At 71.4% G+C, this 449,501-nt stretch carries 448 protein-coding genes, 3 tRNA genes and 5 pseudogenes (2 of these 456 cut by a window edge); 224 read left to right on the top strand and 232 right to left on the bottom strand.

The window, feature by feature from the left end; translation table 11 throughout:
- On the top strand, window positions 1-277 hold the 3' end of the coding sequence (gene nrdF, locus ABC270_RS16700) for a class 1b ribonucleoside-diphosphate reductase subunit beta (RefSeq protein WP_058725585.1). It extends 725 nt beyond the left edge of the window; only the last 277 of its 1,002 coding nucleotides appear in the window; its start codon lies beyond the left edge, outside the window; the stop codon is at window positions 275-277.
- A 200-nt stretch (window positions 278-477) separates the two neighbouring features.
- Here the strand turns inward: nrdF and ABC270_RS16695 are convergent, their stop codons facing one another.
- A complete protein-coding gene (locus tag ABC270_RS16695; protein ID WP_412881845.1) occupies window positions 478-894 on the bottom strand; it encodes a MarR family winged helix-turn-helix transcriptional regulator in 417 nt (138 codons plus the stop codon).
- A gap of 71 nt (window positions 895-965) precedes the next feature.
- On the opposite strand from ABC270_RS16695, the gene ABC270_RS16690 reads away from it, so the two are divergent.
- Window positions 966-1,916 (top strand): quinone oxidoreductase family protein, encoded by a 951-nt coding sequence (locus tag ABC270_RS16690; RefSeq protein ID WP_412881844.1) that lies wholly within the window; start codon window positions 966-968, stop codon window positions 1,914-1,916.
- Window positions 1,917-2,005: 89 nt separating this feature from the next.
- Here the strand turns inward: ABC270_RS16690 and ABC270_RS16685 are convergent, their stop codons facing one another.
- The gene (locus tag ABC270_RS16685; protein WP_412881843.1) at window positions 2,006-2,272 is read right to left on the bottom strand and encodes a hypothetical protein; all 267 of its coding nucleotides are present in this window, start codon (window positions 2,270-2,272) and stop codon (window positions 2,006-2,008) included.
- 139 nt (window positions 2,273-2,411) lie between these two features.
- Here ABC270_RS16685 and ABC270_RS16680 point away from each other — a divergent pair, with 139 nt between their 5' ends.
- Window positions 2,412-2,696, top strand: coding sequence for a hypothetical protein (locus ABC270_RS16680; RefSeq protein ID WP_412881842.1), 285 nt, complete (start codon window positions 2,412-2,414; stop codon window positions 2,694-2,696).
- A 92-nt stretch (window positions 2,697-2,788) separates the two neighbouring features.
- Here ABC270_RS16680 and ABC270_RS16675 read toward each other — a convergent pair whose 3' ends face one another.
- From ABC270_RS16675 to ABC270_RS16645, 7 genes are all read right to left on the bottom strand, one after another.
- Window positions 2,789-3,250 carry a hypothetical protein gene (locus ABC270_RS16675; protein WP_412881841.1) on the bottom strand — a complete coding sequence of 154 codons (462 nt, stop codon included), beginning with the start codon at window positions 3,248-3,250 and terminating at the stop codon, window positions 2,789-2,791.
- Window positions 3,251-3,276: 26 nt separating this feature from the next.
- Window positions 3,277-4,032: an SDR family oxidoreductase gene (locus ABC270_RS16670; RefSeq protein ID WP_412881840.1), complete on the bottom strand. Its 756-nt coding sequence runs from the start codon at window positions 4,030-4,032 to the stop codon at window positions 3,277-3,279.
- 104 nt (window positions 4,033-4,136) lie between these two features.
- Window positions 4,137-4,880, bottom strand: a complete 744-nt coding sequence (locus tag ABC270_RS16665) for an SDR family oxidoreductase (protein ID WP_412881839.1) — start codon at window positions 4,878-4,880, stop codon at window positions 4,137-4,139.
- A gap of 65 nt (window positions 4,881-4,945) precedes the next feature.
- Entirely contained in the window at window positions 4,946-5,893 is a 948-nt protein-coding gene (gene sigJ, locus ABC270_RS16660; RefSeq protein ID WP_412881838.1) for an RNA polymerase sigma factor SigJ, read from the bottom strand.
- Window positions 5,894-6,010: 117 nt separating this feature from the next.
- Entirely contained in the window at window positions 6,011-6,451 is a 441-nt protein-coding gene (locus tag ABC270_RS16655; RefSeq protein ID WP_412881837.1) for a carboxymuconolactone decarboxylase family protein, read from the bottom strand.
- 128 nt (window positions 6,452-6,579) lie between these two features.
- Window positions 6,580-8,019 (bottom strand): cytochrome b, encoded by a 1,440-nt coding sequence (locus ABC270_RS16650; protein WP_412881836.1) that lies wholly within the window; start codon window positions 8,017-8,019, stop codon window positions 6,580-6,582.
- A 181-nt stretch (window positions 8,020-8,200) separates the two neighbouring features.
- Window positions 8,201-9,544, bottom strand: coding sequence for an NAD(P)/FAD-dependent oxidoreductase (locus ABC270_RS16645; protein ID WP_412881835.1), 1,344 nt, complete (start codon window positions 9,542-9,544; stop codon window positions 8,201-8,203).
- A 144-nt stretch (window positions 9,545-9,688) separates the two neighbouring features.
- Here ABC270_RS16645 and ABC270_RS16640 point away from each other — a divergent pair, with 144 nt between their 5' ends.
- Entirely contained in the window at window positions 9,689-10,465 is a 777-nt protein-coding gene (locus tag ABC270_RS16640; protein WP_412881834.1) for an arylamine N-acetyltransferase, read from the top strand.
- 16 nt (window positions 10,466-10,481) lie between these two features.
- Here the strand turns inward: ABC270_RS16640 and ABC270_RS16635 are convergent, their stop codons facing one another.
- The 4 genes from ABC270_RS16635 to ABC270_RS16620 all read right to left on the bottom strand — a co-directional run bounded on the left by ABC270_RS16635 (window position 10,482) and on the right by ABC270_RS16620 (window position 12,998).
- Window positions 10,482-10,928, bottom strand: coding sequence for a GNAT family N-acetyltransferase (locus ABC270_RS16635; RefSeq protein WP_022906517.1), 447 nt, complete (start codon window positions 10,926-10,928; stop codon window positions 10,482-10,484).
- A 33-nt stretch (window positions 10,929-10,961) separates the two neighbouring features.
- On the bottom strand, window positions 10,962-11,942 hold the full coding sequence (locus ABC270_RS16630; RefSeq protein WP_031261869.1) for an aldo/keto reductase: 981 nt from the start codon (window positions 11,940-11,942) through the stop codon (window positions 10,962-10,964).
- Window positions 11,920-12,360, bottom strand: a complete 441-nt coding sequence (locus ABC270_RS16625) for a MerR family transcriptional regulator (RefSeq protein ID WP_031261866.1) — start codon at window positions 12,358-12,360, stop codon at window positions 11,920-11,922. The genes ABC270_RS16630 and ABC270_RS16625 overlap by 23 nt, the downstream gene beginning before the upstream one ends.
- A gap of 74 nt (window positions 12,361-12,434) precedes the next feature.
- Complete coding sequence (locus tag ABC270_RS16620; RefSeq protein WP_412881833.1) at window positions 12,435-12,998, bottom strand: TetR/AcrR family transcriptional regulator; 564 nt, start codon at window positions 12,996-12,998, stop codon at window positions 12,435-12,437.
- Window positions 12,999-13,088: 90 nt separating this feature from the next.
- On the opposite strand from ABC270_RS16620, the gene ABC270_RS16615 reads away from it, so the two are divergent.
- The 4 genes from ABC270_RS16615 (at window position 13,089) to ABC270_RS16600 (ending at window position 16,207) form a co-directional block, all read left to right on the top strand.
- A complete protein-coding gene (locus ABC270_RS16615) occupies window positions 13,089-14,108 on the top strand; it encodes an SDR family oxidoreductase (RefSeq protein WP_412881832.1) in 1,020 nt (339 codons plus the stop codon).
- A 178-nt stretch (window positions 14,109-14,286) separates the two neighbouring features.
- Window positions 14,287-15,024, top strand: coding sequence for an SDR family oxidoreductase (locus tag ABC270_RS16610; RefSeq protein ID WP_412881831.1), 738 nt, complete (start codon window positions 14,287-14,289; stop codon window positions 15,022-15,024).
- Window positions 15,025-15,203: 179 nt separating this feature from the next.
- Window positions 15,204-15,725: a hypothetical protein gene (locus ABC270_RS16605; protein WP_412881830.1), complete on the top strand. Its 522-nt coding sequence runs from the start codon at window positions 15,204-15,206 to the stop codon at window positions 15,723-15,725.
- A gap of 149 nt (window positions 15,726-15,874) precedes the next feature.
- Complete coding sequence (locus tag ABC270_RS16600; protein WP_412881829.1) at window positions 15,875-16,207, top strand: hypothetical protein; 333 nt, start codon at window positions 15,875-15,877, stop codon at window positions 16,205-16,207.
- Window positions 16,208-16,367: 160 nt separating this feature from the next.
- Here ABC270_RS16600 and ABC270_RS16595 read toward each other — a convergent pair whose 3' ends face one another.
- Window positions 16,368-16,925 carry a TetR/AcrR family transcriptional regulator gene (locus ABC270_RS16595; RefSeq protein WP_412881828.1) on the bottom strand — a complete coding sequence of 186 codons (558 nt, stop codon included), beginning with the start codon at window positions 16,923-16,925 and terminating at the stop codon, window positions 16,368-16,370.
- A gap of 91 nt (window positions 16,926-17,016) precedes the next feature.
- On the opposite strand from ABC270_RS16595, the gene ABC270_RS16590 reads away from it, so the two are divergent.
- Window positions 17,017-18,171 (top strand): serine hydrolase domain-containing protein, encoded by a 1,155-nt coding sequence (locus ABC270_RS16590; RefSeq protein WP_412881827.1) that lies wholly within the window; start codon window positions 17,017-17,019, stop codon window positions 18,169-18,171.
- 83 nt (window positions 18,172-18,254) lie between these two features.
- Window positions 18,255-18,854: a hypothetical protein gene (locus ABC270_RS16585; protein WP_412881826.1), complete on the top strand. Its 600-nt coding sequence runs from the start codon at window positions 18,255-18,257 to the stop codon at window positions 18,852-18,854.
- 37 nt (window positions 18,855-18,891) lie between these two features.
- On the opposite strand, the gene ABC270_RS16580 is transcribed toward ABC270_RS16585, so the two are convergent.
- The gene (locus tag ABC270_RS16580) at window positions 18,892-19,335 is read right to left on the bottom strand and encodes a barstar family protein (protein WP_412881825.1); all 444 of its coding nucleotides are present in this window, start codon (window positions 19,333-19,335) and stop codon (window positions 18,892-18,894) included.
- 343 nt (window positions 19,336-19,678) lie between these two features.
- On the opposite strand from ABC270_RS16580, the gene ABC270_RS16575 reads away from it, so the two are divergent.
- The 4 genes from ABC270_RS16575 to ABC270_RS16560 all read left to right on the top strand — a co-directional run bounded on the left by ABC270_RS16575 (window position 19,679) and on the right by ABC270_RS16560 (window position 22,127).
- Window positions 19,679-20,263, top strand: a complete 585-nt coding sequence (locus tag ABC270_RS16575) for a recombinase family protein (RefSeq protein WP_412881824.1) — start codon at window positions 19,679-19,681, stop codon at window positions 20,261-20,263.
- Between the two features lie 77 nt (window positions 20,264-20,340).
- Window positions 20,341-21,120 (top strand): alpha/beta fold hydrolase, encoded by a 780-nt coding sequence (locus ABC270_RS16570; RefSeq protein ID WP_412881823.1) that lies wholly within the window; start codon window positions 20,341-20,343, stop codon window positions 21,118-21,120.
- 145 nt (window positions 21,121-21,265) lie between these two features.
- Window positions 21,266-21,667: a hypothetical protein gene (locus tag ABC270_RS16565; protein WP_412881822.1), complete on the top strand. Its 402-nt coding sequence runs from the start codon at window positions 21,266-21,268 to the stop codon at window positions 21,665-21,667.
- 85 nt (window positions 21,668-21,752) lie between these two features.
- Window positions 21,753-22,127: a hypothetical protein gene (locus ABC270_RS16560; protein WP_412881821.1), complete on the top strand. Its 375-nt coding sequence runs from the start codon at window positions 21,753-21,755 to the stop codon at window positions 22,125-22,127.
- A gap of 293 nt (window positions 22,128-22,420) precedes the next feature.
- On the opposite strand, the gene ABC270_RS16555 is transcribed toward ABC270_RS16560, so the two are convergent.
- Window positions 22,421-22,996, bottom strand: coding sequence for a TetR/AcrR family transcriptional regulator (locus ABC270_RS16555; protein ID WP_412881820.1), 576 nt, complete (start codon window positions 22,994-22,996; stop codon window positions 22,421-22,423).
- A 76-nt stretch (window positions 22,997-23,072) separates the two neighbouring features.
- Between ABC270_RS16555 and ABC270_RS16550 the strand changes: the two genes are divergently transcribed.
- A complete protein-coding gene (locus ABC270_RS16550) occupies window positions 23,073-23,759 on the top strand; it encodes an SDR family oxidoreductase (protein ID WP_412881819.1) in 687 nt (228 codons plus the stop codon).
- Window positions 23,760-23,882: 123 nt separating this feature from the next.
- Here ABC270_RS16550 and ABC270_RS16545 read toward each other — a convergent pair whose 3' ends face one another.
- Entirely contained in the window at window positions 23,883-24,761 is an 879-nt protein-coding gene (locus tag ABC270_RS16545) for an NmrA family NAD(P)-binding protein (protein WP_412881818.1), read from the bottom strand.
- A gap of 89 nt (window positions 24,762-24,850) precedes the next feature.
- Here ABC270_RS16545 and ABC270_RS16540 point away from each other — a divergent pair, with 89 nt between their 5' ends.
- The 3 genes from ABC270_RS16540 (at window position 24,851) to ABC270_RS16530 (ending at window position 26,306) form a co-directional block, all read left to right on the top strand.
- Window positions 24,851-25,339: a MarR family winged helix-turn-helix transcriptional regulator gene (locus ABC270_RS16540; RefSeq protein ID WP_412881817.1), complete on the top strand. Its 489-nt coding sequence runs from the start codon at window positions 24,851-24,853 to the stop codon at window positions 25,337-25,339.
- Window positions 25,340-25,614: 275 nt separating this feature from the next.
- A complete protein-coding gene (locus ABC270_RS16535) occupies window positions 25,615-25,989 on the top strand; it encodes a hypothetical protein (RefSeq protein ID WP_412881816.1) in 375 nt (124 codons plus the stop codon).
- 191 nt (window positions 25,990-26,180) lie between these two features.
- Window positions 26,181-26,306 (top strand): hypothetical protein, encoded by a 126-nt coding sequence (locus ABC270_RS16530; protein ID WP_412881815.1) that lies wholly within the window; start codon window positions 26,181-26,183, stop codon window positions 26,304-26,306.
- Window positions 26,307-26,708: 402 nt separating this feature from the next.
- Here the strand turns inward: ABC270_RS16530 and ABC270_RS16525 are convergent, their stop codons facing one another.
- Window positions 26,709-27,158: a DUF4279 domain-containing protein gene (locus ABC270_RS16525; RefSeq protein WP_412881814.1), complete on the bottom strand. Its 450-nt coding sequence runs from the start codon at window positions 27,156-27,158 to the stop codon at window positions 26,709-26,711.
- 344 nt (window positions 27,159-27,502) lie between these two features.
- On the opposite strand from ABC270_RS16525, the gene ABC270_RS16520 reads away from it, so the two are divergent.
- Window positions 27,503-27,904 (top strand): hypothetical protein, encoded by a 402-nt coding sequence (locus ABC270_RS16520; RefSeq protein ID WP_412881813.1) that lies wholly within the window; start codon window positions 27,503-27,505, stop codon window positions 27,902-27,904.
- Between the two features lie 110 nt (window positions 27,905-28,014).
- Here ABC270_RS16520 and ABC270_RS16515 read toward each other — a convergent pair whose 3' ends face one another.
- The 3 genes and pseudogenes from ABC270_RS16515 to ABC270_RS16505 form a co-directional block, all read right to left on the bottom strand.
- A complete protein-coding gene (locus ABC270_RS16515; protein ID WP_412881812.1) occupies window positions 28,015-28,440 on the bottom strand; it encodes a PRC-barrel domain-containing protein in 426 nt (141 codons plus the stop codon).
- A gap of 258 nt (window positions 28,441-28,698) precedes the next feature.
- Window positions 28,699-29,178: pseudogene (locus ABC270_RS16510) on the bottom strand (DUF1345 domain-containing protein); the annotation flags it as partial.
- Window positions 29,179-29,190: 12 nt separating this feature from the next.
- Entirely contained in the window at window positions 29,191-29,328 is a 138-nt protein-coding gene (locus ABC270_RS16505; RefSeq protein WP_412881811.1) for a hypothetical protein, read from the bottom strand.
- Between the two features lie 95 nt (window positions 29,329-29,423).
- Between ABC270_RS16505 and ABC270_RS16500 the strand changes: the two genes are divergently transcribed.
- Complete coding sequence (locus tag ABC270_RS16500; RefSeq protein WP_412881810.1) at window positions 29,424-29,891, top strand: MDR/zinc-dependent alcohol dehydrogenase-like family protein; 468 nt, start codon at window positions 29,424-29,426, stop codon at window positions 29,889-29,891.
- A gap of 185 nt (window positions 29,892-30,076) precedes the next feature.
- Here the strand turns inward: ABC270_RS16500 and ABC270_RS16495 are convergent.
- A pseudogene (locus ABC270_RS16495) lies at window positions 30,077-30,208 on the bottom strand (methionine synthase); the annotation flags it as partial.
- Between the two features lie 485 nt (window positions 30,209-30,693).
- Between ABC270_RS16495 and ABC270_RS16490 the strand changes: the two are divergent.
- Genes ABC270_RS16490 through ABC270_RS16475 form a run of 4 tightly spaced genes read left to right on the top strand, consistent with a single transcriptional unit; the run spans window position 30,694 to window position 33,315 of the window.
- Complete coding sequence (locus tag ABC270_RS16490) at window positions 30,694-31,293, top strand: DUF5819 family protein (protein ID WP_412881809.1); 600 nt, start codon at window positions 30,694-30,696, stop codon at window positions 31,291-31,293.
- Entirely contained in the window at window positions 31,290-32,261 is a 972-nt protein-coding gene (locus tag ABC270_RS16485) for an HTTM domain-containing protein (RefSeq protein WP_412881808.1), read from the top strand. Before ABC270_RS16490 ends, ABC270_RS16485 begins: the two co-directional genes overlap by 4 nt.
- On the top strand, window positions 32,200-33,084 hold the full coding sequence (locus ABC270_RS16480; protein WP_412881807.1) for a serine hydrolase domain-containing protein: 885 nt from the start codon (window positions 32,200-32,202) through the stop codon (window positions 33,082-33,084). Before ABC270_RS16485 ends, ABC270_RS16480 begins: the two co-directional genes overlap by 62 nt.
- Window positions 33,085-33,087: 3 nt before the next feature.
- Window positions 33,088-33,315 (top strand): PLD nuclease N-terminal domain-containing protein, encoded by a 228-nt coding sequence (locus tag ABC270_RS16475; RefSeq protein ID WP_412881806.1) that lies wholly within the window; start codon window positions 33,088-33,090, stop codon window positions 33,313-33,315.
- A 102-nt stretch (window positions 33,316-33,417) separates the two neighbouring features.
- Here ABC270_RS16475 and ABC270_RS16470 read toward each other — a convergent pair whose 3' ends face one another.
- Both ABC270_RS16470 and ABC270_RS16465 read right to left on the bottom strand, forming a co-directional pair.
- Window positions 33,418-34,470, bottom strand: coding sequence for a methionine synthase (locus ABC270_RS16470; protein WP_412881805.1), 1,053 nt, complete (start codon window positions 34,468-34,470; stop codon window positions 33,418-33,420).
- A gap of 39 nt (window positions 34,471-34,509) precedes the next feature.
- Window positions 34,510-35,499, bottom strand: coding sequence for a putative oxygenase MesX (locus tag ABC270_RS16465; protein ID WP_412881804.1), 990 nt, complete (start codon window positions 35,497-35,499; stop codon window positions 34,510-34,512).
- A gap of 118 nt (window positions 35,500-35,617) precedes the next feature.
- Here ABC270_RS16465 and ABC270_RS16460 point away from each other — a divergent pair, with 118 nt between their 5' ends.
- Window positions 35,618-36,559 (top strand): LysR family transcriptional regulator, encoded by a 942-nt coding sequence (locus ABC270_RS16460; RefSeq protein WP_412881803.1) that lies wholly within the window; start codon window positions 35,618-35,620, stop codon window positions 36,557-36,559.
- A 151-nt stretch (window positions 36,560-36,710) separates the two neighbouring features.
- Window positions 36,711-36,923 (top strand): hypothetical protein, encoded by a 213-nt coding sequence (locus ABC270_RS16455; protein WP_412881802.1) that lies wholly within the window; start codon window positions 36,711-36,713, stop codon window positions 36,921-36,923.
- A 42-nt stretch (window positions 36,924-36,965) separates the two neighbouring features.
- Here the strand turns inward: ABC270_RS16455 and ABC270_RS16450 are convergent, their stop codons facing one another.
- The 3 genes from ABC270_RS16450 to ABC270_RS16440 are packed head-to-tail and all read right to left on the bottom strand — an operon-like array spanning window position 36,966 to window position 38,584.
- On the bottom strand, window positions 36,966-37,565 hold the full coding sequence (locus ABC270_RS16450; RefSeq protein WP_412881801.1) for a nucleotidyltransferase domain-containing protein: 600 nt from the start codon (window positions 37,563-37,565) through the stop codon (window positions 36,966-36,968).
- 45 nt (window positions 37,566-37,610) lie between these two features.
- A complete protein-coding gene (locus ABC270_RS16445; RefSeq protein WP_412881800.1) occupies window positions 37,611-38,120 on the bottom strand; it encodes a mycothiol transferase in 510 nt (169 codons plus the stop codon).
- A complete protein-coding gene (locus ABC270_RS16440; protein WP_412881799.1) occupies window positions 38,117-38,584 on the bottom strand; it encodes an HIT family protein in 468 nt (155 codons plus the stop codon). Before ABC270_RS16440 ends, ABC270_RS16445 begins: the two co-directional genes overlap by 4 nt.
- Before the next feature lie 189 nt (window positions 38,585-38,773).
- On the opposite strand from ABC270_RS16440, the gene ABC270_RS16435 reads away from it, so the two are divergent.
- Window positions 38,774-39,346, top strand: a complete 573-nt coding sequence (locus tag ABC270_RS16435; RefSeq protein WP_412881798.1) for a DUF2510 domain-containing protein — start codon at window positions 38,774-38,776, stop codon at window positions 39,344-39,346.
- A gap of 24 nt (window positions 39,347-39,370) precedes the next feature.
- Here ABC270_RS16435 and ABC270_RS16430 read toward each other — a convergent pair whose 3' ends face one another.
- Window positions 39,371-40,567: an FAD-binding domain-containing protein gene (locus ABC270_RS16430; protein WP_412881797.1), complete on the bottom strand. Its 1,197-nt coding sequence runs from the start codon at window positions 40,565-40,567 to the stop codon at window positions 39,371-39,373.
- Between the two features lie 161 nt (window positions 40,568-40,728).
- Window positions 40,729-41,475 carry an SDR family NAD(P)-dependent oxidoreductase gene (locus ABC270_RS16425; RefSeq protein ID WP_412881796.1) on the bottom strand — a complete coding sequence of 249 codons (747 nt, stop codon included), beginning with the start codon at window positions 41,473-41,475 and terminating at the stop codon, window positions 40,729-40,731.
- 92 nt (window positions 41,476-41,567) lie between these two features.
- Between ABC270_RS16425 and ABC270_RS16420 the strand changes: the two genes are divergently transcribed.
- Window positions 41,568-42,197, top strand: coding sequence for a TetR/AcrR family transcriptional regulator (locus ABC270_RS16420; RefSeq protein ID WP_412881795.1), 630 nt, complete (start codon window positions 41,568-41,570; stop codon window positions 42,195-42,197).
- Between the two features lie 84 nt (window positions 42,198-42,281).
- On the opposite strand, the gene ABC270_RS16415 is transcribed toward ABC270_RS16420, so the two are convergent.
- Window positions 42,282-43,754 (bottom strand): glycoside hydrolase family protein, encoded by a 1,473-nt coding sequence (locus ABC270_RS16415; protein ID WP_412881794.1) that lies wholly within the window; start codon window positions 43,752-43,754, stop codon window positions 42,282-42,284.
- A complete protein-coding gene (locus tag ABC270_RS16410) occupies window positions 43,751-44,809 on the bottom strand; it encodes a LacI family DNA-binding transcriptional regulator (RefSeq protein ID WP_412881793.1) in 1,059 nt (352 codons plus the stop codon). The genes ABC270_RS16415 and ABC270_RS16410 overlap by 4 nt, the downstream gene beginning before the upstream one ends.
- Window positions 44,810-44,944: 135 nt before the next feature.
- Between ABC270_RS16410 and ABC270_RS16405 the strand changes: the two genes are divergently transcribed.
- The 10 genes from ABC270_RS16405 (at window position 44,945) to ABC270_RS16360 (ending at window position 55,108) form a co-directional block, all read left to right on the top strand.
- Entirely contained in the window at window positions 44,945-46,351 is a 1,407-nt protein-coding gene (locus ABC270_RS16405; RefSeq protein WP_412881792.1) for an ABC transporter substrate-binding protein, read from the top strand.
- Window positions 46,351-47,298 (top strand): carbohydrate ABC transporter permease, encoded by a 948-nt coding sequence (locus ABC270_RS16400; RefSeq protein ID WP_412881791.1) that lies wholly within the window; start codon window positions 46,351-46,353, stop codon window positions 47,296-47,298. The genes ABC270_RS16405 and ABC270_RS16400 overlap by 1 nt, the downstream gene beginning before the upstream one ends.
- Entirely contained in the window at window positions 47,295-48,203 is a 909-nt protein-coding gene (locus tag ABC270_RS16395) for a carbohydrate ABC transporter permease (protein ID WP_412881790.1), read from the top strand. The genes ABC270_RS16400 and ABC270_RS16395 overlap by 4 nt, the downstream gene beginning before the upstream one ends.
- Window positions 48,200-49,657, top strand: a complete 1,458-nt coding sequence (locus ABC270_RS16390) for a glycoside hydrolase family 32 protein (RefSeq protein WP_412881789.1) — start codon at window positions 48,200-48,202, stop codon at window positions 49,655-49,657. The genes ABC270_RS16395 and ABC270_RS16390 overlap by 4 nt, the downstream gene beginning before the upstream one ends.
- A complete protein-coding gene (locus ABC270_RS16385) occupies window positions 49,657-50,622 on the top strand; it encodes a carbohydrate kinase family protein (protein WP_412881788.1) in 966 nt (321 codons plus the stop codon). The genes ABC270_RS16390 and ABC270_RS16385 overlap by 1 nt, the downstream gene beginning before the upstream one ends.
- Window positions 50,623-50,661: 39 nt before the next feature.
- On the top strand, window positions 50,662-50,847 hold the full coding sequence (locus ABC270_RS16380) for a twin-arginine translocase TatA/TatE family subunit (RefSeq protein WP_412881787.1): 186 nt from the start codon (window positions 50,662-50,664) through the stop codon (window positions 50,845-50,847).
- A 7-nt stretch (window positions 50,848-50,854) separates the two neighbouring features.
- Window positions 50,855-51,166: a twin-arginine translocase TatA/TatE family subunit gene (locus tag ABC270_RS16375; RefSeq protein ID WP_412881786.1), complete on the top strand. Its 312-nt coding sequence runs from the start codon at window positions 50,855-50,857 to the stop codon at window positions 51,164-51,166.
- 153 nt (window positions 51,167-51,319) lie between these two features.
- Entirely contained in the window at window positions 51,320-52,666 is a 1,347-nt protein-coding gene (hisD, locus tag ABC270_RS16370; protein ID WP_412881785.1) for a histidinol dehydrogenase, read from the top strand.
- Between the two features lie 88 nt (window positions 52,667-52,754).
- Entirely contained in the window at window positions 52,755-54,281 is a 1,527-nt protein-coding gene (locus ABC270_RS16365) for an APC family permease (protein WP_412881784.1), read from the top strand.
- A complete protein-coding gene (locus ABC270_RS16360) occupies window positions 54,278-55,108 on the top strand; it encodes a nitrilase-related carbon-nitrogen hydrolase (protein WP_412881783.1) in 831 nt (276 codons plus the stop codon). The genes ABC270_RS16365 and ABC270_RS16360 overlap by 4 nt, the downstream gene beginning before the upstream one ends.
- A gap of 43 nt (window positions 55,109-55,151) precedes the next feature.
- Here ABC270_RS16360 and ABC270_RS16355 read toward each other — a convergent pair whose 3' ends face one another.
- The 6 genes from ABC270_RS16355 to ABC270_RS16330 all read right to left on the bottom strand — a co-directional run bounded on the left by ABC270_RS16355 (window position 55,152) and on the right by ABC270_RS16330 (window position 58,891).
- On the bottom strand, window positions 55,152-56,045 hold the full coding sequence (locus ABC270_RS16355) for a LysR family transcriptional regulator (protein ID WP_412881782.1): 894 nt from the start codon (window positions 56,043-56,045) through the stop codon (window positions 55,152-55,154).
- Window positions 56,042-56,185 (bottom strand): hypothetical protein, encoded by a 144-nt coding sequence (locus tag ABC270_RS16350; protein ID WP_412881781.1) that lies wholly within the window; start codon window positions 56,183-56,185, stop codon window positions 56,042-56,044. Before ABC270_RS16350 ends, ABC270_RS16355 begins: the two co-directional genes overlap by 4 nt.
- A gap of 523 nt (window positions 56,186-56,708) precedes the next feature.
- The gene (locus ABC270_RS16345) at window positions 56,709-57,221 is read right to left on the bottom strand and encodes an RNA polymerase sigma factor (RefSeq protein WP_412882112.1); all 513 of its coding nucleotides are present in this window, start codon (window positions 57,219-57,221) and stop codon (window positions 56,709-56,711) included.
- Between the two features lie 176 nt (window positions 57,222-57,397).
- Complete coding sequence (locus ABC270_RS16340; protein ID WP_412881780.1) at window positions 57,398-57,748, bottom strand: hypothetical protein; 351 nt, start codon at window positions 57,746-57,748, stop codon at window positions 57,398-57,400.
- A gap of 10 nt (window positions 57,749-57,758) precedes the next feature.
- Window positions 57,759-58,337: an Asp23/Gls24 family envelope stress response protein gene (locus ABC270_RS16335; RefSeq protein ID WP_412881779.1), complete on the bottom strand. Its 579-nt coding sequence runs from the start codon at window positions 58,335-58,337 to the stop codon at window positions 57,759-57,761.
- A complete protein-coding gene (locus ABC270_RS16330; RefSeq protein WP_412881778.1) occupies window positions 58,334-58,891 on the bottom strand; it encodes an RNA polymerase sigma factor in 558 nt (185 codons plus the stop codon). The genes ABC270_RS16335 and ABC270_RS16330 overlap by 4 nt, the downstream gene beginning before the upstream one ends.
- A 138-nt stretch (window positions 58,892-59,029) precedes the next feature.
- Between ABC270_RS16330 and ABC270_RS16325 the strand changes: the two genes are divergently transcribed.
- The 9 genes from ABC270_RS16325 (at window position 59,030) to ABC270_RS16285 (ending at window position 65,425) form a co-directional block, all read left to right on the top strand.
- Window positions 59,030-59,278 carry a hypothetical protein gene (locus ABC270_RS16325; protein ID WP_412881777.1) on the top strand — a complete coding sequence of 83 codons (249 nt, stop codon included), beginning with the start codon at window positions 59,030-59,032 and terminating at the stop codon, window positions 59,276-59,278.
- A gap of 282 nt (window positions 59,279-59,560) precedes the next feature.
- The gene (locus tag ABC270_RS16320; RefSeq protein WP_412881776.1) at window positions 59,561-60,013 is read left to right on the top strand and encodes an Asp23/Gls24 family envelope stress response protein; all 453 of its coding nucleotides are present in this window, start codon (window positions 59,561-59,563) and stop codon (window positions 60,011-60,013) included.
- A complete protein-coding gene (locus ABC270_RS16315; RefSeq protein WP_412881775.1) occupies window positions 60,006-60,197 on the top strand; it encodes a hypothetical protein in 192 nt (63 codons plus the stop codon). The genes ABC270_RS16320 and ABC270_RS16315 overlap by 8 nt, the downstream gene beginning before the upstream one ends.
- A gap of 26 nt (window positions 60,198-60,223) precedes the next feature.
- The gene (locus ABC270_RS16310) at window positions 60,224-60,508 is read left to right on the top strand and encodes a hypothetical protein (protein WP_412881774.1); all 285 of its coding nucleotides are present in this window, start codon (window positions 60,224-60,226) and stop codon (window positions 60,506-60,508) included.
- A gap of 12 nt (window positions 60,509-60,520) precedes the next feature.
- Window positions 60,521-61,096 carry a hypothetical protein gene (locus tag ABC270_RS16305; RefSeq protein WP_412881773.1) on the top strand — a complete coding sequence of 192 codons (576 nt, stop codon included), beginning with the start codon at window positions 60,521-60,523 and terminating at the stop codon, window positions 61,094-61,096.
- A complete protein-coding gene (locus ABC270_RS16300) occupies window positions 61,093-61,656 on the top strand; it encodes an Asp23/Gls24 family envelope stress response protein (protein ID WP_412881692.1) in 564 nt (187 codons plus the stop codon). Before ABC270_RS16305 ends, ABC270_RS16300 begins: the two co-directional genes overlap by 4 nt.
- Window positions 61,657-61,792: 136 nt before the next feature.
- The gene (aqpZ, locus tag ABC270_RS16295; RefSeq protein WP_412881772.1) at window positions 61,793-62,584 is read left to right on the top strand and encodes an aquaporin Z; all 792 of its coding nucleotides are present in this window, start codon (window positions 61,793-61,795) and stop codon (window positions 62,582-62,584) included.
- A 124-nt stretch (window positions 62,585-62,708) separates the two neighbouring features.
- Window positions 62,709-64,847, top strand: a complete 2,139-nt coding sequence (locus ABC270_RS16290) for a hypothetical protein (protein ID WP_412881771.1) — start codon at window positions 62,709-62,711, stop codon at window positions 64,845-64,847.
- A complete protein-coding gene (locus ABC270_RS16285; protein ID WP_412881770.1) occupies window positions 64,844-65,425 on the top strand; it encodes a hypothetical protein in 582 nt (193 codons plus the stop codon). Before ABC270_RS16290 ends, ABC270_RS16285 begins: the two co-directional genes overlap by 4 nt.
- Window positions 65,426-65,499: 74 nt before the next feature.
- Here the strand turns inward: ABC270_RS16285 and ABC270_RS16280 are convergent, their stop codons facing one another.
- The 6 genes from ABC270_RS16280 to ABC270_RS16255 form a co-directional block, all read right to left on the bottom strand.
- The gene (locus tag ABC270_RS16280; RefSeq protein WP_412881769.1) at window positions 65,500-65,766 is read right to left on the bottom strand and encodes a hypothetical protein; all 267 of its coding nucleotides are present in this window, start codon (window positions 65,764-65,766) and stop codon (window positions 65,500-65,502) included.
- Window positions 65,763-65,957, bottom strand: coding sequence for a hypothetical protein (locus tag ABC270_RS16275; protein ID WP_412881768.1), 195 nt, complete (start codon window positions 65,955-65,957; stop codon window positions 65,763-65,765). Before ABC270_RS16275 ends, ABC270_RS16280 begins: the two co-directional genes overlap by 4 nt.
- Before the next feature lie 16 nt (window positions 65,958-65,973).
- A complete protein-coding gene (locus ABC270_RS16270; RefSeq protein ID WP_412881767.1) occupies window positions 65,974-66,336 on the bottom strand; it encodes a hypothetical protein in 363 nt (120 codons plus the stop codon).
- A 147-nt stretch (window positions 66,337-66,483) separates the two neighbouring features.
- Window positions 66,484-67,566 (bottom strand): threonine aldolase family protein, encoded by a 1,083-nt coding sequence (locus tag ABC270_RS16265; protein ID WP_412881766.1) that lies wholly within the window; start codon window positions 67,564-67,566, stop codon window positions 66,484-66,486.
- Complete coding sequence (locus tag ABC270_RS16260) at window positions 67,563-68,258, bottom strand: SDR family NAD(P)-dependent oxidoreductase (RefSeq protein WP_412881765.1); 696 nt, start codon at window positions 68,256-68,258, stop codon at window positions 67,563-67,565. Before ABC270_RS16260 ends, ABC270_RS16265 begins: the two co-directional genes overlap by 4 nt.
- Window positions 68,255-69,730 carry a DUF6421 family protein gene (locus tag ABC270_RS16255; protein ID WP_412881764.1) on the bottom strand — a complete coding sequence of 492 codons (1,476 nt, stop codon included), beginning with the start codon at window positions 69,728-69,730 and terminating at the stop codon, window positions 68,255-68,257. The genes ABC270_RS16260 and ABC270_RS16255 overlap by 4 nt, the downstream gene beginning before the upstream one ends.
- Window positions 69,731-70,095: 365 nt before the next feature.
- On the opposite strand from ABC270_RS16255, the gene ABC270_RS16250 reads away from it, so the two are divergent.
- A complete protein-coding gene (locus tag ABC270_RS16250; RefSeq protein WP_412881763.1) occupies window positions 70,096-72,900 on the top strand; it encodes an alpha/beta hydrolase in 2,805 nt (934 codons plus the stop codon).
- Between the two features lie 79 nt (window positions 72,901-72,979).
- Here ABC270_RS16250 and ABC270_RS16245 read toward each other — a convergent pair whose 3' ends face one another.
- On the bottom strand, window positions 72,980-73,693 hold the full coding sequence (locus ABC270_RS16245; protein ID WP_412881762.1) for an SDR family oxidoreductase: 714 nt from the start codon (window positions 73,691-73,693) through the stop codon (window positions 72,980-72,982).
- Between the two features lie 89 nt (window positions 73,694-73,782).
- Between ABC270_RS16245 and ABC270_RS16240 the strand changes: the two genes are divergently transcribed.
- Entirely contained in the window at window positions 73,783-74,151 is a 369-nt protein-coding gene (locus ABC270_RS16240; protein ID WP_412881761.1) for a MerR family transcriptional regulator, read from the top strand.
- Window positions 74,152-74,162: 11 nt separating this feature from the next.
- On the opposite strand, the gene ABC270_RS16235 is transcribed toward ABC270_RS16240, so the two are convergent.
- The 4 genes from ABC270_RS16235 to ABC270_RS16220 all read right to left on the bottom strand — a co-directional run bounded on the left by ABC270_RS16235 (window position 74,163) and on the right by ABC270_RS16220 (window position 77,820).
- Window positions 74,163-75,038 carry an aminoglycoside phosphotransferase family protein gene (locus tag ABC270_RS16235; RefSeq protein ID WP_412881760.1) on the bottom strand — a complete coding sequence of 292 codons (876 nt, stop codon included), beginning with the start codon at window positions 75,036-75,038 and terminating at the stop codon, window positions 74,163-74,165.
- A 74-nt stretch (window positions 75,039-75,112) separates the two neighbouring features.
- On the bottom strand, window positions 75,113-75,880 hold the full coding sequence (locus tag ABC270_RS16230; RefSeq protein ID WP_412881759.1) for an SDR family NAD(P)-dependent oxidoreductase: 768 nt from the start codon (window positions 75,878-75,880) through the stop codon (window positions 75,113-75,115).
- 162 nt (window positions 75,881-76,042) lie between these two features.
- Window positions 76,043-77,047, bottom strand: coding sequence for a hypothetical protein (locus ABC270_RS16225; RefSeq protein WP_412881758.1), 1,005 nt, complete (start codon window positions 77,045-77,047; stop codon window positions 76,043-76,045).
- Between the two features lie 125 nt (window positions 77,048-77,172).
- Window positions 77,173-77,820 (bottom strand): NAD(P)-dependent oxidoreductase, encoded by a 648-nt coding sequence (locus tag ABC270_RS16220; RefSeq protein ID WP_412881757.1) that lies wholly within the window; start codon window positions 77,818-77,820, stop codon window positions 77,173-77,175.
- Between the two features lie 62 nt (window positions 77,821-77,882).
- On the opposite strand from ABC270_RS16220, the gene ABC270_RS16215 reads away from it, so the two are divergent.
- The 4 genes from ABC270_RS16215 to ABC270_RS16200 are packed head-to-tail and all read left to right on the top strand — an operon-like array spanning window position 77,883 to window position 80,168.
- Window positions 77,883-78,488 (top strand): TetR/AcrR family transcriptional regulator, encoded by a 606-nt coding sequence (locus ABC270_RS16215; RefSeq protein WP_412881756.1) that lies wholly within the window; start codon window positions 77,883-77,885, stop codon window positions 78,486-78,488.
- Window positions 78,489-78,534: 46 nt separating this feature from the next.
- Window positions 78,535-79,485, top strand: a complete 951-nt coding sequence (locus ABC270_RS16210) for a DUF389 domain-containing protein (RefSeq protein ID WP_412881755.1) — start codon at window positions 78,535-78,537, stop codon at window positions 79,483-79,485.
- Window positions 79,482-79,853: an HAD family hydrolase gene (locus ABC270_RS16205; RefSeq protein WP_412881754.1), complete on the top strand. Its 372-nt coding sequence runs from the start codon at window positions 79,482-79,484 to the stop codon at window positions 79,851-79,853. Before ABC270_RS16210 ends, ABC270_RS16205 begins: the two co-directional genes overlap by 4 nt.
- A gap of 12 nt (window positions 79,854-79,865) precedes the next feature.
- Window positions 79,866-80,168 (top strand): HAD family hydrolase, encoded by a 303-nt coding sequence (locus tag ABC270_RS16200; RefSeq protein ID WP_412882111.1) that lies wholly within the window; start codon window positions 79,866-79,868, stop codon window positions 80,166-80,168.
- A 13-nt stretch (window positions 80,169-80,181) separates the two neighbouring features.
- Here the strand turns inward: ABC270_RS16200 and ABC270_RS16195 are convergent, their stop codons facing one another.
- The 9 genes from ABC270_RS16195 to ABC270_RS16155 form a co-directional block, all read right to left on the bottom strand.
- A complete protein-coding gene (locus ABC270_RS16195) occupies window positions 80,182-80,409 on the bottom strand; it encodes a PLDc N-terminal domain-containing protein (protein ID WP_412881753.1) in 228 nt (75 codons plus the stop codon).
- A gap of 168 nt (window positions 80,410-80,577) precedes the next feature.
- On the bottom strand, window positions 80,578-81,462 hold the full coding sequence (locus ABC270_RS16190; RefSeq protein ID WP_412881752.1) for an aminoglycoside phosphotransferase family protein: 885 nt from the start codon (window positions 81,460-81,462) through the stop codon (window positions 80,578-80,580).
- A gap of 9 nt (window positions 81,463-81,471) precedes the next feature.
- Complete coding sequence (locus ABC270_RS16185; RefSeq protein WP_412881751.1) at window positions 81,472-83,766, bottom strand: FdhF/YdeP family oxidoreductase; 2,295 nt, start codon at window positions 83,764-83,766, stop codon at window positions 81,472-81,474.
- Window positions 83,763-84,644: a formate dehydrogenase accessory sulfurtransferase FdhD gene (fdhD, locus tag ABC270_RS16180; protein ID WP_412881750.1), complete on the bottom strand. Its 882-nt coding sequence runs from the start codon at window positions 84,642-84,644 to the stop codon at window positions 83,763-83,765. The genes ABC270_RS16185 and fdhD overlap by 4 nt, the downstream gene beginning before the upstream one ends.
- Window positions 84,645-84,758: 114 nt before the next feature.
- Window positions 84,759-85,928 carry a molybdopterin molybdotransferase MoeA gene (locus ABC270_RS16175; protein ID WP_412881749.1) on the bottom strand — a complete coding sequence of 390 codons (1,170 nt, stop codon included), beginning with the start codon at window positions 85,926-85,928 and terminating at the stop codon, window positions 84,759-84,761.
- A complete protein-coding gene (locus ABC270_RS16170; RefSeq protein ID WP_412881748.1) occupies window positions 85,925-86,191 on the bottom strand; it encodes a DUF6457 domain-containing protein in 267 nt (88 codons plus the stop codon). Before ABC270_RS16170 ends, ABC270_RS16175 begins: the two co-directional genes overlap by 4 nt.
- Before the next feature lie 45 nt (window positions 86,192-86,236).
- Entirely contained in the window at window positions 86,237-86,830 is a 594-nt protein-coding gene (gene mobA / locus ABC270_RS16165) for a molybdenum cofactor guanylyltransferase (RefSeq protein ID WP_412881747.1), read from the bottom strand.
- A 17-nt stretch (window positions 86,831-86,847) separates the two neighbouring features.
- Window positions 86,848-87,444 carry a hypothetical protein gene (locus tag ABC270_RS16160; protein WP_412881746.1) on the bottom strand — a complete coding sequence of 199 codons (597 nt, stop codon included), beginning with the start codon at window positions 87,442-87,444 and terminating at the stop codon, window positions 86,848-86,850.
- A 151-nt stretch (window positions 87,445-87,595) separates the two neighbouring features.
- Window positions 87,596-89,671, bottom strand: coding sequence for an ArnT family glycosyltransferase (locus tag ABC270_RS16155; protein WP_412881745.1), 2,076 nt, complete (start codon window positions 89,669-89,671; stop codon window positions 87,596-87,598).
- Window positions 89,672-89,783: 112 nt separating this feature from the next.
- On the opposite strand from ABC270_RS16155, the gene ABC270_RS16150 reads away from it, so the two are divergent.
- The 5 genes from ABC270_RS16150 (at window position 89,784) to ABC270_RS16130 (ending at window position 92,578) form a co-directional block, all read left to right on the top strand.
- On the top strand, window positions 89,784-90,329 hold the full coding sequence (locus ABC270_RS16150) for a hypothetical protein (protein WP_412881744.1): 546 nt from the start codon (window positions 89,784-89,786) through the stop codon (window positions 90,327-90,329).
- Window positions 90,330-90,483: 154 nt separating this feature from the next.
- On the top strand, window positions 90,484-91,089 hold the full coding sequence (locus tag ABC270_RS16145; RefSeq protein WP_412881743.1) for a TetR/AcrR family transcriptional regulator: 606 nt from the start codon (window positions 90,484-90,486) through the stop codon (window positions 91,087-91,089).
- A complete protein-coding gene (locus tag ABC270_RS16140) occupies window positions 91,086-91,307 on the top strand; it encodes a hypothetical protein (protein ID WP_290133924.1) in 222 nt (73 codons plus the stop codon). The genes ABC270_RS16145 and ABC270_RS16140 overlap by 4 nt, the downstream gene beginning before the upstream one ends.
- 2 nt (window positions 91,308-91,309) lie before the next feature.
- Window positions 91,310-91,726 (top strand): NAD(+)--rifampin ADP-ribosyltransferase, encoded by a 417-nt coding sequence (gene arr, locus ABC270_RS16135; protein ID WP_412881742.1) that lies wholly within the window; start codon window positions 91,310-91,312, stop codon window positions 91,724-91,726.
- Between the two features lie 45 nt (window positions 91,727-91,771).
- A complete protein-coding gene (locus tag ABC270_RS16130) occupies window positions 91,772-92,578 on the top strand; it encodes a DNA-formamidopyrimidine glycosylase family protein (RefSeq protein ID WP_412881741.1) in 807 nt (268 codons plus the stop codon).
- A 28-nt stretch (window positions 92,579-92,606) separates the two neighbouring features.
- Here the strand turns inward: ABC270_RS16130 and ABC270_RS16125 are convergent, their stop codons facing one another.
- Window positions 92,607-93,191 carry a TetR/AcrR family transcriptional regulator gene (locus tag ABC270_RS16125; RefSeq protein WP_412881740.1) on the bottom strand — a complete coding sequence of 195 codons (585 nt, stop codon included), beginning with the start codon at window positions 93,189-93,191 and terminating at the stop codon, window positions 92,607-92,609.
- 155 nt (window positions 93,192-93,346) lie between these two features.
- On the opposite strand from ABC270_RS16125, the gene ABC270_RS16120 reads away from it, so the two are divergent.
- The 3 genes from ABC270_RS16120 to ABC270_RS16110 all read left to right on the top strand — a co-directional run bounded on the left by ABC270_RS16120 (window position 93,347) and on the right by ABC270_RS16110 (window position 96,804).
- Window positions 93,347-94,714 carry an MFS transporter gene (locus ABC270_RS16120; RefSeq protein ID WP_412881739.1) on the top strand — a complete coding sequence of 456 codons (1,368 nt, stop codon included), beginning with the start codon at window positions 93,347-93,349 and terminating at the stop codon, window positions 94,712-94,714.
- Between the two features lie 111 nt (window positions 94,715-94,825).
- The gene (locus ABC270_RS16115) at window positions 94,826-95,650 is read left to right on the top strand and encodes a sugar phosphate isomerase/epimerase family protein (RefSeq protein ID WP_412881738.1); all 825 of its coding nucleotides are present in this window, start codon (window positions 94,826-94,828) and stop codon (window positions 95,648-95,650) included.
- Window positions 95,647-96,804, top strand: coding sequence for a Gfo/Idh/MocA family protein (locus ABC270_RS16110; RefSeq protein WP_412881737.1), 1,158 nt, complete (start codon window positions 95,647-95,649; stop codon window positions 96,802-96,804). The genes ABC270_RS16115 and ABC270_RS16110 overlap by 4 nt, the downstream gene beginning before the upstream one ends.
- Before the next feature lie 219 nt (window positions 96,805-97,023).
- Here the strand turns inward: ABC270_RS16110 and ABC270_RS16105 are convergent, their stop codons facing one another.
- Window positions 97,024-98,364, bottom strand: a complete 1,341-nt coding sequence (locus tag ABC270_RS16105; RefSeq protein WP_412881736.1) for a flavin monoamine oxidase family protein — start codon at window positions 98,362-98,364, stop codon at window positions 97,024-97,026.
- Window positions 98,365-98,530: 166 nt separating this feature from the next.
- On the opposite strand from ABC270_RS16105, the gene ABC270_RS16100 reads away from it, so the two are divergent.
- Window positions 98,531-100,258, top strand: a complete 1,728-nt coding sequence (locus ABC270_RS16100; RefSeq protein ID WP_412881735.1) for an APC family permease — start codon at window positions 98,531-98,533, stop codon at window positions 100,256-100,258.
- A 158-nt stretch (window positions 100,259-100,416) separates the two neighbouring features.
- On the opposite strand, the gene ABC270_RS16095 is transcribed toward ABC270_RS16100, so the two are convergent.
- Window positions 100,417-100,878, bottom strand: coding sequence for a DUF4383 domain-containing protein (locus tag ABC270_RS16095; RefSeq protein ID WP_058726631.1), 462 nt, complete (start codon window positions 100,876-100,878; stop codon window positions 100,417-100,419).
- 323 nt (window positions 100,879-101,201) lie between these two features.
- On the opposite strand from ABC270_RS16095, the gene ABC270_RS16090 reads away from it, so the two are divergent.
- The 3 genes from ABC270_RS16090 to ABC270_RS16080 all read left to right on the top strand — a co-directional run bounded on the left by ABC270_RS16090 (window position 101,202) and on the right by ABC270_RS16080 (window position 103,599).
- Window positions 101,202-102,122, top strand: a complete 921-nt coding sequence (locus tag ABC270_RS16090) for an ABC transporter ATP-binding protein (RefSeq protein ID WP_412881734.1) — start codon at window positions 101,202-101,204, stop codon at window positions 102,120-102,122.
- Entirely contained in the window at window positions 102,119-102,949 is an 831-nt protein-coding gene (locus tag ABC270_RS16085) for an ABC transporter permease (RefSeq protein WP_412881733.1), read from the top strand. Before ABC270_RS16090 ends, ABC270_RS16085 begins: the two co-directional genes overlap by 4 nt.
- Before the next feature lie 89 nt (window positions 102,950-103,038).
- Window positions 103,039-103,599, top strand: a complete 561-nt coding sequence (locus tag ABC270_RS16080) for a hypothetical protein (RefSeq protein ID WP_412881732.1) — start codon at window positions 103,039-103,041, stop codon at window positions 103,597-103,599.
- Here the strand turns inward: ABC270_RS16080 and ABC270_RS16075 are convergent.
- Together ABC270_RS16075 and ABC270_RS16070 are read right to left on the bottom strand one after the other, a co-directional pair.
- Window positions 103,596-103,925 carry a hypothetical protein gene (locus tag ABC270_RS16075; protein ID WP_412881731.1) on the bottom strand — a complete coding sequence of 110 codons (330 nt, stop codon included), beginning with the start codon at window positions 103,923-103,925 and terminating at the stop codon, window positions 103,596-103,598. The two genes, ABC270_RS16080 and ABC270_RS16075, sit on opposite strands and share 4 nt — an antisense overlap.
- 272 nt (window positions 103,926-104,197) lie before the next feature.
- The gene (locus tag ABC270_RS16070) at window positions 104,198-104,806 is read right to left on the bottom strand and encodes a hypothetical protein (protein ID WP_412881730.1); all 609 of its coding nucleotides are present in this window, start codon (window positions 104,804-104,806) and stop codon (window positions 104,198-104,200) included.
- Window positions 104,807-104,953: 147 nt separating this feature from the next.
- Between ABC270_RS16070 and ABC270_RS16065 the strand changes: the two genes are divergently transcribed.
- Window positions 104,954-106,003, top strand: a complete 1,050-nt coding sequence (locus ABC270_RS16065; protein ID WP_412881729.1) for a YeiH family protein — start codon at window positions 104,954-104,956, stop codon at window positions 106,001-106,003.
- A gap of 114 nt (window positions 106,004-106,117) precedes the next feature.
- Here ABC270_RS16065 and ABC270_RS16060 read toward each other — a convergent pair whose 3' ends face one another.
- Window positions 106,118-106,525: a DUF4259 domain-containing protein gene (locus ABC270_RS16060; RefSeq protein WP_412881728.1), complete on the bottom strand. Its 408-nt coding sequence runs from the start codon at window positions 106,523-106,525 to the stop codon at window positions 106,118-106,120.
- A 45-nt stretch (window positions 106,526-106,570) separates the two neighbouring features.
- Window positions 106,571-107,473, bottom strand: coding sequence for a LysR family transcriptional regulator (locus ABC270_RS16055; protein WP_412881727.1), 903 nt, complete (start codon window positions 107,471-107,473; stop codon window positions 106,571-106,573).
- A 208-nt stretch (window positions 107,474-107,681) separates the two neighbouring features.
- Here ABC270_RS16055 and ABC270_RS16050 point away from each other — a divergent pair, with 208 nt between their 5' ends.
- Complete coding sequence (locus ABC270_RS16050) at window positions 107,682-108,254, top strand: hypothetical protein (RefSeq protein ID WP_412881726.1); 573 nt, start codon at window positions 107,682-107,684, stop codon at window positions 108,252-108,254.
- A 230-nt stretch (window positions 108,255-108,484) separates the two neighbouring features.
- On the opposite strand, the gene ABC270_RS16045 is transcribed toward ABC270_RS16050, so the two are convergent.
- Window positions 108,485-108,688, bottom strand: a complete 204-nt coding sequence (locus tag ABC270_RS16045) for a hypothetical protein (RefSeq protein ID WP_412881725.1) — start codon at window positions 108,686-108,688, stop codon at window positions 108,485-108,487.
- Between the two features lie 306 nt (window positions 108,689-108,994).
- On the opposite strand from ABC270_RS16045, the gene ABC270_RS16040 reads away from it, so the two are divergent.
- A complete protein-coding gene (locus tag ABC270_RS16040; protein WP_412881724.1) occupies window positions 108,995-109,219 on the top strand; it encodes a hypothetical protein in 225 nt (74 codons plus the stop codon).
- Between the two features lie 105 nt (window positions 109,220-109,324).
- Here ABC270_RS16040 and ABC270_RS16035 read toward each other — a convergent pair whose 3' ends face one another.
- The 10 genes from ABC270_RS16035 to ABC270_RS15990 all read right to left on the bottom strand — a co-directional run bounded on the left by ABC270_RS16035 (window position 109,325) and on the right by ABC270_RS15990 (window position 120,649).
- Window positions 109,325-110,176 carry a GntR family transcriptional regulator gene (locus tag ABC270_RS16035; protein ID WP_412881723.1) on the bottom strand — a complete coding sequence of 284 codons (852 nt, stop codon included), beginning with the start codon at window positions 110,174-110,176 and terminating at the stop codon, window positions 109,325-109,327.
- Window positions 110,173-110,799 carry a TetR/AcrR family transcriptional regulator gene (locus ABC270_RS16030; protein ID WP_412881722.1) on the bottom strand — a complete coding sequence of 209 codons (627 nt, stop codon included), beginning with the start codon at window positions 110,797-110,799 and terminating at the stop codon, window positions 110,173-110,175. Before ABC270_RS16030 ends, ABC270_RS16035 begins: the two co-directional genes overlap by 4 nt.
- Window positions 110,796-111,419, bottom strand: coding sequence for an isochorismatase family protein (locus ABC270_RS16025; protein WP_412881721.1), 624 nt, complete (start codon window positions 111,417-111,419; stop codon window positions 110,796-110,798). Before ABC270_RS16025 ends, ABC270_RS16030 begins: the two co-directional genes overlap by 4 nt.
- A gap of 133 nt (window positions 111,420-111,552) precedes the next feature.
- Complete coding sequence (locus ABC270_RS16020) at window positions 111,553-113,010, bottom strand: MFS transporter (protein ID WP_412881720.1); 1,458 nt, start codon at window positions 113,008-113,010, stop codon at window positions 111,553-111,555.
- A 43-nt stretch (window positions 113,011-113,053) separates the two neighbouring features.
- Window positions 113,054-114,742 carry an amidase gene (locus ABC270_RS16015; protein ID WP_412881719.1) on the bottom strand — a complete coding sequence of 563 codons (1,689 nt, stop codon included), beginning with the start codon at window positions 114,740-114,742 and terminating at the stop codon, window positions 113,054-113,056.
- Complete coding sequence (locus tag ABC270_RS16010; RefSeq protein WP_412881718.1) at window positions 114,739-115,671, bottom strand: carbon-nitrogen hydrolase family protein; 933 nt, start codon at window positions 115,669-115,671, stop codon at window positions 114,739-114,741. The genes ABC270_RS16015 and ABC270_RS16010 overlap by 4 nt, the downstream gene beginning before the upstream one ends.
- Window positions 115,668-116,768 carry a pyrimidine utilization protein A gene (gene rutA, locus ABC270_RS16005; RefSeq protein WP_412881717.1) on the bottom strand — a complete coding sequence of 367 codons (1,101 nt, stop codon included), beginning with the start codon at window positions 116,766-116,768 and terminating at the stop codon, window positions 115,668-115,670. The genes ABC270_RS16010 and rutA overlap by 4 nt, the downstream gene beginning before the upstream one ends.
- A gap of 31 nt (window positions 116,769-116,799) precedes the next feature.
- Entirely contained in the window at window positions 116,800-117,837 is a 1,038-nt protein-coding gene (locus tag ABC270_RS16000; RefSeq protein WP_412881716.1) for an ABC transporter permease, read from the bottom strand.
- Window positions 117,837-119,471, bottom strand: a complete 1,635-nt coding sequence (locus ABC270_RS15995; protein WP_412881715.1) for a sugar ABC transporter ATP-binding protein — start codon at window positions 119,469-119,471, stop codon at window positions 117,837-117,839. Before ABC270_RS15995 ends, ABC270_RS16000 begins: the two co-directional genes overlap by 1 nt.
- Complete coding sequence (locus tag ABC270_RS15990) at window positions 119,468-120,649, bottom strand: sugar ABC transporter substrate-binding protein (RefSeq protein ID WP_412881714.1); 1,182 nt, start codon at window positions 120,647-120,649, stop codon at window positions 119,468-119,470. The genes ABC270_RS15995 and ABC270_RS15990 overlap by 4 nt, the downstream gene beginning before the upstream one ends.
- Window positions 120,650-121,257: 608 nt before the next feature.
- Here ABC270_RS15990 and ABC270_RS15985 point away from each other — a divergent pair.
- On the top strand, window positions 121,258-121,773 hold the full coding sequence (locus ABC270_RS15985; protein WP_412881713.1) for an NADPH-dependent FMN reductase: 516 nt from the start codon (window positions 121,258-121,260) through the stop codon (window positions 121,771-121,773).
- Window positions 121,770-122,273 (top strand): flavin reductase family protein, encoded by a 504-nt coding sequence (locus ABC270_RS15980; RefSeq protein ID WP_412881712.1) that lies wholly within the window; start codon window positions 121,770-121,772, stop codon window positions 122,271-122,273. The genes ABC270_RS15985 and ABC270_RS15980 overlap by 4 nt, the downstream gene beginning before the upstream one ends.
- A gap of 131 nt (window positions 122,274-122,404) precedes the next feature.
- Here the strand turns inward: ABC270_RS15980 and ABC270_RS15975 are convergent, their stop codons facing one another.
- Together ABC270_RS15975 and ABC270_RS15970 are read right to left on the bottom strand one after the other, a co-directional pair.
- Window positions 122,405-123,481, bottom strand: coding sequence for an ABC transporter permease (locus ABC270_RS15975; protein WP_412881711.1), 1,077 nt, complete (start codon window positions 123,479-123,481; stop codon window positions 122,405-122,407).
- 11 nt (window positions 123,482-123,492) lie between these two features.
- Complete coding sequence (locus ABC270_RS15970; protein ID WP_412881710.1) at window positions 123,493-124,374, bottom strand: ABC transporter ATP-binding protein; 882 nt, start codon at window positions 124,372-124,374, stop codon at window positions 123,493-123,495.
- Between the two features lie 331 nt (window positions 124,375-124,705).
- Here ABC270_RS15970 and ABC270_RS15965 point away from each other — a divergent pair, with 331 nt between their 5' ends.
- Complete coding sequence (locus ABC270_RS15965) at window positions 124,706-126,103, top strand: LCP family protein (protein WP_412881709.1); 1,398 nt, start codon at window positions 124,706-124,708, stop codon at window positions 126,101-126,103.
- On the opposite strand, the gene ABC270_RS15960 is transcribed toward ABC270_RS15965, so the two are convergent.
- The 3 genes from ABC270_RS15960 to ABC270_RS15950 all read right to left on the bottom strand — a co-directional run bounded on the left by ABC270_RS15960 (window position 126,100) and on the right by ABC270_RS15950 (window position 129,352).
- Entirely contained in the window at window positions 126,100-126,783 is a 684-nt protein-coding gene (locus tag ABC270_RS15960; protein ID WP_412881708.1) for a response regulator, read from the bottom strand. The genes ABC270_RS15965 and ABC270_RS15960 overlap by 4 nt on opposite strands.
- Window positions 126,765-128,060 (bottom strand): sensor histidine kinase, encoded by a 1,296-nt coding sequence (locus ABC270_RS15955; RefSeq protein WP_412881707.1) that lies wholly within the window; start codon window positions 128,058-128,060, stop codon window positions 126,765-126,767. The genes ABC270_RS15960 and ABC270_RS15955 overlap by 19 nt, the downstream gene beginning before the upstream one ends.
- Window positions 128,061-128,131: 71 nt before the next feature.
- Window positions 128,132-129,352 (bottom strand): MFS transporter, encoded by a 1,221-nt coding sequence (locus tag ABC270_RS15950; protein ID WP_412881706.1) that lies wholly within the window; start codon window positions 129,350-129,352, stop codon window positions 128,132-128,134.
- Window positions 129,353-129,375: 23 nt separating this feature from the next.
- On the opposite strand from ABC270_RS15950, the gene ABC270_RS15945 reads away from it, so the two are divergent.
- Together ABC270_RS15945 and ABC270_RS15940 are read left to right on the top strand one after the other, a co-directional pair.
- On the top strand, window positions 129,376-129,972 hold the full coding sequence (locus tag ABC270_RS15945; RefSeq protein WP_412881705.1) for a TetR/AcrR family transcriptional regulator: 597 nt from the start codon (window positions 129,376-129,378) through the stop codon (window positions 129,970-129,972).
- Between the two features lie 48 nt (window positions 129,973-130,020).
- Window positions 130,021-130,911: an alpha/beta hydrolase gene (locus tag ABC270_RS15940; protein ID WP_412881704.1), complete on the top strand. Its 891-nt coding sequence runs from the start codon at window positions 130,021-130,023 to the stop codon at window positions 130,909-130,911.
- A 136-nt stretch (window positions 130,912-131,047) separates the two neighbouring features.
- On the opposite strand, the gene ABC270_RS15935 is transcribed toward ABC270_RS15940, so the two are convergent.
- The 3 genes from ABC270_RS15935 to ABC270_RS15925 form a co-directional block, all read right to left on the bottom strand.
- Window positions 131,048-131,719, bottom strand: a complete 672-nt coding sequence (locus tag ABC270_RS15935) for a peroxiredoxin-like family protein (protein WP_412881703.1) — start codon at window positions 131,717-131,719, stop codon at window positions 131,048-131,050.
- Between the two features lie 282 nt (window positions 131,720-132,001).
- Entirely contained in the window at window positions 132,002-132,880 is an 879-nt protein-coding gene (locus tag ABC270_RS15930) for a serine hydrolase domain-containing protein (protein ID WP_412881702.1), read from the bottom strand.
- Entirely contained in the window at window positions 132,877-133,338 is a 462-nt protein-coding gene (locus ABC270_RS15925) for an ATP-dependent zinc protease family protein (protein WP_412881701.1), read from the bottom strand. The genes ABC270_RS15930 and ABC270_RS15925 overlap by 4 nt, the downstream gene beginning before the upstream one ends.
- Before the next feature lie 72 nt (window positions 133,339-133,410).
- Here ABC270_RS15925 and rimK point away from each other — a divergent pair, with 72 nt between their 5' ends.
- From rimK to ABC270_RS15905, 4 genes are read left to right on the top strand one after another with little or no spacing between them, the layout of a single operon-like run.
- The gene (gene rimK / locus ABC270_RS15920) at window positions 133,411-134,604 is read left to right on the top strand and encodes a 30S ribosomal protein S6--L-glutamate ligase (RefSeq protein WP_412881700.1); all 1,194 of its coding nucleotides are present in this window, start codon (window positions 133,411-133,413) and stop codon (window positions 134,602-134,604) included.
- A 56-nt stretch (window positions 134,605-134,660) separates the two neighbouring features.
- Entirely contained in the window at window positions 134,661-135,743 is a 1,083-nt protein-coding gene (locus ABC270_RS15915) for a 3-oxoacyl-ACP synthase III (protein ID WP_412881699.1), read from the top strand.
- Complete coding sequence (locus ABC270_RS15910) at window positions 135,740-138,463, top strand: alpha/beta fold hydrolase (protein WP_412881698.1); 2,724 nt, start codon at window positions 135,740-135,742, stop codon at window positions 138,461-138,463. The genes ABC270_RS15915 and ABC270_RS15910 overlap by 4 nt, the downstream gene beginning before the upstream one ends.
- Before the next feature lie 40 nt (window positions 138,464-138,503).
- Window positions 138,504-139,472 carry an NAD-dependent epimerase/dehydratase family protein gene (locus tag ABC270_RS15905; RefSeq protein ID WP_412881697.1) on the top strand — a complete coding sequence of 323 codons (969 nt, stop codon included), beginning with the start codon at window positions 138,504-138,506 and terminating at the stop codon, window positions 139,470-139,472.
- A 236-nt stretch (window positions 139,473-139,708) separates the two neighbouring features.
- On the opposite strand, the gene ABC270_RS15900 is transcribed toward ABC270_RS15905, so the two are convergent.
- The 11 genes from ABC270_RS15900 to ABC270_RS15850 form a co-directional block, all read right to left on the bottom strand.
- Window positions 139,709-139,885, bottom strand: coding sequence for a hypothetical protein (locus tag ABC270_RS15900; RefSeq protein WP_412881696.1), 177 nt, complete (start codon window positions 139,883-139,885; stop codon window positions 139,709-139,711).
- A gap of 53 nt (window positions 139,886-139,938) precedes the next feature.
- On the bottom strand, window positions 139,939-140,358 hold the full coding sequence (locus ABC270_RS15895; RefSeq protein ID WP_412881695.1) for an MFS transporter permease: 420 nt from the start codon (window positions 140,356-140,358) through the stop codon (window positions 139,939-139,941).
- Window positions 140,355-141,509, bottom strand: coding sequence for an Asp23/Gls24 family envelope stress response protein (locus ABC270_RS15890; RefSeq protein WP_412881694.1), 1,155 nt, complete (start codon window positions 141,507-141,509; stop codon window positions 140,355-140,357). Before ABC270_RS15890 ends, ABC270_RS15895 begins: the two co-directional genes overlap by 4 nt.
- 70 nt (window positions 141,510-141,579) lie before the next feature.
- The gene (locus ABC270_RS15885) at window positions 141,580-141,750 is read right to left on the bottom strand and encodes a CsbD family protein (protein ID WP_412881693.1); all 171 of its coding nucleotides are present in this window, start codon (window positions 141,748-141,750) and stop codon (window positions 141,580-141,582) included.
- A gap of 109 nt (window positions 141,751-141,859) precedes the next feature.
- Window positions 141,860-142,423, bottom strand: coding sequence for an Asp23/Gls24 family envelope stress response protein (locus ABC270_RS15880; protein ID WP_412881692.1), 564 nt, complete (start codon window positions 142,421-142,423; stop codon window positions 141,860-141,862).
- Window positions 142,420-142,995 (bottom strand): DUF6286 domain-containing protein, encoded by a 576-nt coding sequence (locus ABC270_RS15875; RefSeq protein WP_412881691.1) that lies wholly within the window; start codon window positions 142,993-142,995, stop codon window positions 142,420-142,422. Before ABC270_RS15875 ends, ABC270_RS15880 begins: the two co-directional genes overlap by 4 nt.
- A gap of 9 nt (window positions 142,996-143,004) precedes the next feature.
- Window positions 143,005-143,319 (bottom strand): hypothetical protein, encoded by a 315-nt coding sequence (locus ABC270_RS15870; RefSeq protein ID WP_412881690.1) that lies wholly within the window; start codon window positions 143,317-143,319, stop codon window positions 143,005-143,007.
- Window positions 143,316-143,507, bottom strand: coding sequence for a DUF2273 domain-containing protein (locus tag ABC270_RS15865; protein ID WP_022902999.1), 192 nt, complete (start codon window positions 143,505-143,507; stop codon window positions 143,316-143,318). The genes ABC270_RS15870 and ABC270_RS15865 overlap by 4 nt, the downstream gene beginning before the upstream one ends.
- Complete coding sequence (locus ABC270_RS15860; protein WP_412881689.1) at window positions 143,500-143,949, bottom strand: Asp23/Gls24 family envelope stress response protein; 450 nt, start codon at window positions 143,947-143,949, stop codon at window positions 143,500-143,502. Before ABC270_RS15860 ends, ABC270_RS15865 begins: the two co-directional genes overlap by 8 nt.
- Before the next feature lie 187 nt (window positions 143,950-144,136).
- On the bottom strand, window positions 144,137-145,294 hold the full coding sequence (locus tag ABC270_RS15855; protein WP_412881688.1) for a helix-turn-helix domain-containing protein: 1,158 nt from the start codon (window positions 145,292-145,294) through the stop codon (window positions 144,137-144,139).
- Window positions 145,295-145,303: 9 nt separating this feature from the next.
- A complete protein-coding gene (locus ABC270_RS15850) occupies window positions 145,304-145,870 on the bottom strand; it encodes a hypothetical protein (protein ID WP_412881687.1) in 567 nt (188 codons plus the stop codon).
- Window positions 145,871-146,002: 132 nt separating this feature from the next.
- Here ABC270_RS15850 and ABC270_RS15845 point away from each other — a divergent pair, with 132 nt between their 5' ends.
- The 5 genes from ABC270_RS15845 to pgi all read left to right on the top strand — a co-directional run bounded on the left by ABC270_RS15845 (window position 146,003) and on the right by pgi (window position 151,844).
- Complete coding sequence (locus ABC270_RS15845; protein WP_412882110.1) at window positions 146,003-146,305, top strand: metal-sensitive transcriptional regulator; 303 nt, start codon at window positions 146,003-146,005, stop codon at window positions 146,303-146,305.
- Between the two features lie 30 nt (window positions 146,306-146,335).
- A complete protein-coding gene (locus tag ABC270_RS15840; protein WP_412881686.1) occupies window positions 146,336-146,554 on the top strand; it encodes a heavy-metal-associated domain-containing protein in 219 nt (72 codons plus the stop codon).
- Complete coding sequence (locus ABC270_RS15835; protein ID WP_412881685.1) at window positions 146,551-148,791, top strand: heavy metal translocating P-type ATPase; 2,241 nt, start codon at window positions 146,551-146,553, stop codon at window positions 148,789-148,791. The genes ABC270_RS15840 and ABC270_RS15835 overlap by 4 nt, the downstream gene beginning before the upstream one ends.
- Before the next feature lie 105 nt (window positions 148,792-148,896).
- The gene (locus ABC270_RS15830; RefSeq protein ID WP_412881684.1) at window positions 148,897-149,907 is read left to right on the top strand and encodes a nitronate monooxygenase; all 1,011 of its coding nucleotides are present in this window, start codon (window positions 148,897-148,899) and stop codon (window positions 149,905-149,907) included.
- 230 nt (window positions 149,908-150,137) lie between these two features.
- Complete coding sequence (gene pgi / locus ABC270_RS15825; protein WP_412881683.1) at window positions 150,138-151,844, top strand: glucose-6-phosphate isomerase; 1,707 nt, start codon at window positions 150,138-150,140, stop codon at window positions 151,842-151,844.
- An 84-nt stretch (window positions 151,845-151,928) separates the two neighbouring features.
- Here the strand turns inward: pgi and ABC270_RS15820 are convergent, their stop codons facing one another.
- Entirely contained in the window at window positions 151,929-152,843 is a 915-nt protein-coding gene (locus tag ABC270_RS15820) for a LysM domain-containing protein (protein ID WP_412881682.1), read from the bottom strand.
- Between the two features lie 92 nt (window positions 152,844-152,935).
- Here ABC270_RS15820 and ABC270_RS15815 point away from each other — a divergent pair, with 92 nt between their 5' ends.
- The 5 genes from ABC270_RS15815 (at window position 152,936) to ABC270_RS15795 (ending at window position 158,322) form a co-directional block, all read left to right on the top strand.
- Window positions 152,936-153,445 (top strand): hypothetical protein, encoded by a 510-nt coding sequence (locus ABC270_RS15815; protein ID WP_412881681.1) that lies wholly within the window; start codon window positions 152,936-152,938, stop codon window positions 153,443-153,445.
- 146 nt (window positions 153,446-153,591) lie between these two features.
- Entirely contained in the window at window positions 153,592-155,049 is a 1,458-nt protein-coding gene (locus tag ABC270_RS15810) for a sugar porter family MFS transporter (RefSeq protein ID WP_412881680.1), read from the top strand.
- 135 nt (window positions 155,050-155,184) lie between these two features.
- On the top strand, window positions 155,185-155,889 hold the full coding sequence (locus ABC270_RS15805) for a DUF4396 domain-containing protein (protein WP_412881679.1): 705 nt from the start codon (window positions 155,185-155,187) through the stop codon (window positions 155,887-155,889).
- 21 nt (window positions 155,890-155,910) lie between these two features.
- Complete coding sequence (locus ABC270_RS15800) at window positions 155,911-156,360, top strand: MarR family winged helix-turn-helix transcriptional regulator (RefSeq protein WP_412881678.1); 450 nt, start codon at window positions 155,911-155,913, stop codon at window positions 156,358-156,360.
- A gap of 192 nt (window positions 156,361-156,552) precedes the next feature.
- Window positions 156,553-158,322: a chloride channel protein gene (locus ABC270_RS15795; protein ID WP_412881677.1), complete on the top strand. Its 1,770-nt coding sequence runs from the start codon at window positions 156,553-156,555 to the stop codon at window positions 158,320-158,322.
- Between the two features lie 57 nt (window positions 158,323-158,379).
- On the opposite strand, the gene ABC270_RS15790 is transcribed toward ABC270_RS15795, so the two are convergent.
- The 4 genes from ABC270_RS15790 to ABC270_RS15775 form a co-directional block, all read right to left on the bottom strand.
- Window positions 158,380-159,354 carry a zinc-binding dehydrogenase gene (locus tag ABC270_RS15790; protein ID WP_412882109.1) on the bottom strand — a complete coding sequence of 325 codons (975 nt, stop codon included), beginning with the start codon at window positions 159,352-159,354 and terminating at the stop codon, window positions 158,380-158,382.
- A gap of 24 nt (window positions 159,355-159,378) precedes the next feature.
- Complete coding sequence (locus ABC270_RS15785; RefSeq protein ID WP_412881676.1) at window positions 159,379-159,801, bottom strand: organic hydroperoxide resistance protein; 423 nt, start codon at window positions 159,799-159,801, stop codon at window positions 159,379-159,381.
- Between the two features lie 21 nt (window positions 159,802-159,822).
- Window positions 159,823-160,296 (bottom strand): MarR family winged helix-turn-helix transcriptional regulator, encoded by a 474-nt coding sequence (locus ABC270_RS15780; protein WP_412881675.1) that lies wholly within the window; start codon window positions 160,294-160,296, stop codon window positions 159,823-159,825.
- A gap of 103 nt (window positions 160,297-160,399) precedes the next feature.
- A complete protein-coding gene (locus ABC270_RS15775) occupies window positions 160,400-162,064 on the bottom strand; it encodes a DHA2 family efflux MFS transporter permease subunit (RefSeq protein ID WP_412881674.1) in 1,665 nt (554 codons plus the stop codon).
- A 141-nt stretch (window positions 162,065-162,205) separates the two neighbouring features.
- Between ABC270_RS15775 and mvk the strand changes: the two genes are divergently transcribed.
- Genes mvk through ABC270_RS15750 form a run of 5 tightly spaced genes read left to right on the top strand, consistent with a single transcriptional unit; the run spans window position 162,206 to window position 167,576 of the window.
- Window positions 162,206-163,234, top strand: a complete 1,029-nt coding sequence (gene mvk, locus ABC270_RS15770) for a mevalonate kinase (RefSeq protein ID WP_412881673.1) — start codon at window positions 162,206-162,208, stop codon at window positions 163,232-163,234.
- A complete protein-coding gene (mvaD, locus tag ABC270_RS15765; protein WP_412881672.1) occupies window positions 163,231-164,238 on the top strand; it encodes a diphosphomevalonate decarboxylase in 1,008 nt (335 codons plus the stop codon). The genes mvk and mvaD overlap by 4 nt, the downstream gene beginning before the upstream one ends.
- Complete coding sequence (locus ABC270_RS15760) at window positions 164,235-165,335, top strand: phosphomevalonate kinase (protein ID WP_412881671.1); 1,101 nt, start codon at window positions 164,235-164,237, stop codon at window positions 165,333-165,335. Before mvaD ends, ABC270_RS15760 begins: the two co-directional genes overlap by 4 nt.
- Window positions 165,328-166,419, top strand: coding sequence for a hydroxymethylglutaryl-CoA reductase (locus ABC270_RS15755; RefSeq protein WP_412881670.1), 1,092 nt, complete (start codon window positions 165,328-165,330; stop codon window positions 166,417-166,419). Before ABC270_RS15760 ends, ABC270_RS15755 begins: the two co-directional genes overlap by 8 nt.
- On the top strand, window positions 166,416-167,576 hold the full coding sequence (locus ABC270_RS15750; RefSeq protein WP_412881669.1) for a hydroxymethylglutaryl-CoA synthase: 1,161 nt from the start codon (window positions 166,416-166,418) through the stop codon (window positions 167,574-167,576). The genes ABC270_RS15755 and ABC270_RS15750 overlap by 4 nt, the downstream gene beginning before the upstream one ends.
- Before the next feature lie 265 nt (window positions 167,577-167,841).
- On the opposite strand, the gene ABC270_RS15745 is transcribed toward ABC270_RS15750, so the two are convergent.
- The 11 genes from ABC270_RS15745 to ABC270_RS15695 all read right to left on the bottom strand — a co-directional run bounded on the left by ABC270_RS15745 (window position 167,842) and on the right by ABC270_RS15695 (window position 185,398).
- Window positions 167,842-168,825: an SRPBCC family protein gene (locus ABC270_RS15745; protein WP_412881668.1), complete on the bottom strand. Its 984-nt coding sequence runs from the start codon at window positions 168,823-168,825 to the stop codon at window positions 167,842-167,844.
- Between the two features lie 106 nt (window positions 168,826-168,931).
- Window positions 168,932-169,276, bottom strand: coding sequence for an ArsR/SmtB family transcription factor (locus ABC270_RS15740; RefSeq protein WP_412881667.1), 345 nt, complete (start codon window positions 169,274-169,276; stop codon window positions 168,932-168,934).
- A 403-nt stretch (window positions 169,277-169,679) separates the two neighbouring features.
- Window positions 169,680-171,467 carry a sulfite reductase subunit alpha gene (locus tag ABC270_RS15735; RefSeq protein WP_412881666.1) on the bottom strand — a complete coding sequence of 596 codons (1,788 nt, stop codon included), beginning with the start codon at window positions 171,465-171,467 and terminating at the stop codon, window positions 169,680-169,682.
- Window positions 171,464-177,025: a glutamate synthase-related protein gene (locus ABC270_RS15730; RefSeq protein WP_412881665.1), complete on the bottom strand. Its 5,562-nt coding sequence runs from the start codon at window positions 177,023-177,025 to the stop codon at window positions 171,464-171,466. Before ABC270_RS15730 ends, ABC270_RS15735 begins: the two co-directional genes overlap by 4 nt.
- 386 nt (window positions 177,026-177,411) lie before the next feature.
- Window positions 177,412-178,689 (bottom strand): bifunctional glycosyltransferase family 2/GtrA family protein, encoded by a 1,278-nt coding sequence (locus ABC270_RS15725; RefSeq protein ID WP_412881664.1) that lies wholly within the window; start codon window positions 178,687-178,689, stop codon window positions 177,412-177,414.
- A gap of 85 nt (window positions 178,690-178,774) precedes the next feature.
- On the bottom strand, window positions 178,775-179,050 hold the full coding sequence (locus ABC270_RS15720; RefSeq protein WP_412881663.1) for a hypothetical protein: 276 nt from the start codon (window positions 179,048-179,050) through the stop codon (window positions 178,775-178,777).
- 38 nt (window positions 179,051-179,088) lie between these two features.
- On the bottom strand, window positions 179,089-180,627 hold the full coding sequence (locus ABC270_RS15715; RefSeq protein ID WP_412881662.1) for a sensor histidine kinase: 1,539 nt from the start codon (window positions 180,625-180,627) through the stop codon (window positions 179,089-179,091).
- Window positions 180,624-181,343, bottom strand: a complete 720-nt coding sequence (locus tag ABC270_RS15710) for a response regulator transcription factor (protein ID WP_412881661.1) — start codon at window positions 181,341-181,343, stop codon at window positions 180,624-180,626. The genes ABC270_RS15715 and ABC270_RS15710 overlap by 4 nt, the downstream gene beginning before the upstream one ends.
- Window positions 181,344-181,375: 32 nt before the next feature.
- Window positions 181,376-183,583 (bottom strand): ArnT family glycosyltransferase, encoded by a 2,208-nt coding sequence (locus ABC270_RS15705; RefSeq protein WP_412881660.1) that lies wholly within the window; start codon window positions 183,581-183,583, stop codon window positions 181,376-181,378.
- Between the two features lie 81 nt (window positions 183,584-183,664).
- On the bottom strand, window positions 183,665-184,492 hold the full coding sequence (locus tag ABC270_RS15700; RefSeq protein ID WP_412881659.1) for a fructosamine kinase family protein: 828 nt from the start codon (window positions 184,490-184,492) through the stop codon (window positions 183,665-183,667).
- Window positions 184,493-184,546: 54 nt separating this feature from the next.
- Window positions 184,547-185,398 carry a LysR family transcriptional regulator gene (locus ABC270_RS15695; protein ID WP_412881658.1) on the bottom strand — a complete coding sequence of 284 codons (852 nt, stop codon included), beginning with the start codon at window positions 185,396-185,398 and terminating at the stop codon, window positions 184,547-184,549.
- A gap of 70 nt (window positions 185,399-185,468) precedes the next feature.
- On the opposite strand from ABC270_RS15695, the gene ABC270_RS15690 reads away from it, so the two are divergent.
- Window positions 185,469-186,395 (top strand): DMT family transporter, encoded by a 927-nt coding sequence (locus ABC270_RS15690; RefSeq protein ID WP_412881657.1) that lies wholly within the window; start codon window positions 185,469-185,471, stop codon window positions 186,393-186,395.
- Window positions 186,392-187,249: a UbiA family prenyltransferase gene (locus tag ABC270_RS15685; protein ID WP_412881656.1), complete on the top strand. Its 858-nt coding sequence runs from the start codon at window positions 186,392-186,394 to the stop codon at window positions 187,247-187,249. The genes ABC270_RS15690 and ABC270_RS15685 overlap by 4 nt, the downstream gene beginning before the upstream one ends.
- Window positions 187,250-187,272: 23 nt before the next feature.
- Here ABC270_RS15685 and ABC270_RS15680 read toward each other — a convergent pair whose 3' ends face one another.
- The 4 genes from ABC270_RS15680 to ABC270_RS15665 form a co-directional block, all read right to left on the bottom strand.
- Entirely contained in the window at window positions 187,273-188,484 is a 1,212-nt protein-coding gene (locus tag ABC270_RS15680) for an FAD-dependent oxidoreductase (protein ID WP_412881655.1), read from the bottom strand.
- Between the two features lie 58 nt (window positions 188,485-188,542).
- Window positions 188,543-189,901, bottom strand: a complete 1,359-nt coding sequence (locus ABC270_RS15675; RefSeq protein WP_412881654.1) for an MFS transporter — start codon at window positions 189,899-189,901, stop codon at window positions 188,543-188,545.
- Between the two features lie 288 nt (window positions 189,902-190,189).
- Complete coding sequence (locus ABC270_RS15670) at window positions 190,190-191,458, bottom strand: acyltransferase family protein (RefSeq protein WP_412881653.1); 1,269 nt, start codon at window positions 191,456-191,458, stop codon at window positions 190,190-190,192.
- A 91-nt stretch (window positions 191,459-191,549) separates the two neighbouring features.
- Window positions 191,550-192,122, bottom strand: a complete 573-nt coding sequence (locus tag ABC270_RS15665; protein ID WP_412881652.1) for a TetR/AcrR family transcriptional regulator — start codon at window positions 192,120-192,122, stop codon at window positions 191,550-191,552.
- A gap of 95 nt (window positions 192,123-192,217) precedes the next feature.
- Between ABC270_RS15665 and ABC270_RS15660 the strand changes: the two genes are divergently transcribed.
- On the top strand, window positions 192,218-193,123 hold the full coding sequence (locus tag ABC270_RS15660; protein ID WP_412881651.1) for an SDR family oxidoreductase: 906 nt from the start codon (window positions 192,218-192,220) through the stop codon (window positions 193,121-193,123).
- A gap of 271 nt (window positions 193,124-193,394) precedes the next feature.
- Here ABC270_RS15660 and ABC270_RS15655 read toward each other — a convergent pair whose 3' ends face one another.
- The 3 genes from ABC270_RS15655 to ABC270_RS15645 all read right to left on the bottom strand — a co-directional run bounded on the left by ABC270_RS15655 (window position 193,395) and on the right by ABC270_RS15645 (window position 195,909).
- Window positions 193,395-194,693, bottom strand: a complete 1,299-nt coding sequence (locus ABC270_RS15655; RefSeq protein WP_412881650.1) for an NAD(P)/FAD-dependent oxidoreductase — start codon at window positions 194,691-194,693, stop codon at window positions 193,395-193,397.
- Between the two features lie 117 nt (window positions 194,694-194,810).
- Entirely contained in the window at window positions 194,811-195,359 is a 549-nt protein-coding gene (locus ABC270_RS15650) for a dihydrofolate reductase family protein (RefSeq protein ID WP_412881649.1), read from the bottom strand.
- 25 nt (window positions 195,360-195,384) lie between these two features.
- Complete coding sequence (locus ABC270_RS15645; protein WP_412881648.1) at window positions 195,385-195,909, bottom strand: hypothetical protein; 525 nt, start codon at window positions 195,907-195,909, stop codon at window positions 195,385-195,387.
- Window positions 195,910-195,993: 84 nt separating this feature from the next.
- On the opposite strand from ABC270_RS15645, the gene ABC270_RS15640 reads away from it, so the two are divergent.
- Entirely contained in the window at window positions 195,994-196,767 is a 774-nt protein-coding gene (locus tag ABC270_RS15640; RefSeq protein WP_412881647.1) for an alpha/beta fold hydrolase, read from the top strand.
- On the top strand, window positions 196,764-197,495 hold the full coding sequence (locus ABC270_RS15635) for an esterase/lipase family protein (RefSeq protein WP_412881646.1): 732 nt from the start codon (window positions 196,764-196,766) through the stop codon (window positions 197,493-197,495). The genes ABC270_RS15640 and ABC270_RS15635 overlap by 4 nt, the downstream gene beginning before the upstream one ends.
- A gap of 196 nt (window positions 197,496-197,691) precedes the next feature.
- Here ABC270_RS15635 and ABC270_RS15630 read toward each other — a convergent pair whose 3' ends face one another.
- From ABC270_RS15630 to ABC270_RS15615, 4 genes are all read right to left on the bottom strand, one after another.
- A complete protein-coding gene (locus tag ABC270_RS15630) occupies window positions 197,692-198,078 on the bottom strand; it encodes a VOC family protein (protein ID WP_412881645.1) in 387 nt (128 codons plus the stop codon).
- 68 nt (window positions 198,079-198,146) lie between these two features.
- Window positions 198,147-199,154, bottom strand: coding sequence for a LacI family DNA-binding transcriptional regulator (locus tag ABC270_RS15625; RefSeq protein ID WP_412881644.1), 1,008 nt, complete (start codon window positions 199,152-199,154; stop codon window positions 198,147-198,149).
- 30 nt (window positions 199,155-199,184) lie between these two features.
- Window positions 199,185-199,922 carry a class I SAM-dependent methyltransferase gene (locus ABC270_RS15620; protein ID WP_412881643.1) on the bottom strand — a complete coding sequence of 246 codons (738 nt, stop codon included), beginning with the start codon at window positions 199,920-199,922 and terminating at the stop codon, window positions 199,185-199,187.
- An 86-nt stretch (window positions 199,923-200,008) separates the two neighbouring features.
- The gene (locus ABC270_RS15615) at window positions 200,009-200,500 is read right to left on the bottom strand and encodes a nucleoside deaminase (RefSeq protein ID WP_412881642.1); all 492 of its coding nucleotides are present in this window, start codon (window positions 200,498-200,500) and stop codon (window positions 200,009-200,011) included.
- Between the two features lie 97 nt (window positions 200,501-200,597).
- On the opposite strand from ABC270_RS15615, the gene ABC270_RS15610 reads away from it, so the two are divergent.
- Entirely contained in the window at window positions 200,598-201,269 is a 672-nt protein-coding gene (locus ABC270_RS15610; protein WP_412881641.1) for a DUF2461 domain-containing protein, read from the top strand.
- Window positions 201,270-201,347: 78 nt separating this feature from the next.
- Here the strand turns inward: ABC270_RS15610 and ABC270_RS15605 are convergent, their stop codons facing one another.
- Window positions 201,348-202,004, bottom strand: coding sequence for a CatA-like O-acetyltransferase (locus tag ABC270_RS15605; protein ID WP_412881640.1), 657 nt, complete (start codon window positions 202,002-202,004; stop codon window positions 201,348-201,350).
- 37 nt (window positions 202,005-202,041) lie between these two features.
- On the opposite strand from ABC270_RS15605, the gene ABC270_RS15600 reads away from it, so the two are divergent.
- Entirely contained in the window at window positions 202,042-202,590 is a 549-nt protein-coding gene (locus ABC270_RS15600; protein WP_412881639.1) for a YbaK/EbsC family protein, read from the top strand.
- Window positions 202,587-203,132 carry a GNAT family N-acetyltransferase gene (locus tag ABC270_RS15595; protein ID WP_412881638.1) on the top strand — a complete coding sequence of 182 codons (546 nt, stop codon included), beginning with the start codon at window positions 202,587-202,589 and terminating at the stop codon, window positions 203,130-203,132. Before ABC270_RS15600 ends, ABC270_RS15595 begins: the two co-directional genes overlap by 4 nt.
- A gap of 68 nt (window positions 203,133-203,200) precedes the next feature.
- Here the strand turns inward: ABC270_RS15595 and ABC270_RS15590 are convergent, their stop codons facing one another.
- Window positions 203,201-203,569: a VOC family protein gene (locus tag ABC270_RS15590; protein WP_412881637.1), complete on the bottom strand. Its 369-nt coding sequence runs from the start codon at window positions 203,567-203,569 to the stop codon at window positions 203,201-203,203.
- 19 nt (window positions 203,570-203,588) lie between these two features.
- Complete coding sequence (gene hrpA, locus ABC270_RS15585) at window positions 203,589-207,476, bottom strand: ATP-dependent RNA helicase HrpA (protein WP_412881636.1); 3,888 nt, start codon at window positions 207,474-207,476, stop codon at window positions 203,589-203,591.
- A 107-nt stretch (window positions 207,477-207,583) separates the two neighbouring features.
- On the opposite strand from hrpA, the gene ABC270_RS15580 reads away from it, so the two are divergent.
- The gene (locus ABC270_RS15580) at window positions 207,584-208,183 is read left to right on the top strand and encodes a hypothetical protein (protein ID WP_412881635.1); all 600 of its coding nucleotides are present in this window, start codon (window positions 207,584-207,586) and stop codon (window positions 208,181-208,183) included.
- Window positions 208,184-208,211: 28 nt separating this feature from the next.
- On the opposite strand, the gene ABC270_RS15575 is transcribed toward ABC270_RS15580, so the two are convergent.
- From ABC270_RS15575 to ABC270_RS15555, 5 genes are all read right to left on the bottom strand, one after another.
- Window positions 208,212-210,083 carry a thioredoxin domain-containing protein gene (locus ABC270_RS15575; protein WP_412881634.1) on the bottom strand — a complete coding sequence of 624 codons (1,872 nt, stop codon included), beginning with the start codon at window positions 210,081-210,083 and terminating at the stop codon, window positions 208,212-208,214.
- Window positions 210,084-210,149: 66 nt separating this feature from the next.
- Window positions 210,150-210,695: a P-loop NTPase family protein gene (locus tag ABC270_RS15570; RefSeq protein ID WP_412881633.1), complete on the bottom strand. Its 546-nt coding sequence runs from the start codon at window positions 210,693-210,695 to the stop codon at window positions 210,150-210,152.
- A gap of 3 nt (window positions 210,696-210,698) precedes the next feature.
- Window positions 210,699-211,754, bottom strand: a complete 1,056-nt coding sequence (locus ABC270_RS15565; protein ID WP_412881632.1) for an NAD-dependent epimerase/dehydratase family protein — start codon at window positions 211,752-211,754, stop codon at window positions 210,699-210,701.
- 203 nt (window positions 211,755-211,957) lie between these two features.
- Window positions 211,958-212,818 carry a sulfurtransferase gene (locus ABC270_RS15560; protein ID WP_412881631.1) on the bottom strand — a complete coding sequence of 287 codons (861 nt, stop codon included), beginning with the start codon at window positions 212,816-212,818 and terminating at the stop codon, window positions 211,958-211,960.
- Between the two features lie 528 nt (window positions 212,819-213,346).
- Window positions 213,347-214,900, bottom strand: coding sequence for an MFS transporter (locus ABC270_RS15555; RefSeq protein WP_412881630.1), 1,554 nt, complete (start codon window positions 214,898-214,900; stop codon window positions 213,347-213,349).
- A 147-nt stretch (window positions 214,901-215,047) separates the two neighbouring features.
- On the opposite strand from ABC270_RS15555, the gene ABC270_RS15550 reads away from it, so the two are divergent.
- Window positions 215,048-215,695, top strand: coding sequence for a TetR/AcrR family transcriptional regulator (locus ABC270_RS15550; protein WP_412881629.1), 648 nt, complete (start codon window positions 215,048-215,050; stop codon window positions 215,693-215,695).
- A gap of 15 nt (window positions 215,696-215,710) precedes the next feature.
- Here ABC270_RS15550 and ABC270_RS15545 read toward each other — a convergent pair whose 3' ends face one another.
- A complete protein-coding gene (locus tag ABC270_RS15545; RefSeq protein WP_412881628.1) occupies window positions 215,711-217,345 on the bottom strand; it encodes a dolichyl-phosphate-mannose--protein mannosyltransferase in 1,635 nt (544 codons plus the stop codon).
- An 85-nt stretch (window positions 217,346-217,430) separates the two neighbouring features.
- On the opposite strand from ABC270_RS15545, the gene rsmI reads away from it, so the two are divergent.
- The 7 genes from rsmI (at window position 217,431) to ABC270_RS15510 (ending at window position 223,196) form a co-directional block, all read left to right on the top strand.
- A complete protein-coding gene (gene rsmI, locus ABC270_RS15540; RefSeq protein WP_412881627.1) occupies window positions 217,431-218,252 on the top strand; it encodes a 16S rRNA (cytidine(1402)-2'-O)-methyltransferase in 822 nt (273 codons plus the stop codon).
- Window positions 218,253-218,360: 108 nt separating this feature from the next.
- Window positions 218,361-219,941 (top strand): methionine--tRNA ligase, encoded by a 1,581-nt coding sequence (gene metG, locus ABC270_RS15535; protein WP_412881626.1) that lies wholly within the window; start codon window positions 218,361-218,363, stop codon window positions 219,939-219,941.
- A complete protein-coding gene (locus tag ABC270_RS15530) occupies window positions 219,938-220,867 on the top strand; it encodes a TatD family hydrolase (protein WP_412881625.1) in 930 nt (309 codons plus the stop codon). Before metG ends, ABC270_RS15530 begins: the two co-directional genes overlap by 4 nt.
- 2 nt (window positions 220,868-220,869) lie before the next feature.
- Entirely contained in the window at window positions 220,870-221,718 is an 849-nt protein-coding gene (gene rsmA / locus ABC270_RS15525; protein WP_412881624.1) for a 16S rRNA (adenine(1518)-N(6)/adenine(1519)-N(6))-dimethyltransferase RsmA, read from the top strand.
- 198 nt (window positions 221,719-221,916) lie between these two features.
- Window positions 221,917-222,111 (top strand): hypothetical protein, encoded by a 195-nt coding sequence (locus ABC270_RS15520; RefSeq protein ID WP_412881623.1) that lies wholly within the window; start codon window positions 221,917-221,919, stop codon window positions 222,109-222,111.
- A 29-nt stretch (window positions 222,112-222,140) separates the two neighbouring features.
- Window positions 222,141-222,680, top strand: a complete 540-nt coding sequence (locus tag ABC270_RS15515; protein ID WP_412881622.1) for a hypothetical protein — start codon at window positions 222,141-222,143, stop codon at window positions 222,678-222,680.
- A gap of 72 nt (window positions 222,681-222,752) precedes the next feature.
- On the top strand, window positions 222,753-223,196 hold the full coding sequence (locus ABC270_RS15510) for a hypothetical protein (protein ID WP_412881621.1): 444 nt from the start codon (window positions 222,753-222,755) through the stop codon (window positions 223,194-223,196).
- A gap of 18 nt (window positions 223,197-223,214) precedes the next feature.
- Here the strand turns inward: ABC270_RS15510 and ABC270_RS15505 are convergent, their stop codons facing one another.
- Window positions 223,215-223,955, bottom strand: coding sequence for an SDR family oxidoreductase (locus ABC270_RS15505; RefSeq protein ID WP_412881620.1), 741 nt, complete (start codon window positions 223,953-223,955; stop codon window positions 223,215-223,217).
- A 102-nt stretch (window positions 223,956-224,057) separates the two neighbouring features.
- Between ABC270_RS15505 and ABC270_RS15500 the strand changes: the two genes are divergently transcribed.
- Window positions 224,058-224,900: a helix-turn-helix transcriptional regulator gene (locus ABC270_RS15500; RefSeq protein WP_412881619.1), complete on the top strand. Its 843-nt coding sequence runs from the start codon at window positions 224,058-224,060 to the stop codon at window positions 224,898-224,900.
- A 9-nt stretch (window positions 224,901-224,909) separates the two neighbouring features.
- On the opposite strand, the gene ABC270_RS15495 is transcribed toward ABC270_RS15500, so the two are convergent.
- The gene (locus ABC270_RS15495) at window positions 224,910-225,530 is read right to left on the bottom strand and encodes a hypothetical protein (RefSeq protein WP_412881618.1); all 621 of its coding nucleotides are present in this window, start codon (window positions 225,528-225,530) and stop codon (window positions 224,910-224,912) included.
- Between the two features lie 186 nt (window positions 225,531-225,716).
- On the opposite strand from ABC270_RS15495, the gene ABC270_RS15490 reads away from it, so the two are divergent.
- The 6 genes from ABC270_RS15490 to ABC270_RS15465 all read left to right on the top strand — a co-directional run bounded on the left by ABC270_RS15490 (window position 225,717) and on the right by ABC270_RS15465 (window position 232,275).
- The gene (locus ABC270_RS15490; RefSeq protein WP_412881617.1) at window positions 225,717-226,421 is read left to right on the top strand and encodes a response regulator transcription factor; all 705 of its coding nucleotides are present in this window, start codon (window positions 225,717-225,719) and stop codon (window positions 226,419-226,421) included.
- A complete protein-coding gene (locus ABC270_RS15485) occupies window positions 226,421-227,830 on the top strand; it encodes a sensor histidine kinase (RefSeq protein WP_412881616.1) in 1,410 nt (469 codons plus the stop codon). Before ABC270_RS15490 ends, ABC270_RS15485 begins: the two co-directional genes overlap by 1 nt.
- Before the next feature lie 9 nt (window positions 227,831-227,839).
- Window positions 227,840-228,838: an ATP-grasp domain-containing protein gene (locus ABC270_RS15480; protein WP_412881615.1), complete on the top strand. Its 999-nt coding sequence runs from the start codon at window positions 227,840-227,842 to the stop codon at window positions 228,836-228,838.
- An 82-nt stretch (window positions 228,839-228,920) separates the two neighbouring features.
- Window positions 228,921-229,973, top strand: coding sequence for an LLM class flavin-dependent oxidoreductase (locus ABC270_RS15475; RefSeq protein WP_412881614.1), 1,053 nt, complete (start codon window positions 228,921-228,923; stop codon window positions 229,971-229,973).
- Window positions 229,973-231,277, top strand: a complete 1,305-nt coding sequence (locus ABC270_RS15470) for an O-acetylhomoserine aminocarboxypropyltransferase/cysteine synthase family protein (protein WP_412881613.1) — start codon at window positions 229,973-229,975, stop codon at window positions 231,275-231,277. The genes ABC270_RS15475 and ABC270_RS15470 overlap by 1 nt, the downstream gene beginning before the upstream one ends.
- 65 nt (window positions 231,278-231,342) lie before the next feature.
- A complete protein-coding gene (locus ABC270_RS15465; RefSeq protein WP_412881612.1) occupies window positions 231,343-232,275 on the top strand; it encodes a 4-(cytidine 5'-diphospho)-2-C-methyl-D-erythritol kinase in 933 nt (310 codons plus the stop codon).
- 81 nt (window positions 232,276-232,356) lie between these two features.
- Here ABC270_RS15465 and ABC270_RS15460 read toward each other — a convergent pair whose 3' ends face one another.
- Window positions 232,357-233,994, bottom strand: coding sequence for a glycosyltransferase family 39 protein (locus ABC270_RS15460; RefSeq protein WP_412881611.1), 1,638 nt, complete (start codon window positions 233,992-233,994; stop codon window positions 232,357-232,359).
- A gap of 109 nt (window positions 233,995-234,103) precedes the next feature.
- Here ABC270_RS15460 and ABC270_RS15455 point away from each other — a divergent pair, with 109 nt between their 5' ends.
- From ABC270_RS15455 to ABC270_RS15430, 6 genes are read left to right on the top strand one after another with little or no spacing between them, the layout of a single operon-like run.
- Window positions 234,104-234,523: a TOBE domain-containing protein gene (locus ABC270_RS15455; protein ID WP_412881610.1), complete on the top strand. Its 420-nt coding sequence runs from the start codon at window positions 234,104-234,106 to the stop codon at window positions 234,521-234,523.
- The gene (locus ABC270_RS15450; RefSeq protein ID WP_412881609.1) at window positions 234,520-235,596 is read left to right on the top strand and encodes a ThiF family adenylyltransferase; all 1,077 of its coding nucleotides are present in this window, start codon (window positions 234,520-234,522) and stop codon (window positions 235,594-235,596) included. The genes ABC270_RS15455 and ABC270_RS15450 overlap by 4 nt, the downstream gene beginning before the upstream one ends.
- Window positions 235,593-236,426 (top strand): molybdate ABC transporter substrate-binding protein, encoded by an 834-nt coding sequence (gene modA, locus ABC270_RS15445; protein ID WP_412881608.1) that lies wholly within the window; start codon window positions 235,593-235,595, stop codon window positions 236,424-236,426. Before ABC270_RS15450 ends, modA begins: the two co-directional genes overlap by 4 nt.
- 3 nt (window positions 236,427-236,429) lie before the next feature.
- Window positions 236,430-237,212, top strand: a complete 783-nt coding sequence (locus tag ABC270_RS15440; protein ID WP_412881607.1) for an ABC transporter permease — start codon at window positions 236,430-236,432, stop codon at window positions 237,210-237,212.
- The gene (locus ABC270_RS15435) at window positions 237,209-238,249 is read left to right on the top strand and encodes an ABC transporter ATP-binding protein (protein WP_412881606.1); all 1,041 of its coding nucleotides are present in this window, start codon (window positions 237,209-237,211) and stop codon (window positions 238,247-238,249) included. The genes ABC270_RS15440 and ABC270_RS15435 overlap by 4 nt, the downstream gene beginning before the upstream one ends.
- Window positions 238,246-239,346: a calcium:cation antiporter gene (locus ABC270_RS15430; protein WP_412881605.1), complete on the top strand. Its 1,101-nt coding sequence runs from the start codon at window positions 238,246-238,248 to the stop codon at window positions 239,344-239,346. Before ABC270_RS15435 ends, ABC270_RS15430 begins: the two co-directional genes overlap by 4 nt.
- Window positions 239,347-239,560: 214 nt before the next feature.
- Here the strand turns inward: ABC270_RS15430 and ABC270_RS15425 are convergent, their stop codons facing one another.
- From ABC270_RS15425 to ABC270_RS15415, 3 genes are read right to left on the bottom strand one after another with little or no spacing between them, the layout of a single operon-like run.
- Window positions 239,561-239,821 carry a MoaD/ThiS family protein gene (locus ABC270_RS15425; protein WP_412881604.1) on the bottom strand — a complete coding sequence of 87 codons (261 nt, stop codon included), beginning with the start codon at window positions 239,819-239,821 and terminating at the stop codon, window positions 239,561-239,563.
- On the bottom strand, window positions 239,818-240,876 hold the full coding sequence (moaA, locus tag ABC270_RS15420; protein ID WP_412881603.1) for a GTP 3',8-cyclase MoaA: 1,059 nt from the start codon (window positions 240,874-240,876) through the stop codon (window positions 239,818-239,820). Before moaA ends, ABC270_RS15425 begins: the two co-directional genes overlap by 4 nt.
- Before the next feature lie 4 nt (window positions 240,877-240,880).
- Entirely contained in the window at window positions 240,881-242,353 is a 1,473-nt protein-coding gene (locus ABC270_RS15415; RefSeq protein WP_412881602.1) for a glycosyltransferase 87 family protein, read from the bottom strand.
- 54 nt (window positions 242,354-242,407) lie between these two features.
- Here ABC270_RS15415 and ABC270_RS15410 point away from each other — a divergent pair, with 54 nt between their 5' ends.
- The 4 genes from ABC270_RS15410 (at window position 242,408) to pheA (ending at window position 246,021) form a co-directional block, all read left to right on the top strand.
- On the top strand, window positions 242,408-243,898 hold the full coding sequence (locus ABC270_RS15410) for a molybdopterin-dependent oxidoreductase (RefSeq protein WP_412881601.1): 1,491 nt from the start codon (window positions 242,408-242,410) through the stop codon (window positions 243,896-243,898).
- Window positions 243,895-244,350, top strand: a complete 456-nt coding sequence (locus ABC270_RS15405) for a hypothetical protein (protein ID WP_412881600.1) — start codon at window positions 243,895-243,897, stop codon at window positions 244,348-244,350. The genes ABC270_RS15410 and ABC270_RS15405 overlap by 4 nt, the downstream gene beginning before the upstream one ends.
- Window positions 244,351-244,359: 9 nt before the next feature.
- Window positions 244,360-244,920 (top strand): MarR family winged helix-turn-helix transcriptional regulator, encoded by a 561-nt coding sequence (locus ABC270_RS15400; RefSeq protein ID WP_412881599.1) that lies wholly within the window; start codon window positions 244,360-244,362, stop codon window positions 244,918-244,920.
- A 144-nt stretch (window positions 244,921-245,064) separates the two neighbouring features.
- Window positions 245,065-246,021 (top strand): prephenate dehydratase, encoded by a 957-nt coding sequence (gene pheA, locus ABC270_RS15395; protein WP_412881598.1) that lies wholly within the window; start codon window positions 245,065-245,067, stop codon window positions 246,019-246,021.
- Between the two features lie 145 nt (window positions 246,022-246,166).
- Here pheA and ABC270_RS15390 read toward each other — a convergent pair whose 3' ends face one another.
- Window positions 246,167-247,231, bottom strand: coding sequence for a diacylglycerol/lipid kinase family protein (locus ABC270_RS15390; protein ID WP_412881597.1), 1,065 nt, complete (start codon window positions 247,229-247,231; stop codon window positions 246,167-246,169).
- 128 nt (window positions 247,232-247,359) lie between these two features.
- Here ABC270_RS15390 and serS point away from each other — a divergent pair, with 128 nt between their 5' ends.
- The 3 genes from serS (at window position 247,360) to ABC270_RS15375 (ending at window position 249,704) form a co-directional block, all read left to right on the top strand.
- The gene (gene serS / locus ABC270_RS15385) at window positions 247,360-248,625 is read left to right on the top strand and encodes a serine--tRNA ligase (RefSeq protein ID WP_412881596.1); all 1,266 of its coding nucleotides are present in this window, start codon (window positions 247,360-247,362) and stop codon (window positions 248,623-248,625) included.
- Window positions 248,622-249,533: an HAD family hydrolase gene (locus ABC270_RS15380; protein ID WP_412881595.1), complete on the top strand. Its 912-nt coding sequence runs from the start codon at window positions 248,622-248,624 to the stop codon at window positions 249,531-249,533. The genes serS and ABC270_RS15380 overlap by 4 nt, the downstream gene beginning before the upstream one ends.
- 83 nt (window positions 249,534-249,616) lie before the next feature.
- Window positions 249,617-249,704, top strand: a tRNA-Ser gene (locus tag ABC270_RS15375).
- A gap of 365 nt (window positions 249,705-250,069) precedes the next feature.
- On the opposite strand, the gene ABC270_RS15370 is transcribed toward ABC270_RS15375, so the two are convergent.
- The gene (locus ABC270_RS15370; protein ID WP_412881594.1) at window positions 250,070-250,927 is read right to left on the bottom strand and encodes a helix-turn-helix transcriptional regulator; all 858 of its coding nucleotides are present in this window, start codon (window positions 250,925-250,927) and stop codon (window positions 250,070-250,072) included.
- Between the two features lie 109 nt (window positions 250,928-251,036).
- On the opposite strand from ABC270_RS15370, the gene hxlB reads away from it, so the two are divergent.
- Both hxlB and hxlA read left to right on the top strand, forming a co-directional pair.
- Window positions 251,037-251,609 (top strand): 6-phospho-3-hexuloisomerase, encoded by a 573-nt coding sequence (gene hxlB, locus ABC270_RS15365; RefSeq protein ID WP_412881593.1) that lies wholly within the window; start codon window positions 251,037-251,039, stop codon window positions 251,607-251,609.
- A gap of 23 nt (window positions 251,610-251,632) precedes the next feature.
- On the top strand, window positions 251,633-252,271 hold the full coding sequence (gene hxlA, locus ABC270_RS15360) for a 3-hexulose-6-phosphate synthase (protein WP_412881592.1): 639 nt from the start codon (window positions 251,633-251,635) through the stop codon (window positions 252,269-252,271).
- Window positions 252,272-252,388: 117 nt separating this feature from the next.
- On the opposite strand, the gene mtnN is transcribed toward hxlA, so the two are convergent.
- Together mtnN and ABC270_RS15350 are read right to left on the bottom strand one after the other, a co-directional pair.
- The gene (mtnN, locus tag ABC270_RS15355) at window positions 252,389-253,096 is read right to left on the bottom strand and encodes a 5'-methylthioadenosine/S-adenosylhomocysteine nucleosidase (protein ID WP_412881591.1); all 708 of its coding nucleotides are present in this window, start codon (window positions 253,094-253,096) and stop codon (window positions 252,389-252,391) included.
- Window positions 253,097-253,114: 18 nt separating this feature from the next.
- The gene (locus tag ABC270_RS15350) at window positions 253,115-254,566 is read right to left on the bottom strand and encodes a PepSY-associated TM helix domain-containing protein (protein WP_412881590.1); all 1,452 of its coding nucleotides are present in this window, start codon (window positions 254,564-254,566) and stop codon (window positions 253,115-253,117) included.
- 280 nt (window positions 254,567-254,846) lie between these two features.
- On the opposite strand from ABC270_RS15350, the gene ABC270_RS15345 reads away from it, so the two are divergent.
- Window positions 254,847-255,248 (top strand): GrpB family protein, encoded by a 402-nt coding sequence (locus ABC270_RS15345; RefSeq protein WP_412881589.1) that lies wholly within the window; start codon window positions 254,847-254,849, stop codon window positions 255,246-255,248.
- Window positions 255,249-255,476: 228 nt separating this feature from the next.
- Here the strand turns inward: ABC270_RS15345 and ABC270_RS15340 are convergent, their stop codons facing one another.
- Together ABC270_RS15340 and ABC270_RS15335 are read right to left on the bottom strand one after the other, a co-directional pair.
- Complete coding sequence (locus ABC270_RS15340) at window positions 255,477-256,484, bottom strand: LacI family DNA-binding transcriptional regulator (protein WP_412881588.1); 1,008 nt, start codon at window positions 256,482-256,484, stop codon at window positions 255,477-255,479.
- Between the two features lie 115 nt (window positions 256,485-256,599).
- Window positions 256,600-257,898 (bottom strand): Gfo/Idh/MocA family protein, encoded by a 1,299-nt coding sequence (locus ABC270_RS15335; protein ID WP_412881587.1) that lies wholly within the window; start codon window positions 257,896-257,898, stop codon window positions 256,600-256,602.
- 234 nt (window positions 257,899-258,132) lie between these two features.
- Between ABC270_RS15335 and ABC270_RS15330 the strand changes: the two genes are divergently transcribed.
- From ABC270_RS15330 to ABC270_RS15315, 4 genes are all read left to right on the top strand, one after another.
- Window positions 258,133-259,077 carry a carbohydrate ABC transporter permease gene (locus ABC270_RS15330; protein ID WP_412882108.1) on the top strand — a complete coding sequence of 315 codons (945 nt, stop codon included), beginning with the start codon at window positions 258,133-258,135 and terminating at the stop codon, window positions 259,075-259,077.
- A gap of 125 nt (window positions 259,078-259,202) precedes the next feature.
- A complete protein-coding gene (locus tag ABC270_RS15325) occupies window positions 259,203-260,159 on the top strand; it encodes a carbohydrate ABC transporter permease (RefSeq protein WP_412881586.1) in 957 nt (318 codons plus the stop codon).
- Window positions 260,160-260,169: 10 nt separating this feature from the next.
- A complete protein-coding gene (locus ABC270_RS15320) occupies window positions 260,170-261,543 on the top strand; it encodes an ABC transporter substrate-binding protein (protein ID WP_412881585.1) in 1,374 nt (457 codons plus the stop codon).
- Window positions 261,544-261,635: 92 nt separating this feature from the next.
- Window positions 261,636-262,106, top strand: a complete 471-nt coding sequence (locus ABC270_RS15315; RefSeq protein ID WP_412881584.1) for a BLUF domain-containing protein — start codon at window positions 261,636-261,638, stop codon at window positions 262,104-262,106.
- A gap of 271 nt (window positions 262,107-262,377) precedes the next feature.
- Here the strand turns inward: ABC270_RS15315 and ABC270_RS15310 are convergent, their stop codons facing one another.
- From ABC270_RS15310 to ABC270_RS15300, 3 genes are read right to left on the bottom strand one after another with little or no spacing between them, the layout of a single operon-like run.
- Complete coding sequence (locus ABC270_RS15310; RefSeq protein ID WP_412881583.1) at window positions 262,378-262,803, bottom strand: RbsD/FucU domain-containing protein; 426 nt, start codon at window positions 262,801-262,803, stop codon at window positions 262,378-262,380.
- Window positions 262,800-263,837, bottom strand: coding sequence for a LacI family DNA-binding transcriptional regulator (locus tag ABC270_RS15305; protein WP_412881582.1), 1,038 nt, complete (start codon window positions 263,835-263,837; stop codon window positions 262,800-262,802). The genes ABC270_RS15310 and ABC270_RS15305 overlap by 4 nt, the downstream gene beginning before the upstream one ends.
- Complete coding sequence (locus ABC270_RS15300) at window positions 263,834-264,823, bottom strand: aldo/keto reductase (protein WP_412881581.1); 990 nt, start codon at window positions 264,821-264,823, stop codon at window positions 263,834-263,836. The genes ABC270_RS15305 and ABC270_RS15300 overlap by 4 nt, the downstream gene beginning before the upstream one ends.
- Window positions 264,824-264,935: 112 nt before the next feature.
- On the opposite strand from ABC270_RS15300, the gene ABC270_RS15295 reads away from it, so the two are divergent.
- The 3 genes from ABC270_RS15295 to ABC270_RS15285 all read left to right on the top strand — a co-directional run bounded on the left by ABC270_RS15295 (window position 264,936) and on the right by ABC270_RS15285 (window position 267,802).
- A complete protein-coding gene (locus ABC270_RS15295) occupies window positions 264,936-266,486 on the top strand; it encodes an alpha-L-fucosidase (RefSeq protein WP_412881580.1) in 1,551 nt (516 codons plus the stop codon).
- A gap of 92 nt (window positions 266,487-266,578) precedes the next feature.
- A complete protein-coding gene (locus ABC270_RS15290) occupies window positions 266,579-267,199 on the top strand; it encodes a ScbR family autoregulator-binding transcription factor (protein WP_412881579.1) in 621 nt (206 codons plus the stop codon).
- A 9-nt stretch (window positions 267,200-267,208) separates the two neighbouring features.
- On the top strand, window positions 267,209-267,802 hold the full coding sequence (locus ABC270_RS15285) for a GNAT family N-acetyltransferase (RefSeq protein WP_412881578.1): 594 nt from the start codon (window positions 267,209-267,211) through the stop codon (window positions 267,800-267,802).
- On the opposite strand, the gene ABC270_RS15280 is transcribed toward ABC270_RS15285, so the two are convergent.
- Window positions 267,789-268,217, bottom strand: coding sequence for a BLUF domain-containing protein (locus tag ABC270_RS15280; RefSeq protein WP_412881577.1), 429 nt, complete (start codon window positions 268,215-268,217; stop codon window positions 267,789-267,791). The two genes, ABC270_RS15285 and ABC270_RS15280, sit on opposite strands and share 14 nt — an antisense overlap.
- Before the next feature lie 17 nt (window positions 268,218-268,234).
- Window positions 268,235-269,500 (bottom strand): MFS transporter, encoded by a 1,266-nt coding sequence (locus ABC270_RS15275; protein ID WP_412881576.1) that lies wholly within the window; start codon window positions 269,498-269,500, stop codon window positions 268,235-268,237.
- Between ABC270_RS15275 and ABC270_RS15270 the strand changes: the two genes are divergently transcribed.
- Genes ABC270_RS15270 through ABC270_RS15260 form a run of 3 tightly spaced genes read left to right on the top strand, consistent with a single transcriptional unit; the run spans window position 269,474 to window position 271,530 of the window.
- Entirely contained in the window at window positions 269,474-270,220 is a 747-nt protein-coding gene (locus ABC270_RS15270; RefSeq protein WP_412881575.1) for a histidine phosphatase family protein, read from the top strand. The two genes, ABC270_RS15275 and ABC270_RS15270, sit on opposite strands and share 27 nt — an antisense overlap.
- A 33-nt stretch (window positions 270,221-270,253) precedes the next feature.
- The gene (locus tag ABC270_RS15265; RefSeq protein WP_412881574.1) at window positions 270,254-270,781 is read left to right on the top strand and encodes a DUF3090 domain-containing protein; all 528 of its coding nucleotides are present in this window, start codon (window positions 270,254-270,256) and stop codon (window positions 270,779-270,781) included.
- On the top strand, window positions 270,778-271,530 hold the full coding sequence (locus tag ABC270_RS15260; protein ID WP_412881573.1) for an SCO1664 family protein: 753 nt from the start codon (window positions 270,778-270,780) through the stop codon (window positions 271,528-271,530). Before ABC270_RS15265 ends, ABC270_RS15260 begins: the two co-directional genes overlap by 4 nt.
- Before the next feature lie 199 nt (window positions 271,531-271,729).
- Here the strand turns inward: ABC270_RS15260 and ABC270_RS15255 are convergent, their stop codons facing one another.
- Together ABC270_RS15255 and ABC270_RS15250 are read right to left on the bottom strand one after the other, a co-directional pair.
- A complete protein-coding gene (locus tag ABC270_RS15255) occupies window positions 271,730-273,787 on the bottom strand; it encodes a vWA domain-containing protein (protein WP_412881572.1) in 2,058 nt (685 codons plus the stop codon).
- Window positions 273,780-275,165: a MoxR family ATPase gene (locus ABC270_RS15250; protein ID WP_412881571.1), complete on the bottom strand. Its 1,386-nt coding sequence runs from the start codon at window positions 275,163-275,165 to the stop codon at window positions 273,780-273,782. The genes ABC270_RS15255 and ABC270_RS15250 overlap by 8 nt, the downstream gene beginning before the upstream one ends.
- Before the next feature lie 294 nt (window positions 275,166-275,459).
- On the opposite strand from ABC270_RS15250, the gene ABC270_RS15245 reads away from it, so the two are divergent.
- The 3 genes from ABC270_RS15245 to ABC270_RS15235 all read left to right on the top strand — a co-directional run bounded on the left by ABC270_RS15245 (window position 275,460) and on the right by ABC270_RS15235 (window position 278,205).
- The gene (locus ABC270_RS15245) at window positions 275,460-276,908 is read left to right on the top strand and encodes an MFS transporter (RefSeq protein WP_412881570.1); all 1,449 of its coding nucleotides are present in this window, start codon (window positions 275,460-275,462) and stop codon (window positions 276,906-276,908) included.
- Between the two features lie 150 nt (window positions 276,909-277,058).
- Complete coding sequence (locus ABC270_RS15240; protein WP_412881569.1) at window positions 277,059-277,739, top strand: GntR family transcriptional regulator; 681 nt, start codon at window positions 277,059-277,061, stop codon at window positions 277,737-277,739.
- Between the two features lie 376 nt (window positions 277,740-278,115).
- Window positions 278,116-278,205 (top strand) — tRNA-Ser (locus ABC270_RS15235).
- 212 nt (window positions 278,206-278,417) lie between these two features.
- Here the strand turns inward: ABC270_RS15235 and ABC270_RS15230 are convergent.
- Window positions 278,418-279,614, bottom strand: coding sequence for an MFS transporter (locus ABC270_RS15230; protein WP_412881568.1), 1,197 nt, complete (start codon window positions 279,612-279,614; stop codon window positions 278,418-278,420).
- A gap of 121 nt (window positions 279,615-279,735) precedes the next feature.
- Between ABC270_RS15230 and ABC270_RS15225 the strand changes: the two genes are divergently transcribed.
- From ABC270_RS15225 to ABC270_RS15205, 5 genes are all read left to right on the top strand, one after another.
- Complete coding sequence (locus ABC270_RS15225) at window positions 279,736-280,185, top strand: MarR family winged helix-turn-helix transcriptional regulator (RefSeq protein ID WP_412881567.1); 450 nt, start codon at window positions 279,736-279,738, stop codon at window positions 280,183-280,185.
- 65 nt (window positions 280,186-280,250) lie between these two features.
- The gene (locus ABC270_RS15220) at window positions 280,251-281,258 is read left to right on the top strand and encodes a glycosyl hydrolase family 18 protein (protein WP_412881566.1); all 1,008 of its coding nucleotides are present in this window, start codon (window positions 280,251-280,253) and stop codon (window positions 281,256-281,258) included.
- A 181-nt stretch (window positions 281,259-281,439) separates the two neighbouring features.
- Window positions 281,440-282,432 carry an AAA family ATPase gene (locus ABC270_RS15215; protein ID WP_412881565.1) on the top strand — a complete coding sequence of 331 codons (993 nt, stop codon included), beginning with the start codon at window positions 281,440-281,442 and terminating at the stop codon, window positions 282,430-282,432.
- A 146-nt stretch (window positions 282,433-282,578) separates the two neighbouring features.
- Window positions 282,579-283,763: a DUF58 domain-containing protein gene (locus ABC270_RS15210; RefSeq protein ID WP_412881564.1), complete on the top strand. Its 1,185-nt coding sequence runs from the start codon at window positions 282,579-282,581 to the stop codon at window positions 283,761-283,763.
- Window positions 283,760-286,117, top strand: a complete 2,358-nt coding sequence (locus ABC270_RS15205; protein ID WP_412881563.1) for a transglutaminaseTgpA domain-containing protein — start codon at window positions 283,760-283,762, stop codon at window positions 286,115-286,117. The genes ABC270_RS15210 and ABC270_RS15205 overlap by 4 nt, the downstream gene beginning before the upstream one ends.
- Before the next feature lie 100 nt (window positions 286,118-286,217).
- On the opposite strand, the gene ABC270_RS15200 is transcribed toward ABC270_RS15205, so the two are convergent.
- Window positions 286,218-286,820 carry a TetR/AcrR family transcriptional regulator gene (locus ABC270_RS15200; RefSeq protein WP_412881562.1) on the bottom strand — a complete coding sequence of 201 codons (603 nt, stop codon included), beginning with the start codon at window positions 286,818-286,820 and terminating at the stop codon, window positions 286,218-286,220.
- 309 nt (window positions 286,821-287,129) lie between these two features.
- Window positions 287,130-287,921, bottom strand: coding sequence for a trimeric intracellular cation channel family protein (locus tag ABC270_RS15195; RefSeq protein WP_412881561.1), 792 nt, complete (start codon window positions 287,919-287,921; stop codon window positions 287,130-287,132).
- A gap of 69 nt (window positions 287,922-287,990) precedes the next feature.
- Here ABC270_RS15195 and efeU point away from each other — a divergent pair, with 69 nt between their 5' ends.
- The 3 genes from efeU to efeB are packed head-to-tail and all read left to right on the top strand — an operon-like array spanning window position 287,991 to window position 292,157.
- Window positions 287,991-289,589, top strand: a complete 1,599-nt coding sequence (gene efeU / locus ABC270_RS15190) for an iron uptake transporter permease EfeU (RefSeq protein ID WP_412881560.1) — start codon at window positions 287,991-287,993, stop codon at window positions 289,587-289,589.
- Window positions 289,576-290,802 (top strand): iron uptake system protein EfeO, encoded by a 1,227-nt coding sequence (gene efeO, locus ABC270_RS15185; RefSeq protein WP_412881559.1) that lies wholly within the window; start codon window positions 289,576-289,578, stop codon window positions 290,800-290,802. The genes efeU and efeO overlap by 14 nt, the downstream gene beginning before the upstream one ends.
- Entirely contained in the window at window positions 290,799-292,157 is a 1,359-nt protein-coding gene (gene efeB / locus ABC270_RS15180) for an iron uptake transporter deferrochelatase/peroxidase subunit (protein ID WP_412881558.1), read from the top strand. The genes efeO and efeB overlap by 4 nt, the downstream gene beginning before the upstream one ends.
- 244 nt (window positions 292,158-292,401) lie before the next feature.
- Here the strand turns inward: efeB and ABC270_RS15175 are convergent, their stop codons facing one another.
- The 3 genes from ABC270_RS15175 to ABC270_RS15165 form a co-directional block, all read right to left on the bottom strand.
- Window positions 292,402-294,735, bottom strand: coding sequence for a bifunctional metallophosphatase/5'-nucleotidase (locus ABC270_RS15175; protein WP_412881557.1), 2,334 nt, complete (start codon window positions 294,733-294,735; stop codon window positions 292,402-292,404).
- A gap of 136 nt (window positions 294,736-294,871) precedes the next feature.
- Window positions 294,872-296,686, bottom strand: a complete 1,815-nt coding sequence (locus ABC270_RS15170; protein WP_412881556.1) for a thiamine pyrophosphate-requiring protein — start codon at window positions 296,684-296,686, stop codon at window positions 294,872-294,874.
- Between the two features lie 141 nt (window positions 296,687-296,827).
- Window positions 296,828-297,982, bottom strand: a complete 1,155-nt coding sequence (locus ABC270_RS15165; RefSeq protein WP_412881555.1) for a Gfo/Idh/MocA family protein — start codon at window positions 297,980-297,982, stop codon at window positions 296,828-296,830.
- A gap of 138 nt (window positions 297,983-298,120) precedes the next feature.
- On the opposite strand from ABC270_RS15165, the gene ABC270_RS15160 reads away from it, so the two are divergent.
- The 3 genes from ABC270_RS15160 to ABC270_RS15150 all read left to right on the top strand — a co-directional run bounded on the left by ABC270_RS15160 (window position 298,121) and on the right by ABC270_RS15150 (window position 300,687).
- Complete coding sequence (locus ABC270_RS15160) at window positions 298,121-299,545, top strand: glucose-6-phosphate dehydrogenase (RefSeq protein ID WP_412881554.1); 1,425 nt, start codon at window positions 298,121-298,123, stop codon at window positions 299,543-299,545.
- A 190-nt stretch (window positions 299,546-299,735) separates the two neighbouring features.
- Window positions 299,736-300,512 carry a dienelactone hydrolase family protein gene (locus ABC270_RS15155; protein WP_412881553.1) on the top strand — a complete coding sequence of 259 codons (777 nt, stop codon included), beginning with the start codon at window positions 299,736-299,738 and terminating at the stop codon, window positions 300,510-300,512.
- A gap of 102 nt (window positions 300,513-300,614) precedes the next feature.
- Window positions 300,615-300,687, top strand: a tRNA-Arg gene (locus ABC270_RS15150).
- Between the two features lie 417 nt (window positions 300,688-301,104).
- Here ABC270_RS15150 and ABC270_RS15145 read toward each other — a convergent pair.
- Entirely contained in the window at window positions 301,105-302,199 is a 1,095-nt protein-coding gene (locus ABC270_RS15145; protein WP_412881552.1) for an alkene reductase, read from the bottom strand.
- Window positions 302,200-302,348: 149 nt separating this feature from the next.
- Here ABC270_RS15145 and ABC270_RS15140 point away from each other — a divergent pair, with 149 nt between their 5' ends.
- A complete protein-coding gene (locus ABC270_RS15140) occupies window positions 302,349-303,008 on the top strand; it encodes a Type 1 glutamine amidotransferase-like domain-containing protein (protein WP_412881551.1) in 660 nt (219 codons plus the stop codon).
- 46 nt (window positions 303,009-303,054) lie between these two features.
- Here ABC270_RS15140 and ABC270_RS15135 read toward each other — a convergent pair whose 3' ends face one another.
- The 5 genes and pseudogenes from ABC270_RS15135 to ABC270_RS15115 form a co-directional block, all read right to left on the bottom strand.
- Window positions 303,055-303,267, bottom strand: a complete 213-nt coding sequence (locus ABC270_RS15135) for a hypothetical protein (protein WP_290130945.1) — start codon at window positions 303,265-303,267, stop codon at window positions 303,055-303,057.
- A gap of 61 nt (window positions 303,268-303,328) precedes the next feature.
- Window positions 303,329-303,772 (bottom strand): MarR family winged helix-turn-helix transcriptional regulator, encoded by a 444-nt coding sequence (locus ABC270_RS15130; protein WP_412881550.1) that lies wholly within the window; start codon window positions 303,770-303,772, stop codon window positions 303,329-303,331.
- Between the two features lie 335 nt (window positions 303,773-304,107).
- A complete protein-coding gene (locus ABC270_RS15125; protein ID WP_412881549.1) occupies window positions 304,108-304,794 on the bottom strand; it encodes an MMPL family transporter in 687 nt (228 codons plus the stop codon).
- Window positions 304,795-305,905: 1,111 nt separating this feature from the next.
- Window positions 305,906-306,829, bottom strand: a pseudogene (locus ABC270_RS15120) (MMPL family transporter); the annotation flags it as partial.
- Window positions 306,830-306,904: 75 nt separating this feature from the next.
- A complete protein-coding gene (locus tag ABC270_RS15115) occupies window positions 306,905-307,543 on the bottom strand; it encodes a TetR/AcrR family transcriptional regulator (RefSeq protein WP_412881548.1) in 639 nt (212 codons plus the stop codon).
- A gap of 198 nt (window positions 307,544-307,741) precedes the next feature.
- Here ABC270_RS15115 and ABC270_RS15110 point away from each other — a divergent pair, with 198 nt between their 5' ends.
- Entirely contained in the window at window positions 307,742-308,242 is a 501-nt protein-coding gene (locus tag ABC270_RS15110; protein WP_412881547.1) for a P-loop nucleotide/nucleoside kinase family protein, read from the top strand.
- Window positions 308,243-308,251: 9 nt separating this feature from the next.
- Entirely contained in the window at window positions 308,252-309,052 is an 801-nt protein-coding gene (locus tag ABC270_RS15105; protein WP_412881546.1) for a potassium channel family protein, read from the top strand.
- On the opposite strand, the gene ABC270_RS15100 is transcribed toward ABC270_RS15105, so the two are convergent.
- The gene (locus tag ABC270_RS15100) at window positions 308,980-309,528 is read right to left on the bottom strand and encodes a GNAT family N-acetyltransferase (protein WP_412881545.1); all 549 of its coding nucleotides are present in this window, start codon (window positions 309,526-309,528) and stop codon (window positions 308,980-308,982) included. The genes ABC270_RS15105 and ABC270_RS15100 overlap by 73 nt on opposite strands.
- A 129-nt stretch (window positions 309,529-309,657) precedes the next feature.
- Between ABC270_RS15100 and ABC270_RS15095 the strand changes: the two genes are divergently transcribed.
- Both ABC270_RS15095 and bla read left to right on the top strand, forming a co-directional pair.
- Complete coding sequence (locus ABC270_RS15095) at window positions 309,658-310,638, top strand: glycoside hydrolase family 16 protein (RefSeq protein ID WP_412881544.1); 981 nt, start codon at window positions 309,658-309,660, stop codon at window positions 310,636-310,638.
- Between the two features lie 27 nt (window positions 310,639-310,665).
- Window positions 310,666-311,622, top strand: coding sequence for a class A beta-lactamase (bla, locus tag ABC270_RS15090; protein WP_412881543.1), 957 nt, complete (start codon window positions 310,666-310,668; stop codon window positions 311,620-311,622).
- A 118-nt stretch (window positions 311,623-311,740) separates the two neighbouring features.
- Here bla and ABC270_RS15085 read toward each other — a convergent pair whose 3' ends face one another.
- Window positions 311,741-312,733, bottom strand: a complete 993-nt coding sequence (locus ABC270_RS15085; protein ID WP_412881542.1) for an alpha/beta hydrolase — start codon at window positions 312,731-312,733, stop codon at window positions 311,741-311,743.
- A gap of 277 nt (window positions 312,734-313,010) precedes the next feature.
- On the opposite strand from ABC270_RS15085, the gene ABC270_RS15080 reads away from it, so the two are divergent.
- Window positions 313,011-315,062 carry a transglycosylase domain-containing protein gene (locus ABC270_RS15080; RefSeq protein WP_412881541.1) on the top strand — a complete coding sequence of 684 codons (2,052 nt, stop codon included), beginning with the start codon at window positions 313,011-313,013 and terminating at the stop codon, window positions 315,060-315,062.
- A gap of 20 nt (window positions 315,063-315,082) precedes the next feature.
- On the opposite strand, the gene ABC270_RS15075 is transcribed toward ABC270_RS15080, so the two are convergent.
- The 4 genes from ABC270_RS15075 to ABC270_RS15060 all read right to left on the bottom strand — a co-directional run bounded on the left by ABC270_RS15075 (window position 315,083) and on the right by ABC270_RS15060 (window position 319,732).
- Window positions 315,083-316,138: an ABC transporter substrate-binding protein gene (locus ABC270_RS15075; RefSeq protein ID WP_412881540.1), complete on the bottom strand. Its 1,056-nt coding sequence runs from the start codon at window positions 316,136-316,138 to the stop codon at window positions 315,083-315,085.
- A 323-nt stretch (window positions 316,139-316,461) separates the two neighbouring features.
- Window positions 316,462-317,376 carry a carbohydrate ABC transporter permease gene (locus ABC270_RS15070; RefSeq protein ID WP_412881539.1) on the bottom strand — a complete coding sequence of 305 codons (915 nt, stop codon included), beginning with the start codon at window positions 317,374-317,376 and terminating at the stop codon, window positions 316,462-316,464.
- A 1-nt stretch (window position 317,377) separates the two neighbouring features.
- Entirely contained in the window at window positions 317,378-318,343 is a 966-nt protein-coding gene (locus ABC270_RS15065; RefSeq protein ID WP_175328100.1) for a carbohydrate ABC transporter permease, read from the bottom strand.
- 24 nt (window positions 318,344-318,367) lie between these two features.
- The gene (locus tag ABC270_RS15060) at window positions 318,368-319,732 is read right to left on the bottom strand and encodes an extracellular solute-binding protein (RefSeq protein WP_412881538.1); all 1,365 of its coding nucleotides are present in this window, start codon (window positions 319,730-319,732) and stop codon (window positions 318,368-318,370) included.
- A 264-nt stretch (window positions 319,733-319,996) separates the two neighbouring features.
- Between ABC270_RS15060 and arfA the strand changes: the two genes are divergently transcribed.
- From arfA to ABC270_RS15045, 3 genes are all read left to right on the top strand, one after another.
- Window positions 319,997-321,499 carry an arabinosylfuranosidase ArfA gene (arfA, locus tag ABC270_RS15055; protein ID WP_412881537.1) on the top strand — a complete coding sequence of 501 codons (1,503 nt, stop codon included), beginning with the start codon at window positions 319,997-319,999 and terminating at the stop codon, window positions 321,497-321,499.
- A 250-nt stretch (window positions 321,500-321,749) separates the two neighbouring features.
- Complete coding sequence (locus tag ABC270_RS15050; RefSeq protein ID WP_412881536.1) at window positions 321,750-323,060, top strand: PP2C family protein-serine/threonine phosphatase; 1,311 nt, start codon at window positions 321,750-321,752, stop codon at window positions 323,058-323,060.
- A 92-nt stretch (window positions 323,061-323,152) separates the two neighbouring features.
- A complete protein-coding gene (locus ABC270_RS15045; protein WP_412881535.1) occupies window positions 323,153-323,449 on the top strand; it encodes a hypothetical protein in 297 nt (98 codons plus the stop codon).
- A gap of 4 nt (window positions 323,450-323,453) precedes the next feature.
- Here ABC270_RS15045 and ABC270_RS15040 read toward each other — a convergent pair whose 3' ends face one another.
- Window positions 323,454-323,696 (bottom strand): hypothetical protein, encoded by a 243-nt coding sequence (locus ABC270_RS15040; protein ID WP_412881534.1) that lies wholly within the window; start codon window positions 323,694-323,696, stop codon window positions 323,454-323,456.
- A gap of 138 nt (window positions 323,697-323,834) precedes the next feature.
- The gene (locus ABC270_RS15035; RefSeq protein WP_412881533.1) at window positions 323,835-324,680 is read right to left on the bottom strand and encodes a helix-turn-helix transcriptional regulator; all 846 of its coding nucleotides are present in this window, start codon (window positions 324,678-324,680) and stop codon (window positions 323,835-323,837) included.
- Between the two features lie 106 nt (window positions 324,681-324,786).
- Between ABC270_RS15035 and ABC270_RS15030 the strand changes: the two genes are divergently transcribed.
- Window positions 324,787-325,773 carry an SDR family oxidoreductase gene (locus ABC270_RS15030; RefSeq protein ID WP_412881532.1) on the top strand — a complete coding sequence of 329 codons (987 nt, stop codon included), beginning with the start codon at window positions 324,787-324,789 and terminating at the stop codon, window positions 325,771-325,773.
- A gap of 41 nt (window positions 325,774-325,814) precedes the next feature.
- Entirely contained in the window at window positions 325,815-326,447 is a 633-nt protein-coding gene (locus tag ABC270_RS15025; RefSeq protein ID WP_412881531.1) for a maleylpyruvate isomerase N-terminal domain-containing protein, read from the top strand.
- Between the two features lie 145 nt (window positions 326,448-326,592).
- Here ABC270_RS15025 and ABC270_RS15020 read toward each other — a convergent pair whose 3' ends face one another.
- The 9 genes from ABC270_RS15020 to ABC270_RS14980 all read right to left on the bottom strand — a co-directional run bounded on the left by ABC270_RS15020 (window position 326,593) and on the right by ABC270_RS14980 (window position 336,128).
- Window positions 326,593-327,123 (bottom strand): GNAT family N-acetyltransferase, encoded by a 531-nt coding sequence (locus ABC270_RS15020; RefSeq protein ID WP_412881530.1) that lies wholly within the window; start codon window positions 327,121-327,123, stop codon window positions 326,593-326,595.
- Entirely contained in the window at window positions 327,120-327,416 is a 297-nt protein-coding gene (locus ABC270_RS15015; RefSeq protein WP_412881529.1) for a hypothetical protein, read from the bottom strand. Before ABC270_RS15015 ends, ABC270_RS15020 begins: the two co-directional genes overlap by 4 nt.
- A 48-nt stretch (window positions 327,417-327,464) precedes the next feature.
- Complete coding sequence (locus tag ABC270_RS15010; protein ID WP_412881528.1) at window positions 327,465-329,552, bottom strand: hypothetical protein; 2,088 nt, start codon at window positions 329,550-329,552, stop codon at window positions 327,465-327,467.
- A 54-nt stretch (window positions 329,553-329,606) separates the two neighbouring features.
- On the bottom strand, window positions 329,607-330,680 hold the full coding sequence (locus ABC270_RS15005) for a glycoside hydrolase family 130 protein (RefSeq protein WP_412881527.1): 1,074 nt from the start codon (window positions 330,678-330,680) through the stop codon (window positions 329,607-329,609).
- Window positions 330,677-331,774, bottom strand: a complete 1,098-nt coding sequence (locus tag ABC270_RS15000; RefSeq protein ID WP_412881526.1) for a glycoside hydrolase family protein — start codon at window positions 331,772-331,774, stop codon at window positions 330,677-330,679. The genes ABC270_RS15005 and ABC270_RS15000 overlap by 4 nt, the downstream gene beginning before the upstream one ends.
- Window positions 331,774-332,718: a carbohydrate ABC transporter permease gene (locus ABC270_RS14995; RefSeq protein ID WP_412881525.1), complete on the bottom strand. Its 945-nt coding sequence runs from the start codon at window positions 332,716-332,718 to the stop codon at window positions 331,774-331,776. Before ABC270_RS14995 ends, ABC270_RS15000 begins: the two co-directional genes overlap by 1 nt.
- Complete coding sequence (locus tag ABC270_RS14990; RefSeq protein WP_412881524.1) at window positions 332,715-333,671, bottom strand: carbohydrate ABC transporter permease; 957 nt, start codon at window positions 333,669-333,671, stop codon at window positions 332,715-332,717. Before ABC270_RS14990 ends, ABC270_RS14995 begins: the two co-directional genes overlap by 4 nt.
- A 15-nt stretch (window positions 333,672-333,686) precedes the next feature.
- Complete coding sequence (locus ABC270_RS14985; protein ID WP_412881523.1) at window positions 333,687-334,985, bottom strand: ABC transporter substrate-binding protein; 1,299 nt, start codon at window positions 334,983-334,985, stop codon at window positions 333,687-333,689.
- Window positions 334,986-335,099: 114 nt separating this feature from the next.
- Window positions 335,100-336,128: a LacI family DNA-binding transcriptional regulator gene (locus ABC270_RS14980; RefSeq protein ID WP_412881522.1), complete on the bottom strand. Its 1,029-nt coding sequence runs from the start codon at window positions 336,126-336,128 to the stop codon at window positions 335,100-335,102.
- Window positions 336,129-336,343: 215 nt separating this feature from the next.
- On the opposite strand from ABC270_RS14980, the gene ABC270_RS14975 reads away from it, so the two are divergent.
- The gene (locus tag ABC270_RS14975; RefSeq protein WP_412881521.1) at window positions 336,344-336,889 is read left to right on the top strand and encodes a DUF6611 family protein; all 546 of its coding nucleotides are present in this window, start codon (window positions 336,344-336,346) and stop codon (window positions 336,887-336,889) included.
- A 175-nt stretch (window positions 336,890-337,064) separates the two neighbouring features.
- Here the strand turns inward: ABC270_RS14975 and ABC270_RS14970 are convergent, their stop codons facing one another.
- On the bottom strand, window positions 337,065-337,853 hold the full coding sequence (locus ABC270_RS14970; protein WP_412881520.1) for an SDR family NAD(P)-dependent oxidoreductase: 789 nt from the start codon (window positions 337,851-337,853) through the stop codon (window positions 337,065-337,067).
- Window positions 337,854-338,126: 273 nt separating this feature from the next.
- Here ABC270_RS14970 and ABC270_RS14965 point away from each other — a divergent pair, with 273 nt between their 5' ends.
- The 3 genes from ABC270_RS14965 to ABC270_RS14955 all read left to right on the top strand — a co-directional run bounded on the left by ABC270_RS14965 (window position 338,127) and on the right by ABC270_RS14955 (window position 340,730).
- Entirely contained in the window at window positions 338,127-339,104 is a 978-nt protein-coding gene (locus tag ABC270_RS14965; protein WP_412881519.1) for a glycoside hydrolase family 16 protein, read from the top strand.
- 131 nt (window positions 339,105-339,235) lie between these two features.
- On the top strand, window positions 339,236-340,483 hold the full coding sequence (locus ABC270_RS14960; RefSeq protein ID WP_412881518.1) for a phosphatidylserine decarboxylase family protein: 1,248 nt from the start codon (window positions 339,236-339,238) through the stop codon (window positions 340,481-340,483).
- Window positions 340,484-340,508: 25 nt separating this feature from the next.
- A complete protein-coding gene (locus ABC270_RS14955; RefSeq protein ID WP_412881517.1) occupies window positions 340,509-340,730 on the top strand; it encodes a hypothetical protein in 222 nt (73 codons plus the stop codon).
- A gap of 33 nt (window positions 340,731-340,763) precedes the next feature.
- Here the strand turns inward: ABC270_RS14955 and ABC270_RS14950 are convergent.
- Window positions 340,764-340,877: pseudogene (locus ABC270_RS14950) on the bottom strand (DivIVA domain-containing protein); the annotation flags it as partial.
- A 45-nt stretch (window positions 340,878-340,922) separates the two neighbouring features.
- Window positions 340,923-341,018: pseudogene (locus tag ABC270_RS14945) on the bottom strand (DivIVA domain-containing protein); the annotation flags it as partial.
- Window positions 341,019-341,059: 41 nt separating this feature from the next.
- Here ABC270_RS14945 and ABC270_RS14940 point away from each other — a divergent pair.
- The gene (locus ABC270_RS14940) at window positions 341,060-341,596 is read left to right on the top strand and encodes an AAA family ATPase (protein ID WP_412881516.1); all 537 of its coding nucleotides are present in this window, start codon (window positions 341,060-341,062) and stop codon (window positions 341,594-341,596) included.
- 109 nt (window positions 341,597-341,705) lie between these two features.
- On the opposite strand, the gene ABC270_RS14935 is transcribed toward ABC270_RS14940, so the two are convergent.
- Window positions 341,706-342,005, bottom strand: a complete 300-nt coding sequence (locus ABC270_RS14935; RefSeq protein ID WP_412881515.1) for a hypothetical protein — start codon at window positions 342,003-342,005, stop codon at window positions 341,706-341,708.
- 216 nt (window positions 342,006-342,221) lie between these two features.
- On the opposite strand from ABC270_RS14935, the gene ABC270_RS14930 reads away from it, so the two are divergent.
- Entirely contained in the window at window positions 342,222-343,325 is a 1,104-nt protein-coding gene (locus ABC270_RS14930; protein WP_412881514.1) for a fatty acid desaturase family protein, read from the top strand.
- 194 nt (window positions 343,326-343,519) lie between these two features.
- Here ABC270_RS14930 and ABC270_RS14925 read toward each other — a convergent pair whose 3' ends face one another.
- Window positions 343,520-343,987: a hypothetical protein gene (locus tag ABC270_RS14925; RefSeq protein ID WP_412881513.1), complete on the bottom strand. Its 468-nt coding sequence runs from the start codon at window positions 343,985-343,987 to the stop codon at window positions 343,520-343,522.
- Window positions 343,988-344,101: 114 nt separating this feature from the next.
- Entirely contained in the window at window positions 344,102-345,097 is a 996-nt protein-coding gene (locus tag ABC270_RS14920) for a LacI family DNA-binding transcriptional regulator (protein ID WP_412882107.1), read from the bottom strand.
- 228 nt (window positions 345,098-345,325) lie between these two features.
- Here ABC270_RS14920 and ABC270_RS14915 point away from each other — a divergent pair, with 228 nt between their 5' ends.
- The 4 genes from ABC270_RS14915 (at window position 345,326) to ABC270_RS14900 (ending at window position 350,647) form a co-directional block, all read left to right on the top strand.
- Window positions 345,326-346,261: a carbohydrate ABC transporter permease gene (locus ABC270_RS14915; protein WP_412881512.1), complete on the top strand. Its 936-nt coding sequence runs from the start codon at window positions 345,326-345,328 to the stop codon at window positions 346,259-346,261.
- Window positions 346,262-346,434: 173 nt separating this feature from the next.
- Window positions 346,435-347,244, top strand: a complete 810-nt coding sequence (locus tag ABC270_RS14910; protein WP_412882106.1) for a carbohydrate ABC transporter permease — start codon at window positions 346,435-346,437, stop codon at window positions 347,242-347,244.
- 152 nt (window positions 347,245-347,396) lie between these two features.
- Window positions 347,397-348,734: an ABC transporter substrate-binding protein gene (locus ABC270_RS14905; RefSeq protein ID WP_412881511.1), complete on the top strand. Its 1,338-nt coding sequence runs from the start codon at window positions 347,397-347,399 to the stop codon at window positions 348,732-348,734.
- 77 nt (window positions 348,735-348,811) lie between these two features.
- Window positions 348,812-350,647 carry a glycoside hydrolase family 35 protein gene (locus ABC270_RS14900; RefSeq protein ID WP_412881510.1) on the top strand — a complete coding sequence of 612 codons (1,836 nt, stop codon included), beginning with the start codon at window positions 348,812-348,814 and terminating at the stop codon, window positions 350,645-350,647.
- A gap of 216 nt (window positions 350,648-350,863) precedes the next feature.
- Here the strand turns inward: ABC270_RS14900 and ABC270_RS14895 are convergent, their stop codons facing one another.
- Both ABC270_RS14895 and ABC270_RS14890 read right to left on the bottom strand, forming a co-directional pair.
- Window positions 350,864-351,316, bottom strand: a complete 453-nt coding sequence (locus ABC270_RS14895) for a hypothetical protein (protein WP_412881509.1) — start codon at window positions 351,314-351,316, stop codon at window positions 350,864-350,866.
- The gene (locus tag ABC270_RS14890; RefSeq protein WP_412881508.1) at window positions 351,313-351,624 is read right to left on the bottom strand and encodes a biopolymer transporter Tol; all 312 of its coding nucleotides are present in this window, start codon (window positions 351,622-351,624) and stop codon (window positions 351,313-351,315) included. Before ABC270_RS14890 ends, ABC270_RS14895 begins: the two co-directional genes overlap by 4 nt.
- 44 nt (window positions 351,625-351,668) lie before the next feature.
- On the opposite strand from ABC270_RS14890, the gene ABC270_RS14885 reads away from it, so the two are divergent.
- Window positions 351,669-352,742, top strand: a complete 1,074-nt coding sequence (locus ABC270_RS14885; RefSeq protein ID WP_412881507.1) for a spore photoproduct lyase family protein — start codon at window positions 351,669-351,671, stop codon at window positions 352,740-352,742.
- Between the two features lie 58 nt (window positions 352,743-352,800).
- On the opposite strand, the gene ABC270_RS14880 is transcribed toward ABC270_RS14885, so the two are convergent.
- Entirely contained in the window at window positions 352,801-352,977 is a 177-nt protein-coding gene (locus tag ABC270_RS14880; RefSeq protein ID WP_412881506.1) for a CsbD family protein, read from the bottom strand.
- A 220-nt stretch (window positions 352,978-353,197) separates the two neighbouring features.
- Between ABC270_RS14880 and ABC270_RS14875 the strand changes: the two genes are divergently transcribed.
- Genes ABC270_RS14875 through ABC270_RS14865 form a run of 3 tightly spaced genes read left to right on the top strand, consistent with a single transcriptional unit; the run spans window position 353,198 to window position 356,351 of the window.
- On the top strand, window positions 353,198-354,502 hold the full coding sequence (locus tag ABC270_RS14875) for an ABC transporter substrate-binding protein (RefSeq protein WP_412881505.1): 1,305 nt from the start codon (window positions 353,198-353,200) through the stop codon (window positions 354,500-354,502).
- Window positions 354,499-355,455 (top strand): carbohydrate ABC transporter permease, encoded by a 957-nt coding sequence (locus ABC270_RS14870; protein ID WP_412881504.1) that lies wholly within the window; start codon window positions 354,499-354,501, stop codon window positions 355,453-355,455. Before ABC270_RS14875 ends, ABC270_RS14870 begins: the two co-directional genes overlap by 4 nt.
- Complete coding sequence (locus tag ABC270_RS14865) at window positions 355,452-356,351, top strand: carbohydrate ABC transporter permease (RefSeq protein WP_412881503.1); 900 nt, start codon at window positions 355,452-355,454, stop codon at window positions 356,349-356,351. Before ABC270_RS14870 ends, ABC270_RS14865 begins: the two co-directional genes overlap by 4 nt.
- A gap of 90 nt (window positions 356,352-356,441) precedes the next feature.
- Here the strand turns inward: ABC270_RS14865 and ABC270_RS14860 are convergent, their stop codons facing one another.
- Both ABC270_RS14860 and ABC270_RS14855 read right to left on the bottom strand, forming a co-directional pair.
- Window positions 356,442-357,536, bottom strand: coding sequence for an SDR family oxidoreductase (locus ABC270_RS14860; protein WP_412881502.1), 1,095 nt, complete (start codon window positions 357,534-357,536; stop codon window positions 356,442-356,444).
- Window positions 357,537-357,572: 36 nt separating this feature from the next.
- Entirely contained in the window at window positions 357,573-357,971 is a 399-nt protein-coding gene (locus ABC270_RS14855) for a DUF3253 domain-containing protein (protein ID WP_412881501.1), read from the bottom strand.
- Window positions 357,972-358,094: 123 nt separating this feature from the next.
- On the opposite strand from ABC270_RS14855, the gene ABC270_RS14850 reads away from it, so the two are divergent.
- Window positions 358,095-359,375: an alpha-amylase family glycosyl hydrolase gene (locus tag ABC270_RS14850; RefSeq protein ID WP_412882105.1), complete on the top strand. Its 1,281-nt coding sequence runs from the start codon at window positions 358,095-358,097 to the stop codon at window positions 359,373-359,375.
- Window positions 359,376-359,510: 135 nt separating this feature from the next.
- Here the strand turns inward: ABC270_RS14850 and mmsB are convergent, their stop codons facing one another.
- From mmsB to chvE, 3 genes are all read right to left on the bottom strand, one after another.
- A complete protein-coding gene (mmsB, locus tag ABC270_RS14845; RefSeq protein ID WP_022903571.1) occupies window positions 359,511-360,692 on the bottom strand; it encodes a multiple monosaccharide ABC transporter permease in 1,182 nt (393 codons plus the stop codon).
- Window positions 360,679-362,229 (bottom strand): multiple monosaccharide ABC transporter ATP-binding protein, encoded by a 1,551-nt coding sequence (gene mmsA, locus ABC270_RS14840; RefSeq protein ID WP_412881500.1) that lies wholly within the window; start codon window positions 362,227-362,229, stop codon window positions 360,679-360,681. The genes mmsB and mmsA overlap by 14 nt, the downstream gene beginning before the upstream one ends.
- Before the next feature lie 105 nt (window positions 362,230-362,334).
- Window positions 362,335-363,465: a multiple monosaccharide ABC transporter substrate-binding protein gene (gene chvE, locus ABC270_RS14835; RefSeq protein ID WP_412881499.1), complete on the bottom strand. Its 1,131-nt coding sequence runs from the start codon at window positions 363,463-363,465 to the stop codon at window positions 362,335-362,337.
- 179 nt (window positions 363,466-363,644) lie between these two features.
- On the opposite strand from chvE, the gene ABC270_RS14830 reads away from it, so the two are divergent.
- On the top strand, window positions 363,645-364,685 hold the full coding sequence (locus ABC270_RS14830; protein WP_412881498.1) for a LacI family DNA-binding transcriptional regulator: 1,041 nt from the start codon (window positions 363,645-363,647) through the stop codon (window positions 364,683-364,685).
- 144 nt (window positions 364,686-364,829) lie between these two features.
- On the opposite strand, the gene ABC270_RS14825 is transcribed toward ABC270_RS14830, so the two are convergent.
- The gene (locus ABC270_RS14825; RefSeq protein ID WP_412881497.1) at window positions 364,830-366,857 is read right to left on the bottom strand and encodes a glycoside hydrolase family 127 protein; all 2,028 of its coding nucleotides are present in this window, start codon (window positions 366,855-366,857) and stop codon (window positions 364,830-364,832) included.
- 114 nt (window positions 366,858-366,971) lie between these two features.
- Complete coding sequence (locus ABC270_RS14820) at window positions 366,972-368,012, bottom strand: LacI family DNA-binding transcriptional regulator (protein ID WP_412881496.1); 1,041 nt, start codon at window positions 368,010-368,012, stop codon at window positions 366,972-366,974.
- Window positions 368,013-368,182: 170 nt separating this feature from the next.
- Here ABC270_RS14820 and ABC270_RS14815 point away from each other — a divergent pair, with 170 nt between their 5' ends.
- The 15 genes from ABC270_RS14815 (at window position 368,183) to ABC270_RS14745 (ending at window position 387,615) form a co-directional block, all read left to right on the top strand.
- Complete coding sequence (locus ABC270_RS14815; RefSeq protein WP_412881495.1) at window positions 368,183-369,430, top strand: sugar ABC transporter substrate-binding protein; 1,248 nt, start codon at window positions 368,183-368,185, stop codon at window positions 369,428-369,430.
- A gap of 46 nt (window positions 369,431-369,476) precedes the next feature.
- Window positions 369,477-370,448 (top strand): carbohydrate ABC transporter permease, encoded by a 972-nt coding sequence (locus ABC270_RS14810; protein ID WP_412881494.1) that lies wholly within the window; start codon window positions 369,477-369,479, stop codon window positions 370,446-370,448.
- 133 nt (window positions 370,449-370,581) lie between these two features.
- Window positions 370,582-371,343 (top strand): carbohydrate ABC transporter permease, encoded by a 762-nt coding sequence (locus tag ABC270_RS14805; protein ID WP_412882104.1) that lies wholly within the window; start codon window positions 370,582-370,584, stop codon window positions 371,341-371,343.
- 33 nt (window positions 371,344-371,376) lie between these two features.
- The gene (locus tag ABC270_RS14800) at window positions 371,377-373,284 is read left to right on the top strand and encodes a glycoside hydrolase family 127 protein (protein ID WP_412881493.1); all 1,908 of its coding nucleotides are present in this window, start codon (window positions 371,377-371,379) and stop codon (window positions 373,282-373,284) included.
- Window positions 373,285-373,377: 93 nt separating this feature from the next.
- Window positions 373,378-373,605, top strand: coding sequence for a LacI family DNA-binding transcriptional regulator (locus tag ABC270_RS14795; protein ID WP_412881492.1), 228 nt, complete (start codon window positions 373,378-373,380; stop codon window positions 373,603-373,605).
- Window positions 373,606-373,696: 91 nt separating this feature from the next.
- Window positions 373,697-375,460, top strand: a complete 1,764-nt coding sequence (locus ABC270_RS14790; RefSeq protein ID WP_412881491.1) for a hypothetical protein — start codon at window positions 373,697-373,699, stop codon at window positions 375,458-375,460.
- Between the two features lie 155 nt (window positions 375,461-375,615).
- Window positions 375,616-377,493, top strand: a complete 1,878-nt coding sequence (locus ABC270_RS14785) for a xylulokinase (RefSeq protein ID WP_412881490.1) — start codon at window positions 375,616-375,618, stop codon at window positions 377,491-377,493.
- Window positions 377,490-378,209 carry an L-ribulose-5-phosphate 4-epimerase gene (locus tag ABC270_RS14780; RefSeq protein ID WP_412881489.1) on the top strand — a complete coding sequence of 240 codons (720 nt, stop codon included), beginning with the start codon at window positions 377,490-377,492 and terminating at the stop codon, window positions 378,207-378,209. Before ABC270_RS14785 ends, ABC270_RS14780 begins: the two co-directional genes overlap by 4 nt.
- Window positions 378,206-379,732 (top strand): L-arabinose isomerase, encoded by a 1,527-nt coding sequence (gene araA, locus ABC270_RS14775; protein WP_412881488.1) that lies wholly within the window; start codon window positions 378,206-378,208, stop codon window positions 379,730-379,732. The genes ABC270_RS14780 and araA overlap by 4 nt, the downstream gene beginning before the upstream one ends.
- 10 nt (window positions 379,733-379,742) lie before the next feature.
- A complete protein-coding gene (locus ABC270_RS14770) occupies window positions 379,743-381,002 on the top strand; it encodes a D-arabinono-1,4-lactone oxidase (protein WP_412881487.1) in 1,260 nt (419 codons plus the stop codon).
- A gap of 107 nt (window positions 381,003-381,109) precedes the next feature.
- Window positions 381,110-382,006, top strand: a complete 897-nt coding sequence (locus ABC270_RS14765) for a cation-transporting ATPase (RefSeq protein ID WP_412881486.1) — start codon at window positions 381,110-381,112, stop codon at window positions 382,004-382,006.
- Window positions 382,007-382,326: 320 nt separating this feature from the next.
- The gene (locus ABC270_RS14760) at window positions 382,327-383,991 is read left to right on the top strand and encodes an ABC transporter substrate-binding protein (RefSeq protein ID WP_412881485.1); all 1,665 of its coding nucleotides are present in this window, start codon (window positions 382,327-382,329) and stop codon (window positions 383,989-383,991) included.
- Complete coding sequence (locus ABC270_RS14755) at window positions 383,988-385,685, top strand: dipeptide ABC transporter ATP-binding protein (protein WP_412881484.1); 1,698 nt, start codon at window positions 383,988-383,990, stop codon at window positions 385,683-385,685. The genes ABC270_RS14760 and ABC270_RS14755 overlap by 4 nt, the downstream gene beginning before the upstream one ends.
- Window positions 385,682-386,620 (top strand): ABC transporter permease, encoded by a 939-nt coding sequence (locus tag ABC270_RS14750; protein ID WP_412881483.1) that lies wholly within the window; start codon window positions 385,682-385,684, stop codon window positions 386,618-386,620. Before ABC270_RS14755 ends, ABC270_RS14750 begins: the two co-directional genes overlap by 4 nt.
- The gene (locus tag ABC270_RS14745; protein ID WP_412881482.1) at window positions 386,617-387,615 is read left to right on the top strand and encodes an ABC transporter permease; all 999 of its coding nucleotides are present in this window, start codon (window positions 386,617-386,619) and stop codon (window positions 387,613-387,615) included. The genes ABC270_RS14750 and ABC270_RS14745 overlap by 4 nt, the downstream gene beginning before the upstream one ends.
- A 195-nt stretch (window positions 387,616-387,810) precedes the next feature.
- Here ABC270_RS14745 and ABC270_RS14740 read toward each other — a convergent pair whose 3' ends face one another.
- The 11 genes from ABC270_RS14740 to ABC270_RS14690 all read right to left on the bottom strand — a co-directional run bounded on the left by ABC270_RS14740 (window position 387,811) and on the right by ABC270_RS14690 (window position 396,458).
- Window positions 387,811-388,350: a hypothetical protein gene (locus ABC270_RS14740; RefSeq protein ID WP_412881481.1), complete on the bottom strand. Its 540-nt coding sequence runs from the start codon at window positions 388,348-388,350 to the stop codon at window positions 387,811-387,813.
- Window positions 388,347-389,636, bottom strand: coding sequence for a DUF58 domain-containing protein (locus tag ABC270_RS14735; protein WP_412881480.1), 1,290 nt, complete (start codon window positions 389,634-389,636; stop codon window positions 388,347-388,349). Before ABC270_RS14735 ends, ABC270_RS14740 begins: the two co-directional genes overlap by 4 nt.
- 29 nt (window positions 389,637-389,665) lie before the next feature.
- Entirely contained in the window at window positions 389,666-390,751 is a 1,086-nt protein-coding gene (locus ABC270_RS14730) for an AAA family ATPase (RefSeq protein ID WP_412881479.1), read from the bottom strand.
- Window positions 390,748-391,227, bottom strand: a complete 480-nt coding sequence (locus ABC270_RS14725; protein ID WP_412881478.1) for a hypothetical protein — start codon at window positions 391,225-391,227, stop codon at window positions 390,748-390,750. The genes ABC270_RS14730 and ABC270_RS14725 overlap by 4 nt, the downstream gene beginning before the upstream one ends.
- Window positions 391,224-391,961, bottom strand: coding sequence for a DUF4129 domain-containing protein (locus ABC270_RS14720; RefSeq protein WP_412881477.1), 738 nt, complete (start codon window positions 391,959-391,961; stop codon window positions 391,224-391,226). Before ABC270_RS14720 ends, ABC270_RS14725 begins: the two co-directional genes overlap by 4 nt.
- 268 nt (window positions 391,962-392,229) lie before the next feature.
- Window positions 392,230-392,880, bottom strand: coding sequence for a hypothetical protein (locus ABC270_RS14715; RefSeq protein ID WP_412881476.1), 651 nt, complete (start codon window positions 392,878-392,880; stop codon window positions 392,230-392,232).
- 38 nt (window positions 392,881-392,918) lie between these two features.
- The gene (locus ABC270_RS14710) at window positions 392,919-393,764 is read right to left on the bottom strand and encodes a phosphotransferase (RefSeq protein WP_412881475.1); all 846 of its coding nucleotides are present in this window, start codon (window positions 393,762-393,764) and stop codon (window positions 392,919-392,921) included.
- A 29-nt stretch (window positions 393,765-393,793) separates the two neighbouring features.
- Window positions 393,794-394,237, bottom strand: coding sequence for a hypothetical protein (locus tag ABC270_RS14705; protein ID WP_412881474.1), 444 nt, complete (start codon window positions 394,235-394,237; stop codon window positions 393,794-393,796).
- Between the two features lie 9 nt (window positions 394,238-394,246).
- Window positions 394,247-394,867 (bottom strand): HAD-IA family hydrolase, encoded by a 621-nt coding sequence (locus tag ABC270_RS14700; protein WP_412881473.1) that lies wholly within the window; start codon window positions 394,865-394,867, stop codon window positions 394,247-394,249.
- A gap of 117 nt (window positions 394,868-394,984) precedes the next feature.
- The gene (locus ABC270_RS14695; protein WP_412881472.1) at window positions 394,985-395,386 is read right to left on the bottom strand and encodes a GNAT family N-acetyltransferase; all 402 of its coding nucleotides are present in this window, start codon (window positions 395,384-395,386) and stop codon (window positions 394,985-394,987) included.
- 91 nt (window positions 395,387-395,477) lie between these two features.
- On the bottom strand, window positions 395,478-396,458 hold the full coding sequence (locus ABC270_RS14690) for a squalene cyclase (RefSeq protein ID WP_412881471.1): 981 nt from the start codon (window positions 396,456-396,458) through the stop codon (window positions 395,478-395,480).
- Window positions 396,459-396,705: 247 nt separating this feature from the next.
- Between ABC270_RS14690 and ABC270_RS14685 the strand changes: the two genes are divergently transcribed.
- Entirely contained in the window at window positions 396,706-397,056 is a 351-nt protein-coding gene (locus tag ABC270_RS14685; RefSeq protein WP_412881470.1) for a hypothetical protein, read from the top strand.
- On the opposite strand, the gene ABC270_RS14680 is transcribed toward ABC270_RS14685, so the two are convergent.
- From ABC270_RS14680 to ABC270_RS14670, 3 genes are all read right to left on the bottom strand, one after another.
- On the bottom strand, window positions 397,038-397,568 hold the full coding sequence (locus tag ABC270_RS14680; RefSeq protein WP_412881469.1) for a DUF2087 domain-containing protein: 531 nt from the start codon (window positions 397,566-397,568) through the stop codon (window positions 397,038-397,040). The genes ABC270_RS14685 and ABC270_RS14680 overlap by 19 nt on opposite strands.
- A complete protein-coding gene (locus tag ABC270_RS14675) occupies window positions 397,568-398,923 on the bottom strand; it encodes a GNAT family N-acetyltransferase (protein ID WP_412881468.1) in 1,356 nt (451 codons plus the stop codon). The genes ABC270_RS14680 and ABC270_RS14675 overlap by 1 nt, the downstream gene beginning before the upstream one ends.
- A 177-nt stretch (window positions 398,924-399,100) precedes the next feature.
- Window positions 399,101-400,591 (bottom strand): cryptochrome/photolyase family protein, encoded by a 1,491-nt coding sequence (locus ABC270_RS14670; protein ID WP_412881467.1) that lies wholly within the window; start codon window positions 400,589-400,591, stop codon window positions 399,101-399,103.
- A gap of 165 nt (window positions 400,592-400,756) precedes the next feature.
- Here ABC270_RS14670 and ABC270_RS14665 point away from each other — a divergent pair, with 165 nt between their 5' ends.
- On the top strand, window positions 400,757-401,626 hold the full coding sequence (locus ABC270_RS14665) for an SDR family oxidoreductase (RefSeq protein ID WP_412881466.1): 870 nt from the start codon (window positions 400,757-400,759) through the stop codon (window positions 401,624-401,626).
- Window positions 401,627-401,867: 241 nt separating this feature from the next.
- Here ABC270_RS14665 and ABC270_RS14660 read toward each other — a convergent pair whose 3' ends face one another.
- On the bottom strand, window positions 401,868-402,395 hold the full coding sequence (locus ABC270_RS14660) for a hypothetical protein (RefSeq protein ID WP_412881465.1): 528 nt from the start codon (window positions 402,393-402,395) through the stop codon (window positions 401,868-401,870).
- A 74-nt stretch (window positions 402,396-402,469) separates the two neighbouring features.
- Complete coding sequence (locus ABC270_RS14655; RefSeq protein WP_412881464.1) at window positions 402,470-404,278, bottom strand: PQQ-binding-like beta-propeller repeat protein; 1,809 nt, start codon at window positions 404,276-404,278, stop codon at window positions 402,470-402,472.
- A gap of 166 nt (window positions 404,279-404,444) precedes the next feature.
- Between ABC270_RS14655 and pnuC the strand changes: the two genes are divergently transcribed.
- Together pnuC and ABC270_RS14645 are read left to right on the top strand one after the other, a co-directional pair.
- The gene (gene pnuC / locus ABC270_RS14650) at window positions 404,445-405,110 is read left to right on the top strand and encodes a nicotinamide riboside transporter PnuC (RefSeq protein ID WP_412881463.1); all 666 of its coding nucleotides are present in this window, start codon (window positions 404,445-404,447) and stop codon (window positions 405,108-405,110) included.
- Window positions 405,111-405,221: 111 nt separating this feature from the next.
- Window positions 405,222-405,965: a TetR/AcrR family transcriptional regulator gene (locus ABC270_RS14645; RefSeq protein ID WP_412881462.1), complete on the top strand. Its 744-nt coding sequence runs from the start codon at window positions 405,222-405,224 to the stop codon at window positions 405,963-405,965.
- Here the strand turns inward: ABC270_RS14645 and ABC270_RS14640 are convergent.
- The 6 genes from ABC270_RS14640 to ABC270_RS14615 form a co-directional block, all read right to left on the bottom strand.
- On the bottom strand, window positions 405,919-407,145 hold the full coding sequence (locus ABC270_RS14640) for an ABC transporter permease (RefSeq protein WP_412881461.1): 1,227 nt from the start codon (window positions 407,143-407,145) through the stop codon (window positions 405,919-405,921). The genes ABC270_RS14645 and ABC270_RS14640 overlap by 47 nt on opposite strands.
- Window positions 407,142-408,089: an ABC transporter ATP-binding protein gene (locus tag ABC270_RS14635; RefSeq protein WP_412881460.1), complete on the bottom strand. Its 948-nt coding sequence runs from the start codon at window positions 408,087-408,089 to the stop codon at window positions 407,142-407,144. The genes ABC270_RS14640 and ABC270_RS14635 overlap by 4 nt, the downstream gene beginning before the upstream one ends.
- A gap of 375 nt (window positions 408,090-408,464) precedes the next feature.
- On the bottom strand, window positions 408,465-410,147 hold the full coding sequence (locus ABC270_RS14630) for a glycoside hydrolase family 13 protein (RefSeq protein WP_412881459.1): 1,683 nt from the start codon (window positions 410,145-410,147) through the stop codon (window positions 408,465-408,467).
- A 32-nt stretch (window positions 410,148-410,179) separates the two neighbouring features.
- On the bottom strand, window positions 410,180-411,085 hold the full coding sequence (locus ABC270_RS14625; protein WP_412881458.1) for a carbohydrate ABC transporter permease: 906 nt from the start codon (window positions 411,083-411,085) through the stop codon (window positions 410,180-410,182).
- Window positions 411,085-412,044 (bottom strand): carbohydrate ABC transporter permease, encoded by a 960-nt coding sequence (locus tag ABC270_RS14620; RefSeq protein WP_412881457.1) that lies wholly within the window; start codon window positions 412,042-412,044, stop codon window positions 411,085-411,087. Before ABC270_RS14620 ends, ABC270_RS14625 begins: the two co-directional genes overlap by 1 nt.
- A gap of 10 nt (window positions 412,045-412,054) precedes the next feature.
- Window positions 412,055-413,353 carry an ABC transporter substrate-binding protein gene (locus tag ABC270_RS14615; protein WP_412881456.1) on the bottom strand — a complete coding sequence of 433 codons (1,299 nt, stop codon included), beginning with the start codon at window positions 413,351-413,353 and terminating at the stop codon, window positions 412,055-412,057.
- Between the two features lie 135 nt (window positions 413,354-413,488).
- Here ABC270_RS14615 and ABC270_RS14610 point away from each other — a divergent pair, with 135 nt between their 5' ends.
- Window positions 413,489-414,670, top strand: coding sequence for an ROK family protein (locus ABC270_RS14610; protein WP_412881455.1), 1,182 nt, complete (start codon window positions 413,489-413,491; stop codon window positions 414,668-414,670).
- Here the strand turns inward: ABC270_RS14610 and ABC270_RS14605 are convergent.
- Together ABC270_RS14605 and ABC270_RS14600 are read right to left on the bottom strand one after the other, a co-directional pair.
- Window positions 414,645-415,334, bottom strand: coding sequence for an NUDIX hydrolase (locus ABC270_RS14605; RefSeq protein ID WP_412881454.1), 690 nt, complete (start codon window positions 415,332-415,334; stop codon window positions 414,645-414,647). The two genes, ABC270_RS14610 and ABC270_RS14605, sit on opposite strands and share 26 nt — an antisense overlap.
- 9 nt (window positions 415,335-415,343) lie before the next feature.
- Complete coding sequence (locus ABC270_RS14600) at window positions 415,344-416,303, bottom strand: NADP-dependent oxidoreductase (RefSeq protein WP_412881453.1); 960 nt, start codon at window positions 416,301-416,303, stop codon at window positions 415,344-415,346.
- A gap of 103 nt (window positions 416,304-416,406) precedes the next feature.
- On the opposite strand from ABC270_RS14600, the gene ABC270_RS14595 reads away from it, so the two are divergent.
- The 5 genes from ABC270_RS14595 to ABC270_RS14575 all read left to right on the top strand — a co-directional run bounded on the left by ABC270_RS14595 (window position 416,407) and on the right by ABC270_RS14575 (window position 419,369).
- On the top strand, window positions 416,407-416,922 hold the full coding sequence (locus ABC270_RS14595) for a MarR family winged helix-turn-helix transcriptional regulator (protein WP_412881452.1): 516 nt from the start codon (window positions 416,407-416,409) through the stop codon (window positions 416,920-416,922).
- Window positions 416,923-417,076: 154 nt separating this feature from the next.
- Entirely contained in the window at window positions 417,077-418,198 is a 1,122-nt protein-coding gene (locus ABC270_RS14590) for a glycoside hydrolase family 5 protein (RefSeq protein WP_412881451.1), read from the top strand.
- Between the two features lie 50 nt (window positions 418,199-418,248).
- The gene (locus ABC270_RS14585) at window positions 418,249-418,791 is read left to right on the top strand and encodes a cysteine hydrolase family protein (protein ID WP_412881450.1); all 543 of its coding nucleotides are present in this window, start codon (window positions 418,249-418,251) and stop codon (window positions 418,789-418,791) included.
- A 46-nt stretch (window positions 418,792-418,837) separates the two neighbouring features.
- A complete protein-coding gene (locus tag ABC270_RS14580) occupies window positions 418,838-419,101 on the top strand; it encodes a type II toxin-antitoxin system prevent-host-death family antitoxin (protein WP_412881449.1) in 264 nt (87 codons plus the stop codon).
- A complete protein-coding gene (locus ABC270_RS14575) occupies window positions 419,094-419,369 on the top strand; it encodes a type II toxin-antitoxin system RelE family toxin (protein WP_412881448.1) in 276 nt (91 codons plus the stop codon). The genes ABC270_RS14580 and ABC270_RS14575 overlap by 8 nt, the downstream gene beginning before the upstream one ends.
- Window positions 419,370-419,505: 136 nt before the next feature.
- Here ABC270_RS14575 and ABC270_RS14570 read toward each other — a convergent pair whose 3' ends face one another.
- Together ABC270_RS14570 and ABC270_RS14565 are read right to left on the bottom strand one after the other, a co-directional pair.
- On the bottom strand, window positions 419,506-419,937 hold the full coding sequence (locus ABC270_RS14570; RefSeq protein ID WP_412881447.1) for a hypothetical protein: 432 nt from the start codon (window positions 419,935-419,937) through the stop codon (window positions 419,506-419,508).
- A gap of 45 nt (window positions 419,938-419,982) precedes the next feature.
- Window positions 419,983-421,236 carry an alpha-hydroxy acid oxidase gene (locus tag ABC270_RS14565; RefSeq protein WP_412881446.1) on the bottom strand — a complete coding sequence of 418 codons (1,254 nt, stop codon included), beginning with the start codon at window positions 421,234-421,236 and terminating at the stop codon, window positions 419,983-419,985.
- 163 nt (window positions 421,237-421,399) lie between these two features.
- On the opposite strand from ABC270_RS14565, the gene ABC270_RS14560 reads away from it, so the two are divergent.
- The 7 genes from ABC270_RS14560 to ABC270_RS14530 all read left to right on the top strand — a co-directional run bounded on the left by ABC270_RS14560 (window position 421,400) and on the right by ABC270_RS14530 (window position 428,732).
- Window positions 421,400-422,740 carry an enolase C-terminal domain-like protein gene (locus ABC270_RS14560; protein WP_412881445.1) on the top strand — a complete coding sequence of 447 codons (1,341 nt, stop codon included), beginning with the start codon at window positions 421,400-421,402 and terminating at the stop codon, window positions 422,738-422,740.
- 49 nt (window positions 422,741-422,789) lie between these two features.
- On the top strand, window positions 422,790-424,028 hold the full coding sequence (locus ABC270_RS14555) for an ABC transporter substrate-binding protein (protein ID WP_412881444.1): 1,239 nt from the start codon (window positions 422,790-422,792) through the stop codon (window positions 424,026-424,028).
- Window positions 424,029-424,125: 97 nt separating this feature from the next.
- The gene (locus ABC270_RS14550; RefSeq protein ID WP_412881443.1) at window positions 424,126-425,100 is read left to right on the top strand and encodes a carbohydrate ABC transporter permease; all 975 of its coding nucleotides are present in this window, start codon (window positions 424,126-424,128) and stop codon (window positions 425,098-425,100) included.
- Complete coding sequence (locus tag ABC270_RS14545; protein ID WP_412881442.1) at window positions 425,093-426,013, top strand: carbohydrate ABC transporter permease; 921 nt, start codon at window positions 425,093-425,095, stop codon at window positions 426,011-426,013. The genes ABC270_RS14550 and ABC270_RS14545 overlap by 8 nt, the downstream gene beginning before the upstream one ends.
- Before the next feature lie 72 nt (window positions 426,014-426,085).
- Window positions 426,086-427,414 carry an alpha-L-fucosidase gene (locus ABC270_RS14540; protein ID WP_412881441.1) on the top strand — a complete coding sequence of 443 codons (1,329 nt, stop codon included), beginning with the start codon at window positions 426,086-426,088 and terminating at the stop codon, window positions 427,412-427,414.
- Complete coding sequence (locus ABC270_RS14535) at window positions 427,414-427,779, top strand: L-rhamnose mutarotase (RefSeq protein ID WP_412881440.1); 366 nt, start codon at window positions 427,414-427,416, stop codon at window positions 427,777-427,779. Before ABC270_RS14540 ends, ABC270_RS14535 begins: the two co-directional genes overlap by 1 nt.
- Entirely contained in the window at window positions 427,776-428,732 is a 957-nt protein-coding gene (locus tag ABC270_RS14530; protein WP_412881439.1) for an aldo/keto reductase, read from the top strand. The genes ABC270_RS14535 and ABC270_RS14530 overlap by 4 nt, the downstream gene beginning before the upstream one ends.
- Window positions 428,733-428,819: 87 nt before the next feature.
- Here the strand turns inward: ABC270_RS14530 and ABC270_RS14525 are convergent, their stop codons facing one another.
- From ABC270_RS14525 to ABC270_RS14500, 6 genes are all read right to left on the bottom strand, one after another.
- Entirely contained in the window at window positions 428,820-429,497 is a 678-nt protein-coding gene (locus tag ABC270_RS14525; RefSeq protein WP_412881438.1) for a FadR/GntR family transcriptional regulator, read from the bottom strand.
- 73 nt (window positions 429,498-429,570) lie between these two features.
- Window positions 429,571-430,317 (bottom strand): SDR family NAD(P)-dependent oxidoreductase, encoded by a 747-nt coding sequence (locus ABC270_RS14520; protein WP_412881437.1) that lies wholly within the window; start codon window positions 430,315-430,317, stop codon window positions 429,571-429,573.
- On the bottom strand, window positions 430,314-431,189 hold the full coding sequence (locus ABC270_RS14515) for a fumarylacetoacetate hydrolase family protein (RefSeq protein WP_412881436.1): 876 nt from the start codon (window positions 431,187-431,189) through the stop codon (window positions 430,314-430,316). Before ABC270_RS14515 ends, ABC270_RS14520 begins: the two co-directional genes overlap by 4 nt.
- Before the next feature lie 48 nt (window positions 431,190-431,237).
- Complete coding sequence (locus ABC270_RS14510; RefSeq protein WP_412881435.1) at window positions 431,238-432,122, bottom strand: amidohydrolase family protein; 885 nt, start codon at window positions 432,120-432,122, stop codon at window positions 431,238-431,240.
- A 63-nt stretch (window positions 432,123-432,185) separates the two neighbouring features.
- Window positions 432,186-433,406 (bottom strand): acyl-CoA dehydrogenase family protein, encoded by a 1,221-nt coding sequence (locus tag ABC270_RS14505; RefSeq protein ID WP_412881434.1) that lies wholly within the window; start codon window positions 433,404-433,406, stop codon window positions 432,186-432,188.
- A 65-nt stretch (window positions 433,407-433,471) separates the two neighbouring features.
- A complete protein-coding gene (locus ABC270_RS14500) occupies window positions 433,472-434,107 on the bottom strand; it encodes an AmiS/UreI family transporter (RefSeq protein WP_412881433.1) in 636 nt (211 codons plus the stop codon).
- Window positions 434,108-434,278: 171 nt separating this feature from the next.
- On the opposite strand from ABC270_RS14500, the gene ABC270_RS14495 reads away from it, so the two are divergent.
- Both ABC270_RS14495 and ABC270_RS14490 read left to right on the top strand, forming a co-directional pair.
- Window positions 434,279-435,184, top strand: a complete 906-nt coding sequence (locus ABC270_RS14495) for a metallophosphoesterase (protein WP_412881432.1) — start codon at window positions 434,279-434,281, stop codon at window positions 435,182-435,184.
- 144 nt (window positions 435,185-435,328) lie between these two features.
- Window positions 435,329-436,387, top strand: a complete 1,059-nt coding sequence (locus tag ABC270_RS14490) for an NADP-dependent oxidoreductase (protein ID WP_412881431.1) — start codon at window positions 435,329-435,331, stop codon at window positions 436,385-436,387.
- On the opposite strand, the gene ABC270_RS14485 is transcribed toward ABC270_RS14490, so the two are convergent.
- The 3 genes from ABC270_RS14485 to ABC270_RS14475 are packed head-to-tail and all read right to left on the bottom strand — an operon-like array spanning window position 436,384 to window position 439,275.
- Window positions 436,384-437,271 carry an ABC transporter permease gene (locus ABC270_RS14485; protein ID WP_412881430.1) on the bottom strand — a complete coding sequence of 296 codons (888 nt, stop codon included), beginning with the start codon at window positions 437,269-437,271 and terminating at the stop codon, window positions 436,384-436,386. The genes ABC270_RS14490 and ABC270_RS14485 overlap by 4 nt on opposite strands.
- Window positions 437,258-438,214, bottom strand: a complete 957-nt coding sequence (locus ABC270_RS14480; RefSeq protein WP_412881429.1) for an ABC transporter ATP-binding protein — start codon at window positions 438,212-438,214, stop codon at window positions 437,258-437,260. The genes ABC270_RS14485 and ABC270_RS14480 overlap by 14 nt, the downstream gene beginning before the upstream one ends.
- Entirely contained in the window at window positions 438,211-439,275 is a 1,065-nt protein-coding gene (locus ABC270_RS14475; RefSeq protein WP_412881428.1) for a LolA family protein, read from the bottom strand. Before ABC270_RS14475 ends, ABC270_RS14480 begins: the two co-directional genes overlap by 4 nt.
- Window positions 439,276-439,399: 124 nt before the next feature.
- Here ABC270_RS14475 and ABC270_RS14470 point away from each other — a divergent pair, with 124 nt between their 5' ends.
- Window positions 439,400-440,365, top strand: a complete 966-nt coding sequence (locus ABC270_RS14470) for a sugar-binding transcriptional regulator (RefSeq protein WP_412881427.1) — start codon at window positions 439,400-439,402, stop codon at window positions 440,363-440,365.
- A gap of 196 nt (window positions 440,366-440,561) precedes the next feature.
- On the opposite strand, the gene ABC270_RS14465 is transcribed toward ABC270_RS14470, so the two are convergent.
- On the bottom strand, window positions 440,562-441,086 hold the full coding sequence (locus tag ABC270_RS14465; protein WP_412881426.1) for a DinB family protein: 525 nt from the start codon (window positions 441,084-441,086) through the stop codon (window positions 440,562-440,564).
- Between the two features lie 206 nt (window positions 441,087-441,292).
- Here ABC270_RS14465 and ABC270_RS14460 point away from each other — a divergent pair, with 206 nt between their 5' ends.
- Window positions 441,293-442,798, top strand: a complete 1,506-nt coding sequence (locus ABC270_RS14460) for an MFS transporter (protein ID WP_412881425.1) — start codon at window positions 441,293-441,295, stop codon at window positions 442,796-442,798.
- Between the two features lie 398 nt (window positions 442,799-443,196).
- Here the strand turns inward: ABC270_RS14460 and ABC270_RS14455 are convergent, their stop codons facing one another.
- Window positions 443,197-444,225 carry a GTP-binding protein gene (locus tag ABC270_RS14455; protein ID WP_412881424.1) on the bottom strand — a complete coding sequence of 343 codons (1,029 nt, stop codon included), beginning with the start codon at window positions 444,223-444,225 and terminating at the stop codon, window positions 443,197-443,199.
- A gap of 45 nt (window positions 444,226-444,270) precedes the next feature.
- Between ABC270_RS14455 and ykgO the strand changes: the two genes are divergently transcribed.
- Window positions 444,271-444,393, top strand: coding sequence for a type B 50S ribosomal protein L36 (ykgO, locus tag ABC270_RS14450; protein WP_022905672.1), 123 nt, complete (start codon window positions 444,271-444,273; stop codon window positions 444,391-444,393).
- A gap of 28 nt (window positions 444,394-444,421) precedes the next feature.
- Window positions 444,422-445,078: a histidine phosphatase family protein gene (locus ABC270_RS14445; protein WP_412881423.1), complete on the top strand. Its 657-nt coding sequence runs from the start codon at window positions 444,422-444,424 to the stop codon at window positions 445,076-445,078.
- A 106-nt stretch (window positions 445,079-445,184) separates the two neighbouring features.
- On the opposite strand, the gene ABC270_RS14440 is transcribed toward ABC270_RS14445, so the two are convergent.
- Window positions 445,185-446,927, bottom strand: a complete 1,743-nt coding sequence (locus tag ABC270_RS14440) for a glycerol-3-phosphate dehydrogenase/oxidase (protein WP_412881422.1) — start codon at window positions 446,925-446,927, stop codon at window positions 445,185-445,187.
- Window positions 446,928-447,117: 190 nt separating this feature from the next.
- Between ABC270_RS14440 and ABC270_RS14435 the strand changes: the two genes are divergently transcribed.
- The 3 genes from ABC270_RS14435 to ABC270_RS14425 form a co-directional block, all read left to right on the top strand.
- Complete coding sequence (locus ABC270_RS14435; protein WP_412881421.1) at window positions 447,118-448,080, top strand: sugar-binding transcriptional regulator; 963 nt, start codon at window positions 447,118-447,120, stop codon at window positions 448,078-448,080.
- Between the two features lie 81 nt (window positions 448,081-448,161).
- Entirely contained in the window at window positions 448,162-449,172 is a 1,011-nt protein-coding gene (locus tag ABC270_RS14430) for an AraC family transcriptional regulator (RefSeq protein WP_412881420.1), read from the top strand.
- Between the two features lie 28 nt (window positions 449,173-449,200).
- A protein-coding gene (locus tag ABC270_RS14425) for an FAD-binding oxidoreductase (RefSeq protein WP_412881419.1) crosses the window boundary here: on the top strand, window positions 449,201-449,501 show its beginning. Its footprint extends 1,100 nt past the window's final position; only the first 301 of its 1,401 coding nucleotides appear in the window; it begins with the start codon at window positions 449,201-449,203; its stop codon lies off the right edge, out of view.

Genomic DNA, 449,501 nt, shown 5'->3' with positions numbered 1-449,501 from the left:
GCTCTACGAGAACGAGGTGCAGTACACGCAGGACCTCTACGACGGTGTCGGGCTGACCGAGGACGTCAAGAAGTTCCTGCACTACAACGCCAACAAGGCGCTGATGAACCTGGGCTACGAGCCGATGTTCCCCAAGGAGACGACGGACGTGAACCCGGCGATCCTGTCGGCGCTGTCCCCGAACGCGGACGAGAACCACGACTTCTTCTCGGGGTCGGGCTCGTCGTACGTCATCGGTAAGGCCGTCGTGACGGAGGACGAGGACTGGGACTTCTGATCCTGATCCGACCTTGTCGGAACGCCCCGCTGGCTTCGGTCGGCGGGGCGTTCTGCGTTCGAGGGTGCTGTCGCTGATGCGGCCGAATGGCGGGCCCTCAACGAGATTCGATTCGGACGGGTCATGTGAGACAAGCCAGCTGTGACGGGTGCGTTGCGGGATGCTGTGTCGGCTGAAGGACCGGTTATTGAGACAGTGAATCAGCGCAGCATCGCGCCGAGAAGCACCCGAAGCTGTGACTGCTGATCCGGGTCGAGTGCGGTCGTTATGGGTTCGAGCGCTTCGCGCATCGATGTTTCCAGGCGGTGTGCGACCCGTGCGCCCGCGTCGGTGATCACGACATCGACTGCGCGAGCATCGTCCGGGTTCGGCTGCCGACTCAGGAACCCCTTGGCGGACGCGCGAGCGACCAGGCCGGTCATGGTTGAGCGTTCCAGCCCGAGGTACTGCGCCAGCTCCCCGATCCGGACGCGACGATCCCGCAGGATCGCCAGCACCCGGAGCTGGGTCAACGACACTCCCTCGTCGGCGGCGATCTCGGTCAACGCTCCCATCGTGCGGAACGACAGCTCTCCGATCGCATCCACGAGCCGGCTCATCTCGTCGTCTTGATCCACGTCGTCATCATACTTGACGAAGTTCGTTATACGAACTACTTTGTTCGCAACACGAACCAATTGGAGGATTCATGTACGCAGCCGTTGTCGAACAGTTCGGACAAGCACCGGTCTGGCAGCAGTTCCCCGAGCCCGAGCCGGCCCCCGGTGAGGTCATCGTCGAGGTCGTGGCCGCGGGCCTGCATCCGCGGGTCAAGTCCCAGGCAGCCGGCTCGCACTACACGAGCGAGGGCGCTCTCCCGCTGATCCCGGGCGTCGACGCGGTCGGCCGGTTCCCAGATGCATCGCTGCGCTACTTCGTCGTGTCAAGCGACACCCGGGGCACGATGGCAGAACGTGTCGCCGCGGATCCTCGGGCCAGCGTTGTCCTCCCGGACGGCGCGGACCCGGTCGCCGTGGCAGCGGGAGCGAATCCGGTGATGTCGTCCTGGGTTGCGCTTCGTCGCCGGATCGACTTCGCGCCCGGGAGCCGAGTACTGGTCCTCGGTGCGACGGGTGCGTCGGGGAATGCTGCCGTGCAGGTGGCGCGGCACCTCGGGGCTTCGTCCGTCATCGCCAGCGGTCGCGATGCCACACGCCTCGAGCAGCTGCGCGGACTCGGAGCGGACACCGTGGTCTCCCTCACCGACCCGAACGCTGTGGGGGAGGCGGCGGCGGACGTCGATGCTGTCGTCGACTACGTCTGGGGGCAGCCCGCAGCTGACGTGATGCGTTCCCTCGTGACGGCCCGGCAGGATCGAGGTCGTCGACTAGACTGGATCGCAATCGGCTCGACCGCGGGCCAGGATGCCCCGATCCCCTCCCCGGCCCTTCGGGCGTCCGGGCTGCGAATCGTCGGCAGCGGGCAGGGTTCCGTCGGACGTGCCGCGTTCGTCGAAGAACTGCCAGGCATCGTCGCGGCGATCGCGAACAAGACGGTGAGCATCGAAACGCGGCCTGCACCGTTCGACGACATCGAAGCTCACTGGGTCGGCGGTGCTGCGACTTCGGGTCGTGTCGTCTTCACGGCGGCCGACCGGTAGAGGATCGCTGGACGGCACAGGCGAGCTCATAGACACGACAGAGCCCCGGCCGTTCCCGAGCGGCGTGCTGTGCGGCTTGCGGTTGCGCGTCAGTGCGACGCTGCTGACGCGGCCGTGCGCTTATTGCGACGCTGCAAGATCGCGACGATGCTGCTGACGAAGAGCGCGGCGCCGCCAATCCCGAGCAGCCATAGGCCAGCTTCGAAGCCGCCGATGACGACGTTCGGCGTGTAGCCCGGCTCGATACCGCTGTCTTCTTGCAGGCGGTAATCGACGCCGATGGCGATGAGAAACTCGATGGTGATCAGTGCGCCGAGACCCGCGACGATGACGGACCCGATGATGAACTTCTTCATGTGCTCCGCCTCCCGTTGAAGAGGCTATCTACCCCCCGAGCTCAGGAGCGCCAGCCAGCCGATGGTCTGCTAGGACATCATGTGCGGTTCCGCCGACGGGACGGGACGACTGACTGCCATCCGTCGCTACGGTTGACTCATGGTTCGTCGAGCACGCTCGAGTCTGTGGGCGATCGTCGCTGTTGCGCTGGCTGCTGTTGCAGTGGTGATCTGTGTTGTATCGACTGTTGACGCCGGCCAGGTGGCGCCGGTGTTCTTCTGGCCGACGACCCATGGAGCGGATGTGGTGCTGACGAAGGAGCAGTACAAGCTGGCACTGACCGCTCAGCAAGCGGGCCGGATAGCCGCGTCCGCGGCGATCATCCTCGCTCTCGCCGCGGTCCTGCTCTCGCTCCGGGCGCGAAACGTCTCGCGCGACCGATAGCCGATCGGTGTTCGGGACGGGCCGACAAGCCTTCGGAACGTACGGTGCGAGCTGTCACGAGGGGATGCCTGTGATCTTCGTGTCCCTCTGGCTCAGCTGCTCCTGCTCCTGCTCCTGCTCCTGCTCCTGCGTCGCTTCGGGATGGCGATCGCGATTCCGAAAAGCGCTGCGACGGCCAAGACGATCAGCTGGGATACGGCGTCACGGGTGCTCATGTGTCCGAGGTGGGTCGCGTGGTACGCGAAGTGGAGCACGCCGAAGCTACCCCACGCGATGCCGAGGACGCGGAACAGCGGCTGTGATCGCCAGAACAACGCTGCAACGCTGCCGGCGCCGAGTGCGAGGTACTGTGCCCCGTGGTCGCGGATGAGGTGCTCGTTGAACGGTCCGTCTTGGGATATCCCCTCGCCGAGTAGGGAGGGGAAGTGGTCGTAGAACTCTCGCGGGAGCACGTAGGCCCAGAATCCGACGCCTATGGCGATGATGATGGTGCCGACGAGACCGACGGTTTGCAGGGGACCGATGCGGTATTGGATGGGTCGGGGGTGTTCCACGGGAGGCTCCTTGCTTGTCGTGTTGTTCAGCTGCGGTGGTCAGCGGATCCAAGCCATTGGTCGAACGTGGTGCCGGTGACGCGCTGGGGCTCAGTCCCGCCGCGCAGGGCCCCGGAAGCGAGGCCCTTGCCATACGCGCCAGGGAAGCGGACGTCGAGTACGCGGCGTCGGATGCCGTCGTGGTCGTACATCCGTCGGATCATCTCGGCGAGGGTGGTCTCCGCTGGTCCGACCAGATCCGGAGCTCGGACCGCGGGGGCGGATTCGGCGACGCGGACGAGGTGCTCCGCGACGTCCCGTGCCGCGACGGGGCGAGACAGGGTGCGCGGCACTAATGTGACCGGTCCGATGGAGGTTTGGGCGGCGACCTGTTCCGCAAATTCGTGGAATTGCGCGGTTCGTGCCACGGTGTGCGGGACGTCGGAGGCCCGGATGAGCCGCTCCTGCGCGAGCTTGCCGGCGTAGTAGGACGTGTCGATCTCGTCGATACCGACGATCGACAGCAGGACGTGGTGCGCAGTACCGACTTGCGTCTCCGCCGCGAGGAGGTTAGAGGTGGCGGTGGAGAAGAACGCTCTGGCCGCTTTGGTGGCGAGCGTCGTGGTGTTGAGCACATCGATGACCGCGTCAGCGTCTTCGATCGAACCAGCGATACCGACATCGCCGAGCACGTCTACGCCGTGCTTCCTCGAGAGGACGACGATTTCGTGCCCTCGTTCGCGTGCTGCACGGACGACGTGGCGTCCGACGGTGCCGGTACCGCCGGCGATCGCGATCTTCATGTGGTCTCCCAATCCGGCGCGTGAAGCCGCGCTCTTGCTCACACTGACGAGGTCGCGGCGTAGAGTGTGAGGGCGCCCTTCAACTGGAGTGGGGCGAGCGTTGGCTACGGCTGCGTCGTGCCGGCGTTTACGGGGTAGCGGCGGGTGCCAGTACGGTGTGCGCCGAGCGGTACGAGGGAGTCGGGAGTGTCGGCGCCGAGCGCAACGCCGGGCGCCGTCGCTACCTGACGGCTGTCCGCGGCTGCCGAGAGGGTTGCGCGGAGGAGTTCATCGAGCCGATAGCGGTCTGGTCCGGCGAGGTCGACGGTGTCGTTCACGGGCTCGCTGGTTGCGGTCTCGGCCAGGAGGTCCACGACGTCGTCGACGTCGACAGGCTGGAGCAGCATGCCCGGTGCGCGGACGACGCCGTCTTCTGTGAGCCCGTCGGCGATTGTGGGGATGAAGTCGTGGAACTGCGTTGCGCGGACGATGGTGAAGGGGATGCCCCCGTCGCGGACCGCCTCTTCCTGTGCGACCTTGCCGACGTAGTAGCCGTTGGCGAGTGCGCGGTCCGCGCCGACGACCGAGAGCAGCACGTGATGGCGTACGCCGGTGGTGTGCTCGGCTGCGAGGACCCGCTCGGTGGATCCACGGAAGAAGGCCGTTGCGGCGGCAGGATCCATGTCGACGGTGTTCAGCACGTCGACGACGACGTCGACACCGGCCATGGCGTCGCCAAGGCCGGCCCCGGTGACGGCGTCGACTCCGTTCGTGCGCGATGCGACGAGGGTGTCGTGTCCGAGCTCGTTGAGGCGAAGCGTGAGGCGTGTGCCGACGTGGCCGTTGCCGCCGAGGATGAGGATCTTCATGAGTGTTCCTTTCCGGCGGCTTCTGCCGCCGCCCATGTGACGACGCTGGGCGGCAGGGTGTGAGGTCAGCTGATGGACCAGGTGGTGAGTTTCTCCGGGTTGACCTGCATCCACACGTCGGTGATGAGCCCGTCGCGCACCTTGACGTTGATGATGGCGAGCAACTGATCCCCCTCGATGGCGGCGAGCGCGACACCGTCACCGGTCAGCTGGTCCCGGAATTCGAGGGAGGACCGCTTACGGACCGTGCCGAGCATGAACCGAGCGACGTTGGAGACGCCGAGGACTGCGCGGCGGGCAGCGTTGACGACGCCGCCGCCGTCGGAGCGGAGTGTGACCGAGGGGTCTAGGAGCGCCGTCAGCGCCGCGAGGTCTCCGCCGCTGACTGCCGCCGCGAAGGCGAGCAGGACTTCATCATGCTGCTTTCGATTCCGCGGGCTCACCTCGTTGTCTCGCACGCGGCGTCGGGCCGACGTCGCGAGTTGCCGGACTGCTGTGACGGTTCGACCGACGATGGTGGCGATTTCGTCGAACGGCACGGCGAACACGTCGTGCAGGACGAACGCGACGCGCTCCGCCGGTGTCATGCTTTCCATGACGATGAGCAGCGCTGTGCTGACCTCGTCGTCAAGCGTCACGCGGTCCAATGGGTCGGCGGTTGCTGTCAGGTCGCTGGCGCTGCCGGTGAAGAGGTTGGCAGGTACCGGTTCGGGAAGCCATTCCCCGACGTATCGCTCACGGCGTGCTCGCGCGGACCCGAGGACATCGAGGCACACCCTGCTCATCACGCGTGTGAGCCACCCCTGTGGGTTCGTGATCGCGGCTCGTTCGGCGTCCGTCATTCGGTACCAGCGGACGTAGGTTTCCTGCACTGCGTCCTCGGCTTCGGCGAGCGTGCCGAGCATGCGGTAGCCGATCGAGATCAACCGGCGGCGTTCGTCGAAGACGTCTGGGAGCTGCTCGCTGGCGCGGGCAGCGTCCGTTCCGGGCTTCTGTGGCTCGCTGTCGGTCATCGTCGCTCCTGTTCGTGCTGTGATCATCATGACGACGGCAGGTGCCGGAATGTGAGGCGATTCGGCGAGGAAGGCCGAGGCAAAGGAGTTGCACCCCGCCTCCCTCTTGGTGTCAGGTCAGGGGGCAACCGGGTAGTGGCTGGTGATCGCGACCCGGTTCCAGGCGTTGATGACGATGGCGATCCAGGTGATCGCGGATACCTGCTCGTCGGATAGCGGTGCGACCTCCGGCCGGCGCGTCACGTGCTGGTCGCCGATGCCGGTGATCTGCTCCGCGATCAGGAGCGCGGCCTGCTCCTCAGGGGAGAAGTACTGCGATTCCCACCAGGCCGCGACGACGGCAAGCCGGTCCGCCATCTCGCCGGCGGCGATGGCGTCGCGGACGTGCATCCGGAGGCAGAACGCGCACCCGTTTAGCTGCGATGCGCGGATCTTCACCAGCTCCACCAGTTTCTTGTCCAGTCCCGCGTCGGCGGCGTCGTGTTCGGCTTGGCCTGTCAAAGCCATGAGCGTTTCGTAGTTCTTCGGCGCGTGCTTGCCGATGTTCACGTGCTGCATCCTTGTGCTCCTTCGATTGTCGAATGACGCCACACAGCGAAGCCCCGAAATCCGTCGCTGTGCGGTGTCTGTTGCTGTGACGGCGTGCGTCTACTCGGTGTGAGGTCGTGCTGGGGAAGTGAGCATCGTCATGCTTCGACGACCGGAGCTTGTGTGGCCTCACCGACGGCGACAGGCGCGGCGTGTTCTGCATCGACTGGGGGTAGCGGCACGAGGCGGCCCGTGAAGAAGAAGTGGTTCAACTGAAAACGGATCCGCATCGCGGTGGTGGTGCGGCCGTCTACTCTGGGCTGCAGGATGACCGGTTCGGGCCGTTCGGCGGCGAGGATGCGCCATCGCTCTTCGGCGCTGATCGGTACATGGACTTCAATGTGGTCGCCGTCGGGGAGTCGGACGATGCGTCCGGTTTCGTAGCCGTGGAGGAGTGCTTCGCGATCCTTGCGCTGGAGTGCGAGTGCGGTCCGGCGGGCGAGTGCGAATGCGATGAGCGGTCCGATGATCAGCATCGTCTGCTGGGTGTGGATGACGGTCTCGAGTGCCAGTTGTAATTGGTGTGCGAGGACGTCCGCGCTGCCGGCTGCCCAGAGGACGCCGTAGAAGGTCATGCCGGCAGCGCCGATGGCCGTGCGTGTCGGGGTATCGCGTGGTCGCTGCAGCAGGTGGTGATCGCGCGCGTCGGACGCGATCCACTGCTCGAGGAATGGGTAGAGCAGCACGAGGACCATGAAGGCGCCGATCGCGAGCAACGGGACGATGACGGCGAGTGTCACGGTTCGTCCGAGGATGACGATTTCCCATCCGGGTGGCACGAGGCGAAGGGCACCGTCAAGGAAGGCCGTGTACCAGTCCGGTTGCGATCCAGCGGTTGCGTTGCCGGGGTCGGACGGGCCGTACTGCCACACCGGATTGATGGTCACCGTCGTCGCGATGACGACCAGGATCCCCACCACACTGATGAAGAAGCCGCCGAGCCGGGTCAGCCCGTTTGGCCAGAGCGCGACCCCCGTCGTCGACGCTTCCGACCTGCCGGGAGCGGGGAACTGAGCTGGTGATTCCGCGAGGGCGACAATGGCTTGGAGGGCGAGCAGCAGGGCCATGGCGATCGGGACAAGGCCGAAGTGGATGAGCGCGAGTGTCTCGATGATCCGGCCGGGGAACGGGCCACCGAACAGAAGCCCAGTAACGTCCGTGCCGATCAGTGGGATGCCAAGAGCGACGCCGTCGACGATGCGGAGTCCGCTGCCGGAGAGCATGTCGTCCGGTAGTCCGTAACCGCTCCATCCGCCGGCGAGGGCGACGACGTAGAGGAGGAACAGCAGAACCCAGCGCGTGCGACGTGGCTTGCGGAACCCGCCGGTGAAGAAGGTGACGAGCATATGCATGATGATCGTCGCCGGGAGGAGTTGCATCGACCAGTGGTGCAGTTGGCGCAGCAGCATGCCGCCGTGCACGTCGAAGGCCAGTCGCAGCTCCGACGCGTATGCGGCGGAGACAAGGTGACCGTCGAGGGGTGCGTACGACCCGTGGTAGACGACTTGTTCGATGGACGCATCGAACAGGAACCCCATGACGAATCCTGTGCCGAGATAAACCAGTGCGATCGCTGCGGTGGCGACGCCGAACAACCCGGTCCAATGCAGCGGTACCGGGCGGTGCCGCATCCAGGTGAGGGCCGCGGCGGTCAGCCGTCCTGGCGTTGTGTCCGCGACCAGGTCCGCTAGGGAACGGCGGGATGGTCGGGTTCTACGATCAACGGGCATCGGTCGCTCCCGTGACGGTGTCGGGGACACCACCGGTCACGAACGCTCGGCGAGGCTCGGTGATGGAGCCGAGGGAGGCGATGTCGCGGCCTGCGAACACGGCGCTGATCCAGACCAGGAGGACGCGGAACTTCCGCTCCCACGTCGGAACGGCGAGCACGTGGTAACCGCGGTGCATGACCCACGCGGGGAAGCCCGTGATGACGACGCGCTTGTACTGGAAGATCCCGTGTCCGAGGCCAAGAGTCGCGACGACACCCAGGTTGTGGTGCACGTAGTCACGGGGTGCTTCGCCGCGGAGCGCTGCGACAAGGTTCTTCGCGAGCCGCTTGCCCTGCCGGACGGCGTGCTGAGCATTCGGGACCGTGAGCGCCCCCGGCTTCGGGGAGGCAAGGTCCGGTACGGCTGCGTCATCGCCGGCGGCCCATGCGTCCGGAACGATCCCGTCGTCACCCTCCACGCGCAGGTCTGCACGAACGCGAACCGACCCGCGGGCGGTCAGTGGCAGGTCGGTGTGCCGCTCGACGACAGGGTTCGCCGCGTTACCGGCGACCCAGACGATGAGGCCGGAGTCGTACTCCTCGCCGGTTGAGAGGACCACGCGGCCGCCGACGGCGGAGAGCATCTGCGTGTTCAGGTGAACGTGACCGCCTCGTCGTTCGAGGTGTCGGACGACCCACTTACCCGGCTCGTCGGTGACCTCGGGCAGGATCCGGCCCTGCGCTTCGACGAGGTGGAACGAAATGTCGGCCATGCTCAGCTCCGGGTACGACTTCAGCAGCGCCGTCGCGAGGGCGAGCGTTTCGCCGAAGCCTTCCACGCCGGAGAAGCCACCTCCGACGAACGTCACGGTGAGCAGCTTCTGCCGCTCGGGCCCCGGGGGGAGGACCGAGGCGCGGTCGAAGGCGGTGAGGATGTGGTCGCGGATCGCGACGGCTTCCTCGACCTGCTTCATCCCGATTGCTTCATCGACGAGCCCGGGGATGGGGAACTTCCGCGTGACTGCCCCGGCGGTTACGACGATGGTGTCGTATCGCACCGGGAAAGGCTCGCCGTCCTTCGGTGTCACGGTGACGGTCCGAGCGGCGTGATCGATGTTCGTTACCGCGCCGGCGATCAGTCGGGTCCTGCGGAGGTGGCTGCGGAGGGAAACGGCGACGTGGCGCGCCTCGACGGAGCCGGCAGTCACCTCGGGGAGGAACGGCTGGTACGTCATGTAGGGACGTGGATCGATGACGGTGACGCGCGCTTCGCCGCGGCGGAGCTTCTTCTCCAGCTTCCACGCGGTGTAGAACCCGGCGTACCCGCCGCCGACGATGACGATGTCCTTCACGGTGCAACCTTCTTCCTGTCCAGTCAAAGGTCTGACGGCGCAACCCACGCAAATGTGAGTCATCACCGGAAACACCCCTCGGTCATCACGCTCACCCTGCCGCCGTCGTCACAGAGGCAAGAGCATCAGACAGGAGCAAACCCGATGAACACGCCCACAACGGTCGTCAACGACTACCTCCACAGGCTCGCCATCGACCACGTTCCCCTCGCAGACCTCAGCAGCCTCCGAACGCTGCACCGCACACACCTCGCGACGATTCCGCTCGAGGACCTCGGCGGATGCGAAGACGCCGCCGGCACCCTGCCCGGACTCCTCAACCGCATCACCCAGCAGCGGCGCGGTGCACCCGCCACGCAACTGAACCTGGCGTTCGCGATGCTGCTGGTCGGCCTCGGCTTCACCGTCACCCCGCTCACCGTCACACCGAACCGACTCAACAGCCCCCGCGGGATTCCCCGATTGGCTCTTGCCGTGCACCTCGAGGCGGACCCCTACCTGGTAGATGTGTCCGGAGCCGGCCCCGATGGCCCTCTGCTCCTCCAGGACAAGCAAGGGCAGGCAGCTTCGATCGACGGCTTCGAGATCCGCATGCCCGATGGCGCGCTCGGCGTACGAGGATCGGACGATCCTCGCTACAGGGTGGCTGCCGCTCGAGGTCTCATGGACGCACTCGAACCCGACGCTCTCATCCGGTCGAAGGCGGTGCGCCCTCAGATCGGCGAGGAAGCGCCCGTCCTCTCGATCCGTCGGCAACGCGGACGGACGACGCTCATCGGCGACCACCTCATCGAGACGAACGGAACGGCGCGCACGGACGTACTGCTCGCACCGAACCAAGGCGCACGAGTGATACGCGAGCGATTCGGTGTCGTGCCATCCGCCCGGGAAGAGCGGTGTCTATGCGCTAGGTCTCGCTGACTCGGCGTGCTGCAGATCAGACGGTGAGGCTTCGTTCGAAGAGGCGGTACGCACCGTCCGATCCGATGTGGCAAAACCCGTGGGATGTGTAGAGCCGTTCGGCGCGAGTATTCGACTCGTGGACGCCGAGCGCGGCCGTCGGCACACCGCCAGCGGTTGCTGCACCGACGAACCCTTCCAACAGGCGGCCGCCGACACCGGCGCCCCGCCGCTCGGGCACTACGTGCACGGCGACGAGTGTCGCGACGGCGGGCTGCAGTTGCCAGACGGCCAAACCGGTGACCGTGCCATCCTCGTCCGTGATCGCGCCGCTGGTAGGCAGGCAATCGATCCACAGTTCGAGATTCCGGTCCAGAGCGTTCGTCCATCCGGCAACGCTGTCCGGCTCAACCTCCTGCATGTACGCCCGTTCCAGACGGAACAGCAGCGGGAGATCCTCAGGACGGACTGTGCGGTAGCTCATGGGCCGATCATGCCGTTCGGGGGAGTGATCACGTCAACGGTCGATACCGATTGGCGCGTCGACACCGTCCCGTGAGCCGATGACGTCGTCGGCCGGGATCGCGTCGACGAGTGCGGTTCGCTGTGCGTCGGTGAGCCGAATGCCTGCGGCTGCCGCGTTCTCGTCGAGGCGGGAGCGGCGACGTGTTCCGGGGATCGGCACAGCGCCCTCGGCGAGGAGCCACGCGAGGGCAACCTGCGCAGTCGTCGCTCCGATCTCGCCGGCTATCCGCTCAACCCGTGCGACGAGCCGCCGGTTCGCCGCGAACGCTGCGGGCTGGAAGCGGGGAAGACCTCGGCGGGCGTCGTCCGGTGCCAGATCGTCCAGACTGCGGACGCCCTCGGTGAGGACCCCGCGTCCGAGCGGGGAGAAGGCAACGAAGCCGATGCCGAGTTCGTCAGCGGTCGCCTTCTCCTCGTTGTGCAGCACGTCCCGGGAGAACAGGGAGAACTCCGACTGCACGGCAGCAATCGGGTGAACGGCGTGAGCGCGGCGGAGCGTGGGCGCGGCGACTTCTGAGAGGCCGATGTGTCGCACCTTGCCCGCTGCGACCAGGTCCGCCATCGCACCGACGCTGTCCTCGATCGGTACCGCAGGGTCGGCGCGGTGGAGGTAGTACAGATCGATGGTGTCCATGCCGAGGTGCCGGAGGGACCGGTCGCAGGCGCGTCGGATGTACTCGGGGCTGCCGTTGCGGCCGTGGACGGTCCCGTCGTCGTCGGTCTCCGCTGATGCCTTCGTCGCGATCGTGATCTCGTCGCGACGAGACCCCAGGGCACGGCCGATCAGCTGCTCGTTCGTGAACGGACCGTACGCCTCGGCGGTGTCGATGAACGTCACACCGATGTCGACCGCGTGCTGCAGCGTCGCGGTCGACTCCCGCTCATCGCTCGGGCCGTAGAAGGCGTTCATGCCCATCGCACCGAGTCCGATGGCCGAGACGGTCAGTCCGTCACCGAGCTGTCGTGTCTGCATCTGCAGTGGTTCCTTTCTCGACGATCGCCCGGTAGGTGGCGATCTTCTGTTCGATCGCAGCGAGATGCCGCTGCGTCCGTGCGAGGTCTTCGAGGACGTGCTGCCGGTGGTCCTCGAAGAACCGGAGCCGGTCCCCTTCCGTACCGGGCCGTCGACTGAGTTCAGCGATCCCGCGGATGTCGGCGATCGACATGCCGGTTTCGCGCAGCATCACCAACCCGCCCACCCAATCGAGGTCCGGTTGGTGGTACCGGCGCTGCCCAGACGGTGTCCGGGGCGTCGGATCCAGCATCAGGCCAGCCCGGTCGTAGTACCGGAGCGTCTCCATCGGGAGACCCAGCGCGGCTGCGGCCTGCCCGATACTCAGCCCGTCCGGTGGCACGGCCGCATCGACTTCAGGGAGGGGGACTTCACGCATGACCTCATGCTCACACCCGGAGTGCGCTCCAGGTCAAGCGCTCATCACGCTCCGCGACTTCACCAGCCGAGCACCTACGCCACCACGGCGGTGACGACGAGATCCAGCAGCCGATCACGCTGCCGACGGTCCGTGCCGCTCGTCTCCGACACCAACGCTGTTCCTGCCACCAACAGCAGCACGTCGTCCGAGGCGACGCCGTCACGCAGCCGTCCATCTCGTTGCAGCGCAGCAAGCAGAATCTGCAGTGCATCGTTCAAACGGCCGCGGCTGTGCTCGAACGGCTGCGCGCCTCCCGCAATCGCAGCCGTCAACGCCGAGCTCAAGCCGGCCTTCGTAACCAAGTAGTCGACGAATCGGTCCAACCACGTACGAAGGGCGTCCGCCGGTTCCTCGTCCGCTTCGAGCTGCGTGGCGGCATCGCACACAGCGTCGAGCTCGTTCCGGTATACCGCTTCGAACAGCGCGATGCGTGAGGGGAAGTGTCGGTAGACGGTTCCGACCCCGACGCCCGCTGCGGCTGCGATGGCAGTGAACGGCACGTCCGCGCCTTGCACGGACACTAACCGCACTGCCGCATCGAGCACTCGTGCACGGTTGCGCACGGCATCCGCTCGGCGGCCGTCACGGTCACTCATCCCCACCCCTTCCAAACGGAACACTTTCCGTTTACTCTGTTCCGGAACGCGTTCCGCTTACCACTTTACTTCCACGAGAACGGATCAACCATGACGATTCACCCAGACGCCACCGTGCTGGTCACCGGAGCGAACGGCTATCTCGGCGCGCACATCACCGCGGCGCTCCTCGACCAGGGCTACCGCGTTCGCGCGACCGTCCGCAGCCAAGCCCGAGGAGCGGCGCTGCGCGAGGATCTCGACCGTGCGGGGGTGCTGTCTGCTGACAGGCTCGATCTCGCGTATGCCGACTTGAGCTCCGACAACGGTTGGACCGATGCCATGTCGGGAGCGCGGTACGTGATGCACGTCGCTTCTCCCTTCCCAGGACATACCCCGCAGCACGAGGATGACGTGATCGTGCCGGCACGAGATGGAGCGCTCCGCGTCCTCACGGCTGCTCGCGATGCCAGCGTTGAGCGAGTCGTGATGACGTCCTCGTTCGCAGCCGTCGGGTACTCACACAAGGCTGTTCCGAGCTTCACCGAAAGCGACTGGACCAATCCCGAGGATGACCTGCAGCCCTACATCAAGTCGAAGGTCGTCGCCGAACGAGCCGCGTGGGACTTCGTTGCTCAGCAAGGTGAGGGGCTCGAGTTCTCGGCCGTAAACCCTGTGGGCATCTTCGGCCCGACGCTGAGCACGAAGCTGTCGACGTCGGTCGCGTTCATCAAGGCGATGCTTGACGGTTTAATGGAGAATCTGCCGGCGCAATCGTTCGGCGTCGTTGATGTGCGCGACGCCGCTGCGCTCCACCTTGCAGCGATGACGCACTCCGAAGCGGCAGGGGAGCGGTTCCTGGCAGTCGCGGACGGACCATCCGTGAGCTTCCGCGACGTCGCTGTCTTGCTCCACGACGAGCTCGGCTCCCTCGCCTCAGACGTCCCATTGACCGAATCAGCCGCCAGCAGTGACGGATCCGACAGCTCTGTCGCGCCCGTCATCAGCAATGCCAAGGCCAAGAACCTCCTCGGCTGGGAGCCGCGCCCCGTGCGCGAGACACTGCTCGACACTGCGAAGTCCCTCATGAAACTCGGCCTCGTCGGCAAGGACGAGCCAAGTCGTCGATGACGCCAACGCGACCCGGAGGGCGCCTGCCGCAACTCGATGTGGCTAGCTCCCACGGGTCTCACGCGAAGGCGGTCGCCAGCTCCGACAATGGCGCGAGACACTCGGTCACCTCACATGTCGGCGCTGTCTGTCGTCAAGCCCTCAGCGAGATCTCGTCAAGGACGGAAGAAGGGTGAACATGAGAGTCTTCATCGCGGGCGGTCGTGGCCAGGTTGGAGCGGAAGTCGCTGGGGCGCTGAAGGAGAAGGGCGTTGAAGTGGTCATCGGCAGTCGCTCGAATGGCGTGGACGCGACGACGGGAGACGGGCTGGACGCCGCACTGGTCGGAGTCGACACAATCGTGAACACGCTCAACATCGCTCGATTCGACGATGAGGCGACCGACTTCTTCGAGACCACGAGCCTGAACCTGGTGCGAGCCGGCGACCGGGCAGGGGTTCGGCATCATGTCCTGCTGTCGATCGTGGGTGTCGGCGAGGAGGACGGGCCGGACAACGGGTACTGGCGCGGCAAGGTCGCCCAGGAGCGGGTGCTGAAGTCAGCGATGGTACCCGCGACGATCGTCCGCACAACGCAGTTCCACTCGTGGGTCCCGGTGCTGGCAGACCAACACACCGTCGACGGACGCGTGATCGCGGAGCGCTCGCTCATTCAGCCGGTCGACCTCTCCGAGGTTGTGAACCTCCTCGAGACGACCGCGCTTGAGCCGGAACCGTCTGATCACGAAATCAACCTGGCCGGTCCGGAGCGCTACTTCTTCGACGACCTGCTCCGCGGAACGCTTGCCGCAGCAGGCGACGGGCGTGAAGTCGTGACGGTTCCGTGTAGCGGACCAGACGATTTGCTGGTTCCCCGTGGCCGACACCGTGTCGGTACCAAGACGTACCCAATTCGCGGCATTCCTCTCGCTCACTGAGCTAAGTCACGTCCGTCATTGCATGCGTCCGCTAGCCGATCCGTCACCGGACGGTTGCTCGCCTCGATTGCAAGAGACTGCTGAACTCCGCGTGCGAGGATCACACCATGCCCGTTCGATCTCTCGACAAGCTCGACGACGCAACGTTCGACGTCACCGCCGCAAGAGTCGTCAGCGGAGTGCTCGTGCTCCACGGGTCGGTCGTCGAGCACAACACGAGCGCCGGGACAGTTCGACTTCCCGTCACGCTGACCGTGCCCGACGCGGTGAGCGTCGTCGTCGACGTCACCGACGGAACAGGCGAACTCATCCTCGAGAGCATTGACGTGACCGCAACGGCGGTGACGCTCCGGGGCGTCATCCCGTGCGAGGTCGTCGTGACCACGTCCGTGCGGAGCCAGGTACTGCTCGACGTCGGCACGACTCCCGTCGCGGTCCGCCATCGGTGGCGATGGCGGCCGTGGGACGGAACCACACCGGTCATCCTCGACCACCGCGCCGTGTCGAGACGTCTCTCGAAGAACGCATGCCCGGCGTGTACACATCCGTGGGTCGAACACCCCACCGCACAAGACGCTACTGGCGCGACATGCGGTGAGTGCGACTACGAGCTGGAGCACGGCCAGCTCCCTCCCGGCCGGTCGGTCTGCACGGCGCAGATTCCGCAGCCACTCATCGAGCCAGAGTCATCCGGCGTGTGATGCGAAGCTTCATCGCCGGAAGTCCATGGCAACTGCCCCGTTGAGCGATCCGCTCTCGCACCGCGTAACGGCCGTTCGGTGGTGGTCTCAGACTGCGCGGAGTTGACGAGGCTGTCGTGAGAGCTGCAGGTCGGGCTTAGAGTCAGGTCGTGCCTGACAGGATCATGTTTGTTCAACTCAAGACTGGTTATGACACGGACGCGGGCCCGTCCTGGATTGCCAGCGTGCGGTTCTCGAAGTCTTGGTCGACGGTCTATTTTCACGGCCGCACACTGAGGCGAGTGACCGGTACCGCCTACGCGAACTACGACTCCAACTTTTACGATGTCGAGTCGGGCGAGGGCTACTGGGTATCAGGTCCGAAGCGCGACCGAACAGACGCTCGATATAGCAACGGTAAGCCAACCGTCGAGGACGACGCACGCGTCGCTTATGAGGCGTTCCTCAACGGTGAGCCGCTGCCAGGACGAGAGCGCGGTTGACTCGTCTGCCCCTAATGGAGTGGATGTCCGCTTCCAACGTCCGATGACCGATCGGCTATCGAGACGCGGCGTACACGAGGCCAGGGCAATGCCCGGAGCGATCAGCGCCTGATTCCAATCGTCTGGCATGAGGTGGAGGTCGTGGGTGAAGCGGAAGTGGTCAGGGGAGGGGAAGTCCTCGGGTGAGTGTGTTGAGGAAGTCGTCGAACGAGGAGCTTCCCTGGATGTCGTCGTGGTGCTGCTCCTCGGCGGCGAGGGCGGCGATGACGGTTGTCACGAAGACGAACCACGACTTCTGCGCGGCGGGGCGGGAAACGCCACACTCGATGAACAGGTCGACGATCGTTCCTCGGAGGCGGTCGAGTGCGTGCGCGCTGTGGTTGTGGGGGCGTGCGAGATGGGTCGCGAATCCAGGGACTGATAGGAATGCCGTCCGGATCCGGTGACCGAGTGTCGTGAGCCTCGTCGACAGCGTCCCGACCGGAAGCGGTTCGGCGACTGCCCGGTCGACCAGCGCCGACCCCACCAGGTCGAACAGGGCGTCACGGTCGGGAACCCACCGGTACACCGCGCTGTGGCTGACACCGAGCCGTGCTGCGAGCTCGCGCATGGTCATTCGATCAATGTCCTCTGCCGCGATCACGGCGGCGATGATCTGATCCCGATCGATCCGCGGAGGTCGCCCCCGTCGCCTCACCGGCACCTGACCGCTCGTCATCGGGGCAGCATAACCGCCGACCGGGTGAACGGATGCTCATTTGTGACCAGTGGTCCGGAAAGCGTAGCGTCGGATTCCGAAGGGAGCGAACATGGTGGAGCAGGAGATCAACGGGTCGGTCGCGAGCGGGTACGAAGAGGTCATCGACGCGTTCCGGAGGGTCCTCCGGGACGAGCGTGAGCCAGTGGATGCGCAGGTGGCGGCGTACCAGGACGGCAGGCGGGTGGTGGATCTCTGGACCGGTCCCGAGACGACTGCCGACTCGCTTCTCGGGATCTACTCCGCGTCGAAGGGCGTGACGCATCTAATCGTGGCGATGCTGGTGCAGGACGGTGTCCTCGATCTCGACCTGCCGGTGGCGACGTGGTGGCCTGAGTTCGCAGCAGGTGGGAAGGACCGGCTCCTGCTCCGTGAGCTGTTGGCGCACCGAGCAGGGCTCGTCGGAACACCCCGGGGTTTCACGCTCGAGGAGCTGAGCGATGACCGTTTCGTCGCGCGCGCGCTCGAGGGACGCGTCCCGTTCTGGCGGCCGGGTAGTGCTGCCGGCTACCACGCGCTCGTCGTGGGCGCTTTGACCGGTGAAGTGGTCCGCCGAGCTACGGGAAGGTCGGTGCAGGAGCTCGCGACCGACTGGTTCACCAAAGGGCTCGGCGTGGACGTGCACCTCGGGACGACCGAGGACCAGGACACTCGGTTTCTCACCGCATTGCCGATGACCGACACGGATGAACGGGTCCGCGCCGCTCGGGTCGCAGCGTCGATGCCGAACGCGTTGGCGGACGTCGCGTTCAACCGCGGGATCCGCGGACGGACGGAGGTGTGGGAGCTCCCGAATCACGCGATCGTCCGACGGCGGGGAACGGCATCGCTTGGTGGCCTCGGAACGGCACGTGGTCTCGCCGAGCTTTACGCGCGCGCAGCCGCGGGGGTAGGTGACAAGGCGCCGTTCCTCACGCCGGACACCTGCGCTGCCTTCGCACAGATCCAGTCCGTCGGTCCGGACCTCGTCCTCCACACACAGAAGGCCTGGGCGGTCGGGTTCCATGCGGTCACAGAGCAGTACCCGGCACTACACGCAGGGGCGTTCGGGCACAGCGGCGCAGGCGGACAACAGGCTCTCGTTGACCCCGTGCAGGCGCTGTCCTACGCATTCCTCCGACGGCGAGGAGTTCTCCCGAAAGAAGCCGACGCGGGCCATGAACTCCTCCTCAGCGCGATCAGCCGAGCCGGCCGCACCGTTCGGTAACCGATCGGTCATCGGACGTTCCACCGGTTCGCTTCGCGCATGCCGCCGTTACGATTCGAGGACGACGGGTAGGGGTGTGGGCGATGTGGGACTGGATCAACGAGTACGGGTCCGCGATCGGCGCGATAGCAGGTGTGGTGGCTGCGCTTGTGGCGATCCTGGCGTTAATCTCCGCCGCGTCGGACAGTAAAGCGAGGTCCCAGCCGATGGTGACGGCGGAGTTCCGGCGAGCCCCTGACAGTGACTCATCGGTCGAGTTCGTGGTCTCCAACCTCGGAGCGACGCCCGCGCGGGACGTGCGGGTCGAGTTTACGCCCCCGATCACCCTGCCCGCCGAGACCAGCGGACTGGTTACCCCGTACCTGGTGCAGAGGTACCAGCGGGCGATCCCGGTCCTCAATCCGGGTCAGCTACTGTCGAACACCTGGTGGGCCGGTCGCGCGGGTTCAGGCTCCGAGTTGACCAACGGGGAACCGACCCCGGATGAGGTTCAGGTCGACGTGTCATACAAGGGGCTCGGCTGGTCACGAATCCGTGACTCCTTCGACCTCACCATCGAAGCGGTGACCCTGACGACATACAGCGTGAGCTCCACGTCACTCAAGGGTCGGATGGAGACGATCGACGAGAGTCTGCGGAAGATTCGAGACCACCTCGCGACGATCGCGAACAAGATCAGCTGATATTTGATGCCAGTACGCGCCCGCTGGTCGATCCTCCTCAGGACAAGATCGTGAGGAGCCGGTTCCCGAAGAGTGCTGCGTAGCGTCCCTGCCTTCCCAGGATCTGCTTCACGTGGTCGGCGATCCGTGGGAGTCGTTGAGCGAAATCGTCGAAGCCGGAGACGATCAGGACGAGGCCAGTCTCGGCCGCGTCCCACCCGTATTCCGCCTCGGCTACGTCTGACATGCAGTCGTTGAGCGCGGCCAGGTTCTTCCCGAAATGGCTGGGGAACTTGAGGGCCGTCGCGAAGGCGATGTGCATCTGCATGGCTTCTCTCCATGCCCCGGCGTCCAGCTCGATGACCCGGTAGCCCTCGCGCCGAAGCCACGTCTCGGCGTTGCGCAACTCAGTATCGTCTCGCAGCCAGCGGACGAATCCGTCGCAGGCGATCTCGAAGTCCAGCCTGTTGCCGAGGATGTCATCGGTGGAGAACGCGGGCACACTCGAACCGTAATACGTGGTGCAGTCAGAGCACGGCCGTTCGATAGCCGGTGGGTCAGCGGGCCCCGAAGAAGGATGCTCCTGCGGCATCAGCGCCCTGGCCGACCAGCCCGTTCCGAGAAGAACAGCACCACGAACGCCATCACGACGCACGCTGCGCCGACGATCTTCGTCGCTACCCCGGGCGGCAGAACGAAGAGCCCGACTCCGCAGGCCGCCAGCAGGATAAGGAGCGTGAGAGTCCACGGACGGATGCGCATGAGTCTGCCTACCATCAGCATCCCACTGACGTCTCGATCGCCGATCGATTCCGAAGTTGGCGCAGCAAGGCGATCCTCGCGCCATGAATGCTCTACTCATCGGCTACGCCCGCGTCTCAACCTACGAACAAGACCTCACCGCTCAACGCGTCGCGCTTGAACGGCTCGGAGTCCTCCCGACGAACATCCACACCGACTACGGCTTGACCGGCACAAACCGCTCACGACCAGGTCTGCGCGAAGCGCTCGCTTCCTGCCGTGACGGAGACACCCTGGTGATTGCGAAACTGGACCGCTTAGCTAGAAGCCTCCGCGATGCGAAGGACATCGTCGACGAACTCACCGCGAAGAACGTCAAGCTCAACATCGGTGGTTCCGTCCACGATCCGAAGGACCCCGTCGGCCGATTGCTGTTCAACGTCCTCGCGATGGTCGCCGAGTTCGAGTCGGACCTGATCAGAGCTCGAACGCGCGAAGGCATGCAGATCGCCAAAGCGAAGGGTCACCTTCGTGGGCGACAGCCCAAGCTCAGCGTCGCGCAGCAACGGCACCTCCTCGAAGTGCATGAAGCCGGCACGCACTCGGTTGCCGAGCTCGCCGAACTCTTCGGTGTTGGACGAGCGACCGTCTACCGCTGCCTAGACCGCCAAGCCCATCCAAGCCGCTGAGCGAATCCATCCGCTCTCGGGCACACGTGCCCGAGAGCGGATCGGCTACCGGTACGGGTTGCTCATAGGCTTGCTGGGTGATCGCGCGAGTTCTTGGTTCTGGTCGTCCGCTCGTCGCTCTCCACGGCTTCGGGGTGGACCACCGGATCATGCTGCCGCTGGCGGATGCGGTGCGGGATTTGCCGTGGCGAATGGTGCTCCTCGACCTGCCGTGGGCCGAGGCCGCTGCGGTGACCGCGACCGCGAAGAGCGCGGTCGACGTGGCCGACGAGGTACTCGCTGAGATCGACGACCACCTCGGCGACGAGCCGTTCGCCGTCATCGGGAACTCCTTCGGCGGCATGATCGCCCGACACGTCGCCCACGAGCGCCGAGACCACGTCCTCGGCGTCGCGACCCTGGCGGGTGTCGTGCATGCGGCACACGCAGACCGCGCAGTCCCCGAGCGCACCGTGCTGCACATCGAACCGTCCGTCCTCGAAGCCGCCGGCGACGCGCGAGAAGCGTTCGAGGAGGTCAGCGTCATCCAGGACGCCGCCGCGTTCACAGCGTTCGAGCGGTACGTGCTCCCCGGTCTCCGCGGCGCCGATCCTGCCGTGATGGACCGCATCGCCGCCGACTACGCACTGGACGCCGTGCCGGAGAAGCGCCACCCGGAACCGTTCACCGCTCCGGCCCTGCACCTGTTCGGTCGGCAGGACGACGTCGTCGGCTACGAAGACGGGCTCGCACTCCGGGACCACTACCCGCGAGGGAGCTTCGTCGTCCTCGACGGTGCCGGACACAACGTGCACCTCGAGCAACCCGGCATCACCAACGCCCTGGTCCGCGACTGGCTCGCACAGATCGACCGCTAGCCGATCGGCTTCCGAGACGGGCCGGGATTTCGCTGGCGCGGTTTCGAAGGATCCGTTCTACGTTGTTGCGATGACAAGCGATGTTGAGGGCGGACCGGGCTGGATCATTCGGAGCACTGACCTTCGACCAGCAATCACTGACGTCGTGAAGTTCCGTGACGGCATGGCGGGGGATCCGCTGGCTGCCGCCATCGAGTTGCTGTGGACCGGGCACGCGCAAAGCGCCCTCGAGCACCTCGAACGACTCCCGGAGAGCCTGCGCGTGCGAGCACTGATCGCAGACTGCAAACGCGACCTCGGTGATCACCTCAGCGCGGTCCAAGAGTACGACCGACTCGTGGCGGAGTGCGCTGGAACGGCCCGGGAGGCTGTGATGAGGCAACACCGTGCGAAAGCGTTGCTTGCCGCCGGACGCGCGGACCGAGCGATCGAGGACTTCCGTCGAGTCGTCGAGCTCCGACGCGAACATGACTCCACCCTTCTCGCCTCAGCCGAGCAAGGTCTCGCCGCCGCCCGCTCTGCGGAACTACGGCAGTCGATGACGTAGAAACCTGTCGCACTGGTGGATCCGTCTTCGGACGCCATCTGGTCGATACGGTTACAGCAGCGCCGCGTAGACAAGGGGACCACCGTTGACGGACCGCATCCGACGCGCACCGCTGAGCAACTGTGCCGCCGACTGGAACCTTGTCCTCGTCTGGGTCGCCATCGTTGTCGGTCTGCTTACCGCCATCGTCTGTGTCGGGTTCATCCTCGACCAGGCCATGACCTCGTACGCCACCTGTGGGTCACGCGATCACGGCTGCAACGGTGGAGACGTCGGCTGGTACAGCAGCATGGGGCTTACCCTCTTCGGAGGGTTCGCCGCCATCATCCTCGGTGGCGCCATTGGCATCCGCAGGCACACCCGCCGGAGCGCCGTCCTCTACCCGGTCGCCGGCCTCGGCGGGCTGCTCCTGCTTACCGCGGTCGGGTACGTCCTCCTCAAAGCGCTCACCGGTACGTAGTTGGCGGGTGCCGTGGGGCACGAACCGGCAGACCGCACCATCGCGCTCTTCATGGCTCTGTCTCGTTAGCCGATCGGCGATCGAACGATCCGCGCTGCCCGAAGTTGATTGATGAGGGCCGCGACATCGGGGGATATCGATTCGAAGATGCGGTAGAGGGTCTCGGATCGGTCGAAAGGTCCGACCGCCCAGCACCGCTTTCCGGGCCGAAGGCAATCCCCGCTTCGATGTGCGCAGCAGCGCCGGCCGGCAGCAGGATCGACGACCGTTACCGGGTTGGGCTCGGTCGCGCGTTAGGAGAGTACGCGGACGAGGTCGTCGATCAGTTCCATACTGACCTCCTGCCGCGCGGTGAGGAGTCGGTACCAGAGCGTGCCGAACACGATGTCCGATGCGGTGTCCGGGGAGAGGCCCTGAGGAGGGTCACCGCGCGCTCCCGCTCGCAGTACGATCTCGGCGAACGCGTCGCGGCGCGGCTCCAAAAACGTGGTGCGGAACCGTTCGCCGAAGTCGGCCCGAAGTTGCGACTCGACCATGAGGCCACGGAGCAGTTCCGCGGTGTGGACGCCGCTGGCCATCGTGAACGCCCTGGTGAGGAACATCCGGAGGTCCTTCGCGTAGCTTCCGAGATCCTCGACCGGCACCGCGAACTCGTCCCGGCCTGCGGTCACCTCCAGGATCACGTCGGCCTTGGTCGGCCACCACCGGTAGATGGTCTGCTTACCCACTCCCGCTCGTGCAGCGATCCCGTCGATCGTCACGGACGCGTACCCGCACTCGACGAGCAGGTTCTCCGCCGCCACGAGGATCGCCTGGTGCGATGCAGCGCTGCGGGGTCGGCCCGGCGGTCGCTTCGCTGTGCTGTCCATGCCCTCACGATACGGGACGTTCCGTCTCTGATACAGTTCCGAGTCGAATCGTCTTGTTATTGAAGGAGGAGCGGTCATGCGTGCACTGATCATGGGCGGGACTGCGGGTATCGGGCTCGCGGCCGCGGAACTGTTGGCCGAGCAGGGCATCGAGGTCACGGTCACGGGACGGGATCCGCAGAAGCTCGAGCGGGCTCGTGAGCGTTTCGCTGGTGCCGTGGCTCTCGACGGCACTGACCGCGCCGCCGTGTCGTCGTTCCTGGCGTCGTTCGGTCCGGTCGACCACCTGGTGCTCGCGTTCAGCCCCGGAGCCGTCGGCGTCGGGCCGCTCAAGCAGGTCGACTTCGGCGACGTCGAGACGGCCGTCACGGCAAAGCTCTTGCCGTACCTCTTCGCCGTCCGTGATGCGGAGGTGACCGAGTCCGTCACGATGATCTCCGCCTCCGGTGCACGAGCGGCCGTGCCCGGCACGGTGGCCTTCAGTGCCGCGAACGGTGCGATCGAGCGCGTCGTGTCCCCGCTCGCCGCGGAGCTCGCGCCCGTGCGGGTGAACGCCGTCTCCCCCGGGCTCATCGACACCGACTGGTGGAACTTCCTCCCCGAGGATCGCCGGCGCGCGCAGTTCGAGGACGCTGCCCAGCGGGTGCCGCTCGGCAGGGTCGGCACCGCTCTCGACGTCGCGAAGGCGATCGCGTACCTCGTCGATGCAAGCTACGTCACCGGCACCATCATGGCCGTGGACGGCGGCACCACCATTGCGTGAGGTACCGCCCGTTCCGCCAAAGACGGAGTTGTCGCGGCCAGCGGAGTGCGAAGATTCCGTCGCTGACGCCGCGCGTGTCTGACCGTGGTCAGGTCGAGACGCGCGCGGCGCTTCCGGAATGACCTACGGGGTGGCTGTTCCCGAGCGGTCCGCCCAGACCTTCATGGTGTCCCGGAGCGGGGTGGTCGGTCGTCCGAGCAGATCGGACAGGACCGTCGAGGGCCCGTCGAGGAGTCCCTGCGCGATGTTCGCGTCGAGTGCCACGAGGAAGCCCACGGTTCCCTCGTCGAGGCCGGCACTGAGGAGGATCTGCTGGTGGGTTGCACTGTCGACCGGCCGGAACGCGACCGGGCGCCCGAGGACGTCGCTGGCGGTGTCGGCGAACGCGGCGCCGTCCCACGCCGTGTCACCGGCGAGCTCGAGGGTCTCGCCGCGGTGACGGTCGGTCGCGGCGACGATGGCGGCCGCTTCGGCGAAGTCCGTGCGGGCAGCCGATGCGACCCGGCCGTCCCCGGTGCTGGCGAGGTACGAACCCGACTGCGCCGCCTGAGCGAACGCCTGCTCGTAGTTCTCGTTGTACCAGTTGTTCCGCAGGACGGTCGCGTCGAACGGGGCGTCGCGCAGCAGTTCCTCGGTGGCCTTGTGCTCCGGCGCGAGGATCAGCGTCGAGGTGTCCGCGTGGGGTGCGCTCGTGTAGACGACGTGCGTCACGCCGGCTCCTGCCGCGGCGGTGATCGCGTTGCCGTGCTGACGCGCCCGCTGCCCGACCACGCTGCTGGAGACGAGCACGAGCGTGTCCGTGCCCGCGAACGCTGCCTGCAGGCTTGCGACGTCGTCGTAGTCGGCCTGCACGGTGCGGACACCGCGGTCCGCGAGGCCCGCGAGTGCGTCGACGCTCCGGCCGGTGGCGACGATGTCCGACGCGGCGACGCCCCTCTTGAGTAGGTGCTCGACGACGAGCGACCCGAGGTGCCCGGTGGCGCCGGTGACGGTGATCTGCATGACGAACCCTTCTTTGGTTGAACCTTCAACTGTCCATACGGTAGCGCGCCAAACTTGAACATTCAAGTGAATTCGTGGAGGCTCGCCCCATGACACGTGAGGGCTGGCTCGACCGCGACGAGATGACGGTGTGGCTGGCGCTCCTGGCAGTGATGGACCGGCTGCCGGCAGCGACCGACGCTCAGCTGCGTCGCGACCACGGGCTGACCCGGTTCGAGTACTACGTCCTCGCGATGCTCAGCGAAGCCCCCAGGGACGCCCGGCCGATGACCGAACTGTCCTTCATGACCAACGGCTCGCTGTCACGGCTCTCCCATGCGGTGAGCAAGCTCGACAGCAGAGGCCTCACGTCACGTCAGCCCGATCCCGAGAACGGGCGGATCACCATCGTGACGCTGACGGCTGACGGACGTCGCGTCCTGGAAGCCGCAGCACCCTCCCACGTGGCAGAGGTCCGCCGGCTCCTCCTCGACCACATCCCCGAGGACCGCGTCCCCGAACTGGCATCGATACTCCGGCCGGTGGCCCAGCAGCTGCTCGGCGTGGGCTCCGGGGCACTGCCGTGGGAAGAGGACTGATCACAGACATCCGACGACACGCGCCAGACGATCGAAGCGTCGTCCGACGGACAATTCTCTACTGGTCGCTCCGTCCGATGAAGGATCCTCTACCGAACGTTGACGCAGGCCGCGTCGGCGCGGCAGTACCATCGTCCTGGCTTGCCCTAGCCGGTCACCCGCCCACAGGGCCCGGCCGAGTTTGGGAGAGGGAGGCAGCCCGTTCGAGCCGGGCCAAGTGTGGGCACCTGTTTCCGCTGGTTGCATCGATACACAGCGAGATGAAGGGTGGACCGGTGACTGACCGCATCCGACGCGCGCCGCTCGGCAATCGCGCCGCGGACTGGAACCTCGCCCTCATCTGGGTCGTGATCATCATCGGATTGCTGATCGCCATCGGCTGCGTCGGGTTCATCCTCAACGAGAGCCTCATCTCGTACAGCACGTGCGTTGCCCGTGAGGAAGACTGCAGCGGCGGTGACGCCGGCTGGTTCAGCGGTATGGGCCTCACTTTCTTCGGAGGGTTCGGCGCCGTGATCACCTGCGGCGCCGCCGGCATCCGCAGCCACACTCGCAGGAGCGGCGTCCTGTACCCGGTCGCTGGCCTCGGGGGTCTCCTCCTACTGACCGCGACCGGTTACGTCCTTCTCAAAGCCCTCACCGGTACGTAATTGGCGGGCGCCGTTCGGCGCGGACCGGCAGACTGCACTATCGCGCTCTTCGCCGCGCTATCTCGTTTGACGATCCTTGGGTGGACGGTACCGGTCACCGTCGTGGCAAGCGCAGAGAACGTTCGAGGACGTTCATCGCGATTTGAGCGCTCCGCGACCGAGACTCCACCGCGCGCTCGTAATGTGTCGGGATGAGCGAAGTCAGAGCGCCCGCGGCCCAATCGCGTGCCCTCGTCGTGATGATGTGGGAGCTTGCGGCGATGTTCAACGTGGTGTTCGTGAACTTCTTTGCCTTGTACTCAGCGGCCAACGACTAGGCGGTAGAGCGTTCGGAAGCGACTGGGGCATTCGAGCCGTCACAATTGCTTCCGCATGATGCGGCGCTGTGGCTGAGTGCCCACGTAGCGATTGTCCTTCTCATAGTGCTCGACGCCGCGGGTGTCGCGCTGTGGCTGCGCATCCGCCGAGGGCGCGACAATCAGTCTCAGTAGCGGAGCTTGGGTTCACGAGACGCGTGACACGAACATGAGGCCGCGGTCATGCAATCTTTCCGGCTTGCCCTAACCAGTCACCCGCCCACAGGGCCTGGCCGAGTTTGAGAGAGGGAAGCAGCCCGTTCGAGCCGGGCCAAGTGTGGGCGCCCCTCGAGCCGAAGACGGATCTCGTTAGCCGATCGACGAGCGGAAGATCGCGCGTGTCGACACCGACATCGCCAGGGTTCACCACGTTCCGTCGTACGAGATGTCCACGTGCTCGGTCGATACGGGCGTCAGTTCGAGGTCGAGCCCTGCGGCAGCCACTTGCCTCAACGTCTCCGCCGGCACGGTGAAGGTGTTCTCCTTGTGGTCGGTGATGAGAACCACGGACAAGCTGACGTCGTAGCCATCGCCGCGAAGAGTCGCGAAGACATCTGCCGCGTTCTCTGGCAGCAACTGCAGGATCCATTGCACCCGACCCCACGGGTCCTGCCCGTGCGCTGCGCGGATCTCGTCGATGTGGTGGTTGCTGAACAAGTTCCAGATGGAGACGTCGAACACTCGCGGACCGTCACCCTTCGGGTCACCGATCTCGTACTGCTCATCGGGGGTGACGGCCAAGAGCTCTGTCACGTTCGCTGAGGAGCCACGCTGTCCGTGGATGTTCAACTCCACCAGGATGCTCTTGATCACTCCGGCAGTGTTCCACGCCCGCGCTCTGGCCAGCGCGTCTTCCGTCACGACGATGTCCGCTCCGCGATCGCCTACTCGGACTGCTCAGCCTGCAGGTTCCGCCTCGGATCCATCTGAGCGACTGTGCCGAGGAACTGGGCGGGTTCGTCATCGTCCACGAAGTCAATTGCGACACGAGGATGCACGGGGATGCTTCCGAAGGCGCCAGTGTCCGTCGTGAACCAGACAACCGGCACCGGGTGCAGGCCTTCGGTTCCAAGACGACGGACCCGTCTCGATGGACGATCCGCCACGTTGACGGGTCGATGCGAGCCTCGGCGGACAGTGTCCGGCACACTGTCGCCATGAGGCGGGACGACGCGGAGGATCTCTTCTCGCTCGGGCGCCCTGACCGCGACACGCTCTCGATCCACACTCCTGCAGGTTGGCAGGATCTCGCAGTCACCCTGACGTTGTTCGGTCTGACTCTGCCGATGCTCGTTGTCGGCTGGTTCGGCGTCCTGCTCTCGATGATGGCCTTCGACGCCTGTGCTGGCGGGGGTTGCAACGACACCGCCGGGACGATCGCCTACATCGGCTTCCCGATCGCGGCCGTCGTCAGCATCGCGCTCTGGGCGTCGCTTGCTGAACGCCGGCGGCGTGCCCGTCGTCGTGCATGGATGTGCGGAGCGGCAGCGGTCCTCACCATCGTCGCCCTGTTCGCCCTCGCTGCAACTGTCGTCCACTTCGCAGCGCAGCCCGCCTGAGGTGTGCGCTCACGGTGCCGGAAGCGCGCATCGAGCAGCATCCGACAGGCGGCTGGCCGATGGGCGGCCGGCACGCCAGGGTGCAGAGGGGAGGCGGGTGCTGACGCCCGTCACGCCGGCGGCGTCGTCCCCGCACCCTCGGTGTCGTCCGTGCCCGGCAGACCGGTCCCGGCCTGGTCGAGGTTCTCGTCCGGGTCGCCCATGTCGCCGGTCGCTTTGCCGACCGGCGACAGTCCGAAGTGCTTGCGGACGGCGTTCACCTCGGCAGGGGACAGGGTGTGTCCGGGCCCAGCGGAGGGCGCGTCCTTGATCGCGTCCTTCGTGTACCCGACGTGCAGGTCCGTGCCGTCGAAGGTCGCATCCTCGACCGGGACGAGCGCGTGGTGCCGCCCGAGCAAGCCCGTCGACACACTGACGTAGGCGGCGCTGCCGTCCTCGTCGGAGGGGAACACCTGAGTCACCTTGCCGACCGATGCGCCGTCGCGGTCGCGGACGGTCGCGCTCTCGATCTGGTGGATGTCGCTCTTCGAGATCATGGACGCAGTCAACGCCGTCCGCCTGACGCTTCGCAGGCGCCGAGCGAGGAGCGCCGAGCACGGACCGTTGAGCACGGACCGCTGAGCACGGACCGCTGAGCACGGACCGCCGGACGCCGAGCACGGACCGCCGGCAGCAGCCGCGAGCCGGAGACGTGCGCCCGCTCGCAACGCGACGGACAGGACGGACAGCAGCCGCGCCTCCAGGCCGGTCCGTGGGTGCGGCAGGAGCCGCAGCCGCACCCGCGACGTTCCGGATCACCCGCTCCGCGTGAGACTCGTGACGAGGTTGATGGCGACCGCGACCACGAAGGTCCCGAAGAAGTAGGACAGCAGCGCGTGACCCATCGCGACCCGACGCGACGGGGTGGACGACTTCGTGATGCTGCTCGCGCTGTACGACATCCCGATCGAGAAGGCCGTGAACGCGAAGTCGCTGTACGCCGGTTCCTCGTCCTGGTCGAAGTCGAAGCGGTGCCGGTCGTCGATGTAGTACATCCGCGCGTACTTGAAGGCGAAGACGGTGTTGATGAGCGCCCAGGCGGCCACGACCCCGACGACCGCGAGGATCGCGGCCGCAGAACCGACGGGGTCCTTCTGCTGGCTGCGAACGAGCCCGAGGATCACGAGCACCACGCTGAGCAGGGTGGCGGTGATGATGAGCGAGTCGACGAGCTTCCTCGACTGCTCCTCGTGCCGCGCGAGTGACCGGGTGGTGTCGGGGTCGGCGGGCCAGGCTCGCGACCACGCCTAGGCCAGGAAGACCGCGGCGGCGACCACCCAGCCGAGGAGGAGTGCCAGGTCGGGCACGCCGAGGACCACGGCGGCGGACGCGATGACGAGGCCGACGATGCCGGCGACACCGGCTTTCACCGAGAGATGGGACATCACGGTTCCTTCCTGCGCCGTCAGACGAGGCCGGCAGCGGTGACCGCTTCCAGGAGCGACTGGCACAGGTCGAGCAGGTCATCGGTGCGGAGACCATGAACTACGAGACGAGCGAGGTGACGGCCGAGCTCCGCGAGCTCACCGGTGGTCGCGGCCCGGACGTGTGCATCGAGGCGGTCGGGATGGAGGCGCACCGCGACGGCCCGGACTTCGCCTACGACCAGCTGAAGCAGCAGCTCCGGCTCCAGACGGACCGGCCGACGGCCGTCCGGGAGGCGGTCTTCGCCGCGCGCAAGGGCGGCAGTCTCTTCGTGCTGGGCGTGTTCGGCGGCTTCGTCGACAAGTTCCCGCTCGGGGCGGTGATGAACAAGGGCCTCACCATCCGCTCCGCCCAGCAGCACGGGCACCGGTACATCCCGATGCTCCTCGGGCGGATGGCGCGGGACGAGAGCGTCACCGAGCACCTCGCGACGCACGTCATGCCGCTCGAGGAGGGGCCGGCGGGGTACGCGATGTTCAAGGAGAAGACCGACGGATGTGTCCGGGCGGTCTTCCGCCCCTGAGCCGCCAGCGCCACGCTGGCAGCAGTGACGGACGGGAGGCGCGGTCTGACCAGGACCGCGCCTCCCGGTCCGTCGTGCTGGTCGCGACCAGGTCACTGGCGGACGTCAGCCGCGCCTCCAGGCCGCATCGCGAGGCAAGCTCGCGCCTCGATGCCGTAGCCGTAGCAGATGTGAACGGCGGTCTAGGCGGTGTGCTGGCTCTCGGCGGCGCGCTCGAGTGCGGCGACGCCCCAGTCCTGTACCTCGTCGTGGAAGACCGTGAACGTCGGCTCGTCAAACTGGATGACGTCGAGGCCGCCATCTTCAGAAGCCTTGGCTGCCGCCAGCCCGGAGGCATTGGTTGTCATCGCGTTCGCGAGGTAGACCTCTTTGTCTTCAACTGGTACACAAGTATTCCAACCAACAGATTGGAGTTCGAAGATGAAGTTCAGGACGAAGTTCGCCGTTTCCGCTGCGGCCGTGGCGATCGGCGGAGCCGCCTTCCTCGCCGCCCCTGCGAACGCAGCCTCGGGATCGTACGAGCAGGCCAGCGCGATGGCCACTGTCGTGGCGAAGGGCGGATCGACGTCGTCCGCCGGTGAGCCGGAACAGCGCGGGGTGGTCGGTGTGGCGAAGGCTCTCGCTGCAGGCTTCAAGGCGGCCTCGGCGCCGCAGGCCGCTGGGAATGTCGCACGCCTTGCGAGCGTCCTCGGGTTCGCCGCCGAGGCACCTCAAGGCTCGACTGAGCTCGAGTCGGCCTACTTCGATCGCTGACTATCTCGAAGGGACCTGCCTCGGCGGGCCCCTTCCCACAGGGGGAACCATGCAGAAGGCCTTCATGGCTGCGGTGGGCTTGTTCGTCACGGGGACGTTCGGCGCGTGTGCCGTCGTCCTCGCCGGTCCGGTGACGCCGATCAAGTTCGACGTCGGTCCGATTGCGTCGCTCCTCAACCCGCACATCTCGCAGAATTGGCAGCTCTTCGCACCTGACCCGATCAGCGACGAGCGCGGCGTTGTTGCTCGGATCCGCTGCTCAAGCAGCGAGGAGACGGATTGGATGGACATCTCGTCGTCTGCGATCGCACGGACCCAATCATCCCGGCTCTTCCCTGACCGCGAGAGCCGGATCGTGAGCAACGCACTGGTCGAACGATTCGCGCGGGACGACATCGGCAAGCGGCTCGAGGCCAACGGAAAGGAGAACCTCGCGCCCACCGACGACCGGGCGCAACGCCGTGCGGAGCGGGTTCTGGCTCGTTACGCGGCGCACCTCATCCGCTGCCCATCGCCGGGGCCTGGTGAGGAAGCATCCGCCGTCCAACTCCGGTACGTCGTCCAGCCACTCGCACCGTGGTCGAAGCGCAACGAGAACTCGACGCGGGTCGATCCCAGGACAACGGATTCCGAATGGATCGCCCTGTGATTCCCGTGCTCCGTCGTCGGGTTGGCGCTGTTGCCGACTGGATGGTGGACGGGCCTCGTGCCACCACCGCGCTGAGCTTGCTGCGGACGGTGGTAGGAGTCGTGTCGGTCGCGCTGTACGTCAGGCAGTACGCAGGGCGGTCGACGTTCTTCGGCCCGGACGGTGTCTACGGAACCGACGGCATCCGCGAGTACACCGCGAGCATCGGGACCTGGAGTCTCTATGCTCTGTCCGATTCGGAGGTCCTCTTCGAGATCATCTTCCAGGTCGGGCTCGCGGTCGCCGTACTCGTGATGCTGGGACTCGGCGGACGTCCGGTGCTTGCGCTTCACTACGTGCTTCTTTGGTCGCTCTACATGGCGAATCCGGCGCTCATGGACGGTGGAGATGCGCTGGCGGCGACAGCAGTCCTCTTCCTCTTGCTGACGAGGTGTTACTCCGCTTTCACGATCGTGAGGCGGCGTCGACAGCGTGAGGCGGGGCAATTCGCGTCGCTCCTCAGCAACACCGGGCTGCTGCTCCTGGTGACACAGGTGTCGGTCGTCTACCTCATGGCGGGCTTGTACAAAGTGCAGGGCGAGCTCTGGCAAGACGGGACTGCGCTCTACTACATCCTCAGCGTCCCGGAGTTCTATCTTCCGGGCGTCACCCCGTTGCTCGTGCAGTCCGACTGGTTGATGGTGATCGGCGCCTACCTGACCGTCCTGACATCGGTGTTCTTCCCCGTCCTCGTGCTCTTCCGAGCAGGGCGGCCCGTGGCTGTCGCGGCGATGCTCACATTCCACCTGGCGATCGCGCTGCTGATGGGCCTGACATCGTTCGCTCTCGTGATGGCTGCGTTCGATCTCCTGTTCGTGAACGCCCATGTCGAGAGTCTCCGGACGCGAGCTCGTTCACTCTGGTCCGGTGTCGTCGCCCGATGGGCAACACGTAAGCAAGAGGAGGAACGCGGTGCGGAACGCGCTTGAGACCCCCGGGCACTGGCGTGCGAGCATTCGTGCAGCAGGCGGCTGGCGCGTCGTCCGTGAGCCCCGCGGGCCCTACGCGGCGGCCCCGCTGCTCGAGTGGGGGAGCATCACGAAGGGACTCGTTGGCACGACCGCCTGCCAGGCGCTCGACATCGAGCGCCCAGTCGTGCACTACCTCCCTGGCGTGCCTGACGCTGAGATGACCGTAGCCGATCTCATCCGGCACACTTCCGGGCTGCCACGGCTCCCGCCGACGATGCCAGAGTGCCTGTTCGGTGACCCGTACCGGGAGGCCGTCGGTGTGCCGCTCGACCTGTCGACTGCCGTACCGGTGACGCCACGAGGCCGGTACGTGTACTCGAACCTCGGATACGCACTCCTCGGTGCAGTTCTCGACCGTGTGCACGGCGACTGGTTCGCCGCTGTCCGGCAGGAGGTCCTCGAGCCTGCGGGCGTCAGGTCCGCGACGCTCGTGCCGGAACCCGGAATGCGCGTCATGCCGAAGTTCTTCGGTCGTGCCATCAAACCCTGGGCGCTCGGAGCGTCGTCGTTCGCGGCCGCGGGCGGCGTCTGGTCGACGTTCGAGGATCTTTGTCGCTACGCCGAGTGGGCACTGCAACCCGGCGCAAGCCGATTACGGACGGTGAGCTGGCAGCGGGAAGGAGCATCGACCTGGATCAACGGCGAGGTTCGAGCCGCGGGATCGGCGATCGCCGACGCAGCAGGGATCACCGCGGTGGTGCACGCATTGGCGAAGGCTCCGCACGCGGCCGACACCATCGCCGCGGCGCTCATCGAACAAGAGCACGAGGCTGAGGAGTGAGCCATGAACCCATTCGTCCCGACATCGCTCGACGGTGCCCTGATGGCAGTGTCGGTGGGAGCGCTGGTCCTGGCGCTTGCCGCCTTCATCTCGCTGCTGCTCTCCGGGGCGGCGCCGAGCTGGCGTCCGCTCGCCTGGGCGCTCGTCATCCTCTTCGTTCCGATCGTCGGACCCGCAACGTGGTTCGTCGCTCGCCGTCGTGAACGGTCGACCGCGCGCGGTCGAGGGTGACCCCGCCACCAGAGCGACATGATCACCGGACGCCAGCCGAGCCTCCAGGCCGCTCTGCAAGCCGACCCGCGGCCAACGCGACGAGCGCCGCGCCGCGACGGACTAGCGGCCGGCCGGCACGGCTGCGCCGACGAGCTCGGCCCGCACGATGTCCGCACCCGCGGACAGAGCGCTGAGCTTCTGCAACGCCGTACCCCGCGCCAGCGGCGCCATCCCGCAGTTCGAGCTCGGGATGAGCTTGTCCGCGTCGACGAACTCGAGCGCCCGTCGCAGCACCTCGGCGACCTCCTCCGGGGTCTCGACGGCCTCGGTCGCGACGTCGATCGCACCGAGCATCACCTTCTTGCCCCGGATGAGCTCCACGAGGTCGAGCGGCACGTGGGAGTGGATGCACTCGAGCGAGACGATGTCGATCGACGACTGCTGCAGGAGCGGGAAGGACTGCTCGTACTGCCGCCACTCGGCACCGAGCGTCTGCTTCCACTTGTTGTTCGCCTCGATGCCGTAGCCGTAGCAGATGTGCACGGCGGTCTCGGCGGAGTGCAGGCCATCGGCAGCGCGCTCGAGTGCGGCGACGCCCCAGTCCTGCACCTCGTCGTGGAAGACGGTGAAGGCGGGCTCGTCGAACTGGATGACGTCGACGCCGGCGGCCTGGAGCTCCAGTGCCTCCTGGTTGAGGATCGTGGCGAACTCCCACGCCAGCTTCTCGCGCGACCTGTAGTGCTGGTCGGACAGGGTGTCGATCATGGTCATCGGACCGGGGAGCGCCCACTTGATCGGCCGGTCGGTCTGGGCGCGCAGGAACCTGGCGTCGTCCACGAAGACCGACTTCGGGCGGCTCACCGCGCCGACGACCGTGGGGACCGCCGCGTCGTAGCGGTCGCGGATCCGGACGGTCTCCTTGCGCTGCTGGTCGATGCCGTCCAGGTGCTCGATGAACGTCGTCACGAAGTGCTGCCGGGTCTGCTCCCCGTCGCTGACGATGTCGATGCCGCGTTGCTCCTGCTCGTGCACCGCGGCGCGGAGCGCGTCCTGCTTGCCCTCGGCGAGGGCGTCGCCCTCCAGCAGCCAGGGGGACCAGAGCTTCTCGGGCTCGGCGAGCCAGGACGGCTTCGGCAGGCTGCCGACGATGGAGGTGGGGAGGAGCGACGTCATGCGGGTGCGGGTCCTGTCGGGAGGGATGCGGGATGCGGGTCAGAGGGCGACGGTGGCGTCGGCGGCGAAGCGGGCGAGCAGCGCGTGGTGCGGTGTCACGAGGTGCTCCTCGGTCCACCGGCCCTGGGTGACGCCGAGGCGGCTGCGCTCCTCACGGTCGTACGTGACCGGCGGCACGGTGAAGTCCGTGTGCTCGAGGGTCGGCTCGAAGACGCTGCCTGCCGGGGTGTTCGCGGCGTAGATCTCCGGGCGGTAGATCTTCTGGAACGTCTCCATCGTGGCGATGGTGCCGATGAGCTGCAGGTCCGAGTAGTCCACGGAGACGTCAGCGCGCGAGTAGAACGCGAGCGGAGCTGCCCCACCTGCGGGCTGGAAGTAGCGCACCTGCATGCCCATCCGACCGAAGTAGTCGTCGGTGAGCGACGAGTGCTCGTGCGCGTACTCCGCGCCGAGGACGGGGTGGACGTATCCGGTCTGCCGGTAGGTCTGGCTCGTCGAGACGCTGATGCAGACGACGGGTTCGGCGTCGAACTCGTCGTGGAACGCCGACGACGCGAGGAACCGCTGGAAGAGCGCGCCGTGCAGCTGCCCGAAGTCGGACGGCAGCGCGGGCAGTGACGGCAGCAGGACCGAGAAGTCGTAGTCGCGGAGGTACGACGAGAAGTTGTTGCCGAGGATGCCGCGGTGGCGCTCGCCGGTGTGCTGGTCGACGATCGTGACGTCGAGCATCTCGAGCAGCGGGAACCGCTCGTCGGAGCCGTCGTCCGAGAACTCCATCGACACCGACACGATGTCGAGCTCGGCACGGTACCGGTCACTGGTCGCGCTCGACACCGCAGACGACCCAGCGGCGCCGGCCAGCTCGTTCAGCCGCCCGTCGATCATCCCGAGCGCGTTGCGGAGGTTCTCCTGCCGCCGTTCACCGCGCGCGAGGTTCGCGAAGTTCGTCGTCAACCGGGAGCTGTCGGAGGGGGAGTAGTCCTCGTCGAACCGGGTCCTGGTGATGCTGAAGGTGAGGTCGTCCGTCATGGGAGCCATCCGTCTGCTGAGCGGCCCGGAGGCACTGGGAAGGGGCTCCTCGATCATGACCGGAACCACGGGTCATCAGGTAATACGGAGACGCTATGCGGCGGTATAGCCTCTGCCTATGGCCCGGGTTGCGAACGACATCACCCTCCAGCAGCTGCGCTACTTCATCGAGGTCGCGTCCGAGGGCTCCATCAGCGCAGCCGCCGACCTGCTCTACGTGTCGCAGCCGACAATGTCCGCAGCGATGAAGGACCTCGAGACGCGCATCGGCCGTCCGCTCTTCACCCGGTCGGCCCGTGGCGTGGTGCTCACCGTCGACGGTGTCGAGTTCCTCGGCTACGCCCGGCAGGTCGTCGAGCAGGTGTCCCTCCTCGAGCAGCGCTACGTCGGCCGGCAGGCATCGCGCCGGCTGCTGGGGGTGTCCGCGCAGCACTACTCGTTCGCGGTCGAGGCCTTCGTCCGCATGGTCGAGGCCGCTGCCGCGGAGGAGTACGAGTTCTCCCTCCGTGAGACGCGCACGTGGGACATCATCGAGGACGTCCGGACCCTCCGCAGTGAAGTGGGCATCCTCTACCGCAACGACTTCAACCGGCAGGTTCTCGGCAAGCTCTTCCGGGACGCCGGCGTCGTGTTCACCCCGCTGTTCGTCGCGCAGCCGCACATCTTCGTGGCCCGCCGGAACCCGATCGCTGCCCGTGAGCGCGCCACCCTCGAGGACCTCGCCGACCTGCCCCGGCTCACGTTCGACCAGGGCGCGAACAACTCCTTCTACCTTGCCGAGGAGATCCTCTCCACGATGTCGAGCAAGCGCGAGATCCGGGTGTCGGACCGGGCGACGATCTTCAACCTCATGATCGGCCTCGGCGGCTACACGATCTCGACCGGCCTGATCAGCGACGACCTCGACCCCGAGATCGTCGCCATCCCCCTCGACGTCGACGAGCGCATCGAGATCGGCTGGATCGCGCACGCCTCGGTCCCCCTCACGGTGCAGGCGCAGACCTACCTGGACGAGCTGCGTGCCGTGGTCACGAGCTACGGGGTCGAGCCACTGGGGTAGGCGGGTCGCGGCAGTCTGCGGTCGCGCACCGACCGCTGTCGCGGTGACCGGCCTGGAGGCGCGACCTGCCTCCGCAAGGCGGGTCGCGCCTCCCGGCCGATGCGTTGCACCATCGAACCTGCGGGCCGCATCGCGCCAGTAGGGTCTGGGTGTGGAACGGAACAGCAGCGCCCAGGTGACCGCTTTCGCCGCGTACCTCATCGGCCCGTCAGTCGCCGTCCTGGGTGTCGCCGGGGTCTTCGTCCTCGGTCCCGTACCGGGCGCGGCGATGATCCTCGGTGGCCTGCTCATCGTGTGCACGGGGATGCTCGTCAGTGCCGTCGGCGCTGGCCGGCCTGATGTCCCAGGCGCAGACGAGGCCTGACACCCCTCTCGCGATCCGTCCGAGCGCGAAGCACAGCGACCGTCAGCGGAACGCGCCGCGCCAGGGCGAGTCCGGGTGCGCGCGGCGGATCGCCGTGTCGAGCCAGCCACGCGCCTCGTCGTCGAGCAGCGGGGTCACCGCCGTCTGGTCCGCGTCGTCCTTCGCGAGCGGAGCTGCCGACTTCCAGAGCAGCTGCACCTCGGGGCTCACGACCCGCAGGCCCTGGACGTCGAGGACGGCTGACGACCACACTCGGTCGACCGAAGGCTCGCGACGGTAGCGCCAGACGTGTTCGTCACCGACCTCGAGGTTGATCTGCAGGCACCAGGATCCCGACCGTTCGTCGCGACACCAGACGTTGACGACCGGCTCGTCGCCGATCACTTCGTCGAGGGGTGTGAGCAGTCCGGACTGCGCTGCGGAGCAGTGCAGCCAATCGGGCAGCGTCGCGACGAAGTCGGGGAAGTCCTCAGTCGTGACGCTGACGTCGACGTCGCCGTGCGCGCGGGACTCGTACCCGAGCAACACATCGAGGGCGACCCCGCCGGACAGCCATGCGGGACTGCCGGCGATGAGGTCGGCGACGTCGTCGACGGGCAGCGGGACCCACCGGTCGACGGACGGGTCGTAGCGGCGTCGCATGTCGACACCGTAGGCGTCCTGGTGTCGGATGTCCGCTCGGGGTGTTCAGCCGTCGCTCGGGTCGGAGAACTCGGTGAGGACGAGGTGCTGGTGCCCGTCGACGAGCTCGCGGCCGACGTGGAGGTGGCCGGCGTGCGCGGCGGTCTCGGTGATGACGTGCAGGACGGTCTCGAGCAGGGGGCGGTCCGGCGCCCAGGGGTAGAGCGCCATGGCATGTGACGAGGGGCGAGCGTCGAGGGACGTGCTCGCGATGACGGCGTCGGAGCGCGCGGCGGCAGTCTCGTAGGCCTCGATCACCGCGTGAGCAGTCGGCCACGGCGACGGGTGCCACACCTCGTCGTCGGTCGGGAGGTCGAGTGCCTCTCCGGCGACGACCCCCTGGAACCAGAACCGCTCCACGTCGCAGGTCAGGTGGCGGACCATGCCGAGCGGCGACCAACCCGACGGGACGGCCGACCGGGTGAGTGCCGCGTCGGGCAGGCCGTCGAGCGTGTCGAGGACGCGCCCACGCTGTGCACGCAGGGAGGCGAGCAGCAGGTCCTTCTGGTCGGTCATCGTGCTGTGGCTCGTTCCTCGGGGGCCCGACCGGTAGCGGCGGTGTCGATGCGCTCGTGGAGTTGCGCACGCTCCCGATCGGTGAGCGGGGCGAGCGGGTACCGACTGTGGTCCTCCCGGAACTCGTAGCCGTCGCCCTCCTGTCGGGGGATCACGTGGAGGTGCGCGTGCGGCACCCCCTGATCGGCGCTGGCGCCGTTCGACATGAGGAGGTTCGTGCCCGTCGTCGTGCCGAAGACGGTGCGCACGGCCAGGTCCGCTCGTTGCGCGAGGACCGCCATCTCGACGACCTCGTCCGTGGTGAGGGATGCGAGGTCGGGGGTGTGCCGGAGCGGGAGCACCAGGAGGTGACCCCGGTTGATCGGCTGCCGGTCGGCCACGACGATCGCCGCGGTGCCCGTGGCGATGACGTCGACGTCGTCGGTGGCGATGGCGCTGCAGAACGAGCAGCTGATCGGAGCCATGCCGAGGACGCTACCCGAGACCTTCCGTCGCCTGCGCACACCGAGCTGCCCCGGGACCGGGACCGAAACCGGGAGCGCGACGAGCCGTACCTGAGCAATCCGTCATGTCCGGATCCTGCCGGCGACCGCGATGCTGCTCTACCGTCGGTCCCGGGGGCTCGTCGCTCCCGCCGACCCCGAGGAGCCCCGATGTCCACGACGCCCCCTGGCTGGTACCCCGACCCCTCCGGCCAACACGGTTCCCGCTGGTGGGACGGCGTGCAGTGGACCGCTCAGGTCGGCCCACCGACGTCGCAGATGCCGCGCCCGCGGATCCCGGACCACGTGCCCACCGACACCGTGTGGGTGTGGATCATGGCCCTGCTGCCGATCGTCTCGCTGCCGGTCTCACTCCTGTACCAGCCCGAGTTCCGGTACAAGGTCCTCCCCGGCGGGGTCCGGACCGTCGATCCGCGGTCGATCTACACGGCCGGGTACCTCGCCGTTCAGGTGTTCACGGTTCTGATCTACGCCGCGACCGTCGTGCTCGCGTACTTCGACCACCGCGAACTGCGGCGACGTGGCGTGGTGCGGCCGTTCCCGTGGGGCTGGGCGTTCCTGCTGTCACCGATCCTGTACCTGATCGGCCGGTACGTGGTCGTCCGCAAGGTCGCACCCGGCCGACCCATGTGGCCGCTCTGGATCAACATCGCCCTCGTCGTCATCGGGTTCGTGATCGGCATCGCTCGGAGCGTCGCGATCTTCCAGCAGCTGCTCCCGTAGCAGCCACCGCCGGAGGCGCGACGTCTACCGCGTCCGGAGCAGCTGCGGGATCTTCTCCTTGAACGGGAAGAACCCCCGCGATGCGAACGGCCAGGCACGGCTGTCCCACGAGCGTCGCACCGTCACGAGCCCCACGCCCTCCGACGCCAGCGCCGAGCGCAGGCCCTCGAGCCGCTCCTGCGCCGGCCCGACCGGGGCGTACGGCACGAGAACGGTGTCGAGTGCCTCCGACCGAGCCCAGTCCGTGACCGCCGAAGCGTCGACGGCGCCGAGGGGCGTCGCCGGGCGCTCGTCGGCACCGCTCGCGTGAGCCGCAGCGTCCGTGACGGCTCCGGCGGTGAACGCTTCGACAAGCGGCGACACCGTCGCGGGTGAGCGTGCCCCGGCGTCCGCGCAGACGGCGGTCGCCCGCAGCTCGGGAACGTCCGGCCCGAGGGCGGCGAGGAGCGACGTCGGCTCGAGGTCGTCCTCGTGCAGCAGCAGACCGACCCGCGACCCGACCTCGCCGACGACGTCCTCCGGCGCGATCGGTACCGCGGGTGGGAACGGCTCCTCGTCGAGCACCCGCGCGGTCGTCGCGAGCCCCGTCGGTGCGAACCGCCCCTCGGTGTAGCGCGCGATGTTCTCCGTCGTCGCGAGGTACGTCTTGCCGCGGGTCTGCAAACCGGCGACCCACCGCCACGAGAGCGTGTTCGACGCCGCGTCGCCGTCGAGCAGGTGCCGGAGGAAGAAGTCCGCACCGAGCTGCCACGGGAGCCCGAGCGTGAAGACCCAGATGCTCGCGAACCACATCCGCACGTGGTTGTGCAGGTACCCCGTCTTGACGAGTTCCCGCGCCCAGGCGTCCATCGCGTCGATGCCGGTCCGACCAGCGACCGCGTCCTCGTACCCGTTCGGCAGCTCGGCCGCGAGCAGGTCACGGACCTCACGCCGGTAGCGCCGCCACACCTCGGGTCGCTGCTCCAGCCATCCCTTCCAGTACGTCCGCCAGAACACCTCCTGCACGAACTTCTCCGCCGCGTGCAGGCTGTGGCGCTCGAGGACGGCGTCGACGACCTCCTCCTCGATCACCAGTCGGTGGCGGAGGTACGGTGACAGCCCGGAGACGTTCGTCCGCGAGGGACCGAGGTCGTGGTTGCGGTCGCGCCGGTAGTCGGCGCCGGCGTGCGGGACGAAGTCGCGCAGGGCTTCGAGGCCCGCGGCACGGGTGGGGATGAACACCGCGCCATCCTGCGCTCGTGGTCACACCGCCAGCCGAGAACGGCTGTACCCGTCGGTCGCGACCTGGCAGTGCGCCGGGATCGAGCATCGCTGCCGCGACCAGGACCGGACGGGAGGCGCGGTGCGGGCTCGCACCGTGCCTCCCGTCCGTGCGATCCGCGTCAGCCTAGAGTGCTGCCTCCGTCGACGAGCAGCTCGCTGCCCGTCATCCCGGAGCTCTGGTCGGAGGCGAGGAAGAGGACCGTGGCGGCGACTTCCTCGGGTCGGAGGAGTCGACCGAACGGGAGACCGTCGGCGACCTGCTCCAGCCATGCGTCGGCGTCGCCGGGAGCGAGGCCGACGAACCCGGGCGTCTCGGTCGGGCCGGGGACGACGGTGTTGATCCGGATGCCGCGCGACGCGAGCTCCTTGGCCCAGCTCCGCGTGAGGGCCGCGACCGCCGCCTTGGATGCCCCGTACAGCCCCAGCATCGGCTCGGTGCCCGACGCCGACGTCGATCCGGTGACGACGATGGCGGCGCCCTCGTGCAGGAATGGCAGTGCACCCTGCACGGTCAGGGTGGTACCGCGGACGTTGGTGCCGAGCGTCGTCTCGAAGTCCTCCGCCGTCACGGAGTCGAGAGCGCCGAACGCTCCGACCCCGGCGTTGGCGTGCACGACGTCGAGCCCGGCTCCGCGCTCGGCGACCGCGCGGAAGACCGCGTCGATGTCCTCCGCCCGTGTTGCGTCGGCGCGGATGGGAGTGACGGCGTCGCCGAGTTTCTCCCTGAGGGCGTGGAGCGCCTCCTGGCGTCGTCCCGTGACGAACACGTGCGCGCCCTCGGCGATGAAGCGGTGCACGACCGCGAGGCCGATCCCCGACGTCCCGCCCGTGACGAGCGCGGTCTTGCCCTGCAGTGCTCCGGTCATGCTGGCCTCCGATGGTCATTGTTGACTGCTTGGTCCAGAACGGTAGGGCATGATGGACTGATCAGTCAACAACCAATCCGCTGGAGGTCACCGTGCCCCGACCACGCAAGTTCGACGAGGCCGACGTCATCGAGCGCGCACGCCGCACCTTCGCCGAGTCCGGCTACGAGGGGACGTCGCTCGACGACCTGCTCGAGGCCACGGGGCTCGGGCGCCAGAGCCTCTACAACGCGTTCGGCGGCAAGAAGGAACTCTTCATGCGGGCGTTCCTCAGTGACACCGCGGGTGCGATCGACGCCGTGAAGAGCGTCATGCAGAGCGCCGAACACCCGATCGCTCGCATCCGGACGCAGCTCGTGTCCACGGCGGTCGAGCACGGAGTGGCGCAGGGATCGCCCTCGCTGCTGCTCCGGGCCGCGGTCGAGCTCTCCGCGCGTGACCGGGAGGTCGCGGCGGCCGTCACCGAGGCGTTCGACGCCATCCGCGCCGACTACACCGCGTGCATCGTGGACGCGCAGGAAGCCGGCGAGATCGAGGCCGACGCGGATGCCGAGGCGCTCGGCACCTACTTCTGCGCCGTCATCGAAGGGATGGGGGCGATCGGCCGAGTCGGCACGTCACGAGCTGCGCTGCTGCAGGTCGGCCTGACGAGCCTCGAGGTCGTGCCGATCTCCCCGCTCGGCCGGGAGCACCTCGGGACCCAGGAAGGTGTCTGGAGCTGATCGACGGCAGCGTCGGACGGGTCGCTGCCGCGACCAGGGACGGCCGGGAGGCGCGGTGCGGGTCCGCACCGTGCCTCCAGTCCGTCAGCGCGTCGCGATCGCCGCTCGCCGCAGCGTGAACGCACCGTCCTGCGCGAAGAGCCCGAGCCGCCCGGTCGGTCGGTCGTAGAGCCGCGTGCTCAGCGCGACCGAACCGTCGACGACCACGACGCAGAGGTCGCCGTCGAGGTGCACGACGATCCGATGCGGACCGGGGTCGAGCGACACCGGACGCTCGAGCTCGACGGCGTGCGGCACGTCGCCGAGGATCTGCCACTGCTCGCCGCCCGTGGAACCGCGCGGCCAGCGGTCGAGCACCATCCGACGGCGGCCGGGTTCGAGCCGGAGTGCGTAGCCCTCCTCGGCGTCGTCGCTCGTCCGGAGCAGCACGCCGAACGCACGGGTGTCGGCGTCGACGTCGAGGTCGATCGACACGAGTGCCTCGGCCGGCAGTTCCGGCCCGACCCAGGCCGCGTACCGGGTCCGCGCGTCGTGGCCGACCGACCCGGCCGCACCGTTCGTCGGGTCGAAGGCGTCCGTGACGTCGACCTCGTCCGTGTACGCCCGCTGCAACCGCTCGGGGAGGTCGAACCGCAGCGAGCCGTCCGGTCGCTGGTGTGCCTGGAGCGTCGCCATGGTGCCCGCCCACTGCCAGGCGCCGGCGTCGCGCTCACCCTCCTTCGTGGCGATCCACCCGACGAAGAAGCGGTCGTCGCCGAGGGCGACCGTCTTGGCCGCGTAGAACGCTCGACCGTCGACGGTGTCGTCGCCCGGCGCGAGCCACGGGCCGTCGGGCGAGGTCGCGACGCGGTACCGGGTGCAGAACGCGTCGGAGAACTCGGAGTACACGAGGTACCACCAGTCGCCCCACCGGAAGACGTCTGGGCACTCGTGGGCGACGAACCGGTGTGGGGCCCAGAGCGGCTCGGCGTCCCGCCAGGTCACGAGGTCGTCGGACTCCAACCGTGCGACGAGGCCCGAGCGACGGTACAGCTCGCCCGGACGCCGGGTCGCGAGGAGCATCTGCCACGGGCCGTCGGCGGACGGGCGGTGGACGAACGGGTCGCGCCAGTCCTCCGGGGCGTAGTCGGGCAGCGCGGGCAGGTCCCACTCGGGGTGCTTCGTCCAGGCGGTCGGGTCGCCGTCGGAGGTGGCGTGGCAGACCACCTGCACTTCCTTGCGTCCGAGTTCGGTCTCGACCGTGACGTGTGGGTTGTGGCCGGTCGAGAACAGGTGGAGCGTGCCGTCGTCCCCGCGGACGACACTGCCCGTGTAGCAGTCGTGGTCGCTGGCGTCCGGACCGCCGGAGGGCAGCACGACGCCGTGGTCCTCGAAGGAGACGAAGTCGGTCGTGGTGACCGCTCCCCAGGGCATGCCGGTCGCTCGTTCGAGCGGTGGTGCGGCAGGCCGTTCATCGAGCAGGTAGTACAGCCAGACGGTGCCGTCGAGCTCGACCGGGATGACGTCCCCGACGAAGCCGCCCGCCGGCCGGTGATGGGTGCTCGGGTGTGCGGTCACGGGGTGTCCTCCGGGGTCGTCTGTGAGCGCGGGGCCGCGAGGGATCTGCGTGGCACGTACTCGCACGGCACGAGGTGCCGGCCTGGCTGCTGCCGTTCGGCGAGCAGCAGGGTGCCGGCGTCGAACCCCATCTGCTGGTGGGGCAGCGCGACCGTCGTCAGCGGCGGGTGCATCTGGTCCGCGAGGTCGGGTTGGTCGTCGAAGCCGACGATGCTGATGTCCTCCGGGCACCGCAGGCCGAGCGACTGCGCGGCCATCAGCGCGCCGACGGCCATCCGGTCGTTGCCGCAGACGATCGCCGTCGGCGGGTCCTCGGCCAGGATCGCCATCGCGAGGTCGTGGCCGGAGCCGACCTGGTAGTTCCCGAAGCGGACGGGCACGTCGTCCAGCGCGATGCCCGCCGCGGTGGCCGCTTCGTCGAAGCCGCGCTTGCGCTCCCGGCAGGCGTAGTCCTCCTCCGGCCCGCCGAGGAACGCGACCTCGGTGTGCCCGGCGGCGAAGACCGCCGCGGCGACGTCGAAGCCGCCCTGGAACTCGTCCGCGAGCACGGTCACCGCCGGAGCGTCGCTGGGTGGGTAGCAGTTGACGAACACCGTCGGCACGTCGTCCGCGCCCGCGACCGGTGCGACGTCCTCGGGGCCGGGGGCAGCGTAGATGAGCCCGGCCACGCCCTGCTGCACGAGGTTCGCCACCGCGGCCTTCCCCCCATCGGAGGTCTGCGCCGTCTCGACCACGAAGCAGACGTACCCGGCCTCCTGCACCGCCTGCTGCACACCGAGCACGATGTGGCCGGCGTAGGGCTGCGAGACGAGGCGGTCCGCGATGACGCCCACCGTGTACGAGCGGTTCGACCGGAGGGACTGCGCGGCGCGGTTCGGCTGGAAGTTCAGCTCCTTCGCGGCCTCCCACACCCGGGTGCGTGTCTCCTCGGCCACCGAGACGTCACGACGGTCGTTCAGCACGAACGACACCGTCGGTTGCGACACCCCGGCGTGCCGAGCGACGTCCTTCATGGTGACGCGGTGGGGCTGCGCTGTCCGCTTCCGGCTCGCCATCGGTCCTCCTTCGACGTCTCATCATGGCATGAGCAAATACGTATTGCCTACTTCCTCTCCAGTGTGTACAGTCGCCCTGCAAATACGTATTGGTCCCGAATGACGGGGCCACGATCGCTCAGAGAGGAGCGACCCATGGCGAACGGATTCAGCACCCCGATCGACCGGCGCACACTGTTCAAGTTCGGTGGCGCGGGGCTCGCCCTGGCCGGCATCGGATCGCTGGCAGCCTGCTCGACCTCCGGCAGTGGCGCGAGCGCGTCCGGCACGGTCAAGATGCTCTACTTCGGTGAGCAGAGCGCCGCGACCGCACTGCAGAAGGCCATCGAGCCGAAGATCAAGCAGCTCGACAAGAAAGCAAGCCTGCAGGTCACGGCGATCAACGGGACCGACTGGAACGACTTCCTCGCGAAGGTCCTCACCCAGATCGCCTCGGGTGACGTCCCCGACATCGTCAGCGTCGCGACCGAGGGACAGCAGCTGCTGGCGTCGAAGAACCTGCTGACACCGCTCGACGACCACGTGACGAAGAACCTGTCCGGACTGAAGACGTACTTCAGCGGCATCCACCCGTCGCTCCTCGAGTCGACCATGTACGAGGGGCACCTCTACACGCTGCCGGACAGCTTCAACGCGGGCAGCATGTTCTACTCGACGTCCCTGTTCGAGAAGGCGGGCCTCTCGCGGCCGGCATCGGACTGGACGATGGACCAGTTCCGGTCCTCCGCGGAGAGCATCGCGAAGGTCGGCGGCGGCACGTACGCCTTCGACTGGGTCGTCCGACTCTGGGGCAGCTGGACCTCGTTCCTCTACGCGAACGACGGCAACCTGCTCGAGGAGGGGCGCTACTCCGGTGGTGACTGGCTCTGGAACAGCAAGGCCTTCGCCGACAACGCGGTCGGGGTCAGCGGACGCAAGGGCGGCTGGAAGTGGGGCGACCCGACGGCCAACTCCGACGCCGCGGTCGAGGCGCTCGAGTACGTCATCGACCTGCAGAAGTCCGGCGCCTCGCCCTCGCCCGACGTCGGCGGCGGGAGCACGCTGCAGGGTCTCTTCGCGTCGGGCCGCATCGGCATGACCATCGGCGGCGGCTTCTGGGCGGGCGGCCTGCACAACGCGGGCATGAAGGACGGCAGCTTCGACGTCGTCGAGTTCCCGACGTGGAAGAGCAACAAGTCGCTCTTCGGCGCTGGCGGGTACGGCATCTTCAACTCGTCGAAGCAGAAGGACCTCGCATTCGAGGTGATCAAGCTCATGGTGCAGCCGGAGAGCTTCGACGCGCTGTGGCCGGGCAACGTCACCACCCCTGCGCAGAAGTCGCTGCTCACCGCGGACCGGTACAAGACGACCGGTCCCGAGCACTGGTCGGTGTTCTACGACCAGCTCGACAACTCCGTGCCGATCTCCGCGCCGCCGTACTACAACGCGCTCGCGACGGCCCTCAACCAGCGCACCACCCAGGCGATCTCGTCGGGCAACGCGAAGAAGGCGCTCGACGGCCTGCAGGCCGACATCGAGAAGGCCGCCGCGCAGGCGTCGTGATGACCGCGACGACCGGAATCCGCTCCCGGCGGGCTGCCGACGTGGCAGCCCGTCGGCCGGCGGCGCGACGCGTCCGCCGACGCGAGGCCTCGTTCGGCTACGCGATGATCGGGCTGGCCGTGGTGTTCGTGGCCGTGTTCACGCTCATCCCGATCCTCGCCTCGTTCGGCCTCTCGTTCACGTCGTGGGACGTGATCACCAGCCCGAAGTTCGTCGGACTCGACAACTACACGCGACTCTTCACCGACGGCCCGGTCCTCGCCTCGTTCGGCGTCACGATCGTCCTGGCCATCGGGATCGTCGTGCTCCAGATCTCGCTCGGCATGCTGTTGGCCGTCCTGGCGAACAACCGGAAGCGCAACGCGACGCGGGTGTTCTTCCGGACGTCGTTCTACCTGCCGCTGCTCGCGTCCTCCGCCGCGGTGTCGATCTTCATGGGCTACATCTTCGACACCAAGTTCGGGCTCATCAACTACTACCTGAACGAGATCGGTCTGCCCGGAGCCCACTGGCTCAACGACCCGTTCTGGGCGAAGGTCACGATCGTCCTCGTGGTCGTGTGGCAGCAGGTCGGCTTCACCTTCGTGCTGTTCGTCGCCGCGCTCATGTCGGTCCCGGTCGACGTCCAGGAGGCCGCTGCCATCGACGGTGCCGGCCCGTGGCGCACGCTGTTCCGCATCAAGATCCCGCTGATCAGCCCGACGATCCTGTTCGCCACCGTCATCGCCATGATCAACGCGATGCAGCTGTTCGACCAGCCGTACATCATGACCAAGGGCGGGCCGGGCACAGCCACCACGACCGCCACCATCTCCCTCTACCAAGCGGGGTTCCAGAACCTGCAGTTCGGGTTCGCGTCCGCCATCGCGATCCTGCTGCTCGTCATCATCGGCGTCATCACCGGGATCCAGTTCATCGCCGCACGAAAGCTGGTGTTCTACCAATGACGACCACCGACGTCCTCAACCCGCTGCACGCACCGGAGACCGTCGCGCAGCCGAGCGTCACCCACATCGTCCGCCGCCGGCGTCCGGTCGCGAAGGTCGGCAGCATCGTCGGCCTGGTCATCTTGATCATCGCCGCGGTGTTCGCCCTCGGGCCGCTGCTCTGGACCCTCACCACCTCGCTGCGGACCCCGGCCGAGTCGTTCGACAACCCGCCGCAGTGGATCCCGCTGTCCTGGGACTTCAGCAACTACGCGGCGGTGTTCAACCAGATCCCGATCGGGCAGTTCTTCGTGAACAGCGTCATCGTGACGCTCCTCATCGTGGTCGGGCAGACCATCACCTGCACGCTCTCCGGCTACGCGTTCGCGATGATCAGCTTCCCGGGGAAGAACACGATCTTCGGGATCTTCCTCGCGACGATGATGGTCCCGATCCAGACGATCATCATCCCGGTGTTCGTCATCCTCAAGGACATGGGCCTGACCGGCTCGATCGCGTCGCTCATCGTGCCCGCACTCGGCAGCGCCTTCGGGACGTTCCTCATGCGGCAGTACTTCATGCAGATGCCGAAGGAGCTCGGGGAGGCCGCGCGCATCGACGGTGCGAGCCAGTTCGGGGTGTTCCGCCACGTGTACGCCCGGATGGCCAGCCCGGCCATCGCGACCCTGGCGATCCTGAACTTCTCGGGGTTCTGGGCCGAGTACTACCGACCGCTCATCTTCCTCAACCAGCAGGACACCTTCACGCTGCCGCTCGGGCTCGTCGGACTGCAGGGCAACCTCGGCACCGGTTCGATCTCCGTCGTGCTCGCCGGCGTCGTGCTCACCATGATCCCGAGCGTGCTGCTGTTCGTCTTCGCCCAGCGGTACTTCATCGAGGGCGTCACGGCGGGGTCGTCGCGATGACCACGGCCTCCGACACCGTCGTCCACGGGAACGACCGCCGCCCCCTCTCCGCACCACACCAGGAAGCAGACGCCGTGCACGCCGCAGCCGACCACCACCTGCCGCAGTTCCACCTCCGCATCCCGCGTGGGTACCTCAACGACCCGAACGGGCCGATCGACATCGGCGGTCAGGCGCACCTGTACTTCCAGTCCCGGCCCCGGGTCGACCTCGACGTCCCGGTCGAGTGGGGGCACGCGACGAGCGACGACCTCGTGCACTGGACGCTCCACCGCCCCGCCATCGTCCCGGTCCCCGGCGGTGCGGACTCCGGGGGCGCGTGGTCGGGCAACACCGTCCTCCACGACGGAGTCGTCCGCGCCTACTACTCGGGCAAGGTCGACCACAGCCCGTTCCAGTCGGTGCTGCTCGCGGAGTCGACGGACGGCGGCGCGACCTTCGGCACTCCGGTGCAGGTCGTCGCCGACCCCTCGGAGGACGAGGCGATCACCATGTTCCGCGACCCGTTCGTCTGGTCCGACGGCGCCGGCTGGTCGATGGCGGTCGGAGCCGCCTCCGCTGACCAGGTGGCGTCCGTCCGCCACTACCGGTCGGCGGACGGCGTGCACTGGACGCACGAGGGTGACCTGCTCGCCATGCCCCGCAGCACGGTCGACGGTATCGACACGGGCGAGGGGTGGGAGTGCCCGCAGGTCATCGGTGTCGACGGTGAGGAGGTGGTCCTCGTCGCCTCGTGGTCGCACGGTGACGGGCCGGCCGACGTGATCGCGATCCCGCTCTCCGGTGCTCCGCGTCCGCACCGCGTCGACGACGGCCAGCACTTCTACGCCGCGTCGGTCATGCGTACCGGGTCCTGGGGGCCGGTGCTGTTCGGTTGGGTCACCGAGGGTCGGACCGAGGACTGGACGCGGCAGGCGGGCTGGTCGGGGGCGATCTCCCTCCCGCGCCGAGCGTGGGTCGCAGATGGTCGACTCGCGACCGCACCACACCAGGCGGTCGATGCGCTCCGCCGGGGTGAGGCCCTGCCCGGGCACGGTGCGACGATCGGCGCGCAGACGGAGATCGTGCTCCCGACGCCGGTCGACGGGTGCATCCGCATCTGCTTCGGCGCGGACGAACTCCTCGACGTCGTGGTGGACACCGCGGCGGACACGCTGACGATCGACCGTTCCCGAGCCAGCACGGACCACCGCGCCGACCCGAGCTCCGCGGTGGTCCGTGCGCCGTTCGACCCGGACTCGGACCTCCCGGCGGTCCGGGTGCTGCTCGACGGCTCCGTGGTCGAGGTGTTCACGAGCGCCGGGCGTTCGGTCACGACGCGCGTCTACCCGCTGCACGCGCCGCCGTGGTCGGTCGAGGCGCCGGCAGGCGCGTCGTACTGGGCGCTCGAGGGAGCGGTCGCCCCGGCGTCGGGCCCCGCAGCGTCCGCCCCCGTCGGGACCGCGACCGCGTGATGACCGCCGCCACCGTCACCGTCGCGGGGGAGGCGCTCGTCGACGTCGTCCACGGCGACGCCGGCCACGACGTCCCCGACCACGGCGGCACCGCCCGCGAGGTCCCCGGGGGGAGCCCCGCGAACGTGGCGCTCGGGCTCGCGCGCCTCGGGTGCGACGTCGACTTCGCGACCCGGCTCGGGGACGATGAGCGCGGTCACCGCGTCGCAGACCACCTCCGGGCCTCGGGCGTCCGGCTCACCCCGGGGTCGCTCGGGGCCGGACGGACGTCCTCGGCCACGGTGCGGCTCGGCGCCGACGGGCAGCCGCGGTACGTGTTCGACATCGTGTGGGACCTGCCGGAGGTCGTCGGGACGCCCGCGTGGTTGCACGTCGGTTCGATCGCGGCGTTCCTCGAGCCCGGGGCTGGCCGGGTGGTGGACGCGGCACGTCGTACCGCCGCCGCCGGCGGCTCGGTCTCGTTCGACCCGAACATCCGTCCCGCGCTGCTCGGCCCCCGGGTCGAGGCGGTCGCCCGGGTCGAGGAACTCACCGCCCTCGCCGCCGTGGTGAAGCTCTCGGACGAGGACGCCGCCTGGCTGTGGCCCGATCTCGGCGACACCGACGCTGTCCTCGACCGCATCCTCGCGCTCGGTGCCGGATTCGCCGTCGTCACGGCGGGGGCAGCGGGCTCGGTGCTCGCCACCGCGACGCACCGGGTGCACGTCCCGGCGGCGTCCACGAGCGTCGTCGACACCGTCGGCGCCGGTGACACCTACTCCGCAGCCCTGATCTGGCAACTGGCGCGATCGCCGCACGCAGCGGCCGACGCACATCCGCACGTCGGAGCGCGCCTCGGCGACCTCGACGACGCGGCGCTGACGGAACTCGGCAGGACCTGTTCGCGTGCTGCGGCGATCACCGTCGGTCGGCGCGGTGCGGACCTGCCCACCGCCGACGACCTGACCACGGCTCCGACCGCCTGACCGGAGCCGCACCCGAACCACCCAACGGAAGGACCAACCATGATCGGCAACCTCACCGGCGCACACCTGCTCATCGTGCTCGCCATAGTCGTCCTGCTCTTCGGCGCGACCAAGCTCCCGGCACTCGCGAAGGGCCTCGGGCAGTCGCTCACCGTCTTCCGCAAGGAGGTCCGGGCCGGCGACGAGGCCACCCCGGACGTCCCGCCCGCGGCGCCCCGCGACTGACACGGCCGTGGACGTCGACAAGATCGTCGTCATCCTGGTCGTCGCCGCGTTCTGCCTGGGTCCGCAACGACTCGTCGGGTACTCCCGGCAGCTCGCGGTGTTCGTCCGCCAGGTGCGTGACTGGGCCGACACCACCAAGGCGGAGATCGAGCAGCAGACCGGTGTCGACATCGACTGGTCGGACCTCGACCCGCGTCGGTACGACCCGCGGCGGATCATCCGGGACGCCCTGACGGAGCCGTCGGACGCGCGTCCGCCTGCGGGCGAGCCGCGGACGGCACCGGTCGGGCCGGGGACGGACGAGGCGCCGGGTCGCTGACGCGACCACCCACCGGACGGGAGGCCCGTGGCGACGCCGCGACGGGCCTCCCGTCCGTCGCTGACGTGCCACAACGCAGCCATCGTGTTTCCCGATGGTCAGCGGCGATGATTCGGGCTACCTCCGGCCCGGACGCGTCGCCACGCTGGACCCATGCAGCTCTCCTCCCGCTTCACCACCCGCAACGCCGACCGCTTCCGGTTCGTCAAGGCCCCCGGTGTGGACACCGCGCCGGCCCAGCGCGACCCGGCGGTCATCGAGACGGTCAGCCGCATGCTCTCGGAGATCGAACGCGGTGGCATGGACGCCATCGCCCGGTACGCGAAGGAGCTCGACCGCCAAGACGCCCCCGTGGAGCTGACCTCGGCACAGATCGCCGCGAGCGGTGACCGTCTCGCTCCCGACCTCCGCGAGGCCATCGAGCTCGGCTCCGCCCGCACGAAGCAGTTCGCCGCGATGCAGCGGGAGCACCTCGCAGACTTCGAGGCCGAGCTCGTCGACGGGCTCGTCGTCGGGCAGCGCTACGTCCCGGTCGGCAGTGTCGGCGCGTACCTGCCGGCCGGGCGCTTCCCCCTCACCGCGAGCGCGTTCATGACGGTCGGGGTGGCGAAGGTCGCGGGAGTGCCCTCGGTCGTCGCCTGCACCCCGCCCCAGCCGGACGGCGGTGCGAACGACGCGGTGACGTACGCGGCCCACCTGTCCGGCGTCGACCGGCTGTTCGTGCTCGGGGGCGTCCAGGCGCTCGCGGCGATGGCGTTCGGGCTGCTCGACACCGACCTCGACCCGGTCGACATGATCGTCGGCGCGGGCAACGCCTACGTCGCCGAGGCCAAGCGGCAGCTGTTCGGCACGATCGCGATCGACCTGCTCGCCGGTCCGAGCGAGGTCGCGGTCATCGCGGACGACTCGGCCGACGCGGAGATCGTCGCGGCGGACCTCCTCGGGCAGGCCGAGCACGGTCCGAACTCGCCGGCAGCGCTCGTGACGACGTCCGAGCGGCTCGCGCACGAGGTCGTCGCGGCGGTCGAGCGACAGCTCCCGACGCTGTCCACGAACGCGATCTGCGGCCCGGCCTGGCGCGACCACGGCTCGGTCGTGCTGGTGCCGACCCGCGAGGACGCCGTCCTCGTGATGGACGAGTTCGCCCCCGAGCACCTCGAGGTGCAGACGACCGAGGACGACTGGTACCACGACCACCTCACGAACTACGGCTCGCTGTTCCTCGGCCACTGGAGCACGGTCGCGTACTCCGACAAGGGCATGGCCGGCACGAACCACACGCTCCCGACCGCCGGGGGCGCGAAGCACAGCGCCGGACTCTCGGTGTCCCGCTACCTGAAGCCCCTGACGTACCAGCGCATCGCCCGCGAGGCGACGCCCGCGGTCGCGCACGCCGTCGACGTCATCTCGGCGAGCGAGGGCATGAGCGCGCACCGGGCGACCGCCACGATGCGGCTCGACGCGTACGCTCCCGTCACCGCGTCGGCGTCGACCGACTGACCACCCAGCTCCACCACCTCCAGCTCCACCAGCCCACAGCTCCACCCGTCCCGTCCCTCCCCGAACCCCGAGCGCAACGGAGCCAGCGATGACCACCGAGCACCACCCCACCCCGGCCGCCCCGGCCACCCCCGGCCTCAAGCGCGAGCTCAAGGTCGCCGACGCCGCAGCGTTCTCCGTCGGCCTGATCGGACCCGTCGGCGTCATGGCGCTCCTCGGCGCAGGCGCCGCGGGCATCCTCGGGCGCGGTGCCACCTGGGCCTTCGTGTTCGCCCTCGTCGCGGTGTCACTCGTCGCGTACGGCTTCGTGAAGCTCTCCCGGCACATCGCCCACACCGGCTCGGTCTACGCGACGGTCGGCCTGACGCTCGGCGCCCGGGCCGGGTTCGTCGCGGGCTGGGCGCTGTTCTTCGCGTACGTGACCATCGGCGCGGGCTCCGGCATCGAGATCAGCCTGTTCGTCACGCAGCTGCTGAACGACGTCGGGATCGCGGTGCAGCCGGACTGGATCTGGATCACGATCGTCGCGCTGGCCGTCGTCGTCCTGCTCGGTCGCCGCGAGGTGCACGTCATCACCCGGTCGCTCCTCTACGCCGAGCTCATCGGCGCGGTGCTCGTCACGATCCTCAACGTCGTGGTGCTCGTGCGCCTCGGGGTCGGCGCCGCACCGGCCGGGCGCCACCTCAGCTGGGAGTTCCTGGAACTCCCGAGCGGCACCGACGTGAGCCTCATCGCGGGGGCCGCGGTCTTCGGGTTCCTGGCGTTCGCGGGCTTCGAGGGCGCCGCCACCCTCGGCGAGGAGACGAGCAACCCGAAGCGGGACATCCCCAAGGCCCTGAAGATCGCGATCGTCGTCGTCGGGGCGTTCTACCTGCTCTCGATCGTCGCGCAGTCGCTCGGGTACGGCACCTCGGCCGCCGGCGTGAAGGAGTTCGCCGGTTCGGCCGCACCCTACGGCGACCTCGCCCGGACGTACGTCGGAAGCTGGCTCGCCGACCTGCTCACCCTCGCCGCCGTCGTCAGCCTCTTCGCGATCTTCCTCGGCACGCTCTCCGGAGCGTCGCGCGTGCTCTTCGCGCTGTCCCGGGACACCGGGATCGCCCGTCCGATCGCGAAACTGTCGCCGCAGGGCTCGCCCGTGAACGCGCTGAGCGTCGTCGCCGTCGTGGTCGTCCTGGTCGTGGTCGGCGAGCGGCTCACCGGTGCCGCCGTCCTCGACGCCACCTACTGGGCGCTGACGGTCGGGACGATCGCGCTGCTCGTCGCCTACGTGCTCGCGACCGTCGGTGCCGTCCGCTTCCTGTTCTTCTCACGTCGGACCGACACCCCGAAGTGGCAGATCGTCGTACCGGTGCTCGCGCTGGCCCTCGTGCTCTACACGATCTACAAGAACGCCGTCGGGCTCGAGGCCCCGTACAGCTGGTTCCCGTACATCGTCGCGGCATGGCTGCTCGTCGGGCTCGGGATCACGTTCCGCAGGGGGCTGGTCGGACGGGTCGGCACCGCGCTGGCAGCGTCGGCGGGGGACGGCCGGGAGGCACCTCCCACAGCGACCGACGCCACCGCACGTCGTCAGGACCGTGCGTCCCGCGACGACGAGGACGTCGTCCTGTGACCCGCGTCGCCGCGGTCCAGCTCGCACCCGTCGTCGGTGACCTCGCCGCGAACGCGGCGACCGTGCAGGCGGCACTCGCCGCCGTCCCGGACGACGTCGACGTCGTCGTCCTGCCGGAGCTCGCGACCAGCGGCTACGTGTTCCGGGACGCCGCGGAAGCCCGCTCGTGTGCCGTCCCCGCGACCGACGCGACGGTCACCGACTGGGCGACCACTGCCTCCCGGCTGTCCGGCGGAGCCGGAGGGGTCGTCGTCGGCGGCTTCGCCGAGCTCGGCGAGGACGACGTCGTGTACAACTCGGCCGCAGTGGTCGACGCGACGGGCGTCGTCGGGGTGTACCGCAAGGTGCACCTGTGGGACGGCGAGAAGGCCTGCTTCACGCCGGGGTCCGCACCGCCGCTCGTCGTCGACACCCCGCACGGCCGGATCGGTGTCGCGATCTGCTTCGACATGGAGTTCCCGGAGTGGACGCGACTCGCAGCCCTCGACGGCGCCGAACTGCTCGCGGTCCCGACGAACTGGCCGTGGGTCGACCGACCCGAGGGGGAGCGGGCACCCGAGGTGCAGATCGCGATGGCCGCGGCACGGGTGAACCGGATGGCGATCGCGTGCGCCGACCGGTGCGGCACCGAGCGGGGCGTCGACTGGAACGAGGGCACCTCGATCGTCGACGCCGACGGGTGGGTGCGCGCCGCGACCGGGCCCGGAGCGGGGATGGTCGTCGCCGACCTCGACCTCGCCGCCACGAGGGACAAGACCCTCAGCCCTGTCGCGGACCTCTTCGGCGACCGGCGGCCGGACCTCTACGGGGCGCTCGGCCGCCGATGACGGGTCCGCCCGGCCGTCGGGCTCCGTCCGGCCGTCGACCCGGTCACCCCTCGGTGAGGAGCTCGCGGGCCAGGCGGGCGAGTTCCGCGGTCGCGGCCGACAGCACCGACCCGTCCCGTTCGACGAGCGCGACCGTGTCCACCACCGGCTCGGCGAACGGCGCCCAGTGCAGTCCGAGGGACGCGGCGGACACCTCGGCGACCGCGCGGGCGATGAACGTGTCGCCGACGCCGGACGCCACGAGGGCGAGCGCCGTCTCCACCTGCTCGACCTCCACGTGCGGCTCGAGCGTCACCCCGGCGAGGCGGGCGCGCTCCGCGAACTGTCGACGGGTGGGGTCCTTCCAGCCGTAGTGCGCGTCGTAGAGGACGAGGCGGCGGGCGGCCATCGCCTCGATCGTCATCGGAGCGTCGGCGATCGACGGGTCACGGCTGACGAAGACGACCTCGTCGCGGCGCAGCGGCGTCACCCGGAGGCCCTCCGTGTCGATCGGCAGCACGACCAGTCCCGCCTCGAGGCCACCGGAGGCCACCTCGCTCGCGACCTCGACCGAGTTGAGCCCGATCACGCGGAGCCGGACGGCCGGGTGCGCGGCGTGGAACCGGGTCAGGAGCTCGTCGAGCGCGTAGTACTTCGCGTTGCGGAGCAGCCCGAACGACGCCGTCCCGCCGACGAGGGAGGTCACGGCTCGGAGCGCCCGGTCCGCGGCGTCGGCCTCGGCGATGATCCGCTCGGCCATCGGCAGCAGCACGGCTCCGGCGTCCGTCAGGGTCAGGCGTCGACGGCCCCGGACGAAGAGCGCCGTGTCGTACGCGCCCTCGAGTCGCCTGATGAACTCGGACACCGAGGACTGCGAGCGGAGCAGGGCCTCGGCGGCGGCCGTGAACGACCCGAGGCGTGCGACGGCGACGAAGACACGGAGCTGCACCAGGGTCACGGCGGCAGCCTAGCGACGTGGGCGACGTGGGCGACGTGGGCGACGTGGGCGACGTGGGCGACGTGGGCGGCGCGGGTGCCGGGCAGCCCGGGCGTCGGCCAGCGCAGCCGCAGTCGCAGCAGGAGCGAGTCGCCGTGCACCGGGTCGACCTGATTCCCTGGTCCGGCGCTGGTGTTTGCAGTACGTAGAACATCAGTTCGCGTCCCTGAGATCCGTTGCACGAAACGGTCGCTCCGCTGAGAGGAGCGTCATGACCGCTGCGCGCATCGTCCGAGACCGGCAGGCAACGGCGTCCGTCGTCATCGAGGCCCTCGTGGCAGTGCTGCTCGCTGTCGGGCCGTACGGACTGCCGCTCCTGCTCCCCGGCAGTGCTCGTCACGATCGTCCAGACGGTGTTGCCCCTCGGCTTCGTCGTCGTGGCCTGCGGATCGTGGCGGCGCCTTCGGAGGACGAGCGAATGCTTCCTTCCGCTCGGGATCCTGGTGCTCGCGATCGTGTGGCCGGTCGGGGCACTCGTTCCGATCCCGCTGGAACTGTTCCTGATCGCCCGGATCCTCACCGTCGCCGTGCTCGTGGCAGTGCTCGTCAACCCGGGTGGCTGTGGGTGGGAGCACACTTCCGTGTCCTGTGGGACAGTGCCGGCATCCGCTGACCGCGGCCCCGTCAGCGCCACGCGGCGAGTTCGGACTCCAGCGTCCGGCGAGCCCGCGCGAGCATGCCGCGAACGGTCGACACCGGCAGCTCGAGCTCGGCGGCGACCTCGTGGTACGAACGCCCGTCGAGGTGCCGGAGCTCCCAACACCGACGCTGCGCGACGGGCATCGACCCGAGCACGACCCGGGCCGCGTCGACGAGCGAGGCCCGTTCGCACACGTCAGTCGGTGCGGTGTCGCCGGGCGCGGGCACCGAGTCGTCGAGGTCGTCGAGCGGCCGTCGGGCAGCGCGCCGGACCCGGTCGTACGCCCGACGGCGCGCGGTCGTCACGAGCCAGCCGCAGATCGCGGTCGGGTCGTCGATCGTGTCGAGGTGGGTCCACGCGGCGAGGAAGGTCTCCTGCACCACGTCGTCGGCGTCCGCGGGGGAGTGCAGGACGCTCATCGCGGCGGCGTGCACGAGACGGGTGTGGCGGTGCACCATCGGTGCGAAGGTCGCCGGGTCGGCGACGGGGGCGGGCATGAGCACGGTGCGGTCCGATCCTCGGGTGGATGCGTGAGGACCATTCGGAGAGAGGTGCTCGGCGGGCAGGCTCGACGGATACCCCAGTCGACGGGGCAGAACGGGCAGGTTCCCGCGGTGCCGACCAGGTGACGGCCGGGAGGCGCGTGGCGGCGCCGCCACGCGCCTCCCGGCCGTCAGATGGTCGCGCCCGGGGTGACCGCGTCCTCGACCAGACGGATGGTCACCGTGACGAGGTCGGCTCCACCGTCGACCCGCTGGTCGACGAGGTCACGGACGCGTTCGCCGACCTCGCGCACCGTGTCCGGTGCGGGCCGGTCGCCCGAGACCGCGATGCCGGCGGCGATGCGCACGGTGGTGCCGTGGCGGTCGATGTCGACGAGCACGTCCGGCTCGCGGAGCGCGAGGGCGGCGGCGACGGCCTCGGCCGCGCCGTGCACGATCGGCCGGGGCGGGTAGACCGCCACCACGCCGGGGACCGCCCGGATCGCGGAGGTGAGTTCGCTCGACAGCGCTGCATCGTCCACGGTGGGCTCCTCAGGGCAGGACGACGTCGTCGAAGCGGACGTCAATCGACTCGATCGTGAGTTCGGTGTGGCGGGCGAGCGCGTCGGCGACGGCGTCGCGGAGCCGATCGGCCGTCGCCTCGGCGGACGCGCCGTACAGCAGCCCCGCGGTCAGCGCGACCCGCACGGGCGCACCCGGCACGTCCACGTCGCCGTCGAGCTCACAGCGCCCCATCACGACCTCGCGGAGGGCGTCGCCGGCGCGCCGGACGACCCCGCGCACCGCGGCCTCGGTCATCGCGAGACGCAGGGTCGGGTCGGGGTGTGCGATCGGCACGTCCCGCCCGGACCGGACCTCGGCTCGGATGGTGTCGAGCAACCGGTCGATCCAGGCGGTCTCACGATCGGCTTCGTCCTCGGCGCGGCGTTGCAGCGCGCCGAAGGACAGCTCCCGGAGCCGCCGCATGTTCGCCAGGGCCAGCCGGCACCCCGGCGATGACTCGATGGACGCATCGAGGGGTTCACGGCCGCGGTCGAGGTAGTCGGCGAGTTCCTCGATGGTGTGCCCGTCGAGGTCGTCGTCGGGCATGGGGAGGTCGTCGTCGGTCATCGCCATCCCTCCATCTCCGCAGCGAGGAACCGTCGTGCTCGTGCGAGGAGTCCGCGGACGGTGGACGTGGACAGCTCGAGTTCGTCGGCGATCTGCTGGTAGCTGTACCCGGCGGTCTCGCGGAGGAGCCAGCAGCGGCGTTGGTCGGCAGGGAGTCGGTCGAGCGCCGTCAGCAGTGCGTCGAACTGCAGCCTGTGCTCGACGATACGCTCCGGGCTCCGCGCCGCGTCGGCCGGGGCCTCGGCGTCGTCGAGTTCGTCGTGGTGCCGTCGTCGCCGGAGCCGGTCCAACGCCTTCCGCGTCGTGATCTGCAGCATCCACGAACGGAAGCGCGCGGGGTCCTCGAGGTCGGACAGCTTGCGCCACCCCGTGAGGAAGGCCTCCTGCACGACGTCGTCCGACTCGACCGTCGAGCCGAGGACCTGTTCGGCGTACACCCGCATCAGACCGCCGTGCCGCCGGGCGAGCACCTCGAACGCGAGCACGTCGCCGTCGGCGGCCCGGGCGACGAGCGTCGCGTCGGACCCGCGCCGGAGGGGATCGTCGTCGCTCATCCCCGCCTTCCGGTCCGTCGTGGCCCGACCGCTCGATCGGAACTCCGAGCATGCACCACCCGACGACGACGTGCCCGGGAAGCAGCGACGACGGCGGTTTCGTGACATCCGGCCCCTCGGTGACGTCTCCCTGACGACATGCACGACGACGCCACACCCGAAGCCCCAGAGCCGTTCATCGCAGAGCCGACCACCGCCCACGACACCGTTCAGACCGCCGCCGCGCTCGACCCGCAGGCTCCCGTCCGGGACCTCTGCATGAGCGTCTTCGACCGGTGGCGCTGCGGGCGGGAAGACGGGCACGTCGGACTCCACTCGACCGGTGATGACGGGCTGACCGCGTCATGGAACGACACCGCGGCCGGCCGACGGCTGCGCTGGCGGTGACCAGCGCGACCCCTACCAGGTTCCCGGCCTCAGTGTTCGGTGCCGATCGGGGTACGGCGCCGACGTGCGCATTGCGGTCACACCGCGTCATCATGCGGCCGCTTTCCGAAGTGCACCCCGCACGTCACGTCGAACGGGGGACAAGAACGGTGCCGGGAACGGCCTTGTCTGGGAAGTCGATGGAGGATCGCAGTCCGGCGTGACTTCCGTCTGGGGTGCCCCGTCTCATCCGTGAACAGCAACCGCTGGGAACGCCCGGCGGGACGAACGGAAGGAATCGACATGGCTGACACCACGACCCCCAACACCCTCGCCGGCTCGCGCCCTGCAGGAACCCACGCCGCTGGCTCCAACCCCTCGGGCAAGACCACCATCGACGACACCGTCGTCGAGAAGGTCGCCGGCATCGCCGCCCGTGAGGTCAACGGCGTGCACTCGCTCGGCAAGGGCGCCGCTCGTGCCATCGGTGCGATCCGCGACGCGATCGGCCAGCGTGACTTCGGCCAGGGCGTCAAGGTCGAGGTCGGCGAGAAGCAGGTCGCCGCTGACATCGTGATCGTCGCCGAGTACCCCGTCTCGCTGCAGCAGGTCGCCGACGGCGTGCGTTCGTCGGTCGCCCGCGCGCTGACCCAGATCGTCGGCATGGAGGTCGCCGAGGTCAACGTGACCGTCCAGGACGTCTACATCCCGGGCGACGACGACAACGACGACCAGAAGGAGTCCCGCGTTGAGTAACACGTTCGCAGGTGCGCTCATCGGGGCGATCCTCGCCGTCGTCGCACTGCAGTTCGGGTTCGGTGGCTTCGTGCTCGTGGTCGTGTTCGGTGCGATCGGGGCCCTCGTGGCAGCGCTCACGTCCGGCAAGATCGACCGTGGCGACCTCACCGACGTGCTGACCGGACGCCGGAGCTCCCGGTGACCGCCGGCCCGGACGTTCCGGGCCGCGTGGAGATCTCTGCTCGTGCGCTGAACTCGCTCGCGCGGGCCGTCGCAGCCGAACGGCTCGGCGCGCCCGCCCGGCGGGTCCGCGTCGAGCTCGGTGACCACGCGGGCGGGCTCGCACTGCAGGTCACCGGTCCGATCCGCACGCAAGACGACGTCGTCGGTTCGGCCGCCGCAGCCGCCGAACGCGTCCGCGACCGGGTCGGCGAGCTGTCCGGCCGCCGCGTCGGCAGTACCCACATCGAACTCACCGGCATCGTGCACGAGCACGAGGGCCGGGTCCGGTAGGAGGAGGAACCCATGAGCACCACCTCGCTCGAGCGCCGCATCCAGCGCCGGAGCATCCACCGTTCCCGGTCCGGCGCCGTGTCGGTGTCGTTGATCGTCCTCGCGCTGGTGGCGGCGTGGATCGGTACGGAGTCGGTCCTGCAGGCTGTGGGGGCGGGCCCGCTGCTGGCCGATCCGCAGACGGTCGTCGACGCAGCCCTCAAGCCCGATGCTGCGTTCACCACGATCGCGGAGGTCGTCGCGGTCGTGCTCGTGGTCCTCGGCATCGTGCTGATCGTCCTGGCCCTCAAGCCCGGCCGACAGCCGCGGTCCGCCGTCGCGCACGACCGGGGCGCGGTGGTCATCGACACCGCCATCCTCGCGTCGACGGCCGCGAACGCCGCTGCCCTCGCGGCCGGTCTGCCCGAGGACCACGCCAAGGCCTCGGCCCGCGGTCGCTCCTCGGAGGTCCGCCTCGTGCCGCTCTCCGGTGTCCCCGTCGACCAGGCCTCGGTCCGGTCCGCGGTGGAGGAGCGGCTCGGTCGTCTGGATGGCCGGTTCGGCAAGCACGTGAAGGTCCGTGTGGAGGAGAAGGGAACGCTGGCATGACCAAGAGCAACCGCACCCTGAACCGCATCATCCTGCTCGTGCTCGGCCTGGTCGCCGTCATCGTCGGCCTGACCATCGGCGCCGGTGTGCTGCCGCCGGTGCGTGACGCCCTCACGCCGTACGTGAGGTTCCCGTCGAGTGTCACCGTGCCGTCGGCGTCGTTGTGGATCATCGCCGCCGCGTGCGTCGTGCTGATCGTGCTGGCGTTGCTGTGGGTGTTCACCCGCGGCCGCGGCGGCACGTCCGTCGCCGTCCGCGAACGCAGTGGTGAGGACCAGGTCACGATCAACGTCGCGCTCGTGCGGGACGTGATCGACCACGAACTCGCCGGCGTCCGTGACGTCGTCGGCTCCAAGGTCGACACGTACCTGGTCAAGCACCAGCGCGCCGCCCGGATCCGGGTGAACGTGCGTCGCGGCGGCGACGCGGTGACCGTCCTCGACGCCGTCGACCACGCCATCGGCGTGCTGGACCGCACCCTGGGCCGGCAGGTCCCGGTCCTGGTCCACCTCACCGGCGGTACCCGCGCCGCCCTGGCCAAACCCACCCGCGTGCAGTAGACCGCACCACCCACCAGACCGCACCAGACCCCGGGAGGCACACCGCGCCTCCCGGCCGGTCTGGCGCGGCCACCAACCAACCTGATCCGACGGCAGGACGCTCCAGCGTCCTGCCGCTCTTCATGAGGAGAACCCCATGGCCGAGAAGACCCCCGTGAGTGCATCCACGTCCGAACAGCGCCGAGAGGACGCGGCCGCCTGGTCGCCGCTCGCGCGGTACGCGTCCGAGTTCTTCGGCACCTTCCTGCTCGTGCTCGGTGGTGTCGGCACCGCCCTCTTCGCCGCGAACGTCCCGAGTGCGACCGACAACCAGCAGGGCGTCGGCTACCTCGGCGTCGCCCTCGCCTTCGGCCTCACCCTGGTCGCGGGCATCTCCGCCGTCGGGCACATCTCCGGCGGACACTTCAACCCCACCGTGACGCTCGGGCTGCTCGCCGCCGGACGCACCGACGCCAAGCACGTCGCCGGCTACATCGTGTCCCAGGTCGTCGGTGGACTCGTGGCGACGAGCATCCTCGCTGCGGTGCTGAGCGGCAAGCCCGGCGCCTTCGCCGCGGCCCGCGAGGGCGGCTTCGCGTCGAACGGGTACGGAGACGGGAGCCCCAGCGGGTTCGGCCTGGGATCGGTGTTCCTCACCGAGGCGATCCTCACGGGTGTGTTCATCGCGGTGATCCTCTCGATCACCGCCAAGAAGGAGTACCAGGCCGTCGCGCCTCTCGGGATCGGCCTCACGCTGACCCTCATCCACCTCGTGAGCATCCCCGTGAGCAACACGTCGGTGAACCCGGCCCGCTCGATCGCCGCTGCGGTCTACGGTGGCGCCACCCCGCTGGCGCAGCTCTGGGTCTTCATCGTCGCTCCGATCCTCGGCGGGGTCGGCGCCGGACTGATCGTCCGGGTCGCCGGCCGGAAGCGTCTGACCAGCTGACGGGACTCCTGGTGCGCCGCCGCTGCGTACAGGCCTCGTGAGGGACCGCACGCTGTGCGGTCCCTCACGACCCGTTCACCTGCCGTCCCCCGAGTGGGGGCGAACCTGGGGCGAGACTTCCCACATGAAGCTCTTCGGCAGGACCAAGGGTCGACGGCGCACCGCAGCGTTCGTCGCAGCGGCAGGCATCTTCGCGGCCGCGTTCGCAGGCGTCGCGACCAGCACCGCCCCCGCAGCGGACGCCAGCACGGCGCAGCGCGGTACCACCATCACCTCGACGGGGCTGCGTCCCGGCCAGGTGAAGCACGTGTGGCTGATCATCCTCGAGAACAAGTCGTACGACGCGACGTTCACGGGACTCAACCAGAACAGCTACCTCTGGAAGACACTGCCGGCGCAGGGCGTGCTGCTCAAGAACTCCTACGGCACCGGCCACTACAGCATGGACAACTACATCTCCATGGTGTCGGGGCAGGGGCCGCAGGCCGACACCCAGTCCGACTGCAACGTGGTCGACACCCGCTTCGGCTCGGACCACAGCATCATCCGCTCCGGCGCGGACCGTGGACAGGTGCGGTCGCTCGCGAACGCCGCCCAACCCAGCGGTGCCAACGCGCCCGACGGCTCGAACGGCTGCACGTACCCGCACTCGACCCCGACGCTCTTCAACCAGCTCGACGCCGCCCACAAGACGTGGAAGGGCTACGCGCAGGACCTCGGCAACCAACCCGGCCGCGAAGACGGTCTCTGCGGGGCTCCCGGGACCGCCGACAACAACCCCGAGAACAACCCGACCTACCTCACCCCGACGGCCGACCACCCGGCACCGACCGGCGTGACGAGCTTCACCGGCGCGCAGGCGAACGACCAGTACGTGGCGAAGCACTTCCCGTTCCCGTGGTTCGAGGGCCTGACCGGCGCCGCTGGCGCGAAGGGGCGCGCGGCGACCTCGCTGACGACTCCCACCCAGGGCGGCACCGACTGTGACGCCGCACACATCGCGAACCTCGACTCGTCCTCGAACGGACTGTTCCGCGACCTGCAGCACGAGAAGACCACCCCGGCCTTCAGCTGGATCACCCCGAACAACTGCAGCGACGCCCACGACGCTGTCTGCAAGGGGAACAACCTCTCCGGGTCGTTCACCAGCAGCGGGCAGCCGGTCTACCAGTCGGGCACCCCGGCGCCGCAGTCGACCACCCCGAAGAACCACACCGGCGGCCTCTACGCCTCGGACCTCTTCCTCAAGTACTACGTCCCGATGATCGAGCGCTCGCCCGCGTTCAAGGACGGCGGCCTCATCGACATCACCTTCGACGAGGCGAACCCGCCCTTCACCTACACGGGCAACAGCTTCAACAACGCGGACCACTACGGGCCGACGCTCTCGGACAAGCCCGATGCCTCCTCGGGCATCGCCGCAGACCGCGCGGGCGAGAACCTCAACGGCAAGAACGTCGCCTTCGAACCCACCGGCCCGAACTCGACGCTCGGCAAGGACGCGAAGGGCGACCAGCTCTACCCCGGCCCCGGGTACAACGCGTTCATCGACCGTCCGCCGGCGTGCACGCAGACCTCGCCGACCCTCGTGCCCGCGAACTGCGTCCCCGGCATCGTGCGGGGCGGCTCCGGCAACACCCCCGGTGCCCGCACGGACGCGGTCGCCGCGAACACCGCGTCGAGCTACGTCAGCGACCAGTCGATCGTCGCGACCGACACCGGGCGCGGCGTGGTCGACACGACCGACACGACCGGCCCCGGCGGCACCAGCCCGATCCCGGCCGACACCTTCGTCGGTGCGGTCAGCGACACCGGGCCGCAGTACCCGACGACCGCCTCCGGTTCGGTGGTCAACGGCTCGTTCCAGCTGCTCGACGCCTCCGGCAACCCGGTCACGCCGACCGGTGCCGTCACGAGCCTGACGCTCAGCGCCGAGGGAGCACCCGGCTTCCTGAGCACCGGCCAGACCGCCGACCCGCTGTACGACGCGACCGACGCGACCCCCGGCGGCGGCGACACCGGCAGCGTGCTCATCAGTCCGCTCATCAAGCCCGGTACCGTGTCCACGACCTACTACAACCACTACAGCTGGCTGCGGACCATGGAGGACGTGTTCGGCGTCGGCCACGGTGACGACCACACCCGGCTGCCCGGCGGGACCGTCAGCGGCGGCGTCGACGGTCGCGGTCACCTCGGGTACGCGGGCCAGGCCGGTCTCGAGCCGTACGGGCCGGACGTGTTCAACAACGCGAGGCACCGGTGACCCGGTCACACTCCGCGGTCCTCGCGGTCGCGGCAGCGGGGGCAGCGGTCCTCGCGTGCGCGCTCGTCGGCTGCTCGTCGTCGCCCCACGCGCAGCCGAAGGCCGAGGACACCTACGGCGGCATGCCCGCCTACCTCGCCGGGATCCCGTCGACCACCGACGAGGTGCTCGACGGGACCGCGGCCCGGCCGGCCCTGACCTCCGAGGGTGACGCGGTCCGGGTGCACCTGCACGGCGGATCGACGGTGCTGGCCACCGTCACCGGTCCGGTCGTGCCCGGTGAGGGGCTGCCGTACCAGGGCGAGACGACCACCTGCACGTGGACCGTGTCGCTCCGGGACGCGTCCGGCACCGTGCCCGTCTCCCTGGCCGACCTGACCACGACGGACCAGCTCGGGAACGCCTACCGGCTCTCGCCGGTCCCAGGGAAGAGCACGCCCCCGAGCGTCCTCCGCCCCGGGCAGCGGGCCACCTTCGAGGTCCGCACCGTGATGAAGGTCGGGGAGGGCGTGCTCCGCTGGGCGCCCGGCGGCGGGAAGACGGTCGCCGAGTGGGACTTCGAGGTCGAGAACGACTGAGGCCGCTGACGCGACAACACGACGGACGGGAGGCACGGGGCGGGTCCGCCACGTGCGTCCCGTCCGTCGTGTGGTCACCGCTCCGAGACCGCGGCGATCGCCTCGCTGATGGTCGCGCCCGGGTGCTCCTCGCGCCACCGGCGGGCCTCCAGGGGGTCGGGGCAAGCGCCCTCCGGGATGCGCGTCGAGCCGAACACACTCGGGGCGAAGGCCGCGTACGTGATCGTCGCGAGGGCTCCGATGCAGAGGTACTGGAAGCCCAGCGTGAGCCCTGCGCCGACCGTCGTCACGATCCCACCCAGGATCATGAGCGCCGGCCGCCAGCGGATCTGCGGCGTCACCGCTTTCGGTGCCGTCGACGACGGAATGCCGCGCCGGACCAGAGCATCGCGGTGAACAGGGCGAAAGCAGCTCCGAGGGCGCTGCCCCAGTGACCAGCGGTTGCCGGAGCGGTGGCGAGGATCGACCCCGCGACGACGAGCGCCGAACTGAGCGTCAGCGCGACCGGCGCGCGCAACAAGAACGACTTCATGACGTCATCTCTCCCGTCAGACGCACCGCGGCTTGACCTTGCCACCTGCGAAGGGGTAGACGCGTAGGTGCTTTGTGCCGCAACGGATCGCCCCGCTCCCGGTGATCGCCACCGTGGCCGCGGTCAGGATCGCGCCGACCACGACGCAGAACGTGCCTCCACTCACCGCGCAGACGGCGGCCCCGAGCGCGAAAGCCGCACCACTGATGATCATGTTCTGGTCGGTTGCGTTGAAGCTGACGTAGGTGCCCTTCGAATCCTTGCCTGCACCGATCCGCTCGCCAGAGCGCTCGGTGACGAGGTCGAAGGTGAAGCCATCGCCGAGGTCGACCGTCGTGGTCGTCGACCCGTCGGCGCCCTGGCTGTCCGCTACGACCAACCCGTCGGCCCTCGCCTCCTCGAGCGCGAGGCTCGTGAGCGCTGTTCGGTTCGTCGACATTGTTCCCCCTGTGGGTCGTGAGACCGCCGCGTTGCGACCTCACGGGCGAAAGTACACAGGTGAACGGTGAACGTCAAATGTAAGATTTCAGCGCGCTGAAACCGCGGCGAGCTCCCGCGTCAGCGCTGCGACGAAGTCGTCGATGTCCTGCTCCGAGGTGTCGAACGAGCACATCCACCGCACCTCGTTCCGGCTGGCGTCCCAGTCGTAGAACCGGAAGTGCTCGCGCAGGCGGTCGGCCACGCCCGCGGGCAGCGTCGCGAACACCCCGTTCGCCTGGGTCTCCTGGCTGAACCCGACGCCCTGGATGCTGCCGTCCGCGATCCCCGCCTCCAGAGCGCCCCGGAGCCGGGTGGCCATGGCGTTGGCGTGCTGCGCCGACCGGAGGTAGAGCTCGTCGGTGAGCAGGGCGATGAGCTGCGCCGACACGAACCGCATCTTCGACGAGAGCTGCATGTTGAGCTTGCGGAGGTAGTGCAGCCCCTCGGACGCCGAGGGGTTCAGCACGACGATCGCTTCGCCGTACAGCAGGCCGTTCTTCGTCCCGCCGAAGCTCAGCACGTCGACCCCGGCGTCGGTGGTGAACGCGCGCAGGGGGACGCCGAGGGTGGCGGCGGCGTTCGAGATCCGGGCGCCGTCCATGTGCAGCTTCATGCCGAGGCCGTGCACGTGGTCGGCGATCGCCCGGACCTCGTCCACGGTGTAGGCGGTGCCGAGCTCGGTCGTCTGCGTGATCGACACGACGAGCGGCTGTGCGCGGTGCTCGTCGCCCCAGCCCCACGCCTCACGGTCGATCAGCTCGGGTGTGAGCTTGCCGTCCGGGGTCGCGACCGGCAGGAGCTTGATGCCGCCGACCTTCTCCGGCGCCCCGGCCTCGTCGGTGTGGATGTGCGCGGTCGAGGTGCACACGACGGCACCCCACCGCGGCAGCATCGACTGCAGACCGACGACGTTCGCGCCGGTGCCGTTGAACACCGGGAACGCCTGCGCCTGCTCGCCGAAGTGCTCGGTGAAGACCTCCTGCAGACGTGCGGTGTAGACGTCCTCGCCGTAGGCGATCTGGTGGCCCTGGTTCGCCGCGGCGATGGCGTCGAGGACCTCCGGGTGGATGCCGGCGTAGTTGTCGGAGGCGAAGCCGCGGAGGTCGAGGTCGTGGAGTCGGAGGGTCACGCTTCGATCCTAGGTTCGGTGCCGGAGGGCTCGGGGCGGAGGGGGATGCGGACGCCGTTCACCGCGGCCGGCTCGGCGGCCCAGAGCCGGACGACCTCGTCACCGAGACGCTCCTCGAGACCGTTGAGGGACTGCACGACGAACACCGTCGCGGCCGCCGAGCCCGGGGCGTCCTTCCGGAACCCCTGGGCGACCGCCCGGGTCCAGGCGTCCGCGGCGGCCTTCGCGGCGGCGTAGTTCGCAGCGCCGGCGGTGGGGGATTCGACACTCGTCGACGACACGACGGCGAGGCGTCCGGCCGGCGAGGCGACGAGGTCGTCGTACAGGGCGCGGGTCGTGTTCCGGAGCGTGCGGAAGCCGCGGTCGAAGAAGTCCCAGTCCTCGTCGGACTGACCAGCGAGGCCGCCGCCGCCCCGCCACCCGCCGACGAGGTGGACCAGGCCGTCGAAGTGGGTGCCCTCGGCCTGGAGGCGCGACACCAGTCCGTCGACCGCGCTGCGGTCCGCCAGGTCGCAGCGCTGGGTGGTGACCTGCGGGACCGACGTGCGCAGTGCCTCCAGGCCGTCCTCCCTCGCGCCGACGGCGACGACCGCCGCTCCGGCTGCGACCAGGGCACGGGACACGGCCGCGCCGCTGGTGCTGGTCGCTCCCGCGACCAGCACCGTGCGGCCGGCAAGGCCGCCGCCGCTCACGCGGCGGCGGTCGACACGTCGTCCGTCGTCCCCGTGATGCCCGCGGTGGACTGGATGACGGTCGCCATCTTCTTGTTGAGCGCCTCGTAGAACATCGAGAGCGGGAACTCGTCGTCGAGCACGGCGTCGGTGTAGCCCTTCGGCGGTCCGGCAAGCGTCTCCTGCGGCAGCCCCTTCGCCCAGGCCGAGGCCGGGTGCGGCGTGAGCGTCCGCGTGAGCATCTCGTAGGCGGCGAGCCAGTGCGCCGACTTCGGGCGGTCGATCGAACGCCAGTAGAGCTCGTTGATCTGGTCGCTCAGCGCGATGACCACGTCGGGGACGGCGTCCCAGTCGATCGTGAGCTGCGTGTCGGTCCAGTGCAGGACGCCGTGCTGGTGCAGCCACGCGAAGAGGAGCTGGCCGCCGAGGCCGTCGTAGTTCCGGACCCGGCTGCCGGTGATCGCGAAGCGGAAGACCCGGTCGAAGAGCACCGCGTACTGCACGAGCTTCGCGTGGTCGCGGATCGCGCGCTGTGCGTCCGACAGCTCGGCGTCCGGCACCTCGGACAGCGATCGCTGCAGGGACACCGACTCGCGGAAGGCGGTGAGGTCGCAGCGCAGCTCCTCGAGCGAGTAGAGGAAGAACGGCATGCGCTGCTTGATCATGAACGGGTCGAAGGGCAGGTCGCCGCGCATGTGGGAGCGGTCGTGGATGATGTCCCACATCACGAACACCCGCTCGGTGAGCTGCTGGTCGTCGAGCATCGCCGCGGCGTCCTCGGGCAGGTCGAGTTTCGTGATCTCGGCGGCGGCGCGGACGACCCGGCGGTACCGGGCGGCCTCGCGGTCCTGGAAGATCGCGCCCCAGGTGAACGCCGGGACCTCGCGCATCGAGACCGTCTCGGGGAAGAGCACGGCGGAGTTCGTGTCGTACCCCGGGGTGAAGTCGACGAAGCGCAGGGCGACGAAGAGCTTGTTGCCGTAGTCACCGGCCTCGAGCTCGGCGATGAAGTCCGGCCAGATGACCTCGACGAGCAGGGCCTCGACAAAGCGCGAGCTGCTGCCGTTCTGCGTGTACATCGGGAACACGACGAGGTGTCCGAGGCCGTCGACGCGGTGCTGCTGCGGCTGGAAGGCGTTCAGCGAGTCGAGGAAGTCCGGGACGCCGAAGCCCTGTGCCTGCCACGCCGAGAAGTCCCGTGCGAGCAGGTCGAGGTACTCGGCGTCGTGCGGGAACGCCGGGGCGAGCTCGGCGATCGCGGGGACGACCACGGCCAGGAGCTCGGACGCGGCGGCGTGGTCGGCCGGGTCCGGAACGGAGCCGTCCACTGCCTGCAGGCCCTGGAGCGCGACGACGGCGTCCTTCAGTCGGAGCCAGGCCGGGTGCGAGGCGACCTCGCGCACCGGACGCTGCTGGACCGCCGAGCGGTCCTCGACGACCTCGGGCTCTCCGATGATGGCGTCCTGCGTGAACCTCTGGACGAACTGCGACATCTCGAACCTCCCGTCGTCGGGCCGGCGTACATGGCCGGACCGCCTCGATCGGCGGTCCTGACGGAATCCTAATGAGGAGTGCGAGCGGCATTCTTGCCACTTTCCGGCGCTTTCCTGCGCGTCCGGGGGACCCACGCTCGGAACCGCGCGCGCGACGCTCGACATCGTGCGTGGCGGGGTCCTGACCCCCGTCCGGGACGGTCATCCTGCGGGATGATCCGCCTGGCCGACCGGTCTCGCTACGGTGACCTCGACCGCGTGCCGCTCGGGGTGTGCGCTCGCAGACAGGGGTACCCGACGTGGACCGTCACCACCGCCAGCTCCGCCCTCGCCGCCACCGCCGCGCGGGTCGCACGCACCTGACCGTGGCCGCTGCCCTCGTCGCGGCGTCCGCCCTCGCCGGGAGCCTCGTCGCGCTGCCCGCCGTCGCCGCCCCGTCGGGTGACCGGACGGCCGTCGCGGTCGGGAGCGCGTCGAGCGGCACACCCGCGACGGCCGGGGCGACGGACACCTCCGGCGGTCCCGGCACCACGATCTCGACCGGTGCGGCGCCCGTCGCGTCCGGCCCCGGCTGGACCGTGACCCCGTCCGACGGCGGGTACACGGTCACCCTGACGCTCGACGAGCCGCTGCCCGTCCGCGCCGCGGCCCCGACGCTCGTGGTCGACGGCACCGACATCGGCGTCGCGACGACGAGCCTCGACCAGCGCACCCTCACGGTCACCACGACGGACCCGTCGGTGGCGGACGCGACGAGCGTCGTGCTCGGGTCGACCGGCGGCGTGCAGCGGCCGAGTGGCTCGACCCCGCAGGTGCAGACGAAGCCACAGGCCGTTCCACGGGAGGCCCCGGCGCCGCTCGACGCCGATCCGGCCGCAGCGGGGCCGTACTCCGTCGTCCGTGCCGACTACGACCTCGGTGACCAGGCGGAGACGATCCGCGGGTTCGCCGGGCGCAAGGGCGAGATGCGTGCGGCGGTCTGGCTGCCGACGAACGCCCCCGGCAAGCGTCCGGTCGCGGTGTTCCTGCACGGCCGTCACGAGGTGTGCTCGGGCGGGACCCCGTCGAGGGCCGGCTGGCCGTGCGGCAAGGGGCAGACGGTGATCCCGAGCTACCTCGGCTACACCGCGGCGGCGCAGGCCCTCGCGAGCAACGGTGTCGTCGTCGTGTCGATCTCCGCGAACGCGATCAACGCCCTCGACGGCACGTACGCGGCGGACGGGGGCGCGGAGGCCCGCGGGCAGCTCGTCCTCGACCACCTCGCGCTCCTGCAGCGCGCGGACGCCGGTCAGGAGCCGAAGCTGTCGTCGAAGCTCGTCGGGAAGCTCGACCTCCGGCACGTCGGGCTGATGGGGCACTCCCGCGGCGGCGACGGCGTGGTCCGTGCGGCACTGCTCAACAGCCAGCGGAAGCAGCCGTTCGGCATCGTCTCGGTGCTGCCGCTCGCTCCGACGGACTTCGGTCGGACCACCCTGCCGGACGTCGACACCGCCGTCGTGCTGCCGTACTGCGACGGTGACGTGTCCGACCTGCAGGGGCAGCACTTCTTCGACGACTCGCGGACGGCGTACGGCGACGACGTCCTCCGCTCCTCCGTCCTCGTGATGGGCGCGAACCACAACTTCTTCAACAGCGTGTGGACCCCGGCCACCTACCCGAAGGAGTCCTCGGACGACTGGTGGGACGACTCCGACCCGGTGTGCGGCGCGAAGGCCAAGGGCACGACCCGACTGTCCTCGTCCGCGCAGTACGCCGTCGGCACGAGCCTGGTCAGCGGCTTCTTCCGCCTGACGCTCGGTGGCGAGCAGCAGTTCCTGCCGTACTTCGACGGCAGCGGACGGGTCCCGGCCGCGCTCGGGAAGGCGGACCTCCGCGTGACGGCGTCCCTGCCCGGGAGCACCCGCCGCGACCTGGCGCTCTTCACCGCGCCGGACCCCGCCGTCACGACGACCGGAGCGCTCCGGGCCGCCACGTGCGCGAGCTCGGACGGGATCGCCGTCACGGCCGCGCTGCCGACCTGCGTCTCCGGGGAGACCACGGCGCCCGACTTCGTGCCGGCGTGGCTCGCACCGTCCGTCCCGGCGACACCCGCCCTCCACGTCACCCCGACCGGCAGCGCGACCGGCGGGGAGGTCCGGGTCGCCCTCAGCCCGTCGTCGGGCGACCTGTCGTCGTTGTCGGCGCTCTCGCTGCGCCTCACGCCCGACGACCGTGCGACGTCGGGCGTCGACGTGAGCGTCCGCCTGACCGACGCCGCGGGGGCGACGGCGACCGTGCGGCTGTCGGACGTCAGCCGTGCTGGTGCTCTCCTGCCGGGTTCCCCGGACGCCGTGCGCAAGACGCTCCTGCAGGAGGCCCGCGTGCCGCTCGCCTCGTTCACCGGCGTGGACCTCACGAGTGTCCGGCAGGTCGCGGTCGTCGTGCCGAAGGGGAAGAGCGGCCTGCTGCTCAGCGACCTCTCCGCGGTGCCCGCGTCGTCGCTCGGGACCCCGAAGGTGGTCGACCGCCCCAGCGTCCGCGTCGTCGACCGGTTCGTCGACGAGGGCAACGCCACGGGCACGACCGGGGTGGCGATCGTGCTCTCGCGTCCGGCGGAGCAGACCGCGACCGTGGCGTTCGACCTCGACGCGTACGACGGGGCCGTCCGGTCGACCGTGCAGTCCGTCGTCTTCCAGCCGGGCGAGACCTGTCACTCGGTCGCGGTCAGGAAAGTGGGGAACCGTCGCGCGTCGGAGTCCCCGACCACGGCCTACCCCATCTCGGTCAGCCTGACGCAAGGCGGCGCGGTGCTCGGCGACGGGACCGGCACCCTGACGCTCCGCGAGGACGACGGCGTCACGGTCGACGGTCGGACCCGGGCGTCGGCGCCTCCCGTCGGCAAGGCAGGTGAGGCCTGCGCCGAGGCGCAGGCTGCCAGGGGTACCGTCACCGCGAACCCGACCCAGCCGAAGCGCGGCAAGGGCGTCGCCCTCACGACCACCGGCTTCCGCGCCGGCGAGTCCGTGACGATGCGGATCGACGGTGGCGCGCCCCAGCGGGTGACCGCGAACGCGGCGGGCACCGCGACGCTCGGGATCGGGGCGACCCGGACCGTCGGGAAGCACACCGTCTCCGCCCAGGGGTACGGCTCGGGTCGGACGGCCTCCGGGACGTTCACGGTCCGCCGCTGACGGGTCCGCCCCTGCGGCGGCGTGCGACTGACGGACTGGAGGCGCGGGTCGGGCCCGACCCGCGCCTCCAGTCCGGTGATCAGCCGGCCAGCGCCGTCGCGATCCGCGCGTCGCGCGCCTCCGGTGCGTCCGCGAGCGTCGTCTTGACGAGCTCCGACCACGGGTCGACCAGGACCTCCGTCGCGTCCGCCTCGACACCGGCGAGGACGGCGTCGACCACCTCGCGGGGCGTAGCCTTCGGGCCCTCGTACCAGCGGGCGATGTCCGTGTCCGCCGCGCCGAGGTGCACGCCCGTCACGAGCGTGCCCTGCTCTGCCAGCTCGAGCCGCGCGCTGTTCGTCAGCGCCCACTCCGCGGCCTTCGCCGCGTGGTAGGCGCCGGCGCCACGGATGCTGAACCAGCTCAGGGCGGACAGGACGTTCACGACCGCGCCGCCGCCGTTCCGGCCGAGGACGGGGGCGAACGCGCGGAGCATCGACGTGGTGCCCCAGAAGTGCGTGTCCATCTCGCGGTGTGCGAGCTCGAGGTCGCCCGTGACGAGATCGGCCCCGGTCGAGATGCCGGCGTTGTTGACGAGCAGGGTGACGTCCTGGGTGCGCTCGGCTGCTGCCGCAACCTGTTCCGGGTCGGTGATGTCGAGCGCGAGCGGCACGACGCCCTCGAGGTCGATCGTCTCCGGCCGCCGGGCGGTCGCGTAGACGGTCGCGCCGCGTTCGACGAGCTGGCGAGCGAACTCGCGTCCGAGACCTCGGTTCGCTCCCGTGACGAGGGCGACGGCTCCGGTGATCTGCATGGTGGTGGTCCTTCCGTGTGGGTTGTACGGTGACCGTAGGACCTGACATCAGTGTCAGGTGCAAGCAGGGCGACGGAAGGCGGTGCGGCATGCGGATCGGCGAGCTCGCGGAGGCGACCGGTGCGAGCGTCCGGTCGCTGCGGTACTACGAGCAGCAGGGCTTGCTGCGGTCGGAGCGGACCGGCGGCGGGCAGCGGGACTACGCGGACGATGCCGTCGAGTACGTGCGGCTCATCCGCTGCTGCCTCCGAGCCGGGCTCCCGACGAAGGTGATCGCGGAGATCATGCCGTGCATGCACAGCGGCACGACGACCGGCTCGCAGCGGGCGTTGCTGCAAGGGGAGCGGGCGAAGCTGGCGGCGCAGATAGCGGAGTTGACCGAGCTGCGGGAGCGGCTGGACTGGTTCATCGACGCGGCCGAGGAACGGGCGGAGTCGGCTGGGGCGACCGCGGCGTGACCCGCGCGACGTCACCCATGTGCTGCCGCCACCGCTCGTGACGTGAAGTTGCGGAGGGCGTGGTGCATCAGGGCACTGTCGCCGTTGCGGTGTGCGGCGACCGCGAGCTGGAGCGGCCCCGCAGCGCGGTGCAGACTCGCTCGGGCGAGCTCGTCGGGACGCAGGTCTCGTCGCAGCTCATCGGCCGGGAAGCTCCGGACGAGCCAGGACAGGTCGATCGCGGGGTCACCGACCGACGCGTGATCGACATCGATCAGTCCGATCGAGTCCGACCCGACGAGGATGTTGAACGGGTTGAGGTCTCCGTGGACGACCGTGGGCTCCGTGTCCGACTCCGTCCGGAGGAGGCTCGCGACCACTCCTCGTGCCAGATCACGCAGTGTCGAGGTCGGCAAGACCCGCGCCACCTCGTCCACGAGGGTCGGCCACTCGTCGCCACCGCACCAGTCGCGGACCGGCCGGAGCGCCTTCGCCTCCGGGAGGTCCGTCGGCACGCTCCTCAGCCGCTCCAGCACGGGCAGGTAGACCCGTCGTGCGGCCGCCCAGGTCGACGCAGTGAGCGCCGCTCCGTCGATCCGCGTGGACACCGAGGCCGTCCAGTCCCGTGTCGATGTGGGCCCGAGCAGCGGCGCGGTGACGGAGAGTCCGTGCGGCAGACCATGGAACCGCCGCGAGTTCTCGGCCTCTGCCGACGTCCGTCGCCGGTGCTCCGTCCCGAAGGCCACCCGGACCACGACGCCCTCCAGCAGCACCACACCGTGGAAGGCGCCGTGCACGAACCGCCGATCGTGCCACCGGAGGTCGGGCCAGACGCCCTCGAGTTCGGCGGCCACGGGTGCCAGGTCGACCTCGCGGAGGTTCACCGGACCACCACCCGGTTCGACCACGCGGCCTCCTCGTGCAGTCTGCCGTCCTGATCCACCGTACGGGACGCCGGCCACCCGGGACCGGAGTCCGCCGGCTACAGTCCGACGCTGCCCTGGGAGATGCCGCCGTCGATCGTGACGGTCGTGCTCGTCATGTACGCGGCGCGTCCGGACGCGAGGAAGACGACGACCTCCGCGATCTCGTGCGGCTTCGCGAGGCGCCCGAGGGGGATGGCGTCGTCGAGCTGTCGCAGCTTCTCCGGGTCCGACTCCGTCGAGGCGTTGATCGGGGTCTCCACTGCACCCGGAGCGATGTTGACGATGCGGACCCCGTGCGGACCGAGTTCCACGCCGCCGCTCCGGGCCAGCATCCGCATCCCGCCCTTCGAGACGCAGTACGCGAGGTTCCCCGGCATCGGCCAGTCCTCGTGCACGCTCGAGATGTTCAGGACGAGCCCGCCGGTGCCCTGGGCGATGAACTGCTTCGCGGCGGCCTGGGTGCCGAAGAACGCGCTCTTCACGTTCACCGCCATGACCTTGTCGTAGCCCTCCTCGGTCTCCTCGAGGAGCGACTTCCGGTCCTCCGTGCCCGCGTTGTTGACGAGCACGTCGAGGGAGCCGTAGGTGTCGACGGCCTTCTGCACCATCTCGTGCAGGTCGTCCGACTTCGTGATGTCGGCGTCGACACCGACCGCCTTGCCGCCGGCGCGTTCGATGCGGTCGATCAGCGACTCGGTCGCATCAGGGTGCGCGACGTAGTCGATGACGATGTTGGCGCCCTCCGCCGCGGCGGCCAGGCAGATCTGCTCACCGATCCCGCTGTTGCCGCCGGTGACGACGATGGTCCTGCCCTCGAGCAGCATGGGTCCTCCTGGGTGGTGAGCGGGTTCGCCGTTGACGCTGCTCCTCGCACCTGGCTGTCGGCGGCGAACGCCTGAGCTTCCTCGCACCCGCGCTGCTCGCCGCGCCCGGGGCGCACTCCGGCGCAGTGCGCCCTGCTCGCTGCGCCGTCCGCGGAGGGACGCTCAGGAGGCGAGGGGCTCCGGATCGCGCGCCGGGTCCGCCGACGGGTGCTCCTCGACGTAGCGACGAGCGCGTCGGATGCGGACGACGGTCCGGGGCAGCAGCCAGGCGAGCACCACGACCATGAACACCAGGAACACCGACGAGAACACCACGAGGCTGCCGCGCAGGATCCCACTGACGAACTGGAACGCGAGCGAGACGTACAGCAGCGAGACGTACGCCGTGTTGAACTGCAGGACGAGCTGCACGACCTGCGCGTACCGGAGCGCACCCGGCTGCTCGGACTCGTCGATCGGACGGTCCTTGCCGCGGAGCACGACGTCCGAGTACCGACGGATCCGGTCCGCGTCCCGTGCGCCGGCGTCGCGCAGCAGCCTCGAGAACGGGAGCGCCACGACGATCGCCGCGAGCGCTGTCGCGAGGAAGGTGAGCTGTCCGCCCAACAGGACGACGATCACCGCCTCGTGCGGCCCGGACCGGACGAGGCCGTTCACCACGGCGACACCGATCGCCGAGACGACCGCTGCGACGGCGAAGGTGGTGCCGACGGCGACGACTTTCCGACGGACCTCGACCGGGCCGGGGACGACCTGGTCGTGCACGTCGACGATAGGCGGTTCCAGGGCGCGGAGCCGGTTGCCGACCGGGCGCGCGACGGCGAAGAGGGCCGCACTCCCGCCGATGAGGACGACCGGCACCCAGGCGGGCGCTCCGGCGGTGACAGCGGCCACGACGACGACCACCGCAGCGACGGCGGCGATGACGAGCACGACGACCAGGGCGCGCTGGAGCGTGCGACTGCGCCCGGACGGCGGCCGGTGGTCGTAGGACGCGGCGAGCGAGCCGAGGAAGAGCGGCCCGAAGACGAGGAACGGCGACGCGGCAGCCGCCGTGATGAGCGGGCCGTCGGGCGAATCAGGGAAGTTGAGGGCGACGAGGAGCCCTGCGCCGAACGTCAGGGCGGTCGTGAGGACGATCGTCACCAGGAAGGCCAGGACTCGCATGCGTGCTCCTCGCAGCGCCGACGCCGTGTCCGCGCTGTTCCCGATGATGGCCGGACCGTCCCGCGATCGCCCGGATCGTGCGGTACCCCGCACGCTCCGGGCCCGGGGACAGGCGAGTGCTTGGGTCAGACGCGCCGTCCTCGCGCGTACGCGCTGCCGTCGCACGTGTGCACCGCGTCGTCGTCGACGAGCAACCGGAGCGAGTACTCCGCGCAGTCGACGAACGTCCCGATGCTGATCCACCAGGAGGACCGACGGAGTCGACCCTTGGACGGTCCGTCCGACCCGATGCCCGCCCGGTGCACGACCCACTGCAGGTCACGGGCCTCGCTGTCGAGGTACCGCATGACGGCCTCGTTGTCCCGGTGTTGCCCGTCGTAGCTCCGCGCGATCGTGCGCCGGACGACCCGGAGCGCGAGCGGCAGGCGCTTCCGGGGTTTCGCGCTGAGGCCGCCCGCCTGGTACAGGAAGCGCCGCACACCCCGTCGACGCATCGCCGGCACGAGTGCACGGACGAACTCGTCGTTGATCGAGCGGGTTGCCTGGGTCGCTCGGTCGCCGAGCATCGCGACCACGGCGTCCACGCCGTCGAGCAGGGCGTCGAGGTCGAGCGGCTCCGTGATCGAGCCCTGGACGACGTCGAGGTCGTCGTGCGTGACGGCGAGCTTGGAGGGGGTGCGGGCCACGGCCCGGACGGAGTGGCCCGCGGCGAGGGCGAGGCGGACGAAGTGCTGGCCGGTCTGGCCGGTGGCACCGAACACGAGGATCTGCATGCACTCAATCTAGGCACTGACTAGAAAATAGGCAATGCCTAGTTCGACGGTAGGATGGTGCTGTGTCCGACCGGCCCTTCCACCACGGCAACCTCCGAGCGGTGCTGCTCGACGAGGCCGTCGCCGTGCTCCGGGAGTCGGGCGTCGACGGACTCTCCCTCCGCGACCTCGCCCGTCGAGCCGGCGTGAGCCACGGTGCGCCGCGCAGCCACTTCGTCGACCGGCAGGCACTGCTCGACGCCCTCGCGGCCAACGGCTTCGACCGCTTGACCGCTGCCGTCCGCCGGGCGCTCGGCGGGTGCGAGGCCGACCTCGCAGCGCGGTTCCGGGCGGTTGCGCACGCGTACGTCGACTTCGCGATCGACGACGCCGCGCTCATGGAGCTGATGTTCCAGGCCAAGGCCGGCGGCGGTGTCGGACCCACGGTGGAGTCCGCGGCGAGCCTGTTCGCGGTGCTCGACGGCGCGATGGGACCCCGCCCGGACGGCGGTGGGGACGAAGCCGCGCGGACCTCGTTCAAGATGCTGTTCGCCGCGACCATGCAGGGCATCGCCGCGCTCGTCGCATCGCGCCGACTCGCACGTGCGGATGCCGCCGGGCTGATCGACGCGGCGACCGACATGATGCTCGCGTCGGACCTCCGCGCGCGAGCCGTCACGGTGGGCTGATCCCGCCGGCCGAACCGTCCCGTTCGTTCTCCGCCACACTGGCGACATGCTCTCGGTCCGCGTCTCCGCTCCCGCACCGCTCGCGGAGGAGCTCCGCGAACGCCTGTCGACCGACCCGACCGTCTCGGACGTCACGATCCTGCGCGGCACATGCCTCGACGGACGCGGTGACCTGCTCCTCTTCGACATGGCGCGCGAGAACGCCAACAACGTCATGCGGATGCTCCGGCACGCCGGGGTCCCGGAGCAGGGCAGCATCGCCGTGTACGACCCGGTGACGGTGGTGTCGGACGCCGCGGACGCCGCCGAGCGAGCAGCGCCGGGCCATCCTGCCGACGGGGTCCTCTGGGCGCAGCTCGCGGACAGCTCCCGTGAGGACGCCCGTCCCTCCGTCTCCTTCTTCACGTTCCTGCTCCTGGCGACGCTCATCGCCGGGATCGGCCGGCTGCTCGACCAGCCCGTCCTCATCATCGGTGCGATGGTGGTCGGTCCCGAGTTCGCCCCGATCGCCGCGACCTGCTACGCCGTGGTCCGGCGGCGATTCGGCATCGCCGGCGCCGCACTGGCGACGCTCCTCGCCGGGTTCGCCGGCTCCGCGCTCGTGTCGTGGGGGCTCTGGGCCGCCCTGTACGGTGCGGGGCTGATCACGTACGAGCAGGCGACGACCGGCAAGCAGACGGAGTTCATCGTCGCGCCGGACGGGTGGTCCTTCGTCATCGCGGCGCTCGCCGGCATCGCCGGGGTGCTCTCCATCACCTCGGCGAAGCCGTCCGCGCTCGTCGGGGTGTTCATCTCGATCACGACCGTCCCCGCCGTCGGGACCGTCGGCCTCACGTTGGCGGTCGGGGCCTGGGACGAGGCGTCCGGTGCGGTGGTGCAGCTCCTCGTCAACCTCGCCGGGCTGCTCGTCGCGGGCACCGTGACGCTCGCGGTCCAACTGCTCTTCGGTCGGTGGGTCGGTCGACGGCTGCAGGCGCGTCGGGCTGCCCGCGGATGAGCGACGGCGGGGTCCGCGCGGTCTGCTTCGACCTCGACGACACGCTGTTCGACCATCGCCAAGCGGGCCGCACCGGCGTCCGACGGTTCCTCGTCGACCTCGGTGTCGACGTCGACGAGGCGGTGCTCGCGGAGTGGTTCCGAGCCGAGGACGAGCAGTACGAGCGGTGGCGGACGGGCGAGATCGACTTCCCGGAGCAACGGCGCGAACGGCTCCGCCTCGTCCTCCCGCCCCTCGGCGTCGCGCTGCCGGCTGACGGCGCGGCGCTCGACGCGCTGTTCGGCGAGTACCTCGCCGCCTACCGGGGTGCCTGGCGGGTCTTCCCGGACGTGCTCCCGCTGCTGCGATCGCTCCGGGGTCGTGGCTAGCGGCTCGGACTCCTGACGAACGGTGCGGAGTCACAGCAGCTCGACAAGCTCGCCCGGACCGGCCTCGACGCTGCGTTCGACGCCGTTTGCATCTCGGAGCAGATCGGCGTGCAGAAGCCCGACCCACGGGCGTTCACGATCCTCGCGGCGCGGCTCGGCGTCGATCCGGAGGCATGCCTCTTCGTGGGCGACGACCCCGAGCGGGACGTCGCCGGCGCACGCCGTTCCGGCATGTGCGCGGTGCTGGTCGACCGATCCGACCCTGTAGCCGCGGACCTGTCGACGGTGGTCGAGACGGCGCTCAGGGCGGACTGAGCCTCGGGCCGCGTCAGGCCGACGAGCCTCGGTTCAGACGGTCCGCCGCCTTGCCGAGCAGCCAGTTCACGGCCCAGCCCACCACGCCGATCACCGGCACGAAGAGAATCACGATCGTCCACACCCACTTGACGACGTCGCTCCGCCGAGGGTCGCGCCACACCTGCACGAGCGCGACCACGTCAAGTGCGAGCAGCACGAGCAGAACGAGGATGTGGAAACCAGTCAGCCCTACCACCATGCGGTCTTCTTCCTTCCCGCACCGGTGGCCCGGTGCGTCCGATCGACCCTACGGATCGGCTCGCGCGATGTCGTCATCCGCTGGGGGGACCGGACGGGAGGCCCGGGGCGGGCCGGCACCGTGCCTCCCGTCCGGTGCGACCCGGCCGTGCGCCGGGGGCGGGGTTCCTCACCCCAGCAGGTCCGCGATGCGCGCGGCACGCGCCGCGTTGTCCTGCGCCTCCGGCAGCTCGGCGCGGCTGACGTACCAGAGTGCCGACTCGACGAGCCGCGCGACCGACCAGGCGTGGACGCGCTCCGGGGCGAGGCCCGTCCGATCGGCGACGAGTGCCGTCCGCTCGACGACGGCGGCCACCGGGTCGGGCAGTGCGAACGGGTCGTCGACCTGCATGAGCAACGGGCAGAGGTCGTAGGCGGGGTCGCCGGTCATCGGCTTCGGGTCGATCACGAGCCACGGTTCACGCTCCGCCGCGAGGACGTTGCCCGGGTTGTGGTCGCCGTGCACGACGACCTCGCGGGGGGCGGTCCGGGGGAGTTCCCGGAGCAGGGCGACACCCTGCCGGACGACGCCGGGGTCGAGCGGCGGCGCGAGCGCCTGCATGCGGTGCTCGGCGAGGTCCGCCCACTCGTCGCACACGTCGACGAGCCGTTCGAACGGGCTCTCCGCAGGGACCCCCGCTGCCCAGAGCCGGGCGACGGCGTCGGCTCCGATCGTCAGCCGGGCCGTGGCACCGAGGTCGTCGCGATCGCCGAGCCGGGTGCCGGGTTCGCAGCGCTCGAGGAGCAGCGTGAAGGGGTCCCCGGGGTCGGACGCGAGCAGACGGACGGCGCCCCGGCCGTCCCACCACGTGAGCGCTGCGGACTCGTCACGGGCCTCTCGGTGCGGGAACGACAGCTTGAGCACCGCCGGCTCGCCGCCGGAGGTCGTCACGCTGCGGACGTGCGAGACACTGCCACCGCGGACCTCCGGCCCGAGCCGGAGACCCCACCGCTCGACGGCGGCGGACAGCCGGTCCGGCACCGTCCGGCGCCAGTCGTCCTCCGTGGGCCACACGCGCGGCGGTCAGCCGGCCACCGGAGTCAGCTGCACCGGCACCGCCTTCGACACCGGCGTGTTGCTGCCCTTCGCGGCGCTGTCGAGCGGCACGAGGACGTTCGCCTCCGGGAAGTACGCTGCCGCGCACCCCTTCGCGCTCGGGTAGGCGACGATGCGCTGGTCGCGGAGCACGCGTTCGACGTCGTCGTGCCAGACGGTGGAGACGTCGACGTGTTGGCCGTCCTCGAGCCCGAGCTCGGCCAGGTCCTCCGGGTTCACGAAGACGACGTGCCTGCCCTTCTTGATGCCGCGGTACCGGTCGTTGAGGCTGTAGATCGTGGTGTTGTACTGGTCGTGGCTGCGCAGGGTCTGCAGCAGCAGGGTGCCCTCCGGTCGCTCGACGTGCTCGAGCTCGTTGACGGTGAGCATCGCCTTGCCGGTCTCCGTCGCGAACGTCCGCGAGTCGCGCGGGCCGTTCGGCAGCACGAAGCCCTCCTTGCTGCCGGCGCGGCGGGAGTAGTCGTCGAACCCCGGCACGACGTGGCTGATGTGGTCGCGGACGACGCCGTAGTCGTCGCGCATCGCCTCCCACGCGATCGGCACCCGGTCGCCGAGCACGGCGCGGGCGAGCTCGCACACGATCGCGACCTCGGACCGGAGCCCTGGCGCGACCGGCGGCACCTGCCCGTGGCTGCCGTGCACGGAGCAGACGGTGTCCTCGACCGAGACGAACTGCGGTCCCGACGCCTGGACGTCCACCTCGGTGCGGCCCATCGTCGGCAGGATGAGGGCTTCCTCGCCGACGACGGCGTGCGAGCGGTTCAGCTTCGTCGAGACCTGCACGGTCATCTCGGCACCGCGGAACGCCGCCTCGGCGAGCTGTGAGTCGGAGATCGCCGCGACGAGGTTGCCGCCCATGCCCATCCAGAACTTCACGTCACCGCGCCGCATGGCGTGGATGCCCTTGAGCGCGTCGACGCCGTGCTCCCGCGGCGGGTCGAAGTGGAACTCGGCCTGCAGGGCGTCGAGGAACGAGTCCGGCATCTGCTCCCAGATGCCCATCGTGCGGTCGCCCTGCACGTTGCTGTGCCCGCGGATCGGGGAGGCGCCCGCGCCGGGCTTGCCGATGTTCCCGCGGAGCAGCAGGAGGTTGATGATCTCCTTGATCGTGTCGACGGCCTTGGTGTGCTGGGTGATGCCCATCGCCCAGGTGATGATCGTGCGCTCGGAGCGCAGGTAGCGGTCGGCGAGCTCGTCGATCTCGGCGAGGGTCAGGCCCGTGGCGCGGACCACCTCGTCGTCGTCGACCTGCAGGATGTGCTCGACGAACGCGTCGTAGCCGCTCGTGTGCTCGTCGATGAACGCGCGGTCGACGACGGTGCCGGGTGCGGCCTGCTCGGCGAGGACGACCCGCTTCGCGACCGCCTGCAGCAGCGCCATGTCGCCGCCGAGCCGGATCTGCAGGAACTGGTCGGCGATCTGCGTCCCGTGGCCGACGACCCCGCGCGGCCGCTGCGGGTTCTTGTACCGACGAAGGCCCGCTTCCGGAAGCGGGTTGACGGCGACGATCTCCGCGCCGTTCTTCTTGGCGTCCTCGAGCGCGGTGAGCATGCGGGGGTGGTTCGTGCCGGGGTTCTGCCCCATCACGATGATGAGCTCGGTCTGCTCGAAGTCGTCGTAGGCGATCGTGGACTTGCCGATGCCGACGACCTCGGCCATCGCCAGGCTCGTCGACTCGTGGCACATGTTCGAGCAGTCCGGCAGGTTGTTCGTCCCGAAGGCGCGGACGAACAGCTGGTACACGAACGCCGCCTCGTTCGAGGTGCGGCCGGACGTGTAGAACGACGCCTGGTCCGGGCTGTCGAGGCCGTTGAGCTTGTCGGCGATGATCTCGTACGCGCGCTCCCAGCTGACGGGCTCGTAGTGGTCCTTCCCCGCGGGCTTCCACACCGGTTCGGTCAGCCGTCCCTGCATGCCGAGCCAGTACTCGGTCTTGTCCGCCAGGTCGTCGACGGAGTGCTCCGCCCAGAACGTCCGCGGGACGAGCACGGGCGTGGCCTCCCACACCACGGCCTTGCCGCCGTTCTCGCAGAACTCCGCGGTCTTGCGCTTGTCCGGGTCCGGCCAGGCGCAGCTCATGCAGTCGAAGCCGCCCTTCTGGTTCAGGGCGAGCATGAGCTTCGCGGTCCGCGCGGCACCGAGCTGTTCGAGCGCAGGACCCATCGAGTGCAGGACGCCGGGGACGCCGGCCGCCCAGTCCTTCGGTTCGCCGACCTCGATCTCGGCGTCGGTCACGTCGTCGGTCGGGGGCTGCTTCGTCATCGTGCGCTCACGGTCTCTCGGTCGCTGCTGCTGTCGGTGGTGGTGTCGGGTTCGACGATGCGCTCCGGTCGGCTGTAGACGACCATGCTCTGGCCCCGGAGGAAGCCGACGATCGTGATGCCGACCTCCTTCGCGAGGTCGACGGCGAGGGACGACGGCGCGGACACCGCGGCGAGCACCGGGATCCCGGCCATCGACGCCTTCTGTGTCAACTCGAAGCTCGCGCGGCCGCTCACCATGAGGACGGTGCCGCTCAGGGGTAGCCGGTCCTCCTTCACCGCCCACCCGATCACCTTGTCGACCGCGTTGTGCCGACCGACGTCCTCACGGAGCACGAGCATCCGACCGGTGCGCCCGTCGAAGAGCGCGGCGGCGTGCAGCCCGCCCGTCTTCTCGAACACGGCCTGCTCGTCGCGGAGCAGGTCGGGGAAGGTCGCGAGGAGCGCCGGGTCGAGGACGAGGTCGTCGTGCAGGACGGCGTGCTGCGAGGTCGTGCGGACGGCGTCGATGCTCGCCTTGCCGCACAGGCCGCAGGAACTCGTCGTGTAGAAGGCCCGCTCCAGGCTCGGGTCCGGCGCGGGGACACCGGGCGCGAGGGTGACGTCGAGCACGTTGTAGGTGTTGAGCCCTTCGTCCGTCGCCCCGGCGCAGTACCGGGCCGCGAGGAACTCCTCACCCCGGGCGATGACCCCCTCGGAGACGAGGAACCCCGCCGCGAGGTCGACGTCGTTCCCCGGGGTCCGCATGGTGATGGCGAGGGACGAGCCGCCGACCCGGATCTCGAGCGGCTCCTCGACGGCGAGCAGGTCCTCCCGGACCGACCGCGCGGTGCCGACGGTGATGCGGGTGACCCGCTTCCGTGCGGTGATCCGGTTCATGGGTCGGGTCTACCACCCGCACCCGTCGCCCACCAGTGCGGTGCGGGTCACGTCCAGGGTCCGTCTCACGTGCAGGTCTCCCGTCCGGGGCCCGTCCCACGTGCGGGTCCCGTCTCAGGTCCAGGGCAGACGGAGCGCCGGCACCGTGTCCCCGACCCGACCTCCACCGGCGCCCACCACGAGCAGCCCGTCCGCGTCCGCCAGGCCGCGCAGCATCGCCGACGACTGGTGGGACGTCGGCACCGCGCCGCCCGGCGTCGTCCGGTACGCGAGCAGGAGCGCGCCGGGTCGGTCGTTCGGCACGTCGACGCCGAGCACGACCGACCCCGGCTGCTCGAGCGCGCGCCCGGTCAGCCCGGCGACGAGCGGGCCCCCGAACAACACCGCGCCGACCATCGCCGCCATCGGGTTCCCCGGCAGGCAGAGGAACAGCGTGCGGCCGCGACGCGCGAGCATCGTCGGCCGTCCCGGGCGCACGTCCACCCGGTCGACGACGAGCTCCGCCCCGATGCGCACCAGTGCGCCGCGGACGTGGTCCGTCGACGACCCGGCGGTCCCACCGGTCGTGACCACGAGCCCCTCCACGGCGTCGCCGAGCAGTCGGTCGGTCGCCGTGGGGTCGTCCGGCACCCGGACGGCCGCCACGCGCGACGCACCGAACCGCTGCAGCACAGCGGGGAGCGTCATCGTAAACACGTCCCGCACCCGCCCCGGCTCCGGCACGCCGTGGGCCACGACCTCGTCACCGAGCACGGCGACGCGGGTGGTCGGGGCGGGGACGACGTCGAGGTCGTCGACGCCCGAAGCGGCGGCGAGCGCGATCCGGGGCGGTGTGAGCACGGTCCCCGCGGGGAAGAGCAGCTGCCCGACGGCGACCTCCTCGCCCGCGGGCCGGACGTGTCGACGATTGCCGGTGGTGTGGCGCACGAGGCGGCCGTCGACGACGTCGGCGTCCTCCGAGCGCACGACCGACGTCGTCCCGGGCGGGATCGGCGCTCCGGTCGTGATGGGCCGCGCCCAGCCGGGGTCGAGCCGTTCGGCCGACGGGGCCGCCCCGGCGACGATCGCGGTGCCGAGCGACCACGGACCCTCGCCCGCGACCGCCCAGCCGTCCATCGCAGCGCCGTCGTGCCCGGGGACGGCGCTGCGGGCCGTCAGGTCCGACGCGAGCACCCGTCCGAGCCCGGCGGCGATGTCGACCCGCACCGCGGGCGCGCGCAGTGAGGCGCCGGCCGCGTGCGCAGCCGCGCGGGCGGCGGTCCAATCGACCGGTCCGCCGTTCACGCTCCGTCCTGCTCGGCGCGCGCCGCGGCGAGGCGGGTCGCGGTGGTGACGGCGTCCGACAGGTCCCCGTCCGAGCCGCCACGGAGCCCGGCGGCGTACCCGACGAGGAACGTCGTGAGCGGCGCCGCCGGACGTGCGACCCCGTGGGCAGCGTCACGCGCGAGGTCGAGCACGACTCCGATGTCGATGGGGGCGTCCGCGGGGAGTCCGAGCGCCTCGGCGAGCTCGGCCTTCCACGCGGCGAGGACGTCGTCTGTGGTCATGCCGCCAGTCAAGCAGGGTGATCGGCGCCGGACCTGCCGACGGGTTCAGGTGAGCCGTTCGGCGTCGTCCGGGGTGTCGACGTCCGCGCAGAGCGCCGAGGGCACGGGCACCTCGACGAGGTCGAGCGGAGCGGTGAGTCGGCGGAGCGACGCGCCGTCGACCTCGCCCAGGGCGGAGACCGCCCGCCGCAGGGCCGCCGAGCGGTACACCGCCAGGAGCGGCTGGCGCCGACCGTCGTCGTCGACCGCGACCCATCCGTCCGCCGCGGTGCTGGACGAGGGGCCGTCCTGAGCAGCGCCCGCCCGCAGCGCCGCGACCGCCTCCACGGGACGCACCAGGTCGCAGGCCAGCACGAGCGTCGTCGCGGCGCTCGCCGGTACCGCGTCCAGTGCGGCCGCGAGCCCGCTCACCGGTCCGCCGAACGGTGGGTCCTCACGGACGAGGACGACCTCCGCCGGCGCCCTGGTGCCGTCGCGGAGGCCGACGACGACGGTCCGCCGAGCACCGGTCGACGCGTCGAGGGCGCGGTCGAGCAGGGTCGAGCCCGCGGTGCCGAGCGCGGTCTTGTCGATGCCGCCCAGCCGTGTGGCCCGTCCACCGGCGAGCAGGACCGCGTCGAAGTCGGAGCTGTCGGACACGTCCGAACGGTACCGCGTCAGCGGCCGCGCCCAGCAGCGCCCGGATCCGCGGGGAGGGTCCAGGTGGCGCCGGGGGTCGCTGCGGCCGGAGCACCTGGCGAGGGCCGGCGTCGTCCGAGTTCGGCGAGCGCCCGTTCGGTGTTCCGCAACCCGCGCCGCGTCTGCCACAGGGTGAACCCGAGGAACCCGAGGAAGAACACGACGAACAGGAGCCAGACCGGGCCGACGCTGACGGCCATGACGACGCTGAGCACCGAGAACAGCCCGAACACGACGGGTGCCAGCCACCGGTTGCGGCGCCACTGCCGCCGGTACCGCTCGAGCTCCGAGGTCCACCGGCTCGTGTCGACGTCGTCCGGCACGACGCCCGTGCGCATGGTCTTCTGCATGTCCGTGACGGCGTCGGCTCCGCCGGCTCGACGCCGTCGGACGCCGATGATGATGCCGAAGACGACGGTCATCACGACGGCGGAGAAGAGCGCACCGATCAGCCGCGCGCCGACGGTGATCCGCGACGGGTCGCTCAGGAACCCGATGCCGAAGTACACGCCTCCGACCACCACGAACATGATCGGCAGCAGCACGGGCAGCGGGAGACGGTTGAAGCGGTCCACTGGTCCTCCTCGGGTCGCTCCGCAGCGTGCTCCGTCCGGCACCCGGCCAGCTGGGACCGGTGTCCCCCGGTCACGGCCCTGGAGGCGCGGCTCGGTTCCGGTGGGCGCCGCTCGGCCGCACGGGGCGTTGCCGAGGGCGGGCAGCCCGCGCTCAGCCGCAGCGCTCGAGTGTGAAGGAGGGTTGGGCGTCGAAGCCGCCCCGACCGGAGCCGGAGCCGTGCCCGGCGGTGTCGGACGGACCCCAGTGCCGGACGGTCGTGCAGCCGAGGGCGTCGGTCGCCTGGACGACCGGGTCCGAGGCGGTGGCGGAGGACGCGACCACGACGAGCCGGTCGGTCCCGGTCGCGACGAGCCGCTCGACCTGGGCCGCGGTGAACACCGGCACCTGGCCGGAGAAGCCGCCGTCGGTGAGGACCTCGCGCCCGGTGTCGCCGATGACGTCCGCCGAGATGCGCCACGAGTCCGTGATGAACAGCGGACGCCCGTCCCGACCGCCACCGTCCTGTTCGGCCGTGCGGACGAGGGAGGCCTCGCTCGCCGACAACGACGGGTGACCGCCCCAGACGTCCGGCACCGAGACGTGGAACGCCGAGTGCAGCACGACGCTCCGGTCCGCCCCGGCCATCCCCTGTCGGGCGAGCGCGAACGCCCGCTCCGGGGTGCGACCACCGAACGCGTACGCCCCGGTGCCCGCTCCCACCGACGCGTCGCCGCCGCTGCCGTCCCGTGCCGCGTCGAGCGCCTGCAACGAGAAGCAGGCCGGTCCTGCGATCACGGCCGCGACGAGCAAGGCCGTCGTCGCCCGTCGTCCCCGCGCGCCGGGCCGCACCGACGCTCCGCCCCAGCGCACGATCAACGCGATGAGCGCGACGATCGTCAGGCCCACCGCCACCGCGCCGAGCATCGTCGGCTCAGCGGACGACCGCGCGAGCCACGCCCACCACGCACCCTGCACGACGAGGAGCCCGACCGGGACGATCCGGAGCCGACGGTCCGACGCGTCGACGAGTGACGCCGCGCCCCACCAACCGACGGCCCCGAGCACGGCGAGCTGGACGCCGATGCCGGCCACGTACGCGGTGTGCGGGAGGCGCATCACCGACAGGACCACGAGCGCGGTGGCCAGCCACACGACGACCGTGACGAGCGCCGCGAAGGCGGGACGGGCCTCCCGGCCGGCGCGACGCGGCCACCAGCGGACCGCACCGATCCCGATCCCCACCACCGCTGCGGGCCACGACCACCCCACCTGTGAGGCGTAGCGCGGCGAGAAGAGCTGCAGCAGGGTCGTCCCGCTGCGTCGCGGCCCGCCTCCGAAGGCGTGGATTCCGTGGGTCAGGTGCGCGCCGGCGCGCGCGAAGGCGCCGCCGAGGGCGCTGACGGCGCCCGGCCAGGCGCCGGGCAGGAACCGGTCCACGCCGTTGTAGCCGAAGACCATCGCGAACACGCTGTCGTCCGTCGAGCCGTCCACGTACGGGTGGTCCGCCGTCGGCAGCAACTCGACGACGACCGACCACGCGAGGCTCGCGACGAGCGTCGACGCGACGAGCACGGCGACGTGCCCGATCGTCCGACGCCACCGCGCACCCGGCACCGCCAGCGCGACCACGGTGCCCACGACGAGCGCCGGGACGACCAACCACGCCTGCAACATCTTCGCCTGGAAGCCGACGCCGACGAACAGCCCCGCGAGGACGAGCGGCCACCAGCGCCCGGTGAGCGCCGCCCGCTGCCACCAGACCAGCGCGACGGCGAGCGCCATCGTGAGCAGGCCGTCCTCCATCGGGTGGCCGAACATCGACACGAAGATCGGGGTGGCCGCCGCCAGGGCCGCCGCGACGAGCCCGACGCGGGCGCCCGCCCACCGCAGTCCGACGACCGACACCGCGACCGTCGTGACCGCGCCCTCGACGACCTGCGGCAGCGCGAGCGCGGCGGTGGACATGCCGAACAGGTGCACGCTGATCGCCTGGGGGATCGCGAAGCCCGCGAGCTTGTCGAGCGTGACGGTCGCGTCCGGGTCGAAGGAGCCACTGAGGAAGGCCGGCAGGGACTCGGACATCGAGCGCGCGGCGGCGGCGTAGAAGTCCGAGTCGCCGCCCCGCGCGAGGTTCCAGCTCGTCAGGACGGCACCGATCACCACGACGGCGACGAGGGCGGCGAGCTGGCGGCGCGGCTGGTGCAGCCAACGGGCGGGTCGCGCGCCGGTGCGATCGGGCATGGTCATGACGGCAATGTGCTGCGTCCGTCGATGAGGGAGCCGGGGATATGCCCGGCTCCGGCAGCGGGTTCGTTCAGGTGGGGTCCGGGTGGGGCGCGTGCGGCGTACGGTCCGCGGCATGCTGTCCACACGTCCTGGCCACACCATCGGTCTCGCCAGCACTGTCGTCCTCGCGGCGGTACTCGTCGCGCAGATCAGTCCCGTCGCGGCTGCCTCCGCCGACACCCGGCCCTCGGGCGTCGACCTGCACCTGACCGTCGACGCGGACCAGGAGGTGAACGACGGCGCTCCCGTCGTGTACCGGTTCCACGTGTCGAACGACGGCACGGAGCGGGCCACCTCGGTCACCCTCAGGTGGGCCTACCAGCAGCCGGTCGAGCCGGCGCAGCCGACGGACGGCGGCTACGTCGACGTCCACGTCGCGCGGCCCCGTGCCGCGCACTGCTCGGTCGACACCGCCGCGCACCTGGTCGTCTGCCATCTGAACCCCATCGCACCCGGTGCATCGACCAGCGTCACGTTCGCGGGCACCGGCGAGGCCGGGAGCGCGACCTTCCCCGGGCTCTTCGGCTCGTTCCACGCGGAGGTGCACAGCGCGGTGCGCGACCTCGAGCGGTCGGACAACTCCATCGAGGGCGGTTGGGTCGTCGACTCGCCGCGGTGAACCCCACCGGCTCCGGCGCAGCGGCCGCTCCGGAGTCCGCGGACGATCCGTCGGGTCCGTGACGCCGCGGTCAGCGCCGCGGTCGACGCCGTTCGTGGAGCCGTCTCCCGCGTCTGACCGTCGACCGTGCCGCGCCCACCGGTAGCGTGGGTCCATGCCCCGCTTCACGCCACCGCCGGCCGACGCCGTCCGCGCACGACTCCTGGACGCGGCCCGCGACGAGTTCGCGTCGCAGGGGGTGACCGGGGCGAAGGTCGAGCGGATCGCCGCCGCTGCCGACAGCAACAAGGCCCAGCTGTTCCACTACTTCGGCGGCAAGGACGGCTTGTACGAGGCACTCCTCGAGCAGACCGCGACCGAGCTCGCCGCCGAGGCCCCGCTCGACGTCGGCGACCTGGCCGAGTACGCCGGTCGTCTGCACGACGCCTACACCCGTCGGCCGTGGGTGCCGCGGCTCCTGACCTGGCACCGGCTCGAGGGCCGTCCGGTCGAGTCGCTCGCGGGCGCCCGGGCGGATGCGGTCGCCACGGTCGAGGCAGCACAGCGAGCTGGCGCGCTGCCCCGGACCTTCCGCCCGGCCGTGCTGCTCGGGCTGGTCGAGCACCTGGCGGTGTTCTGGGCGGAGACCGCGCCCGAGGCCGAGGGGTCGGTCGCGGCAGTGGCCCCGCAACGACGTCGGCAGGCCGTGGTCGAGGCGGTGGCGGCGCTGCTCGGACGGTCGGGGGATTCCCGGCCGCGCGGGAGTTCGCTGGGCGCATGAGCGAGTTCGTGAGGGACAACCCGGCCGCCGGACCCGAGGAGCCGGACGCGTACGGCATCGACCTCGTCGACGGCGACGAGCCGTCCGTCCGCCTGCTCGTGCGCGGCGAGCTGCCGGAGTCGGTCGAGCACGACGGCCGTACCTGGGTCGCCACCGACGAGACGCACGACCCGGGCGACGACGGCCCGCCGATCGCCGTGTTCCGGCCGCAGGACTGACCGTGGCGGCATCGGACGAGACCGGCCCGTTCTTCCACGGCACCCTCGCGGCGCTGCAGGAGGGCGACCTGCTCGTCGCGGGCCGGCCGTCGAACTACCGCCCCGAGGTCGTGATGAACCACGTCTACTTCACGGCGCTCCCGGACGGCGGCGGGCTCGCCGCGGAGCTCGCGGTCCTGCTCGCCGGCGCCGGCGAACCGCACGTCTACGAGGTCGAGCCCACCGGAGCGTTCGAGGACGACCCGAACGTCACCGACAAGAAGTTCCCCGGCAACCCCACGCGGTCGTACCGCACGACGGCGCCGCTCCGGATCGTGCGCGAGGTCCACGACTGGACACGGCTGACGCCCGAGGCGCTCGAGACGTGGCGGGAGCGGCTGGCGACGATGCAGCGCGACCGGGCCGAGATCATCAACTGACGTCCGACGGCGGTCGCTGTCGGTCGTCGGACGTACTGTGCGACCATGCCCGAGGGTGACTCCGTCCACCGGCTCGCCGTGCGGCTCCGAACAGTCGACGAGGCGCTGGTCGTCGCCGGTGAACTCCGCGGCGGCCCGGACGCCGGGCACGCCTTCGGTGGGCAGCGCGTCAGCGGCCACGCCACGCACGGCAAGCACCTCCTCACCCGCTTCGACGACGGCACGACCCTGCACACGCACATGCGGATGCAGGGCTCGTGGACCGTGACCGCCCCCGGGCGACGGTTGCCGCTCCGCGTGGCGCGGGACGCCCGCGTGCGACTCGCGCTCGACGACGGCCGGACGGTGTGGGGCATCGACCTGCCGGTCGTCGAGCTCGTGCCGACCGCCGAGGAGTCCCGCGTCGTCGGGTACCTCGGTCCCGACCTCCTGCACGACGACTTCGACCGCGACGAAGCCGTCCGCCGCTGCACGAGCGACCCGGACGCGACGATCCGGGCGGTCCTCCTCGACCAGCGCCGGGTCGCGGGCCTCGGGAACCTCTGGGCGAACGAGCTCTGCTTCGTCCGCGGCGTCCACCCGGACCGTCCGGTCGGCGACGTCGACGTCGCGCCGGCCCTCGACACGGCGCGCCGGATGCTGCGGCACTCGGCGACCGTGCCGGACGCCTACCAGGTGACGACCGGGGTACTGCGACGCGGGGAGCGACACTGGGTCGTCGGGAGAGCCGGGCGACCGTGCCTCCGGTGCGGGACCCGGGTGCGGGCGCGCGACGACGTCGAGGTGGCGGGGTCGCCCGCGCGGCGGGTGTGGTGGTGTCCCCGGTGCCAGCCGGCGCCGACGACGCGCTGATCAACGGCGGCCCGAGCGAACTGCCGCCTCAGAGCACCCGCTCGAGCAACCGCAACGTCCCCGCGATGTCGATGCTCCGGTCGAGCAGCCACTGCACCTGCAACCCGTCGAACGCCGCGATGATGAGCGACGCCACCTGCTCGAGGTCGGCGTCCGAGTACCGCCCCGACGCCGCGAGCTCGTCCCGGAGCTGCGCCGCAAGGTCCGCCCGCACCGTCTCGAAACGCTGCGTGAAGAACGCCCGGGCCTCCTCGTTGCCGGGCTCCACCGACGCGCCGAGCAGCGTCGTGTACATGGTGACCAGCCCGGGCACGCTGGCGTTGTGGTCCGCCGAGTGGGCCATCCGAGGAAGTACCCCGTCGATGCCCGCCGTCCGTGCGACCGAGTCGGCGTCGCGCTGCCGGAGCACCTCGATCAAGAGGGCCTCGCGCGAGGCGAAGTAGTGCCGGAGCGCCGCGTGGGAGACCCCGATCGCGTCGCCGATCGCCCGCAGCGACGCGCCGTCGATCCCGCGCGTCGCGACGACGTCGAGCGTGCGGTCGAGGATCTCCTGCCGTCGCTGGACCCCCTTGGCGTACGGGCCGCGGACGCCGTTTCCCCCGGTGGAACTCACCGGTCCAGGCTACGGCGCGCCAGCTGAGGAGCGCGGCGCCGCGAAACAATCACTCGAAAAACTTCCACGCGGAGGTTTTGGATGCTACTGTCACCGTCACCTACCAGCACTAGGTATTCAGATGGGCACCAGCCCCTGTGGCTCGAGGAGGAGTCATGTCGACACCGACGTCGAAGGAAGAACCCAAGCCCGGTCTCGCCGGCACCGCCACCCCGCCGGTCACCGCGGCCGCCGGCGCGACGAGCGCCGACCCGGCAGCGGCATCGCGTGCGTTCTCGGTCGAGGGCATCACGCAGGCCGTGAGCGCGGTCCGCGTCGGTCGCGGCTACCTCTGGGCACTGAGCTTCGCCCAGTTCGGCCTGTTCGTCGCCCTGCTCACCCCGGTCTTCGTGAGCATGTCGATCAAGGCCGAGCAGCTCAACCCGAGCAGCCCCGAGACCGTCGTCGGATCGGTGTTGCCGTTCGGTGCCCTCGGTGCCCTGTTCGCCAACCCGTTGCTGGGCGCGATCTCGGACCGCACGCGCACCCGCTGGGGGCGTCGCCGCCCCTACATGGTCGGCGGTGTCGTCGTCTTCGTCGGCGCTCTCGCCTGGATCGCGTTCTCGGACAGCGTGCTACAGCTCACCCTCGGGTGGTTGCTGGCGCAGATCGCCGCCAACACGGTGCTCGCCACCCTCACTGCGAGCTTCGCGGACAACGTGCCGGAGTTCCAGCGTGGCAAGGCGTCGAGCGTCATCGCGCTCGCGCAGAACATCGCGATCCTGGCCGGCCTCTACCTGGCCGTCTACCTCGTCGGCAACCTGCCGCTGCTGTTCATCGCACCCGGCGTCCTGGCGATCATCGCCGTCCTGATCTACGCGTTCGTCGCCCGCGACGAGCTGCCGACGACGACGATCAAGCCGTTCAGCTGGATCAACCTCATCAGCTCGTTCTGGACGAACCCGATCACGCACCGCGACTTCGGGCTCGCGTGGTGGGGACGCTTCCTCATCACCTTCGGCACGTTTATGTTCACGACCTACCGCCTCCTCTACATGCAGGACCGGATCGGTCTCGCGCAGAAGGACGCCGTGGCGGTCGTCGCGTTCGGTGTGCTCCTCTACACCGTCGCCCTGCTCGCCAGCGCCGCGCTCTCCGGCTGGGTGTCGGACCGCCTCGGGCGCCGCAAGGTCTTCGTCTGGAGCTCCACTGCCCTCACCGCGGTCGGCCTGGTGATCCTGGCGCACGTCGACTCGGTCGGCGGGTTCTACTTCGCGGAGATCGTCCTCGGCTTCGCCTACGGCATCTACGCCGCGATCGACACCGCGCTCGTCGTGGACGTCCTGCCCGACCCGGAGCGTCCCGGCAAGGACCTCGGTGTCATCAACATCGCGAACGCACTGCCGCAGTCGCTCGCACCGGCCGTCGGTCTCTTCCTCCTCGGCATCGGCGGCGGGCAGAACTACACGCTCATGCTCTGGGGCGCCGGCGTCGCGGTCCTGCTCGGGGCCCTCGTCATCCTCCCCATCAAGTCCGTCAAGTAGCGCGGACACGCAAGGAGACCGCCCTGGAGGCGCGACCCGCGTCCGCAACGCGGGTCGCGCCTCCCGGCCGTCACCGCGACCCCGCGACGACGCGGGCAGAAAGGACCCACCATGGCACCCGCCATCTCCCTGCAGCTCTACACGGTGAACGCCGCGCTGGAGCCCGACCTCGACGGCGGCGTCCGCCGCCTCGCCGAGATCGGGTTCGACACCGTCGAGGCCTTCGCGTTCGTCGGTCGCTCCGCCGAGCTCAAGCGGGCGTTCGACGCGCACGGCATCAGCGCGAAGACCGGTCACGCCTTCCTCGTGCAGCAGGAGATCCCGCTGCCCGACGGCTCCGTGATGACCGCGCCGTCCCACGCCGAGACCTTCGCGGAGGCCGCTGAGCTCGGTCTCGAGATCGTGATCGACCCGTTCGTCGGAGCCGACGAGTGGACCACCCGCGAGGGCGTCGAGCGCGTCGCCGCCCGGCTGAACCAAGCGGCCGTCGAGGCCGCCGAGCACGGCATGCGCGTGGGCTACCACAACCACGACCACGAGCTCCGGCCGCGGATCGACGGCAAGCCCGCGCTCCAGGTGCTCGCCGAGCTGCTAGACCCCCGTGTCGTGCTCGAACTCGACCTGTACTGGGCCTCGGCGGCCGGCATCGACCTCGTCCCGTTCATCCAGGAGCTCGGAGACCGTGTCGTCGCCGTGCACGTGAAGGACGGGCCGATGCACGAGGGGATCTCCACCGCCTCGATCCCGACCGACCAGACCCCGGCCGGCCAGGGCGACGTCCGTCTCGCCGAGGCCATCGCCGCTGCCCCTGCGCTCGAGTACGCCGTCATCGAGTTCGACGGCTTCGACGGGGAGATCTTCGACGGGGTCGAGCAGTCCTACCGCTGGCTCGACGCCACACTGAACGCCGTCGAGACCGAGGCGGTGTCCGCATGACCCGCACCGGGAAGGTCGGCGTCGGGTTCATCGGCGCCGGCATGATCAGCGAGCAGTACCTCACGAACCTCACGCGGTTCCCCGACGTCGAGGTCGTCCGGATCGGCGACATCGACACCGAGCGCGCGGCGGCGTCGGCTGCGAAGTGGGGCGTCGCAGCGTCCGGCGACGGCGCTTCGGTGCTGGAGGACCCGGACGTCGAGATCGTGGTCAACCTCACGCTGCCGGCGACGCACGTGGAGGTCTCGACCGCCGCACTCCGCGCCGGCAAGCACGTGTGGAGCGAGAAGCCGATCGGGGTCGACCGCGGATCCGCCGCCGGTCTGGTCGCCCTCGCGGAGTCGCTCGGACTGCGGCTCGGCATCGCTCCGGACACCGTCCTCGGCTCCGGGTGGCAGACCGCCAAGCGCGCGATCGAGGCCGGTGCGATCGGGACGCCGCTGACCGCGGTCACGAGCTTCCAGTGGCAGGGCCCCGACGTCTTCCACCCGAACGCGTCGTTCCTCTACGCGGAGGGCGCCGGTCCGCTGTTCGACATGGGGCCGTACTACTTCACCGCCCTCGTGCACCTGCTCGGCCCGATCGCGTCGGTCGTGGCCACCGGCTCGAAGTCGCGCGACACCCGCCAGCTCGTCGTCGGCCCGAACGCCGGCCAGGAGTTCCCGGTCGAGGTACCCACCCACCTCTCCGTCCTGACGTCGTTCGAGCAGGGCGGCACCGCGCAGTCGCTGCTCTCGTTCGACACCCCGCTGTTCCGCCACGGCGTCTTCGAGGTGAACGGTACCGAGGGCACGATCGTCCTGCCCGACCCGAACACCTTCGGCGGCGGCCACTCGATCCGCATCGCACGGCCGCTGGGTGCCGATGTCTCGTTCCCCGTCGAGCAGGAGTGGGAGACCGTCCTCGACGAGGAACCGACCGCCGGCCGTGGGCTCGGCGTCCTCGACATGGCGCGGGCGATCCGCGGCGGCGGCGCGCACGTCGCGACGGGCGAGGTCGGGTACCACGTGCTCGACACGATGGTCGCCGTGGAGGAGTCCGTCGAGCGCCGCGCGTTCGTCGACGTCGAGTCGACCGTCGCGCCGATCGCGTCGCTCCCCGAGGACTTCGACCCCTTCGCGGCCACGCTCGACACGGTGGCTGCCGGGGTCTGACGACCCACCATCACGGACTGGAGGCCCTGCGCACGTCCGCCTCGCGCGGACCGTGAGCAGGGCTCCCGTCTGGTGGTCACGGCGCTCGGCCTGCCGGTCCGCGCGCCGAGTCTCGGCTCCACCGACTCCTTCGTGGGTACGGGGCCGCGGAAGTGTCCGCCCGACCGAGTCTCGGCGAAGCTGGCGGTCGCCCGCCCGGACAGCGCGACCGCGCGCCGGTCAGGCCCAGAGCCGCTGGGTCGGCACCGGCCGACCGAGTACCCGCTCTGCCGCGCGGTGCCCCGAGTACAGCGCCGCCGCCACCGTCGCCGGGTCGTCCGTCCACGTCGCCTCACCCGCGAGGTGCAGCACGCCGTCGATCGGCTCCGCGAGGTCGTCGTGGTCGGCAGTGGTCGACCCCGGCAGCATGTGCGCGTAGGACCCGAGCGCCCACGGGTCGTCCTGCCACGCGGTCACGAGCACCGAGGTCGGCGCGGCCACCCGGTCGCCGTACAGCCGTCGCAGCTGGTCGAGCACCGACGCGGCGACCCGCTCGGCGGACCACCCGCGGATCGCCCGCCCCGCCGGCCCCGCCGCGAACGTCAGCAGCGTCGGCTCGCCGTCGATCAGGGTGAGGTCGTACCAGGAGTGCCACCACGATCCCTCGGGACCGAGCTGCCGGACCGCGTACACGTCCTCGTCCCAGAACCGCTCCGGGAACCGCAGCACCACCTTCTCGAAGGCGTTCATCCGCAGGTGGCCGAGGGCATCCCGGTGTCGATCAGGAAGCGGCGGGTCGAACGTGATCGTGCCCGCTTGCAGCACACTGACGGGCACGGTCACGACCGCGCTGCCCGCGGCGAACGGCGTGGAGCGTGCGCCGTCGTCGACCGTGACGACAACTCCTCCGACACCCCGCGACACCGCGGTGACGGCGTGCCCGAGCCGGACCTCGAGTCCCTCGGCGAGGCGCGCGGGCAGCTCGTCGTACCCGTGCGGGAAGACGACCTCGTCGCCCTCGATCGTGTCGTCGTCGAGGCCGTGCGCGGCGAGCTCGTCCGCGCCGACCCCGTACTGCTCCTCGCTCCGGTGCTCGAGGTGCTCACGCACCCGCTCGGCGCGGTCGGCACCCCAGCCCTGCGCGGCCACCGCCCGTTCGACGACCGCGCGGTAGGAGTCCGCCGGGGCCGACGCCGCGATCACGTCCACGAGGGTCCGGTCGACCGCGTGCACGTCGGCGGCGAACCGTGCGGCCTCGCCGTCCGTCATGCGGCGACCGTCCGGTGCGTGGTACGCGATCGGTCGGCCGTCCACCTGGTAGCCGCCGACGGTGAACTCGACGGTCGGCAGCCCGAACGCCTGCGCCGCTTCCGCGACCGCGCTGCCGTCGACCCCGTGGATCCACGACGCGCCGAGGTCCGTGACCCGACCGCCGACCCGCTCGGTGTGCACCCGGCCGCCGATGCGGTCGCGGGCCTCCAGCACGACGACCCGGCGACCAGCGTCCTGCAGCAGTCGGGCCGCGGTCAGCCCGGCCACTCCCGCGCCCACCACGACGACGTCCCATGAGGTGGTGTGCACGCTGGTGCTCCTCTCCGTGACGGATCACGATCATCACAGGGTAGTGCGGATCTCGTCGCGAAGCGCTAGTTTCGGTGCTCGGATCCACGGTGCAGTGGATCATCCGCGACGGAATCCGTCGCGCGGCACATCCGAGAGGTGGCTGGTCATGCGAGACGGCGGAGTGGTGACTGCGGCCACCGACACGACGACGGTCGACAAGGGCCTGCGGACGGGCGCGCTCGGCCTGTTCGGCAGCGTCGTGATGGGCATCTCGTCCACAGCGCCGGCGTACAGCCTCGCCGCGAGCCTCGGCCTGGTGGTCGCGAGCGGGGGTGCGCTCCTCGCCGGGGTGAAGGCGCCGGCGATCATGCTCCTGGCGTTCATCCCGATGTGGATGATCGCGGTCGCCTACCAGGAGCTCAACAAGGAGGATCCGGACTGCGGCACGACCTTCACGTGGGCGACCCGCGCGTTCGGAGCGGTCACTGGCTGGCTCGGCGGCTGGGGCATCATCGCCGCGGACGTCATCGTGATGGCGAACCTCGCGCAGATCGCCGGCTCCTACGGGTACACCTTCGTCGGGACCGTGACGAACGACCCGGCGATCAGCGCGCTCGGGAGCAGCACCCTCTGGTCGACGGTGGCCGGTGTGCTGTGGATCGCCGTCATGACCGTCATCTGCTACGTCGGGGTCGAGGTCTCGGCCCGCCTGCAGTACGTGCTCCTCGGCGTCGAGGTGCTGGTCCTCGTCATGTTCGCATCGGTCGCTCTCGTGCGGGTCGGCACGGGGCACGGCGTCGTGGGATCGATCACTCCGTCGCTCTCGTGGCTGTGGCCGAGCGGCATGGACTTCGGGTCCGTGATCGCGCCGGCCATGCTCACCGCGATCTTCATCTACTGGGGCTGGGACACCGCGGTGTCGCTCAACGAGGAGACGAAGGACCCCGAGAAGACCCCCGGTCGCGCAGCAGTCATCAGCACCGTGCTGCTGCTCGTCATCTACGCACTGGTGTCGATCGCCGCGATCGCGTTCGCCGGGGTCGGCACGAAGGGCATCGGCCTCGGGTCGCAGACGAACGCGGACGACGTGTTCTCCGCCATCGGTCCGACGCTCTTCGGGGACTCCTTCATCGGTCACGCCGCGATGGCGCTGCTCGCGTTCTCGATCCTGACCTCCGCGTCGGCGTCCACGCAGACGACGATCCTGCCGACGGCTCGCACCGCGCTCTCGATGGCGGCGTACAAGGCGATCCCGACCCAGTTCGCCCGGATCCACAAGCGGTTCCTCACACCCACGTGGTCGACGATCGGCATGGGGCTCGCGTCGATCGGGTTCTACGTGCTGTTCACCGTCATCTCGACGAACCTGCTCACCGCACTGATCGGGTCGGTCGGCCTGATGATCGCCTTCTACTACGGGCTCACGGGCTTCGCGTGCGTCTGGGTGTACCGCCGCTCGCTGTTCTCGAGCGTCCGGAACGCGGTCATGCGCGGAGTCGTGCCGCTGATCGGTGGCCTCACGCTCGCCGTGACGTTCGTCTACGGACTCGTGCAGTTCGCCCAGCCGGACTGGCTGCAGGACGACGCGGGGCACGACGTCACGATCTTCGGCATCGGGGCCGTCGCCGTCGTCGGCATCGGGGCGATCCTCATCGGGGTCGTGCTCATGGTCGTCTGGTGGGTGCGGTCACCCGACTTCTTCGCCGGTCGGACCCTGACCGCGCGGACCCCGGTGCTCGTGCTCGACACCCCCGAGGGCATCCGGACCATGGGCCTGCCGGACTCCGGCCGAGAGCCGACCGTGATCGCGCCGGACATGTCGAACCTGCCGACCGGCAGCGTCGCGGTCGACGAGGAGACGGGCAAGCGCTTCCGACGGACGCGGTCGCGGCGCGACGGACGTGACGACTGAGGGTCCGGTGCAGCGCGTCCGCCCCGCGGCACACGTGACCACCTGACGCACTGGAGGCCCGGTACCAGCTGGTACCGGGCCTCCAGGCCGTCATGCGGTCACCCCTGATCCGAGCGGCCGCACACGGCGGGTCGGTCGCCCGACCCGCCGGGACGGCGTCAGCGCGCGGTGCGCGCTCCGATGCGCGGGACGACGAGGCCGAGGACGACCATCGCGACCGCGAGGATGAGGTGCAGCACGTTGTCGGCGCTGTTCAGCGGCACGAAGTTCGCACCGGTCGCCATGCCGGCCGTGAAGAGGCCGTAGATGAAGACGACGAAGTAGACGATGCCGCCGATGACGAGGTAGTTGCGCGAGCCGACGTGCGAACGGGCGGCGATGACACCGACGACACCGAAGAGCAGGTGGACGATGTTGTGCAGGACGGACACCTGGAAGACGCCGACGAGCAGCGCCATCGAGCCGTGGCCGGCCATCGACATGGAGCCCATGTCCATCGTGAGACCCGGGATGAAGCCGGCGATGCCGACGAGCAGGAACACGACGCCGAAGAGCAGCGCGACCTTCTGGGTCAGCGTGGCGGCGAAGCCGGTGCGGGCGGGTGAGGTGTGTGCGGTCATGGTGCGGTCCTTCCGAACGGTGGGTTCGAACTCGATGGGCCCGGGGCGGAGTCGCCACGGAACTGTCCCAGTCGCACAGGTTCTTCGGAGCGGACGATCCGGCGGTTTGGAGGAGTCCATGGGGACTCCCGTGGTTCCGGCTGCTGCGCCGTCGTGCTCCCGGAGGCCCTGTGCCGATCCAGCCTGCAGGTTGCCTGTGGATCCGGTTCGAGTCATTGCGTTCAGTGGACTCCTGCCCCTCCTTCTGGGGATGCACCAGATCGACCGCATCTCCGTCGCACGGGGGACGCGCATGGCCTGAGCGTCCCCCTAGCGTTGGCTGCGTGATCGAAGTCGAGCACCTCACCAAGCACTACGGACAGAAGATCGCCGTGAACGACGTCTCGTTCGTCGTCCGACCCGGGAGCGTCACCGGCTTCCTCGGGCCGAACGGCGCGGGCAAGTCCACGACGATGCGCATGATCATGGGCCTCGACCGCCCCACCTCGGGGAGGGCGATGGTCAACGGCGCCCCCTACCGCAGCTTCTCCGACCCGCTCCGGCAGGTCGGCGCGCTGCTCGAGGCCAAGGCGGTCCACTCCGGGCGGAGCGCGTACAACCACCTGCTCGCCCTCGCCGCGACGCACGGGATCCCCAAGGCCCGGGTGCACGAGGTCATCGACATGACCGGCCTCGACGCCGTCGCCAAGAAGCGGGTCGGCGGGTTCTCGCTCGGCATGGGGCAGCGGCTCGGCATCGCGGCGGCCCTGCTCGGCGACCCGAAGACGCTCATCCTCGACGAGCCGGTCAACGGGCTCGACCCCGACGGCGTGCTCTGGGTGCGGCAGCTCGCGCGGCGCATGGCCGCCGACGGCCGCACGGTCTTCCTGTCCAGCCACCTCATGAGCGAGATGGCGCAGACCGCTGACCGCGTCGTCGTCCTCGGCCGCGGCCGGGTGCTCGCCGACGCCCCGATCGCCGAGTTCGTGGCCGGTGGCGGCAACGGCGGCGGGAGCCGCGTGCTGGTCCGCACCCCCGCGCCGGACCAGCTCTTCGGCGCCCTCGGCTCCGCCGCGTCCACCATCACCCCGCGCGAGGACGGTGCCTTCGTTGTCGTCGGACCCGACGCGCAGCGCATCGGTGACGTCGCCGCCCAGGTCGGCGCGCCGATCCACGAGCTCACCCCGATGGGCGCCAGCCTCGAGGAGGCCTACATGGCGCTCACCCGCGACGACGTCGAGTACCGATCGGAGGGCGTCCGATGAGCGCCGTCACCATGCCCCGCTCCACGAGCCTCTCCTTCCCACGACTCGTGCGGAGCGAGTGGATCAAACTGCGCAGCATCCGGTCGACGGTCTGGTGCTACGCCATCGTCGTCGTCCTGACGCTCGCGATGGCGTACCTGCTCGGCGCTGTCGACACCGGCGTCCAGCGTGGTGCTCCGACCGCCGTGGCGAACGAGCTCATCGTGCAGGTCAGCGCCGCCAGCGTGTCGCTGACCGCGCTCGTCGTCGGGGTCCTCGGCGTGCTCATCATCACCGGGGAGTACGGCACCGGGCAGATCCGGTCCACCTTCACGGCGGATCCCAGGCGCACCGGCGTCGTGCTGGCCAAGGCGTTCGTCCTCGCGCTGACGACCTTCGTGGTCAGCGCCGTCGCCACCTGGATCGGCGTCGCGATCACCACCGCGCTGCAGGCCGGCCGGGACATCCGCCCCGACCTCGCCGATCCGGCGGTGTTCATGCCGATCCTCGGGTCGTCGGTCTACGTGACGCTCGTCGCGCTCCTGGCGTTCGGCATCGGGCTGCTCGTGAAGTCGAGCGCGGGCGGCATCGCCATCACGCTCGGCATCCTGCTCGTCCTGCCGACGATCGTGCAGATCATCGGCGGCCTGACCAACCAGCAGTGGATCATCGACGCCTCGCAGTTCCTGCCGTCCTCCGCGGGAGCGCAGCTGTACACGTTCGACTCGGGCGGGCAGCAGGGCGACGGCCTGCACCTGGGCGGCTGGGGCGGCTTCGGTGTCCTCGCGGGTGAGGTCGTCGTCGTCGGCGCGATCGCCCTCGCCGCGGCGCGCTCCCGCGACGTCTGACGGGTCAGCTGGGCGGCTGCTCGACTCGGCGGCCGCTCGGCCGGGCACGGTGTGCGCGCGTCGCGGGCCACTTCGGTTGACTGATCGTCATGGACGAACCGGTGCGGGCGTTGCCGCGGTGGGCCGAGGTCGGCAGCCTGGTCGTGGCGGTGCTCGCGATCGTGCTGGCGGTCGTGCTGCGGCTGGCGCCGACGGGCGACCCGCTGGACACCGTGCGCTTCGTCTTCCTGCTCGTCGGCCTCGCTGCCATGGTGACCGCACTGGTCGTGGGTCTGACCGCGATGGGCCGAGGTCGCTTCGGCGTCTCGCTCCCGGCGGGGTCGCGGGCGCTCGACCGCAGGACTCGACGGCGCGTCGGTGCAGCGGCGGCGGGCCGGATCGAACCGCCAGCCGGGAGCGAAGACCTCGTGCAGGTCACCGCGCGTCGCATCCTCGCGCAGGCGCGGACCTCGGTGTTCGTGTTCACGGGCGTGATCGTGCTGGAAGCTGCGAACGCGTCCGGTGACGAGCCGTGGCGCTGGCTCTTCGTGCTCGCCGCGATCATGTTCACGGTCGCGCTCGTCATGACGCTGCGGCAGCTCCGCGGCGCGGAGCGTGTGCTCGGACGGTCCCTCGGCGGCGCGACGGTCGCCGCGGACGAACGGCGCTAGCGGCGACCGAAGACCGCGGCGAGGGCCTCGCGGAAGCGCGACGGCCGCCGAGGAGCGAGCGGCACCGCACGCGTGTGATTCGGGAAGGCCAGGTCGTGCAGCATGTTCCGTTTCGACCCGTCCCAGTTCGCGAAGAGGTACGCCCCGCCGAACGACGTGAGGCTCCGGACCGGCGTGCGCTTCCAGTTCCGGGCGACGTAGTACCCGGAGTGGCCGGCGCTGATGTTGCGGATCACGGTGTCGACGTCGATGACGCTCGTGGTCGTGACGACGGCGGTGATGCCCGTGCGGTCGCGGGCGACGTACTCGATGCGGTGTTCGGACACGGGAAGCTCTTCGTGCTGGAGGGATCGGGGTGGGGACGCGGAACCGCCGTTGCTTCCGGAGGTCAAGGATACGTCGAGGACTCACAGGACGTCACGATCCGTGCACGATCTGTCCCGTTCCGCGCCGTCCGGACGATCGTCGAGAGCCCGAGCGGCACGCGCGACTCGGGGTGCGGCGCACACGTCTCGCGACGAGCGACACTGCTCATGCTCACGGCTGCGAGGAGTGTCGCTGACGCCGAGTCTCGTGCAGGAGCCACCCGCCCGGACCGTCAGCGGGTGCGCTCTCGGCGCAGGGAACGCAGCACGCGCATCAGGACGTCGAGCTTGACCTGCCCCGCCGTGTACGGACGGCCGAGCGCCGTGCGGGGGAGGAGCACGAGCACCCGGTCGTCCGTCCGGGTGGTGCGGAGCGCGACGTCGACCCGCTGTCCGCGGCGATCCTCGGTCACGAGGTCGATGTGGTCGACGTCGTCCCACGCCAGGTCGGACACGGGCCCGGCGCTGTCCGGCGTCCAGCCGTGCAGTCCGTGCCCGTCCACGGTCCAGATCGTCGGGGCGGGATCGCCGACCGGCTCGACGGGGAGGTGGAACCGGACCGGCCCGTGCTCTCGGATGCGCGCGAGCGTCCGGCGGTCCGACCGGCCGCGGGAGCGGGACCCGACGGCGATCCAGATGCCCCACGCCAGCAGGACGAGCGGGAGCAGGAGGAAGGACAGGCGGCGGTGGCCGCTCGTGAACCAGTCGAGGTGCGGGACCTCGAGCACCAGTGACCCGCCCCCGATCACGACCAGCAGGACCACCGCGACGATGAGTCCCCACCGTGGTGGTGCCACACCGTCCCGCAGCCGCTGCACCCACCGGTCGGCCTCGTACTCCACCCGGCCATCCTGCCCGCGTGCGCTGTGCGGTGGCCGCGCCTCGTGCCTCCGAGCTGATCTCCGTGCCGCGTCCGCCGCAACCCGCCGTTGCGGCGCCACAACGGCACGCTGCTGGCGACGGTGCGTGCACACGACCATGCTGGGACGGTGCCACCGACCCTCACCACCGTCCGCCCCGCCCTGCCCGGCGTCGTCGTCGCCGTCGTGATCGGCATCGTCGCGACCGTCGTCGCCACCCTCGTGCCCGTCGTCGGCGGACCGGTGCCGGCGGTCGTGCTCGGCGCACTCGTCGGCTGGCTCGTCCGCCGACGGTCCGACGGTGCGCTCGGCCCCCTGGCTCCCGGGGTGAAGTTCGCGTCGAGCCGGGTGTTGCAGGCCGCTGTGGTCCTGCTCGGTGCGCAGCTCTCGATCGGGGCGGTCCTGCGCATCGGCGCCGAGACGCTGCCGGTGATGCTCACGACCCTCGTCGTGTGCCTCGTCGGGGCGTGGCTGATCGGCCGCGCGCTCAGGGTGTCGTCGACCCTTCGGACGCTGATCGGCGTCGGCACCGGGATCTGTGGTGCCTCCGCGATCGCCGCGGTCACCCCGGTCATCGGCGCCGTCGGAGCAGACGTCGCCTACGCGATGTCGACGATCTTCCTCTGCAACATCGCCGCCGTCTTCCTGTTCCCCCTGCTCGGACACGCGCTGGGCCTGTCGCAGCACGCCTTCGGCGTCTTCGCCGGCACCGCAGTCAACGACACCTCGTCGGTGGTCGCGACCGCCACGGTCTACGGTCGCCAGGCGACCGACACTGCTGTCGTCGTGAAGCTCGTCCGGACGCTCATGATCATCCCGATCGTGGTCGGACTGGCCGGCCTGGAGGCGCGGCGCACTGCCCGCGAGCAACTCGCGTCCGGCGACGGCACCGGTCGCGCCGGGGGCGTCACCGTGTTCCGGTTGGTGCCGTGGTTCCTCATCGGGTTCCTCGTGGTCGTGCTGCTCCGGACCGTCGGGGTGCTGCCCGCGGCTGCCGCCCCGGGGTTCGCGACCGTGGCCACGTTCCTCATCACCGTGGCGCTCGCCGCGATCGGGGTGTCGACGGACTTCGGCGCGCTCCGTCGGGCGGGGTTCCGCCCGATGCTGCTCGGCATCGTGCTGTGGGCGCTCGTGGCGGGGACGAGCCTCGGGGTGCAGGCGGCGTTCGGGATGCTCTGACCGCGAGGGGACGGTCGTGGACGTCGAGATCTCGGCCGCTGCGTTCCAGCGGGCCTTCCGTGAGCTGGACGATCGTGAGCCGATGGTGCTGCCGGACGGCGACGCACTGCGACGTCATCCACCGTTTCGCAGCCGGGAAAGCAGGCGTGCGTTCGCTTCCTGCCATTCGTTCGTCCCCGTCTCCTCCCACGACTCCGCGAGTTCGCCGTCCGGCAGCGTGGCGACCTCGACCGCCCGCGCGGCTCGGTCCGCGAGCCGTCGGTTGGGCTTGCGCGCCCGGTGGACGAACCGCGCGATGCCCTCCGTGTAGGCGTCGGTCTGCGAGGGTCGACCGAGTCCGTGCGCGACGACCTCTGCCGCCGCGATGGCCGTGGCGGCGACGTCGGCGTCGAGCGGGAGCGGGCTCCGAGCCACGCGCTCGAAGGCCGCCTGGACGACCGTCCACCGCCTCTTGCCGTCGAGTTCCCCGACGAAGTCGGCCGCCGTGTCGTTCCCGACCGGCTCAGCGCTCCACGTTCCCACACCGCGAGGGTACGACGACCGGAGCGAGAGCTCGCCGACCCCGACTCAGTCCGACGACCGGGTCCGCGCGGCGAGCTCCACGAACGCCGCGGCTGTCGCTGACGGGGCCCGCCCGCCCCGCCAGACCGCGGTGAGCGGCCGGACGAGTCGTGCGTCAGCGATGCGGACCCGGACGAGCCGTCCGAGCGCCAGGTCGTCCCGCACCGCGAGCACCGACAACACCGCGGGACCCGCCCCGCGGACGACGGCCGCGCGGACCGCGGCCGTGCTCGCCACGACTTGCGCCGGGTCCGCGACGGCGTCGATGCCGTGCTCGTGAACGAGCGACTCGAACGAGGAGCGCGTACCCGATCCGTCCTCGCGGGTGACGAGCGGTGTCGCGGCGAGTTGCCGGATCGGCACGGCGGCACGGCTGGCGAAGGGGTGCCCTGGCGGGGCGACCAGGACGAGCTCGTCGTGCGCCACCACCCGCGTCCGGAGATCAGCGGGCACGTCGGTCGTCTCGACGAAGCCCAGGTCGACCTCGCCTGCTCGGACGCGCGCGACGACCTCGACCGAGTTCATCGCGGAGAGTTCCACGCGGGCGACGCCGGTCGTCGCGGCCTCGACGATCCACGCCGGGGCCAGGTGTTCGGCGATCGTCAGGGACGCCGCGATGCGGACCCGGTGAGCAGCGGGTGCACGGAGGTCCGCGACCCGCTCGTCGAACAGGTTCGCCGCCGCGAGCACCTCAGCTGACCACGCGGCGACCGACCGGCCGGCCTCGGTCGGCTCGACCCCGGTCGAGGTCCGATCGAACAGCCGCAATCCCAGCGCGTCCTCGATCCGTCGGAGCCGTGCGGAGACCGCCTGCGGACTGGTTCCGAGCGTTGCCGCTGCCCGGGCGATGCTGCCACCGGCGTGCACGGCGACGACGACCTGCAGGGCGTCGAGTTCGGTGCGGGCCACGGGTCGACCCTACTTCCGGCGGTGAGCGGGACGATCGGAGCAGCTCGCGTCACGGTCTCGTGACAGCCCGGACCGCACACGGTCGCGGCGCCAGCCACGGAGGCGCTGGCGCACGAGCACGGCCGCCACGGCCCTGCGACAGACGGTCCCTACCGTCCGTGGTGTCCCGAAGGGCGAACGACCCGGCGGACGGAAGGGAACGAGCACCATGAAGCTCTCCACCAGCGCACTCCTCGCATCGGCGGCGGCGGTCGCCGTCCTGGGCGGGGTCGTCACCACGGCCTCCGCGCAGGCCGCGTCGACGCAGGACACCACGGCGCACACCGCCGCTGCGCGCGTCCTCGCGGCGCACGCCGCCCAGCCGCCCAAGCCCGGTCGCCAGGACCACTACCGCTCGACGGACTCGGTGCGGGGACTCACGCGTGCTGTGTACCGCGCGAGCCACCCCGGCCTCGAGATCTGCAGCGGCGACTTCGCGTCACTCGTGACCGCCGTCGGCGACCTGCGCGGCGACGGCCACACGTCCTGGCTCGTCGACACGACCTGCGCCGGGGCGACCGGGAGCACCCCGGACGAGGTGGCGCTCTACGAGTCGACCGGCCGCGGCACCGCGCGGTCCGCCGTCCTCTCGGCCGCGACGGCGACGCCACGGACGAGCGCGTACCCGTACACCTGGGGCGCGCACACCGTCGTCCTGGCCTACCGCGGAGACTCGCAGTACCGACTCGTGCGACTGACGCCGAACGCGGTCGACCGCGGCCCGATCGTCGCGTTCCACTGACGCGGACAGCGTCACAGCAGTCGCCGACGGGAGGGCCGGAGCACGTGAGCAGACCTGCTCACGTGCTCCGGGCCTCCCGTCCGTCTCGAGGCCGCAGCCGCGCCCCGTCAGACGACCCGCGAGTCGATCACGGCCCGGTCGCCCCGGTACCGCGAGAACCCGTGCACCGACCGGCGTGCCGTCGGCCGTGCACATGAGCCGCTCGATGTCGAACGACCCCTGACGCGGTCCTAGTCGCAGATCCGGTGGTAGATGTACGCCGTGCAGATCTGCGTCTTCTTGTCGCAGCCCTTCTTGGTGTAGGTCTCGGTCCACGAATGGCACACGAGCGGCCCGGCGTGGGCCGGAGCCGCAGCCGCAGGCAAGACGAGTCCCGCCCCTGCCAGTGCCACGACCAGCCCCATTCCTGCCAGCGCTCGCTTGACGTTGTTCATTGCATTTCCCCCTGGTGTCGAATACCGCTTGGCCTTTCATCGTAGACGTCACGCGGGCTCCACTCCGCAACGGACGACGGTGGCCGATCGACGGGGGTGTTCATCCTGGAGGATGACCCGGGCTGCTGTTGCAGGCTGCAATACTCACCCTCACGTTCGCTCCACAACCCACATTCCGAAGCGCTGTGGACGATTGTGCGGAGGGTTTTGCTGGGGGTTCTCCGTCCGGAGAACACGATGCTGTCGGGCGCTTCGTGCGGGGGGCGGACGGTGCATGCTGTTCGGATCACAGGAAAGAGACGTTCGATGAAGAAGAAGATCGCGGCGGTGCTCGCTGGTATCGCGCTCATTGCCGGCGGGGTGATGGTCGGTGCGTCGCCGGCTTCGGCGAAGGAATGCGCCTACGAAAAGGGTGCTGAATGCACCGGCTGGTACCCGAACGTCAACACGTGCAAGGGGATCGCCTACCGTGGCACCTTCCAGCAGATGCGTGCGTGCGAGGCCTGGGCGGGTTGGGGTTCGCACGGCTGAGCCACACCTGGGCTGCATCGGACCGGAGGCCCGGATCACGTGAGCAGACCTGCTCACGTGATCCGGGCCTCCAGTCCGTCAGTCTCGCGGCGCAGCCGCGCCCCGTCAGACGACCCGCGAGTCGATCACCGCCCGGTCACCCCGGTACCGCGAGAACCCGTACTCGACCGGCGTGCCGTCGGCCGTGCACATGAGCCGCTCGATGTGGAAGATCGCCTGCCCGGGGTCGATGTCGAGCAGATCGGCGGTCCACTGGTCGGCGTTCACCGTGCTGAGCAGGAGCCGACGGGCGACCGGACGCTCACCACTGCGTCGGACGAGCACGTCCGGCACGTACTCCGTCAGCGGCTCGGACACCAGGTCCGGGAAGCGCTCCTGCGGCACCCAGCTCGTCCGGACCCGGCTCGGCTCCCCGTCGAACGAGATGAGGCTCTCGACGAAGTACGCCGCGTCACCGTCCATCTCGAGGTTGCGCCGCACCGTCTCCGGTGCCGGCACGAGCTGCACGCAGAGGTGCACGATGCTCAGTCGCGGTGAGTCGAAGATGCTCCCGCCGGCGGTCTCCCCGTAGATCGTCACCTCGTCGGTCGTGCGCGCGAGGCTCACCGACGCGACCGGGCGGACACCGAACGTGCCGGACCGCGGTGCGCGGGTGATGAGCCGCTGCTCCTTGAGCAGGGTGAGCGCCGCGCGGAGGACGTTCCGCGTCGTCCCGTAGAGGTCGAGCAGCTCCCACTCGTAGGGGAGCGGCCCGGCGAAGCGCCCGGCGACGATGTCGGCGCGGATGAGGTCCGAGACCTGCCGTGCGGCGTCGGAGCGGCGGTTGAAGCCGATCCAGTGGCCGGGCTGGACGTCACCGACGCCCATGTCGGTCCACGGCGGGGTCGGTCGGCGCACCAAGTCGTCGCGGTCGCGCTCGTCGAGCGCGAACTCGGGGTCGGGCACGGTGTCGGTCACGAGGCCACCCCCACTGTTGCGATGTCCCCGGTCCAACCGGCCCAGCGCAGGAACTCCCGCGCGAGCCGGACCGCGTAGTCCGGGTCCTGGATGTCGAGCGAGACGAACACCCGCCGGTAGAACGTCGGCCCGCCGAGCAGGTCGACGGCGATGCCGAGGTCCACGTCGGAACGGAGCACCCCCGCGTCCATCGCCCGCTGGAGCATCGCGTTCACCCGCACTCGGCGGTCGAGGTGCCACGCGGCGACGGCCTCCGCGACCCGCGGCTCGTGGGCGGCGAGCTCGACGATGATCGGCAGCGCCCGCCCGACCGGTGTCGCGACGAGCGCGTGCACCCAGCCCCGGGTGAGTCCGAGCACCCCTTCGTCGATCGGCGCGTCCAGCACGGTCGGGATCGACTCCTCCATCAGCCGGATGACGGTGTCGGTCAGCAGGAGGTCCTTGCTCGACCACCGGCGGTAGATCGTCGCCGCGCCGACCCCGGCGGCGTCCGCGATGGCCCGCACGGTGACGTCGCCGGGGCCGCCGGCGGCGAGGATCGCCGTGCACGCGGCGTGGACGGCCTCGTCGACACCGGTGTCCCGTGGTCGGCCGCGGGGCGTGGTCGGGGCGACGGCGGTCACGCGGCGCTCCAGTGCTCGAGCACGCAGGCCATCGGCCACACCTCACCGATCTTCGCGCCGATGTCGAACAGGTTCGCTTCGTGCACGCTCGGCAGCCGGTCGCCGACGGCCTCGCGCACCACGATCGGGACGAACCCGTGCTGCATCGCGTCGGTGGCCGTCGCACGCACGCACCCGCTCGTGGAGAGTCCCGCGATGAACAGCGTGTCGACACCGCGCGCGACGAGGTCCGCCGCGAGCGAGGTCCCGAAGAACGCACTCGGGTACTGCTTCGGGACGAGTGTGTCGCCCGGCTCCGGTGCGAGCCCGTCGATGAACGCCCCGGTCGGCGCACCCGGCAGGTACGCCGCCAGCGCGGGCACCTTGCGGAAGAACACCCCGGCGTTCGACCCGTCGGCCGACAGCGCCATCGTCGTCACCGCGACGTGCACGCCCGCGGTCCGCGCCGCCGCGGTGAGCTCGCGCATGCGCTCGACCGGTTCCTCGACCCCCGCGTACAGCCCACAGGTGGGGTCGACGTAGGCGGTCACCGGGTCGACGACGACGAGCGCCGCCCGCCGTCCGGGTTCCAGCGCACCGGTGTACCCGGCCGCCGCGTAGTCCTCGTGGTCGTCGGTCATGCGGTCCTGCTCCCGTCGTGTGGTCTGGTGGGGTCTGCCTGGAGGCCCGGGTCGGGCCCGCCGTGTCGGCCGGCTGACCGGCGCGTGGTCGCGGCTGCCGTGACCATCCGTGCCGGTCCCGGCGGCGTCGTGGTCATCCGGACGCCCCCGCCTCGGGGACCGGGCCCGTCGTCTCGGGCCGCACCGGAGCCTCCCGGTCTGGCGGGCCGAACGGGCCGAACGCGACGATGAGCGCACCGAGGACGGCGCAGCCGGCGAACGTGAGCGCCGCGGCCCGGACACCGTCGACGAAGGCCTGGACGTCGCTCGGCGACAGCGCGAGCAGGCTGCCGTCGTAGGCGGCGGCCTGCTGCGCCGCCGACAGTCCGCTCGTCGCGATGGCGAGCCCGAGCGCGGTGGAGAACAGGAAGCCGGCGTTCTGCAGCGCCGAGCGGATCGCGTTCGCGATCCCCCGGCGGTGCACCGGCACCCGGACCATCAGCGCCGACGTGCTCGGTGTCATGAACACACCGGTGCCGACGCCGACTGCCCCGAGCCCGACCGCGGTCACCGCGTAGGCACCGTCGTCGGCGAGCGAACCAGCGAGCACCGCAGCACCGAGCGCGATGAGGAGCATGCCGATCGTGGAGAGCGTGCGGGCGGGCACCCGTCGGGCGAGGACCCCGGCGCTCGCCGCGGCGACGGTCGTGCCGATCGGTGTCGGCAGCACCCAGAGAGCGGCCTCGACCGCGTCCTTGCCGGAGACCGCCTGGAACGTCAGGGACGAGAGGAGCACGAGCGCGTAGCTCGAGAGGGCACAGAGCCCGGCGGCCGAGAACAGCGTGATCGTCGCACGATCGCGGAAGATCGCGGGGTCGACGAGGGGGTGCGCGACCCGGCGTTGCGTGCGGACGAACAGCCAACCGATCAGGAGGGCGCTCGCGCCGGTCGCGATCGTTCCGGGGCTGCTCCACCCCGACGATCCGCCGATCGACACCGCGCCCACGAGCAGTCCGACGGTCGCGATCGACAGCACGGCACCGGGAACGTCGAACCGCTCCCCGGATCGACTGCGGGTTGCCCGGGGGATCAACCGGACGGACCACAGCAGTCCGGCGACCGAGACAGGCACGCCGAGCAGGAAGATCCAGCGCCACCCGAGCGACTCGGCGACGAGCCCGCCGACGATCGGTCCGACGACCTGCCCGACGGCGGCGACCGTCGCGTTGACACCGAGGCCGAGCGACAGGATCGACTCGGGGAAGACGTCGGTGAGCAGGGCCGTGGTGTTCGTCACGATCGCCGCGGCCCCCACGCCCTGGACGAGGCGTGCGGTGATGAGGAGGGTCGCGTCGGGCGCGAAGCCACACGCGAGTGAGGCGACGAGGAACACGAGGATCCCGGCGAGGTACAGCCGACGCCGACCGACCAGGTCGGCGATGCGGCCGAACACGAGGATCAGGGTCGTGGTGGTGAGCATGTAGCTGAGCAGGACCCAGCTGGACTGGAGGGCGCTCGCGTCGAGGTCGGCGCTGACGTCGGGGAGCGCGACGAGCAGGGCACTGGAGGAGATGAAGACGAGGACGACGCTGAGACTCGACGCGCAGAGCACCTGCCAGGCGCGTCGGCGGGCAGCGCCCTCGTCGGTGGTGCGGCTACGGATGGGACGGCCCTCCCGAGGCGGACGCCGGCGGCACCCGGAGGTGGTGGTCGGTGACGCGCTGGAACGCGACCGCCGCGGAGAGCACGGTGCCGTCCGCCCACGGCCGGCCGACGAGCTGCACCCCGACGGGCAGTCCGTCGGGCGCCGTCCCGGCAGGCATCATGAGGGCGGGGAACCCGACGTAGTCGAACAGGCGGGTGTTGCGCGGGACCACCTCGTGCAGGTTGAACCGTTCCCCGTCGACCGACATCGTCAGGTCGTCGAGCCGGGGTGCCGTCGCCCCGATCCCGGGGGTGAGGACGACGTCGACGCCGGCCTCGTCCATCCGCGCGAGCATCGCCGCCTGCACGAGCGGCCGCCGCCGGAGCGCGCGGAGGTAGTCGGCGGCGGTCGGCGTGAACGAGACGTCGAAGCGGGCACGGGTGCCGTCGTCGAAGAGCTCGGCGGTCGGGGCGTTCGCCTCCTGGTTCGCGGCGAGCTCGCCGTAGAACACCGTCCAGCACTCGGAGTCGACGGCCTCGAGGTCGTCGAACTCGATCGGCACGACGTCGGCACCGAGCGCACGGAACCGGTCGAGCGCGTCCGCGTGGGCGTCGAGCACGGCGGCGTCCACCCGCTCGGTGAACCACGTCCGGGGGACGCCGATGCGCATCCCGACGATCTGGTCCGGCTCCGCCGTGAGGTCCGGAACGGTCGGGTGCGACGTCGGGTCCCGGTCGTCGCCGCCCGCGATGACGTCGAGCACGAGCGCGAGGTCCTCGGCGGTGCGGGCCATCGGTCCGACGTGGTCGAGGGTCCAGGACAGGCTCGTGACGCCGGTGCGCGGGACGAGTCCGTACGTGGGCTTGATGCCGGTCGTGCCGCAGAGCGCCGACGGGACGCGGATCGAACCGCCCGTGTCCGTGCCGAGCGCGAGCGGCACGATGCGGGCGGCCAGTGCCGAGCCCGAGCCGGTGGACGAGCCACCCGTCCAGCGCTCGGCGTCCCACGGGTTCCGGACCGCACCGTACCGGGCGTTGTGCGGGCCGCCGCACGCGAACTCGGTGGTGGCGGCCATGAACACGGGGATCGCCCCGGCCGCGCGCAGTCGTGCGACGACGGTGGCGTCGGTCGGGGCCACACGGTCGCCGGTCTGCAGCGAGCCGCTCGTGACGACGGTGCCCGCGACGTCGACGATGTCCTTCACGGCGAAGGGGACGCCCTCGAGCGACCGCGCCGAACCGTCCGCCCACCGCCGGGTGGACTCGGCCGCTGCCGAGCGGGCACCGTCCACGAGGCGGAGGACCGCGTCGGACCAGACGGCGTCGGCCGTCCAGAGGGGTTCGAGGGCCGCGAGGACCGCGGTGGGGGTGGTGGCGCCCTCGGCGAAGGCAGCGAGGAGGTCGGTGACCGAGGCGCCGGCGGGATCGGCGGCGACGCGGGCCGTGTCGGTGGTGCCCACGCCCCGCGCGGACCGGTCGGTCCCGGCTGGGCGCGCGGTCCCGTCGGCCCCGGCCCGGCTCGTCGTCGCACCGAGGAGGCGGGCGAACAGCGTGTGACTGTGCCCGGGCTCCGCGGCGAGGGTGTTCGGCGACGCGGGGAGGGGATCTGCCCGACTCGCCGCCAGCGCCCGGTCGAGCTCCGGGGCGATCGTGCCCCGGACGACCGCGAAGACGTCCGTCGCCTCGGTCACGGCGCTCACACCGGCACCGCCTGCGCTGCGGTCTCCTGTGCGGCCCGCTCGTGTGCGTCGGCCAGGTACCGGAAGACGCCCGGCTGCCGGTCGCGGCCGAGCGGGAAGTCCCGTCGTGCCGCGGCGACCTCGGCGACGTCGACCGTGGCGCGGATGACCGGACCGGCCTCGTGGGCAGGGGCGGAGACGACGAGCGCACCCCGCGGGGTCACGACGGAGGACCGGCCGAAGTAGCTGACGGTCTTGCCGTCGAGCGTCTCCTGACCGCCCCGGTTCGGCGCGACGACCCACGTCTGCGTCTCCATCGCCCGCACCTGCAGCTCCTGTGTGAACAGCGTCTCGCGGAAGCCCATCGAGGACACGAAGACCAGCATCACCTCGGCTCCGGCCGCACGGGCGGCGAGCCAGTACTCCGGGAAGCTCCGGTCGTAGCAGATGAGCATGCCGAAGCGGGTGCCGAGCGCGTCGAACACGACCGGGCCGGAACCGGGGGCGAAGTAGTGCTTCTCGTCGACGTCGGACAGGTCGTCCTTCGGGATCGAGGTCTTGCGGTACGTCGACACCTGGTCGCCGTGCACGTCGGTGCCCTGCACCACCGTGCCGTCGGCGTCGATGAGGACGGCGCTGTTGTACTGCGCGTCACCGGCGTCCTCGTACAGCCCGAACGCGACCGCGGTCCGGAGTCGCCGGGCGGCCTCCGCGAACCGGGCCGTCGCGGGCCCGGGGACGGGCTGCGCCCAGGCCTTGCGGCTGTCGTTCACCACACCGCAGAAGTACGGCGTGGTCGCGAGCTCGGGGAAGACGACCAGGTCGGCACCCTCCGCCGCCTGCTCGAACCGCGCGATGAGCTCGTCGAGCGCGGCGTCGGCGTCCGCGGGGGTCTCGCCCGACTGCACGACCGCGACCTCGATGACCGGGCTGTTCGTCGCGGCCGTCATGCCGTGACCGCGCTCGGGGCGACCGACTCGACGCCCTCGCGGGTGCGCATGAGCGGCTGGATGCGGGTGCCGAACTCGTCCATGCCCTGCAGGAAGTCGTCGAAGACCAGCATGATGCCCTTCGTCCCCTCGACGTCGGCGGCCTCGTCGAGCATCGCGGCGACGTGCTCGTACGACCCGACGAGCGTTCCCATGTTCATGTTCACGGCGCCCTCCGGCAGCGAGATGCGCTTGGCGGTGTTGCCGTCCTCGCCGTTCGTGTCGGTGAGTGCCTGTCCGGTCATCCACGCGATGGCCTCGACGTCCACGCCGTCGCTGTAGCGCTGCCACTTCTCCTGCGCGGCCTCGTCGGTCTCGGCGGCGATGACCATGAACAGCACGTACGAGCCGACGTCGCGTCCGGTCTTCGCTCGGGCCTCGAGGAGCGCCTTGTTCTGTTCGGCGTACGCGGTCGGGGTGTTCACGCCGACGCCCATCGAGAAGTTGTAGTCCGAGTACTCCGCGGCGAAGGCCATGCCCTGTGACGACTGTCCGGCGGAGACGATCGGGATGTGGGCGGACGGCTTCGGGAGCATCCGGCAGTCGTCCATCTGGAAGTACTCGCCCTGGAAGTTGCTGACGCCGTCCTCCCAGAGCTCCTTCATGACCTGCATGTACTCGGTCTGGTAGGCGTAGCGGCGCTTGAAGTGCACCTCGTCGCCCGGCCACAGCCCCATCTGGTCGTACTCGGCCTTCTGCCACCCGGCGACGAGGTTCAGCCCGAAGCGGCCGTGCGAGATCGAGTCGACGGTCGCGGCCATGCGCGCGGCGATCGCCGGCGGGATGGTCAGCACCGCGGTGGTCGCGAACAGCCGGATGCGCTCGGTCCGTGCGGCGAGCCCGGCCATCAGGGTGAACGACTCCAGGTTCTCGTCCCAGAACCCACTCGGACCGCCGAACCCGCGGAGCTTGATCATCGACAGGGCGAAGTCGAAGCCGTACGCCTCCGCCTTCTGCACGATCTCGAGGTTGAGGTCGAACGACGGCTTGTACTGCGGCGACGTGGTGGAGATGAGCCAGCCGTTGCTGCCGATCGGGATGAAGACTCCGATGTCCATGGGGGACTCGCTTTCTGTGTGTGGTGGAGGGTCAGGACTGCTTCGCGGCGGCCTTGGCTGCGCTCGCGACGGCGTGGCGGCGGATCGTCTGGGACACGGCGACGGCCACGATGAGCGCGCCGCCGTAGAAGAGCTGCTGCACGAAGTTGTCGGCGCCGAGCATCTGGAGGCCGACGACGCCGGAGAACAGGAAGTAGACGGCGATGAACGTGCCGATCGCGTTGAACCGGCCGGGGATGATCGCGGTCGCGCCGAGGTAGCAGGCGGCGAACGCGGGGAGCAGGAACGACTGGCCGCTGGACGGGTCCGCCCCGCCGAGCGTGCCGGCGTAGACGACCCCGGCGACCGCGGCGGTGAACCCCGCGCCGACGAACGCCCCGACCCGGAGACGGCGGACGTTGAGGCCCGAGAGCTCGGCGACGGCACGGCCGGTCCCGACGAAGAGCAGGCGTCGCCCGACGGGCGTGGCGCTCAGGACGACGAGCACGACGATGGTCGCGACGAGGCCGTACACGAACGCGAGCGGCAGGCCCGCGAGCCCGCGCCAGCCGACGGTGGCGTTCACGAGCGCGGCGTCGATGCCCGTGACCGACGAGGACGCGCTCATCCACTGGATGATCCCGATCATGAACGTCGACGTGCCGAGCGTCACGATGAACGAGTCGATCCGGAAGGCGACCGTCAGCAGGCCGTTGACGAGTCCGACCACGACGCCGATGACGAGCCCGACGACGATGGCCGGGAGCAGCGGGACGTCCATCTTCGCGTTGAGGACGGCGATCGTCATCGCCGAGAGCGACATCGTGGACGCACCCGACAGGTCGAACTCGCCGGCGGTCAGGGGGAACAGGAAGCCCAGCGCGAGGATGAGCAGCACCGACTGCGACCCGAGGATGTTCTGCAGGTTGCCGAGCGTCGGGTAGGTGTCGGGGAGCGCCACGCTGAACGCGATGACGATGACGAGCCAGGCGCCGAGCAGCGCGTACCGCTCGGTGTGCCCCCACGAGAAGCGCGGGCGTGCTGGACGGATGACGGAGGTCTCGAGGGCCGGTTCGGCGGTGGTGGACATCAGGCGTTCTCCTTGACGGGGGAGGAGTCGGGGGTGGGGGTCGTCGCGGGGTCGACGAGGCTGGCGACGACCGCCGCGGCGATCACGTCACGGTCGATGCGGTCGCCCGTGAGCACGTCGTGGACACGGCCGTGGGCGAGCACGACGACCCGGTCGCACATCTGGGCGAGCTGGTCGTAGTCGGTCGAGGCGCAGACGATCGGGACGCCCTGCTCGGCGGTCTTCCGGAGCATCGCGAAGATCGCGGCGCGGGCACCGACGTCGATGCCCTGCGTCGGCTCCTGCAGCAGCACGAGCCGGGGGTCGTCCTGCATCCACTTGGCGAGGACGGCCTTCTGCTGGTTGCCGCCGGACAGCGTGCCGAAGAGAGCAGCGGGGTCGGCGGGGCGGACGTCCCAGTCGCGGACGAGGCCCTCGACGTGCGAGCGCTCGCGTGCCGGGGAGAGGCCGAGCAGCCCGCGGAGCTTCCCGAGGACGGGGAGCGTCACGTTCTGCTCGACGGACAGGGTCAGCGCGCCGCCCTCCCGCTTGCGGTCGGCCGGGACGTAGACGACACCGCGGGCGATCGAGGCGGCCGGGGTCGCGCGGGCGACGTCCGTGGTCGCGTCGTGCACGGTGAGCGACCCCGAGGCCGGCCGCGCCCCGTACAGTCCGGGCAGGACGTCCTCGACGCCGGAACCGGCGAGCCCGGTGACGCCGACGACCTCGCCGTCGGCGACGTCGAACGAGAGCTCGTCGACGACCCCGACCCGGAGGTCCCGGACCCGGACGACCGCGGCGCCCGGGGAGCCGGGACGCGGCCGGCGCGCGACCGGTGCCTCGAGGCCGCGACCCACGATGAGCGAGACGAGCTCGTCGGCGGTGGTGTCGGCGGTGTCGCGGTGCGCCTGCACCCGTCCTCCGCGGAGGACCGTCACCCGGTCGGCGTGCTCGAGGACCTTGGCCATGTCGTGCGAGACGAGGAGCGCCGAGGTGCGGCCGTCCGACACGAGGTCCTTCACGACGCGGAAGAGCAGGTCGGCGTCCTCCTTCGGCAGGAAGACGGTCGGTTCGTCGAGCACGATGAGGGTTCGTTGGTCCCCGAGCTCAGCGACGGCCCGGAGGATCGCCACGAGCGCCTTCTGCGTGTCGGTGAGCTGCTCGATCCGGGCGCGGGGGTCGATGTCGACGCCGTACCGGGCGAAGAGCTCGGCCGCGGCGCGGTGCTCCGCACCCCACCGGACGAACGGCCCTCGTCCGGCGACGACGGTCGCGAGCCGGAGGTTCTCGGTGACTCCGAGCGACGGCACGAGCGCGAGGTCCTGGTGGACGAAACTGATGCCGACGCGGCGGAAGTACCCGGGAGGCACGGGCAGGGGCAGACGGCTGCCGCGGACCTCGATCGTCGCTCCGGGGTCCGGCGCGTACGTGCCGGACAGGATCTTGATCAGGGTCGACTTGCCGGAGCCGTTCTCGCCGAGCAGGGCGTGGACCTGCCCGGGCCGGACCTCGAGCTCGACGTCGTCGAGCGCGGTGAGTCCGCCGAACCGCTTGGTGAGTCCGCTGATGCGCAGGACCGGCGTGCTGTCCGCTCCGGTCCCGGGCACCGCGGCGGTCGCCGCGGAGCCGAGCCGTGCCTCCCGGGTGTCGGTCACTTCGCCGCGCCCCAGATCTTCTCGTACCCGGTCTTGTAGGCGTCGCCGTAGCCCTTGCTCGGTGCGGGCGGGGTGCCGGCCTCGTCGACGTTGTCCTTGGTGAAGACCTTGAGCGGCGTCTCCTCGTTGCCGTCCTCGATGATCGGGGTGTCGGTGAGGACGCGACCGGCCTGGTCGATCGTGGCGTAGGCGAGCCACTCCATGTTCTCGCCGATGTCCATCGTCATGACGTTCCCCTGCTGCAGGATCTTCATGACCGCGGGCGTGCCGTTGTACGACGACGTGTGCACCTGCCCGGTCTTGCCGGCCGCAGTGACCCCCGCCTCGACGAACAGCGCCATCGAGTCGTAGATCGGCAGGACGTAGTCGAGGTTCGGGTCCGACTGGATCGCTGACTGCACCGTGGACGAGATCTTCGTGGCCCAGTCGGCGACCGGCACGTTCGTCACCTTGACCTTGCAGCCGGAGCAGTACTGGTCGAACTCCTCCTGCATCGCCTTGACGATCCCGTCGGACGGCGGGACCTCGGACGAGGTGATGATGAGGACGTCGCCCTTGCCCTCGGTCTCCTTGATCGCCCAGTCGGCGTTGAGCTTCGCGGCCTCGTGGAACGGCGCGGTGACCTGTGCGGCGACGAGCGGCTGGAGCTGCGACGGGAGCGACTCGCCGGTCTGGTACGTGTGGCTGATCAGCACCGGGATGCCGGCCGCCTTCGCCCGCTTGAGCGCCGGGACGATCAGTTCGCCGTTGACGCCCTGCGCGAGGACGATGATGTCGGCCTTCCGGCTGATCGCCTGGTCGATGCCTGCCGACTGCTCGGTCGGCGTGCCCTGGTTCGTGTACTCGATCCACTTCGCCCCGTACTGCTTCGCGAGCGCCTCGCCCGCCTCGTCGACGGAGACGATGAAGGGGACGGCGGAGGAGTTCGGGATGTTGAAGATGGTCTTGCCGGCGATCTTCGACAGGTCGAACGGCTTGCCCTCGAAGGTGAACTCCGGGTCGACGCTCGCGGCCTTGATCTGGCTGGTCGCGTGGGTCACGCCGGCCGAGTCGTCGGTGGATCCGGTGGACGCGGTGGACGTGGCGGAGCAGGCGGAGAGGACGAGGACGCCGCTGAGGGCGGCGGCGAGGATCGCGGGGCGGGCGAAGCGTGTTCGGGTCGGTGCGGGGGACGACATCGGTCGGTGACCTCCAGGACGTGGTGCGGCAACGGGTGGGGTGGGGAGCGGGTGCTGCGGGAACGACGAACACCCCGCGGCGCGGGGTGCCGCGACGACGTGCGTCGCGGGGAGAGGGTGCGGGTCACCGGGGGCGATGCGTCCGGTGACGGCGCCGCTCCGGTGGGGCTGATGCGAACGTAACGGACGGATCGGTCGTGCAGGGCGTCGCCCGGTAACGGTCCTGTCACGCGTTTGTTTCGCTCGTGTTAGGCCACTGGTGTCGTCCAGCTGGCGGGGCGTCCCGCCGTGCTCCGACGGGGATCCCGACATCGCCACCGATCCCCGCGGGCACGCCGATCCGCATGCCCGCGCGGCGGCGGTGACGAGGCGAAACACGATCGACGCACGACGGGACCGCAGCCGGAACACGACTCTCAGAAGTCCGACCGCCGCGACTGGCGCATTCCCCGGAGTGACCGGCACCGCGGCGCCCTGACCAGGGAGTTCCGTGCTGTGCCGGCGCAGCCGTCCTGGCGTAACCGATCCGATACGGAGCCGCCACGGCGGCGAAACGCGCCGGGAGTGGACTGCAGGCACACCGCACCCCGACCGCGAGGAGCACACCGATGATCACCACCGTCGTCGCCGGCAACCCCAAGCCGGCATCGCGGACGCTCGACGCCGCCAGGGTCGTCCTCGACCGACTCACGGGGAGCGCCCCCGACCACGTGGTCGACGTCGTCGAGCTCGGGCCGGGCCTGCTCGGGTGGGGGGACGCCGCGGTCGCCGAGGCCGTCCGGACCGTCGCAGCTTCCGACCTCGTCGTCGTCGCCTCGCCGACGTTCAAGGCGACCTACACCGGCGTGCTCAAGCTCTTCCTCGACCAGTTCGCCACGGGCGACGGTCTCGCGGGCGTCGTCGCGGTGCCGCTCATGCTCGGCGCCGGTCCGGCCCACGCGCTCGCGCCCGAGGTGTTCCTCAAGCCGGTCCTCGTCGAGCTCGGCGCGACGGTCCCGGCTCCCGCCCTGTACCTCAACGACAAGCACTACTCGGAACCCGCTGCGACGGACGACTGGACCGCGCGGTGGCGCGACGTCGTCATCGGTGCGGCCACACGCCTCCAGGAAGGAATCCGCTCATGATCAGCCCCTACTCGACCGAGGCTCCCGACCTGACCGCGCTCCGGCAGGCGTTCTCCGGCTTCCCGTGCGGCGTCGCGGCGCTCGCGGCGATCGTCGACGACGAGCCGACGGTCCTCGTCGCGTCGTCCTTCACCGTCGGCGTCTCGCAGGACCCGCCGCTCGTGATGTTCGCCGTCCAGCACTCGTCGTCGACCTGGCCCGTCCTCCGTGCCGCCGAGACCATCGGTGTGTCGGTCCTCGGGGAGGGGCACGCCCAGGTCACGCGCCAGCTGGCGTCGAAGGACAAGGCCGTGCGGTTCGTCGGTGTCGAGACGTCGGTGTCGGACACCGGTTCGGTGTTCCTGGAGGGCGCACCGATCTGGCTGGACTGCTCCGTCGAGCACACCTACCCCGCGGGCGACCACGACATCGTGGTGCTGCGGGTCCTCGGGCTCATGTCGGACTTCGCGCACAGCCCGCTCGTCTGGCACCGATCCGGTTTCGCGACGCTGAGCGCCTGAGCGCGGGAGCGCGTGAGCGCATCCGCAGGACGGCACGAGGCGCTCGACCGCGCTGTACCGACGGGAGGCCCGGATCACGTGAGCAGACCTGCTCACGTGATCCGGGCCTCCCGTCCGGTGCTCCTGCGGCGTCAGCCGCGGATCGCCTCCGACAGCTTCACGCGGCCGCCGGTGCGGAGCAGCGCGTTCTCGTAGATGCGCGCGCCGACGAGGATGACCACGACCACCGAGGCGACGAGCACCAGGAGCGACAGCAGCGGCTCCCACCACTCGGCCGAGCCGAGGAAGATCCGCATCGGCATGCCGATCGCCGCGCTGAACGGCACGTACGACATCACGCCGAGGACCGTCGGGTTCGAGTACGCGACGATGATGAGCACGTAGGGGATCATCACGAGCATCATCACCGGGGTGGTGACGCTGCCGACGTCCTCCTGCCGGGACACGAGCACCGCGGACGCCGCGAACAGCGACGCGATGAGGACGAACCCGATCGCGAAGAAGCCGACGAACCACAGCATGCTCGGGCCGAGCAGCGTGAACAGGTTGTCCTGGCCGGTCAGGGCGAGCGCGATCGTCGCCGCGATGGCCACCGCCACGATCTGCGCGAACGCCATGACGCTGTTGCCGAGCACCTTCCCGGCGAGCAGCGCACGGGCCGGGATCGCCGCCATCAGGATCTCGACGACGCGGGTCGACTTCTCCTCCACGACGCTCTGCGCGATCGACTGCCCGAACGTCACGGCCGAGGCGAAGAACACGACACCGAACGCCAGCGCGACGATGTACACCAGGCCCTCCGGCAGCGCGTCCGGGTCGAGGAGCTCCACCGTCGGGGAGACGCTGAGCGCCTGCACCACACCGGTCGGGGTCGAGTCGAGCGCCACGACCGAGAACCCGAGCGGGTCGTCGGACGGCACGATCGCGGCGTCGACGTCGCCGCTCCGGACGAGGCGCTCGGCCTCCGCGGTCGTCGCGGTCGGGGTGACCTCGAGACCGTCGGACGACGGCAGGCTGACGCCCTCCGCGACCGCCACCGGCGTCCTGTCGTCTGACGCCGCGTTGCCGACGACGCCGGCGACCACGATGGACGCGACGACCATGACGACGAGGATGAGCGCCGAGACGATGAACGCCTTGCTCCGGACACGCGCCTGGATCTCCCGGGCGCTGACGAGCCGGACCGCGGACACGAACGACGCGGACACGAACGAACCGTTCACCGGATGACCTCCCGGAAGACCTCGCTCAGCCGGGGGACCCGGGGAGCGAACGAACCGACGGTGCCGGACGACACCGCGCGCTGCAGGACGGACTGGGCGACCGCGTCGGACGCCTCGAACACGGCGTACCCGCCGTCGAACTCCCGGACGGTGACACCCGGTTCGTCGCGGAGCCAGGCGACGTCGCCGTCGACGAGGAGCTCCCACGCCGGCGGACCGGCCTGCCGCCGGAGGTCCTCCTGCGGACCAGCGGCCCGGATCCGACCGTCGGCGATCACGACGACGTCGTCGCACAGGCGCTCCACCACGTCGAGCTGGTGGCTCGAGAACAGCACCGGCACGCCCTGACCCGCCGCCTCGCGCAGGACGCCGAGCACGACGTCCACGGCCATCGGGTCGAGGCCCGAGAACGGCTCGTCGAGCACGAGCACCTCGGGGTCGTGCACCAGCGCCGCGGCGACCTGCACGCGCTGCTGGTTGCCGAGGGACAGCTTCTCGACCTCGTCCTCGGCGTGCTTCCCGAGCTCGAGCCGCTCCAGCAGCTGTCCGGTCCGGTCGGCGGCCTCGCGCTTCCCGACGCCGTGCAGCCTGGCCAGGTAGGTGATCTGCTCGGCGACGCGCATCTTCGGGTACAGACCGCGCTCCTCGGGCATGTACCCGAACCGCTTCCGGTCCGCCGGACCGATGGTCGTGCCGTCGATCGACACCGTCCCGGCATCGGGCTCGAGCACCCCGAGCAGGATCCGCATGGTGGTGGTCTTGCCGGCGCCGTTGCCGCCGACGAAGCCGGTGAGGCGTCCGCGGCCGACGTCGAACCCGACGTCGTCCAGGACCCGGCGCTCGCCGAAGCGCTTCGTCACGCCCTCGATGGTGAGCATCCCTGGTTCCCCTTCCGTCGGCGCACCTCGCCGACGTCTCGACGCTATTGGCCGGGAGGCACGGCGCGCCTCCGGCTGGCGGCGGGACTTCCCGGGGCGGTCGCCTCCGCCGTACGGGGGAGACGACGTCCAGGGGCGGGTACCGCCCGTGGGCGGCGGGGTCGTGCTCCGGGGAGACGTCGCGCGGGTGGAGGGCGCGTCCCAGCGATCCGGCGGCGTCCCTCGGTACGATGCGGCGACCGCGCTCCTGTCCGAGAGGGGTGCCGCCGCCGCGCACCGGGCGCGGCCCGCCCGCGTCCCGACCGGGCGCAGCACCGTCGAGGGGGAGCACGTGACCGAGCAGCAACAGCAGCCCGACACCGGGGGTCCGGCGCGTGCCGTCCAGCACGGACGCCTGGCTCCGCGCAGCCCGATCGGGTTCGCCGCCCGTGTCGTCGCGGTGGCAGCCGCGGTCGCCGTGGTCGGTGCGGGGTCGGTCGCCGCGATCGCCTCGTACCAGGTCATCAGCCAGGCGAAGCCGCCGGTGTCGCTCGCGATGCCCGGCACGACGGCGAAGGCCGCCCCCGAACTGACCGCCCAGTCCGGCGAGGTCAACATGCTCCTCGTCGCCACGGACACCCGAGACGGCCAGGGCGCCGGCTTCGACGACCCCGTCAGCCGTCGGGCGAGCTCCGGCGTCGGCAACAACGACACCACCCTGCTCGTGCACATCTCCGCGGACCACACGAACATGGCCGTCGTCAGCTTCCCCCGTGACCTCGTCATCCCGATCCCCGCGTGCACGAACGACAACGGTTCCGTCACCCCGGCCACCGACGCGGCGATGCTCAACACGGCGCTGTCACGCGGCGGCGAGAAGCACGGTCTCGGCTGTGTCGCGAAGACGATCGAGCAGCTGACCGGTCTGCAGATCCCCTACGCGGGGATGATCACCTTCGACGGTGTCGTCTCGATGGCGAACGCCGTCGGCGGCGTCGAGGTCTGCCTCGCGACCCCCATCGTGGACACCGACGTCTCCCCGGCCCTCGACCTGCCGGCCGGCAACCAGGAGCTCTCCGGGGCCGAGGCCGCGGCGTTCCTGCGGTCGCGGCACGGCGTCGGCGACCGGAGCGACCTCGGACGGATCAGCAACCAGCAGACGTTCATGTCCGCACTCGCCCGGCAGACGGTCTCCGCGGGGACGCTGACCAACCCCGCGCGCGTGCTGCGGCTGGCCGAGACCGCGGCGAAGCACATGACGCTGTCCGACACCCTCGCCGACCCCGCCACCCTCGCGCGGATGGCGCTCGCCGTGCAGAACGTCGGGCTCTCGCAGATGGTCTTCGTCCAGTACCCGGTCGCGGACGACCCGTCCGACACGAACCGGGTCATCGTTTCCGAGGACGCGGCGGCCCAGCTCAACGCGGTGCTCAAGGCGAACGAGCCGGTCGTGCTCGGCGCGGACAGCCTCGGTCGGTCGGCGGTGGTGGACCCGAAGGCGACGGCCTCGCCGTCCGCCGGCTCGGGGTCGGCCGGGTCCGGCTCGTCGTCGGCTGCCAGTTCGCCGTCGGCTGCCGGTTCGCCGTCGGGAGCTGCGTCGTCGAGCGTTGGCACCTCGGCCGGGGCGTCCGGTACGACGTCGGGACCGGCCGGGACGCCGAGCGCCACTCGGACCTCGGCGGCGCCGCTGCCGGACAACGTCTCCGGTCAGAGTGCCGCCACGGTCACCTGCGCCAAGCGGGACGACTAGCCCGCGACGCCGTGCTCGAACGCCCAGACGACGGCCTGGATGCGGTCGCGGAGGGCGAGCTTCTGCAGCACGTTCGACACGTGCGTCTTCACGGTGGCGTCGCCGACGAACAGCTCACGGGCGATCTCGGCGTTGCTCAGGCCCCGGGCGAGCAGTCGGAGGACCTCGGCCTCACGGTCGGTCAGACCCGCGCGTGCCAGAGCGGCCGTCGCGGCCGCGGTGCGGTCGACAGGCTCGGTCGGTGCGGGCGCGGCGGTGGCGCGGCTGATCACCCGGCGGGTGACGTCCGGCGCGAGCAGGGCGTCCCCGGCCGCGACCGTGCGCACGGCGTCGATCAACCGCTCGGGGGAGGCGTTCTTCAGCAGGAACCCGCTCGCTCCGGCCTCGAGCGCCTGGAAGAGCGCGTCGTCGTGGTCGAAGGTCGTGAGCACGAGCACCGCGGGTGGATCCTCGAGGGCGGCGATGCGGCGGGCTGCCTCGAGACCGTCGACCCCGGGCATCTGCACGTCGAGACACACCACGTCGGGCCGGAGCCGCGCGACCGCGTCGACGGCCTGGGCCCCGTCCGCCGCCTCGCCCACGACCCGGAAGCCCGGTTCGGACTCGAGGATCACCGTGAAGCCGGCCCGGACGAGGTCCTGGTCGTCCGCCAGCACGATGGTCAGGTCGTCGGCAGCCATGCCCGCACCAGGTACCCTCCCCGGGCCCGGGGCCCGATCTCGACGGTGCCACCGACGGCGGCGACACGCTCCCGCATCCCGACGTGACCGAGGCCGCTGCCGGTGGTGTCCCGGGTGCCGCCACGGCCGTCGTCGGTGACCTCGACCTCGACGGCCTCGGCGAGGTAGCGGAGCCGGACGTCCGCACGTGCACCGTGACCGGCGTGCTTGAGGACGTTCGTGACGGCCTCCTGCGCGACCCGGAAGGCCACCGCGGCGACCGTGGGCGGGACCGCACGTTCCTCACCGACGACGGACCAGTCGGCGGGGTGGCCCGCGGTCCGGGCGGCCTCGACGACCTCCGCGATCCGACCGATCCCCTCGGTGCTCGGTCCGGCGTCGGCGGTGCCGCCGGCGGTCCGTGCGTCCGTGCGGCCGCCGTCGTCGCCCGCGTCGTGCGAGCGCAGTGTGCCGAGCATCCGCCGGAGCTCCTCGACCGCGGTCCGGGCGCTGTCCTCGACCACCGTGAGCGACGCCGCCGCCTGCTCGGGGTCCCGGCCGAGCACGCGACGTGCCGCGCCGGCCTGCACACCCATCAGCGCGACGTGGTGGGCGACGACGTCGTGCAGCTCTCGCGCGATCCGGACCCGTTCGAGCGTGATCGCCTGCGCCGCCGACCGTTCGCGCTCCGCGGTCAGCTCGGCGGTGCGCAGGGCGAGCTCGTGCCGCGCCACTGCGCCGCTCCACGCCCGGTTGCCGGCGTACCAGGCAGCCCCGAAGTACACGACGTTGATGAGGACGTTGAGGAGCGAGTACGCGATGTACGGCGGGATGAGGGCGCCGCCGTCGTTCGGCAGCGAGGTCGGCACCGCCCACCCGAACACGATCGCGAGGAACAGCCACGCGAACATGCCGCCGATCACCACCCAGCGCACCGCCTCGGCGCGGACCCGGTCAGAGCACCAGGCGCCGACCGTGTAGATCGCGATGAACAGCGTGAAGTTGACGACGAAGAGCTCCGGTACGTGCAGGAGCGCCGTCCCGACGAAGGCGAGCGCGACGACCACGAGGACCGACATCGGGTAGCGCCGCCGGAACGCGATCGGCACGGTGTTCGCGAGCACCATGAGCGCGGACACCCACCACGCGGCCTGGTCGTCGTCGTACGCGCCCGACGCCCCGTACAGCGTCACCGTGGTGGCCATGCCGAGCGCCAGTGAGCCTGCGAGCACGGCGTCCTGCCGCAGCTCGGTCCGGCCCACCGGCAGTCGTGACCACTCGCCCGTCGTCGCCCCCATGCGTCCACGGTACCGAACCGCACCCCGTCGCCGGGAGGAGCGTGGGCGCCCCAGGGAACGCGCCCGCCGCGTCACACGCCGGGAACAGGCGGCAGTTCGAGGTCTGCCCTGCCCGGGGCCCGACGTCGCACGGTCCCCGCGACGGCGAGCAGGGTGACCACCGCTGCGAACAGGAACGTCAGCGCAGGACCGCCGACACCGAGCACGGCACCGAGCCCCGCCGCTCCGACCGCCTGACCGAGCACGAGCACGACGAACAGCACCGCGGTGCCGGCTGCCGAGCGCTCGGGTGCGATCTCGGTCGTCCACGCGATGAGTGCGCCGGTCCCGGCCGTGTACCCCCACCCGAAGACGGCCCCCGCCACGAGTGGCAGGACCCCGGCGCCCGGGAACGCCCCGAGCACGACGACCGCGCCGGCGGTGGCGAGCACGGTCACACGCCAGACGGTCAGGGCGCCGAGCGGTGCGGTCCACCGTGCCGTCACCGTGACCGCAGCCCCACCGAGCCCCACGGCCACCCACAGGAGCACCGAGGCCGTCGTCCCCGCTCCCGCGTCGACCAGCACCGACCGGCCGAAGGTCCACACGCTCGCGGTGCCCGTCCCGAAGAGGAGCGCGACGACCACCGGTCGGACGTGTGCACGCGACCAGGCACGGTCCGGCGTCACCCGCTGCTCCGGTGCGGGCCCCGCCGATCGTCCGACGGTGAGCAGGACTGCGGCGCCGACGACGACCGCGGCGATGCCCGACCACGCCCAGGCTGTCCGCCAGTCCGGCAGGAGGACGAGCGCGAGCACACCCGCGACCACCAGGCCCGGCCCGGTGCCTGCGTTGACCGCGGCCTGCAGCCGTGCGGCCCGGTGCTCGTCAGCCCGGTGGTCGTCGTCCCGGTGGTCGTCGACCCGTGACGTCCGCTCCCCGACGAGGCGCACGAGTGCGGGGGAGGCCAGCCCGGCGCTCGCGGAGCCCACGACCGCGGCGATCGCGAAGACGCCAGTGCCCGGGCTCGCCGCCATGCCGAGCGCACCGGTGGCCGCGGCCAGCGCAGCGGCGACCACGAGCGACCGCGCGTGCGCCCGGGCGAGCAGGAACCCGGCGAGCGCGCCGATGCAGTAGCACCCGGACGCGCCCGCCGACACCCACCCGGCTGCCGCAGCAGCAAGGTCGAGGTCGCGCTGCACGTCCGGCAGGAAGAGGCCGTACGCCAACCGGACGAGGCCGTAGGTCACCGCGATGAGCGCCGTACCGGAGACGGTGAAGGCGACGGTCCGTAACGAAAACGATCGTTTCACTTCTCTGAGCCTAGGCTGCTCCCATGGCGATGCGCACAGGAACCCGGCGCAGGCTCCTCGACGCCGCCGAGGAACTGTTCTTCACGCACGGCATCGCCGCCACCCCGGTCGACGCCGTCCTCGACCGAGCCGGCGTCTCCTCCGCCACGCTCTACCGCGAGTGGGGCAGCAAGGAGGCCCTCGTCGCCGCGGCCCTCGACCGCCGCCACGACGAGTGGACCGCCACGTGGGACCGTGCCGTCGCCGCAGCTCCGGACGACCGTTCCCGGCTCGACGCCGTGTTCGACGCACTCGACGCGTTCCGCTCGACCCCGACCGGCTCCCGCTGGTGTGCGTTCCTCGGCACCGCCGCCGAACTGGCCGACGCCCCCGAGGAGGTCCGCGCCGTGCTGTCCCGCGAGACCGACACCCTCCGAGACCGCCTCACCGCCGCCGCCGAGCCGCTCGTCGGAGCGTCCGATGCCCCCGCGCTCGCCGAGGACCTGTTGCTCGTCGTGTCCGGCGCCCTCGCGATGCGGCTCCGTGACGGGCGGACCGGCACGGCGACCGCGCGGGCCGTCGCCGACGCCGTCGTCCGGGCACACTGCGGGCAGCACCTGCACGACCTCACACGCGACTGACGGCTGAACGACGCTCACGTCCAGTCCGCCGGTCGCTACGCTCCGAACGTGCACCCGACCGCGTCCCGAGTCACCCGCCGAGCCCTCATCGCCGGGGGAGGTGTCGTCCTGGCGGCCGCAGCGGTCGCGGAGGCCGTGAACCTCCGTCTGCTGCCGGGCCGCTCGACCATGTACCGCGTGCTCGGGCTCGACGGGCAGCCCGGCCGGATCCCGGACGTCACGCCCGTCCCGACGACCTCCGGCTCGTTCGTGTCGAAGGCCCGCGGCGGCCGGACCGTCGGCTGGACGATCGCAGCGCCGGAGTCGTCCGGTCCGCTCCCGATCGCCGTCGCCCTGCACGGCTACGGCGGGTCGCACCGGACCTTCTTCGGCAACGGGCTCGGGTACGAGCGGTTCCTCGCGGAGCACCTCGCCCACGGCGGAGCGCCCTTCGCCGTGGCCGGGATCGACGGCGGCAACCGCTACTGGCACCGACGGGCGGACGGGGACGACCCCGGCGCGATGGTCCTCGACGAGTTCGTGCCGATGCTCGAGCAGCGCGGGTTCGACACCCGGCGCCTGGCGTTCACCGGCAACTCGATGGGCGGCTACGGCGCACTGCGCTTCGGCGGACTGCTCGGTCCCGGGAAGGTTCGGGCGGTCGCTGCACTCAGCCCCGCGCTCTGGACCAGCGCCGGCGACACCGCCCGGGGAGCGTTCGACGACGCCGAGGACTTCCGCGCGAACACCGTCCTCGGTCGGCAGCGCGAACTCGACGGTGTCCCGGTCCGGATCGACGTCGGCACCGGGGACGGCTTCGAACCTGCCGTCCGCACCTACGTCGAGGGCTTCACCACGAAGCCGTCGGGAGGCTTCGAGCCAGGCGCGCACGACGCCGCCTTCTGGCGGCGCATGGCCCCGGCGCAGATCGCGTTCCTCGCGCGGCACCTGCACGCCTGAGGCCGGTGTCGGACGGGAGGCCCGCCCCACGCCCGTCACGCGCCTCGCCCGACCCGTGCCCCTCCCCACCGGCACGGCCGGACCGCCGCTGGCGCGTCGCTCCGGAACCGGCGGCGTGGGCCCTGGCCGGTCCGCGTCAGCGGGACGCGACCAGGAGGTCGTCGACCGCAGCGACGACCGTCGCCACCTCGGTGCGCGTCGTGTAGTCCACGTGCACGTCCGCGAAGCGGACGACGCCGTCGGCGTCGATCAGGAAGACCGACGGGAACGGGATCGCTGCCGTCGCGTCCGCGTTGCTGTCCGCCACGTCGAACCCGAGCTGCGTGTGGGCGCCGCGAGCCGCGGCGCTGGGCTCGGTCACGATCCCGAACCGCCCGGCCAGGACGTTCTCGGGGTCGGTCAGCACCGGGAACGCGAGTTCGCCGTTCGCGATCGACTGCTCGGCGGCCTCCGGGGTCTGGGGCGACACCGCGACCAGTCGGACGCCGCGCTCCTCCAGCGCCGGCAGGAGCTCCTGCTGGTACGTGCGGAGCGTGATGTTGCAGTAGGGGCACCACGCGCCCCGGTAGAAGACGACGACGGTCGGGGCGGAGTCACGGGCCTCGGCGAACGAGGTGGTGTCGCCGGTCGGGGTGACGAGCGGTGCATCAGGGGCGGTGTCGCCCACGGCGACCACGCCCTCGGGGACGCCTGCGTCGCGGAGGTCCCGCTGTTCGCCGTCGAACACCGCGGAGAGCACCGGGCCGATCTGGGCGGTGAAGCCCTCGTTGAACGTCTCCACCTGGCGGGCGATGGTCTGGTCGGTCACGGTCGGGCTCCTCGCGTCGGGTGCCGGCTGCTGCGCCGGTGGATGGAGCGTAGGCACGAGGGGTGCGCCGTGGGGCGGGGCGCGTCACGCAGCGTCACGCAGCCGGCGCCGGTGCCGGGGTCGCCGCGGCGACCGCGTCCGTGGCCGATCCGGTGCAGGATCATCGGGCCGCGCGCCCCCGATCGGCCACGGCCCGTTCGGGACACATGGTCGTGCCACGCGTCCCGTCGTGCGGCAGCGGCGCACGACGCGTCAGGTCGCGTGACGGACACGGGCGACCCGTCAGATCGCCCGGAGGGAGGACACCGCGAGCTCGGCCAGCCGATGGTCGTTCGACTCCTCGTGTGCCGTCACCGTGACCACGGCGTCGCGGGACTGGTCCACGACGACGTACTGGCCGTACCGACCGTCGAGGCGCCATGCGTCGCCCGGGCCGTCCCAGACCGCGAGGCCGTAGCGCCGGAACGGACCGTCCGTCGACACTTCGACCCAGTCGGTGTGCATCGCGTCCACCCACTCGGCCGACACCAGCTGCTGCCCCTCGAAGGCGCCCCGGTCGCGGAGCAGCCGACCCACCCGGGCGAGCTCGGAGGTGCGGAGCTCGAGACCGCTCCCGCCCACGACGAAGCCGAGCGGGCAGCGGTGCCACTGCGGGTTGTCGATGCCCAGCGGGTCGAACAGCCGGGGGAGGAGCCAGTCGCGGACGTCGCCGACGACCTCCGCGAGCATGCGCATCGCGACGTAGGGGCTCGAGTCCGTGTACCGGAACCGCTCGCCCGTCCCGGTCGCGGGCAGGGCGAGCATCGTCGCGGCGAGGTCGTCACCCGGCACCGGCTCGTCGCCGAACCACGTGAAGTCGATGCCGCTCGTCATGGTGAGCAGTTGGCGGACCGTGACGCGATCGACGTCGTCGCCGAGCGGCAGGTCGGGCAGCAGCTCGGGGATCCGCGTGTCCAGGGTGAGCAGGCCCTCGTCGACCGCGATGCCGACCGCCAGCGCACAGACGCCCTTCGACACCGAGTACACGTTCTCGCGGTCGTCGCTCCGCCACCGGTGCGCGACCTCGTCGTCCCCGACGCGCACGTGCACGCCGTACGCGCCGAGCCCCTCCTCGTCGACGGCTGCGACGAACCGGGCGAGGGCAGCCGGTGCAGCGCTCACGCTCGACCGCGGTTCTGGCGACGGACGGCCTTCGGCGCGCGGCCGCCGAGGAACGAGCGCGCGGGGTCGACGAGGAACCCCTGCCGGAGGGCCTCGCGACCGACGAGCATCCGGAAGCCCATCTGGTCGCGGTTGCTCAGCGTGACCTCGGCGTCCACCGTCTGCTCATGCAGGGTGATCGGGGTGAGGATGACGATGCGCTCCTGGGTGTGGCCCGTGGAACTGCGGATCGTCCGGCGGTCGTGGATGTCGCACTCGACGGTGACCGCGTCGGCGTCGGTGTCCTGCCACGGGTGCACCGAGAAGCGGACCCGGTCGCCGGGGAGCTCCTCGAGGTCGAACGCGTGCAGCGCCGAGCTCCGCGCGCCGGTGTCGAGCTTGACCTTGATCCACGGCAGCGCGAGCCCCGGCAGGGCAGCCCACTCACGCCAACCTGCGATCGTCGGGGTGCGGCTCATGTGCCCATCCTGTCGCATGCTTGGATGGAGCGTCGCCGTCGATACCCCGAACACCCAGCGGAGCACCCACCGATGAAACTCGCCATCCTGTCGCGCGCCCCGCACGCGTACTCGACCCAGCGTCTCCGCGCCGCGGCGATCGACCGCGGGCACGACGTCAAGGTGCTGAACACGCTCCGGTTCGCGATCGACCTGACCGCCGACGAACCCGACCTGCTGTACCGCGGCAAGCTCCTGAGCGACTACGACGCGGTGCTGCCCCGGATCGGGAACTCGATCACGTACTACGGCACCGCGGTCGTGCGACAGTTCGAGCAGATGGACGTGTACACGCCGAACACGGCCACGGGGATCACGAACTCGCGCGACAAGCTCCGCGCGAACCAGATCCTGTCGCGGCACCACATCGGGATGCCGGCGACGACGTTCGTGAACAGCCGGGCAGACGTGCGCGGTGCGATCGACCGTGTCGGCGGAGCCCCGGTCGTCATCAAGCTCCTCGAGGGCACGCAGGGCATCGGGGTGATCCTGGCGCCCGAGGCGAAGGTCGCCGAGTCGATCGTCGAGACCCTGCACTCGACGAAGCAGAACGTCCTCATCCAGTCCTTCATCTCGGAGAGCCGCGGCAAGGACATCCGCGCGCTCGTCGTCGGCGACCGGGTCGTCGCCGCGATGCGCCGGAGCGCGTCCGGCGACGAGTTCCGCTCGAACGTGCACCGTGGCGGCACCGTCGAGAAGGTCACGCTGACACTCGAGTACGAGGAGGCTGCGGTCCGTTCCGCGCAGATCATGGGGCTCCGGGTCGCCGGCGTCGACATGCTCGAGGGCAACGACGGGCCGCTGGTCATGGAGGTCAACTCGTCGCCCGGTCTGGAGGGCATCGAGCGTGCCACGGGACTCGACGTGGCCGGCGCGATCATCGACTTCATCGGCAACCAGGTCGCGTTCCCCGAGATCGACGTCCGCCAGCGCCTCAGCGTCTCGACGGGGTACGGCGTCGCCGAGCTGCTCGTGCACACGAACGCCGACCTCGTGGGGAAGACCATCAAGGAGTCGGGGCTCTGGGACCGCGACATCACCGTGCTGACGCTCCACCGAGGGGCCACGGTGATCCCGAACCCCCGCAGCGGCGTCACGCTCCAGGCCAGCGACCGGCTGCTCTGCTTCGGCAAGCTCGAGGAGATGCGCTCGATGATCCCGGACCGCCGGAAGCGTCGGAGCAAGGTGCGGAAGCTGCCGAAGGACGCGGTCACGGAGCAGTCGTAGTGCCCGTGGAGGGCACCCGGACCGCACGTCCAGCACATGTGAGGAATGATGAGCCGGTGACCATCCTCGCTGACCGCCCCGTCGACCCGACGTCCGAAGCGGAGACAGCGCGACCCGGCAACGCCACCGCGAAGCACCGCAACGTGTCGTTGCTGTCGGTCGCGACGACCACCGCGGACCGCGTGACCACCTCCGCCGACATCGAGGAGCGCCTCCGCGGTGCCCTGCGTCGCCTCCGCCTGCCGAAAGGGCTGCTCGAACGCGTCGCCGGGGTCAAGGAGCGTCGGAACTGGGGCGAGGGGCAGACCTTCCACGAAGCCGCGATCGACGCCGGCCGTCGTGCCATGGCCGAGGCCGGCGTCCAGCCGCACGACATCGGCCTGCTCATCAACACCTCGGTGACGCGTCCGCACCTCGAACCGAGCGTCGCGGTCCGGCTGCACCACGGCCTCGGGCTGCCGTCGTCGGCGATCAACTTCGACATCGCGAACGCGTGCCTCGGGTTCGTCAACGCCATGAGCGTCGCGGCCGGGATGATCGACTCGGGGCAGATCCAGTACGCGCTCATCGTGGACGGCGAGGACGCCGACCAGGTGCAGCTCAACACGATCGCCCGCCTCAACCAGGGTGGTCGAAACCGCAAGGACTTCATGAGCGAGTTCGCGAGCCTGACCCTCGGGTCCGGTGCCGCGGCGGCCGTGCTCGGCCGGACGGACGCGCACCCGACCGGTCACCGACTCATCGGTGGCGTCACCCGTGCGGCGACGCAGTGGTACGACCTGTGCGTCGGCAGCCCGGACGGCATGTTCACCGACGCGAAGATGCTGCTCAAGGGCGGCATGGAGCTCGTGGTCGAGGCCTGGAACGAGGCCAAGGCGCACTTCGACTGGTCCGACATGGACCGCTACGTCCTCCACCAGGTCTCCGACGTGCACACCAACGCGTTCGTGAACGCCATCGGCGTGCCGCGGTCGAAGGTGCCGACGACGTACGAGCGCTTCGGCAACGTCGGTCCCGCGTCGATCCCGATCACCCTCGCGGACGAGGTCGCGAAGGGCTCGATCCGGACCGGCGACCGGGTGTTCCTCGGCGGCGTCGGCTCCGGCATCAACACCGCGATGCTGGAACTGCACTGGTGAGGTCCGGCCTCCCCCGCGTCGCCCTGACCACCGCGCCGGCGACGCTCCCGCCGCCCCTGCCCGGACTCGACCCGGCCTGGTCACGCCTGGTCACCGTGCCGGGTGGTGCGGACGGCGGGCCGGGAGGCACGGATCGCCACGAGCGCACCTGGCACCTCCTCGACACGGCGGGTCCCCTCGAGGCGCTCGGCGCGCGTCCGGTGGGCACCCTGCTCTGCGTGCACGGCAACCCGACCTGGTCGTACCTGTGGCGCTCGGTCGCGCAGCGCACGCTCGACGTCGCCCGCGCCGGTGGTCCCGCGTGGCGGGTCGTCGCGGTCGACCAGCTCGACATGGGGTTCTCGGAGCGCACGGGCACCCCGCGTGGGCTCGCGCAGCGCGTGGCCGACCTCGGGGCGCTGACCGACGAGCTCGGGCTGACCGGCCCCGTGGTCACGCTCGGCCACGACTGGGGTGGCGTGGTGTCGCTCGGTTGGGCGGTCGACCACCCCGACCTCGTCGTCGGTGTCGCGACGTGCAACACCGCGGTGCACCAGCCCGCGGACGCCCCGATCCCGGCACCGCTCCGACTCGCGCTCGGGCCGGGCGTGCTCGGTCGGGCGACGGTGCTGACGCCCGCGTTCCTCGAGACCACGCTCGCGATCGGGCACCCGAAGCTCGACCGCGCCGTCGCCGACGCCTTCCGCGCGCCCTACCGCGGCGCTGCCCGTCGTGGGGGAATCGGCGGGTTCGTGGCCGACATCCCCGTCGACGCCGATCACGTGTCCGCGCCGGAGCTCGACCGGATCGCCGCGGGGGTCGCTGCGCTCGACGTCCCCGCGTTGCTCCTGTGGGGGCCGCGCGACCCGGTGTTCCTCGAGCGCTACCTCGACGACCTGTCGCGCCGCCTGCCGCACGCCGACGTGCACCGGTTCGAGGGGGCCGGCCACCTGCTCCCGGAGGACGTCGACGTCGCCGGGACCGTGATCGACTGGTTGGGCGACCGCCTGCCGGGAGGGACCGTGCCCAGCCCGGCCGAGCCGAGCCTCCCGGCCGCTCCCGACGCTGCGACGGAGGCGGTCCGCCCGCTGTGGGCCGCACTCGAGGAGCTGCGCGACGACGCCGGACCCGCACTCGTGGAGATGGCGGCACCCGGCGGGGTCCGCACCGTCAGCTGGCGCCTCCTCGCGCGCCGGGTGGACGAGATCGCCGCCGGGCTCGGCGTCGTCGGCGTCCGCGCGGGCGACCGGGTCTCGCTGCTCGTGACCCCCGGAGCCGACCTGACCGCTGTGCTCTACGCCTGCGTCCGCGTCGGCGCCGTCGTGGTGGTCGCCGACGCCGGACTCGGGGTCCGCGGACTCACGCGGGCCGTTCGCGGTGCGCGACCGGACTGGATCGTCGGTGCGCTGCCGGGCCTCGCGGTGTCGCGCGCGCTCGGGTGGCCGGGCCGCCGCATCGCGACGCTCGCGCTCCCGGCGGTGGCACGACGTGCCCTCGGGGTGTCGCACACGCTCGCCGAGGTCGCACGGGCCGGCGCCGACCGCCTCGCCGCGGGCGGGTCCCTGCCCGCCGCTCCGTCGTCGGACGCGACCGCGGCGGTGCTCTTCACCTCCGGGTCGACCGGGCCGGCGAAGGGCGTCGTGTACACACACGGGCAGCTCAGTGCCGTCCGGGACGCCCTCGCGACGCAGTACGGCGTCGGTGTCGGCACGGGGCTCGTCGCGGGCTTCGCCCCGTTCGCGCTCCTCGGGCCGGCCCTCGGCGCCCGGTCGGTGGCACCGGACATGGACGTCACCGCGCCCCGGACGCTCACGGCGACCGCCGTCGCGCGGGCGGTCGCCGCGGCCGACGCGACGGTGGTCTTCCTGTCGCCGGCCGCGATCGCGAACGTCGTGGCGACCGCCTCGCAGCTCACGGACGCCGACCGGACGGCACTGCGCCGTGTCGAGCTGTTCCTCTCCGCGGGAGCGCCGGTGGCCGACTCGCTGCTCGCCGCCGCGACCGAGCTGATGCCGAACGCGACGGCGCACACGCCCTACGGGATGACCGAGGGGCTGCTCATGACCGACGTGGACCTCGACGGCGTGCGAGCGGCGGGGAGCGCGGACGCTGCCGGAGTCGCGGGCAACGGCGTCTGCGTGGGCGTGCCCGCGACCGGCGTCACGGTGCGGATCGCTCCGCTCGACGATGACGGCGCAGCGACCGGCGCACTGACCGACGCACCGGGGGTGACCGGCGAGATCGTGGTCGCTGCCCCGCACGTCCGCGACCACTACGACCGGCTCTGGCGCACCGACCGGGCGTCGCGGCTCGGTGTCGCGGACCCGCGCGGGCACCGGACGGGCGACGTCGGGCACCTCGACGAGGCCGGCCGGCTCTGGGTCGAGGGGCGGCTGCAGCACGTCGTGACGACCCCCGACGGCGTGGTCACCCCGGTCGGCCCCGAGCAGCGGATCGAGCGCGTCGACGGCGTCCGTCGGGCCGGCGTGACGGGCATCGGTCCCGTCGGCACGCAGCAGGTCGTCGCCGTCGTCGAGACCGAACCCGCGCAGCGTCGACCCGGCCTCGCGTCGCCGTCCATCGCGTCCGCGGTGCGGGCCGCTGCCGGGGTCCCCGTCGCAGCGGTGCTCGTCGTGCCCGTCCTGCCGACCGACGTCCGGCACAACTCGAAGGTCGACCGCACGCGGCTCGGCCGGTGGGCGACGTCCGTGCTCGCCGGTGGACGGACGGCCCGGCCGTGACCGTCGTCGTCGCGCGTGGTCGCGTGGTGGGGGCCAGCTCGTGAGGGTCCTGGTCACCGGCGCGAGCGGTTTCCTCGGACGGGCGACCGCCGCTGCGGTGCGGGACGCCGGGCACGAGGTCCGGACGTTCCAGCGCCGGCCGTCCGGGGTTGCGGGGGTCACCGACGTGCTCGGGTCGGTCAGCGACCCGGACACCCTCGCACGGGCCGTCGCGGACGTCGACGCCGTCGTGCACCTCGCCGCGAAGGTCTCTCTCGCGGGGGACCCGGCAGACTTCCGACGCGTGAACGTCGACGGCACCCGGGCGCTCCTCGGAGCCGCGAAGGCCGCGGGTGCCGTTCGTGTCGTCTTCGTGTCCTCGCCGTCGGTGGCGCACACGGGCAGGTCGCTCGCCGGGGTGAGCGCGGGCCCGGCCGAGCCCGAGCGTGCCCGCGGGGAGTACGCCCGCACGAAGGCCGCTGCCGAGCTCCTCGCACTGGCCGCGGACGAGCCGGGGTTCGCGGTCGTCGCGGTCCGGCCGCACCTGGTGTGGGGGCCGGGGGACACCCAGCTCGTCGGACGGATCGTCGAACGGGCACGCGCGGGGCGGCTCCCGCTGCTCGACTCCGGTGCGGCGCTCATCGACACGCTCTACGTGGACAACGCCGCGTCCGCCATGGTCGCGGCACTCGAGCACGCCGCGGACGACGGTGTGCACGGTTCGGCGTACGTCGTGACGAACGGTGAGCCGCGGCCCGTGGGGGAGCTCATCGCGGGGATCTGCGCGGCGTCCGGCGTGCCGGTTCCGCGCTGGCACGTGCCCGCGTCGGTCGCGCGGGCGGCCGGGTCGGTCGTGGAGGCGGTGTGGCGGGTGCGGCCCGGACAGGACGAGCCCCCGATGACGCGGTTCCTGGCGGAGCAGCTCTCGACGGCACACTGGTTCGACCAGCGTCGGACGCGTCGTGACCTCGGCTGGGTCCCCTCGGTGTCGATCGACGAGGGACTGGCTCGGCTCGCCGCCGCGCGCTGAGCCGGCACGCCGGGGAGTGGCCCTCTGCCTGTCGCGTTCGGCGGCGCCGAGTCTCGGCGCCGAGTCTCGGCTCCGCGGACACTCTCGTGCGACGACCTCCGCGAGGGCGTCCGCCTGGCCGAGTCTCGGCCCGCAGCGGCCAGCCGGACGCCGGCCGTGGCCGATCGACGTCGGACGTGACCGTGCCGGGTCCGCGTTCGGGTCGCGGACCCGGCACGGGATCGGTGGGGCGGGACTCAGCCGAGTCCGAGCTTGCGCTTGCGTTCCTTCCGGCGCTTCCGGCTTCGTCGGTCCGCGAGGGCACGACGAGCGACCTCGGCCTTCGAGTCCTTCACGACGGGACGGTTCGCCCGAGCGCCGAGCCAGAACCCGAGCAGGACGACGAGTCCGACGACGATGATGCGGTTCCGCATGGTGGTGCTCCCTTCGAGGTGCGGCGGGTGCCGCGGCTGCAGTGCGTCGGGCCTCAGCCCGTGAAGCGCTGCCAGAGGTCGGTCACGATCGGCCAGACGTCGCCGGCACGATCAGCCGACGAGACCGCGACCGTGACGACCGGGTAGGCCGTCACCGCGAGGGCGACGAGCACGGCGAACACGACCGCGACGACCGAGGTCACGGTGTGCCGGCGTGTGAGGGCCAGGACGACGAGCGCGAGCACGACGACCAGGCCGAGCAGTGCGACGAGCGTCACCCGCACGAACGGGAACGGCACCAGCCCAGCGGTCGTCGCGGTCACGCCGGCGAGGAAGCCGACGAGCGGGAAGAACGCCCCCGCGACGATAGCGAGGAGCAGGACGATCCCGATCCCCGACGCGATCCAGACGCCCCGGGGCCGCGGACGACGTGCCCGCGGGCGATCGCGTCCGAAGCCCCGGAGCGCGGTCACGGCCGGTCCTCGTCGTTCGTCGCGTCGCGGTGCGTGTCGGCGTCCTCGCGGAGGGCGTCGGCGGCACGGGACAGTGTGGCGGAGGCGTCGTCGAGCGCGTCGGCGACCTGCTCGTCCCCGGACTCGGCGGCTTCCTCGTGGCGGTCGGCCGCACCGACGGCGTCCGCACGGTCGTCCGCCACCGCGGCGTCGGCGGAGGCGTCCTGCGCGTGCGTACCGGCGTCGCGGGCGGAGTCCGCGGCCTCGTCGGCGGCACGTGCGGCACGGTCCGCGACCTCGGCACCGGCGTCGGCCGCAGCGTCACGCGCTGCCCCCGCCGCGTCCTTCGCGTGGTCGACGGCGTCCGAGGCTGCGTCACGCGCGCGGTCGGCGCCGTCCCGGGCGCGGTCAGCCGCGTCGGCGACCCCGTCACGAGCGCGGTCGACGGTACCGCGCGCCGCATCGGCGCTGTCGGATGCGACCTCGCGGGCGCGGTCGGCGGTGTCGGATGCGACCTCGCGGGCGCGGTCGGCGGTGTCGGCGGCGACCTCGCGAGCGTGGTCGGTGGCGTCCGCGACCGCAGCGCGCGCCGTGTCGGCTGCGTCGCCGGCACGGTCCACCGCGCGGGCAGCGGCGTCACGCGCACGCTCGGCCACGTCGGCGGCGTTCTCCTTGATGTCGTCCGCGGCGTCCGAGGCCGCGGCCTTCGCGCGGTCCACCGCGTCCTTCCCGGACTCGACGGCACGGTCCAGCGCGCTGGGTTCGTCGTCGAACGGTCCGTGCACGTCGAGCACGCGGACGTCGACGGTCACAGCGCCGTCACCGAGCTGGGACACGGCCTCGCGGACCTGCCGCCGCACCTCGTCCGCCACGGCGATGACGGGCTCCGGGTACTCGACGACGATCGAGACGACGACGTCGAGCGCACCGTCCTCCTCGTCGACCTGCACCCCGGTCGTGCCGGCGGAGCGGCCGAACTGGGAGCGCACCCGGTCTGCTGCGCGGGCCAGGAGGTTGCCGAGGTGGTGGACCCCGTGCACCCCGAGGGCGGTCTCGGCGGCGGTGCGGGCGGCCACGGTCACGCGCGAGGCGTCCTCGGGCAGCGGCTCGGTGAGCTCTGCCGGCAGGGGGACCTCGGTGATCTGCGTTCGGGCGTTCGGGTCGTGCTGCATGACTTCCTCCTTGCTCCGGGACGACGGACGCCGCCCACCGTGGGCGGGCGGCGTCCGGGTCCGTGCGGGGTTACTTGAAGACGTCCTTGACGTCTTCGCCGGTCTTCTTGGCGCTGGCTGCGGCCTGGTCCTTCTTGCCTTCGGCGACCTTCTGGTCGTCGTCGGTCGCCTTGCCGACGGCCTCCTTGGCCTTGCCGGCGAGGTCCTGGGCAGCGTTCTTGATCTTGTCGTCGAGTCCCATGACGGGCTCCTCTCGCTCGTTCGGGCGTCAGCCCGGTCTTCCTTGGTGGGGCGGCCGGGAGGCGCGGTGTGTCTCCCGGGGTCTGGTGCGGTCTGGTGGGTGGTGCGGTCTACTGCACGCGGGTGGGTTTGGCCAGGGCGGCGCGGGTACCGCCGGTGAGGTGGACCAGGACCGGGACCTGCCGGCCCAGGGTGCGGTCCAGCACGCCGATGGCGTGGTCGACGGCGTCGAGGACGGTCACCGCGTCGCCGCCGCGACGCACGTTCACCCGGATCCGGGCGGCGCGCTGGTGCTTGACCAGGTACGTGTCGACCTTGGAGCCGACGACGTCACGGACGCCGGCGAGTTCGTGGTCGATCACGTCCCGCACGAGCGCGACGTTGATCGTGACCTGGTCCTCACCACTGCGTTCGCGGACGGCGACGGACGTGCCGCCGCGGCCGCGGGTGAACACCCACAGCAACGCCAGCACGATCAGCACGACGCACGCGGCGGCGATGATCCACAACGACGCCGACGGCACGGTGACACTCGACGGGAACCTCACGTACGGCGTGAGGGCGTCACGCACCGGCGGCAGCACACCGGCGCCGATGGTCAGGCCGACGATGACGGCGACCAGGCCGAGCACGAGCAGGATGATGCGGTTCAGGGTGCGGTTGCTCTTGGTCATGCCAGCGTTCCCTTCTCCTCCACACGGACCTTCACGTGCTTGCCGAACCGATCGTCCAGACGACCGAGCCGGTCGCGGACGGCGTCGCGGACGCGCTGTTCGTCGACCGGGACACCGGTGACGGGGACGACCCGGACCTCGGTGCTCCTGCCGCGAGCGGTCGCGGACGTGTTGTCCTCCGGGACGCCTGCGGCGAGTCCGGCCGCGTTCGCCGCGGTGGACGCGAGGATGCGGGTGTCGATGACCACCGCGCCACGCTCGTGCTCGACCGCGGATCGGTGCTGCCGTCCGGGCTTGAGGGCCAGGACGATCAGGACGATGCCGAGGAACACGAGCACGACCGCGACGACCTCCACGATCGTCGTGAACGCAGCATCGGGCTTGAGCGCCGCGTCGACGACCGTCTGCGGATCGGCCAGCAGCGGGCCCGCACCCACGGCCTTCAGGACCGACTCCGTACCGACCCACGCGGCCACCAGGGCGAACACCACGAGCGCGACCGACACCGCGGTGGAGCGGGACGGGTGCACGCTCCGGCGGCGCAGGCGTCGTTCGACGGAAGCGTTGCTCATGGCGACCTCCTAGCGGACCCGACCATCGTGGTCGTGCACGATGCCGGTGAGTTCGATGTGGGTGGAGCCGACGCGGCGGCCCGTGAGGGCAGCGACACGGTCGCGGATGTCTCCGGCAGCGCGGCCGGCGGCGGTGACGAGGTCGTCCTGCGCACGGACGGGGCTCTCGACGTCGATCGTCAGGGCCCCGGCCGTGTCGCCGAGTCCGACCCGGACCCGCTTGGCGGGGGCGCCGAGCCGTTCGGCTGCGACGGCCCGCGCGAGCGAGTTCAGAGCCCGGGCGGTGACCTCGACGCGGCCGGGCACGCCCGGGCCGGCGGTCACCGGGAGCTCCGACGTCCGGTCAGCACGTCGGTCAGGGCGCCACGGTCGATCTTGCCCGAGCTGATCGCGGCCACGAGGGCCCCGATCGCACCGAACACGATGACCAGGACGAAGCCCCAGAAGCCGAACTGGAGTGCGACGACGGCGAGGATGGCGCCGATCAGTGCGCCGACGAGTGTGTTACTCAACGCGGGACTCCTTCTTGTCGTCGTTGTCGTCGTCGTCACCCGGGATGTAGACGTCCTGGACGGTCACGTTCACCTCGGCGACCTCCATGCCGACGATCTGCTCGAGGGCACGCGCCACACCGGAGCGGACGCCGTCGGCGACCTGCTGGAGGGCCACCGGGTACTCGGCGACGATCACGACGTCAGCGGCGACCTGCTTCTCGCCGACCTCGACCTTGACGCCCTGGCCGAAGTCACGCTGGCCGATCGCGTCGCGGATCGCACCGATCGCACGAGCGGCACCGGTGCCGAGCGAGTGCACGCCGTTGACCTCACGGGCGGCGATGCCGGCGACCTTCGCGACGACGGTGTCGTCGATCGTGGTCTTGCCGGAGGTGCTGGTCGAGCCCGTTGCGGCGGTCCGCGGCGTGGTGGTGGTCGAGGTGGTCGTGGTGTCAGCCATGGTTGCTCCTTCCGTGTCCCGCCGGGCGTTCCCAGCGGTTGCTGTTCACGGATGAGACGGGGCACCACCGAACCTCGTCACGGCCGACTGAGAGAAGTCAGGCAAATCCCAGGAACGGTCGCGGAGCGTATCCTCCGCTGTACCCCACCGGGGGACAGCGACGTGTGGAGCGCGGGAACCGGCTGTCTCAGTGCGTCGCGTCGACGCGAACCGGATCGGCGGCGGAACGGCGCCGGACCGCTGCGACGTAGGCCGTCGGGGTGGTGCCGTGTTCGGCGCGGAACAGCTGCTGGAGTCGGCGTGGGCGGACGCCGGCGGCCTCGGCGATGCGCGCCACCGTGAGGCGGCCGTCGACGTGCTGCTCGATGAACGCCAACGCGAGACGCAGTCGTGCGTTCGACCGGTCGCGGAGCGTCGCGGCGGGGTCCTCGCCGAAGCGCTCCCGGTAGTCGCGTGCGAACCGCCCCGGGTTGGTGAACCCCCACCGGACGGACACGGCCGACACGGTCTGGGCGTCGCCCTGCAGGAGCTCGTGCCGGACCCGGTCGAGCCGGTGGTCGCGCAGGAACCGGCGCGGGGTCGTCCCCATCGTCCGGGCGAAGACCTCCTGCAGACCGCGTTCGCTCAGCCCGCAGGACTCCGCGATCCGGGCGACGGACGGGCGTTCCGCGGCGTGCTCCTCGATGAACCGCACGGCGTCCCGCAGCCGGTTCGCGACCGGCACGTCCTCGCCGCGGTTCCGCAGCGGGAACGTGTCGAGCACGACGGTCGCCAGTCGACGGTTGAGGGCCGTCCGCATCGGCCCCGTGACGCGTTCGTCGAACAGGGAGCACTGCAGCTCACGGAGCAGCCGACGGAGCGGTTCGCGACGTGCGATCGCCTCGTCCTGCTGGTCGAAGAGCAGCGGGCCGTCGGGCAGCCGGAAGCCGAGCTGGCGTCCGACCTCCCGGAGGAACGAGTCGGCGACGTGGATGCCGTGGTACACCGTGCCCGACGACTCGAACCGGTACGCCTCCGAAGCGGACGCGATGTACGGCGTCCCCGGCCGGACGACGCGTGTGCGGTCGGGGAAGTGCATCTCGAGCTCGCCCTCGGTCAGCCAGAAGACGACGTGGTCGGTGCGCGGCCCGATCACACCGCCCCGGCGTCCACCGAGGGCGCGCATCGAGCGGAGGGTGAGGTCGTCGTCGCCCACGACCGTGTACTCGTACCGGGTGTCCGGCGTCGCGTAGGTGTCGCTCGCGAACTCGCGCCCCGCGTACTCGGCGGTGAAGATCGTGCCGTAGTCGGTGCCGTCGTCGTGCGTGTACCGCGCTTTCCGGAACCCGTTGGACGCGGTGCTCATGCGGACTGCTTACACGATCGGGGTGAAGATCCACGCCCGAGCACCGGACACCAGCTCGACCTGCACCCTCCGGACGCCCGCGCCCGCACGGCGGTCCAGGACGGCGAGCTGCCACTCGGCGTCGAGGTGGAGGACCGAGCCCACGATCGAGTCCTCCGGACCGCCCGGACGGGAGGCGCCGTCCTCGAAGCGCCAGCCGGGGACGACGTCCTCGGTCGCACGGAAGATCCGGCCGAACAGCGCGTCCTGCGCCGCCGACCCGGCGAGGTCGCCCATCGTGAAGACGTGGAACTCCTCGCGGAGGGGCTTCGGCCCGATTGTCGGCGTCGACGTCCACACGAGCGCGCCGGCCAGCCCGGTGAGACCGAGGTGCAGCAGGCCGATGACCGCGAGGACGCCGCCCCACACGACACCCGAGCCGTCACCCGGGCACGGCGTCTCGAAGCCGTCGTCCGAGCAGGTCTCGCCCACGGTGTGGAGACCGACCGCGACCGCGATGATGCCGATGACGAGGAGGACGAGGGCGAAGGCGCCGAGGCCGACGACCCAACGCTGACCGGGGGAGAGACGCTGCACGAGACCGGAACCTAGCGGACCGGCGGCCGGCGCAGGAAGGTGATCCGTGCCTCCAGTCCGGGTGTCGCGCCCCCTGGTCCCGTGATACGGAATACCCCAGGGGGGTACCCTGTTGCCGTGGACGGAGGAACGATGCACGAGGACACGCACGCCCACGTCGGGTACATCGGCGACAAGGACGACCTGCTCAAGCGGCTCCGCCGCGTCGAGGGCCAGGTGCGCGGCATCGCGCGCATGGTCGAGGACGAGACCTACTGCATCGACGTCCTCACCCAGATCTCCGCCGCGAACCGTGCACTCGAACGCGTGGCGCTGTCCCTGCTCGAGGACCACCTCGGGCACTGCGTCGCCGAGGCCGTCGCCGAGGGCGGCGACGCCGCCGAGCAGAAAGTGCGGGAGGCGAGCGACGCGATCGCCCGCCTCGTGCGCTCCTGAGACCGACCGAACCCGATGGAGGGAACCAGCATGACCACCCAGACCCTGCTCGTCACCGGCATGACCTGCGAGCACTGCGTGATGAGCGTCACCGAGGAACTCACCGAGGTCGACGGCGTGGAGGGCGTCGCGGTCGACCTCGTGCCCGGCGGCTCGTCGTCCGTCACCGTGACCTCGGACGCACCTGTCGACGGTGACGCCCTCCGCGGCGCGATCGCGGAAGCGGGGTACGAGGTCGTGCGGTCGTGAGCGCCGTCGAGCTCGACATCACGGGCATGACCTGCGCCTCGTGCGCGAACCGCATCGAGCGGAAGCTCGGCAAGCTGCCCGGGGTCACCGCCACGGTCAACTACGCCACCGAGAAGGCGCAGGTCACCGTCGAGGACGCCGCCGACGTCGGCGTCGACCGGCTCATCGCCACGGTCGAGTCGGCGGGCTACGGTGCGTCGGTGCCGGCCCCGCCCGAGTCGGCGCAGGAGGCACCGGCGGCCGGTGACGAGACGACCCTGCTCCGCCGGCGTCTCGTGGTGTCGGCCGTGCTCGCCCTGCCGGTCGTCGTGCTCTCGATGGTGCCGGTCCTGCAGTTCCCGAACTGGCAGTGGGCGGCGCTGACCCTCGCCGCGCCGGTCGCGGTCTGGGGCGCCCTGCCGTTCCACCGTGCGGCGTGGGTCAACGCGCGCCACGGCGCCGCGACGATGGACACCCTCGTCAGCGTCGGCGTGGCCGCGGCATTCCTGTGGTCGCTGTACGCACTGTTCCTCGGCGACGTCGGGATGCCGGGCGTGCACATGTCGTTCTCGTGGTTCGCGGCCGATCCGGAGGGGACCGAGCTGTACCTCGAGGTCGCGTCGGCCGTGACGGTCTTCGTGCTCGCCGGGCGGTACATGGAGGCCCGCGCGAAGCGGGAGTCGGGGGCGGCGCTGCGGGCGCTGCTCGAGCTCGGGGCGAAGGACGCGTCCGTGCTCCGCGACGGCGCCGAGGTCCGCGTGCCGGTGTCGTCCCTCGGCGTCGGCGACGTGGTGGTCGTCCGGCCGGGTGAGCGCATCCCGAGCGACGGCGTCGTCCGGGCGGGATCGTCGGCGGTCGACCTCAGCATGCTCACCGGCGAAGCGGTCCCGGTCGAGGTCCGGACGGGTGACCACGTCACCGGGGCGACCGTCAACGTCGGCGGTCGGCTCGAGGTGACGATCTCCGCGGTCGGCGCCGAGACCGAGCTCGCCCGGATGGGTCGGCTCGTCGAGGAGGCCCAGACCGGCAAGGCCGACGTGCAGCGGCTCGCCGACCGGGTGTCCGGGGTGTTCGTGCCCGTGGTGATCGGGCTGGCCCTGCTGGCGTTCGTCGGGTGGCTCGTCCTCGGCGGCTCCCTCACGGCGGCGTTCACCGCTGCGGTGGCGACGCTCATCATCGCCTGCCCGTGCGCACTCGGGCTCGCGACGCCCACGGCCCTGCTCGTCGGGACCGGCCGCGGGTCGCAGCTCGGCATCCTCATCGGTGGCCCCGAGGTGCTCGAGCGCACCCGGACGGTCGACACGATCGTGCTCGACAAGACCGGGACGGTGACGACCGGTGCGATGACGGTGCGGGCGGTCGTGCCCGCGAGCGGCGCGGAGCGACCGGCGCTGAGCGACACCGACCTGCTCGCGCTGGCCGCCGCCGTCGAGGACGGTTCCGAGCACCCCGTGGCCCGCGCTGTGGTCGCTGCCGCGCGGGACCGCGGCGCCACGGTGCGCCGGGCCGACGACTTCGTGGCGACCCCCGGCGCGGGTGTGCAGGCCGTCGTGGACGGCGACGCCGTGGTCGTCGGCGGCCTCGACTGGCTGCGCGACGCCTGGGCGGTCGACGTCCCGGCCGAGACCGTCGACGCCGTTGCACGCGCCGAAGATGGCGGAGCCACCGCGGTCGTCGTCGCCCGCAACGGGAGGGCCCTCGGTGTGGTGGTCGTCGGCGACACCGTGAAGGACGAGTCGGCGGTGGCGGTCGAGCGCTTCCGAGCACTCGGGCTGCACCCCGTCCTGCTCACCGGCGACAACGACGGTGCGGCACGGGCGGTGGCGGACACCGTGGGCATCGACGAGGTGCACGCCCGGGCCACCCCCGCCTCGAAGCTCGACACCGTGCGCCGGATGCAGGCCGAGGGACGCGTGGTCGCGATGGTCGGCGACGGCGTGAACGACGCGGCAGCGCTCGCGGCGGCCGACCTCGGCATCGCGATGGGCGCCGGGACGGACGCGGCGATCGCAGCGAGCGACATCACCGTCGTCAGCGGTCGGCTCACGGTCGTGGCCGACGCCGTCCGGCTGTCGCGGGCGACGCTCGGCACCATCAAGGGCAACCTGTTCTGGGCGTTCGCGTACAACGTGGCCGCGATCCCGCTCGCGATGGCGGGGCTCCTCAACCCTGTGCTCGCGGGTGCGGCGATGGCGTTCTCGTCGGTGTTCGTCGTCACGAACAGCCTGCGGCTGCGTCGGTTCCGGCCGACGGCCTGAGCGGTCGCGGTCGCGGACGTGCCGGCCGACGGCCTGAGCGCTCGTGGTCGCGGCACGGTGTCGGCCCGACCGTCGCATCGGAGGCTGCCGCGGCAGGATGGGCGCATGCGTTCCCTGCCCGGTGCCCTCGGTACCGCAGCGCCCGTCCACGTCGCCCCGATGGCCGGCGGACCGAGCACTCCGGACCTCGTCGTCGCCGCGGCCCGGGCCGGGTCCTTCGCCCAGCTCGCCGCCGGCTACCAGACGGTCGACGCCCTGACCTCGCACGTCGCGGCGGTCCGCGAAGCCGGCGTCGAGGCCTTCGGCGTGAACCTCTTCGTGCCGAACCCGGTGCCGATCAGCCCCCACGTGTACGACGCGTACCGGGGCGAGCTGGAGCAGGAGTCCGGCCGCCCGCTGCCACCATTGCGGGAGGACGACGACGCCTGGTCGGACAAGGTCGCGGCGCTCCTGGACGACCCTGTCCCCGTCGTCTCGTTCACGTTCGGACTGCCCGACACGTCGGTCGTGCAGGCGTTCCGGCGACGCGGCGTCGTCACCGTGCAGTCCGTGACGGACCCGGCCGAGGCGATCGCGGCGGCGGAGCGGGGCGTGGACACCCTGCTCGTGCAGGGGGAGGCCGCCGGCGGGCACTCCGCGGTGCTCGACCCCCGGTCGCCGGTGCGCGCGGTGCCGCTGACGGACCTGGTCCGCTCGGTCGTGGCCGCGACGACGCTGCCGGTGGTCGCCGCCGGCGGCATCGGCGGGTCCGAGGAGGTCGGCGACCAGCTCGCGGCCGGTGCGTCGGCGGTCGCCGTGGGCACCGCCGTCCTGCGGACCGACGAGGCCGGCACGTCGTCGACGCACCGGGCGGCGCTCGTGGACGCGGCGTTCGACCGGACCGTCCTCACCCGCGCGTTCACCGGCCGTCCGGCCCGCGCACTCGCGAACGCCTTCACCCGCTCGCACCCGGACGCACCGCTCGGCTACCCGGCGCTGCACCACCTCACGCGGCCCATCCGGACCGAGGCCGCCGCGAGCGGCGACCCGCACCGCCTGCACCTGTGGGCCGGTCGTGCCTGGCGTGCCGCTTCCGACGGGCCGGTCGCCGATGCCCTGGAGGCGCTGCTCGCGTGACCGGGGCACGTCGCGCCCGAGCGGGGCACGTCGCGCCTGGGTGGGGGTGCGTCGCGCCCCGGACCGGAGCGGCTGCTTCCTGCACCGGCGCGTCGCTCGAACGGTCCGTCCACAGCGAACGCGGACTGTGCGCGGGCGCACCGTCACGGCACTACGCTCGAACGTGGTCCGCGACGCAGCGCTGCGGTGACCGGCGGACTGTGTTCCCACGTGATCCAGGAGGACCCCTCGTGACCGAATCCGCTCCCGTCGACCCCACATCGACCGACGGCTGGAAGAAGCTCGCCGCCATCGCCGACGGCTTCACCCCGGACCTGCGCGGGTGGTTCGACAGCGACCCCGAGCGTGCTGCGAAGTACACGTTCCAGGCCGCCGACCTCACCGTCGACCTGTCGAAGGGCCTCGTGACCGAGGAGATCCTCGCGAACCTGCTGCAGGTCGCCGAGGACACCGGCGTGGCCGAGCGCTTCCGCGCGATGCTCGCCGGCGAGCACATCAACGTCACCGAGGACCGCGCGGTCCTGCACACCGCGCTCCGTCGCCCCGCCGGTGCCTCCCCGGCGCTCGTCGTCGACGGGCAGGACGTCGACGCCGACGTGCACGCGACGCTCGACAAGGTGTACGCGTTCGCCGAGCAGATCCGCTCCGGCGCCTGGACCGGTGTCACCGGCAAGCGCATCGAGACCGTCGTGAACATCGGCATCGGCGGCTCCGACCTCGGCCCCGTGATGGTCTACGAAGCCCTCAAGCCGTACGTGCAGCCGGGGCTCGAAGCCCGCTTCGTCTCGAACATCGACCCGGCGGACATCTACGAGAAGACCGCAGACCTCGACCCGGAGACGACGCTCTTCATCGTCGCGTCGAAGACCTTCGGTACGCTCGAGACCCTGACCAACGCCCGGCTCGCACGCCAGTGGCTCTGGGAGCGCCTCGGGCTCACCGACGGCTCCGACGCGGACAAGTCGAACGCGGTCGCGAAGCACTTCGTCGCCGTCTCGACCGCCCTCGACAAGGTCGCCGCGTTCGGCATCGACCCGGAGAACGCCTTCGGCTTCTGGGACTGGGTGGGCGGCCGCTACTCGGTCGACTCCGCCATCGGCACCGCCGTGGTCGTCGCGATCGGCAAGGAGAACTGGGAGCAGTTCCTCGCCGGGTTCCACGCCGTCGACGAGCACGTCCGCACGACGCCGCTCGAGCAGAACGTCCCCGTCCTGATGGGGCTGCTCAACGTCTGGTACTCGAACTTCCTCGGTGCGCAGAGCCACGCGGTGCTGCCGTACACGCAGTACCTGCACCGCTTCCCGGCCTACCTGCAGCAGCTCACGATGGAGTCGAACGGCAAGCGCGTCCGCTGGGACGGCAGCCCGGTGACGACCTCCACCGGTGAGGTCTTCTGGGGCGAGCCGGGCACGAACGGCCAGCACGCGTTCTACCAGCTCATCCACCAGGGCACGAACCTGATCCCGGCCGACTTCATCACGATCGCCAACCCGCCGCGGCCCCTCACCGACGAGACCGGTGACGGCAAGGGCGTCCAGCCGGGCACCGACGTGCACACCCTGTTCCTCGCGAACTTCTTCGCGCAGACCAAGGCGCTCGCCTTCGGCAAGACCGCCGACGAGGTCCGCGCCGAGGGCACGACGGACGAGGGGATCGTCGCCGCGCGCACCTTCCCGGGCAACAAGCCGACCGCGTCGATCCTCGCGCCGGAGCTCACGCCGAGCGTCCTCGGGCAGCTCATCGCGCTCTACGAGCACATCGTGTTCACCGAGGGCACCATCTGGGGCATCGACTCCTTCGACCAGTGGGGCGTGGAGCTCGGCAAGCAGCTGGCGCTGCAGGTCACCCCGGCCGTCGAGGGCGACCAGGCCGTGCTCGACGAGCAGGACTCCTCGACCAAGGCGCTCATCGCGAAGTACCTGGAGCTGCGCAAGTAGCACGTGACCAGACACCGGACGGGAGGCCCGTGGCGGATCCGCCACGGGCCTCCCGTCCGTCGTGTGGCCGCGTCGGCCGCGCGGTCAGCGCGCCAGCGGGTCGAGGTTGAGGGTCGTGCCCTCGTAGAGGTACTGGTCGTCGCCGAACACCTGCACGCCCTCGTTGAGCCACACCAGGGCCCGGACGCTGATGCCGAACCGCGCCGCGACGTCGCCGATGAGGTCGTCCGGCGCCACGACGTACGACTTCGGGGCGCCGCTCGGGGTCGTCGCCGTGACGGTCCCGGACGCGTTCGCCCGGGCGCCGCCGTCGACCGGCCGCACGTTCGTCGTCCGCGCAGGGACCGACCAACGGACCGTCGTGACCGCGAGGACCTTGCCGGGGCCGAGCTCGACCGGGACCGCGGCGTCGGGGCCGGCGGACGAGTAGGTGACGAGGGTGGTGAGACCGGACGGGTCGACGCCAGAGCCGTCGAGCGGCACGGTCGCCGAGGACCCCGGTGCCGCGGTCGCGCCGCCGAGCTGGTGGTCGCCGACGCCCGTGTACGTGAGACCGTCGCCGACCGCCCGCGGCTTCTCGAACAGGGAGACCGAGACCGGGACCGGGAGCGTCGACGTGAAGCCGGAGTACTGCGCGGAGAACGTGTCGTCGCCGTCGGACACCATGCGGAAGTGGAAGTGGACGCTGCCGAGGGGGGACGCGACGTCACCCTCCGCCACGACCGTGCCGGCGGCGATCCGGCTCAGCGTCGGTGCCGGCGCGGCGGCCTCGGTCGGCTCGGGGGTGGGTGTGCGCGGGTGCGCCGATGCCTCGAGCAGTGCCTCGGCCGACGACTCGTCGGGCGTGGCGGTCGGAGTCGCTGACGGGCTCCCCGACGGAGCCGAGCGGGTCGGCATCGGCACCGGGTCCGGGCCACGGAGCAGGGCGCAGCCGCTCAGTGCGACGATGCCGATCGTCAGGAGCCCCAGCGCGGCGGTGACCCTCGGTGCAGTCCTCATCGTGTTCCCCCTCCCGCGCGATGCTAACCGGGGGAGAGCCGCGCACGCGAACCGGTCGTGCCCTGTCGGCCGCAGGCGTTAGCGTCGAGGGCATGGACCGATCGGAGATCCTCGCCGCCGCCGCGGCCGCACACGCCGCCCGCATCGCCGAGTCGGGCGGGGACGACGCCGCCGCCCGGGCGCGGGCCGAGTCGATCGCCGCGCGCGACGCCCTGGCCGACGACGCCGCACGGGATGCTGCACGTCGGCGGTCGGACGAATCTGCGCGGGCTGCCGACCGGACCGAGGGCGCGCTCTCGGACTGGCACCGCATGGGCACCCGCCGCGGCGTGAGTCCGGACGAGCAGGTCCGCTCGGCGTGGTCGATCGCCGGGGTCCCTGAGCAGGGCGGTGCCCGCGCGCTCGCGAACGTCCTGCTGTCCACCGCGGGCCACGCCGGCCGTGTCGCCGACGCCGCACGGCGCGACCCCAAGCTGGCCGGAGCCGCGAGTGCCGCCGCGCGTCGAACAGTCCGTCGCTACACCGATCACGGCGCCGGCATGGCCTCGTTGGGGGACGTGCTCGGCGACGAGCGGGCGGGTAGCGGTTCGTCCGTCGAGTGACCGGATTGGACCGCTCCGACGCTGACCAGGGGTTTCGTGGACCGATCCAAACGTCGGAACGACAGTATGACTGATTGACAGGACATGGATCCGAGTTACGATCGCTGCACGCGATGAAGCGCGATCACGGACGAAGGAGTCACCGAATGGTCGACATCAAGCCGACAGCACCCTCTGTCGCACTGCCCCCCGTCGGCGAGGGGCCGCACCGCCGCCGCCTCGGCGTCCTGGCCCTCGTCGCCACCTTCGGTGGCCTGCTCTTCGGGTACGACACGGGTGTCATCAACGGTGCCCTCAACCCGATGAAGGCCGAGCTCGGTCTGACGAACTTCACCGAGGGCGTCGTCACGAGCTCGCTGCTGTTCGGTGCCGCGATCGGTGCCATGCTCGGCGGTCGGGTCGCGGACGGATGGGGTCGCCGGAAGACGATCATCCTGCTCGCCGTGACCTTCTTCGTCGGCACGCTCATCTGCGTCTTCTCGCCGTCGTTCGGTGTGATCGTGGTCGGTCGAGTGCTGCTCGGGCTCGCGGTGGGCGGGGCCTCGACCGTGGTCCCGGTGTTCCTCGCCGAGTTGGCGCCCTACGAGATCCGTGGGTCGCTGTCCGGCCGCAACGAGCTCATGATCGTGATCGGACAGCTCGCCGCCTTCGTGGTGAACGCGGTCATCGGGAGCCTCTGGGGTGAGGGCGGCGGCGTCTGGCGCGTGATGCTCGCCGTCTGCGCCCTCCCCGCGATCGCACTGTTCGTCGGCATGCTCCGGGTGCCGGAGTCGCCGCGGTGGCTCGCGTCGAAGGGCCGCAACGACGAGGCGCTCGAGGTGCTCCGACAGGTCCGCTCCCAGGAGCGCGCGACCGCCGAGCTCGAGGACATCAAGCGCACGAACGAGTTCGAGGCGAAGGCCCACCGGCAGAGCGGGTGGCGCACCCTGCTCGGCAACAAGTGGCTCATCCGCATCGTGCTCATCGGTGCCGGCATCGGTGTCGCCCAGCAGCTCACCGGCATCAACTCGATCATGTACTACGGCCAGACGGTCCTCATCGAGTCCGGGTTCCAGGAGCAGGCGGCCCTCATCGCCAACATCGCCCCGGGTGTGATCGCCGTGATCGGTGGAGTCATCGCGATCCGCAACATGGAGCGGATCAACCGACGGACCACGCTGATCCTCGGGTACTCGCTGACGACCGTCTGCCACTTCCTGATCGGCATCGCCTCGATGACCCTGGTGCAGGGCAACCCGGCCCGTCCGTGGGTGATCCTGTTCCTCGTCGTCGCGTTCGTCGGCTCGATGCAGACGTTCCTCAACATCGCGACGTGGGTGATCCTGTCCGAGATCTTCCCGACGCAGATCCGCGCGCTCGGCATGGGCATCTCGGTGTTCTGCCTCTGGATCGCGAACGCCTTCCTCGGGCTCTACTTCCCGACGATCGTGGCGGCGACCGGCATCACCGGGACGTTCTTCGGCTTCGCGATCGTCGGCGTCCTCGCCCTGCTCTTCATCTGGAAGTTCGTGCCCGAGAGCCGCGGCCGCACCTTGGAGGAGGTCGAGGAGGGCGTCACCACCGGCAACATCTTCGTGGTCGACAAGAAGCACACGCGCGCCTGATCACCAGCCTGACGCCAGGCGCGGTGCCGGCTGGCACCGTGCCTGGCGTCGTCCCCCACCCGGCTGAGAACGACGGGCCGAGCCGACCGTAGGCTCGGCCCGTCGTTGTACCCGTACAAGTCGAGGAGGTGACGCGTGGTCGAACTCGGCGTCCCGGCCTTCCCCGCTGCGCTGACCACGGTCTGCGCGCTGCTGCTGGTCGTCGCGGTCGGGTGCGCGGTGTTCGTCGCCGTCGACGTCGTCCGGCACCCGCCGCACATGCGCGTGATGGGGCTCGTCTGGCCGCTGACGATGCTGTTCGGCAGCGTCGTCTGGCTGGTGTTCTACCTGCGGCGGGGTCGGGCGACGGCACCGGACCACGGGCACTGGGCCGGCACGGCGATCGACACGAGCCACTGCGGCGCAGGGTGTGCCCTCGGTGACCTGATCGGCGACTTCGGGCTCGCCTGGTTCCCTGCGATCGGCGCGCTCGTCGGACTCGGCTCGCTGTACCAGGACCGGATGATCGCCGGGTGGGTGGTGGACTTCGTGCTCGCGTACCTGCTCGGCATCGGCTTCCAGTACTTCGCGATCGCCCCGATGCGCGGGCTCGGGGTGCGTGCGGGCCTGGTCGCCGCGCTCAAGGCCGACACGCTGAGCATCGTCGCGTGGCAGATCGGCATGTACGGGCTCATGGCGGTGTGGCAGCTCCTGGTGTTCCCCGCGGTGTTCGGCGGGCGGGCGAGTGTCTTCTCGCCGGAGTTCTGGGTGGCGATGCAGCTCGCGATGGTCGCCGGCTTCGTGTGCGCCTACCCGGTCAACGCCTGGCTCGTCCGCCGCGGCATCAAGGAGGCGATGTGAGCGGCTGCGAGGATGGTGGGCATGGCCGACATCGACGAGGTGCTCGCGGCGTCCCGGGGGCTGCTCGGGGTCGTCGCACGATCGCTCACGACCGCGCTCGAGCACGTCACCGTGCCCCAGTTCCGGCTCATCGTGCTCGTCACCACGCTGGGTCCGACCCGCGCCGGTGACCTCGCCGAGCGCCTGGCGGTCGGCCCGTCGACCCTGACGCGCAACGTCGACCGGCTCGTGGCGGGCGGCTGGGTGGAGCGTCGACCCGGATCCGCGAACCGGCGTGAGGTCCTCGTCGCTGCGACGGACCGGGGTCGCACGCTCGTCGACGAGGTGAGTGCCCGACGGCGCCGGGAGCTCGCCGAGGTGCTGCAGCGGGTGCCCGAGGCGGAGCGGCAGACGGTGATCGCGGGCATGCGGGCGCTCCGGACGGCGATGGACGAGCCCCTGCCCGAGGAGGTCTCCGCCTTCGGCGGTTGACCCGGCGCCGGTGCGGCTGACCCGAAGCCGGCGCGGCTGACCCGATGCCGGCGCGGCTGACCCGATGCCGGCGCGGACGACTCCCACCATCGCACGCTGCCTCCGTTCCAGCTCGTCGACGGCCGTGCACCCCCTCGACGTCCAACAGTTGCATGCGTACAATCGTTGTGTTCGTACAACTGATGGAGGACCGTGTCGACATCCGCCCCCGCTCGATCCCACCTGCACGCCGCAGGCACCCGCTTCGGTGGTGCCGCCGTCCGGCTCGCCGTCCCCGCGCTCGTCGTCGGCGCCGGGGCCGGGCTCGCCGCGGTCGTGTTCCGCTGGCTGATCGAGCACGCCACCTGGGTCTTCAGCGGGCACGCCGACTACGCGGCGACCACCGGGCACCCGGCGAACCCCTGGGTCCCGTGGCTCGGCGCCGGGTTCGTGGTCCTCGCGCCGGCGGTGGGCGGGTTGCTGTACGGTCCGCTCATCCACCGCTTCGCCCGGGAGGCCCGCGGGCACGGCGTCCCGGAGGTCATGTTCGCGGTCGACCGGAACGGCGGTCGGATCCGCGGGAGCGTCGCCGTCGTGAAGGCCCTCGCGAGTGCGATCTGCATCGGCGCGGGCGGGTCGGTCGGCCGTGAGGGACCGATCATCCAGATCGGCTCGGCCCTCGGGTCGACGATCGGTCGGTGGATGCGGATGCCCGAGGTCCGTCTGAAGACGCTCGTGGCCTGTGGCGCGGCGGGCGGGATCTCCGCGACGTTCAACGCTCCCGTGGCCGGGGTCTTCTTCGCGCTGGAGCTCCTCCTGCGTGACTTCACGCCGACGTCGTTCGGTGCCGTGGCGATCGCGAGCGTCACGGCCGCCCTGGTGGGTCGCGCCGCGTTCGGTGACTCGGCGTTCCTCCACCTCCCGGCGATCGGTGGCATCGCGCCGCCCGAGTACCTGCTCTTCGCGGTGCTCGGGCTCGTCGCGGGAGCGATCGGCATCGGGTTCACCCGGGTGCTGTACCTCGTCGAGGACGCGTGCGACCTGCTCTGGCGGGCGACCCGCGGTCCCGAGTGGCTGCGGCCCGTGGTCGGTGGGCTGCTCCTCGGCCTGCTGCTGCTCGCCCTCCCGCAGATGTACGGCGTCGGCTACCCGGTGCTCGAGCACGGCGTGGCGGGGCAGTACGCGCTCGGGTTCCTCGCCGTGCTCGTGGTCGGCAAGGTGCTCGCGACCTCGTTGACCCTCGGCATCGGCGGTTCCGGCGGGGTCTTCGCGCCGTCGCTCTTCATCGGGGCCATGGTCGGTGCGGCCTTCGGCGAGGTCGCGACGACGATCGACCCCGCACTGCACGGACAGGTCGGGGCGTTCGCGGTCGTCGGGATGGGGGCGGTCTTCGCCGGCTCGACGCGGGCACCCATCACGGCCGGGATCATGCTCTTCGAGCTGACCGGGGACTACGCGCTCGTGCTGCCCGTGGTCGTGGCCGTCGTGATCGCGACCGCGGTGTCGAAGGTGCTCTCGCGCGACACCGTGTACACGCTCAAGCTCAGTCGCCGCGGCGTCGACCTGACCGACTCGGCGGTCCCGGCCCGACGGTCGACCGGCACGACGGTCGGTGGTGCGGCGCGGCCGGTCGGCGCGCTCGTGCCGGTGACCGCGACCGCCGCCGAGGCTCTCGCGGCCGTCGAGTCCGGCGGCGGTGCACCGGTCGTCGTGGTGGACGCCGAGGGGCGCTTCGCGGGTGTGGTGTCGGCCCGCTCGGTCGGCGATGCCGTCCTCACCGACGTCGACGTCGCAGACCGCCCGGTGCTCGACGTGACCGCCGAGGTGACGGCTGTCCCGGTCGGTGCTGCGCTCGACGCCGTCGTGCAGGACGTCGTGGAGGCGGCGGACACTGCCGGCCTGCCGGTGGTCGACGCGGACCGCCGACCGGTCGGCTGGCTGGGTCAGGCGGACGCGCTGCGGGCACTGGTGCCCGCCACCTGACGCAGTGGAGGCTCGTGGCGGATTCGCCACGAGCCTCCCGTCCGTCTGCTGTGTGCGCTACGGGCGCAGGAGCACCTTGCCCACGCGTCCGGCGGTGTCGCTGGCGCGAGCCGCGTCACGTGCCTGCTCGAAGGGGAAGACCTCGGAGACCGGGAGGGTCAGCGAACCGTCGAGCACCCGCGAGATGAGCTCACCGAAGAGCTGCTGCTTGAGCGGCGCGTCCATGGTCTTGCTGACGACCGCGCCCCAGAAGCCCTTGACCGTGAGCTGGCCGAAGATGACCTTGCCCGACGGGATCTCGAGCGTGGGGGAGGCCATGGCGCCGAACACGACGAGCGTGGCGTTCTCGCCCAGCACGCTCGCGATGTCCCCGGCGGCCTTCCCGCCGACGGACTCGACGCCCGCGACGATCGGTGCGCCGCCGGTGATCGCGCGGACCTGGTCCTGCCAGTCGTCCGAGTCGGTCGCGACGATGCGGTCGATGCCCTGCTCGCGGAGTTCCTCGACGCCGGCTGCGCGACGGACGAGCCCGACGACGTTGATGCCGCGGGCCTTGCCGAGCTGCGCGACCATGCGGCCGACCGCACCGTTCGCGGCGTTCTGGATGAGCCAGTCGCCCTCGTGCAGGTCGAGCGAGTGCAGGAGGCTGATGGCGCTGAACGGCATCGACACGAGCTGCGCGGCGTCCTCGTCGGTCATCGCGTCCGGCACCGGCACGAGACCGGCGGCGTTCGCGACGTAGTACTCGGCCCAGACGCCGAAGGTGCCGCCCGCGACGCGCTGGCCGACGGACAGGTTCGTGACGCCCTCGCCGAGGGCCTCGACGACCCCGAGTGCCTCGGTGCCGGAGGCTGCGGGCAGCTCGGGCTTGAAGCCGTAGGTGCCGCGGACGGTCCACAGGTCGTGGTTGTGGATGGGCGAGAGGACGGTGCGGACGAGGACCTCGCCGGCGCCGGGCGTGGGGACCGGACGCTCCTCGGCGGTCAGCACGTCGGCCGGCTCGCCGAACTCGTGGTGGACGACGGCGCGCATGGTGGTGGGGGTGGTGCTCACGGACTAGTCCTCCGAGACGGTGATGGTGACGTCGATGTTGCCGCGGGTCGCGTTCGAGTACGGGCAGACCTGGTGGGCGGCGTCCGCGAGGGCCTGGGCCTGGTCGTGCTCGAGGCCGGGCAGCACGACCTCGAGCAGCACGGCGAGCTGGTAGCCACCGTTGCCGTTCGGCCCGATCTGCACGCGGCCACCGACGGACGAGTCGGCGATCTTCACCTTCTGCGCACGGGCCACACCCTGCAGGGCGGAGTGGAAGCAGGCGGCGTAGCCGGCGGCGAACAGCTGCTCCGGGTTCGTCCCGTTGCCGGACCCGCCCATCTCCTTCGGGATCGCGAGGTCGAGTGCGAACGAGCCGTCGCTGGTCGCGACGCGGCCGTCGCGGCCGGCGCCGGTGGAGAGGGCCTCGGCGGTGTAGAGGGCTTCCATGGGGTTCCTTCCTTCGTGGGGTCAGTGCTGCTGCTGTGCCGCGCCGGTGGGCTCGTCGGCCCGGGGCGCGGCTGCGGCGTGCATGGTCGCGGTGAGTCGCTGGAGCGTGCCGATGAGCTCGAGCGCGGCCTGCTCGTCCGGCAGTCCCATGCCCTGCGCGATGCGCGCCGGGATGTGCGCGAGTTCGGGACGGATCGAGTGACCGCGGTCTCCGAGGGTGACGGTGACGACACGCTCGTCGGAGCTCCGGCGTTCGCGGCGGACGAGGTCGGCCTGCTCCATGCGGCGCAGGAGCGGCGACAGGGTGCCGGAGTCGAGCTGCAGGTGGTCGCCGAGGGACGAGACCGTCTGGTCGCCCTCGATCCAGAGGGTGACCAGCACGAGGTACTGCGGGTAGGTCAGCCCCCAGGGTTCGAGCATGGAGCGGTACGCCTGGGTCGTCGCGCGGGAGGCGGCGTACAGCGAGAAGCACACCATCTCGTCGGTCACGGGCATGCCAACAGTGTTGCACGCAACTCAGTTGCGCACAACTGATTTGGACGGGCGCACGGTGACGGACGGGAGGCGCGGGGCGGGGCTGACCCGCGCCTCCCGTCCGTCAGTCGGTCGCGACGGCGGTCGCGGATGCGTCGTCCGGCGCGGTCGCGTCCGCGTCCTCGGGGCGACTCCGCAAGCGCAGCGTCGCCGCCAGGCCGAATATGAGGAAGCCGGCGGCGGACCACGCTGCAGCACGGGTGCCGTCGCTGAACGCCTCGGCGGCGGCGTCCGCGGCCGAGGGGTCCTGCCCCCGGAGCCCCGCGATCGTGCCGCCGGACGACGTCACCACCGCGTCGGCCACCTGTGAGGCGGTCGCGGTCGGGGTCCCCGCGTCCTCGAGTCGGTGTTCGAGCAGCGTGTTCGTCGAGGTGAAGAGGACGGTGCCGAGCACCGCGATGCCGAGCGCCGACCCGATCTGGCGTGCCGTGCTCTGCGCACCCGAGGCCTCGCCGCTGCGCTCGACGGGGACGTCCTGGAGCACGACCCCGGTGAGCTGCGCGGTGGCGAGGCCGACGCCGAAGCCGTACACGAAGAGGCACGGCACGATCGCCCACCACGGGGTCGACGACGACACGACGAACCCGACCGCCGCGACGCCGACGATCTCCGCGCCGATGCCGAGGCGCACGATGCGGAGTGCGCCGATGCGCTGCCCGGCCGTCGCGGCGAACCCGCTCGCCACGAAGGACCCGACGGCGAGGGCGAGCAGCACGAAGCCGGTCTGCAGTGCCGAGTAGCCGAGCACGTTCTGCAGCCAGAGCGGGAGCGACAGGATGATGCCGAACTCGCCGAGGGACACGATGAGCGCCGCCACCGAACCGCCGCGGAACGACGCGATGCCGAACAGGTCGAGGGCGATGAGCGTCGAGCGGCCGGCTCGCTGCCGTCGAAGGGTCCAGCGCACGAACAGCACGCCCGCGACCACCGTCAGGGCGAACGCGTACGGGATGGGGGAGAGCGGGCCGGGCCAGCTCCAGTCCCCGATCCGCAGCCGCTCGGCGTTCGTCCACCAGCCGTAGGTCCGGCCCTCGATCAAGCCGAACACGAGCGACGCGCTCGTGACGACGCTCAGCACCGCGCCGACCACGTCGATCCTGCCGGCGTGCACCGCGTCGCGGGACTCGCGGACGAAGAGGAACGCGCACACGACGATGGCGACACCGAGCGGGATGTTGATGCCGAAGGCCCAGCGCCACGAGAACGACGTCGTGAGCCACCCACCGAGCAGCGGCCCGACGGCGACCATGCCCCCGATCGTCGAGCCCCACACCGCGAACGCGATGCCGCGCTCGCGACCGGTGAAGTTCGCGTTGACCAGCGACAGCGTCGTCGGGAGGACCATCGCGCCGCCGACGCCCTGGGCGATGCGGGCGAGCACGAGCAGCTCACCGTTCGGTGCGAGCGCGGCGAGCACCGACGCCGCCGCGAACACGATCACGCCGGTCACCATGAGCAGGCGTCGCCCGAGCCGGTCGGCGAGCGAGCCGAAGACGAGCAGGAGCGCGGCGAACACCAGGGTGTAGCTCTCCTGCACCCACTGCACCGCCGTCGAGCCGATGTCCAGGTCACGGACGATGCTGGGGATCGCGACGTTCACGATCGTCGAGTCCACGATGATGAGGGACACGGCGACACTGATCACGACGAGGCCGGCCCAGCGACGGCGGTCGGGGTGGCCGGCGTGGTCCGAGCGGGTCGCGGTGTGCTCCGGGTGGGGGGTGCTCATGCGGTGCCTCCTGAGATCGTCAGCATGCTGAGCATCACCGTACGCCCGTCGCGGACCGCGCGTGGAGGTCGCTCCCCGACGGGGTACGGCCAGCGTCGAGCACGCGCATGGGTCGGGACGGTTAGGCTGACGTGACCCACGATGACCAGCAACCACCTCGACCACTCCGCGGCCCCCGCAGCCGGCGACACCAGCCGCACGGGTCGAGCCGCCTCCCACGGCAAGACGATCCTCATCGGGGAGCACGCCGTGGTCCACGGCGCACCCGCACTCGTGCTGCCGGTGCTCGACGCCGTCGTGGTCGCGACGGTCACCCCGGCCGGGCCGGAACCCTCGCGCGTCGACCGCGACCCCGACGCGGACCCGGCGACCGGGCACGTGCTGGAGTCCGCCGTGCACACCGGCCCCCTCGACACCGCGCCCGCGGCCGTCATGCCGACCGTCACCGCGGTGACCGCGACGCTCCGGCACTTCGGCGTGACCGACCGCCGGTTCCACGTCCGCGTCGACAGCGACGTCCCGACCGCTCGGGGGATGGGGTCGAGCGCCGCCGTCGCCGCCGCCGTCACCGCCGCGGTGGCCGACGCGCTCGGGGAGACCCTCGACGCCGACACGCACCACGAGCTCATCCAGGAGTGCGAGCGCATCGCCCACGGGCGGCCGTCCGGACTCGACGCACGCGGGGTCGTCGCGGACGCCCCGGTCTGGTTCGAGGACGGACGGGTCGAGCCCGTCGCGCTCGCAGCCCCGTTCACGTTCGTGGTCGCCGACACGGGGGTGCCGGGACACACCCGCGAGGCCGTCGCCTCCGTGCGGGACCGCCTCGAGCGCGACCCCGTCGGCGTCCGCGGGACGATCGACGCGATCGGCGGCCTCGCCCGCGCGGCCCGAGCGGCACTCGAACACGGTGACGCCCAGGCGCTCGGTGCGAGCATGGACGCCGCGCACGGGCTGCTCCGCGACCTCGACGTGTCGAGCGGCGACCTCGATCGGCTCGTCACCGCGGCACGTGGTGCCGGGGCCCTCGGTGCGAAGCTCACCGGCGGTGGCCGCGGAGGCTGCGTCCTCGCCCTGGCCACCGACGGCGACCACGCGGACCGCATCGCGTCCGCACTGCTCGGCGCAGGTGCCGCAGCCACCTGGACCACCACGATCGGAGACCGCGCATGACCACCGCAACGGCCGTCGCGCACCCCAACATCGCCCTCGTCAAGTACTGGGGAAAGGCCGATGCGTCCCTCGCGCTGCCGGCGACCGGCAGCGTCTCGATGGGACTCGACGTCTTCCCGACCACCACCTCGGTCACGGTCGGCGGCACGACGGACGACACGCTGACGCTGAACGGCGCCGTCACGACCGACGGCGCGCTGGTGCGGGTCACGCAGTTCCTCGACCTCGTGCGCGACCTCGCCGGGTCGACCGAGTACGCCGCGGTCGTCAGTGAGAACACCGTCCCGACCGGTGCCGGGCTCGCGTCGAGCGCCTCGGGGTTCGCCGCGCTCGCGACCGCCGCCGCGGCCGCGTACGGCCTGGACCTCTCCGAACGTGACCTGTCCCGCCTGGCCCGCCGCGGCTCGGGTTCGGCGACGCGGTCGATCCCCGGTGGCGTCAGCGTGTGGCACGCCGGCGACGACGAGGGCTCCTACGCCGAGACGGTGCCGGCCCCGCCGATGGCCATGGTCGTGGTCACGATCGACGCCGGTCCGAAGCCGATCGGGTCGCGTGAGGCCATGCGCCGCACCATCGCGACGTCGCCGTTCTACCCGGCATGGGTGACCTCGACGACCGAGACCGTCACGGACATGCTCACGGCCTGCGCCGCGGGCGACTTCCCGCGCATCGGCGAGCTGACCGAGAGCAACGCGCTCCGCATGCACGCGACGATCGAGGGCGCGTTCCCCCCGATCCGGTACCTCACCGCGCGCAGCGTCGCGGTGTTCGACGCGGTCGCCGAACTCCGTGCCGCCGGGCTGCAGGCCTGGGCCACCGCCGACGCCGGACCGAACGTGGTCGTGCTCACGACGCCGGAGGACCGCGGTGCCGTCGCGACCGCGCTCGCCGGGCACGGGGACGTCATCGAGTCCGGCACCGGACCAGGCGCGCGCCTCGTCCGCTCCGAAGACGAGGAGGCCCCCGCGCCGGGTGCCGTCCGACCCGAGGAGTCCGCCGAGTGATCGAGTTCCGCGCCCACGGCAAGCTGTTCGTCGCGGGGGAGTACGCCGTCGTCGAGCCCGGGCAACCGTCCGTGCTCATCGCGCTCGACCGTGCCATCACGGCGCGGGTGAGCGAGGGCCACGGCTCGGGCAGCGTGCACTCCGAGGAGTACGGGCACCTGCCGCTGACCTGGACCCGTGCCGAGGACGGGCTCGCCCTCGACCGGGAGCACCACCCGTACGACTACGTCATGGCCACGATCGACCTCGTCGAACGGCTCCGGGCCGAGCGGGGGATCGCACCGCGGTTCCACGACCTCCGGATCCAGAGCCAGCTCGACGACGCGAGCGGTCGGAAGTTCGGGCTCGGCTCGTCCGCCGCGGTGACCGTCGCGACGGTCGGCGCGCTCGACCGCTTCTACGGCCTCGGCCTGACGCAGCGCGACCGGTTTCGCGTGGCGCTCCTCGCGACGATCCGGGTGAACCCCCGAGCCTCCGGGGGCGACCTCGCGGCGAGCACCTTCGGTGGCTGGCTCCGCTACAGCGCCCCGGACCGCGAACTGCTCGCCGCGATGCTGCAGCCCGCGCCCGACCGCGGCGACGGCAGCGTCTCGGGCATCCTCGGCGACGCCGACGCGTGGACCGGGTTCGACGTGCAACGGCTGCCGGCTCCGAACGACCTCCGCCTCCTCGTCGGCTGGACCGGATCGCCCGCGTCCACCACGAAGCTCGTCAGCGTGGTGCGCGAGCACCGGAACGGCGGGTACCAGGCGTTCCTCGACGAGAGCCGCACCTGTGTCGACGACCTGACCACGGGCCTCCAGTCCGGTGACGCCGAGCAGACGCTCGACGCGCTCCGACGTGCCCGCGTCCTGCTGCAGCGCCTCGGCGCGTCCGTCGGGTCACAGATCGAGACCGAGCGCTTGGCCACCCTGTGCGACGTCGTCGAGCAGGCCGGTGGGGCGGCGAAGCCGTCCGGAGCCGGCGGCGGCGACTGCGGCATAGCCCTCGTGCCGGCGGACACCGACCTCACCGCCATCCACCGCGCCTGGGAGGCGCACGACATCAGGCACCTCAGCGTCGCGGTGCAGGCGCCCGAAGGAGACCTCGATGACTGACCCGACTGGTCCGACCGCCTCGCCGGCCGGACTGACCACCCCGATCCCGACCAAGTGGGTCGGACCGATCCGCGTGAGCGGCAACGCGGTCGAGGGGGAGCACGAAGTGCCCCTCGCGACGTACGAGTCGCCGCTCTGGCCGTCGGTCGGCCGCGGTGCCCGCATCTCGCGGATGGTCGAGGGCGGCATCGTCGCGACCGTCGTCGACGAGCGGATGACGCGGTCCGTCGTCGTCCGCGCGGACAGCGCCGCCGCCGCCCACCTCGCGGCGGGTCGCATCCTCGCGCGGCAGGACGAGCTCGAGGCGCTCGTGACCGGGCAGAGCCGGTTCGCGAAGCTCATCGAGGTCCACCCCGAGATCGTCGGCGACCTGCTCTTCCTGCGCTTCGCGTTCACCACGGGCGACGCCTCCGGGCACAACATGGTCACGCAGGCGGCAGACAAGCTGCTGCCCGCGATCCTGGCCTGGGAGCCGGGCCTGCGGTACGTCAGCATCTCGGGCAACTTCTGCACCGACAAGAAGGCCACCGCGGTGAACGGCATCCGCGGTCGCGGTCGGAACACCATCGCCGAGATCGTCATCCCGGGTGAGGTCGTCGCGAAGCGCCTCAGGTCGACGCCGGAGCGGATCGCGGAGCTCAACGTCGCCAAGAACCTCGTCGGCTCCACGATCGCCGGGGCGCTGCGGTCGGCGAACGCGCACTACGCGAACATGCTCCTCGGGTTCTACCTCGCCACCGGCCAGGACGCCGCGAACATCGTCGAGGGCTCCCAGGGCATCACGTCCGCGGAGGTCCGCGGCGACGACCTGTACTTCGCGACCTCGCTGCCGCACCTCATCGTCGGCACGGTCGGCAACGGCAAGGGCGGCGACCTGCCCGTCGTCGAGGACGCCCTCGTACGGCTCGGCTGCCGCGAGGACCGCGCACCCGGGGAGAACGCGCGCCGCCTGGCAGCCCTGTGCGCGGCGACGGTGCTGTGCGGGGAGCTGTCGCTCCTCGCGGCGCAGACGAACCCGGGAGAACTCATGGCAGCGCACGTCGCGATGGAACGACGCGGCGCGGCAGCAGGAGGTGCAGCATGACCGCCATCGGCATCCACGACATCGCGATCGCGACCGGTCACCACGTGCTCGAGCTCGACGACCTCGCCGAGCGGCTCGGCGTGGACCCGGCGAAGTACCACGTCGGCATCGGGCAGGACGCGTTCAGCGTGCCCGCTCCCGACGAGGACATCGTCACGATGGGTGCGGCGGCCGCGAAGGAGATCATCGACCGCCACGGCGTCGAGGGCATCCGCACGGTCCTGTTCGCCACCGAGTCCGGCGTCGACCAGTCCAAGGCCGCCGGCGTGTTCGTGCACGGCCTCCTCGGGCTGCCGCAGTCCGTCCGGGTCGTCGAGCTGAAGCAGGCCTGCTACGGCGGGACCGCCGCCGTGCAGCTCGCCCTCGGCATCGTCGCGCGCGCCCCGCACGAGCGCGTCCTCGTCATCGCGGCCGACGTCGCACGGTACGACGTGCACACCGCCGCCGAGCCCACCCAGGGCGCCGGTGCGGCCGCGGTCCTCGTCACGGCCGACCCCGACCTCATCGAGATCGAACCGGCCGCCGGGGTGTTCACGGCCGACGTCGACGACTTCTGGCGGCCGAACGACCGCTCGACCGCGCTCGTCGACGGCCGCTTGTCCGTCACCGCGTACGTCGACGCGTTCGTCGGGGCGTGGGACGACCTCGTCGCGCAGGGCGGACCCGGCTACGAGAGCATCACGCGCTGGGTCCACCACCAGCCCTTCACGAAGATGGCGATCAAGGCGCACCGGAAGCTCGCGCAGCACGTCGGGCAGCCGTTCGACGACGCCGAGCTCGCCCTGGGGTTCACGTACAACAAGCAGACCGGCAACACCTACACCGCGTCGATCTGGATCGCCCTCGCGGCCCTGCTCGACCTCGACGACGAGCTCGACGGACAGCGCATCGCTATGTTCAGCTACGGCTCCGGGAGCGTCGGCGAGCTCCTGACCGGCATCGTCCGGCCCGGGTACCGGGAGCACCGTCGGGAGGGCCGGGTCCGGTCGCTCCTCGAGGCCCGCGTCCCGCTGACGGTCGACGCGTACCGGGAGCTCCACGCCGCGGGGGCCGCGACGAGCGAGGACGTCGAGCGACCGCGGGTCACGACCGGGCCGTACCGGTTCGCCGGGGTGCGGGGCGGTGCCCGCCGCTACGAGGCGACCGCGCAGGGCTGAGGCGGCCGCTGCTCGTCCGGCCGCGGTTCTGTCGCTTCCGCGAAAGCGACAGAACAGCGCCGTCTGGCCCGCCACGTGTGTCGCTTCCGCGCCACGGACGAACGCCGTTGCCACGTACCTGTCGCTTCCGCGCCACGGACGAACGCCGTTGCCACGTACCTGTCGCTTCCGCAGTGCAGAGGTGGCCACGCGACGGCCGGGAGGCCCGTGGCGGCGCCGCCACGGGCCTCCCGGCCGTCCGCTGGTCACGCTGTGACGCGACGGGTCACGCCGTCGCGAGCACCTCGCGTTCCAGACGCTGGTAGCTGGCCTCCATGCCGTCGGTCATGCCGGTGGCGAGGATCGCGTCCCGCTGCTCGACGCTCGGGTAGGTGACGAGCAGGCTCAGGAGGGTCACGCCGTCGTCCTCGTCGAACGTGAGGTCGTTCGTGTTCGGCGGGTACGGCGCTCCGGTCATGGCCTCGGTGGTGACCAACCGTCGCTCGGGCCGGACGACGGTGTTCTCGCCCTCGAAGCCGAACGGCTCGCCCGCCGTGTCCCCGACGGGAGCCCAGGCCTGCCGGAACCGTCCTCCCGGCCGGAGGTCGTTCTCGCAGACCGTCATCTCCCACCCGTCCGGGCCGAGCAGCCACCGGCGCATCAGCTCCGGTTCGGTGTGCGCGCGCCAGAGCACGTGCCGCGGGGCCTCGAACGCGCGGGTGAACCGGACGTGGGTGTCGTCGAGCACCTCCGTGACGACGCCCTTCCCGAGCGCGTACTCCCGGAGGTCGGCCAGCACCCGGTCGAGCTGCCCGAACGCCTCCGTGTAGCCCTGCTCCATGCCCATCGCGAGCAGGGTGTCGAGGGCTGCGGCGTCCGGGAACGTCGTCGTGACCCGGACGCGCGAGCCGGTGTCCGTCGGCTCGAAGTCGAGGACGGTGGTGCTCGTCGGCTGGGTCGGGTCGACCTCGCCGTCCTCGGTGGCGAACAGGTCGTCGAACGCCAACCGGGTCGGGGCGTCCACCGCGATGACGAGCCAGACGGAGCGGTAGACCTCGCCGTCGGGGCCGGTCATGTCGTAGCGGGCACGCCCGCCGGGGCGGAGGTCGAACGCGGAGAACGTCGCGGGGAAGCTCGGCGGTCCCCAGAACCGTTCGAGCTGCCGGGGGTCGGTGAACGCTCCCCAGAGTCGTTCGACCGGGACGGGGAAGTCCGCGGCGAGCGTGGTCGTCAGGGCCTCCGGGTCGGTGTGCACGCTGGTCACGGGCATGGTGGCTCCTCGTCGAGTCGGCGGTGTGTGTGCTGGTGCTGGTCGGGGCTGGGGCTGGTGCTGGTGCTGGTGCTGGTGCTGCTGCTGGTGCTGGTGCTGGTACGCGTCAGTGCTCGTGGTCGCTCGCCAGCAGGGTGTCGAGTCGGTCGATGCGGTCGCGCCAGAGCCGGCCGTACTCCTCGAGCAGGCCACGGACGCGGTCGAGCTGGTCGGGCTCGGCCCGCACGATGCGGACGCGCCCGCGGGGTTCCTTGGTCACGAGTCCTGCGCCCTCGAGGACGGTGACGTGCTTCTGCACGGCGGCGAACGACATGTCGTAGGCCGCCGCGAGGGCCGAGACCGTGACACCGTCGGCGAGGGTCCGACGGACGATGTCCCGTCTCGTGGCGTCGGCGAGCGCGTGGAACACGCGGTCGACCTCGGCGTCGGTGAGTTCGGTTCGTACAACCATTTGGTTGCACGTTAGGCCTTGATGGTGGAGCGCGCAAGAGAGGAGTCGGGTCGCTCCCGTCGCGCTCGCGGAAGCGACAGGATGCCGGCGTCCCGACGCGGGGACCTGTCGCTTCCGCGGACTCGTCGGTGGTGCTTCCCGAGGGTCTGTCGCTTCGGCGGGGTGGACGCGATCCGCAGCCCGCCGGGAGCGCGTGGCGGCGCGACCACGCGCCTCCCGGCCGCCCTCGCGCGCCAGCGCCGCCGCGCGGTGCGTCGTTCCGTCCCGCGATGGAAGGAGGAAACGGGCGTAGGTGGTCGTTCCTCCCGACCAGCTACGCCCGGTTCGACCAGCTACGCCCGGTTCGACCCGCTATGCCTGGTTCGACCCGCTGTGCGGCCCTCGCGCCGGCAGCCGGCCCGCCTCAGTACACGTCGCGCACGTACCGCTTCGCGCGCCGCAGGTCCGCGACGTACGCGGCAGCGTCGTCCGCACCGCGCCCGCGTTGCTCGGCGATCACGTCCAGCAGCGCCTGCTCGACGTCCTTCGCCATCCGCGAGGCATCGCCGCACACGTAGACGTACGCGCCGTCCTCGAGCCAGCGGTACAGCTCCGCCGCCTGCTCCCGCATCCGCGTCTGCACGTACACCTTCTCGGCCTGGTCGCGCGAGAACGCGAGGTCCAGCCGGGTGAGCACGCCCCGCTCCTGCAGGTCGGTGAGCTCGTCCTCGTACACGAAGTCCGTGTCGCGGTGCTGGTCGCCGAAGAACAGCCAGTTGCGACCGGTCGCGCCGGCCGCTGCACGCTCGTGCAGGAACCCGCGGAACGGCGCGATGCCGGTGCCCGGGCCGATCATGACCACGGGGGCGTCACCGTCCGCCGGCACCCCGAACGCCGCGTTCGGCTGGAGGTACACGTCGACCTCGCCGTCGGCCTGCACCCGGTCCGCCAGGTAGGTGGACGCGACACCGGCGTGCGAGCGGTGGACGTCGCCGTACCGGACGGACGCGACCGTGAGGTGGACCCGGCCGGCGTGGGCGAGGGGACTCGACGAGATCGAGTACTGCCGCGCCTGCAGCCCGCGGAGGTTCGGCAGCAGCTCCTCCATCGTCGGTGCCGCGCTGCCGGCGTCGCGGAGCAGGTCGAGGACGTCCCGCCCCCAGAGCCACCGGTCGAGCTCGTGCTTGTCCCCGTGCGCAACGACGGCGGCGAGCTCCGACGCGGGAGCGCGCTGCACGAGGTCGGCGACGAGGTCCTTGGACGGCGTGCGGATCTCGCGGTCGAGCCGCAGGACATCGGCGAGCGGTCGACCGTCGAAGTCCGCGGAGCCGTCGGCACCGAGGTGCCCGAGCAGCTGGTCGACGAGTGCGGGGTCGTTGTGCGGCAGCACCGCGAGGGCGTCGCCGGCCGTGTACTCGATCCCCGAGTCGCCGAGGTCGAACTCGAAGTGCCGGATCTCCTTCGCGCTGCGCGGCGAGGAGAGCAGCCGGTTCACGACGAGGGGCGCCCGGAAGGGGTTGCGCTTGTTCCACTGCGACCCCGGCCGGGAGGCACGGCTGGACCCCGCCCCGTCGGCTGCGGCGGGCGAGCTGGTCGCCCCGGCGGCGGGGCCTCCAGCGCCGGGCGTGGCCCCGGCTTCGGCGGCCAGGCGGTCGAGGACCGCTGCGCTCCACAGCGCCGCCGGGTCCTCGAAGTCGACGTCGCAGTCCACACGGTCGTGGATGCGGGTCGCACCGAGCTGCTCGAAGCGGGTGTCGAGGAGCTTGCCGGCCTGGCAGAACTCGTCGTAGCTCGTGTCGCCGAGGCCGAGGACCGCGTACTGCAGGCCCTCGAGCCGGGGGACGGTCGACGCCTGGATCGCGTCCCAGAAGAGCCCGGCGTTGTCGGGCATCTCGCCCTCGCCGTACGTGGAGGTGACGACGAGCACGTGCGACATCGCGGCGAGCTGCTCCGGCGTCACGGCGTCGAGCGGGGTCGCCCGGCCGCCGAGGCCGCGAGCCTTCGCGCCGGCGACGAGCTCGTCGGCGAGGAACTCGGCGTTGCCGGTCTGCGTGCCGAACAGCACGTCCACGGTCGTCGTCGGGGCACCACCGGCGGCGCGCTTGCCCGCGGCGGCGATGCCGGCGATGAACCCGGCGAGCCAGGACTCCTGCGCGGCGGAGAACGGAGCGTCGACCGGGATGAGCTGGCCGGTCGGGGGGAGCGTGGTCATGCCGACACCACCTCGGTCGGGGCCTGCGGGGCTCGGCCGGCGATGTCCTCGAGCGCGGCGTTCGCGAGCAGCTCGTCGAAGCGGGCGGCCCGGACGCGTCCGGCGTTCTTGGCGTTCTGGTGCATGATCCACCCCGTGGTGCCCGGCATGTCCGTGCTCCGGTTGTTCCGCTGCGCGAGCGCACGCTTCGAGTCGTCGAGCCGCTTGACGGCGATGAGGGTCGCGAGCTCGTCGTCGGCGAACCGGTCGAACGTGCTGCGGAGGTACTTCACGACGCGCTGCTTGACCTGGAAGTCCTCGGTCAGGATGAGGTTCTTCACTGCCTCGGTCACGCGCGGGTCGCTCGCCGCGGCGCCCGGGACCCGTTCCTGCGCCACGTCCTGGGCGACCCCGAGCACGGTGTACGACGACAGCAGCGAGAACATGTCCTCGCCCTGGTCGCCGAGCGCGGGGGCACGGCCGTCGAGCACGGTGCGCTGGTCGCGGTAGTCGACCTTGAACGCGTGGAGCTTGTCGGTCGCCACCGAGTTCGCGAGCTCGTCGAGGAGCTCGGGCCGGGTCGCGGCGGCAAGGATCTCGTCGGCGTCCTGGCTGAGCAGCAGCGCGCGGGGCATGCCGACGTACACGTGCTCGCGCGTCGTCTCCCACTCGGCGAGCAGCCGCTCGGCCAGGCGCGAACCGGTCGCCTCGAGGTGCCACTCGAGCAGGAGCTTCGCGGCGGCCTCGTGGAACGCGCCGCGCTCGGTCTCCGTGACCGGGAACACGAGGAGCGAGTCGGTGCTCGCGCGCTCGGTCACCGCGCCCGACGGGTCGTACTGGTAGAGGAACCCGCCGGACATGCCGTTGCCGAGACCCTTGCCGTAGGCGCCGAGGTTGAACACGGCACCCCCGGTCATGTACTCGCAGCCGAAGTCGCCGACCCCCTCGACGACGGCGGTCGCGCCCGAGTTGCGGACGGCGAAACGGTCGCCCGCCTCGCCCTCGACGAACGTCCGGCCGCCCGTGGCGCCGAACAGCGCGAAGTTGCCGACGAGGACGTTCCCGCCCCGCTCGGCGCTGCCGCCGCCGGGCGCCCGAACGACGATCCGGCCGCCGGACTGGCTCTTGCCGAGGCCGTCGTTCGCCGTCCCGACGTGCTCGAGGGTCGTGCCGTCGTTCGCGAAGACGCCGTACGACTGCCCCGCGGACCCGCTCGTGCGGACCGTCAGGGCACCGTCGACCAGTCGGCGGCGGCCGCGGTCGTCGGTGGCGATCGCGGGGTGCGCCGACAGGTCGACGCCGCGCAGCTCGTGGTTGAGGATGCGCTCGACGTCGATGCCGAGCTGCCCGCCGACGGACTTGTCGGCGTTCCCGAGTGCGATGCCGTCCACGGTCAGGGTGTGCTCGTGTCCGTCGATCAGGGCGGCACGCACCTGCTCGATGAGGGCGTCGTCGGTGCGGAAGTCCTTCTCGAGGTACTCCGGGTCCGTGACGACCTTCTCGGGCACCTGCGCGAGCAGGTTCCGGACGTCGAGCCGACCGACGGAGGCCGGGTGGTCGAGGAGCTGCAGCAGGTCCGTGCGACCACGTGCCTCGCGCAGGGAGCGCAGGCCGAGGCGTGCGAGGATCTGCCGCACGTCGTGGGCGATGTTCAGCAGGTACTGCGCCAGCGCACGAGGGTCGCCCTCGAACGCCTCGGCGTTCGTGGTGAGGCCCGCCGGGCACTTGACGTTGCAGTTCTTCGCCATCACGCAGCCGAGCATCATGAGCGCGGTCGTGCCGAACTCGAACGAGTCCCCGCCGAGGAGCGCGCTCGTGACCACGTCGGAGCCGGTCTGGTGCGCGCCCGAGCAGCGGAGCGTGACCTTCTGGCGGAGGCCGTTCGCGACGAGGGCCTGGTGGACCTCGGCCACGCCGATCTCCGCGGAGCGCCCGGCGTACTTCAGGCTCGTGACGGCCGCTGCGCCCGTGCCACCGGTGTTGCCGGCGACGTTGATGACGTCCGCGCCGGCCTTCGCGACGCCGACCGCGATCGTGCCGATGCCCTCGGAGGACACGAGCTTCACGACGACCCGCACCCGGGCGGCCTTGCAGTCGTGGATGAGCTGCGCGAGGTCCTCGATGGAGTACGTGTCGTGGTGCGGCGGCGGCGAGATGAGCTCCACGCCCGGCGTCCCACCACGAGCTGCGGCGATGTCCACCGTGACCTTCGGCGCGGGGAGCTGACCGCCCTCGCCGGGCTTGGCGCCCTGGCCGATCTTGATCTCGAGTTCCTCGAGCATCGGGTCGGCGAGGTAACCAGCCCAGATGCCGAACCGCCCGGAGGCGAACTGCTTGATGCGCGAGCCGCGGATCGTGCCGTAGCGGGAGTGGTGCTCGCCGCCCTCGCCCGAGTTCGACATGCCGCCGACCATGTTCGTGCCGTGCGCGACCGCCTCGTGCGCGGTCGCCACGAGCGCGCCGTGGCTCATCGCGCCGGACGCGAGGGTGCGGGTGATCTCGTGCGCCGGTTGGACCTCGGCCACGTCGACGCTCGCCGGTGCCTGCTGGAGCAGCCCGAGCAGGTCGGCGGCGGCGCCCGTGGCGCGGAGCGTCACGTGGTCGTCGGCGACGGAGTCGACGTCGACCGTCCCGGGGTGCAACAGGGCGAGGCCGTCCGCGAGCGCCTGGTGGCGCAGTGCACCCGTCGACCCCGTCGAGGTGAGCTCCAGGCGGAAGCGTGCCGTGCCTCCCGGCAGTCCCTCGGCGGACGCACGCGAGCCGGCGAGGCCGCGCACCGTGATGCTGGCGTTGCCGGTGGTCGCGAAGCGACCGAGCTCGCGGGCGAAGTCCTCCGCCTCGTCGATGCCGGTCACGTCCGCGGGCAGGGCGAGGACATCGCGCAGCGCAGCGGGGCGGCGCGACCGTTCGTCGTGCGTGGTCTGCAGGAACGACACGTAGCCGGGCGTGACCCGGTGCGCGTCGATCTCGGCGTCGCTCAGCCGGTCGTAGCCGGTGTTCCGGTACGCGGCGTCGGTGATGCCGAACGAGTCGTCGAGCTGCCGCAGGGTGAGCAGTCGGAGCGCGTCGGAGTCACCGGAGCGCTCGAACGCCGGACGCTCCTCGGTCATGCCGCCGAAGCCGCGGACGCTCGCGACGCCGAACGAGTGTCCGGCGCCGTCCGAGCGCTCCTTGAAGAGGCCGAGCAGGGGCACCTGACCCTCGGTCGTGACGCTCCGGGCACGCTCGTGCCAGTCGGTGGCGGCCTGCGCGATGCGGGCGAAGCCGACGCCGCCGACCGGGGCGTCCATGTGCGGGAACACCCGGGCGAACAGGTCGTCACCAGTGTCGAGGTAGTTCGGCTCGAAGAACTCGCCACCGATGTAGCTCTCGGCGGTGCACAGGCCGACGCGGCCCATCGTCTTCGCGAGGGCCTTCTCCGCGGCCTTCCGGAAGCGCTTCAGGGCGAGGTCGGTCGCGGTGTACTCGCCGGCCGGGGCGGCCTCGGCGGGGTACTTCTCCTCCGCACGGAGCCGTGCCGACAGGCTGTACACAGCCGACGCCCCGAAGCCCAGGGCCGTCGCCACGTGGTGTGACGACGGCAGCTGACCGGACTCGGCGACGATCGACACCCGGAGCCGCAGCCCGGTCTCGATGAGTCGCTGGTTCACGGCCGCCACGGCGAGGATCACGGGGAGGGCAGCGTGCGTCGACGACACACTGCGGTCGGTCAGGACCGCGATGCCGCCCGTGCGCTCCGCGAACGCGGCGACGGCGTCCGCGAGCTGCTCGGTCGCGGCCCGCACGGCGTCCGCGTTCGCCTGCTCGTCGCCGAACACCGGCACGTAGAGCATGTCGAAGCGCTCGAGCGGCACGATGTCCTGGTCGCGCAGGCGCACCATGTCGAGGTGCCCGAGCACGGGGGACTGCACCACGAGCTGCCGGCTCGGGGTGCCGTCGCTGCTGCCCGTGCCGTCCGGCTTGCTGCCGAGGGCGACGCGCATCGACATGCCGTCGGCCTCCCGGATGGAGTCGAGCGGTGGGTTCGTCACCTGGGCGAAGCGCTGCGAGAAGTACTTCGCCATGCCGCCCTCGGTGTCGCTGAGCGCGTTGATGGCGTTGCCGTAGCCCATCGCCGAGATCCGCTCCGCCCCGTTCGCGAGCATCGGGTCGAGCATGAACCGGAAGCTCTCCTGGTTCAGGGAGTACGCCACGTACCGCCCGGCGAGCGACAGGTCGCCGTCGTAGCCGAGCGTGGTCGTCCCGCGCTGGTAGTCGGGCACCGGCAGGTCGTCGAGGTCCACCCGGGCCGCGTCGAGCAGCGCGCCGTAGTCACGACGGCCCGCGAGCATCCGCAGGACCTCGTCCGACCGCATGAGCGCGCCGGTGCGGTGGTCCACGACGAGCATGCCGCCGGCCTCGATCCGCCCGCGGTGCACGACGCCCTCGGGCTCGAACGTCACCTGGCCGGCCTCGGACGCCACCATCAGGTACTCGTCCGTCTGCACCGTGCGCAGCGGGCGGAGGCCGAGCCGGTCGAGCCGGGCGCCCACGACGTCGCCGTCACTGAAGATCACCGCGGCCGGGCCGTCGTTCTTCTCCTCGTACAGCGAGAAGTACTCGAGCATGTCCCGCACGTCGGCGGGCAACGTGCGGTCGTTCTCCCACGCCGGCGGCATGAGCGACACCACGGCCTCGACGATGTCCAGGCCGTCGTCGAACACCCGGCTCTGCAGCGTCTGGTCGAGTCTGCTCGAGTCCGACTGGCCCGGCGGGCGGACGATGCTCCGGGTGCGTGCCCGCGCGAGCGCTTCGTCCGAGAGCCGGTTCTTCCGGTCGGTGTTCAGCTCGCCGTTGTGTGCCATGAGCCGGAACGGCTGCGCCATCGTCGGGTGCGGTTCGGTGTTCGTCGAGAACCGCGTGTGGAAGTACAGCGTCCGGACCGAGTGCCGCGGGTCAGTGAGGTCGCGGAAGTACGAGATGACCTCGCCCGAGTTCAGCCGGCCCTTGAGGATCTGCGTCCGGGCGCTGAGCGACAGCGGGTAGAGGGCGGCGTGCGGGGCGTGCGCCTCGGCGGCCTGCGTGTACGAGACGCGCTCGACGGCCAGCAGCGCGCGGTTCGCGGCGGCGTCGACCTCCGAGCGCTCCCACGACTCGGGCGCACGGAAGACCCACTGCACGATCGGCAGCTGGTACTGCTCGGCCTCGGGTCGAGCGACCGAGTGGTCGACCGGGACGTCGCGGACGAGCAGGAGCTCGAAGCCCTCGTGCTCGATCGCGTCGGTCACGACCGAGACCGCGGCCGCCCGCTCGTCCGGGTCCGAGGGCACGAAGCAGTTCGCGACGCCGAAGTGGCCCGCGCGCAGGGTCTCGCCGGTGATCGCGCTGAAGAACTCCACCGACAGGTCGATGCTCACGCCCGCGCCGTCGCCGACGCCCTCGGCGGACTTGCCACCGCGGTGCGGGATCGAGCAGAGCGCTTCGTCGCCCTTGCGGATCACGTCGTGGCTCGGGGTGCCGTCGAGACGGGTGATGAAGCCGACCCCGCAGTCGCTCGATTCGCGGGCAGGGTCGTAGAGGCCGAAGGAGGAGTGGTTCACGTGCGGGTCCAGTGGAGCGTGTGCCGACAGGCAGCGGACGGCCACGCTGCATCCTCGGAGCGCTCGCCGCGGGCGGACCGTCGGGTGGTGACGGGCGGGCCCTGTGGGGTTGTGGTGCGGTGCAGTGATGCTACGGGTTGGTATACCGCGGACGCAACAGACCGGCCGGACGGGAGGCGCGGTGCGGCTCCGCCGTGCGCGTCCGGCCCGCTACGCGGGCGCTCCGTGCGCGGTACGCGGGCGCTCCGTGCGCGGTGCGCTGCCCGCGGGCGCTCCGTGCGCGGTGCGGCTCGCGTTCGCACAACCGAAGGCACCTCGCGCCGCGGATGCCCGTGGTGCGAGGTGCCTTCGGTTGTGCGGAGCCCCCGGAACGATGCCCGCGCCGCTCAGGCGGCGCGGCGCCCCTCGACCGGGATCGGCTCGGTGTCGGCGGCCGTGCTCGCGTCCGCTGCCGGGGTGCTTCCGGGCCGGATGAGCTCGGGGCGCCGACGGGAGCGGAACACCCACGCCTTGAAGAGGACGAACCGCACGAGCGTCGCGACGAGGTTCGCCGCGGTCAGGACCACGATCTCCGTCCCGTGCGTGGCGTCGGGGGCCGCCGCGTGCAGGACGACGAGCGACCCGGCGGTGATGGCCCACGCGATGCCGAACACGACGAGTCCCTGCACCTGGTGCATCCCTGCGCCGGCGCGGCCCCGCACCCCGAACGTGAAGCGCCGGTTCAGTGCGGTGTTCCCGATCGCGGTCAGCAGCAGGGCCAGGAAGTCGGCCGTCTGTGCCCCGATGGCCGGCCGGAACAGCGCGTACAGCACGGCGAACGCGACCGTCGACAGGACACCGATCGCGCCGAAGCGGAGCACCTGCCCGACGATCCCGACGTGCGGCGGGGTGAACGGCCGACGACCGATCGCGTCGTAGACCGGCGCGATCGGGATCCGGCCGGTCGCCAGTCCCCGTGACACCCGCCACATGCCCTTGAGGTCCTCGGTGGCCGTCGAGGTGATGTGCACCGACGAGTTGACGTCGTCGACCCAGTCGACCGGGACCTCGTGCACCCGGAGCCCGGCGTGCTCGGCCAGCACGAGCAGCTCCGTGTCGAAGAACCACGCGTCGTCCTCGCAGAGGGGGAGGAGGTGCTGCGCGGCCTCGCGCGTGACGGCCTTGAACCCGCACTGCGCGTCCGAGAAGCCGACGCTCATCGTCGTCCGGAGCAGCAGGTTGTACGACCGGGAGATGAACTCGCGCTTGCCGCCCCGGACGACCCGGGACGAACCGGCGAGCCGCGTGCCGATCGCCAGATCCGAGTGCCCGGACAGCAGGGGTGCGACGAGCGGTTCGAGGGCGGCGAGGTCCGTGGACAGGTCCTCGTCGACGTACACGAGCACCTGCGCCTCCGACGCGCCCCAGACCGCCTTGAGCGCGCGGCCGCGTCCCTTGCGGGGCAGGTGCACGGCCCGGACCTCCGGGAGCATGGCCGCGAGGTCGTCGGCGATGCGCGCGGTGTCGTCGGTCGATGCGTTGTCCGCGATCGTGATCCGCCAGGTGTGGTGCAGCGAGGTGCGGCAGAAGGTGTGCAGCCGCCGGACGTGCGTCGCGAGCGTGTCCTGCTCGTTGTGGCAGGGGACGACGATGTCGATGTCGAGGGTCTGGTTCGTCTCCGTCATGCCGATCAGACTCGGCAGCCGGCTCATGCGCCCAGCAACAGGACCCTGTGGCGCCCGTAAGAACGCCGCACCGGCGCCAGGTCGATCAGTCGACGACGCCCGCGACGATCTGGACCACGGCGATCAGAGCGAGCGCGGCGATCGGCACGCCCGCGATCCACAGCCCGGCGCGCATCTGCGTCCGCCGGATCGTCGGCACCGCGTGCGAGGTCTGGGCGAAGCGCGTCGCGGCGACGAGCTCCGGCGCTGCCGCGGGCGGCTCGGGCTCGGGCTGTGGCCGGTCGTCCTCGAACGCGGGGACCTCCACGACGAGGTCCTCGGCGCGCGGCCGGTCCGGAAGTCGTGCGAAGTCGTTCGTCATCGTTCCCCCGTTCGTTGCCCGCAGCGTACCCGAACGGCTCAGGACGTCGCGGGCAGCTCCACGGTGAACGCCGTGCGCCCCGGCTCGGACACGACGCGGACCGTCCCCTCGTGCGCGGCGGCGACGGCCTGCACGATCGCCAGGCCGAGACCGCTCGTCCCGTGCTCCCGGGATCGTGACGCCTCGCCACGCGTGAACCGGTCGAACAGGGTCGGCAGGAGCGCCTCGTCGATCGGCGGTCCGTCGTTCGCGACGACGAGTCGGACGGCGGGCCGGAGTGCACCCGGCACGCGCCGCAGGGACACCACGACGGCGGATCCGTCCGGCGTGTGCTGCGCGGCGTTCGAGAGCAGGTTCCGCACGAGCCGACGCAGCTGGGGTGCGTCGCCGTCCACGATCACGGGCTCGTCGTCGACCTCGAGCGTCCAGCGGTGGTCCGCGGCCGTCGTGCGGGCGTCCATCGCCGCCTCGACCACGATCGACGTGAGGTCGACCGCGTCGAGGACGAGTGGCGGGGACCCGGCGAGCGCGCGGGCGTCGAGCCGGGCGAGCAGCAGCAGTTCCTCGACGAGGTCGCCCATCCGGACGGCTTCGGTCGCGATCCGCCGAACGTTGGCGTGCACGGCGCCGAGGTCGGTGGAGGTCGTCGACAGCTCGGCGTAGGCGCGGACGGTGGCGATCGGCGTCCGGAGTTCGTGGGAGGCGTCGGCCACGAAGGTCCGCATGCCCGCCTCGGCTTCACGGCGGACGGTGAGTGCCCGGCCGACGTGCCCGAGCAGCCGGTTCAGTGCGGTGCCGACCTGACCGACCTCGCGGTTCGCGGTGAGGTCGGATGCTCCCACGCGCGCGGTGATGTCCGTCTCGCCGCGTTCGAGGTCGAGTGCGGCGACGTCGGACGCGACGTCCGCGACGTGCTCGAGCGGCCGGAGCGCTCGTCGCACCGTGAGTGCGAGGGCCCACGCCGCGACGAGCAGCCCGAGCAGGGTGACGCCGCCGAAGACCAGGACGAGTCGTGTGACGGTCGAGTCGAGTGCCCCGAGGGGGAGCGCGGTGACGAAGACGTCCCCGCCACTGCCGACGGCCTGCGCCCGGTACGCGCCGAGCGCTCCGAGCCGGACCGTGACGGGCGCGCCGTCGCTCTCGATCGAGGAGAGCGCACGCTCCTGCGCAGCGGTGAGCCCGTGTTGTCGGCCCCGGTCGTCGGTGTACCCGGCGAGCACGGTGGTCCCGGATCGGAGGACGGCCACCACCGTCCCGGCGGCCTGCCCCGGCGCGCCGATGAACTCGTTGTCGGGATCCGGCTGTCCGTCGGACGACCCGGACGACCCGGACCCCGACGACCCGGACGACCCGGACCCCGACGACCCCTGCACCGGCGGCCTCCCGTCCCCGACGACCCGCCCCGCGGCCGTGGCGAGCTCCGCGTCCAACCGGCCCACGAGGTACTCGCGGAACGCCACCACGGTGACCGCTCCCACGACGACGTTCGTCACGACGAGGAGCAGCGCGACCGCACCGACGATCCGCCACCGCAGTGACGGCGCCCGGTGGTCGCGCGACCGACGGACCCGGCTCACGTCGTCGGGCGGAGCACGTAGCCGGCCCCGCGGACGGTCTGCAGCATCGGCTCCCGGCCGGCGTCGAGCTTCTTGCGGAGGTACGACACGTACATGTCCACGAGGTTCGACGACGCCCCGAAGTCCATGCCCCACACACTCGCGAGGATCTGCTCGCGCGACAGCACACGGTTGGCGTTCCGGGCGAGGTGCCGCAGCAGTTCGTACTCGGTCGGGGTCAGCTCGAGCGGGTCGCCGGCGCGGACCACGGTGCGGGCGTCCTCGTCGAGGTGCAGGTCGCCGACCACGAGCCCGGCCGGTCCGGACGACGCCACCCGGGCCGAGGTGCGGGCGAGGATCCGTGCGCGGACGAGCAGCTCCTCGATGCCGAACGGCTTGGTCAGGTAGTCGTCGCCGCCGCCGGTCAGTCCGGCGAGCCGGTCCTCGGGGGCGTCCCGCGCCGTGAGGAACAGCACGCGGACGTCGTCCCGGGCGTCACGGAGCCGCTCGAGCACCTCGAACCCGTCGATGTCGGGCAGCATGACGTCGAGCACGATGACGTCGGGCTGGAACTCGCGTGCGGCGAAGAGCACGTCCCGTCCCCGGTGCACGGCGCGCACGGCCCAGCCGTCGCCCGCGAACGCGAGGGCGACGGCGTCGGCGAGCGCGTGCTCGTCGTCGACGACGAGGGCGCGGACGGGGGATCCGTCGGTGCGCTGCAGCGGGGTGCCGGCCATGTCGGCGAGCCTATCCGCGCCCTCGTCGTGCATCACTTCGCGGCGCTCAGGTCGTAGACCGTCGACCCGCCGACCGTGGTGCTGCTGTAGTTCGCTGCGACCCACTCCTGGATGGCCGATGCCGTGGAGCTGCCGCCGCCCGTCCCACCGCCGGAACCGGAGGAGATGTAGTACGCGATCTTGCCCTCGGCGACGTACGCCTTGAACTCGGCGAGCGTGGGCGCCGGGTCGCTCGACCAGCCGCCGATCGCCATGACGGCGGTGTCGGTGTCGAGCTCGAGCTGCGCCGCGGACTGCGAACCGTTCACGGCGGCGGCCCAGGTCGTGTCCGTGGACTCCAGCAGCTTCTTCAGGGCCGACGACGTCGACGCGCCTCCGCCGCCCATCACGCCGCCACCGGCCGGGAGGCCCGTCCCCGACCCGCCGTCGGAGGTTGCGTCGCCGGATCCCTCCTGGGTGCCGGTGCCGCCCTGGCCGCCGGACGTGCCGTCCGGCATCGACGGCGCCTCTCCGGTCGCGCCCTCCGGCGCCTCGCCGGAGGTGCCGCCCGGCGGCGTGCCGCCGGGGCCTCGCTGGGCACCGTCCGTGCTGCTGTCGGAGCTGTCGCTCTCGGAACCGGAGGCCGATCCGCCAGGGCCTCCCGTGCCTCCCGGCTGACCGCCGCCCATGCCTCCCGTGCCGCCGGAGCCGCTGCCCGACGGACCGACGCTCGGGATCGACCCGGAGTGTGCGACGGTCGTGGTGGCGAGGGCGTAGGCCGTCGTGCCGGTGAGTCCGAAGAGCGTGCCGGCGAGGACGCCGACCGTGACCAGCTTCCGGAGCGTCGGGACGCTGCCGAGGAGGACCGCGGCGGTGGACAGGAGCCCGCCGACGAGCACCACCCAGCGCAGCCAGGGCAGCCAGGTCGGGTTCTCGTTGAGCAGGCAGGTGCCCCAGTAAGCGGTGATTCCGATCATCACGGCGAGGCCGAGGCGGCCGATGACCCGGTCGCGGACGCTCCAGAGGAGTGCGCCACCGGTGCCGACCAGGCCCGCGATCGCCGGGGCGAGCGCGACCGTGTAGTACGGGTGGATCGTCCCGGACATGTACGAGAAGACCAGGCCGGTGACGACGAGCCAGCCACCCCAGAGCACGAGGCCGACACGGACCGGGTCGCCGAGGTGCCGCCGACCGACGACCACCAGGCCGAGGACGAGCGCGAGGAGCGCCGCGGGCAGGAGCCACGAGATCTCGAGGCCCATCTCGGACGAGAACAGGCGGTTCAGTCCGGTCGAGCCGCCGAAGGACGACCCGGCGGTCCCGCCGCCCATGCCCCCGCCGGCGTTGCCGTCGCCGCCGAAGATGCGGCCGAGGCCGTTGTAGCCGAAGACGAGGTCGAGCACGGTGTTGTTCGTCGACCCGCCGATGTACGGGCGCGACTCGGCGGGCCAGAGCCACACGGCGACGACCCACCAGCCTGCCGACACCACGAGCGACACCGCCGCGATGCCGAGGCCGATCGCCCGCTTCCCCCAGCTCGTCCGCGCGGCGAACAGGTACACGAGGCCGAACGCCGGCAGGACGAGGAGCCCCTGCAGCATCTTCGTCAGGAACGCGAACCCGAGAGCCACCCCGGCGAGGGCGATCCACTTCCAGCTGCCGCGCGGGAGTGCCCGCACGGTGCAGTACGCGCCGGCGGTCATGAGCAGCACGAGGAGCGCGTCCGGGTTGTCGAACCGGAACATGAGCGCCGCGGCCGGGGTCGCCGCGACGACGAACCCGGCGAGCAGGGCCCCGACGTTCGCGGTCGTCGCGCCGAGGCGGGCGAGGGTCCGCCGGACCGTGCCCCACACGAGCGCGACCGACCCGACGGCCATGAGGGCCTGGGGGAGCAGGAGGCTGAAGGACGAGAAGCCGAACAGCCGCGCCGACAGCACCATCACCCACAGCGAGGCCGGCGGCTTGTCGACCGTGATGAAGTTCGACGAGTCGAGGGAGCCGAAGAAGAACGCCTCCCACGACTTCGTGCCGGCCTGCACGGCCGCGGCGTAGAAGCTGTTGGCGTACCCGGAGATGCTGAGGTCCCACAGGTACACGACGGCGGTCAGGGCGAGGAGGGCCCAGAACGCCGGCCGGAGCCAGCGGGCGTCCTCGCGCTCGCCGAGGAACAGGCGAGCGAGGGGCGTGCGGCGGTCCCGGGCGGTCGCGCCGGGGTGTGCACGCTCGCGACGATCGGTCACGGGGGTCGGGTACGTGGTCATGACGATGAGGTTCCCGGACGTTCCCCGAACCGATCGATGGACGACCTTGGCGCTCCCTAAGACCTGCGGACAGGTGCCCCGTCAGGCGTAGCGGCGGGCCGCGCGGAGCGCCGCGCCCGTGTACGAGCCGCCGAAGAGGAACACGTGCAACAGCAGCGGCGCGAGCTGGTGCAGCTCCACCCGGTCCTGCCAGCCGTCGGCGAGCGGTGACTCCTCGTCGTACGCCGCGAGGACGGTCTCGAGCCGCGGCAGCCCGAACAGCCCGAGGAGCGCCAGGTCGGTCTCGGCGTGCCCGCCGTGCGGGTTCGCGTCGATGAGTACCGCCCCGGTCGGGGTCGTGCCGTCCACCGGCTGGCCCGGCGTCGGCCAGAGCACGTTCCCGGCCCAGAGGTCACCGTGCAACCGGGCGGGACCGTTCCCGACGAGCGCGGGCTGCGGCGACCCGAACTCGCCGTCCTCGAGCCGTTCGGCCACCCGCTCGAACACCGCGGCCTCGGACCCGTCGAAGCCGCCCTGGTCGACGATCCGGGACACGTAGTCGCGGATCCGGTACTCGGCGAAGAACTCGCCCCAGGAGTCCGGTGCGTCGGTCGCGGCGACGAAGGCGGTCCGGGAACGACCCATCCGGAGCGACCCCTGCTGCGGGAAGCCCGGCGACGGTGCACCCCAGTGCGGAGCACCGGCCGCGTGCGTGCGGGCGAGCGACCGGCCGAAGCGCTCGGCCTGCTCCGGGGTCGGGGCGCCGTCGCTGATCTGCTCGAGGTGCAGGACCCGCGGCTCCGGGTGCGCGAGGACCCGGGCGATGCGGGTGCCGCCGGCGTCCTCGGCCTTGGCGAGCCACTCGAGCCCGGCGGCCTCGGCGGTCGCCTCGTCGGGGTCGGTGAAGGTCTTCACGTGCGTCTCGGCCATCGGTCCATCCTGCCGATCGACCGCGGCGCCGGTCACAGCCCGGGGCCGCCCTCGTCACCCCACGGCGTCGACGAGCGCCTGGGCGAGCGGGTGCCACGGTCGGGACGTCGGCCCGCTCAGCACGAGCGTGCGGGTGAGTCGTCGTTCGAGCGGCAGCATCACGAGGTCGTCCGGCAGCATGCTCCGTCCGAGCGTCGGCACGATCGAGACGCCCTCGCCGCGCTGGATCATCCCGAACATCGTGTTCATCTCCCGCACGCGGTGCGCCCACCGGAAGGGCTGCCCGTCGAGTTCGTGCAGCCGCTGGATCTGCACCTCGCACCCACCACCACCCGCGACGAGTCCGTCCTCGTGCAGGTCGTCGAGCGTGAGGGCCGCCTGGGCCGCGAGCGGGTGGTCCCGCCGGACGACGGCGGCCATCTCGTCCCGCGCGACGACCACCGCGCCGGTCGGCACCGGAGACGGGTCGACGAGCACGGCGGCGTCGACGGTCCCGCCCTCGAGCCACTCGGGCATCTCCTCGTCGTCGCCCTCGTAGACCTGCACGTCGACGTCCGGCAGCGTCACCGCCCACAGCTCGCGGAGGCGGGGGAGCAGGCCCTGGCACACCGTCGGGACGGCCGCGAGGCGCACGGTGCCGCGCGCCGTGGCGGGGGTGACCACGGCCTCCAGGGCGTCGACGGAGGTGACCACGCTGCGGGCGTGGGCGAGCAGCCGTTCCCCGAGGGGTGTGGCGGTCGCAGCGCCGCCGCGGTGTACGACGGTGCCGCCGACCTCGCGCTCGAGCCCCGCGACCGCGTGGGAGACGGCGGACTGGCCGACGCCGAGGGCCGCGGCCGCGCCGGTGAACGAACCGGCGTCGACGGTGGCGGTGAACGCCCGCAGCTGGGGGATCGTGACGGCCATGCGCGCTCCTCATGTCTCCATGAGGCACATGCGTTCGACACATGTGCGGTGGTGGTCGATGCTAGCCCTCGTGAACGCCCTCCTCTACGTCCTCGTCGCCCTGACCTGGGGCTCGAGCTTCTTCTTCGCGAAGATCGGACTCGAGGGACTCGCGCCGCAGCAGGTCGCCACCGTGCGGACCGTGCTCGGCGCGGTCACCCTCGTCGTCGTGCTGCTCGCGACGCGGCGGCGGTGGCCCCGCGAGCCGAGGGTGTGGGGACACCTGCTCGTCGTGGCCGTGTTCCTCAACGCGGTGCCGTCGTCGCTCATGGCGTGGGCGGAGCAGACGGTGCCGTCCGGCCTCGCGAGCATCTACAACGCGACCACACCCATCATGACGCTCCTCGCGCTCGCGGTCCTCGTGCCGTCCGAACGCCTCAGCCGTCGACAGCTCGGCGGCATCGTGCTCGGGATCGTCGGCGTCCTCGTGCTCGTCGGGCCGTGGGACCTCGTCGGCGACCCGGCGGTGCTCGCCACGGTCCCCGGTCAGGTGGCGCTGCTCGGGATGACCGCGTCGTACGGCGTCGGGCTCGCCTGGTTGCGACGGTTCGGTGTCGGCAGCGGGCAGGACCCGACGACCGTCGCGACGGTGCAGCTCTCGCTGGCGGCCGTCCTCATGCTGCTCGTCGCGCCCGTCATCGCGACCGGTCCGGTGCGGCTGGACTGGAGGATCGTGGCCGCGATGGTCGCACTCGGCGCGGTCGGGACGGGGCTGGCCTACGCCTGGAACACCCGGCTGGTCGGGGCGTGGGGAGCGGGTCGGGCCTCCACGGTCACGTACCTCACCCCGGTCGTCGGGGTCGCTCTCGGCGTCCTCGTGCTCGGGGAGCCGCTGCGGTGGAACGAACCGGTGGGTGGGGTCGTGGTGCTGCTCGGCATCGCGCTCGCGTCCGGTGTGCTGCGTCGCCGTCACCCCGACGCGGTGCGCAGTCGGCCGTCGGTACGCTCGGCCGGGTGAGCCACCCCTCGACCGCGCGGTTGCTGTTCGCGTCGTCGCACCCGGGCCCGACCGTCACGGTGACGGCCCTCGCGACCGTCGTCGCCGCGGCCGTCGGCCACCCGGCGTGGCTGGTCGTGCTCGTCGCGCTCGCGGTCGTCGCCGGACAGCTGTCGATCGGCCTCGCCAACGATTGGATCGACGCCGACCGTGACCGCGCGGTGGGGCGGACGGACAAGCCCGTCGCCGGCGGGCTGATCGCCGTCGGCACCGTCCGGACGGCGGCGTTCGCCACGGCCGGTGTGGCCGTGGTGCTCTCCGTGCTGCTCGGTCCGGTCGCGGCGGTCGCACACGTCGTCCTCGTCGCCGCGGGGTGGGCCTACGACGCGTTGCTCAAGCGCACGGTCTGGTCCGTCGTGCCGTTCGTCGTCGCGTTCGGACTGCTGCCCGTCGTCGCCGTGTCCGCCGGCAGCGGTGCGTGGCCGGCGTGGTGGGCGATCACGACGGGAGCGGTCTTCGGCGTCGCGATCCACTGCACGAACGTCCTGCCGGACCTGCTCGACGACGCGGCGACCGGGGTCCGGGGCTTCCCGCACCGCCTCGGACTGCGCGGCTCGGGCGTGCTCGCGTTCGGTTCGCTCGTCGTCGCGGCGCTGCTCGTCCTCGGCGGACAGGTCGGCGGGGCCGATCCGGCGCGTGGGGCCGCTGCGGTGCTGGCGGTCGTCGGCGCACTCGTCGTGGTGGTGCTGGCCGTGGTCGGGGTGCGGCTCGTGTTCGCCGGTCGGCCGACGCGCGCGCTCTTCCGGCTCGTGATCGCGTCGTCGCTCGTGCTCGTCGTCGAGCTCGCGGTCGCAGGGGCGCGGTTGGTCGCTTGACCGCTGCGGGTGTCGCCGCGCGCTCAGGCCCACCGCATCGCGTACAGCCGGGCGAGCGCCGTCGCCGAGGGGAGCGCCAGCGCCGTCCGGAGCAGTGCGTCGCGGCCGGCCGAACCGATGCGTCCCGCTGGGAGACCGAGCGCCATGTTCACCTCCGCCTGCCGCGCCGCACGTCGAGCCGCGGCCCGACGTCGCCGTGCCCAGTCGAGCCGGACGACGTCGGGGACCGTCCGCGCACCGGGCAGGGCGTCCGCCAGGATCGGGGCCAGTTCGGCGGCGTCGAGCCACCCGAGGTTCATGCCCTGGCCGCCGATCGGACTGATCTCGTGCGCTGCGTCGCCGATGAGGACCACCCGTCCGACCCCGGTCCGGACCGCCTCACGCCGCCGCACACCGAAGTCGCTGAACATCGTGCAGGTCGCCGCGTCCGGTGTGGACCCGGTGCGTTCGGCGACGACGTCGGCGAGACCGACGGCCGTCGCACCGTCGGACCACGAGCGGTCCGGACCGTCCCCGCCGGTGCCGGCCGCTCCGGCACCGTCCCCGCCGGTGCCGCCCACGACTGCCACGTACCGCCGCCGGCCGTGCGGCAGAGGGAACGACTCGACGACCCCCGCGGGCCCGACGTCGACGAGCGCGGTCGACCGTGCCGACGGGTCCTCGGGGTCGGCGAAGTCGCCCATCACGTACCGGTGGCGGTAGTCCCGCCCGCGGGTGGCGATGCCGAGCAGCTCGCGAACCGTGCTCCGGCCGCCGTCGGCGCCGACCACGAACGAGGCCTCGACCGCCCGTGCGCTGCCGTCCGGTCCGGTCCCCTCAGCGCTGACCCGTGACCGGTCGTGCTGCAGGCCGGTCAGCGTCGTGCCGGTCCGCAGCGTGCCCGGCGGGAGCCGGTCACGCAGGAGCGTCTCCGTCCGGTGCTGGTCGAGCGTCGCGACGTACGGGTGCGAGACCGACGCCCCCGTGAAGGACAGCGAGCCGAGGACTCGCCCGCCGCTCCGGGCGACACCGGTCCGGACGAGCGTGGCCTCGGTCAGGACCGCCCGGTCGGCACCGATCGCGGCGAACGCATCGAGCGACGGCGGGTGGATGCCGATCGCCCTCGAGCCGACGGGGTCGTCGGTGCGTCGCTCCCACACCGCGACGTCGAGGCCGCGCTCGGCCAGGAGCGCCGCGGCGAAGCAGCCGACGGGTCCGCCGCCGACGACGAGGACGTCGACGCGCTCGGTGGTCACGCTCGGAGCCTACGGATCGCGCCGGGCGTGCACGTGCAGGTGCGCCGCCTGGCCACGGTCACCGGGTGGTGATCGCTGCCCGGGTCTGCTCGCGCAGGGGCTGGGTGCTCGTGTCGTGCAGGCCCTTGCCCGTCGTCTCCGGCGCCATCACCTGGGACAGGACCGCCCCGACGACACAGATCGCCGCGGCGACGAGCATGCACGCTCCGATCCCGATCGAGTCGATGCCGACGGGCAGCAGGAAGGTCCCTGCGGCGGCGCCGACCCGACTGCACGCGGCGGCGAAGCCCACGCCGGTCGACCGGACCTCGGTCGGCAGCACCTCGATCGGGTACACCGCGGTGAGGTTGCCCTGCGCCGCGTTCATGAACGAGAACACCGCGAAGCACAGCACGACCACGATGCCCGGCGCCGAGCCCCAGAGTCCGACCACGGCGAGGGCGACGGCCATGATCCAGAACGGCGGGATGAGCTGTCGGCGTCGGCCGAGCCGCTCGATCGTGAGCATGCCGACGAGCGCACCGACCGCGGCCATGGCGTTGACGATGATCGTGCCCGTCGCCTCGTCGTGGAGCTGCAACGACTTCAGGACGGTCGGCGCGAAGGTGAAGATCGCGAAGTACGGCGCGACGTTGCACGCCCAGAACAGCGAGATGAAGGCCAGGCGCTGCCGGTTCTCCTTCGCGAACAGCACGCGGTAGCCTCCCTCGCGCTGTTCCTCGGCTGCGTACTGCTCGTCGCGGAAGTACGCGTCGCCGCCGAGTCGCTCCGTCACGATCGCACGGGCCTCGTCGGTCCGTCCGTGCTGGAGCAGCCACCGCGGCGACTCGGGGAACCCCAGTCGCGCCAGCGCCGTGACCACCGCCGGGAGGGCGCTCGTGACGAGGACCCACCGCCAGCTCAGCCCTGCCCAGTCGATCAGGGCGTAGGCGGTGACGACGGCGACGAGGTACCCGCCGTACCAGCAGACGAGGAGCCCCGAGAGCCGTCGGCCGCGGTCCTTCGAGGGCGCGAACTCGGCGAGCATCGCAGCACCGATCGAGTACTCCGCGCCGATCGCCATCCCGAGCAGTACCCGCACGACGAAGAGCTGCCAGCCGTCCGCGACGAACGCCTGCAGCAGCCCGAGCACGATGAACAGCAGGACGTCGACGGTGAAGACCCGCTTGCGGCCGAACCGGTCCGTCAGCCACCCGGCGAGGGGTGCCCCGATGAAGATGCCGATCAACGAGCTCGCACCGATGAGTCCGGCGAGCACCGGGTCGAGGCCGAGCGCGATCGTGATGGACGGCAGGGCGACGCTGATGACGCCGAGGTCGAACCCGTCGAGGCCTTCACCCCATGCGCAGGCGAAGGTCATGCGCCGGAGGAACCCGTTCCGTCCGGCTGGGGTGGCGGTCGTTCCACGCTGGGTCATGGTCGCTCCTCGGGCGCCGCCACCGTGGCGACGCCCACCGGACCGTAGGCCGGACCCCGCCGCACCCGTCCCAGGTTGTCCTCGGTGCGGCGCACCGGGGTCCGGACAGCGGGTCCAGGGAACGCGCTCGTCCCGACGCCGCACCCGTCGAACGACGCGCGCGAGGACGGAACGTGCGCGGTTCGCGGGAGCCGTCACGCGACCACGAGACGGACGGGAGGCCCGTGGCGGCGCCGCCACGGGCTTCCCGTCCGACGCCCGGTCCCGCCCGGCTGCCGCCTGCCGGAGCTACGCCGTCGCGTGCTCGCGCGCGGCGCGGTCCGCGGCGACGAGACGCTTGGCCTCGCGGACACGCTTGCGGGCCTTCTCGACCGGCACCTCGACCGCGTAGGCGGCGCCGACCGCGACGAGCAGGGCCGCCGCGACCAGCCACACCTTGCCCCACGCACCGATCGCGAAGGTCCCGAGCAGCGCGATCACGAGCGGGTGCCAGAGGTAGGCCGAGTACGACACACGCCGTCCGAACCAGGACATCGGGGTCCACGCGAGCGCCGCCGACACCGGGGTGCGGACGGAGACGAGACCGCCGATGAGCACGGCCGACACGAGACCGGTGACGGGGAGCACCACCCCGAACGTCGAGGCGTGCTGCGTCCAGTCGCCGTCGATCCAGAGCAGGATGCCGACGAGTGCGGCCAGGCCGATCCAGGTCGCCAGGTGGCCGACGATCCCCGCGGCGACGCGGCGGGCGCGTTCGTCGTCGAGGAGCAGCGCGAGGAGGCAGCCGGTCGCGAGCGGCACCACGCCGAGGACGGGGGAGAAGTACACGTCGGGCGTCGCTCCGCCGTTCGGCTTCTCGTAGCTGAGGAACGAGGCGATCGAGGCACCCACGATGACCGCGCCGAGCCCGGCCATCAGCCAGCGTCGGCGCGACCGGACCGCGAACAGCAGCACGAGCACGGGCGGCCAGACGAGGTAGAACTGCTCCTCCATCGACAGGCTCCACGTGTGGGCGAACACGCCCTGCGTGGTGTCCCAGAACGAGCGGAAGAGGTTGCCGGTGTAGCTCAGGGCGATGAACGCGGCCTCGCCCGGGGAGAACGTCGCGCCCTTGTAGTCGCCGACCCAGTTCCACAGGGCGAGGCCGACGAGGACGAAGGCGATGAGTGCCGGGTAGAGCCGCAGCACGCGCTTGCCCCAGAACGAGCCGAGGCGGATGCGGCCGGTCTTCCGGCGCTCGCCGAGCAGCAGCGTCGTGATGAGGAACCCGGAGAGCACGAAGAACACCGTGACGCCGATGAACCCTCCGTCGAAGTGCGAGACGTGGAGGTGGTAGAGGATCACGGCGAGGATCGCGATCGTCCGCAGACCATCGAGCGCGGGGGCACGGCTCGTCAGCGGCGGCGGCGGGGTCGCGGTGCCGTCCCTGCGCGCGCTGCCGTCGGCGCGCGCGCTGCCGTCGGCGCGCGCGCTGCCGTCGGCGCGCGTGCGGCCGTCGGTGGTGGCCGGTGCGGAGGTGCTGCGGGTCCGCTCCGGCGAGATCGTGGTGGTCGCCACGTCGCCTCCTGCGAGATCGTTCTGCTGCCCGGACCGACGAACGGACCGTGACCTGATCGTTACAGGATGCTCGCCCGAGGTAAGAGGAGTCTCAACGAACGGGGTGCACGAGTTCCGACAGTGCGTCGAGTCGCTCGGTGGCGATGTCCTCGAAGGGCCGTTCCTCGCCGGGTGCGATCCACTGCTGGAACGTCAGGTGGAAGACCGTCACAGCGGTCTCCGCGGCGATCGTGGCACCCGGCTCGCCGACGCCTCGGTCGCGCAGGAGTGCGCCCAGGTGGATCTTCAGGGTCGCGAGCTTGCCGAGCTCCCGCTCCTGCAGCGCCGGGTTCGCCTCGATGATCGCCTGCCGGGCACGGGAGAACGGCCGCTTCTCGTGGTCGAAGAACGCAGCGGCTGCGGTGATGGCGAGGCGTACCAGCGCGAACGGTGCGGTGTCGTCCGGCGCCTGCTCGATCGGGTCGGCGAACATCGCGAGGAAGTCGTCCTGTCCGGCGAACAGCACCTCGCGCTTGTCGGCGAAGTGCCGGAAGAAGGTGCGCTCGGTGACCTCGGCCGCGCCGGCGATCTCGGCGACCGTCGTGGCGTCGTACCCCTGCTCGGCGAACAGCTGCATCGCCGTCGCCTGCAGCCGCTCGCGCGTACCCGGTTGCCATCGGACCATGTCGGCAGTCTACTGATGACAGCGACTGACATCGAGTGCTACTGTGATGTCAGTTCGTGACATCAGCGCCACGGACACCGTGAAGGGAAACGCACATGCACGTGTTCGTCACCGGGGCCTCCGGCTGGATCGGCTCCCACACCGTCGACGAGCTGCTCGCCGCCGGACACACCGTCACCGGACTCGCCCGCTCGGACGCCTCCGCCGCCGCTCTCGAGGGGAGGGGGGCCTCGGTGCTCCGCGGCGACCTCGACGACCTCGACGCCCTGCACCGTGGCGCCGACGGTGCCGAGGGCGTCCTGCACCTCGCCAACAAGCACGACTGGGCGAACCCGGTCGCCACGAACGCGACCGAGCGCGCCGCCGTCGAGACCCTCGGCTCCGCGCTCGTCGGCACCCACCGTCCGCTCGTCGTCGCCTCGGGTGTGGCCATGCTCGCGCAGGGGCGTCCGTCGAACGAGTCCGACCCCAGCCCGTTCGTCGGCCCGGAGTCCATGCGCGGCGGCAGCGAGAACCGCGGCTTCGACTTCGTCGACCAGGGCGTCCGCACGATCGCCGCCCGGTTCAGTCCGACCACGCACGGCACCGGCGACCACGGGTTCATCGCCGCGATCGTCGCCGCCGCACGACGGACGGGCGTGTCCGGCTACGTGGGGGACGGCACGAACCGCTGGGCCGCCGTGCACGTCACCGACGCCGCACGCCTCGTCCGGCTCGGGCTCGAGCAGGCCCCGGCCGGGACGCGGCTGCACGCCGTGGCGGAGACGGCCATCCCGACGCGGGACATCGCCGAGGCGATCGGGGCCGGGCTCGGCCTGCCGGTGACGTCGATCGACCCCGCCGACGCCGAGGAGCACTTCGGGTTCATCGGCCGCTTCTTCGCGATGGAGATGTCGGCGACCTCGGACGCGACGCGCGAGCTGCTGGGGTGGGAGCCGACGGGCGTCGGGCTGCTCGAGGACATCGCGGGCGGCGCGTACTTCCCGGTCCCCTTCGCGTAGCGAGCCCGCGTCCGGCGGTCACTCGCCGGACGGGAGGCACGGTGTCGGCCCGCACCGCGCCTCCCGTCCGGTGCCGGTCGGGCGGCGGCCGAACCCGCCCGGCGAGCGCGTTCGCCGATCGCGTTCGACGATGCGCGCGTCGGACGACGCGCGGGACGTCGGATCATGCGCGTGCATCCGGCGCGGATGCACGGGACGACGAAGCGCGTGTCGATCGACGCGTGTTTCGTCGCGGACGAGGAGTACGGGAACCGCCCGCGCGCTCCGGCGCCTACTCGGCCTTCTGCATCTGCCACGGCTCCGGCTCGCGGTCGCCGTTCGGCCGCACGGGCCGGACGTCACCGACGATCGGGATCGCCCGCTTCCGCATGAACCACAGGTACCGCACGAAGAAGTGCGACAGCGTCGACAGCCGGTTGCCGTTGCCGAGCAGCGACGCGATGTGGACCGCCACCCAGGCCGCCCACGCGACCGGGCCGACCATCGTGATCCCGCCGCGGAGCTGCGCGACCGCGGCGTTCGTGCCGATCGTCGCCATCGTGCCCTTGTCGAAGTACTTGAAGTGCTCGGTCGGCTTGCCCTCGAGCAGACGCTTGATCTGCTTCGCGACGTGCCTGCCACCCTGCAGCGCGGGCTGGGCGAGCTGGGCGAGGGCGTCGTCCTGCGCGGCGATGTCACCGGCCGAGAACACCCGCTCCACGCCCTTCACGCTGAGGTCGTCGTTCACCTGGATCCGGCCGCCGTGGGTCTGCGGCATGCCCCAGCCGGAGACCTCCTTGTGCGCCGCGACACCGGTCGCCCAGATGACCTGCGACGCGGGGATGAACTCGCCCTCGGCCGACACGACCCCGTCCGGGCGCACCTCGGCGACCCCGGTGTTCAGCCGCAGCACGACACCGCGCTTCCGGAGGATCTTCGCCGCGTACCGACGCAGGCGCGGCGCGAACGGCTTCAGGAGCTCGCCGCTGCGGTGCACGAGGGTGATCGAGATGTTGCCGCGCTCGATCTCGGGGTAGGCGCCGACGAGCGCCTGGTCGCGGAGCTCGGCGAGGGCACCGGCCATCTCGACGCCCGTCGCACCGCCGCCGACGATGACGATCTTGATCTCGTCCGGACCCTGGTTCGCCGCCGCTTCCTCGAGCCGGGTGAACAGCTCGTCGCGGATGCGGAGCGCCTGGGACCGGGAGTACATCGAGTACGCGTACTCGTACGCGCCGGGCGTCCCGAAGTAGCTCGTGTTCACGCCGTTCGCGAGGACGAGCCAGTCGTAGTGCAGGTGCTCACCGTCGCTCATCTCGGCGATGCGCTCGTCGGGTCGGATGCCGGTGAGGAGTCCGTGCCGGAAGTCCGCGTTCGACTGCTTCGCGCGGAGACTGCGGAGGAAGTACGTCACGTCCCCGGCGTTCAGGCCACCGGTCGCCACCTGGTACATGAGGGGCTGGAACATGTTGTAGACGTGGCGGTCGACGAGCGTGACCCGGACGTCGGCGTCCGCGAGCTCCCGCATCGCCGCGATGCCGGCGAAGCCTCCACCGACGATGACGACGTGTGGGCGGGTGTCCTGCGGCATGAGCTCCCTGGTTTCCTCGGACGGCGGATGGTCGCCTCCGAGGGTACGCGCGCTCAGGCCCCTCCGATGACCGAGGTGTTCACCGCCGACCCGGCCGGGAGGCCCGTCCCGGCTCCGTCAGGCGTCCCGCCGCGTGTAGGTGTTCAGCACGTTCCCCTTGCTCGTCACGGTGCTGTCGACCAGCGTCAGGCGCGTCGGCGGGTCCGTCGGCTCGAAGAGCCGCCGTCCGGGGCCGGCGATCGCCGGGTGGATCATGAGCTGGAGTTCGTCGAGCAGTCCGGCGAAGAGCAGGTGCCGGACGACCGAGATGCTCCCGGTGACCGCGATGTCGCCGCCGTCCCGCTCCTTGAGGTCGCGGACGAACGTGTCGAGGTCGCCCGTGATGCGCGTGCTGTTCTCCCACGCGAGGTCGTCACCGAGCGTGGTCGACGCGACGTACTTGGGCATCGGGTTGATCCACCGGCCGAACGGGTCGTCGGCGTGCGCGGGCCACCACTCGGCCCACTCGAGGTAGCTGTTCCGCCCCAGCAGGACCGTGTCGGTGCGGGACATGAACGCCGTCATGCCCGCGCCGAGCTCGTCGTCGAAGCTGTCGTGCTGGAACTTGTAGGGCTCGTCGACCACGCCGTCGACCGAGGTGAAGAGACCCGAGGTGACCTTCCGCATGCTCGGAGAATAGCGGCGCGCCTGGTCAGCTACCAGACCCGGAGTCGGTGCCGCCCTGGGTGCCGCTGTCACCCTGGGTTCCGCTGTCGCCCTGGGTGCCGCCGGGCTGCTGCCCGGTGCCGCCGCCGTACCCCGGGAAGCCGTTCGTCCCACGGCCGGGGAACTGCGACGTGCCCTGGGACTGCGTCCCGCCGATCGCGTGCCCGATCGCGAAGCCGACGCCGCCGCCGACGAGGAGCGCAGCCACCCCGACCGCCGCCGCGATGACCGGCCAGAACCACGGCGGCCGCGGCTTCGCGTGTCCCTGCGCCCCGACGTTGCCGTACCAGGCAGTCGGCGTCTGCTGCGCGGTGTCCCACTCGGCGGCGTACGGGTCGCCGCCGGGCGGGGCCGAGCCGGACGGGGCCGAGTCGGACGGTCGGGTGTCCGTCGCGGTCGGGGCTGCACCCCAGCCACTCGGTGCGGCGGCGGGCGCTGCGCCCCAGCCGTCGGGCACGGACGGGTACCGGCGGGGCTCGGTCGACGGAGTCGTCGGGTCGGTGTCGTTCATGGTGACGAGTGCACACCGCGCGCCTATCAGCCGGTGATGACGACGCTGACGTTGCACTGTGGACGCGGGCGTAGCGTCGTGCACGTGCGTGCGAGGGTCGAGACGGTGTCGGTCGACGGGCTGCCCGTGCGGCTCCGGTCCCTGGCGCCGGCCGGCCGACTCCACGACGCCCTGGTGCCGACGGTGCTGCTCGTGCACGGCATCGGCATGTCCCACCGCTCCTTCGCCCGCTCCCAACGGGCCCTGGCCCGGACACACCGGACCGTCGCCGTCGACCTCCCGGGCTTCGGCGGCCTGCCGCCGGCCGGGCGCCGGCTCGACGTCGAGGAACTGTCCGACCTCGCGGTCCGCGCGACAGTGTCCCGCGGTGCCGGGGAACTCGTCGTCGTCGGGCAGTCGATGGGGTCGCAGGTCGCCGTGGAAGCAGCACGACGCCACCCCGACGCGGTGTCGTCGGTCGTGCTCGTCGGACCCGTCGTGGACGATCGTCGACGGACGCTGTTCCACCAGGCGGTCGACCTCGGCCGGGACTCGGTCGTCGAGGGGCCCCGGATGAACGCCGTGGTGTTCACCGACTACCTCCGCAGCGTGCGGCAGTACGTCCGGGAACTCGGTCCGATGCTCCGGTACCCCACGCTCGACCGGGTCGCCGACCTGGACGTCCCGGTGCTCGTCGTCCGCGGTGACCGCGACCCGATCGCCCGCCAGGCGTGGGCTGCGCGGGTCGCCGCCCACGCCCGCCGCGGCGCGTTCGTCGAGCTGCCCGGGGCACACCACGTGCAGGAGCACCGTCCGGTCGCGTTCGCCGACCTCGTCGCGGAGTTCCGTCGTGTCGAGACCCTGGAGCGCCTCGGATGACCGACCCGACCGACCGGACCGCCTCGACGACGCGGGCCGACCAGGCCGGGCGATCCGTGCCTCCCGTCGGGCTGCCCACGCGCGCGGTGTGGGCCGTCCGTGACTGGGTCTACGCCGTCCGCTGGCAAGCCCGGAGCCTCGGTCCGACCACGGCGGACGACTACCTCGACGGCGACCGGCCGCCCGTCGTCGTCATCCCCGGCGTCTACGAGACGTGGCACTTCATGCGACCGCTGATGGACGCGCTGCACGACCGAGGTCACCCGGTGCACGTGCTCCCCGTGCTCCGGCACAACGTCCGGCCGGTGCCCGCCTCGGCGGAGGAGGTCGTCGGGTACCTCGAGGAGCACGACCTGCGCGGGGTGCTGCTCGTGGCGCACAGCAAGGGCGGCCTCATCGGGAAGTACGCGATGGCGTCGCTCGACCCCGACCGCCGGATCGACCGGATGGTCGCGGTGTCCACGCCGTTCGGCGGATCGTCGCTCGCCCGACTGGCTCCCGTCGCCCACCTGCGCGTGTTCCGGGCAGCGGACCCGGTGCTCGCGGCGATGGGTCGGGAGCTCGCGGTGAACGCCCGCATCACGTCGGTCTACGGCGTGTTCGACACGCTCATCCCCGAGGGCAGCGAGCTCGCCGGGGCGACGAACGTGCGGCTGCCGGTCGGGGGCCACTTCCGGATCCTCGGCGACCCCCGGACCCGGGAGGCCGTGCTCGCGGCGACCGAGTGAGACCGGGCCGGCCCGCCGGCTCGGCGCCGTGCGAGCACGGCCGGGGCCGAGCTGCGTGAGCGTGGCCGAGGCGAGTCTCGGCCCCACGGACACGTTCGCGCCGCGACGACCGCGGGAGTGTCCGCCCAGCCGAGTCGCGGCGACCGCGACCGCGACCGCGACCGCGCCCGCGCCCGTGCCCGTGCCCGCGGCCAGCTCAGGCGCCGGGCAGGAACAGGCAGAACGGGTGCCCGTCGGGATCGAGCAGCACGCGGACGTCGTCCTGCGGTTGGAACGATGCCTCGCGGGCTCCGAGGTCGACGGCCCGCGCGACGGCACCGGGCAGGTCCTCGACCTGGAAGTCGACGTGCAGCTGCATGTTCTGCGCGCCGGCCTCGCTCGGCCACACCGGGGCGACGTACTCGGGGTCGTACTGCACCGACAGACCCGCGCCGTCCTCGGGCCGCACCCGAGCCCAGGTCGGGTCGTCCTCGTGCACCGTCCACCCCGTGAGTGCCCCGTAGAAGCGCGCGAGCCGGATCGGCTCGGGGGACTGCAGTACCGTGGCCACGAGGGTCGGCATCGTCGCGTCGTCGGTCGTCATGCGGCGGAGCGTACCCGCGGTGGGACCCGTCAGCGCCGCCCGGCCGCCGACGAGGCCGCCGGTTGTGGTCACCGCGGGGCGACGCTCGCGCGCTCGACGATCCGGTGCGGCACGACGAACGTCTCCGGCGGCGCCGACCGGTCGTCGATGCGTCGGGCGAGCAGCCGGAGCGCCGCGCCCGCGAGGGTCTTCCGGTCGAACGCCACCGTCGTCAGCGCGGGGATGGCGAACGCCGCCGCGGCGATGTCGTCGAACCCCATCACGCTGACGTCCTGCGGGACCCGGACCCCGCGGGCGGCGAGCACGTGCAGCACGCCGAACGCGATCGAGTCGGTGAACGCGAACACCGCGTCCGGGAGGTCGTTCCGGTCCAGCCACGCACCGAACTCGCGCGCCGCCGTCGCCGTCGACCAGTCGTCGAGCGGCACCCGGAGCGCCTCCTCGACCGGCAGTCCCGCCGCCGTCAGGGCGTCCCCGTGCCCCCGCTCCCGGAGCTCGCTGGTCGCGGTCGCCCGGACCGCCGCAGCCGCGCCGACGATCGCGATCCGCTGGTGCCCCATCGCGATGAGGTGCGCCGTCGCTTCGGCTGCCGCAGCACGACTGTCGACGTGCACCTGGTCGACGTGCTCCGGCTCCACCTCGCCGATCACGACGGTCGGCGGTAACCCCTCGGTCGAGGCCAGGACACTCGCGCTGAGCGTCACCGGGTTGAGCACGAGCCCGTCGACGAGGTGTGCTCGGGCACGGGAGACCAGCTCCCGCTCACGCTCGGGGTCGTTGCCCGTCTGGTCGAGCTGCACCACCCACCCGTGGTCGCGGGCGAGCTCGACGAACCACTCGGTGAGCTCCGCGGCGTAGGGGTTCCGCATCTCGGGCAGGGTCAGGGCGATGACGCCCGACCGGCCGTTCCGCAGCCCGCGTGCCGAGAGGTTCGGCACGTACCCGAGTTCGGCGACCGCCCGCTCCACGCGCTCCCGGGTCTCCGGACGCACGGGGACGCCGCCGTTGACGACGTTGGACACGGTCTTCGGTGACACCCCGGCGAGGGCGGCCACCTCCCGCACGGTCGCGCGCATCGTCCGAGCGTACCGCCCGCACCAGTCGCGCTACGCCTGCCGTTCGTACCGGTGGACGTGCGTGCGGTACGGCACCCGGACGACGTCCTGCCCGGCGGTGTGGGGGTGGGTGTCGAGCAGGTCCTCGACCGCGCGACGGAGCGTGTCCCGTTCGGACTTCGGCAGCACGATGACGTAGCTGCGCGACAGCACCATGTCGAGGAACGCCGAGCGGTCCTGCTCGTGCACCCACTCGAACACGCGGTGCTCCGGCGTCGTGAACGGGCCGTCGAGCGCCCGTTCGTCGTCGTACGACATCCGCTGCGCCTCGGGTCGCGTGATGACGTCACCGAGCCGCTGCGCCCAGTCCGAGGTCTCGTCGCGGACGTTCCACACGAGCCCGAGGACGCCGCCGGGGCGGAGGACCCGCGCGACCTCGGCGACGCCGGCCACCGGGTCGACCCAGTGCCACGACTGCGCGAAGGTCACCGCGTCGGCCGAGCCGTCCGGCAGGGGCATCGCCTCGCCCGTGCCGTCCACCGCGCGGACGTCGGGCAGCAGCGCGGCCAGCCGTGCCCGCATCGCCGGGTCCGGCTCGACGGCGACCACCTCGGCGCCGCGTCCGAGCAGCGTCCGGGTGAACTTGCCGGTGCCCGCGCCGACGTCGACGAGCCGCTGCGAACCGCTCGGCACCAGCCAGTCGGCCACCGCGGCCGGGTACCCCGGCCGCCCGTGCTCGTACGCGTCGACCGCGCTGCCGAAGGAGCGCGCGTGCTGCTCGAAGGTCATGTCCCCACCTTGCCCCCTTGCGGTCTGGAGGCGCGGTGCGGACCCGCCACGAGCCTCCAGACCGTCACAGGGTCGCCTCCACGGCGTCAGTCCGCGTGTCGGGCGCTCCACGCTCGGAACGGCGCGGTCGGGTCGTCGACCCGACCCTGCTCTGCGCGCAGGGCGCGCTCGTCGACCGGCTTCCTGTACTCGTCGTAGAAGGTGGCGAGCGTCATCAGGCGGTTGCCGTCCTCGTAGTGCTCACCCTCCTGCTCCCGTGAGGCGGCGTAGACCACGCGGTCGGGCTGCGCGTAGTAGAGGGCTCCGAGGCACATCGGGCACGGGTAGGCGGTCACGAACACGTCGTACCCGCCGAGGTCCGTGATGCCCTGCTCGGCCGCGGCCCGGATCGCCCGGATCTCAGCGTGCGCGGTCGGGTCGCCGGTCTGGGCGACGTGGTTGACGGCCTCGACGACGACCTCGCCGTCGCGGACGATGAGGCAGGCGAAGGGCTTGCCGCCGTCGGCGACGTTGTCGAGGGCGCGGGAGACAGCCAACGCCGTGAAGTCGGTCGATGCGGTCGGTTCGTCGTGGTGCATCGGTCCACGGTCCTCCCGGCGGCTGCCCGAGCGGTGGGCGGCCGCGTACCCCGGGGCGTCGGGCCTGGTCGCAGCCGGCGGCGGTTCACTGGCCGGCATGACCGACCGGCCCTTCACCCCCGCGCTCGCCACGTTCTTCCGCGGGCTCGCCGAGCACAACGAGAAGTCCTGGTTCGAGGACCACCGGAAGGACTGGGAGCGGCACGTCGAGGCACCGATGGAGGCCCTGCTCGACGAGGCCGAGCGACGCTACGGACCCGGACGGGTGCTCCGGCAGCACCGGGACCTCCGCTTCACGCCGGACAAGCGGCCCTACCGGGAGGACACCGGGCTCACCGCGGGCGGGGTGTACCTCAGCGCCGGCGCCGACGGCATCCAGGCGGGTGGTGGGCTCTACACGCCGTCGCGCGCGCAGCTCGACGCAGCCCGCACCGCGATCGACGAACACCCCCAGGCCGCAGCGGCGCTGCAGCGAGAGCTCGACGATCTCGTCGACGCGGGCTTCGAGCTCGCCGGGCCCCCGCTGAAGACCGCACCCCGGGGCTACGACGCCGACCACCCGCGCATCGGGCTCCTCCGGATGCAGCACTTCGCCGCGCTCAAGCACCTGCCGCTGACGAGCCCGCTGTCCGACGTCGTCGATGCGTGGGAGCGGGTGCAGCCCCTCGTGCGGTGGACCGTGAAGTGGGCGCGCGCCGACGACGCCGACGCAGCGGACGACCCGGCGCCGCCGGTGCCGGGAGCGCGGTCGATCGACGAGCGCGCCTGAGCGGCTGCTGGTCATGTCCGTTCGCGCGCCCGCGCGAGCGCCTGCGCTGCTGCGTGCTCGTCGTCGGCGCGCACGGCGTCAGCCGCGCAGCCAGCCGGCCTCGGCGAAGGTCGTCTGGAGTTCGGCGAACAGCCGTGACCCGTGGAACCCGTCGACCGCGGCGTGGTTGACCTGCACCGCAATCGGCATCATCGTCCGGCCCTCGACGTACCGGTACCGTCCGATGGTGAAGACCGGCAGCAGGTGGTCGAACCCCTCCCTGACGTGCAGTGCGAACCCGGTGAAGGACGCTCCGGGCAGGGTCGACACGTCGAACACGTTCCGCGGCCGGTCCGGCTGGGGGAACATGCGGTGGTCGTCCCGGTAGCGGTCCATGGTGGACACCGCGGCCTCGTGGAAGCGCGCCGGATCCTCGTCGTACGGCACGAACAGCACCGAGAAGGTCTCCGTGTCCGCGTGGAACACCGTGAACATCGGGTGCACGACGTCCCACACCGCGGGGGAGCCGTCGTCCTGGAGCTGCATCCGGAACTCCTCGTGGCGGTTCACGACGGACGCGATCGCCCAGAGCTGCGAGGCGTAGGTGCGACGGTCGGTCCGCCGGACGGTCTCCGCGAAGTCGGTGACGTCCAGCTCGACCGTCATCTCCCACGTGCAGGGCACCCGGTCGCGGTAGTGCTCGAAGTGCTCGCGGCGGGGCCACGCGGCGAGGTCGACGGGGCGGAGCAGGCTCATGAGTGTCCAGTCTGGCCCCGGACCCTAGGCTGGAGCCATGCCGACACTGCAGCGCGTCCCCGCCCTCGTCGCGTCCGGTCAGCTGGCGATCCCGGTCGCCGAGGCACTCGTCGCGCTGCCCGCCGACGTCCTCGCACGGATCGAGGCCGCGCCGATCGACCCCGAGCTCGCGGACACCGCGGCGTTCTCGGAGGCGTACGGCTTCCCGGTCGAGGGCGGCGCGAACTGCATCGTCGTCGCGGGCAAGCGCGGCGACGACGTCCGGTACGCCGCGTGCATCGTGCTCGCGCACACCCGGCTCGACGTGAACCGTGTCGTCAAGAAGCTCCTCGACGTCCGGAAGGCGAGCTTCGCCCCGATGGACGAGGCCGTCCGGCTGACCGGCATGGAGTACGGCGGCATCACCCCGATCGGTCTGCCGTCGTCGTGGCCCGTCTACGTGGACGCGCGGGTGCAGGACGCTCCCGAGGTCGTCGTCGGCGCCGGGCTCCGCGGCGCCAAGCTGTTCCTGCCCGGGTCGGTGCTCGCGGGGTTGCCGCACGTGCAGGTCGTCGAGGGGCTCGCGACCGCAGCGCCCGACGCATGACCGTCGGGCTGCCGATCGTGGTCGACGACCACGTCTCGCTCGTCCTCGCCGACGACTCGGTGGCCGAGGCCTACCGGGACCTCGTCCTGGCCGACCTCGACCACCTTCGCCCCTGGGAGGAGCTCGCCCGACCGGGCCTCTCCGTCGAGGACGTCCGCGCGTACCCGACGCCCGGGCTCCAGGGCTGGGCGGACGGGACCGGCGTCCCCACGGCCGTCGTGCTCGACGGTGCCGTCGTCGGAGCGCTCGCCGCACGGATCACCCCGGCGACCGCGAAGGCCGAGGTCGGCTACTGGCTGTCGTCCCGTGCCGGCGGGAAGGGCGTGATGACCCGCGCGGTGGCGGCGCTCCTCGACGCGCTGTTCGCCGACGGGGTCTTCCGCGTCGAGCTCCGCACCGCCGCCGACAACCTGCCGAGCCGCGCCGTGGCGGAGCGGCTCGGGTTCATGCTCGAGGGGACGCTGCGGCAGGCGTACCCGATCGAGGGCGTGCGGCACGACCTCTGTGTGTACGCCCGGCTCGCACCCGACCGGATCCGGTGAGACGTGCCACTGACCGGTGGGACGTCGCACGGTCGGGCAACGCGGCACGGTCGGGTCGACGGGCCTCGTCAGTCGTTCGGCCGGATGAGGCAGAACGGGTGCCCGGCCGGGTCGAGGTACACGCGGAAGGTCTCGGTCCCGGAACCCGTCGCCGTCGCGCCGATCGCGAGCACGGCGGTCTCGCCGGCGTCGAGGTCGTCGACCTTCACGTCGAGGTGGCTCTGCTGCGGGACGTCCTGCCCCGGCCACTCCGGCGCGCGGTAGTCCGACACCTGCTGGAAGGCCAGGATCGGGCGGAGGTCGGTGAAGGGCAGCGCGATCTCCGCCCAGTCCTCGTCGAACGCGACGATCTCGCCACCGAGGAGTTCCACGTAGAAGCGTGCGAGCGCCCGTGGGTCGGGGCAGTCGAGGACGACGACGTCGAGGGTGCCGATCATGGCCGACACGCTAGCCCCGTCAGCGCGCGGCGGCCAGGGTCTTCGTGATCCGCTGCAGTGACACGGTCTCGGCGGTCCCGAGCTCCTGGGCGAACAGGCTCAGCCGGAACTCCTCGAGCATCCACCGCGCGTGCACGAGCTCCGGGTGCGCGCCGACCGCCGGGGGGAAGGTCCCGCCGGCGTCGGTGTAGCGGTCGGTGGCGACGGTGACCTCGCGCATCCACGCCGCGTCGCGCCCGGGGTTCTGCAGGAGCTTCTGCACCCGCGCTTCGACGCCCTGCAGGTACACGCGGATCCGTCGGAGCCGGTCGAGCCCGGCGACCGAGACGAACCCCGGGAACACGAGCCGTTCGAGCTGCTGCCGCATGTCCGTCAACGCACCGAGCAACGACATCGAGTTCGCCTGCTTGATCGCCCGCTCGGCGTTGCGGTGCGCGGTGAGCACGGCTGCGACCTCGGACACCGCGGTGAACATCGTGTCGACGACCGTGGCGGACACCGCGTCGCGGACCCGCTCGAATGCAGCCTGCTCGAACACGAGTCCGTCGGGGTGCGTGGCGCGGATGCCGGCGTCGACGACCGCCGCGAGGACGTCGTCGAACAGCGCCTGCGTCGACGGGTACGGCGATGCGGCGAGCGCGAGCTTCTCCTGCGCGGTGAGGTGCTGCTGGATGTACGACACCGGGGAGGGCACCGCGAGCATGACGAGGCGGCGGACACCGGCGGGCATCGCGACGGCACGGTCGTGCTCGGTGGCGAGCAGCCGCACCGCGACCGTCGCCTTCGGGCCCGACCCCTCCTCGACGAGCGCCGGGTAGGCGCGGATGACCCCACCCGACTGCTTCGTGTCGAGGACGCGGGGCAGGTCGCCCGTCGGCCAGGCGGTGAGACCTGACCGCTCGAGGCCGGAACCGGCCCGCGCGACGCGAGCCGCGCCTCCCGGCCGGTTCGCCTTCGCCGTGGCGGAGGCGACGCTCTGCTGGGTGCGGTCCTTGAGCTTCGTCTGCAGGGCCGCGAGGTCCTTGCCGGACTCGACCCGGCGACCGCGTTCGTCGACGACGGCCCAGGTCGGCAACAGGTGGGGCGGCACACGTGTCAGGTCGAAGTCGGACTCCGACACCGGCACGTAGGTCATGCGCTGGATCGTCTTCGCCAGCGTCGAGCGGAACGACTCGGTCGGTTCCGTCGGCGCGTCGTCCGGGAGCTCGGCGACGATCTTCTCGGCCCAGTCCGCCGCGGGCACGATGTTCTTGCGGATCTGCTTCGGCAGCGACTTGATCAGTGCCGTGACGAGCTCCTTGCGCAGGCCGCGGACCTGCCAGTCGAAGCCCTCCTCACGCATGCGCGGCAACAGGGCGAGGGGCACCTGCACGCTCACGCCGTCGTCCTGCGCCCCCGGCTCGAACCGGTACTTGATCGCGAGGCGCTGGTCGCCCGACCGCCACTGGGTCGGGTACTCCTGTTGGTCCTGCGCGGCTTCCGCCGCGTCCTCGGCCAGGAGGTCCGACCTGCGCATCGTGAGCAGGTCCGGCTGGTCGCGCCGCGCCTTCCGCCACCACCCCTCGAAGTCACGGGTGGTCGCCACGTCCGCGGGGATGCGCGCGTCGTAGAAGTCGACGATCTTCTCGTCGTCGAAGAGGATGTCCCGCCGCCGCGTGCGTTCCTCGAGCTGCTCCAGCTCCTTCCGGAGCCGGCGGTTCTCGCGGTCGAAGGCCTGCTGCGAGTCCCACTCGCCCTCGACGAGTGCGTGCCGGATGAACAGCTCGCGCGAGTGCTCGGGGTCGACCCGCTTGTACTGCACGCGCCGCCGCTGGACGACCGGGACGCCGAACAGGGTGACGCGCTCGTAGGCCACCACGGCGCCCTGCTTCTTCTCCCAGTGCGGCTCGCCGTAGGTCCGCTTGAGCAGGTCGCCGGCGAGGGGCTCCACCCAGGCGGGGTCGATCTTGCCGACGGTCCGGGCGAACAGGCGACTGGTCTCGACGAGCTCGGCGGCCATCACCGCGTCGGGCTGCTTCTTCGCGAGGACGCTGCCGGGGAACACGACGAACCGGGTGTTCCGCGAGCCGAGGTAGTCGCGCTTCTCCTTGTCCCGCAGGCCGATCTGGCTGAGGAGCCCGGCCAGCAGGGAGCGGTGCACGGCGTCGCCGTCCTCGCTGCGGGACTGCCCGACGCGGACGTCGACCTGCTTCGCGGCGCGGGAGAGCTGGCGGTACAGGTCCTGCCACTCGCGGATGCGGAGGTAGTTGAGGAACTCGGCCTTGCACAGGCGGCGGAACGCACTCGACGAGAGCTCGTCCTGCTTGTCCTCGATGTGGTTCCAGAGGTTGAGCAGGGTGAGGAAGTCGCTCGTCGGGTCGGCGAACCGGGCGTGCAGTTGGTCCGCGTGGGCGCGCTTCTCGAGGGGGCGTTCGCGCGGGTCCTGGATGCTCAGGGCGCTCACGATCGCGATGACCTCGCGACCGACCCCCTGCCGTCCGGCCTCGAGCACCATCCGGCCGAGCCTCGGGTCGATGGGCAGCCGGGTGAGCTGTCGACCGGTCTTCGTGATGTGTCCGTCGCCGTCGACCGCGCGGAGTTCCCGCAGCAGGTCGAGGCCGTCCTTCACACCGCGGGAGTCCGGTGGCTGCAGGAACGGGAACGACTCGATGTCGCCGAACCCGAGCGAGATCATCTGGAGGATGACGGCCGCGAGGTTCGTGCGGAGGATCTCGGGGTCGGTGAACTCGGGCCGGCGTTCGAAGTCCTGCTCGGAGTACAACCGGATCGCGATCCCCGCGCTCGTACGACCAGCACGACCGGACCGCTGGTTCGCGCTCGCCTGGCTGATCGCCTCGATCGGGAGGCGCTGCACCTTGGCGCGCGGCGAGTACCGGGAGATGCGGGCCGTACCGGTGTCGACGACGTACTTGATGCCCGGCACCGTCAGGGAGGTCTCGGCCACGTTGGTCGCGAGGACGACCCGGCGACGGATGCCCGGCGTGCTGCGGCGCTCGAAGACCCGGTGCTGGTCGGCGGCGGACAGTCGGCCGTAGAGGGGGAGCACCTCGGTGCCTGGGTAGCGCTTGCCCTCGATGGCCTCTTGCGCGTCGCGGATCTCGTTCTCGCCGGAGAGGAAGACGAGGACGTCGCCCGGGTCCTCACGGGAGAGTTCGTCGAGCGCGTCGGTGATGCCCTGGAGGAGGTCCCGGTCGTCAGGAGAGCCGCCGTTGCCACCGCTGCCGCTGGTGCCGTGGTCGTCGGTGCGCGGGTCGTCCTCGTCGTCCGGGTCTGCGTCCGCACCGCGACCGCCGCCGTGGTCGTCGGCGTCCTCCGCGACGAGCGGGCGGTACCGGACCTCGACCGGGTAGGTGCGGCCGGAGACCTCGATGATCGGAGCGCCGCCGAAGTGCTGCGAGAACGACTCCGGGTCGATCGTCGCACTCGTGATGATGACCTTGAGGTCGGGCCGACGGGGGAGGAGCCGCTTCAGGTAGCCGAGCAGGAAGTCGATCGTCAGCGACCGCTCGTGCGCCTCGTCGATGATGATCGTGTCGTAGCGCTTCAGGTCACGGTCGAAGTGGATCTCGTTGAGGAGGATCCCGTCCGTCATCAGCTTGATCTTCGTGTTCGCGGACACCTTGTCGGTGAAGCGGACCTGGTAGCCGACGAGGTCGCCGAGCTCGCCGCCGAGTTCCTCGGACACGCGCTCAGCGATCGTGCGCGCGGCGATGCGGCGGGGCTGGGTGTGCCCGATGGACTCCCGGCCGAGTTCGAGGCAGATCTTCGGCAGCTGCGTGGTCTTGCCCGACCCGGTCGCGCCGGCGACGATGACGACCTGGTGGTCACGGATCGCGGCGGCGATGTCGTCCCGCCGCTGCGAGACGGGCAGCTCGGGCGGGTACGTGATGACGGGGGTGGCAGACATGAGCCTTTCAGCTTACCCCGCGGCGCACGCCCGACGATGTGCATCCTCGCCGCACTCGTGCTCGCCGTTACGCTCTCCCCGATCGATAGCGGAGGGGGACAGTGACGGTGAACACGTGGATCCGTCCCGGTGCGCGGGACGCCGTGCACGGAGCGGTGAACGCGCGCGAACACGCCTGGGACGCCCCGGCGGCGGTGCGGACGATCGACGCTGAATTGAGCACCGCGCGGCGGTTCTGGGGCGGGACCGCGGCGGTTGCCCTCGCCGTGGTCGGTGGTGCGGTCGCGTCCGGGGTGGGCTCAGGCCGGGGCGCCGGTGCCGTCGTCACAGTGGCGCTCATCGCGACGCTGCTGCTCGCCGGCGCGGTGTGGTTGGGTGTCTCGGTCCTCCGCGCGCGGCACGCGGTCGTGCAGGCGTTCGTCGTCTGGTCCGCGCTCGCGGCACCTCTCGGACCTGCGTCGGTGTTCACGGGGCAGCTCACCGGGAAGAGCATCGCGCGGACGGCGCTCGCGGCCGTGCTCGTCATCGCCGCAGCCTTCAGCTGGTCCGCTCTCGCGCCCGGCTCCGGGAGCCCGGACGACTGGGCCTTCAGCCTCTCCGCCGTCGTCTGGGCCATCACCTTCACGGTCGCGTTGGTCGCCGTGCTCGCGACCGAGATCCGCGGCAACCTCGCTCGCACCGGTCGGGTGGTGCGCGGCCGACGCTGAGTCGCCCGGTCGGTGGGGAGCCCTTCCTTCAGCTTTCGAGCTGGCCGACCATCGTGCGTACGGTCGTCGCCGGCAGCGCACACACGTGGTCGTGGCACACGTACGCCGCCGGATCGAGTCCGGCGCGCGACTCGAACAGACCGAAGCCCGCAGCGGCCCACGCCTCGGACTGCTCAGGGGTCACGATCGCGATCGTCGTGCCGGGCCGCCGCGCTGCTGCCGCCGCCGACCGCATCGGGTCTGCCGGGTCCGAGGTCACGACGACGACCTCGCGCGACGGCCGCCGGAGCGCCAGCGCCAGCCCGAGGGCATCGGCGTACCCGAGCGGCCGTTCCGTCCCGGACTGTGCGCGATCGGCGACGAGCCGTGCGGCAGCGTCGCGGTACGAGCGGTCACCCGTCAGGGCCGCGAGCGTCGTCGCCGCCGAGGCGAGGCCGACCGTCCCCGACCGCAGTGCCGTCTGCGGCTGCTCGCCGGTCGCTGTGCCCGCGGAGTCGAGGACCGCGTCCACGCCGAAGCGACCCGCGAGACCGTCGTCGACGAGGCCCCGTGCTGTGACCGCGTACGACACCTCACCCGTGACGAGCGCGAGTTCGAGCAGCCCCTCGGCGAACAGGCCGACGTCCTCGATCGTCGCGGGCGCCGACGACGTGCCCCTCGACGAACTCGACCGGACCACCACGTGCCCCTCGCGCACGTGAGCGGCGAGCACCGCGTCCGCCGCGGCCCTGGCGAGCGCGATCATCTCGTCGTCGGCGTGCCGCGCTCCGGCGATGGCGAGCCCCCGGACCGCGAGGCCGTTCCAGCCGGTCAGCACCTGGTCGTCGAGGGGCGGGGGATCGAGCTGCGCGCGCTCGGCCAGTGGACGGCGGTACCACTCGCCCTCCACGCGCCGCCCGTCGATGGTCGACTCGCTGTCCTGTGCCGCGACGAACGCACCGTCGGGTCGGCGCAGGGTGTCCCGGAGGAACGCGGCGATGCCCCGAGCCTGCGCGGACTCGGCGACCGCCAGCAGCCCCGCGTTGTCGTACAGCATCCGCTCGAAGTGCGGGACACTCCAGTCGCGCTGCGTCGCGTACCGGAAGACCCCGCCGTCGGCATCGGTGAGTTCGGAGCCGGCGATCGCCTCCAAGGTCCTGCCGAGCAGCCCTCGGGCGTCCGCAACGCTGTCCGCCGCGTCGGCGCCGGACGCTCCGTCAGTGCCGTCCGCGGCGAGGTCGCCGAGCAGTTCGAGGAGCGGCGCGCTCGGGAACTTCGGTGCGCCGCCGAAACCGCCGTACGTGGTGTCCTCGGCCTGCCGCAACTGGTCGAGGACGCCCCGAATCGCGTCGACCGACGGGAGGCGCGGCTCGTCCCCGCCCCGCCCGTCGCCGGACGCCTCGGTCGCGTCCGCCTCCGCACCCTGCCGGATCGCCGTCGCGATGGCTGAGGCGTTCGCGTCCACCTCGCCCCGACGCTCACGCCAGGCGTCGAGCACCGCGCTGAGGACCTGCCGGAACGACGGCACCTGCTGCACCGGCTGCGGCGGGAAGTACGTCCCCGCGAAGAACACGTGCGCATCCGGTGTCGTGAAGACGGTGAGCGGCCAGCCGAGCTGCCCGGTGAAGGCGCTCGCCGCGGCCATCATGCTGGCGTCGACGTCGGGACGTTCCTCGCGGTCGACCTTGACCGCGACGAAGTCCCGCCGCAGGAGGTCGGCGACGGCCGGGTCGGAGAAGCTCTCCCGTGCCATGACGTGGCACCAGTGGCAGGTCGCGTACCCGATCGAGACGAGGACCGGCATGTCCCGCTCGCGAGCCTCGGCGAAGGCTTCGGGGCCCCACTCGCGCCAGTCCACCGGGTTGTCCGCGTGTTGGCGGAGGTACGGGCTGACGGCGGAGCCGAGGCGGTTGTCGTTCATGCGTCCAGCCTGCCCCGATCGCCCTGGACTCCGGCAGCGCGTCGGCCGGGCTGTGGACCGATCCGCTCAGTCCACAGCGGGCGGTGTGGGGAGCCACCCCGTGAGCAACGCGAGCCGACGTGCCACGTCCTCCGGCGTCAGCTCGTCCGTGTCCAACCGCGTGACGTCGCCCCGGACAGCCGTGTCGAGCCTCCCGGCCGTCCTCGTGCTGTGTGCCAGCTGCGCCTCGGGGAGGCGACCACCCGACCGACGCCGCAGGCGGTCGGCGATCGCTGCGTCGCCTGCGCGCAGCAGCACCGCGGTGACCAGGGGGTCATCGCCCATCGCGGTGGCCAGGGTCTCGTGCTCGAGGACCGAGACGGTGTTCGTGTAGACCAGCCGATGGTGCCCGAGCTCGCGGTACCGCGCCCAGATCGTCGCGAGGTTCCGTTCCGCCAGGTGCGCCTCCGGGTGCTCGACGTGCGGCGCCGGGTGCGCCAGGTCGAGCGCGTCGCCCTCTATGACGACGTGCCGCACATCGTCGGCGACCAGCAGGTCGTGCAACGCCTCGGCGGCAGTCGACTTGCCGACGCCGGAGCGGCCACCGATGAACAGCACCTCCGAGCGGGGCACGGGTCAGCCCCGGCCGAGCATGAGGAGGGCGAGTGCGGCGTCCTCCGGGCCGTAGTCGAACATCCGCTCCCAGAACGGGTCGTCCGCCCACGGCACGTCGCCGTCCACCGGGACCCGGTGCGCGGTGTCGACGAGCCAGTCGAGCTCGGGGACGACCGCCTGCTCGTACCGCGGTGGGGTCCAGCCGAGCGCCCGCGCGGCTGCGGTGTCGAGGACGAACGGGCTCGACGACGACCACGGTGTCACGCCCACGAAGGCGGGAGCGTCCTCGTCGAGCAGCACCTCGTCGAACGCGTGGTCGAGGTGGCTCGCGACGGTCCGCACGATCTCGAGGACAGAGGGTGCGGTCTCGTCGGCGACGTTGAGGATGCGGCGGTCCGGACGGTCCGCGACCAGCCCCACGAGATCGGCGATGCCGGACGCCGCGGTGGTGTGGTCGACGCCGCGACCGTGGTCCGCGAGCACGATGCGCTCCCGACCGTCGAGCACCCGTCTGACGACGAACCACTCCCGCGGACGGCCGATGTGCGGGCCGTACACCTTCGATGGACGCAGCACCGTGACCGGGGCGCCGTGGTCGAGCAGGACCTGTTCGGCCGCGACCTTCGCCGCACCGTACCCGTCGCGGCTCGTCGGGTCCGCGTCGTTCGGCACGACCGTGGGCTGCAGCTCGGTGACCGGGCCGCCGAACGCCGGACGCTCGACGGAGTTGCCGTGCCTGCCCTGCTCGTCGACGTACACCGCCTTGGAGGACACGAACACGGTCGAGCCGGCGTCGTCGAGGAACGGCCGGAGCCGTAGTGCGTCGTCGCGGGTCCGACCGACGGTGTCGACGAGGAGGTCGGCGCCGGGGCGCAGCAGCGGTCGCAGCAGTGCGGCATCGCGGGCGTCGCCGAGCGTCGCGGTGGCGCCGTCGGCGACGAGTGCGTCCGACACGGGTCCGCCGCGCCGGGAGACGACCTCGACCTGCCAGTCGTCAGGGGCGTCGAGGAGGTGCCGGGCGACCGCGGAGCCGATGCCGCCGGTGCCGCCGAGGATGACCGCGCGTCTCGTGCTCATGCTGCAACGGTAGTGCGGCCGGGAGGCGCGGGGTGCGTCGGTCGCGCGGCACGCGTCGCGCAGGGGGCACAGCCCGCGCTCGCGCGGTGTCGGCGTCGGCGTCCGGGCGCGGGTGGCGGCTGGGGTGCGCGCCTGCACTCGTGCCCGTGCTCGTGCGCTTGCGCGCTCGCGCGCCGCGCGCCGCGCCCTCGCGCGCTGCGCGATCAGGGGGCGACGGGCTCCGGCTCGCGGCGCCACCAGTCGATGAGCGATCCGTCGTACACCTGTACCCGGTCGTGCCCGAGGACGGTGAGCGCGAGTGCGTCCACGCACGCCGCCGTCCCGACGCCGCAGTACGTGACGATCTCCTCGGACCCGATGACCTCTGCGAAGGCGGCCTCGAGCGCGCGTCCCTTCAGGTAGGCGTTGGTGTCGGGGTCGACGAGGGTGCCGACCGGGATCGCCGTGCTGCCCGGGATCACCGGGGCGTGCTCCGCACCGAGGGCGTCGTCGTCCGCCGCGAGCACGAGCGCCGCAGGCTCGACGCCGGTGGTCGCGCGCCGCACCCGGTCGTGGTCGACCCACAGCGGACGCTCCTCGCCCGCCAGGAAGACGTCCGATGCGGGAGCCTGCGCAGAACGGGCGAGGGAACCGATGCGCACCGGACGTCCTTCGTCACGCCACTTCGTGAAGCCCCCGTCGAGCACGGCCACCGAGTCGAAGCCGAACGACCGGAAGATCCACCAGAGGCGAGCCGACCACTGTCCGACCGTGTCGTCGTAGACCACGACCGTCGACGTGTTCGTGACGCCGAGCCGCCGCGCTGCGGACTCGAACCGCTCGGCGCTCGGACGGGTGAACGGGACGTCGCCGTCCGGTGCGGAGAAGTCGTCGAGCAGGTCGGCGTAGCGCGCGCCCGGCACGTGCCCGTGTTCGGCGTAGGTGTCCTCCGCGGCGCGCCAGGTGGTCTCGAGTCCGGTCCCCGACGTGTGCACCGACGCATCGAGGACGACGAGCTCGTCAGCACCGAGGTGGTCTGCGAGCCACTGCGTCGACACGAGTGGTGAGGTCAGGACGGGGGCCATGGCGCCCACCGTAACGGGGACCCCTGACGCCTGCGAGGGGAACCGCAACACTGCGCAACTGCACGCCGTTCGGTGCCGCGCGATTCGGCTCTCGGCGCAGTGGGCGTGCCGCCGGGACTGGATCCACGGTGTGGTCGGGACAGGATCCACGGTGTGCGCGAGCGGCGGTCGGCCGCTGCCGAACGACACCGTCGTCGTCGTGCGACGTCGGTCGCGTCGCTCGTTGCGTGTGCAACGTCCGGCGCGCGCAACGAGTGACGCGGCCGTTGTCGTGCGACAGCGGCTCGGTCGTTCCGCAGCGGCACGGGCCCCGCCGCTCACAAGCCCGGCCGCGCACAAGCCCGGCCGCGCACAAGCCCGGCCGCGCACAAGCCCGGCCGCGAACGGGACCCGCGGTGCACGGGCCTCGCCGCGCACGGGCCCCGCCGGGCGCGGGCCCAACCGCGCACGGGTCTCAAGGCCCCGGGAACGCGCGGACGACCCGCCCGGCACGGAGCCGAGCGGGTCGTCGTGACGTGCGTGCGACCGTCAGTGCGCGGTGGTCGCGATGCTCCCGGTTGCGGTCGCCGCTGCGTGCTCGAGCTTCGCGAGCCGCACCGACTGCCGGTTGATGAGCAGTCCGCCGGCGAGGGCGACCAGCACGAGGACTCCGGCCGAGATGCCGAACGCCACGTGGTAGCCGTCGAGCACCGCCTGGGCCTGCTGGAGCTTCGTCGGCGCCGCGGAGAGGTCGGCCAGCCGGTCTTTCACGACGTCGGTGAAGATCGTCGAGAGGAGTGCCGTGCCGATCGAGCCGCCGATCTGCTGCATGGTGTTGACCGTCGCGGAAGCGACCCCGGCATCGGCCCGGGCGACCCCGGTGGTCGCGGTGTTGATGGCGGACGAGAAGATCGTGCCCATGCCGAGCCCGATGACGACGAGCGCCGGCAGGACGGTACCCGCGTAGGTGCTGTCGAGGTCGGTCCGGAGCAGCAGGAGCAGACCCGTCGCCGCGACGAGGCCGCCCGCGAACACGAGCACCTTCGGACCGACGCGCGGGAGGAGTCGGCCGCCGATCTGCGTCGACGACACGATGATCGACAGCGGCATCGGCAGGAACGCCAGACCCGTCTGCAGCGAGGTGAACCCGAGGGTCTGTTCGAGGTAGTAGGTCAGGAACAGGAAGATGCCGAACATGCCGATCGCCACGAGACCGATCGCGATGTACGAGCCGCCGCGGTCGCGGTCGAGCACTACGCGGAGCGGCAGCAGCGGGTGCGCGACCCGGGTCTCGATGAACACGAACGCGGCGACGAGCACGACGCCGGCTGCGAGCATCACGAACGTCAGCGGATCGTCCCAGCCGTTCGTCTCGGCGTTCGAGAAGCCGTACACGATCCCGACGAGACCCGCCGTGATGGTGAGCACCCCCGCGACGTCGATCCGTGGGCGGTCGGCCTTCGGCGGCTTCGCCATGAACACCAGCGCTCCGATCACGCCGAGGACCGCGAAGACCACGTTGACGTAGAGGCACCAACGCCAGGTCGCGTACTCGGTGAGGACCCCGCCGAGCAGCAGGCCGAGTGCGGCACCCGAGCCCGCGATGGACCCGAAGATGCCGAAGGCCCGACCGCGCTCCTTCGGGTCGCGGAAGGTCGTCGTCAGCATGCCGAGTGCGGACGGGGCGAGCAGCGCACCGAAGACGCCCTGCAGTGCACGAGCCGCGACGAGCAGCCCGAACGAGTCAGCGAGTCCGCCGAGGACGGACGCGAGTGCGAAGCCGACGAGCCCGATGATGAAGGTGTTCTTGCGACCGAAGAGGTCACCGAGCCGCCCGCCGAGGAGCAGCAGCGAACCGAAGGCCAGCGAGTAGGCGGTGACGATCCACTGGCGCTGGTCGGTCCCGAAGCCGAGGTCGGCCTGCGCCGACGGCAGCGCGATGTTCACGATCGTGGCGTCCAGCACGACCATCAGCTGCGCGAGCGCGATCACCGCGAGGGCGATCCACCGGTGGTTCGAGCGGTCGGGGGTGCCGGAGGGCTGGGAGGTCCGGGTGGTCGGCGCGGACCCGGTCGGGGTCGGCGCGGTCTGTTCTGCCGTCACGGGCAGCCTCCTTCTGGAAGGTGGAGGGGAGGGTGGTCGGATCGACCAGGAGAAAGCGGATGCCGTGCATCCGCTTGCGTCGAGTGTACATGGAAACGGAGGGACCGCATCCGTTTGTTCCCAGAATCGTCGACTACTTTTTCCCTCGTGAGCACCACCGACCTGGACCGCCCTCTGCGCGCGGACGCAGCACGCAACCGCGAGCTCATCCTGCAGACCGCCAGGCGGTGCTTCGCGGAACGCGGCCTGTCGGTCACGTTGAACGACATCGCACACGAAGCCGGGGTCGGTGTCGGCACGGTCTACCGCCGCTTCGCCGACAAGGACGCCCTGATCGAGGCGCTGCTCGCGACCAAGTTCGAGGCGATGAACGGTGCCGCAGCCCGCGCTGCCGAGGAGCTCGACCCCCGCGAGGCGCTCCGCGTGTACCTGATGGGCGTGTTCGAGTTCCGTGCGCGTGACCGGGCGCTCGCCGACGCCATCGTGCGCGCCGGCAAGGCCCGCCCGTCGATCGTCGAGGAGCGCAACCGGCTCGAGACCCAGGTGTCGGAGATCATCCGCCGGGCGAAGGCGGCCGGCGTCGTGCGGGACGGCTTCGACTACCGCGACCTCCCGATGCTCACGCAGATGCTCGGCGCCGTGGCGGACACCACCCGGACGACCGATCCCGATGCCTGGCGGCGCTACGCGCAGGTGCTCATCGACGGCGTGATGCCCCCGGAGCGCGCCGACCCGATGTCCGGCACCCCGCTCGACCGCGAGGCACTCGAGCGGGCGTTGCAGCCGAACAGCTGACCCAGACCCTGGCGACTACAGCCAGCTGGGCACCCAGTAGTGGGAACGGATGAAGTCCCACGGCATCTGGATCGCGGTCCACATCGGGTACCAGTAGACGGACGCGAGCACGACGACACCGAGGTACACGCCCACCCAGACGATCGCGCGCGTCCGGCGCGAGCGTTCATCGGTCCGGCGTCCGAGCACGAGACCGATCGCCGCGGCGAGGGCCATCACCATGAACGGCTCGAAGGCGATCGTGTAGAACTGGAACACCGTGCGGTTCACGTACATCAGCCAGGGCAGGTAGCCCGCCGCGACGCCGATGAGCACGAAGCCGTACTCCCAGCGTCGACGCAGCACCCAGAGGACGAGCAGCGCGACCACGGCGATGACCGAGGCGTACCAGATGAACGGGTTCGCGATCCCGGTGATGGCCTCGCCGCAGCGGGAGGCTGTGCAGCCGTCCTGTCCGGCGTTCGTGCCGACGTAGTACATCGAGGTCGGCCGCTGCATCACGAGCCACAGCAGCGGGTTCGCCTGGTACGAGTGCGGCGTGTGCAGGCCGATGTTGAACCCGTAGATCTCGGACTGGTAGTGCCACCAGTTCTGCAGGCTGTCCGGCACCCACGCCAGCACCCCCGTCCAGCGCTGGCCGCCCTCGGAGCCGATCCAGTCCCGATCCCACCCGTCGCGTGACAGGAACCAGCCGGTCCACGACGCCAGGTACGTCGCCGCGGCGATCGGCACGGTGAGGAGGAACGACACCGGTGCCTGCTGCAGTAACGCGCTCGACGACCAGAACTCGATGCCCGCCCTGCGCCGCATCATCATGTCGCCGAGCACCGAGTAGACCGCGAAGAACGCCAGGAAGAACATCCCCGACCACTTCGTCGCGGTCGCGAGCCCGAGCGCGAGCCCCATCGCGATCAGCCACGGCCGCCACCAGAGGAACGGCCCCCACAATGTGTCCCGTCCGGCAGCCGTGCGGCGCGCCACCCACCGATCGAGTCGCCGCTCGGTCCACCGCCGGTCGAGCAGGAGTGCCCCGGCACCGAGGACCACGAAGAAGGTCAGGATGCCGTCGAGCAGCGTCACTCGTGACAGCACGATCGCCTGTCCGTCGATCGCGAGCAGGAAGCCGGCGAGCGTGCCGATCGCGGTCGAGCGGAACAGCGACCGGGCGATCACGGCGGTGAGGAACACGGTCGCGATGCCGAGCACCGCGACCGTGATCCGCCAGCCGAACGAGCTGTCCGCCCCGAACAGCAGCATGCCGAGCCCGATGAGGTACTTGCCGAGCGGGGGGTGCGCGATGAACTCGGCGGCCTGCGAGAAGAGGTCGGTCTGTCCGTCGGCGAACCGCTGGTCCGTCGTCGGCGTGCCCTCTCCCGACGGGTTCGCCGGCCACGTGCCCTCGTACCCGAGGTGCACGATCGACCAGCCGTCCTTGACGTAGTAGGTCTCGTCGAACACGAGCGCGTGCGGGTGGCCGAGGCCGACGAGCCGCAGCACGGCGGCGAGCACCGTCACCGCGAGCGGTCCGGTCCAGCGCCACACCGCGACCCGCGTGCCGGTCCGGAGGACGTGCGCCCACCAGTCGTCGAGTCGCGAGCCGGTCGGGCGGTCCGCCACGTCCCGGCGGTCGTCGGTCAGCTCGCTGGTCATCGCGGACATCCTACGGAGGCTCCCCATGACCCGGCTGCGACCTCCCGGGTGCTGTGGACAGCCGCCGTGCGACGACAATGGACGGGTGATCGTGCTCGCAGCCACCCCCATCGGCAACCTCGGAGACGCATCGCGCCGACTCGTCGAGACCCTCTCGAACGCGAGCGTCGTCGCCGCCGAGGACACCCGGACGGCGGTCCACCTGATGCGGGCACTCGGGATCGAGAACCGCCCGCGGCTCATCGCCCTCCACGAGCACAACGAGCGGGAGCGTGCAGCCGACGTCGTCGCGCTCGCCCAGGACGACGACGTCGTGGTCCTCACCGACGCGGGCATGCCGGCGATCAGCGACCCCGGGTTCCCCCTCGTCGCCGCCGCGGCCGAAGCGGGGGTGACGGTCACCGCGATCCCGGGTCCGTCCGCGGTCCTCACGGCGCTCGCCGTGTCCGGTCTCCCGACCGACCGGTTCACGTTCGAGGGCTTCCCCACGCGGAAGCAGGGGGAGCGGCGCCGGTCGTTCGAGGCGCTGGCGGGTGAACGTCGCACGATGGTCTTCTTCGAGTCGCCGCACCGACTGGGCGACACGCTCGCGGACATGGCCGCCGCGTTCGGCGACGACCGCCGCGCTGTCGTCTGCCGCGAGCTCACGAAGCTGCACGAGGAGGTCCGGCGCGACACGCTCGGCGAACTCGCCGCCTGGGCCGCCGACGGATCGCGCGGCGAGATCTGCGTCGTCGTCGAGGGCTCGTCCGGCAGCGACGACGTGACCTCCCTGGACGACGGCGTCCGGCTCGTGCTCGAGCGGGTCGCCGCCGGCACACGCATGAAGGAGGCCGCCGCGGCGGTCGCGGACGCGACCGGCCTGTCCAAGCGCGACCTCTACGAGGGCGCGCTGGCCGCGAAGTGACGTGCCGATCAGCGGCCTGGAGGCGCGGGTCGGGCCCGCACCGCGCCTCCAGGCCGGCTTCTCCACAGCCGCGTCATCCGCGCTCCGCACGCCCGTAGGATGGTCCGCATGTCCGACGGGTCCTCCTTCAGCATCACCACGCCGATCTTCTACGTGAACGACGTGCCCCACATCGGGCACGCGTACACCGAGGTCGCCGCGGACATGCTCGCGCGCTGGCACCGTCAGCGCGGCGAGGACACCTGGCTGCTGACCGGCACCGACGAGCACGGGCAGAAGATCCTGCGCACCGCCTCGGCGAACGACGTCACCCCGAAGGAGTGGGCGGACCGGCTCGTCACCGACGCGTGGAAGCCCCTGCTCGAGACCGTCGACGTCGCCAACGACGACTTCATCCGCACGACGGACGAGCGTCACGAGCGGGGCGTGACGGCCTTCCTGCAGAAGCTGTACGACGACGGCTTCATCTACGCCGGCGAGTTCGAGGGCTTCTACTGCGTCGGGTGTGAGGAGTACAAGCAGCCCAGCGACCTCGTGGCCGGGACGGGTGCGTACGAGGGACAGCAGGTCTGCGCGATCCACTCGATCCCGGTCGAGGTGCTGTCCGAGCGCAACTACTTCTTCCGCATGTCCGACTTCGAGCAGCGACTGCTCGACCTCTACGAGTCGAACCCCGACTTCATCCAGCCCGAGAGCGTCCGCAACGAGATCATCTCGTTCGTCAAGCAGGGGCTGCGCGACCTGTCGATCTCGCGGTCGAGCTTCGACTGGGGCATCCAGATCCCCTGGGACCACGACCACGTCCTGTACGTGTGGTTCGACGCGCTGCTGAACTACGTCACTGCGCTCGGCTACGGCTCCGACGACGATGAAGCCTTCCAGCGCCTCTGGCCGAGCGTCCACATCGTCGGGAAGGACATCGCCCGGTTCCACGCGGTCATCTGGCCGGCCATGCTCATGGCGGCCGGGCTGCCCGTGCCGGAGCGCGTCTACGGGCACGGCTGGCTCCTCGTCGGCGGCGAGAAGATGTCGAAGTCGAAGCTCACCGGCATCGCGCCCTCCGAGATCACCGACACCTTCGGGTCGGACGCGTTCCGGTACTACTTCCTCCGCGCGATCACCTTCGGGCAGGACGGCAACTTCAGCTGGGAGGATATCTCCGCCCGGTACCAGGCCGAACTCGCCAACGGGTTCGGCAACCTCGCCTCGCGCATCGTCGCGATGCTCGGCCGGTACTTCGACGGTGTCGTCCCCGCGGCGGGCGACCCGACCGAGGCCGACCGCGCGATCGAGGACCTCGCGCGCTCGGTGACCGAGCGTGCCGACGCCGCGGTGGGTGCCTTCGCGCCGCACGACGCGATCGCCACGGTCTGGGAACTCGTCGATGCCCTGAACGGGTACATCACCGAGCAGGAGCCGTGGGCCCTCGCGAAGGACGACGCGAAGCGTGAGCGACTCGCGACCGTCCTCGTCACCGCGCTCCGTGGTCTCGGCACGGTCGCCGTCCTGGTCTCGCCGGTCATGCCGAAGGCGACCGAGAAGCTGTGGGCGTCGATCGGAGCGGGCGGGTCCATCGCCGAGCAGCGCATCGACCGGGCGTGGGAGTGGCAGGCGGCCGCGCAGGTCGTGCCGCTCGAGTCCGGGCTCTTCCCGCGCATCGAGCAGCAGCCGGAGCAGGGCGCAGCGTGACCGACGCTGCGCACGTCCGTGCCCGCGGCGAGGGATCGGGGAGCGGGTCCAAGCGCGACCTGACCTACCCGCCCCTCCCGCAGGCGCTCGTCGTCCCCGTGTACGACAACCACACCCACATGGAGATCGCCGACGGCGTCGGCGAGGGCGGCGACGGTCCGCTCGAGTACCGCGAGCACCTCGACCGTGCGTCGAGCGTCGGCGTCCGTGGGGTCGTGCAGGTCGGTACGGACCTCGCCACCTCGCAGTGGTCCGCCGCCATCGCAGGCCGTGAACCGCGCGTGCTCGCGGCCGTCGCGCTGCACCCGAACGAAGCGCCCGTCCTCGACGCGGCCGGCACCCTCGACGAGCACCTCGAGGGGATCGCAGCGCTCGCCGCGCTGCCCCGGGTCCGCGCGATCGGTGAGACCGGCCTCGACTTCTTCCGCACGGGCGAGGACGGCCGCGCCGCCCAGGTCCGCTCGTTCGAGGAACACATCCGGATCGCCAAGGAGCACGACCTCGCGCTGACGATCCACGACCGGGACGCGCACGACGCCGTGGTCGAGGTCCTCGACCGCGTCGGCGCACCGGAGCGCACCGTCTTCCACTGCTTCTCGGGCGGTCCCGACCTCGCCCGGCTCTGCGCCGAGCGGGGCTGGTACATGTCCTTCGCCGGCACCGTGACGTTCAAGAACGCGCAGAACCTCCGCGATGCGCTCGAGGTCGCGCCGCGCCACCTGATCATGGTCGAGACCGACGCGCCGTTCCTCACCCCGACGCCCCACCGCGGCCGGCCGAACGCGCCGTACCTCATCCCGCTCACGCTCCGGGCCATGGCGGAGACCCTGCGCACCGACGTCTCGATGCTCGCTGCGCAGATCGCCTCGAACACCGAGACCGTGTACGGCGCGTGGGACGCCGAGCCCGTCACGGTGACGGAGTAGTCGTGGGCGCGCTCCTCGGTCCGGCGGAGATCCGCGACCTCGCCGCGAAGCTCGACGTCACCCCGACCAAGAAGCTCGGGCAGAACTTCGTGCACGACGCGAACACCGTCCGTCGGATCGTCGCGTCCGGTCGGGTGACGCCGGAGTCGCGGGTCCTCGAGATCGGACCGGGCCTCGGCTCGCTCACCCTCGGGCTGACCGAGACCGGCGCGTCGGTCACCGCGGTGGAGATCGACGGACGCCTCGCCGCCCAGCTGCCGGCCACCGTGTCCGCGATGCAGCCCGACGCCCGGCTCAGCGTCGTGCACCAGGACGCCCTGACCATCGCGACGACGGACCTCGCAGAACCGCCGACGCACGTCGTGGCGAATCTGCCGTACAACGTCTCCGTGCCGGTGCTCCTGCACCTCCTCGCGACGTTCCCGAGCATCGAACGCGCGCTCGTCATGGTGCAGGCCGAGGTCGGGTACCGGCTCGCCGCCGACCCGGGCAGCAAGGTCTACGGTTCGCCGAGCGTCAAGGCCGCCTGGTACGGGTCGTGGTCGATCGCCGGGCAGGTCAGCCGTCAGGTGTTCTGGCCGGTGCCGAACGTCGACAGCGTGCTCGTCGGGTTCGACCGCGGCGAGCAGCCCGGGGACGAAGCGCTCCGGTCGCGGGTCTTCGTGCTCGTCGACGCCGCGTTCCAACAGCGGCGCAAGATGCTCCGGCAGAGCCTGTCCGGTGTGCTCGGGGGGAGCGCCCGGGCAGCCGAGGTGTTGACCGCCGCGGGGATCGACCCCACTGCACGTGGCGAGGTCATCGGGATCGACGACTTCGTCCGGCTCGGGCGGACGGTGCTCGCGGCGGGCTGACCACGTGTACTGAACATCGAAAGTGTTCGGTACACGGTTCCGGGCGGTCGTACGGTCTTCTTCACCTACCGAGGAGGCTTCATGACCGGTCGGGACGCCGGATGAGCGCGCGAAGGCGGTACGCGCGATCCTGGACACGCCGACCTTCTCCATCGAGCCTGATCGGTTGCGCAGCGCGACCCTGCCGTTCACCCTGCAGTGACCCTGCACAACCGCGTCAGCGCGATGGGAACAGTCGAGACGGAGAGCGTGGTGCTCGACCACAGTTTCGTCTTCGCGGCCCTCGAGTCGGAGGCGCGGCACCACGCTGCGACCGCGGACTTCCTCGAACGCCTGACACAGGCAGGCACCCGGTTGCTGTTCACTCCTTCCCTGAACACCCGCCATGTGTGATGCGATCGTGCCGGCCCTACGCTGACCGCATGAGCGACGGGACGGTGCGATCGCACACGCAGGGCGCAGGGCCGGACCGCATCCTCGCGGCCACCGGCAGGATGCCCGACGACTGGTACTCCGAACTCGACGCAGCCGGTGGACAGCACCTCGGCCACACCGCGATCGCCGCATGGCTCGTCGAGCAGGGCGTCGACGGATGGTGGGCGCAGGGAGTCGCGATCGGCTACGAGCAGGCGCGCGGGCTGCGGATCCCGGGACAGCGGTCCGACGGGACGTTCGCGGTGTCGGCCTCGCGGCAGCTCCCCGGTGAACGGGAAGCCGTGCTCGACCGTGTCCTTCCCGTCGTCACCGCCGCGCTCGGGTTCGACCCGACCTCGCAGAGCCGCGGCGGCAAGCGGCCGTCCGCCCGGTGGACCTTCCCGGATCGTGAATCGGTCCTCCTCAACACCGAGGACGGCCCCAGGCCCGGGACGGTCCGGATCAGCGTGCAACGCGAGCGGCTGACCGGTCCGGAGCGGATGCCCGACGCGAAGGCCGAGCTGCAGCAGCTGCTCGCCGGCCTCTGACCGCGCTTCGGCGGACGGCGTGACGGCCGAACGGGGGTCCCTCGGACCCCCTGACGGCGCTACGCTCACCGGGTGCCGCAACGCCCTTCGAAACTCGCCCGTGCCATCACCGCCTCGTTCGTGGCCGGTGGCGTCACGGTCGCCGTGCTCGCCGTCGTCGCGGCCGTGCACGACCCGACGAGCGACGCCGCCTGGGTCGCGATCCCGCTCGGTGTCCTGCTCGTGGTCTGGGGTGTCGCGTTCGCCCGGATGCGTGCCGACGACGGCCCGGACGAGGACGAGGACGTCGAAGCTCGGCCATCCAACGGTTTCCTGGGTGCGCCCCTCGCCCGGTTGAGTTGGGTGATCGCGCTCCTCGCCGGGTACGTCGCCGCCCGTCTGGTCGGCCGTCCGGTCGATTCGTCGCTCGTGGCCGTCGGGAGCGTCGTGGCCCTGTGGCTCGTGAACCGCGCGGTCGACCGCTGGGTGCGCCGACGGGAAGCACGCGACGGCGACGTGGGGCCGGTCACGGACTGAGCGTCGGGCCGCTCGCCGTCAGTGCCCGCGACCGGCGAGCACCTCGATGAGCTGCTGCTGCGTCCTGTCCCGCTCGGACCACCGCAGCGGCAGGACGTTCTCGACGAGGATCTCCGGCGCGGCGCCGGACTCGAGCAGGCCCACGACCTCGTCGAGGAAGTCGTCGAGCGGCATCCCACCGAAGTCCGCGCCGCCGAGCAGGTCCGTGGCGACCGCCGGCGGGACGAGTTCGAGCACGGAGACGGACGACCCGACGAGCTGCTGCCGGAGCGACAGCGTGTAGGAGTGCACCGCTGCCTTCGTCGCACTGTAGGTCGGCGTCGCGGCGAGCGGCGTGAACGCGAGGCCCGACGACACGGTCACGACGGTCGCGGCAGGCCGGCCGAGCAGGTGCGGCAGGAACGCGTCGACGAGTCGGATGGTGCCGAGCAGGTTGGTCTCGACGGTGGCGACCGCGTCGTCGACGTGACCGGGGTCCCGGAGGTCCTCGGGCCGCATGATGCCCGACATGGTGACGAGGGTGTCGAGCGCGGGGTGGGCAGCGAGCACCGTGTCGGCGGCGGCGGCGATCGACGCGGGGTCGGCCACGTCCACGACCACGGTGTCGAAGCCGTGCTCGTCGCGGAGGGTGTCCAGCAGGGCTGCTCGACGTCCGCCGATGACGACGGTGCTGCCCGCGGCCTGGAGGCGGAGCGCGAGCCCGAGGCCGATGCCGGAGGTCGCGCCGGGGATGAAGACGGTGGCGTTCGTGATGTCCATGTCCACCACGGTGCTCCGACGTCCCGAGGTGAACCAGAGCGCGGTCATCGGGGGACCGCCGATCCCTGGCTCGGACCGCGCACGCGGTGCACGATGAGGGACATGGACCGTGCCGCCCTCGCCGACTTCCTCCGCCGACGTCGCGAGCTCCTGCGCCCCGAGGACGTGGGGCTGGGGAGCGGGACACGTCGGCGGACCCCGGGTCTGCGGCGCGAGGAGGTCGCATCCCTCGCGGGGATGTCCGCCGACTACTACACCCGGCTCGAGCAGCAGCGTGGTCCGCAGCCGTCCGAGCAGATGATCGCGGCGATCGCCCGTGCGCTCCGCTGCTCCCTCGATGAGCGGGACCACCTGTTCCACCTCTCCGGGCACAACGCTCCCGTCCGGGTGCACCGTTCCGACCACGTCGACCCCGCGGTCCTCCGGGTGCTCGACCGGCTCGAGGACACCCCGGCGATCGTGGTGAACGACCTCGGCGAGACCCTCGTCGAGAACCGGCTGGCGGTGGCGCTCCTCGGCTCGACGGTCGACCTGCCCGGCAACGAGCGCTACCAGCCGTGGCGGTGGTTCATGACCGCCGCCGAACGGGCGAAGTACGCGCCGGAGCAGCACGACCGCCTCGCGCGGGCGCAGGTCGCGAGTCTCCGCGCAGCGGTCGGCGCTGCCGGGCCGGGAGATCGACGGGCGCAGCAGCTGATCGCCGACCTGGAGCGGGAGAGCCCCGCGTTCCGGGAACTCTGGGCACTCCACGAGGTTCGGGCCCGCTGGGAGGACCGGAAGACCTTCGTCCACCCGGAGCTCGGGCGCATCACCGTCGACTGCCAGGTGCTGCACACCGACAACCGAGCGCAGGCCCTCCTGCTCTTCACCGCACCGCCCGGCACCGAGGACGCCGAGAAGCTGGAGCTGCTCGGCGTCGTCGGCACCCAGGCGTTCGCCAGCTGACCGGCCCGGTCAGCTGGCAGACGACGAGTCAGACCCCGACGAGCCGGCCCCCGACGAGCCGGCCCCCGAAGAACCGGCGCCCGGCGAGCGTGCCGGCACCGCCGGGAGTCCCTCGCCCAGCTGCTCCAGTTCGTGCTGCAGCGTCGATCCGTACCGCCCGTCGAGGGCCCGGCGGAGGAACACGCGCACGTCCCGCCGGAGGTCGGTCCGCCGTCCGTCCTCGATCGCCTTCACCCGGGCGGCGGTCCGCGACGGCAACGCGGACGTCCCCGCCCGCACGGCGTCCTGCACGACGGAACGGACGGTGTCGCCGTACGTTCCCGACACCGCGTGCCGCTCGACCGCCGCGAGCGCGTCCTTCCGCTCGGCCGTGGTCTTGTGGTGCTCCGCCTCGCGCAGGGCTCGACGGAACGACTTCGGCATCGCGTGTTCGATCCGCCGGAGGTCCGTCCGCTCCGCGGCGGTGAGGCGGCGGTGCGCGTGCGCCGCGGACGGCGTCGCGGTCGCAGCGGCGGGCGTCGCAGCGTTCGCCGCTGCTCCGCCGAGCGCTGCCACACCGCCGACGGCGGAGAGGCAGACAGCGGCAGCGGCGGTGGTGACGAGCAGGCGGCGACGGGTGGTGGGCAGCATGGTGTTCCTCCTGGCGGACGGCCGCGTCGGCGACCGACGACGTCGTGACCGGACGACCACGACAGGACGATGGTGGGACCGGCAGGATCGGGGAACGTCACCGCTGTGTTCGGGTCCTGTACGGACACGCACCGGGTCGGGCGGCTTCCGGTGGCGTTCCCGGCGGTCCGGTCCGAAGATCGGCACGTGGACACCGCACGAGGGCTCGTCGTCGTCGCCGAGGACGAGCCGGCCATCGCCGACGTCGAGCGCCTCTACCTGCGCGACGCCGGGTTCGAGGTCCTCGTCGTCCGGGACGGAGCGGACGCCCTCGCAGCGATCCGCAGGACCGCTCCGGTCGCCGCCGTGGTGGACATCGGGCTGCCGTCACTCGACGGGATCGGGGTGGTGCGGGCACTCCGCAGCGCCGATGACTGGACGCCGGTGGTGCTGGTCACCGCGCGCGATGCCGAGGTCGACCGAGTCCTCGGCATCGAGCTCGGCGCGGACGACTACGTCACGAAGCCGTTCTCCGGGCGCGAGCTCGCCGCGCGGGTCCGGGGCCTCGTCCGGCGTGCGACACCGCGCGCCGAACCGGTCGTCCACGCCGGCCGGTTGCGGATCGACACCGTGCGTCGGCGCGTGACGGTGGACGGGAGGCCGGTCGCGCTGACGGCGACCGAGTTCGACCTGCTCGCCCACCTCGCGCGCGAGCCCGGCCGGGTGTTCGAGCGGGCGCAACTGCTCGGCGCGGTCTGGGGCATCGCCGACTTCAGCGGCACCAGGACGGTGGACGTGCACGTGGCGCAGCTCCGCGCGAAGCTCGGCGAGGACTCCGGCATCCGCACCGTCCGTGGCGTCGGCTACGCCTTCGACCCGGTGGAACCGGTGGAACCGGAGGAACCGGAGTGATGCGCCGCAGCCTCACGGGACGGATCGTCGCGACGACCGTGGCGGTCGCACTGGTCGCGGTGCTCGCCGTGAGCATCGTCGGGTTCCAGCTGGTTCGGCAGGAATCCATCGGCCAGACCCGGCAGGTGCTGCTGGCCACGGCGCAGGCTCTCGCAGCAGCTCCCGCGGGGCAGCGCGCCGCCTTCGCCGCCCGCGTCGAGCGCCGCAGCAAGGAGCGCATCGACATCGGCTCCGGCGGGGACGGCGCGTTGCGCGGTCTCGCCACCTCGGTGCCGTCCGGCCTGGAGGCACGGCTCACCTCGACGGACCGGCTGTCCGTCCGGCAGGTGGACGGCTGGCGGACGCTGCTCGTCGAGGCGGTCCCGGCTCGTGGCGGCGGTTCCGTCGTCGCCGTGGAGGACGTGTCGGTCCTGCACGCCGACACGGTGCTCGCCCGGTTCGGCGTGGCGCTGGTCATCGGTGTGCTCGTCGCGATCGTGCTCGGCGTGGTGGTGGCGCGGTTCGTCACCCGGCCGCTCCGGGGCGTCTCGGCGATCGCCGCGCGACTGGCCTCGGGTGAGCGTGGCGTGCTCGCGGACCGCGGATCCTCCGACGGCCGGATCGCCGAAGTGACGGAGATCGCCGACGTGCAGCGTGCGCTGGCGCTCCTCGACCGCGAGCTCGCCCGGTCGGAAGCGGCCCAGCGGGAGTTCCTCACCTCGATCTCGCACGAGTTCCGCACGCCGCTCGCGGCCGTCAGGGGCTACGCGGACGCGCTCGCGGACGGCCTCGTCCCCGCCGACGACACGGCCAGGGTCGGTGCCGTCGTGCGGGCGGAGACCGAGCGGCTCGACGCCTTCGTGGCCGACCTGCTGACACTCGCACGGTTGGAGGCGGACGACTTCCCGATCCGCCGCGAACCCGTCGACGTCATGCAGGTCGTCGCCGAGAGCGTCCGCGCGTGGGAGGGGCGCGCCGCGACGGTCGGAGCGACGGTCGGAGCCGAGCCGCGCGTGCGGGAGGCCGTGACGCGCACCGACCCCCTCCGCCTGCGGCAGGTGGTGGACGGGCTGGTCGAGAACGCCCTGCGGGTCGCACGTCCCGGCGGTCGGGTGGTGGTCCGGGTCGCGCACGAGCCGGCGGGCGTCGTCGTGGAGGTCGCCGACGACGGCCCCGGCATCGCGGTCGAGGACCTCCACCGGGCCTTCGTCCGTGGCGCCCTCCGCGACCGCCACCGCGACGAGCGCCCCGTCGGCACCGGGCTCGGACTGTCCATCGCGGCGCGCCTCGTCGAGCGGCTCGGCGGACGCATCACCGCCGTCCCCGTGGAGCGGGGCGCGTGCTTCCGCGTCGTCCTGGAGCGACACCCCGCTCGACCGGAGGGTCACGGGGCGTCACAGACCCTGGAACGTCCGAGCGGTCGTGCCTAGGGTGGGCGCGTGAGCTCTCCGCGCGTGTACGTCATCCACGAGAACCCCGAGTGGTTCCCGCCGCTCGCCGCTGCCTTCGAAGCCGAGGGTGTCCCGGTCGAGGAGATCCTCCTCACCGAAGGGCAGATCGACCTGTCCGCGGAGCCGGCACCCGGCGTCTACTGGAGCCGGATGTCCGCGTCGAGCCACACCCGCGGCCACGAGCACAGCAAGGAGTACGCCCGTGCGCTCCTCGGCCGGCTCGAGCGTGCCGGTCGCACGGTCGTGAACGGCAGCCACGTCCTCGAGCTCGAGGTGTCCAAGGTCGCCCAGCACGGCCTGCTCCAGGACGCCGGGTTCGACGTCCCGCGCACCACCGCGGTGTTCGGGTCCTCGGGGCTCAAGGACGCCGCGCGCTCCTTCACCGACGGGCAGGACGTCCCGTTCATCACGAAGCACAACCAGGGCGGCAAGGGCCTCGGCGTGCGTCGGTTCGACTCGCTCGCGGAGTTCGACGCGTACGTCGACAGCCCCGAGTTCGAGGCCCCGGTCGACGGCATCACGCTCCTGCAGGAGTACCTGACCGCCCGCGAGCCGTTCATCACCCGGGTCGAGTTCGTCGGCGGCGAGTTCGTCTACGCCGTCCGCGTCGACACGAGCGCCGGCAGCTTCGAGCTCTGCCCCGCCGACGCGTGCGAGGTCCCGCAGGTGATCGCGGGGGCCGTCTGCGACGTGCCGGGCACCGAGGCCCCCGCCGACGCGCCCGCCGCGTTCAGCGTCCGCGATGACGTCACCGCGTCACACCCGCTCGTGCAGCAGCTGCGCACGTTCCTCGCGGAGCAGCGGATCCCGATCGCCGGCGTCGAGTTCATGGAGACCACCGACGGCCGGCACGTCGTGTACGACATCAACACGAACACGAACTACAACCTCGCGGTCGAGGCGTCGTCGCCGGTCTCCGGACCGCGCGCGATCGCGCGCTTCACCGGCGGCCTGCTGGCCGCGCAGTACCAGACCGCCACGGTCTGAGGACCACACCACCCACGGCCGGGAGGCACGGTGCGGGCCCGCCCCGTGCCTCCCGGCCGGTACTCACCAAGGAACACACCCCGTGCGATTCGGATACTGGACCCCGCTCTTCGGCGGCTGGCTGCGCAACGTCGAGGACGAGCACATGCCGGTCACCTTCGACTACGTGAAGCGGCTCGCGCAGCGAGCGGAGCGGATCGGCTTCGACCTGACGCTCGTGCCGGAGCTCAACCTCAACGACATCAAGGGCACGGCGGCCCCGTCGCTCGAGGCGTGGGCGCTGGCGGCGGGGATCGCGGCGACGACCGAGCGGCTCGAGATCATGGCCGCGATGCGTCCGGGGTACCACCTACCGGCCGTCACCGCGAAGCAGGCGGCGACCATCGACGACATCTCCGGCGGTCGGTTCACGTTCAACGTGGTGAGCGCCTGGTGGGCCGAGGAAGCCAAGCAGTACGGCGGGATCTTCTCGGAGCACGACGACCGCTACAAGCGCACCGCCGAGTTCGTCGAGGTCATGAAGGGCCTCTGGCGCGAGACCCCGTACTCGTTCCACGGGGAGTACTACGACGTCGAGAACGCCCACCTCGAGCCGAAGCCGCGCGTCACCCCGCGCATCTACGCGGGTGGCGAGAGCGAGGCGGGCAAGGCCGCGATCACGGGCTACGCCGACGCGTACGTCACCCACGGTGGCACGGTCGAGGAACTCCGGACGAAGATCGCCGAGATGCGCCGCCGACGTGAGGACGCCGGGCTCGCGCCGTTCGAGGCGTTCGGGATGGCCGCGTACGTCATCGTCCGCGAGACCGAAGCGGAGGCGCAGGCCGAGCTCGCACGCATCACGGACGTGCAGCACGGCAAGGCGTACGAGTCGTACCAGGACTTCATCTCGAAGTCGCAGCTCGAGCACGTCCCGTCGCTCGAGGACTACTCGGTGTCGAACCGTGGTCTGCGCCCGGGGTTCGTGGGCACGCCGGAGCAGGTGGCCGCGCGCATCCGCGAGTTCGAGGACGCCGGCGTCGACACACTGCTCCTGCAGTTCTCCCCGCAGCTCGAGGAGATGGAACGCTTCGGTGAGCAGGTCATCCCGCTCGTCCGGCCGGCCGTCCCGGCGCCGAGCGGGGTCGGCGCCTGATGGCCGCGCCCGAGGACGACTGGGCGTTCGAGACCCGGCAGATCCGTGCCGGGTTCAAGGCCGACCCCGGGTGGGGCGCCAACGTGCCGCCGATCGCGCAGAGCGCCGCGTTCGTGTACCCCTCCGGGGAGGACGCCGCCGCGCGCTTCCTGCTCGACGCACCGGGCCACACCTACTCCCGCGTGAACAACCCGTCGGCTGCCGCACTGGAACGGCGGATCGCCGACCTCGAGGGCGGGGTCGGCGCGCTCGCCCTGGCCTCCGGGCAGGCCGCCACGTCCCTCGCCGTGCTCGGCGTCGCACGTGCCGGTGACCACGTCGTGTCGAGCGCCTCGCTCTACGGCGCGACCTACACGCTCTTCGCGTCGACGCTCCGCGACCTCGGGATCTCCTTCACGTTCGTGCAGGACCCGACCGACCTGTCCGAGTGGGCGGCCGCCGTCCGTCCGGAGACGCGGGCGTTCTTCGGTGAGTCGATCCCGAACCCGCGCGGCGACGTCCTCGACTTCGCGGGCGTCGCCGGTGTGGCCCACGAGGCCGGCGTGCCGCTCATCGTCGACAACACCATCGCGACGCCCTGGCTCGTCCGACCGATCGAGCACGGCGCGGACATCGTCGTGCACTCGGCCACGAAGTACCTCGCCGGCCACGGCAGCGCGATCGCGGGGCTGATCGTCGACTCGGGGAAGTTCGACTGGGCGGCGTACCCGGAGAAGTACCCGCAGCTGACGAGCGTGGAGCACTCCGGGTTCGCGGGGACGGACTTCGCGGCGAAGTTCGGGCCGCGGGCGTTCATCCAGCGGACCCGCTCGAAGCTCTCCGCGGACCTCGGTCCGGCGATCGCTCCGTTCACCGCCTTCCTGGTCCTGCAGGGCATCCAGACGCTGTCCCTCCGGATGGAGCGACACGTGTCGAACGCCGCCGCGGTGGCGTCCTGGCTCGACGCGCACGACCAGGTCCTCGGCGTGCACTACGCCGGGCTGCCCTCGTCGCCGTGGCACGCGCTCGCGCAGCGCTACGTCCCGAAGGGGCCGTCGGCGGTCCTCGCGTTCGACCTCGACGGCGGGCTCGACGCCGGTCGCCGGTTCGTCGGGGCACTCGAGCTGTTCGACCACGTCTCGAACATCGGCGACGTCCGGTCGCTCGTCGTGCACCCGGCGTCCACCACGCACGTGCAGATGACACCGTCGGAGCGCGCGGCCGCAGGCGTCGGTGAGGGGCTGATCCGCCTGTCCGTCGGGTTGGAGCACATCGACGACGTCCTCGCGGACCTCGGGCGAGGGTTCGCAGCAGCACGGTCGTAGTCCGCTCCGGACAGCCTGGTCGTCACGCGCAGGAACGTGCTCCGGCCGCGGGATAGGTTGGAGCCATGACCTCGTTGGCCGCACCGACCCGCGTGCGGACGCGCGCCCCCGGCAAGATCAACGTGTTCCTGTCCGTCGGTGCGCTGCAGGACGACGGCTACCACGACGTCGCGACGGCGTACCAGGCGGTGTCGCTCTACGAAGACGTGATCGCCGAGCCGGCCGACGACTTCTCCGTGTCGTTCACGGGGCCGATCGACACCTCGGCGGTCCCCACGGACGAGTCGAACCTCGCGATCCGGGCGGCACGGCTCGTCGCGGACGCCTCCGGTCACCGGGGCGGGGTCCGTCTGACGATCGAGAAGCACGTCCCCGTGGCCGGTGGGATGGGCGGGGGATCGGCGGACGCCGCGGCCACGCTGCTCGCGGTCGACACGCTCTGGGGGACGGCGCTCGGACGTGACGAACTCCTGCGGCTCGCCGCCCAGCTCGGCGCGGACGTGCCGTTCGCCTTCGCCGGCGGGACAGCGGTCGGCACCGGGCGCGGCGACGAGCTCAGCCCGGCGCTCGCCAAGGGGGAGTTCCGGTGGGTGCTGGCGCTCAGCGACTCCGGGCTCTCGACGCCCGCCGTGTACCGCGCGCTCGACGAGCACCGGGAACGGTACCGCGCGGACATCGCCCCGGCGCCGACGACCCCGGTGGTCGAGGCGAACGTCCTCCAGGCACTCCGCGCCGGTGACCCGGACCTGCTCGCGGACTGCCTGCACAACGACCTCCAGGCACCGGCGATGCGACTGCAGCCCTCGCTCGCGGAGACGCTCGAGATCGGCGAGAAGGCCGGAGCGCTCGCGGGACTCGTGTCGGGGAGCGGACCGACGGTCGCGTTCCTCGTCGCCGACCGGGACGCCGCGCTCGAGGTGCAGGTGGAGCTCAGCGCAGCCGGGCTCGTGGCGGTACGAGCCGCCGGGCCGGTGCACGGCGCCCGCGTCGTGCACTGACGGCGCCCGCGGCGCGGCTCGGACGGCTCGCGTCGTGCACTGACGTGGCTCGCGCGGCCGCCGGCGCCCGGTCGGCCGTGGTCAGGAGCGCTGGTACTCCGTGAGCACGACCGTGCCCGTCTTCCAGTGCCCCACCGCGGTGAAGCCGTGCTGCGCGAGGATCCGGGCCGTCTCGGGTCCGATGTTCCGTGCCTTGACGGTCCCGCCGACGAACCACACCGTGTCGATGTCCCCGAGACGGCTCGGGATCGTGTCGGACAGTTCGCCGTTCTGGTTCCACAGCACACCCGAGGCTGCGCCGTCCTTCCGGACGGCGAGGTCGGTCATGCCGGCGAACGCGTTCGGGTAGGCCTGACGGATGATGTCGGCGGTCGTCCCGGGGTGGCCGTAGACGCTGCCGAACACGACCCCCTCGTCGCTGTCGTGTTGCTTCGCCCGCTCGGAGGCGATGATCGACGCGGCCACCGACCACGTGGAGTCCTGCTTCGAGCGGGGGAGCTTGACCACCACGGACGTCGGGACCGAGAGCACGAGCACGGCGACGAGGGCGCCGGCGAGCAGCGCGCGCTTCCGGATGAGCGTGACCCCGAGCGCGATGAGCAGCGCCACGAACGGCAGGCTGAGGGTCGCGTACTTCGGCGTGTACAGGTGCCTGCCCATCGCGGTCGCGGCGAGGAGTGCGAGCGTCGGGACGACCACGAGCGGCAGTGCGACGCGGACGGCCTGCGCACGGAACAGCGACCGGACCGTGGCGGAGGGACGGTGCGCAGCGACGAGCGCGGCGGCGACGCCGAGGACCATGAGTGCCCACGCGACGGCGGCGTACACCTCGACCCCGCCGAACCAGGCCGTGGCGAACACCTGCGGGAACGTGCGGTCGTCGATCGGGCCGAGCCACGCGACCTGCTTGGACTGGCTGGCGACGGCGGCCACGAACGGCGCGACCGCGAGCAGGACGACGACCGAGACGATCGTCCACCGCAGCAGGGAGCCGGCGGGTGCGAGCGGCCGTGCACCGTGGTCGGCGCTCCGGGCACGGCGATCGGCGAGCATCGTCCACAGGAAGGTCACGCCGTGCGCCACGACCGCGAGGGCCAGGTAGACGTTGAAGGTGATCGCCACGACGGCGAGGAGGCCGTACGCCACCCACCAGTGCAGACTCCGGCCGGAGCGGGACCGGCGCACGGCGGTCAGCCCGACGAGCGTCAGGCACACGGCGAAGGTCGTGATGGTCGCGTAGGAGCGTCCTTCGCTGCCGGCCCACTGCACGCGGGGGAGCGCGAGGAACACGAGCCCGGCCGCGATGCCGAACCGCCGCCCACCGAGGCGACGGCCGAGGGCGACGACGAGCCCGGCTGCGACGCCGATCGCGAGGGCGCTCGGGAACCGGAGCGTGAACGGCGTGTACCCCACGAGCCAGAACCACACGTGCACGAGGGCGTAGTACAGCCCGTGCACCGCGTCGACGTTGTGCAGCTCCGCCCAGAGCTGCGGCCACGTGCGCCGGGCGCTCGTGACGGTGGCACCCTCGTCGTACCAGAGTGACGGGACCCAGGCGAACGCAGCGGCCACGAGGACCCCGAGGGCGCCGATCGTGAGCTCCGGCGTCCGGACGACGGCGACGCCCACCCCGCTCGGGACCGCCCGGAGACGCTCCCGCACCGAGGCCGTGGACAGGCCTGGCTGCACCCTGATGGTGTCGGTACGGGGGGAACTCACGTCCTGCACCGTATCCGCGCGTCCTGGGCGAGTGCCGGGGTGCACCGTGCCGTCCACTGAGAGTTCACATGCCGGTTCCGTGCCGCAGCACGGACTATCGTCAGGCACCATGACGATGCTCCGGATCCGCGATGCCGCGACCTACCTCGGGGTGAGCGACGACACCGTCCGACGACTCGTCGACGGCGGGACCTTCACGCGACACGACGACGGCGCTGGACGCGCGGTCGTCGACGGGCGCGAACTCGCCGAGCACGCCCGGCAGCGGAGCGCGCAGCTCGGCGACCCCTCGGGCGTCCGGAGCTCGGCGCGCAACCGCTTCGTGGGGATCGTGACCGACCTGGTGGTGGACGGGGTGATGGCGCAGGTCGAGCTGCAGAGCGGGCCGCACCGGGTCGTGTCCCTGATGAGTGCCGAGGCGGCGCGGGACCTCGGGCTCGAGGTCGGCGGGGTCGCGGTCGCGTCGGTGAAGGCGACGATGGTGTCCGTGGAGGTCCCGGAGCCCGAGTCCACGGCGGGGCGCGAGTGACCACGCCCGTGGACGCCCGCCGTGCCCTGACGTCCCGCACCGCCGCACTGCAGGGTGCCGGAGACCGCGCCCTGGCCGCCCTCGCCGACGCCAGCGTCCTCGTGGTCGGCGCCGGCGGCCTCGGAGCACCCGTGCTGCAGTACCTCGCCGGTGCCGGCCTCCGGCGGCTCACCGTGGTGGACCACGACGTCGTCGACCCGTCGAACCTCGCGCGGCAGGTCCTGTTCGGCCTCGCGGACGTCGGACGTCCGAAGGCCGAGGTCGCCGCGGAGAGCCTGCGCGGCGTCGACCCGTCACTCGAGGTGGTCGCACTCGCGACGTCCTTCGCGCCGGACCAGGTCGACGGACACGACGTCGTGGTGGACGCCGCCGACAGCGTCGTCGTCACCCGTGCCGTGTCCGACGCGTGTGCCGCCCACGGGATCCCGTTCGTCTGGGGGACGGTCCTCGGCTACGACGGTCAGGTCTCGGTGTTCCACGACGCCGCAGCGGACCCGGTCGACTTCCACGACCTCCACCCCGACGTCCTGCCCGACGAGGGCTCGTGCGCGCTCGACGGCGTCCTGCCCGCGCTCTGCGGTGCGGTCGGCTCGGTCATGGCGGCGCAGGTGACCGCGCTCGTCGCCGGACTCGGCGAGCCGCTGCTCGGCCGGGTCCTCACGGTCGACGCCCGGCGGTGGCGGTGGACCGAGAGCCCGCTGCGCCGGGGACCCGGTTCGCGACGGCCGGCCCCGACCGCCGACGTGCAGCCCGGGACGATCGCACCGTCGGCGCTCGCCGATGCCCTCGGAGCCGACGCGGCGACGTTCGTCCTCGTGGACGTCCGGACACCCGAGGAACGCGCGACCGGGATCATCGCCGGCAGCATCGTGCCCGGAGCGCTCCGGGCGGACGACCGCACCGTGGTCGCGGTGTGTGCGAGCGGGCGTCGGGCCACCGCCTACGCGCGCACGCTCGACCGGCCGGTCGTCGTCCTCGACGGCGGGATCGCCGCCTGGCGGGCCGAAGGACGCCCGATCGTCGGCTCGAACGAGAACGCCGAACACGCAGATGCGGCTACGCTGGGCGAGTGAAGACGCTTCTGCGACGGGATGCTCGCGTGATCGCGACGACCGCGGCCGTGCTCACGGTCCTGACGTCGGCCGGCTGCTCCGGTCTCGCGACTCCGACCGCCACAGCGCCGGTCGGGCGGGCCACGGTGTCCGCGTCGTCCTCGTCAAGCGCGCTCTCCGGCTCGATCACGGTCTTCGCCGCCGCCTCCCTGCAGCAGACGTTCACGACCCTCGGCGACCGGTTCGAGCAGGCGCACCCCGGCACCACCATCCGATTCTCGTTCGCGGGGTCCAGTGACCTCGTGACGCAGATCCGCAACGGCGCACCCGCGGACGTCTTCGCCTCCGCGGACGAGGCCAACATGGACAAGATCGTGCGGACGGACGTGGCGGCGGGGTCACCGCGGGACTTCGCGACGAACACCCTCGAGATCGCCGTCGCGCCCGGCAACCCGGAGCACGTCACCGGTCTCCGCGACCTCACCCGTCCCGGCCTGCAGGTCGTCACGTGTGCCGCCCCGGTGCCGTGCGGTGCCGCGACCGCGAAGGTCGAACGGGCCAATGGCGTCCACCTCCGCCCGGTGAGCGAGGAGCAGTCCGTCACGGACGTGCTCGGCAAGGTGGAGTCGGGGCAGGCGGACGCCGGGCTCGTGTACGTCACCGACGTCGAGGGCTCGGACGGCAAGGTCGAGGGCGTCCGGTTCGACGAGGCCTCGGAGGCGGTGAACACCTACCCGATCGGCGTCCTGGAGGAGTCGACGGACCCCGGGCTCGCGAGGGCGTTCACCGCGTACGTCCTCTCCGACGCCGGTCGGCGGGTGCTCGCCGACGCCGGCTTCGGGAAGCCCTGACCGGTGCGCCGCCCCGTCCCGTGGTGGCTCCCCGTCCCCGCCGCACTCGGCGGCCTGTTCGTCGTCGTGCCCGTCCTCGCGATGGTCGGCCGCGTCGACTGGGGGTCGTTCGTCGCACTCGTCACCTCGCCCGCGTCCCGCGCCGCCCTCGGCTTGAGCCTCGGGACAGCGGCCGCGACCACCGGCATCGCGTTCGTCCTCGGGTATCCGCTGGCCGTGGTGTTCGCCCGCTCGTCGTCACGGTGGACCGGGGTCGCTCGCGCCGTGGTGCTCCTGCCGCTCGTCCTGCCGCCCGTCGTCGGCGGTCTGGCACTCCTCGCCGCGTTCGGGAGGCTCGGACCGATCGGCGCGTTCCTCGACGACCACGGGGTGCGCATCGCGTTCACCACGGCGGCGGTCGTCATCGCGCAGACCTTCGTGTCCATGCCGTTCCTGGTGTCCTCGATCGAGGGTGCGCTCCGCGTCGGCGGCGACCGGTACGAGCGGGTCGCAGCGACCCTCGGGGCGAGCCCCACCCGCACCTTCCTGACCGTCACCACGCCGCGGATCCTGCCCGGCATCACCGCCGGGCTCGTCCTCTGCTTCGCCCGCGCCCTCGGTGAGTTCGGCGCCACCCTGACCTTCGCCGGCAGTCTGCAGGGTGTGACGCGCACCCTCCCGCTCGAGATCTACCTCCAGCGTGAGATCGACCCGGACACCGCGGTCGCGCTCTCGCTCGTGCTCGTGGTGGTCGCCGTCGTGGTCATCGGGGTGTCCTCGCTGCGCAACCGGAGCGTGCTCGCGTGAGCGGCCTGGCGGCACACGTCGTCGTCCGCGCCCGCGACGTCGACGTCGCCCTCGAGGTCGGTCCGGACGAGTGCGTCGCCCTGGTCGGCCCCAACGGTGCCGGCAAGTCGACGGTGGTCGACGTCCTCGCCGGGCTCGTCCGCCCGGACGGTGGCGCGGTCGTCCTCGACGGACGCACGCTGTCCGACGACGTGCGGTCGGTCCCCACCCACCGCCGACGGATCGGGCTGGTCGCGCAGCGTCCCGACCTCTTCCCCCACTGCACGGTCCTCGCGAACGTCGCCTTCGGACCGCGCGCGGTCGGTGCCACCAGCCGGGAGGCCCGTGGGCGCGCCCGCCACGCGCTGGCCGCCGTCGGGGCGCTCCCGCTGGTCGACCGGGCGCCGGGGACGCTCTCGGGCGGTCAGGCGCAGCGCGTCGCGATCGCCCGCGCCCTCGCGGCCGACCCGGCGGTGCTCCTCCTCGACGAGCCGACCTCGGCGCTCGACGTCACCGCACGGCAGGAGGTCCGCTCGGCCCTCGTCGCCGCCGCCACCGGTCGTCCGACGCTGCTCGTGTCGCACGACCCCGTCGAGGTGGTGGGGCTCGCGGACCGGGTCGTCGTGCTCGAGGCCGGTCGGGTCGTCGACCACGGCACCCCGGACGAGGTCCTCGGCCGCCCCCGGAGTGCCTTCGCCGCCCGGTTCTCGGGCCTGGTGACGGTCCCCGGTCGGGCGACCAGCGGCGGCATGGTGACCACCGACGGCGGTGAGCTGGCGTCGGCGGCGCACACCGTGCCTCCCGGCCGGCCCGCCCTCGCCGCCTACCACCCGACGGCCGCGGTCCTGACGCGGGACGACGACGGGGCGGGACGCCGCGTGGACGCCGTCGAACCACGGGACGGCCTCGTGCGGATCCGGGCGGGCGACCTCGTGGCGGACGTCACCCTGACGCGGTTCGCCGGGCTCGGGCTCGCGGTCGGCGACACCTGTCGGATCAGTGTCCCCGCCGACGAGGTGGTGGTCTACGAGCCGGACGGTGGGAGGATCGACGGATGACCTCCTGGATCGGCAAGGCCTGGCCCGTCGCGGTACCCGTCGTCGCGGCGGTCGTGCTGGCCCTGACGTTCGGCCGGTACGAGCTCGGCACGGTGGTCGTCGTGGTCGTCGCCGTCGTGCTCGCCGCGACGGTCCTCGCAGCGGTGCACCACGCCGAGGTGGTCGCGCACCGGGTGGGGGAGCCGTTCGGGTCACTCGTGCTCGCCGTCGCCGTCACGATCATCGAGGTGGCGCTCATCATCGCCCTGTCGAGCTCGGGCGGGGCGAAGGCCGAGACCCTCGCACGCGACACGGTGTTCTCCGCGGTGATGATCACGATGAACGGACTCGTCGGGCTCGCGATCCTCATCGGGACGGTCCGGCACCACACCGTCCGGTTCAACCAGGAGGGTGCCTCCGCGGCGACGATGACGGTCGCGGCGCTGGCGGTGCTGACGCTCGTGCTGCCGACGTTCACCACGGGGACGGACAACGCCTCGTTCACCGGGGTGCAGCTCGTGTTCGTGGCGATCGCGTCCCTCGCGCTCTACGGGTTGTTCGTGTTCACGCAGACGATCGCGCACCGGGACTTCTTCCTGCCGGTCGGCCCCGGGTCGAGGACCGCTCCGGACGACGAGACCGCGCACGCGGCGACCCCGACCGGCCGGCAGACGCTCGTGTCGCTCGGGCTGCTGCTGCTCGCGCTCGTCGCGGTCGTCGGCCTCGCGAAGGTGGAGTCGCCCGCGATCGAGGCCGGTGTCGCCGCGGTCGGGTTCCCGCCGTCGTTCGTCGGGGTCGTGATCGCCCTGCTCATCCTGCTGCCGGAGGGGATCGCGGCGTCGAAGGCGGCGGCGCGGAACCGGATCCAGACGAGCCTCAACCTCGCGATGGGGTCGGCGATGGCGTCGATCGGCCTGACCATCCCGTCGATCGCGGTGGCGTCCCTGTTCATGCCCGGGACGCTGCTGCTCGGCCTCGGGTCGGCGCAGATCGTGCTGCTCGCGCTGACGATCGTCGCCGCGGTGCTGACCGTGCTGCCGGGCCGAGCGACGCGGCTCCAGGGCGGGGTGCACCTCGTGGTCTTCGCGGCGTTCATCGTGCTGTCGATCGCGCCGTAGCGCGCGGGGCGGGCGCTGGTGTGCCGGGTACTTCCGGGTGTGCCTGGTGTTCCCGCGTGTACCTGGTGTTCCCGCGTTCGCCTGGTGTTCCCGCGTGTACCTGGTCTTTCCGTGCGTCCTCGGGTGGAACTTCTCGCCAGGTATGCCCGCGCCGACGAGTGATCGCCGGCGCGATGGGAAAGAACGCGCACCCCTGACCGTCAGACGCCTGCGCTCAGCCCCCGGCGAACGGCGGCATGACGTCGACGGTCCCCACCTGGACGAGCGAGGTCGAGCGGTCCCTGGTGCTGACCCCGTCGACGAGGAACGAGCACCGCTGCACCAGCGCCGACCACCGCTCCGGGTCCGCCGCCTCGACCTCGCCCAGCGCCTCGTCGAGCGAGGCGACCGGCAACGACGCCACGTCGACCGTGACCTCGTCCGCACCGACGGCGGCGCGCGCCGCCGCGAAGAACCGCACCGTCGTCACGGTCATCCCCCGATCGCGCTCATGCCCCGCGTCGGGTGCACGAGGTCGTCGCTGTCGTCGCCGTGGTCCCGAGGCTTCGCCCACATCGCCCGCTGCCAGAGCTCGGCGACCTCGTCGTCCGTGGCGCCCGACCGCATCGGCCCGAGCACGTCGGTCTCGTCGTCCGAGAACAGGCAGCTCCGGACGTGGCCGTCGGCGGTGAGCCGGGTGCGGGTGCAGTCGGCGCAGAAGGACTCGGTGATGCTCGCGATGATCCCGATCGTGCCGAGCTCCGCGCCGAGGGTGCCGTCCGCACCGCGCGCGAGCACCCGGAACCGTTCGGCCGGAGCGCCGTCACGAGGGGCGTCGTCGGGAACGAGACCGAACGAGGTGGAGAGCATCGCGCGCGTCTCGGCGGCGGTGATCATCGTCGAACGCTCCCACGCGTGGTCGCTGTCGAGCGGCATCTGCTCGATGAACCGGAGCTCGTACCCGCGATCCAGGCACCAGCTCATGAGGTCGGGCGCGAGGTGGTCGTTCACCCCGCGGAGCAGCACCGCGTTCACCTTGATCGCGAGTCCGGCGTCGTGTGCTGCCTCCAGTCCGGCGACGACCTTGTCGAGGAACGGTCGTCGGGTGACCTCGGTGAAGACGTCGGGGTCGACGGTGTCGAGCGACACGTTCACCCGTCGGAGCCCTGCGGCGTACAGCGCGGACGCGCGGTGTGCCAGGCCGATCGCGTTCGTCGTCAGCGACAGCTCGGGGGCGTCCGGTAGGGCGGCGCACCGGGCGATCACGTCGACGAGGTCGTGGCGGAGCATCGGCTCGCCGCCCGTGAACCGGACCTTGCGCACCCCGAACCGGGAGGCGCCGAGCCGGACGAGCCGCTCGATCTCCGCCGCCGTCATGAGGGCGTCGTCGGGGGCGAACGGCAGCCCGGCCGCCGGCATGCAGTAGGTGCAGCGGAGGTTGCAACGCTCGGTCAGCGAGACCCGCAGGTCGACGGCGCGGCGGCCGAAGCGGTCGAGCAGTGCGTCCGGGGACGGAGCGCCGGTCGAGCCGAGCAGGGTCGCGGGAGCCATGGCGTCAGCGTACGTCCTCCGTCGATCGCCCACCTGACGACATCGCGGGTGCGTGCGCTGCGCGGCCGTCACGGAACAGCAGTCGGTCACGCCACCGCACCCAGTCGGAGCGCTCCGTGCGGGCGAGGGTGCCGACCACGACGACGAGGACGGCCGCGGCGAGCCACCACCGGTAGGCCGGGGTCGACGGCCAGACCCCGCGCAGCGCGATGGCGAGCCCGATCGACAGCCACTCCCACCGGCCGGACAGCGCCACGAACGGGATGAGCAGCAGCGCGTACCAGGGGTAGCGGGGCGTCACGGCGAGGAAGGTGACGCCGATGAGCAGCACCTCACCGGACCACGGTGCGGCCGGGTCAGCCAGGCGCCAGGCGACGAACGCGGCGAGCAGCACGAGCAGTCCGACAACGATCGTGCCCGCGTCCCCGGGGAACACGAGCGACACCAGGGCGAACCGGGAGCCGTCCTCGTAGCCCTCTTCCGAGAGGTACCCGGGCAGGTACCCGAGCACCTTCGGCCCGGTGGAGATCACGTACGGCACGTACAGCAGCGCGAAGACCGCGATGCCGACCGGTATCGCCCACCAGTGCCGACGCCTGCCGAGGAGCGGCGGGAAGACGAGCGCGGGGATGAGCTTCGATGCGGTCGCCGCCCCGAGCGCGATGCCGCCCCAGATCGGCCGACCGAACGCGACGAGCACGGCCCCCGCGGTGGCCAGGGCTGCGCCGAGCGCGTCGACGTGCGAGTTCGTGACCGCCTCGGACGCCACGAGCGGGGACCACGCCCAGAGCGCCGCCCACCAGACCGGGCGCCCGGTACGCCGCAGCACCGCGACGAGTCCGACGGTGACGCCGAGCGAGAGCAGCAGCCCCGCGACCTGGAACGGCATGTACTGCGCGGTCGCCGGCACGAACGCCCGCACGAGCGCGAACCAGAGCTGGGCCATCGGCGGGTAGATCGTCACGACGTCGGGGCGGTTGATCGCCACGCAGTGCCCGTCCGCCCCGTCCCCGAGCCCGCGGAACCGCGGCTCGATCGGCTTGCACGTGCCGTCGACCTTGTCCGGGAACAGCCAGTCGGGCCGGAGTCCGGCGAGCGCCTCGGACTGCGGGGTGTGCGCGTACGGTGAGATCCCGGCGTGCTGCACGATGCCGTCCCAGGCGTACCGGGCAGAGTCGGTGCTGGTGTTCGGCGGACCTGCGAGGGCGGCGAGCCCGACCACCAGGCCACCGCCGACGACGAGCCACGCCGTCCACCGTGCGGGCACGAACCGCAGCGCCACCACCGACGCCGCGAACACCGTCCAAGCGATCAGGGTCCACGCGACGAATGGGGAACGATGACCAGCTCGGAGGAACCCCAGATGCGTGACGCCGTAGGCGACGACGCCCGCCAGGGCGAGCACCCCGACGACGGCCAGGACGGTCGGCACCAGGGCGGTCGGCGCGGGTCGGCCGGGGCGAAGACGTTCTCTCATGGTGGGTCGAGGCTAGCGACGGTCCGGCGGCTGCTCCTGGATGCACGATCCGCGATGGCGTCGCCGAACCGGAACGCCCGCTCCGCCGTGGTCCTGGGGCGTCTCCTCGGCATCGCGTTCCTGGTCTGCTTCGGGACCGGGGTCTACAGCCACCTCCTCCAGCAGCCGCTGCCGGGGATGCGGTTCCCCACCCACCCGGCCCAGCTCTACCAGTTCACGCAGGGCCTGCACATCACCGCGGGGATCGCGATCATCCCGCTGCTCCTCGCGAAGCTCAACACGGTGATGCCGGCCCTGGTCCAGGTCCCGCCGGTGCGCGGGTTCCTGCACCTCCTCGAGCGGCTGTCGATCGCGGTGCTCGTGTCGGCGGCCATCGTGCAGGTGGTCACCGGGCTGCTCAACACGTACCAGTGGTACCCGTGGCCGTTCCCCTTCAAGCAGGTGCACAACGCGCTGGCCTACGTCATCATCGGTTCGCTCATCGTGCACGTCGCGGTCAAGCTCAGGGTGATCGCGCGGTACTGGCGGGCGCGGGACTCGTACGACGAGCACGGTCGGTTCGTGCCGGACGCGTCGGTGGGCAGCGAGCTGCTGCCGCCGTCGACCGACCGGGAGTCGCGGGTCGACCCCGCCACGGACCACCCGGGCGCGCACGCGGTCGCCTCCCACCCCCGCGGCCTCACCGGCCGTCTGCTCCGTTGGGTCGACGGCGCGCCCGCCGCCACTCCGGTCGGGGCCGAGTCTCGCGATGCGCGACCGACCTCGGCTGCCGAGCCACGAGGAGCGTCGCCCAGCGCGAGTCTCGGGGCGCCCGAAGCGAGTCTCGGGGCGCCCAGCGCGAGTCTCGGCGCCCCCGACGCGAGTCCCGCCGTGCGAGACGCGACTTCCGGGCCGGAGGCGAGCCGTGCCTCCAGGGCGTCCGCGCAGGCGACTGACGGCCGACGTGAGCGGATCGCCCGACGTGGGTTCTTCGCCGGGGTGACCGCCGCGACCGTCGGGGTGGTCGCCCTGACCGCCGGGCAGTCGAGCACGCTCGCCGAGCCGTTCAACGTGTTCGGTGCGCGGCAGCGCCACCGCGGTCCGAACGACCTGCCCGTCAACCGGACGGCGCGAGCGGCCGGAGTGCTGGCGACCGCGACCGCCGCGGACTGGGCGCTCACCGTGGTCGGGCCAGCCGTCAGCCGGACGTTCTCGCGTGCCGAGCTCGTCGCGCTCGGCACGGCGCGGGCCGACCTGCCGATCGCCTGCGTCGAGGGCTGGAGCCAGATGGCGACCTGGCGTGGCGTCCGGATGCGCGATCTGCTCCGGGCCGTGCAGGCCGAGCCGGGGTCGCAGGTCCGGGTGACGAGCCTGGAGCGGCACGGCGGCTACCGGATCATGGACATGGGGCCCGAGTACGCGGAGGACCCGACGACACTCGTGGCCCTCGAACTGAACGGCGCGACGCTCGACCTCGACCACGGGTTCCCGGCGCGCATCATCGCTCCCGGGCGGCCCGGCGTGCTGCAGACCAAGTGGATCGAGAAGATCGAGGTGATCGCATGAGGGCCGCGCGGATCGTGCTCGTCGTGCTCGGCGTCCTGGTGATGGCGTTCGGTGCCTACGTCCTCGTGACCACCGTGCGACCGAACCGGATCTGGGGCCTCGCGACGTGGCTGCTCGGCGCGGTCGTCCTGCACGACGCCGTGCTCTCGCCCGTCGTGGTGGGTGCCGGACTCCTGCTCCGCCGGACCGGGCGCTCCGTCCGGGCCTGGGTGCTCGTGGTCGTCCAGGCCGCGGTGGTGCTCGGGAGCGTGCTGGCCCTCGTGGTGCTGCCCGAGATCGCTGCCAAGGCGCACGGGCAGAAGAACCCGACGGTCCTGCCGTTCGACTACGGCCTGCGGTTGGTGATCGTCGAGGGCACGCTGCTCGTCGTGGTGATCGCCGTGCTCGTCGTCGGCGCCCGCATGTCGAGGAATCGTCCACGAACACTGGTTGAACCGACAACCAATCGCTAGACTCGGCACATGCCCGAGCCGACCGACGACACCCCGTGGCTCGACCGTGCGCAGCTGCGTGCATGGATGAAGCTCGTCGCGGTCATGGAGCTGCTGCCGGCGGCGCTCGACCAGCAGCTGCAGCGTGACGCCGACCTCACGCACTTCGACTACATGGTCATCGCGATGCTCTCCGAGACCGAGTCGCGCACGCTGCGGATGTCCGCGCTGGCCTCGGCGACGAACGCCTCGCTGCCGCGGCTGTCGCACGTGGTGTCGCGGCTCGAGAAGCGGGGGCTCGTCGCGCGCTGCCCCTCCACCGAGGATCGCCGTGCGACCGACGTGCGCCTCACCGACGACGGGTACGCGGCCATCGTCGAGGCGGCACCGCAGCACGTGCGGACCGCGCGGACGTTCGTCATCGACGCCCTGACCGACGAGCAGGTGGGGCAGCTCGACGCCATCACCCAGGCGCTGCTCGGACGCCTCGACCCCGAGGGACGCTTCGCCGCACTGACCTACCCGCGCGACGACGACGCCCCGGCGATCTGCGAGGAGCGGCTCACCGGGCAGGAGCGGACGCTGCAGTAGACGGGCGCCCGCGCTGCTGCCGGGCGCTCCCGCTGCTGCCGGGCGCTCCCGCTGCTGCCGGGCGCTCCCGCTGCTGCCGGGCGCTCCCGCTGCTGCCGGCGCTCCCGCTGCTGCCGGGCGCTCGCGCTGCAATAGGCTCGCCGCATGAACGCGCCCGCCGAGCCATCCGACACCTACTCGTACCTCGGACCGGCCGGAACGTTCACCGAGGCGGCGCTCAAGCTCGTCGAGGCCGCGGCCGGCAAGCCCTGGCGCAGCGTCAACAACGTCGGTGAGGCCCTCGACGACGTCATGAGCGGTCGGTCGGTCGGCGCGGTCATCGCGATCGAGAACAGCGTCGACGGCGGGGTCAGCGCCACGCAGGACGCCCTCGCCCGGATCCCCGGCGTGCGGATCGTGGGGGAGTACCTCGTCCCCGTCGACTTCGTCCTCGTCGCACGGCACGGGACCACCCTCGCCGACGTGCACACCGTGAACGCGCACCCGGTGGCCTACGCCCAGACGCACCAGTGGCTCGAGCAGTACCTCCCCGGGCACGGGCACATCCCGGCGTCGTCGAACGTCGCGGCCGCCGTGTCCCTGCTCGACGAACACCCCACCGCGGACGCGGCCGTCGCGCCGCCCGGGATCACGGACCACCACGACCTCGCGGTGCTGGCGTCCTCCATCGGGGACAACGCCTCGGCCGTGACGCGGTTCGTGCTGGTGTCGAAGACGCTCGCGCTGCCCGAGCCGACCGGGGCCGACAAGACGAGTGTCATCGTCGAGCTGCCGAGCGAGCACCCCGGTGCCCTCGTCGACATGCTCGAGCAGTTCGCGACCCGAGGAATCAACATGGGGCTGCTGTCCTCGCGGCCGATCGGCGACGAACTCGGCCGCTACCGGTTCGTGATCGACCTCGACGGGCACGTGCGCGACGAACGGGTCGCGGACGCGCTGCTCGGCCTGCGGCGGTTCAGCCCGCGTGTGACGTTCCTCGGGTCCTACCCGCGGGCCGACGGACAGCGACCCGAGGTGCCCGCGCGCTACTCGGACGAGGCGTTCGTCGAGGCGCGGGACTGGCTGCGTGCGATCCTCTCCGGCGAGCCCGACGCGCGGTAGCGCGCGAGCCGGCTCGGCCCGGCCGACCCGTCGTCCGGCGTCGAATCACGAAAGCGACATCGAACCGGGCCCTGCGGGTGGTTCGATGTCGCTTTCGAGGTGTGTTGCAGCGCGGTCGGGCCGCGGGAGCGCCCGGTCGCGCCAGCTAGGGCACGCGCCGTGAGCCGTGGCGGTCGTCGCCCGGCTTGGGCACGCGCACCCGCAGGCCGAGCGGGTCGATGCGCGAGCGGAACGCCACGACCGTGCCCACCGGGTCGCCGTCGACCTCGAACTCGTCGGGACGTTCCAGCCGCGCGGTGAACTCCTGACCGCGGAGGTACCGCAGCGGCCGCTCCTCACGCGAGGCCGTCACGAGCTTCTGCCCGACGACCGTATTCGCGAGGGAGGACCGGCGGAAGGTGCGGAGGATCCCGTTCTCCCAGAACACCCGGGCGCCGATCCGGACCCACCCGAAGAAGCCGCGGGGCCGCATCACGGCGATGTCGAACACGCCGTCGTCGATCTCGGCGTCCGGCAGCAGGATCGCCCCCGCCTGGAGTTGTCCGCAGTTCCCGACGATGAGCGAGTGCGCCCGCGCCGAGTGGTTGCCCTCGTCGTCGAGTCGGTAGCGGAACTCGAACGCGTCGGCGTCGCGCACCGAGCGGAAGAGGGAGTCGACGTACGCGAGCCACCCGACGCGCTTCTTCAGCTCCGGCCGGGTGTTCGCGAGCATCCGGGCGTCGAGCCCGAGTCCGGCCATCACGAGGAAGCCGAGCTGCTCGCGCTCACCGCCCTCACGTTCGACCGTGAGGGTGCCGAAGTCGATCGGGCGGTCGTCCCCGTGGAAGATCGTGCGCGCGCTCGCCTGCAGGTCGTCGAGCGGCAGCTTCATGTTGCGGGCGAGCAGGTTGCCCGTCCCGCTCGGGAGCAGTGCGAGGGCGGCGTCGGAGCCGTGCACGACCTCGGCCACCGCCCGCACCGTCCCGTCACCACCGGCCGCAGCGACGACGTCCGCGCCCGCCTCGAGCGCCTCGCGGGTCATGCCGCCGCCCGGGTCCTCCTCCGTGGTCTCGAACCACAGGGTCTCGGCCCATCCGGCGTCGCGCTGGAGCTGTTCGACGGTCTGCTTGAGCGTCGGCAGGTGCACCTTGACCGGGTTGTACACGACGGCGGCCGTCTGCTGCTCGGTCTGGAGGGCGTCCGCAGGCGCGGTCTCCGAAGGGGTCGACATGCCGCAACGCTACCGACCGGATGCTGCGAGGGGATGCCGAGGTGACCACGGAACGGCCGGGAGGCGCGGTGCGGGCCCGCCACGGGCCTCCAGGCCGGCTCCGGGCGCGGCCCCCTTAGGATGGTGCGGTGATCGACCCCCAGCTGTTGCGTGACAACCCGGACGTCATCAAGGCCTCGCAGGAGGCGCGCGGCGCCTCCGTCGACGTCGTCGACGACGCCGTCGCCGCGGACGCGGCGAGGCGGAGCGCGATCACCTCGTTCGAGTCCCTCCGCGCCGAGCAGAACGCCTTCGGCAAGACCGTCGCGAAGGCGCCGAAGGACGAGAAGGCCGCCCTCGTGCAGCAGGCCCAGGCGCTCGCCGCGAAGGTGAAGGAGGCGCAGGCCACCGTCACGGAGGCCGAGGACGCGTTCGACCGGGTCGTCCGGTCGATCCCGAACGTCGTGCTGCCCGACGTGCCGAAGGGGGGCGAGAACGACTTCGTCACGCTCCGCACCGTCGGCACCAAGCCCGAGTTCGCCTTCGAGCCGAAGGACCACGCCGACCTCGGCGAGCACCTCGGCATCATCGACATCCCCCGTGGCGTCAAGGTCTCCGGCTCGCGCTTCTACTTCCTCCGCGGCCTCGGCGCCCGGCTCGAGATCGCGCTCATGTCGCTCGGCCTCGACCGTGCCGTCGCCGCCGGTTTCGAGCCGCTCATCACGCCGACGCTGGTCCGCCCCGAGACGATGGCGGGCACCGGGTTCCTCGGGGAGCACGCCGCCGAGGTGTACCGCCTCGAGGCCGACGACCTCTACCTCACCGGCACGAGCGAGGTCGCACTCGCCGGCTTCCACGCCGACGAGATCCTGCCGCTCGCGGAGGGCCAGGCGCACCGCTACGCCGGCTGGTCGACCTGCTACCGGCGCGAGGCCGGCTCGGCGGGGAAGGACAACCGCGGCATCCTCCGTGTGCACCAGTTCAACAAGCTCGAGATGTTCTCGTACGTCCACCCGGACCAGGCCGAGGCCGAGCACGAGAAGCTCGTCGGGTACCAGGAGTCGATGCTGCAGGACCTCGGGCTGCACTACCGCGTGATCGACGTCGCCGGGGGCGACCTCGGCACGAGTGCGGCGCGCAAGTTCGACATCGAGGCGTGGGTCCCGACGCAGGGCACGTTCCGCGAGCTCACCTCGACCTCGAACTGCACGACGTTCCAGGCCCGTCGTCTCGACATCCGGTACCGCACGGAGTCGGGCAAGACCGCGCCCGTCGCGACCCTCAACGGCACGCTCGCCACCACGCGGTGGATCGTGGCGATCCTCGAGACGCACCAGCAGGCCGACGGCTCGGTCGTCGTGCCCGAGGTGCTCCGTCCGTACCTCGGCGGCGTCGAGGTGATCGAGCCCCGATGAGTTCGCACGAGCGGTTCGTCGACGGTTCGGGCGACGGCGGTGCCGCTGCCGCTGGTGGCGGAGCCGCCGCTTCGGGTGTTGCCCGTGACGGCGGTGTTGCCCCGGCACGGACGAAGCGCTGGCTCGTCGCGCTCGACATCGACGGCACGACCATGCGCGAGGACGGGGTCATCACCGACACCGTGATCGCCGCCGTCCGTGACGCCGAAGCCGCCGGGCACGAGGTCATGCTGTCCACCGGCCGCAGCGAGAGCATGACGGTGCCGCTCCTCGACACCCTCGGCATCCGTCCGAAGTACCTCGTCGTCGCCAACGGCGCCCTCACCCTCCGTCGGCGCGAGGACGGCACCTACGAGCACGCGCACGTCGAGCGCTTCGACCCGACCGAGGTGCTGCAGACGATCCACGGTGCCCTCGCCGACGCCGCGTTCGGGGTCGAGGACGAGGACGGCCACTTCCTGTTGTCCGGCAACTTCCCGGACGACACGATGACGGTGCAGGGCGACCACGTCCCCTTCGACCAGCTGCTCGGCGTCGAGGCGACCCGCGTCGTCGTCATCTCGCCGGGGCACGACACCGAGGACTTCCTGCAGGTCGTCGAGCGGATGGGGCTGCACAAGGTCTCGTACTCGGTCGGCTGGACCTCGTGGCTCGACATCGCTCCCGAGGGCGTGACCAAGGCGACCGCGATGGAGCGGGTGCGCGAGTGGCTCGACATCCCGCGCTCCCGGGTGTTCGCCGCGGGTGACGGGCGGAACGACATCGACATGCTGCGGTGGGCCTCGACCTCCGGTCGCGGGGTCGCGATGGGGCAGGCGCCGGACGACGTGGTCGACGCGGGCAACGAGCTCACCGGTGGCGTGACGGACGACGGGCTCGCGGCAGCGCTCGACACGCTCCCGCGGTAGTGCTCGCTCGTCTCGCTGGCCGACCTGGAGGCCCGCTAGACTTCCCGGGACGCGGTCACGTCTCGCCACGTGGTCGCGTCACAGGAGGGTTGTCCGAGCGGCCGATGGAGCCTGTCTTGAAAACAGGTGGGCAGTGATGTCTCGTGGGTTCGAATCCCACACCCTCCGCCACGAGGCGCTCATCGATCGTCAGCGTGACCCCGTCGCGGCCGCTGGGCGATCCGCGCGAGCAGGTGTTGGTCCTCGATCGTCCTCGATGACCACGACCTCGCTCAACGACAGCACACGACCGACGACCTCGGCCACCAGCACCACCGCACACGCGACGAGGACGTAGGTCCACCCGCCCAACCGCTCCCGCAACGACGTGCTCGATCTCGACGGCATATCGGGGCCTCTCGGTCGTCGTGCGCGGTCGGACTCGGTTCGTGCCCGATGTGATCGAACCACGATGCCCGCTCCACCACCGCGCGGACCGGGTCTCGTGCGTGAAGTGCATGAGAGGGCGCACACGTTCCCGCCCGTGTCGGGCCCGATCAGCTCCGGACGCTGAAGGCCGCGAGCTCCGCCCGGGTCCGGGCTCCGTGCTTCCGGAGCAGGTTCGCGACGTGGTACTTCACCGTGTTCACGCTGATGCCGAGTCCCTCGGCGATCTCCCGGTTCCCGACGCCCGTCGCCACCAGTCGCAGCACGTCGCGCTCCCGCGCGGTGAGGTCGGCGTCGTCCGGCACGTCGATCGACGTCGGGGAGGGGTCGAGCGGGAGCGCGATGTCGAGCGTCGAACCCCACCCCGGTGTCGAGTCGACCGCGAGGGTCCCGTCGAGGGCGACGACCCGCTCGGCGATGGGCCGCACGGCGTCGTCGTGGGCGTCGAGGGTGCCGGCACCGTCGTCGCGGAGCTGCATGAGGAGGTTCCGGCCGTCGCAGTCCCACTGGATGCGCACCCGCCGTGCCGCCCCGTCGTCGACGAGCGCGAGGACGGCGGTGCGGACGATCGCGCGGGCGCTGTGGGCCACGTCTCCGGGCAGGGCCCGGCCGGTGGCGGGCGGTTCGACGAACTGCACGTCCAGATCGCCGAAGCGCACGAGCGGGCGCAGGTCGGCTCGGAGTCGTGAGAACGCGCCGGTCACCGGTTCGAGCAGGGTGCTGCGCTGCCGGTCGCTCGACGTCCGGAGTTCGACGAGCGCAGCCGAGGCGATCTCGACGGCCTCCGCCCGTGCGGCTGCGTCGGAGAGCCTGCTCGAGCGGAGGGCAGCGAGCACGGACTCGAGCGTCAGGGCGTGCCGGTCCGCCGTCTCGGCGACGGTCCGGGCGTGCTCGGTGGCGGCCGTCCGGCTCGACGACGCGGCTGCCGGAGCCGCAGCAGCCGATGCACCCGGTGACCTCGATCCCACGGACCGAACCTACCCGTCCCACCCGGACGGACCGCCCCACCCGATCGGACGGGATGGCCGTGCGCCCGGGCGGCTCCGTAGCTCGGCCGGCAACGGCAGCATCGGGGCCATGCCCACCATAACCGTCGCGGACGCCCTCGGCACGATCGGGAGCGAACTGCAGGACCTCGTGGCCGAACTCAGCTCGACGGACGCGGCCACGAGCGAGCGCGCCCTGACGCTCTTGACCGAGGCCGACCGGGTCTTCGTGCACGGCGCGGGTCGCTCGGGTCTCGCGCTCCGGATGACCGCGATGCGCCTCATGCACCTCGGGCTCGACGTGCACGTCGTCGGCGAGGTCACGACCCCCGCGATCCGCGAGGGCGACGTGCTCCTCGTCGCGAGCGGTTCCGGCACCACGGGCGGCATCGTCCAGGCGGCGCGCACGGCCGCCGGGGTCGGTGCCCGGGTCCTCGCCGTCAGCACGACGGACGACTCACCGCTGTCCGAGGTCGCCGACACCACGCTCGTGGTCCCGGCGGCGACGAAGACCGACCGCTCGGGCACCGCGTCGGTGCAGTACGCCGGGAGCCTCTTCGAGCAGGCCGTCGCCCTGCTCGGGGACGCCCTGTTCCACGCGCTCTGGCAGCGCAGCGGACACTCCGCCGACGACCTGTGGCCGCGCCACGCCAACCTCGAATGACCCATCACCGGAAGGACACCACCATGCAGCTCCAGTTCGCCATGGACACCCTGACCACCGAGCACGCCCTCGAACTCGCCGGCGAGGCCGCGCCGTACGTCGACGTCATCGAGCTCGGTACGCCCCTCATCAAGAGCGCCGGCCTCTCCGCGATCACCGCGGTCAAGGAGGCGCACCCGGACAAGATCGTCTTCGCGGACCTCAAGACGATGGACGCCGGCGAGCTCGAGGCCGACATCGCGTTCCAGGCCGGCGCGGACCTCGTCACCGTGCTCGGCGTCGCCGGTGACAGCACGATCGCGGGTGCCGTCAAGTCCGCGAAGCAGCACGGCAAGGGCATCGTCGTCGACCTCATCGGCGTGCCGGACAAGGCGGCCCGTGCGAAGGAGGTCATCGCGCTCGGCGTCGAGTTCGTCGAGATGCACGCCGGGCTCGACGAGCAGGCCGAGGAGGGCTTCACCTTCGAGACGCTCCTGCGCGACGGCGAGGCCTCGGGCGTCGACTTCTCGGTCGCGGGTGGCATCACCACGGACACGATCGCCGCGGTCCAGGCGTCCGGCGCCCGCGTCGCGGTCGCGGGCAGCGCGATCTACAGCGCCGACGACGTCGCCGCGGCGGCCTCCGCACTGCGCGACGCGATCACGGCGTCCGCCGCGGCCTGACCGTCAGCCCCTGGGCGACTGACCGGCTGACCGTCGTCAGCCCCTGACGGTCTGGAGGCACGGTGCCAGCTGGCAGCGTGCCTCCAGACCGTGTGTGGTCGCGACCACGGCGCGACGTCAGCCGACGAGGCCCGTCACCACGTCGTGGACCACGCGCGCGGCGCGTGCCGCCGCGTCGTCGAGGTGCTCCTTGAACTCGTCGCCGTCGGGAGCGCAGAGGTCGCTGATGCAGCGAACCGACACGAACGGCATGTCGTGCACGTGCGCGAACTGCGCGATCGCTGCCGTCTCCATGTCCACCGCCGCCACCGTCGGGAAGGCCTCGCGGAGCAGGCGTGCGCGGCCCTCGGTCACGAAGATCTCACTCGACCCGATCGTCGCGGCGCGCATCGGGTACCCCGCGTCCGACGCCATCGCGAGGTCGACCAGCCGCTCGTCGGGCGCGTACCCGGTGGGCATCCCCGGCACCTGGCCGAGCGCGTACCCGAACGCGGTCGCGTCGGCATTGAGGTTCACGTAGCGGTCACCCACGACGACGTCGCCGATCGCGACACCGTGCATGAGGCCGCCCGCCGTGCCGACGCTGATCACGGGGATGCCGGAGCCGAAGTCGTGGAAGGCGTGCGCGGCCGCGGCGGTGGCGTTCGTGAACCCGATGCCGCTCCGGCGGACCGCGACCGTCCCACCGCCGACGTCGAGCAGGTGGTGCTCGTCGTGGCCGCCGACGGGACCGTCGAGGATGGGGGTGCCGCCGAGCAGACCGGCGAAGGCGCCGACCTCCTCGCTCATGGCGGCGATGACGACCGCGATCGGTGGGTGGTGCACTGATCGAGTCTCGCACGCTCAGCGGGCGCGGGATGCCCCCGCGGTGACGACCGCTGCGTCGACGAGCAGGAACAGGAGCAGCGTGACGCCGACCGTGGGCAGCAGGACACCGAGGAACGCCGCGACCAGGGCGACCACGGCCAGGCCCCAGCCCGGCGCGCGGGCGAGTGCCCCGGCGGCGGGGGCGCGGCCGACCCGGGCGCCTGCGGGTCGGCGCTGCCACCACATCACGTACCCGAACACGACCATCGCGGCGATCCCGAGCGCGGCGAGGACGAGCACGACCTGGTTCGCGAGCCCGAAGAGGACACCCATGTGGGTGTTGACGCCGAGCTTCGCGGCCTTCGCCATGAGCGGGTAGTCGGCCCACCGGACCTCCGAGACGACCTGCGCGTCACGGGCGTCGACCGCGACCGCGTCCATCGCGACCGGCCAGGTCTGCTTGCTCTCCTCGACCGTCCACGCCTGGTCGGACGCGGTCGGGACGTGGATCCGGACCTCCGCGGCGTCGATGTCTGCCCCGCGTGCTGCGGACAGGACCGTGTCGAACTGGTCCGGTGTGACGTCGGCGGTAGCGGCCGGCTCGGCCTCGCTACCGTGGTGCCCGGCGTGTTCGCCGTGGCCGCCGCCTGTTCCGGCGCCGTTCGCGGCCGCGCCGCCGAGGGCCGTGTCGACCGCGGGCGCCTGCCAGCTCAGCGCGGACCGGATCGCCGTGACGTTGTCGCCCGCAAAGTGCGACCACGTGATGCCGGTCGCCGAGAGGAAGAGCGCGCCGAGCAGCACCCAGACACCGGTGGCGGCGTGCCAGGAGAACGTCCGTCGGTACCCCCGCGCCCGGTTGTCCGGGACGACCAGCTCGCGCTTGCGACGGGCTCGGCGGACCCGTGCCGTCCACAGCGCGATGCCGGCGAGCGACACGATGCCGAGCCACGACGCGGCGGTCTCGCTGTAGAGCCGGCCGACGTCGCCGAGGAGCAGGCTGCGGTGCACCGTGCTGACCCACGTACGGAACGGCAGCGACCCGGACGTGCCGTACACCGGCAGGTCTCCGCGGACCTCGGCGGTGCCCGGGTCGATGAACACCGCGCGGGTGGTGGACTCCGCGAGGCCGTCCTCGGTGAACATGACGCGCGTGGTCGTGCCGGCGGCGGGGGCGGGCCGGACCTCGGTCACGGTGTCTCCGGGGTGCCGGCGGTCGACGTACTCCTCCGCAGCGGACACCTGGTCGGCGAGGGGGAGCGTCGTCGCTGTCGCCGGGGCGGTGAGCTCGTGGGCGTACACGACCCGCTCGACCGACGGCGCCACGGCGTACACGGCACCGGAGAGGGCGGCGACGAGGATGAAGGGTCCGACGAAGAGGCCGGCGAGGAAGTGCAGGCGCAGCAGGAGCTGTGGGAACCAGCCAGCGCTGGCGGGCGGGCGCGGGGCTGCCGGCGCGGGCGTGTGCGTGGGTGCGGGGGCGTGCGGCATCGGGACTCTCCGGTGTCGGGCGCGACCTCGTGCCGCACGGACAGTGACTCTACAAGATGTAGAGTCGCGCGATCGCCGCGGTGCGCGTAGCGTCTCCCCGACGAGTCGACGAGGAGGCACAGGTGATCGAGGTCGTCGAGTACCGGGCGGAGTGGCGCGACCGGTTCGAGATGCTCCGCGAGGCGTACTCCACCGCACTCGACGCTCGAGATGTACCGCACCGGATGAGCACGTCGGCAGCACGTCGGTCCCGGGGCTCGCAGCGAAGCCCGTCGTCGACGTGGACGTCGTGGTCGCGGAGGACGATGTGGCCGCCGCCGTCGGCGCGCTCGCGACGATCGGCTTCGTGCCCCGCGGCGACCTCGGCATCGCGGGCCGCGAAGCCTTCCGGACCCCGGACCGGTTCGCACCGAGCAACACCTACGTCGTCGCCGAGGGATCGCTCGCGCTCCGCAACCACCTCGGCGTGCGGGACGTCCTGCGTGCCGACGACGCGCTCCGGGACGAGTACGCGGCGGTGAAGCGGCGAGCGGGGCAGGAGGCAGTGGACATCGATGCGTACATCGCCCGGAAGAGCGACGTCCTCGACCGGGTCCTCCGCGCAGCCGGGTTGAGCAACGAGGAACGGGCATCGATCGCCGCGAGCACGCGGGGCATCACCGGACGCGGTGCTGCGGGCTGACCTCGCAGCGCGTCGTGGCTGCGACGGGACACTGCGTGATCGACATGTGCTTCGTCGGACCATGCACGTGCATCCGATGCGCGTGCACCGAGCGACGAAGCACCGCGTGATCGACAGTTGCATCGTCGAAGTTCTGGTGCGAGACGGGCGTGGCCCGGGGCGACCCGGCGTCGGACGGGAGGCCCGTGGCGGGCCCGCCACAGGCCTCCCGGCCGGTGGGTGGGTGCGTCAGCGACGCACGTCGCACCCGCAACTCGCGCCGAGGACCAGCTCGGGTGGGACCAGTCGGCGGTTGCCCTCGTCGCCGCCACCGAGGACGCGGTCGACCGCCTCGCGGGCCATCACCTCGATCGGCTGCCGCACGGTGGTGAGCTGGGGGTTCGTGTAGTCCGCCTCGGCGGCGCCGTCGAAGGAGACGATCGCGACGTCCTCCGGGACGCGAAGCCCCAGTTCGAACAGGGCGCGCATCACCCCGATCGCCTGCATGTCGGAACTGACGAACACGGCGCGGGGACCGGTGCCGTCGCCGAACATGCGGAGGCCGGCCTCGTACCCGCCACGTCGTGTGAAGTCGCAGCGGACGATCGGGCCGTCGGGGCGCCCGGCGTCGCGCAGTGCCCGCATCCAGCCCTGCTCGCGGAGCTCCATCTCGCCGGCGTGCCCCATCACGAGGCCGATCAACCCGTAGCCGTGCTCGATGAGGTGGCGGGTGCCGTCGAGTGCTCCACGGAACGCGTCGACGCCGATGCTGACGTGGTGGGGGACCTCGAAGAAGGTGTTGAGCAGCACCATCGGGATGCCGGGGTCGGTCACGGTCGAGAGGTCCGGGTGGGTCTGGATGCTCGTCACGATGATGCCGTCGACCTGGCGGGCGGACAGGGTGCGGAGGCGTTCGCGTTCCTGCGTACTGTCCCCGTCGCTGTTGGCGAGGAGGACGTCGTACCCGCGAGCTGCGGCCGCGTGCGTGACCTCGACGGCGAGTTCCGACCAGAAGGGGTTGTCGAGCTCGGGGACGATCAGTCCGAGCATCTTCGACGAGCCCGTGCGGAGGGCCTGCGCGCTCGCGTTCGGGCGGTAGCCGAGGACACGGATCGCCTCGCGGACCCGGGCTGCGGTGTCGGCGGCGACGGGTCGGGGGCCGTCGTGCACCACGTAGCTCACCACCGACGTGCTCACCCCGGCGTACCGGGCGACGTCCGCGCGCGTGACCGCCCTCGGGGTGGTCGGGGTGCTCACGGGGGCCTCCTGGGTGGCGTCCGGCTGCCGGCCCGCGCGGCCCGGCACCCGGACGGTCGGGTCCGGCCGCCGACCCGGGTGGGCCGGCGGCCGGACCGCGGTCGTCGCTGCGATCCTAGACGGCGGGTGACCGGTCGCCGGACGGGGCCGCGCTCACCGAACCTGTGGCGCCCGCGACCTCCGTCGATCCGGCGGCGCTCGCCGGCGCGCCTGCGTCGACCGTCTCCGGAGCGTCACCGAAGTCCGGTACGTCGAGACGGACGCCGCCCTGCAGCGCGGACTGGTGCGCGATGATGCCGGGCAGCGTGAACCGGGCGGCGGTCCAGGCGTTCACCGGGGGCAGGGTGCGGTCGACGACGGCGCGGACGAAGTCGTCGGCGAGGAACTGGTGGCTGCCCTCGTGCCCGGTCGGCACCCCGTCGTACTCGGACGGCAGGCGCGAGGTGTCGTGCACCGGTGCGTACCCGGAGACGAACGCGTCGCGGAGGGACGGGTCGACGCCGGCGAGCCGGGGGTCGTCGAGGGACATCGTCGCCTGGGTGTCGATCTGGTCGCTGATGTCGACCGAGTCCTGCTTGTCCTGCCAGACGCTGACCTTGGCGAGCTGCTCGAAGCTGCCCTCGGTGCCGAAGTACCGGAAGCGGGACTCGCGGATGTGTGACGGGTAGCCGACACGGCGCATCTCGTTGATCCGGACGACGCCGCCGTTGTCGAGCTCGAACAGCGCGGTCGCGTTCGAGAAGTCGTTGTCGAACTGGCTGACGTCCTTGTCGAAGACGCCGTCGCCGCGGTCGTCCTTGACGCCGATGCAGCTGACGCTGACCGCGTGCCCGGGGATCGCGCCGAGGACACCGCCGACCGAGTGCGTCGGGTAGAGCATGGGCGGGTAGCTCGCGGTGCGCTTCCAGTCCTCGCCGCCGCTGTACTGGTACGCGGCGTAGAACCCGAGGTCCATGTCGTGGACGTAGTCGCCCTCGGCGTAGAACACGCGGCCGAACGCACCTTCGGCGACCTTCTTCCGGGCGAACACCGTCGCCGGGTTGTAGTAGCTCGTCTCGCCCATCATGTAGGTGAGCCCGGTCTCGCGGACGGTGTCGATGACGTCACGGATCTCGTCGACCGAGATCGCCATCGGCACCGCGGAGTACACGTGCTTGCCGGCGCGGAGGGCCTGCACGACCAGGGGGCCGTGGGTCCAGCGCTGCGTGAAGATCGCGACCGCGTCGACGTCGGAGGCGAGCGCCGACTCGAAGTCCGGGAAGGTGCCGTCGAGGTGCTGCTCCGCGACGAGCGCGGACGCGCGGTCCTCGACGAGGTCGGCGACGAAGACGCGGTCGACGTCGGGGTGGAGCTTGAACAGCTTGGCGAACTGGGGCGCGAACTGGCCGGCTCCGACCATTGCGATGGAGATCATCGGGGACCTTTCCGAGGTGGTGTGGATGCATCGCCGGGCAGGTCGCGCCGGTGCGATCACGGTCAGCATTCCATCATTGTCTACTCGTGACAACCCTAACTTCGTAGCGTCGAAAGAGCCTCTTGTCGTCCGGTGTCTCCACGTGTAGATTCCCGGCCACGGACTGCCGCTTCGAGCCAGTCCACCGCAGACGAAGGAGTCGCGATGGTCACCGAGAGCCCCGTGTCGTCAACCATGACGACCGCCAGCACGAGACGGCAGGGTCGTGTCGCCGACCGTGCCCGTGCCGGCACCACCTCCCCACGCCGCCGCCCACGGAACGACCTCTGGCTCGCGCTGGTCTTCATCGCGCCCGCCACGGTCGGCTTCCTGCTGTTCCTGGCGTGGCCGACGGTCCGGGGCATCTACCTGAGCTTCACGACCTACAACCTGCTCACACCGCCGGTCTTCACCGGTCTGCAGAACTACGTCCGACTGGTCCAGGACTCGATCTTCTGGAACTCGATGGCGGTGACCGTCGAGTACGTGGTCCTCAACATCGGGTTCCAGACGGTCCTCGCGCTGTTCATCGCGGTGATGATGCACCGGCTGACGAAGTCCACGTTCGTCCGCGGGATCGTCCTCGCGCCCTACCTCGTGTCGAACGTCGTCGCCGCGCTCATCTGGCTGTGGATCCTCGACACGCAGCTCGGCATCGGCAACGAGATCCTGTCGGCGATCGGCGTCGGACGGATCCCGTTCCTGCAGAGCGACGTCTGGGGCATCCCCACGATCGCGTTCATCAACGTGTGGCGGAACGTCGGCTACACCGCGCTCCTCATCTTCGCGGGGCTCCAGGCGCTCCCGGAGCAGGTCTACGAAGCCGGCCGGATCGACGGTGCGAGCGAGTGGAAGATGTTCTGGCGGATCACCGTCCCGCTCCTGCGGCCGATCCTCTCGCTCGTCCTCATCATCACGATCATCGGCTCGTTCCAGGTGTTCGACACCGTGGCGGTCACCACGCAGGGCGGCCCGGCGAACGCCACGAACGTCGTGCAGAACTACATCTACAACCTCGCCTTCGGCCGGTTCCAGTTCGGCTACGCGTCCGCCGTCTCCGTGGCCCTCCTCATCGTCCTCAGCGTCATCACGTTCATCCAGTACCGACTCTCGCGCTCCGGCGAGAGCGACCTGGACTGACGCGGCCGACTCCACCCGGCCGCCCGTCGACGCGGCCGACCCCACCCGGCCGCCCGTCGACGCGGCCGACCCCACCCGGCCGTTCGCCGAAGCGGCCGTCCGTCACCTCTGGAAGCGAGTCGAAGATGACCAGCACCCTGCCCCCCGTGGTCGAACCCCAGACCACCCGCGCGATCACCACCCGCGGTGGTCCCCGCCCACCGCGTCGCAAGCCCTCCGTCGGACGGGTGATCGCCTGGATCGCGATGATCGCCGTCATCGTCGTGACCCTGTTCCCCTTCTACTGGATCCTCCGCACCGCCCTGTCGTCGAACGGCGCGATCTCCGCCGACCCCACGTCGCTCCTGCCGACGGGGTTCAGTCTCGGCGGGTTCGAGCGGGTGTTCGGCCTGCAGTCCACCAAGGAAGCGCTCGCCCAGGGCGGCTCGGGTGCGGCCATCAACTTCTGGCAGTACCTGCTGAACTCGGTGATCACGGCGACGATGATCACCGTCGGGCAGGTGTTCTTCTCGGCCGGCGCCGCCTACGCCTTCGCGCGGTTGCGGTGGCCCGGGCGCGACAAGGTGTTCGCGGTGTTCCTGGCCGGCCTCATGGTGCCGACGATCTTCACGCTCCTGCCGAACTTCGCGCTCATCAAGTCGCTCGGGCTCGTCGACACGCTGTTCGGCATCGCGCTCCCGTCGATGCTCATGACGCCGTTCGCGGTGTTCTTCCTCCGACAGTTCTTCCTCGGCATCTCGCGCGAGGTCGAGGAGGCGGCCCTCATCGACGGCGCCGGCAAGGTCAGGGTGTTCTTCCGGCTCATCCTGCCAATGGCCTCCGCACCGATCGCGACGCTCGCCGTGCTGACCTACATCACCGCCTGGAACGACTACTTCTGGCCGCTGATGGTGTCCTACACGGACAGCTCGCGCGTGCTGACGGTGGCACTCGGTGTCTTCAAGTCGCAGTCGCCGCAGTCCGGCACCGACTGGGCGGGCCTGATGGCCGCGACCCTCGTGGCGGCGCTCCCGATGATCGTGCTGTTCGGCCTCTTCGCCAAGCGCATCGTCAACTCAATCGGCTTCTCCGGCATCAAGTAGGGACCCGCTCATGACGCACTCCATCTCCCGTCGCGCCCTGTTCGCCGGCGGCGCCTCCGCCCTCGCCCTCGGCGCGCTCGCCGCGTGCTCCTCACCGAGCACGCCGAACCCGCGGAGCGGCGCGACCGGCACCGTGTCGTACTGGCTCTGGGACGCGAACCAGCTGCCCGCCTACCAGGCCGTCGCGAAGGCCTTCGAGCGCGAGAACCCCGACATCCGGATCAAGATCACCCAGCTGGGCTGGGCCGACTACTGGACGAAGCTCACCGCCGGGTTCATCGCCGGCACCGCGCCGGACGTCTTCACGGACCACCTGTCGAAGTTCCCGCAGTTCGCCGACCTCGACGTGCTCTGGAAGCTCGACGACCTCGAGGCGACGAGCGCCATCCGCGACGACGACTACCAGTCCGGCCTGGCGCAGCTCTGGAAGGGGAAGGACGGTCACCGGTACGGCTCGCCGAAGGACTGGGACACCGTCGCGATGTTCTACGACAAGAAGGTGATCGCGAAGGCGGGCTACACGGCCGACGACCTCGCCGCTCTGTCCTGGAACCCCGACGACGGCGGGTCGTTCGAGCGGGCGATCGCCCACCTCACGGTCGACGGCAAGGGGCGCCGCGGCGACGAGCCGGGCTTCGACAAGACCGACGTCGCCGTCTACGGGATGAGCGCGAACGGCAGCGGTGGTGACGGGTTCGGACAGACGCAGTGGTCGCCGTTCACGGGGTCGATCGACTGGTTCTACACGAACGAGAACCCCTGGGGGAACAGGTTCCGCTACGACGACGCCCGGTTCCAGAAGACGATCTCGTGGTACTTCGGACTCGCGGACAAGGGCTACATGCCGAAGTACGGGGTGTTCTCGACGACGACCGGCCCGGACGTGCAGCTCGGCTCGAAAAAGGTGGCGCTGTCGTTCAACGGGTCGTGGATGATCGGCACCTACCTCGGCCTGCAGGGGATCGACGTCGGGGTCGCGCCGACGCCGAAGGGCCCGATCGGGCACCGTGCGTCGATGTTCAACGGTCTCGGCGACTCGATCACGAAGCAGGCGAAGAACCCCGAGGCGGCGGCGAAGTGGGTCGCGTTCCTCGGCAGCGCCGCGGCGCAGGAGATCGTCGGCCGCGCCGGCATCGTGTTCCCGGCCCGCCGGTCGGGGACGGAGGCCGCGGTGGCGGCCTACGCGAAGCGCGGACTCGACGTCACGGCGTTCACCGAGCAGGTCGAGGACGGTACGACGTTCCTCTTCCCGGTGACCCGGAACCCCGCTGACGTGCAGGCGCTGGTGCAGCCCGCGTTCGACGGCATCTACGCGAACGGCAACCCGGTGTCCTCGCTCACGGCGGTCAACGAGCAGGTGAACACGCTCCTCGCGCTGACCTGACGCATCCGCTTCACGCAGTCGTCCACGGGCCCTGTGCGGTCCGTGGACGACCGCATTGACGGATGTTCCACGCTCGAACGAAACTGGCGCCGATGACCTCCCTCACCTCACTCGTCTACATGTCCGTCGCCGTCGACGACCTCACCGACGCAGACCTCGTCGCGATGCTCCGCGAGGCACGACTCCGCAACGAGGCGCTCGGTGTCTCGGGGCTGTTGCTCGCCAAGGGCGGTCGCTTCATGCAGGTGCTCGAGGGGCCGGCGTGGAGCGTCGAGGACCGCTACGCCGCCATCGAGCGGGACCCCCGGCACACCGAGGTGCAGTCGCTGTCCCGCGAGCAGATCAGCACCCGGCGCTTCGACGGGTGGGCGATGGCGTTCGGCGCGCCGTCCGACGTCGACGTCCTCGAGGAACCGGGCTTCAGCGGGTTCCTGCAGCGCCGCCAGGGCCTGCCGGCGTCGCTGTCCGGCACCTCCGCCGACTTCCTGCTGCGCTGGTTCCGTGGTCGCGACCTCGGCACCGGCCGGGAGGAACGGATCACCCTGGGCAGGCACGCCGCCTGAGCCGCCCGGCCGGCCCGGGCGCGGGGCGCGGCGCCGCGTTCCGTGGTCGACGGCCGGTCCCGTCGTCGTCCACGGGCTCTGTCGCCGTTGCCGGCCGACTGCGCTGTCGCCGTGCGACAGCGGTCGCGTCGTTCGTTGCGCACGCGGACCGTTGCGGACGCCGGCGTGCGACCGGGCCGTCGTCGTACGGCAGCGGTCGCGTCGTACGACAGCGGCGCGACGGGCTGTGCCACGGGCAACGAGCTCGCCGGGCTCGGGCGCGGGACCGGACTCAGCGCGCCGCGACGAACCCGATCTCGAGCAGCAGGTTCGCGTGCGAGCGCTGGTCTCCGGTGGCGATGACGAGCCCGGTCTCCGGCGCGCGTACTGCGTCGTAGAACGCGAACCGGTCGAGCGTCCCGAGCGGCACGTCCGGCCCGAGGACCCTGCGGTACCCGTCGTGTGCCGCCACCGGGGCGTCCGGCGGCGGGGTCATCACGGTGGCCGCTTCGAACGGGACCGCGTCGAGCAGCGTCGTCAGGACCTCGTCGACGTCGAGCACACCCGGGCGCCAGTTCAGGTGCACGAGCTCCGCGCGCGGGTTCATGGCGGTCGCGAACGGGTAGTTCCCGTCGGCGACGAGCACCTTCGAGCCGTGGCCGAGCGACGCCAGCGCGCTCAGGGTCGGGCGGTGCGTCAGGGTGTAGCGCAGCATCATGCCTCCGAGGGGCCGGTGATCGGTGGACCGACCCGCGCGACGGATCCGCCGGCGACGAGTCGTGGGGCGACGAGGACGTCGACGGGTCCGGACGGGACGGCGGTCGGGTCGGTGCGGCGTTCGGCGAGGCGCTCGGCGATCCGCTCGGCAGCCCGCACGGCGATCTCGTGCGTCGGCTGCTCGATCACCGTCAGCTTCGGCACGGTGACCTGCGCGAGCTCGCGGCCGTCGAAGCCGAGCACCGACAGGTCCCGGCCCAGGGTCAGACCGGACTCGTTCACGGCGATGACCGCGCCGATGGTGAGTTCGTGGTTGGCGCAGAACACCGCCGTCGGACGCTCCGGGAGCACCAGCAGCTGCTGCATCGCGGCCAGGCCGTTCGCGACCGTGAGCGGGCCAGCGAGCACGGCATCGGGGGCGAGGTCGGCTCCCGCCTGCCGGGCGACCGCACGGAAGCCGTCGGCTCGACCACGCATCGTCGAGACGGCGGGATCGCCGCCGACGACGCCGAGCCGGCGGTGCCCGTGGTCGAGGAGGTGCCGTGCGGCGAGGGCTCCGGCACGGTGGTTGTCGAGGAACACCCCGTCGACGACGAGATCGTCCGCGCGCCAGTCGATCTGCACGACCGGGACCTGTTCGGCCGCACGGGCGAGCGCTCCGACGTCGTGCGGCGACGGCACCGCGATGATGCCGTCCACCATCCGGCTGCGCAGGAGGTCGACCGCGCCGGCTTCGGCGTCCGGACTCGACGAGACGATGACGCTCGTCCCGGACGGCCGGAGCGCGCTCTCGACCCCGGCGATGACGGTCAGGTGGAAGTCGTTGTCGAGCGCCGGCAGCAGCACCCCGATCGTCCCGGAGCGCCGGGACCGCAGACTCCGCGCGAAGGCGTTCGGCCGGAACCCGAGTGCCGCCGCAGCGCGCTCGATGGCCCGGGCGTTCTCGTCGCGCACCGCCCCGCCGTTGTAGAACTTCGAGATCGTCGCGAGCGAGAGCCCGGTCTCGCGCTGGAGGTCCTTGTAGGTCGCCGTCACACGCGCCCGCCCGGGATCGTCCCGTCCTCGTCCCAGAGGTCGTGCCAGCTCGACGCGCCCTCCCAGAGGAACACCTGCCCCTTGATGAGCCGGGCACCGCGGTCGACGTCCGCCATCGCCGCGAGTTCGTCCGCGGTGAGCGGGTCGCTCGTCGCGCCCTCGAGGTTGGCGCGGTACTGCTCGGGCTTCACCGCGAAGGGGATCGGGACCTGGCCACGGGCCACCGCCCACTTGAGGCAGACGACCGCGGGGTGCACACCGTGCGCCTCGGCGATCCGGCGGACGGTGGGGTGCTCGACGTCCACCGGGTCGTCGTCCGCGCGGTCGCGCTCCGGCCGTGACGGTGACCCGAGCGGGGAGTACCCGACCGGCTGGATCCCGTTCGCCACGCACATGTCGAACAGTTCCGGCTGCTGGAACGTCGGGTGCAGCTCCATCTCGTTGAGCGACGGCAGCACGCGGGCGTCGCGGAGCAGCAGTCGGAGCTTCGGCACCGTCGTGTTCGACGTCCCGAGGTGCCGCACGACCCCCTCGTCGACGAGACCCTCGAGGGCCCGCCACAGCGCGAGGTACGCCCCGTGGTCGTACGGTCGGGCGGTGCTGTCGCGGTCCTCGACGGAGGCGTGCGGCGCGTGGTGGTTCGGGAACGGCCAGTGCACGAACACCGCGTCGAGGTGGTCGAGCCGCAGGTCGTGGAGCGAACGACGGACCGAGGCGACTGCGTCATCCGGATCGTGCGCGTCGTTCCACACCTTCGACATCACGAACAGGTCGGCACGGGGGACACCGCTCGCAGCGATCGCTGCACCGACCTCGGCCTCGTTCCCGTAGACGGACGCGCAGTCGACCAACCGGTAGCCGGCCTCGAGCCCGCCCCGGACGGCCGCGGCGACCTCGTCCGGACCGTAGCGGTCGGACCCGAAGGTCCCGAGGCCGATCGGCGGGATCTGCGCCCCGGTGCGCAGTGTGCGACTCAGCGTGTCCACGTGGTCCTCTCCTCGTCGAGCGCGGAACGTTTCGTTCCGTTCGGTGCTCGACACACTAGCGCGGCCACAGCAGAACACGTAACGTTTCGTGCAGCTCGAGGAGGAGACAGACATGACCGCACCGCACGACCTGCCCCGCATCGACCCGGACGCCCTTCCGGCCCCCGTCGACGTGTCCGACAACTCCGAGGCGCTCGCCGCGGTGGCGGCGGTCGTCGCGGCCGGGCCGTACGACGCCACCTGGGAGTCGCTGCAGCGGTACGAACCGCCGCGCTGGTACCAGGACGCGAAGTTCGGGATCTTCCTGCACTGGGGGGTGTACTCCGTCCCGGCGTTCCGGAACGAGTGGTACTCCCGCGACATGTACCGCGAGGGCACCCCCGAGTACGAGCACCACCTCGCCACGTACGGACCGCAGTCGGCGTTCGGGTACAAGGACTTCATCCCGTCCTTCACGATGGAGCAGTTCGACCCGCAGGCCTGGGCGACGCTCTTCCGCCGCGCCGGGGCACAGTTCGTCGTCCCGGTCGCCGAACACCACGACGGCTTCGCGATGTACGACACCGAGCGTTCACGGTGGAGCGCTGCCCGCATGGGCCCCGAGCGCGACGTGTTCGGCGACCTGCTCCGGGCCGTGGACGACGCCTTCATGGTCCGCGGCGCGTCGTCACACCGGGCCGAGCACTGGTTCTTCATGAACGGCGGCACCCGGTTCGACTCCGACGTCCTCGACCCGCGCTTCATCGACTTCTACGGTCCCGCCCAGCGCGAGGAGACCGCGCCGAACGAGCGGCACCTCGAGGACTGGCTGCTCCGCACCGTCGAGGTCATCGACCGCTACCGGCCCCAGGTGCTCTGGTTCGACTGGTGGATCGAACAGCCCGCCTTCGAGCCGTGGCTCCGGACCCTGGCGGCGTACTACTACAACCGCGCCGCCGAGTGGGGCCGCGAGGTCGTCATCAACTACAAGTGGAACGCGTTCGCCGAGGGCTCCGCGGTGTACGACATCGAGCGCGGCGCGATGGGCGGCACTCCGTCGTTCGTCTGGCAGAACGACACCTCCGTGTCGAAGACCGCCTGGTGCTTCGTCGAGGGGCACGACTACAAGTCCGCGACGGACCTCGTCGCCGAGCTCGTCGACGTCGTCGCGAAGAACGGCGTCCTCCTGCTCAACGTCGGGCCGAAGGCGGACGGCACGATCGCCGAGCCCGAGCAGCGGCTGCTCGAGGAGATCGGCCGCTGGCTCGTCATCAACGGACAGGCGGTCTACGGCACCCGCCCGTGGGTGATCCCCGGGGAGGGGCCGACCCACGTGCAGGCGGGGTCGTTCGTCGACGGCGATGCCCCGGTCTACACCTCGGCCGACGTCCGCTTCACCCGACGCGTCGACGCCACGGGCGAGTACGTGCACGCCGTGCTCCTCGCCCACCCGGAGGACGGCACCGCGCGCATCCGCTCGTTCGGCAGCTCGGCGAACCTGCTCGGCGGCCCGATCCGGAGCGTCGAGGTGCTCGGCGTCGCGGGAGAGGTGGACTGGACCCAGACCGCGGACGCCCTCGAGGTCACCGTGCCGGGTTCGACGACGCCCCACTCCGGGCCGGTCGTGAAGGTCCGCCTGCAGGCGGACGTCACGCCCGAGCGCACCGACCACCTGCACGGCTGAGCCGCGCCGGCCCCGCCGCGGACGTGAGCACCCCTCGGACTGGAGGCGCGGTGCGGGCCCGCACCGTGCCTCCAGGCCGGCAGACTGGTGGCGTGGAACGCCGCGCACTGATCCTGGAAGCCGCCGCCCGCGAGTTCGAGCGTGTCGGCTACGCCGCCACGACGATCGCAGCCGTCGCCCGCGAGGCGAGCGTGTCCCAGGGCGCACTGCACTTCCACTTCCCGACGAAGCTGTCCCTCGCCCTCGGTGTGATCGACGAGCAGAACGTCCGCACGTTCGACGTGGTGAGCCACGTCGACAGCTCGCCGATGGAGGCGCTCGTCGCGGCGTCCCGGGGCATCGCGGGGATGCTCCTCACCGACCCCGTCGTGAGCGCGGGGATCCGACTCTCCCTGGAGCGCGGCGAGTTCGGCGCGGCGACCGCGGCCTTCTACGAGCAGTGGATCGGCGGGATCAGCGACCTGTTCCGGCTCGCGATCGCGGCCGGGGAGCTCCGGACGGACCTCTCCGCCGAGCAGCTCGGTGCGACCGTCGTGCCGATGTTCACCGGGGTGCAGCTCGTGTCGGCCGTCCGCACCGGTCGGCAGGACCTGTTCCCTGCCGTCACCGCGATGTGGCGGCTCGTGCTCGACGGGATTGCCGACCCGAGGCACCGGGAGCGGTTGCTCGACTTCGTCGCGGAGGCCTTCGGCGAGCAGCCCGTCGCCCGTTAGGCTCGCCGGGTGGGGGAGACGACGGTGCTGCGCGCGGACGACCCGCGCGTCGCCGGACTCATCGAGACCGGGTGGCGGATCACCGCGCGTTCGTGGGCGGCGCAACTCGACGCTGACCGTGCCGACCGTGCCGCACTCCGGCGGTTCGTCGAGCGGGTGGCTCCGGTCGTCGTGCGGGAGCTCCTCGGTGCCGACCTCCCCGCCGTCCTCGCGCTCGACGCCGCGACCGTCGCCGACTACCCGGGAAGCGTGGCGACGCAGCACGAGCCGCTGACCGAGTCCACGGCCGCGATGTCACCGACCCGACGGGCGTTCGGCGCACGGACGCCGGTGGGCGACCTGGTCGGCACCACGTACCTCGACATCGACGGCGACACGGTCGAGACCACGTTCACCGTCGTCGCGCGCGACCACCGTGGCCGGGGCATCGGGACCGCGCTCAAGGCGGCGTCGATCCTCGCACTGCTCGACGAGCACGTCGTCCGCTTCCGGACCGGGGGTTCCGACGACAACCCAGCGATCATCGCCGCCGGCACCGCTGTCGGCTACCGACGTGACGAGGAGTGGGTGACGCTCGAGTCCGGTCCGGTCAGGCGTCGTTGAGCTCGCGGGACCGGAACCACTTCAGCAGCCACGCGGAACTCGTGCGGTCGAACGCCGGCGGGAAGTCCATGTCGCCGGTGAGGAACGGACTGAAGCCCTCCTGCTGCTCGACGTCCGCGTCCTCGAGCGAGCGGTAGGCCATCGCCCAGCCGTCGAAGCGACGACGGTCGATGTCCTCACGGACGAGCGACTTCACCTCGCCGTGCCGAGCGTCGCGTGAGATCGCGTCGAACCGGTCGTCCACGCTCCAGGCCGGGCCCTCGAGCAGCTGCATGAACCGGCCGCCCTTGGCGACGAGCAACCCGGAGACCCCGAGCGCCGTGTTGCGGATCCGCGCCTCGCGGAGCAACTCCTGCATGTCGGCGTCGTCGAAGGGGACGTTCGCGCGGCTCATGTAGAGGATGGAGACGAGCACCGTCCCATCCTGGTGCCTCACCGCGCGACGCCCGAACGTTGTCCGGATCGCGCAGTCCGGGTCGCGGAGGCGATGCACACCGTGACGACCAGCAGGGCCGCCGGGACGAGCATCGCCGCCTGCAGCCCGAGGTGCTCGCCGAGGAAGCCGAGGAGCGGTGGCCCCGCCAGGAACGCCACGTACCCGGCCGTCGCGACGACGGACACGCGTCGGTCGCCGTCGGTCGGGTGGTCGCCGGCGGCGGAGATCGCCAACGGGAACCCGAGCGCGATCCCGAGGCCCCACACCGCCGCACCGACCGCGGTCACCACGGGGGACCCGGCCGTCACCACGAGCAGCACCCCGACGGTGCCGACGGCCGCACAGGACCGCACGACCGGTGCCCGCCCGAACCGCGCGACGAGCGGTGTGCCCGCCGAGCGGCCGACGAGCATCGCGAGCGCGAACCCGGTGAACACGAGCGACCCGACGACCTCCGGTGCGTCGTGCCCCGAGGTGATCAGGAGCGGCAGCCAGTCGGACGCCGCACCCTCGGCGAACGCCATGGCGAGCGTGACCACACCGATCAGGAGCACCTGCACGGTGAGCACGGACCGGAGTCGAGGGTGCGACGAGGTCTCGTCGTCGACGAGTTCGACGCGCGGCACCGGCCGGAGGTTCGTCGCAGCGAAGACGGCGAGCCCCGCCATGACGGCGGTCGCCAGGAGCAGGTGCACCGTGACCGGCGTCCTGATCGCGGTGAGACCGATGCCCGCCGCGCCACCGACCACGGTGCCGAGGCTGAAGCACGCGTGCAGCACCGGGACGACCGGCCGCCCGAGCTGCCGTTCCACCGCGGCCGCCTCGACGTTCAGTCCGATCTCGGCGACGCCGGCGCCGAACCCGATGCAGAACAGCCCGACCCAGACGCCCGCCGTGACGTGAGCGGGGGCGAGGAGCGCGACGAGCAGCATCCCGAGCACGGGCAGCGCGCCTCCGACGATCACGAGCGGCCGGGTGCCGGTGCGCCGGACGAAGGCACCGGCGCCGAGGATGCCGATCATCGACCCCGCCGACAGTCCGAGCAGCACGATGCCCATCGTCTCGATGCTGGCGCCGAGCTCCTCGCGGACGGCCGGTGTGCGGGTGATCCACGACGCGATCCCGACCCCGGTCATCGTGGACGTGGCGAAGAGGGCTGCGCGGTGTCGGGCCCTCATCACCCCATCAGACCGTGCCCGACGAGCCGGGTCAAGCGCAGCGCCTAGGATCGGGGCATGGCGACCGTCCTCCTCGTCCGGCACGGACGCACCACCGCGAACGCGACCGGCCTGCTCGCCGGTCGGACGGCCGGGGTCCGGCTCGACGACGTCGGCCGGCGCCAGGCCCAGCGCACCGCGGAGCGGATCGCCGCCGTCCCGCTCGCCGCCCTCGTCACGAGCCCCCTCGAGCGTTGCCGTCAGACGGCCCGCGCGATCGCCGACGCGCAGCGCACAGCGCACGGCCGCGTGCCCGAGACCGCCGTCGAGCGGGCGATCACCGAGGCCGACTACGGCGAGTGGCAGGGACGGAAGCTCGTCGACCTCGCGAAGGAACCGCTGTGGCGCACCGTGCAGGCGAACCCGAGCGCGGTCGTGTTCCCCGGTGGGGAGTCCATGCCGACGATGCAGTCACGCGCGGTGACGGCCGTCCGACGCCTCGACGCCGAGGTCGAGCGGCAGCACGGGCCCGGCGCGGTCTGGGTCGCGGTCAGCCACGGCGACATCGTGAAGTCCGTGCTCGCGGACGCGTTCGGCATGCACCTCGACCTCTTCCAGCGGATCGCGGTCGGACCGGCCTCGGTGTCGATCGTCCGCTACGGAGAACACCGGCCCGAGGTCGTCGCGACGAACACCGAGTCGGGCGACCTGTCCTGGCTCGCAGCGGCCCCTGCCCCGAGCGGCGACGCGGCCGTCGGCGGGGGAGCGGGACACGGGTCCGCGGCGGATGTGCCCGAGGGACATCCGGGGACCGCCGCTCCCTGAACGGGCCGAGCACGACGCTCCTACAATCCAGGTATGCCCACCATCGTCCACGGCTTCGACTGGCCGGACCGCATCGTCGTCGGCACGATCGGACGCCCCGGTGAGCGCGCGTTCTACCTGCAGGCGCGGGACGGCAAGCGCGTCACGAGCGTCGCACTCGAGAAGGAGCAGTCAGCGGTGCTCGCCGAGAAGGTCGACGAGCTCCTGGACGAGGTCGCGACCGTCGACGACAACCGCTTCAGCGTCCCGGACACCGCGCCGAAGGAGCTCTTCGACGGCGATCCGCTCGACCAGCCCGTCGAGCCGGAGTTCCGCGCCGGCGCCCTGAGCCTCGGGTTCGACCCCGCGACCGCGCAGGTCGTCATCGAGGCCTACCCGATCGAGGACGAGGTCGAGATCGTCGCCGAGGAGACGGGCGAGGACGGCGAGGTCGAGGCGGTCGTCGAGATCCCCGAACCCGCCGAACTGTTCCAGGTGAAGATCCCGGTCGGCACCGCCCGTGCGTTCGTCGAGCGCACCCGCGAGGTCGTCGCCGCCGGACGTCCGCCCGGGGTGGCATGAGCGCGGTCTCGATCCGGGCGCGGATCCGCGAGGCGTCGAACGCGACGTTCCTCGCCGACCTCGACGGCGAAGCCGTCGTCTACAAGCCGATCGAGGGCGAACGGCCGCTGTGGGACTTCCCGGACGGCACGCTCGCCGGCCGTGAGGTCGCGGCGTACCTCGTCTCGGAGGCGTTCGGCTGGGGTGTCGTCCCGCAGACCTGGCTCGGCGACGGGCCGTTCGGGCCCGGGATGGTGCAGCGCTGGCAGGAGATCGACCCGGAGCAGGACGCGGTCGACATCGTCGCACCCGACGTCGCCGAGGCGCCGGACTCCCCGTGGCTGCCCGTCCTCGAGGCGATCGACGAGCACGAGCAGCCGGTGACGCTCGTGCACGAGGACTCCGAGCAACTCCGACGCATGGCGGTGTTCGACGTCGTCGTGAACAACGCGGACCGGAAGGGCGGACACGTGCTCGCGATGCCCGACGGGCACCGGTACGGCGTCGACCACGGTCTCACCTTCCACGTCGAGCACAAGCTCCGCACGGTGCTGTGGGGCTGGATCGGCGAGCCGCTCACCCCCGACGAACTCGAGGGCATCGACCGGGTCTCCGGCGCGCTGCGCGGCGACCTCGGTCACGCGCTCGAGGAGCACCTCACGGCGCAGGAGATCGACACGATCGCAGCGCGGTGCGCGGCCCTCCGCGCCGTCGGCATCTTCCCGCCGCCGCCCGGCCACGGGCCTACGGTGCCGTGGCCGCTGTTCTAAGTCGTCCGCGGGCGCCGCGAGTCTCGGTGTGCGCGACGTCGCTCGCGCGCCGGGCCGCGAGAGTCGTCGCCCACGCCGAGACTGGGCACGCCCACGCCGAGACTCGGCGCGCCCACGCCGAGACTGGACGCGAGCAGGCACCGCCCTGGAGGCGCGGTGCGGGCCCGCACCGCGCCTCCAGTCCGCTGCGTGGCTGCGCTCAGAGCGACCAGTCGTCGCGGCCGTACCCGCCGAACAGTCCGCCGCCGAAGGCGCCACCACCGAACGCCCCGCCGCCGCGTCGCGAACCGAGGTAGGAGCCGACCACCGCGACACCGAGGTCGTCGTTCTCGGGCGCCACGACCGTGCCGTCCACCCGTTTCGCCATCGCGTCGATGAACCGGGCGAGCCCCGGGTCGTCGCCGAGCCGGAAGAACGTCGTCTGCGCACCGAGCCGGCCGGCATTCTCGAGCTCGCGGACGGATAGTGCGATCGTGATCGGGTCCGGTGGGTAGTTGAACCAGACCTGTCCGTTCGGCTCCAGGTGCGAGGTCGGCTCTCCGTCGGTGACGATGAGCAGCACCGGCTGCGCGGTCGGGTGCTTCCGGAAGTGCCGGTTCGCCAGGAGCAGTGCGTGGTGCAGGTTCGTGCCCTTGTCCCACATCGCGTCGAGCCCGACGAGCTGCTCGATGTCCATGACCTCGGCTTCGCGGCCGAACGCGATCATCTGCAGGTCGTCACCGCGGAACCGGGTCGAGACGAGGGTGTGCAGCGCGAGGGCGGTGCGCTTCATCGGGACCCAGCGGTCCTCCATCGCCATCGAGAACGAGATGTCGACGAGCAGCGCCACGCAGGCCTGCGTCCGGGCCTCGGTCTCCTGCACCTCGACGTCGTCGATCGTGAGTCGCACGCCCGGGCCGGTGCGGCCCTCCGCCGCTGTCCTGGTGAGGGCGTTCGTGATCGACCGTGTGACGTCCCACGGCTCCGTGTCGCCGTACTCCCACGGACGCGTGGCCCCGGACGGCTCTCCCGACGCGCCGGACCGCCGGAGGTCACGGGCACCCTGGCGCCCCGACATCCGCTCGGCCACGTCCTTGAGGAGGCTCTTCCCGAGCTGCCGCATGGCCTTCGGCGTCAGCTGGAGCTGCCCGTCCGATCCGCGGCGGACGGTGCCCGAGTTCCGGAGCGCCTTCTCGAGCTGCTGCAGGGTCCGGGCGTCGACCGCGGCCTCGTCGCCGAGCTGCCGGGACAACGCGTCGAGGTCGAGGTCGTCGAGGTCCGACCCGGGGCCGGTCTGCGCGAGCTGCTCGGCGAGGGCGTCGAGGTCGGCGATGTCCTGGAACACGCCGGTGCCGTCGCCGAGGCCGAGCCCCTGGTCGCCGTCCATCCGCTCGGAACCGCCCCAGTCCTCGCCGGGACGGAGTGCACGGAGGTTGCCGTCGAGCTGCCCGAGTTGCCCCATCAGGTCGGGCGAGCCGAACGCCTGCTGGGCCAGGGCGTCGAGTTCGTCCCGCTGCTCCTGGGTCATCGAGTTCCGCATGCGCTGCGCGGCCGCGGCACGGGCGGCGAGGTCGTCGAGGAGTTCGTCGACGTCCTTCGGGTTCGACGGGAAGTACTGCCCGTGCTTCGCCATGAAGTCGTCGAACTGCTCCTGCGTGTCCGTCCCGGCGCGGTGCGACTCGAGCAGCTCGTTCAGGTCGCGCATCATCTCGGAGACGGCGGCACGGTCTGCGTCGGTGGCGTTCTCGAGCGCCTGCTTCATCCCCGCGAACCGCTGGTCGAGGACCTCGCGACCGAGGAGGTCCTTGATCTCCTCGAACTTCTGGCGGGCCGTGGGGCTCTTCCAGTCGTAGCCGCCGAGCTCCTGCACCGCTGCCGCGGGGGACGGCGGGAGGCTGTCGAGCTGCATCTCGGCGAGGGCGCGGTCGCCGTCGTCGATGTCGACGTTGCGTGCGAGCTCCCCACGCTCCGCGAGGACGGCCTCGTCGAGGAGCTGCTTGACCTGCTGCAGCGTGCCGTCGAGGTTGTTCCGGCTCGTGAGGTCTCGGCGCCGTTCGGCCACGCGACGCATGAGGTCGTCGAGGCCGCGCTGCGTCCGGCCGCCGCGCCGGAGGAACTCCCGCAGGGCACGCTCGGGCGAGGTGCCGCCCATGACGTCCTCGCCGATCGCGTCGAGCGCCTCGGACAGGTCGACCGGGGGAGCGAGCGGGTCCGGCCCGCCGTCGTACTTGCCGTACCGGGCGTCGCGGGTGAGGCGCCGGTTCTGGCGGCTAGCCATAGACGGCCTCGCCCCCTCCCGACTCCTTGCTGATCTTCCGGGCGAGGAACAGTCCCTCGAGCGCCAACTCGATCGCCCCGGCGCGCTCGCCGTCGTCGTTCGCTCCGAGTCGCTCGCACACCTGGTCGTACACGTCGGACTCGCCGATCGACGGCAGCCCCTGGAGGAAGTCCCGGGCGCTGACCTGCTCGCCGGTCGTGACCATCGTGCCCCCGTCGAGGGCCTCGACGAGGACGCCGAAGTCGATGCCGCGGAAGCGCTCCCGGACGGTCTCGGCCGTGGCGGTGCGGAGCAGGTGCTCGAGGACCTCGTCGGCACGGTCCTCTTCCCCGTTCTCGAACTCGATCTTGCCGCCGAGGACGTCCACGGCGGTCTCGAGGTCGATCGGCCGGGCGACCGCGTGCTCCTCGCCCTGGCGCGCGGCCCGGTGCACCGCGGCCGCGGACACCGTCTCGGCGCCGGCGATCGAGAACCGGGCACTGACACCACTGCGCTGGTCGACCGCGCTCGACTGCCGGAGGGCACGGGTGAACCGGGCGAGGATCTCGATGAGGGCGTCGGGCACGTCCGCGGAGAGCGCGGCCTCCTGCTTGATGACGGCGATCTCGTCGGCGAGCTCGATCGGGTAGTGCGTGCGGATCTCGGCGCCGAAGCGGTCCTTCAGCGGGGTGATGATCCGGCCGCGGTTCGTGTAGTCCTCCGGGTTGGCGCTCGCCACGACGAGCACATCGAGCGGCAGACGCAGCACGTAGCCGCGGATCTGGACGTCGCGCTCCTCCATGACGTTGAGCATCGCGACCTGGATGCGTTCGGCGAGGTCGGGGAGCTCGTTGATGGCCACGATGCCGCGGTGGCCGCGGGGGACGAGGCCGAAGTGGATCGTCTCGGGATCGCCGAGGCTCCGGCCCTCCGCCACCTTCATCGGGTCGACGTCGCCGATGAGGTCGGCCACGCTCGTGTCCGGCGTCGCGAGCTTCTCGACGTACCGGTCGTCCCGGTGCCGCCACTCGATCGGCATCGCGTCGCCGAGGTCGGCGGCCCGCTGGGTGCTGGCGGTCGTGATCGGCTCGAACGGGTGCTCGCCGAGCTCGGAGCCGGCGATCACCGGCGTCCACTCGTCGAGCAGGCCCTGCAGGGTGCGGAGGAGCCGTGTCTTGCCCTGGCCGCGTTCGCCGAGCAGGACGACGTCGTGTCCGGCGATGAGGGCGCGTTCGAGTTGCGGGATCACGGTGGTCTCGAAGCCGTGCAGGCCCGGCCACGGGTCGCGGCCCTCGCGGAGGGCCTGGAGGAGGTTGTCGCGGATCTCGGCGCGGACCGACTTCTGGACGTGACCAGAAGCGCGGAGCTCGCCGACCGTACGGATGTCAGGTCGGGTCACGTCGCAGACGGTACGCCTCGCCTCCGACACGCACCAGTGGCGTGGGTGGCGACCCGGGACGGCCTGGAGGCGCGTGACGGCTCCGCCACGCGCCTCCAGGCCGTCAGCGGTCGCCGCCGTACTCGGCTCGCTTGTGGGTTGTCATCGCACTTGCGATGATTGGTGCTTCGGCGCCGGAGCCGGGTTCGAGTAGGGGGATCCGGCTCCGCGCCGGACCCGCAGGGCTGCTGATCGCTGCCGAGACGTGGTCCACCTGCGAACCACCTGCGCGTTCCCGGCGTACGTTCTCCATCCGTGAGCAGCACAGTCAAGAGTCTCGTACCGGCCCGGATGGACCGGCTGCCGTGGACGCGGTTCCACTGGAGCGTCGTCGTGGGTCTCGGGGTCTCGTGGGTCCTCGACGGCCTCGAGATCCAGATCGTCTCGAACGCGGGGTTCCAGAAGGACCTCGACCTGACGGCGCAGGCGGTCCTCAACCTGGGGACGATCTACCTCGTCGGTCAGGTGGTCGGCGCGATCGTCTTCGGTCGTCTGTCCGACAAGCTCGGGCGCCGGAAGCTGTTCATCCTGACGCTCGCGATCTACCTCATCGGGTCGGGCATCGCCGGTCTCGCGCAGGACTTCTGGTTCCTCGCGGCGTTCCGGTTCGTCGCCGGTCTCGGCATCGGCGGCGAGTACGCGGCGATCAACTCCGCGATCGACGAGCTCATCCCGTCGAAGTACCGCGGGCACGTCGACATCGCCATCAACGGCACGTACTGGGGCGGCGCGGCCCTCGGCGCGTTCGCGAACATCTACCTGCTCGACCCGTCGATCTTCGCGGAGAACATCGGGTGGCGCATCGGGTTCTTCCTCGGGCCGGTGCTCGGCATCGCGATCATCTTCCTGCGGCGGCACATCCCGGAGAGCCCCCGCTGGATGATGACCCACGGCAAGGAGGAGGAGGCCGAGCGGACGGTCTCGGAGATCGAGGCGTCCGTGGAGCGCTCGACCGGTGAGCGGCTGCCGGACGTCGACCCATCGAAGGCCATGACGGTGACGCCGCTCGACAACGTGCGGTTCCGCACCATCGTCAAGGTGTTGTTCAAGCAGTACCCGAAGCGCACGCTCGTCGGCGCGACGATGATGATCACGCAGGCGTTCCTCTACAACGCGATCTTCTTCAGCTACGCGCTCGTGCTCACGAACTTCTTCGGGCTGAAGACCTCGCAGACGTCGGTCTACTTCTTCCCCTTCGCGATCGGCAACCTGCTCGGGCCGCTCATCCTCGGTCGGTTCTTCGACACCTGGGGCCGTCGGCAGATGATCTTCCTGACGTACCTGGTGTCGGGGCTCGTGCTCGCGACGTCGGCGTTCCTGTTCCGCGTCGACGCCATCAGCGCCACCGTGCAGGTCGTGTTCTGGTGCGTCTCGTTCTTCTTCGCGTCGGCGGGTGCGTCGAGCGCCTACCTGACGGTGTCGGAGATCTTCCCGCTCGAGCTGCGGTCGCAGGCGATCTCGTACTTCTTCGCCCTGGCACAGATCTTCGGTGCGATCGCCCCGGCGATCTACGGTGCGTTCATCGGCGACGGGTCGTCGCGGGAGCCGCTGTTCTGGGGGTACCTCCTCGGGTCCGGGGTGATGATCGCCGGCGGGGTGATCGCCCTCGTCTTCGGGGTCGACTCGGCGCGGAAGGGCCTGGAGGACATCACGCAACCGCTGTCGGTCCTCACCGGCCAGGAGGAGCCTTCGAAGCAGCGTTGACATTCTGGATGCAGAGTGTTTAGCGTGTGCCAGGGGCTCGTGTCACGCTCACCCGCATGGCACTCCTCCACAAGACGATCGATGCGCTGACGATCCACGACGGCCACCGTCCCGACGAGGACGGTGGCCGTCGTGCGTGACCCTGGCGGTGTGGAACGCAGACCAGACCGCCGACGCGTCCGGAAGCCGGACGACCTCACCGTGCGCCGGAGCCTCCTCCGCGACGCGGTCTTCGCGATCCTGCTCGAGAACGTCCTGCTCGGCGTGTACCGGCGGGGTGAGCGGCTCCGGCTCGAGCAGATCGCGGAGGACCTGCAGGTGTCCCGGACGCCCGTGCGTGAGGCGCTCGCCCCGCTCGAAGCCCTGCGTCTCGTGTCGGTGCAGCGGTACGTGGGCGTCGTCATCGCGCACTGGACGGTGGGACAGATGTGCGAGCGGCTCCGGATCGCCCGGTCCATGCTCGTCGAGCCACTCGGCGCGACTGCCGGCGTCTCGGACCGGTTCGACCGTCGGCTCATCGCGGAGTGCCGGACCGAGGCCGGGTGTTTCGTCGAACTCGGGGCCTGGGTGCTCCGACGGTCCGGGGCGTCCGTGAGTGCCGACTGGTTGGAGTCGCAGTTCGCGGTGCTCGACGTCTTCTTCACGGACGACGTCTGCCTGGCGAACGGCATCGACGCCGCTGTGGACCGGCGGTACCGGGTGGAGCTGCTCGAGCGCGCGCGGTCGGCGGCGGAGCGTGATGCCGTCGATGCGTGCAAGGAGGCCCTGGTCGAGCTCGCGGACGCGCTGATCGCGATGCCGGAGCGGTTCCGGGCGGCGCTCTCGGCGTGACGGTGCTGCCGGTGGTGCGGGCTGCCGTCGCGTGGGTGTCGTCCGCAGGAACACGGGATCGGCGACCTGAACGGGGACGCGGCGCGGGCCGCGCCCCCGTCGAGCCGCTCCCCCTGGCGGACGCGTCGCGATCGGGCGCGCGGGTCCTGGTGCCGGGGGAGCGACGTCGGGTGCTGTGTCGCGACTGTGGAGTGGAACTCCGGAACGTGATCGCCGCGTCCCGACGATGCTATGCACCGGGGTACGTCCCGACAACCCCTTCGTGTCCCCACTTCGGGGGACCGTGTGCATCTCGCGGCGCGCGCGGCCGTCGTGGTCCGGGTCGAGAGCGGGCTCGACCTCCTGTATGGTGGGGGCAGCGCTCGCGAGGGCGCTTGGAGACGTCGCATAGTCAGGCCGAGTGCACCACCCTGCTAAGGTGGAGTCCCCTTTGAGGGGACCGAGGGTTCAAATCCCTCCGTCTCCGCACTCGACGAGAGCCCCGGTCCGGACGGACCGGGGCTCTCGTGGTTCCCGGGTCGCCGCCGGGAGTGGCCGCCGTAGGTGGCTTTGCACCGTGAACGCGACTTCGAACCGCCACCGGATGTCAGTTCGATGTCGCTTTCGCGGTCGACGCCGGGCGCCTGACCCGAGCCGTCGACGCCGGGGTGCCCGAGCCCCGCCGTCGCCGCCGTGCCGCTACGCGGTCGCCACCGAGCCGGTCCCCGTCGAGCTCGCCGGAGCTCCACGGCGCGAGCGACGACCCGCCGCGGCCGCGACAACGGTCAGCGCGACGGACGCCACCGTGATGCCGGCACCGGCCCAGATCGGCGACGTGTAGCCGAGTCCCGCAGCGATCGTCAGACCGCCGATCCACGCGCCGAGCGCGTTCCCGAGGTTGAACGCCGCGATGTTCGCCCCGCTCGCCAGGGTCGGCGCGTGGTCCGCATGGTGCATGACCCGCGTCTGCAGGGCGGGCACGGTGGCGAACCCGAACGCCCCCATGAGCACGAGGGACACGACGGTCAGCGCGGGCGAGGTCGCGACGAGGGCGAACACCGCGAGCACGACCGTCAGCGCGGACAGGACGACGATGAGCGTGCCGTCGATCGAGCGCGCGGCGAGCTTCCCGCCGACGAAGTTCCCGACGAAGAGTCCGACGCCGAACACCACGAGCAGCCACGGGACGGTGGACGCGGCGAACTCGCTGACTGCGGTGAGTGTGTACGCGATGTAGGTGAAGGCGCCGAACATCCCGCCGTAGCCGAGCACCGTGATGCCGAGCGACAGCCACACCTGCCCGGACCGGAAGGCGCCGAGCTCGCGGACGAGCGAGGGCTGCTCGCGCTGCCGGACGGCCGGCACGAGCACGAGGACCCCGACGAGTGCGACGACCCCGATGGCTGCGATCGTCCAGAACGTCGCCCGCCAGCCGAGTGCCTGGCCGAGGAAGGTCCCGAAGGGCACGCCGAGGACGTTCGACGCGGTGAGGCCGGTGAACATCAGGGCCACGGCGGACGCGCGGCGCTCCCGTGCCACCATGTTCGACGCCACGACGGAGCCGATGCCGAAGAACGCGCCGTGGCAGAGTGCGGCGACCACCCGACCGGCCATCATCACGCCGTAGGTCGGCGCCGCCGCGGACAGCGTGTTGCCGATCACGAAGAGCACGAGCAGCCCGAGGAGCACCTGCTTCCGGGGGAGTCGGGTGGTCGCGGCGGTGAGACCGAGCGCCCCGACGATGACCGCGAGGGCGTACCCGGTGACGAGCCACCCGGCGGTGGTCTCGGTCACCCCGTAGTCGGCGGCGACCTCCGGCAGGAGTCCGGTGATGACGAACTCGGTGAGTCCGATCCCGAACCCGCCGAGGGCGAGAGCGATGAGTCCCGCGGGCATGGTGGTCCTTCCGTTGTGCAGCGTGCTGACCCCGCGTACGCTGGTTGTTGCAGACGCGGGGTATCGATAGTTGCACACGCTGGGTATCCGCGCAAGCAAACACGTGTGCCCGGAGGTCCCGATGAGTGTCGACGACACGTCCACCGCTGTCCGCGCGCACGGTTGGCGCACCCTCGCCGCCCTGCACGGCCTCATCGAGACCCGACTCGAGCGAGCACTCAAGGCCGTCGACCTGTCCGTGGTCGAGTACACCGTGCTCGATGCCCTGCGGCGACAGGACGGCTTCCACATGCGGATGCAGCAGCTCGCCCGCGCCGCCGCGCTGAGCCCGAGTGCCACGACGCGGCTCGTGAACCGGCTCGAGGACCGCGCGCTCCTGACCCGCGTGCTCTGCGCCGACGACCGACGTGGCCTCTACACGGAGCTCACCCACGCCGGCCAGGTGCTCCTCGACGAGGCGACGCCGCTGCACGCCGCCGCGCTCGAGGAGGCGCTCGCCGAAGCGCGCGAGGTCCCCGAACTCGAGGAACTGGCGGCGTCGGTCGACCGCCTCGAGGGCGCGCGCGTCTGAGGAAGCGGTTGCTGCTCCGGCCGGGAGGCGCGGGTCGGCCCTGCCCCGCGGGCTACGGTGATCGCATGGTGCGTCGAACCGTCACCGTGGTCGCGGTGCTGCTGGCCGGGTCGTTGCTCGCGAGCTGCTCGACGGGCCCGAGTGCTGCTGCCGGTCGTCTGGCCGTCGAGGGCTACGTCGAGCCCGGAGCCGGCGCCGCCGCCCGCGTGACCGCTGCCGGGACCCGTGCGACGACGATCGGGATCGACGGGGTGACCCTGGCTGAGGACGGTGCGACCGTGCTCGATCCCCCGGAGGGCACGGCGAGCCTCGCCCGCACCGCCACCCGCGCGGGTTCGGCACCCGAGCTCCTGGTGAGCAACTTCTCGTCGGACCTCGGCGACTTCTCGCCACGGATCGGTACCGCGCTGCTGTCGCACGCGGATCGTCGTGCCGCCGTCGCCGCCGACCTCGCCCGACGCGCGCAGGGCCTCGGCATGCGGGGCGTGCAGATCGACCTCGAATCGCTCCGGGCTCGGGATCGTCCGGGGCTCGTGGCCTTCGCCGCGGCGCTGTCCGACGCTGTGCACGACCGCCTGGGTCGCAACGGGCAGGTCGCGATCGCGGTCATGGCGTCGACGAGCGCCGACGGGTACCGCGACACCGGCTACGACCTCCGTCGACTCGCGCGGCACGTGGACCGTGTCGTGCTCATGACGTACGACCAGCACGGGCCCTGGAGCGGAGCCGGGAGCATCGGGGCGCTGCCGTGGGCGCAGCGGGTCATCCGCGCTGCCGAGGCCGAGGGGGTGCCACGGAGCGACATCGACCTCGGGATCGCCGGGTACGGGTACGTGTGGGGCGGGGAGCACGACGGCGAACAGGTGTCACCTGCCCGTGCCGTGGCGCTCGCCGGGAAGAGCGCGGAGTGGTCCACGCGCGACGGGGAGTGGTCTGCTGAGCTCCGCGACGGCACGCGCCTGCACTGGTCGGACGCGCGCTCCTACCGCGCGCGGACCGCACTCGCGACGAAGTTGCACCTGCACGGCGTCGCCCTCTGGTCGCTGGACCTCGAGGCGCTCCCGAGGGACTGACACGGCGGTCGCAGCGCGACCACGGAGCGGACTGGAGGCGCGGGGCGGGCTCGTGCCCTGCCTCCCGTCCGCCCGCGGCACCGTCCGCCGGCGGTGGGTCACGTCGGTGACGCATCCTCCGGTACCTGTCACCGGGCCGTTGTAGCATGCACGACACCTGTCCCGAGCCGAGGAGGCCTGCGTGCCGGAACCGACCGCCCCAGCCGTCCCGCTCGAGCACGTCCGCGATGCGGGCGCCGCGATCGTCGCGGCCGTCTCGACCGTCGTCGACGGCAAGACCGACGCGATCCGGACAGCGCTGACGGTGATGCTCGCCGAGGGGCACCTCCTCGTCGAGGACGTCCCGGGCGTCGGCAAGACGGTGCTCGCCAAGGCGCTCGGTGCCTCGGTCGGCGGGTCCGTCAACCGCATCCAGTTCACCTCGGACATGCTCCCCTCGGACGTCACCGGCGTGAACGTCTTCGACCAGTCGTCGGGCACCTTCCGGTTCTCGCCCGGCCCGGTCTTCGCGAACGTGGTCATCGGCGACGAGATCAACCGGACCAGCCCGAAGACGCAGTCGGCCCTGCTCGAGGCCATGGCGGAGGCGCAGGTCACCGTCGACGGCGTGACGCGGCCGCTCGAGTCGCCGTTCATGATCGTCGCGACCCAGAACCCGATCGACATGGAGGGCACCTACCCGCTCCCGGAGGCCCAGCGTGACCGCTTCACCGCGCGCATCGCGATGGGGTACCCGAGCCTCGACGCCGAACGGCAGATGCTCGCGAACCGCGGGGGCCGCGACCCCCTCGCCGCCCTCCGGCCGATCGTCGACGTCGCGACGCTGCGCGGCATGATCGCCGCCGTGCGCGAGGTCCACGTCTCGCCGGACGTCGAGGCCTACATCGTGGCGATCGTCCGCGCGACCCGCCACCACCCGGACCTCGTCCTCGGAGCGAGCCCCCGGGCCACCCTCCACCTCGCGCAGGCCTCCCGCGCGCACGCCGCGCTCCTCGGCCGGCCCTTCGTCACGCCGGACGACGTCGCCGCACTCGCGCCGATCGTGCTCGCCCACCGCCTGGTGCCCGTCGCCCGCGGGCTCGGCGGATCCGGCGACGACACCGTGCGCGACATCGTCGTCCGTATCGTCTCGGACACCAGCGTGCCGTTCACCGCCACGCCCGTCCGGTCCTGATGTCGTCGCCCGCGGCCCCCTCATCGCTCGCCCGGCGAGCCGGCGCGGCGCGTTCGGTCGCCGCGCGGTACGGGCGGCGAGGTCTGGCGCTCGCGCGTCGGACCCCGTTCCCGCGCCCGACCGTCCGCGGGTGGACGCTGCTCGCGGTGGGCATCGGTCTCGTCGGGGGCGGGCTCGTCGGGAGCACGAGCGTCGCGGTCTCCGCGGGGCTGCTGCTGCTCGTCCTCCTCGTTCTCGGCACCGTGATGGCCTTCGTCGTGGCGGCACCGCTCCGGGGGCGCCGCAGTGCCGCGCGGGCCATCGTCCAGGTCGGCGAGGTGTACCGCGAGCGCGTCACCCTCCAGGGCACCTCCCTGGGGTTCGGGCCGCGGTCCACCCTGCTCGTCCGGGAGCGACTCGACGACGTCTTCGCGAGCGTGTCCGACGCCGAGACGTACGCGACCGTCGGACCCCGGACCCCGCCGGCCGTGCTCGACGTCGAGGCGCTGGCGATGCACCGCGGGCGCGGCCTCGTCGGCCCGGTCACCATCCGCGTCGAGGACCCGTTCGGACTCCTGCGCATCGACCGACCGGTGGTCCGCGCCGAAGAGGTGGTCGTGGTCCCCGCATCGACGCCGCTCACCGCCATCGACACCGGTGCCCTCGCCGGTGCGGTGTCCGCGGACGAGGGCCGGGTCGGCCAGGGCGGTTCCGCCGACGACAGCGAGCTCCGCCCGTACCGACCGGGCGACCCGATCCGCCGCGTGCACTGGGGGCAGAGCGCCCGGCGCGGCGAACTCCACGTCCGGCAGACCACGCAGGCGCAACCACCCGAGGCCGTGATCGCACTCGACGTCCGACGGGAGTCCTACCAGGCGCTCGGCCGCGACGACCTCGCCGAACTGTCCGACCTCGGCGGCGACGCCGCGTTCGAGCACGCGGTCGTCGTCGCCGCGAGCGTCGCCCGAGCACTCGCCGCCCGGACCTCCCGCGTCGTCCTCGTGAGCGACGACCCGGACGGCGTCACCCGACACGCGGGGGACGCCGGCGGCCTCACCGACGTTCTCGTGGGCCTCGCCGACGTGCAGGTGCGGTCCGACGCCCGCGACGTGACCGAGGTGCTGCCGGACGTCCGGGGCCGCGACGTCCACGGCATGACGGCGGTCGTCACCGGCCGGTGCACCGCCGAGCAGGCCGCCGAACTCGTCTCCGCCACCATCGGGTCGAGCCGGGGGATCCTCGCGACCATCGTGCCGCCGGAGCCGGTCGTTCGTGGCATCCTCGACCGCGGCGGCTGGCGGACGCTCGTCGTACCGGTGGCCGGTGCCTCCGCTCCCGGGAGCATCCGGTGACCGGGACACAGGCGCCCGCGCGTCGGGGCGGAGCCGACGTGCACGAGATCCTCGACCGACCGGACGAGCAGCGTGACACCCCGAGCGCGTGGATCACCGTCCTCGCGCCCGTGCCCGTCCTGATCGCCGCGCTCGCGCTGCGCCCGCTCGTGCAGGGGATCGCCTGGTGGGTCGGTGGCGTGGTCGTCGCGGCGGTCCTCGTCGCGGTGGTCCTCGCCGTGCGTCGACGCGCACCCGGCATCCGGTTCGTCGCACTCGTCGCCGCCGTGATCGCGTGCTCCTGCGCCGCGGCACTCGTGAACGACGTGCAACCCCTCGGGTGGCTCGACCGGGACGGCGCACTCGGGCAGACGATGGCCGCCATCCGGCTGAACCCCGCCCCGCTGCCGCAGACCGACGCCATCCGGCTCGTCGTGGTCGTCGCGATCGCCTGGGTCGCCGCGGTGTCGCTGTTCCTCGCCGCCGTGGCACCGACGGCTGCCCTGGCCGCGACGCCGGCGCTCGTGATCCTCATCGTGCCCGGCATCATCACCGGCACGCCCGCATCGCCCGTGCTCGTGGTGCTCACGGCCGTGGCGTTCCTCGCGATCCTGTGGCTGTCGGTCCGGCCCGTCCAACGTGCGCTGCCCGCGGCCGTCGTCGGGGCGATCGGCCTCGTCGTCGCGATCGGTCTGCCGTCCGTGATCCCGCTGAACGCGAGCTGGCTCTCGGGCGTCACGGGCGCGATCCAGTCGCCGATCCAACCCGGTCGCCCCGGCACGCTGCTCAACCTCGGACAGGACCTCCGTCGGCCGAACGCGCTCGAGGTCTTCCGGTACCGGTCGTCGGACGGCCAACCGGAGTACCTCAAGCTCGCGGACCTCGACGAGTTCGGCAGCGGCGACTGGGTACCGACGGTCACCGACGCGAGCCAGTCAGAGACGGCCGACCAGCAGCAGTGGGCCGTCGGGGTGAACCCGCGGCTCTCCACCCGCGGTGACGTCACGATCCGGATCACCGGGCTGTCGAGCAACTACCTGCCCGTGCCGTCGGGTGCGGTGTCCGTCCAGGCACGCTCGACCAACCTCGACCTGCAGCAGTGGCGCTGGATGGGGCAGTCGAACACGCTGCGGTCCACCGGCCCCGCCACGCCGCGCGGTGCCACCTACGAGGTGTACGGCGCCTCGACCTTCGCCAACGCGTACCTCGACGCGTTCGCCCGGACGGGCGGGCTCGCCCGCGCGGACGGACGGGGCTTCGCCCGACCGTCCGAAGCGCAGCTCCGGACCGACCTGACGCTCCCGAAGGACCTCCCGAAGGACATCGCGTCCACGGCGGCACGCGTCGCGGCGGGGGCCGGCAACGACTACGAGGAAGCGCGGGCGCTCGAGCAGTGGTTCCGGAGCGACCTCTTCACCTACTCCGAGACCGCCCCGGTCGAGCAGGGCTACGACGGCGACAGCATGGACGTCATCGACACCTTCCTCCGGGTGCGGGAGGGGTACTGCGTGCACTTCTCGTCCGCGATGGCGGTCATGGCCCGCACGCTCGGGATCCCGTCCCGCATCGCGGTCGGCTACCGCGCCGGCACCGACCAGGCCGACGGCGAGTACACGGTCTCGAACCGGCAGCTGCACTCCTGGCCGGAGCTGTACATCCAGGGCGCCGGGTGGGTCGCGTTCGAGCCGACGCCCGACTCCGACGAGGCCGCGCAGCCCTCGACGGAGCCCTCCGCATCCGCGACGCCGGGGACGCCCGACACGCCGCTCCCGGCGCCGGACCGTTCCGCGCCCGCCGAGACCGAGCCGTCGGCCACCCCGTCCGCCTCGACCGCGCCGGGAGCTGCCGCCACGGCGAACACCGGCGGCGGGAAGGGCGTGCTCGGCCTCGCGGCGGGCGTCGTCCTCACCGCAGCGCTCCTGCTCGCACCCGGCGTGGTGCGCGCACTCCGCCGGCGGTCGCGCCTGACCGCGATCCGATCGGGGCGTTCGCCGGCCGCTGCCGCCTGGCGCGAGGTGCTCGACGACGTGGCCGACCACGGCTACGCGCCGGGCTCGGCACCACCGGGTGACGCGGCGGCCGCCGCCCGGACCGCCCGCGCGGTGCTCGGACGGTTGCGTGACGCGCTGCCGTCGAGCGTCGTCCCGGCGCTCGAGCGGGTGGTCGACGCCGTCGACCACGAACGGTTCGGAGCGGTCGGCGCAGCGGCCTCCGACCGTGACGCGCTCGACCGTGCCGTCCGGGAGGCCCGTGCTGCGCTGGACGCGTCGGTGTCCGCTGGACGTCGGGTCCGGTCGCGCGTGCTGCCGCCCAGCCTGGTGCCCTCGTCGGCGTGGTCCCACGAGGGACGTCGGACGGGCCGCAGCCCGGCGTAGCTGCGGCACACTGCCGGGCCTGGTCGAGGGGCCTGGTCGGCTCGGCGTGGCCTCGCACCGTGCGAGGGTGCGTGCGCGTTCGGTCGCCGCGGACGTGCCGTCAGCGCGGGCGGACGACGGCTTCGACGAGCGCCGCGACGACCTCGCCGGGATCGACCCCGGGCAGGGCGGGCGCGTCGAACACGAGGCCGACGTTCGCCGCGACGAGCGCCGTCGCGAAGGTGTCGAGGGGGATGCCCGGGTCGATCTCCGGGTGTGCGCCGAACCACAGGTCGACGAGTTCCTGCACGCCGTCCTGCAGGCTGCGACGTTGCGCCACGAACTCGGGCATGAGCTCCGGGTGGCGCGTGGCGTAGCCGCGGAACTCCGACAGCAGGGCGAATTGCGCACTCTGGTCGTGGCGGCCGAACGCCTGCCGGACGACGTCGCCGATCTGCACCGACGCGATGTCAGCGTGCACGAGTTCCTGCAGTGACCCGAGCACGAGGTTCGTGGCGCGCTGCATCACCTGCGCGACGAGGTCTTCCTTCGAGCTGAAGTTCGAGTAGACGGCACCCTTGCTGAACCCCGCACGCGCGGCGACGTCGTCGAGTCGTGATTCGTGCACGCCCTGCTCGGCGAAGACCTCGGCGCCCGCGGTCAGCAGTCGTTCTCGGACCTCTGCCCGAGGGGTTCGCGAAGTGGGGGAAGCGTCGTCGCTCATCTGATCCTGGTTCGACGGTGCCCCGCGCTCGTCGTCGGGTCGACGATCGTGGAGCGTGTGGTGGTGGTCGCGACCATTCTGGTGGGTCCGCGAACACCCGCTCACACGGCCACGCCGCGCGGACGTGCCGCGGTCCACGGAGACCTGCCGCGCCGCGCGTCTGATCCCGCGCGGCATCAGCGAAGCCCCCTCGTCACGCTGCTCGTGAACCGCCGCGTTCGGGTCGCGTCGGTGCTCGTGCCACGTGCGCCGGTTTCGATACCCGGCGGTCTCGATGCTACGCCCGCGCGCCCTCGCGGCGGTAGTCCGTTACGTGTCCTGGCTCTCCGCATCCGGGTCGTGGTGCTCGTGCACGCTGCCGACGCCCGAACGTCGACCCGGTCGGCGGAGGAGTCGCAGGGCGTCCGGACGCACGACCCGGAGGCTGCGGCCGCGGCGGAGCAGGGAGCCGAGGGTGGACTGTGGCTGCCAGTCGCGACCGTTCGGCAGTCCCCAGCCGCGCCGGACCGCGCCGTACCGCAGCGCGAGGGACAGCACGATCGCCGCGACGATCCCGATCGAGGGGGATCCGAGGAAGGACGCGACGACCATCACGGCTGAGGCGGCGACCGCGACGGTGGCGTACAGGGCGTTCCCACCGAAGACCGCGGGGACCCGACGGAGCAGCAGGTCGCGCATGGCACCGCCCCCGACCGCGGTGATCGTGCCCATGATGATCGCGGCGGGCCAGCCGAGCCCCGCGTCGAAGGTCCGCTGCACACCGACGACGGACCAGATGCCGATGACGGCCGCGTCGAGGATCGTGAAGAGGCGGTCCCACGTCACCTCGGAGAACGACACGAAGAACGCCACGAGCGCCCCGGCGATCGCGACTGGCACGTAGAGCGGGTCGACGAGCGCGACCGGGGGACCGTTCTGCAGCAGGGTGTCGCGCAGGATGCCGCCGCCGAGGCCCGAGACGAACCCGACGACGAGGAACCCGAACAGGTCGAAGTCCATCGTCCGGGCGATCGAACCGCCGAGCAGCGCCGACGCGAAGACACCGGCGAGGTCGAGCACGTTCGTGACCGATGCCAGGCCCTCCGCGGTCAGCAGGTTCATGAGAACCATCAAACCCCACGCGGCAGGAGTGGCGAGCCGTACCCGGGTTAGGTTAGCCTCACCTACGCCATGCTCGCCACACTCGTCATCGGCCTCCGCGAAGGCCTCGAAGCAACGCTCATCGTCGGCATCATCGCCGCGTTCCTGCGTCGCAACCGCGTCCCCCTCGTGCCGATGTGGCTCGGCGTCGGAACGGCCGTGCTCCTGAGCGTCGCGGTCGGCTTCGGGCTCCAGCTCGTCGAGCAGGCGCTGCCGCAGGCCGAGCAGGAGGGCATGGAGACGATCATCGGCGTCGTCGCGGTCGTCTTCGTCACCGGCATGATCGTGTGGATGCGGTCGCACGCGCGGTCGCTCGGCAAGGACCTCGAGGCCAGCGCCACGGCTGCGCTCGGTCGCGGCACGGCGTGGGCGCTCGCCGGCATGGCCTTCCTCGCCGTCCTCAAGGAGGGCTTCGAGACCGCGGTGTTCCTGCTCGCCACGTTCCAGGCGTCGAGCGACACCGGCTCGGCGGCCCTCGGCGCGGTGATCGGCATCGCCGCGGCGGTCCTCATCGGCTACGGGATCTACACGGGCGGCGTCCGGTTGAACCTGTCGCGGTTCTTCACCGGCACCGGCGTGTTCCTCGTCTTCGTCGCGGCCGGGCTCGTCCTCACCGCGATCCGTCACGCGCACGAGGCCGGCTGGATCGTCATCGGTCAGCAGCGCACCGTCGACCTGTCCTGGCTCGCACCGAACGGCTCCGTCCAGGGCGCCCTCGTCACCGGCGTGCTGGGGATCCCGCCGGACCCCCGCGTCATCGAGGTGCTCGGCTGGGTGCTCTACCTCGTCCCGGTGCTCGCGCTGTCCCTCTGGCCCCGGGCATGGCGCCCCACCCCGGCACGCGTCCCGTTCGTCCGCACCGTCGTGGCGGGAGGCCTGGCGGTCGCCGCGGTCGGACTGGTCGTCGGTGTCCCGGCCGTCGCTGCCTCCGCCCCGCGCCTGTCCGACACCGTCCGACTCGACGGTGACCAGACGCGCCTCACCGCCGTCGTGCACGGGACGACCGGCGAGCTCCGCACCACCGGCAACGGCTCCCAGGCGGAGGTCGCGCTTCCCGCGTCGACGCACCGCCGGGTCACCCGCGGCGGTGTGGCCGCGGACCGCTGGCAGGTGGTCGACACCGGCGCCGCCTCCGAACAGCCGAGCAGCCTGACGCTCGACGACCTCGTCGGCCTGTTCGGCCGCATCCCGGTCGGCATCTCCCCGTCCACCAACCCCGGCCCGTTCACCGCGGCGTGGGCCACGAAGCGGACCACCACCCTCTGGACCGCAGCCGGCGGCGTCCTGGACGCGAGCGCCTCGGAACGCGACGTGCTGACGCTGAGCGGTGGGGGCCTCCCGTCCGCTCGCACCACGACGCTCGACCGCGACGTCTGGAGCGTCCCCGACGCCGTCGCCCAGCGTGCTGCGGCCACCGCGGCGTCCGCCGTCGCGCGTGGTGCGGAACTGCAGCTCTGGGCGGCCTGGCTGCCCCTCGCGCTCGGCATCGCCGCCGCGGCGCAGCTGCTGCTCGCGCTCCGCGACCGCCGTCGCCCCACAGCCACCCCTGCGCCCGACCCCGACACCACCGCGTCGCGCGGCCCGCCCGCCGACGACCCCACGAGGAGCCCCGCGTATGCCGCTCGGTAAGACCACCGTCCGTCCCCTGATCACCCTCGGCGCCCTCGGTGCCGTGACCGCGCTCGCCCTGACCGGCTGCGCGTCCGGTTCGTCCTCCGCGTCGAGCGACCCGGCCGCGTCCGGCAAGGTGGCGCGTGTGACCGTCACGCTGACGAACGACGGCTCCGACGCCTGCGCCGTGTCCACGACGAAGGTGCCGGCCGGACCGGTCACCTTCACGGTGAAGAACGAGTCGTCGACGGCGATCACCGAGGTCGAGCTCCTCCAGGACCAGCGGATCCTCGGCGAGAAGGAGAACCTCGCGCCCGGACTCGACCCGGTGCACTTCACCGCGACGCTCACCGGCGGGAAGTACCAGGTGTACTGCCCCGGTGCGGCGACCGAACTCACCGACTTCACGGTGACCGGCAAGGTCGCGAACACCGCGAACAGCAGTGCTGCGACCCTGCTCGCCGACGGCACGAAGGGCTACGCGACGTACGTCGACGGCCAGGTCACCGACATGGTCGCGGCCGTCGAGCAGCTGCAGGCCGACGTCGACAAGGGCGACCTCGCCGCCGCGAAGACCGACTACGCGAACGCCCGGCCGTTCTACGAGCACATCGAGAGCGACGTCGACGGCTTCGTCAAGAAGGGCTACAAGGCGACCGACAACGCCGGCAACCTCGACTACCTCATCGACATGCGGGCCTCGAACCTCGACCAGTCCGTCGGGTGGAGCGGCTTCCACGCCGTCGAGAAGGACCTGTTCGAGGGCGGTGCGATCACCGCGTCGACGAAGAAGACCGCCGCGGCGCTGACCGAGAACGTGCAGCTGCTCGCGAAGCTCGTCCCGACGCTGGACTACAAGCCCGAGGACCTCGCGAACGGCGCGGCGGGCCTCCTCGAGGAGGTCCAGTCGAACAAGATCACCGGCGAGGAGGAGGCCTACAGCCACATCGACCTCGTCGACCTCGCCGCGAACGTCGAGGGCGCCCGACAGGCCTTCGCGTACCTCAAGCCCGGGCTCACGAAGACCGATCCGACGCTGACGAAGCAGATCGCCGCGCAGTTCGACGCGACGAACGCGCTCATGGACGGCTACCGCGACGCCGACGGTCTCGGTGGCTTCGAGGCATGGACGGGCGACCTCAAGCGCGACGACGCGAACGCGATCTCGCAGCAGGTCCAGGCGCTGCAGGACCCGCTGTCCCGGCTGGCCGAGAAGGTCGCCACCGCGTGACGAGCGAGCACGGATACGGCGCGCCCGCCCAGCACGAGCACGGCGGGACCGCTCACCACGAGCAGGGTGGGTCAGCCCCGCACCGGACCGGCGTCTCCCGCCGGGGGCTGTTCGGGGCCGGCCTCGCCGCGGCCGGCGCCGGCGTCGGCGCCGCGGTCGGCGTCGCGGGCGCCACGGCTGCGACGGGTGTGAACCCATTCGCCGCCGTCGCGAACGGCGACGAGTCGATCGACCTCTCCCAGCAGCACCCCTTCTACGCGACGGCCGCCGGGCAGCCCCAGGGCGGCATCCGCACCGTCCCGCAGCGGCACTGCGTGTTCATGACGTTCGACCTGTCCACGTCGGTGACGACCGACCTGCAGGTGCTGCTCGCCCGCTGGTCGGCGGCGATCGCGCAGCTGCAGGCCGGGAAGACCGTCGGCAGCGTCGAGCCCGCGCACGGGAACGGCGTCGGCGCGGACACGGGGGAGGCCCTCGACCTCGGCCCCGCGTCCCTCACGGTCACGGTGGGCCTCGGCCCCGGCGTGTTCGACGAGCGGTTCGGCCTCGCCGACAAGCGACCGGCGCACCTGGCGGCGATCCCGACCCTCCCGAGCGACAACCTCGACGAGCAGCTGACCGGCGGGGACCTCTCGCTCCAGGCGTGCGCGGACGACCCGCAGGTCGCGTACCACGCCGTCCGCGACCTCGCCCGGATCGCCCGCGGGACCGCGACCGTCCGCTGGACGGTCCTCGGCTTCGGACGCGCGTCCGCCGGCCCCGCGCAGTCCACGCCGCGGAACCTCATGGGGTTCAAGGACGGCACGCGGAACGTGTCCACCGACGAGGAGTTCAGCCGCTTCGTGTGGGTCGACGACCCGGGCGACGGCGCCGACTGGATGCGCGGCGGCACGTACCAGGTCGTCCGGAAGATCCGGATGAACCTCGAGACGTGGGACGCCGACAACGTCAGCGACCAGCAGCGCGTCTTCGGCCGGACGAAGATCGAGGGCGCCCCGCTCTCCGGCGGCTCCGAGCACACCACGCCCGACTTCCGTGCGGCACACGGTGACGGCACGACGAAGATCGACGTCCGCTCGCACATCGCGCTCGCGGCGCACGAGGCGAACGGTGGCGTGAAGATCCACCGACGCGGGTACAACTACACCGACGGCCTCAACCAGTACGGCCAGCTCGACGCCGGGCTGCTCTTCGCTGCGTACACGGACGACCCGGAGCACTTCACGCGGTTGCAGCGGAAGCTCGGCGCGTCGGACCGGTTGAACGAGTACGTCTCGCACATCGGGTCCGGCGTCTTCGCGGTCCCGCCGGCGCCGCGGAAGGGTTCGTACATCGCGGAGCAGCTCTTCCGCTGACGGTCCGGGTGGTGGGTGCCCTCCGTCGTTTCCCTGGAGACGGAGAGCACCCGCGCCGCGGAGTCCGCACCGAGCGGAACCACCGCCGGCGGATGAGAGATGACCCGGCGCGACGCGTCGCTGTGCGACACGGCCGAGGATACGCTGCTCCGCCCCGCAGGGACAGGGACCTGAACGGACTGGATGGCGGACTGGAGGCGCGGTGCCAGCCGACACCGCGCCTCCGGTCCGTGCTCTGGTCGCGTCAGTCGGTCGTGACCGCCTCGGCGCGCTGTGCGCGCTTCCGGCGGGCGACCACCAGGCCGCTGATGCCCGCGAGGAGCAGCAGCCCGGCCGCGACTGCCGGCCCGGTGAGGTCCGCGCCGGTGAAGGCGAGCTCGCCGCCGGCCTGGTCCGGGACGACCACGTCGACCGTGCCGTCACCGTCCGTGTCGACACCCGTGCCCGCACCGCCGTCGACGTCGCCACCGGTCCCCGCACCGGGCGTCGTGCCCGGGTCGGCGGGGTCGGACGGGTCGGTACCCGGGTCCTGGGTCTCAGCGGCGACCGGGATGGTCACGGCGAGGGTGATCGTCTGGCCGTTCGGCAGCTCCACGACGAGCGGCTCGTCGGTGGTGGCGGCTGCCCGCGTCGTCAGGGCGGCACGTGCCACCCCTGCCTCTTCGTCTGCGCCGTCCGGAACGCGGAACGTGAGCGTGGCCTTGCCTTGCTCGTCGGTCTTGTCCTCGATCGTCGGATCGATCGCGGACGAGGCGAGCTCCCGACCGGCGGCGCTGATCGAGACCGAGCCCGCCGCCGCGGGGTCGTCGGACGAGAAGACCAGGGAGGACAGCCGCACCGTGACCTCGTCGCCGGGCTGGAAGCCCCCGGCGGGCGTCGGGGTGGTGGTGACCCCGACGGCGCGCTGGTCCGTCGGCGGTGTGACCAGGGGGTTCGCTCGGAAGTAGTCGACCTGGGCCTGGAGGTCGACCTGCCCGGAGTCCGCGATGTTCGTACCCGTCGTGAAGGCGGAGAACTTGTCACCGCCGGTCGAGAGGAACGAGTTGACCGTGACCTTGAGGGTGTCGGTGAGCGCGATCGGCTTCCCGTTCAAGGTCATCGACGTGATGCGCTCGCCGCGACCCTTCGACGGGTCGTAGGTGTACGCGAAGCCGTTCGAGACGCCGAGCTTGAGGAACGGCCGGTCGGCCCCGTCGGGCTGCCACTGCTGCTCGAGCGCGTCCTTGATCTGCTGGCCGGTCATGTCCTCGGTGACGAGCGTGTTGGCGAAGGGCTGCACGAGGGCGGCTTCCTTGTACGTCACGACACCATCGGGATCGTTCGCGCCGCTGGACCGGTACAGGATGTCGGTCCGCAGCCCGCCGGGGTTCATGAACGCGACCTGCGACCCGTTGCGCTCGGTCGCGGCCCGCTGCACCTCGGCGATGTTGTTGCCGAGCGCGGACTCGCCACCACGGTTCTCGGAGGAGCGGTCGGACTGCACGGCGCGCCGCAGGTCCCCGGTCACCTTCCCGAGCGGCTTCGCGCCCTCGACGTCCGCGACCGCCTTCGCGTCCGCGACGATCTTCGCGACGTCCTGCGCCGGCTGCGTGTTCGACGGGACGAGTGGGTCGGTGTTGACGGGCTTCACGTCGGCGGTGATGCTCGTCAGTTTCTTCGCGCTGTCGACCGTGAGTCGCAGGTGCCCGTAGTTCATGCCGTAGGACCCGGTCTGGATGACGGGCCGCAGCTCGCCGGTCGGACCGGCGACCTCGTGGTCGTACGAGAAGTGCGTGTGTGCGGAGACGATGGCCGAGACGCGCTCGTCGACACCCTTGACGATCTGGGCGAACTTGCTGCTGCCGGTCGCGTCGGCGATGCTGCTCGATGCCGCGCCTTCGTGGACGAGGAGCACGAGGACGTCCGCCTCGCCGTTGTCCGCGTCACCGTCCGTGAGCTGCTCGGCGTACCGGTTCACCTGGCTGACGATCGGCGCCATCGCGAGCCCTTCGACACCACCGGGGCTGACGAGGCCGGGGATGAGGTCCTCCGTGGTCGCCCCGATGAAGCCGACCTTGACCCCGTTCTTGTCGATGACCTTGAAGGGCTCGAAGGCGGGCGTGGTCGTGCCCTCCTCCACGATGTTGGCCGAGACGTACTGCCACCTGGCCGACTTCTCGATGCGGTCCGTGAAGTCGGTCTGCCCCTTGTCGAGCTCGTGGTTGCCGATCGCGCTGACGTCCAGACCCATGGCGTTCAGCGCCTCGATGGTCGGTGTGTCCTGCTGGATCAGCGACGTGAAGGTCGAGGCGCCGACGTTGTCCCCGGCGCTCGTGAAGATCGTGTTCGGGTTCGCCTCGCGGTACGCCTGCACGACGTTCGCGAGCCGCGCGGCGCCGGCAGCCTTGTCGGCGGTCGTGCCCTCGGACTCGATGCGGCCGTGGAAGTCGTTGATGTCGACGATGTCGATCGTGGTGTCGCCCTCGGCGGCGCTGGCGACCGACGGCACGGACAGCGCGACGAGGACACCGGCGGTCGCGAGCGCAGCGCCCGTGACCAGGCGCCCACGACGCGTTCGGGAGTGGTGGGAAGTGTTCATCGGCGACGAAGCTAGGAGAACGCACAGGCAACACGCCAGACGACCCCCGAACGCGTCACACGATGTTCACACGAGCAACACCTGTGGTGCGGCGCAGCGCAACGCTCGCAGCGCGTCGCGGCACGGCCCTCGCGACTCAGTCGCGACCCAGCGCGCCCTTCACCCGCTCGACCGCCTCCGCCGCCATCGCCTTCGCCGAGTCCTTCACGACGTCGAGCTCGACCGGGTCGCCCTTGAGCAGGCTCTTCGCGGTGTTGATCGCGTACTCCGCGGTGATGTGCGGCGGGAGCGGCGGCACACTGCGGCTGACGTAGGCGTCGATCACGGTCACGCCCGGGTTCGCGAACGCCCGTTCGACGGCCGCCTCGACCTCGGCGTCGTCGTGCACGGCGATGCCCGTGAACCCGAGGAGTTCGGCGTACCCGGCGTAGTCCATCGTCTCGACGTCCTGCGAGCCGCGCCACATCGGGTTGCCGTCCTCGGTGCGCATCTCCCACGAGACCTGTCCGAGGTCGTCGTTGTGCATGATCACGATGACGAGCTGCTGGTTCGGCCAGTTCGCCATGTACTTCTTCACGGTGATGAGCTCGTTCATGCCGAGCATCTGGAACGCGCCGTCGCCGATGGTGCACACGGCCGGCGCGTCCGGGAACGCGAACTTCGCCGTGACGGCGTACGGCATCGCGGCGAGCATGGTCGCGAGCCGGCCGGACATGTCCCCGTGCATGCCTCGGCGGAGCCGGATGTGGTGCCCGTACCAGTCGGCCGTGGTGCCCGCGTCGCAGGTGACGGTCACCCCCTCGGGCAGCCGTTCGTTGACCGCCGCGATCACCCGGCGCGGGTTGACGCCGTCGCTGTAGGAGACCTCCGCCTGGCGGGCCATCTCGGCCTCCCACTCGCGCATCTCGTCGGCGAGCTGCTCCTGCCACGAGTGGTCCGTGGTCTGCTCGAGGAGCGGCAGCACGGCGTCGAGCGTGGCACCGACGTCGCCCCACAGGTTGAGCTCGGTCGGGTAGCGGAGGCCCAGCTGCTCTGGCTTGATGTCGACCTGCACGCCCCGGGCCTGCCCGCTCTTCGGCAGGTACTCGCCGTAGGGGTAGTTCGTCCCGAGGAGCACGATCGTGTCGCACTCCTTGATCTGCGTGAGGCTCGGCCGCGACCCGAGGAGCCCGACCTGCTGCGTGTGGTACGGCACGTCCGACGGCACGACGTCCTTGCCGCGGAGGGCCGTGATGATGCCGGCGCCGGTCTTCTCCGCCGCCGCGAGCACCTGGTCGGTCGCGCCGCGGGCGCCGGCTCCGACCAGGAAGGTGACCTTCTTCCCGGCGTTCAGGATCTCCGCGAAGTGACGGACGTCCTCGGCCGACGGGGCGATGCGGGTCGAAGCGGGCACGTCGCTGGACCGGGACACCCAGTGCTCGGCGGCGGGCTCCTCCCACGCCATCGCCTGCACGTCGTGCGGGAGGACCACCACCGCGGGCTGCTTCCGGAGCATCGCGGTGCGGAAGGCCGTGTCGATCACCACCCCGGCGGCGTCCGGCGAGGCGACGGTCTCGACGTAGCACGCGACGTCCGCGAACACCCGCTCGAGGTTCGACTCCTGCTGCGTGAACGAGCCGATGGACGCGAGTCCCTGCTGCCCGACGATCGCGACGACCGGCTGGTTGTCCATCTGCGCGTCGTACAGCCCGTTGAGCATGTGGAACGCGCCCGGGCTCGACGTGGCGACGCACACCCCGACCTCGCCCGTGAACTTCGCGTGGGCGGTCGCCATCAGCGCGGCGATCTCCTCGTGCGTCGGCCGGACGTACTCGAGCGCCCGCTCGCTGCCGTCCGCCTTCCCGAGGGCCCCGTCGAACGCGCCGATGCCGTCGCCCGGGTAACCGAACACCCGGGAGACGCCCCAGGCCTTGATGCGGTCGATGACGAAGTCGCTCACGGTGGTTGCCATGCGACCAGCGTGCATCCCGCAGGCTGTACGCGTTCAGACTGGAGGCGCGGATCACGCGACCGACGTCGGTCACGGGATCCGGGCCTCCGGTCCGACGCGGGGCGCTCCGCGTGGCGCGACGCTCAGCACACCGCGCGACGCTCAGGCGATCGCGTGCCAGGCGCGGTCACGCGCGCTCTCGAGGACCGCGGCGATGATCGCGGCGGCGCGCGCGCCGTCCGCGAAGGTGGGGAGGCCCTCGGGGGATCCGCCACGCACGGCGTCGTAGGTGTCCGACACGAACGCCGTGAACGCGTCGAGGTACCCCTGCGGGTGCCCGGCGGGCACGACCGCCAGCCGGCGCTGGTCCGGGGTGCCCTGCGTCGGGTCGCGCATGACGATCTGCGCGCCGCGCTCGGTCCCGAACCATGCCGACTCGGGCTGCTCCTGGTCGAACGCCGCCGAGCCGAGGGTGCCGTCGACCTCGAACCAGAGCCGGTTCTTCCGGCCCGCCGACACCTGTGAGATGACGACGTTGCCGATGCGGCCGGCCTCGGTGCGGAACGTCGCGACCGCGGTGTCCTCCGTCGTCACGTCGGCGCGCTGGCTGGCGTCGGCCACCGGGTCGGGGTCGGGGGAGCCGGAGAACGACGGGCCGGACGCCGCCGGACGGGTCGGGTAGACGACGTCGGTGGCGGCGGAGACCTCGACGAACCGTTGGCCGGTGACGAACTCGACGAGGTCGCACCAGTGCGAGCCGATGTCGGCGAAGGCCCGTGAAGCACCGCTCGACGACGGGTCGACCCGCCACGAGGAGGCGTCCTCGTCGAGCATCCAGTCCTGCAGGTAGTGGCCGTGCACGGCGAGCAGTCGACCGAGTTCCCCGTCGGCCACACGGGCGCGGATCTCCCGCACGACCGGGTGGTAGCGGTACACGAACGGCACGGTCGCGACGACCCCGGCCGCCGCGGCCGCGTCCACGAGCTCATCGGCCTGCCCGGGGTCGAGCGCGAGGGGCTTCTCGCACACGACGTGGATCCCCGCGCGGATGACGGCGAGGGACTGCGGGTGGTGCTGGCCGTTCGGGGTGCACACGTGCACGACGTCGGGTGCGTCCGCGATCACCTCGTCGAGTGATCCGTAGCCGCGGGGGAGCCCGAGCTGCTCGGCGACCTGGGCGGACCGGTCCGGGGTGCGCCCGAGGACCCCGAGGACCTCGGCGCCCGCGGCCGCCGCCGCGCGGACGTGGACGCCCGCGATCATGCCCGTGCCGATCACCGCGACGCGGAGGCGTCGCCCGTCGTGCTCACTGCTCATGGTGCTCCCTCGCGCCGGACTGCCCCCACCGTAGCGGCGCGGCCGGACGCACGACCAGCAGCGGCGTGCGCGCCGCGTGCTCCGGTCGGACCGGCCAGGACCCGGCCGCCCGCAGGACTCGTGAGTACGGTCTGGGGCATGTCGAGCCTCCAGACCACCCTGCTCATCCTCGGTGCCAGCGGCGACCTCTCCAAGCGGCTGCTGCTCCCCGGCCTCGCCACCCTGCTGGAGGTGAAGGAGGACTGGGACGTGCAGCTCGTCGGAGCCGGCACGGAGGACCTGTCGGACGACGAGTGGAAGCGTCTCGTGCACGACGCGTTCGAGAACGCGCAGGCCTCCAAGAACGAGGAGGACGAGGGCGCCCACGACGGCTCCGAGCGGTTGAGCGGGCGGCTCCGGGACGTCGTCGACGCGTCGAGCTACCGCAAGTCCGACGTCACCAGTGCCGACGACCTGCAGGCCCTGCTCGCCGACTGCCTTCACGACCCGGCGGTGTACTTCGCGCTGCCGCCCGCCGTCACCGAGAAGAGCTGCGAGGTCCTCGCCGGGCTCGACCTGCCGAAGGGGATCCGCTTCGCCCTCGAGAAGCCGTTCGGCACCGACGCCGCGAGCGCCGAGCACCTCAACGACGTCCTGCACGGGTTCCTGCCGGAGGAGCGGATCCACCGGGTCGACCACTTCCTCGGCCGCTCCACCGTGCTCAACCTGCTCGGTCTGCGCTTCGCGAACCGCATCGTCGAGCCGCTGCTGTCCTCCCAGCACGTCGAGCGCATCGACATCGTCTACGACGAGACGCTCGGGCTCGAAGGACGCGCCCGCTACTACGACAAGGCCGGCGCGCTCGTCGACATGATCCAGAGCCACCTGCTCCAGGTGATGGCCGTCGTCGCCATGGAAGCCCCCGCGTCGATCGACGCCGACGACCTCCGCACGCAGAAGGAACTCGTCCTGCGCGCGGTCCGACCCTGGGGCGGTGACGTCGTCGCCGCGGGCAAGCGAGCGCGCTACACGGCGGGGACGATCGGCGACCGCGAGCTCCCGAGCTACGTCGACGAGGACGGTGTCGACCCCTCGCTCGGCACCGAGACGCTCGCGCAGCTGACGCTCGAGGTCGCGAACTGGCGCTGGGCCGGCGTCCCGATCACCCTCCGCTCGGGCAAGGCGCTCGGGCAGCAGCGCCGCGAGATCGTCATCACCTTCAAGGACTCGCCGCACGTGCCGAACGGGCTGACCGGTGCCGAGCGGCCCGACCGGCTCCGCATCTGGATCGCCCCGGACGAGATGCAGCTCGAGCTCAACGTGAACGGACCGGGCGACCCGTACACGATCGACCACACGGCGTTGTCGGTGACCTTCAACCCCGGTCGCCTGAGCGCGTACGGCGAGGTGCTCGCCGGCGTCCTCGAGGGTGACGCCACGCTCTCCGTCCGCGGGGACAGCGCCGTGCAGGGGTGGAGGGTCGTCGAGCCGTTCCTCCAGGCCTGGCGCGACGGGAAGACGCCGCTCGACGACTACGCCGCTGGCTCCGAGGGGCCGGACGGCTGGGACAACATCGAGGCCTGAGCGGCTGATCACCGGACGGGAGGTACGTGGCGGCGCCGCCACGTGCCTCCCGTCCGTCGTCCGGTCACCCGGGGCCGGTGGCGGGTCGGCCGCCGGTGGGCGAGTGCCGGTCGGCGACTGCCGGTCGGCGGCGCCCGGGTGGCGGGGCTGCCGGGCGGCGGCCGGCGATCCGGCAGCGTAGCGTCGGCTCGTGACCACCATCGACGACATCCTGCAGACCGTCCCCGACCCCGCCGGCGCCGACGTGCGCGTCGAGACCGTGCGCTACGACCACGAGGGCACCGTCCTCGAGGGCGTGCTCGCGAAGGACCACGCCATCGCCGGCCCTCGCCCCGCCGTCCTCGTCGTGCACGACTGGCACGGCGTCAACGAGCACGTGCAGGCCCGGGTGACGATGCTCGCGCGCCTCGGGTACGTCGCGTTCGGCGCCGACATCTACGGCGCCGACGTGCGGCCGGGCGACGACACCGCCGGCCAGGTCGCCGGCTCGTACTACCAGGACCTCCCGCTGCTCCGCGCCCGTGCGCTCGCCGGGTTCGAGCAGCTCCGCCAGGACCCGGACGTGGACCACACCCGGATCGTCGTCATGGGGTACTGCTTCGGCGGCTCCACGGCGCTCGAACTCGCACGAACCGGGGCGGACCTCGTCGGTGCGGTGTCGTTCCACGGCGGTCTGATCACCCACGAGCCGTCCGACGCGCACCAGATCCGGGCGAAGCTCCTCGTGCTCACCGGTGGCGCCGACCCGATGGTGCCCGACGAGAAGGTGCACGAGTGGCAGGACGAGATGCGCTCGGCCCCGGAGGTCGACTGGCAGGTCGTGACGTACTCGGGTGCGATGCACGCGTTCGCCGTCCCCGGTACCGACGCGCCGGACCACGGCGCGCAGTACCAGGCGACCGCGGACCGTCGCTCGTGGCAGGCGCTCCAGACGTTCCTCGGTGAGGTCTTCGACGAAGAAGCCTGAGCTTCCGGCGTCGGCGCGACACGCCGTGCGGTCGGCTCGGAGGCCCTCGATTGGCGCGTGGCCCGCACCTGTTGTAGAGTCTTCCACGGCCGCAAACGCCACGCGCTCGTAGCTCAATGGATAGAGCATCTGACTACGGATCAGAAGGTTGGGGGTTCGAGTCCCTTCGAGCGCACACTGTTTGAGACAGCAGGGATGACGCCCCCGGTTCCGTCGGAACCGGGGGCGTCTTCTGTTCCCGGGCGCCGCTCTCGTCGCCGCGGCTGCCGTCTGTCCACCGTGCTTGCGGTCGTCGCCTCGACCACTGTGGAACGACACCGTCGCTGTCGAACGACGACGGCGGAGTTGCTCGTTGCGCGGGCGACCAGCTCGCGCGTGCAAGCAACGACGCTGCCGCTGTCGCACGACAGCGGCAGCGTCGTTCTGCAACGGTGTGCACCGGAGTGCCAAGCAGGCGCCCGCACCCCGAGACGGACGGGAGGCACGGTGCCAGCTGGCACCGTGCCTCCCGTCAGGCGCGGTCAGCGCGCCCGCGCAACTCTTCGCGTTGCCGCTGAGCGGGGCGCGCCCGTTCGTCGCAGGGTCGCGTCGACTACGCGACCTGCACGCGCGACTCGGCGAGCGTCGGGTAGTCCGTGTACCCCTCGGCCGTCGCACCGTAGAACAGCTCCGGGCGCGGCTCGTTGAGCTCCTCGTCCTGCTCCCAGCGGAGCGCGAGGTCCGGGTTCGCGATCGCCGGACGGCCGACGGCAACGGCGTCGACGTGCTCGGAGTCGAGCAGGGCGATCGCCTCGTCACGGGTGGTCACCGACGAGAAGCCCGAGTTCGCGATGAACGGCGCGTCGGCGGTCCGGCGGATGGTCTGCACGAGGTCCGACGTCAGGTCGGCCTGCAGCACGTCGATGAACGCGAGCCCGAGTGGTGCCAGGCCCTCCGCCACTGCGGTGTACGTCGCGAGGACGTCGGCGTCGTCCTCTTCGAGCACGCCCTGGATGTTGTGCTGCGGCGAGAGACGGATGCCGACACGGTCGGCGCCGATCGCCTCGGCGATGGCGGTGGTGACCTCGACGGCGAAGCGCGCGCGGTTCTCGGGGGAGCCGCCGTACTCGTCGGTGCGGGTGTTCGACACGGGGGAGAGGAACTCGTGCACGAGGTAGCCGTTCGCGCCGTGGACCTCGACGCCGTCGAGCCCGGCAGCGATCGCGTTGCGAGCGGCCTGCACGAAGCCCTGGACGGCCTCGCGGACCTCGTCCGTGGTCAGCTCGTGCGGGACGGGCATGTCCGCCTTGGTGCCGTCGGCGAGGTGCGTCTGACCGGGGGCGGCGATCGCGCTCGGGCCGACGATGCGCGGCGTCTCGGAGATCGACGTGTGCGAGACGCGGCCGCCGTGCATGAGCTGCATGACGATGGTGCCGCCCTCTGCGTGCACGGCGTCGGTCACGCGGCGCCAACCGGCGATCTGCTCGTCGGTCTCGATGCCGGGCTGGCCGGGGTAGGAGCGGCCCTCCTGGACGGGCCAGGTGCCCTCGGTGATGATCATCCCCATGCCCGCCCGCTGGCGGTAGTGCTCGACGAGCAGGTCGTTCGGGATGCCCTGGGCGCCGGCGCGGGTGCGCGTGAGCGGTGCCATGACGATCCGGTTGCGGAGGTGCAGTGCGCCGAAGTCGGCGGGTTCGAAGAGCTTCACGTGTCCGTTGAACCACGTGTTGCCGGCTGCAATTCCTCTTCGGGGCGGATCGTCAGCGACCGGGGCACACGACATCCTTGCGGCCACGGCGGACGAGGAGCATCCTGGGCGGCGTCCCGGCGTGACCGGGCGATCGATCGGGGACCGTCGTGCAGTACCTGATGACGTCCGGGGGGATCACGAACCCGAGCATCCGCGTTGCGCTCGAACGCTTGCTCGGCAAGCCGACCGCCGAGAGTCGAGCGCTGATCATCCCGACCGCGCAGTGGGGGCATCCGATGTGCGGGCCTGCGTCGGCGATGGACGGCGTCGTCGGCGCGACCAGGGGCGACGGCCCGTTCGGGGTCGGGTGGGCGTCCGTCGGGTTGCTGGAACTCACCGCCCTCCCGTCGATCGACCGCGACCGGTGGACGGCCTGGGTCCGGGATGCCGACGTGCTCCTCGTCGACGGGGGTGACGCGGCGTACCTGGCGCACTGGATGCGCGAGTCCGGTCTCGCGGAGGTGTTGCCGTCGCTGCCGGACACCGTGTGGGTCGGGATGAGTGCCGGGAGCATGGTCCTCACCCCGAGGATCGGGAACTGGTTCGTGGAGTGGTCCGGAGCGACGAACGACCGCACGCTCGGGCTCGTCGACTTCTCGGTCTTCCCGCACCTCGACGTCTTCCCGACGAACACGATGGAGCAGGCCGAGCGCTGGGCGGCCGAGGTCGGCGGACCCGCCTACGTGATGGACGACCAGACCGCGGTCGTGGTCGACGGCGATCGGGTCGAGGTGGTGTCCGAGGGGCGCTGGGCACGGCTCGGCTGATCAGCGGGGCGACGAGCGACTCCGCCGCGCCATCCGGGAGTCCTCGTCAGCGGCCGGGGCACACGAGCGTCGACGAACGGACCTGTCCTTCGGGCCGGATGACCTGGTGCAGCGACAGCGGCTGGCCGCAGATGGGGCAGGGGCGGTCGACCGTCCGGTCGTCGACGCCCTCGGGGTGCCCGGCACCGATCTGCGACGGGCCCATCTTCTCGATGAGCGTGGTGTTCCACTTCTCGTACCAGCGGCCGAAGCGACCCATCACCGGTTCCTTTCGTTAGTGCACGAATCAGTCTGCCACGAATGATCTGGCGCGGCCAGGGTCAGACCCCGTCGACCCGCTCGAGGAGTTCGGTCAGGTCGTCCTTGAGTGCCTCGAGGCGGGCGAGTGGCCAGCCCAGTCGATCGGCAACTGCGAGCGGGACGGCCTCGGCGCGGTCCCGAAGGGCGCGGCCGGCCGTGGTCAGCGAGACCTCGAGCTGGCGTTCGTCGGCGGTGCTCCGCGCGCGCTTGACGTAGCCGGACGCCTCGAGTCGCTTGAGGAGCGGGCTGAGCGTCGCCGAATCGAGCCGGAGCTCGCGGGCGATCTCCCGCACCGACCGCGGGTCGCGTTCCCACAGCGCCAGCATCACGAGGTACTGCGGGTGCGTGAGTCCCATCGGCTCGAGCAGGTCGCGGTAGAGCCCGATCACGCTCCGGCTCGTCGCCGCGAGGGCGAAGCAGAGCTGCCGGTCGAGGGCGAGCGGGTCGACGTCGGTCTCGGTCATGTCGACACCCTACGCTTCGTGCACGAACGGACCGACTTCCGCGACGCGCTTTCCCGTGTCGGCCGTGCACGTTCTTTCCCACAGCGTGCGTGATGGTTGGTGAGATCGGGCGTCCTCACCCGGAACGTACGCCCAGGCACGCCCGTTTCCGCCAGGCACGCTCGTTTCCGCCCGGCACGCCCGTTCCCGGTAGCCACACCCGTTCCTGCCAGGGACGCCTCACCCCGCCGAGCAGCGCCAGCGGCGGCGGGCCACGCACTGGAGGCGCGGTGCCGGTCTCGGGGACCGGCACCGCGCCTCCAGGCGGTTGCGTCGGGCGCGGAGCGCCCCGCGGGCTACGCGCGGTGCGTCGGCGTGTGGCCCTCGTGCGGGTTCGCGTCCGGCTCCGCCGCTGCGGCGTGGGCGCCGTGGTGTGCCGCGCCACGTCCGCTGTCGGCGGGGGAGCGGCCGTCGGACGGCTGCTCGCCGTGGCCGCCGCTCGGGTGTGCTCGCTCGAGCTTCGCGCCCTCGACGTCCACGTCCGGCAGGATGCGGTCGAGCCACTTCGGGATCCACCAGGCGCTGCGTCCGAGCAGGTGCATGACCGCCGGGATGAGCAGCATCCGCACGACGAAGGCGTCGAGCAGCACACCGAAGGCGAGCCCGAAGCCGATCGGCTTGATGGTCGACGAGTCCGAGAAGATGAAGCCCGCGAACACCGAGATCATGATGATCGCCGCCGCCGTGACCACGGCCCGGCCGGCGTGCAGGCCCCGCTGGACCGCGACCTTCGCCGACGCGCCGTGGGCGTACGCCTCACGCATGCCCGACACGAGGAACAGCTGGTAGTCCATCGCGAGCCCGAACAGGATGCCGATCTCGATGATGGGCAGGAAGCTCAGGATCGGCGCCGGGTCGTGCACGCCGAACACCGAGCCGAGCCACCCGAACTGGTAGATCGCGGTCAGACCACCGAACGACGCGAGGACGGACAGGATGAACCCGGCGGTCGCGGTGATCGGCACGAGGAACGACCGGAACACGACGATCAGGATGATGAGCGAGAGCCCGACGACGACCGCGAGGTAGAGCGGCAGCACGTTCGAGAAGCTTCTCGGACACGTCGATGTTCGCGGACGCGTTGCCCGCGACGCCGAGCGATGCCCTCCCGTCGTCGACGCGCACCTGCTGCGAGCGGAGGTCCTTGACGAGCGTCTTGGTCGAGATGCTGTCCGGGCCGCCGGCGGGCTTCACCTGGAAGGCGATGATGTCCCGGTCCTTCGACGCGCCGATCGGGAGCACGGCCTTGACGTCGTCGTTCTTCGCGATCGCCTCGCCGATCGTGACCTCCGTTGCCGTGACGTCGTCCTTGCTGATCGCCTTCGGCAGGTTCGCGACGACGAGCAGCGGGCCGTTCTGTCCGGCGCCGAACTGGTCCGAGAGCGTCTTGTAGGCCAGGTACTGCGACGACTCGACGTCCTCGGACGCACCGGTGGGCAGGCCGAGTCGCATCTGCGTCGCGGGGAGTGCGATGGTACCGAGCACGGCGACCCCGGCGACGAGGGTGATCACCGCGCGCCAGGTCGACATCGGCTTGTTCGGCACCCGGATCGAGTCCGTGTTGCCGATGCGCTCGCGCTCCTTCCGCCGCAGGATGCGCATCCCGAGCAGCGAGAGCAGCGCGGGGGTGAACGACGTCGCGATGAGGATCGCGAACAGGACGGCGACGGCGCCGACGGTGCCCATGAGGCCGAGGAACGGGATGCCGGTGATGTTCAGGGCGAGCAGGGCGACGATGACCGTGGTGCCGGCGAAGACGACCGCGTTGCCGGAGGTGCCGTTCGCGAGGCCGATCGACTCGTGCACGCCCATGCCGGCTTTCAGCTGCGTGCGGTGCCGGTTGAGGATGAAGAGGGAGTAGTCGATGCCGACCGCCAGGCCCAGCATCACCCCCAGCACCGGCGTGACCGAGATGAACTCGACGAGGCTCGAGAACGACAGGGCCGCGAGGGACGCGACGCCGACGCCGAGCACCGCGGAGACGAGCGGGATCGCGGCACCGATGACCGTGCGGAGCATGAGGAACAGCACGATCGCCGCGATGATCACGCCGATGATCTCGCCCGGTCCGAGGATCGACGGCACGCCCTGCGCGATGTCGTTCGACACGTACACGTCGACGCCGCTGATCGTCGCTGCGTCGGCCTTGTCCGAGATGGCCTGCTTCGTGCTCTGCGGCACCTCGTAGGTCGACTTCGTGAACTGCACCGTGCCGATCGCGGCGGAGTCGTTCGAGGAGACGAAGCGGATGTCCTTCGACAGGTCGAGGAGCTTCGACCCCTGCTCGAGCTCCTTCTCGCTGTCGTCCAGCTTCTGCTCGTTCTCGTCGAGCTTCTTCGTGTTCTCGTCGATCTGCTGCTGGGCTGCGGTGATCTGCTGCTGACCCGCGGTGATCTGCTGCTGCTGCGCGTCGATCTGCGCCTGGGCCTGCTGCAACTGCGCCTGCGCGGCCGCGGAAGCGGCGGCTCCGGCGGCCTGGGCCTGCGCCTTCTGTGCGTCGAGCTGCTGCTGCGCCTGCTCGATCTTCGTCTTGCCCGACTCGAGCTGTGCCTTCTGCGCGTCGAGCTGGTCCTGGCCGTCCTCGATCTGCTTCCGGCCGTCCGAGATCTTCTCCCGGCCGTCGCTGATCTGCTCGCGACCGTCGACGATCTTCTGTCGCTGGTCGTCGAGCTGCTGCTGCGTCGTGAAGCCGTCGGTGACGTCCTTGACGCCGTCCTCGCTCTTCAGCCCGTCGAGGAAGTCCTTGACCTCGGTCTTCTGGTCATCCGTGAACGCCTTGCCGTCCGTGGTCCGGAAGACGAGCGTGCCGGTGCCGCCGTTCGCCGACGGGAACTTGTCGGCGAGCTCGTCCTGCACCTGGCTGGTCTTGGTGTTCGGGATCGAGATCGAGGACGAGATCGACCCGGCGAACAGGCTGTAGGTCAGCCCGGCGATGCCCAGGATCACGATCCACGCGATGATCACGAGCCAGTGCCTGCGGGCGGAGAACCGCCCGAGTCGGTAGAGGAGACCGGCCATGCGGTGAACCCCGTTCCTTTCGTAGTGCGTGCTGTGCGGTGACGGGGTGCGCCGGTGGACCCCTGGGGACGACGGTCAGTCGATGGGCATGTAGCCGCTGCGGACGCTGTGCACGAGTCGGCTCAGCAGCGCGTCCCACGCGTCGAGGGACGCGCGGTCGAGCGAGGGGCCCGAGTGCGCGAGCCAGTGGTCCGCGATCACGACGATGCCGCTCATGAGCGACTCGACGAGCAGTGCCGCGTCGAGCTCGTCCGCAGCCGGGTGACGGCGGGTGACCTCGTCGCGGAGCCGTTCCGTGACCCGGGAGAACGCGGTCTGCGTGAGCACCGCGGCCTTCGGGTCGGACTTGCCGGGTTCGCCGAGGATCCGGTACATGCTCGCGATGGCGGGGGCGAGGTCGGCGCCACGGGCGGCCGACTCGAGTTCGTCGAACATCGATGATCGCGTTCCGTCGCCGACCGGGGTCCGCGCCATGTCGGCGAGGAAGCGGTCGATGATCACCGACAGCTCCTCTTCGCAGACCGTGAGCAGGACCTCGTCGAGCGACGCGAAGTGGTTGAACACCGTCCGGCGGGCGACGTCGGCCCGCGCCGCGAGGTCGTCGACGCCGAACTCACGGCCGCCACGCTCCGCGATGAGGTCGCGCGCGGCCTGCAGGATCGCAGCACGGTGCTTCGCCTTGAGGGCGGCGCGGCGGTCGGGTGCGAGGGTCACTCTGTAGACACTAGGTGCATCGATGCACTCAGTGCATCGACTCCGAGCGCTTGCTCAGATTCGTCCCCCGGGCCGTGTCGGACGCTCAGCGACCGGAAGGCGGACGGGAGGCCCGTGGCGGCGCCGTCACGGGCCTCCCGTCCGTAGATTGGTCACCATGCACCCGCTGTCGGCCGCCATCGATCGCTCGGAGACGCCGTGACGATCCTGCTCGTGAGCGGCGCACCCGGGAGCGGGAAGACGACGCTCGCGTCGGCGCTCGCCGCGCAGCTCGGTTGGCCGCAGGTGCACCGTGACGAGCTCTACGCGGGGATCTCGGCGGCCGGTGACGTCGACCGTGAGCAGGTCGTGCCGCGCGGTGTCGCGGCGTTCTGGAGCGTGACCGCGGCCTACGCCCGGGCGGGGAGCAGTGTCATCGCGGAGGCGACGCTGTACCGCGGCCAGTCCGAGGCGGAGGTCCGCGATGTCCTCGGCGGTCCGTGGCCGGTACGGAACGTGCACTGCACGACGCCGCGGTGGCACGAGCGGTTCGTCGCCCGGGGTCACGAGGCGCGGTTGAACGACCGCGCGCTCGCGAACGCGCCGGCGACCGTGCCGGCGCTCGACCTCGACTGCCCACTGCTCGAGGTCGACACGACGAACGGGTACCAGCCGGGGCTCGACGCCCTGGTGCGCTGGGCGACCGTTCCGTCCGGCTAGCGTTCGTGCATGCAGCTCAGACAGACGACCTGGGTCCGGTGGACGCAGTGGCCGCTCGCGGTCGCGGCGCTGGCGTTCCTCGCCGCGTACGCGATCGAGGTGCTCGCCGATCCCGCGGGCGCGGCGCGGGTCTCGTGCGAGACGATCGTCAACGTCAGCTGGGCGATGTTCATCGTCGACTACGTGGTGATGCTCGCGACGGCGGAGCGGCGAGGCCGGTGGTTCGTGACGCACCTGCTCGACCTCGCCGTGATCGTCCTGCCCTTCCTCCGACCGTTGCGGCTCCTGCGGCTCGTCCAGCTGTTCCGGGTGCTCCAGCACACGACGGGGACGGCGGTCCGTGGGCGGGTGACCGTGTACGTGGTCGCGACCACGGCCCTGCTCGTGTTCGTCTCCGCCTTGGCGGTGTTCGACGTCGAACACCGTGCCCCCGGAGCGAGCATCGTCTCGTTCGGTGACGCACTGTGGTGGTCGGTCGTGACGATCACGACCGTCGGCTACGGCGACCTCACACCGGTCACGGTCGAGGGCCGTCTCATCGCCACCGGCGTGATGATCAGCGGGATCGCCCTCCTCGGTGTGGTCACGGCGACGATCGCGAGCTGGATCATCGACCAGGTCGGTCGTCGCAATGAAGAGGCGCAGACCGCGACCCGACGTGAACTCCGCGAGCTCACCGAAGAGATCCGCGCACTCCGCGACGAGCTCGTGCGCGGAGGTGGCGCGGGAACCGGTGTTCAGGCGGGCTCGTCGTCCCACGGGACCGGGGTGGTCGTGCCGGACGCCCAGTCGCGCCGCAGCACGCCGTAGGCGACCGACGCGAGCGCCTCGCCGCCGGGGACCGGCCAGCCCTCGCGGTAGTGCGCCTCCTTCACCCATCCCGCGCGGAGGAACACCCGACGCATCGCCGTGTTGTCCTCGCGGGTCTGCCCCTCGAACCGGGTGACCTCGGGCAGCGTCCGGAACACGTGGTCGGTCGCCGCGCGCAACGCCCCCACGCCGAGGCCCTTGCCGCGGTGCTCGCCGGCGATCCGGAGGTCGAAGAGCGGCACCGGGTCCTCGAGGTCCTCCAGCCGGAACACGCCGACGCGGCCGTGCTCGTCGGAGTCGATCCAGAAGGAGTCGTGTTCGTCGTCGCGCCAGGCGCCGACGTCGATCCCACGCTCGGCGTCGGCGCGGTCGATCCGGCGGCGGACGTGGAAGGGGAACTCCTCGGCCGTGAGGAAGGCGACGAGGGCCTCCCGGTCGGCGCCGGTGGGGTCGAGACGGGTGAGCCGGACGGTCATGCGGGTCACGCTACCGGTGCTCGGTTTCCCGCAGTGCGGTGCGGGATGCCGCCGTCCACCCCGGGAACGGAGGCGCCGATTCGTTCCGTGGGCGAACCTGATGGCGACAGGGCACTACGGGAGCAGATCGTGACACGGCAACGCACCTCGCAACGGCGCGAGCGGACCACCTCGAGGCGCGGGGCACTCTTCCGGGGCGCCACCGTGCTGGGCGTCGCCGGGGTCACCGGCGCCGTGATGCTGGCGTTCCTCACGCCGGCGCAGGGCAGCGAGCTCGTCCCGAGCCTGTCGCCGTCGCCGAGCAGTTCGACGTCCACGGGTCACGCGGGCGCTGCGGCCACCCGCGGAACGACCGACACGGGGGAACCCACCGGCGCCGCGGCGTCCGAGACCCCGTCCCGCTCGACCCAGGAGGGCACCCTGCAACCGCGCATCCCCACCGCGACCCCGACCGCGACCGCCACCCCGACCGTGCCGGACCCCGTGCTCGGCCCGCAGGCGGCGTTCTTCGAGGACTTCACCACCCCGGCAGCGAGCGGCGGGCAGTTCGCGACGACCTACGCGAACGCCTGGCAGGCGTACGACGAGGGCACGAGCGACAAGTACTACTCGGGCGCCTTGATCAGCGCGCACGACGGTGTCATGGACGTCGCGATGAACGGTACCCAGGGCGCGGCCGGGGTCTTCGGCCCGCCGGCGACGGCGTGGGCGCAGACCGGCGGTACGTTCAGCATCCGCATGAAGGTCGAGGGCGGTCGGGGCAACGGCACGGCGGTCATGCTCTGGCCGACGTCGAACGACGCGTCGGAGGGGGAGCTCGACTACCCCGAGGGCGGGTTCTCCGGCAAGCCGGACGTGTTCCACCACTCGATGGTGCCGGGTCACGCCGACAAGGCCTACCGCATCCTGACCGACGCGTCGTGGAAGGACTGGCACACGTACACGACGGTCTGGGTGCCGGGGAAGTCGGTCAGCTACTTCCTCGACGGGGTGCTGCTCGAGACGGTGACGGAGTCGGTGCCGACCACTCCGCACCGGTACACGTTCCAGATCGGCAACACCGGCAAGCCCGGGCACGTGCTCATCGACTGGGTGTCGATCCAGCCCTGAGCCATCCGGTCGTGCAGGCTGGGCGTCGTGCGTGGATCTCGGTGGACGGCCCTCCTCGTCGGTGTCGTCCTCGGTGCCGTCCTCGTGGGCTGCTCGGGTCCGGACGCACCGGGCGGAGGGGCGTCGCGAACGGCCGACGCGACACCAGCCCCGCAGCCGAGCACGCTGGCCGCCTCGCCGACGGTCTCCGCGGACTCGGCGAACGCGGACTCCGCGTTCGCCGCGCTCGAACGGGATGCCGACGCCCGGGTCGGCGTCGTCGCCGTGGACACGGAGTCCGGGACGACGCTCGCGTACCGCGGCGGCGACCGCTTCCCGTTCGCGTCGACGAACAAGGTGTTCATCGCCGCGGCGGTCCTCGCCCGCTCGTCGGCGTCCGACCTCGACACGAAGGTCCACTACGACCGCGGCGACCTGCTCGCGTACGCCCCGGTGACGTCGCGGCACGTCGACAGCGGGATGACGGTCCTGCAGCTCGTCGACGCGGCCGTCAGCGTGAGCGACAACACCGCGGCGAACCTCCTCGTGGAGCGGTTCGGCGGACCGGACGCCGTCGAGGCCTGGCTGCGGGGCATCGGCGACCGTACGACCCGGGTCGACCGGCTCGAGCCCGACCTCAACGCAGCGACCCCCGGTGACGACCGCGACACGAGCACGCCTGAGCAGTTCGCCGCCGACCTGCGCGCCGTGCTCCTCGGGGACGTCCTCGACGCGGACGACCGCCGGGTGCTCCTGCGCGCGATGCAGGCGACGACGACGGGGGACGGGACGATCCGCGCGGGGGTGCCGACCGGGTGGCGGGTCGCCGACAAGACCGGAACGGGGGCGTACGGCGTGCGGAACGACATCGGCGTCGTGACGCCTCCGGGACGGCGGCCGATCGTGCTCGTCGTGATGACCCGGACCGACCGCGCGGATGCGGAGCCCTCGGACGCCCTCGTCGCCGCGGCCACCCGGACCGCGGTCGGCGCACTCCGCCGCTGACGCCGAGCCGACGGCGCGACGGCAGGAGACGACAGAGCGACGGCAGGACACGACGGCGCGCCGGCAGGACACGACTGCGCGACGTCGCGCCCGGGCCCTCCGCGACGACGCCTGCTGCTCAGCGGGGCAGCGCGTGTGCCCAGCGTGCCACGGCGTCGTAGGCCCGCTCGCGCACGGCCGGCTCGGACAGCACCACGTCGTGCAGCGCCCCCTGCAGGCGTCGCACGGTCACCTCGTCACCGAGCGACAGCGCCCGGTGCGCCACGACGTCGACGTTGAGCGCCACGTCGGCGTGCGCCATGCCCTCGTCCCAGCGCGGCTGCAGCATGCTCTTGTCGCTGAGGAGCACGAGCACCGGCACCGTGATCCCGAGCCCCGCCTCGACGCGCGCCTGCCCGTCGAACACCGCCGACAGCCACCCCGGGTGCAGCGGGAAGCCCCGCTCCGGTCGCCACCGCTGGTCGTAGGTCCACGACCCTTCTCCGCTGGCGGACACGGTGCGCGTGTAGAAGCCCGGGTCGACGGCCGGCATCGGGGCGAGCGGGTTCCGCCGCGCCCCGAGCTTGAGCACCGGCGCCACGAGCGCCCGTCCGATCGCTGCGCCCTGGAACTCCAACCACGGGCTGTTCAGCACGAGCCCGTCGACGAGTTCGGGGTGGCGGGCCGCCCACAGCGAGAGCGTCAACCCGCCGGTCGAGTGCCCCATCGGGACGAGACGTCGGCGTGGTCCGCCCCGGTGTTCGGTCGAGATCGCGTCGAGTGCGGCGGCGATGTCCTCGTCGTAGGTCGCGAGGTCGCCGACGTCACCCGGCGTCTGGTGTGGTCGGAGGCTCCGGCCGTACTTGCGGAGGTCGAGCGCGTGGAACCGGGCGCCGAGCCGCTCGAGGCGCTCGGCGAGCTCCACCTGGAAGAAGTAGTCGGACCACCCGTGCACGTAGAGGACGTCCACACCGTGCAGCGGCCCTCGGGGCTGCAGGAGCGTGTCGGTCGGACTGTGGCGCCGTCGGACGAGCGTGGCGACGACCGGTCCCTCGCGGTCCTCGCCGAGCGGCAGTTCGAGCCGCTCGAACGGTGCCCCCAGGACGTCCTCGCGCCACCCGTTCCCCGCCATCCGTCGAGGCTACTCGTGCGGTGGGGGCGCACCGCGCCCGACCCCGCTCCGGTGCGGCTGCGACGGTCGTTGCCGGAACGTGACCAGAGGACGGCCGGGAGGCCCGTGGCGGCGCCGCCACGGGCCTCCCGGCCGTCAGCGGGTAACGATCCGTACCGACTCGGCGCTCTCCCAGTCCACGTGCCGGGGTTCCCCCGGGAGATCCCGGGGACCGTCCGGTTCCGACCGGCACGGTCCGACACGGAACGCACCGATCCGCGGTGCACGAGGGGGACACATGGGGTTCGGACGAGCGATGGCGGCCGTGAGCGGCTTCGTCGGCGGGAGTGTGCTGGCCGGTCTGGTGATCGGGGTCGGTGTGACACCGGCCGTCGCGCTGGTGGGCTTCGGGACCTCGTCGGCGATCGACGCGTTCTCCTCGCTCCCGGAGTACATCGAGGTCGGCGAACTGCCGAGCCGCAACGAGGTGTGGGCGTACCGGGGCGGGAAGCCCGTGCACCTGGCGGACGTGTTCGACCGGAACCGCGAGCAACTGCCGTACGACCGGATCAGCGAGACTCTGAAGCACGCCGCGGTCGACGGCGAGGACAAGCGCTTCTGGGACCACGGCGGCGTCGACGCGACCTCGCTCGTCCGCAGCGTCGTGAGCGTCGCGGCGAAGCAGGGGAAGGGCGGGTCCGGCGGATCGACGCTCACGATGCAGCTCGTCCGGAACATCAAGATCGAGCAGGCCTCGCAGCTGCCCGCGGCCGAGGCGCGGAGAGCGGTCGCGGAGGCGACGGCCCGGACCCCGCAGCGGAAGCTCGAGGAGATCAAGCTCGCGATCGGTTTGGCGAAGCGCTACTCCAAGCAGGAGATCCTCACGGCGTACCTGAACATCGCGTACTTCGGCGACCAGACCTACGGTGTGCAGGCCGCCGCGCAGCGCTACTACGGCAAGGACGCCACGGACCTCAGCCCGGCCGAGGCTGCGTCACTCGTGGCGATCGTGCAGTGGCCGGAGCGCCGAGACCTCTCGACGCCGACCCACCACCGGGACAACCAGGCCCGGCGCGACGTCATCCTCCGCGCGATGCACGAGCAGGGGCACCTGTCAGCCCGGGACCTGCGCGCCGCACTCGCGTCGAAGCCGGCGGCGTACGTCCACCTGACGGCACCGCAGCAGGGGTGCGCGTCGGTCGTCGAGGGCGCCGAGTACTTCTGCGAACACGCCGTGCAGGTCGCCCGGTCGCTGCCGCAGCTCGGTGCGACGCAGGCGGCACGCGACGACGCCTGGCGAACGGGCGGGTACCGGGTCCAGACGACGCTCGACCTCGACCGGAACGGCCAGCAGAAGGCACTGCTCGACCGCTACGACCCGGCCGCCGAACCGGCGCTGGCGCTCGGCGCGACGTTCGACTCCGTCGAGGCCCCGACCGGACGCGTCCTGACGATGGCGCAGAACACGTCGTACGACCGGTCAGCGGCGGCGACCCGCGGGTCGAGCTCGCTGAACTACGCCGTGGACGAGGCATCCGGCGACTCGACGGGGTTCCAGCCCGGCTCGACGTACAAGGTGTTCACGCTGCTCGCCTGGCTCGAGGCCGGACGGAGCCCGGACACGGTGGTCGACGGCACCCGGCACGAGCAGCGGACGTGGACGCAGTGTGGGCAGACGATCGACGCGCCGTGGAACCCGCGGAACGACTCTCCGGGCCAGACGGGCCCGTACTCGGTGCGCGCGGCGACGGCGCAGTCCGTGAACGGCGCGTACGTGTCGATGGCGGCGCAGCTCGACCTGTGCGACATCCGGGACGTCGCGGAGCGGCTCGGGGTCCACCTCGCGTCGGGCGGGCGGGTCGGCGCGAACCCGGCTGCGATCCTCGGCACCGAGAACATCGCACCGCTGACCATGGCGTCGGCGTACACGGCGGTCGCGAACGGCGGCGTCCGCTGCGACCCGATCGTGGTGGACGAGGTCGTCGACCGCACGGGGAAGGACCTCGGTGGACAACCGGAGACCTGCCGACAGGTGCTCTCGCCCGCCGTCGCGGCCACCGCGTTCGAGGTCATGCAGGGCGCGTTCCACGGCGGCACGGCGACGGGCGGGCAGACCGCCGACGGCATGACGCTGTTCGGCAAGACGGGCACGACGGACGTCGCGGACCAGGTGTGGCTCGTCGGCGGCACCTCGCGCGTGGTCACGGCGTACTGGCAGGGCAACACCGACGGCGGGAAGACGAACCTGCGGTACGTCGGCAACGGCCAGGGCGGGACGTACGCGGGTGCGCGGGCTTCGGTGTGGAAGCAGGCGCAGGAGGCGGTGAACGCCGCGTACCCCGCGGGGTGAGCGCCGGTCGCCGTCGCCTGCTACTGGTCGAGCCGCTCGCTGGCCGTGATCCAACCGGCCAACTGCCGCATCGCGACCGCCTGCGAGGCGTAGTCGAGCACCGGCGACGTCCACGGGTGCACCTGCCCCGCGACGAGTGCCGGCTGGTCGGCGAAGGTGGGCTGCTCCACGAGGTCGTCCACCTGGTAGCCCTGGTCCGACAGGAGCAGCACGTCGCCCCGCACCTTGGCGGCGTTCGGCCACGAGTACACCCCCCAGGCGTAGCCCGTCGGTCCGGGCACGGTCAGGTCGGCACCGTGTGCAGCCCAGAGCTGCAACGCGGGGACGTCGGCGGGCCGGGCGACGTAGACGCCGTCGTGGTCGGCGTACAGCGCGGTCAGCCGGACGTCGTGGTCCCGGGTCGCTGCCTCCAGCGTCTTCGCGGCGTCGTCGAACTCGGTCTCCGCAGCGTCGACGACGGACTGTTCCGCGCCGAGTGACCGCGCGAGGTCGGTCACGTCCCGGACGACGTCGGCGCCGTCGCCGCCCCATCGGACCTCGGCGACGGGCGCGATCTTCGTCAGTGCTCTCAGTTGCCCGGCGTCGGCGATGCCCGTCCCGACGTGTCCGCTCGGGAGGGTGCCGGACGCGTCGACCGGCGCGATGGTGGTCACGATGAGGTCGGGCTCGAGTGCAGCCACCCGGGCGACCTCGATGTCGTCCGATCCGTCGCCGGTGCCCTCGGTGGTGCTCGCCGATCCGACGTCCGTGATGCCGTCGGTGTCGAGCCCGTCCCACCGGGTGTCCTCGGCGAGCGGCAAGCGGCCGAACGTGCCGACGGGGTGCAGCCCGTAGCGGACCATCGAGATCGCGACGTCGTCGAGGGCGACCACCCGCTCGGGACGCCGGTCGAGCCGGATCGTCGTCCCGGTGGCGTCCTGGTAGGACCAGCCGGTGGCCTTCGCGCCGCCGCCCCCACCACCGCCGTCCGGGGCGGTGTCCGTGCCGGACGTCCCACTGCAGCCGGCGAGGGCCAGTGCGCACGCGACCACCGCGGCGAGCACGAGTGCGCGCAGGGGTCGGCGGGGGAGCGTCACGACGAGCAAGGCTAGCCCGCCGAGCGGTGACCGCGTGGTGCGGGTGCGTGCGTCGATGCGTTCGTCGCGGGGGCACGGCGCTCGCCGGCGCCGCGCGGTCCTTCCCACGACGCCCGCGATGGGGAGCGAGATCGGGCGTACCTGGTCGGACGGATCGACCCGCTACGCCCGGATCGACCCGCTACGCCCGGATCGACCCGCTACGCCCGGATCGACCCGCTACGCCCGGATAGACCGGGCTCGCGCCGCCCGGACGGACCAGCAGACGGACGGGAGGCGCGGTGCCAGCTGGCACCGCGCCTCCCGTCGGTCGTGTCGTCGCGTCAGCCCTTGAGACCGGACCCCGTCACGCCCTCCACGATCTGCCGCTGGAAGATCAGGTAGAGGATGATCAGCGGCAGCGCCGCGAGGATCGCACCGGCCTGGATGTCGGCGTAGCGCTGACCGAAGCTGCCCTGGACCGTGGCGAGCCCGACCGGGATCGTCATGAGGTCCGGGTTGGACAGCACGAACAGCGGCAGCAGCAGGTTGTTCCAGACCCCGACGAACGTCAGGATCGCGACCGCGGCGATGACCGGACGCGACAGCGGCAGGATCACCGACCAGTAGATCTTCCACATGCCCGCGCCGTCGATGCGCGCGGCCTCCTCGAGCTCCCGGGGGATCCCGTCGAAGAACTGCTTGAAGATGAACACCGCGATCACGGCGGGCACCTGCGGGAAGATCACCGACCAGTAGGTGTTGAGCAGGCCGACCGCGTTGAGCTCCTGGAAGATCGGGATGATCAGGACCTGGGTCGGGATCATGATGCCCAGGATGATGAGGAGGAACGCGACGTTGCGTCCGCGGAACGCCAGGCGGGACAGGGCGAACGCGGCCATCGAGGCGAACAGCACCGTGAGGGCGGTCGTCACGAGACTCGTGATGCCGGACGCGAGGTACCAGTTCCAGATGTCGCCGGCCTGGAACAGTGCCGCGTAGGAGTGCAGCGTGGGGTTCCAGTTCGACAGGATCGCGTTCGCCCCGAGCGCCGCGACGCCGTTGTCGGACAGCGACGTCTTGAGCGCGAACAGGCTCGGGATGAGCCAGATGACGGCGAACACCCCGAGGATGACCCCGGCGACGATGTTGAAGCCCCTGCCGGAGACGCCGATCTTCGCGGCGTTCGCGGGAGCTGCGGCCGACACCCCGGAACGGAGCTTCGGCCGGGCGGTGGTGACGCTCTCGGTGGTGGTCACGTCAGGCACCGATCTCTCGCTTGGCGGCGGCGCGCTCGGCGACCTGCCGGATGACCGCGATCGCGACGATCACGATGAACAGGAGCACGGAGGCCGCCGATGCGGCACCGAGCCGGTTGTCGGTGAAGCCGACGCCCGTGATGAGCTGCAGGGAGACCTGGGTCGAGATGCCCGGGCCGCCGTTCGTCATCAGGTACACCTGGTCGAAGATCTTCAGGCTCGCGATGATCTGCAGCAGGATGACCAGCGTCGTGGTGCGCCCGAGCAGCGGCAGCGTGATCGACTTGATCTGCTGCCAGCTCGACGCACCGTCGACCGCCGCGGCCTCGTACAGCTCGCGGGGGATCTCCTGCAGGCCCGCCAGGTAGAGCACGAAGTTGAACCCGAGGGTCCACCAGACCGTGGCGATCGCGACGCCGATCATCGCGGTGTTCGGGCTCGCCAGCACACCGGCGCCCGGCGTGATGCCGAGGGCCTGCTGGACGGACGCGAACAGACCGGTCGCGGGCGTGAAGATGAAGACCCAGATCAGCGAGATCGTCGCCGACGGCAGGATGAACGGCAGGAAGAACGCCAGGCGGAAGAACCACTGGCCGCGGTTCATCCGGTTCGTCAGCACCGCGAACACGAACGCCAGGATGACCAGCGGCGGGGTCGTGTAGAGCGTGAACTGCAGGGTGTGCCAGAGCGACGACCAGAAGTCGGCGCGTCCGAGCATCTCCGCGTAGTTCGCGAACCCGGCGAAGCTGCCGAGCCCGGTGCGGACGGTCGAGGTGTTGAAGAAGCTCGAGACGATCATCCAGATCGTCGGGCCGAGCAGGAAGGCCAGGTAGAACAGGCCGAACGGGGCGAGGAACAGCCACCCGCTGCGGCCTTGGCCACGGGTGGTGCTGTTCACGCGCGTGCGGAGTCGCCGTGGGACGGTTGCGGCCTCCGTCGGGCGGGTCAGGACTGGTGCTGCGGTCACGTCGTCGTGCCTTTCGCGCGGGGCTTACAGCGGGCTGGGGGTGTTGAGGTACGTGCTGAGCTGGCTCTTGATCGCCGAGAGGGCCGCCGCGGGGCTCGAGGCGCCCTGCTGCACGAGGGCGAGCTGCGCCCCGACGGTGTTCTCGAACGTCGATCCGGAGCCGCCGTACCAGGCCGGGTCGTCGAAGACGGCGCTCTCGGCAGCGGACGCGTAGTCGGACTGCGGCTCGAGCTTCTTGTAGGCCGTGCTGTCGAACGTGGGCATGTAGGCCGGCACGTGCCCGCCCTCGGCCCAGGTCATGCTCTGCTGCAGCATCTGCTTGATGAAGAGCATGTGCGCCTTGCGCTGCTCCGGCGTCCGGTCCTTCCTCGGCAGGATGAACGTGTGCGAGTCGGCCTGGGTGGCCGGCTTGTCGAACAGCTGCGGGATCGGCGCCATGCCGAACTTCAGGCCCTTAATCGACTGCGCCGTGCTGATCTCCCACTCGCCCTGCATGAAGAACCCGGCCTTGCCGGTGAACATCAGCGTCTCGGCGGTGGCGTAGTCGAGGCCCTTGTTCAGCCAGCCGTTCTTCACCCACTTCTCGGTCATCGAGGTGACCTTCGTGTAGTTGTCCTCGTTGACCGTCAGCTTCGAGCCGCCGTCGCTGATGAACGGCGTCGATCCGTTGATCTGGTTGTACATGGTCCAGAAGAAGCGCCACGGGGTGGCGATCTCGCTGACGTTCGCCACGTTGAGCGCGACGCCGCCGGTGACCTTCGAGACGGCAGCGAGGGCCTTCTCGAACGCATCGAGCCCGGACAGGTCCTTGAGCTTGCCGTCGCTGTCGATCAGCCCGGCCTTCTGGCACACGTCAACGTTGTAAAAGAGGACGAACGGGTGCGTGTCGAGCGGGACGCAGATGTTCTTCCCGTCGGTCTTCTGCGCCGTCCAGGCCTTCTGGTTGAAGTCGCTGGCGCTCAGGCCGACGCTCGCCAGGTCGTCCGAGGTGATCGGATCGAGCAGGTCGCCGTCCCACAGTGGCTTCGCTCGGGTGAGGTGGGCGATCGCGACGTCCGGTGGCTTGTTCCCGACGGTGGCCAGTGTCACCTTCGAGTAGTACGGGTTGCCCCAGGCGAACGTCGTCGCCTGGATCGAGGACGGTCCGCCGTGCTGCTTGGCGTAGCCCGCCTCCATCTGCTGCATGCGGGCGCCGTCACCGCCGCCGAACAGGTTCCAGAAGACCAGCGTCTCCGGGTTGAGCGGGGCACCGGCGATACCCGCTGCGAGCGGACTCGAGCAGGCGGCGAGCGGCAGCACGGTGGCGGCCGCGGCACCTGCGGCGAGCAGGCTCCGCCGGGTGAAGGACCCTCCGCGCGGCTGCACGGGCGGGGTTGGTCGGATCGGCATGGCATCACTCCATCGGGACGGGCCGAGCGGAACAGGGTCGGTGTTCCGTACTGCTGCGGCGTCGCAGCCCCGGGGGTGAGGCTCCTTCGCTGCTCCGGTCGGGGCGACGTGCCGTGGGGGCATCATCGCTCCGTGAGCGCTCACATTAGCGCCGGACACGCCGGAGCACCACCCCTTTCGTCCCTGCCGTGAACCGGCTAGCGTTGTCGTCGGGTGAGCGCTCACTTTCGTGTCACCCCGCCGCACGCTGATCGAAGGAGATCCATGCCCCGCACACACCTCGTCCTCGACGCCGCGTTCACCGTGGGGCCGGTGCGCCGTCGCCTCTTCGGTGGCTTCGTCGAGCACCTCGGACGGCACGTCTACGACGGCATCCACGAGCCCGCGCACGAGACCGCCGACGAGCACGGCTTCCGCAAGGACGTGATCGAGCTCGTCAAGGAACTGAACGTGTCCGCGATCCGCTACCCGGGCGGCAACTTCGTCTCGGGCTACAAGTGGGAGGACGGGGTCGGCCCGGCCGAGCAGCGTCCGCGCCGGCTCGACCTCGCGTGGCACTCCACCGAGACGAACCAGGTCGGGCTGCACGAGTTCCAGCACTGGCTCGACCAGGTCGACTCCGAGCTCATGCTCGCGGTGAACCTCGGCACGCGTGGCACGCAGGAGGCCATCGAACTCCTCGAGTACGCGAACATCGACGCCGGCACCGCCCTCAGCGAGTACCGCCGCTCGAACGGTCGGCAGGAGCCCTTCGCCATCAAGATGTGGTGCCTCGGCAACGAGATGGACGGCCCGTGGCAGCTCGGTCACAAGAACGCCGACGACTACGGCAAGCTCGCGGCGATGACCGCGAAGGCCATGCGGCAGATCCAGCCCGACCTCGAGCTCGTCGCGTGCGGGTCCTCCGGAGCGTCGATGCCGACGTTCGGCGAGTGGGAGCGCACCGTCCTCGAGCACGCCTACGACGACGTCGACTACATCTCGGCCCACGCCTACTACGAGGAGGACGGCGACATGGCGTCGTTCCTCGCGTCCGGCGTGAACATGGACCACTTCATCGACACGGTGACGACGGCGGCCGACCACGTCAAGGCGCACAAGAAGTCGGACAAGCGCATCGACATCTCGTTCGACGAGTGGAACGTCTGGTCGATCAGCAAGTGGAACGAGCAGCAGAAGACCTTCGAGCTGCAGGACTGGCCCGTCGCGCCGCGCCTGCTCGAGGACATCTACACGGTCGCGGACGCCGTCGTCGTGGGTGGTCTGCTCATCTCCCTGCTGCGCCACGCCGACCGCGTGGCCTCGGCGTCGCTCGCGCAGCTGGTGAACGTGATCGGCCCGATCATGACCGAGCCGGGTGGACCCGCCTGGCGTCAGACGACGTTCTTCCCGTTCTCGCTGACCTCGAAGCTCGCGAACGGCACGTCGCTGCAGGTCAAGGCCTCGGGCGACACCGTCGACGGTGGGAAGTACGGCGAGGTCCCGGTCGTGGACTCCGCCGCGACGGTCGAGGACGGCACGGCCGCGGTGTTCCTCGTGAACCGGCACCAGACCGAGTCGACGACCGTCACGATCGACCTCGCCGGCATCGGCGTCGACGGCGAGGTCCGCGCCGAGGGCATCTGGGAGGACGACGTCCACCTCGTCAACGACCTGTCGGACACCGAGCGCGTCGGCCTCCGCACCAACGAGACCGTCCGCCGTGAGGGCGACACGATCACGATCGAGCTGCCGCCCGTCTCCTGGACGGCCGTCTCGATCGGCTGATGACGCCTCGGCGCGCGCCACGGCGAGCGTCGAGTGAGCACAGCGGGTGCCGGGTCGCGACAGCGGCCCGGCACCCGCTGCCGTGTGCGGCGCGCTGCGCGCAGTCGGCCCGGAGGCGCGGTTCGCGCCCGGTGGGTCCGCCGCGGTCACCGGACCACGCGGGGCGACGAGGGTGCCCGACACGTGTCGGCGGGATACGGTTGGGAGCGTCGTCCGTCACCGGGGCGACCGCGCCGTCGACAGGAGTGGGATGACGCAGGCACCACCTCGGCGGACCGTCCGGTCCACCGACACCGGACCGATCGTGCTGTCCGGACTCCGGGCTGCGTGGGAACCGCTCGCGAAGCAGGCCCTGGTCGCGGCCCTGATCGTCGGCGCTGCCGCCGCCAGTTCCCTGTTCCCCGCGTGGCTGACGGTGTCGGACGCACGGGCGATGTGGACCGGTGCGGGACTCGCGGTCGTGCTGCTCGGCGTCGCGGCGGTCATGGCCCGGTCGACCCGGATCGCCCGCGTCGAGATCGTGGTGCCCCTGCTCGACTTCGTGGCGATCGGCCTCCTGCGCTTCGGCACGGGCGAGACCCGCTCGGTGTTCCTCGCGATCCTCGTGCTGCCCGTCGTGTGGATCGCCGCCGGGCACGGTCGCTGGCGGGTGCTCGTCCCCGTGCTCGGCACCTTCGTGACCATCCTCCTGCCGCTCGTCCTCGCGCCCGGACGGGTGTTCCCGGGGAGCGAGGTGGTCCGGCTCCTGATCGCGGCGGTCGTCTACGCGGCGGCCGCTGCCGTGGTGAACGAGCTCTCCCGACGATCCCTCGCGCAGCTCACCGTCGCCCAGCGTTCACGCCGCGTCGCCGAGGCCGAGGTCACCCAGGCCGCCATCGTGCAGCGCTCCCTGCAACCCGTCGACGGCAACGGACTCCCGTCGGCGATCCGCGTCGCGGGCACCTGCGTCCCGGCCCGGACCGTCGGCGGCGACTTCTACGACTGGTACCCGACCCCGGACGGCGGCATGGGGTTCACGCTCGGCGACGTCATGGGGAAGGGCGTCGGCGCCGGCATGATCGCCGCGGCGGTCCGTGCCGTCATCCGGAGCAGCCTCGAGGAGCCGGACCCCGCGCTCGCGTTCCGGTGGACCTCCGCCGGGCTCAGCACGGGCTCGGTCGACATGGTGAGCGCGCAGTTCACGACGTGCTTCCACGGCCGCATCAGCCTCGATGGGACCCTGCGATGGGTCGACGCCGGTCACGGGCTGACCCTGGTCCGTCGGGCGGCAGGCGGCAGCGAGTTCCTCCGCTCCGGACACCTGCCGCTCGGGGTCGGTTCGGGCTGGACGAGCGTCGAGACGGACCTCCAGCCGGGGGACAGTGTCGTGAGCGTCAGCGACGGCGTGCTCGACCTGTTCGGCGGCGACCTCGCCTCGCTCGACCGCTGGCAGGCGTTCGTCGATGCCCGCGACGACATCGACGGTCTCGTCGCCGACGTCGCGGCGCTCGCCGAGCGCGGCGACCGCGCCGACGACGTGACGATCATCGCCGTGACGTGGGGCGGCTCCCACCCGGCGTGACCACCCCGTGGCCCGCGCGTCCTGACCGAGCCGCGGCGTGCCTCCAGGCCGGCACCGGTGCGTCCTAGGATCGTGCCGACGGAGGGGGAACCATGCCGGGACCGACCGACTGGGAGACCGAGGGAGCGACCGCGCGCGCCGCGGTGCCGAGCGATGCGCTGCGGCAGCCGGTCGCGGTCCGGGCCGCGACGTGGATCGGGCTGCTGCTGCTCGTCACGGCGCTCGTGGTGTACGCGTGCGCGGCGCAGGTCACGGCGGGCGAGGACGAGAGCGAGGTGCAGGCGCTGGGACGCTTCGTGGTCCTGGTCGTCGTGGCGACCGGTGTCGGCGTGCTCGGCGGAGTCGCACTGCTGCTCCGACTCGTCGCCGGGGCGTTCCTCCGGCGCTGAGGCGTCAGCGGCGCTCGGGCGCTCGGTGGGCGCGACGCTCCCGCCGGCCCGTGACGAGCGCCGCGACCGACACGGCGATGCCGGCCAGGCCCACGAGGAAGCACGCAGGGGCGAGCAGCCCCATCCCGATGTTCGCGCCACCGCCCTCCGGCGCCCAGACGATCGATGCGACCGCGGCGAACCCTCCGAGGAAGCCGACGGTGAGGAGCGTCGTGGCGACGACGTGCAGCTTCTTCGAGTCACGCACGTGCGGGCTCCTTCGCGGTGGTCGACATCGTGATCGACGTCGTGGTCGTGGTCGTGGTCGTGGTCGTGGTCGAGCGAGTGTCGCACACTGTGTCAGTGGTGCACGCCGGAGTCGGCATGTGCCGAGACGGTCCGGCCCTCAGGCGCTCGAGGCCACGGACGAGCCGATGACCGACAGGAGTCGGAGCCGGTCGGCGCTGTCGCTGCCGGGCTCGGCCGTGTAGACGAGCAGGTGTTGCGCGCGGTCGGTGTCCTGCAGGACCTGGCACTGCAGGGTGAGCGGGCCGACCTCCGGATGGACGTAGTGCTTCTCCTCGGCCGGACGGATGCCGACCTCGTGGAGCGCCCACACCGCGCGGAACTCGGCGCTCCGGGCGAGGAGGTCCTCGGCGAGGGCGGCGGCCCGTGAGCCGGGGCCACGCCGAGCGAGGACACCGCGGAGACCGGAGACGTACATCCGCGACAGGAACTCGTGCTCGTCCTCGGGGTGCAGCGCCCGCGCGGCCGGGTCGGTGAACCAGCGGTACCCGATGCTCCGGGCGTGCCCGGTGCGGATCGACGCGTCCCCGACCAGGGCGGCGGCGAGCGGTGTCTGGCGGAGCGTCTCACCGAGTTCGGTGACGATCTCGGCCGGGGTGTCGACGAGACGGTCCAGGATCCGCATGATGCCCGGACCGACGTGGTCCGACCCGGCACCGCGCGTCGGCGGTTCGTGCCCGGCCAGGCGGAACAGGTGATCGCGTTCGTCGAGCGAGAGCCGCAGTCCCTGCGCGATCGACGCGAGCATCTGGTCCGAGGGCTGCGGACCGCGACCCCGTTCGAGCCGCGCGTAGTAGTCGGCGGACATGTTGCTGAGGAGCGCCGCCTCCTCGCGCCGGAGTCCGCTCGTGCGACGTCGGGCCCCTCGTGGCAGGCCGACGTCCTCGGGCTGGAGCGCGGCGCGACGACTCCTCAGGAAGTCGGCGAGTCCGGTTCGGTCGATCATGCGGCGATCCTCTCGCACCACGGTGCTCCCAGCCACGGATCGTCAGGCCGTGGCTCCGGGACGGGCTGCGGGCCAGGCTGAGGGCACCGACCACGGAGGACCCACCATGCCACGCACCGTCCACGCACCGATCATCCCCGACCTGACCGGGCGCCGGGTCCTCGTCACCGGCGCCAGCGACGGCATCGGCGTGCGGATCGCCGCCCACCTCGCCGCGGCCGGCGCCGAGGTCGTGATGCCCGCTCGCAACGCCTCGAAACTCGCGGTGGCGCAGGACCGCATCCGGGCAGAGCACCCGGGAGCACGGCTCGAGGCCGAGTCCCTCGACCTCTCGTCCCTGGCCTCGGTGTCGGCGCTCGGGGAGCGGCTCGTCCGGGAGGGCCGACCCATCGACATCCTCGTCGCGAACGCCGGCGTGATGACCCCGCCGTCGCGGGGGACCACTGCGGACGGCTTCGAGCTGCAGTTCGGCACGAACCACCTCGGGCACGTCGCCCTCGTCGCGGCGCTCTTCCCGCTGTTGCGCGCCAGGGACGGCAGCGGGGTGGGCGCAGGTGCCGTCGGAGTGGGCACCGGCGTGGCGGGCGCTCGTGTCGTGGTGCAGACCAGCGTCGCCGCGCGCCGGGCCCGGATGCTCTGGGACGACCCGCAGTCGGAGCGCTCGTACGACGCCATGCGGGCGTACGGTCAGTCGAAGATCGCCCCGGCGCTGTTCGCGCTCGAGCTCGGGCGGCGGAGCGCGGCCGAGGGCTGGGGCATCACCACGGCGCTGAGCCACCCCGGCGTCGCTCCGACGAGCCTGCTCGCCGCTCGACCGGAGATGGGCCGGGACTCCGACACCACATCGGTCCGCCTCATCCGCTGGCTCTCCTCGCGTGGCTGGGTGGTCGGCACGCCCGAGACGGCCGCGTACCCGGCGCTCCTCGCCGCGACCGACCCCGCCGGCGCAGGACGGTTCGCGGGACCCACGTGGCGGCTCGGCGTCGGCGGCCCGGCGGGCTGGATCGACCCGTGGCCGTCGCTGACGAACGACGCCGAGGCTCGCCGGGTCTGGGACGAGTCGCTGCGGCTGACGGGGGCGCGGTTCGCCTGAGCGCCCCGGACGTCGCGCGTGTCGTCCGCTTCGATGGGGGCATGAGCTGGATGAGACAGCGGGACGCGTTCACGGCTGCCGCGCGATGGTTCGCGGCGACGGTGACGGCGGTCGACGACGCGCAACCCCACGGCTGGGGCCGTCCGGCGCTCGGCGAGTGGGACCGGAGCGACCTCGCCGGGCACACGGCGAGGGCGCTCCTCACCGTGGAGCAGTACCTCGGCAACGCGACGACGACGTCGACCGCAACCACGCTCGACTACTACCGCACCGTGCGGGCGTCACGGGCGGACCCGGCTGCCGTGGCGGAGCGTGGACGGCAGGCCGGGCGGGACCTCGGTACGGACCGACCCGCGGCCGTCGACCGAATCGTGGGACGAGTCGTCGACCGGGTCCGCGATGCTGCACCGGAGCGCGGTGTCGTCACACCGATGGGGGAGTGGGCGCTCGCCGCCTACCTGCCGACGCGGGTGTTCGAGCTCACGGTCCACACGATCGACCTGCGGGTCGCGGCTGGCCTGGACGTCGATCCGCCGGCCGCGGCGTCGACGGAGGCGCTCAGGGTCCTCGGGCTGCTCGTCGCCGACGTCGATGCCACCTCGGTCGAGGCCCCGGTGGTGCTCCGCGCGCTCACCGGACGGCAGGCGCTCCCGTCGGGCTGGTCCGCGCTCTGAACCGTCCCGGGTGCGGCCGCCGTCGAACCTCGGGAACGGCGTCGAACCAAGGGCACGAGTCGGTTCGACGTCGTGTTCGTGGTTCGACGCGACTGAGCGCGGACACGGCACCGGGCGCACGAGCCACGCGCCCGCGTCCGCGTGCTCACGGGCCGGAGCCGACCAACAGCAGCTCGACCGCGGGTGCCGGGTCGGTCGCCAGCCGAGCATGCGTCTCCACGTCGAACCGGTCGGCGCCGTACCGGAGCTTCTGCCGCTCGACGCCCTCGGAGCGGAAGCCGGCACCCGTCGCGACCCGGCACGACGCGGGGTTGTTCACCCGGTGCCCGAGCTCGAGACGGAACAACCCGTCGCGGAAGGCCCGCTCGGCGACCGTCGCCACGGCGCGGGTGGCCAGGCCGCGACCACGGCCGGAGCGCGCGAGCCAGTAGGACACCCACGCGGTGTCGTGCCGGTGCTCGATCGCGGTGAGGCCGACGTTGCCGACCGCGACGCCGTCGACCACGATCGCCCGGTGCTGCCGGTCGGTCTCCGTCACGAGGACGGTCTCGATGAAGCGCGCAGCGGCGTCGGCGTCCGGCAGCGGGCCGAACTGCGTGTCGAGGTCGTCGGACGAGGCGCGTGCGGCGACGAGTGCGTCCGCGTCGCCGACGAGCCAGGGCCGGAGGACGATCACGGCCGGGCTGCCCTGCCCCGGGAGCGTCGCCCCCGGACCAGCACGGCCACGACCGCGGCGATGAGCAGTGGGATGACGAGCGCCGCTGCGCACCACGCGACCGCCCGCGCGGCGAGCGCCGTCCGGAACGCGTCGGACCCGGCGACGTACGCGTAGCTGCCGCTGTGCAGGGCGGGGAACGCCGGGGCGACCGGCCACGCCAGCGACTCCGCGAGGACCGCGACCAGGACGGCGACCCCGGCGAGCAGCAGCAGCGCGAGGGCCGGGGCGTGGTGTCGGAGCCGTGCGCGCATGCCTCCACGGTAGCGGGGCACGCGCGCACGGCACGAGGGTCGCGGGCGTCAGCGCGGAGCGACCACCGTGAACCCGGCCGGGGCGAGCGGCACCCGCTGCGCACCCGGGCCGACCCGCGACGTCCGGACGAGCCGACCGGAGCGGTCGTACACCGACACGGTGGACCGGTGTGCGACGGTCGCCGTGGCCGACTGCGCCGAGGTCGTCCCGTTCACGAACAGGTCCGACGGCGACGCACCGGCCACCGACCGGGCTGCGGATCCGAGGCCGAGGTGCGACACGACCGGCCGGAGCAGCACCGCGTCGAGGTCGGCAGACCCACCCCGGACGGTCGCCGTGATCGTCGTCGTGCCCGCCGGAGCGGTGCGCGCGAGCGTCAGCGGGTGCAGGAACGACGGCGTCGGTGCTGTGCCCTGCGCTCCAGCGCCGCCGTTCAGGGTCGATCCGAGCGACCGGGTGCGACCGTCCGCTCCGCGCACCGTCCAGTCCGTGCGTCCCGCCGGACCGGATGCCTGCGACACGACCGGGTACAGCAGGGTGTCCTGCTCCAGGGCCGGGATCGTGATCGTCACGGATGAGCCCGCCGGAGCGTGCACGTACGCCGAGCCCGACCAGTTCGCCGATCCGGTCCACGCCGACTCCGGACGGACGACCGTCGGGACACGCCCGTCCCCGCCACCGGACAGCGCCCCGCTCTCGGCCTCGACGGTGGTGATGCCGTCCACGTCGGTCCGGGACGTCACCGTCTCGGCCGCGGCACGGACCGCCGGGTGGGCGTCGAGCGCGAGCATCGACAGCGCGGTGTGGATCGCCGACTCCGCGCCGCAGCCCCGGTTCACGGTGCCGTCCGCCGCGATCCCGTCGACACACGCGCCGGTCGTCCGGTCGTACACGGGGACGCCCGCCGGGTTCGCGCCGAAGTACCAGCCCGCGGCGATCGCGGCGAGGCGGTCCTGCCCCGCTCCGCCCACGGCGAGGAACGACTGCACGAGCGAGTCCGCGCCGTACGCGATCTGCGTGCGGTCGAACGGCGTCGGCGTCCACCCGTTGTCGGGGCCGCCCGAGGCGAGCACCTCGGCGGCGAACTGCGCGGTCTCACGCTCGGCGTCCCGCTGCCAGTCCGAGCGGTGGAGGACGGACCCAGCCGTCGCGAGCGCCGCTGGCGCCATCCCGCCCCAGGCGTTCCAGGTCGACTGCGACGTGGCCGAGGGCAGGACCGCGCCGAACGGCCAGGTGGTCGTGTCGCCGCGCTGCATGGCCGCGATGCCGGTCGTCTCCTGCTGGAGGACGGTGCGCGCCTGCCGGTCAGCCGGGACGGCCCGGACGTACGCGCTCAGCCCGAGGACGGCCTCGGCGGTGGCGCTCGTGGAGTCGGCGATCAACCAGGACGGCACGCGCGACCCGTTCACGGTGTCGTACTCGCCGTACGACGCGAGCGACTGCCGTTCGAGCGCGCCGAGGGACAGACGGAGGCGGTCCTGCAGGAACCGTGCGAAACCGGGGTCGGTGCGCCGGAACGCCGGGTACGCCTCGCCGAGGGCCCAGACGGTGCGGCCGACCCAGAACGAGTCCGCGGAGTCGGACGGGTTCGGCGAGTCCGGCGGCGTCGGCGTGGTGTTCAGGGTGCCGTCGGTCTGCTGCCAGAGCACGACGTTGCCGGCGTCCGGCCCGCTGTTGGTCTGCAGGTAGGTGAGCGAGCGGAGGAGTTCCCGCGCGTGCTCACGGCTCGACGGCGTGCCGTTCTGCTGCCAGTCGCGGACGTAGACCACGGCAGCCCGGCTGATGTCGTCCGCGTCGAACGCCCCCTGCCCCCAGTGTCCGGTCGCGGGGTCGAGCGTGCCGCCACCGACGCGGCGGTAGGTGCCGTCGGCGTTCCGGTCCGCGTACACCCACGGCGCGGTCGCGGTCGGGTCTTGCGCCTGCCGGTAGGTGCTGTGCCCGGGGACGTCCGGCAGCGGGACGTCGTCGAGCAGGAAGTCCAGGTGGTCGAGGTTCGTGACCGGCCGGGAGGCGCTGCTCGCGCCCGCCGTGCCGGTCGCGGTCGCGGGGGTGGTCGCCTGGGCCGGGGCGGCGACGAGGGTCGCCGCGGCGGTGGCGGCCGCGACGACCGCGGCCAGGAGGGTGCGATGCACCATTGCATCTCCTCGTTCTCGGGATGAGTGGATACGGAAAGCGGGGGGGGGGGGGGGTCAGCGCCGCACGAGTCGTGCGACGCCGATCTTGGAGTCCGCCATGCCGTAGAAGACGTGGTGGACGCCGTCGATCTCCTCGACGGCCGTGGGGAACACGACGTTCGGCACGATGCCGGACCGTTCGTCGTCGGTGTCCGCGGTCATGAGGGGCTCGGCCGTCCGGACGAGCACCTCCCACGGGCGGTCGGCGTCGAGGATCATGCCCCCGGCGGCGTAGTTGACGTGCTGCTGCTGCGCGAGCGAGCCGACCAGCTCGCCCGTCACGCCGTGGTGGAGCAGGAGCCACCCCTCGGGCACGCGGACCGGTGCCGGGCCCGCGCCGATCTTGAGTTCCTCCCACGCCTCGGTCGGCGCGGCGAGCACCCGGTGCCCGCGCCACTCGGCGAGTGCACCGACGTCGGAGCGGACCCGGTCGAGCGGCACGAACGAGATCCAGATCGACGGTCGGGTGTCCTCGACCCAGCCCGGCGGGTGCAGCCCCTCGGACGGTCGGATCTCGGACAGGTCCCAGCCCGGACGGTGCAGGACGGCGAGGCTCTCCACCCCGTCGGGCGCCGTGACCGGCTCTGGCAGGAACACGCAGTCCTTGTTGAAGTACATCGCCAGGTCGACGTCGAGCGCGTCGTCGTAGCCGAACCGCACCGGTCCGAGCCGCCGCCACGACCGGAGGTCGCTCGACACGGCGACCGCGGTGTGCGGGCCGAGCGGTCCGTACGCCACGTACGTCATGACGTGCAGGTCGAGCGCCGGCACCCACGTGGTCCGTGGGTCTTCGACGCCGGCGTTCACCGCGCCGATCTCCCACGACCGCTCGGGCTCGAGCACGACGCCCTGCCGTTCGACGCCGGTCGGGATGCCGTCCTCGACGACGACCCGAGCGATGCCGATCCGCGAGACGTTGCCGTCGGCCACGAGCCGGGGGAGGAGGTACAGCTCGCCGTCGGGGCCGCGCCCGCTGCCCGGGTTGAGCACGCCCTCGGCCTCGAGCGGCTCGTCGGCGAGGGGTTCCATCACGAGACCGACCCGTTCGAGCGCGTACGGGAACGCGTCGGCGGGTACGGTCCGGGTCATGCCGGCACCTCCTGGTACAGGTACAGCTCGCGGTCGCCCCGCGGTGCGTCCCAGCCCTGTGCGAACACTCGCGGGCCGTCCGGCGTCGGCCACCGCAGCAGTCCACCCCAGGCGAGGGAACCGCCGGCGTGCACGTCGAGCTGCGTGAACGGGGCGTCGACGTCGTACAGCGCCTGGCCGGCTGCGAACGCGCCGTCGTGGTCGGCGAGGAAGAAGTCGAGGACCAGTCGGTCGCCGTCGACCACGGCGCACGCGACCTCGTGCACGTGCTGCCCGAGCGCGCTGACGTCGAGGTAGTCCTCGTGCGTGAAGGTCCAGTGGAGCATGTCGTCCGAGTGCCCCACCGTGAGCCTCCCGCCGCAGCCCTCGGACACGTACATGAGGTACTCGCCGCCGATCCGGACGGCGTTGCCGCGGTCGTCCCGCGGGATCACGGCGCCCTTCGCCCAGAGGTGCGACACCTCGTACGGCACGACGATGCCGGTCTTCTGCCAGTGCACGAGGTCGTCGGAGACCGCCAGGGCGATGTCGCACCCGACGTCGCCCGCGTCCGGGTACGTCTCGCGGAGGTCGCTGCCCCGCGTGTCCCAGATCGCGTTGTAGTAGCACCACCAGCGCCCCTCGGCGCGGTACAGCTTGGGGTCCTCGACGCCGAGCCCCTCGTACGGCTCGGTGGGCCAGAGGATCGGCGCACCGTCGTCGACCCAGCCGTCCGCGGTCAGGACCGCGTGCCCGATCCGGGACGACGTCGACTCCTTCACCGGGGACGCGCGGTAGACGAGGTGGAGGGCGTGTCGTGCCTCCAGGCCGGTTCCCGGGTCCACCGCGACCACGGTGCCCCGCTCGTCCGGCGCGACCGCGAGGGTCGGGTTGAAGACCGACGACGCCGTCCAGCCGATGCCGGTCGGGTCGGACCAGTCGGGCGCCGTGAAGGTGAGCGACGGCTCGCGACGGAACGGCCCGATCATCCAGGCCGGCGGGTCGTCGTAGTGCGCCGAGAAGTCGTCGGTCGAGATGCGGTCGGTGAGCGCGTTCGTGTGCGCGAGCGCCCGCTGGTACTCCTCGGCGAGCAGGTCGGTGGTGAGCGCCGGCATCAGCCCTTCACCCCCGACCCGATGTCGGTCGCGATGAACCACCGCTGGAACACGATGAACAGCACGACCACCGGGGCCGCGAGCACCACCGCGCCGGCGAGGATCGCGCCGTACGGGTTCGCGGTCGAGGACGCGACGTTCGAGATGTAGTTCGCCAGGGACACGGCGAGGGGTTGCATGGAGGCTTCCTTCGTGATGAGGAACGGCCAGAGGAACTCGTTCCACGGCCCGATGAACGTGACCAGCACGACGGTGACGAGCGCCGGTCGGATGAGTGGGAGTGCGACGCTCCAGAGCACCCGGAGCTCCCCGGCGCCGTCGATCCGTGCGGCGTCGAAGATCTCCTGCGGCACCTGCAGGAAGTACTGCCGGAAGATCACCACCGCCGCTGAGTTGATCGCGAACGGCAGGATCATGCCGAGGTAGTTGTCGCTCAGGCCGTAGTCGCGGGCGATGAGGACGTAGAGCGGGATCATCAGCAGCTGGAACGGCACGACCTGCACGAGCAGCGCGAGCGCGAAGGTCACGCCGCGGCCCCGCCACTGCAGCACCGACAGTGCGTACCCGGCGAGGACGCCGAACACCACCGTGCAGAGCACGACGCCGGCGGTGAAGATGCCCGAGTTCACGAGGCCCTGCAGCAGGTCCACGCGGGAGTCGATCTGCGCGTAGTTGTGCAGGTCGATGTTCGCGGGGTTCGGGAACGCGCCGGCGACGGAGGTGTCCGGCTCGCGCTGGAGCGAGCCGATCACCATGTACCAGAACGGGAACAGGAAGAGCAGGGCTCCGGCGAGCAGCACGACGAACCGCAGCGCGGCCTGGCCGCGGGTCAGCTGCACCCCGTCCATGCGGCGGGGTCGCCGCCGCCTCGGGGTGCCCTGCCGGGAGGCGCGGGTCGTCCCCGTCAGCTCGGCTGCGGCCTGTGGGATGGTCGCCTCGGTCATGATTCCCTCCCACCGGCGAACTTGTTCTGCAGGAACGCGATGATCAGGACGCCGATCATCAGGACGATGCCGATGGCGGCCGCGTACCCGGGGTGGCCCTGCTGGATGCCCTGCTGGTAGATGAGCAGCACGGGGCTCGTGGACGCACCGTTCGGGCCACCGCCGCCGGTCAGCAGGTACGGCTCGGTGAAGAGGTTGGCGCCGGTCACGGTGCTGAGCAGGAGCACGAGCACCGTGGCGGGGCGGACGCCGGGGACGGTCACCGAGAAGAACTGCCGGATCTTGCCCGCGCCGTCGGTGGACGCCGACTCGTAGAGCTCTTTCGGCACGTTCTGCAGCGCCGCGAGGTACAGCAGGATGTAGAACCCGAGCTGCTTCCACGTCACGAACACCGCGATCATCGGCATGGCGAGGGCCGAGTTGCTGAGCCACGACGGGCTCGGGGCGAGCGGCCCGAGGACGCTGTTCACGACCCCGCCCTGGCTGAACAGGAACAGCCACACCCCCACGACCGCGACGCTCGCGGTGACGTACGGCACGTAGTAGCTCACGCGGAAGAACGTCGACCACCGGACCGCGCCGTTCAGCGCCGACGCGAGCACGAGGGCGAGCACGACGGTGAGCGGCACGTTGATGATGAGGAAGACGCCGACGTTCCGGAACGACTGCAGCACCTGCGGGTCCTGGAAGACCTGCACGTAGTTCTGCAGACCCACCCACGGGCGGTCGACGCTCACACCGGGAGCGGCGAAGAAGTAGTCCTTGAAGGACATGTACACCGCGAAGCACACCGGGTAGGCGAAGATCGCGATGACGAACACCAGGTAGGGGGCGCTGAAGAGCCACCCCAGGGGGTTCTTGCCGAGCAGTCGGACGTGCAGCGGCTTCCGGCCGCCGCCCGTCGGGCTGCCCGGCGTGACCCCGCGCGCACGTGACGCGGTCTGCGTGGTCAAGCCGGGCCTCCCGTGCTACTGCTGCTGCATCTGCTGGGTGAACTTCGACGCGGCGGCCTTCAGCTGCGAGTCGAGGTTCCCCTGCCCGGAGATGACGGCCTTCGTGTAGAAGTCACGGAAGCCCTGGAGCGCGGCGATCGTGTTCGCGCCGGCCGGGTCGTCGACCGTGCGGGCAGCCTGCGAGCCGAACTCCTGGTACGAGGGGTTCTTCGAGAAGTAGTCCGCGTACGTGGTGGCGAGGTCCTTCCGGATCGGCATCTGGCCGGTCGTCTCGAGGAGCTTCTGGTCCTGGTCCTTGCTCGTGGCGTACTTCAGGAAGTCCCACGCGGTGCCCTGGTTCTTGCAGGACGAGTACATGCCGATGTTCTTGGCGTCCGGGAAGGTCCAGGTCTGATCGGCGGAGATGCCGTCCTTGGTGGGGACTGGGACGCTGCCCCAGTCGACCTTGCCCTTGTAGGACGCGATCGCCCACGGGCCGACGATCGCCATCGCGGCCTTGCCGGTGGCGAAGGCGTCGCCCTGGAGCTGCTCGGTGCCCGCGTAGCCCTTCTCGTAGACCGTCTTCCAGAACTCGGCGACGTCGCGGCCGGCCTGCGAGTCGAAGGTCGCCTTGCCGTCCTTCGTCGCCATGCCCTTGCCGCCGGTCGCGGCGGCGTAGAGCGGCAGGTAGTCGAAGTTCGGCTGGAAGAACTCGCTCGTCGGGGTCGGGTAGATCGCGTACGGCGCGGCACCGGAGGCCTTGATCTTCGCCGCGGCGGCGAGGAAGTCGTCGTAGGTGCTGAGCTTCGGGTTCTCGGTGTCGAGCCCGGCCTTCTTGAAGATCTCCTTGTTGTAGAAGATCATCACCGGGTTCGACTTCCACGGCATCTGGTAGAAGTCGCCGTCGGACGACTTGTACTGGTCCGCCGTGTCACCGGAGCGGGCCTCGATGTAGGCGTCCGCGCCGCTGAACTTCGACAGGTCGACCAGGCCGCCCTGCTTCTGGAACTGACCGGTCGCCGCGGGCAGGTTGTTGAAGACGAGGCAGGGCGTCGTGCCCGCGGTGATCGCGGCGCCGATGACCTCCTCGGTGCTCTTGCCGGCCGGGACCTCCTGGCCCTTGACCTGCTGGTCCGGGTGGTCCTCGTTCCAGGACGCCACAGCGGCCTTGCCCCACTGGACCTCTTGTTCGTTGTTCGAGTACCAGATGGTGATCGGGCCCTTGGCCTTCATCGCGTCGCTGTTGGACGCGCTGCCCCCGCCGGAGCATCCGGTCAGGGCGAGTGCGGTGGCCGCGGCGATCGCGGTCCCGATGGCGAGCATGCGCCGTTGCATGGTGACTCCTTCGTCGGTGGTCGGGTGTGCTGTGTGGTGCCGTGTTCGGCGGTGGTGTCCGGTCCGGCGCTGCCGGGTCCAGTGGCGTCCGGTCCAGCAGTGCCGTGTCCGGCGTCAGGGCCGGGGTGCGGGCGCGCCCGTCGAGCCGCGCACGATGAGCCGCGCGGGGGTGAGGGTGCGGTCGACGGGGTCGTTGCCGTCGACGAGGTCGAGCAGGGTGGACGCGACGACGCGCCCCCACTCGACCGGGTCGTTGTCCAGCGTGGTGAGCGCCGGGTAGACGTACTGCCCGATCTGGGAGCCGTCGAGACCGGTGACGGACAGGTCGTCCGGGATCCGCAGACCCGCGCCCTGTGCGACCGCCATGCCGGCGACGGCCATCGGGTCGTTGCCGTAGACGATCGCCGTGGGGCGCCGGTCGTCCTCGAGCGCGAGGAGCGTCCGGGTGGCCGCGGCGCCCTGCTCGGGGGAGAAGTCCGTCGGCACTACGCGTCCGTCGATCCCGAGCTCGGCGGCGACACGCTCGAACTGCTCACGGCGCGCACGTCCGTGCAGCATGTCCTCGTTGCCCGCGACGTGCGCGATCCGCTCGTGGCCGAGGTCGGCGAGGTAGCGGACGAGGTCGTCGATGCCCTGCTCGTACTCGCGTCGGACGGCCGGCAGGGTGGTGGGGACGTCCGGCTCGCCGAGCGTCACGCCCCGCACCCCGAGCTCCGCGAGGAGCGCGATCCGGCGGTCGTGGCGCAGGAGGTCCGTCAGGATGAAACCGTCCACGCGGCCGTCGGCGGCGAGGGACCGGTAGGCGCGTTCCTCGGCACCGGGGTCGGGCACCACGCTGAGGACGAGGACCTGCCCGCGGTCCGCGAGGACGGTCTCGAGGCCGGCGATGAACGCGGCGAAGAACGGGTCGGTCTCGATGATGCGGGGGTCCCGCTTGACGACGAGCCCGAGGGCGTACGCGCGGCGACTGGTGAGGCTGCGGGCGGCGGGGTTCGGGCGCCAGCCGATCGCGGCGGCGGCGGCCTGGATGCGTTCCTTCGTCGCCTGGTTCACGCCCGGTCGGTCGTTGAGCGCCAGCGAGACGAGGCCCTTCGAGACGCCGGCCTGCCGTGCGACGTCGACGATGGTGGGGCGTCGTTCCATCGTGGGCCTCCTCGCCGCGCTGCGTCGTACCGGAACGTTTGAACCGGTTTCATTGAACCGGTTTAGGTATACCCGGTGTCCGCTCGGACCGCAACCCCGCCCGTCGGACGCAGTCGAGCGTCCCGCGCACCGGTCCCGGCGGTGAGCGCGGCGTGAGGATCCCGGCCCCTGCCGTGAGGAGTCCGTCAGGAGCGCTGCGCGGTGACCCTTCGCGGGTGCACGGTACGACGGTGCACTCGTCCACGAAGCCACCGCTCCCGCTCGCCGCGCTCCGCCACCGGCACCTGCACGTGTGGGGCCGCGAGACCGTCCAACCCGCCGGGCGCACCCTATGGAGCTCCCGCACGCTCGTGGTCTTCCCGCCGGGCACGAGTCCCCGCGAGCGCTTCCTCCTCCGTGCCCTGCACGTCTGGGGCGTGGTCGGCTCGCTGCCGGCACTGTGCGTGATGGCCGCGCTGAACGGAACCGCGCTGTGGGGGATCACCGCGGCCCTCGCGCTGTACGGCTCCGGTTTCCTCGTCCTCCGTCGAGCGACGCGGCGGACGCGGCCGTCGGTCCGGACGCTCACGGTGACCACGTTCCACGGCGGCGGCAGTCCACGCGGACACGGGGACGCACGGTTGCTCGCGGGGTTGCTCGACGCGCTGCTCGTCTCCGAACGGGCGGCGCTCGCGGGGCGGATCAGCGCGATCGAGTTCGAGCTGCTCTGGGCGGACGTGTGGAACGCCCTGCCCGAGACGCCCCGACGGGGTCGGGCGTGATCGCCGGCCCGGACCCGACGGACAGTGCACCCGTCCCGACCGACGACGACCCGGTGGTCCTCGGCTACGACTGACGGCCGACGCCCGACGCCCGACGCCCGACGCCCGACGCTCGTCGTGTTGCGCGTGCCGGACGTGCGACGAGCGTCCGACGCGCTCCCGACGCCGCCCGCGCTCAGCCGGCCGTGACCATCGCCGACAGCCGGGCCATCAGCCCGCGCGGGACGAACCGGTGCGCGTTCGCCGTGACCCGGTTGCCGGCGCCGGACACCACGGTCGGGCCACCCGCGCGGGAGAACGCGCGGAGCCCGACGGCGGCGACCTCGTCGGGAGACTGACGTCCGTGTTCCATCACCCCGCTGCCCGCGCCCGCCGCGTCGAAGAAGCCCGTCGAGGTCGGACCCGGACAGAGCGCGAGCACACGGACCCCGCGCCCGCGGGTCTCCTGCCACAGGGCCTCGGTGAAGGACAGGACGAACGCCTTCGTGGCGCCGTAGACCGCCATCCCCGGGGTCGGCTGGAACGAGGCCGTCGATGCGACCGTCATGACGCCGCCGACCCCGCGAGCGAGCATCCCGGGCAGGAACGCGTGGGTCAGAGCCGTGACGGCACCGCAGTTCAGGGCGATCTGCGTGGCGGTCCGCTCGGGCGACTCGTCGACGAACGGACCGTGAGCCCCGACGCCCGCGTTCGCCACGAGGACGTCGACCCGGGACCCGGCGAGCCGGGCGACGACCTGTTCGACGCCGTCCGTCGCCGCGAGGTCGGCGACCACCACGGACGCCGTCGTCCCGCGTGCCCGGACCTCGTCGGCCACGGCTTCGAGAGCGTCCTGCGACCGGGCCACGAGCACGAGGTCGGCGCCGGCGTCCGCGAGCTGCAGTGCGAGTGACCGGCCGATGCCGCCGCTCGCTCCGGTGACGACGGCGCGACGGCCGCGGAAGGGGTTCCGGGGAGGTGTCATGGGGCCAGTCGTACTCGCCGGATCGCGCAGCAGTTGGTGAGAGGTCATCAATACCCCCCGAACGGGGCACACATGAGGCACAATGGTCGAGGACGCATCACCGAGCGCAGCACCACAGCACCCCACAGCACGTCCCGGCACCACCGCTCGCGACGTCCGCCCTGCGTCCTGCGCCCCTGATCCCGAACCCTCCGAGGAGCTCGACATCTCTGTCTCGACCACGCGCTTCCGCGCGCGAAGAACACCCATGTCCGCCGACGGACGGAGCGTCCGGTGAAGCGCCGGAACGTCGTCATCGCGACGACCGCCGCTGCCGCGCTCATCATCGGCATCCCGACCGCTGCCTCCGCGAGCCCCTGGTGGGGCTGGCACCACCACTGGCACCCGGCCCCCACCCCGACCGCGACGCCGTCGGACGATGCGACGCCCGAACCGTCCGACGGCACCACGCCGTCGGACGACGCCACGCCGTCGGACGACGCCACGCCGACCCCCGACGCGACGCCCACCGGCGAACCCATCGAGGAGTCGACGCCGACCGACCCCCCGAGCGCGACGCCGACCGACACGCCGAGCGACGAACCGACGGAACAGGCGTCGGCCGAGGCGCAGGCTGACGACCCGAGCGGCGCGACGCCCCCGCAGGCCTCGTTCGTCGAGGACTTCGACGTGTCGGCAGGCCTCGGCAACGTCGCGAACCTGTACCCGCAGGCGTGGCAGCCCTACCCGGACGGCACGTCCGGCATTTACGCACCGAGCCAGACCGTGACCGTCCACGACGGCGTCCTCGACGCCCGACTGGGCGGCGCGGGCACGGCCGGCACGTTCGGCACGAAGACGGGTGCGTACGACCACGTCGGCGGCTCGTTCTCGGTCCGTGCGAAGGCGACCGGCGGTGACGGCAACGGTGCGGCGTTCATGCTGTGGCCGACGTCGAACCGCTGGGCCGACGGCGAGATCGACTTCCCCGAGGGCAACTTCGAGTCGGAGCCGATGGCGTTCCACCACTCGATGACCCCGGGTCAGGAAGCCGAGCGCGTCCAGATCCCCACGGGGGTCTCGTGGCGGGACTGGCACACCTACACGGTGGACTGGGACCCGGGCAAGTCGGTCACCTACAAGGTCGACGGCAAGGTCATCGGGACGATCACGCACGACGTCCCGACCACCCCGCACCGGTTCATGTTCCAGACCGGCAACTGGGGCGCCAGCGGCAACCTGCTCATCGACTGGGTGGCGACGAGCGAGTGAGCCTCGCAGCCCTGACGGGCTGACCACCTGATGGGAGGCACGGTGCCGACGCGCACCGTGCCTCCCGTCCGTCCACCGGTCACCACACCTGTCGAGAACCACAGCCGTGCCTCGTCGGTACCGTTCGACGCATGACGGCTCCAGCGGACACGGACCACAAGCGACGCGGGGGATGGCTTCCCGGTCAGGACGACCTCGAAGCGTGGATCGAAGGGCACCGCGACCGTGCTCGTGCGCACCGGGACCGCCCGCTCCACCCGTCGGTCGCCGCGTTCCGGCACCTCTACGACACCGACCCGGTGATCCGGATGGGCATGACGCGGATGCTCGAGCAGGTCCCGCGTGGCAAGCAGTACCGGAAGCGCCACGTCGAGGACATCGACGAGTACTTCTCGCTCATCAACGAGGTCCTCACGACGGCGCCCGCCTTCAGCGACGGCGGCATGGTGACGACCCCGTTCGCTGCGATCCTCGACTGGACGATGGCCACCCCGGCCGGGTTCGCCGTCTACCGGGACCCGCGGGTGAACGCGGCGCTCAAGGACGTCCTCGACGCCTGGGCGGAGTTCCTCGACGGACCCGACTCGCTCGTGGTCATCTCGGACGGCCCCGACGGGTGGAAGTCGGAGCGCGCGCAGCAGGTCGTCGGCATGGACCAGTTCGAACACGACCCGGAGGACGAGCACTGGGGCTTCGCCTCCTGGAACGACTTCTTCATCCGTCGGTTCCGTGAGGGGCAGCGTCCCGTCGCTTCCCCGGATGACGATGCCGTCGTGGTGAGCTCGACCGAGTCGACGCCGTACGCCGTCGCCACGAACGTCCGGCGTCGTGACGAGTTCTGGGTCAAGCGGCAGCCCTACTCGCTCGAGGACCTCCTCGCGAACGACGAGTCGGTGGACCGTTTCGTCGGGGGCTCGGTCTACCAGGCCTTCCTCAGCGCCACGAACTACCACCGGTGGCACAGCCCGGTCGCCGGGACGATCGTCCGGGCCTTCGTGCAGCCCGGCACCTACTTCTCCGAGGCGGACGCCGAGGGGGAGGACGCCACCGAGCCGAAGGACTCGCAGGGCTACCTCGCGCACGTCGCAGCGCGCGCCGTCATCATCATCGAGGCCGACAACGCGGCGCTCGGGTACGTCGCGGTCGTCCCGGTCGGGATGATCGAGGTGTCCTCCTGCGTGATCGCGGACGGCATCGAGCCGGGGGTGCACGTCGACAAGGGGCAGGAGCTGGGGTTCTTCCAGTTCGGCGGGTCGACGGAGTGCCTCGTGTTCGAACCCGGCGCGATCGAGTCCTTCGCGCTCCAGGCGCTCCCGGACCCGGAGCACCCGTCGCTGGTCCACCTCCACACGCAGATCGCGACGGCACGCCGCACCTGAGCAGTCGTCGCGTTACAGTCGTCGGATGGAGAGCGATGACGTCCCCCGGGACATGGACGAACTCATCGAACGCGGCACGCAGTCGGTGGCCGATCCCTCGGTGCTCGGTCAGGCCGCGGGGCTCGGCGGCCTCGGTGCTCTGTTCGTCGGGATGGTGTCGCTGCTCACCGCAGGCGCGATCGTCGCGGTCGGGCTGATGATCGGGCTCGCGGCCGTGCTCCTCTTCGCGTCCGCGGTCGCCGCCTGACGCTCAGCCGAGGCCGCCCCACCGGGCCTCGTGGCGACGCAGCTCCACCGCGACGGCGTCGAGGAAGTCGTCGACCTCGTCCTGCGCGTAGCCGACACGGAACCGCGTCGGCTGGAAGCGCGACGCCACGACGTCCTCCGCGGTCAACGGATCGGCAGGCCGCCCGCGTTCGTACTCGGCCAGCGTGGCCTGCACCCGCGCGAGGAAGTCGTCGACCTGTGCCTGGTCGTACCCCTCACGCCACTTCGTCTGCGCGAACCGCTTGGCCGCGACGTCCCCTGCGAGCATCGTTCCCCCGATCGTCGATGGCCACACGCTACAGTCCCCGCATGATCGTCTGGCTGAACGGGACGCACGGTGTGGGGAAGACGACGACGAGCCGTCTGGTGCAGGAACGGTTGCCGGACGCTCGTGTGCTCGACGCCGAGAAGGTCGGCGAGACCCTGATGGACGTCTCGCCGAGCCTGCCGTGGACGGGCAACTTCCAGGACTGGGACCCGTGGCGGCCGCTCGTCGTCGAGACGGCTCGTCGGGTGCTCGACTACGCCGGCGGCATCCTCGTCATGCCCATGACGGTGCTCGTGGAGCCCTACTGGCGCGAGATCAGCGGTGGCCTCGCCGACCACGGCATCCCGGTCCGGCACTTCGTGCTGCACTCCGACCCCCAGACGCTGCGGCACCGGATCCTGCACGACGAGGTCGTGGGCCCGTCGACGTTCCGACTCGAGTACGTCGACCGCTACGCGGACGCGGCACGCAGGTGGCTGCACGCCGAGGCGGAGGTGGTCGACACGACCACGATCGGCCCCGCCGCGGCGGCGGACCGCATCGCGTCAGCCGTGCTGGTCGGGGGACTGACGCGCTGACGCGCTGACCACCGGCCGGGAGGCACGGTGCGGGGCCAAGCCGTGCCTCCCGGCCGCTGGGTGGTCGCGACCACCTGCGCGCTCCGCGAGCGTTCGTCGCGCAGGTCCGTCAGGACGGCGGCAGGCGCGGCGGTGCGGAGCGGACCGCCTGCGTCCGCCACGTGATCTCGAACACGAACGCGGCCGTGTCCGGGCCCAGCGGATCGTCCGGTGCGTCCTCGACCAGGAGCCCCAGGGCCGGAGCGAGCAGGAACGACGTCGTGGTCTCGGTGCCGAACGGGTCGACCGTCGGGACCGCGACCACGTCGGTGAGTCCGGCGTGCGCCAGCGCTGCCGCGTAGTCGAGGACGGCGTCGGCGGCCTCGTCCGTGGTCAGGACGGCCGTGAGGCCGTAGACGATGTGCTTCATGATCCGTGCTGCGGTGGCGGGGTGAGCACGCGCGGACGAGTGTTCCGGACAGAAGGAGGCGACCCCCATCCGGAGCCGGTACAGCTGGACCGACTCTTTCCGGACAGTACGCCGCGCTCTCTGCGAACGCACGGGGAGGGGACCTACTGTTGCCGGACCGCGCATGCGGGAACCCATTGTTCGGCCGAAGGGCTGTTCCTGACGGAAGCAGCCCGTATGGCCACTTCGTCCACCGTGTACCGCTCGACCTCGCCGCGACCGGCTGGGGCGCGCTCCGGGACCTCCACCTACAAGGACCTCCTGCAGCAGGTGAAGGACGCCGGGTTGCTGCGGCGCCGGACCGGCTTCTACTGGACGGTGTTCTCCGTCCTCGTCGCCGTCGGAGCGCTGGCCTTCGTCGTGACCGCGTTCGTCGGCCACAGCTGGTTCGCGCTCATCCCCGCCGGGGTCCTCGGCGTCGTCTTCACCCAGTTCGCGTTCCTGTCCCACGAGGCCGCTCACCGGCAGATCTTCGCCTCGAACCGGTGGAACGACCACGCCGGTCGGTTCGTCGGGGTCTTCCTCGTCGGCATGTCCTACTCGTGGTGGATGAACAAGCACACGCGGCACCACGGCAACCCGAACACCATCGGCAAGGACCCGGACATCGCCCAGGACACGGTGTCGTTCATCGAGGAGGACGCCGCGCAGCGCACCGGGCTGCTGCGACTGCTGACCCGCGTGCAGGGTTGGGCGTTCTTCCCGCTCCTCACGATGGAGGGGCTCAACCTGCACTGGCTGTCCATCCGTGCGGTCGTCACCGGTGAACACGTCAAGGGGACCTCGCGAGGGCGTGCGATCGAGGGCGTCCTGCTGCTCGTGCGCTTCGGGCTCTACTTCTGGGCCGTGTTCGCGTTCCTGCCGATCGGCATCGGCTTCGCGTTCATCGGCGTCCAGGTCGCGGTCTTCGGCGTGATGATGGGTGCGTCCTTCGCGCCGAACCACAAGGGCATGCCGGTCATCGCCGAGAACGCGCGGATCGACTTCTTCTCACGCCAGGTCCGGACCTCCCGGAACATCGTCGGCGGGCGGTGGGTCGACCACCTGCTCGGTGGCCTCAACCACCAGGCGGAGCACCACTTGTTCCCGAGCATGGCGCGGCCGAACCTGCGACGGGCGAAGCCGCTCGTGCAGGCGCACTGCCGCTCGCTCGGTGTCCCGTACACGGAGACGACACTGGTGCGGTCGTACGGCATCGTCGTGACGTACCTCAACCGGGTCGGGCTCGCCGCGCGGGACCCGTTCGCCTGCCCGATGGTGACGTCGCTGCGACTGCACTGAGCCGCGCGGGGCTGACCGGGGTCACCGCTCCCGTCGATGCGCCCGCGCCGAGCTGCTGCGGGCTTGCCGCTCCGCACCACGAATGCGACATCGAACCGGTCTCCACGCCCGGTTCGATGTCGCATTCGCGGTTCCACGGGCACGCCCGCGATTCCGCGGCACCGACGCCCGTCGCCGGGCGGATGCCGTGCGGGTCAGCCCTGGCCTTCGTCCACCAGTCGCCAGCCGTCGGCGGTCCGCGCCCAGCACCAGCTCCACTGCATCGTGCCCGGGTCCGCTCCGGTCATCCAGCGCTGAGTGATGACCGACGGCACGCACACCTCGGCCTGGGCGGCCTGCTCCGCGGACACCGCGTAGGGCTTCCCGACGTCGCGGTAGGCCAGGAGTTCGGACTCCCCGTCGAACCACGCGGTCGGCGCCTTCGGGCACCAGTCGGTCGTGCCGCTGGCCTCGAGGAGGTCGAGCAGGGCGCAGTCGTGCGCCTTCGCGGCCCGGAGGTACGCGAGCGTGTCCTCGCGCGGGGTCGCGTCGCGTGCCGGTGCCTCGGCGAGAGCCCGAGCGTGCGCGGCGGCGTCGAGCGCTCCCGAGTGGACGGTGACGACCGAGGCGGTGACGGCGACCCCCGCGACCGTTCCGAGGAGGACCTTCCACCGCGTGCGCACGCGACGATGCTCCCAGACGCCGGTCCTGCGGCGCTGCCCCCAGAACCGGTCGGGGTCATCGTGCCTTCGCACCGTCGACGGCGCCGCGTCCGAGCACAGCGGGAGTGTCCAGGGTCAGTGGGAGGGCGGGACGGCGGTGCTCGCCCGGATCACGAGCCGCGTCGGGACGAGGTCGGCGACGGTCGACGCCGGCTCGGGGTTCCCCTCGATCTGCCCGAGGAGGTTCCGGACCGCTCGTCGTCCGACCTCGTCGAAGGACTGGTGCACGGTGGTGAGCGGCGGCCAGAACGAGTCGGCCTCGGGGGAGTCGTCGAAGCCGACGACGCTGAGCGAGCCGGGCACGTCGCGGCCGGACTCGTGCGCGGCGCGAAGCACCCCCAGCGCGGTCTGGTCGTTCGCGGCGAACACGGCGGTGATGTCCGGTCGTGCTGCGATCGTGAGCCCGGCCTCGTACCCGTGCGACGTGGTCCAGCCACCGTGGAACACCGGCGGCACCACCCGGCCCGCACGTTCGAGGGTGTCCTGCCAGGCGGCGAGACGGCGTGCGGCGGAGTACGACGACACCGGTCCGGCGACGTGCCAGACGGTGTCGTGCCCGAGGTCGAGGAGGTGCTGCGTCGCCAACCGTGCACCCGCGGCCTGGTCGGTGTCGATCGACGGGTGCTGGGTCGTGCCCGTGGAGTCCACGACGACCATCGGGACGCCGTCCGGCAGTGCCACCTCGGCCGTGTCGATGATGTGCGACTCGATGATGATGACGACACCGTCGACGGCCTGCTCGTGCAGTCGCGAGAACGCCGAGCGCACCCCCTCCTCGGTGCGTGATGCCATCGGCAGCAGCGTGATCGTGAAGTCGGCGGCACCCGCGGCGTCGGCGATCGCCTCGAGGGTGCGCATGTTGCCGAACGACGCGAGTGTGAACATGATCACGCCGATCGTCCGGAAGCGCCCGGAGCGCAGGGCCCGAGCGGCGCGGTTCGGGCGGTACCCGAGCGTGTCCATCGCCCGCTGGACCCGGTCGCGGGTGTCGGGGGAGACGTTGTCGAAACCCCTGGCCACACGGGAGACGGTCTGCATCGACACGCCGGCGGCCTCGGCGACCGCGGCCATCGACGGGGCACGGCGCACGCCGCTGAGTTCCGTGGTCACGGGGGCCTCCCTCGGCGCTCGACATCGGATCGTGATCGAGCCCGACTCCGGTGACGGTAGCGCATGTTGACGTTGCCATGCTATCGTCGCGGCGTTCGATGTTGACGTCAACATCGACGCACCCGAACGCGGTACCGTCGGCGCCCCGAACGCCTCCGGACTGCAGCACCAGCACGACAAGGGAGTCACATGACCACGCTCGAAGCGCGTGCGCCGGGAGCAGCAGCTCCGGCCACGCCGCCACGGCGCCGCAACCGCCAGCGCGGCCGCTGGACCGGCTGGATGTTCGTCGGTCCGTTCGTCGTCGTCCTGGTCGCGATGCTCGTCGTTCCGATCGGCTACGCGCTCTGGCTCAGCCTCTTCCGCGACCAGCTGATCGGCGGCAACCAGTTCGTCTGGTTCGCCAACTACGTGCAGCTCTTCCAGGACGCGAAGTTCTGGCAGGGGTTCGGCCGCGTCGCACTCTTCCTCGTCGTGCAGGTGCCGATCATGCTCGTGGTCGCCCTGATCGCCGCCCTCGCGCTCGACAGCGCTCGGCTCTGGGCGTCGTCGTTCTTCCGCATCGCGATCTTCCTGCCGTACGCGGTCCCCGGCGTCGTCGCGGCGCTCATCTGGGGCTTCATCTACGGCAACCAGTTCGGCCTGACCGGCTCGATCAACTCCGCGCTCGGCATCGACCTGCTGCAGCCCTTCAGCCCCGACTGGGTGCTCGCGTCGATCGGCAACATCGTCACGTGGGAGTTCGTCGGCTACAACATGCTGATCTTCTACGCCGCCCTCCGCGTCGTCCCCACCGAGCTGTACGAGGCCGCCGAGATCGACGGCGCCGGCCCCCTGCGCACCGTCTGGTCCATCAAGATCCCGGCGCTCCGCGGCTCGATCGTCATCGCCACGATCTTCTCGATCATCGGCAGCTTCCAGCTCTTCAACGAGCCGAACCTCCTGAAGACCCTCGCCCCGAACGTCATCGGCAGCGCCTTCACCCCGAACATGTACGCCTACTCGCTGTCCTTCAGTGGCCAGCAGTTCAACTACTCCGCCACCGTCGCGATCGTCATGGGGGTCATCACCGCCGTGATCGCGTACATCGTCCAGGTGCGCGGGACCCGAGCGGAGAACCGATGAGCGCCGTCGAGACCCACACCCCGGCCGCGACCGTGACCGAGGCGGTGACCACCCGCGGTCGCAGCCGTGCCTCCCGACCGAACGGCACGAGCGGCACGAACCGAACGAACGGCACAAACGGACAGAAGGGCCGCGGTCCCCGCGCCCGCAAGTCGACCCTGCTGCTCGTGGTGATGATCGTCATCACCGTCTACTCGCTGCTGCCGCTCTTCTACCTCGTCGTCAACGCGACGAAGTCGCAGGACGACCTGCTCAGCACCTTCGGACTCTGGTTCGGCAACGGGTTCTCGCTGTTCCAGAACATCGGCGAGACGCTGACGTACAACGGCGGGATCTACCTCCGCTGGCTGGCGAACACCGTCCTGTACGTCGTCGTCGGTGCCGGTGGAGCGACCCTGCTCGCCACGATCGCGGGCTACGGCATGGCGAAGTTCCGGTTCCCCGGACGACGCGCGGTGTTCGCGGTCGTGCTCGGCGCGATCGCCATCCCCGGCACCGCGCTCGCCGTGCCGACGTTCCTGCTCTTCTCGTCCGTCGGCCTGACGAACACCCCGTGGGCGATCATCCTGCCCTCGCTCATCAGCCCGTTCGGCATGTACCTCATCTGGACGTACGCGATCGACGCGGTCCCGATGGAGGTCATCGAGGCGGCCCGGATGGACGGCGCCGGTGAGTTCCGGATCTTCTTCACGATCGCGCTCCGACTGCTCGCCCCCGGCGTCGTCACGGTCCTGCTCTTCGCGGTCGTCGCGACCTGGAACAACTACTTCCTGCCCCTGATCATGCTGAGCGACCCGAACCTCTACCCGCTCACGGTCGGCCTCAACCAGTGGAGCGCGCAGGCGCAGGGCGTCTCCGCGCACCCGATCTACAACCTCGTCGTCACCGGATCGCTCCTGACGATCATCCCGATCGTCGTCGCGTTCCTCTTCCTCCAGCGCTCCTGGCAGTCCGGCCTCGCGGCCGGCTCCGTCAAGGCGTGATCCGCCGGACGGGAGGGACGGGTCGAACCCGCCCCGCGCCTCCCGTCCGCACGACCAGCCGGACGGGAGGGACGGGTCGGCCCCGCCCCGCGCCTCCCGGCCCGGCACGCAGCAGCACCACCCCTCTCCACGAAGAAGTGAAAGGCAATCCCATGCACAAGCGTCTCCGGCGCGGGCTCAGCGCCCTCGCGATCGGCGTCACCGCGGCCATCGCCATGACGGCCTGCGCCTCCGGCGGCTCCGGCTCCGGCGGGTCCTCCGACGACATCACCAAGGCCCTCGAGAAGGGTGGCACCCTCACCTACTGGTCCTGGACCCCCTCGGCCGAGGCCCAGGTCGCCGCATTCGAGAAGGCGTACCCGAAGGTGAAGGTCAAGCTCGTCAACGCCGGTACCGGCAACGACCAGTACACGAAGCTGCAGAACACGATCAAGGCCGGTTCGGGCGCCCCCGACGTCGCGCAGATCGAGTACTTCGCCCTGCCGCAGTTCGCCCTGAGCGACTCGCTCGTCGACCTCAAGCCGTACGGGTTCGACAAGCTCGCCGACAAGTACGGTGCGGGCACCTGGCAGTCGGTCGACCTCGACGGCAAGGTCTACGGCCTGCCGCAGGACTCCGGCCCCATGGCCATGTTCTACAACGAGAAGACGTTCAAGGAAGCCGGCATCTCCACCCCGCCGAAGACGTGGGACGAGTACGTCGCGGACGCCGAGAAGATCCACAAGTCGAACCCGAACGCCTACATCGCGGCCGACTCCGGCGACGCGGGCTTCACCACCTCGATGATCTGGCAGGCCGGCGGCCGTCCGTTCGAGGTCAAGGGCACCGACGTCACGGTGAACCTGCAGGACGAGGGCACCAAGAAGTGGACCTCGACCTGGAACCAGCTCGTCGAGAAGGGGCTGCTCTCGCAGACCCCCGGCTGGACCGACGACTGGTACAAGCAGCTCGGCAACGGTGAGATCGCCACGATGGTCACCGGCGCCTGGATGCCCGGTGTCCTCGAGTCCAGCGTGAAGGACGGCAGCGGCAACTGGCGTGTCGCCCCGATCCCGACCTACGACGGCTCCTCCGACGTCACCGCGAACAACGGTGGCTCCGCCGAGGTCGTCATGAAGCAGTCGAAGAACCCGGCCCTCGCCGCCGGCTTCCTCAAGTGGCTGAACTCCTCGCAGGACTCGATCGACGTGTTCCTCAAGTCGGGTGGCTTCCCGTCGACCAAGGCGCAGCTCACCTCGTCCTCCTTCACCGCCGAGAAGCCGGAGTACTTCGGTGGCGAGGCGATCAACGAGACCCTGTCGAAGGCGTCGTCGAGCGTGGCCGAGGGTTGGCAGTACCTGCCCTTCCAGGTCTACGCGAACAGCGTCTACGCGGACACCGTCGGCCAGGCGTACCAGAACAAGTCCGACCTGAACGCCGGCCTCGAGGCCTGGCAGAAGGCCATCGTGAAGTACGGCAACGAGCAGGGCTTCAAGGTCACCTCGAAGTAAGCACCGCACCCGTTCGCAACGAACCGGGGCCACGCGGACACCGTCCGCGTGGCCCCGCCCCCTGAAAGGCCCCTCCCATGCGCTTCGCCATCGGCGACACCGACTTCCTGCTCGACGGCGAGCCGCACCGCGTCCTGTCCGGTGCGATCCACTACTTCCGCGTCCACCCCGACCTGTGGCAGGACCGGATCCGCAAGGCCAAGCTCATGGGCCTGAACACCATCGAGACGTACGTCGCCTGGAACGCACACGCGCCGCGTCCCGGGGAGTTCGACCTCACCGGCGGCCTCGACCTCGGCCGGTTCCTCGACCTCGTCGCCGCCGAGGGCATGCACGCCATCGTCCGACCCGGGCCGTACATCTGCGCCGAGTGGACCAACGGTGGCCTGCCGTACTGGCTCTTCGCCGACGGCACCGTCGGGGTCCGGCGGAACGAGCCCGGGTTCCTCGCCGCCGTGCGCTCGTACCTGGAGGCGCTCGCGCCGGTCCTCGTCCCGCGCCAGATCGACCGGGGCGGCCCGATCGTGCTCGTGCAGGTCGAGAACGAGTACGGCGCCTACGGGTCGGACGCGTCGTACCTGCGGGCGCTCGAACAGATGCACCGCGACATCGGCCTGACGGTGCCGTTCACGAGCGTCGACCAGCCGATGGGCAGCATGCTCGAGGACGGGTCGCTCCCGTCCCTGCACAAGACCGGCTCGTTCGGGTCCCGCGCCGCCGCCCGCATCGAGCGTCTCCGCGAGGTCCAGCCCACCGGGCCCCTCATGTGCTCGGAGTTCTGGGACGGCTGGTTCGACAGCTGGGGAGAGCACCACCACACGACGCCGGCGGCCGACAGCGCTGCTGAGCTCGACGTGCTGCTCGCCGCCGGCGGCTCCGTCAACATCTACATGTTCCACGGTGGCACGAACTTCGGGTTCACCAACGGCGCGAACGACAAGGGCGTGTACCGGCCGATCGCGACCTCGTACGACTACGACGCCCCACTCGACGAGGCCGGGCGTCCGACGGAGAAGTTCCACGCGTTCCGCGCGGTGATCGAGCGCTACGCGCCCGTGCCGCCCCTGCCGGCGTCGATGCAGCCGGGCGGATCGGGTCGCCTCGGCGTTGACGGCGCCGGCTCTGTCGGTGCCGGCCTGGAGGCACGGCGCGCGCCCGCCACGGACCTCGCTGTCCGTCTCGACCGCGTCGCACCCCTGCGCTCCCTGCTCCCCGCGCTGACGGACTGGTCCGCGCACGACGCGCCGCCCACCTTCGACGCGCTCGGTGCCGCCTCCGGCTTCGTGCTGTACCGGACAGAGGTCGCATTGCCGTCCGGCGGCGTCCTCACCGTCGGGACCGAGGTCCGCGACCGGGCGCTCGTCACCGTCGACGGGGTCGTCGTCGGCGTCCTCGAGCGGGAGCACCACGACCGGGCGATCGCGCTCCCGCCCGTCACCGGCACGCTGGAGCTCCTCGTCGAGGACCAGGGACGGGTCGACTACGGTCCCCGCATCGGCGAGCCCAAGGGCCTCATCGGGGACGTCCGCGTGGACGGCGAGCTGCTCTCCCGGTGGACGGCGTCGCCGCTCGCCCTCGACCCGATCGCTCCGGGCGCGCTGGCGGGGCTCGGTGCCGGTGATCCGACCGACGGCGACGTGCTCGCCGGACCGGTGTTCGCGTCCGGGGCGTTCGAGCTCGCGTCCGTCGACGACCGGTACCTGCGCTTCGACGGCTTCCGCAAGGGCGTCGTGTGGGTGAACGGCTTCTGCCTCGGGCGGTACTGGTCGCGCGGGCCGCAGAAGACCCTCGCCGTGCCGGGGCCGGTGCTCCGGGAGGGGCGCAACGAGGTCGTCGTGTTCGAGCTGCACGCCGCTGCCACGCGGACCGTGTGCCTGCTCGCCGAGCCCGACCTCGGCCACACCGAGGGCTGACGCCGCGTAGCCTGTGCGGAAAGACAGGAACGCGAAGGAGGGGGACGCTGTGTGGGAGTTGGCGAAAGGAGTGGGCCGGGCGGTCGTGACGGTGCTGCAGGTGCTCGCCCGCGCGCTCGACGGGCTCGGTTCGAACGGCAACGTGGGCCCCGGGGCGGCGCCGACCCCGCCTCCCGCGAAGCGCGACGAGTACCGGCCCTAGTCGGTCTCTGTCGGTCAGACGGCGCGAGCGCCCGCCCATCCGCGGACCGCGAGCAGGCCCTCCCGCCGCCACCGCCACAGCGGCGCGAACTTCGTTCCGTCGTCCTCCCACGCCCGGGCGAGCAGCCACATCTGTCGCCGGTGCTCGTCGCCGCGCCCGTCGCGCCACTCGACGAACGCGTCGTCGAGGACGGTCGTGATGCCCGCGCGAGGGGCGCTCCACGAGAGCAGGAACCCGCGGTACTGGAGCGTTTCGTCGGAGAGGTGGACGCCGACGTTCCGCGAGCGGACCAGGCTCCAGACGCCGACGAGCACGAACAGCGAGCCGAGGACGAACACGAAGCCCCTCGCCGAAGCCTCGGGCTCGAACGCGACACTCGCGACGAACCCGCCGACGATGACCATCAGAGGGCCCATCACGATCGCGTTGAGCACCCGTTGCCACCGCGGCGGACGGACGACCGTCACGAGTCGTCCCGGTCGAAGGCATCGAGCTCGTCGAGCGCTCGCCGTGCGTCGGCGATCCGGTCGGGCTCCGGGCGCGTCCACCACTCCGGGCCGCGCTCGCCCAGGCCGTGCTTCGCGAGCCCGTTCCGGTGCCGCGCCGCAGCCAAGGCGTCCTCGTCCCCGGCCCGCTTCGCCTGCTTGACCGCGTTCCGCCCGCGTCCGAGGTGCGACCGGAGCGCGGCGGCGACGTCCTCGGGGATCGCCGGGTCAGTCCGTCGCCAGCGCCGACCGTCGACGACGAAGAAGTGCTCGTCGGGCTCGGCGGTCATGACCTGAGTCTGCACCGTCGGTGGTCACCGGTAGACAGGTGGCGATGAGCGAAGCACGCACGCGTCCGATGCTCGACGTCCGCCGGATCTACGCCGAGGATGCCGCGCTCGAACTGCCCCGTGGGCAAGATGTCCTCGGCCGCTGGCCCGACGCCGAGATCGTGCCCGTCGCCTCGCACTGGAACATCCCCGAGGTCCACGGCGACGAGCGCAACGTCCAGCGCTGGGTGCGGATCAAGACCGAGGCGCTCGTGCTCGGCGTGAAGAAGTCGCTCGTCACCCGGCCGAACGGACGCTCCGCCGACTTCATCGCCCCGTCGACGGCCAACGGATGCGCCATGGCGTGCGCGTACTGCTACGTGCCCCGGCGCAAGGGGTACTCGAACCCCGTCACGGTGTTCGCGAACATCGAGCAGATCACGAAGCACGTCGCCCGGAACATCGCGAGGCGGGGGCCGAAGACGGAACCGAACCAGTGCGACCCCGAGGCCTGGGTGTACGACATCGGTGAGAACAGCGACTGCTCGGTCGACGCGATGCTCAGCGACAACGTGCGCGACCTCTGCGACCTGTTCCGGATGAGTCCCACGGCCAAGGCGTCCTTCGCGACGAAGTACGTCAACCGCGACCTGCTCGACTGGGACCCGATGGGCCGCACCCGCATCCGGTTCTCCCTCATGCCGCACGAGACGGCGAGGGTCACCGACATCCGCACGAGCCCGATCGCCGAGCGCATCGCCGCGGTGAACGACTTCGTCGACGCCGGGTACGAAGTCCACCTCAACTTCTCGCCGGTCATCCTCACCCCGACCTGGGAGTCCGACTGGGCCGAGCTGCTGCGGCGGGTCGACGACGTGCTCTCCCCGGCGGCGAAGCAGCAGCTCGCGGCCGAGGTGATCTTCCTGACGCACAACGAGCCGCTGCACGAGGTCAACCTCGGCTGGCATCCCAAGGCCGAGGACCTCCTGTGGCGGCCCGACCTGCAGGAGCAGAAGGTCTCGCAGAACGGTGCCGTGAACGTGCGGTACCGCTCCGGCTTGAAGGGGCAGCTCGTCGAGCGGTTCCGGGAACTGGTGGCCGAGCACCTGCCGAGCTGCCGCATCCGCTACGCGTTCTGACGGCGAACAGCGAACGCCCGCACCGTCGAGCGGTACGGGCGTCAGCGGGACAGGCGGATCAGTTGCCCGTCAGCTTGTCCTTGGCCTTCTCGGTTTCGAGACGGCCCTCGCCCATGACCTGGTCCTTCTTGCCCTGGGCCTCGAGCTCGGCGTCGTCGGTGTGCTTGCCGACGGTCTCCTCGACCTTGCCGACGAGCTTCTGCGTGACGTCCTTTGCCTTGTCTCCGAGCGACATGGTGTCTTCCTTCCTCCGGGAACCGCCGAGGGTCCCCGGCGCCTGTGCCACGAACACAACCAGGCCCGCTTGCCGTGGTTCGCGGTCAGACCGCAGGTTCGTGTCCCCCGGTTGGTTCGAACGGGGTACGGATCATGCGGCACGGTACCGGTTCGTCCCGGATGGAGCATGCTGGCGCCACGGATGTCGTCCCAGCCCCGGACCGATCATCGGAGAACAAGTGAACATCACACGCCGAACGCTCCTCGCGGGGCTCGGTGCCGTCACGCTGCCCGTTGCCCTGGCGGGGTGCGGCTTCGTGCCACAAGACACCGGCGGGCAGGCCGACGCGGACACCCTGACTTTCACGACGTGGGGCACCGACGCCGAGCTGGCCGGTTTCCGCACCGCGATCCGGGCGTTCCAACGCACGTACCCGGGCCGGAAGGTCGCGCTCAACGCGGTGCCGTACGAGCAGATGTTCACGAACATCGACGCGCAGCTCCAGGCCGGCAACCCGCCCGACGTCTTCCGCGTGCCGTACTACTCGTTCGGCGCGTACGCCGGCCGCGGCCAGCTGCTCGACCTCTCCCGCTCGCTCAACGCCGGCGTGGGGGATCGCTTCACGCCGACCGCGTGGGCGGCGGTGCAGTCCGACGGTCGTCCGTTCGGCGTCCCGCACCACACCGACACCTCGGCGATCCTGGTGAACACCGACCTGATGGACAAGGCGGGGGTGTCCGACCTGCCGCGATCGGTCGACGATGCGTGGACGTGGGACGAGCTCGCTGACGTTGCCGACCGGCTCCGCGGTGCCCTGCCGGACGACGTGTACCCGTTCGCCTACAACTGGCAGGGGAACGGCGTCACCCGCTGGCTGAGCCTGCTCTTCCAGGCCGGCGGTGCGTTCCTCGAGGACGACCAGAAGACCCCGGCGATCGACAGCGCGGCCGGGCGTGAGGCCGTGTCCTTCGCCCAGCGGTTCTTCGAGGAACGGTGGGTGCCGGCCAACGACTCGATCAAGTCCGCGACCTACGCCAGCGACACCTGGTACCGCCAGCGGGTCGCGATGGTGTGGTCCGGCGCGTTCCAGATCCCGGACGCAGCCCAGACCCTCGACTTCCCGTGGACGGCGACCTACGCACCACGGCGGGAGCGCGGTGGCGGTGACTTCGGCGGCAACGCCCTGGTCGCGACAGCACAGACGACCAAGCCGGACCTCGCCGCGTCGTTCCTGGACTTCATCACCCGGCGTCCGCAGATGCAGGTCTTCTGCGAGCGGGCGTCACTCCTGCCGACCCGGCGCGACCTCGTCGACGGTGGCCTGCGGTTCACGGTGCGCCCCGAGCTCACCCGCACCTTCGTCGACCAGGCGTCGGTGATCCAGCCGGAGGACGTCGCGCAGGTCGCGTCACCGGACATGGCGTCGATCATCACCGTGCTGCAGAACGGCCTCGAGGACGCCTTCGTCGGCGGTGCCAGCGCGGCGAGGACGGTCGAGACCCTGCAGCGTGGCATCGCCGACGCGACCGGAGGACGAGCATGAGCGCGCAGACGAGCACCCCGCCCGGAGGTGGCGCGGGCACGACGAGCGCACGAGCCGATCGCACCTCCAGGGGTCGGTCGCCGAGCGCCCGACGCGAGGAACGGGCCGCCTACGCCTTCGTCGCACCGAACATGGTGCTCCTGGCCGTGTTCGTGCTCGTCCCGCTGGTCGGCGCGTTCGTGATCAGCTTCCAGCGCACGAACGGGTTCGGCGCGGCCGAGTGGACCGGCATCGCGAACTACCAGCGGCTGCTCGGCGACGGGCTGTTCTGGCGAGCCCTGCTCAACACCGTCCTCTTCACGGTGCTCGTGACGCCGATATCGATGGGGCTCGGACTGCTCGCCGCCCTGCTCCTGAACAGCGTCCTGCCGGCCCGGGGGTTCTTCCGATCCGTGCTCATCACGCCGATGGCGGTGTCGGGGGTGGCGACGGCGCTGATCGGGGTCCTGGTGTTCGACCAGAACTCCGGCGTGCTCGACGCCCTGCTCGGTCTCGTCGGCATCAGCCCGGTGCAGTGGCAGTCCGACCCGACCGCGGCGTTCGCGTCCGTGGTCCTCGTGACGATCTGGTGGCGGGTCGGCTTCAACATGCTGATCTACCTGGCCGGACTGCAGGGCATCGGCCCGGAGCTCCCGGAGGCGGCGATGCTCGACGGCGCAGGCTGGTCACGACGGTTGCGCTCGATCACGGTGCCGCTCCTCGGGTCGTCGACGTTCTTCCTCACCGTGCTCAACGTCATCTACTCGTTCCAGGTGTTCGACATCGTCTTCGTGCTGACCGGCGGCGGACCGCGGAACGCCACGTCGGTGCTCGTGACCTACGCCTACGACACCGGCTTCGTCACCCGCGACCAGGGCTACGCGGCCGCGATCGGCATGGTGCTGCTGCTCATCGCCGTGGTGTTCGCGATCGCGCAGTGGCGCGGCAGCAGGAACCGGGACCTCGCCGGATGACCACGCAGTCGCAGCCCGCGCCGCACCGACCGACCGCCCGCAGCGCCGGCACCGCCCCGCATCGTCGCCGACCGGCCGGACGCGCACGGAGCCTGTTCGTCCTCCGCACCGTCGTCGCGGTCGTGGTCGCACTGATCGTCATCGCGCCGCTCTACTGGATGGTCGTCGTCGCGTTCTCGCCGCGCTCCGAGCTCCTCGGCGGGACCGTCCGGTTCTTCCCGCGGACACTCACCACCCAGAACCTCGACCGCGTGTTCTCGTCGTTCCCGGTGGTCGAGTGGCTCGGCAACTCCACCGCCATCGCCGTGTCCGTCGCCGTCCTGACGACGGCGCTCAGCCTGCTCGCCGGGTACGCGTTCGCACAGCTGCGGTTCCGCGGGTCGACGGTGCTGTTCTTCGTCGCGCTCGCCACCCTCGCGGTGCCGGTGCAGGTCATCATGGTGTCGCTGTTCCGCATCGTCACGGGCCTGCACCTCTACGGCACGTACTGGGCGGTCATCCTCCCGAGTGCGGCCTCGGCGTTCGGGGTGTTCCTCGCCCGGCAGTTCCTGCTCGGGATCCCCAAGGAACTCATCGAGGCGGCGCGGATCGACGGTGCGGGCCACGCCGGTGTCTTCTTCCGCATCGTGCTGCCGATGTCCCGTCCGCTCATCGCGGTGCTGTTCTTCATTAGCCTGCTGCAGGCCTGGAACGACTTCGCGTGGCCGCTCATCGCGCTCCGGGAGAACCGGCTCTTCACCCTGCCGATCGGCCTGCTGTACCTGCAGGGGCAGTTCGGCTCGGACTACGGCGCCACCATGGCGTTCGCCCTGCTCGACGTGGTGCCGATCCTCGTCGTGTTCCTGGTGTTCCAGCGATGGTTCGTCCAGGGTTTCGCACGCAGCGGCCTGCGCTGACGCGCACGGACCGGACGGGAGGCACGGTGCGGGCCCGCACCGTGCCTCCCGTCCGCACCGGGTCGCGTCGCAACCCGCGCGATCGACGGATCAGGGGATCAGGCGGTCAGCGCGGTAGCGCTCGAACAGCTCGGCGAAGGCACGCTCGGTGCGTCGGAACGCCGTGAACCCGGCCTCGCGGCTCTTGCCCATGTCCGTCACGACCTCCATCGCCCGCCCGAGGTCGGCGTCGGTGTGCCACCAGGACGCGAGTCGGGTGATGTCCGACTCGGCGAGGCCGTGCCGCGCGGCGATCTCGGGCCACGCCTGTTCGTACGGGGCCATCTGCTCCTCGAGGGGCCGGACGGCGCCCGTGAAGCCGACGACGCGCGCCGGGTCGACGCCGAGGTGTGCTGCGAGTCGGGGCCACATCCAGCGCCAGCGGAAGACGTCACCGTTCACGATGTTGAACGCCTCGTCGGCGCCCTCCGGTGCGGTCGCCGCCCAGACCATGTGTTCGGCGAGGATGCCCGCGTCGGTCATGTCGGTGAGACCGTTCCACTGCGCCTCGCTGCCGGGGAAGACGAAGTCGAGGTCGAGCTCCTTCGCCAGCGTCGCCTGCACTGCGATCGTGAGGCCCATGTTCATGGCGTTGCCCACGGCATGGCCGATCACGGTGTGCGACCGGTGGACGGACCAGGTGAAGCCCTGGCGCTCGGCCGCGGCGAAGAGCTCGTCCTCCTGCGCGTAGTAGAAGTTCGGGGTGTCGAGCCGCGGCTCCTCCTCGTGGAAGGGGGTGTCGGGCATCTCACCCGCGGCGTACGCCTCGAACGGGCCGAGGTAGTGCTTCAACCCAGTGACCAGGGCGACGTGGGCGAGCGGCGCGTGCGACAGCGCCGCGAGCAGGTCGCGGACCATCCCGCCGTTGACGCGGATGTTCTCGGCCTCGGTGTCCTGCCGCTGCCACGCGGTGAAGAACACGTGCGTCGGACGTTCGCCGGCGAGCGCCGTCCGGAGCGACTCCGGGTCGCGGAGATCGGCGGCCACTGTGCGGACGCCGTCGCGGGGGAGCGGTCGACGGGACAGCGCGGTGACGTCCCACCCGAGGTCGAGGAGGTGGTCCACGAGCGCGGAGCCGGTGATGCCACTGGCGCCTACGACGAGTGCTTCGGGACGGACGGGGGTCGGTTCGGTGGTGTTCGTCATCGTGGTGGTGCAACGCCCACGGACGACAGGTGTTCCCTACCGGGGCCGGCGGATCCGGATCGGCCCCTTCGCGGTCGACGGGTCGACGACACTGCCGTGCTGGGTGATCTCGACCTCGCCCCGGGCCACCATGCGCCGGGCAGCACGGCGAGCGGGCTCCATGAGCTCGCGCCAGCCGTCCGGGTCGAGGGCCCGTGCGGCCTCGGACGGGCAGATGCTCGACGACCGGGAGCGGGCGGCGAGCAGTTCGTCGATCCGTTGCTCGAGCGCCCGGTCGGTGGCGTCGACGCCGTGCTTCCGGCAGGCGGCCGAGCAGTACTTCGCGTCCGGGGCCGCGGACGACGGCATCCGACGACCGCACGAGGCGCAGGTGCGTTCGGTGTGCTCGGCGGCGTTCGCCGCGGCGTCGGCCTCGGTCCTGATCGCGCGTCCCATGCGTCCATCCTGTCCCCGCTGTCCGGTCCGGTACCCAGCCCAGGCTCGGCTGGCAGCATCGGTCCGGTGAGCCCCGAACCCGATGCCGTCCGTCCGCCGGAACCCGCCTGGGTGGAGCACGTGATGTGGTGGCACGTCTACCCGCTCGGGTTCGTCGGTGCCGACGTCCGACCCGGCACACCCGTGGAGGACCGCCCCGTGGAGCACCGCCTCGACCGGATCACCCCGTGGCTCGACCACGTCGTCGACCTCGGGTTGAACGGGCTGCTGCTCGGACCCGTCTTCGCGAGCTCGACACACGGGTACGACACGGTCGACCACCTCCGGATCGATCCACGCCTCGGGGACAACGAGGACTTCGACCGACTCGTGGCCGCGGCGCACGAGCGCGGCGTCCGGGTGCTGCTCGACGGCGTCTTCAACCACGTCGGCCGCGAACACCCCGCGTTCCGGGCCGTCGAGCGGGACGGACCGGACGCCACGAGCGCCGACCTGTTCGCCGTCGACTGGTCGGGGTGGACGACCGGGCAGCGGGTCCCGGTGCGCGACTTCGAGGGGCACGACATCCTCGTCGCGCTCGACCACGACGGCCGGGCCGCGGAGGACCTCGTCGTCGCGGTGATGACCCACTGGCTCGAGCGCGGGGTCGACGGGTGGCGCCTCGACGCGGCCTACGCGGTGCCGCCGGCGTTCTGGGCGCGCGTGCTGCCGCGGGTGCGCGAGCGCTTCCCGGATGCCTGGTTCAGCGGTGAGCTCATCCACGGCGACACGGCAGGGATCGTCCGCGCGTCGACGATGGACTCCACCACGCAGTACGAGCTGTGGCAGGGGATCTGGCACGGCATCGCGGACCGGAACCTGTTCGAGCTCGCGCACGCCGTGGAACGGCACGACGAGCTGCTCGCGACGCAGGTGCCGACCACGTTCGTCGGCAACCACGACGTCACCCGGATCGCGAGCTCGGTGGGGGAGCGGCTCGCCGGTCACGCGGCCGCGCTGCTGTTCACGCTGGCGGGAACCCCGGTCGTGTACGCGGGCGACGAGTACGGCTGGACCGGGGTCAAGGAGGAGCGGGAGGGCGGCGACGACGCCGTGCGGCCGACGTTCCCGGCAGTGCCACCGGCACCGACCGACCTGACGCACGCGTACGAGGCGCTCGTGGCACTCCGGCGTCGGAACCCCTGGCTGCACCGGGCGCACACCGACGTCGTGCACCTGACCAACACGGCGGTCGTGCTGCGGACGGCGACCGCGGACGCCGCCGTGGTGACCACCCTGAACCTGGCGGACGACCCGGTCGAGCTGCCCGCGGCGGATGCGACGCACGTGGAGGCGGGCGGCGGCGACCTGCGGGACGGGACCCTGCGCCTCCCGGCCGGGGGTTGGGCCGTCCTGACGGCGTGAGCGCGTTGCCGAAGCGACAGACCGCGGCTGTCACAACGCGAAAGCGACAGATCTCCGCGGTTGAACCGCGGAGATCTGTCGCTTTGCCGAACTGAACCGGCCGAACGGACGCGCTGGAGCGTGCCCGAGCTGCCCCTACTTGCGCGCGGCGGCCGCCCGACGCTTGTTGAACACGTCGAACGCGACGGCGGCGAGCAGCACCAGGCCCTTGATGAGCGACTGGAACTCCGTGCCGACACCGAGGATCGACATGCCGTTGTTCAGGATGCCGATGATGAGACCACCGACGATCGCGCCGGGCACGGTGCCGATGCCGCCCGTGACGGCCGCGCCACCGATGAACACCGCCGCGATGGCGTCGAGCTCGAAGCCGTTGCCCGCACCCGGTGCGGCGAGGTTCAGCTGGCCGGTGAAGACCACGCCCGCCAGGGCCGCGATGACGCCCATGTTCACGAAGAGCAGGAACGTGACGCGCTTCGTCTTGACGCCGGACAGCTGCGCGGCGAGGGCGTTGCCGCCGATCGCGTAGACGTGGCGTCCGAACACCGCGCTCCGCATGACGACCGAGTAGATCACCACGAGCGCGCCGAGGACGACGAGCACGATCGGCGTGCCGTTGTAGCTCGCGAGCAGCAGGGCGACGTAGATCACGAGCGCCGCGCCGAACGCCGTCTTCACGATGAACCAGGCGAACGGCTCGCTCTCGAGCTGGTACTTGCGGCGGGTCGCCCGGCCCCGGAAGGCCGTGATGACCATGATCGCGGCGGCGGCGATGCCGAGGACCATCGTGAGCGGCTCGTACCCGGTGGTGCCGAACGACGGCAGGAACCCCGAGCCGAGCGACCGGAAGCCGGCCGGGAACGGCGAGATCTGCTGGTTCTGCAGGACGATCTGCGCCGCGCCGCGGAAGGCGAGCATGCCCGCCAGCGTCACGATGAAGGCCGGGATCCCGAAGTAGGCGATCCAGAAGCCCTGCCAGGCACCGACGAGCGCGCCGATCACGAGGCAGAGGACGACCGCGACCGGCCAGGGGAGACCCCACTGGGTGATCATCACACCCGCCATCGCGCCGCTGAACGCGACGACCGACCCGACGGACAGGTCGATGTGGCCGGCGATGATGACCATAACCATGCCGATCGCCAGGATCAGGATGTAGCTGTTCTGGACGATGATGTTCGACACGTTGATCGGTGCCAGGGTGATGCCGCTCGTCGCCACCTGGAAGAAGATCACGATGACGATCAGCGCGATGAACAGGCCGATCTGTCGGAGCTGCCCGGTGAGGTAGCTCGCTGCGGACTTAAGCGCGTTCATTGACAGGGGTCTCCCGTTCCTGGGTCATGTACTGCATGAGGACCTCTGGGGTGGCCTCGGAGCGGGGCACGTCGGCGGTGATCGTGCCCTCGGAGAGTGTGTAGATGCGGTCGCAGATGCCGAGGAGCTCCGGGAGCTCGGAGGAGATCACGATGATCCCCTTGCCCTGGTCCGCCAGACTGTTGATGAGGGTGTAGATCTCGTACTTCGCGCCGACGTCGATGCCGCGGGTCGGCTCGTCGAGGATGAGCACGTCGGGGTCGGCGTACATCCACTTCGACAGGACGACCTTCTGCTGGTTGCCGCCGGAGAGCTTGCCCGTGACGGCGTTCACCGAGGGGGCCTTGATGTTCATGCTCTTGAGGAACTGCGACGCGACCGTGGTCTCCTGCGAGCTGTTCACGAACCCCCAGTTGGCGAGCTTGCCGAGCGCCGAACCGGAGATGTTCCGCTTGATGTCGTCGATCAGGTTGAGGCCGTAGCGCTTGCGGTCCTCGGTCGCGTACGCGATGCCGTTGTCGATCGCGCGCGTCACGGTGTTCGTCTTGATCGGGACGCCGCGCTTGTACACGGTGCCGCTGATGCCGGTCCCGTACGAGTGCCCGAAGACGCTCATCGCGAGCTCGGTGCGGCCGGCGCCCATGAGCCCCGCGATGCCGACGACCTCGCCGGCCCGGACGTTGAGGTTCGCCTGGTGGATGATCTCGCGCGAGCCGTCGAGCGGGTGGTGGACCGTCCAGTCCTCGATGCGCAGGAGCTCCTCACCGATCTTCGGCTCGCGCTCCGGGTAGCGGCTCGACAGGTCACGGCCGACCATGCCGCGGATGATGCGGTCCTCGGAGACGTCGTCGCCGTGCATGTCGAGCGTCTCGATGGTCTTGCCGTCGCGGATGATCGTGACCTTGTCCGCGATCGCCTTGATCTCGTTGAGCTTGTGGCTGATGATGATCGCCGTCATGCCCTCGGCCTGCAGTGACCGGATGAGGTCGAGCAGGTGCGCGGAGTCGTCGTCGTTCAGCGCCGCCGTCGGCTCGTCGAGGATGAGCAGCTTGACGTCCTTCGAGAGCGCCTTCGCGATCTCGACGAGCTGCTGCTTCCCGACGCCGATGTCGACGATCTTCGTGACGGGGTTGTCCTTGAGCCCGACGCGCTTGAGGAGCGACGCCGCCTCGAGGTTGGTCTGGTTCCAGTCGATGAGCCCGCCCTTGACGCGCTCGTTGCCGAGGAAGATGTTCTCGGCGATCGACAGGAACGGGCTGAGGGCGAGTTCCTGGTGGATGATCACCACGCCGGCTGCCTCGGAGTCGTTGATGGAGCCGAACTTCACCGGCTGCCCGTCGAGCAGGATCTCGCCGTCGAAGGTGCCGTGCGGGTAGACGCCCGACAGCACCTTCATCAGGGTCGACTTGCCTGCGCCGTTCTCGCCGCAGATCGCGTGGACCTGACCGCGCTCGACCTCGATGGAGACGCCCTGCAGGGCCTTCACGCCGGGGAACGTCTTGGTGATGTCCCGCATCTCGAGGATGGTGTCCGCCATGTGGACCGCCTTTCCGTCGTGCGCGCGTGGGCGCGCTGGTGATGACGAACGGGAGGCGCGGTGCGGGCTCGCACCGCGCCTCCGGTCCGTGAGATGGGTCGCGTACTACTTGAGGTCGGCTTCCGTGTAGTAGCCGCTGTCGATCAGGACGGACTTGTAGTTGTCCTTCGTGACCACGGTCGGCTGGAAGAGGTAGGTCGGGACGACCTTGACCTTGTTGTCGTAGCTCTTGGTGTCGTTGACCTCGGGCTTCTTGCCGGAGAGCAGGTCCTCGGCCATGGTGACCGACTGCTTCGCGAGCTTGCGCGTGTCCTTGTAGATCGTCGAGTACTGCTGACCGGCGATGATCGACTTGACCGACGCGGCCTCGGCGTCCTGACCGGTGATGATCGGCAGCGGGCGGTCACCCGAGCCGTAGCCGGCACCCTGCAGCGCGGAGATGATGCCGATCGACATGCCGTCGTAGGGCGAGAGCACGCCGTTCAGCGTGGTGCCACCCGAGTACGACTTGGCGATGAGGTTCTGCATGCGGGCCTTGGCGGTCGCCGGGTCCCACTGCTGCGTCGCGGCCTGCGAGAGCTGGTCCTGACCGGACTGGATCTTCAGCGTGCCGTCCTCGAGGTACGGCTTGAGGGTGTCCATCGCGCCGTTGAAGAAGAACCCGGCGTTGTTGTCGTCGAGCGAACCGGCGAAGACCTCGATGTTGAACGGGCCCTTCTTGCCGGTCTTCTTGCCGTCGGAGTCGAGGACGCCGAGGCCGGTGAGGAGCGACGTGGCCTGGTCGACGCCCACCTTGTAGTTGTCGAACGACACGTAGTAGTCGACGTTCTTGTTGCCGGTGAGCAGGCGGTCGTACGAGATCACCTTGATGCCGGCCTTGGCGGCGGCGTCGAGCTGGTCGGACAGTGCGCCACCGTCGATCGACGCGATGATCAGGACCTTCGCGCCCTTCGTGATCATGTTGCTGACCTGTTGGGCCTGCTGCTGGACCTTGTTGTCGCCGTACTCGAGGTCGACCTTGTAGCCGGCCTTCTCGAGGTCGCTCTTGACCGCGTCGCCGTCCTTGATCCACCGCTCGGAGACCTTGGTCGGCATCGCGACGCCGACGAGGGCGCCCTTGTTGTCGCCGCTGCCGCCACCGCTGCCGGTGGCGCCACGACCCCCGGCGGAGCACGCGGCCAGGCTGACTGCCAGTCCTACGGCCACGATCCCCGCTGCGATCTTGCGCTTCATCATCGAAGTACCTCTTGTTCCTCTCACGTCGTCCTCGACGCGCTGGGTGTGGGCTGCTGTGCCCCTTGGGTGCTGCTCAAAGTGAGCGCTCACATCATGTGGGTTGTTTCACGGGGTGTCAACTCGTCGTGATCGTTTCGCGACCTTTCATGCGGGCCCCTCTCCGGGGGTACGGTTTGCACGTGACGACCACGACGGCCCACGGGGGCAAGCGCCGCAAGGCGCCGACGATCTTCGACGTCGCCGAGCGCGCCGGGGTCTCGCACCAGACGGTCTCCCGCGTCATCAACGGCGACCCCACCGTCCGGGAGCAGTTCCGCGACCAGGTCGCCGCCGCGGTCGCCGAGCTCGGGTACCGACCGCGGGCCGCCGCCCGGGCGCTCGCCGGGGGGCGGAGCCGCGCGCTCGGCCTCGTCAGCACGGGCGATGCGCTGTACGGCCCGTCGAGCACCGCGATCGGCTTCGAACGCGCCGCCCGCACCGCCGGGTACCACGTGCTCCTGTCGACCCTGCCCGAGGACCCCGTGCCCGCGGACCTCTCCGGCGCGCTCGCCTCGCTGCTCGCCCAGGACGTCGCCGCCGTCGTGCTCGTTGCCGCCGACAACCGGGTGCTCGACGCGCTGGCGTCACTGACCGTCCCGGTGTCCGTGCCCGTCGTCGTGGCGAACGCCGTGCAGCGCGACGCCGAACGGACCGGAGCGGCACCGAACGTCGCCGCCGTCGCGATCGACCAGGCTGCGGGCGCCATCCTCGCGATGGAGCACCTCTTCGCCGCGGGACACCGCCGGATCGTGCACATCGCCGGGCCGTCGGTCTCGCAGGAGTCCGAGGTCCGCCGGGCGACCTACGAGCGGCTCATGGCGGAGCGGGGGTTCGAGCCGGTCGTCCTCGAGGGCGACTGGACCCCCGCGAGCGGCTTCCGAGCCGCGCAGTCGGTCGACGTGCACACCGTCGACGCCGTCTTCGCCGGGAACGACCAGATGGCGCTCGGGGTGCTGCACGCCTTCGCCGAGGTGGGGCTGCGCGTCCCCGACGACATCGCGGTCGTCGGCTTCGACGACATCCCGGAGGCGGCGCACTTCACACCGCCGCTGACGACCGTCCGCCAGGACTTCATGGCGATGGGGGAGCGGGTCCTCGCGTCGGTCCGGCGTCTCGTCGAGGGGCAGTCCCACGACGACCGGCTGCTCGCCCCCGAGCTGGTGGTGCGGCGGAGCGCGTAGGCGCTGGACCCGGGTACGGCTGGCGGGATCGGGCGTGGCTGGCAGGAACGGGTGTACCTGGTCGATGGTTCCGACCGGGTACGCCCGTTCCTGCATCCCATCGCGGCTGTTGTGGGAAGGATCCGGCGTGCGCAGCAGCCGCCGTCACCGCGCGATCGGGAGCCAGACGCGCATCGGTGCGGCCCCGCGGTTCGCCCAGGCGTAGTAGGGGACCGCGACCGCGGTCACGGCGTGCGCCGTGTCTGCGCTCGCCGTGTCGGCGCTCGCCGTCTCGGCCGGGAGGCGCGGGTCGCCCCCGGCGCCACCAGCCACGTCGTCGACGCTGGTCGCGTCGAGGGCCGGTGCGGTGCCTCCCGGCCGGGTCGCGTCGATCCGGCGGTACGGCCACGCTGCCTGCTCGTGCGACGACGGCGCGGAGCCCGGAACGCGCAGCGTGACGACGCCGTCGAGGAGGTCGTCCCGCCGCTCCTCGGCGATCGGCGCCGACGGGTCGATCGTCAGGTCGTCGACGGTGAAGCCCTCCTGGTCGGCCTGCTCGACCGCGTACACGAGCGGCCCGCGTTCGATCGCGAGCTGCCCGCGTGACGCGTCGATCCGCGAGTCGGCGACGTACCGGTGCGGCGTCGTGTCGAAGACGAGCTCGACCGTGTCGCCGGCGGTCCACGAGCGGTCGAGGACGTGCAGGGTGCCCGGCTCCGGCGACGTCCGGCCGTCCGGACCGGTCACGGTGGTGGTGTCCGACCACGCCGGGACGCGCAGGCCGAGGGCGAGCGGGCCGTCCGCCCTCACGGTGACGACCACACGGCCGTCGTGCGGGTACCCGGTCTCGACCCGGACCGGTCCGAGGTCAGCGGTGGCGTACTGGTGCACCTGGAGGCCGCCGTCGGTCGCGGTCGCGAGGTACCCGTCGAGGCTCGCGAACGTCCGCATGATGTTCGGCGGGCAGCAGGCGCAGTCGAACCAGCCACGCCGACCGTGCGCCGGGGAACGGTTCTCGTCCTGGTGTGCCTGGTCGCGGTGCTGCAGCGGGTTGACGTAGAAGTACTCCGTGCCGGCGAGGCTGACTCCGGCGAGGAACGCGTTGTACAGCAGCCGCTCGACCGCGTCGGCGTAGACGGGCTTCCCGGTCGCGAGGAGCAGTCGCCACGCCCACTGGATGCCGCCGATCGCGGCGCAGGTCTCGGCGTAGCCGCGGTCGGTCGGCAGCTCGTACGGATCACCGAACGCCTCCCAGTCCCAGCGGGCACCGAGTCCGCCCGTGATGAACGCCTTCGTCGCCATCATGTCCGCGAACTGGCGCTCGCTCGCGGTGAGGAGCTCGGTGTCGCCGGTCTCGACCGCGACGTCGACCGCTCCGGCCGCCAGGTACACGGCGCGGACCGCGTGGCCCTCGACGGTCGTGGCCTCGCGAGCCGGGACCCGGTCCGAGAAGTACGTCGGCTCGCCGCCCGCGCGCTCGATGATGCCGTGCCCGCGGGCGTCGACGAACCAGTGCGCGAGGTCGAGGTACGCGCGGGTGCCGGTCTCGCGGTAGAGCTCGACGAGCCCCATCTCCACGACCGGGTGCCCGTCGATGTCGGCCGTCCTGCCGGGGCCGTCGCCGAACGTCGCGACCAGGTGGTCGGCGTTCTTCGTCGCGACGTCGAGCAGGCCGGTGTCGCCGGTCGCACGGTGCTGTGCGACCGCCGCCTGGTACAGGTGCCCCGCGCAGTACAGCTCGTGGCTCCACTTGAGGTCGACGTAGCGCTCGCCCTTCCCCCGCACCTGCTGCACCGAGTCGAGGTAGCCGTCGTCGGCCTGCGCGCGGGCGTAGAGGGCGGTGACCTCGCGCTGCAGGTCGAGCAGGTCATCGGCGGGGGCGCGACCGTACTCCCACGCGACCGCCTCGAGCCACTTCGTCACGTCGGAGTCCATGAAGATCGGTCCGACGGCGTCGCCCCGCTCGTCACCGGCGGCGATCCGGAGGTTCCGGAAGTTGCCCGCGGCCTCGAGCTGGTCGTACCCGCTGCGGATCGCGTCCCGCCCGTTGCGGTCCTGCCGAAGCGCCCAGAAGCCCCCGGTGATCCGGGCGTCACCGGCGCCGAGCGGCCGGAGGGTGAGGTGCGCGTGGTCGGTCGGGAGGACCGGGGTCGCGGTGCGGGGTCGGCTGTCGGTCGCGAGCGTGGTGGTCATGTCGCCTCCTTGCGAGATGTCCGGGATGATTCCGCGCCGCTGATCAGCAAAGCGCTTATCTCGTGCACAGTACGTGCGGGCGACGCGTCCACGCAAGCGTGTGACGCGGTTCGGTCAGGCCGTGGCGGGAGCGCTCGACGCCCGTTCGACGACGCTGACGGGGTGCTGGACGCGTCCGTGACGGGGGCGTCCCTCGATGGCGTCGACGAGCGCCTGCGCTGCGAGGCGCCCGAGCTCCTCGAGGTGCATGTCGACGCTCGTCAGCGGGGGCCGGGCGTGGTCGACCAGGATGTCCCAGTTGTCGAAACCGGTGACCGCGACGTCCTCGGGGATGCGTCGGCCGCGCTCGCGGAGGGTGTCGGCCACGCCGCGTGCGATCTGGTCGGATCCCGCGATCACCGCGTCGATGTCCGGGTGTCGCTCGAGCAGTCGTTCGGTGGCGTCGCGTCCCCATTGCTCGGTCCACTCACCGAAGACCCGGCCGGCGCTGCCGACGAGTTCGAGTCCCGCCGCGTCGAGGGCCGCCGCGACTCCCCGGAGCCGGTCACGCGCCGCGGCGTAGGAGTCCTCGCCGTTCACCATGGCGATCCGACGACGGCCGGTGGTCAGCAGGTGTTCGGCGACCAGGCGGCCCGCGAGCACGTTGTCGGGTTCGAAGGAGACGTCGTCGTCGGAGGTCGACGGCGCGTAGACGTAGACGACCGGGACGTCCGTGACCGTGCGCACGGGCTGCCTCGGATTGGTCGTGCGGCCCACGACGAGGAGTCCGTCGACCCGCCGTGTCAGGAGCGACTGGATCTGCAGCTGCTCACGCATCGGGTCGTCGCGGGCATCGGCGAGCAGGACCGAGAGCGAGCCGGCGCCGAACGCGTCCTCGGCGCCGAGCAGGACCGGCAGCACGAAGCGGTTGTCGAGGTCGCTCGTGAGCATGCCGATCGTGTTCGTCGGGGCGCGGTTGAGGGCGCGGGCGAACGGGTTCGGCGTGAACGAGAGCGACCGGGCCGCGGCGAGGACGGCTTCCCGTGAGCGGCTCGACACGTGAGCACGCCCGTTGAGCGCCTTCGACGCGGTCGCGACGGACACCCCGGCCGCGCGAGCAACGTCGGCGAGGGTCACCGCCCCCGGCGTCGTCGCCGTCTGTTCCTGCTCGTCCATCGTGCCTCCGAAACTAGTTTACGAAAGTTCTTGACACGGTGTCGAGGGTTCTCGTACATTCCTCCCGAAACCGGTTTCGGTTCCGCTCGACGGCGAGGCAGCGTCGTCGAGCGGGACGCTGCCGGACCCGAACCTGCGATCACGTCGCATTCAGAGAGGAACCCGTGATCATGCGCTCCAAGACCGCAATCCGCATCGGCGCGCTGGTGGCAGCAGCCAGCGTCGTCGCCGGCCTGACCGGCTGCTCGGCCGGCTCGGCCGGCTCCGGCGGGGGCTCCGCCTCCGGTAGCTACACCTTCTGGGACCCGTACCCCCAGTACGACGCTTCGTCGGCCTGGGGCAAGCTCGTCGCCCAGTGCGGCAAGGACGCGGGCGTCACCGTCAAGCGCACCGGCTACGACACCTCGGATCTGACGAACAAGGCGCTCCTCGCGGGCCAGCAGGGCAAGTCGCCGGACGTGCTCCTCGTCGACAACCCCGTGGTGTCGACGCTCGCACAGGCGGGCATCCTCACCGACACCGCGACGAACGGGCTGAAGACCGGTTCGATCTCGGAGAACATCCTCGGCGCCGGCGTCATCGACGGCAAGACCTACGGTGTCCCGATCGGTGCGAACACCCTCGCGCTCTACTACAACCCCAAGGTGCTGCAGGCCGCCGGCGTCGACGCGTCCTCGATCAAGGACTGGGACTCGCTCACCGCCGCCCTGGCGAAGGTGAAGGCCGCCGGCAAGAAGGGCATCACCTTCTCGGGCATCAACACCGAAGAGGGTTCGTTCCAGTTCCTCCCGTGGTTCTGGGGCGCCGACGCCGACCTGACGAAGCTCGACTCGTCGAAGGCCGCCGAGGCGCTGAACCTCTGGAAGGACTGGATCGACGAGGGGTATGCGCCGAACTCGGTGATCCAGAACACCCAGACGACCAGCTGGCAGGAGTTCCAGTCGGGTGACTTCGCGTTCGGCGAGAACGGCACCTGGCAGAAGGACGCCGCGAAGCAGATGGGTGCCGGGGTCATCACGATCCCGGCGAAGGACGGGGGCGCCGCTCCGGTGCCGACCGGTGGTGAGTTCTTCACCATCCCGGTGCAGAAGGACACCGCTCGCTACGCGACCACGAAGAAGATCGTGTCCTGCCTGTCGTCCGGCGACAACGTCGTGAAGACCGACGACACGCTGAACTACATCGCCGCGTCGTCCGACCTCCAGCAGCAGCAGCTGTCGGCGAACAAGGACCTGTCGACCTGGGTCGACGCGGTCAAGGCCGCGAGGGCACGCACGGGCGACAACCTCGGCGTGAAGTACCCGGTCATCTCCGAGCAGCTCTGGACCGCGGTGCAGAAGGCCGAGTCCGGTTCCGCGTCGCCGTCCGCAGCGCTCGAGGCGGCCCAGCAGGCCGTCGACCAGAAGCTGAACAAGTAACCCGACCGCGCCACCGAGCACCACGAAGAGAGAAGTCGACACGACCATGACGACCGACACGACGTCACTGCGAGCGTCGGCTGCGCGGACCCGGGCCGAGGGCACCACCGCCCCGGCCCGGGCCCGACGGGCCCGCGCCACACGCCGAGCACAACTGACCGCCTGGGCGTTCCTCGCCCCCGTGGCGCTCTACCTCGTGCTCTTCTACGCGTACCCGCTCTACAAGAACATCGAGCTGAGCCTCAAGCACTACACGGTGGCCTCGTTCGTCTCCGGGAACGCCCCCTTCGTCGGACTGCAGAACTTCGTGCAGGTCTTCACCAGCGCGACGTTCGCCCCCGCGATCTGGAACACGACCGTCTTCGTGCTCGTCTCGATCGTCGTGCAGTTCGCACTCGGACTCGCGCTCGCGGTGTTCTTCCACAACCACTTCCCGCTGTCCGGGCTGCTCCGCGCACTGTTCCTCGTGCCGTGGCTGCTGCCGCTGCTCGTCTCCGCGTCGACCTGGTCGTGGATGATGAACAGCGACTCGGGCATCGTCAACGCCTTCCTGGAGGCCGTGGGCATCGGGCAGATCAACTGGCTGACCTCGCCGGACTGGTCACTCTTCGCCGTGCTGATCGCGAACATCTGGATCGGCATCCCGTTCAACCTCGTGATCATGTACTCCGGCCTGCAGGGCATCCCGGGCGAGCTCTACGAGGCAGCGTCCCTCGACGGCGCCAACGGCTGGCAGCGGTTCTGGCGCATCACCTTCCCGCTGCTCCGACCGGTCACCGCGATCACCCTGCTGCTCGGCTTCGTCTACACGCTCAAGGTCTTCGACATCATCTGGATCATGACCAAGGGCGGTCCGTCCGGCTCGTCGACGACGCTCGCGATCTGGTCCTACCAGTTGGGCTTCGGTTCGCTCCTTCCCGACTTCAGCTCCGCCGCCACCGTGGGCAACGTGCTCATCGTCATCGCCCTCGTGGTCGGCCTGATCTACGCGCGCGTCCAGCGCCGCCTGGAGGTCTGACGTGGCCACCACGACCGTCACCCGAGCCGTCACCACCCGCACCACGCGCGGCACCCGCCGACGCTCCACCGGGACCCCGCCCACGGCTCGTCGCTGGTGGCGCACCGCACTCGGCGTCGTCCTCACCGCGGTGATGCTGTTCCCCGTCTACTGGATGGTCAACGTCTCGCTGACCCGCGACCAGGACATGCGGAAGAGCCCGCCGAACCTCATCCCGATCGACGGCACCCTGCACGGGTACACGACCGTCCTCGGCCAGCAGCTGCCGTTCCTCGGCACGAGTCTCGTCGTCGGCATCGGCACCGTCGTGCTGACCCTCGCACTGTCGGCCCCGGCGGCCTACTCGCTGGCCAAGCTGCAGCCGCGGGGCGGCGGCGCGATGAGCTTCGTGCTCCTGATCGCGCAGATGATCCCCGCGATCATCATGGCGATGGGGTTCTACACGATCTACGTGCAGCTCGGGATCCTCGACACCGTGTGGGGGCTCATCCTCGCCGACTCGACCATCGCCGTGCCGTTCGGGGTCCTCATCTTCACGGCGTTCATGCGGGGGATCCCGGACGAGCTGCTCAACGCCGCACGGATCGACGGCGCGAACACCTGGCGCACGTTCACCTCGATCGTCATGCCGGTCAGCCGCAACTCGATCGTGACGGTGTCGCTGTTCAGCTTCCTGTGGGCGTGGTCCGACTTCCTGTTCGCGAACACCCTCGACGGCGGCGGGAACGCGAAGCCCATCACCCTCGGCATCTACGCCTACATCGGCAACAACAACCAGGAGTGGAACTCGATCATGGCCACCGCCGTGGTCGCGTCGATCCCCGCAGCCGTGCTGCTCGTCCTCGCACAGCGCTACGTCGCCGCCGGCGTCACCGCCGGTGCCGTCAAGGACTGAGACCACGCCGTACCACCCGTCCAGGAGGACACCGTGACCATCATCCACACCACCGGCACCGCGAACGGACCGGTCGTCCCGTCGACGAGCTCGCTGCGGCCGCTCCCGCTCGGTGACCTGCGCCTGACCGGCGGCTACTGGGCCGACTGGCAGCAGCGGAACGCCGACACGGTCATCGCGCACTGCGAGACCTGGATGGAGCGGATCGGTTGGATCGGCAACTTCGACGCCGCTGCGACGGGCGAGCCGTTCGAGCACGCCGGCATCGAGTTCGTCGACTCCGAGGTGTACAAGCTGCTCGAGGCGATGGCCTGGCAGCTCGGCATGTCCGCGGACCCGGCGCTCGAGGAACGCTACGAGCAGCTCGTAGAACGGGTCGCCGCGGCGCAGGACGCCGACGGGTACCTGCACACCAGCTTCGGCCGTCCGTGGCAGCGGCCCCGGTGGTCGGACCTCGAGTGGGGGCACGAGCTGTACTCGATGGGACACCTCCTGCAGGCGGCCGTCGCACGGCTCCGCACCGCGGGCGGCGGACCGCTCGTAGACGTGGCGATCCGCGTCGCCGACCACCTGGTCGACGTGTTCGGGGAGGGCGGACGGGAGGCGGTGTGCGGCCACCCGGAGATCGAGCCGGCCCTCGTGGAACTCGGCCGGGCAACCGGCGACCACCGGTACGTCCGACTCGCGCAGCTCTTCGTCGAGCGCCGAGGGCGAGGCCTCCTCGCCCCGATCGAGTACGGGCAGGAGTACTTCCAGGACGACGTCCCGGTGCGCGACGCCGACGTGCTCCGCGGCCACGCCGTCCGAGCGCTCTACCTGGCAGCCGGCGCCGTCGACGTGGCGGTCGAGACCGGCGACCGGGCACTCCTGGGCGCCGTCGAGACGCAGTGGGCGAACACGGTCGCGAAGCGCACCTACCTGACCGGTGCGATGGGCGCGCACCACCAGGACGAGGCGTTCGGCGCCGACTTCGAGCTCCCGCCGGACCGCGAGTACGGCGAGACCTGCGCGGCCATCGCGTCGAACATGCTCTCGTGGCGGCTGCTGCTCGAGACCGGCGAGTCGAAGTACGCCGACCTCATCGAACGCACGCTGTACAACGCCGTGATGGTCGCACCCCGCGAGGACGGCCGCGCGTTCTTCTACGCGAACACGATGCACCAGCGCGTCGAGGGGGCGGTCCCGCCCGAGGACGCGGTGAGCCGACGGGCGTTGTCGAGCCTCCGCGCACCGTGGTTCGAGGTCTCGTGCTGCCCGACCAACCTCGCCCGGACGCTCGCGAGCGTCCAGTCGCTCTTCGCCACGGTCAGCGACGACGGGCTCCAGCTCCACCAGTACGGCGACTACGAGGTCGACACGACGCTCGGGGACGGGACCCGCGCGGCGTTCTCCGTCCGCTCCGAGTGGCCGCGATCCGGACGGGTCGAGATCACCGCCAGCGCAGACTCGGACGGCCCGATCGCCCTCCGGCTGCGGGTGCCGTCCTGGTCTTCGGGCGCCACGCTCGACGTGGTGGGCCAGGCGGTGCCCGTGGCGGGCGACTCCGTGACGGTGACCCGGGTCTTCAGCACGGGGGACCGCGTCGTCCTGGACGTCCCGGTCCGGGCTCGCGTGACGGTCCCGGACCCGCGCATCGACGCCGTCCGCGGCACGGTCGCCGTGGAACGCGGTCCGCTGGTGTACGCGCTCGAATCGATCGACGCCGGCGGCGACGTCCGCGACCTCGTGGCGTCCGCCGGGGCCGAGGCGCTCGACCACGGTCCCGACGACGTCCGACTGCCACTCCGTCCGCGGGTCCTGCCCGAGCCCCACGCGCTCCCGTACGGCGCCGGCCCCGTGGCTGCCGCGACCGGCTCCCCGCGCGAGGTCCGTCTGGTGCCGTACGCCAGCTGGGGCAACCGCGGTCCGTCGACGATGCGGGTCTTCATCCCCGTCGAGTAGCCCCCGCGGCGTCGAGCACCTGATCCGCTCGGCGCCGCGGGTCCCCAGCCCGAGGACCGGGCCCGACCGATGGACGCACCGAGAGGAGGAGCGATGACGCTCGAGAGCCAGGCGAGGCCGACCATCTACGACGTCGCGCTCGTCGCCGGTGTGTCCCATCAGACGGTCTCCCGGGTCCTGAACCGCCCGGAGACGGTCCGACCGGCGAACCGGCACCGCGTGCTCGCCGCCATCGCGTCCCTCGGCTACGAGCGGAACGCCGGAGCCGAGCAACTCGGGCGGCTCCACAAGCACCGCGACGCCGCCGACGGTGCGGACTGACCTGACGACCAACCGACCCACCGACCCGCCGACCACGGTAAGCGGTGCCACGCCGTCCCGGGACCAGCCGGGACCACACGAGGAGGAAGCAATGACGCATCTTCGAACGCCCCACCGACCGGAGCACCGCCGGGGTCGACCACGCCGGACCGCAGCGGTCCTCTCCGCGCTCGTCGTCGCCGGGACCGCGGTCTTCGGCCTCGGAGCCGCCACACCGGCCTTCGCCGCCGGCAACACCCTGACGGTCAACGTTGGGACCACCGTCCGCCCGGTGACCCACGTGGCGGCGGGTGGCCTGTACGGCGTCGACACCGGCGACACCCCGCCGCTGAGCCAGCTCTACCCCCTGCACGTCAACAACTTCACCCAGCCGCCGCCCGGCACGCAGCAGCTCGGCAACGGTGCGACGCACCCCTGCTGCGACGGCCTGCAGGTCGCCGACAAGATCACCCAGGCAGGCGGGCAGCAGTACCTCCGGCTCCCGGACATCTTCAGCACCTTCCCCTACAACTGGGTTAGCTGGCCCGACTGGGAATCGAAGACCATGATCACGGCCCGGGTGAACGCGACGAACACCACGAACATCGCCGGGTACGAGATCTGGAACGAGCCCGACGCCAACTGGGCGGAGAGCACGAAGAACGACCCGAACGCCGGCAGCTACCTCGATGCGTGGACGCGGACTTACCGCGACATCCGAGCGATCGACACTAAGACGCCCATCATCGGCCCCGGCGCCAGCGCCTACGACCACGACTTCATGCTCTCGTTCATGACGAACGCGAAGAACACGAACACGCTGCCCTCCGTCGCGGTCTGGCACGAGCTCCAGGACTTCAGCTACCAGAACGTGCAGGCGCACGTGACGGACTTCCGTTCCATCGAAGACTCCCTCGGGCTGCCGCACATCCCGATCTCGATCAACGAGTACGCATCGCCCGGCCAGGTCGACGAGCCCAGCATCGGCGTCCACTACATGGCAGCGTTCGAGCGCGCCGGCATCGACAACGCCGAGCGGGCGTACTGGTACGAAGCCGGCACCATGGACGGACTGCTGTACAACAACCTGCCCACCGCCTCGTACTGGGCGTACAAGTGGTACGGCGACCAGTCGGGCAACATCGTCCAGACCGTCCCGCAGTCCTACCTCGACGGCGTCGCGTCGTACGACGCGAGCCGGAAGCAGGTGAACGTGGTCTTCGGCGGTGACAGCGGCGCAAACACGGTGCAGGTGAACGGCCTCTCCGGGCTCGGCAGCCAGGTCTCCGTGCAGCTGTCTTCGACCAACACGACCGGGAGGATGACGAACGAGGCGGCTCCGAACCCCGTCTCCACGAAGACCTACAACGTCGTGAACGGTTCGATCACCGTCCCCGTCTCGAACATGGACGCCGTCGCTGCCTACCAGCTGCTCATCACCCCGACGTCTGGTGCGCCGAGCTACCAGCAGACGTACGAGGCCGAGAACGCGACCGTCGTCAACGCCACCCGACTGTCCTCGTCGACCGCCTCGAACGGCGGGTACGTGGGTCGCATCGACAACTCGGGTGACGCGCGGACCGACAGCTTCGTGGACTTCCTCGTCAACGTGCCGACCGCCAAGGCCTACACGATGACGATCAGGTACGCGAACGCCACCGGGGCGAACGCCACGCAGGGACTCGCGTACAACGGCGGCGGGTTCTCGACGGTCACCTACCCGCCGACCACCGCCGGCTGGGGGAACCCCACCGGAAGCGTCGACGTCACGGTGCAGCTGAAGGCGGGCTACAACGTGATCCGACTCGCGAAGGGCTCGCCGAACTACGCCGGTGGCACCGGCTACGCCGAGCTCGACAGCATCCACCTGCAGTAGCAGCGGAACGGCTGCGGGCCCGCTCTCCACGGAGCGGGCCCGCACGCGGTCCGCACGGGCAGGAGCCACCGGGACGCGCCGCGCGGCGGTTGCGCGAGTGAGCGCTCACGTACTACCGTGTGAGCGCTCACTCAACGATGAGAGCAGGAGAGAACATGGACGCCGACGACCACCGCCGACGGACCGTCACCGAGGGCCGGACCGCCCTCGGGATCGAACTCGGGTCGACCCGGATCAAGGCCGTCCTCGTCGACGAGGACCTGCGTCCCGTCGCGAGCGGCTCCCACGAGTGGGAGAACGCGTACGTCGACGGCCGCTGGACGTACTCCCTCGACGCCGTCGAGACCGGACTCCGGGCCGCCTACGCCGACCTCTTGGACGACGTCGAGCGGCAGTACGGCGTCCGACCGACCACGTTCCGCGCCGCGGGCGTCTCCGCGATGATGCACGGCTACCTCCCGTTCGACGCGGACGGCGAGCTGCTCGTGCCCTTCCGGACCTGGCGGAACACCTCGACGGGGCCGGCAGCCGAGCGGCTCAGCGCCGCACTCGACTTCAACGTGCCGCAGCGGTGGTCGATCGCGCACCTGGCCCAGGCCGTCCTCGACGACGAGCCGCACGTGCCGCGGATCGCCGGCATCACGACCCTCGCGGGGTACGTGCACCGACGGCTCACCGGACGGGACGTCCTCGGCGTCGGCGACGCGAGCGGCCTGTTCCCGATCGACTCCGCGCCCGTCGAGAGCGCTCCGGGGGAGCCCGGCCGCCGGGACTACGACGCCCGCATGCTCGCGACCACGCAGGAGCTGCTCGGCGACCGGGTGCCCGACCTCCGCGCGCTGCTGCCCGAGGTGCTCGTCGCCGGCGAGGACGCCGGCGCACTCACCCCCGAGGGTGCCGCGTGGCTCGACCCGACCGGCACGCTCGAGCCCGGTGTGGCCTTCTGCCCGCCGGAGGGCGACGCCGGCACGGGCATGGTCGCGACGAACGCCGTCGCACCGCGCACCGGCAACGTCAGCGTGGGCACGAGCATCTTCGCGATGGTCGTGCTCGAGCGCCCCCTCGCCACGCCCCACGAGGAACTCGACGTGGTCACCACCCCGTCCGGCGACGCCGTGGCGATGGTGCACTGCAACAACGGCGCGAGCGAGATCGCTGCGTGGGCCCGGGTGTTCGGGCGGTTCGCGGACGCGGCCGCGGAACGCAGCGGAGGCACCGCGCCGAGCATCGACGAGGTCTACGCGACCCTGCTCGACGAAGCCGCCGACGCCGACCCGGACGCCGGTGGGCTGCTCTCCTTCAACTACCTGGCCGGGGAACCCGTGACCGGCGTCGAGGACGGCCGTCCGCTGCTCCTCCGCACCCCCGGCGCCCGGTTCACCCTGGGCAACCTCGTCCGTTCCGAGGTGCACGGCGCGTTCGCCACCCTCGCCATCGGCATGGAGGTCCTGCACGGCGAGCACGTCGCGGTCGACCGGATGACCGCGCACGGCGGCCTGTTCCGGACACCGGGCGCGCCGCAGCGTCTGCTCGCCGCCGCCCTCCGCGTGCCCGTCGCGCTCGAGGAGACCGCGGGCGAGGGCGGTGCCTGGGGGATCGCGGTCCTCGCGGCCTACCTCGAGCACACCGACCGGTCACTCGCGGACTTCCTCGCGGACACCGTGTTCCGCGGCGACGCCGTCCAGGTCGCCGAGCCCGCGCAACGGGACGTCGACGGCTTCCGCAGCTACCTCGACCGGTACCGCGCCGCGCTGCCCGTCCAGGAGGCGGCGGCAGCGGCGACGCGTACCAGCCCACCGACCGATGACGGCGAGCCAGCCGACGACGGCGAGCCGGCCGACGACGGCGAGCCGGCCGACCACGGCGAACCGGCCGTCCACAGCGAGCCGGCCGACGGGGCCGAGCCGCGCCTCTCCCCACCGGCACGGCCGGATCCCCGCTGGCGCGGTGATCCGGAACCGGCGGCAGGGACCCCGGCCGACCCGAGCGACCACGCGGACGACGCACGCACCGAGAAGGAGCCGACCCGATGACCGACACCACCCGACCGGCCGACGCGACGACCCGGGAGGCGGTGGCGGCGACCCGCGCCCGCGTCGCCGCCCTGCACGGCGAACTCGTCCGCTACGGCCTGGTGATCTGGACCGGCGGCAACGTCTCCGAGCGGGTCCCGGGCACCGACCTCTTCGTGATCAAGCCCAGTGGGGTGTCGAGCGACGACCTCCGCCCCGAGAACCAGGTCGTCTGCACCCTCGACGGCGCGCCGGCGGACGGGTGGGACAACGAACACGGTCCGTCCTCCGACACCGCCGCCCACGCGTACGTGTACCGGAACATGCCCCAGGTCGGCGGCGTCGTGCACACCCACTCGACCTACGCGACCGCCTGGGCCGCCCGTGCCGAGGAGATCCCGTGCGTCATCACGGCGATGGCGGACGAGTTCGGCGGTCCGATCCCGGTCGGCCCGTTCGCGATCATCGGCGACGACTCGATCGGGCACGGCATCGTCGACACCCTCAGCGGACACCGGAGCCGTGCCGTGCTCATGCAGAACCACGGCGTGTTCACGATCGGACGCGACGCGAAGGACGCCGTGAAGGCCGCCGTGATGTGCGAGGACGTCGCCCGGACCGTGCACATCGCGAAGCAGGGCGGCGAGCTCGTACCCATCGCCCAGGACAACATCGATCGACTCTTCGATCGCTACCAGAACGTCTACGGACAGAACCCCGAAGGAGCGCTCTCATGACGCACGTCGTCGACCCCGCCGAAACGCTGGCGGGCTACGAGGTCTGGTTCCTCACCGGCTCCCAGGGACTCTACGGCGAGGAGACCCTGCGCCAGGTCGAGCAGCAGAGCCGCGCCGTGCACGCCGCGCTCGAGGGCGCCCTCCCGGTGAAGCTCGTCTGGAAGCCCGTCCTCAAGGACGCCGACGGCATCCGCCGCGCCCTCATCGAGGCCAGCGCGGACGACAAGGTCATCGGCGTCACGACCTGGATGCACACCTTCAGCCCCGCGAAGATGTGGATCGGCGGGCTCCAGGCACTCACGAAGCCGCTGCTGCACCTCCACACCCAGGCGAACGTCGCGCTCCCGTGGGGCGACATCGACTTCGACTTCATGAACCTCAACCAGGCCGCGCACGGCGACCGCGAGTTCGGCTACGCCCTCGCCCGGCTGGGAGTCCGGCACGCCACCGCGGTCGGGCACGTCTCCGACGAGCGGGTCGTCGCTCGCATCCAGAACTGGACCCGTGCCGCGGCCGGGGCGGCTGCCGTGCGGGAGCTCAAGCTGACCCGCTTCGGCGACAACATGCGGTACGTCGCCGTCACCGAGGGCGACAAGACCGAGGCCGAGATCGAGCTCGGCGTGCAGGTCAACACCTGGGCGGTCAACGAGCTGGCGGCGGCGGTGGACGCCGCGGCTGCCGACACGGCCGCCGTGGACGCGTTGGTCGCGGAGTACGACCAGCAGTACGACGTCGTCGACGACCTGCGTGACGGCGGGTCGCGCCGTGCCGCGCTCCGCGACGGCGCCGCCATCGAGCTCGGCCTCCGCGCGCTCCTGGAGCAGAACGGCTCCGCCGCGTTCACCACGAACTTCGAGGACCTCGGCACGCTCAAGCAGCTGCCCGGCCTCGCGGTCCAGCGGCTCATGGCCGACGGCTACGGCTTCGGTGCCGAGGGCGACTGGAAGACGGCCGTCCTCGTCCGCGCGATGAACGTCGCCGGCGCGGGCCTGCCGGGTGGTGCCTCGCTCATGGAGGACTACACGTACGACCTCACCCCGGGTGCGGAGAAGATCCTCGGCGCGCACATGCTCGAGGTCTCGCCGACGCTCACCACCACCAAACCCACGCTCGAGATCCACCCGCTCGGCATCGGCGGCAAGGACGACCCGGTCCGTCTGGTATTCACCGCGGACGCGGGCGAGGCCGTCGTGGTCGCCCTGTCCGACACCCGGGACGGCTTCCGCCTCACCGCGAACGTGGTGGACGTCGTCCCGCCGACGTCGGCGCTGCCCAACTTGCCGGTCGGCCGCGCGGTCTGGGAGCCGCGGCCGTCGTTCCCGGTCGCGGCCGAGGCCTGGCTCACCGCCGGCGCCGCCCACCACACCGTCATGACGACCGCCGTCGGCCTGCAGGTCGTCGAGGACTTCGCGACGATGGTCGGCACCGAGTTCCTCGTCATCGACGAGCACACGACGGCGCGCGGGTTCCGCGACGAGCTCCGGCTGCAGCAGGCCTGGCACCGACTCGACCGGGGGTTCTAGGCTCGTGACCGTGACCGCGACGACGCGTACGAACTGGGCAGGGAACGTCACCTACGGGGCGTCCGAACTCCTCTCGCCGACCTCGGTCGACGAGGTCCGTCGCGTCGTCGCGGCGACGCCGCGCCTCACGGCGCTCGGGTCCAAGCACTCCTTCAACCGGATCGCCGACACCGACGGCGCGCAACTGACGCTCGCCGGGCTCCCGCCCGTGCTCGAGGTCGACAGCGACCGTCGGGTCGTCCGGGTCGCGGCCGGCATGACCCACGCGCAGGTGGCGGCCGGCCTGGAGGCCCGTGGCTGGGCACTCGGGAACCTCGCGTCCCTGCCGCACATCTCCACGGCAGGGGCGGTCGCCACCGGCACGCACGGCTCCGGCGTCCGCAACCCGTCGCTCGCGCAGGCGGTGGTCGGCCTCGAGGTCGTCCGGGCCGACGGCTCGCTCGCACGGGTCGACGCGTCGACGCCGGACGGCGCGCTCGATGCCCACCGGGTGGCGCTCGGCGCGCTCGGCGTCGTCACCGCGGTCGAGCTCGCGATCGAGCCGTCGTTCCAGGTCGCGACGACCGTGCACCTCGATCTGCCGTGGGATGCGGTGACGGAGCACTTCGACGCCGTGGTGTCCGACGCGTACTCGGTGTCACTCTTCACGTCGTTCGACGACCGCGGCGCCCGGCAGGTGTGGGTGAAGCACCGCATCGACGAGCCCGCGCCGACCGTCGACCTCGTCGCCCTCGGCGCTCGGGCCGCCACCGGACCGGTGCACCCCGGCGAGAACGACCCGGCCGGCGTCACCGAACAGGGCGGCGTCCCGGGGCCGTGGTCCGAACGGCTCCCGCACTTCCGGTCCGCGTTCACGCCGTCGACCGGAGCGGAGATCCAGTCGGAGTACCTGCTTCCTGCCACCCACGCCGTGTCCGCACTGCGGGCGCTGCGACCGTTGCAGGACGTGCTCGCGCCGATCCTCATCGCCGCGGAGGTCCGCACCGTGGCTGCCGACACCGCCTGGCTCGCGCCGTCGTCCGAGCGGCAGTCGGTCGGCATCCACTTCACCTTCCGCCGGGAGCCCGAGGCGGTCGAGGCGGCGGTGCACCGGATCGAGGAGGTCCTCGCGCCGTTCGACCCGCGGCCGCACTGGGGCAAGGTCTCGGTCGCGAGTGCCGAGCGGCTCCACGAGGCGTACCCGCGGCTCGGAGACTTCGCGGCGCTCGCGCGTGACCTCGACCCGACGGGACGCTTCCGGAACGCCTTCCTCGCGCGTGTCCTGAGCTGAGCCGCGGGCCCGTCGGTGCCGCGCTCACAGCGGTCTCGCACGAGTTCCGCGGTGAGCACACGAGCGCGTTGCTGAGTGCTCACATGTGTGATCTCGAAGGTTGGGTCATGGCGAACCTCAACCGCATCCTCGGGATGGCCTCGAAGGTCATCGACCAGCAGCTCCAGAAGCGCGGGCAGGGGTCCGCGCACGGCTCCGGCCAGCAGCAGGCCGGCGGCCGCTCCGGCGGTACCGACTGGCGCGACGTCGTCCGGTCGGCAGCCGACAAGCTCACCGGTGACGACCGCAACCGCCGGAGCGAGCAGCCCCCGGTGACGCAGCCGTCCGGGCAGCATCCGCAGGCTCAGCAGCCGTCGGGGCAGCATTCGTGGGCGCAGCAGCCCTACGGGCGGCAGCGCGGGCCGGTCGATGCCGACAAGGTCGCGATCGCGAAGTACGACCACCTCCTCCGCACCGCTCCGCCCGAGCGCCTCGAGCAGATCCACCACGACGCCTTTGCGCGCCTCACACCGGCGCAGCGGCAGGAGGTCCGCAACCGACTGAACTCGCACCTCCCGCCGAACGAGCACCTGCGCGACGACTCCGCCGCCGGACTCGCCCGTGCCGCCACCCGGAGCGAGGTCCAGCATCCGGGCATCCTGCGCCGGGTCCTCGGTGGCCGCGGTGGTGCGTTCGCCGGTGGTGCTGCGGTGGGTGCCGGTGCGATGGCGCTCGGGGGCATCGGTGTCGCGGTCGCCGGGGCAGCGGTGATGAGTGCGGCGGCCGGGCCGGTGCTCGCCGAGGCCGTCGGCTCGGGCGTCGACTTCGAGGGGATCGCGTCGGGGATCGGCGACGGCGGACTCGCGGACCTCGGTGAGGGTGCACAGGGGCTGCTCGGCGACGGCGAACAGCTCCTCGGGGGCTTGGGCGAGCAGGCCTCGGGCCTCGGTGAGCAGGTCTCCGGCCTCGGCGAGCAGGCGTCGAACCTCGGCAACGACTTCCTCGGAGGACTGTTCGACCGCTGACCCGGCGGAGCCCGGGCACCGAGACTCGGCTCCGCGGACACCGTCGCGGCGGCGCGAGCGCGGAACTGTCCGCCTGGCCGAGACTCGCCGCACGACCGTGGCGACCCTCTGACGCAGATCGATGTGTGCGTACCGGGAATGCGCGGCGCAGCACGACGATTGGACCGTTACGTCGTGCGACATCCGGCGCGCGACGAGATTGGGCCGGCCGATGCCCGCGGTGCCAGGATGGACGCCGCCGGAGCGCTCGACGCCGGCCAGCGGCACGCCCACCCCACGCGCGTGCGCCACCCACACCCCACGAGGAGCAGCACACCGTCATGAGACGCCCCACGCGCCTGATCACCACCGCGGCGGTCGCCGTCGCAGCAGCACTCGCGCTCACCGCCTGCTCGGGCGGGGGATCGTCGGACGACGCGAGCGGCACCTCGAAGGGCGGCACGCTCAACATCCTCACGACGCAGACAGCGTTCCACCTCGACCCCGCGACGAGCCAGAGCCTCGGCATCACCTCGATGGCACTCGTCGCGCGCCGCCTCACCACGTGGGACGTCGAGCCCGGCAAGACGGCGAAGGTCGTCCCGGACCTCGCGACGACGACCGGCAAGGTGAGCGACGGCGGCAAGACCTGGACCTACACGCTCAAGGACGGCCTGAAGTTCCAGGACGGCACCCCGATCACCACGAAGGACATCAAGTGGGGGATCGAGCGTTCGTTCGCGCCGACGCTCACGGGTGGCCTGAGCTACCACAAGTCGCTCCTCGTGGGCGGCGACTCGTACAAGGGTCCGTTCGACGGCAAGACGCTCGACAGCATCGAGACGCCGAACGACAAGACGATCGTCTTCAAGTTGAACGCGCCCTACGGTGACTGGCCGTGGATCGCCTCGATGCCGGCGTTCGCCCCGGTCCCCGACGGCGAGGGCACGAACACCGGCGAGTACGACCTCAAGCCGGTCTCGTCGGGCCCCTACCAGGTGCAGTCGAACACGCAGGGCTCGCAGGTCACGCTCGTGCGCAACAAGTACTGGAGCGCGAAGACCGACTCCGTCCGGACCGCCGGCCCGTCGAAGGTCGTCTTCAAGGAGAGCCAGGACCCCTCGACGGTCACGCAGACCCTCATCGCCGACAACGGAGACGCGAAGGACTCGTTCGGCGCCATCTACCTCGGTGCCGCCGAGCTGAACCAGGTCCGCTCGAACCCGGCCGCGCAGGACCGCCTCGCCACCTCGAAGGCGGGCCCGATCACCTACATGGCGATCAACACGCAGCGTGGTGACCTCAAGGACCTCAAGGTCCGCCAGGCCCTGCAGTACGCGGTCGACCGAAAGTCCTTCCGCATCGCCGCCGGCGGTGCCATCGCCGGCACGTACGCCTCGACGCTCATCACGCCGGGCATCGCCGGTCGTCAGGACTACGACCTGTACAAGACGAGCGCCACGGGCGACGTCGACAAGGCGAAGGCCCTGCTGAAGGAAGCCGGCGTCAGCAACCTGAAGCTCACCCTGGTGACGCCGAACGACTCCTCGACGCTGGCGCAGGCGCAGGCGCTGCAGGCGGGGCTCAAGCGCGCGGGAATCACCGTGACGCTCAAGCCGCTCGACGACGACTCGTTCAACCAGGCGACCACGAACGGCACGGACTTCGACCTGTCGCTCTCGAGCTGGCAGCCGGACTTCCCGAGCGCGAACGCGAACCTGCAGCCGCTCTTCGACTCGTCGCAGATCGGTGGCGGCGGCTACAACATCTCGAAGTACAGCAACCCGGACGTCGACGCCCTCATCGCGAAGGCGAGCGCGACGGTCGACCAGAGCGACGCGCAGAAGCTCTGGGCGCAGGCCGACCAGAAGATCATGGAGGACGCCCCCGTCGTCCCGCTGATCTACGCGAAGCAGAGCTTCCTGGCCGGCTCGGACGTCGAGAACTTCCGCATCGCGGACTTCCCGGCGTACCCGAACTACCTCAAGGTCTCGCTCAAGCAGTGACCGACCCGCTGCTCGAGGTCGAGGGGCTCCACGTCGCGTTCGGCGACGCGGAGCCCGTCGTCCGTGACGTCTCGTTCGCGCTGACGCCCGGCCGGGTGCTCGCCCTCGTGGGGGAGTCCGGGTCGGGCAAGTCGGTGTCGGCCATGAGCCTCCTCGGCCTGCTCCCGCCTGAAGCCCGGGTGTCGGGCAGCGCGAGGTTCCGCGGCGAGGAGCTCATCGGCACCGACGTGGAGCACCTGCGTGCCGTCCGCGGCGCCGGCATCGGCGTGGTGTTCCAGGAACCGATGAACTCGTTCACCCCGGTCCTGACGATCGGCACGCAGATCGCCGAGGCGGTCCGGGCGCACCCGACCGGTCTCGACCGCGCCGGTGTCTCGGCCCGCATCGACGAGCTGCTCCGGTCCGCCGGGCTCCGCGACCCCGAGCGCATCCGGAAGGCGTACCCGCACGAGCTCTCCGGCGGCCAGCTGCAGCGCGCGATGATCGCGATGGCGCTCGCGGGCGACCCGGTGGCGCTCATCGCCGACGAACCGACGACCGCGCTCGACGTCACCGTGCAGGCGGGCATCCTCGACCTGCTCCGGACGCTCGGTCGCGAGCGGTCCCTCGCCGTCCTCCTCATCACGCACGACATGGGCGTGGTCGCGGACGTCGCCGACGAGGTGCTCGTCATGCGCCGCGGCGACCCCGTCGAACGGGGCAGCGTCGCGGAGGTCTTCGCCCGTCCGCAGGCGGACTACACGCGCGAACTGCTCGCCGCGGTCCCCGCCCTGGAGGCACGGGTCGTCCCCGCCCCGTCGGCGGCGGACCTGCAGGATGCCCGGCCGGGCACCCCCGCGACGGATGCCGACGGCGGCGACGCGAGCCGTGCCTCCCGGCCCGTGGTCGCGCGCCTGCGCGACGTCGCCGTGCGGTACGCGCGCCGCGGCGCACCGACCGTCTCGGGCATCGACCTCGAGCTGCACGCCGGCCGCACCGTCGGCCTCGTGGGGGAATCGGGGTCCGGCAAGTCCACGATCGGCCGCGCGCTGGCCGGCCTCGTCCCCGTCGTCGACGGCAGCGTCGAGGTGGACGGCAGCGACCTCCGGACCGCACGCGGGAAGCGCCTGCGCGAGCTCCGCAGCCGCGTCGGCATCGTCTTCCAAGACCCGGCGTCCTCGCTCAACCCCCGGCAGACCATCGGGTGGAGCATCGCCGAGCCGCTCCTGGTCCACGACCCGAGGTCGGACGCCGACCGTCGGGAGCGCGTGGGCGACCTGCTCCGCGCGGTGCAGCTCGACCCGTCGTGGGCGGAGCGCTTCCCGCACCAGCTCTCCGGCGGCCAGCGGCAGCGCGTCGCGGTCGCCCGGGCCCTCGCGCTGCGGCCCGCGGTCGTGATCGCCGACGAGCCGACGAGTGCGCTCGACGTGACGGTGCAGGCTGCCGTGCTCGACCTGCTCGCCACGCTGCAGGACGAGTTCGGGTTCGGGATGCTGCTCGTCAGCCACGACCTCGCCGTCGTGCGGCAGCTCGCCGACGAGGTCGTCGTCCTCCACGACGGCCGCATCGTCGAACGCGGCCACACCGAGGCCGTGCTCGACGACCCGCAGCAGGACTACACGCGCATGCTCCTCGCGGCCGCGCCGGTCGCCGACCCCGTGCGGCAGGCCGAGCGTCGCGAGGCGTGGCGTGCGTGGGAAGGGGTGGCCTCGTGACCGCCAACGTCGTCGACCGTCCGGTCGCCGCGTCCGCCGGCCGGAACACCGGGTTCCGGGCCGTCGTCCGCCGCGTCCGGCAGGACCGCTGGGCGGTCGCGTCCGCCGTGCTCATCGCCGTGTTCGTGGTGGTCGCGCTCGCCGCGCCGCTCATCGCCGCGATCAGCGGACAGGACCCGTACCGGTACCACGTGGACGCGCTCAACGACTTCGGCGCACCCCGCGGCGCGCTCGGCGGCGTGAGCGGGACGCACTGGTTCGGGGTCGAGCCGCTCACCGGCCGCGACCTCTTCGCGATCGTGACGTACGGCGCACGGACCTCGCTCGGGATCGGCCTCGCCGCGACGGGACTGTCGATCGTCATCGGGGTGCTCGTCGGCGTCACGACCGGGTTCTTCGGCGGCTGGTACGACCGCGTGCTCTCGCGCATCGTCGACGTCATCTTCGGCTTCCCGTCGCTGGTGTTCATGATCGCGCTGACCGCGATCGTGCCGACGTCGTTCCCGAAGCCGGTGCTCGTGGTCCTGGTCATCGGGTTCTTCGGCTGGCCGTCGGTCGCCCGCGTCGTCCGCGGTCAGACGCTGTCGCTCGTGACCCGCAACTACGTCGTGGCGTCCACCGCGATGGGCGCCGGCCGCTGGCACGTCATCCGGACCCAGCTCCTGCCGAACCTCGCCGCGACCATCACGGTCTACGCGACGATCTCGATCCCGTCGATGATCGGCGCCGAGGCCGCGCTGTCCTTCCTCGCCGTCGGCGTCACCCCGCCGACGCCCTCGTGGGGTCGGAGCATCGGCGACGCGATCGGCTGGGTGCAGACCGACCCGATGTACCTCGTCTTCCCCGGCGCCGCGCTCTTCCTCGTCACCCTCGCGTTCAACGTGCTCGGTGACGCGCTCCGCGACGCCCTCGATCCCCGTGGAGGTGCCCGGTGAACACCCTGCGCTTCATCGCGGTCCGGGTCCTCGGCGCCGTCGTCGTGCTGCTCGTCGTCGCCGCGATCACCTACGCCCTGTTCCTGCTCCTGCCGACGAACCCCGCGCGGGCCATCTGCGACAAGCCGTGCACGCCGGACCGTCTCCGGGAGGTGCAGGCGTTCCTCGGCACCGACAAGCCGTGGCTCGCACAGTTCGGGGCGTACCTCGCCGGGATCTTCGCCGGCCGGACCTTCGGTTCCGGGGCGTCGGTCATCCACTGTGCCGCGCCGTGCTTCGGGTACTCGTTCCAGCTGCACGAGAACGTCACCGACCTGATCCTGTCGCGCCTGCCCGTCACCGCGTCGATCGCCGTCGGCGCCGCGCTGCTCTGGCTCGTCGCCGGGGTCGTCGGCGGGGCGGTCTCGGCGCTGCGCCGCGGGACCTTCGTCGACCGTGCGGTCATGACCGTCGCGGTCGCCGGGGTGTCCTCGCCGTCCTACCTCATCGGCCTGCTCGCGATCCTGCTGTTCGGCTTCGTGCTGGGCGTCCTGCCGACGAGTGGCTACGTGGCGTTCACCGACGACCCCGTGGGCTGGTTCACGCACCTGGTCCTGCCGTGGTGCGTCCTCGCGTTCATCAGCGCCGCGATCTACGCCCGGCTCACCCGCGGCAAGATGCTCGAGTCGATGTCGCAGGACTTCGTCCGGACCGCCCGCGCGAAGGGGCTCCGCGAACGCCAGGTCGTGGTGCGGCACGGGCTCCGGACGGCGATCCTGCCCGTGGTGACCCTGTTCGGGCTCGACCTCGGGTCGCTCCTCGGCGGTGCGGTCATCACCGAGAAGGTGTTCTCGATGCAGGGCCTCGGGGCGCTCCTCATCGACGCGGTGCACACCCTCGACCTGCAGGTGGTCGTCGGCTTCACGCTGTTCTCGGCGCTGCTCATCGTCGTCGCGAACATGATCGTCGACATCGTCTACGCGTTCGTGGACCCGCGGGTGCGGCGCCGGGCGTGAGGCGGTCGCGCTCGAGATCGGTGCTGTGTGTACGGCCGATCAGGGCGGATGGTCGATCCACGGGGTGCTCACAGCACGACGGCCCGCGGTGCCGCTAGGGTCGTCCTGCACCACTCCTCGGGGCGCGTCCCAGTTCGGGGGACCTCGTCTGGTTCGATTTCCGGAGCGCTCCACCAACCCGCAGCAGGATGCCCGTCAGGGTCCCTCCTCCCCGTCGCCGGCGCGCAGCAGCGTCGGCACGAACAGGCCGAGGGCGAGTGCCAGGAGCGCGACCGTCCCCGCCACGGCCAGCCACACGCCGCCGACGGGTCCGGTGCCGCCGAGCAGCGCGACGACCACGAAGGCGACGGCCTGCACGCCGACCTGCAGCGCGACGAACCGCAGCGCCGACGGCACGAGCGCCCGGAGCTGCACCCGGGCGGTCCGCGGCGTCCACGCCCAGAGCAGGCTCGTCGCGAGGACGAGGTGCGTCGTGAGGAGGAGCACCGGCAGGTCCGTCTCGCCGATCCCCGCGAGGCCGAGCTGCACCGTGAGCAGCGCCGCGAAGGGGCCGCGGGGCACCACCGCCGCGGCCAGAGCGAGGACGATCGCGACGACGAGCCAACCGCTCGCTCCGACCACGACGACCGACCCGACGACGCCCGCGGCCAGGCTGAGCGCGCCGATCGACCACGCCGGGACGGCCCGACCGATCGACGGGGCGCCGGTCCGTTCCGCCCGCGACCGCCCCGTCATCCGGCCCGCCGAGTGCGGCTGAGCAGGCGGAGCTGCACGGCGGGGGAGTCACCGTCGCCCGTCCGCCACCGGATCAGCTCGACGCCGGTCGCCGTCATCTCCGCGAGCCGGTCGGCACGTTCGAGGGCGATGAGCCGGGCCGCCGCGCGCTCGTGTCGGCTCGCCCGCTGGTCGTCGGGCGTCGGGAGCACGTCGACGGCCACGACGCGGTGTCCGGTGGCGGCCCAGGTCATCGCCATCGTCGCCGCCTGGTCGTCGAGGAACGTCGAGAGGACCACCACGAGCGACGCCGCCGGCACGAGCGGCATCCGCGCCGTCGCCGTCGCGTCACCGGTCGGGGTCACCGCGGCGATCGTCGAGCGGAGCCGCTCGAGGTGCCGGGTCCCGCCGCCGGGCTCGACCGACCGTGCGGTCCCGGCGAGGTCACGGAAGCCGACGCGGTCGCCGGCGGCGATGTACGCCGTCGCCAGGGAGACCGCGGCCTCGCGGGCGAGGTCGAGCGACGTCGCCTCGTGGCCGCCGTGCCGCGCCCCGCTCCACTCGGTGACGTCCGCGCCGAGGTCGTCCCGCCCGTCGAGGACGAGGACGACCAGGGCGTCGGCCGTGGCGAAGGTCCGACGCACGTAGAGGTCGCCGGGTCGCTCCGCACGACGCGCGGTCCGGCGCCAGTCGATCCGTCGGAGCCGGTCGCCGGGGGCGAAGAGCGCGACGTCGCGGAACTCGCCGCCGTCGCCGGGACGGGCGGAGTCGTGCGCCCCGGTGATGCCCGTCACGCGGCTCGGCATGGGGAGGTGCTGCATGCGCAGGTGCGGGGGTGGGACGACCGCCGAGCGCACCGGTCCCTCGTCCGGAACGGAGACCGCCGTGCCGCCCAGGCCCAGGAGCGACAGGTGCGTCCGCATGATCTCCTGGGGGCCACTGTGCGTGACCGGGACGGTGCCGGTGAGGCGTGCCGCACGGCGTGGTTCGACCACGACGACGTGTCGTCGGTCGCCGGCGATCCGGAACTCGACGGCGACCGCCTCGGCCGTGGGCGGCAGGGCGACCTCGGCCAGGTACCCGACGCCGCGGCCGGAGTCGGCCGGCGCGAGGGTGATCGTCGTGCGGGCCGGGGCAGCGCCGAGCCGGGCGCGGGCGCCGAAGGCTGCGGTCACGAGGGCCGGCAGCGCGACCAGCACGAGCTCGGGGCGTCCTGTGACGAGACCGAGCCCGGCGAGCAACACGCCGGCCGCGAGTCCGAAGACGAGCGCCGGGCTCCGCACCCAGACCGGTGCCGAGCCGGCCACGGGACGAGGCGACGGTTCGTTGGGAATGCTCACCGTGCCTCCAGGCCGGATGCGCCGGATGCGCCGGATGCGTCGGACGTGCCGGCGCCCGCGGTGCCTGACGTGCCGAACGCGGTCCGCGCGCCCCCCGCCCCGACCACCGGCGGCCCCGCCACCTGCGCCACGATGCCCCGGACGATCAGTGCCGCGTCGACCCCGTTCGCCCACGCCTGCGGCGTCAACGAGATCCGGTGCGCGAGGACCGCGACGGCAGCGGTCTTGACGTCCTCCGGCGTGACGAAGTCGCGCCCGTCCATGACCGCTCGGGCACGGCCGACGAGCATGAGCGCCTGCGCACCGCGTGGCGACGAGCCGACCTGCACGTCGCGGTGGGTCCGGGTCGCCGCCGCGAGGTCGACGCAGTACAGCGCGATGTCCTCGTCGACGTGCACGCCCTCGACCGTCGCCTGCATCCGCAGCATGTCGGCCGCATCCACCACGGCCGGGACCGTCGCGACCTCCTGCCGTCGTCCGATCCGGTTGAGGAGCACCCGTTGCTCGCCCTCGCGGGTGGGGTACCCGACGGAGAGTCGCACCATGAAGCGGTCGAGCTGGGCCTCGGGCAGGGCGTAGGTACCCTCGTACTCGATCGGGTTCGACGTCGCGATGACGTGGAACGGCCGGGGGAGCGGGAAGCCCTCGCCCTCGACCGTGACCTGCCCCTCGGCCATGGCCTCGAGCAGCGCCGACTGGGTCTTCGGCGACGTCCGGTTGATCTCGTCGGCGAGGAACATCCCGGTGAAGACCGGCCCCGGTCGGAAGACGAACTCCGTCGTCGCCGGTGCGTAGACGAACGACCCGGTGATGTCGGCGGGCAACAGGTCCGGCGTGCACTGGAGCCGGCGGAAGTCGAGCCCGCACGCGGCGGCGAGGCTCCGGGCGGCGAGGGTCTTGCCGAGCCCGGGGACGTCCTCGAACAGGACGTGACCGCCCGCGAGGATGCTCGCGAACGCCAGCTCGAGCGACTCCCGCATCCCGACGACGACCGCGCCGACCGTGTCGAGGACCTCACTGCTGCGAGCGGCGACGTCGGCGATGGGCAGCGGCTGTGCGCCCTGCGTCGTGGTGTCGGTCACGGGTGCCTCTCGGTCGTGGGTTCCAGGGTCTCGAGCGCCGTGAGGACGCTCGCGAAGGTGGTGAGGTCGATCTCGGTCCGCCGCTCGCGCACCAGCACGGCGACCACCCCCGGCGGCAGGACGGCCTCGATCGCCTCCCGGTCGTGCGGGTCGTCGAGGTCGAGTCGGTGCAGCGTCCGCAGACGGTGCCGCGCCACCGAACGGGCACGGTCGAGCGTCCGCTCCGGCACACCGCCGCGCGCGCGCAGCGCCCACGCCGTCTCCGACAGCTCGCGTCGGGCGCCGGGTCCGGACCGGACGGGAGGCAGGGGCCAGGTCAGCGGGACGTCCTCACGGATCGCGCTCCACGTCAGCCCGACCGCGGCGACGACGCCGCCGACGGCGAGTGACTGCAGGACGCCGACACCGAAGAACCACGTGACCGCGGCCGCGACGACGGCGAGCACGAGCACGCCGGTGACGCGCCCGCGGGTCACGATCGGCCCGTCGGTGCGTCGGACCACTGCGCGTCGAGCGTGCGGAGTGCGGCACGGACCGCGGCGACGTCCGCGTCGGTCGCGGGGGTCCCGCCGAAGCGCACCGCGAGGTAGCAGCGACGGAGGGTGCCGAGGGCGCGCTCGTCGACGTCGAGCTGCCGGAGGATGCGGGTCGTGAACTCGGTCGGCGTCTCCGCAGACCCCCGACGGAAGCCGGCGTCCTCCGCGGACTCCTGCAGCCCCAACCACGCCGCGGTGACCGCGTCGGACGGGTCGCGGCGTGCGGACAGCACCTCGAGCGCGCGACCGATCCCGCGGCGGAGGTGCTGCCGGCCGACCTCGGCGGAGGGATCGACCGGCGCCTCGACCCCCAGCCCGGCGACGTCGATGGCCTCCGGTCGCTCGCGCGGTCGCCGCTTCCGCAGGAGGTGCAGGACCACGAACACCAGCAGTGCGGCGATGACCACCGCGAGGACGACGAGGACCCAGGTCGCGTCGACGTGCTGTGGCGCCCGCGCGCCGAGCTGCTGCGGTTCGTTCGTCGCGGGTGGCGGCGACACCGTGGACACGACGGCGGGCGGACGGGCCGGCGCGACGCTGGGCGACCAGCGTGCGCCGGTCAGCACGGGCCGCGCGCCGATCGCGGCCGCGACGACCACGAGTGCTCCGAGGGCGAAGGTCGCGACGGGGACGAACGGGAGGCCGCTGCGGTGCGGATCGTCGTCGTTCCCCATGGGCCCACGCTACCCCGGGTGGCTGCCGGATCGGGAGCGGATCGGTCGGGGGCGGTCCGCGAGCGGCAGTCGGACGGGGAGCGGATCGGTCCGGGGCGGTCCGCGAGTGGCCGCCGGGCCCGGACCGACGGTGGGGAGTGCGACCGCCTGGAGGCGCGACCGGCCTCCGTCAGGCGGGTCGCGCCTCCAGGCTGGTCACCGCTGCGCGTCGCTCCCGCCGCCGGTGGCGCGCGACGACCGCGGCGCCCTAGCGAGCCGTGCCGCGGGGTCAGGGACGGTGGTCCAGCTCGCGCCGGAGCGCACGTACCACGGGCAGGAGGGTCTGGAGTCCGCCCGGGCCGGCGCTGAAGGGGCGTCCGAGGGAGGTCCGCGGTACGAGGACGAGCGGGTTGCCAGCGTCGAGGCCGAACCAGAGGGCGTAGTCGACGCGGGCGCCGCGCGTGTCCTTGGTGGCGAGGCTGATCCGCCCGATCCGAGCCCACGGGACGTCGACCACCGGGGCGTCCCGGTCGGGCGTCCACCCGTGCAGTCCGTCCGCGTCGATCGTCCAGACCTCCGGGCGCGGGCGGGGGAGGTCCTCGCTCGTGCGGATGCCCTTCGTCAGCACCGGCAGGAAGAACGTGGGCCCGTGTCCGCTCGCTCGGATCCGGGCGAGGACCCGTCGGTCACGGCGCCCGCTCCACCACGTGCCGATCGACATGGCGAAGCCGACGACGACCAGCACCAGCTCGACCAGGACGATGCTCCCGACCCGACTGCTGTGGGCCATCTCGGCGACGAACGTCGGTGAACGGAACTCGGCGACGATGAGGGCCGGGGCACCGAGCACCAGGACCACGGCGACCAGGTGGACCGGCCACGACGGTGCTGCGGTGCCGTCGCGCAGGCGCTCCACCCACCGGTCCCTGATGAACGCCACCGGCCCATCCTGCTCCGAGGCGATCAGGAGCGGCGGGGTCAGAACGCGGTGAGCGCGTCCCGCAGCATCCTGTGTCCCTGCGCCTCGAACGCCTCGTCGTGCACCGCGTACGCCCACACCACCGTGCCGACGGCCTCCCGGAGCTGCAGCCAGCGCCAGTCCTCGGGCTCACGGGGATCCGAACCGTAGCCGTCGAGGAACGCCCGCTCGAGCTCGGGGTGGTGCTCCCAGTACAGGACGGCGAGCCGGGTGCAGTCCGTGGCGGCCGGGCGCAGCGCGAAGCGGCCGTAGTCGATGGCGAGGAGCCGCCCCCGGTGCACGAGCCAGTTGCGCGGGTGCCAGTCGCCGTGCGTCGGGACGATCATCACCGGACCGGGCGCGTAGTTCTCGAACAGCTCACGGGTCCGCTCGGCCGTGGCCGCGTCGATCCGGTGCGGTTCGCCGAGGAGCCGGAGCACCTTGTCCCGTTCACGGCGCAGGTACTGGCGGTCCTCCTGCGTGGACTGGTCGTGGAACCGTCGCAGGGCGGCCCCGGCCTGACGGTGGACGTCGGGGTCGTGCTCGTCGGGCGACCCGAGCGCGAGCCGGCCCGGGAGCCGTTCGAGGACCAGGACCCGTGCGTCCTCGTCGGCGGCGACCAAGCGGGAGGTCTGCGCACCGAGGACCCCCGTCCAGCCGTTGCGGTGTGCGGTGAGTTCACGCGGGAAGTGTGCGTTGTCCAGGCCCGACGCCTTGACGACGTACTCACCGGCGGTGTCCCGCACGTGGAGCACCCGGGTGTCCAGCAGCCCCCAGGAGTCATCGGCGACGAGGTGCGGATCGTCGAGGACCGACCGGAGGAACGCGACCTGTGCCTCCCGCAGCCCGCTCGTCCCCCAGTCCACACCTCACCCTACGACGCACTCGTCGCGCATCATCCCGCGAAGACGACTCCGCCGTCGAGGACGCAGATGAGCACGCCGAAGAGGCAGGCCACCACGGCGGGGACGAGACCGAGGCCACCGATGACCAGCGCGGCCCAGCCGACACGGTATCCGGCGACCCAGCCCCTGATGACTCCCCGGTGGCCGAGCGCGACCACCGTGACGGCGACGGGGAGTGCGGCGATGCCCACCACGCCGACGAGGAGCTCCGCCCGAGCGACGGCGACGGGCGGGTCGTCGAGCGGGTGCCGGACGGCGCCTGCTCCGGCGAGGTCAGCGTCCGACACGGCGTTCGCGACCGAGAGCGCGAGCGACATCGCGGCGAACCAGAGCAGCGCGATCCCGAGCCCCACCCACCCGGCGATCGTCCGTCCCGATCCATCCGGACCGCGGGACTCCATCGGGTCGCGCTGGTGCCACAGGCGGTCCGTCACCCGTCGAGCCTACGGACGCGGCGCGAGGAAGCGCTCGATCGCGGCGATGGTGGTCTCGTTGCGCACGTGCCGTTCGGCTCGGATGCCGCACTCCTGTGCGCCGCGCACCGGGCCTTCGTTGTCGTCGATGAAGAGGACCTTGTCAGGCGACGCGTGCATCCGCTCCATTGCCATCAGGTACGCGCCCGGGTCCGGCTTGGCCACGCCCTGCTCGTGGCTGTAGCAGACGGGGTCGAAGACGCTCGAGAACCCGAAGCGGCGCTCTTCCTCCTCGCGCGCACCGTCGCCCGAGTTGGAGAGGATCGCCAGGTTGGCGCGTCCCCGCAGTGACCGAGCGTGCTCCAGGAGCTCCGTGTTCGCGGTCCCGCAGTAGGCGTCCCAGAACTCGGAGCGCATCGTCGCGAGCTGGTCCGGGTCCGCGCCGAGCGCGTCCCCGGTCTTCCGCCAGTACTCCTCGGCGACGCCGGTCCGCAGCGACATGTCCGGCAGGTCGGCCCCCTGCATCCGAGCGCGCACGTCCTCGACCGTGAGACCGAAGCGGGCGGCCCAGGTCTCGCGCAGCACGTCAGGCCACCGATCGTCGTCCACGAGCTCGAGCACGCCGCCGACGTCGTAGAGGATCCACTGCATCGCCGAAGACTAGCGCGACCCGTCGGCGTCCCGTCGTCACCGACGGCTGCTCCGGGTGTCTCGAACGCCTGCCTTCCGGATCTCTGCCGTGTTCCACGCGTCACCGGAGCCGATCGGCTAACGTTCGCCCACCACGTCCATGCCCGGCCCGCTGTGGGGCCGCCGCTCGAAGCCGTGACGCTCGTAGAACTCAGCCCGCCCTCGTGCCGCGAAGAGCTGCACGTCGGTCACGCCGCGTCGACGCGCCTCGTCCACCAGGCGCCCGAGCACGTTCCCGCCGACGCCCGCACCGCGAGCGTCTTCGGTCACGATCATCTCCGTGACGAAGGCGTGGAGCGCCCCGTCGCTGATGAGTCGGCCCATCCCGACCAGACGGCCGCTGTCATCGCGGACGGTGCAGACGACCCAACTCCCGGACAGGGCCCGCTCGAAGTGGTCGAGGGGCCAGCCCGCCCACCCGGTCTCGTCGTAGAGCGCTTTGAACTCCGTCGCGGTCGGAGCGGCGAAGGAACAGTCCACACGAGAACGGTACTGTGACGCCGTCACACGGATGGTCCGGAGAACGTCGCAGTGGCGGTCCGTCATGCGGACGCGCGGGCGACGTCCCTGCTCACGCAGCGTCCGTACCGTCCCGCCAACGCAACACCCGCGTGCCGACGAGGGTGAGCCACCGGGACGGCTCGCCGGCTGGCGCGTCGACCTCGAACCACTGCCGGCCCGGTGCACGCTCGCCCTGCACCCACCGTCCGTCCGCACCGCGGGCGGCACGGACCACCTCGACCGCCTCGGCAGCGCGCGGGTCGGGCGCCGTGCCGTCCTGGAGGGATGCGGCTCGGAGGTGGTCGGTCGCGCGGAGGACGCTGTACTTCCAGCGGAACGGGTACGCGAACGCGGTCGCCCACGAGCCCACGAGTGCTCCGTCGGACTTCCGGTGCAGGAGCCCACGCTCGAGCAGGTACTCGGCGCCCCGCTGTCGGGCTGCGCGAAGGTCCGCGGCGAGGGGGTGCCGTCCGTCGGTCAGGACCTCGTGCTGCAGGAGGCCCTCGATCACGTTGAGGGTGGAGTGGAACGACGACACGGTCGAGCCGTCGACCCATTCACAGTTCCATCCGCCGTCGTCCATCTGGTGGTCGAGGAGCCACTGCGCGATCCCGTCGATGTCGGCCCCGAGCCATGCGCCGTTGGCGAGCGTGAAGGCGTTGATGCAGCAGTCGACCTCGCCGCCCCAGTACGGCAGGTCGTCGTACTCCCAACGGCTGTTCGCGTCGAGCCGTGCGGCGGTGTCTCCGAGGACCGCGGCGTCGAGTCCCCACTCGCGCAGGTCCTTGAGCGCCCACGTGGTCGCCGTGTAGGGCTGCCCCGGCGCCGTTGCTTCCGGACCGTCGGGGTCGAAGTCGGCGGGGAAGTACGCGCCACCGGCCCACTGGCCGTCGGGGTCCTGGTGGGCGAGCAGGGCGGCGCCGATGCCCTCGGTGGCGACGCGATCGCGGGTGGCCTGCCAGACCCCGGCCGGCGCGCCGACGAGGTCCCGTTCCACCTGCCAGCGGATCGCCGGGTCGGAGTCGAGCAGCCAGTCGACGACGTCGTCCATGCCGCGGAGGCTACCGCGCTGCCCGCGGATCGCACCACGGATCGCACCGTGGTTCACCACGATCACGGGGAGGCCGCACCGGTGCAGGTTCCCGCAAAGTCGTCGAGCATCCCTCGCGGCAGGGATCTGTACGGACGTACGGTCCCGGCACGGCCCGATCCGAGGCCGCGAGGAGCCGACCCGAAGGCAACCTGATGGACCACCACGCGAAGCACCATCCCCGCGACGAGGCGAAGGGGAGTGCGCTGTGCTGCTCGCCATCCCGCTGAACGCCGTCGACGAGCTCGACGAGCCCGACGCGCTCGACGAACCCGGCGGGTTCGACCGCCGCGGGCTCGCACTCGTCCTCGCGCTCACCCACGAGGACGACGTCGAGTCCGTGTCCGACACCGTCATCCTGCCCGTCGTCGGCGACCGCGTGCGCTACAGCCGCGGCTCCGGACACCTGCTCGGCCTCGAGGGCTCGGTCGTCACCGAGGACGATGCCCCCGGCCTACCGCTGGGCCTCCGGTCCGTGCTCCTCGACGGAGAGCCCTGGCCGGTCGTCGTCCCCGTGATGAGCCTCGACCGCGTGGTGCTTCAGCCGGCGAACCGGTAGGACGCACCGTCCTCGGTGCGCTGGAGCAGCCCCAGGTCGACCGCGTCCCGCCGGACGATCGCCACGTCCTCGGCGAACATCGCGATGGCGGCGTTGAGCACGGGCTCGCTGATCGGCCGTGCACGACCGAGCCGCTCGCCCACGATCCCGACGATGCGGAGGGACAGGGGGACGCGCTCGGCCTCGGCGTGCGGCATCCGTGCGATCCGGTCGAACTCGAGGGCCGCTGCCGGTGCCTGGAGCAGCTGCAGCGTCCGCGCGGTCGACCCGAGCAGTGCGCGGTCTGGCCCGTCTTCGTCCACCCAGTCGAAGGCGTCGACCGCCGCGCGGGTCCGGTCGTCGAGCTCGCCGCCGCCGAGCAGCGCGGCGCGGAGCGTCGGGCTGGCGAGCACCGCGACGGCCTGCCGAGCACGGGCAACCGCCCGCGCGACGTCGGACGGCCCCGCCCCTGACGAGGCGCCTGCCCGCGACGAGGCGCCCGCACCCGACGACGCCCCCGCACCCGAGTCCATCAGAAGTACGTGATCCCGTGCGGCGTCCGCTCCGGCAGCAGCATCGCGCGCAGCCGGGTGACCGCGGCCGGGTCGTCGGCCTTGACGAGCCCGGCGGCCGCGAGCGTCGTGGGAGAGACCGAACCGATGAGGACCGCACCGAGGTCGGCGACGTCGAGACGTACGTCGGCAGCGCCGTCGGCGCCCCCGTCGGGCGCATCGGCGATCCGCGTGACGGACCCGCGCCCGTCGACCACGTCGAGCCGGTAGGTCCCCGCCGCGTACCCGAGCGCGTCAGACACCGCCAGGGTCAGCGACCCGTCGACGGCGTACGGTCGCGACTCCAGCACGGCGGCGACGTCGAGGACCCGCAGCCAAACGTGGTCCTCCTCGTGCTCGACGTCGTACGCCCGGTTGTCACCGAGCGCCGCGACGATCGGGTCGTCCAGCCGCGAGCGGGAGTACCGCACGACGTCGTTGAGGTCGATCGAGAGTAGGAACTCCCAGAGCGACAGGTACGCCTCGTCGGTCGCGTAGACGAGGTCGACGATCTCGAGGACGGTGTCGTCGTCGCGACCGTGGCCCTCCTTGACCCGCCACGTCACGTAGCCGTCGAAATCGTCCGTAGCGGAAGCAGCGGCATCCGACGACGACGGCCGGTGCACGGCGGCGCGCACGTCCTTCGCGGGCTCGCCGTCGTACCCGCGGAGCCCGAGGGCGACGGGCCACGTCCCGGTGTTCCGCACCATCGAGCCAGGGGTGCGGGCGTCGAACCGGGCGAAGACCTCGCGGGCGGGGCCGGCCTCGAGCCACTCGGGCGTCACGACGGTGACGGTGCCGGAGGTCGGCGCGAGCAGCGGCAGCGCACGGGCCCGACGGACACGGACGGCCCGCTCCCGGATGGCGCTGCCGAACCCGAACCGACGGTAGATCGTGCCCTCCGACGCGGTGAGGGACGCCATCGGGTACCCCTCGGTGACGCCCTGCTCGAGCGCGTGCGTCATCATCGCGCGGAGGATCCCGCGCCGGCGTTCGGTGGGCCGGACGGTCACGGCGGAGATCGCCTGCGTGTCGATGGTCGAGCCGTCGCCCCAGCTCAGGGCCTTGCGGAACCAGGCGAAGGTGCCCGCGGGCCAGGTCTCGTCCACCGAGCCGGGGAGCGGGTTCCGGACGTGGGCGCCGAGCCAGGTCTGGTCGTCGGCGACGAACTCCTGGACGGCGCGCGCGGCGTGTTCCGGCTTCGCGTCGGTCTCGTGGAAGCCCATGTTGACCGCACGCATCCACGCGTCGGTCTCCGCGGTGGGCGCACCCTGCTCGTCGAGTGCCGGCGCGATGGTGCGCAGCTCGTACCGTTCGTCGAATGCCTCGTTGCTCACGTCCTCGACACTATCGGGAGCGGCTCGGCGCGCGACAGCGCCGCCGCGGCGCGACAGCGCCCGCCACGACGCGACAGGGCCGCCACGACGCGGCAGCACCGCGGTGACGCGGCAGGGTACCGGACTGGAGGCACGGGTCGGCCCCGCCGCGACGGCCCACCCCGCGGACGCCGGCCGTCAGGGGGTGCCGCGCCGCGCCTCCTGGGCGATGACGTCGTCGAGGTCCGAGAGCTTCCGCATCTGCTGCAGCGGACGCGCCATGCGGTTGTTGTTCCGCAGGGCGGGCTCCGTGCGCGCGAGGAACGCCCAGTAGCCGGCCGTGAACGGGCAGGCGTCCTCGCCGACCCGCTTCGTCGGGTCGTACCGGCAGCCGCCGCAGTGGTCCGACATCCGGTCGATGTAGCGCCCGCCGGAGGCGTACGGCTTCGTGGCGACCATCCCGCCGTCGGCGTGCTGGGACATCCCGATGATGTTCGCGGGCATGACCCAGTCGGTGCCGTCCACGAAGACGTCGGTGAACCACTCCGTCAGGTGCACCGGGTCGTAGCCGCGCTGCAGGGCGAAGTTCCCGAGGACCATGAGCCGCTGGATGTGGTGCAGCCAGCCGTGGTCGTGCAGCCCCTCGATCGCCGTGTGGAGGCAGGCCGCGTCGATGTCCGACGCGTCGAGCTCGCGCCACCACCGGGGGAGCCGCTCGTGCGCGTCCAGGGCGTTCTCGGACGCGCCGTAGTCGTCGCCGAACCACCAGTAGAGGTGCCAGACGTAGTCGCGCCACCCGGCGATCTGCCGGACGAAGCCCTCGACGCTCGCGAGCGGGGCGTCGTCGTCGCGGTGGGCCGAGAGCGCCGCCTCGATCGCGTCCCGCGGGTCGAGCACGCCGAGGTTCATCGGCACGCTGAGCAGCGAGTGCGCCATCGTCCAGTCGTTCGTGAGCGTCGCGTCCTCGTACGGGCCGAAGTCGTTCAGCCGGGTGCGGACGAAGTCGTCGAGCGCACGGTGAGCCTCGTCCGGGGTGACGGCGAAGCGGCGTCGGTCGTCGGCCCCGACGAACCGGGCGAGTCCGTCCCGTTCCCAGCGGTCCAGGTCTCGGCGGACCTCGGCGTCGACGTCGTCCTCCTCCGGCCACCACGGCTCGGGGAGCCCGAGTGTCGTGGCGCCCTTCGGCGGGGACTCGCGGTTCTGGTCGTCGAGGCTGAACTTCCCGCCGATCGGCTTGTCCGAGCGCATGAGCCAGCCCTCGCGCTTGCGCACCCGCTCGTAGAACGCCTCCATCCGGAAGCGGCCGGTGCCCTGGGCGGCCCACTCGGCGAACTCGTCCTCGTCGGTGACGAAACCGCGGCTCGGGAGCACCTCAGTGCCCTTGCCCCAGTGACGCACCTGCGCGCGGAGGGTCCGCGACGGCGGGTCCACCACCTCGAGGCCGTCGCGGCCGACGAGTGCGTCCTTCAGGGCGTCGACCTGCACGTGCTCGACCCGGTAGCCCTCCCCGGCGTCCCGGAGCGCCTGCACCCGGTGCCGGAGCGCGCTCAACCAGAGGTGCGCCTTCGCACGGTGCATCGGCCTCGCGGTGAAGAACTCCCGCGCCTCGACCACGAGGAGCGGACCGCCGTCGTCGAAGTCCGGGCCGTACTGGCCGGGCAGGATCAGTCGGCGGCGCGGGTCGGTCATGCCGCGGACGGTACGCGAGCGTGCGACCGGTGGCCCGGTGCGTCCCCCGACTCCACGGCGGTTCCGCGGGTGGCCCGGTCTGTGTAGGGTGACGGACATGCAGTGCCGCTGAACCGTTCTTCGACTCCCATCCACGCGCCGCTCGGCGCCGTCGAAAGGTTCACCATGCCCTCCTCCGCACTGCCCCTCGCCGGCAAGACCGCCCTCGTCACCGGTGTCTCACGCCGTCGGGGGATCGGCTTCGCCGTCGCGTCGAAGCTCGCCGACCTCGGCGCGAGCATCGTCGTCCACCACCACCGGCCGCACGACCTCGACCTGCCGTGGGGCGGTGACGACCTCGACGCTGTCCGGGACGGTCTCCGCGCGCACCTCACCGAGGGGGCACGGTTCACGGACGTGCCCGGCGACCTCTCCGACCCGACCGTGATCCCGGGGCTGATCGACACCGCCACCGCACTCACCGGGCGGCTCGACGTCCTCGTCTGCAACCACGCCAAGAGCGGCGACGACGGCAGCATCCTCGACATGACCCCCGAGCGACTCAGTGCGTTCTGGGAGGTCAACACCCGGTCGACGCTGCTGCTCACGGCCGAGTTCGCCCGCCGCCTCGCACCGCGGACCGAGGCACCGCGGCGGCCGGGGGACCGGATCACCGGGACGGGTCCGTACTCCGAGGCCCAGGGGCACGTGTTCTGGATGACCTCCGGCCAGATCCACGGGGCCATGATCGGCGAAGTGGCGTACGCCGCGAGCAAGGCCGCGCTCGCCGGGGTGACCGCCACCGTGGCGAAGGAGCTGCTCGAGCTCGGCATCGTGCTCAACACCGTCAACCCCGGGCCCGTCAACACCGGCTACATGGACGCGGAGACCACCGACCGCTCGCTCGACGGGCTGCAGGAGTACCTCGCGACCACGCCGTTCGGCCGGGTCGGGACGCCGCAGGACCCGGCCGAGCTCATCGGCTGGCTGGCGACGTCGTCCGGGAGCTGGGTCGTCGGCCAGCTCCTCACGTCCGACGGCGGGTTCTCGCTCTAGCCGTCACGGCGTCCCCGCAACGGGGTCGACCGCGCTCGGTCCGTCAGCCGGTTGCGGCCGGTCCGTCAGCCGGTTGCGGCCGGTCCGTCAGCCGGTTGCGGCCGGTCCGTCAGCCGGTTGCGGCCGGTCCGTCAGTCGCTCGCGCCCGGTCCGTCAGCCGCTCACGACTGGTCCGTCAGTCGGTCGCGCCCGGTCCGTTAGTCGCTCGCGCCCGGTCCGTCAGCCGCTCACGACTGGTCCGTCAGTCGGTCGCGCCCTTCGGCGGATCGACCAGCAGCGCCACCCGGTCGGCCAGGTACCCCTCGAGCGGCACCGCGTCGCCCGCCGTGGGGGACCACCGCACGAGCGGGACGCCGTCGGCCACGAACAGCACGCCGTCCCCGTCGACCAGGGTCTCGTCGAGCGGGATCGGCGTCGCACTGTGGTTCACGGTGTCACCGGGCGCGAAGTGCCCCTTCTGCGCCGCGGCCCGGTAGGCCCGGCGCACCTCGGCCGACACCGACACGAACTGCGACCGCCCGGGCTCGGTCACGCGCGTGATGCGTCCGGTCGCCCACACCCGTCCGGCCGTCTCGGGGGAGGAGCCGAGCAGCAGCGCCCCGACCCGCCACACCCGGCCGAGGGAGCGGATCGTCGGGTCGCGGCGAATGCCGAGGAGTGCCTTCGGCTCGACGTACTCGCCGAGTGCCTCGTCGCGGGCGTCGGCGGCGTCGAGCGCCCGCGCGGCATCGCCGAGGAGCTCCTCCGCCCGTGCCACCCCGTCCGTCACGGCTCCCGAGCGTAGCCCGCCACGCGCCGATCGACGGTCTGAGCTTCCCCGTGCGGTCACGTCCGGAACGGCCGTCAGGACGGGGGCCCGCCGGTGACCGTGCAGTCGTCCACCATCAGCGTGCCACCGATCGCTGCCGCGTTCTTCGACGTGATCTGCACGGCCATCGAGTTTCCGGCCTCGTTCACCGTTCCGGGACCCGAATGGAGGGTGTCGAGCCGTGTCCACACGCCGACCGCGAGGTTCGAGACGTCCCACCCGCCAGTTCCCTTGATGGGTTCGGGCGTCGTGGGTGTCGTCGACGGGTCGGTCGGCGACCACTCACGTGTCCGGAACGCCACGCTCATCCCGGCCTTGCTGGGTCGCACCCAGCAGCTCGCCTCGAACCAGGCGCGGCGTTGCGCGTCGGTGGCGATGGTCCGGGTGGCGCCGATGGTCCCCGCGGTGGTGGACGCCGCGGTCAGGGTCAGCGCCCCGGTCCCGCTTCGCCGGACGGCGGACGCGCGGGTCACCGATGCGGCACCCATCGCCTCCCAGCCGTCCGTCCCACGCTCGAAGCCCGGATCGGACAGCGCCCCGCCCGACGACGGGACGACCGGGGGCGTCTTCGACGCGACGTAGGTCTGCACGCCGCAAGCCGTCGACACGAAGAGACGGTGTTGAGCGATCGCGATGTTCCCGCCCCCGCCCCCGTCCTCACACGCAGCCACGAACTCGGACCGCTGGGTGCCGGTCTTCTCGTCGAGTGCGACGATCGTGGTCGGGTCGTTGCTGTCGCTGGTCGACGCCGCCCACACGACACCGTTCGAGACGAGGGGCGCGGTGTCGGGGTTCCATGACGACCACCCCTTCTGCGGGAACGAGTAGGTCCAGCGGACGACGCCGGTCTGCAGGTCTACCGCCCGGACCGTCGACGGGACCGTTGCCTCCGTCGAGATGTCCCGGTTCGACCCGAGCGTCGTGAAGAACCCGGTTCGGCCGTCGAACGCGATCGACTTGTACGACGACGGGAGGAGCCGGACGATCTTCCCGGTCTTCGGGTCGACGACGATCGTCTTCGAGCCCGGGAGGTAGAGCAACCCGTCGTGCACGGATGGTCTCGCCGAGGACGTCTGCGGGGACGCGCCGCTGAGTCCGTCGGGGTAGACGGTGCGCCAGAGCCAGTTGCCCTTCGAGTCGGTGGCCGTCACGCCGTACAGGGTCGAGTAGAAGACCTTGCCACCCGAGATGATCGATCGACCGTGATCGCCGACGTCCCACCGCGCGCGCCACAGGGAACCGCCGGTACGAGCAGAGCTCACATGACTGTCGTTCGCGACGAGTCCGGCTCCGACGCTCAAGCCGTAACCACCCTGGCCGTTGACGACCGCACCCTTCCAGAGCAGCCCCCCGGTCCGGGCCGACAACGAGTCGATCTGGAACTCGGAGATCTCGGGGGCGTCGTGCAGGACGTAGACCTTCCCGGCACTCACGGTGGCCTCGACGGCGAAGTGGTACGGCTTCCGCCAGACGAGCTTCCCGTCGGTGAGCGAGTACGCCGACACGCTCGCGCACTGGTACTGCGACTCCACGACCACGGTGAGGGTGCGGCTCACGCTGATGGACGAAGCCGAAGCGCCGCCCGACTGCGGGCAGAGCGCCGGCGAGTTGCGCCAACTCGGCGCGACGGTGGCGGGGACCGAGTCGTTGAGCTGGGCGTTCTGGTTGCCGACGTCGTTGCCGGTCCCGATGACGCTGTTCCCGCCCGACGGGTAGGGCAGTCGTGTGGGCGTGATCACCGGGAGTGTCGCTGCGGTTGCAGCGACGGTCGTCCCGGGCATGACCACGGCGACGGGCAGCATGCAAGCGGCGAGCAGGAGCGTGATGGGCGAGCGCCACTGCATGACGGTCTCCGTTCGGGTCGGGCGCGGCCGGGCACACCCGGGACGCCTCGAACAGCGTCTGCTCGAACCTAGTCCGCGAGCGTCACTCATGTCACACCGCGCAGCACGGCCGCCGGAATGCGGCCCCTGCCCCTACCGTTGCACCGACCGGAAACGAGGAGGGCCCATGGGCATCGTGCGGTGGCTGTTCGACGCGCAGATCGTCATCGGCGACCAGACCGTGCTCTGGCGCGAGGTCATCGGCAACGTCTTCGGCCTGCTCAGCGCCCTCGGCGGCATGCGTCGCAAGGTGTGGGCCTGGCCGGTCGGCATCGTCGGCAACGCCCTGCTCTTCACGGTCTTCATGGGTGCGCTCTTCGACACCCCGAACCCGGTGAACCTGCTCGGCCAGGCCGGCCGCCAGGTCATGTTCATCGTCGTGAGCGTCTACGGCTGGTACCGCTGGACGCACCGCCCGGCGGAGGCGACGACCGTGATCGACCCGCACTGGGCCTCCTGGCGGGCCCGCGGACTGCTGGTCCTCGGGATGGTAGGCGGCACCGCGATCCTGACCCCGATCTTCCGGGCGCTCGGCTCCTACGAGCCGGTGTGGAGCGACGCGTGGATCTTCGTCGGTTCCCTGCTCGCCACGTACGGCATGGCCAAGGGGTGGGTCGAGTTCTGGCTCGTCTGGGTGGCCGTCGACCTGGTGGGCGTGCCCCTGCTGTTCTCCGCCGGCTACTACGCGTCCGGGCTGATGTACGTCTTCTACGGGGTGTTCACCCTCACCGGGTTCTTCGTCTGGATGCGCCAGCGGACGAAGCCGCCGGCGGCGCCGGTGACGGTGGGCTGACGGCCGGGAGACACGGCTCGCCTCCGCCTCGGAGGGCGGCCGACGGGCGATGATCGCGACACCCCCGCTCGGGTTGCAGACATCTGCTCACGCTTCGGGTGAGATGGTCGGATGACCGACCAGCACGCGGCCGCGCTCGAGGACGAACAGTCGCTCGCCGAGCGGATCGTCCGGGGCGCCATCCGCGCCTACCGGCTGCACCCCTTCGACCAGGTCGACGCCACCGTCGTCGCCGAGGTGACCGGCGTCACCACGGAAACCGTCGCTCGCGTCTTCCCCACGTGGGACGCGCTCCTGCTCGTCACCTACGACCGCTGGACGCAGCTCCGCGGGACACGGCGGAGCGTGCAACCGAGCTGCACGATCGAGCACGTGCGGATGACCCTGGCGGAGGACGTCGCCGACCCGGGGCTGGTCCGGGTGCTCGCGGGCGTCATCAACATCGCCGCGGCCGAGACCGGTTTCGCCGAGCTGTTCCGGAAGCGCTTCGAGGAGTACGTGGGGCAGTTGACGGCCGGCCTGCAGCGCGACTTCGACACCGACGTCGAACGGTCGGTCGTCCCGCCCGACGTCGCGGCGACCCAGTTGCTCGCCGTCTACGAGGGCCTGCAGATCCAGATGCTCGTGCGCCCGCACGTCGACGTCCTCGTCGAATACGACCGTGCCGTCCGGACGCTCCGTCAGGGATGGCGGGAACGCGAGGTGCCGGCCTGGGACCTCGATGCACCGTCGGCAACCTCCTCGACCGACCGGGCCGCCGCACCCGCTCCGGGCGCGGCGCCGGCTTCGCCCGTCTCGATGCCGGGCGTCACCGGCCGGCCGGTCGTGCCCGACGCCACGACGCGATCTGCCTGAGGGTCACCTTCGACCCGTACTGCGCGACCGAGTGCCGGAACAGGTACTGCGCGAACCACAGCAGCACCGCCGCGACGACCCAGACGATGACGATGCAGACGATCGACTCGGTGACGCTGAGCGACCCGACCGCGTTGCGCACCATGGCGGTCACGGGGGTGAACGTGGGGAAGTACGTGAAGAACGCTGCGACCGGCGACGTCGGGTTCGTCACCACGAAGAACACCGCGTAGACGGGGATGATCAGGGCGAAGATCGCGGCGGACTGCAGCGATGAGGCGTCCTTGATCGACGGGACGGCGGCGCCGACGGCCACGAAGAGACCGGAGGCGAGCAGGACCCCGCCGACGAGCAGGAGCGCCCCGACGAGCATCCGCCACGGATCGACGACGATGCCGCCGAGTCGGGAGGCGAACAGCGGCAGGGCGACGGCGAACGTCACGAGCCCCGGGAGCAGGAACACTCCGATCTGCACGAGCCCGACGAGCAGCATCGCGACGACCTTGCCGCGGATGAGGTCCCCGGCCGTGACGGTCGTGAGGATCATCTCGGAGATCCGGTTCTCCTTCTCCTCGACGACCACGGTCACCATCCGCGCGGCGAGCAGGATCACCAGCCCGAAGAAGGCGGCGGCGTAGAGGGCCGGTGGGAGTACCGACACCCATCCCGGGGCGACCGCTCCGTCGGCGTAGGTCGTGACGTCGGCGGACGGCGGGTTCCGGAGGAGCTGCACCGCCTGTGGGTCGTCGACCGACGCGGCGACGCTCTGTTCGACCACCCGCTCCGCCAGGGACGAGTACCGCCCGTTGCCGAAGAGCCCGCGGTCGGCTGCGTCCACCCGGATCGACGACGTCTCCGGCGACGCGGGGAACTCGATGAACGCGTCGAGCCGCCCCTCGCGCACGGCCGCGCGGTCGGCGGCGGCGTCGGTCGACGGCTGTCCGCCCCACCGCTCGGCGACCTGCTCGGACACCAGCCCCGAGTGGTCGACGTAGCGGAACAGGGTCTTCGTCGCTGAACTGCTCGACACCACCGAGTCGGCGCCCGCGGACTGCCCGAGCCCCACGAGCATGGTCACCAGCACGATGACGATCGGCAGCGCGAGGGTGCCGATCCAGAACGCGGGCTTCTTCACCGCACGGACGAACTCGAAGCGGACGACCGTGCCCAGCCGGCTCATGCTGCTGCTCCTGTCGAGGGCTCGTCGGCGACCAGGTCGGCGCCGGCGTCGTGCCCGTACACCTGCACGAAGATCTCGTCGAGGGGGATCCGGCGCATCTCGAACCCGGTCACGTGCGCGCCCGCTCCCACGAGTGACGCGAGGATGTCCGACCCGTCAGCCGAGGCCGCGCGGGTCGGGACGAGGTACGCCACGTGGCCTTCGTGCCGGGCGAGCCGGTACAGCGGCGACGGCGGGACCGGCCCGTCGAGCCCGACCTTGGCGACCGCACCGCCGAACGCGTCCTGCACGTCCGGGATCGTCCCGTACGCGGCAGCGGCGCCGTCCTTGAGCAGGAGGATCCGGTCGCAGAGCCGTTCGACCTCGTCCATGTGGTGCGTGACGAGGATCACCGTCGCTCCGTCGGCCTTCCGCTCGTCGACCAGGTCCAACAGCAGCCGGCGGTTCACCGGGTCGAGGCCCTTCGTCGGTTCGTCGAGGATGAGCAGGCGCGGCCGGTCCATGATCGTGATGCCGAGCTGCACCTTCTGCTGCTGCCCGCCGGAGAGCTTGTCGACCCGGAGCTTCGCGCGGTCCGCGAGGCCGACCCGCTCGAGGTACTCGTGGCTCCACGCCGTGGCGTCGTGGCGGCCCAGTCCGCGGAGCTGCCCGAAGTACGTCATCACGTCGATGACGGACTCCTTGCGGTAGAGCCCGCGCTCCTCGGGGAGGTACCCGATGCCGCCGGTCGCCGGCTTGTACGGGTGTCCGTCGATCGTGAGCGTCCCGGAGGTCGGCGTCGTGATGCCGAGCAGTGCCCGGATGGTGGTGGTCTTGCCCGAGCCGTTGCTGCCGAGCAGGCCGAACGTCTCGCCGGGGGCGATGTCGAACGACAGCCCGTCCACCACGGTGCGGTCCCCGAACCGCATGACGAAGTCCCGCACGTCGATGCTCGCCCCACTCATGCCGCCGACCCTACCGGCGCTCGCTGACGCAGTGCCGCTCGCGCCTGTGCTCGCGCGGGGTCGCATGCGGGGCCAGTTCTCACCCAGAACGGTTGCGATGCATGGTCGGAACGGGCATGCCGGGTCCGAACAACGCGCCAGGCACGCCCGGTTCCGCCAGGCACGCCCGGTTCCGCCAGGCACGCCCGGTTCCGCCAGGCACGCCCGGTTCCGCCAGGCGCGCCCGGTTCCACCAGGCACGCCCGGTTCCACCAGGCACGCCCGGGACCGCCGGACCCGGATCGCTGACGCGGCCCCTGACGGACTGGAGGCACGGTGCCTGCCTGCACCGTGCCTCCAGTCCGTCTCCTGGTCGCGTCGGGGACGCGACGTCCCTCAGGACCGCAACCAGGCCGTCCCCACACCCGACAGTGCGCCGTCTGCCACCGGCGCGGAGGCGAGCAGGAGCTCGCCGGAGGGGAGGTCGTACGGCTCGTCGCCGAAGACGGTGACGCTCGTCCAGCCGTTGGGGCGTCGGAACGCGAGGACGTCGTCGCGGCCGGTCTCGAGCCACTCGAGGTGCTCCTCCGACTGCAGCTGTCCGCGGAGCCCGAGGGCCTTCCGGTACAGGTTCAGCGTCGAGTCGGGGTCGGCGTCCTCCGCCTCGACCGACAACTCGGCGAACCACGCCGGCTGTGGCAGGTGCGCGCCGCCCGGGCCGAAGCCGAGGCTCTCACCGGTCGTCGTCCACGGGATCGGGACGCGGCAGCCGTCGCGGCCGACGTCGACACCCGGGTTGCGGAAGAAGGCGGGGTCCTGGCGCTCGGCGTCGGGGATGTCACCGACCTCGTGCAGGCCGAGTTCCTCGCCCTGGTACAGGTACGCGGAGCCGGGGAGTGCGAGCTCGAGGAGCGTCGCCGCACGGGCTCGACGCAGGCCGAGGTCGCGGTCGAGGGCGTCTTGCGACCCGCCGGCGAGCAGCCAGGCCGAGCCCTGCTTCTCCTCCGCACCGTTCCGGGCCGGGAGTGCGTAGCGGGTGGCGTGGCGGACGACGTCGTGGTTCGAGAAGACCCACGTGGTCGACGAGCCGGACTGCTCCGCGAGCCCGAGGTTGAACTCGATGATCTGCTTGAACGAACCGGCGTCGAAGTCGGCCTCGAGCAGGTCGAAGTTGAACGCCTGCCCGAGCCCCTTGGCGCTGGCGTACCGGGCACGACGGTCGGCGGCGACCCACGCCTCGGCGACCGCGGTGCGGGCCGGGGTGTACTCCTCGAAGACCTTCCGCCACTCGGCGTAGATCTCGTGCACGTCGTCACGGTCCCAGAGGATGTGCTGCCCGTCCTTCGGGCTCGCGAGCACCTTGGCCCAGGAGGGCAGCTCGCCCTCCGGCAGGTCCTTCGCGAGGCCGTGCGCCACGTCGATGCGGAAGCCGTCGACGCCGCGGTCCGACCAGAAGCGCAGGGTGTGCAGGAAGTCGTCGCGGACCTCGCGGTTCGCCCAGTTGAGGTCTGGCTGCTCCTTCGCGAAGTTGTGCAGGTACCACTGGCCGTCGCCGACCGCTGTCCACGCCGGCCCGCCGAAGATCGACACCCAGTCGGCAGGGGGCTGTTCGCCGGAAGGCCCGGTGCCGTCGCGGAACACGTAGCGGTCGCGCGCCGCACTGCCCTTCGGCGACGCCAGCGCCTCACGGAACCACTCGTGCCGGTCGCTCGTGTGGTTCGGCACCACGTCCACGATGACCCGGATGCCGGCAGCGTGCAGCGCCGACACCATGGCGTCGAAGTCGTCGAGCGTGCCGAGGCGCGGGTCGACGTCGCGGTAGTCGTCGACGTCGTAGCCGCCGTCGGCGAGGGCGGACGGGTAGAAGGGGCTGAGCCAGACCGCCTCGATGCCGAGCGACGCCAGGTACGGGACCCGCGACGTCACACCGGGCAGGTCGCCGATGCCGTCGCCGTTCGCGTCCGCGAAGGAGCGGGGGTAGATCTGGTAGACGCTCGCCTGGCGCCACCAGGTCTCGTCGGTCGTGGTCGGGGCGGGCGTGACGGCGGGCGTCGCCGCGGGGTCGAGCACGTCGGTCATGGTGGGGGAGGTCCTCTCGGTGGTGGTGTCCGTCACTTGATCGCGCCCTGCGTGACCCCGGCCATCACCCAACGCTGCGTGAACAGGTAGACGATGATCGCGGGTGCCATCGCCATGAGGTACGAGGCGAACGACACGTTGTAGTTGTTGCTGAACTGCGTCTGGAACATCTGCTGCAGCACCGGCAGGGTCTGCAGGGCCGGGTCGGACGTGATGAGCGACGGCATCACGAAGTCGTTCCAGGACGCGAGGAACGCGAAGATGCCGACCGTGGCGCTCATCGGTGCCAGCAGCGGGAACACGAGGCGCCAGAACACCTGCCCCGTGCTCGCACCGTCGATGCGCGCACTCTCCTCGAGCTCGGCCGGGATCGACCGCAGGAACGCCGTGAACAGCAGGACGCTGAACGACAGCTGGAACATGACGTGCAGGATCGCGACGCCGAGCGGGTTGTCCAGGTGCGCCATGCCGGTGAGCTTCACCTGCGACAGCGCCAGCACCGGGAACGGCAGGAACATCGCGGCGAGCAGGTAGAAGAACGACCAGCGGAAGAGCCGGCGCTCCCAGTTGCGGGCGATCGCGTAGGCCGTGAACGACGCGAGGAGGATCGTGCCGACGACGGTGATCGCCGCGACGAGCACGGAGACGCCGAACGCCCGCGGGAAGTCCGTGAGCTCCCAGGCCTGCACGAACCCGTCGACACTGAACGGCGCCGGCAGCGAGAACGCGTTGCCGTCGACCGCCTGCGACGTGGTCTTGAACGCCATCGTGATCGTGACGTACAGCGGCACGAGCACGGAGAGCGCGCACAGGACCAGGACGATCGTGACCGGCCAGTTGACGCGCTCGCCGCGGCGTCCGGCGTTGCGGTCGGCGTCGACCGAGCGGATGCTCCCGGTCGCGGTGGTCCCCGGTCGGAGGGGTGCCTGCATGGTCATCAGAGCGCTGCCTTCCCGCGGGTCGCCCGCAGCTGGATCACGGCGATGACGACCGCGATGACGAAGAAGATCGTGGCGTTCGCCATCTGGTAGGCGTAGTCGCCGCCGTTGAAGCCCTTGAAGATCGACATCGCGACGGACGTGGTCGAGGTACCAGGGCCGCCGTCGGTGAGGCCGACGATGATGTCGTACGAGTTCAGGAAGTTCTTGAACCCGATGACGAGGTTGATGAGGATGTAGCCCGCCGTGAGCGGCGCGGTGATCGACACGAGCTGCCGCCACGACGACGCCCCGTCGAGCGCCGACGCCTCGTACACCTCGGCGGGGATCGAGAGCACCCCGGCGATGTAGATGAGGAGCGTCGACGGGATCGCCTGCCACGCGGTCACGATGACGACCGCGACCCACGCGAGGTCCGGGTTCGCGAGGATGCTCTGCTCGAGCGGCGCGAAGCCGAGGGCGGTCGCGAGCGCCGGCAGGCTGTTCGCGAACAGGAACGAGAACACGTACGCGATGACGATCCCGGAGATCACCATCGGCAGCACGAACACGGCGCGGAGCGCGATCTTCCCGCGGATCTTCGAGGTCAGGGCGATCGCCAGGAGGAACGCGAGCGCGTTGACGACGAGGACCGTGACGAGCGAGAACCCGATCGTGAAGAGGTACGCCTGCAGGATCGCCGGGTCGCTGAACACGGCGACGTAGTTCGTCAGACCGATGAACCGGAAGTCCCCGAACCCGACGGAGTCGGTGAAGCTCAGGACGATGCCCATCACGGCGGGGAGCGTGATCGCCAGCGTGAAGAGCAGGAGGGTGGGGATCAGGAAGACGAGGAAGAGCGGGTCGACCCGGCTGCGCGTCGTGCGCAGCCCGGCTCGTCCGGACTGGAGGCGCGGTGCGGCTCCGCCCCGTCGGCGGGCGCCCGCCGTCGTGACGGATTCTGTCGTGGTGGTGGCCAAGGTCGTCTCCTTACGCGGCCGTGCGGAGCGCGAGTCGCGCCCAGTCGCCGTCGAGGGTGCGGAGTTGCGGAGCGGGGGCACCGCCGAAGGCGATGGACTGCAGGTAGTTCGCGACCGGGATCTCCGCCGGGATGAGCTGCGAGGCGCCGAGGTAGAAGTCGGCCTGGTCGTACGAGTCCTGCATGCCGCGGAGCGCGGGGTTCGACGCCGGCGGGGAGTCCTTCCGGACGCCGAAGCCGTTGTTGTCCGCGTTGTACTTGTCGTTGACCGCCGGGCTCATCAGGAACGACAGGAACTCGCGGGCGGCCTCCTGCTTGCGGGAGGCCTCCGGGATCCAGAGACCGAGGTCGACGTTCACGCGCACCTTGTTGTCCGCGGCGTCGTCGGTCGCGGGGAGGGGGAAGGTGCCGAGGTCGATGTCCCCGTTCGACTTCGCGATCTCGCCGAGTGCCCACGGGCCCTGCAGGTACATCGCGGCCTTCCCCTGCGCGAACGCGAGGTTGCCGTCACCGTAGCCGCGGCTCGCGGCCCCCTCCTGGTGCCACTGCAGCAGGTCGACCATGCGGTCGACCGGGGCGGCGAAGTCCTTCTCGAACGAGACGCGCGAGCCCTTCCCGACCGTCGTGCCCTCGCGGTCGAGCGCTGCGAAGGTCTCCTGCAGGTCGAGCATGCCGCCCACGGAGTAGTCGAACATGCCCTGCGCGATCGTCCAGTTGTCCTTGTACGTGCCGTACATCGGGGTGATGCCGGCCTTCTGGAGGCGCTCGCACACGTCGCGGAACGCGCTCCACGTGGTGGGGACCTCGATGCCCTGGTCGGCGAAGATCCGCTTGTTGTAGATCACCGACGCGGCGGTCACCGAGTACGGCAGGACGCTCGTGCGGCCCGGGTAGTCCGCGGTCTGCCGCATCAGCGGCCACAGGTCCGGGTTGATGGTGTCCTTCTCCGGCAGGTCCGACAGGTCGGTGAGGGCGCCGTGCTCGACGAACGAGACCATCGCGTAGTTGTAGTTCAGGCAGCCGAGGTCCGGCGGTCGGTTCCGGACGAAGTTCGCGGACATGTTCGAGGTCGAGTCGCGGATGACACGGATCCTCGACTGGCTGTCGTGGAACTTCGCGATGACGTCGTCGAAGTACCCGATGACCTCGGGCTTCGACACGTAGAAGGTGATCGTCTCGGGGCGTGCGCTCGACCCTCCGAGCGGTGCGCACCCGGCGAGCGCGAGGCCCGCACCGATGCCGCCGGCACCGAGCAGGAAGGACCGTCGGCTGACCGCGGCGGCCGTCCCCTTCGTGGCGTGTGGTTGCACGTCGTCTCCGTCCGCACGGACCCGGCGTCCCTGCCGTTCCGTGCCGCGGGTCGGCTCCCGTGTCGACCCGCACGACTAAATCTAGCGAGAAAATCTAATCGCGCAAGCAACTCGTTCCGCGGTAGTGTGCCGACCATGCCGCAGGGTCGAGGGACGAGTGCCGACGTCGTGCTCGCGTACGCCTTCGCCTCCGGCGCGTTCACCGCGACGGAGGCGATCGCGGGCACGGGACTGACCCGGTCCACGGTGCTCGCCGCGTGTGACGAACTCGTCCAGCTCGGCTGGCTGCGGGCGCTCGACGACGCCCGTGCCGCGGGTGAGTACCACAAGGGTCGTCCCGCGCGCCGGTACGCGCTGTCCGACGATGCGGGGGTGGTGGTCGGCGTCGACGCCGGGCAGCACCGGGTGTCGGTCGCGGTCGCCGACCTCCGCGGTGTCGTCCGGGGTCGTGCGGCCACGTCGCTCGGGGACACCGGGCTCGACGTCGACGTGCGACTCGGGGCGGTGCGAGATGCCGTCGCGCAGGCGCTCGCCGACGCCGGGGTCGGCGCGGACCGGGTGCTCGTGGTCGTCGTCGGGATCCCCGCGCCGGTCGACGTGCGCGGTGCCTCGCCGCGGGACAGCGGCTTCTGGGGGCGGATGAACCCGGGGTTCGGCGCGCTCCGCGGGCACGGACGCCTCGTGATCGAGAACGACGCGAACCTCGCCGCGCTCGCGGAGCGACCGTCCTCCGGCGACGCCTCCTTCGCCGCGCTGCTCTCGGGTGAGCGCTTCGGTGCCGGGATCGTCGTCGACGGCGTGCTGCTGCGCGGTGCACGCGGCGGGGCGGGGGAGATGCGTGTGCTCGACCTGGTCGAGGGAGTCGGGTCCCCGGAGGGCATCGGCGCGACGGCGCGCCTGCTCGTCGCGGAGGCCGCTGACCGGATCCCGGCGGGGTCGCTGCTCGCCGGGCGGAACGGCTCGGAGCGCCTGTTCGAGGCCGTCGCGCTCGGCGACCCGGTCGCGGTCGAGGTCGTCGACCGGCTCGGAGACCGTCTGGCCCGGGTGAGTGTGCTTCTCGCCAGCCTGCTCGACATCGACCGCGTGGTCGTCGCCGGTGCGATAGCGGACGCCGTCGGGCCCGTGCTCGAACGAGCTCGCGTGCACCTCGCCGGCTGGGACTACGACCCCGTCCCGGAGCTCGTGGCCTCGAGGCTCGGGGCCGACGTCGTCGTGCTCGGCGCCGTCGCCCGGGCGCTCGACGAGGTGCGGTCGGAGCCGCTCGCGCTGTCGCTCCCCGTCCCTCCCGCGGTCAGCGCTCCGCTGGCAGCGGGATGACGGCCCGGTCGTCCCACGGCTCCGTCCACTGCAATTGGTCGAACAGCGCGTCGAGCAGCATCGCCGTGAAGCCCCACACGGTCTCCGTCCCGTGTGGCGTGTCGAGGGTGAAGGCCGGACCGCGCCACTCCTGACCCTCCCGCCGGATCACGGTCACGCCACGGTGCGCCGGGTCGAGCAGGTCGGCGACCGGGGCGCGGAATACCGTGGCCGACTCGCGTTCGTCGACGGCCCGGACGGGCGACGGTGCGCGCCACCACGCGAGCACCGGCTCGACGAGGTGGTTCGAGAACGCGAGCGGCACCGCTGGCAGGACGCCGAGGACGTCGACGCCGTTCCGGTCGAGCCCGGTCTCCTCGTGCGCTTCGCGGAGTGCGGCGTCCGCGGCGTCGGCGTCGCCTGCGTCGATCCGGCCCCCGGGGAAGGCCACCTGGCTCGGGTGGGCACGGAGCGTGTCCGCGCGTCGGAGGAGCAGGACGTCGAGGTCGTCGGAAACCCTCGGCGTCGACGCGCGGCGGTCGCTCGGGCGGTCGTCCAGCACGCCGAAGAGCATGAGGACGGCGGCCCGTCGAGGTGACGGCAGGGCCGGGAAGGCCGGTACGAGCGGCGCGGTGGTGTCCCGCCCGACCGTCGCCAGCGCTGCCCGTGCCTGCTCGTCGCTCACGTCCCCACCCTAGGCGGACGCCGCCGCGGAGCCGTCGCCTCCGGCCAGCACGACGACCTTGCCGGCGATGCGACCGGCGGCACCCTCGGCGTGCAGTGCCGGCAGCTCCGCGAGCGGGATGCGACGCGTCACCTCGACGTCGAGCTCGTCGGCGTCCACGAGCCGGACGAGTTCGGACAGGCGCTGCCGGTTCGGCTGCACGAACACCGTGACCGCCCGGACGTCGCGGTCGTCGTCACCCGGGGTGGCGATGAACGCCGTCGTGCTCACGACCGTGCCGCCGTCGCGGACCAGGCCGACCAGGGCGGCGAAACGCTCCGGGTCGAGCGGGGCGAGGTTGAGCAGCACGTCGACCTGCCCGTCGACCGCGGTGAGGAGGTCCTCGGCGGTGTGGTCGACGACGATGTCCGCTCCCGCTGCTCGCACGGCATCGGCGCTGCGCGGGCTCGCCGTCGCGACGACCTCGACGCCCGCGCGCTCCGCCAGTCGGACGGCGTACTTCCCGACGACCCCGCCGGCGCCGACGATCAGCAGGCGCTGTCCGGCGGTCAGGCGCCCGTCGTCGAAGAGTGCCTGCCACGCCGTGAGTGCCACGGAGGGCAGCGCTGCGGCGTCCGCGAGCGGGATGCTCGTCGGGGCGGCGACGAGCGACTCCGCCGGTGCGAGGACGAACTCGGCCGCGCCGCCGTCCCGCTCCATCGGGAGGAACCCGACCACGGCGTCACCGACCCTCAGGTCCGTGTCACCCGGTCCGACCTCCTCGACCGTGCCGGACACGTCGTACCCCGGCACGTGCGGCAGGACGACCGGGATCGGGAGGAAGCCGCCCCGCATCCCGTTGTCCGCGGCGTTGTAGGCCGACGCGGCGACCCGCACCAGGACCTCCCCGGCACTCGGCACCGGTCGCTCGACGTCCTCGATCCGCAGGACCTCGGGTCCGCCGACCTCGTGGAAACGCACTGCTCGCATGGTCTTGCCCTTCGTTGGTGGAACCTCGTGTGCTTCGAATTCGAAGCATCTGCGGAGGACGCTACCACTGCTTCGAATTCGAAGCAACAGGTATGATGGGGTCATGTCCGGACCCGAACCGCGCACGACCCTCGACGCAAGCGAGCTCGGGGCGTACTTCGCCCTGATCGAGGTCGGGAACCTCGTCCGGCACGCGGTCGAGCAGCAGCTCCGCGATGCCGGGGACCTCAGCTACGTGCAGTTCCAGCTGCTCGCCACCCTCGGAGACGCCCCCGGTGGGAGTCGGCGGATGACCGAGCTCGCCGACGGCGTGGTCATCAGCCGCAGCGGCCTGACCTACCAGGTGGGCCTGCTCGAGCGATCCGGTCTCCTCGCCCGCGGGCAGGCGGCGGACGACGAACGGGGTGTGACGGTCACCCTCACCGAGGCTGGGCGATCGAAGCTCGGCGCAGTCTTCCCCGGACACGTCGCGCTCCTCCGCGAGTTGGTGTTCGACGCGATCGGTCCGCACGACGTCGAGGACCTCGGACGGGTACTCGGTGTCGTGCGCGACCACATGCGCAGCGTGCCGCCGCGCTCCGCGAAATCCCGTCGTCGACGCGGCGCAGCCGTCGGCTGAACGGGCTCGCAGGAGCGTTGACACCTCGACGAGCCGGTGGAACGCTCGGTGATGTTGACGTTGCCATCGCGGACGGGACCCGCGGGCGACGATCGACTCCGGCACGGCGACGACGCCGCGCCGCTGCAACGGAGCAGACAGGGAGCACGCACACATGCACGCACCGACCACCCGGCGGGGACGACTCGTCACCGCATCCCTCGCCGCACTCGCGGGCGCCACCGCCCTCGCGCTCGCGAGCCCCGCCGTCGCGACCGCGGCACCCGCCCCGGCGACCGCGACCGCCGTGCACGGGAAGCCCGCACCCGCACTCGACCCGACGCAGTTCCACGGCGTCAACTGGGCCGACCCGCGCGACAACTACGCGAACGGCCCGGTCGTGCTGTCCGGGCTCGCCACGAGCGACGACTACCGCACCGTCTACCGGACGTCGGAGCGGATCATCCGTGGCTTCCGGAAGGACCTCGGCGCGAACACCGTCCGGATGCCGGTCAACCCCTACTCGGTCGGCACCGCCTGGTGGCGCTCGTACAAGGGTGCGATCGACGCCGCCCGGCACGAGGGCTTCCGTGTCGTGCTCGGGTACTGGGAGGGTGACGGCGCCAGAAAGGACGGCAAGATCGACGACCCGGCGGCCTGGACCACGATGTGGGACACGCTGACCCGCACGTACGCGCACGATCGTGGGGTGTACTTCGAGCCGATGAACGAGCCGTTCGGGTACACCGCCGACCAGTGGGTCCAGGTGGCCACCGACTGGGTCGACCGCTACACCGCCCGCGGCATCCCGCGTGACCGCGTGTTCGTCAGCGGGGTCGGCTACAACGACCACGTCGACGCGGTCTGCGCTGCGCCGGCGCTCGCCGGTACCTACGTCTCGCAGCACTACTACGGCTTCTGGGGCACGCACGACGCAGCCGGGTGGGCCGCCGACTTCGAGTCGCGCCTGGGTGACCAGGCCTGCTCGGCCCGCACGGTGCTCGACGAGTTCGGCGTCCCGATGACGACCGGCATCGACTACCGCGGGTCCGCAACGACCGGCAACGCCGACGCCGACAACTCGGTCGCCTTCCTGCAGACGGTGACGACGATCGCCCGCGAGCGGCACCTCGGCGCGGTCTACTGGCCGGGTCTGCGCACCGACGACACCTACAGCCTGACCACGATCCAGGGGTCCGGGAACCACCTCTCGCTCGCGGTGACGAACGACTCCGGCGTCGCGCTCCTGCACTGGGCGTGGGGCGTCGCGCACCGTTCACGGTCGGCTGATCGCTGACCCGTCGGGCACCCGGCACGCGCCGGGTGCCCGACGGGCATCATCGGGGCATGGCCCGTGCACTGCTCCTCATCGACGTCCAGCTCGACTACTTCCCCGGCGGGGCGTTCCCGCTCGTCGAGCCCGAGGCAGCTGCCGATGCCGCCGGCGCCGTGCTGCGGCACTTCCGTGGGACCGGCGAGGACGTCGTGCACGTCTTCCACACCGCCAGCGAGCCCGACGCCGGGTTCTTCGTACCGGGCACGCCGGGGACCGCGTTCCACCCGGCCGTCGAACCGCGAGCGGGCGAGACCGTCGTCGAGAAGCACGAACCGAACGCTTTCTTCGGCACCGGTCTCGAGGCGCTGCTGCGTGACCGCGGCGTCACCGAGCTGGTCGTCCTCGGGATGATGACGAGCATGTGCATCGACTCGACCGTCCGTGCGGCATCGGAGCTCGGGTTCACGTGCACGGTCGTCGCCGATGCCTGCGCCGCACCGGACCTCGCACTCGGCGAGGTGACCGTCCCCGGGGCATCCGTGCACGCCGCGTTCCTCGCCGCGCTCGACGGGAGCTTCGCGACCGTGGCCCGCAGCGCCGGACTCCTCGGTTGACCTCGGCGCCTCGACGTACGGATGGTACGAACCGTACGCTCCGTACATGTACTCGCTCCCCGCCAGTGAAGCCCGTCAGCGGTGGTCCGACCTCCTCGAGCACGCGCACCGCGAGCCGGTCGGCATCACGGTCCGTGGCCGCGAGCAGGTCGTCGTGCTCGACGCCGAGCTCGCACACCGAGCCCTGGCTGCCCTCGAGGACGCCACCGATCGCGCAGCGGTCGACGCCGCCCGCGCAGAACTCGCGGAGGATCCGGAGACCCTGCCGCTCGCCGACGTCGCGCGGGAGCTCGGGATCACGCTTGACTGACCCCGCACCCCAGCAGTACGCGGTCGAACTGACGAAGCGTGCCGCGGAGACGCTCGGCAAGCTCGATCGCCCGACCCAGCGGCGCATCCTCGCCGCACTCGTCCTCCTGCAGACGAACCCCCGCCCGCCGGGCATGACCGCGCTCGTCGGCCGTCCCGGCGAGCTCCGCGTCCGTGTGGGAGACCACCGCATCGTCTACGAGGTCCTCGACGATCGGTTGACCGTGCTCGTCCTCACGGTCGGGCACCGGCGCGACGTGTACCGCTGACGGATGGGCGTCGTGGCCCGCAGGCACGGCGCGTCCGCACGCTGTCGACGCCGTGCCGAGCACAGGCGGGTCCACGGCGCGCCGCCGGGATCGGGGCGCAGGCGATCAGGCACGTCGACGATCGACGAGCTGTGCGTCAGGACGCCGGACCGATCACGACCGGGACGTCGGCGCCCGCACGGTCTCCGTCGTTGCTGTGCACACCGAGGACCGCGTCTCCCGGCGGGAGGTCCGCGGGGAGGTCGAACCGCCCCGCGACCCGGAACCGTGGCCCCTCGGGCGCCGGTCGCCCGAGCACCACGGCCGTTCCCGTGGACGACGGCGTGATGGTGACCACGACGTCGTCCGACGCGCGCGGTGTCCCGCCGGTGTCCTCGCACGTCCGCCACATCCAGTCCTCGCTGAGGTCCACCGCGCCGCCCGGTCGCAGGTCCGAGTCGCCGAGCTGGAGCTCCTTCGCGGCACACGAACCGGCTGCCGTGCTCGCGGTCGTGCACCCTGCGACCGAGCCCGCGAGCGCCATGACCATCAACCCCACCGTGATGAGGCGTCCTCGTCTCCCCCGCATGCCTCATCCCACCACGGGGCGCCGGTCGCGGGGGTCACGATCCGGTCACCGCGGGATCGGTGCGAGTCGTTGGAGTTGGGTGACGTGGGCGGGTTCGAGTTCGTCGAGCGTGGCCACGCCGAGGAGGCGCATGGTGCGTTCGATCTGGTCGGACAGGATCTGGATCATGCGGTCGACGCCGGCTTCTCCGCCGGCCATGAGCCCGTAGAGGTAGGCGCGTCCGACCATCGTGAACCGGGCTCCGAGCGCGACGGCGGCGACGATGTCGGCGCCGGACATGATGCCCGTGTCGAGGTGCACCTCCGTGTCTCCGCCGACCTCCCGGACGACGGAGGGCAGGAGGTGGAACGGGACGGGTGCGCGGTCGAGTTGCCGGCCGCCGTGGTTCGACAGCGTGATCCCGTCGACGCCCATCGCCGCCAGCCGTTTCGCGTCGTTGAGGGACTGGACGCCCTTGACGACGACCTTGCCGGGCCACTGGTCCCGGATCCACGCGAGGTCCTTGTAGGTGACGGTCGGGTCGAACATGTGGTCCAGCAGTTCCCCGACGGTGCCGGACCACCGGTCCAGCGATGCGAAGGCGAGGGGTTCGGTGGTGAGGAAGTCGAACCACCACCACGGCCGCGGGATCGCGTTCACGATCGTCTTCACGCCCAGCTGTGGCGGGATGGAGAACCCGTTGCGCTTGTCGCGCAGCCGGGCGCCGGCGACCGGGACGTCGACGGTGACGAGCAGCGTGTCGAAACCGGCGCGGGCTGCGCGGTCGACCAAGGCCATCGACTTGTCGCGGTCTTTCCACATGTAGAGCTGGAACCAGTTCCTGCCGTGCGGGTTCGCGGCCTTGACGTCCTCGATGGCGGTGGTGCCCATGGTGGACAGTGAGAACGGGATCCCCGCACGACCCGCGGCGCGCGCGCCGGCACGCTCGCCCTCGGTCTGCATCATCCGGGTGAACCCGGTCGGGGCGATCCCGAACGGCAGCGCGGTCGACGCGCCGAGCACGTCGCGTGCGGTCGAGACGTGGGACACGTCGCGCAGGATCGCGGGGGTGAACTCGATGTCCTCGAAGGCCTGCCGTGCGCGCGCCAACGAGATCTCGGCCTCGGCGGCGCCCTCGGTGTAGTCGAACGCCGCACGAGGCGTCCGCCGGGCAGCGATCCGGCGGAGGTCCCAGATCGTCAACGCGGACTCCAGGCGCTGCCGCCGGCCCGGCAGCGACGGCTTCTTGAACTGCAGCAACGGCGCCAGGTCCCGCACCTTCGGCAGCCGTCGATCGATCTGCGGGCGGGTTCGGCTCATGCTCGTCTCCGTTCGTCCGCGCTGCACCGCGCGTTCACGAGTCATCCTATGAATATTCGACCGGAGGAACAAGAACCGCCGCAGAACGATGCTTGACGAGAGAGAGGTCGGATGTTTTGATGAGCGCGTTCGGTCATCGAGGGCCGAACGGGCAGGAGACACGATGAGTCGCATCACCGGGTTGCGCGTCCGGGACGTCCGGTTCCCGACCTCGCGGGAGCACGACGGCTCCGACGCGATGAACCCAGCGCCCGACTACTCCGCCGCCTACGTGGAACTCAGCACCGACGAGCCGGACGGCCACGTCGGGACCGGCTTCGTCTTCACGATCGGCCGGGGCAACGAGGTGCAGGAAGCCGCGATCGCCGCCCTCCGCGAGCACGTCGTCGGCCGTGACGCCAAGACGCTCCTCGCGGACATGGGCAGCACCTGGCGGGACCTCGTCCACGACTCGCAGCTCCGCTGGCTCGGCCCGGAGAAGGGCGTCATGCACATGGCGATCGGAGCCGTCGTGAACGCGCTGTGGGACCTCAAGGCCAAGCGAGCGGGACAGCCCCTCTGGGCGCTGCTCGCCGACATGACGCCGGAGGCGATCGTCGACCTCGTGGACTTCCGGTACCTCACCGACGCGATCACCCCGGAGGAGGCGCTCACACTCCTGCGCCGAGCGGAGCCGCTCCGGGCCGAGCGGAAGCGCCGGCTCGAGCGGGAGGGGTACCCGGCCTACACGACCACGCCCGGCTGGCTCGGGTACGACGACGACAAGCTCGCCCGCCTGTGCCGCGAGGCCGTCGACGAGGGGTTCACGCAGGTGAAGCTCAAGGTCGGCGCGGACGTCGAGGAAGACATCCGACGGATGCGGATCGCCCGCGAGGTCGTCGGTCCCGACATCCGCATCGCGATCGACGCGAACCAGCGGTGGGACGTCGACGAGGCCGTCGCCTGGATCGAGCGGCTCCGGCAGTTCGACATCGCCTGGGTCGAGGAACCGACGAGTCCGGACGACGTCCTCGCGCACGCCGCCATCGCCCGACGGATCGCCCCGATCCCGGTCGCGACGGGCGAGCACATGGCGAACCGTGTGATCGCGAAGCAGCTCATCCAGGCCGGCGCGATGTCGGTCCTGCAGATCGACGCGACGCGGGTCGCCGGGGTCAACGAGAACCTCGCGATCCTGCTCCTCGCCGCGAAGTACGGCGTCCGGGTCTGCCCGCACGCCGGCGGTGTCGGCCTGTGCGAGGCCGTCCAGCACCTGTCGATGTTCGATGCGGTCGCCCTGACCGGCGACCTGGACACGCGGTGCATCGAGTTCGTCGACCACCTGCACGAGCACTTCGTGACCCCGGTCGACGTCCACCACGGCCGCTACTGGCCGCCGTCCGAACCCGGGGCCGGGACCGAGATGCTCGCCGCCTCCCTGGACACCTACACCTACCCCGACGGACCGGTCTGGGCGACGGAGGCACCGGCGCGTCCGGTCCGCGACGCCGCCCGGGTCGCCTGACCGACACCACACCACCGAACACGATCACCACGACGGAGTGGAGAGACCGATGCAACGACGACGACTCATCGCGGGGGTGGCGGCCGCGGCCGCGGCAGCCCTCGTCCTCACCGGGTGTTCCGCTGGCAGCAGTGCCGGCGGCAGCCAGTCGAAGGACGCCATGACCTGGTCCATGTGGATCGCCGGCAAGGAGGACAAGGCCGCCTGGCAGAAGGTCGCCGACACGGTGAAGTCCGAGGACGGCATCACCCTCACGATCCAGGGTGCGCCGTTCGAGAACTACTTCACGAAGCTCAGCACGCAGCTCAGCGCCGGCAGCGCCCAGTGCGTCGTGAGCATGCAGTCGCTCCGCACGGCGAACTACACGTCGTCCCTCCTCCCGCTCGACGACCTCGCGAAGCAGGACGGACTCGACCTCTCCGCGTTCGACCAGACCGCGCTCAACGGCATGAAGGTCGACGGCAAGCTCTACGGCCTGCCCTACGACACCGGGCCCATCATGATGTTCTACGACAAGGACGTGTTCAAGAAGGCCGGGGTCGCCGAACCGGAGCCCGGCTGGACCGTCGACGACTTCGAGAAGACCGGCGCCGAACTCAAGGCCAAGGGCGTCACGATGTTCGGCTCGACCGTCACCGACCTCAACCTCGAGTCGATGATCTACGGCTACAACGGCGGTCGCGTGATCACGAGCTCCGGGAAGATCGACGCCACCGACAGCAAGTTCGCGGACGGCCTCGACTGGCTCGCGAGCCTGGTGAAGAAGGGCTACGCCTCGCAGGCGTCGTCCGACGGCTCGCAGTCGAGCAACGACTTCGCGGCCGGCAAGGTCGCGATGTACACCGACGGGCCGTGGTCGCTCATCAGCCAGAAGGCCAAGGTGCAGTTCGACCTCGGCGTTACGACGCTGCCGTCCGGGACGTCGGGCCCGTCGACCTTCGCGGCCGGCTCCGGCTTCGGTGTCTCGAAGCAGTGCAAGTACCCGGAGCAGGCGTTCAAGGCCGTCCAGACGATGACGAGCGAGAAGGTCCTCACCGAGCTCGCGAAGGAAGGACGTGCCTTCCCGGGGCGGACCGCCGCGCAGAGCGCCTGGTACTCGAGCGCCGGCATCGACGGAGCCGGACCCGCGCTGAAGGCCGCGCTCGCGAAGTCCTCGCCGCTCCTCGGGAACAAGCAGAGCGACCAGCTCTCGCAGCTCTTCACGCAGTACGCCCTCCAGGCCGTGAACGGCCAGACGTCGGGCAAGGAGACGATGTCGTCCATCGCGGGCCAGCTCGGCACGCAGTGACCGGCGTGCCCACCTGACGGACGGGAGGCGCGGGTCGACCCCGCCCCGCGCCTCCCGTCCGTCCCCCCACCCGTTCCGATGACGAGGAGGTCGTCAGATGACCACCATCCAGGATCCACCGGCCGAGGCGGCCGTCCCGGCCGTCGCGACCGCCGTCGCGACCGGTGCGGCGGCGCCCCGCCGCACGGGCGACGCCGCCGGCGCCGTCGGACGTCGCTCGTGGTGGGGTGCCGCGTTCGCCGCACCGCACTCGATCGGCCTCGTCGTGTTCACGGCGTTCCCGATCGTCGCCTCGCTCGTCGTGAGCTTCATGAACTGGCCGATGCTCGGTGCGCGCAGCTGGGCGGGCATCGAGAACTACGCCCGACTGTTCGCCGACCCGGTGTTCCGCACCGTGACGCTCAACACCGCGCTGTTCGTGGTGCTGTACGTGCCGCTGAACCTCGTCGTCTCGCTCGGTCTCGCCGCCTGGCTGACGCCACGCATCGCCGGGCGGCACGTGTTCCGCGTCCTGTTCTTCATCCCGACGATCACCCCGATCGTCGCGAACGTCGTCGTCTGGCGCATGCTCTACCAGCCCGGGGGAGCGATCGACGCGTCGCTCCAGTCGACCGTCGGCGTGCACGCGCCGAACTTCCTCGCCGACGAGCACTGGGCGATGCTCGCGATCGTCGCGATGAGCGTCTGGCAGGGCTTCGGCTACAACATGCTGATCTTCTCGGCCGCGCTCGACGCCGTGCCGGAGAACCAGATCGAGGCATCGCAGCTCGACGGCGCGAACGCGTGGCAGACCTTCTGGGCGATCAAGTTCCCGCTGATCTCGCCGTCCGTGTTCTTCGCCACGATGATGACACTCATCACCTCGTTCCAGGTGTTCGTCCAGCCGTTCGTCCTCACGAAGGGCGGACCGGGCACGGCCACCAAGACCCTCGTGCAGTACATCTACAACACGGGCTTCCAGAACCAGCAGCTCGGACTCGCATCAGCGGGGGCCTGGGTGCTGTTCGTCATCATCCTCGGGATCACGGCCGTCCAGTTCCTCGGACAGAAGCGGTGGGTGCACTATGAGTGAACTGACCCGGACCCGCACGCGCGGGTTCACCACCTCGAACCGGACAGTCAACCCACGGGCCCTGCCCCGGACGGCGTCGGCGCCCCGGCCCGGACGGGTCCGGCACGCGATCGGGTACGCGCTGCTCTGCCTCGTGGCACTGCTCTTCGTCTCGCCGCTCGTGTACATGGTGGCGACGAGTCTCAAGCCCGCCGACCAAGTGTTCACCACGCCGCCGACGCTCTGGGGGCGCTCGCTCGAGTGGGACAACTACGTGCAGGCGTTCACGTACCTGCCGTTCGCACGGTTCATCCTGAACGGCGTGTTCGTGGCGGCGGCCGGCACGGCGATCAACGTGGCCGTGGCCGTGCTGTCCGGGTACGCGTTCTCCCGGCTCCGCTGGCGGGGACGCAACACCGTCTTCCTGCTCTTCCTCGTCACGCTGATGATCCCGCAGGACGTCCTCGTGATCCCGATGTACGTGATGATGCAGGGCTTCGGCTGGGTCGACACGTTCCAGGCGCTCATCGTCCCGTGGGCGTTCACCGCGCTCGGGGCGTTCCTCATCCGGCAGTTCTTCCTCACGGTGCCGCAGGAGCTCGACGACGCGGCTCGCGTGGACGGTGCCGGTGCCATCCGGACCTTCTTCTCCGTGATGCTGCCGCTCGCCCGACCGACCATGGCCGTGCTCGCGGTGTTCTCGTTCATCTCCTACTGGAACTCGTTCCTCTGGCCCCTCGTCGTCGTCAACGACGTCGAGGCGCACGGCACGATCCCGCTCGGGCTGCAGCAGTTCTTCGGACAGCAGGGGTCCGAGTGGAACCTCGTGATGGCCGCCTCGGTGATCTCGATGCTGCCCACCGTGATCCTGCTGATCCTGCTGCAGAAGCACCTGGTCAAGGGGATCGTGACCTCCGGTCTCGGCGGCCGGTAGCCGCTCCCGGGGACGCGCGCCGCGCCTCCCGTCCGAACCTCGTCCGTCTCCCTCGGAAGGAAACCCGCCCACATGACCATCACCGCACCCGCCGCGCCGCAGACCGAGACCGACGCGGCCGGCCTGCCCGCCTGGTTCACCCACGACCGGTTCGGCATGTTCATCCACTGGGGGCTCTACGCGCTCCCCGCCCGGCACGAATGGGTGAAGAACCACGAACGCATCACCGACGAGGACTACCAGAAGTACTTCGACCACTTCGACCCGGACCTCTTCGACCCCACCGACTGGGCGCGTCGGGCACGCGAGGCCGGCATGAAGTACGCCGTCCTCACGACGAAGCACCACGAGGGCTTCGCGCTCTGGGACTCGCAGCTCACCGACTACAAGGCGACGAACACCCGCTTCGGCCGGGACATCGTGCGCGAGTTCGTCGACGCGTTCCGTGCCGAGGGCATCCGGATCGGGTTCTACCACTCGCTCATCGACTGGCACCACCCGGACTTCACGATCGACGGCGTCCACCCACGCCGCGACGACAGCCCCGAGGAGATCGCCCGGCTGCAGGAGGGCCGCGACATGGCGCGCTACCGGGAGTACCTGCACGGACAGGTCGAGGAACTCCTGACCGGGTACGGCCGGATCGACTACCTCTTCTACGACTTCTCGTACCGGGACAACGACCACGAGGACCGCTGGGGCGGCAAGGGGCGTGACGACTGGGGTTCCGAGGAGCTCATGGCCCTGACGAAGCGGCTGCAGCCGGGCATCATCGTCAACGACCGCCTCGACATCCCGGGCGACATCGTCACGCCCGAGCAGTACCAGCCGGACAAGCCGATGGAGGTCGACGGCGTCCCGGTGCCGTGGGAGGCGTGCCAGACGTTCAACGGGTCGTGGGGCTACGACCGCGACAACCAGGACGTCAAGAGCGTCGACCTCCTCGTCCGGATGCTCGTCGACGGGGTCTCGAACAACGGGAACATGCTGCTCAACGTCGGACCGACCGGGCGCGGGGAGTTCGACCCGGTCGCACGGCGGTCGCTCGCCGGCATCGGGGAGTGGATGCACCAGCACGCGCGGTCGGTGTACGGCGCCGGACCGTCGTCGTTCCGGGCGCCGGCGGGCACGGTCTACACGCAGCGGGGGAACCGGCTCTACCTGCACCTGTTCACGTGGCCCTTCGAGCACGTGCACCTGCCCGACCTCGCCGGCAAGGTGGTGTATGCGCAGCTCCTGAACGACGCGTCCGAGGTGCGGTACCGCGAGATCCCACCGGGCACGCGTGCGCAGAACACCGGTCTCGGTGGGCAGCCCGCCGGTACCCTGACGCTCACGCTCCCGATCGTGCGCCCGGACGTCGCGGTGCCCGTCGTCGAGCTGTTCCTGCAGGAGGACTAGTGCAGCGGATCCTGTCGCGCACGCGGCTGCGGGCGGGGAACGAGGCGGCCTACGACAGCGTGCACGCCACGGTCCCGCCCGCGCTGGCGGCACGGCTCCGGAAGGCCGGCGTGCACGACTGGACGATCTGGCGCGACGGCCTCGACCTCGTGCACCTCATCGAGGTGGAGGACTACCGGGCGATGCGGCGGTCGCTCGCGGACGACCCGGTGAACGCCGAGTGGCAGGCCGTCGTCAACCCGCTCCTCGAAGCCGCGGACGACTACTCCGGCAGCGACGACGGGGTGCCGTGCGTGTGGTCCCTCGCCGCGCAGGTCGACGGAGCTGTCGGAACGGCTGCCGCACGTGACGAGGTCGGCGGATGAGCGCGGTCGAGCTCGACCGCGGGCCCTTCTGGTTCGGCGGCGCGGGCATCGGCAACCTGCTGCGCGAGGTCACCCACGAGGACGCCCGTGCTGCCGTCGACGCCGCGTGGGAGGTCGGCGTCCGCGGCTTCGACACCGCACCGCACTACGGCCTCGGGCTGTCCGAACGCCGGCTCGGTGCGGCGCTCGCCGGACGTCCCCGCGACGAGTACCTCGTGTCGACCAAGGTGGGCCGGCTCCTCGTGACCGGGCGAGGCGACGGGGACGACCTGGCCTCCGGCGGGTTCGCGGTGCCGGACGACACGGTGCGGCAGTGGGACCCGTCGCCGTCCGGCGTGCGGCGGTCCCTCGACGAGTCGCTCGGCCGGCTCGGCCTCGACCACGTCGACGTCGCGTACCTGCACGACCCGGACGTGTACTCGCTCACCGACGGGCTGACCCAGGCACTGCCGACGCTCGCCGACCTCCGGGCGGAGGGCGTCGTGCGGGCGGTCGGTGTGGGGTCGAACTCGGTCGACGCCCTGGCGGCCGCTGTCGAGACCCGGTTGTGCGACGTGGTCATGCTCGCCGGGCGGTACACGCTGCTCGAGCAACCCGCCGCCGCACTGGTCGACCGGTGCGGCGAGCTCGGTGTCGACGTGGTCGCGGTGGGCGTCTACAACTCCGGCCTGCTCAGCTCGCCGCGCCCGGAGCCCGGTGCGACGTACGACTACGCCACGGCGCCGGCGCACCTCGTCGAGCGGGCGAACGCGGTCGCGGACGTCTGCGAGCAGCACGGGGTCACGCTCCCCGAGGCCGCGCTCGCCTTCCCGCTCCGTGCTCCCGCCGTCCGGACGATCGCGCTCGGTGCGCAGTCGGCCTCGCAGGTGCGGCAGAACGCCGAGCGAGCGTCGGCGACCGTGCCCGAGGCGCTCTGGGACGACCTGCGTTCGGCGGGGCTCCTCAGCGCCTGAGCCGCACCGGCCCGGCCAGGTCGGCCCGGTGGCGTCGGCCCCGTCTGCCCGGTCGTGTCGGCCGGTCGCGCCGGCCAGCCGCGCCGGTCAGTCGAGCGACCGACGGAGCCAGCGCTCGACGCCCTCGACGTGGGCGACGACGAGCGACTGCACGAGTTGCGGGTCGCGGCGTCGGATCGCCTCGACGATGGCGGCGTGCTCGTCGAGGGTGCGCTGCACGGAGCCGTTCTGGGTGAGGCCACGCCACACACGCACCCGGACGGTCTTGCTCGACAGCGCGTCGAGCAGTCCGGACAGGTACTGGTTGCCGCCGATCTGCGCGATGGTCGAGTGGAACTGCAGGTCGTGGGCGACGAGGTCCTCGACGCCGGTGCTGTCGTCCACGGCCACCATGAGCGTCGCGAGCTCGTCGATCTGCTGCTCCGAGGCCCTTGCGGTGGCGAGCACGGCCGACGCGGGTTCGAGGATGCGCCGGACCTCGAGCAGGTCGACGAGGGACCGGTCGTGGTGCATGTCCACGACGAACGAGACGGCCTCGAGCAGGACGGTCGGCTCGAGCGAGGTGACGTACGTGCCGTCGCCGCGACGGACGTCGAGCACGCGGATGAGCTCGAGCGCCTTCACCGCCTCGCGGAGGCTGTTCCGCGAGAGGCCGAGCGACTCGCTGAGTTCCTTCTCGGGAGGGAGGCGCTGCCCCGGTTGGAGCTCGCCGCTCACGATCATCTGCTGGATGCGTGCGATCGCATCGTCGGTCAGCGACGCCACGTCACCACCTCCTGCTCGACCCGCTCGCGGACGCGACCGGACAGCACGACGATAGCCGCGCCTCCCGGCTTCCTCACGCCGGCCGCAGTCGGAGCGCCTGCATCCCGCCGTCGACCGCGAGGTCGACGCCGGTCGTCGACCGTGCTGCCGGACTCGTGAGGTAGCAGACGGCCTCGGCGACCTCCTCGGCCGCGACGAGCCGACCGTGCGGTTGCCGTGCTTCGAGGGCCGCGCGTTCGGCGGCGGGGTCGGGAGCCGACGACAGCAGGCGTCCGATCCACGGTGTGTCCGCCGTCCCCGGGTTGACGGCGTTGACGCGGACGCCCTCGCGGAGGTGGTCGGCGGCCATCGCGCGGGTGAGGGCGGCGATCGCGCCCTTGGTCGCGGAGTACAGCGCCCGCTGCGGCAGCCCGGCCGTGGCGGCGATCGAGCAGGTGTTGACGATGCTCGCGTTGCCGGACGCCCTGAGGTGGGGGAGCGCGGCACGGGACACCCGGACCGCGCCGAGCACGTTCACCTCGTAGACGCGACGCCACTCGTCGTCGGGATTGTCCTCGACGGTGCCCTGCGCACCGATGCCCGCGTTGTTGACGACGACCTCGAGCCCGCCGAGCTGCTCGACCGCAGCGGCGACCGCTGCCCGGACGCTCTCGTCCGAGGACACGTCGCACACGAACGAGAGGGGGGAGCCCTCGGCCTGGAGGTCCAGCACCGCGACGGTCGCCCCGCGGTCCCGCAACGCACCGGCGATCGCGGCACCGATGCCGGACGCTCCGCCGGTGACGATCGCCCGGACTCCCTCGTGGCTGCGGGCGCTCATGCCGCACCGATCCTCTGGCGCTGCGTCCCGAGGCCGTCCGCGCTGAGCTCGACGACGTCACCTGGCCGAAGGTACGGCGCGCCGCTGCCGAGGGCGACGCCCGCCGGGGTACCGGTGTTGATGACGTCCCCGGGGTGCAGCACCATGAACTGCGACAGGTACCGCACGATCTCGGTCGGACGGAAGATCATGTCGGCGGTCGTGCCGTCCTGTCGGACCTCGCCGTTGACGGACAGGCGCAGGCCGAGGCCTTCGGGGTCGAGCCCGGCCTCGGCGAGCCCGGCGGGGGTCACGAGCCACGGGCCGAGCGGGTTGAAGGTCTCGCACGACTTGCCCTTGTCCCACTGCCCGCCGCGTTCGAGCTGGAACTCCCGCTCGGAGACGTCGTGGGCGATCGTGTAGCCGGCGATGCACGCCGCGGCCTCGTCCTCGGAGGCGCAGTAGCGGGCGGTCCGGCCGATCACGACGGCGAGTTCGACCTCCCAGTCGGTCTTCGTGCTGCCCCGGGGGACCAGCACCTCGTCGTCCGGTCCGATCACGGTCGACGGGTCCTTCATGAAGACGATCGGCTCGGTGGGGATCTCGGCGCCCGTCTCGGCCGCGTGGTCGCGGTAGTTCAGGCCGATGCAGACCACCTTCCCCGGGCGGGCCACCGGAGCACCGCGGCGGAGGGCTGCGGCCTCCTCTGCGGGGATCGTCGGGAGGTCACCGGCCGCCCTCGCCCGACGCACCAGCTCGTCCGGGCCGGGGTCGGCCGAGAGGAACGTCCCGGTGATGTCCGAGGTGAGGGGCCGGAGGTCGACCACGGTGCCGTCGGGGTCGATGACGACCGGGATCTCCGATCCGGCCGGGCCAAGTCGTGCGAACTGCATCGTTCCTCGCTCTCGTCGAACAGCGCTGCGGTGCGCCGCTCAGACATCCTATGTCTGGATGCCCCGAGGTGCCAGGTACGTCGCCTCGGCCGTCCGCCGGAACACCATGTCCCGCTCGTCGGCGGTGAGGTCGGCGAGGGTGTCCTGCACCGTCCCCAGGACCTCGGCGTAGTCGGTGGCGAGCGTGGACACCGGCCAGTCCGAACCGAACAGCGTCCGGTCCGGCCCGAACACCTCGACCACCTCGTGGGCGTACCGGGCGACCGGGCGGTCCCGCCAGTCGGGTCCGGCCTCGGTGAGCAGGCCGGAGACCTTGCAGACGACGTTCGGCCGTGCGGCGAAGTCCGCCATCCGCTGCCGCCACCCGGCGTCACCGGCCGCGATGTCGGGCTTGCCGGCGTGGTCGAGGACGAAGCGTGCCCCCGGGACGGCGTCGACCAGGGCGAGTGCCGCGGCGTGCTCACGAGCCCGGACCAGCAGGTCGTAGGCGAGTCCAGCACCCGCCACCGCACCGACGCCGCGCACGACCTCGGGACGGGCGAGCCAGTCCGGGTCCGGCTCGTCCTGCGCCTGGTGCCGGATGCCGACCAACGCGGGTGTGATCGGTGCCGACGGTCGCGCCGCCGGACCTGCTGCCGAGCGCGTCGGCCGGTCCTCCAGCAGTCTCGCCAGGCGGTCGGCCACGTCGGGCGCGGTCAGGTCGACCCAGCCGACGACCCCGACGACCGGTGCGGGCTGGGCGAGGAGGAACGCGGTCTCGTCCTCGTCGTGGACGGCCTGCACGACGATCGACGCCGTCACGTCGGTGCCGGTGGTCGCGGCCCGGAGGTCGCCGACGTCGAACCGCCGGTCGATCGCGGCCACGGAGTCGTCCATCCAGGGGTACGCGCGGTCGGCGGGATCCCAGAGGTGGTGATGAGCGTCGATGATCACGACACCATCATGGGCCAGATGTCCGATGTCTGACCGGAGCCCTGGGATCGCCGCCGACCGCGGTCACCGAGCCCTGGTGGCGCCGATCGCCCAGACCCGAGGCGGCTCGACGCCGTTCACGGCGTGGTCGCCGACGATCCGCGCCTTGAACACCCACGGGTTGTGGCTCGCGGCGGTGCGGGCGTTGCGCCAGTGCCGGTCGAGGTTCTTCGTCGTGCTCACCCCGGACGCGGCGAGTGCGTCGAAGAGGTGCGCGGTCGCCGACGTCGCGAGCGGCGTGAGCGCGATCTGCGCCTGCGCGGTCGCGAGCTCGGCGCGGTCGTTCCGGCGCTCGTCCTCGGCCTCGTCGAGGGCAGCCCCCTCGTACGCGGCCTGCAGCGCCTCGGCGGCGCGGTCCACGATCGCCGCTGCCGCGAAGCCGGCCGCGGAGACCTCGCCGACGACCTGCAGGATCTGCGGGTCAGCAGCGAACGTGTCGGCGTTGCCGTGCGAGAACACCCGGTTTCGGCTCCGGACCTGCAGTGCGATCTCGCGCTCGGCGGCAAGGACCGACCCGGCGAGGACCGTCAGGAGCACCGCCTGGTAGAACGCCGTCTGGTACTTGAACCGGTCGTCGAAGGGGATGACCGCATCGGCGGCGACGACCGCGTCGGTGAAGGTGCTCGTCCCGGATCCCGTGGTCCGCTGTCCGAAGCCGTCCCAGTCGTCCCGGTGCGTGACCCCGGGCTGGCGGGCGTCGACGATCGCGATGACCCGCTCGCCGGTGTCGGTCCGCTCGGCGTACGTGTCGATCCAGTCCGCGAAGATGCTGCCCGTGGAGTAGTACTTCTGTCCGGTGATGCGGAAGGTGCCGTCCTCCTGCGGCGTGACCTTGGTGATGACGTCGCCGATCTGGACGGCGCCGACCTCGGTCCAGGAGTTGCCCGCGATCTCGCCACGACCGAAGCGCTCGAGCCAGGCGTCGCGTTCGCCGGAGCGGCCGACGAGACGGTCCTCGACCAGGGCGAAGTGTCCCCGCAGCGCCTGCGGGATGTTGCTGTCCGCGGCGGCGAGCTCGGTCAGCAGTCGGAAGAGCTGCGGCAGCGTCGCACCCGCACCGCCGAACTCGACGGGGACCCGGACCGCGCCGAACCCGGCGGCTGCGAGTTCGCGGATCTCCTCGTGGGGCAGACGGTGTTCCTGTTCGCGAGCGCTCGCGCCGGCGGCGATGCGGTCGAAGATCGGCCGGAACCTCCCGGCCAGGGTCTCGTAGTCGACGGTGCTGGGGTGCTCGGTGATGGTCATGTGGACTCCTCGGAGATCGTGTCCGGACGGACGGGAGGTCGATGGGTGGTGGGACGTGCCGACGGTCACGCGGCCGTGGGGTTGCTGGGTCCGGCGAGCAACGGGGACGACGAGCGCCGGCGGTTGCCGGCCGCGATCAGCCACAGCGGGCCGACGAACACGGCGACCAGGACGACGATCGCGGCCGCCGTCGCACCGACCCCGGACGGCCAGTGCCCGGACAGACCGAACAGCGCGGGGACGGTGGTCGTGGTCTGACTGGAGATGACGAGGGCCCACGCGGTGTACGCACCGATGCGGCGACCGAGTGCGAGCAGGAGGAAGAACAACGTCCAGAGCCCGGCCCACGTCGCCCAGAGCACCGCGAGGAACGGATCCACGGCCACGTTCGACGCCGCGAACACGACGGCGATCGCGGCGACGAGTCCGCAGAACCAGCCGAGGCTCGCGGACCCGAGTCCCAGGAGCGCGTCGAGACCCACCGAGAGGTAGGTCAGCCCGAAGAGGAAGGTGCCCGAGATCGAGAGGAGGGCCGGCAACGATCCGTCCGCCGACACCGCGACGGCGACACAGAGCACGAGTTGCACGGCACCGATCAGGACGTTGAACACGCCGCTGTCCCGAGCCGGTACACGGCCGAGCATCGTGAGTCCGTTGATGAGCAGTGCCGCTCCGGAGAGGATCAAGCAGATGAACGCCATGGCGACGACCGTGGCACTCCGCGGGCCGCGCCGGAAGGAACGTGTCGTGCCGTGACCGGTGATGACGTCGTGTGACGCGGGGCGCGCCTCCGTGACGGCGCGTTGCGCCCACCGATGCCGTCAGCCCGCCCGTGCAGGAGCGTGATCGATCCCGCGACTAGCGTGACGACCATGCAGCCGCTCGCACCCGGATCGCTCCGGATCCTCCACCTGTCCGACACCCACCTCACCGGCGACGGCGCCCTGCACCAGGGGTCGACCGACACGGCGGCCGCACTCGACACCGTGCTCGCCTCGGCGGAGCGGATCCCGGACGTCGGTCTCGTCGTGGTTTCCGGCGACGTGTCCGAGGACGGGTCGCCCGAGTCCTACGGGGTCCTCCGCGAACGGGTCGGCGGATGGGCCGAGCGGCACGGTGCCGCGCTCGTCACCGTCCCGGGCAACCACGACCAGCGCGAGGGGTTCCGGCAGGTGCTCGCGAACGGGCACGTCCTCGGCGAAGGGGGCGCGCCGCTCGTGCACACGCTCGAGTACCTGCCGCCGTCCGTCCCGGTGTCGGGGCAGTCGGTCGTCGCGGGGCGTCGGATCGTCGCGGTCGACACGAGCGTCCCCGGCGCCGGCTACGGGGAGGTCGCCGACGAGGCGCTCGACCGCCTCCGGAGCACGCTGTCCGAGCCCGTCGACGGTGGCTCGGTGGTCGTCCTGCACCACACGCCGCTGCCCGCACCGACCGCGCTCCACGCCGCGCTGCAGCTCCGGAACGCCGACGCCCTCGCCGACGTGGTCCGGGGGACGGACGTCCGGCTCGTCCTCGGCGGCCACTACCACCACCACGCCGCGGGGACCTGGGCCGGCGTCCCGGTGCTCGTCGCGCCGGGCGTCGCGAACGACACCGACGTCGTCGGCGCGTACGACGAGGAGTCGGCGCACATCGACGCGGGCTACCTCGTGGTCGACCTCGCAGCGGACGGCTCGGTGTGGTCCACGCCCGTGCGCGTGCCGCGCCCCGACGCCGACCCGCTCGCGTTCCACCACGACGCCGAGACGGTGACGCGGATCATCGACGCGGCCGGCTGACCGACGCGCCCCGGACCGGACGGGAGGCCCGTGGCGGCGCCGCCACGCGCCTCCCGGCCGCAGGTGGGAAGTCCCCCGGACGTGCGGACACCGCCCGGCCCGCACGAGTAGACGAGAGCCAGAACGTCTTCGAAGGAGCGCGCCATGCGACACGGCAACGCAGTGCAGTACGACCGCTACGGCGGGTTCGACGTGGTCGAGATCGTCCCCCAGGAACGACCCGAACCCGGACCGGGTGAGATCGTCGTCGAGGTGGTCGCCGCCGGCCTGAACCACATCGAGCGCTTCCTCCGCGAGGGTCGGCTGCAGGACCACGTCGAACTCACCTTCCCCGCCCACCAGGGCGTCGACTTCGCCGGCATCGTCCGTGCCCGCGGCGAGGGCGTGAAGGACCTCCGCGTCGGCGACGAGGTCATGGGGCACCACCCCCAGGGCGGGACACACGCGAACTGGGTGCGTGTGCCGCGCGCCGCCGTCATCAAGAAGCCGGAGCACGTCGGCTGGGAGGTGGCCGGTGGCCTCTACCTCGCCGGGTGCACCGCGATCGACATCGTCCGGAAGCTCCGGCTCGGCAAGGACGACACCGTCGTCATCACCGCCGCGGCGGGCGGGGTCGGACACATCGAGTGCCAGCTCGCGCACGACGCCGGCGCCACCGTGATCGCCCTCGGCAGCCCGCGCAACCACGACTACCTCCGCCAGATCGGCACGCTGCCCGTCGCCTACGGGGAGGGCGAGGAGGACCGCATCCGCGAGGCCGCCGACGGGCGGCCGATCACGGCGTTCATCGACAACCACGGGGAGTCCGACGCTGAGTCGCTGGCCGCACGGCTCGGCATCCCGGACGAGCGCTTCGTCTCGTCCGAGGAGCGCCGCGACGTCGAGGTGCGGTTCCTGCGTGCCCCGGCTGACGACCAAGAGGCGATCGAGTCGCTCCAGTTGCTCGCGAAGGCCGTGCAGGACCGCCGCGTGCAGGTGCTCATCTCGGGCTTCTACCCGTTCGAGTACATCGTGGACGCCTACGAGGACCTCGCCGAGATGCACTCGCGCGGCAAGGTCGTGATCGGCATGCAGACGGTCGAGACCGGCGCGCGGCTCGACTGGTACCGCTCGGAGAAGGCCCGCGACCTCCGGGACCGCTACGCCGATGACCGCGGTGCGAAGACGGAGAGCATGGCGGGCGGAACCGCGAACCCGAGCTAGCTCAGAACGTCCTTCGTCGCGAAGCGGCTGTACGCCAACGCCCCGAACACGACCACGTAGCCGAGCTGCAGCACGGCGTTCGCGCCGAACGAGTCGAACGAGATGGGGTCGCGGAGCAGGTCACCGAACCCGAGCCACTGGTGCGAGAACAGGAACGGGTGCAGCCAGTCGAGCTGCGGCAACTGGTCGAGCACCTGCGACGCCCCGGCGAGCACGACCGTCGCGGCCATCGCCCCGACCGGGACGCTCGTCAGCGTCGAGGCGAACAGACCGATCGCCGCCAGCCCGAGCATCGACATCGCGACGTACAGCGCGAGGAGGAGCGCCCGACCCGCGTACGACCACCCGCCGACCTGCGTGCCCGACAGCAGCGTCACCGGGCCGATCGGGAACAGCAGCGCGCCGATCGCGGCTCCGACGAGGACGATGAGGAGCGTCGCGGCGAGGGCGAACACCACCGTGCCGACGTACTTCACGAGGACGAACCGCAGGCGGCCGGTCGGGGCGACGAGCAGGTAGCGGATCGTCCCGTGGCTCGCCTCGCCGGCGACCGTGTCGCCCGACACCACGCCGATCGTGAGCGGCAGGAACAGCGGGATCGAGACGGTCAGCGCGGTGAACGCGACGAAGAGGCCGTTGTTCGTGATGTCGCCGAGGAACGCCGGGCCGCCGCGGTCCGGGCCCGTCGTGGCTCGGACGGCGATCGCGATGAGGACCGGGACGAGCGCGAGGGCGCCGAGCATCGCCCAGGTGCGACGTCGGCGGAACAGCAGTCCGAGTTCGGAGCCGAGCAGGGCGAACGGGCGTCGACGGGCGACCGCGCCGGTCGCGGCCGACTCGTCCGGTGTCGGCCGCCCGTCGGTCGAGCGGTCAGGCTGCGACATCGAAGCCCTCCCCGGTGAGCGCGACGAAGAGGTCCTCGAGGGTCCCACCGCCGACGGTGATGCCCCGCACCCGGACGTCGCCTCGGACGAGTTCCGCGGTGACGTCCTCGGCGAGCACGGTGGCGGGGAGGTCCGCGACGAGGACGTCGGCACCGCCCTCGTGCCGCGGGGCGAGTCCGAGGCGCACGAGGACGCTGCCCGCCTGACCGAGGTCCGGCGTGCGGACGGTCAGGGTCCGGACCCCCGCCGAGCGCAGGTCGTCGAGCGACCCCTGCGCGACGAGCTTCCCCGCTCGCATGACCCCGGCGTGCGTGCAGACCTGCTCGATCTCGGCCAGCAGGTGGCTCGAGACGAACACCGTGGTGCCGTCGTCGGCGAGGGAACGGATGAGGTTCCGCACCTCGCGCGTGCCCTGCGGGTCGAGGCCGTTCGTCGGCTCGTCGAGCACGAGGAGGTCGCGCGGGGTGAGCAGGGCGTTCGCGAGGCCGAGCCGCTGCTTCATGCCGAGCGAGTACGCGTGCGCCTTCTTGTCGGCCGCGTGCGACAACCCGACCCGGTCGAGCGCCGCGGACACGCGGGCCTTCCGGGTGCGCGGATCCGTCGAGGGGTCGGCGGCGTCGAACCGGGACAGGTTGGCCCTGCCGGACAGGTACGGGTACGACGCGGGCCCCTCGACGAGCGCGCCGACCCGGGGCAGGACCTCGTGCAGGGCGTCCGGCATCCGGCGACCGAGGACCTCGATCGTCCCGCCGGTCGCGCCGGTGAGCCCGAGCAGCATCCGGATCGTCGTCGTCTTGCCAGAGCCGTTCGGACCGAGGAAGCCGAACACCGCACCACGGGGGACCTCGAGGTCGACCCCGTCGACGGCGTGCTGCTTCCGGAAGACCTTCCGCAGGCCCTCGGTGCGGATCGCGTACCCGTCCGGAGCAGCAGCGTCCGTCACTTGGCCGCGGCCACGAGGGCGGAGACCGGCACGGCCCCTGCGAGCACCCGTCCGTCGCTGGTCAGGTACACCGACACCAGGGACGTCTGCACCGCGCGACCGCCGTCCACCGGGCGGGTGAGCTGGTCGAGCAGTCCGTTCGCGTCGGCACCGAGCGAGGACGTGTCCGCCGTGCCCGCGGGGAGCTCGGCGATGGTGTCCCACCCGGAGCCCGTCGTCACGACGCCCGCACGAGCGCCACCGTGACCGCGGTGGTCGCCGGTGCCACGAGCCGCACCGGACAGGTCCTTCGTGTGCACCTCGGCACCGCTCGGCGGGGTGAAGTCGAACAGGCGGGCGGCCGGTGCGCCGTAGTCGAGGCTCGTGAAGCCGACCTGGAACGCGGGGGAGTCCTGTCCCTTCGCCGACACGGTCACCCGCAGCGGCAGCCCGGTCTGCTGGTCCACCGCGAGGCGCACCGACCCGACGAGCGTGTCGTCCGACCGCGGCGTGAGGGTGATCGACCAGGCGTCGTGCCCGGCGACCGAGGTGCTCGTCGGCTTCGAGACCCTCGTGCTCGGGGAGATCGCGTCGATGGCCTTCCGGGCGAGGTCGGCCGGGGTGGCGGCGCCGTCCGGCGGGGTCGACGCCTTTGCGGGCAGCGTCACGTGCGTCGCCTCGCGCTGCTTCGAGTCCCACGTCCAGACGTCCGAGCCGTTGCGCACGAGGTCCTGCTCGGCCAACTGCGTCGTGACCTGCACGCGCTGCCGGTCAGCCCCGTCGACGTAGAGCCGAGCGGTGTGCGACGTCGTGAGCATGCTCAGCGCGTCCGACGCGTCACCCTGCAACGACGAACCACCGGAACCGGACGGGAGCTCGGGCAGCCCGAGATCGCTCGTCTGCTCGACCCTGCCGGAGTACTGCGCGTCGGACGACCGCGCGACGCTGGCGATCACGTCCGCGGCGCTCGGGTCGGATCCGGCGATCGGCGTGGACGCCGCGTTCGCGATCACCGGTGCCGCGACGGCGCCGGCGACGACGACCGGTGCGATGACGGCGGGCAGCCAGGCTGACTTCTTCATCGGATCCCCTCGGTGGTGCGTGGCACCTGGTGCGGAGGCACGTGGTGCGGTGGAGTCGGCAGCACCGTACGTCCGGCAACCGACAGTCGGCTGGGGATCACACGCCCCGGCTACGATCGGTCGCGTGTCCACCGAGCCCCCCTTCCAGCCGGAGGGTGCCCGCTCCCGGTTCCCGCTCGACACCGTGTACCAGGCGGCCCGGATGTACTACCTCGAGGACGCCACCCAGGCCGAGATCGCCGACCGGCTCGGGGTCTCCCGGCCGACCGTGAGCCGACTCGTGTCCGAGGCCCGTCGCGCCGGGCTCGTCCGCATCGAGGTCGTCGACCCGTTCCGCGACGAGACCGCCGCGCTCGCCGCCGAGCTCCGCGACGCGCTCGGCCTCCGTGCCGTCCGGCTCGCCGCCGTGACGCACCAGGCGACCCTCGGCGCGGACCTCGCGGCACCGGTCGCCGCAGCGATCGAGGCGATGGCACTCGTCCCCGGTGACGCCGTCCTGGTCTCCTCGGGCAGCACCGTGCACGACCTCGCGCACACCGGTCTGCCGCCGATGCCGGGCGTGCAGCTCGTCCCGACCGTCGGCGGGCAGGCCGATCCGAACCGCTGGTTCCAGACGAACGAAATCACCCGCGCCGCCGCCGAGCGGTCCGGAGCGATCCCGGCGTTCCTGTTCGCACCGGCGCTCCCGAGCGAGACGCTGCGGGCCTCCCTCGAGGACGACCCGGCCTTCCAACACGTCGTCGGACTCTGGCGGCGAGCGAAGGGAGCGCTGCTCGGGATCGGCGCGCCGGTCGTCACCCGGCACGAGCTCGCGCGCGGTCTGCCGGTCGAGGACGAGGCGTTCGACCGCGCGGCCGGGGACGTCTGCCTCAACTTCTTCGCCGCGGACGGCTCGGCGGTCGAGTTCCCGGGCAGCGACCGGATGGTGCGGACCTCCCGCGAGGTCCTCGCTGCCGTGCCGCACGCGGTCGGCGTCGCCGTCGGTGCGGGGAAGGCGACGAGCATCCTCGGAGCGGTCCGCGGCGGCTTCGTGAACGAACTCGTCACGGACGCGGCCACCGCGCGCGCCGTCCTCGACGCCCTCGCCTGACCCGCTGCCCTCCTCCGTTCCCCCGGCCGGCTGGCAATGCAACGCGAGCGTTCCGACGTTGCGCTCGTCGATCGACGCGCGGGTCGTCGAAACGCGCGCGTTTCGTGGACCGAACCGGGGCGACCCGACCCAGGACGAGACGGGGAGGAGCGTGGCGGGGGCGCACCGTGCCTCCAGGCCGGGAGGCACGGGTCGCCTACGACGTGCGCCGCACGTCCCAGAGGTGGTGCACCGGGTCGTGGGCGTAGTAGGTCGCGAGGGTCGCGACCGTGAACGCACTGCCGTCCGACCGCAGCCCGGTGCGGTCGAGGTCGGCGTCGTGGACCGCCGCGAAGGCGTCGGCCGCGCGCCGACCGGCATCGACGAGCTCCCGGGCGACCGTCGCCGGGTCCTGCGCGGCGTAGTCGTCCTCGACCGCGGTGGCGTCCTGGTCCCAGTTCGGGAACGTCGGCTCGTCCTGCTCGAGCACGAGCGCGAGCCGTTCGGTCATCTTCCGGTGCACGTCGCGGACGTGCGCGGCGTACTCGAGCGGCGACCACGTGTGGTCGTCCGGGCGGACGCGGACGTCCTCGCGCTCGAGGACCGCGGGCCAGGCGGCCGTGTTCTCCGCGATGATGCCGGGAACGTCGCGGACGGACACCGCTCGGCCGTCGAAGCCGCACTCCGGACACGTCGCGGTGATGACCCACGTCCAGTTCTTCGTCTCGGGTTCGATCGCCATGTCCGAACGTTACCCGTTCGTGATTCAGGTTCCGCGCTTCCCCGTCACCGTGCCGATGCGAGTGCCCCCCGTCCGGATGACACGCCGCTCCCTGTGAATGCCCACACAGTGACATGTCGGTCGCTCGGTAACGTCGCTGGCTGTCCGACCGACCCCGCGGCCCGTCCGGCCGCTCGACGGCCCTGCCGTCCCCGAGAGAGGAACCGATGGGATCCGACCCCAGCAGTACCGAGCAGCGACGTCGACTCCGCGAGAGCGACGTCACGGTGGTCGACAAGAGCATGATGCGCCGGGCCGTCGGCGGCATGGTCGTCGGCAACACGATGGAGTGGTACGACGTCGGGGTCTACGGGTACCTCGCCGTCACGATGGGGAAGGTCTTCCTGCCGACCGCGGAGCCCGCGGTGCAGATCCTCTTCAGTCTCGGGGTCTTCGCGGCGACGTACATCGCTCGGCCGCTCGGCGGGATCGTGTTCGGGCGCCTGGGGGACCGGCTCGGTCGGCAGCGGGTGCTCGCCACGACCCTCATCCTGATGGCGACGTCGACGTTCCTCATCGGCGCGCTGCCGGCGTACGCGACCATCGGTGTGCTGGCGCCCGTCGTGCTCGTCGTGCTCAAGCTGCTGCAGGGGTTCTCGACGGGCGGTGAGTACGCCGGGGCCACCACGTTCGTGACCGAGTACGCCCCTGATCGTCGCCGTGGGTTCTTCGCGAGCATCCTCGACTTCGGCAGCTACATGGGCTTCGCGCTCGGCGCCACGGTGGTGACCGTGCTCCAGCTGACGCTCGGTGACGCCACGATGACGGCGTGGGGGTGGCGCGTGCCGTTCCTGCTCGCCGGGCTGATCGGTGTCGTCGCCATCTACTTCCGTCTCCGCATCGAGGAGTCGCCCGTGTTCCAGGCGACCCAGGCCGCGCAGGAGGCCTCGGCCGAAGCGCGCGCCGACGCGACGGGTGCCCGTCCGACCAGCGTGTGGGCCATGGTGCGCGACCACTGGCGTCCGATCCTCATCGCCGTGATGCTCGTCGCCGCGTCGAACACGGTCGGGTACGCGCTGACCTCGTACATGCCGACGTACCTGACCGACTCGCTCGGGTACTCGGCGCTGAACGGCACGCTCCTCACCATCCCCGTCCTCGTGCTCCTGGCGGTCGTGCTCCCGCTCACCGGGCGCCTCTCGGACCGCCTCGGCCGCCGGGTCGTCATGTGGATCGGGGCCGCGACCACCGTGGTCCTCGTCGTGCCGGCGTTCCTCCTCATCGCGCACGGGGCGCAGTGGTCGACGCTGCTCGGTCTCGCCCTCCTCGCCCTGATGACCGCGCTCTGGGTCTCGAACCAGGCGGCTTCCCTCCCGGCGCTCTTCCCGACCTCGACGCGCTACGGGGCGATGGGCTTCGCCTACAACATCGCGATCGCCGTCTTCGGTGGGACGACACCGCTCATCGTGCAGGCGCTGCTGACCTGGACGGGCGACCAGCTCGCGCCGGCGTACTTCCTCATGGCGATGAGCGCGCTCGGTGCCGTCGGGGTGTTCTGCATGAAGGAGTCGTCGCAGCGGCCGCTCCCGGGTTCGATGCCGGCGGTCGAGACGGAGGCCGAGGCCCGCGAGCTCGTGCTGACGCAGGACACCAACCCGCACCTCGACCTCGGGGACCTGCCGTTCGCCGCCACCGACGCCGTGCGCGAGGAGCCTGCAGCGCCCGCTCGCTGAGGCTGTCGGGCACGCGTGCGCCCCGGCCGGACCCCTGGGTCCGACCGGGGCGCACGTGCATGTGTGCTCGGCGGCGTGCCGGTCGTGCTCGGTCGGGCGCCGCTTTCGGACGGTCGTGCGCGCTCGGGTGCCGCTGTCGGACGACCGTGCGCGCTCGGGTGCCGCTGTCGGACGACCGTGCCGTTGTCGCACGACGACGGCGGTGTCGCACGACGACGGCGGTGTCGTTCGTTGCGGGCGCGGGCAGATGGGCGACCGAGGAAGCGACCGTGCCGTTGTCGCACGACGACCGCGGTGTCGTTCAGCAGCGGCGAACGCCCACCCCGGCCGCGCACCCACCCCGCCCCGCCGGCCGCTCCGACCGGCGGGCCGTCCGTCGCGACCGTGCACGCGACCGGTCAGTCGCCGTGGTGACCGTGGGACGGGTCGAGCGCCGGCCAGACCGGGAACGGGTCCGCCCACGTGCGCCACAGGTCCGGCCCGGCCAGGAGCTCGGACGGCGTCAGCAGCGCACGGTCGAGCGCCCGCTCGATCCCGGGGACGTCGAGCCGTTCGCCGACGAACCAGATCGCCTGTCCGACCGGCGCATCCGGGTCCCACGAGGCGTTCGCCGTCGGGTCGAGCGCCAGCATCGCACCGAGGCTCGACCACGAGCCGACGTGGTCGGGCCGTGAAGCGAGCCGGAAGAACCCCTTCGAGCGCAGGACGCGTCCGTTCACCCCCGGCGCGAGGTCCTGCTCGATCGTGGCGGCGAGCCGTCCCGGGTGGAACGGGAGCGGTTCCCGGTACCGGAGCGTGACGAGTTCGTCGTGCTCGTCGCGGCCGCGGTCGGCGACGCCGGACAGTCCGCGCATCCACCCCGCGCCCGACGCCAGGAACCGGGCGGCACCGCCGTTCGACGCCGGCAGGTCCCGCGGCCCCCGAACGGCCGGCCCTGCCAGGACGACGGCGTTCGGTGCCAGTCGGTGGAGCAGCGACACCAGTGCACGGCGACGACGTCCGGACAGTGGCTCGATGCGGTCGAGCACGACGACCGTGGCGTACTCCACGAGCGACGCGATCCGGTCGGCGGCGACGAACGCGTCGTCGACGTCACCCCACAGCAGCCGAGCGACGTCGTCGGCGCGCAGCACGGACACGACGTGCCGCAGGATCCGGTCGTCGCCGTGCTCGGCGCGGGCCGCGTTCGCGAGCATCATCCCCACCGCCCGGACGTCGGTGCCGGGGGCGAGGCTGACGACGAGGCCGTGGTCGGCTTCCGGCCCGCACAGCCGGTCCAGGCGGTCGGCGCGCTCCGCCACCGCTCGCGCGACCGACACGGCGTCCCCGGCGAGGTGCATCCGGTGTCCGGTGTCGATCCGCGCGGCCGTGTCGACGGCGTCCTGGACGTGGAGGGCGGAGACGAGCGTGATCGAGGCGACGAGCATGTGGGTTAATCTACATGAGAATCGTTACCAACAAGGAGGCTCCCGATGAAGGTCCGCAACTCGCTCAAGGCACTGAAGAAGATCCCCGGCTCGCAGGTGGTCCGCCGCCGCGGTCGCGTCTACGTCATCAACAAGCAGAACCCGCGGTGGAACACCCGGCAGGGCTGACACCGACGTCCTTCCGTAGGGTGGCAGCATGCGACTGCTGCTCATCCGCCACGGCCAGACCCCCGCGAACGTGCACGGCATCCTCGACGCCGAGGTGCCCGGACCCGGTCTGACCGAGCTCGGGCAGCAGCAGGCTGACGCGCTCCCGGCAGCCCTCGCCGACCGTGGCATCGAGCGGCTCTTCGTCTCGACGATGGTCCGGACGCAGCTCACCGCGGCACCGCTCGCCGCCGCGCTCGGCCTGGAGCCCGAGGTGTTGGACGGCCTCCGCGAGATCGAGGCCGGGGACACCCAGGGCAAGAGCGACAAGGTGTCCGTCCAGACCTACATCTCGACGGTGCACGGTTGGTCGCAGGGGGACCGCACGAGTCGCATGCCCGGCGGTGAGAGCGGCACCGAGTTCTTCGCGCGCTACGACGACGCGGTCCGCCAGATCGCGTCGACGGGCGTGTCGGTCGCGGCCGCGGTGAGCCACGGAGCGGCGATCCGGACGTGGGCGAGCGTGGTCGCGCAGAACACGCCGGACGAGTTCGGGACGAAGCGGCACCTCGAGAACACCGGCGTCGTCGAGCTCGAGGGCTCGTTCGACGACGGCTGGCGCCTCGTCGACTGGGAGGGCGAGCCGGTCGGCGGCGAGGACCTCGTCGACCGGACCGCACAGGACCCGACCGGCGAGCGCTACTGACAGCGCGCCGCGCAACGCGACCCTGTGACGGACGGGAGGCCCGGTACCAGCTGGTACCGGGCCTCCATTCCGTCATCCGGTCACGTCGGAACGCGACCTGCGTGGACTACGCGGGCTGCGCCGCCGTGTGCAGCGGGACGATCACGCCGTGCGACTCGCGCAGCACGTCGAGCGTGCGCTGCACCTCGTCGGCACGCTCCTCGGCGCTCCAGCCGAGGGTCTCGGCCAGGACGTCGGCGAGCTCGTCGAGCAGGTCGATCGTGACCCCGCCGACGAACGCGAGGTTCGTGCGGCGCAGCACCACGTCGACGAGGTGCACGGCCTGCTCGTGCTCGGCGAAGTAGGCGACCTCGGCACGGGTGAGCTTCGGGTCGGACTCGAGCTGCTCGACGGGGCCGTCGGTGAGGACGTCCACGACCTCGGCGGCGCGGGTGCCGTAGCGCTCGAGCAGGCCCTCGACGAGTTCGGCGTCGAGACCGTCGCGGTGCGACTTGATCCACAGCGCGCGCTGTGCGTCGGTGGTCGGGAAGTCCCGACCGCCGCCGATCGGCATGCCGGTCGTGTCGACCTTCCGCGCGACGCCGAGCTTCGTCGTGGCCTCGGTGGAGAGGTGCGCGGCGAGGGCGCGGAAGGTGGTCCACTTGCCGCCGACGAGCGAGAGCACGGTCGAGTCGGGGAGTCCGGCGATCTCGGTGTCGACGATCCGGTAGTCGCGGGACACGAACCCGGGTGCGGTGTCCTCATGACGGGGGAGCGGGCGGATGCCGGAGTAGCTGTAGACGATGTGGTCGCGGGTGACCTCGATCTGCGGGAACACGTGCTTCACGAGTCCGAAGAAGTAGTCGATCTCCTCCTCGGTCGTGGTCACCGGCTGCGAGGGATCGGCGTCGATGTCGGTCGTGCCGATGAGGACCCGGCCCTTGAGCGGGTAGATGAGCACGATGCGGCCGTCGTTGTTCTCGAAGAACAGCTCGCGACCCTTGGTCGCCTCGAGGAGCTCGTCGTTGTGCACGACGATGTGGGAGCCCTTCGTGCCGCCCATGAACTTCGTCTCGCCGCCGAACGCCTCGTTGGTGAGGTCGGTCCAGGGGCCGGAGGCGTTGATCACGACGTCGGCGGTGAAGGTGAACTCGGAACCGGTCTCGCGGTCGCGGAGCAGCACGCCACCGTCGCGGGTGCCGGCGGCCTCGACGTAGTTGACCGCGCGGGCCGTCGCTGCCGAGCCGGTGCCGGAGCCCGCGGCGAGCCCGTCCTTGAGGACGTCGAGCGCGAGACGCTCCGGCTCGTGCACCGACGCGTCGTAGTAGGTCCCCGTGTACTTGAGGTCCTTGTTGAGTGCGGGCATGTCCGCGAGCGCCGCCTTCTTCGTGAGGAAGCGGTGCTTCGGCACGGAGCCGCCGTCGCGCGAGAACGAGTCGTAGATCGTCATGCCGATCTTGATGAGCGCCGCGCCGCGCTCCTTCGTCGAGCGCTGCTTGTGCGTGAGCATCCGCAGCGGGGCGTTCATGATGCCGGAGAACGTCGAGAAGATCGGCATCGTCGTCTGCAGCGGCTTGACGTAGTGCGGGGCGATGCGGATGAGGCCGTTGCGCTCCTGCACGCTCTCGCGGACGAGGCGGAACTCGCCGTTCTCGAGGTACCGGATGCCGCCGTGGATCATGTGGCTCGACGCCGCTGAGGCACCGCTCGCGTAGTCGCCGCGCTCGACGAGCGCGACGTCGACACCCTGCAGGGCGAGGTCGCGGAAGGTGGCGATGCCGTTGATGCCACCACCGACGATGAGGACCTGGGCGTTGGGGCGCTCCGTGAGGGCGCTCACCGTGTTCCGGGGCTGCGTCTTCTTCGACATGTGTCGCTTCCTTGCTCGATCGGTTGGTTCGGGATCGATGGTGCTCCTGGGTGGGAGGCTGGGCAACTTGCGTGCACGAACGTGCAGCACACCTGTCGCGGACGCTTCGGAGCGGGCCGGGAGGCGCGACAGGGGTTGCAGAGGCTGTGCACGTCCGTGCATGGTTGCGGTGGCAAGAGATCGGAGCACCATGAGCGACGCCGCCCAGCCCGTGCGCACCCAGCAGGCGCTGCGCGCCGCGCACCTGTACTACCTGCAGGACCTCACGATGGACGCCATCGCCGACGAGCTCGGGACGTCGCGGTCGTCGGTCTCGCGACTGCTGAAGTACGCCAGGGACACCGGGCTGGTGGACATCCAGATCCGTTCGCCCCTCGACCAGGCGGCCGCGCTGAGTCGTTCGATCCGGTCGCGGTTCGGCGTGCACGCGCACGTCGTCCCGGTACCGGACCACACGAGCGACGTGGACCGGCTCGAGCGGGTCGCGCTGTCCGCCGCGCGCATCCTCACGCAGTACATCGACTCGAACATGGTCATCGGCATCTCGTGGGGCTCCACCGTGAGCGCGGTCAGCCGGTACCTCGTGCCGAAGACGACGCACGGATCGACGATCGTGCAGGTGAACGGCGCGGCCAACACCCGGACGACGGGCATCGTCTACGCGTCCGAGATCCTCCGACGCTTCGGCGAGGCGTACGGCGCCTTCGTGCAGCAGTTCCCGGTGCCGGCGTTCTTCGACGACCCCGCGACGAAGGAGATGCTGTTCCGGGAGCGGTCGATCCGCCGTGTGCTCGACCTGCACGAGCGCATGGACCTCGTGGTGTTCGGCGTCGGCGCGCCGCAGGCCCCGGTGCCGTCGCACGTGTACTCGGGCGGCTACCTCGACCCGGCCGACCAGCAGGAGCTCGTGCAGGCCAAGGTGGTCGGGGACGTCTCGACGGTGTTCTACCGCGCGGACGGCTCGTGGAAGGACATCGGCGTCAACGCGCGGGCCGGCGGGCCGGACCTCGACACGATCAAGCACGCACCGCGGCGGGTGTGCGTCGTGGCAGGGCGGTCCAAGGCGGCGTCGTTGCGCGGGGCGCTCGCAGCGGGGCTCGTCACCGACCTCATCATCGACGAGAGCATCGGGCAGGCCATCCTGCAACCGTGACGGGTCGGGCCGTGGGTGCTGACCGGGCATTTGTCCGCATCGCGCGAGTGGTTGTCGGGGGTGTCCCGTAGATTCCGGTGCATGGTGTCCCGCAACGAGACCGACCGGTCGTCGACAGCGTCCGGAGCCACCGATCCCTCCTCCGGACCCCTCGTGGAAGCCCGGAGCGCTCGACGCATCGTCGGACAAGACCTCGACGAGGCCCTCATGTTCTTCAGCGACGGATACGACCTCCGTGCGCCCCGCGTCCGCCGGGTCCGCTCCACCACCCCCTGGACCTTCGCCGGCGTCGGTGACGACCGCGTCTCGCTGCGGTCCTCACGGTTCGGGGTGGACCTGCAGAGCGAGAGCCGGGTGGACGACGCCTTCCTCGTCGCATGGATGAGCTCGGGCGCGAGCACCATCACGTACGACGGCAGCGAAGTGGAGCTGCGGGCGGGTGTCCCGGTCGTGCTGCCCTTCGCCGACACCTACCAGCTGCACCACCACGACATCGCGCTGAACCTCGTGCACCTCGACCGCGACTTCGTCCGGTCCGTGGTCGGCGACGACGACTTCTCGTTCGAGGCGCTCCGGCGTCCGACCGCCGAGGGCGCGCGGATCTGGCAGGACACCGTGCGGCAGCTCTCCCCGCGGTGGTTGGACGCCTCGAACGACATGAGCCCGCTGGAGCAACGTGACGCCGCCGAGTCCTTCGTCCGCGCGGCGGTCGCGGCGTTCCCCGAACGCAGTCGCTGGCACGCGGCGGTCACCAACTCGGGGCCCGAGCACGAACGCTTGCGCCGTGCGCTCGAGTTCGTGCACGCGCACGCTCGTGAGCCGATCGGGACGCCGGAGATCGCGGCCGCGTCCGGGCTCAGCCCGCGCGGACTCCAGCAGTCGCTGAAACGCAACCTCGGACAGACCCCTGGGGACGTCCTGCGCGCGGCTCGACTCGACGGTGCCCGGGCCGACCTGCTCCGCGGCGCCCCGGACGGCACGACGGTCGCCGAGATCGCACGCACCTGGGGCTTCGGCCACCTCGGCCGCTTCTCGGCGTCGTACCGGTCGCGGTTCGGCGAACTGCCCAGTGAGTCGCTCCGCGCGAGCTGAAGCGACCGTCCCCGGTAGCGTGCCGGACATGGAATCCGTCGTCGCCGCCCTCCGCACCGCCCTCTCGGACCCCGACGGTGTGCTGGTCCGCACGGACGCCGCCGCGGTGCACGCGTCCCGGACCGACGGGTCGGGCTGGGTCGCGGACGGCGCGCCGCTCGCGGTGGTCGAGGCGCGTTCGGTGGAGCACGTGCAGGCGACGCTCCGGACGTGCTCGGCGCTCGGCGTCCCGCTCGTCCCGCGCGGTACCGGCACCGGTCTGGCCGGCGGCGGAGTCGGGACCGACAGATCGGTCGTGCTGAGCGTCGCTCGGATGGACCGCATCCTCG

This window comes from Curtobacterium phoenicis, assembly GCF_047238015.1.
GTDB lineage: Bacteria > Actinomycetota > Actinomycetes > Actinomycetales > Microbacteriaceae > Curtobacterium.
Note: the sequence above shows the minus strand (reverse complement) of the source record. Positions and strands in the feature narration are given on the sequence as shown.

What these genes read in the sequence shown, in the direction of transcription:
- ABC270_RS14435 (WP_412881421.1), top strand. Translation starts at nt 447,118, where the DNA reads ATGAGCGACGCCGCCCAGCCCGTGCGCACCCAGCAGGCGCTGCGCGCC.
- ABC270_RS15015 (WP_412881529.1), bottom strand. Translation starts at nt 327,416, where the DNA reads ATGCGCGCACGGCTCCGACACCACGCCCCGGCCCTCGCGCTGCTGCTG.
- ABC270_RS15315 (WP_412881584.1), top strand. Translation starts at nt 261,636, where the DNA reads ATGACCTCCCTCACCTCACTCGTCTACATGTCCGTCGCCGTCGACGAC.
- ABC270_RS16620 (WP_412881833.1), bottom strand. Translation starts at nt 12,998, where the DNA reads ATGAGTGACCGTGACGGCCGCCGAGCGGATGCCGTGCGCAACCGTGCA.
- ABC270_RS15160 (WP_412881554.1), top strand. Translation starts at nt 298,121, where the DNA reads ATGTCGAGCCTCCAGACCACCCTGCTCATCCTCGGTGCCAGCGGCGAC.
- ABC270_RS14885 (WP_412881507.1), top strand. Translation starts at nt 351,669, where the DNA reads ATGAGCGAAGCACGCACGCGTCCGATGCTCGACGTCCGCCGGATCTAC.
- ABC270_RS16615 (WP_412881832.1), top strand. Translation starts at nt 13,089, where the DNA reads ATGACGATTCACCCAGACGCCACCGTGCTGGTCACCGGAGCGAACGGC.
- ABC270_RS16680 (WP_412881842.1), top strand. Translation starts at nt 2,412, where the DNA reads ATGGTTCGTCGAGCACGCTCGAGTCTGTGGGCGATCGTCGCTGTTGCG.
- ABC270_RS16545 (WP_412881818.1), bottom strand. Translation starts at nt 24,761, where the DNA reads ATGCAGATCACCGTCACCGGCGCCACCGGGCACCTCGGGTCGCTCGTC.
- ABC270_RS15890 (WP_412881694.1), bottom strand. Translation starts at nt 141,509, where the DNA reads ATGCAGCACGACCCGAACGCCCGAACGCAGATCACCGAGGTCCCCCTG.
- ABC270_RS16115 (WP_412881738.1), top strand. Translation starts at nt 94,826, where the DNA reads ATGGCACCCGCCATCTCCCTGCAGCTCTACACGGTGAACGCCGCGCTG.
- ABC270_RS16205 (WP_412881754.1), top strand. Translation starts at nt 79,482, where the DNA reads ATGAGCGACGGCGGGGTCCGCGCGGTCTGCTTCGACCTCGACGACACG.
- ABC270_RS14810 (WP_412881494.1), top strand. Translation starts at nt 369,477, where the DNA reads ATGACGACCGACACGACGTCACTGCGAGCGTCGGCTGCGCGGACCCGG.
- ABC270_RS16000 (WP_412881716.1), bottom strand. Translation starts at nt 117,837, where the DNA reads ATGTCCACCACCGCCGAACCGGCCCTCGAGACCTCCGTCATCCGTCCA.
- ABC270_RS15030 (WP_412881532.1), top strand. Translation starts at nt 324,787, where the DNA reads ATGCCACGCACCGTCCACGCACCGATCATCCCCGACCTGACCGGGCGC.
- ABC270_RS15225 (WP_412881567.1), top strand. Translation starts at nt 279,736, where the DNA reads ATGAGTGTCGACGACACGTCCACCGCTGTCCGCGCGCACGGTTGGCGC.
- ABC270_RS14460 (WP_412881425.1), top strand. Translation starts at nt 441,293, where the DNA reads ATGGGATCCGACCCCAGCAGTACCGAGCAGCGACGTCGACTCCGCGAG.
- ABC270_RS15335 (WP_412881587.1), bottom strand. Translation starts at nt 257,898, where the DNA reads ATGATCTCCATCGCAATGGTCGGAGCCGGCCAGTTCGCGCCCCAGTTC.
- pnuC (WP_412881463.1), top strand. Translation starts at nt 404,445, where the DNA reads ATGGGCATCGTGCGGTGGCTGTTCGACGCGCAGATCGTCATCGGCGAC.
- ABC270_RS15960 (WP_412881708.1), bottom strand. Translation starts at nt 126,783, where the DNA reads ATGGCTGCCGACGACCTGACCATCGTGCTGGCGGACGACCAGGACCTC.
- ABC270_RS15035 (WP_412881533.1), bottom strand. Translation starts at nt 324,680, where the DNA reads ATGATCGACCGAACCGGACTCGCCGACTTCCTGAGGAGTCGTCGCGCC.
- ABC270_RS14790 (WP_412881491.1), top strand. Translation starts at nt 373,697, where the DNA reads ATGACGCATCTTCGAACGCCCCACCGACCGGAGCACCGCCGGGGTCGA.
- ABC270_RS16330 (WP_412881778.1), bottom strand. Translation starts at nt 58,891, where the DNA reads ATGAGCGACGACGATCCCCTCCGGCGCGGGTCCGACGCGACGCTCGTC.
- ABC270_RS16435 (WP_412881798.1), top strand. Translation starts at nt 38,774, where the DNA reads ATGTCCACGACGCCCCCTGGCTGGTACCCCGACCCCTCCGGCCAACAC.
- ABC270_RS15595 (WP_412881638.1), top strand. Translation starts at nt 202,587, where the DNA reads ATGACCGTCGGGCTGCCGATCGTGGTCGACGACCACGTCTCGCTCGTC.
- ABC270_RS16255 (WP_412881764.1), bottom strand. Translation starts at nt 69,730, where the DNA reads ATGTCGCAGTTCGTCCAGAGGTTCACGCAGGACGCCATCATCGGAGAG.
- ABC270_RS14665 (WP_412881466.1), top strand. Translation starts at nt 400,757, where the DNA reads ATGCCCTCCTCCGCACTGCCCCTCGCCGGCAAGACCGCCCTCGTCACC.
- ABC270_RS16150 (WP_412881744.1), top strand. Translation starts at nt 89,784, where the DNA reads ATGCTGTCCACACGTCCTGGCCACACCATCGGTCTCGCCAGCACTGTC.
- hrpA (WP_412881636.1), bottom strand. Translation starts at nt 207,476, where the DNA reads ATGTCTGCCACCCCCGTCATCACGTACCCGCCCGAGCTGCCCGTCTCG.
- ABC270_RS14590 (WP_412881451.1), top strand. Translation starts at nt 417,077, where the DNA reads ATGCACGCACCGACCACCCGGCGGGGACGACTCGTCACCGCATCCCTC.
- ABC270_RS15515 (WP_412881622.1), top strand. Translation starts at nt 222,141, where the DNA reads ATGAGCGACGGGACGGTGCGATCGCACACGCAGGGCGCAGGGCCGGAC.
- ABC270_RS16655 (WP_412881837.1), bottom strand. Translation starts at nt 6,451, where the DNA reads ATGCAGCACGTGAACATCGGCAAGCACGCGCCGAAGAACTACGAAACG.
- ABC270_RS15635 (WP_412881646.1), top strand. Translation starts at nt 196,764, where the DNA reads ATGACCGACCCGACCGACCGGACCGCCTCGACGACGCGGGCCGACCAG.
- ABC270_RS15485 (WP_412881616.1), top strand. Translation starts at nt 226,421, where the DNA reads ATGCGCCGCAGCCTCACGGGACGGATCGTCGCGACGACCGTGGCGGTC.
- ABC270_RS14655 (WP_412881464.1), bottom strand. Translation starts at nt 404,278, where the DNA reads ATGCAGTGGCGCTCGCCCATCACGCTCCTGCTCGCCGCTTGCATGCTG.
- ABC270_RS15775 (WP_412881674.1), bottom strand. Translation starts at nt 162,064, where the DNA reads ATGAGCACCCCCCACCCGGAGCACACCGCGACCCGCTCGGACCACGCC.
- rimK (WP_412881700.1), top strand. Translation starts at nt 133,411, where the DNA reads ATGAAACTCGCCATCCTGTCGCGCGCCCCGCACGCGTACTCGACCCAG.
- ABC270_RS16685 (WP_412881843.1), bottom strand. Translation starts at nt 2,272, where the DNA reads ATGAAGAAGTTCATCATCGGGTCCGTCATCGTCGCGGGTCTCGGCGCA.
- ABC270_RS15495 (WP_412881618.1), bottom strand. Translation starts at nt 225,530, where the DNA reads ATGCTGCCCACCACCCGTCGCCGCCTGCTCGTCACCACCGCCGCTGCC.
- ABC270_RS14430 (WP_412881420.1), top strand. Translation starts at nt 448,162, where the DNA reads ATGGTGTCCCGCAACGAGACCGACCGGTCGTCGACAGCGTCCGGAGCC.
- ABC270_RS14500 (WP_412881433.1), bottom strand. Translation starts at nt 434,107, where the DNA reads ATGGCGTTCATCTGCTTGATCCTCTCCGGAGCGGCACTGCTCATCAAC.
- ABC270_RS15990 (WP_412881714.1), bottom strand. Translation starts at nt 120,649, where the DNA reads ATGTCGTCCCCCGCACCGACCCGAACACGCTTCGCCCGCCCCGCGATC.
- ABC270_RS16445 (WP_412881800.1), bottom strand. Translation starts at nt 38,120, where the DNA reads ATGACCGACCAGAAGGACCTGCTGCTCGCCTCCCTGCGTGCACAGCGT.
- ABC270_RS15900 (WP_412881696.1), bottom strand. Translation starts at nt 139,885, where the DNA reads ATGCGGAACCGCATCATCGTCGTCGGACTCGTCGTCCTGCTCGGGTTC.
- ABC270_RS15265 (WP_412881574.1), top strand. Translation starts at nt 270,254, where the DNA reads ATGCCCACCATCGTCCACGGCTTCGACTGGCCGGACCGCATCGTCGTC.
- mmsB (WP_022903571.1), bottom strand. Translation starts at nt 360,692, where the DNA reads ATGAACGCGCTTAAGTCCGCAGCGAGCTACCTCACCGGGCAGCTCCGA.
- ABC270_RS15985 (WP_412881713.1), top strand. Translation starts at nt 121,258, where the DNA reads ATGATCACCACCGTCGTCGCCGGCAACCCCAAGCCGGCATCGCGGACG.
- ABC270_RS14825 (WP_412881497.1), bottom strand. Translation starts at nt 366,857, where the DNA reads ATGACCACCACGCTCGCGACCGACAGCCGACCCCGCACCGCGACCCCG.
- ABC270_RS15955 (WP_412881707.1), bottom strand. Translation starts at nt 128,060, where the DNA reads ATGGGGGCGACGACGGGCGAGTGGTCACGACTGCCGGTGGGCCGGACC.
- ABC270_RS16650 (WP_412881836.1), bottom strand. Translation starts at nt 8,019, where the DNA reads ATGGGGTTCCTGTTCGATGCGTCCATCGAACAAGTCGTCTACCACGGG.
- ABC270_RS14505 (WP_412881434.1), bottom strand. Translation starts at nt 433,406, where the DNA reads ATGACCATCACCGAGCACCCCAGCACCGTCGACTACGAGACCCTGGCC.
- ABC270_RS15855 (WP_412881688.1), bottom strand. Translation starts at nt 145,294, where the DNA reads ATGAGCACCGCGTCCAACGGGTTCCGGAAAGCGCGGTACACGCACGAC.
- ABC270_RS15800 (WP_412881678.1), top strand. Translation starts at nt 155,911, where the DNA reads ATGGCCGACATCGACGAGGTGCTCGCGGCGTCCCGGGGGCTGCTCGGG.
- ABC270_RS14930 (WP_412881514.1), top strand. Translation starts at nt 342,222, where the DNA reads ATGGCCACTTCGTCCACCGTGTACCGCTCGACCTCGCCGCGACCGGCT.
- ABC270_RS16515 (WP_412881812.1), bottom strand. Translation starts at nt 28,440, where the DNA reads ATGATCTCGAAGAGCGACATCCACCAGATCGAGAGCGCGACCGTCCGC.
- ABC270_RS14915 (WP_412881512.1), top strand. Translation starts at nt 345,326, where the DNA reads ATGACCACGCTCGAAGCGCGTGCGCCGGGAGCAGCAGCTCCGGCCACG.
- ABC270_RS16555 (WP_412881820.1), bottom strand. Translation starts at nt 22,996, where the DNA reads ATGGACAGCACAGCGAAGCGACCGCCGGGCCGACCCCGCAGCGCTGCA.
- ABC270_RS16010 (WP_412881718.1), bottom strand. Translation starts at nt 115,671, where the DNA reads ATGACGGCCGCGACGAACAGCCCGGTCATCGAGGTCGCGGTCGTGCAG.
- ABC270_RS14560 (WP_412881445.1), top strand. Translation starts at nt 421,400, where the DNA reads ATGAGTCGCATCACCGGGTTGCGCGTCCGGGACGTCCGGTTCCCGACC.
- efeO (WP_412881559.1), top strand. Translation starts at nt 289,576, where the DNA reads ATGCCGCTCGGTAAGACCACCGTCCGTCCCCTGATCACCCTCGGCGCC.
- ABC270_RS14570 (WP_412881447.1), bottom strand. Translation starts at nt 419,937, where the DNA reads ATGCGGGGGAGACGAGGACGCCTCATCACGGTGGGGTTGATGGTCATG.
- ABC270_RS15005 (WP_412881527.1), bottom strand. Translation starts at nt 330,680, where the DNA reads ATGACCCGGACCGTACCCGCCGACGCGTTCCCGTACGCGCTCGAACGG.
- ABC270_RS15610 (WP_412881641.1), top strand. Translation starts at nt 200,598, where the DNA reads ATGACCGACCGGCCCTTCACCCCCGCGCTCGCCACGTTCTTCCGCGGG.
- ABC270_RS16550 (WP_412881819.1), top strand. Translation starts at nt 23,073, where the DNA reads ATGCGTGCACTGATCATGGGCGGGACTGCGGGTATCGGGCTCGCGGCC.
- ABC270_RS16590 (WP_412881827.1), top strand. Translation starts at nt 17,017, where the DNA reads ATGGTGGAGCAGGAGATCAACGGGTCGGTCGCGAGCGGGTACGAAGAG.
- ABC270_RS14580 (WP_412881449.1), top strand. Translation starts at nt 418,838, where the DNA reads ATGTACTCGCTCCCCGCCAGTGAAGCCCGTCAGCGGTGGTCCGACCTC.
- ABC270_RS15780 (WP_412881675.1), bottom strand. Translation starts at nt 160,296, where the DNA reads ATGCCCGTGACCGACGAGATGGTGTGCTTCTCGCTGTACGCCGCCTCC.
- ABC270_RS14985 (WP_412881523.1), bottom strand. Translation starts at nt 334,985, where the DNA reads ATGCAACGGCGCATGCTCGCCATCGGGACCGCGATCGCCGCGGCCACC.
- ABC270_RS14910 (WP_412882106.1), top strand. Translation starts at nt 346,435, where the DNA reads ATGATCGTCATCACCGTCTACTCGCTGCTGCCGCTCTTCTACCTCGTC.
- ABC270_RS15980 (WP_412881712.1), top strand. Translation starts at nt 121,770, where the DNA reads ATGATCAGCCCCTACTCGACCGAGGCTCCCGACCTGACCGCGCTCCGG.
- ABC270_RS16505 (WP_412881811.1), bottom strand. Translation starts at nt 29,328, where the DNA reads ATGTCCCATCTCTCGGTGAAAGCCGGTGTCGCCGGCATCGTCGGCCTC.
- ABC270_RS14935 (WP_412881515.1), bottom strand. Translation starts at nt 342,005, where the DNA reads ATGAAGCACATCGTCTACGGCCTCACGGCCGTCCTGACCACGGACGAG.
- ABC270_RS15270 (WP_412881575.1), top strand. Translation starts at nt 269,474, where the DNA reads ATGGCGACCGTCCTCCTCGTCCGGCACGGACGCACCACCGCGAACGCG.
- ABC270_RS15165 (WP_412881555.1), bottom strand. Translation starts at nt 297,982, where the DNA reads ATGAGCAGTGAGCACGACGGGCGACGCCTCCGCGTCGCGGTGATCGGC.
- ABC270_RS14940 (WP_412881516.1), top strand. Translation starts at nt 341,060, where the DNA reads ATGATCGTCTGGCTGAACGGGACGCACGGTGTGGGGAAGACGACGACG.
- ABC270_RS15665 (WP_412881652.1), bottom strand. Translation starts at nt 192,122, where the DNA reads ATGGTCCGATGGCAACCGGGTACGCGCGAGCGGCTGCAGGCGACGGCG.
- ABC270_RS14995 (WP_412881525.1), bottom strand. Translation starts at nt 332,718, where the DNA reads ATGACCGAGGCGACCATCCCACAGGCCGCAGCCGAGCTGACGGGGACG.
- ABC270_RS14795 (WP_412881492.1), top strand. Translation starts at nt 373,378, where the DNA reads ATGACGCTCGAGAGCCAGGCGAGGCCGACCATCTACGACGTCGCGCTC.
- ABC270_RS16170 (WP_412881748.1), bottom strand. Translation starts at nt 86,191, where the DNA reads ATGACCACAGACGACGTCCTCGCCGCGTGGAAGGCCGAGCTCGCCGAG.
- ABC270_RS16490 (WP_412881809.1), top strand. Translation starts at nt 30,694, where the DNA reads ATGCAGAAGGCCTTCATGGCTGCGGTGGGCTTGTTCGTCACGGGGACG.
- ABC270_RS15695 (WP_412881658.1), bottom strand. Translation starts at nt 185,398, where the DNA reads ATGGCCGTCACGATCCCCCAGCTGCGGGCGTTCACCGCCACCGTCGAC.
- ABC270_RS15350 (WP_412881590.1), bottom strand. Translation starts at nt 254,566, where the DNA reads ATGCCGCACGCCCCCGCACCCACGCACACGCCCGCGCCGGCAGCCCCG.
- metG (WP_412881626.1), top strand. Translation starts at nt 218,361, where the DNA reads ATGTCCGACGGGTCCTCCTTCAGCATCACCACGCCGATCTTCTACGTG.
- ABC270_RS16225 (WP_412881758.1), bottom strand. Translation starts at nt 77,047, where the DNA reads ATGCGAGTCCTGGCCTTCCTGGTGACGATCGTCCTCACGACCGCCCTG.
- hisD (WP_412881785.1), top strand. Translation starts at nt 51,320, where the DNA reads ATGCAGCTCTCCTCCCGCTTCACCACCCGCAACGCCGACCGCTTCCGG.
- ABC270_RS14900 (WP_412881510.1), top strand. Translation starts at nt 348,812, where the DNA reads ATGCGCTTCGCCATCGGCGACACCGACTTCCTGCTCGACGGCGAGCCG.
- ABC270_RS15410 (WP_412881601.1), top strand. Translation starts at nt 242,408, where the DNA reads ATGGCGTCGCCGAACCGGAACGCCCGCTCCGCCGTGGTCCTGGGGCGT.
- ABC270_RS16245 (WP_412881762.1), bottom strand. Translation starts at nt 73,693, where the DNA reads ATGCAGATCACCGGAGCCGTCGCCCTCGTCACGGGAGCGAACCGAGGT.
- ABC270_RS15260 (WP_412881573.1), top strand. Translation starts at nt 270,778, where the DNA reads ATGAGCGCGGTCTCGATCCGGGCGCGGATCCGCGAGGCGTCGAACGCG.
- ABC270_RS16345 (WP_412882112.1), bottom strand. Translation starts at nt 57,221, where the DNA reads ATGCCCGCCCCCGTCGCCGACCCGGCGACCTTCGCACCGATGGTGCAC.
- ABC270_RS15945 (WP_412881705.1), top strand. Translation starts at nt 129,376, where the DNA reads ATGGCGATGCGCACAGGAACCCGGCGCAGGCTCCTCGACGCCGCCGAG.
- ABC270_RS15885 (WP_412881693.1), bottom strand. Translation starts at nt 141,750, where the DNA reads ATGGGACTCGACGACAAGATCAAGAACGCTGCCCAGGACCTCGCCGGC.
- ABC270_RS16380 (WP_412881787.1), top strand. Translation starts at nt 50,662, where the DNA reads ATGATCGGCAACCTCACCGGCGCACACCTGCTCATCGTGCTCGCCATA.
- pheA (WP_412881598.1), top strand. Translation starts at nt 245,065, where the DNA reads ATGAACGCGCCCGCCGAGCCATCCGACACCTACTCGTACCTCGGACCG.
- ABC270_RS16575 (WP_412881824.1), top strand. Translation starts at nt 19,679, where the DNA reads ATGAATGCTCTACTCATCGGCTACGCCCGCGTCTCAACCTACGAACAA.
- ABC270_RS14700 (WP_412881473.1), bottom strand. Translation starts at nt 394,867, where the DNA reads ATGCAGTGGATCCTCTACGACGTCGGCGGCGTGCTCGAGCTCGTGGAC.
- ABC270_RS15560 (WP_412881631.1), bottom strand. Translation starts at nt 212,818, where the DNA reads ATGGCCCCCGTCCTGACCTCACCACTCGTGTCGACGCAGTGGCTCGCA.
- ABC270_RS15320 (WP_412881585.1), top strand. Translation starts at nt 260,170, where the DNA reads ATGACGCACTCCATCTCCCGTCGCGCCCTGTTCGCCGGCGGCGCCTCC.
- ABC270_RS16470 (WP_412881805.1), bottom strand. Translation starts at nt 34,470, where the DNA reads ATGACGTCGCTCCTCCCCACCTCCATCGTCGGCAGCCTGCCGAAGCCG.
- ABC270_RS14890 (WP_412881508.1), bottom strand. Translation starts at nt 351,624, where the DNA reads ATGACCGCCGAGCCCGACGAGCACTTCTTCGTCGTCGACGGTCGGCGC.
- aqpZ (WP_412881772.1), top strand. Translation starts at nt 61,793, where the DNA reads ATGGCCGAGAAGACCCCCGTGAGTGCATCCACGTCCGAACAGCGCCGA.
- ABC270_RS14550 (WP_412881443.1), top strand. Translation starts at nt 424,126, where the DNA reads ATGACCACCATCCAGGATCCACCGGCCGAGGCGGCCGTCCCGGCCGTC.
- ABC270_RS15790 (WP_412882109.1), bottom strand. Translation starts at nt 159,354, where the DNA reads ATGCGCGCCGTCGTCCACCACGAGTTCGGCGAGCCGGCCGACGTGCTG.
- ABC270_RS14740 (WP_412881481.1), bottom strand. Translation starts at nt 388,350, where the DNA reads ATGACGGGGCGGTCGCGGGCGGAACGGACCGGCGCCCCGTCGATCGGT.
- ABC270_RS15230 (WP_412881568.1), bottom strand. Translation starts at nt 279,614, where the DNA reads ATGCCCGCGGGACTCATCGCTCTCGCCCTCGGCGGGTTCGGGATCGGA.
- ABC270_RS14780 (WP_412881489.1), top strand. Translation starts at nt 377,490, where the DNA reads ATGACCGACACCACCCGACCGGCCGACGCGACGACCCGGGAGGCGGTG.
- ABC270_RS15615 (WP_412881642.1), bottom strand. Translation starts at nt 200,500, where the DNA reads ATGCACCACGACGAACCGACCGCATCGACCGACTTCACGGCGTTGGCT.
- ABC270_RS15700 (WP_412881659.1), bottom strand. Translation starts at nt 184,492, where the DNA reads ATGGCCGAGACGCACGTGAAGACCTTCACCGACCCCGACGAGGCGACC.
- ABC270_RS15425 (WP_412881604.1), bottom strand. Translation starts at nt 239,821, where the DNA reads ATGACCGTGACGACGGTGCGGTTCTTCGCGGCGGCGCGCGCCGCCGTC.
- ABC270_RS14820 (WP_412881496.1), bottom strand. Translation starts at nt 368,012, where the DNA reads ATGGACGAGCAGGAACAGACGGCGACGACGCCGGGGGCGGTGACCCTC.
- ABC270_RS14645 (WP_412881462.1), top strand. Translation starts at nt 405,222, where the DNA reads ATGACCGACCAGCACGCGGCCGCGCTCGAGGACGAACAGTCGCTCGCC.
- hxlA (WP_412881592.1), top strand. Translation starts at nt 251,633, where the DNA reads ATGCAGCTCCAGTTCGCCATGGACACCCTGACCACCGAGCACGCCCTC.
- ABC270_RS16475 (WP_412881806.1), top strand. Translation starts at nt 33,088, where the DNA reads ATGAACCCATTCGTCCCGACATCGCTCGACGGTGCCCTGATGGCAGTG.
- ABC270_RS15175 (WP_412881557.1), bottom strand. Translation starts at nt 294,735, where the DNA reads ATGAACACTTCCCACCACTCCCGAACGCGTCGTGGGCGCCTGGTCACG.
- ABC270_RS14860 (WP_412881502.1), bottom strand. Translation starts at nt 357,536, where the DNA reads ATGACGAACACCACCGAACCGACCCCCGTCCGTCCCGAAGCACTCGTC.
- ABC270_RS15000 (WP_412881526.1), bottom strand. Translation starts at nt 331,774, where the DNA reads ATGCCGGCGCTCACCACCGACCTGCTCGCCGAGGAGTACCAGCGGGCG.
- ABC270_RS16385 (WP_412881788.1), top strand. Translation starts at nt 49,657, where the DNA reads ATGACCGCCGCCACCGTCACCGTCGCGGGGGAGGCGCTCGTCGACGTC.
- ABC270_RS15740 (WP_412881667.1), bottom strand. Translation starts at nt 169,276, where the DNA reads ATGGTTGTACGAACCGAACTCACCGACGCCGAGGTCGACCGCGTGTTC.
- ABC270_RS15500 (WP_412881619.1), top strand. Translation starts at nt 224,058, where the DNA reads ATGGACCGTGCCGCCCTCGCCGACTTCCTCCGCCGACGTCGCGAGCTC.
- ABC270_RS15085 (WP_412881542.1), bottom strand. Translation starts at nt 312,733, where the DNA reads ATGGCGGGGAACGGGTGGCGCGAGGACGTCCTGGGGGCACCGTTCGAG.
- ABC270_RS14555 (WP_412881444.1), top strand. Translation starts at nt 422,790, where the DNA reads ATGCAACGACGACGACTCATCGCGGGGGTGGCGGCCGCGGCCGCGGCA.
- ABC270_RS14465 (WP_412881426.1), bottom strand. Translation starts at nt 441,086, where the DNA reads ATGGCGATCGAACCCGAGACGAAGAACTGGACGTGGGTCATCACCGCG.
- mvk (WP_412881673.1), top strand. Translation starts at nt 162,206, where the DNA reads ATGACCAGCAACCACCTCGACCACTCCGCGGCCCCCGCAGCCGGCGAC.
- ABC270_RS16640 (WP_412881834.1), top strand. Translation starts at nt 9,689, where the DNA reads ATGAACACGCCCACAACGGTCGTCAACGACTACCTCCACAGGCTCGCC.
- ABC270_RS15465 (WP_412881612.1), top strand. Translation starts at nt 231,343, where the DNA reads ATGACCTCGTTGGCCGCACCGACCCGCGTGCGGACGCGCGCCCCCGGC.
- ABC270_RS16540 (WP_412881817.1), top strand. Translation starts at nt 24,851, where the DNA reads ATGACACGTGAGGGCTGGCTCGACCGCGACGAGATGACGGTGTGGCTG.
- ABC270_RS14785 (WP_412881490.1), top strand. Translation starts at nt 375,616, where the DNA reads ATGGACGCCGACGACCACCGCCGACGGACCGTCACCGAGGGCCGGACC.
- ABC270_RS15505 (WP_412881620.1), bottom strand. Translation starts at nt 223,955, where the DNA reads ATGGACATCACGAACGCCACCGTCTTCATCCCCGGCGCGACCTCCGGC.
- ABC270_RS15105 (WP_412881546.1), top strand. Translation starts at nt 308,252, where the DNA reads ATGCAGCTCAGACAGACGACCTGGGTCCGGTGGACGCAGTGGCCGCTC.
- ABC270_RS15455 (WP_412881610.1), top strand. Translation starts at nt 234,104, where the DNA reads ATGACGATGCTCCGGATCCGCGATGCCGCGACCTACCTCGGGGTGAGC.
- ABC270_RS16410 (WP_412881793.1), bottom strand. Translation starts at nt 44,809, where the DNA reads ATGGCGAGCCGGAAGCGGACAGCGCAGCCCCACCGCGTCACCATGAAG.
- moaA (WP_412881603.1), bottom strand. Translation starts at nt 240,876, where the DNA reads ATGGCTCCCGCGACCCTGCTCGGCTCGACCGGCGCTCCGTCCCCGGAC.
- ABC270_RS16080 (WP_412881732.1), top strand. Translation starts at nt 103,039, where the DNA reads ATGGACGAACCGGTGCGGGCGTTGCCGCGGTGGGCCGAGGTCGGCAGC.
- ABC270_RS15170 (WP_412881556.1), bottom strand. Translation starts at nt 296,686, where the DNA reads ATGGCAACCACCGTGAGCGACTTCGTCATCGACCGCATCAAGGCCTGG.
- ABC270_RS14495 (WP_412881432.1), top strand. Translation starts at nt 434,279, where the DNA reads ATGCAGCCGCTCGCACCCGGATCGCTCCGGATCCTCCACCTGTCCGAC.
- ABC270_RS16040 (WP_412881724.1), top strand. Translation starts at nt 108,995, where the DNA reads ATGAAGAAGAAGATCGCGGCGGTGCTCGCTGGTATCGCGCTCATTGCC.
- ABC270_RS14920 (WP_412882107.1), bottom strand. Translation starts at nt 345,097, where the DNA reads ATGGCCGCGGTCGCCGAGGCCGCCGGCGTGTCGATGCAGACCGTCTCC.
- ABC270_RS15565 (WP_412881632.1), bottom strand. Translation starts at nt 211,754, where the DNA reads ATGAGCACGAGACGCGCGGTCATCCTCGGCGGCACCGGCGGCATCGGC.
- ABC270_RS16240 (WP_412881761.1), top strand. Translation starts at nt 73,783, where the DNA reads ATGCGGATCGGCGAGCTCGCGGAGGCGACCGGTGCGAGCGTCCGGTCG.
- ABC270_RS15545 (WP_412881628.1), bottom strand. Translation starts at nt 217,345, where the DNA reads ATGACCAGCGAGCTGACCGACGACCGCCGGGACGTGGCGGACCGCCCG.
- ABC270_RS15755 (WP_412881670.1), top strand. Translation starts at nt 165,328, where the DNA reads ATGACTGACCCGACTGGTCCGACCGCCTCGCCGGCCGGACTGACCACC.
- mvaD (WP_412881672.1), top strand. Translation starts at nt 163,231, where the DNA reads ATGACCACCGCAACGGCCGTCGCGCACCCCAACATCGCCCTCGTCAAG.
- ABC270_RS14455 (WP_412881424.1), bottom strand. Translation starts at nt 444,225, where the DNA reads ATGCTCGTCGCCTCGATCACGCTCGTCTCCGCCCTCCACGTCCAGGAC.
- ABC270_RS16585 (WP_412881826.1), top strand. Translation starts at nt 18,255, where the DNA reads ATGTGGGACTGGATCAACGAGTACGGGTCCGCGATCGGCGCGATAGCA.
- ABC270_RS15815 (WP_412881681.1), top strand. Translation starts at nt 152,936, where the DNA reads ATGGACCGATCGGAGATCCTCGCCGCCGCCGCGGCCGCACACGCCGCC.
- ABC270_RS14765 (WP_412881486.1), top strand. Translation starts at nt 381,110, where the DNA reads ATGGCGAACCTCAACCGCATCCTCGGGATGGCCTCGAAGGTCATCGAC.
- ABC270_RS14690 (WP_412881471.1), bottom strand. Translation starts at nt 396,458, where the DNA reads ATGGACGACGTCGTCGACTGGCTGCTCGACTCCGACCCGGCGATCCGC.
- ABC270_RS15045 (WP_412881535.1), top strand. Translation starts at nt 323,153, where the DNA reads ATGCCGGGACCGACCGACTGGGAGACCGAGGGAGCGACCGCGCGCGCC.
- fdhD (WP_412881750.1), bottom strand. Translation starts at nt 84,644, where the DNA reads ATGAACCGGATCACCGCACGGAAGCGGGTCACCCGCATCACCGTCGGC.
- ABC270_RS15860 (WP_412881689.1), bottom strand. Translation starts at nt 143,949, where the DNA reads ATGGCTGACACCACGACCACCTCGACCACCACCACGCCGCGGACCGCC.
- ABC270_RS14565 (WP_412881446.1), bottom strand. Translation starts at nt 421,236, where the DNA reads ATGAGCCGAACCCGCCCGCAGATCGATCGACGGCTGCCGAAGGTGCGG.
- ABC270_RS14475 (WP_412881428.1), bottom strand. Translation starts at nt 439,275, where the DNA reads ATGAAGAAGTCAGCCTGGCTGCCCGCCGTCATCGCACCGGTCGTCGTC.
- ABC270_RS14980 (WP_412881522.1), bottom strand. Translation starts at nt 336,128, where the DNA reads ATGGAACGACGCCCCACCATCGTCGACGTCGCACGGCAGGCCGGCGTC.
- rutA (WP_412881717.1), bottom strand. Translation starts at nt 116,768, where the DNA reads ATGGACATCGGAGTCTTCATCCCGATCGGCAGCAACGGCTGGCTCATC.
- ABC270_RS15295 (WP_412881580.1), top strand. Translation starts at nt 264,936, where the DNA reads ATGACCGCACCGCACGACCTGCCCCGCATCGACCCGGACGCCCTTCCG.
- ABC270_RS15010 (WP_412881528.1), bottom strand. Translation starts at nt 329,552, where the DNA reads ATGGTGCATCGCACCCTCCTGGCCGCGGTCGTCGCGGCCGCCACCGCC.
- ABC270_RS15100 (WP_412881545.1), bottom strand. Translation starts at nt 309,528, where the DNA reads ATGACCGTCCGGCTCACCCGTCTCGACCCCACCGGCGCCGACCGGGAG.
- ABC270_RS14880 (WP_412881506.1), bottom strand. Translation starts at nt 352,977, where the DNA reads ATGTCGCTCGGAGACAAGGCAAAGGACGTCACGCAGAAGCTCGTCGGC.
- ABC270_RS16220 (WP_412881757.1), bottom strand. Translation starts at nt 77,820, where the DNA reads ATGCAGATCCTCGTGTTCGGTGCCACCGGCCAGACCGGCCAGCACTTC.
- ABC270_RS15380 (WP_412881595.1), top strand. Translation starts at nt 248,622, where the DNA reads ATGAGTTCGCACGAGCGGTTCGTCGACGGTTCGGGCGACGGCGGTGCC.
- ABC270_RS15470 (WP_412881613.1), top strand. Translation starts at nt 229,973, where the DNA reads ATGGCCGCGCCCGAGGACGACTGGGCGTTCGAGACCCGGCAGATCCGT.
- ABC270_RS15745 (WP_412881668.1), bottom strand. Translation starts at nt 168,825, where the DNA reads ATGCCCGTGACCAGCGTGCACACCGACCCGGAGGCCCTGACGACCACG.
- ABC270_RS14520 (WP_412881437.1), bottom strand. Translation starts at nt 430,317, where the DNA reads ATGAGCGCCCGCAGCCACGAGGGAGTCCGGGCGATCGTCACCGGCGGA.
- hxlB (WP_412881593.1), top strand. Translation starts at nt 251,037, where the DNA reads ATGCCCACCATAACCGTCGCGGACGCCCTCGGCACGATCGGGAGCGAA.
- ABC270_RS14585 (WP_412881450.1), top strand. Translation starts at nt 418,249, where the DNA reads ATGGCCCGTGCACTGCTCCTCATCGACGTCCAGCTCGACTACTTCCCC.
- ABC270_RS16085 (WP_412881733.1), top strand. Translation starts at nt 102,119, where the DNA reads ATGAGCGCCGTCACCATGCCCCGCTCCACGAGCCTCTCCTTCCCACGA.
- ABC270_RS15750 (WP_412881669.1), top strand. Translation starts at nt 166,416, where the DNA reads ATGACCGCCATCGGCATCCACGACATCGCGATCGCGACCGGTCACCAC.
- ABC270_RS14490 (WP_412881431.1), top strand. Translation starts at nt 435,329, where the DNA reads ATGCGACACGGCAACGCAGTGCAGTACGACCGCTACGGCGGGTTCGAC.
- ABC270_RS15630 (WP_412881645.1), bottom strand. Translation starts at nt 198,078, where the DNA reads ATGACGACCGACGACGCGACGATGCCGACCCTCGTGGCCACGGTACTG.
- ABC270_RS16530 (WP_412881815.1), top strand. Translation starts at nt 26,181, where the DNA reads ATGAGCGAAGTCAGAGCGCCCGCGGCCCAATCGCGTGCCCTCGTCGTG.
- ABC270_RS15620 (WP_412881643.1), bottom strand. Translation starts at nt 199,922, where the DNA reads ATGACCTTCGAGCAGCACGCGCGCTCCTTCGGCAGCGCGGTCGACGCG.
- ABC270_RS15720 (WP_412881663.1), bottom strand. Translation starts at nt 179,050, where the DNA reads ATGACGAACGACTTCGCACGACTTCCGGACCGGCCGCGCGCCGAGGAC.
- ABC270_RS14545 (WP_412881442.1), top strand. Translation starts at nt 425,093, where the DNA reads ATGAGTGAACTGACCCGGACCCGCACGCGCGGGTTCACCACCTCGAAC.
- ABC270_RS15810 (WP_412881680.1), top strand. Translation starts at nt 153,592, where the DNA reads ATGGTCGACATCAAGCCGACAGCACCCTCTGTCGCACTGCCCCCCGTC.
- sigJ (WP_412881838.1), bottom strand. Translation starts at nt 5,893, where the DNA reads ATGACCGACAGCGAGCCACAGAAGCCCGGAACGGACGCTGCCCGCGCC.
- ABC270_RS15735 (WP_412881666.1), bottom strand. Translation starts at nt 171,467, where the DNA reads ATGACCACGCTCCCCCCGACCGGCCAGCTCATCCCGGTCGACGCTCCG.
- ABC270_RS16145 (WP_412881743.1), top strand. Translation starts at nt 90,484, where the DNA reads ATGCCCCGCTTCACGCCACCGCCGGCCGACGCCGTCCGCGCACGACTC.
- ABC270_RS16325 (WP_412881777.1), top strand. Translation starts at nt 59,030, where the DNA reads ATGCACGACGACGCCACACCCGAAGCCCCAGAGCCGTTCATCGCAGAG.
- ABC270_RS16395 (WP_412881790.1), top strand. Translation starts at nt 47,295, where the DNA reads ATGACGACCACCGACGTCCTCAACCCGCTGCACGCACCGGAGACCGTC.
- ABC270_RS15310 (WP_412881583.1), bottom strand. Translation starts at nt 262,803, where the DNA reads ATGATGCTGCGCTACACCCTGACGCACCGCCCGACCCTGAGCGCGCTG.
- ABC270_RS14445 (WP_412881423.1), top strand. Translation starts at nt 444,422, where the DNA reads ATGCGACTGCTGCTCATCCGCCACGGCCAGACCCCCGCGAACGTGCAC.
- ABC270_RS16110 (WP_412881737.1), top strand. Translation starts at nt 95,647, where the DNA reads ATGACCCGCACCGGGAAGGTCGGCGTCGGGTTCATCGGCGCCGGCATG.
- ABC270_RS15405 (WP_412881600.1), top strand. Translation starts at nt 243,895, where the DNA reads ATGAGGGCCGCGCGGATCGTGCTCGTCGTGCTCGGCGTCCTGGTGATG.
- ABC270_RS15060 (WP_412881538.1), bottom strand. Translation starts at nt 319,732, where the DNA reads ATGCCGATCCGACCAACCCCGCCCGTGCAGCCGCGCGGAGGGTCCTTC.
- ABC270_RS15625 (WP_412881644.1), bottom strand. Translation starts at nt 199,154, where the DNA reads ATGCGCGCGACCGTGCGGGAGGTGGCCGCCCTCGCCGGGGTGTCACCG.
- ABC270_RS15925 (WP_412881701.1), bottom strand. Translation starts at nt 133,338, where the DNA reads ATGAGCCGCACCCCGACGATCGCAGGTTGGCGTGAGTGGGCTGCCCTG.
- arfA (WP_412881537.1), top strand. Translation starts at nt 319,997, where the DNA reads ATGCCCCGCACACACCTCGTCCTCGACGCCGCGTTCACCGTGGGGCCG.
- ABC270_RS16050 (WP_412881726.1), top strand. Translation starts at nt 107,682, where the DNA reads ATGAAGCTCTCCACCAGCGCACTCCTCGCATCGGCGGCGGCGGTCGCC.
- ABC270_RS16690 (WP_412881844.1), top strand. Translation starts at nt 966, where the DNA reads ATGTACGCAGCCGTTGTCGAACAGTTCGGACAAGCACCGGTCTGGCAG.
- ABC270_RS15875 (WP_412881691.1), bottom strand. Translation starts at nt 142,995, where the DNA reads ATGAGCAACGCTTCCGTCGAACGACGCCTGCGCCGCCGGAGCGTGCAC.
- ABC270_RS16635 (WP_022906517.1), bottom strand. Translation starts at nt 10,928, where the DNA reads ATGAGCTACCGCACAGTCCGTCCTGAGGATCTCCCGCTGCTGTTCCGT.
- ABC270_RS15575 (WP_412881634.1), bottom strand. Translation starts at nt 210,083, where the DNA reads ATGAACGACAACCGCCTCGGCTCCGCCGTCAGCCCGTACCTCCGCCAA.
- ABC270_RS16440 (WP_412881799.1), bottom strand. Translation starts at nt 38,584, where the DNA reads ATGGCTCCGATCAGCTGCTCGTTCTGCAGCGCCATCGCCACCGACGAC.
- ABC270_RS16425 (WP_412881796.1), bottom strand. Translation starts at nt 41,475, where the DNA reads ATGACCGGAGCACTGCAGGGCAAGACCGCGCTCGTCACGGGCGGGACG.
- ABC270_RS16185 (WP_412881751.1), bottom strand. Translation starts at nt 83,766, where the DNA reads ATGACGAAGCAGCCCCCGACCGACGACGTGACCGACGCCGAGATCGAG.
- ABC270_RS14970 (WP_412881520.1), bottom strand. Translation starts at nt 337,853, where the DNA reads ATGACACCTCCCCGGAACCCCTTCCGCGGCCGTCGCGCCGTCGTCACC.
- ABC270_RS16275 (WP_412881768.1), bottom strand. Translation starts at nt 65,957, where the DNA reads ATGAAGTCGTTCTTGTTGCGCGCGCCGGTCGCGCTGACGCTCAGTTCG.
- ABC270_RS16625 (WP_031261866.1), bottom strand. Translation starts at nt 12,360, where the DNA reads ATGCGTGAAGTCCCCCTCCCTGAAGTCGATGCGGCCGTGCCACCGGAC.
- ABC270_RS16335 (WP_412881779.1), bottom strand. Translation starts at nt 58,337, where the DNA reads ATGACCGACGACGACCTCCCCATGCCCGACGACGACCTCGACGGGCAC.
- ABC270_RS14440 (WP_412881422.1), bottom strand. Translation starts at nt 446,927, where the DNA reads ATGTCGAAGAAGACGCAGCCCCGGAACACGGTGAGCGCCCTCACGGAG.
- ABC270_RS16610 (WP_412881831.1), top strand. Translation starts at nt 14,287, where the DNA reads ATGAGAGTCTTCATCGCGGGCGGTCGTGGCCAGGTTGGAGCGGAAGTC.
- ABC270_RS14595 (WP_412881452.1), top strand. Translation starts at nt 416,407, where the DNA reads ATGTCCGGACCCGAACCGCGCACGACCCTCGACGCAAGCGAGCTCGGG.
- ABC270_RS15820 (WP_412881682.1), bottom strand. Translation starts at nt 152,843, where the DNA reads ATGAGGACTGCACCGAGGGTCACCGCCGCGCTGGGGCTCCTGACGATC.
- ABC270_RS16520 (WP_412881813.1), top strand. Translation starts at nt 27,503, where the DNA reads ATGAGGCGGGACGACGCGGAGGATCTCTTCTCGCTCGGGCGCCCTGAC.
- ABC270_RS16095 (WP_058726631.1), bottom strand. Translation starts at nt 100,878, where the DNA reads ATGACCGCACACACCTCACCCGCCCGCACCGGCTTCGCCGCCACGCTG.
- ABC270_RS16305 (WP_412881773.1), top strand. Translation starts at nt 60,521, where the DNA reads ATGAGCACCACCTCGCTCGAGCGCCGCATCCAGCGCCGGAGCATCCAC.
- ABC270_RS16210 (WP_412881755.1), top strand. Translation starts at nt 78,535, where the DNA reads ATGCTCTCGGTCCGCGTCTCCGCTCCCGCACCGCTCGCGGAGGAGCTC.
- ABC270_RS16320 (WP_412881776.1), top strand. Translation starts at nt 59,561, where the DNA reads ATGGCTGACACCACGACCCCCAACACCCTCGCCGGCTCGCGCCCTGCA.
- ABC270_RS14955 (WP_412881517.1), top strand. Translation starts at nt 340,509, where the DNA reads ATGGAGAGCGATGACGTCCCCCGGGACATGGACGAACTCATCGAACGC.
- ABC270_RS15135 (WP_290130945.1), bottom strand. Translation starts at nt 303,267, where the DNA reads ATGGGTCGCTTCGGCCGCTGGTACGAGAAGTGGAACACCACGCTCATC.
- ABC270_RS15710 (WP_412881661.1), bottom strand. Translation starts at nt 181,343, where the DNA reads ATGGCCGGCACCCCGCTGCAGCGCACCGACGGATCCCCCGTCCGCGCC.
- ABC270_RS15130 (WP_412881550.1), bottom strand. Translation starts at nt 303,772, where the DNA reads ATGACCGAGACCGACGTCGACCCGCTCGCCCTCGACCGGCAGCTCTGC.
- ABC270_RS16460 (WP_412881803.1), top strand. Translation starts at nt 35,618, where the DNA reads ATGGCCCGGGTTGCGAACGACATCACCCTCCAGCAGCTGCGCTACTTC.
- ABC270_RS15655 (WP_412881650.1), bottom strand. Translation starts at nt 194,693, where the DNA reads ATGCCGCAGGACACCCGCCCACACGTCGTCATCGTCGGTGGAGGCTTC.
- ABC270_RS14680 (WP_412881469.1), bottom strand. Translation starts at nt 397,568, where the DNA reads ATGGACTCGGGTGCGGGGGCGTCGTCGGGTGCGGGCGCCTCGTCGCGG.
- ABC270_RS16465 (WP_412881804.1), bottom strand. Translation starts at nt 35,499, where the DNA reads ATGACGGACGACCTCACCTTCAGCATCACCAGGACCCGGTTCGACGAG.
- ABC270_RS14540 (WP_412881441.1), top strand. Translation starts at nt 426,086, where the DNA reads ATGACCATCACCGCACCCGCCGCGCCGCAGACCGAGACCGACGCGGCC.
- ABC270_RS14815 (WP_412881495.1), top strand. Translation starts at nt 368,183, where the DNA reads ATGCGCTCCAAGACCGCAATCCGCATCGGCGCGCTGGTGGCAGCAGCC.
- ABC270_RS16130 (WP_412881741.1), top strand. Translation starts at nt 91,772, where the DNA reads ATGCCCGAGGGTGACTCCGTCCACCGGCTCGCCGTGCGGCTCCGAACA.
- ABC270_RS14865 (WP_412881503.1), top strand. Translation starts at nt 355,452, where the DNA reads ATGACCACGCAGTCGCAGCCCGCGCCGCACCGACCGACCGCCCGCAGC.
- ABC270_RS16450 (WP_412881801.1), bottom strand. Translation starts at nt 37,565, where the DNA reads ATGCGACGCCGCTACGACCCGTCCGTCGACCGGTGGGTCCCGCTGCCC.
- ABC270_RS14760 (WP_412881485.1), top strand. Translation starts at nt 382,327, where the DNA reads ATGAGACGCCCCACGCGCCTGATCACCACCGCGGCGGTCGCCGTCGCA.
- ABC270_RS16400 (WP_412881791.1), top strand. Translation starts at nt 46,351, where the DNA reads ATGACCGCGACGACCGGAATCCGCTCCCGGCGGGCTGCCGACGTGGCA.
- ABC270_RS16390 (WP_412881789.1), top strand. Translation starts at nt 48,200, where the DNA reads ATGACCACGGCCTCCGACACCGTCGTCCACGGGAACGACCGCCGCCCC.
- ABC270_RS15590 (WP_412881637.1), bottom strand. Translation starts at nt 203,569, where the DNA reads ATGATCGGCACCCTCGACGTCGTCGTCCTCGACTGCCCCGACCCACGG.
- ABC270_RS15390 (WP_412881597.1), bottom strand. Translation starts at nt 247,231, where the DNA reads ATGTCGACCCCTTCGGAGACCGCGCCTGCGGACGCCCTCCAGACCGAG.
- ABC270_RS15705 (WP_412881660.1), bottom strand. Translation starts at nt 183,583, where the DNA reads ATGACCACGTACCCGACCCCCGTGACCGATCGTCGCGAGCGTGCACAC.
- ABC270_RS16155 (WP_412881745.1), bottom strand. Translation starts at nt 89,671, where the DNA reads ATGACCATGCCCGATCGCACCGGCGCGCGACCCGCCCGTTGGCTGCAC.
- ABC270_RS14600 (WP_412881453.1), bottom strand. Translation starts at nt 416,303, where the DNA reads ATGCGAGCAGTGCGTTTCCACGAGGTCGGCGGACCCGAGGTCCTGCGG.
- ABC270_RS15220 (WP_412881566.1), top strand. Translation starts at nt 280,251, where the DNA reads ATGGTGCGTCGAACCGTCACCGTGGTCGCGGTGCTGCTGGCCGGGTCG.
- ABC270_RS15830 (WP_412881684.1), top strand. Translation starts at nt 148,897, where the DNA reads ATGCGTTCCCTGCCCGGTGCCCTCGGTACCGCAGCGCCCGTCCACGTC.
- ABC270_RS16665 (WP_412881839.1), bottom strand. Translation starts at nt 4,880, where the DNA reads ATGAAGATCCTCATCCTCGGCGGCAACGGCCACGTCGGCACACGCCTC.
- ABC270_RS14870 (WP_412881504.1), top strand. Translation starts at nt 354,499, where the DNA reads ATGAGCGCGCAGACGAGCACCCCGCCCGGAGGTGGCGCGGGCACGACG.
- ABC270_RS15600 (WP_412881639.1), top strand. Translation starts at nt 202,042, where the DNA reads ATGCCGACACTGCAGCGCGTCCCCGCCCTCGTCGCGTCCGGTCAGCTG.
- ABC270_RS15400 (WP_412881599.1), top strand. Translation starts at nt 244,360, where the DNA reads ATGCCCGAGCCGACCGACGACACCCCGTGGCTCGACCGTGCGCAGCTG.
- ABC270_RS15845 (WP_412882110.1), top strand. Translation starts at nt 146,003, where the DNA reads ATGCACGAGGACACGCACGCCCACGTCGGGTACATCGGCGACAAGGAC.
- ABC270_RS14530 (WP_412881439.1), top strand. Translation starts at nt 427,776, where the DNA reads ATGAGCGCGGTCGAGCTCGACCGCGGGCCCTTCTGGTTCGGCGGCGCG.
- ABC270_RS14960 (WP_412881518.1), top strand. Translation starts at nt 339,236, where the DNA reads ATGACGGCTCCAGCGGACACGGACCACAAGCGACGCGGGGGATGGCTT.
- ABC270_RS14610 (WP_412881455.1), top strand. Translation starts at nt 413,489, where the DNA reads ATGCCGCAGGGTCGAGGGACGAGTGCCGACGTCGTGCTCGCGTACGCC.
- ABC270_RS15080 (WP_412881541.1), top strand. Translation starts at nt 313,011, where the DNA reads ATGGGGTTCGGACGAGCGATGGCGGCCGTGAGCGGCTTCGTCGGCGGG.
- ABC270_RS14670 (WP_412881467.1), bottom strand. Translation starts at nt 400,591, where the DNA reads ATGACCGACCCGCGCCGCCGACTGATCCTGCCCGGCCAGTACGGCCCG.
- ABC270_RS16230 (WP_412881759.1), bottom strand. Translation starts at nt 75,880, where the DNA reads ATGCTGCTCGAGGGCAGGACCATCGTCGTCACCGGCGGCAACAGCGGG.
- ABC270_RS16045 (WP_412881725.1), bottom strand. Translation starts at nt 108,688, where the DNA reads ATGAACAACGTCAAGCGAGCGCTGGCAGGAATGGGGCTGGTCGTGGCA.
- ABC270_RS15785 (WP_412881676.1), bottom strand. Translation starts at nt 159,801, where the DNA reads ATGGAAGCCCTCTACACCGCCGAGGCCCTCTCCACCGGCGCCGGCCGC.
- mmsA (WP_412881500.1), bottom strand. Translation starts at nt 362,229, where the DNA reads ATGGCGGACACCATCCTCGAGATGCGGGACATCACCAAGACGTTCCCC.
- ABC270_RS16120 (WP_412881739.1), top strand. Translation starts at nt 93,347, where the DNA reads ATGTCGACACCGACGTCGAAGGAAGAACCCAAGCCCGGTCTCGCCGGC.
- ABC270_RS16300 (WP_412881692.1), top strand. Translation starts at nt 61,093, where the DNA reads ATGACCAAGAGCAACCGCACCCTGAACCGCATCATCCTGCTCGTGCTC.
- ABC270_RS15430 (WP_412881605.1), top strand. Translation starts at nt 238,246, where the DNA reads ATGACCTCCTGGATCGGCAAGGCCTGGCCCGTCGCGGTACCCGTCGTC.
- efeU (WP_412881560.1), top strand. Translation starts at nt 287,991, where the DNA reads ATGCTCGCCACACTCGTCATCGGCCTCCGCGAAGGCCTCGAAGCAACG.
- ABC270_RS15660 (WP_412881651.1), top strand. Translation starts at nt 192,218, where the DNA reads ATGCACGTGTTCGTCACCGGGGCCTCCGGCTGGATCGGCTCCCACACC.
- ABC270_RS16670 (WP_412881840.1), bottom strand. Translation starts at nt 4,032, where the DNA reads ATGAAGATCGCGATCGCCGGCGGTACCGGCACCGTCGGACGCCACGTC.
- ABC270_RS14850 (WP_412882105.1), top strand. Translation starts at nt 358,095, where the DNA reads ATGTGGTGGCACGTCTACCCGCTCGGGTTCGTCGGTGCCGACGTCCGA.
- ABC270_RS15725 (WP_412881664.1), bottom strand. Translation starts at nt 178,689, where the DNA reads ATGACGGAGACGAACCAGACCCTCGACATCGACATCGTCGTCCCCTGC.
- ABC270_RS16365 (WP_412881784.1), top strand. Translation starts at nt 52,755, where the DNA reads ATGACCACCGAGCACCACCCCACCCCGGCCGCCCCGGCCACCCCCGGC.
- ABC270_RS15645 (WP_412881648.1), bottom strand. Translation starts at nt 195,909, where the DNA reads ATGAACGACACCGACCCGACGACTCCGTCGACCGAGCCCCGCCGGTAC.
- ykgO (WP_022905672.1), top strand. Translation starts at nt 444,271, where the DNA reads ATGAAGGTCCGCAACTCGCTCAAGGCACTGAAGAAGATCCCCGGCTCG.
- ABC270_RS15415 (WP_412881602.1), bottom strand. Translation starts at nt 242,353, where the DNA reads ATGAGAGAACGTCTTCGCCCCGGCCGACCCGCGCCGACCGCCCTGGTG.
- ABC270_RS16140 (WP_290133924.1), top strand. Translation starts at nt 91,086, where the DNA reads ATGAGCGAGTTCGTGAGGGACAACCCGGCCGCCGGACCCGAGGAGCCG.
- ABC270_RS15650 (WP_412881649.1), bottom strand. Translation starts at nt 195,359, where the DNA reads ATGCGGAAGGTCACCTCGGGTCTCTTCACCTCGGTCGACGGCGTGGTC.
- ABC270_RS15325 (WP_412881586.1), top strand. Translation starts at nt 259,203, where the DNA reads ATGACCAGCACCCTGCCCCCCGTGGTCGAACCCCAGACCACCCGCGCG.
- ABC270_RS15675 (WP_412881654.1), bottom strand. Translation starts at nt 189,901, where the DNA reads ATGACCCAGCGTGGAACGACCGCCACCCCAGCCGGACGGAACGGGTTC.
- ABC270_RS15840 (WP_412881686.1), top strand. Translation starts at nt 146,336, where the DNA reads ATGACCACCCAGACCCTGCTCGTCACCGGCATGACCTGCGAGCACTGC.
- ABC270_RS16290 (WP_412881771.1), top strand. Translation starts at nt 62,709, where the DNA reads ATGAAGCTCTTCGGCAGGACCAAGGGTCGACGGCGCACCGCAGCGTTC.
- araA (WP_412881488.1), top strand. Translation starts at nt 378,206, where the DNA reads ATGACGCACGTCGTCGACCCCGCCGAAACGCTGGCGGGCTACGAGGTC.
- ABC270_RS15330 (WP_412882108.1), top strand. Translation starts at nt 258,133, where the DNA reads ATGACGACCGCCAGCACGAGACGGCAGGGTCGTGTCGCCGACCGTGCC.
- ABC270_RS16595 (WP_412881828.1), bottom strand. Translation starts at nt 16,925, where the DNA reads ATGACGAGCGGTCAGGTGCCGGTGAGGCGACGGGGGCGACCTCCGCGG.
- ABC270_RS16195 (WP_412881753.1), bottom strand. Translation starts at nt 80,409, where the DNA reads ATGGTGGTAGGGCTGACTGGTTTCCACATCCTCGTTCTGCTCGTGCTG.
- ABC270_RS16500 (WP_412881810.1), top strand. Translation starts at nt 29,424, where the DNA reads ATGAACTACGAGACGAGCGAGGTGACGGCCGAGCTCCGCGAGCTCACC.
- ABC270_RS15880 (WP_412881692.1), bottom strand. Translation starts at nt 142,423, where the DNA reads ATGACCAAGAGCAACCGCACCCTGAACCGCATCATCCTGCTCGTGCTC.
- ABC270_RS14635 (WP_412881460.1), bottom strand. Translation starts at nt 408,089, where the DNA reads ATGAGTGGGGCGAGCATCGACGTGCGGGACTTCGTCATGCGGTTCGGG.
- ABC270_RS16025 (WP_412881721.1), bottom strand. Translation starts at nt 111,419, where the DNA reads ATGACCGACGACCACGAGGACTACGCGGCGGCCGGGTACACCGGTGCG.
- ABC270_RS14630 (WP_412881459.1), bottom strand. Translation starts at nt 410,147, where the DNA reads ATGACCGACGTGCTCGACCCCGCGGCGACGCCCGCCGTCACGCCCGCC.
- ABC270_RS14855 (WP_412881501.1), bottom strand. Translation starts at nt 357,971, where the DNA reads ATGGGACGCGCGATCAGGACCGAGGCCGACGCCGCGGCGAACGCCGCC.
- ABC270_RS14485 (WP_412881430.1), bottom strand. Translation starts at nt 437,271, where the DNA reads ATGTCGCAGCCTGACCGCTCGACCGACGGGCGGCCGACACCGGACGAG.
- ABC270_RS15195 (WP_412881561.1), bottom strand. Translation starts at nt 287,921, where the DNA reads ATGAACCTGCTGACCGCGGAGGGCCTGGCATCGGTCACGAACGTGCTC.
- ABC270_RS15200 (WP_412881562.1), bottom strand. Translation starts at nt 286,820, where the DNA reads ATGAGCGACGACGCTTCCCCCACTTCGCGAACCCCTCGGGCAGAGGTC.
- ABC270_RS15605 (WP_412881640.1), bottom strand. Translation starts at nt 202,004, where the DNA reads ATGAGCCTGCTCCGCCCCGTCGACCTCGCCGCGTGGCCCCGCCGCGAG.
- ABC270_RS15025 (WP_412881531.1), top strand. Translation starts at nt 325,815, where the DNA reads ATGAGCTGGATGAGACAGCGGGACGCGTTCACGGCTGCCGCGCGATGG.
- ABC270_RS16405 (WP_412881792.1), top strand. Translation starts at nt 44,945, where the DNA reads ATGGCGAACGGATTCAGCACCCCGATCGACCGGCGCACACTGTTCAAG.
- ABC270_RS14905 (WP_412881511.1), top strand. Translation starts at nt 347,397, where the DNA reads ATGCACAAGCGTCTCCGGCGCGGGCTCAGCGCCCTCGCGATCGGCGTC.
- ABC270_RS16630 (WP_031261869.1), bottom strand. Translation starts at nt 11,942, where the DNA reads ATGCAGACACGACAGCTCGGTGACGGACTGACCGTCTCGGCCATCGGA.
- ABC270_RS14515 (WP_412881436.1), bottom strand. Translation starts at nt 431,189, where the DNA reads ATGCAGTTCGCACGACTTGGCCCGGCCGGATCGGAGATCCCGGTCGTC.
- ABC270_RS15255 (WP_412881572.1), bottom strand. Translation starts at nt 273,787, where the DNA reads ATGGCTAGCCGCCAGAACCGGCGCCTCACCCGCGACGCCCGGTACGGC.
- ABC270_RS15970 (WP_412881710.1), bottom strand. Translation starts at nt 124,374, where the DNA reads ATGCTCACCATCGAGGGCGTGACGAAGCGCTTCGGCGAGCGCCGGGTC.
- ABC270_RS15050 (WP_412881536.1), top strand. Translation starts at nt 321,750, where the DNA reads ATGACGCAGGCACCACCTCGGCGGACCGTCCGGTCCACCGACACCGGA.
- ABC270_RS14805 (WP_412882104.1), top strand. Translation starts at nt 370,582, where the DNA reads ATGCTGTTCCCCGTCTACTGGATGGTCAACGTCTCGCTGACCCGCGAC.
- ABC270_RS14720 (WP_412881477.1), bottom strand. Translation starts at nt 391,961, where the DNA reads ATGGGGAACGACGACGATCCGCACCGCAGCGGCCTCCCGTTCGTCCCC.
- chvE (WP_412881499.1), bottom strand. Translation starts at nt 363,465, where the DNA reads ATGATGAAGCGCAAGATCGCAGCGGGGATCGTGGCCGTAGGACTGGCA.
- ABC270_RS14625 (WP_412881458.1), bottom strand. Translation starts at nt 411,085, where the DNA reads ATGACCATGCAGGCACCCCTCCGACCGGGGACCACCGCGACCGGGAGC.
- ABC270_RS14640 (WP_412881461.1), bottom strand. Translation starts at nt 407,145, where the DNA reads ATGAGCCGGCTGGGCACGGTCGTCCGCTTCGAGTTCGTCCGTGCGGTG.